A 461373-nucleotide genomic window follows, 5' to 3' on the forward strand; every position below is an offset into this window, starting at 1 on the left:
GGCCAAGTCATTGAGGGCCGGTTCACCAACCGCTACGACGACGACTGGATCGCTTTTGACTTTGGCCGGCAGGTGGTGGACAAAAACACCACCTTGAAGGTCACCGTCACCATGCGCGATGGCTACTTCCCCACCGGCAAGTCCTTGTCGTTTGTCAACGTATCGGGCTCGGCCCTGCAGTTCACCGACCTGTCAGACAACAGCACCAAAAACAGCTTTGATTTGAATTACTTCAGCGGCACGCGGGAGTACCTGATCAAGGGCATCCAGTGGGGTGCCAACGCTGAAGGTGGCGCATTCGGCGGCAATACCGCTTTCATTGTGATGAACAGTGAGTGGGGTGACGAACCCAATTACAACGATCCCAATCAGGGTGCCTACAGCATCAGCATCAGCCGCTACCGCGCAGGCACCGCGGGTGACGACACCTTGAGCACCGACGGTGCGACGGAGCAGACCAAGGCCGATGAGGTGGCAGGCCTGGGCGGCAACGACAAGATCACCGGCACCGAGCGGGGCGAGGCCTTTGACGGCGGCGATGGCAACGACACCATCAACGCAGGCGCAGGCGATGACCGCCTCCGGGGCGGTGCAGGCACCGACGCGCTGTATGGCGAGGCAGGCAATGACACCTTCATCACCTCCGGTGAAACGAGCGTCAACGACTTGTTTGACGGGGGCGAAGGCACCGACACCTTGCTGGTCACCAGCGATGTCAACCTCACGGGAGCGACGTTCAACTCGGTGGAGTTGATGCAAGGCACAGGCCAGCGCGTCACCGTCACCGCCGCACAATTGGCCGGTTTTGACAGCGCCAACAACGTCATCTTCAGCGGCAGCAACCAAGACTTCAGCGCCTTGGGCGGCAGCTACACACTCGAGGGCACGGCAGGAGACGATGTCCTCAAGGCGGGTGCGGGTGACAACATCATTCGCCCTTTTGCGGGCAACAACACCGTCGTGGGCGGAGCAGGCAACGACACAGTGGTCTGGGAAAGGGGCTGGGGTTCTAACTGGGACTTGCAACACCGCGCAGAGCAAGTTATTTCCTCAACAACCAATGGCTCAAATTATTTAATTCAAGGCAGTTATGCCGGCGGCACCGGCAATGATACGCTCAAGTTTGCATTCAATGAATCCCTTTACAACGTGCTTGGCAGTTGGCGTTGGGAGTACGAACGTCCGGCAACAGAGTTGCCGTTTGGCATCGATCTGAGCCAAGCCAAGGTTGAGGGGTTTGAACACATTGAATTGAGCCGAGGCAATTACACCTATGCAGGTGTTTCCTACGCTTACGGCCCTTCAGCGATCTACTTGAACGCTTCACAGCTCGCCGGCCTGACCACCCTGTCTGGCGGCAACTTTGTCGTCAAAGGCGGCGGCACGGTGGACCTCAGCGCCAAAGTCCTAACCAACGGCGCCACCATCAGCGTCAGCGGCGATCAAAACTACACACTCACAGGCACCGCTGCCAGTGAAACCCTGACCACCTACGGCGGCAATGACAGCATCACAGCAGGCGATGGCAATGACACCATCAGCAGCGGCTCTGGCACAGACAATATCGATGCAGGCGCCGGTAATGACCTGGTCATCATTGACGGCAAAGGCGACATCTCCGGCAACATCGACGGTGGCGCGGGCTTTGACACCTTGGTTTTGCGCAGCGGCGACGTCGATTTGTCGGGTGCAGACATCCACAACATAGAGTCGATCCAGGCCCAATCAGCCACGCTGACCATGACCGATACCCAGTGGGAAAGCTTGGGTAGCTTGGTCATCAAACCCGCTGGTTCGCCCACCCAATACAACCTCAAAATCACCACACCCGACCAGCGCACCGAACTCGCTGCTGACTCGGTTTTTCGGGGGCTGACCGGCACTGAAGGCGACGACCACCTGGTGGCCAACGCCAGCGGCAGCATTTTGATCGGTGGCAGCGGTAACGACCGTTTAGACGGCGGCATCGGAGCCGACCGATTGGTGACCGGCGCCGGCACCGACAGCGTGTACGGCGGCGCTGGCGATGACATGCTGGTAGTCAGCGTCAAAACCTCGGGGCGTGATGTGCTGGACGGTGGCGCTGGCCGCGACACCCTGGTAGTGGCAGACGGCCAAGACTTGCGCCAAGCGACGCTGGCCAGCCTGGAAGTCTTGCAAGGCACTGGCACCGTGACCATGACGCAGAGCCAACTCAATGGCTTTGAGGTGCTCAATGGGGTCAAGGTCCAGTTGGTAGGTGCCACACAAACCGTGCAACTTGGCAACCCCACCATGCTCAACGGGGCGCAGATTTTCCTGCCCAACCTGGACCTGCAAATTGCCGAATCGCGCGCAGCAGTGCTGGGCTCCAGCTTTGACGACAGCATCACCGGCGGCGCGGGTAACGACCTCATCTTGGGCGGCCGCGGCAATGATCACCTGGCGGGCGGCGCAGGCAATGACACGCTGATCGGTGGCAGCGGCACCGACACCTTGGTGGGCGGACAAGGCGATGACCAATTTGAAGTCCACAGCAGTGAATTTGCAGCGGGCGCATCCCAGCAAATTTTGGTCACAGGCACGCTTGGGCAAACGGCGTATTTTGACCATCGGCAACTGGTTTTGTACGCGGACCGCATCGACGGTGGGGTCGGCACCGACAGCTTGGTGCTAGATTTTGGCGTCCGAAATAGCACCGGCTATGTGATCAACGCAGGCCAAGTCAGTGGCATGGAAACACTGGCCCTGCGCTTCAGCGATCACTGGAACATGGTGGCCATGGACGCTGCCAGTTTCAAGCAGTTTTCCAACATTACGGCTGAACACTCCAACAGCGCTATCGGACGATACAACTACGCGAGCTTGGGCATTGCTGGCCATCAAGAAGACCTCAACTTGGATGCCATCGCCGACAACGCGCACATTCGCCAAGTCGTGCTGCAAGGCCGCTTTTTTGACATTGATGCCCAAGCTTTCAGCTCAGGACCAGCCACTTGGGGAGACAGTGGTGACGGAAACAACGGCCTCAATTACAACCACATCAGCGTCACTGACTTTGACAGCATCCTGCTCAGCGACGGCAATGACGGCCTGATTGTTCGGGGTGATACCCACTTCAGCGCGTCAACCGGCGCGGGTGACGACTTGGTGCGAGTCGAGTCCACCGGCACCCTGAACGCCACCTTGTCCGGGGGCGATGGACAAGACGTGTTGGAATTTACAGGTGGCTTTGTTGACATCAGTGTCTCCAGCATCAGCGGGTTTGAAACCATCCGCCATGGCAACACCACCTTGGTCATCACCGAGTCGCAGCGCGATGCGCTGAGTTTTGAAGGTTCCGGCGCCAAGTTCACCAAGGTGGGTAACACCATCGTGGGGTCTGCCAGTGCCGACTCGTACTCGGGCAATTTTGTTGAGGCCTTTCAAGGCGGCCGGGGTAACGACAACATTGCCAACGTGCACACAGCCGTGTTCACAGGAAATTACAACGAGTACGACATTGACTTATTCACCAACGGCGACAGCTTGGTGATCGAGCAGGCACGCGGTGACAAAACCGACGGCAAAGACACGCTGAACAATGTACGGTATTTGAAGTTTGCAGACCAAACTATTGAAGTGGATGACGCCTTCAACAACACCTGGGCATTTACCGGTACAAACAAATACCAATTGCTAAGCCACAAGGCTTACGACAAAAAAGCAGATGGCAACAAAGACTACGCCACCGACATCGATGTTTACAGCACCACACTGGTGCCCAACTCTCCTCTGCTGATTGAAGCCTCTTCTGAAAAAGGCAGTGGTTGGCAAATGAGTTTTATCGATGCGAAAACCGGCCAGCAACTCCAGTTCAAGAGCCTGGTCTACGGTTGGATCAATGGGCAGTTTTCCTCAGGGATGAATGCTGAAGCCAAGTGGTTGCCAGGCTTCCAAACCAACCAAGGTTTTGTCGCCTACCAAGGTGGCGATGTTGTGTTCGACATTCGCTTGGACAGCACCGACATTCAAAGCTACGCCTTCACCCTCAAATATTTGGATGACTACGCCGGCAGCATCCAAACCCAGGGCGAAATGGACCCCCAACTGGGCTTGGTCAAGGGCTATGTGGGCGATGTGGGCGACTCGGACTGGATCCGCACCCAACTGATCGAGGGCACCCAGTACGAGTTCAATCTGCGCGGCGCATCCAGCGACGGCGGCACACTGGTCGACCCCAAGTTGGAACTGCGCGACAGCGCCGGCAGGTTGCTGTTGGTGGGCGGCCAAGGTGTCGGCACAGACGACAAAATTGTGTTCACAGCCAACACAACGGGCACTTACTACCTCAGCGCGCAAGATGTGGTGACCGACTTGGCCAAAGGCACCCAAGGCATAGCATTGGGCTCGTGGACCCTGGAGCAGCGCAGCCTGGACATGATCGCAGACAACCCCAGCAGTTTGGGCAGGGTCGAGTGGTCGGCTGGCAACACTTTCAGTGTCCGCAGCGAAATCAACCAACTCACCGACCGCGACTGGTTCAGGGTGTGGCTGGACAAAGGCATCACCTACAAATTCGAGTTGGCCGGAGCCAGCTCGGGCCAAACACTGACCAATCCCCAACTGTCCATCCGCTCGGTCACGGGTATTTTGCTGAATGCCGACGACAACAGCGGCTCGGGCACCGATGCCGAATTTGCATTCACTGCAGTAGATTCCGGTTGGTACTTTCTGGACGCAGGCGCTGCCGGCAATGGCAGCCGAGGCACCTACCTGCTCAAAGGCTCGCGTCTGAGCGACGACTTCGCCGGTGATGTCCACACCGTGGGCACCGTGCAGGTAGGTGGTGCTGTACAAGGATTGCTGTCTTTCCATGGCGACAATGACTGGTTCAAAGTGGGCCTCAGCGGGGGCGTGACCTACCAGATCGATCTGGTGGGTGACATGTCCGACAATGCAAAGCTTGACCCCATTGGGGACCCCTTGCTGGTGATTCGTGACAGCGCCGGCAGAGAACTGGGCCGTTTCGACGACTTTGGCACCACACTCAATGCACGGGCCTACTTCACACCCCAAGACAACGGCATTTATTTTCTAGATGCCAGCAGTGCATTCCGGTACGACATCGGCGCCTACAAACTGAGCGTTGCTTTGGCGCCGCCAGACGACCACGTCAGCACCCCCAACAATGCGGCCACCAGCTTGACCCTCGGCACCGCAAGCCTGGGGGAAATTGGCGTACCAGGTGACCGCGACATGTTCAAAGTCAGCCTTGAGGCTGGCAAGGTTTACCAACTGAGTGTGGCCGGCATGGCCAGCAGCAAAGGCAACTTGGTTGATCCTTATTTGCGACTTTTTGATTCGGCTGGGCGGCTGATCAATTTTGACAACAACGGTGGCCAGGGCACCGATGCCCAAATGCATTTTGTGCCCACCCAATCGGGCGTGTACTACATCGAAGCCTCATCCAACCAGCCGCGGGGTATGGGCACATACCAAATGGAGGTCACGCAGCGTGACGTACCAGCTGCCGATGCCGGCTCGAACACCCAGACCTGGGTCACGCTGAAAGCGGGCGAAACCTTCTCGGGCACGCTGCTGCAAAAGAACGAACAAGACTGGGTTCGCATTCGGCTCGAAGAGGGCAAGGATTACGTGTTCAAAGCCCTGGCCTCGCACAGCGGCAATGGCAGCTTGAAAGACCCCGTGCTGGAGGTACGCAGTGCCAACGGACAGTTGCTGCAATCCGAGGACAACATGCTCATGGGCAACGAGCCATCCATGCTGTTCACGCCCACAGGCACAGGTGACTACTTTGTGGTGGTGCGCGCTGCCGACGGGCAAAACGACACGGGCAGTTACCAGTTGACGACCCGTGCGCCTGACGACTTTGGCAACACCAGCATCAAAGCATCCACGATCTCATTAGGCCAAACACTGGACGGCGGCATTCAGTGGAACGATGGCAATTTTGGTGCACGGGCCATCAACAGCGTGGGCCTGGCCACCGACTTTGACCAAGACTGGTTCAAGTTTGAAGCGACCCAAGACCAAGTGCTGAGCTTCTTGGTTTCGGTGCCTGGCAACTCCAGCCTGAGCCGCCCTATGGTCGAGATCGTGGACAGCAACATGCGCCAATTGGCTGTGGGCGATGGTCTTGAAATGCTGGACGCCAGCGCACGGGCCACCTTCAAGGCCCCTGACGCAGGCACTTTCTTTGCCCGGGTCATTGATGGAGCTGGCACCACAGGCGCCTATCGCGTCAGTCTAGTGGCCGGTGATGCATCGGACGAAGATGCCAACGGCCCTGTCGCCCTGGCGTTTGACATCAACGCGGGCGTCACCAGCGCGCAACAAGTGGCCCGCATCGGCTTGCCCGGCGATACCGATCAATTCGGCATCGACCTCAAAGCTGGGCACAGCTACAGGATCGAAACCGTGGCTGTGCGCGATGGGCAACATGCGCCTTTGGCCGGCACCCGCCTGGACATGCAGTTCAAGGAGGCCCTGCAAACGGCCTCTGTCAAAGTAGACAGCAACGCCCTGACCAGCAACCCCTCCAACTTTGAGTCGGCCATGTTCAGCCCCACGGCAGATGGCAGCTTGTCGATCAAGGTCTCAGCCACAGACGCCATTGAAGCTGGTCAATACCGATTGCGCGTGATCGATCTTGGTGCCGAACAAACCGACGACCGCCCTGACACTGTGAGCCAGTACCTGGTTGACACGCATGGCGTGTTAGGCGTGAACCAACCCAGCCAAGGCCGCATTGACGACAGCGGCGATGTGGATCTGTTTGCGGTGGACTTGACCGCTGGGCAGATTTACGAGTTTTCAATCAAAAGTTATTTAGACGGCCTGGGCACCCTGGCCCAAGGCGACCTGCGACTGCTGGACGCCAAAGGTCAGCTGGTCACCTCGGGGCAATTTGACACCACATCAGGCCGCACCGACATGGCCGTCTCGGTGTTTGACAGCGGTCGCTATTTTCTGGCTGTCAGCCCCATCGATTTGCCGGGCAACATCGGCACGTATGTACTGGACAACCGTCAATTGGATTTGGACTCGGTACCAGAAGACGACATCCGCGCAGACGCCTTATCGGGCATGCGGGTGGCACCAGGCAAAGCTGCGACCGGCACCATCAACCATGCCAGCGACCGCGACTGGTTCAAGGCCAACTTGGTGGCAGGAAAGGTCTACACCCTCGACGTGTTGGCAGACGGCTCGGGCTCGGGCGGGTTCTTGAAAGACGCCAATTTGCGCTTGCTGGATGCGCAAGGCCTGCAATTGGCCTTTGACGACAACAGTGGCGCGGGCAAAGACGCCCACATCCAGTTTTCGGCGCAATCGACTGGGGATTACTTTTTAGACGTGGGCGCAAACCTTGGCGAGTTGGGCAGCTACACCGTGCGCTTGCGTGAGCTGTACAGCGGCGTCGCAGACCCCTATCGCGCCGCTCAGTGGTATCTGGACCTGATAGACCTGCCCAGCCTGGATGGTCGCTATTCGGGCGCCAACGTGAGCGTCTCCTTCATTGACGATGGCGTGGACACTGCCCACCCCGACCTCAACCTCCAGCTGGACTTTGCGAAAGCCTACGACGCCCAATTCAATACCAAAGACGGCATGCACAAGTACCCCATTTTGGTGGGGCCGCCCGACTTCCACGGCACCTTGATCGCCGGCATCATTGGCGCCGAGGCCAATAACGAGACCGGTATCGTGGGCGTGGCGCAAGACGCCAACTTGGTCTCCACCCGTGTCAAGTGGGCGTGGGACCACATGACCGAAGCCATCTCGACCCAATGGAAGTTTGATGTGAGCAACAACAGTTGGGGTGCGATTGTCCCCTTCAGCGACAACTTCAACAGCACCGCCATGACCTTTGCTTACGAAGGCTTGCGCAAAGGCGTCGAAATGGGTCGCGAAGGACTGGGCACCGTGTTTGTGTTTTCTGCCGGCAACAGCGCTGCATTGGGGCACAACACCAATTACTTCAACTACCAAAACGCCCGCGAAGTGATCACGGTTGGCGCCACAGATGCCAGCGGTGCACCCGCGGCGTTCAGTACACCGGGTGCCAATGTGCTGGTGTCCGCGCCTGGTGTGGGGGTCATGACCACCCAACGTTACGGTGGCTACACAGAGATGAACGGCACATCCGCATCGGCCCCCATCATCTCGGGTGTGGTGGCGCTCATGCTCGAGGCCAACCCCGATCTGGGCTACCGCGATGTGCAGAAAATTTTGGCCTACGCCACCACACATCCTGATAACCAAGACTGGAAAACCAACGGCGCAAGCGACTGGAACCTGGGTGGCATGCGCTACAACGACAAGACCGGTTTTGGTTTGGTCGATGCCTATGCTGCTGTGCGCTTGGCTGAAAGCTGGACCGAACAAAACACCGCCTTCAACCAAGTCACGGCCTCAGCGCGTGCATTTGGCTTGAACGCTGCCATACCGGATGGCGACGGCGAGTTCAGCCGACAATTCCACATAGACAACGACCTGTCGGTGGAACATGTCGAGTTGGGCATTGATCTGCGGCACACCCGCATGGGCGATCTGGTGGTCGAATTGATTTCACCCAACGGCACCGTATCAACCCTAATGAACCGCCCCACCGCCTCTGCAGATGCGCCATTTGGGCTCAGCGGTACAGACAGCGGCGTGCCCACACGCCTGCTGTGGGACTTCTCAAGTGTGCAGTTTTATGGCGAACAGGCCTCAGGCACCTGGACTGTCAACGTCCGTGATGTACGCGCAGAACACGCCGGCAGTTTGAACAGTCTGTCTTTGCGCCTGTATGGCTCCGAGGCCAATGGCGACAGCACTTATGTGTTCACCGACGAAGGCTTTCAAAACAGCCAAGGCCGTACGCTGGAAGACGAACAAGGCATTGACACCATCAACGCGTCCCCAGTGCGCCACGGTATGTTGATTGACCTGACCCAAGGCATCATTGCCTCTCAATCGGTTTCGCACACCATCGCCTCTTGGTCCACCATTGAAAACAGTGTCAGTGGCGACGGCGACGACTTTTTGATTGGCAACGCCACCACCAACTGGTTGCGCGCGGGCAACGGCCAAGACAGCCTCGAAGGTGGTGCCGGCAATGACACATTGGAAGGTGGTGAGGGCTTTGACACGGCGATCTACCAAGGCAACATGGCCGAGTTTTCGGTCGTTTGGAACGCCACCACCCGCCAAATCCAAGTCACCGACCTGGTGCGTACTGGCCTGGACGAGGGCAGCGATGTTTTGAGCGGCATTGAACGCATCGTCTTTGCCGACGGCGAAACCAACTTGGGCACCATGGTGGGCAACCGCCCACCAGTGGCCAACCGCGAGTGGTTCAGCAGCCCAGTCACCCTGGCACCGGGCATGGGCATTGAGCTGACCATTCCCAGCACGGCCTTCAGCGACCCCGACCCGAACTCAATCACAGACTCTTCATCTGGGGCCCAAAACGATATCGCTGTGGCCGAGGCTGCAGGTGGCGAGTTGCCCGATTGGCTCAGCTACGACCCTGTCACCAAAAAGCTCAGCGGCACCCCGCCCGAAGACCACCAGGGTCAGCTCAAGCTGCTGGTGACCGCCACTGACGAATTTGGCGAAACCGCCAGTGACGTGTTGACCCTCCAATTTGGCGACAACCAAGCGCCTGAACTGGATGCACCCAGCGAACGCACACTGCAAGAAGACGCAGGCTTGGTCGCACTCCAAATCGGCTCACCAGAGGACCCAGAAGGACTTGAAGTCACCGTCAAAATCCTGGAAATCCCGAGCGTGGGCGAGATCCTAGACAAAGCGGGCCAAGTGGTCTCCGTTGGCCGCACCATGAGTGCCGACGCTTTGACTGAACTGCACTACCGCAGCATCCCAGACGCCAATGGCAGCGCGGGCATGTTGCGCTACGAAGCCACCGATGAAGATAAGGTCAGCGCCATTTCGTCTGTCCGTTTGTTCATCCAACCCGTCAACGATGCGCCGCGCTTCAGCCGCGCCGATGGCAAATTGGTCATCAACTACCCAGCACAATCGGTTTTACCGCTGGACATGGCCAGGCCCACCGATCCCGAGTCCAGCTTGAATGATGTGCGCATCACCGCTTTGCCAGCCTTAGGTCAAGTTTCCTTGAATGGCGAACGAGTGGTCTTGAACCAGGTGATCAGCCTGCAGGACCTGCAAAACCTGGTGCTGAGCTTGACCGAGAACGTCAACGGCCCGATCGGTCGGGTTGGCATTCAAGCCACCGACCCCCAAGGCCTGAGCACTGAGTGGTCGCTGCAACTGGAGGTTCTGGGCGAGGCTTACTCGAACATCGGGACGCTGTCGAACGACGAAATTTTTGGCAGCATTGGCAACGACACTCTGTATGGCATGGCTGGTGACGACACCTTGGTGGGCAACGCTGGCAACGATCGCCTGTTGGGCGGCTTGGGCAATGACCACCTGTTCGGTGGCAGTGGCGATGACGTACTGGATGGCTCCAGCGGCAACGATTACCTGGACGGCGGTACGGGCAATGACACCCTGTCTGGCGGACCAGGCCATGACACCTATGTGGTCGACTCGGCCGGAGATGTTGTGCTCGAGCTAATTGCATCGGGCGCGGGTGGCAAAGACTTGGTGATGACCTCCATCACCTACTCGGCCCCGGCCAATGTGGAAAACCTGCAAGCCATGGAAGGCCTGGCGATCAACCTGACCGGAAACGAATTGGACAACGTCTTGGCCGGCAACGCCATGGACAACACGCTTTCGGGCGGGTCTGGCCGCGACACCTTGCTGGGCGGTGCTGGCAACGACCGTCTGGACGGTGGCACGGAGGTCGACCGCATGGCTGGTGGCGCAGGCGACGACAGCTACTGGGTCGACTCACGACTTGACACCGCCATTGAATTGTCGAACGAGGGTACCGACACGGTTTACGCCCGCTCCAGCTTTACGCTGCCCTCAAACATCGAAAACCTCGAACTTTTGGAGGGCGGTGACTGGACTGGTGCAGGCAACTCACTCAACAACCACATCAAAGGCAATTCGGATGCCAACGTGTTGGCCGGTGGCATGGGCGCCGACACCCTGGAAGGCGGGGATGGCGATGACCTCTACATCTTGAGCGACAACCTCGACCAGATCATTGACACAGGCGGCAAAGACACCATCCGCACCAGCGTCAGCATGACACTGCCGGACATGATCGAAAACGGCGAGCTGATGGGCTTTGCTGACCTTTGGCTCAACGGCAACCGTTTCAACAACCACCTGACGGGCAACATGGGCGACAACATCTTGCAAGGCGGCGCTGGCGTTGACACCCTGACCGGTGGCGATGGCAGCGACCAATTCGTCATGGCATTCAACGGCGCAGGCAGTGCGGCGGATTCTGTCACGGACTTCAAGGCTGGCGTGGACCTGCTCGTGATCGACCTGGTCTCATTTGGCATCGATCCAGTCGCCCTGGGGCTCGTGTCCTCAGGCGCGGTGAGCAGCAGCGCCTTTGTCAAAGGCATTGGTGTTCGCCCACTGGATCCGAACGACCACTACCTGCTCGACACGGCCCAGGGCGTGTTGCGTTTCGACCCCGATGGCAACGGCGCACAAGCAGCCGTTGACTTGGTGAAATTTGTTGGCGTGGTGGACAAAGACTTCGCCAGCAGCGACATTTACATCGCCATCTGACGTAAAGACACAGGAACTTTCCATGGCATTCACACAAGTTGCCGCGCCTGACCTCAAACCCTTGGTCAGCAGCGGCAGCCCCAACCTGTATTTGTTGCAAGCACTGGGCTTCACCGGCGACAGCCGCTTGATGCTGGTGCAAGCCAGTTTTTCAGATACCGCTGTTCAACCCACCGTGACACAGCAAGCCATCTGGCTTTATGACGTGAACAACCGCAGCTACACCAGCAGCCTGAGCACTCTTCTGACCAGCGACACCACCGCGTTGCGCGAGCTCGATTTGCGCCACGCCAGCATCGCTGGCACAGCAGACCGCTTCAGCTTGGTCATTGAACACCAGATGCGTGGCAGCACTGAAGCTCCACAATTGGCATGGGTAAAAGACGGTGTTCTGGTCCAACGAGACCTGCTGTCCAACCTGCTGGGCAATGGCGTACAAGTGCGCGCCGAACGGTACGAACTCAGCGCTGACGGCCGCTACTTGGCCATTCAAACCAGCAGCGCCCTTTTGGCCAAAAATCAAGAGCCCGACACCAACGAGGCCAGTGACATCTATTTGATCGACTTGAACAATCTGAGTACCCAGGGAGCCCTGAGCATTCAGCGTGTCAGCGCCATGGGCAGTTTTGAGTTGCGGCAAGCCAGTTTTTTGGGTGGCATCTACGCAGACACGCAAGGTGTGTCTGTCCTCTTTGCCACAGAAGGCAGCTTCAGCAACAAAGACCAAAACAGCGAAGCTGTTGCCCTCATCGATCGCAGCGATGCCTATTTATGGCACAGCCAGCACACGGCAACCGGACTGCAAGGCACACCCAGCGTTAACCTCGCATCTGCTCAAGGCGCTTCAGGTTTGGCAGCAGGTGGGGTTGACAGTGAAGGCTTATGGGTCACGGCAGCGGGTGCCATTTTCAACAGCAATGCAGAAGGGCTGACCCCCAACGATAACAACCAAGCCAGCGATGCCTTTTTCCGCACAAGTGAAGGCACCGTCAGCCAGATAGCACTTCAGGGCGTGTCAGAAATGGCACAAGGCGCTCAAGCGCTGTCGAGCAGCAACCCAGGCAACTTGCAGTTGCTGCTGACCGAATTGCCCGAAGACTCCACCATGGGCGTACAAAAACTTGTCTTGAAGGACACGCGCACGGATACATGGGCCGTGGTGTCTGAAAAAGACAGGGCTGCTGACGACTCCGCTTTTGCGGCCAAACTGTCACCCAACGGTGCAGTGCTGGCCTTTAACAGCAAAGCCACCAACCTTGTTGCGGGCCAAGACAACAGCGCCATTGGTGGGCAGTTGTTTCTGACCGAGACCGGATTGCAGGACGGCTCCAATGCCAAGACCATCAGCGGCACTGCGTTGCACTGGAAAAGCAAAAAACCTATCGCCGGTGTCACCGTGCAAGTGCAAGAGTCAACGCATGTGAGCGATAGCACAGGCTTGTTTGAATTCACGGCAGAACCCAGCGGAGAAATGGAATCGTTGCCCATGAGCGCAAGCAAAGCAGTCCCTGGCGGCAGCGCTGCCAGCAGCGGCATCACCCTCACCGACGTGCTGGGCGCCTTGAAGGTGTACCTGGGCAAGCCCCTGCCCGAGGCTTACAACAACGACCTCAAGTTCATCGCGGCAGACTTTGACGGCAACGGCAGCGTCAACCTCACAGACGTTCTGGGCCTGCTCAAGTTTTACCTTAACAAACCGGTCAACGCGGCCCCGGCATGGGTGTTTGTCGACAGCGCGCAGACCACCTCCGTCAACGGACAAACGCTGCACTGGTCCAACAAAACCGGCCAAACCCTCAGCAATGCGGCTTCAGCCCCCGCCCCCATCTTGGCCGAGCTGAACAGCGATGAACCGGTGCAGCTGGTGGGTGTGCTGCGAGGGGATGTGGATGGGAGTTGGTCTGGGTAGGGGCTTTGCCCTCGATTGAGTCCGTACAAGATTTCTACGACCATGTCTGATCTGATTCCGGGTAACACCTCTTCTAACACTCCGATTGCGATCGGATCTTCTGTCAGTGGTCGACTTGACTTCAACGGCGATACCGACTGGTACAGGGTGCAGCTTCAAGCTGGATTTGGCTACCAAATATGGATGGAGGCCGCATCAAGTGGAAACGGAACTTTGTTGGATCCATACCTTGCGATTTACAACTCAGCAGGTACTTTTCAGCACGCAAACAACGACTCTTCTTTAATTACACGTGATGCTTATTTAACAACGGTTCCCACTGGATCTGGGACGTTCTACATAAGTGCAGAGGAGTTTGGAAACAATGGGGTGGGTAGCTATCGACTGACCGCATGGCTTGACCAATTGGCAAACAATTCGAGCGCAGCAACCATAGCGCCGAACAGTTTGGTGACTGATCGAATTGGTTGGCATACAGACTACTCTGATTGGTATGCCATCACCCTGACTGCCGGCGTCAACTACCAATTCGATGTCACAGGCTCGGCACTGCATGGCGCATCTTTGGCACTCGCTGACCCATTTCTTTTTTTGAGAAATGCGAGTGGAGCTCTTTTGCTGAGTGATGATGATGGGGGCAATGGAATAGACTCGCGAATTTTTTTCACGCCGACTGTTTCCGGTACTTACTTTTTAGATGTTCAGGAATCCGGTGTTGACGCTTATGGTGTTTATTCCTTGATCGTGAACGAAGCGCCAGTCGCCGGTACTCTTGAGATCAATACGCCATCGCAGGACGGCATCGCGTTTCAAGGCGATTTCGATCTTTTCGCTATCACCCTGACAAGCGGAATCAGCTACGGATTTTCGATTAATGGCCTAACGCTGACTGATCCGTTTATTGAGCTCATGGACTCAAATGGCGTTGTCATTGCCAGTGATGATGACAACGGACCAGGCCTCAATAGCCTGCTTGCATTCACGCCAACCACATCTGGAACCTATTACCTTGCTGCAAGGGCAGCCAACTATGCTTCACTTGGAAGTTATACCGCTCGCGTTTGGGAACTGCCTAGTATCTCGATTGGTAACGCCTCGGTAGTTGAAGGGAACACGTCAACAAAACCGATCGACTTTCCCATAACACTGTCGAAGGCCAGCCCGGTGGATGTCAGCTTCACCATAGGAACCCGCGCTGGAACAGCCTGGACAGCAACCGGTGACTATGAAGGCATTTGGGAAACTACGCTGACGATCCCAGCGGGGCAAACTTCCGCTGTCTTTTCCATCCCCGTTTACGGAGATACGCAATTTGAACCCAATGAAGGTTTTAGCGTTGTGCTCTCCAACCCCGTCATGGCCACGATTGCTGGCGGCGAGGCGCGTGGATGGATTGTTGACGACGATGCGCCGTACGTACTTCCAAGTGATCCCCTGTCCAGATTCGAGTGGCATCTTTATCCTGAAGTGGGTGCCAATGTCTTTCCCGTTTGGGAGTCATGGAATGGCTCTGGTATCAAAGTCGCAGTATTTGATCAGGGCATTGACCCCATGCACCCTGACCTCAATGACAACCTTCTATCAGGGCTTGGGCGACGTGCCTCAAATTTGACGGCAGGTGGAGATCCTATTCTCGCTGCTGACAACCATGGAACGCCCGTGGCTGGCGTAATTGCCGCGGAGGCAAACGGTGCAGGCGTGATCGGTGTTGCGCCCAAGGCATCGCTGGTCTCGATCTATTCGACGCTTGCCTCATCTGCTGTCAGTTTTGGTGCTGAAATTTCGAATGCTTTCGCTTATGCCGAAAGCTTCGATGTTCTGAATAACAGTTGGGGTTTCGGCAATTATTCGCGAGTTGGATCAGAGTTTCCCTGGGCCTTTTTGGATAATTTTCGTAGCCCAACTTTTGCTGCGGCTGGGCAAGCCTTGAAAGGATTGGCTGAAAATGGACGTAATGGCCTCGGCACTGTTGTTGTTCAGTCAGCAGGCAACAGTTACAGCCTAGGTGACGATACCAACCTCCATAACTTCCAGAACAGCCGCTACATCATCACGGTCGCAGGCACCGATTACCAGGGTACGGAGACGAGCTACAGCTCACCAGGAGCCTCGGTGCTGATCGCAGCGCCAGGGGGTGAAGTCAATATCAATGATGATGCGTTGAGCCAAATTCTCACGACCGACAGAGTCGGAAATTCAGGCTACGACAGCTCGGATTACACCTTGATCGCTGGGACTTCATTTTCTGGCCCAGTGGTTTCGGGGGTGGTAGCTCTGATGCTGGATGCCAACCCGACATTGGGATACAGAGATGTCCAGCAAATCATCGCTTACTCGGGCAGAAAGATTGCCGAGGAAGAAAACGACTGGAAGTACAACGGCGCATCTGATTGGAATGGCGGCGGCCTTCACTATGACAGTCTCATCCACAACCTGGGATTCGGCCTGATTGACGCACTCACGGCTGTAAGGCTTGCCGAATCCTGGTCGACGCCCTCGCAGACCAGCGCAAACGACTTAGAGCATTCTGTCACGCGCACCCTGCGGCAGACCATCCCCGACGGTACATCGCTGCTTCAGCAGACTGTCAACGTCACACAAGCCATGGAAGTTGAACGGGTTGAGGTCACCATTGACATCTCGCACGCTTGGATCGGCGACCTGAGCATTCTCCTTACTTCTCCGGCTGGCACCAGCAGTTGGCTTTTGTGGCGACCCGGTCAGACGGGTAACAGCCCTTATGGCCAAAGTCAGGACAACATCAACTTTACTTTCAATACTGTTCTGTCTTGGGGAGAGACCAGTATCGGCACTTGGACCCTTTCGGTTTTTGATCAAGCATTCCTCCATATTGGGACACTCAATTCATGGACCTTGAACCTGATCGGTAAGCCAGCCTCTGAAGATGAAGTTTATGTGTACACCAACGAATTCAGTGAATCGGTCACTGATCAAACTTACCGGGCCACTCTGAATGATTCCGGGGGTATCGATGAGATCAATGCAGCAGCTGTGAGCACCGCCACAACGCTGAATTTGCAAGCTGGCACCCAGAGCATCATTGATGAACAGACCCTTACTATCAGCGCCGGATCCCTGATTGAACATGCAGTGACTGGTGACGGAAACGATGTTATTTCCGGCAATCAAGCTGCCAATTTCTTGCGGGGTATGCGAGGAAATGATTCTCTTTCTGGAGGCGAGGGAAACGACAGTCTCGTGGGGGGCATTGGCGATGACTTCCTCGACGGGGGGCTGGGTATTGACGTGGCAGTTTTTAGTGGACTGTTTGCGGGATACAGCATTGAAATGTCTGGAGCGGATTACTGCATCATTGATATTTTTTTGAACGACGGCGATGAAGGTACAGACATCCTAAGCGATATTGAAGAAGCCAAATTCAGCGATGCAACAGTTCAGTTAGCAAGCCTAGACCTTACCCCTCCGACCATCGCCAAATTCAACCCCGATGACGGTACTGGCAGTGTCGCTTTGGACAGCAACATATCAATTACTTTTAGCGAAAACATCCAGTTGGGGAGCGGTAACATTGAGATCAGGCAGGGCTCGAGCAGTGGCACCCTGGTCGAGTCATTCAATGTGGCTGGCAACTCACGGGTGCAGGTCTCCGGATCAACGCTGACTATTGATCCAACCCTCAATCTGTCCGAGTCTGTACAGTATTTTTTGTTAATCCCCTATGAAGCGATTCGCGACCTGGCAGGAAACAGTTACGCGGGAATCAACACATACGATTTCACTGGTAATGCCAGTCCAGTTGCCACCGGTTTTTCATTGACGACAAGCGAAGACACTTTCAGGACTGGTACTTTGACCGGCACAGATGCCGATGGAAAGCTATTGACTTTTACCAAGGTTACGAATCCCACCAAAGGTGCCGTGACGCTCAACGCCACCACGGGTGAGTTCGCCTACACGCCCAACGCTGACTTTAATGGTAGCGACAGTTTCACTTTCAAGGTCAATGACGGAACTGTAGATTCTGAAACAGCTTCGGTATCAATCACGGTACTGCCTGTCAACGACCAGCCCACCGGCACTGTCTCCATCAGTGGCGCACCCACCCCAGGCCAAACCCTCACCGCTGCCAACACCTTGGCCGACATCGACGGCCTGGGCACCATCAGCTACCAATGGCTGGCCAATGGTGCGGTCATCGTTAGTGCCACAAGCAACACCTTCCTGATCACACAAGATCAAGCCGGGCAACAGATCAGCGTGCGCGCCAGCTACACCGACCTACATGGCACATCAGAATCGGTCGACAGCGCCTCACTCAAAATCAACACACCGCCTGTGGCCCGTGACAACAGCTACACGATTGCCGAGGACGACACACTGGTGCTGGGCAATGTGATCTCCGATGGCTGGGCACCCGGCACCGCAGGGCAAACCCAATTTCATGACACCGATGCCGATGGCGACGCCCTGAGCATCAGCGCCGTCACAGTGAACGGCTTGCTCACCGCTTGGGCGGATTTACCCAACTCAACCGATCCATCCGATCTGGCGGATGCACAGCGCGGCATCGAGTGGAAAACCATCGCTCTGCCCAATGGCACAGCTTGGCTCCAGGCTACTGGCGGGCTGCGCTATGCGGGCAAACCCAATGACACCTTGGGAGATACCCTCAGCTACACCATCACAGACGGCCAAGGCGGCACTGCCAGCGCGCAGGTGCGGATCAAGGTGTTGTCTGTCAATGATTCCCCGACAGGCAGCGTCAGCATCTCCGGCACCGCCACCCAAGGCCAAGTGCTGACGGCTACCAACACATTGGCCGACATTGATGGCATACCAACTACTGGCACAGGCGCTATTGGCTACCAATGGCTGGCCGATGGCGTCAATATCAGCGGTGCAACAGCAAGCACCCTCACGCTGGCCCAAGCCCAAGTGGGTAAAGTCATCACCGTGCGCGCAAGCTACACCGATGGCTTCGGTCAAGCCGAGAGCGTCACCAGTACAACAACGGCCTTGGTTGCTAACGTCAATGATCTGCCCACCGGCACCTTAACAATCTCCGGCACCGCCACCCAAGGCCAAGTGCTGACTGCTGCGAACACCATGGCTGATCTTGATGGTTTGGGCGAGATCAGTTATCAGTGGCTGGCCGACGGCGTCAACATCAGCGGTGCCACAGCAAGCACCCTCACGCTGGCCCAAGCCCTGGTGGGCAAGGCCATCACCGTGCGCGCAAGCTACACCGATGGCTTCGGTCAAGCCGAGAGTGTCACCAGTACCGCAACGGCCTTGGTTACCAACGTCAACGACCAGCCCACCGGCACTGTCTCCATCAGTGGTGCACCCACCCCCGGCCAAACACTCACCGCTGCCAACACCTTGGCCGACATCGATGGCCTGGGTGAGATCAGCTACCAATGGCTGGCCAATGGTGCGGTCATCGTTAGTGCCACAAGCAACACCTTCCTGATCACACAAGATCAAGCCGGGCAACAGATCAGCGTGCGCGCCAGCTACACCGACCTACATGGCACATCAGAATCGGTCGACAGCGCCTCACTCAAAATCAATACACCGCCTGTGGCCCGTGACAACAGCTACACGATTGCCGAGGACGACACACTGGTGCTGGGCAATGTGATCTCCGATGGCTGGGCACCCGGCACCGCAGGGCAAACCCAATTTCATGACACCGATGCCGATGGCGACGCCCTGAGCATCAGCGCCGTCACAGTGAACGGCTTGCTCACCGCTTGGGCGGATTTACCCAACTCAACCGATCCATCCGATCTGGCGGATGCACAGCGCCGCATCGAGTGGAAAACCATCGCTCTGCCCAATGGCACAGCTTGGCTCCAGGCTACTGGCGGGCTGCGCTATGCGGGCAAACCCAATGACACCTTGGGAGATACCCTCAGCTACACCATCACAGACGGCCAAGGCGGCACCGCCATCGCGCAGGCGCAGATCAAGGTGCTGCCAGTGGATGACCCGACCTCAGCCTCCTTGAATATCTCGGGCAGTGCCAAGACAGGCGGCGCCCTCAGCTTGAATGTCAGCAACATCACCGACCCCGATGGCACCCCCAGCCTGGCCTACCAATGGCAGTGGCTGAGCGATCAAACCTGGCAAGACATCGAAGGGGCAACCAGCCCCACATGGGACATCCCCACCGGCGGCCTTTGGGCTGACCGTGCCGTGCGGGCACAGCTCAGCACCACAGACCCTTTGGGCGGCAAGAGTGTGTTTCACAGCGATGCCCAAACCATCGAAGCCAGCAGCCAGTTGCTGCTCAGTGCCGCGCATTGGAAATCGGGCAAAGCCCTATCAGGGGTTGGCTTGGGGCTGTTCGACGGCGCCACAGAGTTCAAAACCGGCTCAGATGGCACTCTGAGCGCACAAGGCTTTCAAGACCCCGATGGCGTGGACGATGGCCAAACCGTGCTCAACCCGACGCTGGCAGCCGACCCCAAACAAGCCAGCATCACCCTCACCGACGTGCTGGGCGCCCTCAAGGTCTACCTGAACAAGCCGCTCGACGCCGCATATGACTCGCCCTACAAATACATTGCCGCCGACTTCCAGGGCGATGGCGATGTGGACCTGTCGGACGTGCTCAGCCTGCTCAAGTATTACCTCAAGAAACCCGTGGACGCCGCCCCTAGTTGGGTGTTTGTGGACAGCGCCCAAACAGTCACAGTGGGTAGCCAGAACCTGCCCGCATCCAGCTCAGCTGGCCAGGCACTGAGTAAAAGCCATGCGGTGCCAGCAGACATTAATGTGGACTTGAACAGCGACACACCGCTGCAACTCATAGGGGTGCTGCGCGGAGATTTGGATGGAAGTGCCATCGCTTAAACTAATTTATCGCTCTGGTAATTTTGGAGTTCTCGTTTGAGCTTACCCGCCCCCTTGATTCGCCCAGATGGGCAATGGACTCTCAGTCCTGAGGTCACCCTCAGCACCAGCTTGGGTGACATGCGCATCGTCCTCAATCCGCAGCTTGCCCCAGCCACCGTGGCCAACTGGCTGGGATATGTGAACTCAGACTATTTCAACGGCCTGATATTTCACCGTGTCATAGATGGATTCATGATCCAAGGTGGCGGTTTCAATGCCGATTTGGAGCAGCAAGCCCCGCTCTACCCGACTTTGGCATTGGAAAGTAACACCGGTTTGACCAATGCACTGGGCACATTGGCCATGGCCCGAACCGACGTGCCCAATTCGGCCACCAGTCAGTTTTTCATCAACGACGTCGATAACGCGAAATTGGACTACAGCGGCGACGGCAATTTGGGTTACGCCGTTTTCGGGGAAGTGGCCAGTGGAATGGAGGTGGTACAAGCCATCTCAGCTGTGGCGAAGACCACCGAGAAGGGTTACCAAGATGTTCCGGTCAAAGATGTCATCATTCTAGACGCGAGCCAAACGGTTGCAGGTGCTGTGCTCAGCGGCACAGGCCTGATCGACCTAACCTTACAAAGCGGTGCTACCTGGTCCTACAGCCTCGACAGCGGGGCCCAGTGGTCTGCCGGCTCGGGCACCCAGCTGGATTTGTCGGCAGGCATCTACACAGAAGGCCAAGTGCAGGTGCGGCAAACGCTGGGGGGAATGACCAGCGCTGCAGCACTGCTGCCGGCCATCAAAGTAGTGGATGCCGCCCCAAGCGTCAGCATCAGCGCAAATGACCTTTTGCTGGGACGCAACGAAACCACGCAAATCAGTTTCACCTTGAGCCAGCCCAGCACCGATTTCACCCTGACCGATGTGACTGTGCTGGGCGCAGAGTTGGTCAACTTTCAGGGCTCTGGCACCCAATACACCGCAACCCTGTTGCCCGAAGTGTCTGCAGGTCACGAGGTGGTGGTGCAGGTGCTGCCTGGTCGCTTCAACAATGCGCAAGGCGTGGGCAACCTGGACAGCGGCACAGACCAAGACCGGTTGACCCTCAACGCCGATGCGCAGCCGCCTCTGGCCCCTTTGCTTTTGGCGCAGGGCATCTGGTTGGAAAACCCTCAAGCGCGCCTTTTCCTGCGGCCCAGTGGCACTGCCACTGTTGAGCTATTGCCAGAGGACGCACCTTTGCAAGTGGCCAACTGGCTCGCTTAAGTGCAAGCGCAAGCTTACGCCTACACACTGGTACAACCCAGCACCATCGTCCCGATAGCCGCCATGGGCCTTTATGGAGGGCCCTTCACCTTCCAATACCAGGCCAGTCTTTTCCCTGGCGTACCCCAAGAATCGAACAACGGTTTGTCCAACACCTTCGGCTCTTTGGCCGCTTTCTACAACAACAGCTCCACAAAGACCACCACCAACGGTTTCTTTGTCAATCTGGACAACAACACCAGCCTGGACTACAGCGACACCAGCAGCACTGGCTACACCGTGTTTGCAAGTACCGTTTCGGGCGCAGCCACTTGGAACAGTCTGGCCAGCACCAGCAGCAATACCCTGGTCGACTTGGCCAACGTCGAGCAAATCGTGGCTGGCACACTGCGTCTGCCTGCAGCACAGGTTTTGGTAGCAGGGCTGAGTACCGGCGCCCTTTGGCAATACAGCCTGGACAGCGGACAAACCTGGGCCCAAGGCAAAGGGAGCACACTCCAACTGCCTGCTGGGGTTTACCAAGCTCATCAGGTACAAGTGCAGGTGGAGGGCAGTGATGCCGTGGGCAACACCCCCGCCCTGAGCACCCTGCCCCACCAGGTGTTGGCCGGGGTGCAGGTCAAACACTGGTCCAAAGGTACTTTATTGAACAATGTCACAGTGACTCAAAGCGCGTCAGGCTACCAAGTCAATGCGCCTGATCCTGCTGACCCGGCCACAGCCATTGGTCTGGGTGATGTGTTGGCCGCACTCAAAATTTATCTGAAAAAGTCCGATGGCGACCCCAAACTTTTAAATTACAAAACTGTAGCAGCTGATCTGAATGCCAATGGCAAAGTTGAACTCAACGATGTTCTCAATTTGCTCAAGCTTTACCTTAAAAAACCCTTGACCGAAAACCTGTCTCCCCATTGGACTTTCATCGATGCGAAAAACGAAAACTTAAGCACAAGTGGCAATGCCATTGACACGGACCATGCCGCCCCTGCTGCCATAGATTGGTCACTCGCCGAATTGACACCCATACAACTGGTCGGCGTTCTGCGTGGCGATGTTGATGGCAGTGCCATGGCTTGAGGTACGCTTTTTAATTTTCAAGAGACCGCCAAGACCGTATTTAAAGCTATGATTTGTTTGATTTATTGGCTTATTAAGCTTCACACATATTCAGTTTTCAAATCTCAGCCTTCATCGAGGAACTGCCATGACTAAGACGTCCCACACCAATTCACGTTCAACAGCGCTGCCAAGCAACGTGAGCCCCTTGGGCTTGTTGGCCTTGGGCCTCTTGTGGTCAACACAAAGCCACGCTAAGACTCATGTGCAATTGGACTCAGTGGGCCCGATAGACATGTTGCAAGGCCTGCGTTCCGCACTGCAAAAAGCCGGTGTGAGCACCGAGCATGCTGAACAGATGATCGCGCAAGCCCTGCAAACTGGCACCGAGGCAGGCAAAAAAGCAGCGCTGATCCGTCTGGCGGCCTTGGCTGAAGCGATACACACAGCCCAAACCCAGGACAAACAGCCTGCTGACATGACTCGCCTCATGGACGCGCTGGCCGCACAAGCACAGGCCAATCCCAAAGAACTGGATTTGAGCAGCCCGCAGGGCTTGGCCAAGGTCTTGAACCGCATCGATGGCCTGACCGAAGATACAGCTGACCAGGTCACTGCCCAAGCCCTGTCATTAGGCCAGGACTGGGCGCAAGCATTCGATGCGACGCCCTCCCTCGACAGTCTGGCCAGCTACCTGCAACTCGACCCCCTGGCCATTCTGGCTCAGGCTGAAGCCACGACGGTGGTAAGCGGTGGCGCCGCTGCAGCAACAGCGGGTGCCACTGCCAGCGCTGCGGCGCTGAGCACCTCCACCTTGTTGGCCATAGGTGGCTTGGCCGCCGTTGCCATGGCGTCTGGCAGCAGTAAAAGCAGCACCGCTGCCGACACTACCTCACCTGCCGCCCCCAATGCGGCACTGACCACTAACAGCGGCTCTAACAACGACACTGTCACCAACTTGGCCAGCATCACAGCCCCAGCCAATGCCGAAAACGGTGCCACCGTCGAGTACCGAATCAAGTCCGGCTCCGGTGCATTTGGCAACTGGAGCACCACTTACACGGCCCCCACCACAGATGGCGACTACACCGTCGAAGTGCGTCAGACTGACGTCGCCGGCAACGTGGGCGCCAGCCAAAGCTTGGCCTTCACGCTGGACACTACCTCACCTGCCGCCCCCAATGCGGCACTGACCACTAACAGCGGCTCTAACAACGACACTGTCACCAACTTGGCCAGCATCACAGCCCCAGCCAATGCCGAAAACGGTGCCACCGTCGAGTACCGAATCAAGTCCGGCTCCGGTGCATTTGGCAACTGGAGCACCACTTACACGGCCCCCACCACAGATGGCGACTACACCGTCGAAGTGCGTCAGACTGACGTCGCTGGCAACGTGGGCGCCAGCCAAAGCTTGGCCTTCACGCTGGACGTCACAGCACCCGATACCAGCGCCACCGTCATGACGGTAAACCGCAACGGCCCAACCATCACACTCGATCTTGGCGAAAACCTGGCTACCACCAACTTCGATCCGGACACGCTTGCGTCCCTTTTTGTGGTCACCACCCCCAACGCTGGATCATCGGAACGCAACTTGGTCACCTCCGCTATTGTGGACACCGATGGGCGCCTGGTTCTGACACTGACTAACGCATTCAACGCGGGTCAGGTCAACGTTGTCTACAACAAACCTAACACCGGTGCTGTACTGGAAGACCTCGCAGGTAACGATGTTGCATCGTTCTTCTCTGGTGTGGTCGCCGATGGCTACATCCGCGACGCCAGCATCTGGATTGACACCGACGGTGATGGCAACGGAGACGTCAATACCGGCATCAAAACCAACGCTGAAGGGCAGTTTTTCCTGCCTGTCAGCCAGGCCTCGCTGGGTGCTTTGGTGATGGTAGGCGGCATCAACATCGATACCGGTCTGCCCAACACTGTGAGTCTGAAGGCCCCAAAAATTGAGAACTTCAGCCAACCAGTAGTGATCAACCCACTGACTACGCTGGTGCAATCGCTCATTGATCAAGCTCCTGCAGGACAAAAACCCAGCGCCAGCGAAGCTGCTGGAAATGTCGCTGCTGCACTGGGTCTGAGTGCGGGCACCAACCTGCTGAGTTTTGACCCCATCGCCCAAGCGGCCTCGATTCAGGATGCGGTCGATCAAGCCCCTGAGGGAACGCGTGAGGCGCTTTTGACACAACTCGCCGATGGCCGTGCACAAGCTGTAGCGGCCCAGAAAGCCGCTGCGCAAGTAGTGGCTGCAGCCAGTCTGGTGTCGGACGGTGACGCCGAAACGGGCGATGCGGTGATGGCTGCGTTTGCAAGCAAGATTGCAGATAACGTCACCAACAGCGTGGTTCAGAATTTTGCAGAGACCATGAGCAGCGCCCTGAGTCAAGCCGCTGCTGCCAGTACGGACCAGGCACTGGTGGCCAAATTTACAAACACCCAGACTCTGAGCGCTGTTGCTGAAGCCACGCAAAGCATTGCCAACGCCACATCCGTGCAAGACATCAGCCAAAAACAAGCCGAACTGTTGGACCGCACCGCGCCAGAGGCCCCCACCGTCATGGTGGCTGCCTACAGCAACGACACCACGCCCAACCTCACGCTCAAGCTCAACACCACCGACCTCAATGGCGCTGCTGTGGTCAAAGGCGACAAAGTCAATGTGCTGGTGGACGGCGCACCGGTGCAAACCGTCACATTGACAGATGCCGACCTCAAGGCAGGCCAAATCACGGTCACCCTGAACGACGCACTCAAGCCTGGTGCCCACACCGTCAGCGCATCGGCTGTTGACCTGGCCGGTAACCAAAGTGCGGCATCGGCGGCACAAACCCTTCAAGTGGACACTACCGGACCCAGCGTGTTCGTCAAGACCAGCTCTGAAACCCTCAAAGCCGGGGGCACTGCCACACTCACCTTTGTCTTCAGCGAACCTGTGAAAGACTTTACCGCCTCCGCCGTGGCCCTGTCCGCCGGCACGCTGAGCGACCTGCAACAAGACGCCACCGACCCCAAGGTCTATACCGCCACTTTCACCGCGCCGGCCACAGGCACTGCGGCATTGAGCGTGACGGTGGGAGGCGGCTATACCGACCTTGCTGGCAATGCCGGCAAAGCCAGTGCCACGCTCAAACTCGACGCGGTCAACCCACCGGTGGTCACCCTCGATGTGGCCGGTGGTGCCGACGGCATTCTCAGCAGCCAAAGTGGTGACACGGAGATCCGTGGCACGGGCAAACCTGGGCTGACCGTCAGGATCGCTGCGGACCAAACTGAACTGGGCAGTGCCACCCCCAACACGAACGGCCAATGGAGCTACACCCTGAGTGCAGAGAACCTGACGGCCCTTGGCCAAGGTGCGGTCACGCTCAAAGCCACGCAGGACGACGGCATCAACCCGCCCGTCAGCAGCGAATTGGTCACGAGTATTGACACAGAGGCTCCCGTCATCTCCACCAACGTAGCCGCGCAAACCATTTCGGGCACGGCACCTGCCAGCACCGAGATCAGCATCGCGCTGGACGGCGTTAAAGCCGACCTGAGCCGTCTGGTAAAAGCTGCTACCGACGACACCTGGACCTACACCCTCAGTGGTAGTGACATCCGTACCTTGGGAGAGGGCAATGTCAATGTGAGTGTGACCGCCAAAGATGCAGCCGGTAACACCAGCAATGCGCAAACCGTCACCCTGTCGCTGGACACCACGGCGCCGACAATGACCTCATTTGCCCTGGACACCGCCAGCGACACGGGCACCAAGGGAGACGGTAAGACCAACAACGCCAACGCGACCATCGTGTTCAAGTCAGACGCGAGTGAAGTCACCGTCAAGACCCCGGGCCAAACAGCGGGCACCGTTGTTCCGGGCGACAACGGCAACTTCAGTTACACCTTTGTGCAAGCCGACCAGCTGCAGCAAGGTGCCAACCTCATTGAAATTGTGGCCATCGACGCCGCCGGCAATGTCACAAGCCGAAAAGGCACGGTCAACCTCGACACCAGCGCGCCGATCACCCCCAATGCGGCCCTGAGCACCAACAGCGGCTCGGCACAAGACAACATCACCAATGCCGCTGGCATCAGCGCGCCCAAAAACACTGAGGCTGGTGCCACGGTCGAGTACAACATCGACGCTGCAGGCTGGAGCAAAACTTACACCTCCCCCACCATCGACGGCGAGTACACAGTGCAAGTGCGTCAAACTGACGCTGCAGGCAACCTGAGTGCCATCCAGACCATCAACTTCACGCTGGATACTAAAGCGCCTGTCGCCCCCAATGCGGCACTGACCAACAACACCGGCTCGGACATAGACTCTGTCACCAACTTGGCCAGCATCACAGCCCCAGCCAATGCCGAAGCAGGGGCCACTGTCGAGTACCGAATCAAGACCGGCTCCGAGGCATTTGGCAACTGGAGCACCACTTACACGGCCCCCACCACAGATGGCGACTACACCGTCGAAGTGCGCCAGACCGATGTGGCCGGCAACGTGGGCGCCAGCCAAAGCGTGGCTTTCACGCTCGACACCACCGCACCTGCCGCCCCCAATGCGGCACTGACCACCAACAGCGGCTCCGACAACGACACCGTCACCAATGCGGCAGGCATCACTGCCCCCACCAACACCGAGACCGGTGCCAAGCTGGAATACAAACTCAACGCGGGCGAATGGAACAGCAGCTACACCGCACCCACCCAAGATGGCGACTACACCGTCCAAGTTCGCCAGACTGATGTGGCTGGCAACGTCAGCGCCAGCCAAAGCCTGGTCTTTACTCTGGACACCCAAGCCCCCCCCCAAACCCTGACCCTGACCGGCGCCTACGACAACGTGCCTGAAGACCAAGCGACCACGCACGCCTCGGGGGCCACCACCAACGACAACACGCCTGTGCTGCAGGGCACCCTCAGCGCAGCCTTGGGCGTGGGTGAAGTCATTGAAGTGTTCGACAACGGTGTTCGCATAGGCACCACCACAGACGTCGATGGCACACAATGGAAATTCGAGACCGACAGCCAAAGCCTGGCCAACGGCGACCACAGCTTCACCGCCCGCGTGGTCGACCTGGCCGGCAACGCCGGTGCCAGCACGGCCGCGTTCACACTGACGGTGAACACCACCGTACCCACCGCCTTGGCCAGCATCGCCAGCGCGACCGACAACCAAGGGCTGAACACCGGAAACCTCAGCACCGGCGCCGCCACCGTCGACACCAGCCTGACCCTGCGCGGCAGCCTGAGCGCCGAACTGGGCGCGGACGAGGTGGTGAAAGTCTTCCGTGACGGCTCCCTTCTGGGCAACGCCAACGTCAGCGGCACCAGCTGGACCCTGGACGTGAGCGAACTGACAGAGAAGACCTACAACTTCACAGCTGCCGTTGAAAACGCAGGTGGCAACCGCAGCGCCAGCAGCAGCGCTTTTGCCATTACTGTGGACACGACAGCACCAGTACTGCCCTCGGCAGGCACGGTGCAGGGTGACGACTTCTACAAAACCTCCGCCCCTTCTGTACCGGTGTCAGGTGTTGAGTCAGGCAGCCACCCCATCCTGGTCGCCCGGGATGACAAGGCTTCGGCAGGCTATGTCATGCTGACCGAGGGCACTGACTACACCGTCAGCGCAGGGGCCAAGCCAGGTGAATTCACCGTCACCGTGATCAAGCCTTTGCCCGACAACGACTACGGCATTCTGGCCAAAGACGCCGCAGGCAACGTCTCACTGTTACCGCCAGACGGTGAGGATGGCAACTTTGTGTTCGTGGTTGACACCGCACAGCCAGAAAGCCCAGTCATCGGTACGGGCGATACACGGCGCATCACCAACGACACAACGCCCACCTACAACCTGACGGCAGAAGCCGGCAGCACCTTGGTGCTGGGCAAGCAAAACAGCGACGGCAGCAGCAGCGCTGTTGACAACGCGGCTTACAGCGTGACCGAAACGGCCCCGGGCGAGTTCGAGTTGAAGGTCACCACCGCTCTGGATGAAGGCAGTTACGGCATCGTGGCCACTGACCTGGCGGGCAATACCTCCCCGATCCCCAGCAGCGCGGCCGACCCCAACACCTTCCAGATCGACACCACCTCGGCCGGGCTGTCCAGTTCACGCGGCATCGTCTACAACGATGGCGGTGACGGCGTCTTGTCTGTGGGTGATTCCATCACACTGCGTTTCACCGAGCCCGTGAAATTTTTGGCTTCGGCACAGGGCTACACACTGTCTGCTGTTCAAGCCGACAGCAATGGTTTCAGCAACACTTACACACTGGGTTTGACCTCGGGACTTGAGTCTTTGGACGAAACACTCACCCTGCCTACCCTGACCGACTTGGCAGGGAACTTTAAATCAGCCCTGACCTTCAAACCCTCAGAGGGCGTCCCTGCCTACAACATCGCAGACCTGTACAGCGCTGAAATAGAAGCAGGTGCCTCTGTTTATTTCAGTCTGGCTGACGCACGGTCCGTGGCTGGCGTTGGCACCTTTGTGGGCGTAGAACTGTATTACGGCGACGAGTCTCAGGATTTGTTGGACTCCGAGAGCTTGGTGTTGATCGAAGAAGACGCGATGGGCGGGGTGACTCTGGCCCGTGCAGATTTGCCCATGGGGGCTTTTACCACCTACACCGATGAGGCTGGCAGCTTTGCGGTCCAGCAGCTGAACCTGACAGACACCAGCGGCGCATTGACAGCCAAGTCGGATTTTGCCAACTTGGTGCAAGCGGACGACTCTTCAGTGAGCCTGCACACCTTCACCACCGCAGAATTGGCCACCGCCATCAAAGCTGCTAATGGCGGCACACTCACACTGCCAACCGCGAGAGCAACCTACAGCAAAGCCGCGCTTTCCAACGACAGCACCAGCAACTTCACGGGCACCATTTTCTTCCTCGAAGGTGTGAGCGACGCTGGCACGCTGGGCGAAAAACTGGATGGCATGGTCAGTTTGCTGACGCTTGCCTACTCTGATGAGGGCACCACCAGCTACTTCAACGTGATGGACGGGGCGAAGGCCCACAAATCGGTCAGCCTGAATGGCGAGACACAGCAGCTTAAGATTGTCGGCGATGCCCTCTTTGTCAGCTTGGATACCAACGATGATGGCAATCCCGATAGCTGGTACCACCTGGACCCTATGAATGAAACATCAACACCCATCGATGTTTACACCTTCAACGCCGTAGTCATCGGCAACGACAAGCTTCCCTCGAACGTCGGCACCAGCGGCGACGACAACGCCATCACCGCAAACAGAGATGAAGGCCAGTGGCTTTATGGCTTTGCCGGCAATGACACCCTGACAGGTGGTGCAGGCAACGACGCCCTGCGCGGAGGACTAGGCGACGACAGCCTCAATGGCGGTCTGGGCAACGACAACTTGAGCGGTGGTTTGGGTGCAGACACCTTCAACCTTTCAGCCGGCGGTGCCGACACCGTGCGCTACCTCTCAGTATCCGAGTCCTCAGGAGACAAACCCGACACCTTCTTGGGCTTTGGAGCGGACGACAAGCTGGATTTGACTGCTTTGTTCTCTGGATACAGCTCTGCGATCGTGAAGCCTGACGTATCGACTGGTGATTTGCTCGTGACTGGCAAGTTGACCGATCCATCTGGCAACTTGCCATCGAATATTGAACTGAGTTTTGAATACACCGGCGATAAAGAAGTTGATTATTTCAGTTTCAAAATTGAGAAAACAGCCGATACACAAACTCAATCGAACACTATTGTGTTGCACGACGAATTCTGGAGTTCTCTGGTGCTCGACGGAGGGGGTGCAGTCTTTATCGATCCAATAAGTGATGGCTTTGAATATGCCGCTCCTGCCACCAAGAATGATCCAAATACAACCGAAAACGAAGGTCTGCTCCTCACCATCAAGTTCACGCTACCCAAAGATGTGAGGACGTTCGACCTGGTTACAAGCGATGTTGAGCTGGCGTTCACCGATGGAACTTCTTTACCGCTTTCGTTGCCCCAAATCTCTTTCGACACCACGGGTCCTGTCACTGACGACATTTCATCCGAAAACGGCAAGTTGGTCGTAGTGGTTGATACAAGCAACACATTAGGCTCTGGCGACAACGAACTTCACATGTACCAAAGCAATGAAGGTCAGTTGAAATTGCTGTTTGATACCAATCCCAACATTGGTACTACCAGCCCCTCTGAGATGTTGGTGATCAATGGGTTCACGGATCAATTGCAAACCACCAACTTCGTTTGGACTGTGCAACCTGTGCTCTGAAGCCTGGATATCCCAAAGTCGCCCCAGCGCCATAAGCTCTGGGGCGCTTTTCTTAGTCTTGCATCCGCAATCGCGGGCCTGACTGGTGGCCAGATGCGCTGAGGCTTTACTCAACGCTGCGAAGCCGCGCCCTGAAACGCCTTGGAAATCGGTTTGGTGATGTAAGTCATCACCGTGCGTGAGCCCGTCAAGATGTCCACACCCGCGGTCATGCCCGGTTTGAGTTCGCTCAGGCGCAGCTTAAGGTTGGACTGCGCAGGATCAAATTTGATCTGGACCCGGTAGAAGGTTTGTGTCTGGCCATTTGGTCCTGGCTCGGTCAGAGTGTCGGCACTGATGTAGGCCAGATGCCCTTGCAGGGCGCCGTGAATCGAGTAGTCAAAAGCATCGAGCTTGATGGACACCGGCAGCCCGGTGCGCAACTGCCCGATGTCGACGGGCTGCACCTTGGCTTCAAGCATGAGCTCCACATCGGTGGGCGAGATTTGCATCAGCTCATCGCCCGCACGCAGCACCCCGCCCACAGTGTTGATACGCAGGCTTTTCACTATGCCAGCCACGGGCGACGTCAGCTCTGTGTGTTGCAAAACACTTTGACGCTCATCCAGCTTGAAGCGTTGCGAGGTCAGCTCTTCTTGCAGCTTGGTCGCTTCAATCCGGGCGTCTTGAAGGTATTTGTTCTGGGTCGATTGAATGCGCCCAGCCAGTTCCACCACTTGCTTTTGAGCGCGCATGAGTTCAAGCCGGCTGATGTCGCCACTGGCAAAGAGTTTTTGGCTCAGCATCAGCTCTTCCTTGACCAAGGCGTGGGACTCTTGCAGCATGAGCAACTCAGCCTCGAGCGATTTGCGTTTTTGCGCGTGCAACAGACGCTGCTCGGCCACAAACTCGGGCCATTTTTGCAACGCAGCAGGAAAAACTGGAGTCTGATCATAGGCTTCGGCGCGCGCACGGATCAGGGCTGCCGACAGCGCAGCAACTTTGGCCGAGCCTTCGTCCACCCCGGCAGTGGCGCGCTCTTTTTCCAGAGTGGCCAGCACTTGGCCTGCCTTGACCTGCTCGCCTTCCAGAACGTGTAATTTTTCAAGTACGCCACCATCGGCCGCCTGGATGACCTGGGTGCGCGTGACAGGCATGACCTGACCCTGGGCATGCACTGTTTGCTCCAACTCGAAGTGGCTGGCCCAGGCCAGCAAAAACGCCAAGAAGGCAAACATCAACCAAGCAGGACGCAGCAGGGGTTTGAACGGTGTGCTCATGCGCCATCTTTCTTCACGTTGACTGGACTGGCTTGGTTTTGCTGCAATTGCCTCACGACTTCGTTTCGCGGCCCATCCAACACGATTTGGTGGTTGGCCACCACGATCACGCGGTCGACGAGGCTGAGCATCTCGGTTTTATGGGTCACCAGAACCAAGGTGTCGTGTGGCTGCAGGGTGCGGGACAGGGCCTGGATAACAGACACTTCGAGCGTGCGGTCAAGAGAAGCTGTGGGTTCGTCCAGCAACCATATGCGCGGTTTGCGCAAGAACACCCGCGTCAGATTGGTGAGTTGTTTTTGTCCCCCCGACAGGCCCAGCCCCCCTTCGGTGATGGTTTGTTGCAAGCCCTGAGGGTGAGCAGCGACGACAGATGCGTATAAGCCCGTGAGTTTGGCTGTTTCGAGCAAGACTTGATCACCCGGGTCAATCAGGCCGAGCACCAGGTTCTCGCGCAGGCTTCCGGCAAACAACCTTCCCTCTTGCTGTAAAAAGCCGATTTGTTCGGCCAGCACGGGCTTGGAGATGTAAGAGAGGTCTACACCGTCGAGCTTGATGCTGCCTTTTTGAGGTTTGTACATGCCGCTGAGCAAACGCAGCAGTGTGGTCTTGCCGGCACCGATGGGGCCCAGCACCGCGATTTTTTCGCCAGGCCGTATGTGAAGCTGGGGCACCTTGAGCGCATTGTTGTTGCCGTAGCTGGCCTCCACCCCTTCAAATTGGTAATGGCCTTGAACCTGCTCGAGCACCATGGGCTGGTCAATGCCATGGTGGTCGTCTTCCAGTGCCCAAATGCGGTCCAGACCTTGCAGGGCGGCCTTGCAGTGGCCCCACTGAATAAGCATATTCGGGAAGGTTCCGATCGGACCCAGAATGCGCCCGGACAAAATGGTGCAGGCGATCAAGGCACCCATGCTCATTTCGCCACGCGCCACAATCAGCGCGCCGCCAGCCACCATGAGGATGTAGGACAGCTGATGCAATGAGGTAATCCAATATTGGGCATGTTCGCTGACTTGGCGCATATCGAGTTCAGTCTCACGAGCTTGGTCGGTGGTTTGCAGCCAACGCGTGAGCATGCGCCAGCCCCCCTGCCCTGACTTGATGGTCTCAGCCCCCTCGATGGTTTCGACCAACAGGCCGGTTTTGAGGTTGCTGGCGTTATTGGCCTGCCGGGTCAACGCCTCCACTCGGCGGCGGTATGTCAAGCCCACAACAAGCGAAACCACCATAAAAGCCATGGGAATCAGCCCAATCCAGCCCCCAATAAGCACGACTATGAGACCGTAAACCAATAAAAAAGGTAGATCAATTGCAAGCTGAGCAGGCACGGCCGAGAGGAAGGCCCTCACCGTTTCATATCCCTTAAGCTGCCCGGCCAGTCCGCCAACACTTGTCGGCATTTGATCCATCCGCACACTTAGAAAACGGCTGTAGACCATGCGAGCCAGTTGACTGTCCACCTCATCGGCCAGTTTTTCGGTCAGCCCCGATTTGGTGAACTTGGCGATGAGTTCAAACACCAAAGCCCCCAGCACCCCCAAAGTGAGCGCTAAAAGGGTTTGCGTGGCACCAGTGGGCACCACACGATCATAGACCTGCATGCTGTATAGCGAGCTGGCCATGGCGATCACGTTGATGATGATGCCGCTCAAGGCGATCTCCAACATCAGGCCCTTGCGCTGGAAGACCGTGTCCTTGATCAGATTGAAAACCGGACTGCGGCTGGCCTTGTAGGGTTTGGCCAGAGCCATGCGGGCAAACAACACCTCGGTCACATCTGCGCGGGACATCTCATTCCAGCGGTTTTGCTGGGTGTCCCAAACTTCGGTGATCCACAGGCCTTGTGCATTGCGACCCCGCAAGACCGCCCAGCCTAGGCCAGGCTCAAAGACCAACGCAGGGATATGTGTCGCCTGGAGCTGATTGCCCCGCACCCATTGCGGCTTGGGCAATTGCATACGATGAATCAGCTGGTCCAGCAGGGGCTGAGGCTGGCTGTGGCCAGCGTCCAGCGCTGATTGAAGGCTGGCTTGCATGGCCAGGCGGTCTATGGCATCGCCTTGGACCTGTGCCAAACGGACCAAGCAGGGAAAAAGTGAATTGTTCATCGGCTTATTGAGGACTGGCCTGGGATATTGCGTTGGACAGTTTCAAGGTCTCTTGCCAACCCAGACTTTGAATCGCCAAGCGCCACGTCGCCTGAGTGTAAGCAGAACGCGCATCAGCCAATTCGAGTTCGGCCTGAAGCAATTCACGTGCCGTGTTCATTACCTCCATCCAAGACTTACGACCTGCGAGGAACTGCCGATCCCAGGCCTCGGCCGTTTTGCGGGAAGCCTGCACGCTGCGCTCGAGCTCGGGCAGGCGGGCTCTCAGCGATGTCCACTGCTGCCAGTCGGTCTGCACTTGCTCACGCACATTGCGTCGTGTGGCCTCAATTTCGGCTTCTGCCGCTTCAAGTTTGCGTTGCAAGGATTCAAGTGCCGTGATTGAAGACAGCCCCGCGCCAAAGCGGCTGCTCAACCCTAAGTAATAACGGCTCACGGAACCGGAGCTCAAGGCGCCACCGCCGAGTTGCCCCCTTTGGTGTTCAGCCCGTATATAAATTTCTGGCCAAAGTTCGGATTGTCGCTCGGCCAGCTCGGCTTTTTGGGCGTCGACCAAGGCGGCTTGGCGTTGCAGCGCAGGAGCGCGCTGCAAGGCGGCAGCTTCGCTTTGGTCAAGAACTGGCGCATCGAATCGCAATGACTGTGTGGGTTTTTCAAACGGGGCCACAGGCGCACCCATGAGTTGCCCCACCTTCAAGCGGGAGGCCTCAAGCTGGGCCAGCGCAGCCGCCTTCTGGGATGAGTTTTGGGCAAGTCGACCTTCGGTCAACACCAGCTCCACCGCAGCCGACGCCCCGTCCTCTACACGGCGCTGTACCTGTGCGTACAGCCGCTGGTGGGTGTTCAAGCTGGTATCGATGGCACCAAGTTTGAGGCTGGTGGCATACCACTCGGCCCAAGCCTGCACCGCGCGCAGGGCCAGTTGCTGGGCTGTTTCATCATGCGCATGGCCTGCTGCTTTCAGGTTCGCCTGGGCCTTGTCAAGTCCTGCGGTGAGCCTGCCGCCAGTCCACAAAGGTTGTTGTAGCCGGTATGTCTGCACCGTGGCATTGTCCTGGTAGCTGATGTCGTTGGGGCCCGTACGCACAGTTTCGATTGACACGGATGGAGTGGGCCAGAACTGCTGGCGAGCGGTTGTCACATCGTTTTGTGCGCCTTCGCGCAAGGCTCGCTGAGCCTGGATGCTGGGGTGGGCAGCAACAGCCGTTTCAACAATCTGCCTCAGATCCAATGCATTAGCAAAGGGCGCCCAAAGGGCCAAAAACGACAAGACAATGGACAGCTTCCGGTTTGTCCCATCTTGCGGTCTATGTGTAACCACCGAATAATTCAAACTGTCAAATTTCATAATTTTCTTAAGCTATACATTTGTCAATTTTAATTGTAATAATTGACTCAATAGAGAAATTACCATGAGCGAATTTACTCTGATTTCAAGTAGTGTCATCCAGGCCTACTGCAAATCGTTCACACGTTGCGCCATATAAATTGGGAATTGAACCGTTTGAGGAATCAATCAGCCGCACAGGCAACTTCACCTCAGCCAGCGCGAAGGGCTTCTCCATTGCTTAGCAAAGAATGGGAATGCTAACCCCACCACCGGAAATCACAATTTCAAGCGCATCCATCCTATTGAAACTAGCCCAAGGGTAGCTCGAAATCCTTGATTTCTCATTGTTAATCAACGTCTGAATTGAAACCCGTATTTACAAGACAAACTCATTAACTCCAACTGATGAACTCACAGCATCATGCGATACACATGCACCAACGTTTACGCCACCCACACCATGGTCAACGGCCGCCTCGTCGTGCGCGATGGCCAGATCACCACCGTTGATTGAGCGGCACAACGTCATGGCGATCACGCTCGCCAATTAACCCCAATCCGCGGCAAAAGGCCTCAAATGGCCCAGCTGCCGTCGACATCTCCTCGGAGCACACCAATCAGCTCAATCGGATCCCCTCCAGAGAAGTCGTGATCGACCGCATGAGGCGAGCTTTTGGAAGCTGAGACAGGGGTGCCTGCTGCCCCCTGTATCACAGCATCTGAGCCCGTTCCAGTGATGTCGTTGACATCGACAAAAACCCAACTGGGGGCCACGTCATTGGTAGTGGGCTTTCCAAGGTAATACTTTAAAAGCTGCAAAACATCGGTGAGGTTGACCACCCCGTTCGCGTCAAAATCAGCGGCCAAGTACTTGTAGGGTGAGTCATAGGCTTCTGGCAACGGTTTGTTGAGGTAAACCTTGAGTGCAGCCAACACGTCCGTCAATGTGACGTCAGCCTCAGCTTTCGACTGAGGGGCAGTCAGTGATGGGGCCAACACCATCACACCGTCATCATCTTGAACCCCGGTCAACGCGAACGCGCCGTTGGCCTGCGACAATTGGGTTTGTCCATCAAGGCTGAATGCAACATCTGCCAACGGCACATCTGCACTGCTCCAGTGACGCACGAACCCTCCTACGGAGTAGCCGCTGGGAGCCACCACTGGATCAGCCAAATCGAAAGTCACTGCGTCCAGTGTCAACCCGTCGTAGTCCAAATCCGAACTCACCACTCGGAATACCAAATCGCCGGAGTGCGGACCTTCAGTGGCACCATCGCTGAGCGCGCGCACAACCACCGATTGCACTTGATCGTAGTTGCTTGGCGTGAAAGTCAGCACCGATTTGCTGAGCAACAACTCATTGGGGCTTGCTTGCTCTAAGTACACCTGTACGTCTTGAGCAGGCGCACTATCGAGCACGAAAGACAGGTTGCTGCTGTAGCCAGCTGCAGCCGAGGCAGCCCCTTCAAGCAAGGCAACACCACCGCCAGTCACCGTGACGCCCACGCTGTCGCTGGTGACCTTGAGGGTTTGGGTCATGAAGGAGCTGGCCCCAGATTGGTCGGGTGCGTCGGTTGAGTCAAACGCTTGGATCGTCAAGTCCATCTCGCCGAGCGCCGTACCCGCATAAACCCAGGCGTCGGCCATCTCCTGCGCGCTCAACAACGTACCGTTCACATAGTTGTACGGTGCCTCACCGGTCGGCTCAATCCGAACATAACCATTGGCGCTGGACCCAGGCACCGAACTCAGTGCGACTTTATAGGTCGCCCAGCTCAAATCACTGACAGACTCATCGGCATCGCTGATGCTGAACAATGTATTGAGCGCTACTCGGCTGCCTTCACCTTGCGTCAGAGAGCGCTCCACTCCAGTTTCAATATTGGCGTTGGGGCCACCCGAGGCGACCTTATCAACAACAATCACTGGCACATCATTGGCATCTAGAGTCGTACCGCGCGCGCGCACAGTGTAGGCACCGGTATTCAAGGAGGCTCCGTCTAACGGAGCAACGGTCACTAAGTATGTGGCCGGGCCTACCGGATCGATGGAAGGCAGTGAACTGTTGGGCTGAAATGTTTTAGACGCGCCAGCGGACCCACTCACAGCGACACCATTCACAGAGACAGGCACGGTATTGACACCATCCCAAGTGGCAATGGTCACGTTCCACTGCGGTGCTGTGTCATCACCGCTCGGTGCGGCAAAGTCGATGTAAATGTCTGCAGCAGAAGCGGTGGTCAACAACCAGACGTCCTTGTCCGTAGAACTCGAAAGCGAGCCCTCCATCCAAGCGTTGGAAACCAAGCGGTTATTGGCCGTCAACGCATCGGCTGCAGTGTTGTTGGCAGCTGTACTCTCCACCAATGAGGTCACTTTGGTCGTTAACACATAGTCTGCACTGCTCCAGTTTTGGGCGTTCACTTTGACATAATAGCTACCCGCCGCGGGCACTTGGGCTGTCAGCGTCGTCAGCCCACCATCTGCGACTGCCTGTGCTGGGTCAAACACAACTGCCGTGCCATCCTCAGGCGAGCTCAAGGCCTTGTTCAGGACCAAATCCGCTTGCCCACTTGCCGATTTAACACCATTGACAACCGTATAAATGACGGTGTCCGCTTGATCGTCCACATCGAAGGTAAATCGACTATTTGCAGGCACAGTTGCTGAGGCAATGCCCGCGACACTCAACGTGTTTTCCGACTGGTCAGCACCGTCTACAACCACAGAGCCCGTGACACTGCGAGCAAGGGTTTGCAGGTAATCGCCCTCACCGTCTAACAATGCCAGCCACCAATGGTTGGTGGTGGTCAGCAAGGCGTTGCTGAACTGCAGTTCCAGCAAGCTAGGGCCGTTGACGTCGATGCGGAAATAATCGACATCACTCGAGCTAGAAAGACTACCAACCGTCGCAACCCTGTTGCTCACAATATTGGCCGTCGCAGGGCTGTCATTCGACGCGCCGTTGATCAAGGGGTGTTCAGTCTCGTATGCCATGGTATTTGGTTTCTTTAAAAGGGTTATCCAGACGCCTGAAGGTGCAGCAAACGCTCTGCGCGTTAAATATTCGCCATCACATCAAAGTTGGAATCCACCAAATCAGTTAAACGCACACCCGTCAGGGTCACACTGTTGCCCTGACCCAGATCAAAGTAAACATCGTTTCCTCTTTGCGCGCCCAATGAGATCAGCTCAGCCACGCTATTGACCCCTGTTCCATTTAGTCCATCGCTGTCATTGGGACCCAAGTTCAAAGCCATGACGTCGCCTTGTGATCCGGCCTGGAAGTCTGCGACTGCATCGTTGCCATTGCCGTCTTGGAACACAAAGTAGTCAGCACCAGCCCCCCCGTTTAGCACCTCGTTGTCACCGCTTGCTTTGAACAAGTCTGCGAATGCCGTTCCGATGGTGTTGATCAAAGACTCAATACCGGTGGTGCCCCAAGTAGACGTCTCAAACTGAATAGGACTCAAATCCAAGACACCGTCGCCAAACACAATTTGTTCGATACCACGCAACTCATCTTGATTCTCTAACCCTTGGAACACACGGATCCAGCGGTCAACCGTCACTTCACTCAAGGTTGTTGGTTGCGTATCCGGATTGGCTGCGCTCACCGTCAATGGCGCACCAGCGGCAGGCGAAGCGCCCAAGGACTGGTTCAGTTGCAGGGTTTGACCTGAAATACCCGTGATCTTGTAGGGACCATAGGCGACAGGGTCGTTGTCACCACTCCCCGCCACGGTGTAAGACACCGACATCCCAAGCAGCAAATTGGACGCGTCCGCGACCAACAGCGAAGACCCAGATTGATTGGCACCTTCCACCGCGAACGATCCACTGACAGCTTGAGAGCCATTGGCCACGCTGGGGTTGACTGCGAAAATCATGTCCTCGCCTTGCAGCACCACCTCTACCGCACTCCCCGTCAAGACCTCCGTTTGCGCGGTAAAAACCGTGTCACTGCTGGCCACCGCCGATTGGATTTGCTCGGCAAAGGCCGACACTGTAGCCGCCAAGTCTGTGGAAGTCGCTTTGTAAAAGACCGTTTTTCCAGCCAGATTGACCGACAAGATGTCACCCACCTCGACAGCCCCAGAAATCGTGAAGCGACTTTCTTGAAGCGTCGTGACGCTGTAGTCCTCCTGAAGTCCAGCGTACTTGACGCGATCAACAAACGAATTACCCGCCGCATCCAGTCCGATATTTGGACCGCCGTCGATCACGTTGTTGCCAGCGCCGGGCTTGAACTCATCACCCAAGTCACCGCCGGTCAAGGTGTCATTGCCCAAGCCGCCGTCAATGTAGTTAATCAACCCAGCCTGGCCGGTGATGGAGTCTCCTCCATCCGTACCGTTGCTGAATCGCGTATCCACCTTGCGATTGCCGTCACTGTCGATATCCAAACTGGTAACGGTGGCCGTCTGACCCTGAGCGAGCACTTGGTAGACGCGATCTGCAAATACCAACTCCTCGACGCTCACCAGGGTATCCAGACCATCCACCCCATCCGAGCCATGCGTCACCGTGAATACGCCCCCCTCCTCAACAGGCTGTGTCACTACGTATTCAGCATAGTCACCACTGTAACGAGCTCGGTCTCGGCCCTCACCGCCTGTGATGCTGTCGGCACCAGCGCCGCCTTCGAACACGTCGTTGAGGGCGGAACCTGAGAGCGTGTCGTCACCGAAACCACCCATCATGCGATAGGCGATACCTGCTAAACCTTCAAGTGGCACCAGGTTATCGCCAGCACCAGCCAAGTCCAAGCCACGCATTTCAATTTGGTCCACATCACCATCGCCATTGACATCGTTGCTGCTGACCTCAACCTTCAAACTCACAAAGCGGTCCGCGAACTGAATACCCTCAATGTTGACCAAGGCGTCCAGCCCCTCGTCACCGTTGACCGTGGCGTTATCCTCAACCGTGAACCCACCCGACTCCGTCGGAATGATGACGTAGTCGGCCATATTGCCGTCGTATTGGGCCACGTCAATGAGCACGCGGCCGCTGGCGTCCAGACCATCAGCACCACCATCGAGCGTATCGTCGCCGGCACCGCCTCGCAACACGTCACCACCGTCAGCACCGAACAAGGTATCGTCACCTTTGGCGCCATCCAAACGGTCATTGGTCGTGCTTCCAGACAGCGAATCGTTGCCATCTGTGCCCAAAACTTCAGCGTTGTCTGGCGTGCCATCACCATCCAGATCCAGCACGTTGCGGCTGGCCTTGAGCATCACAAAACGATCCCAAAAAGCGATGGCTTCAATGCCCTTGAGCAGATCCACCCCCAAGCCGCCCTCATCGGCGCTCAAGGAGTCGGTAACTTGCACCCAGACGCCTTCTGTGTTGGGATTGTCATCCAACCAGGTAACTCCCTCGTCATCGCTATACTGCAATGTGTAGCGCGTCTCAGAGCCTTCGTAATGAGCGACATCAAAACCGGGGTTACCCCACTCATCTACACCATTGGCTCCACCGTCAATCGTGTCGTCGCCCGAACCACCTTGCAAGTCGTCAGGCCCAGCACCGCCGATTAAAATATCATCCCCGTCAGCACCGTCTATCCAATGGCGCGCGCCCTGCAAGTCCTGCGCGGAGAGCATTGCCACGTCAATGTTGTCTGACAGCATGGAGCCCGTGATGTTGACGCTCAAAACCTTTTTGGTCTGCGGGTCTTGGTTCACCCAAGTCTCGACGCCCAAACGCACATAACGATCACTGAATGACAGTGCCTCCACGTTCCACAACGTATCCGTGCCGTCGCCATCGGAGTCTGAGTCCTGTACGGTGATCGAGCCATCGACGTTGGCCGTGATCACATAGCGATCAAATTCACCGTCGTATTGCACCTGATCCATGCGGACATTGCCCCACTCATCACGCTCACCATTGGCGCCACCGTCAATCCAGTCATTGCCTTGACCACCGCTGATCCAGTCACCACCAGCTCCGCCATCAATGGTGTCATCGCCATCGTTGCCACGCAAGTTGTCATCGCCACTGTAGTCGTAGACTGGGCTTGCAACGTCGGGGTTGTAGCCGATGCGGTCCCCAATGGAGGTGCCGTCTACGCCGGCACCCACAATGGGCCGCTCTTCCCAGGGGACTTCGTCATACTCGGAGCGCCAGTCGCGGTTGTACCAAACCTGCATCTCCAAAGGCAGCCAACGATCGCTGAAGGCCAAGGCCTCCACGTTGACCAGCGCGTCAACACCGGAGCCCTCAAATGCCGCAGGCAGTCTGTCCGCGATCAACCAGCCTTGAACGGTACTTGCGCCTTCGGGCGCATAGATAATCATGTTCGCTACGGCAGCGTTCAAGTCCTCCAAGACCAGCGTCGTGAGCTTGCCGGCCACAGCCGAAATGGTCACACCTTCGATCGTGATGTCTGGAACACTGGTGCTGAGAGCGACTGCGTTGCCTTCTGCGTCAAAACTCAAGGACACATCGATCAAGTTGTAACGGTCGATACGGCCTTCAAAGCGAACCTCATCACGCATCTGCCCGCCCCAAGGGTCTGAGCCGATGTTGGCGCCACCATCCACATAGTCGTTGCCTGCACCGGTGCGTATGGACTCACCGCCATCGCCACCGATGTAAACGTCGTCACCGCCACGCAAATCAATATCAATGCGCGTTTGCGTCAGTTGCGTCACTTCGCGTTTGGCAAGCGTTGCCACCTCTGCGAGAGTCAAGCTGTCGTTGCCACTGGTACCCTGGACGTTGGCCCAATCCACCAAGCCATCCTGGTTCCAGTCACTGCTGTCAACCCTCGCCTCTAGCTCCAACGGGCCGTCTCTGAACTGAATTTGCTCTGCGTTGAAGACAATGTCTGTGCCCTCTCCGCCCATGTCTTCGTCCAAATGGTCGGCGACGACCCAAGCTTGAGCGTGCGTGCCATCAAACCAATCGAACTTGCTGTGCGCCTTGGTGATTTGACTGACCAAGGTGGCGTTGAGGTTGCTCCCCGTGAAGCTGATTACACCGTCGGTGATGGCCGCAATCGCCACACCGCCGAGGTGTAAAGCCCCCGAGGTGCTGTCACCAGTCGCCGTCAATTTTTGAACGTCGTACTGGCTGGCGTTGCCTTGGAAACGCACAGTGTCTTGATCGCTCCACGATTCACCGGAAGAGCCATTCGCACCACCGTCGATGAGGTCATTGCCTGCACCACCTTCGATTTCGTCGCCGTTGCCATTGCCACGCAAGACGTCATCACCTGCGCCGCCACGGATGAAGTCGCGGTCATCAAGCTCCTCACCGTCGACCAACGTGGTTCCTCCAGAGATTTCATCGGCAAAAACGGTGCCCTCTTGGTTCACGTTGCTGAAGCCGCGCCAATCTTCCCAGGTCCACTTCTGAACAGCGATGTCGACCCAGCGATCGTTGAATGCCAAGCTCTCAACGCCTCGCAAAACGTCGACACCCAACGAAGCGGGGTCATCTGCAGGCAGCAAATCAGACACCCGCAACCACAATTGCCCATCTTGCTCAAAGGACTCGATTTCAAAGCGGTCCATGGGCGCGTTGTAGCGAGCGACGTCTTTGCGCACCCACCCCCATTGATCGGGGTCGCTGTCAGCGCCACCCATCAAAGTGTCGTTGCCTGCGCCCCCCTCGAACTCGTCGCCGCCTTTGCCGCCATTCAACGCATCGTCGCCTGCCCCACCAGACATCCAGTCGTTATTCGGAGTGCCTTTGAGGGCATCGGAGAAGTCCGTCCCGCGGACATGCATGGACATGGGCCGAGTCTGGCCCTCCTCGACGGAGACAGACCAGTCCTCGTAGTAGTTGACCTCAGGTTTGATTGATATCGAGGTGTCACCGCCCGAGTTGGCGCTGGCTGCGAACTCCACACGCTCCACATTCACGAGCAAATCTGAGCCCGTCCCACCCGCATTGGCAGGCAACAAATCCGTGATACGCAGGCCAAAAACCTCGGACCCCGTGGCATCAGCAGCATCTACGACAAGGTAATTTTGCGCAACATCCACCAAAACGCCTTCGATTTGATAGCGAATTTTGGCGCCTTCGTAACGCACGATATCCAGCTTATCCCACTCATAGCCCGGCAAATCGGGAGATTCGACACCCCCGTCGATCGTGTCGTCGCCGCCACGCCCATCGAACTGGTCACCACCGTTGGTACCCAGAATCAAGTCTGACAAAAATGAGCCGGTGTAGTTGTGACGCACCACATCGATCTGCTCTTGTGTCTCGGGGTCCATATAGAAGTTGGTCCAGGAGTCATCGCGAACAGACAGGTTGATCTCGCCATCACTGAAGCGAATGCGCTCGACGCCTTGCAACACATCGGCTCCAAATCCGACTGAGGTGGAGACAAGGCTGAAATCCACTTCGCCATCGCTCATACCCAGCGCCTCAGGCCTCAAGTGACCCGAAACTGTGTCGAAACTCGCTTCGGAGAGGTTCTTGACTGAAGCCAGATCCACCACCAAGGTGCTGCCATTGATCCACGCCTGGATATCAAAGCGCGCCTTCGCACCCTCATACCAAGCGACGTCACCCGCATTCCAATCCCAGCTATCGGAGCCGTGCGCACCACCAATCAAGGTGTCATTGCCCCGGCCACCCTCTAAAGTGTCATTGCCCAAGCCTGCCTGGAGCTCATCGTTGCCGCCCCAGCCCCGCAGCCAATCTGCAGGCCCACCGGATTCACCGCTGCGGTCTGCCCCCACCAAGGTATCACCCGCCATCGTGCCATCGGTGCTCATGACCCCGTTGAGCCATTCCGAATCAATCGCCTTTGCGGTTTTCACACCAAAGTCACCCGCTGCAAACGCGACGTTGATGGCCACCATACCGTCGGTTTGATCCGTTTGGCTCACGCCGTCGGGCAAGGTGACGCCTTGAAGTTTGTCAATCGAGACAACGCCCACCATGAGGGTTGTCGGCGCCAAAAACAGGCTGCCGTCTTCGAAGCTCAAGGTCTCCACGTTCGTCAAACGATCAACACCATCACCCCCGTAACTGGATGCCAAGCTGTCCGTCACTTGGACATACATCGTGGTGGGGTCATAGGCGGTGTAGCCCGAGCCCGGCTCCGCCACCAAAGACTGTCGGTAAACACCGCTGCCCAACTGACTGGTGCCTGCTTGTACCTCACCCAACTGGAATGTGGCCAGTAGTGCGTCGTCGCCGCTGGCACGCACTTGCACGGTGTAGCGCGCAACGCTCTCGTCGTACTTGACAGTATCCCAGCCCGCACCGCCATCGATGGTGTCGTGACCAGCCCCTTCTGACACTTGGTCGTTTCCTGCGCCCAAGTCGATCGCATCGTCACCTGCACCGCCCTTGACGTAGTCATCACCCGCCCCCGCGGCAATGGTGTCGTCACCTGATTGACCATCGATCCAATCGTTACCCGCCTTGCCAGTGATGTTGTCCCAAAAATCTGAACCATTGAAGTTCAACTGGCCTGTATCTTTGTTCTCCTCAATCTTAGGCATCAACTGCAAATCGCCACTGGTGAACTGAAGCCTCTCAATGTTCAACACAATATCGGTGCCCAAGCCCCCAAGTGCACCGGGAATCAAGTGCTCTACAAGGTAGTAGATTTGCGCATCCACACCGGTCACCGTGCTGTCATCCACCATTTTGGTGATGGCAAACTGAGCACGGTCAGCACTGAAGCGCGCGACGTCGTAGGTACTCCAGGTGTCCCAAGGCGTATCAGGGTTGACGTCCGGATTGCCTCCACCATCCAAGGTATCGTTTCCGGCCCCACCCACCAACTCGTCTCTCAAGCCACCACCGACCAGGTAGTCATCTCCAGCCTGTCCATCTAGCCAGTTCTGGGCATTACCCCCCCCCTGGATTAAGTCACCAAATCGAGACCCCCAAGCATTGCGTTGTGTCACCTGAACTTCGATGTTTTGTTGGGCTGCGTTGTCCCAAATCCAGTTGCTTTGGGAGTACTCGGAGTAGTTTGCGCCCAAGCGCTCCCAGGCATCTGAGAAACTCAAAGCCTCGATGTCCCGCAGTACGTCGCGCCCCTCACCGCCCATTGCCGCCGTGTAGCGGTCATCAACTACCACAAAACCGTCGGGATCGTAGAAGGACGACTTCACATAAGCGCCATGGGTAGCCAATCGACCCGTGTCATCGAAGCGCGGGCCCGCATCCTGATCTGAAGCTTCTCGGTAGAAGCTGACAACCGCTCGTGCAATCGAATAGGAGAACTCAGCGGTGTCATAGGTCTCGCCCAAGCCTGCCGCCAAGTTCTCAGGGGATGAAGCGTTGCTACCGCCGTCCAACACGTCGTCCCCCTTGCCCCCGCGCAAGCGATCCGCTCCTGCACCGCCCATCAGCGTGTCATTGCCATCATTGCCTTGCAACTGGTCTTGATTGGACTGCCAAGGCTGGTCAGGGTTGTAAAGCGCCCCGCCCTCCTCGTATTGGCTGGCGTCAATCAAGTCACCTTGAATGCCACCGTCAAACCCATTCGTGCCGACCCAACCACCGGCACCACCCATGGGGTCTGCTTTCCAGGGATTGACACGCACGCCCAATTCAACCGCCTCGTCTGAGAACTGAAGGCGCTCCACATTGACCAAGGTGTTGACACCTTGGCCACCCGCCTCTGCAGGCAGCCGGTCGGTCACCACCACCAGTGTGCTGGGTCGTGACTCTGGATTGGTGTAGTGTTCGTCAATGAGCGCTTTGCTGGCACTGTCGGCGGCCAAGTCTGAGTACTTCAGGGTCTCGACGACGTAACGTTTGCGAGCACCAGAGAACGTCACCATGTCTTGGTCTTGCCAACTGTCACCGGTCTGACCGTCTGCTCCACCATCGTAAAAGTCGTTACCGGCCGCGTCCTGAATTTGATCACCGCCGTCACCCGTGAAGATGACATCGTCGCCAGAACCCGTGTTCACCCAGTCGCGGCTCGCGGTCAGCCTCAGCGGCTGAATCCCCAAAGGCTCAGAACTGGGTTGATTTTGTCCATCCAGAGCAAACAACTGAGCACTCAAATCACCAAAATGAATATCCCTGAGGAGATACTCACCCGTCAACTTCCCATCCACGACGGTCAGGGTAATTGAGATTTCCTCCTGCTGCCTCGTATTTGGGTTGTACCGGGTGGTTGGTGTGATCGTCGGCGCGCCATTCGGCATGTAATAAAACACTTGGACAAGCTTGACCAAGTATTGCGCCCCTTCTACAAGGGTGACGCCTGGCCACGCGAAGCTAGCCACGGCTAGCTCGCCACCGACGAGCGCTACGCCATCGGCACCTTGGCTGAGTGCCATCAACTCAGCGGTATTTATCACGTCGCCGAAGCTGGTGCCTTCGATGTTGTTTTGAGTCCCGCCGCCTGCGTTCACACTCACATTCAGGCGCAATCCACCGTCCGAAAAATTCAAAGACTCGACATGGGTGATGCGGTCTGTCCCCAAGCCACCGAATTCCAACGGCAGCTTATCCACCACGGTGTAAACAGACTCACCATCCTGGACTTGGCGCGTGATGGTGAAGCGAGTAGAGGCCGCGTCGTAACTGACCCAATCATTGCCAGTACCGCCGTCAATGGTGTCGTTACCTTCACCCACAACAATTGCATCGTCTCCGCCACCGGTGTTGATGTAGTCATCTCCAGCGCCATCGCGCACGGTGTCGCGCCAAACCAAATTGAGAGTAAGCTCCAAGGCGGAAACGTTGATGGAGTCATCCCACTCGGTGCCTTCCCAGTTGTAGTCCATCAGAGATTTTGTATTGGTGGACCCATCCCACGAGTAGTTGGCCCGCCCCACCACCGCCAAATTCACCTCCATGTCCGCGAAACGCAGGACTTCGACGTCGATCAACACGTCCTCGCCATCCCCGCCTGCCTTGCTGTCTGTCACGGTGAAACTGTTGTCGGTATTGCGCTCAATGGCGTAACGCTCAAATTTGCCCGAATACTCAGCCACATCGACACCATCTCGCCCATTGGGTGTCCACATGTTCCTGTCTTCGGCTGCCGCGTCGGTGTTCGCTCCACCATTCAGTGTGTCGTTGCCTTTGTTGCCACGCAGGGTGTCGCCCCCTGCTCCGCCATAAAGTTGGTCGTTGCCATGCCCGCCATTCAGTCGATCTGAACCCACGAACGCTGACGCCAATCCACCATCGCCTGGCACAGCGCCCAAGGTTTCACCAAAATTATTGCCATCGATGTTGACGCCGCGAACAATCTCGGATGAACCGCCGTCGGTTGTAATCGTCCAGAGTTTGTCAACCCACACCTGAGGGCTCAGCCGCACCTCTTTGTCACTGAACTGCAAAGCATCGATGTTGAACACCACATCAACCCCATCTTGGGCATCTGTGCGCGTATCTGCGACGGTGAAGTAAACGGCCCCCTCTTGTCCGGTGACCGAACCATCGTCGTCTAGCGACTTGGTGATGTCATAAAACTTGGCTTTGGTACTGTACTGAACTCGGTTCTCGAGCTGCCATGGGTCCATGACACCAGTCAAACGCTCCACGTAGCTCTGGTCACCGCCATCGATGGTGTCATTCCCCGCCCCCCCCACAATTTGGTCGCCGCCAGCCCCCCCGTTCACCAAGTCATTGCCTTGGCCTGCTTCAATCCAATCGCGCTCATACTTGGTACTTGCTGAATGAAGCGCGTCAGCATCGATGACATCGTCGTAGTCTGTACCCTGAATGTTGTTTGATTCCCATTCGTTTCGTGCTTCATAGTTCAGCGACGGCGCCAAGTTAATGAATGCATCACTGAACGATATCTGCTCAATACCTCGCAACACATCCACCTCACCGCTGACGTTATTGGTCAACAGCGTATCCAGCCCTTGGCGCGACAGAGTCCACTGAGATTGGCTATCTGGCCAATAGCCCGCCAGATCACGACTTCCAACGCCACCATCCAATGTGTCGTTCCCAGCGCCGCCTTGCAAGGTGTCATCGCCGGCTCCGCCATTAATCTCATCATCGCCGTCGCCACCGCGCAATTCGTCATTGCCGCCCGCGCCATCGACCGTGTCGTTGCCTGTCGAGCCGTCATACCAATTAGCTTCACCGTCCCCGCTCCAGCTGTCATTTCCAGAGCGGTCCAGAAACAGCACATCACCAACGTCCCACAGCACACTGCCATCACGAGGCACGCGCCAAGCAAACTTTTGATCGCCAGAGACCCCCGTCAACAGACCGTCTGGAAAGACCGCCACCAGCAGGTAAGGTTGGTAATCCCCGGGCAACGAAGATGTATCGATCGTGAAACTCACCGAATGGTGGTCAACCGACAGGTTCAGCTTTGCCGCATCCACATAAATCGTGTGCGCATCGGGATACATCACCAACTTGAGACGCCCGCTCTCAGCGACTCCCGTGACTTGCTCTGGTAATGCCACCTGAGCATGCACTAAGCCATCCACCCCCTCAAACAAAGCGGACTCCCCATCGGCAAAGTTTTGCCCGCCTGTAGTCCCAGTCGCCCCTCGATACAAGCCCACAATCTGGCCGCTGGTATCGGCGGCATAAGCCACCACTTTGACGTCAACAGGTACGTTGTCGTCGCCCAGCACCTGCAGCACCACTGTACCGTTCTCCACCCGCAACGGCCCTTGCGCGGGCTGTCCAGACGCCTCCGTCTTGCTCGTGGCCCAGTAGCTCGGAACCGCATCCCCCGTGCTCGAGAACATGTGCAAGGGGCCCGCACCAGTCAACGTGCGATCAATCGAGCCGATGTAAGTCCAATCCTGGGGAACAGCCACATCGTCAGTCGACATATATTGGAAGTCACCGTATGGGTTGGATGTATCAATAGGCGCAGGCTCTGCGACATTGATCATCAATGCTTGGCTCGCTACCGATCCTGTGGCGGCCACCTTATATAGGCCCACGATCTCTCCGTTGTCCAAGGCCACCGCGACTCGCGCCACGTCCATGGTCTCACCGCTTGCTGTAGTCACTTGAAGCACCATGTCTGTGCCATCGATACGCAAAGGTCCCTGTGCGGGCAAGCCATTGGCCTCGGTGACACTCGTCGCCCAATAACTGGGCACCGTGTCATTGGTGCTCGAAAACATATGTATAGGAGCAGCACCAGCGGCAGCGCGAGCACCAGACAATGTCGATGCGATGTACGTCAATCCACTGGGAACAGTCACATCCGAATAGTCTTGGGTTTGGAAGTCGCCGTACAGGCTCGCATCAGCCACCAAAGCGGGATCCGGCGCCGGACCATCGACATTGATCATCAATGCTTGGCTCGCTACCGATCCTGTGGCGGCCACCTTATATAGGCCCACGATCTCTCCGTTGTCCAAGGCCACCGCGACTCGCGCCACGTCCATGGTCTCACCGCTTGCTGTAGTCACTTGAAGCACCATGTCTTTGCCATCGATACGCAAAGGTCCCTGTGCGGGCAAGCCATTGGCCTCGGTGACACTCGTCGCCCAATAACTGGGCACCGTGTCATTGGTGCTCGAAAACATATGTATAGGAGCAGCACCAGCGGCAGCGCGAGCACCAGACAATGCCGATGCGATGTACGTCAATCCATTGGGAACAGTCACATCCGAATAATCTTGGATTTGAAAGTCGCTGTACATGCTCGCATCAGCCACCAAAGCGGGGTCCGGAGCGGGACCATCGACATTGATCTGAATCGGTGGTGCATTGCCGTCCATCACTGGATACAAGCCGACCAGCTGGCCGGAAGCATTGGACTCATAAGGCACAGTCACCACATCAATAAGGGCGCCGGTCTGATCGACCGCCTGCAAAATCAGACCCTGCGGCGAAACCTTGAGCGGCCCCTGGCCGACCTCCCCAGCCGATCTCGGCGCATTGGTTGCCCAAAAACTCGGCGTCAAATCCGCAGCGTCGGAGAACAAATGCAGCGGCACGGTTCCTAAAATTGACCCTTCAGTCCAAACAACGGATGCGATATAGACCCATCCCTCAGGCACCGTGACGTCCGAGTTGCCTAAATCTTGAAACTCGCTGTAGCCGCCACCACCATTGACCGCTGAACCCTGAGCCGTAGCCCCAACACCAATCGTTACCATGGTCACTGACTCCATTAAATAATGAATTAAATTTTACTTAATTAATTTATTCTACAAATTAATTAAACTATCACTGATTCATTTTGACAGATTACTAAAATGATTACTAGGGATGGTCTGCATAACCCCCGCCACAACGCGAGTTGATGCGTGAATGTTCACATGGCGAAACTAGAACTGAATTGGCCGTCGATTTCCCGTTTTTCAGGCTGCAAGGCCTGCGCTTTTGGGCCTTCGCCCACGCTGCAGGCGCACTCATGCCTGCGCCCCCTGCAATATTCGTCTACGCACCATCCACAAATTCGACAGCGCAAACATCACGAGCAACTGGTTGGTGTTTTTGGCCAAGCCCCGGTAACGCGCCCTGCGATGTCCGAATTGACACTTGATCACCCGAAACGTGTGCTCTACCTTGGCTCGGATGCTGGCCTTGAGTTTTTCCAGCTTGTCGCGCAACGCGTGACTGGGTTTGGTTTTGTTCAGCGTTTTGCGCTTGCCCGGCATCATGGCTATTTGCCAATCCACACCCGGGAGCTGCTTTTGGATCTCTTCGCGCTTTTCAACGCCCCGGTAACCCGAGTCGGCAAAGACCATTTCCTCCTCGCCGTGCAGCAAGGCATGCGCTTGGGTGATGTCGTGAGCGTTGGCCGCAGTGGTTGTGACCGTGTGCACCAAACCCGATTGAGCGTCCACACCAATGTGGGCCTTCATGCCAAAGTGCCATTGGTTGCCCTTCTTGGTTTGATGCATCTCAGGGTCTCGCTCGCCCTTGTCGTTTTTGGTCGAACAAGGCGCGGCAATCAACGTAGCGTCCACCACAGTACCGGTCTTGAGCATCAGACCGCGATCGATCAGTTTGGCGTTGACAGTGGCCAGAATCTGCTGACCCAACCCATTCGCTTCAAGCATGTGGCGCTGACTTGGGGTTTTGCCAAACCGCAGGATAGTGGTTTCGTCAGGCAAACGGGTCATGCCAGCGTCCAGGTGAGCAAACTCTTGGTACAGCGGGATGTCATGCAACGCCTCTTCCATGGCGGGGTCGGAGTGGCCAAAGAACTGCTGGAGCAGGTGTATGCGCAGCATCACTTCTGTGGCAAACGGAGGCCGACCGGTCTTGCCCGCAGGCGCGTAAGGTGCAATCAACGACAACAACTCAGATCACGGGATCACCAGGTTCATCTCATCGAGAAATTCCCGCTTGCGCGTGCGCTTGGTGACAAGCTCAAATCCAGTGGTGGCAAGGCTCATTTGTTTCATGACTTAACTGTCTCAAATCAGGCCGTCACGGGGCTGACTTTTGCAGACTTTCCCTAGTTATGATCTGCCAAACGCCAAGGCACTTGAGTGCAAAGCCTCAGTCCTGATGGATGAAGTTGACGCGTAACGCCTTGATGCCAGTTCCCAGAAGCGGCGATCGAACCTAAATTCCCTGAAGTGAAAATGGTACGCCCTTATTGGCAAGCACGTAGCCGATGGATGGAACCAGAATGAAATCGTGGGGGTGGGGGTACGGTGGGGTCTTCGGGTTGGAGATTTTTCCTATCACTTACAAACAAGTCTAACGATCAGTTCGTAGGGCCCCTGCACTTGGCATCACGTCTGCGACTGAATTTATTGGACCACAAACCTTTATGGCAAAGCGACAACCCATTGGTGGGTTAATAGGTGGGTAAGCAACTCAAAAAAGAAAAAGCCCTAAGTAAATTAATTACTTAGGGCTTATCTTGGCGGAAACGGAGGGATTCGAACCCTCGATGAGGCTCTACACCCCATACTCCCTTAGCAGGGGAGCACCTTCGGCCACTCGGTCACGTTTCCAGTGGATTAGATTATAGCTCAGGCTTGGTCCAGATCGAAGGCTTTGTGCAGAGCGCGCACAGCCAATTCCATGTATTTTTCGTCGATCACGACCGAGGTTTTGATTTCGGAAGTCGAGATCATTTGGATGTTGATGCCCTCTTCGCTCAAGCTGCGGAACATCTTGCTGGCCACACCCACATGGCTGCGCATGCCGATGCCGACGATGGACACTTTGCAGATCTTGGCGTCACCCGACACTTCAGCTGCGCCCAAAGAGGGCAGCACTTTTTCCTTGAGCAGGTCAATGGTTTTGGCGTAGTCGTTGCGGTGCACGGTGAAGCTGAAGTCGGTCTTGCCGTCTTTGCTCAGGTTCTGGATGATCACATCGACTTCGATGTTGGCATCGGCCACAGCGCCCAAAATTTGGTAGGCGATGCCAGGCTTGTCGGGCACGCCCAACACAGAGATTTTGGCTTCGTCGCGGTTGAATGCGATGCCGGAAACGACGGCTTGTTCCATTTGTTCGTCTTCCTCAAAAGTGATCAGGGTGCCGGATGCGGCTTCTTCGTTGATGTCGATGTCCCAAGGCGTGAAGCTCGAGAGCACACGCATGGGCACTTTGTACTTGCCCGCAAATTCCACCGAGCGGATCTGCAGAACCTTAGAGCCCAGTGACGCCATCTCCAGCATCTCTTCAAAGCTCACCGTGTGCAAGCGACGGGCTTCGGGCACCACGCGCGGGTCGGTGGTGTAGACGCCGTCCACATCGGTGTAGATCAGGCATTCGTCGGCTTTGAGGGCCGCAGCAACAGCCACGGCCGAAGTGTCTGAGCCGCCACGACCGAGCGTGGTGATGTTGCCGTTGTCGTCCACACCTTGAAAGCCGGTGATGATGACCACCTTGCCGGCATTCAGATCGGCCATGACCTTTTGGTCATCGATGGACTGGATGCGGGCTTTGGTGAAGGCGTCGTTGGTTTTGATGGCCACTTGCCAGCCGGCGTAGCTGACCGAGGGCTGACCTTCGGATTGCAAAGCAATGGCCAAAAGCGCCGACGACGCCTGCTCTCCGGTGGAGGCGAGCATGTCGAGTTCGCGGCTGTAAGCGGTGCCGGGTTTGGCGGGCGCCAACTCTTTGGCCAGGCCCAGCAAGCGGTTGGTTTCACCGCTCATGGCACTGGGAACCACCACGATTTGGTGGCCAGCACGGGCCCATTTGGCCACGCGCTTGGCGACATTGCGGATGCGCTCGGTCGAGCCCATCGAGGTGCCGCCGTATTTGTGAACGATCAAAGCCATGTGTAGTTTGGGTAAAAGAAAAAAGCGGATGTAGCGCAGCAAATTATTGGGACGCCGCACTCCCGGTGTTCAAAGGGGGGAGCCCCAGCAAAACTTGTCGATTGTATCAACGGGGCTGACGCGTACATGACCCGCCAGGTCCTTAGGCCAGACTTGTCCAAACACTGGGGTCCACGCGCGCGGCCGCGCGCATTGGCTGGTGGTTTCAGCAGGCCAAGAATGACAACCCTGCGCCGTAGCGCTCCACAAAGCCCTGCCCCACTTTCAAGTGAAGACGGTGCCCCCGCGTGGTGCAGGCCGCCACCTGGTCGAGCAACTCGTGCAGCTGCGCGGTGCTGGGCGTGGTGGCGTGGAGCTGGCGCAGCCAGTGGCGCAACACCAGCGCTTGGCGGGCGCGACTGAGCTGCTGCAGGGCGTGGATGCGAGGGGGCACACCGACTTGCGCCAGGTCTTGCGCCGCCACTTCGTTCAACACCTCTTGGGCTTGGGCGGCATGGGCGGCGCTGCGGGCAAAGGTCTCGCGAAAAGCGGGCAAGGCCTCGGCCAGCGCAGGCAAGACACGGGCGCGGATGCGGTTGCGGGTGAACTTCTCGTCGGCATTGCTGGGGTCTTCCACCCAGGTTTGTCCCTGACTTTGCAACCATTCGCGCAAACTCGCACCCGGCACACCCAACCACGGGCGGTGCCATGCCAGACCCTGCCGCTGCCAGTGCGCGGGCATGCTGGCCAAACCGGGCAGGCCTGCGCCTCGCGACAAGGCAATCAACAAGGTTTCGATCTGATCGTCGGCATGCTGCGCCAAAACGATATCGCGCACCTCGGGCCATTCGGTCTTGACGGCTTCGGCCAGCGCGGCGTAACGGGCTTGGCGCGCTGCGTCTTCGGGGCTTTGGCCTGATGCGTGGCCTGCCTGAACTCGGCGCACGGTCAGCGGCACCCCCAGGACCACACACAAGGCGCGGCAATGCGACTCAAAGCCATCGGCAGCGGCCTGCAGGCCATGGTGGATGTGCACCGCCCTCACCTGCCCTGGCCAACGCTGTGAGCAAGCCAGGAGCAGTGCGGTGGAGTCGGCCCCGCCACTGAAGGCGACTGCAAAAGGAAGGCCCGGGCTGAAACCAGCCAAGGCCTGCTCGGGAGGGGCTGCCCGGTGCGCTGCCATGGGTAAAGCCTGCGGCTGCTCAGCGGGATTCAAAACGGATTTATTTACCCGCTTTGGTGTCGGTGAAGCGGCCGTAGCTGTTGAGGCGCTCGTAGCGGCGCTCGAGCAGTTCTTTGGGTTTGAGATCGGCCACCTGCCGCCAGGCATCGCCCAAAGCGCGCTTGAGGAAAGACACCATTTGGTGCGTGTCACGGTGGGCACCGCCCACAGGCTCGTTAACGATCTTGTCCACCAGACCCAGGGCCTTGAGACGGTGGGCGGTGATGCCCAACGCATCGGCTGCCACTTCGGCTTTTTCGCTGGTTTTCCAAAGAATGGAAGCGCAACCTTCGGGGCTGATGACCGAATAGACCGAGTACTGCAGCATCAAGACCTGGTCTGCCACCGAAATGGCCAAGGCACCGCCGGAGCCGCCTTCACCGATGATGGTCGTGATGATCGGGACTTCGAGCTGCGCCATCTCGAAAATATTGCGGCCAATGGCTTCAGATTGGCCGCGCTCTTCGGCGTCAATGCCGGGGTAGGCACCCGGCGTGTCCACAAAAGTGAAGACGGGCAACTTGAATTTTTCGGCGGTCTTCATGAGGCGCAGCGCTTTGCGGTAGCCCTCGGGCTTGCTCATGCCGAAATTGCGCAGAGTGCGCTCTTTGGTGTCGCGCCCTTTTTGCTGGCCCAGCACCATGCAGGCTTGCCCATTGAAGCGGGCCAGGCCGCCCACTATCGACAAATCGTCGGCAAAGTGGCGGTCGCCGTGCATCTCGACAAAGTCGGTAAAGATGCCGTGGATGTAGTCCAGTGTGTAAGGCCGCTCGGGGTGGCGAGAGATTTTGGTGACCTGCCAAGGGCTCAGGTCGCTGTAGATGTCTTTGGTCAGTTGCTGGCTTTTTTTGCTCAGCTGCTCGATTTCGAGGGTGATGTCCACCGCCGACTCGCTTTGCACATAGCGCAACTCTTCGATCTTGGCTTCGAGTTCGGCAACGGGTTGCTCAAAGTCGAGAAATGTTTTTTTGGCCAAGTTTGACTCCTCTCTGTTCAGTTTCCGGGTAGACGCAGCGTCCAGCCCCTCAATACGCCACCGGCACGGGGTCCAATGAGCGCCAAATATACCAAGTTGCCACAGTCGAATACGGGCTCCAGGCCTGAGCAACCTCACGGGCGTCGCTGCGGCTGACGGGCTCGCCAGAGAAATAGTTGCGGCTGATGCCATTGATCAGGCCCACATCGTCAAGCGGCAGCACATTGGGTCGCAACAGGTGAAAGATCAGGAACATCTCGGCCGTCCAACGGCCAATGCCTCGTATCGCCACCAACTCATCAATGATGGCCTCGTCATCCATCTCTTGCCATGCCTTCACGTGCACCGCACCCGAGCTGAAGTGCACCGCCAGATCGACCAGGTACTCAACCTTTCGGGCTGACAAACCGGCCGCGCGCATGTCGTCCACTTTGAGTTTCAGCACAGCGGCAGGCGTGAGCCGTTTGGTCAAGGCCGAAAAACGGTCCCACACCGATTGCGCGGCCTTGACCGAAATTTGTTGCCCAACAATCGAGCGGGCCAAGGTCACAAACGCATCGCCCCGGGTTTCGAGAATGGCATCGCCAAACTGGGGGATGAGTTTTTTCATGACCCGGTCTTTTCTGGCCAGGTGTGCACAGGCCTCTGCCCAATAAGCGGGCGTGACAGGGATCACCTCCAGGCTGGGGCTGAGCGTCACTGCGCCGCCTCCCAGGTCGTGCCTGCGGCCGAGTCTTTGAGCACAATCCCCAGCGCCAGCAAATCGTTGCGGATGCGGTCGGCTTCGGCAAAGTTTTTGGCCTTTTTGGCGTCGGCCCGCGCCTGAATATGGGCCTGAATGGCCGTTTCATCCATACGGGCCCCCGCCTGCAGGTACACGGTCGGATCGGTTTGCAGCAAGCCCAACAAGCCGCCCAGGGCTTTGAGCAAGCCCGAGCGCTCGCCAGAGCCACTGCGGTTGACTTCGCCTGCCAACTCGAACAACACGGCCACCGCCTCGGGGGTGCCGAAGTCTTCGTCCATGGCGGCCTTAAAGCGGGCGGCCAAAGGGTCGGTCCAGTCGATGGTGACTGGGGCTGGCGGCACAGCTTGCACGGCGGTATACAAGCGCTTCAAAGCGCCTTTGGCGTCGTTCAGGTGCACATCGCTGTAATTGAGCGAGCTGCGGTAGTGGCTGCGCACAATGAAAAAGCGAACGGTCTCAGGGTCAAACTCTTTGAGCACATCACGGATCGTGAAGAAATTGCCCAGGCTCTTGGACATCTTCTCGTTGTCCACGTTGATGAAGCCGTTGTGCATCCAAAAGCGGGCCAGAGGCTGGCCGTTGGCGCCTTCACTTTGGGCGATTTCGTTTTCGTGGTGCGGAAACTGCAGGTCAGCGCCGCCGCCGTGGATGTCAAAAGTCTGGCCCAAGAGCTCACAGGCCATGGCCGAGCACTCGATGTGCCAGCCGGGACGGCCCGTGCCAAAGGGACTGGCCCATTTCACGTCTTCGGGCTCGGTAGATTTGGCACTCTTCCAAAGGACAAAGTCCAGCGGGTCTTGCTTGTCGGTCTCCACGGCCACGCGCTCGCCTGCATTGAGCTCATCCAGCGACTTGCCTGACAACTTGCCGTAACCCGCAAACTTGCGCACCGAATAGTTCACATCGCCATTGCCCGCGCGGTAGGCCAGGCCTTTTTGCTCCAGGGTGCCGATCATGCTGAGCATCTGGGGCACATAGTCGGTGGCACGGGGCTCGTGCTGGGGGCGCTCGATACCCAGGGCGTCGGCGTCCTGGTGCAGCGCGTCGATCATGCGGTCGGTCAAGCCGCGGATGGTTTCGCCATTTTCCAGGGCGCGTTTGATGATTTTGTCGTCGATGTCGGTCACGTTGCGCACATAGGTGACCCGGTAGCCACTGGCTTTGAGCCAGCGCTGAACCACATCGAAAGCGATCATTGAGCGGGCATGCCCCAGGTGGCACAGGTCGTACACGGTCATGCCGCACACATACATGCGCACATGTCCGGGATCGGCCGGAGAAAAATCAGAAACAGCACGGCTGAGCGTGTTGAAAATGCGCAAACTCATGTCAGATCGAAAAAATGGCGGTCAACAAAAGCCGCTTGGAGTGCTGCGCACCCAAGGCCGTTGGCTCAGGCAACGGCGGCAAAACGGCTCAAAAAAAGCCAGCGCGCACGGGGCTGGCGGCACCTTTCGGCACGCGGATAACCGCGAGGGGCTCCGCTACAATGACTGCTCAGTATATCCCCGAGCCAAGGCCTGTGGTGCTCTTTTTGAGTCGGCCTGCGCCACCCCCAGCGGCTCGGCAGCCTCTTTTTTGACCCCCCCTCTTTCTTTGGGCACGCATGCGAACCTGGCTCAGTTGGATGGCTTTTTGCACCCTGTGGACTTGCAGCCTCGGCGTGCGGGCCGACGTGTACACCGATGTCAGCGCTTTGGTGCAAAACGGCCAATGGGCGCAAGCCCAGACTTTGGCTGAGGCCAGGCTGAACACCACTCCCACCGATCCCCAAATGCGTCTGCTGCAAAGCCATATCCAAACCGGCCTGGGCCAAACCCAAGCGGCCATGGACACGTTGCGCGCGCTGACCCAGTCTTTCCCCGAATTGCCCGAACCTCACAACAACCTGGCGGCCTTGCTGGTGCGCGAGAACCGCCACGATGAAGCGCTGCTTGCCTTGCAGGCGGCCCTGAGGGCGCGGCCGGACTACGCGCTGGCCCTTGAAAATCTGGGTGATCTGCATTTGGCGATGGCAGCCCAGGCCTTCGCGCGGGCCAGGCTTGTGACGCCTCAGATCGCCCGTTTGCAAGCCAAGCAACTGGCCACCGAACAGGTGATACGCACGCCCTGAACCCACTGCGCGAGTGGCCGTCATGCTGACAGCCCTGCCCGACCATCCATCAACCTTTCATGCTTTCACCCATGCCCCCTCTGAATCACCATCGCCGCTGGGTCGCCCTGGCCCTGAGCTTGAGCTTGTTGGCCCCCTGGGGCGCACAGGCGCAAAACACCAGCACACCCAAAGTGCGCATCAGCACCTCCATGGGTGACATCGAAGCGGAGCTGTACGCCGACAAAGCGCCTAAAACCGTGGCCAACTTTTTGCAGTACGTGCAAGACAAGCACTACGAGGGCACGATTTTTCACCGTGTAATTGCCGGCTTCATGGTGCAAGGCGGCGGCTTTGATGCCCAGTACAAAGAAAAGAAAACACGCGCGCCTGTCCAACACGAGGGACGACAAGCACTGGCTGGCGGCCTGAAAAACACCACCGGCACGCTGGCCATGGCCCGCACCAACGACCCCCAATCGGCCACCGCCCAGTTCTTCATCAACGTGGTGGACAACGCTTTTCTCGACCCCACCCCCATTCCTGATGGGGACCCGGTCGCCAAATTTCAATACCAAGGCCGTGTCTACGAGAACGTGGCCCGCGCCCAACTGCTGAATGCACCCCAGCTGTTCGGCTACACCGTTTTTGGCAAAGTCACATCCGGCATGGATGTGGTCCAAAAAATCCGCAACACGCCCACGGGCGCAGGCGGCCCCTTCCCGACCGATGTTCCACGGACGCCGGTTGTCATCCAATCCATCACTTTGTTGAAGTAACACCATGAGCAACCCACAAGTCGAACTGCACATCACCGGCTACGGCGTCATCACACTCGAGCTGGACGCTGAAAAAGCCCCCAAGTCAACCGAAAACTTCTTGGCCTATGTGAACAAGGGCCACTACAACAACACGATTTTTCACCGTGTGATCCCCGGCTTCATGATCCAAGGCGGCGGCTTTGAGCCCGGCATGAGCCAAAAGCCCACCGATGCCACCATCGAGAACGAAGCCAACAACGGCCTGAAAAACGACGAGTACACCGTGGCCATGGCCCGCACCTCGGCCCCCCACTCCGCTTCCTCGCAGTTCTTCATCAACGTCGCCAAAAACGACTTTTTGAACCACACTGCCCCCTCCATGCAAGGCTGGGGCTATGCCGTGTTCGGCAAAGTGGTCAAGGGCACCGAAGTGGTCGACCAGATCAAAGGCGTGAAAACCGGCAACCGCGGCGGCCACGGTGACGTGCCCAAAGAGGACGTCGTGATCGAAAAAGCCATCGCACTGTGATGGGCTAAGCCGTGTCCGCAGACCCGCGCACCACAGCCCCGAACCTCGGTCGGCTGACTGCGCCAGCGGCATGGCAAACCGTGGACCTGATCTCGGACCTGCATTTGCAGGCTTCCGAGACGGCCACTTTTGAAGCTTGGCGTGACTACATGGCCAGCACCGCCGCCGATGCGGTGCTGATCCTGGGTGACTTGTTTGAAGTTTGGGTGGGCGACGATGCCGTCGAGTCCGACCTTTTTTTGCAAACCTGTGCGCAAGTCTTACGCCAGACTGCACAGCGCTTGCATGTGGCTTTCATGCCAGGCAACAGGGATTTTCTGGTCGGGCCGGCATTCTTGTCCAATTGCGGTGTGCACGCCTTGAGCGATCCTTCTGTGCTGCATTGGGGCGAGCAGCGCATTTTGCTTACCCACGGGGATGCCCTTTGCCTGGATGACCGCGCCTACCAAGTCTTTCGCCAGCAGGTGCGACACAACGACTGGCAAACCGAATTTCTAGCCAAACCCTTGCACGAGCGCTTGGGCTTGGCACGCGCCATGCGGGCGCAAAGCGAGTCCCAAAAACACAAAGGCATGGTCTACGCCGATGCCGATGTACTGATGGCCCTGAACTGGCTCCATGCCGCCGGTGCCGATCGTCTGGTGCATGGCCACACCCACAAGCCCGCCGACCACCTTCTGGGTACAGGGCACAGGCATGTGCTGAGCGACTGGTCGCTGGACCACGCGCCGACTCGGGCCCAAGTGTTCAGGCTGCGACTCGGCGGTGATTTCACCCGCATGGACCTGACGACAAGCGCCAAGCTTGCTGAGTAAGCTCAAGCTTCAGGTCAGACACCCGAGCTCATGGCCGTCTGCGACCGCGATCGGTGTTGTGCGGCGGCAGGTTTCTGCCTCAATACGCACCCACTAGACCGGCCCTCATAACAGCTGGATCAAGCGGGCTGCACAGCTGCCCGCTTGACGCGCCACAGCAGCCACAAGGCGATGCTCAAGTTGAGCGCATTCCACAGCACGCCGTTGATGAACGCCGCGTGGTAGGAGCCGGTGAGGTCAAACACCTTGCCCGACATCCAGCCGCCCAACGCCATCCCCAAGAGCGTGGCCATGATGACTGCGCCCACGCGAGAGCCCGCTTCTTTGGCCGGAAAGTACTCGCGCACGATGATGGCGTAGGCTGGCACGATGCCGCCCTGAAACAGGCCAAACAAGGCAGAAATGATGTAGAGCGAGACCAGGCCGTTAAAAGGCAAAAACAAGAGCAGCGCCACGCCCTGCAAAACCGAGCCCAGCACCAGCGTGCGCAAGCCGCCGATACGGTCACAAATCGCCCCGGAAATCAAACGGCTGGCGATGCCGCTGGCCAGCATGAGCGAGAGCATTTCAGCCCCGCGTGCCGCACCAAAACCCAGGTCGGTGCAGTACGCCACGATGTGCACCTGCGGCATGGCCATGGCCACACAGCAAGCCACACCCGCCACGCACAGCAAAAACTGTGCGTTGTTGGGGCTCAGGCCAAAGGGCCGCTGCGACTGCAGGGCCTGGGCGCTGCCCACCACCGGGGTTTGCAGCAAGGGCGGGCGCTGGCGCATCAGCAAGCTGAGCAGCACCATGCCGATGCCACAAAAAAGGCCCAGCGCCACGTAGGTGTTGCGCCAGCCCACAGTCTCGACACCGTGCTGGGCCAAAGGCGGCCAGATGGCACCGGCCACGTAGTTGCCGCTGGCGCACACCGCCACGGCAATGCCACGGCGCTTGCGCCACCACAGCGAGGTATCGGCCACCAAGGGCGCAAAGGTGGTGGAGCTGCCAATCAGACCCAAAAGCAAGCCATGCGCCAGCGCAAACCACCAGATGTTGCCGGACAGACTGGCCGCGATGAAACCCAGGCCCGTGCCCACACCCCCCAAAAACAAAGGCACATGCACGCCCGCCCGGTCGGCCCAGCGGCCCATGAACAAACCTCCGACACCAAAGCCGATCATCATCAAGGTGTAAGGCAAGGAAGCATCGGCCCGGCTGACGCCAAACTCGGCCTGAACGGCAGGCAGCACCACGGCCACCACGTACATGCTGGAGCCCCCCAGCGTCATCAAGGCCAGCGTGACCATCAAACGCCTTGCGGCATAAGCGGAGTCGATCAGGTGTTCAGCAGCGGCAGTCGTTGAGCTCATGCCACCAGATTAGCAGGCACAGACCCGCAAGCTTGGCAAATGCGGGACAAGCCGCCTGCGCTCAGGGGCAGGGGCAGTCTCAGCTCACCACATCCTTGATGCGCGGCCAAGTGTTCCGGATGTGTTCGCCCATGATGCGCGACAGGGCCTGACCGTCCCGAGCAGCCAAGGCCTGCATCATCTGCTCATGTTCGGCCATGGCGGCATTCCAATTTTCCAGGGTGGAGTTGGCGCTGCATCACGATCGCTTCGCGCACAGGTGTGCGGCCCCCCCAGCAGCTGGGCCACCTCCACCCATTGGATGCGCTCGCTCGGTCGCTGGCGCCAGGACACGATCAGGTCGCGCAAACGATGGGAAACTTCTTTGTGGAGCGCGTTGCACATTATTGGGGACATATTGGAGGTGTTGCCCGTTTTGGTCAGAACCTGCTCTAGTCTGGTACGTCCATGCCAATCAAATAGCCTATGAGGGAAATCAGGTTTTGTGCTAACCGCCGTGACACGATCGGCCATTCGGTCAGACTCTGCATGCTTGTCATTGTTGAACGCACAAGTGCCGCGGACACTGCGCCCAAACATCCCATACACATGAGCTACGCATGCTCCAGGGGGCTTATCGGCCTAAAAAGCGACTGCCCGAGAGGCCCGAAACCAAAGACTTTCATCCAAAATCAAGCACCTCAGGGTGGCCTCGAAACTCAAGCTGCCAGCAAACTGTCCTCTGAAACCGGCGCGTCCAATGTTCTGGCGGGAATCAAATCAGATGCAGCGTGTTTGAACGCAGCTACCAATTGGCCCTCGCCCATCTCGAAAATATCGTCTTGAAGGAGTCGGGTAAAGAACAGATCAGCCGACAACTGCGGCGCGTGCTGATGGCAATAGTCGGTCACCAAGCTTCGATAAAAGCCCATAAAGTCAAGCATCAGGGCACAGGTTTTCTCCACATCGACCAGTTGCATCTGCTCGGGCACAGACAACAGTTTCAGCGGATTTTCGTTGTACAAACCAAACCGGGTCCAGCCGAATTTGGGATAAGCAGTTTGCACACGCCAGTCGGCGTAATAAGGCTTGAAATACGTTTGCATGCACTGGTCTGTGGCCACCAAAGCAAACAAGCACAACACAAACATGGGACGCAACTCAGGGTCGATGTCTTGGAGATCTTCTTGGACATGTGACCAGTTTTTGCCGCCAAACTGGATCAGGTCCTTGTCGTTCAATATATCTCTCAGCACCTGGGGCACTTCGGTGAATTGAAGCTTGCCGATGTCACTTTGAAAACCATGGTCGAAGTATTTGACGATGCTCATCTTTGCCTTTCAATACAACAAATGAATTCAGCAAATGACCCATCCAAAATCTATGAAGCTGACGCGGGACAGAACAAGCCCCACAAAAAAATCCGGACAGGCACCTTTTACCGCAATCACAATTTATATTTTAAAGACATCTTAATAATTAATTTTTAAAATACAGCAGACATTTGAAAAAATATTACATTTAGATTCAATTGCAGATGGATGGGTGCGAGGAACCCACCAGCTTGAGACCCCCCCCCGCAACCGATAACGAGAACTCAGGCTCCTTCAAAAAGAACCCCAAAACCATTCAGCCTCACGGGCGTACCATCTGACAAGTGCTGGGCAAACTGGCCTGCTCGGCCTTGATCTGGCGCACCACTTTGAAGCCATAACCCGAGCCTTCAACGTCAAAGGGCACACCAGGTGTGCCTTGGCGTGCCATTACACCGACCGCCAGCGGTTGCTGAAACTGGTGGTCTTGGGCGCGCATGCTGCCGGTTTGCCCGGCGATGCTGACGCGGGCTTTTTCCAGTTGCATGGCCACAGCCACAGGATCGGTGCCCCCGGCTTTTTGCACCGCTTGCGCCAGCGCCTCGATCATGAGCTGCATGCGCACATGCACATAATCTTCGGACGGTTTGGGAAAGCGTTGGCGGAAGTCTTGGTAAAACTGGGCGCTGGCCTGGCCTGGCACATTGGGCAGCCAGTCGGCCACCGCGATCACGCGGCCCACACCGGCTTCACCAATGGCCGCAGGCGCGCCCAGGGCGTTGCCATAAAAGGTGTAGAACTTGCCTTCGTAACCGGCCTCGCGTGCAGCTTTGACCAAGAGCGTCAGGTCATTGCCCCAGTTGCCCGTGATCACGGCCTGAGCACCGCTGGCCTTGATCTTGGCCGCATAGGGCAAAAAGTCTTTGACCCGGCCCATGGGGTGCAACTCGTCGCCCACGATCTGCACATCTGGGCGCTGTACGCCCAACTGCCGCCGGGCCTCGCGCAATACGGCCTGCCCGAAGCTGTAGTCCTGACCGATCAAGTAGGCCGATTTGACGCTGGGGTCTTCGCGCAAGACCTGCATGAGGGCCGCCATGCGCATGTCGGCATGGGCGTCAAAACGGAAATGCCAGAAGCTGCATTTCTCGTTGGTCAAGGCCGGATCAACCGCCGAGTAATTGAGAAAGAGCACGCGCCGGGTGGGCTCGCGCTCGTTGTGCTTGTTGATCGCGTCGATCAGGGCCGCCGCATTGGCCGAGGAGTTGCCTTGCAACACAACCTGTGCACCGTCATCGATGGCCGATTTAAGGGCCGACAAAGCCTCTTCGCTTTGACCTTTGCTGTCGTGGCGCGTGAGCACCAGGGGCCGCATGCCTTGTGCGGTCTGGACGCCGCCGCGGGCATTGACCCGCTCGACCGCCCAGGCGATGTTGCGCACCACAGATTCCCCCGTGTTGGCAAACGGGCCGCTCAGGCCCTCGATCAAGGCCAACCGAATGGGCACGGGCGACTGGGCATGTGCAGGTACAAAACACAGAGCAGCGGCACACGCGAGCACCGCACGGCGCGAGAAAAAGGGGTGTGAATACATGGCAAGACGGATGAAGGACCGAAACTCAGCCCCTGCAAGCAAAGGGGCGGAGTTTAACCAGTCAGCGTGCACCACATCGGGTTAACCCGAATTCCCACAGGGTTTGTCCAGGGCTTGCTCAGGGCGTGTACCGAAACCTCAAGGCCGAGCTAACTCGTGCAGCGGCCAGCGCGGTTTCACATCAAAGCTGTAGCGCGCCTGGGCAGTTTGCGCGCCAGCTTGTAAGCGCATGGCGGCAGCCATGGCGATCATGGCGCCGTTGTCGGTGCACAGATGCAGCTCAGGGTAGTGCACCCGCACTTGGGCTTTGGTGCAGGCCGCGTTGAGCTGCGCACGCAATTCGCGGTTGGCCCCCACGCCACCGGCCACCACCAAACGCTTCATGCCGCTGGCTTTGAGCGCTGTCATGGACTTTTTGACCAGCACCTCCACAATGGCGGCCTGGGTAGATGCGGCCAAATCAGCCCGCTCAGGTGCGCCTTCGGTGTGGGCGGCGGGGCCGATTTTCTGGCTTTGGGTCAGTACCGCCGTTTTGAGCCCGGCAAAGGAAAAATCCAGATCGCCGCTGTGCAGTAAAGGTCGGGGCAACTTGTAAGCCGCCGGGTTGCCCTGCTCGGCCAGACGCGAGAGGCCCGGACCACCGGGATAAGGCAGGCCCATGAGCTTGGCGGATTTGTCAAAGGCTTCGCCTGCAGCGTCGTCAATCGTTTCGCCCAGCAGTTCATAGCGGCCCACGCCGTCCACCCGCATCAGTTGCGTGTGGCCACCGGAGACCAGCAAGGCAATGAACGGGAATTCAGGCGGGTCGGCACTCAAAAAAGGCGAGAGCAAATGCCCCTCCAAATGGTGCACACCCAACACCGGCTTGCCCAAAGACGCGGCCAGCGCACAGGCCACACCCGAGCCCACCAACAGCGCCCCAGCCAGTCCCGGCCCCCGGGTGTAGGCCACCACGTCGATATCGGCCAAAGTAGCCCCCGCCTCGGCCAGGACCTGACGTGTGAGCGGCAGCACCCGGCGGATGTGGTCGCGGCTGGCCAACTCGGGCACCACACCGCCATAGGCCTGATGCATCTCGATCTGGCTGTAGAGCGCGTGCGACAACAAGCGCGGCATGTCAGGGCCCGTGGTGGCCACCAAGGCCACGCCCGTCTCGTCGCAAGAAGATTCGATACCCAATATGTGCATGAGAGGGAGTTTAAGCGGGGCATGAGGGGATGCTCCAGCCCTTGGCCATAATCTCAGCCAGATCGATGCCCTCTGCCCGATGAGTTTTGAGCCTTTTACCGTCCACGTGAAAGCTTTGGCCACCGGGGCCTTGCGCCTCTCAACACCTTGCAATTCAAAGTCCACACATGACCCATCTCCAACTGATTTCTTCCATGGCCACCAAGCCGCTGCTGGCCGATCTGGTGGCGCTTTACCAAGCACAGGCCCCTGGCGTTCACATCCAGGTGGAGTCGGTCGGCGGCGTGGATGCGACTCAGCGCGTACAAGCCGGCGAGGGGTTTGATGCCGTGGTACTGGCCAGCGACGCAATCGACAAACTGATCGCCAGCGACCATGTACTGGCGGGCAGCCGGGTTGATCTGGTGCATTCGGGTGTGGCTGTGGCTGTGCCTGAGGGCCAGTCTGCGCCAGACATCGCCAGCGAAGACGCGCTGCGTCAAGCCGTGCTGGCCGCGCCCTCCGTGGGCCTGTCCACCGGCCCCAGTGGGGTGCAGCTGCGCCAACTGTTTGAGCGCTGGGGCATCCTCACGCAGATCGGGTCGAAATTGGTACAAGCCAAGCCAGGTGTGCCGGTGGGCGCCCTGCTGGCCCGTGGCGAGGTGGCGCTGGGCTTTCAGCAGCTGAGCGAAATGCGTGGCGTGGCAGGCATCACGGTGCTGGGCCCATTGCCCCAGGCGGTGCAGATCACGACCACCTTTTCAGGCTGTGTGCCCCACAGCTGCACACAGCCTGATGCGGTACGCAGCGTGTTGGCTTTTTGGGCATCGCCCGCCTGCCGGGCATTGAAAGAACAACACGGCATGACCGCCCCTTGACTTGCGCTTGACCCGCCGCACTCGCCGCGGATCAGACCGAGGTTCAGGCCCGTGCGCGGGCTCGCGCAAAGTCCAAACACTGGCCTTGCTGCCAACCCGTGTCCAAGTCCATGTCCACCTCCGCGTCATTCAGCATATGCCAAATATGTATTTGTGAGCCGAGTCTTGAGATCAGAAAATTGGAAAGATTGAATTTTCTGATCTGCCATGACCTCTCTTTCTACCCCGCGCTGCACCCTGGTGGGTGCCGGCCCCGGCGACCCGGAACTGCTCACACTCAAAGCCGTCAAAGCCATCACCCAAGCCACAGTGCTGCTGGTGGACGACTTGGTCAACGACGCGGTGCTGGAACATGCTTCGCCCACGGCACGCATCATTCATGTGGGCAAGCGCGGCGGCTGCGCCAGCACACCCCAAGCTTTCATCCACAAGCTCATGGTCCAGGCCGTCCATGCTGGTGAACAGGTGGTGCGCCTGAAAGGCGGCGACCCCTTCATTTTTGGCCGAGGCGGAGAAGAGGTTGAACATTTACGCGCAGCCGGCATCGACGTGCAAGTGGTCAACGGCATCACCTCGGGCCTGGCGGGCATGAGCAGCCTGGGGGCACCGCTCACCCACCGCGAGCACGCGCATGGGGTGGTGTTCGTCACAGGCCACGCCAAACCCGGCGACACCGGCACCGACTGGACTTTGCTGGCCCACACGGCCCAACAGGCCAAGTTGACTTTGGTGATCTACATGGGGGTGAACAGCTTGGCGCACATCAGCCAAGGTTTGCTGCAAGGCTTGCCCGCACGCACACCGGTGGCCGTCGTGCAAAACGCCAGCCTGCCCACGCAGCGCCAAGCCCTGTGCACACTGGGCGATATGGTGGACACCATGAACCGGGAAGACCTGCAAAGCCCCAGCATCATCGTCGTGGGCGATGTCGTGCAAGGGGCCAGGGCTTGGGCCAGCCAAGCGAACGTCCCAGAGCTCAAAACCCAGCCCCGAGCACTGCAAGCCTGAAAACCCCGGTCCATGACCTGCTGGACCCATTCACCCCCAACGGCAAATTGACCAGCGCAGGCCCGATGTCGCAAGGCCTGGACATCCTCAAAGGCGTCATGAAGTCTTGAACGACTGACAGCGCGCCAGCCGAACGCCCTTCGGGGGGGGCTGCGCCCACTACACTCTGGCCCCATGAATACATGGGATGTGGTGATCGTGGGTGCCGGGGCAGCCGGTTTGTTTTGCGCGGGCTTGGCGGGCCAGCGCGGGCTGAAGGTGCTGGTCATCGACCACAGCGACAAAATCGCCGAAAAAATCCGCATCTCAGGGGGCGGGCGCTGCAACTTCACCAACCGACTGCTTGACGCCTCGGCCCCACAAAAGCACTTCATCAGCCAGAACCCGCACTTTTGCCGCTCGGCCTTGTCGCGCTACACACCGCAAGACTTCATCGACCTGGTGCAAAAGCACGGCATCCCATTTCACGAAAAACACAAAGGCCAGCTATTTTGCGACCATTCGGCTGAAGACATCATCCGCATGCTGCTGGCCGAATGCGCGGCCGGCGGCGTCGAAATCCGCACGGGCTGCAGCGTGAAATCGGTTGAAGCGCCCACTGACAACCACACCCGCTACACCCTGGACACCAGCGATGGCACCGTGCAAGCCACTTCGCTGGTGGTGGCCACAGGCGGTTTGTCCATCCCCAAAATCGGCGCCAGCGACTGGGGCTACCGCATCGCCAGCCAGTTTGGGCTGCGCCTGGTGGAGCGCCGCCCCGGCCTGGTGCCCCTGACCTTTGACGGCGAAGCTTGGGCTCCTTACGCCCATTTGGCAGGGCTCGCGCTGCCAGTGAGCATTGAGACGGGCGAGAAAAAAAGCCGCATGCACTTTGACGAAGACCTGCTGTTCACCCACCGGGGCTTGTCAGGGCCGGGTGTGTTGCAAATCTCCAGCTATTGGCAAGAAGGCACGCCGATTCGCCTGAACCTGGCCCCGGAGGTGAACTTGCCCGAGCGCCTGCAAGAGGCCAAGCTGCGCTCCAAAAAAATGCTGGGCAACGAATTGGCCACTCTGGTGCCCAGTCGCCTGGCCGAAGCCTGGGTCAGCCAGGACTCGGCCTTGCAGCGTACGGCCGCCGAGGTGCCCGACAAGGCCCTGAACAAACTGGCCGAGTCCCTGTCCAAGTGGCAGCTGATACCCAATGGCAGCGAAGGCTACAAAAAAGCCGAGGTCACTCTGGGCGGCGTGGACACGCGCGATGTGTCCTCACAAACCATGGAATCCAAACAGCCCGGGCTGTACTTCATTGGCGAGGTGATCGACGTGACCGGCTGGCTGGGCGGCTACAACTTCCAATGGGCCTGGGCCAGCGCGCATGCGTGCGCTGGCGCTCTGGTCGAGCGTCAGGCGTGCCACTGAATCCCTCTGGATTCGGGGCTATAATCTCAGGCTTTGCTGGCAAACCCCCGTCTGCCAAATACTAGTTCGTGACGGGGAACCGCCGGAACTGGCTTTCAAGGGCCCGATCTCCCTTGCTTGCGCAGCCGGCACATTTTTTGGAAACTTTGATTCAATGACCACCATCCGCGTGAAAGAAAACGAGCCGTTTGACGTTGCCCTGCGTCGCTTCAAGCGCACCATCGAAAAACTCGGCCTGCTGACCGACCTGCGTGCCCGCGAGTTCTACGAAAAGCCCACCACTGAGCGCAAGCGCAAGAAGTCGGCTGCCGTCAAGCGTCACTACAAGCGCGTGCGCAGCATGCAGCTGCCCAAGAAGATGTATTGATCTTCTGATTTGTACGGCCTCACAAGGCCTGCAAACAAGCCCGCTGGAGGACGCTCAGGCGGGCTTTGTTGTTTATGCCTCTCCATTTCTAACACCACCAGGAGCCTCTCATGAGCCTGAAAGAACAGATCACCGAAGACATGAAAACCGCGATGCGCGCCAAAGACGCCGAGCGTCTGGGCACCATCCGCTTGCTGCTGTCGGCCATGAAGCAAAAGGAAGTGGACGAGCGCATCGAATTGGATGACGTGGCCGTGGTGGCCATCGTGGACAAGCTGATCAAACAGCGCAAGGACTCGATCGCCGCCTTTGAGCAAGCCGCCCGCCAAGACTTGGCCGACAAGGAAAAAGCCGAAATGGCTGTGCTGCTGGCTTACCTGCCCGCGCGCATGTCGGCCGAGGAAGTCACTGCGGCCGTGCAGGCCATCGTGGCGGACCTGGGTGCCAAGGGTCCTGGCGACATGGGCAAAGTGATGGGTGCTGTCAAAGCCCAGTTGGCTGGCAAGGCCGACATGGGCCAGGTGTCTGCTGCGGTGAAGGCTGCGCTGGCGGGATGATCGCGGTCGGAGACCGCTCCTACAAGGTCTAGAGGTGAGCGCGCCTGCAAGGCCAAGAGCTGAGCGCGCCTGCAAGGCCTAGTGTTTTTCAGGCCTGCATAATCAGCGCCGCCCCAGCCACTGCCATCACCGCCCCGCCCCAGGCCCCCCAGGCCGGGCGGCGGCGGTACACCCCCCACAGCAGAGGCAACAACAAGATGGGGGTGAGCGACGAGAAAATGCCCACCAAATTGGCTTGCCCGGTGTGCAGCGCCTGCAAGATCAAGGTCATGCCCAGCGCCATGGCCACCGCCGCGCTGGCCCAGGTGTTGAACAGGGTTTTGGCGCTCAGCGGGTTCTGCACCCGCGCCACCTGCGCACCAGCCCACAGCAGCGCCAGGTGCGCCAAAAAGCTGGCGGTGGTGCGTACGGCAGACGCCGCCACCGCGTCCACGCCCGAAGCCATCAGGGGCTTGATCATCAAGGTGGCCACCGACTGACAGACCGCGGCCAGCAGGCCTAACAAAACGCCCGTCATCAATGAACCTTGGGTGATTTCCCAGGCATGGGTTTCGCTCTCACGCCGGCCCCAAACAATCGCCACCATCACACCCGAAACCAGCAAACCACCCCCCACCAAGGTCCAGCCCCAGAGGGTTTCGCCCAGAAACAACCAAGCGAGCAAGGTGGAAAAAATGGCGTGTGTGGCAAACAGCACACCGCTGCGGCGCGGCCCCAACCGGTTCATGCAGGCAAACAGCGCGGTGTCGCCGATGAAGATGCCAATCAAGCCGGACAAGGCCAGCAGGGCCACGCTAGAGGCATCTAGGCTGCGCCACTGCCCGGTGAACAGCGCCAGCGCCCACAGCAAAGTCAGCGCAAAAAACAAGCGCCAGCGGGTGAAGGCAAAGGCCCCCATCTGGCTGGAAGCCGCAGCTGAAAACAAACTGCCCACTGCCCACGACAAGGCGGCCAGCGCCGCCAAAAGTTCAGCCTGCACAGCGCAGCCGGCCTTAACTGCCCGCCAGTTTCATGCGGTTGACCAAAATAGAGCCAGTAGTTTTGGCGCCCATGTTGTAGGTGTCCGAGCCCACGGCTTCGATGCCCATGAACATGTCCTTCAGGTTACCCGCGATGGTGATCTCGTGCACCGGGTAGGCGATCTGGCCGTTCTCCACCCAAAAGCCGCTGGCGCCGCGTGAGTAGTCACCCGTCACGTAGTTCACGCCCTGCCCCATCAGCTCGATCACGAACAGGCCCGTGCCCAGCTTTTGCAGCATGGCGTCCAGGTCGTCGGTGGACTGCGTGAGGCGCGAGGTCAGTGTCAGGTTGTGTGAACCACCCGAGTTGCCGGTGGTCTTCATGCCCAGTTTGCGGGCTGAGTAGCTGGAGAGGAAGTAGCCCTCAACCCGGCCGCCCTTGACCACATTTCGGCGAACGGAGCGCACGCCCTCGTCGTCAAACGGCGAGCTGCCTTTGCCGCGCAACACAAAGGGATCTTCCTCAATGTCGATGTGCTTAGGGAACACCTTTTTGCCCAGCGAGTCCAGCAAGAAGCTGCTCTTGCGGTACAGCGCCCCACCGCTCACGGCCTGCACAAAACCGCCCAAGAGGCCGGCTGCCACGGGCGACTCAAACAGCACCGGGCACTCGGTCGTCGGGATTTTGCGAGCCCCCAGCCGCGACAAGGCGCGTTCGGCGGCATAACGCCCCACGGCCTCGGGTGAGGCCATCTCGTCGGCCGAGCGCATCGAGGTGTACCAAGCGTCGCGCTGCATCTCGGCATTGCGGCCCGGCAACTTGGCAATGGGGGCCACCGAAATGCTGTGGCGCGAGCTGGCATAGCCGCCGCGAAAGCCGTGTGTGTGGGCGCTGAAAAAATGGCTTTGCTGGGCCGACACGGCCGCACCGTCGCTGTTGGTGATGCGGCGGCTGGTTTTGAGCGCAGCAGCTTCACACTGCAAAGCCAGCTTGGCGGCTTCTTCGCTGTTGATGGCCCAGGGGTGGAACAAATCCAGATCGCGGTGGTTCGTTTCGATGTCGGCCTCGTCAGGCAAACCGGCAGTCGGGTCTTCGGCGGTGAAGCGGGCGATGTCATAAGCCGCTTGCACCGTGCGCTCAATCGCCGCCTTGGAAAAGTCCGAAGTGCTGGCATTGCCACGGCGGTGATCCACGTACACCGTCACGCCCAGCGACTTGTCGCGGTTGCGCTCCACGTTTTCCAGCTCGCCCTTGCGCACGCTGACCGACAGGCCGCAACCTTCAGACGCTTCGGCCCCCGCATTGGTGGCACCGAGCTTTTTGGCGTGGTGCAAGGCGATGTCGACCAGCTCTTCAAAATGGTCACGCGAATAACTGAAGCCGTCGTGGGCATGCGCGTGGGATGCGGTGGCAGGGGCGTTTTTTTTCACGGAACTTTTCACGGAAGTGTTCTCAAAAAAAATGGCGGGCGCTGGGCCCGCAGTGGCCGCTATGATACTTGCCACCCAGCCCCAGCGCTGCATCTGAAAACGAGTTCCCCCAGTCATGTCCCGTAAACCCAAAAAAGGCTATTTCGTACGCGGTCAGTTTGTTGCCGAAGGCAGCGAGCTGGACCTGGAGTACAAGCGTGAGCTCAAAGGCGGCTTGGACGGCCCCAGCCGCACCGAACTCAAGCGCGAAAGCACCGAACTGCAAGAACTGGGCACAGCCTTGTTGACCCTGCGCCGCGACCTGATGGAGGGTCTGGCCCTGCCGGACAAATTGGTCGAAGGCCTGGCCGAAGCCAAGCGCATCACCAACTTCGAAGGCAAACGCCGCCAGATGCAGTTCATCGGCAAGCAAATGCGCCTGCTCAGCCCCGAAACCCTGCAAGCCGTGCGCGAAGCCCTCGACATCCAGCGCCTGGGCAGCGCCAAAGACACCCAAGCCCTGCACCTGGCCGAAGCCTGGCGCGACCGCCTGATTGCCGACGACGCCGCTGTGGGTGAGTGGATTGCGCACTACCCACAAACCGACATCCAACAGCTGCGTGCCCTGGTACGCCAAGCCCGAAAGGACGCGGTACCTGTGACCAACACGGCCGTCTCGCAAGGCCTGGCGCCGCGCCAAGGCCGCGCTTACCGCGAGCTGTTCAAGCTGTTGCGCAGCGTGCTGACAGACGGCCAAAGCGATGAAACACCCGACGAGGAAGCCGAAGATGAGTGAATCCCAGTTTGACCCGGTCAAGATCGGCATCGTGTCCATCAGCGACCGCGCCAGCACCGGCGTTTACGAAGACAAAGGCCTGCCTGCACTGCAGGACTGGTTGACCCGGGCACTGCACAACCCGATCACTTTTGAGCCGCGCCTGATCCCCGACGAAAAAGACCGCATCAGCGCCACGCTGATCGAGTTGGTGGATGCCGGCTGCAGCCTGGTGCTGACCACGGGTGGCACGGGTCCTGCCCTGCGCGACGTGACACCCGAGGCCACACTGGCCGTGGCCGACAAGGAAATGCCCGGTTTTGGCGAGCAAATGCGCCAGATCAGCCTGAAATTTGTACCCACGGCCATCTTGTCGCGCCAAGTGGCCGTCATCCGAGGCCAAAGCCTGATCATCAACCTGCCCGGGCAGCCCAAATCGATTGCCGAAACGCTTGAAGGCCTGAAAGACGCTGACGGCAAATCCGTGGTGCACGGTATTTTTGCGGCCGTGCCCTATTGCGTGGATTTGATTGGCGGACCCTACATGGAAACCCAGGACGAGATCTGCAAGGCCTTTCGCCCCAAAACCGCGATCCGACCAGCCCGTTGAATTGAGGCCCTGGCCCGCCAAGCCCTCAAGCGGGTTTGTGCAGCAAGGCCACCGCCCGCGCCTCCATGCTCTGGCCCATGCCCACAGGCCCCAGCTTTTCTGCAGTCTTGGCCTTCACGTTCACCTGATTCAGCGACACGCCCAGCGCCTGGGCCACGCCTGCGTTGATGGCCGCCATGTGCGGGGCCAGTTTGGGCGCTTGGGCCACGATGGTGCTGTCCACATTCACCAGCTCCCAGCCAAGGGCGCGCACGCGGCGCATGGCTTCTTGCAACAAAACGGAAGAATTGGCGCCCTTGAACTGCGCATCGGTGTCCGGGAAATGCCGGCCAATGTCACCCAAGCCCGCCGCCCCCAGCACCGCATCGGTGATGGCATGCAGCAGCACATCGGCGTCAGAGTGCCCGAGCAGGCCTGCGCTGTGCACGATCTCCACGCCGCCCAAAATCAGCTTGCGTCCGGGCACCAGGGGGTGCACGTCCCAGCCTTCGCCGATGCGGATGTTCATGTTCTGCCTTTCAAAACCGCCTCGGCAAACGCGAAGTCGGCCGGGTAAGTGACTTTCAAATTCTGGGCCGAGCCGGTCACCAGACGCGGTGACAAGCCCAGGCGCTCCATGGCGCTCGACTCGTCGGTAATGCCTGCAAAAGCTGTCGCCGCTGCATCTGCCAAAGCGGCATGCAAAGCCCCCAAACGAAACATTTGCGGGGTTTGGGCCAGCCATTTGTCCTCACGCGGCACGGTACTGGCCACGCGGGCATTGTGGCTCTCCAGTGTGTGTGACTTCAAAGTGTCAGGCAACGGCAAAGCCAACAAGCCGCCCACCGGGTCATCCTGACAAGCCTTGATCAAAGCCGAAACTGCCTCGGGCGTGATCAGGCAACGCGCTGCGTCTTGCACCAGCACCCAATCGTTAGCCGCCACACCCGAGTGCAACATGGCGCTCAGGCCATTGAACACACTCTCGGCGCGGGTTGCGCCACCACAAGCCTCACGTCTGAAATGCGCAGGCCACGTGGCTTGGGGCCATGAAAATTCATCGCCCGGCGACAGGATCACCCAGCCACTGGCCAACTGCGCCACACGCGCCAGAGCCTGCAAGGTGTGCATGACCATGGGTTGGCCCGCCACATCTTGGTACTGTTTGGGTTGTGCTGTGCCTGCGCGGCTGCCCGTGCCAGCACAGGGCACCAGCACGTGACACTGTGCAAAATTTGGGGAGGAAGACATGGGAAGTGATTGTAGGACTGCACTGGGCGGCCTCGGCTGAACCTCAACCCACTGATGGCAGCGCGTGAAAGGCTCCCGTTCCATGACCCATGGTTGGGCACACGCCCATGCACTGGCGCCAACAGCGATGCGACGGGGTGCTGTCGACCTTCATGCCTGCAGAACGCTCGGTTGCCCTACCAGGTGGGCAGCATCATGAGGGCAGAGATGCTGAACATCGAAAACAAAGTGGACAGCGCAATCGAGGCAGTCACCGCGTCCTCTTCCTTTTGATAGCGCTGCGAAAACAAAAACACATTGGCCCCAATCGGCAAAGCAGCCGCCACCACCATCACCGACAAGGCCAGCCCGCGCAGCCCCAAGGCCCAGCCCACAGCGAGCATCAGCACCGGATGCAGCACCGTCTTGACCAAGGACAGCCGCACGGCCGCACCAAGGTTTTTGCCCATGGGGGTTTGCGACAGCGTGATGCCCACCAACACCAAAGCGATGGGGCCAAATGCGCTGCCCAGCAGTTGCAGGGGTTTGTCTACCACAGGGTGCAAGCCCCAACCGGTTTGTGCGTACAGCAGGCCGATCAAAATGGGCAAGGGCACTGGGTGCAGCACGGCGCTGCGAATCGCCTGCCCCACAGTGCGCCAGAGCTGGCCTTGGCGGCCCGTGGCCGCGGCTTGTTCGCGGGCCATTTGCAGCTCCAGCACCACAGTGGCCAAGGTCAGCAGCACCAGCGCATGCAAAGAAATGAGGGTGAACAGCAAGACCTGCCCCGCCTGCCCATAGGCCAGGCCAATCAACGGCACGCCGATCATCAAGGTGTTGCTGAAGATGCCGGCCAGCGCCAGCACCGAGGCCCGCGAGTCGCGGCCGTTGGCCATCACCATGGCAAAAAACAGCACCGCTGCGACCAAAAAATATTGGAACACCGGGCGCAGGTCCAGGCGCTCTAAGTGGACCGAACTCATGGTGCGAAACAGCAGCGCCTGCGTCAGCACCAAAAAGACCAAATTGGACAGATCTCGCACCGACTCGGGCCGCACCAGCCGGGCACGCCCAGCCACAAAACCCACCCCGATCAGCAAGACCACGGGCAGGAGCGACGACAAAACGGGGTGGTCAAAATTCATGAAGGCGATGGTAGGCGCAACGCACTGGCCGCTGGCTGACCCGGGTCACCTCGGGCACAGGCACCCACTTCAATGGACGTGTTTCATGCCGCAGTACTTGCCCAACGCCAAACCCTTGCAAGCCGTTTGCAGCTCTTTGGTGCACTGTTCGGTTTTTTTGCCGGACTCCAGGCATTTGGCCGCCGCCTCATGGGCCTCGGCCATGGCGCGGTGGCGAGCAATGTCTTGCTCGACTTCTTTTTTGCTGTGCTGGGCCAGAGCAGCCCAGGACAAGCTCATGGCGAAGATGAAAAAAGCAATGCGGCTCATGGGTTTCCTCGATGTTCAACAGTGGGGTGGACAACGGCTCAGTCGCGTACCAGCCGGGTAAACGTTTTCTTGAACTTGGCCACCTTGGGCGCTGCCACCGCCATGCAGTAGCCCTGGTAGGGGTTGCGCTCAAAAAAGTCCTGATGGTAGTCCTCGGCCGCGCTGTAATTGTCAAGGGCCAACACCTCGGTCACGATGGGTTGACCAAAGGCGCGGGCAGCAGTCAGCTCGGCGATCAGGGCGCGGGCTTCTTCGGCTTGCTCAGGGGTGGTGAAGTAAATACCGCTGCGGTATTGGGTGCCCACGTCGTTGCCCTGGCGGTTCAAGGTGGTGGGGTCATGGATCACAAACAAGATTTCCAGCAGCTCGCGGGTGCTGACCTGGGCCGGGTCGTATTCGAGTTTGACCACTTCGTTGTGGCCTGTGCGGCCGGTGCAGACTTGCTCATACGTAGGGGCCAAGGTCTGGCCGTTGCAGTAGCCCGACTCGACATCGGTCACACCGCGCACTTTGACGTACACCGCCTCGGTGCACCAAAAGCAGCCGCCGCCTAAAACCAGGGTTTGGGTCATATGGGTTCCTTGTTGGAGAGGGTTTGAATTATCCGTGGGGCAGTAGACCGCTTTGCACGGCCTGCACAAAGTCCCCCAGCGCCGTCTGGTCTCGGTCGCTGCGCCACAGGCAGCGCGTGTCATAGCGGGCATCGACCTCACGCAGCGGCACAAACACCGCGCCCGCCAGCGCCGACTGCTGCAAGGCCTGCGGCACCAGCGCCACGCCCAAGCCTTGTGATACCAGGGACACCACGCTCAGCCAATGGCGCAACTCGTGCACCACCTGCGGCATCCAGCCGGCCTGCTCGCACAGCATCACGATGCGTTCGTGGTAATCGGGCGACACGGTGCGCGACACCACCACCAGGTCTTGCCCAGCCAGTTCGGCCAGAGCCACACTGGCCGCCCCCGCCAAAGGGTGGCTGGCGGGCAAACACGCCACCAAGGGCTGGCTGGCCACCAGAATTTGCTCAAAACCCAGCGGTACCCGGGGCGTGTGCACAAAGCCCACATCCAAGCGGTCCCGCAGCAACTCGGACAGCTGCTCAGACGAGCTGAGTTCACGCAGCACCAAGCGCAATCTCGGGTGGCTGGCCTGAAAGCGACTGAGGATTTGGGGCAGGCCGCAATACAACATGGTGCCGGCAAAACCGATGTGCAGCTGGCCCGACTGGCCCTCGGCCACATCTCGCGCCTCACGCGCTGCGGCGCTGGCCTGCGCCAGCAAGGCCCGAGCGGCAGGCACAAAAGCCTGACCCGCCGCGGTGAGCTGCACGCCCCGGCTGTTGCGGGTGAACAGCTGCGCCCCCACCGAGGCTTCGAGCTGCTGAATGTTCAGGCTGAGCGGCGGCTGAGAAATGGACAGGCGCTGGGCGGCGCGGCCAAAGTGCAGCTCTTCGGCCAGCATCAGGAAATAGCGCAGGTGACGAAATTCCATGAATTAAAATAATGTATTGATGTATAGCCAATCAATATTAGACAACTATTCATCACCACCTGACAATCGACTACAAGATTTTTTCACGGAGACACCCAACATGGCCACCACCAAAAACACCTTCAGCTGGGAAGACCCCTTCAACCTCAGCGCGCAACTGACCGACGACGAGCGTCAGGTGCAAGAAGCCGCCCGCGCCTACTGCCAGGAGCGCCTGCTGCCCCGCGTGAAAGACGCTTTCTTGAACGAGACCACCGACGTGGCCATCTTCCGCGAGATGGGCGAGCTGGGACTTTTGGGCGCCACCATCCCCGAGCAATACGGCGGCGCTGGCCTCAATTACGTCTGCTACGGCCTGGTCGCACGCGAGGTCGAACGTGTGGACTCGGGCTACCGCTCCATGATGAGCGTGCAGTCTTCTTTGGTGATGTTGCCCATCAACGACTTTGGGTCTGAAGCCCAAAAGCAAAAATACCTGCCCAAGCTGGCGCGTGGCGAGTGGATCGGCTGCTTTGGCCTGACCGAACCCAACCACGGCTCTGACCCCGGCAGCATGATCACCCGCGCCAAAAAGGTGGACGGTGGCTACAGCATCAGCGGCGCCAAAATGTGGATCACCAACAGCCCGATTGCCGACGTGTTCGTGGTCTGGGCCAAAGACGACGGCGGCCAGATCCGCGGCTTCATTTTGGAAAAAGGCTGGAAAGGCCTGAGCGCCCCCGCCGTGCATGGCAAGGTCGGCCTGCGTGCCTCGATCACCGGCGAGATCGTCATGGACGAGGTGTTCTGCCCCGAAGAAAACGCTTTCCCTGAAGTGCGCGGCTTGAAAGGCCCGTTCACCTGCCTGAACAGCGCCCGCTACGGCATCGCCTGGGGCGCCTTGGGCGCTGCCGAAGACTGCTACGCCCGCGCCCGCCAGTACGTGATGGACCGCCAGCAATTCGGCCGCCCCTTGGCCGCCAACCAGCTGATCCAGAAAAAATTGGCCGACATGCTGACCGAGATCAGCCTGGGCCTGCAAGGCTGCCTGCGCTTGGGCCGCATGAAGGACGAAGGCACCGCATCGGTGGACCTGACCTCCATCCTCAAGCGCAACAGCTGCGGCAAGGCTTTGGACATCGCCCGCATGGCGCGCGACATGATGGGCGGCAACGGCATCAGCGCCGAATACGGCGTGGCCCGCCACCTGGTGAACCTGGAAGTGGTCAACACCTACGAAGGCACACACGACGTGCACGCCCTGATCTTGGGCCGCGCGATCACCGGGATTCCTGCTTTCTCAAATTGATTTTTTTGATAGCTTCAAGAAGAGGGGCTGCCAAATGGCAGCCCTTTTTTATGGTCAGGCGCTGGTTCAACTTCACCGTCACTGAAAACTGGATGCGAGCAATTTTCGGTGTCATGGGCGTACCAAATCACGTCAACCGATTGACTGCATGAACTGCACCCGACTTAGAGTTCATCGTCCGTGCGGACTTAGCTTGAACTTCAACTCAAACCTTGATGAAAAGGTTGATGCCAATGGGAGTTGGCTGAACTCACGATGGCAGAACTTAAATTTTCTGCCCGTCCTCGAACCTCGTGTAAAACATGGATCTGCGCAAATGCGCCAGACCTGTTCGCGGCTGTACGGCGCCGAATGCAACGGCGAAATCGCGCAAGGCATCGACCTGCTTGAAATTTCTCAGAGCCGCTCAGCCAAGTGGTGCTGAGCAAGGTGGTTCTGAGCAAAACAGCTTTTCAATCGCGCTGAAGCTCTCATCTAAGGCCACTTTCTTCAAGCGTCGGTCATGGCGCTGACCGAGACAAAGTCATCAGATCAACAGCCCGTCGGCCGCGATAGAAAATTGAAGGTTTCAAGACACTTCACCTGGCAGGTCGGCACCCATCACCCACCCAACTGATCAGGTCTGGATGCATCGATTTTTGATGGGACCTGGGATCGACCATTTCGCCATCAATTCAAGGCCGACTGCAGCCTGGCCTTCGTCAAAGCACGAGACAGCGCCGAGCTGTTCTCATACCCTGCGACCCTGGCCGCCTCTTTGAGCCCCTTACCCAAATCTACTGCTCGTTGGGCAATCGCCAAACGAATGGCGGCCAAGTATTTTCCGGGTGGACGCCGCATCGTTTCGTGGAATTTGGTGGCGAAGGCTGTTCGGGACATGCCCGCTTCCTGAGCCAGAAGCTCCAGGTCCCATCCAAACGACGGACGCTGGTGCATCGCTACAAGCGCGCGGGCAATGCGGGGATCGGCCAGGCCATTGAACAAGCCCGCGCCTTGGACGACGGGGTTGGCCACCAGGTGCCGAAGCAGCCCGATAAAGAGGATGTCGCCTGCACGGTTGAGCAATGCAGGTTGTCCGCAACGCGGTGCATTCAATTCGGATTCGATCATCGCCACGGCCAGACGCAGTGCCGGCTCCTCATGCGCCAGGCATACCGTTCGCGGCTGGTCGAACTCCTCCAGAAAAAGGGTGGCGACCGGGCCCGTCAGCTGCACATGGGCTGCGATCAGGCGATGGGGGTCATCGGAACTGAATTGATGCAGGACAAAGGGCTGACAGGCCCGGACCGCCACCAAGGCCGGTGCCTCTATGCGCTCAGACGCCCCCCCGACCTCCAGCTCGGCTAGCCCACGGGTCAGAAACAGCAGTTGCAATGCGCTGTCGTTCTCAGGCCGCAGCGCCCCCTCCAGCCGCCCTTGCTGTGACAAGCGCATTGTCACCACGGGCGCCAAGCCCTCCAGCAGGGCCGACAGTCGATCGAGTTTGGAATCGGTCATTTTGAACGAATTGCAAATTTAATTGAATTTAATGTTGCAGATCATACTTCATACTTGCATCCATGCCGCCTTACAACGAGACGGCACCCACCCGAAAGGAATTTACATGAGCACCCTCGCCTTGACCCCGCGCCAGCCAGTCCCCGCCCTCAACATACCTCTGGTCGGAGGAGATCGTTACGTGCTGGGTGCCGCACCTGCCCCAACATTTGATCTGGTCGTCTTTTACCGTGGTCTGCACTGCCCCATCTGCGCCAAATACCTGATGGAACTCGAACGCCTGATGCCCGAATTTGAAAAACGCGGTGTGCAGGTGGTTGCCGTCAGCAGCGACAACGCCGAGCGCGCCCAGGCGATGGCTGACAAGATCAAAGCGGAGCACCTGCGTGTGGGCTACGAACTCAGCCTGCAAAGCGCCCGCCAGTGGGGCCTGTACATCAGTGCCTCCCGTGGCCTGACCTCTATTGGCATTGAAGAGCCTGCACTGTTCAGTGAACCGGGCGTCTTCATTGTTCGTCCTGACGGAACCCTCTACTATGGTTCCACGCAGACCATGCCCTTCGCACGTCCGCAATTCCAGGACCTGCTGGGGGCCATTGACTTTGCAGTGGCCAAGGACTACCCCGCACGCGGCGAATACACCGGCGCACTTTGAACGAAAGAGAGTTCACCATGAACATCCTGATCCTCGGCGCTGGCGGCATTGGCGGTTATTTCGGCGCCCACCTGATCCGGGCTGGCGCGAACGTCACCTACCTGGTGCGAGACCAACGCAAAGCACTCATCGATGCCCAAGGGCTTCGGGTGGAAACCCCGCAGGGTGCCTTTGTGGTGCTGCCACGGACCATCACTGCAAAAGACGTCCAGCCCGAATACGACCTGATTCTGCTGGCGCCCAAGTCCTACGACCTCCACGACGCCTTGCAGTCATTAAAAGGCGCGTTGGGCAAAGGTATTGTTCTGCCATTTTTGAACGGACGGGATCATCTGGACACACTGGATGCAATGCTGGGTCAGGAGCGCGTCATGGGTGGCGTGGCCCATATCGCGGCGACGATCACGCCCGAGGGCGCCATCCGTCAACTGACCGAGATGCACCGGCTGACCGTCGGGGCCCGACACCCTTCACATCAAGATGTCGCTGCTGACTTCATCGAGCTGTGCAGGAAGGCCCCCTTCGACAGCGTCCTGGCTGACGACATTGAACAGGTGCTTTGGGACAAGTGGGTCTTTCTGACCACACTGGCGGGCATGACCACTCTTTGTCGTGGCTCGGTCGGAGACATCGTGACAACGCCCTATGGCAAGGCGACAACGGTGCAGATGTTCGAGGAATGCTGCCGTGTAGCCCACGCCTGTGGCCACACCATCGGTGCCGAAGCCGCCGCCAAAGCGGTCGAAATGCTGACCGCCTCTGGATCATCGTTCACTTCGTCCATGCTGAGAGATTTATTGGATGGCCAACGGACCGAGCACGATCACATCCTTGGTGCCATGATTCGCAAAGGCCACAGTCTGGCCTGCCCAACACCGCTCTTGGAAGTGGCGCACACGAATATGGAAATCCAAGCCATGCGAGCAACATCCAAACCCTAAGGAACCGGCATTTCACAACTCATGGGTATCAGTGACTTTTACGCAGCTTTCGCACAATAAGCCGTAAAGTTGACACGTGTACCGCAGCAACAAGCAAGTTACTGATGACTACAGGATTTTCCAGAGAGCCAACGGTCAATGGCGTTGTGATCTTGTAGATCACCTGAACCAAGAGCAAGGACGCTATAGCCATGGGCTCTTGTCTCCAAAGCAGTCCAAGCGAGACAACCAGGATGGCTGTATAGATGGAGAGCAAGATACCCCGGGCCGGACTGAATTCTCCCCAGCCATTCGGTACCCAGGGGGCATTCAGCCACAAGCTCAAGCACACGGGGGTGAGCACCAAAATATTGATGATCAGTGAAAGCTGCATCATTTTTTTCATGTCAAACCCTTTCCATAACACCGTTATGAGCGGATGATAACAGCGTTATGGAAAAAGCAACAGCAGCCCAAAGATCTGACAGTTCAACGCCGCAGCCATTGCCTGCGTCAGGGGACGATACGTCTGCTGCGTTGCTCCGTGCTGCACGAGAGATCCTCATGACCAGTGGTCTGCCTGGTTTGTCGCTGCGCCGAATTGCAGAGGCCGCAGGCTGCACAACCATGCAGGTCTACAGCCGCTTCCAAGGCAAGAATGGTTTGTTGCAAGCCCTGTTTGACGAAGGGTTTGAGGTTCTGGCGGCTGCACAGCGCGCTGTTCCGTTGTCATTGCCTGCTGACCAGCGGGTACAGCAGCTATGTCGTGCGTACCTGCACATCGCTGCCGAGTATCCGCAACACTACGCACTCATGCTTGGCGGCCACAGCGCTGACTTCAAGCCACCCAAGGAGAGCCAGGACCAGGCCATGGCCACCCTACAACATTTAATCGAAGCGGTCGCCAACGCTTTGCCTACAGGGCCTGATCAAGCCCAGCACGCCTCGGTCGTCGCACACCAGATCCTTGCTTTTTGTCACGGCTGGGCCACGCTCAGCGCGATTGGCATCACGGACAATACCAACGTCGAAGCTATAGACCGCGCCGTCTCCTCTTTGCTCACCGGCGCAGAGGCCTGAAAATGACGTTCGAATCCCCATCTATCGCCCCCTCATGAAACAGGGGTTCACGCAAAAGTTCCTGACTTTTTGGTGCCAGTGCGGCAACAGGGATTAAAGCGAAATCACATAAGTCTTTGTGCAATCAGCATTTTGGGGAACTGACTCGGTCAGGTGGTTTTAGCAAAACAGCGTCTCAATAGCGCTGACGCCATCACAAGTTGATGGGCCAGCGCATGCAAACGATGTTCGCGGATCCATCAGCAGAACGGCTGAAGCCTACCTTGCCCCCCATGCGTTCAGCCACCCGCTGCACAACCGCCAATCCAAGCCCTAGCCCGGGGCGTTGTCGGCTGGAGTCTGATCTGGCGAATGCCTGAAACAAAAAAATCTCCTGATCTGGCGCAATTCCAAACCCTTGATCCTGTACCTCAATGACAACCTCACCACCCTGCTGCATCACACGCAGGTGCACAGGCGGCAGGCCATGGGCAAAGGCATTCTCGAGCAAGTTGCTGATCGCCCGCTCAAGCAAACTGGCGTTGGCGTTTGGCACCTGCAAAGTGGTCGGCGCATCAATCACCAGGTCGGTCTTTGAACGGTTCTGTTGGTCCGCAACACGGCGCGCAACGGCGCAGAGGTCAACAACTTCATCCATCGGCAACTCGCCGCTGCGCACATGGTCGAGGAAATTACCCACCAATCTGTCGGCCAACATCGTATTGCGCACGATGGCTTCACGTCCCGACGCCACGGCATCCAATTCGGGCAGCAGCTCTGCCGCCATGCGAATGCGGCCAAGAGGGCTACGGAGGTCGTGTGAGACACCCGCCAGCAGCAATGCGCGTTCACGTTCTTGACGTTCAAGACTGCGTCTAAGCTGACGCCAGGCCTCATCGATGGCCAGAATCTCGGTGGTGGCGTTCGGCATGGCCTCCCCCGAACTGTCATCGGCGGCGATCCGTGTCCGAAGCGACTCCAGTGGTTTCGCAAGCCGACGCGCAACGAGGGCGCTGGCCAAGATGGCAAAGCCAACAATAAGTGACACGGCCAGCAGAACCCGCTCGCCCAGTTGTGTCTCCACCCAGCCGCTGTCAAACCCTATCCAGCGCTCGTTGCCATCGCGCGGCTGCAACTCCAGCCACACCATGGTTGTTGTAGTCGAAGACTCCTCTGTGAGCCCCAACATCGCACCACGTATCGGAATGCCTTGCTTGAGCAACTGCTCTCGAACCATGCCAAGCCGGGGCGCCATGCCTGTGGCTTTGATCACGCCGTCTGGACGTGTCGTTCGAATTTGTATGGCGCCTGGAGCACGGGCCATGACAACATCGAACGGTGCCCCCTGATCCAGCAGCTTCAAAGTGGGCGACCAAACCGTGGCCACCAGTTGCGCAACGGTGGTATTGCGTTCGCCGTAAAAGATCACAGCGAGCATGACTGTCAGCGCAACCGCCAGGAGTCCCTGGGCCAACAGCATGCTGACGAACAAACTTTGTGATCGCATGGTCAGGAAACGCCTCCACGCGGCACGAATACGTAGCCTTCGCCGCGCAACGTGTCGATCCACTCCGCGCCAGGACTCGCTTCACGCAGCTTGCGCCGAAGTCGGGCAATTTGCACGTCGACTGTTCGTTCCTGTGGTTGATAACCGCCCCATTGCACTGCCTCAGAAAGTTCGTCTCTTGAAAGGGGTTTCCCTGGCTGTTTGGCCAGGGACAACAGCAGTTTGAACTCGATGCTGGTGAGCGCAACGACGCGGGTGCCAACGGTGACCTCGCGTTTAACAAGGTCCATCGACAAACCCGAGAAGCGGAGTGTTTCGGGTTCGATACGGCTGGATGCAGCGCGGCGCAGCAGAGCGCGCAAGCGCGCTACAAGTTCGCGTGGCTCGAACGGTTTTGGAAGGTAATCATCCGCACCGATTTCAAGTCCAAGAACACGGTCAAGAGGATCTCCTCGAGCGGTCAGCATGACGATCCCAAGAGTTGGGTGCGCGCTGCGCCAACGGCGTGCAAGGTCGAATCCGTTCCCGTCTGGCAGCATGGCGTCGAGCAGCACGATTGCAGGCAGTTGCAGGCGCAACGCGCTCTCTGCAGCTGCTGCGGAAAGTGCCGTGCGCGTCAACCAACCCTCACGCGAGAGGAGCATCACCAACATGGCAGCAAGTTCAGCGTCGTCGTCGACGATGAGGATCATTGGTTGATCTGTAGACATAGTGTCTCAGTCTACTAGGCCTCCCCAAGTGGGCCACTGGCGTTTTTGCAATTGCTACAGATTTGTAGCAATTCGTCTTGCAATGTAGGCATCACGCGCCTACATCAGCCTTCTAATGCAGGCATGGATTTCTCGATGCACAAGTGGGCCGATGGCTGACCTTCGAGAACCATGAAACACAACAACCAAGGAATCAAAAAGTGAATCGACTTGCCAGACCCCCAGGTCTTTTCGTCACATCGTTGATCTTGCTCACTGCGCTGACCCTGACAACCAACGTGCACGCGCAGATCCCAACCAAGGAGCAAAGGGCAGCGATGCAAGCCTGCCGTGAGGATGCCAGCAAGCACTGTGCTGGCGTGATGCCAGGCGGTGGGCGCATGGCAATCTGCCTGCGGGAAAAGAAAGCCAGCCTGACCCCGGGCTGCTCGACCCAGATCGAGAAGTTGGAAGTTTGTGGGGCCGATACCAAGAGGGCCTGTAATGAATCTGGAAAGTGAGTCTGCCATGCGACGCAGTGAACATGAGCGACATGAAAAGCACAGCGGCGTTTGCCGCGCAATGACAGAAAGTTGATAACCATGGATCCCACAGCACTGCACCATCTTGTACCCGCCGAGTTGAGACCTTGGATAGCAGCACTCCTATTCGCCATGTTTGCCATCGCCGTAATCGAAGGAGTCGTACTCTCACGCAAGACTCACGGCGCCTACGATTGGAGGGCGTTTGCCGCGTCGATGTTCGACGCCGTCGGCCGGCAATTGATCAACACTTTTGCCGCCGGAGCAGGTCTCATCATTGCCATTCCGCTGTTGGACTGGATCTACACCCATCGACTGTTCACCATCACGATGGACAGCGCATGGGCTTTTGGACTCCTGTTCATCGGAGTTGAATTTTGCTACTACTGGTACCACCGCAGCGCACACCGTGTGCGATGGTTCTGGGCAACCCACGCGGTGCACCACTCCCCCAACCAGTTGACATTGGCGACAGCTGTGCGCTTGGGATGGACCGGCAAGATTACCGGCACCACACTGTTCTTTGCGCCGCTGGTATGGCTTGGCTTCACCCCACTGTCGGTTTCAGCCGCGCTGGCCGTAAACCTCTTGTATCAATTCTGGCTGCACACGACCTGGATTCCCAAGCTGGTGCCCTGGTTTGAATGGGTGTTTAACACGCCGTCTCACCACCGGGTGCACCATGGCAGCAACCCGGAGTACCTTGATTGCAACTATGGGGGTGTCGTGATTATTTTCGACAGGATCTTTGGCAGCTTTGTGCAAGAGCGGGTCGAACTTCCGCCGACCTATGGGCTCACCACACCTTTACGGACGAGCAACCCACTGTTTATTGCCTTTCACGAATGGATCAATCTGGCGCGTGATCTGCTCGACGCAAGAAGTACTGGCGACGTTTACCGGGCGTTGTTCGCACCACCGTCAGCGCGCGACGACTTTAAGCTGAAACAAGACAGGGCTAAGGTGCGTTAACGCCTTGACGAAGAATGACTCAGGTCGTATATTACTAACCAGTCAGTCATTAAATAACCTGTGAACACGACCGAGACTTTCCCCCCCCACAAACGCGAACGCCGCAAACAAGACCGCCCGGGTGAACTGCTCGAGGCGGCTTTGGACCTGTTTGTAGAAAAAGGTTATGCCGCGACCCGCGTGGAAGAGGTGGCTGCTCGGGCAGGCGTGTCCAAGGGCACCTTGTTTTTGTACTACCCCAGCAAAGAAGACCTGTTCAAGGCCGTGGTACGAGCCAGCGTGGTCGAGCCGGTGGCTCAAGGTGCCGCCGAAATCGCAAATTTTCAGGGCACCACGGGTGCTCTGTTGGAATGGATGATGGTGCAGTGGTGGCACCGTTATGGCGACACCAAAGCCTCGGGCATATCCAAGCTGATCATGAGCGAGGCCAGCAATTTCCCGGAATTGGCACAGTTTTATCGCACCGAAGTCATCGAGCCAGGCCATGCATTGTTGCGAAATGCCTTGCAAAAAGGCATCAACCAGGGCGAATTTCGCGCGGTCAACGTGGAATTGGCCATGCACTCCTTCATGGCTCCATTGATCTTTTTGGTGATGTGGAAACACTCCATGGGCCCATGCTGTCCCAGCCACGAACAAATTGCCCCAGAAGCCTTCATCTCACAACACGCCCAATTGCTGATCAAAGGCCTTTCACGGTCCAGCGACTAACGACTCCTTTTGTTTTTGCCACCTATCGCTATGAAAAAATCAACCCTCTGGATCCTCTCGGCCGTGGCCGTGGCCGCACTTCTGGCAGGCGGTGCCCGCTGGATCGGCCAGCGGCAAGCAGCCCAAACACCCCAAGTCCCCACTGCCGCCGTGGAGCCCAGCATCGAGCTTGCCGCCTCTGACGTGTTCAGCGCTCGCACACAGACCCTGAGCCTGGGCATCGCGGTCTCGGGTGCACTCAAGGCGACCCAAAGCGCCATTGTCAAAGCCCGTGTGGCCGGTGAATTGCAAGAGCTGAGCGTGCGCGAAGGCGATCGTGTGCAGGCTGGACAAGTCATCGCCCGCATCGACCCCACCGAATACCAGGCGCGCGTGCGCCAGGCGCAGCAGCAAGCCGATGCGGCCAAAGCCCAGGTGGACATTGCACAGCGACAGTTTGACAACAACCAGGCACTGGTCAACCAGGGCTTCATCTCACAAACCGCCCTGCTCACCTCGCAGGCCAGCTTGAATGGAGCCAAGGCCACACACGCGGCCGCGCTGGCCGCGCTGGACCTGGCCAACAAATCGCTGGGCGATGCCACGCTGCGATCGCCCCTGTCGGGCGTGGTGGCTCAGCGCCTGGCCCAGCCGGGTGAGCGGGTGGCCATCGAGGCCCGCTTGGTCGAAGTCATCAACCTCTCGGAACTGGAGCTCGAAGCAGCCCTGCCGGCCGAAGACGCCGGCCGCGTGCGGGTGGGGATGACCGCGCAGCTGCAGGTCGAAGGTGTGGACGCACCGGTCTCAGCCAAAGTCCTGCGCATCAACCCCAGCGCCCAAATGGGCAGCCGCAGCATCTTGGTCTACTTGGGCGTCAAAGGCCGCGAGGGCTTGCGTCAAGGCCAGTTTGCCCAGGGCAGCCTGGGCACACAAAGCGTGCAGGTGCTGGCCGTGCCTGTGACCAGTGTGCGCACCGACAAACCCCAGCCCTACGTGCAGGTGGTGCAAGACGGCAAAGTGGCGCACATCACGGTGCGAACCGATGTGCGCAGCGAGGGCGATCAGGAAAGCCTGGTGGCGGTGACCGGCGTCTCTGAGGGCGCACAAGTGCTTTCAGGCAGCGTAGGTGCGGTGCGCGAAGGGGTGCTCGTGAAGTTCACGACCCCGGCCAGCCCGGCCGCTGCGGCCAACGCCATTTCCACCAAGCCATAAGGGAACCCTCAACATGTGGTTCACCCGCGTCAGTCTGCAAAACCCGGTTTTTGCCACCATGGTCATGTTGGCCCTGGTGGTGCTGGGCATCTTCTCTTTCCAGCGCCTCAAAGTCGACCAGTTCCCCAACATCGATTTTCCGGTGGTGGTCATCACCACCGAATACCCCGGGGCCTCGCCTGAAATCGTCGAGAGCGAAGTCTCCAAAAAAATCGAGGAAGGCGTCAACTCGATTGCCGGCATCAGCACCCTGACCTCGCGCAGCTATGAAAACCAGTCGGTTGTGGTCATGGAGTTCCAGCTCCAAATCGATGGCCGCAAGGCGGCCGAAGATGTGCGCGAAAAAGTCGCCTCGCTGCGCCCCCTGCTGCGCTCCGAAGTCAAAGAGCCTCGCGTACTGCGTTTTGACCCGTCCAGCCGCGCCGTGTGGTCGCTGGCCGTCATCCCCGAGGGCAATCAACTCAATGCGGTGGAGCTGACCAACTGGTCCGAACAGGTGCTCAAAAAGCGCCTGGAAAACGTGCGTGGCGTGGGCTCGGTCAGTTTGGTGGGCGGCAGCAAGCGCGAGATCAACCTGTACCTGCAACCGGCCAACATGGAGGCGCTGGGCGTCACGGCCGACCAGGTGGTGAGCGCTGTGCGCAATGAAAACCAGGACCTGCCCGTGGGCGCGATCCGCTCGCTCCAACAAGAGCGCATCGTGCAAATCAGCTCCCGCATGGAGCGGCCCGAAGACTTTGGCCGCATCATCGTGGCGCGCAAAAATGGCACCCCGATTCGCCTGTCCCAAGTGGCCACGGTGCAAGACGGGGCGCAGGAGCTGGAGAACCTGGCGCTTTACAACGGCCAGCGCACCCTCTTGATGTCGGTGCAAAAGTCGCAAGACGAAAACACCATCCAGGTGGTTGAAGGCCTGATCAAGGCCGTGACCGAGTTGCAGGGCCAGCTGCCGCCGGGCGTCAAACTCGAACCCATCACCGACGGCTCGCGGCCCATCCGCGTGTCGGTGAACAACGTGCGCCAGACCCTGATCGAGGGGGCCATCCTCACGGTGCTGATCGTGTTTTTGTTCCTCAACTCATGGCGCTCCACCGTCATCACAGGCCTGACGCTGCCGATCTCTCTGATCGGCACCTTCATGTTCATGCAAATGTTCGGCTTTACCATCAACATGATCACGCTGATGGCACTGAGTTTGTGTGTGGGCCTCTTGATCGACGACGCGATTGTGGTGCGCGAGAACATCGTGCGCCATGTGCAAATGGGCAAAAACGCCTACCGCGCATCGATGGAGGGCACACAAGAAATTGGCCTGGCCGTGCTGGCCACCACCTTGTCCATCGTGGCGGTGTTTTTGCCCATCGGCTTCATGGAAGGGGTCATCGGCAAGTTTTTCCACGAGTTCGGCATCACCATCGTGGCGGCCGTGTTGATCTCGATGTTTGTGAGCTTCACGCTCGACCCGATGCTCTCGAGCATCTGGCATGACCCGGCCATCGACGCGCACGGCAAAAACCAAGCACCCGCCAACTGGTACGACAAAACCATTGGCCGCGTGACCGGTTGGTTTGACCGGGGCACGGAACGCTTGGCCAATGGCTACCAAGGCATCTTGCGCTGGGCGTTGGTGCACAAAAAATCCACCGTCTTTCTGGCGCTGAGCATTTTTGTGGCCAGCGTGTTCATGGTCCGTTTGCTGGGCACAGAGTTCGTTCCCAAGGCTGACTTTTCCGAGACTTCGCTCAAGTTTGAAACCCCGGTGGGCACCTCGCTCGAGGCCACCGAGGCCAAAACCCGCCAGGTCGAGGCCATCTTGCGCGACTTCCCCGAGGTGCGCTACACCCTGAGCACCATCAACACCGGCAATGCGCAAGGCAAGAACAACGTCAACCTGTACATACGTCTGGTGGACCGCAAAAACCGCGACCGCAATGCCGACCAGATGTCGGCCGTGCTGCGCGAGCGCCTGAAAAAGGTGCCCGGCATCGCGGTCACCCACGCCGGTTTGCTCGACGCCATTGGCGGCAACAAGCAAGTGGAGTTTTCGCTGCAAGGCCCAGACCAAAAAGAGCTGGAGCGCTTAGCCCTGCTGGCGCTGGCCAAGGTGCGTGACATCCCTGGACTGGTCGATCTGGACTCCAGCGTGAAACCCAACAAGCCCGTCATTGGTATCGAGGTGCTGCGCGACGCAGCCTCCGACCTGGGCTTGGGCACGGCGCAACTGGCCGGGCCCCTGCGCACCTTGGTGGCCGGGCAAACCGTGGGCAACTGGCGCGCCCCGGACGACCAGACCTACGACGTGAATGTGCGCTTGTCGCCCGAGGCCCGCAACAGCCCGCAAGACCTCGAACGACTGCCTTTCATGGTCTCACCCGCTGCCGATGGGAGCCCACGCATCGTTCGCTTGGGGCAGGTGGCGCGGGTCAGCGAAACCACGGGCTCCAACCAAATCAACCGGCGCGACATGATGCGTGAGGTCGCCATCAACGCCAACGTGTTCGGGCGCTCGGCTGGCGAAGTCTCGGTTGATGTGCGCAAAGCCATGGACAGCCTGAACCTGCCACCGGGCTACCGCTACAGCTTTGGCGGCTCGACCAAGAACATGACCGAGTCCTTTGGCTATGCGTTGTCGGCCCTGGCCATGGCGGTGATCTTCATCTACATGATTTTGGCCAGCCAGTTCAAGAGCTTCCTGCAGCCCTTGGCGCTCATGACGTCCCTGCCCCTGACCTTGATCGGCGTGGTGCTGGCCCTGATGGCTTTCCGCTCCACCTTGTCGATGTTCTCCATCATCGGCGTGATCATGCTGATGGGTTTAGTGACCAAAAACGCCATTTTGCTGGTGGACTTTGCCATCCGCGCCCGAGAGGACGGCCTGGAGCGCAGCGAGGCCTTGCTGCTGGCGGCCAAGGTGCGGCTGCGCCCCATCTTAATGACCACCTTGGCCATGATTTTTGGCATGGTGCCGCTGGCCTTTGCCCTGACCGAGGGCGCCGAGCAACGCGCCCCCATGGGCCAGGCGGTCATTGGCGGGGTCATCACGTCCTCGCTGCTGACCCTGGTGGTGGTGCCCGTGGTGTACTGCTACATGGACGATCTGGCCCAATGGTTGCGCACAAAAGCAGGCCTTGGCCCGGCCCGTCCGGGCCATGACACCAGCGCCCCTTAAAATCAGTGGATATTTGACCAAGACCCCCGCAGGAGTAAGAAAAACATGGATCTGAACCAGGCCCGCTTCAACATGATTGAGCAGCAAATTCGTCCCTGGGAAGTGCTGGACCCGCAAGTGCTGGCCCTGCTGTCCACCGTGCGCCGCGAAGACTTTGTGCCCCTGGCGCACAAGGCCCTGGCTTTTGTGGACATGGAAATCCCGCTGGGCGCTGCGCCCAACCAGGTCATGCTCGCCCCCCGCGTGCAGGCCCGCTTGTTGCAAGACCTGGCCGTGCAAAAAACCGACAAGGTGCTCGACATCGGCACCGGCTCGGGCTTCATGGCCGCTTTGCTGGCCCACCAAGCCGCCAGCTTGCTGAGCCTGGAGATTGACCCGGCTTTGGCCGCCCAGGCCCAGGCTAACCTGCAAAAAGCGGGCATCAGCAACGCGGTCGTGCGCTGCGCCGATGGCAGCCAAGGCGCAGCCGCCGACGGCACTTTTGACGCCATCGTGATCAGCGGCTCGGTCGCCGAAGTGCCTGCCGCCTTGCTGCAGCAGCTGAGCGTGGGAGGCCGTTTGGTCACCATCGTGGGCGACGAGCCCATGATGCGCGCCACGCTGATCACCCGCACCGGCACCAACAGCTGGACCACCACCGAGCCTTGGGACAGCAACGCCGCCCGCTTGTCCGGCTTTGCCCAGCCCTCCCGCTTCAAATTCTGAGACCGCTATGCAGCAACTCTATCCCGCCCAAATCGCTGAATGGGCCAGCCAACAAGCCCAGCGTCCCGTCTTGCTCGATGTGCGTGAGGGCTGGGAAGTGCAAACCGCCAGCGCCAAGCCCGAGGCTTTGGACCTGCTGCACATGCCCATGCAAACCATCCCGGTGCGCCTGCACGAACTCGACAAAACCCGCCCGATTGCCTGCCTTTGCCACCACGGCGGGCGCAGCATGCAAGTGGCCAACTTCTTGATGCAGCACGGCTTTGAGGTGGTCAATGTGGCCGGGGGCATTCATGCCTGGTCGGCCCAGGTAGACCCCAGCATTCCGGTCTATTAAGTCTGTTTGTTGAGTCAGCTTTTGGCCCCCAATGGGCCCGATATTTTTTAAAAAGACCCGCCATGAAACTGCGCACCTTGCCCCTGACTTTGGCCTTGATGGCCGCCTTTGCAGGCACCGCACAAGCCCAGAGCTTGGCCACGCTCTACGAAGCGGCCAAAAGCCACGACGCCAACTTCAAGTCGGCACGCGCGCAGCACGAGGCCACACTGGCCAAGGCCGAGCAAGCCAAGGCCTTCCTGCGGCCTACAGCGGGTTTGGGGGCCAACCTCTCTGAGACCGATTTGGAGAATCAGTCAACCAACAGAGACAGCCAATTCGGGACCCGCTCAGTCACGTTCAGCGCAAGCCAGCCGTTGTACCGCCCTGCCAACCAGGTCAGCTACGAACAAGGCATGAAGCAAGTGGCCTTGGCGCAGGCCCAGCTGAAAGTGGCCGAGCAAGAACTCATCGTGCGCCTAAGCCAGGCCTACTTTGACGTGCTGACGGCGCAGGAAGGCCTGAATTTCGTCAAAGCCCAGAAATCGGCTGTGTCCGAACAACTCGCTGCCGCCAAGCGCAACTTTGAAGTGGGCACCGCCACCATCACCGACACGCGTGAAGCACAGGCCCGCTTTGACTTGGTCACTGCCCAGGAAATCGCCGCCGACAACGATCTGCGCATCAAAAAATTGGCCCTTGACGACACCGTGGGCAAGAGCAATGTGACCCCCAAACCCCTGCTGAGCGCTGTCAACATGGATGGCCTGCAAAGCGGCAGCATCGAGTCGTGGGTGGCGCAATCGGCCCAAGACAACGGCAACCTGGCGCAGGCCCGCATTGCCCAGGAAGTGGCCCAACTTGAAATCACCAAGGCCAAAGCCGCCCTGCGCCCCACGCTCGACCTGACCGGCAGTTACGGCATGACTCGTTATCGCAACGGCGCAACATCTCAACCCAACACCAACGCCGCCACCGTTGGCTTGGCCTTCAACCTGCCGCTGTACACCGGCCAGGCCACACAAAACCGCATCAAGGAAGCCGTGGCTCTGCAAGACAAGGCCCAAAGTGACCTCGAAGCAGCCCAGCGCAACGTGGCCCAAGCCACCCGCGCCGCTTTCTTGGGCGTGCAATCGGGTCTGAGCCAAGTCAAGGCCCTGCAGGCGGCCGAAGCCTCCAGCCAAAGCGCTTTGGACGCCAATAAACTGGGCTACCAGGTGGGTGTGCGCATCAACATCGATGTGCTCAACAGCCAAAGCCAGCTCTTCCAAACCAAGCGCGACCTGGCCAAGGCCCGCCACGATGTGTTGGTGGGGCAGTTGCGGCTGAAGCAGGCCGCAGGGGTTTTAAAGTCGGAAGATTTGAAGGAAATCAGCCTCCTCCTACAGAAGTAAAATCACCTACCATCATGATTTCTTTAGGACTCAAATAACATGGTGAACGCCTAGAAATGAACAGCGTCGTCAAAACTCCTTAAGAATCAAATGTGAGTTATGACGACCACTCAATTGACTTATATGACTCACAGGGTTGGTACAGATTGATTGCGGTTTTCTTCAAACTGGAGAATCGACAATTAACCTAAAAATCATGAACCCAATCAACTTATTCATTTTTTTTCAAAGGGTTTGCGGAAATTTTCATAACAACGCCTTGTTAATGGCAAGAATAGGTGTCTTGGGAATGGCTTGCAGCATGCCCGTGTCGCGTGCAGCCTTCAATATAAGTGCGTTTTTGATGATCACAGGCTGGCTGTTGTCAGGCGGATTCAAGTACGAACTGCAACACGGTTTAACGAGGCGTTATGGAAGCCTCAACATACAAAACCGATGGGGAGCACACCTCTGTTGGTGCACGCCTGAAGGCCTGGGAATATTCGATTGAATTAATAGGTAAGTCACCATGGCTCGGTCACGGAGTAGGCTCCTACAAAGCAAAAGCTTTGCAAAATTTTGAAAGTATCAGCGTTTGCAAGTTAGGTATCTGCGATCAACCCCACAACCAATTCATAACGACAGTAACTGAAACAGGTGTCATTGGTATCCTTGGGCTTTTTGTTTGGATGCTATCACCATTTACCCATTTAAGAAAAGCAGCCACAAGAGGTATTGCAGACCATAAAAATTTACTCTCGCCCTTGATGGTTATTTTTTTAATCACCGCCATGTTTGATAGCAGTCTAAAGATTCAAGGACAATTATTTTTCATGGTCATTAAGCTTGGGCTGATATCCTGCGCCGTCAAAAATAGTCAATCAGATGGGGCTTCCGCTGTTCCAATAAACTGACATCCAGTCAACAACTCCATGTCCGTAGTGAGGAAACCGTTCCCAGTTGCCTTTGGGTGGCCGCACCAAGTCAATTGGCCGGGGTTTACCATGAAAAATCACCAGCTTGGCCTCTGGTGGTGGCGACTTGGGTGGTAAAAATCGGTCCAGCACCAGTGGTTGGCGCAAATGGTATTTGAAACTGACCAACCAGTCTTGCGGCCAATACGCGATGCCGTCGACGGCGTGGTGAAGGTATTCCTGCTCGATTTTGTGTTGGGCCACCAAAGCATCGCGCTGGCTTTTCAGTTTATCGACCACATGACCCAGGCTGCCAATGTCAAAAGCAAACACGCTTGACATGGTTCTGGGTGGCAAGCTGGGGCTAGACCAAGGGGCGTTGTTGATGGCCACCAGCGGGCCGGGCACGTTAAACAGGGGGTCTAGGCTGTCCAGAATAACGGTGTCCAGATCGATAAACAAGCAACGCCCCTGCAGGCCGTACAGGTCGCTGCTGAACACGCCAATTTTGGGCCAGGCCCCGTCGTAGTAGTGGCTGTGCTCAAGCCCGATGTCGGGAATGGGGAAGACCTCAATACCGGGCAACAGGCCTTGCGACTCGCCTGTCAGGCACACAAATCGAAATTCGCCAGATATGTGGCGCTGGCAAGCGCGGTACAGCACGTTCACGTATTCGGCGGGATACAAGGTGCCCCACTTCATGCAAAGCACTACTTTTGATTGATTCATGGCATTATTTCTTTGGAAAAAGTTGGCCTGATTGCATCAGGTAGAGCTGTTTGCGCACCAGGTCGCGCAGGCGCCTTTTGAAGGTGGGCATGCGCCGGTACCAAGGGTACTTTTTGACGCCGGCAAACCCCTGCCCTGTGATGGTGCTTTGGTTTTCGTCATTCACATGGCTGGGAAAGGGCTCAAGCCCTAAGCGGCGCAATTGGTGGCGGTGCACCCGGTCAAGCTCAAGATCGATGGGCAAAACAATGGGCAACATGGCAGGCAACAAGCGCGCTGCCGTGTCACGGGAAATCAAATACGCGCCCATGCCTGTGAGAGGCCCCATATAGGCATTGAGCGAATACCGCCCCACACGGGTTTGACACACGGGCTGTTTGGCGCGGATTTTGTTGAGGTTAAGCATGTCCCAGCTGTGGCGGTGTTGCAGTGCCTCGCCAAGAGCCGCCATAAAGTCTTCACCAAACACCACATCGTCTTCAAGGACCAAAAGGGTGTGGCGATCTGACTGCAACAAAGCCTGCCACGACTGCAGGTGTGAGTGGTAGCAGCCGATTTCACCGGGCATGAGGTCGCGGCCTACATGGCGCTCGAATGCGACCTGGTCTACTGTGCTGCGCAGCGTGTCCCACTGAGCCTTGCCGTCCACAGCCGACAAACGGGTATAGGCCAACCCCAAGGCGAGGAGGCGCTGTTCCATCTGTTGGCGGCGCTGAATGGACCTGTCCAGATTGATGAGGATGACCATCAAACCGGGGAAGCTGCGCTGGGTCATGACACTGTCTCGGCAAAGGCTTTTTGTTGCCCTTGGTTCCAGTAGTCTGAAGTTTGCAGCACCGACACAAATTGCTCGGACGAACGCCCGCTGCCAAAGGCTTGGCTGGCCACGGCGTGGCGAGCCCAACGGGTGGTCAAAAAGTCGGCGATGGTGGCGGTGTCAAGCGCAGACGCGCTGACGATGGATGACCCACTGGCCCGCTGGTTTTGCCGCGTGCCCACATCCAGGCTGGGCAAGCCCAAAAACGGCGCCTCGCGCACGCCGGCGCTGCTGTTGCCCACCATCACCGCCGCGTTTTTCATCAGCTCGCTGAAGTAGTTAAAGCGCATGGACGGGATGAGGCGAAAACGCTCGAGGGGCAGTTGTTCGAGCACGGCAAAAATGTCTTCGGTGCCGGGGTCGTTGTTGGGGGCGATGACCACAAAACACTTGCCACTGGCTTGTAGCGCGCCAAACAAAGACTTGGCTTGGGCGCCAATGGTGTCTTGCTCGGACGTGACCGGGTGAAACACGGCGATGCCGTAGTCGTCAAACGGGATGGCGTAGCGGGCTTTGACTTCTTGGATGCTGACGCCAGACGGCCGGGCGTGGGTGTCCAGCTCGGGTGAACCGATGTTGAACACGCGCTCAGGCGATTCGCCCAGCGCCAGCACGCGGGCTTTGGCCGATTCGCTGCTGACGAAGTGGGTGGCACAGAGTTTGGTGTTGCAGTGGCGAATGCTTTCGTCGATGGTGCCGGACACCTCGCCACCTTCCACATGGGCCGAGCGGATGTAGCGCATGGCGCAGACGATGCTGGCGGCCAGCGCTTCAACACGGTCGCCGTGGATGATGACCAAGTCGGGCCGGTGTTCGTGCACAAAATCCGAAAAGCCGAGGATGGTCTTGCTGAGAATAAAGTCCAGCGCATCGCCTTCGCGCTGGTTCACAAACTCAAAAAACTCGGCACCGGCAAAGCGTTTCACTTCCAGGCGGGTTTCGCCATAGCGCTTCATCATGTGCATGCCAGTGATGAAGAAGCTGATGTGAAAGCCCGCGTCTTGAGCGGCTTTGGCCAGGGGCTCGAGCTTGCCGAAGTCAGCCCGGGTGCCGGTGACAAACAGCAGGCGTTTGCCCGTGACCGCTGTGCCGGACACGCTTGGCGCGTCGCTCATGCTTGGGGCTCCACACCTTCTAGGTCGGCCCACTTGAGCTGCTGATTGCGTTTAAGGGCACCCCGGGTGCGCGCACCGATCAAACGGTCAAAGTGCTGCACCGAGATGTCGCCCGAGCCGGGGCGGCGGGCCCAAATGTCTTTTTCGGTGATGACGTGGCCCGCAGGCAGATCGCGGTCGGCCACGATGGAGCCGCGCGCAAAGCGATAGACGTCTTCTTCAGGGGCGGTGCGCACCTTGGGGTTGTTGAGCGCGGTGTGGATTTCTTTGGAGCGGTCGATGATGAAACGCAGTTCGGCTGGGTCCATCGAGCAGCTGATGTCGGGGCCTTTGCGGTAGCGGGTGTCGGTGAAGTGGCGCTCCAGAATGCAGGCGCCCAAGGCCACGGCGCTGATGGCCATGCTGGGGCCGATGCTGTGGTCGCTAAAGCCGATGACGGCTCGGGGGAAGGCCTGGCGCAGCTCGGTGATGCCTTGCAGGCTGACGATCTCGGGTGGCGAAGGATACAGGTTGGTGCACTCCAGCAAGGCGTAGTCCACGCCAGAGGCATCGAGCGCGGCCACGGCGGGGCGCATGCTGTCAACGGTTTGCATGCCGGTGCTCATGATGATGGGCTTGCCAAAGCTGGCGATGTGGCGAATCAGCGGCACGTGGTTGCATTCGCCCGAGCCAATCTTGAAACCAGCCACACCAATGTCGGCCAAAAAGTCGGCTGCGGCGCGCGAAAACGGGGTGGAGATGTAGATCAGGCCCAGGTCTTCGGCGTGTTTTTTGAGGGCGATTTCGTCGTCTTTGGACAGCGCGCATTCCTGCATCACGTCCCAAATGGATTTGTCGGCGTTGGGCGGGAAGATGCTTTTGGCTTCGTCGGTCATTTCGTCGTCAACGAAATGGGTCTGGTGTTTGACCATTTCACAGCCGGCCAGGCGCGCGGCGGTGACCATGGCTTTGGCCACCTCAAGGCTACCGCCGTGGTTGATGCCGATTTCGGCAATGACCAAGGGAGGGTGTTGGGGGCCGATGTGGCGGTGGGCGATTTTCATGGTGGGTTTCCTTGGGTGGCGCTGCTGAGCAGGGCTGCGCACCGCTCAAAATCATCCCTATTATCGATGTCAAAGCTGCGTTCAGCGGGCATGACCACGGTGCCAATGCGTTCGCTGACAAAACTTTTCTGTTCAATGAACCATTGCGCATCCATGGCGTAGACCGCGCCGTTGGGTTTGTAGACAGGGGGCAGGCTTTGGCGGTTGGCAAAGCAATGCTCGGGTCTGGACAGCGGAACAAAGCGGCCATCGGGCATCACTTGGCCCCACTTGAGCACGCCGCGGTCGGCATCGGTGACGGATATGACCAAATCAAACACACCACGCGCCAGGCGCGCCAGGGCTTGTTGCACGTCGACCACCTGGCGCAGCGGCGATGTGGCCTGCAGCAACACCACCGGGCCTTGCACCTGGGCGGTTTGCAAGGCATGCATCAGCACCGGGGCCATGGGCACGTTGTCGCCACACAGTTCGTAAGGACGCTGCAGGGCTTGCACGGCTTGAGGCAGCTCAGCAGTCAGCACCTCGTGGATGTCGGTGCTGATGAGTACCCGGCAGGCCCCTGCTGCCAGGGCCAGGTCCACCGCATGACGGTAAAGGGGTTTGCCGGCGAGCGGGCGGGTATTTTTGCCGGGCAAGCCTTTTGATCCCCCACGCAAAGGGATGACGGCTGTCCAGGGTCTAAGGGTGGCGGGCATGGGCGTAACTATACTGAAGGGTTGAGCCATTTCACCGCACCCATGACTTCACCCCATCGATCAGCCGCGCCGCCTTTCCCTTCTTGGGGTTTGGGCTGGGCCATTCGGGCTTACGAGCTGCTGTGGCACCTGTTGCTGCCACTGGTGCTGCTGATGCTCTGGCGGCGCGGGGCGAAGGAACCCTTGTACCGTCAATTCTGGGGGGAACGCTTTGGCGGCGTGAGCTGCACGCTGCACCGACCGGTATGGGTGCATTCGGCATCGATGGGCGAGATGCGGGGGGCCGCACCTTGGGTACATGCCTTGCTACAAAAGGGGATGCCGGTCTTTTTGACCACCTTGACCCCTGCCGGGCGGCACACTGCGCTCAAGCTGTTTGCCCATGCCATGGACAGCGGGCAGCTGCAGCTGGCCTATGCCCCGATGGAGCTGAGTTGGGTGGTGCGCCGTTTTCTGGCCCGGGTGCAACCGCGCTGTGCGGTGATGACCGAAATTGACACCTGGCCGGTGCTTCTGGCCACCCTGCGCCGCGCTGGGGTACCGCTGGCGATGGCGAACGCGCAGTACCCCCAAGCGAGCTTCGAGCGCGACCAGCGCTGGGGCGGGTTCAGAGCACGCCTGTTCAAGGCCTATGAACTGGTGATGTGCAAGTCCGATCTGCAGGCTCAGCGTTTTGCTGAGGTGGGCTGTGCGCGGGTGGCGGTGGTGGGTGAGACGCGTTTTGACTTGCCTGTGTCGCAGGCGCAGCTCGCCGCTGCGGCCCAAACGCTGCAAATCGGGCAACTGCAGGCGCGCCCGGTGGTGTGTTTTTCCAGCACCATTGTGGGTGAGGACGAGTTGTTGATTGGCACCATGCGGCGCATGCAACAGACCTTGGCCCAGGCAGGGTGCCCTGCACCGCTGTTTGTGTATGTGCCGCGCAGTCCGCAGCGCTTTGATGCGGTGGCGCAGCTGCTGCAGGACGCGGGCATGCGCACGGTACGGCGCAGCCACGCGCTGGATGCGCACTTGCAGTGGCACACCCAGCCCGACTGGCCTTGCACCGATGTGCTGCTGGGTGATTCGATCGGCGAGATGTACTTTTACCTGGCCTTGGCGCAGGTGGTGGTGGTGGGCTCGTCGTTTGGCGACCGGGCGGTACACAACATCATTGAGCCTCTGGCCATCAACAAACCGGTGTGGACTGGCCCGAGTGTGCGGGGCATTGAATACCCGGCTATCGAGGCGCTACAGGCCGGGGTGCTGCACCACGCCCAGGACGGCAATGACCTGGCGGACCAACTGAGCGACGTGTTGGCCAACCCGGCCGCTTACGCGAGCTTGGTGCAAAAAACGGAACACTTCAATGCGGCCCACGCGGGTTCGGCCGCGAAACACATGGCAGTTTTTTTGCCCTGGCTGTTGGAGCGCAGCCCACCATGAAACCACGCCCCCTGGCAATTCGCCTTTATGGTCAGGTGTTTGAGATCCTGACTCCCCTGTGGCAATGGTGGCTGCAGCAGCGCCTGCGGCGCGGCAAGGAAACGCTGACCAGTTTGGACCAGCGCTGGATGCGCAGCCCTCCTGCGCGCCCCGAAGGCACATTGGTGTGGGGCCACGCCGTGGGGGTGGGTGAGGCTCTGGCACTGGCAGGCTTGCTCAAGCGCCTGCAGGAGCAGCGCCCCGACCTGCATTTTTTGATCACCACCACCGCCCGCACGTCGGGCCAGGCCCTGGCCAAGCAAGCGCTGGGGCCCCAATTTACCCACTGGTTTGCGCCGGTGGACACACCGAGCAATGTGGCGCGCTTTGTCAATCACTGGCAACCCGACTTGGCGCTGTGGTGTGAAATGGATTTGTGGCCGGCGCTGATCGACGCCACAGCGCAGCGCAGCACACCCCATGTGCTCGTGAACGCCCGCTTGAGCGCTGCAGCTGCGGCCAAACGCCGTTGGGGGCGCGCTGTGTATGCACCCTTGCTGGCGGGCTTTGATGCCATCTGGGTGCAAAACGCCGAAACCGCCCAGCACCTGCAAGCGCTGGGCGCGCTGCCTCAGCGCATGGACATCACCGGCACCATCAAGGCCATGGTGCCACCCCTGGCCGCGAACCCCAGCGACGTGGAACGATGGAGACAGGCGCTTAGCGGCCGTTGTGTGTGGGTGCTGGCGTCCAGCCACCCTGGTGAAGAAGAATTGGCCTTGGCTGCGCACAAGCTTTTGCGCGACAAATACCCCAATGCCCTGCTGATACTGGCCCCACGCGATGCGGGCCGGGGTGCCACTGTGGCGGCAATGTGCGGCCCGGACACACCATTGCGCAGCCAAGGCGCGCTGATGCCCGGCACGGCACCCTGCTATGTGGCCGACACCATGGGCGAATTGGGCCTGTGGTACCGCCTGAGCCAAGTGGCCATGGTGGGTGGCTCATGGGCACCTGTGGGTGGGCACAACCCCTATGAGGCGACCGCCTTGGGAAACACCGTGTTGCACGGCCCCCATGTGGCCAACTTCAGTGAAAGCTACGACGACCTGGATGCACAGGGCTTAAGCGTGCTGGCACTGAGCGCAGAGCAACTTGCCGCCACCGTAACCGAGGTGTGGGCCTCAACCAGAGCAGACGGGGCCAGTGAGCAAGCGCTTACGGAGCGCTGTGCTACAAATATTCAGAAATTGTTGGCCATGCTTGTTCCGGCTTGACCCACCATAGCAACTTAATAGGGGGGCTAAGGAGAGTTTGCGTTGCCCAAATCAGTGGGCGGCGTCACCCAGCAACGCGTCGGGTTTGACCGAGCGCAGCAGCGCCAGCATTTCGCCCTCGATGCGGTGCAGGGCCGCTTCGGTTTGGCCCTCAAAGCGCAGCACCAACACAGGCGTGGTGTTGGAGGCACGGATCAGGCCAAAACCATCGGGCCAGTCGATGCGCAGGCCGTCGATCGTGAAAATTTGAGCGGGCGGCTTGAACGCATCACCAGCGAGCACCTGCAAAGCGCGGGTCACGCTGTGCGGCTCACCTTCCACGCAGGCCACGTTCAACTCCGGCGTGCTGAAGCTGGTGGGCAAGGCATTGAGCACGGCGTTGGCGTCAGGGGCTTTGCTCACAATTTCGAGCAAACGGCAGCCTGCATACGTGCCGTCATCAAACCCATACCAGCGCTCTTTGAAGAAGATGTGCCCGCTCATCTCGCCGCCCAAGGGGGCTTGGCCACCTGCTGCCTCGATGGCGCGCATTTGGGCTTTGATCAGCGAGTGGCCGGTTTTGAACATCAAGGGCTTGCCGCCAGCGGCTTCGATGGCCGGGGCCAGGCGCTGTGAACACTTGACGTCAAACAAGATGGTGCCGCCGGGTACGCGGCTGAGCACGTCTTGGGCAAATAACTGCATCTGGCGGTCGGGGTAGATGTTGTTGCCGTCGGCAGTGACGATCCCTAAGCGGTCGCCGTCGCCGTCAAAGGCCAAGCCCAGTTCTGCGCCACTGGTTTTCAGGGCGTTGATCAGGTCTTGCAGATTTTCCGGTTTGCTGGGGTCGGGGTGGTGGTTGGGAAAGTTGCCGTCCACTTCGCTGAACAACTCGATCACCTCGCAACCCAGGGCGCGAAAAATGCCAGGAGCCGAAGCGCCCGCGATGCCGTTGCCCGAGTCGATCACGATCTTCATGGGCCGCGCCAGCCGGATATCGCCCACAATGCGCTGCGTGTAGTCGACCAGCACGTCCAGCTGCGTGACGCTGCCGCCGCCTTGCAGCTGCCAGGTCTCGTCTTCCATCATCTGACGCAGGCCCTGGATTTCGTCGCCATAAATGGCGCGACCGCCCAGCAACATCTTGAAGCCGTTGTAGTCCTTGGGGTTATGGCTGCCCGTCACCTGGATGCCGCTTTGGCAAGCGGTGCTGGCCGCAAAGTAAAGCATGGGCGTGGTGGCCAAACCGATGTCGATCACCCGGATGCCTGCAGCCACCAAGCCGCGAATCAGCGCCGCAGACAGGCTTGGCCCGCTCAAGCGGCCGTCGCGCCCCACCGCCACGGTGCTTTCCCCGTGAGCCAGCGCGTGTGTGCCAAAGGCCTTGCCCAGGCCTTCGGCCACTTGTTCGTTCAGGGTCGAGGGCACCACGCCGCGGATGTCGTAGGCTTTGAAGATGGAGGGGGTCACTTGCATGAAAAAAACCAATCAAAAGCCACCAGGCTTGGTTGATGAAATGATGAATTGAATACGCATTGTAGGCGGCCAAGGCTGACGAAAAGGGCATCAGCATGGGTCCGAAAACAGCACAAACCCCCAGGTCATAGGCACCCGTTTGCCGATAACATGACCGCCAATGCGCCGCCTTCCAACCCAACCACACCCACAAGCTGCCAGTGACTCAGGCCTGAACGCGCAGCGCTGCTACCAAGCCATGGCCGACAAAGATGCGGCGTGGGATGGGCTTTTTTTCACCGGTGTGACCTCCACCGGCATATATTGCCGCCCAGTTTGCCGGGTGAAACTGCCCCGCCAAGCCAACTGCCGCTTTTTTGAAACAGCCGCTCAAGCCGAAGCGCACGGCTTCAGGCCCTGCCTGCGCTGCCGTCCGGAACTGGCCCCCACACGTCGCTTTTGGTCCACCACCGATGCCCAGGCGGTACTGGCCGAATGCGCGGCCCAACAGCTGCAATCGGCCATTCAACAAGGCCTCAAGCCGCCCAGCATGGCGGCATTGGCGGCGCAGCTGGGCGTGAGCGATCGGCACCTGAGGCGTCTGTTTTTGCGCCATTGGCAGGTGTCGCCCCTTCAATACCTGCAAACCCAAAGGCTGCTGCACGCCAAACAGTGGCTGCAAGACAGCCCCTTGTCGGTGGCCCATGTGGCGCGTGCCAGTGGCTTTGGCTCGGCCAGGCGCCTGTACGCCGCATTTGCCCAGCACTACCAACTCAGCCCGGGGCAACTTCGAACCGCCAGCGCCCCCCTGCGCAAGGCCTCCGACCCCTGCACTGAGCTGGTATTGCACTACCGCCCGCCTTGTCAAATGGCCACGCTTTGGCAGTTTCTGCAAGACCGCAGCTTGAGCGGCATGGAAAGCTGGGAGGGCCAAGGCCAGAACGCCGTGTTGCGCAGGACGGTGCGCTGGCCCCATGCAAGCTGCGCCATCACCGGCTGGCTGGAGGTGCGCTGGGACCAAACACAAGCCGTGGTGCACCTGCGGGTCAGCGCCTCGTTGGAGCCCGTATTGCCCCAGGTGGTGGCGCAGGTGCGGAGCTGGCTGGACCTGGACGCCGAACCCGCGCGCATCGCACAGGTGATTGGACGTGATTTTCCAGAGGCCCTGGGCCAACGACTACCCGGATGCTTGGATGGTTTTGAGCTGGCCGTGCGCGCTATTTTGGGCCAACAAATCAGCGTCAAAACCGCCCGCACTTTGGGCCAAAGGCTGGTCAACACCCTGGGTGAGCCCTGCACCACCCCCTGGCCCGAGCTGAACCGCAGGTTTCCCAGCCCGGCCACTTTGGCGCGCGAAGAAAACGCCGCACGCATGGGGAGTCTCGGCTTGGTGCGGCAACGTCAAAAAGCCATTCAGGCCTTGGCGCGGGCAGTCGAATCGGGCAGCCTGGACCTCAGCCGCCAAGCCAAGCTGGAGCCCACCTTGCAGGCGCTTATGGCTTTGCCTGGCATTGGCCCCTGGACGGCACACTACATTGCCATGCGCGCCCTGAGCTGGGCAGACGCCTGGCCCGTGCAGGACGTGGCCTTGCAAACCGCCTTGGGTGTGCGTCAGCACCCACGCCCCACCCAAGCACTGGAAGCCTTGGGCGAAGCTTGGAGGCCCTGCCGCAGCTATGCCCTGATCGCGGCCTGGCAGCGCTTAGTCCACCCCCCCTGAGTGAGTGCATCCCCCTGAGCTTTCCAATCACCACACTCACACTGTCCCCGCACCATGACACCTCTTTTGACTCAACAATGGAACAGTCCCTTGGGGCCGATGATCCTGGCCGCTTCAGACTTGGGTTTGTGTGGCGTCTGGTTTGAAGGCCAAAAGCATGGCCCCAGCGTTGAACGCATGCGCGGCTGGACAAGCGTCACCGGCCATTCACTGCTGCAAGACGCCAGCGCGCAATTGCAGGCCTATTTCGCCGGCGATCTGAAGCGCTTTGATTTGCCCTTGGACCTGTCGGCAGGCACCACATTCCAACAATCGGTTTGGCGGGCATTACTGCACATCCCGTCTGGCCACAGCCAAAGTTATGGCGATCTGGCCAGGCATCTGAACAACCCCAAGGCTGTTCGGGCGGTGGGCGCGGCTGTAGGACGCAACCCAGTGAGTATCATCGTGCCCTGTCACCGCATCTTGGGCGGCGGTGGCCAACTCACCGGCTATGCAGGTGGGCTGTGGCGCAAACAGGCACTGCTCAAAATTGAAGGCCACCCCATCGCCCTGCCGACCACTGTTGCTCTTTTTCCTGAATGAACACTTCTCCCGCCAAAGGCTGGCTGGCCGACTTTCTGATCCTGGCCGCCATTTGGGGCTCGTCCTTCTTGTTCATGCGCTTGGCCGCTGTTGAATTGGGGCCTCTGCCCACGGCCGCCCTGCGTGTGGCGATTGCCGCGACCTTTTTGCTGCCGATCATGCTGGCCAAAGGGCACTGGGCGCAATTGCGCCAGCACTGGAAGCCAGTGCTCTTTGTCGGGGCACTCAACAGCGGCATTCCCTTTGCCTTGTATTCGTTTGCAGTGCTGCACATCACCACCGGTTTTTCTTCCATCCTGAATGCCACGGTGCCCTTGTTTGGCGCGGTCGTGGCCTGGATCTGGCTGGGGGACAAGCCCACTCTTTCGCGCACGGTGGGTCTGGCCATCGGTTTTGGGGGCGTGGTGCTGCTGGCCGGTGGCCAAGCCAGCTTCAAGCCCAACGACTCGGGCATCGCCCCGGCCTGGGCGGTGGCCGCTTGCCTGGCCGCGACCATCTGTTATGCACTGGCCGCGAGTTTCACCAAAAAGCACATCCCCAGCATGCCGCCTCTGGTCACCGCCACCGGCAGCCAAATTGGGGCGACTCTGATTCTGGCCTTGCCCGCGCTGTGGTATCGACCAGACCACTGGCCCAGCGCCTCGGTCTGGTGGTCCTTGCTGGTGGTGGGCGTGCTGTGCACCGGGGTGGCCTACATCCTGTACTTCAAGTTGATCGAAAACTCGGGGCCCGCACGGGCGCTGACGGTCACCTTCTTGGTGCCGGTGTTTGCCATCGCTTACGGCGTGCTGTTTTTGGGCGAGAGCGTGACAGCCTGGATGCTGCTGTGCGGCGGCGTGATTTTGCTGGGGACGTCGCTCTCGAGCGGCCTGATCAAGCTGCCGGGGCGCTGACGGGCCGGTGCACCGTGACAGGGTGTGAACGCTGCACATCCCGCGCCCTGAGTTGGCCGCATCCCCCGTCCACATCCTGCCCCGCCGACTGGCGCAACTTGGTCAATACACCGCGTTGGTGCAAAGTGCGCGCGATGGCCGCTGCTTTTTCCCAGCTGGGGCGCGCATAGGGCAAATCAGGCACCGCGTTGTAGGGGATCATGTTCATCAGCGCGTATTTGCCCTTCAGCAATCGCACGATGCCCTCGATTTCGTCGTCGCCGTCGTTCACCCCGTCGATCAGCGTCCACTGGTACTGAATCGGATAACCCGTGGCGCGGGCATAGGTCTCGCCCGCCTCCACCAAATCCTGAGGGTCAAAGCGCGGGGCCCGGGGCAGCAGTTGCGCCCGCAAATCGGCCCGCGTGGTGTGCAGCGACAAAGCCAAAGCAGGTTTCACCCGGCCTTGCGGCAAGCGTTCAAACACCCGCGCATCACCCACCGTAGAAAACACCAGATTTTTGTGGCCGATGTTGCCCACTGTGCCCAACAGGTCAATCGCCTCCATCACCGCGTCCAGGTTGTGCGCGGGCTCTCCCATACCCATGAACACCACTTTTTTGACCGGCCTGAGGGTGCGCGCCAGCGCCACCTGGGCCACGATTTCGGCGCTGCCCACCTGCCGTATCAGGCCCTCGCGCCCAGTCATGCAAAACACACAGCCCACCGCGCAGCCAACTTGAGACGACACGCACAGGCCATCGCGCGGCAAGAGCACGCTTTCAACGGTCAGGCCGTCTTTGAGGCCCACCAGCAAACGGGCCGAGCCGTCTTGGCCCGGGTGCTGTTCACGCAAGGTGGCCAAACCATTGAGCGTTTGACTGAGTGCAGGCAAAGCCTCACGCACCGCAGTGGGCATGAAGCTCGCCAAAGGTCGGCGGCCACTGTCCTGCGGTTTGGCCTGGGTCCAAAGACGCAGCACACGCTGTTCGTGCAGGGCGTTGGCCCCCAATGCGCGCAAGTGGTCGCGGATGTCCTGAACGCTGTGCATGGGTTTCAATAATGGGGCGGGATTTCGTCGCGCAGGTTGCGCACCTCGGCACCGCCACCCGATTCGGGCAGGCGGTCGCGCATCTGGCGCAATTCGGTGATCAGCGCGTCAATTTGCTGCTGCTGGCGGTAGACCTGCGCGTTGAGTTGGTCCAGCAGGTCTTCGGTGAAGCCGGCCTTGATTTCCAAGTCGACCAGGCGGTTTTCAATAGGGGTGGGAATGTCCATGGGCTGTATTGGACATGATTTTGAATCCACTGCCGTCAAGATGGATCGCTTCGTACCTCGCGATGACAGGAAAACGGAAAACCACACTTCAGTGCCATGGCGTGTGCAGCGCGGAAATCCACTCAGCGTCATGGCGAGCGCAGCGCGGCTATCCATCCGGCGTCATTGCGAGCGCAGCGCGGCAATCTGTCGATCGCTTGGCATATCGCGATGACTTTTTGAGCGCCACGACCCAGGCCATAGGGACTTGGCAGTCAGATGGTCAAAGGGCCTCGCTATAATGTTTGCATCGCCGAGTTATCTGAACTACTTGCAGGGCGATTCATAAAACCTGCTAAAGCGTTCGCCAGGCTCCGGGTTATCAGGGTCGGCAACGCCGACAAACCACTGAAACCTCAGGAGTTTTTTTCATGTCCAGCAATTTCCTCTTCACTTCCGAGTCCGTCTCCGAAGGCCACCCCGACAAAGTCGCCGACCAGATCTCCGACGCGATCCTCGACGCGATCTTTGAACAAGACCCCCGCAGCCGCGTGGCCGCCGAGACCCTGACCAACACCGGTTTGGTCGTATTGGCCGGTGAGATCACCACCAACGCGCACGTCGACTACATCCAAGTCGCCCGCGACACCATCAAGCGCATCGGCTACGACAACACCGACTACGGCATCGACTACAAAGGCTGCGCGGTCATGGTTTGCTACGACAAGCAGAGCAATGACATCGCCCAGGGCGTGGACCACGCTTCTGACGACCACCTCAACATCGGTGCGGGCGACCAGGGCCTGATGTTCGGTTACGCCTGCTCTGAAACACCTGAGCTGATGCCCGCCCCCATTTATTACGCCCACCGCCTGGTCGAGCGCCAGGCTCAGTTGCGCAAAGACGGTCGCTTGCCATTTCTGCGCCCCGACGCCAAAAGCCAGGTGACCATGCGTTACGTGGACGGCAAGCCCCACAGCATCGACACCGTGGTGCTGTCCACCCAGCACAGCCCTGACCAGTCCGAAACCTCGACCAAGATGAAGGCCAGCTTCACAGAAGCCATCATCGAAGAGATCATCAAGCCCGTGCTGCCCAAAGAGTGGCTGCAAGACACCAAGTATTTGATCAACCCCACCGGCCGTTTTGTCATCGGCGGCCCCCAAGGTGATTGCGGTTTGACGGGTCGCAAGATCATCGTCGACACCTACGGCGGCGCCTGCCCCCATGGTGGTGGCGCGTTCTCGGGCAAAGACCCCTCCAAGGTCGACCGCTCGGCCGCTTACGCAGCACGTTACGTGGCCAAAAACATCGTGGCTGCAGGCTTGGCGACCAAGTGCCAAATTCAAGTGGCATACGCCATCGGCGTGGCACGCCCTATGAACATCACGGTGAACACCGAAGGCACAGGCGTGATCTCAGACGACCAAATCGCCGCCTTGGTGGCCGAGCACTTTGACCTGCGCCCCAAAGGCATCATCCAGATGCTGGACCTGCTGCGCCCCATCTACAGCAAGACCGCCGCCTACGGCCACTTTGGCCGCGACGAGCCCGACTTCACGTGGGAGCGCACCGACCGCGCCGCTGCTTTGAAGGCCGCTGCTGGCCTGTAAGCCAATCTGAGTTTGGCTGACCCAACCGCTCGACATCCGTTGAGCGGTTTTTTTACGCCTGTTAACCCTTGGTCACATGCACCTGAGGCACGCGCCCGGCATGCCACTGCCCGCCCAAGGCGCGTTCGATTTGCGCGGCCAGTTGCAACAACATGCCGTCGTTGGCTTGGCGGGCCTGCGCATGGATGCCCAAGGGCAAGCCGTTTTCTTGCCAGGCCATGGGCATGGAGATACCCGGCATGCCACACAGATTGGTCAGCGGGGTGTAGGCAAAGTTGCACCACAGATGGTTGAACCAATCGAGCACCGAAGGGTTGTCGCTGGTCGTCAAATATTCCAACGTGCCGATTTTGGGTGTGGGCAATGCGGTGATGGGCGTGAGGATGATGTCCCAGTCTTCAAAGAACTGACCAAATGCACGCGAGGTGGTGTTGAACACCGCCTGCATGCGGGCACGCTCGGTGAAGCTGGTGTTCATGCCCATCTCCCAAATCTTGATGTTGATCGGCTCAACCAGATCCGCTGGTGGGCGCGTCAGGCCCCGAGGGGCGAGCAAGTTAGAAATCGTCTGCGCAAAGTTGCTGATGTAGCAAGTGGTCTGCGCATCGAACGCAGCGCGAAAATCCACCTCGGGCAAGGCCCAGTCCACCTGGTGGCCCAGGCCCTCCAGAAAGCGCCCTACGCGTTGCAACTCGTCCACAAAATGCGGCACCGCCCGAAAGTCGCCCCACTCGTGCGACAGCGCAATACGCAGCCGCGGCGGGTCACGCCGAATCAAATCGCTGTAGGGCTCGGGGGGCATCCAGTAGGGCATGAACTCGCCCGGCGCACCACCGCGGCAGTGGTCCACAAAAGCAGCCGTATCGCGCACCGTTCGGCTTTGGCAACCCTGCGTAGAAACCAGACCTGTCAGGTCCGAGGCCGCAGGCGCGATCGAAAACACCCCGCGTGAAGGCTTCAAACCAATGTTGCCATTGGCCCCCGCCGGTATGCGGATCGAGCCACCGCCGTCGGTGGCATGCGACAGCGGCAACACGCCGGCCGCCAGGGCCACCGCGGTGCCCGCCGAAGAGCCATAACTGGTGTACTCGGGGTTCCAGGGGTTGCGCGTGACATACACCGCCGGGTTTTCTGCAGAACTGCACACCCCGAACTCGGGTGTGGTGGTGCGGCCGATGATGTTCAGACCTGCCCGTCGCATTTGAGCCGTGAGGAAAGTGTCTGCCGTGGCGCGGTTGCCGCGCATCATCTGAGCACCCATCTCCTGCAGGCGACCCTTGAGCGTCGGCCCCAAATCCTTGATGAAAAAGGGCACCCCCGCAAAGGGCCCTGCGGGGTCCATGCCGTCCTGCAGCGGGTTGGCCACCACGTCGTCAAACACCTCGACCACCGCGTGCACCGCCGGGTTGATGCGAGCCACCCCCGCCGCCGCCTGCGCGGCCAGTTCTGCGGCCGACACATCACCACGGCGCACGCAGTCGGCCAGCCCCACCGCATCGTGCTGCACCCATTCCTGCCACGTCATTGCCAAAGTCATCTCTGCCGCCCTCGCTTTTGAATCTGCGCAGCACGCGCCTCAGTCTGCACGCATCTGTTCACAGTTCCAATCATTTTGCAGCGCCCAATAGAACACGCATGTACCGAAAGCGACCGATCTTTTGAGGCTGCCTGAAGGCAAAAAAAAACCAAGCTCGAAAGCTTGGTTTTTTACGGTTTGGTGGTGCTGTGGCGACTGGTTTCGAACCAACCCTCAAAGCTCCTGAGTACTGCTGAGTATCAGTGAGGAAACATGGGGCTATTTGCCCCATAGGGTAGCGAGCGGAGCGGCCCAGATGTTATCGCCCAACGGCAAAGTCTCGTCACCGTCGTAAAGCAATATGCCCATCTTGAATTGATTGCCTGCCAGACTGGCCAGCTTTCTCAAGCCCCGCAGATCACTTTCCTTGACGGTGGCAGAGGCCTTGACTTCAACGCCGACCAAGTGCCCAGCCGCGTTTTCAATGACCACATCGACCTCGACTTTGTCGGCATCACGGTAGTACATCAGCGAGTAGCTGCCTTCTGCAGTGGTTGTCGCTTTCAGCAGCTCGCCATAGACAAACGATTCCAGTACGTTGCCAAATCGAGTACGGTCCTGCTGCACCTCTTCAGCGGTCAACTCGAGCAGGGTCGCCAGCAATCCAGAATCAATGAACTGCAACTTGGCCGATTTGACGACACGGCTGAGCCGGTTACGCGCCCAAACATCCACACGGCGCAGCAGGTACATCTGCTCCAACACGCCGACGTACTTCGCTGCGGTTTTACTGTCCAAACCCACCTGGCCTCCCAGCTGGGTGTAGTTGCACATTTGACCGGCAGTCTGCGCCAGGGCACGCAAAAAACGTGGCAACTGATCCAACTTTTCGATCCCTGAAACATCGCGGACATCGCGCTGAATCAACGCGTCGATGTACTGCCGCGCCCAAGCAATCCGACGCCTTGGCGTGGACCGTGAAATGGCTTCGGGATAGCCGCCGCTCAACACCCGGTCGACCAAGTCGCTACCCAGCGCTTGCGTACCCTGCCGAGGGATCTGGCCTGCAAACACGCTGTCAAGCCAGTTGACTGACTGCCCCTCTATTTCACTTTGTGACAGTGGCAGCAACAACAATGTCTCCATCCTCCCAGCCAAGGAGTCGGCCACTGTCGGCAATGCCATCAAGTTGGCGGAGCCCGTCAGCAAAAAACGGCCTGGCCGCCTGTCTTCGTCAACGCTTTTCTTGATGGCCAACAACAAGGAAGGCGCTCGCTGAATTTCGTCAATGACCGCACGATCCAAACTGCGAATCATCCCGACGGGGTCTTCCCTGGCGGACATCAGCGTCAGTTCATCGTCCAGGGTCAGGTAGCGTGCCCCGTTGCCAGAAATATGACGAACCAAGGTCGTTTTGCCCGCCTGACGTGGCCCAGCAAGTAAGACCACCGGCGTGTCTTGCATGGCTTCGGCGATGCGTGATCCGATCTGGCGCGGGTACAGAGAGGGCTCAGTCATGCGCCACATAATAACGTAAATTTTGGATTTTATCCCCGTAGTTCACGGAAAATGATATTTGAATTATCGGAGCGACACGACACATATTGTGCATAATCAGGCGATTTTTGCCCATGCTCGTTTGGCTCTTCGCGCTGGTCACGCTTTTGCTCGTGACACCAGAGCTATTCGCTTTGGCCCACCCGGCAAAGCGCCTCAGACGGCAACAACGTCAAGGCTTCGCACGACCACTGCCCAACATTCCCCGTGCACTCTGCATCAGCCAGGCTGAGCCGCGTGCTGCAACACCTCGGTCGCCCATTGGTTCAGGCTTTTGCCGGCGGCCTGCGCAGCAACGAGCGCGCGACCATGGATTTCAGGTGGTACGCGTAACAAGAGCTTGCCAGATGCTGGCTTCTCGGGGTGTAGGCCATGTTCCTTGCAGTCGGCAAGATAGTCCTTGATCGCAAGCTCGAATTCCGTACGCAATTGGGCAACCGTCTCGCCGTGAAAGCTGATTATGTTGCGTATTCCGAGAATGCGTCCCGCAAAAATGTTGTCCCGTTCGTCATATTCGACGCGCGCGGTATAACCCTTGTAAGTCATAGTGTTCATTGCTGCACTCCTGCACGTTCCAATAATTCCCGAGCTTCCTCCACCTGATACCGCTTAGCCTCCTTGCCCGGATGTGGCCGATGACAGCGCCACTGCGCGCCATTGAGTTCGATCCTGACGCGTGAGCCCTCGCGCTCTAAAACGGAGCCGCCCAGCGCTTTGATCAGCGCCTCAATGTCTGCGAACACGATCGATGCCGACGTCGGGCGAGTAAAGATCGCAGCAAGCGTCTTACGGTGTTTGGTGTTCATGGCAAATGCTATCACAAAACGATATCAAATCAAGTCCCAAACATCCCGTCTGTGCTGCCGCCTAACCTGCGCCCCTCATAATCGGGCACTTTTTGCCCATGCTAGTTTGGCTCTTCGCGCTATTCACTCTTTTGCTCGTGACACCAGCGCTCTTCGCCTTGATCCTACTGGCCAGACGCCTACACAGGAAAAAACGCCAAGGCTTCGGACGTCGTCCCGCTCCAGATCTGACCACCGTTGCCGCCCCTGCACCCCTGACCCGCAAAAAGCCTGAATGGGTCGTGCACGAAGTGCTGCGCCTCAAGGCCCTGATGGGCAAGCAGGTCGGTTGCCGCAAAGTCGCTGACACCTTCAACCGGTTGCATGCGCCAACAAGAGTCGGCAAATCCTTTGTCAGCAACACCATCCGCAACAACCAGTACGCGCTGCTCAACATTTCCCGCGATCTGCGCAACAAGCGCCCTGCACCGGTGAGTGTCAACAGCGTCTGGGGCGTTGACCTGACTTTTGTGCGAGACCACTGTGGCACACCACGCCCCGTTCTGGGCGTCGTCGATCACGGCTCGCGCGTCTGCACCCGATTGGCGGCGGTGGTCAACAAGCGCAGCTGGACGCTGATCGGCCACTTGTGCCTGGCCATCGGCCAGCATGGCAAACCCCACGCCATCCGCACCGACAACGAACTGGTCTTCAAAAGCGCTGTGTTCAAGACCTTCCTGAAGTTGGTGGACATTCGTCACCAGCGAATTCCAGTCTGCGCCCCCTGGTGCAACGGCCACATCGAAAGCTTCTTTGGTCGGATCAAACCGTTCATCGGGCAGATCCAGATTCACAGCCCAGCCGGTTTGCAAAATGCGCTCAACGAGATGCGACACTTTTTCAATCACGTTCGCACCCATCAAAACCTCGCAGGCCTGACGCCAGCAGAAGCATGGGCAGGACTCACCCCGACTGACCTTGCGCAAACACCACCCAAATCAACCCAGCTCGTTCAGGCACTGGACGGTCTGCTAGTGGGCTATCACATCCGAAGATGACGACACACAATCCTCCAAAAAACACACTGTCCAGCTAATCGGAGGATTTCGCCTGTCTATCCACTTTTGATCACCAATGAAAGTTATTGGCAATCAATTTTTTACTTCTTTTGGTTATATAAAACCAGGTAGATCACGCCTGATTTTTTGAAAATCGGGTCAAAACCGTCATGGAAAAGTGCTTCGGACACTTGGACATGTCAACGCCGCAGGAGATCGATTTCATCGACTGGGTGTTCAATGCATCGCCCGTGCTGAAGGAGCGCGCCGAGATGATGGCGCTGCATGAGGGCATGACCTACGAGCGAGACCCTGAAAAGCGCACACCGTACGCACAGCGATCATTGGATTTCATTGACCGCATCACAGACGCGCTGTCCAAGAAGATGGTGCGGAAGATCAAAAACCGATGGGGCGATGAGATCTGGCCGTGGGATCGTGATGGGTTTCAGCGCCCGCCCATTCGATCACTTCAGTGACTCAGGCAAAGCAATCCGCCTCAGCCAAGACCTTACCCGCCGCGTCCTTCGCTGCCAGCTTGGGCTCACCATCCACCGGCCATTGAACACCGACAGTCGGATCGCACCACAGCAGGCTTCGTTCATGTTCCGGGTACCAGTAGTCGGTGGTTTTGTACAGAAACTCTGCCGACTCACTGGTGACAACAAAGCCATGCGCAAAACCCGGCGGAATCCACAACTGGCGCTTGTTGTCTGCCGACAGCTCAACGCCCACCCATTTGCCGAAGCTGGGCGATGAGCGGCGAAGGTCAACCGCCACATCAAACACAGCCCCTTGCGTTACCCGCACCAGTTTCCCTTGCGGGTGCTGAATCTGGTAATGCAGACCACGCAGCACCCCTTGGCTGGATTTGCTGTGGTTGTCTTGAACGAAGTCCACGTTCAGGCCTGTGGCCTGCTGGAAATCGCGTTGATTGAAGCTCTCGAAGAAGAAACCACGGTCGTCACCGAAGACCTTGGGCTCCAGAATCAACACTTCTGGCAGAGTGGTTGGCGTTACTGTGTAGGGCATTTCTCAGCTCACTTCAACAGGCTGAGCAGGTACTGCCCGTAGCCGTTCTTTTTCAGCGGGTCTGCCAATGCTGCCAGCTGCTCGGCGTTGATCCAGCCCTGGCGGAAGGCAATCTCTTCGGGGCAGGCAACCTGCAGGCCTTGGCGCTTTTGCAGGGTGGCAATGAAACTGGCGGCCTCCAGCAAGCTGTCGTGGGTGCCCGTGTCCAGCCATGCGTATCCCCGCCCCATGATCTCCACGTTTAGTTGTCCTTGATCCAGGTAGCGGCGGTTCACATCGGTGATTTCCAGCTCGCCCCGGGCAGAAGGCTTGATGTCTGCGGCTATGTCACACACCTGCTGGTCGTAAAAATACAGCCCGGTCACCGCGTAATTGCTTTGAGGCGCCTTGGGCTTCTCTTCAATACTGATGGCTCGCTGCTGCGCATCAAACGCCACCACGCCGTAACGCTCAGGGTCGTGTACATGGTAGGCAAACACGCTGGCACCGGTGGTGCGTTCATTCGCGCTGTACAGTTGCTTAACTAGGTCGTGCCCGTAGAAGATGTTGTCGCCCAGCACCAGCGCGCTAGGGTTGTTACCCACAAAGTCGCGCCCGATGAGGAAGGCTTGCGCCAAGCCGTCCGGACTTGGTTGAACGGCATACTGAATGTTCATCCCCCAACGCGCACCGTCGCCCAACAGCTCAGCAAAGCGTGGCGTGTCCTGCGGGGTGCTGATGAGCAGCACATCGCGAATGCCACTCAGCATCAATGTGCTTAGTGGGTAGTACACCATCGGCTTGTCGTACACCGGCATGAGCTGCTTGCTCACTGCCTGCGTCACGGGGTACAGCCGGGTGCCAGAGCCCCCGGCCAGGATGATGCCTTTACGTGTCATGCGGCTTCTCCCTCATATTGTTTGGCCACCCATTCTCGGTATGCGCCGCTTTGAACATTGGCTACCCACTCCGGGTTGTCCAGGTACCACTGCACCGTCTTGCGGATGCCGGTCTCGAAGGTCTCGGCGGGCCTCCAGCCCAGTTCGCGCTCGATCTTGCGCGCGTCGATGGCATAACGCCGGTCGTGGCCAGGGCGGTCAGTCACGTAGGTGATTTGTTGGGCGTAAGGCTGGCCATCCGCACGCGGGCGCAACTCGTCGAGCAACTGGCAGACCGTGTGCACGATTTCGATGTTGGGCTTTTCGTTCCAGCCTCCGACGTTGTAGGTTTCGCCCAGCTTGCCCGCCTCCAACACGCGGCGAATGGCGCTGCAGTGGTCTTTCACATAGAGCCAATCGCGGATCTGCATGCCGTCGCCGTAGACCGGCAGGGGCTTGCCGGCCAATGCGTTGACGATCATGAGCGGGATGAGCTTTTCCGGGAAATGGTAAGGCCCGTAGTTATTGCTGCAGTTGGTGGTGACTACCGGCAGGCCGTAGGTGTGGTGCCAGGCGCGCACCAGGTGGTCAGACGCGGCCTTGCTGGCCGAATACGGGCTGTTGGGTTCGTAGGGTTTGGTTTCTGCAAACGGTGGGTCGTCTTTGGACAGCGTGCCGTACACCTCGTCGGTGCTGACGTGCAGGAAGCGAAAGGCCGCCTTTTCGGCCTCGGGCAACCCGCTCCAGTATGCGCGCACGGCTTCGAGCAAGCGGAAGGTGCCGACGATATTGGTCTGAATGAAGTCTTCGGGGCCGTGGATGGAGCGGTCCACATGGCTTTCGGCCGCAAAGTTGACCACGGCACGAGGTCGGTGCTGAGCCAGCAGCGCATCCACCAGCGCGCGGTCACCCAGGTCGCCTTGAACAAACACATGGCGGGCATCGCCTTGCAGGCTTGCGAGGTTCTCTAGGTTGCCGGCATAGGAGAGTTTATCGAGGTTGATGGCGGGCTCATCCGACTGGGCCAGCCAGTCGAGCACGAAGTTGCTGCCAATGAAGCCGGCACCGCCAGTTATAAAAATCATATAAAAATATATAGGCGTGTTTTTTAACCCAAAATCTTACTTACGTTGGATTTGATATTTTTTTTGCTTGAGGATCCAAATAGGATGGCGTCAACATGCCCCTTGTGCAAATGATCTACAACGTAATTCATTGCTTCGTTAGGACTGGCGCGTCCGGATGCGAGCACAGACATGGCAATGTTGTTTGATCTACCACTAGCAAATGACGCTTCACAAGAAGTTTGTGAAGGATTCATTCGAAACCCATCAATGTTGTAGTTCGCACATATCCAAGGCTTGTTAATACCAGCTTTATCGCACAGGAATTCAGTGGCAATTGAATGGTTCATAGTAATAAATCCTGGGTGAGCTCCGAGCTTGTTTGTGACAACCTCAGCGAAATTTTCAATCACCCCATGCAGCTCCATTGACATCAGAAAGTCAAAAGCCAGGTTCTGTAAGAAAATGCCGCGTACAGGTAGCCCCTTGCACATGAGAGTTTCAATTTGAGTTAAAACTTGAGTAATGCCTTTCGTACTGCCGACAAACAATCCAAGTGTTGCCGGAATCAAACTCAGCGGATTAATCTGGAATACCGTTGATGTGAGCATTCCGACCGGCCCTAAGTCCGATAGCTTATTCCAATACTTGTGCGCATAGGGAAGACATGGCGTGTAGTACATCCCAGGGAAAAGGTTGGATCGTCGGATCTCGTCAAAGACAGGCTCATATCGATCATGGGTTGTGAACATGAAGTCTCGCACCCCTGCCTCGTAGGCGAATCCAATCACCTCTATGATTGCATCGGGGTTCTTGAAGCGATCAAATAGTTCAGCGGCCTTGGCCTGGTTCGCATGGTTAACGCCAAGAAACTGGTTGTCTCCGAGAATTGCTTTTCCATAGCTCATTTCAAACCAGCCTTTCGCGCGATTTCATCAATGATGCGATCCACTTCGCATCCATCCTCCAGTCGTGCCATTGTGTCGGCAGGTATTGAATCGTCGACACTCAATCGACGCCCAACACACGTCCCCAAAAACTCTTCGAGTTCTAATGAAAACTCTTCGCCACGGAGGTAGTAGGCGACATTGCTCGGTCGGATCGGCACATCAATCTCTAGGCGCTTCTCCTCGTTAATGGTGCACCCGTCATTCCACGTGATTTCAACGGCCGAGTTGTCCACACGGACCTCGGCTTCCTCGAACTTCACCTTGAACTCCACGACTGATTTGCGCTTGGTGGTATCGCACCAGTCGATTTCCACCGCCCCCACACTGCCGTTGCGGTGGGACCAAGCCAAGTCAATCCGATCATCCGCATGGGCGCAAAAAACCTGGCTCATGCGGACATCGCCGACCCGATCCACTGGACCAAAAATGAACTGGCACAAGTCGATGATGTGTGGACCGTACTCATTCAAACAGCCCCCCCCCATCTTGAACTGACCTTGCCAACTGTCGGCTGCGGGCGGCTTTAGAATGACATTCCCGCGCATGGATGCTGTGTAGTCAAGCATCGCGCCCAGCTGTTTGCTCTGCACTAGGTGCCGCAGGCGCTGGAACGACGCAACATAGCGCAGCACGAAACCAACCTGCACCGGCACGCCCTTGGCCGCTGCCAGCGACTTTAGCTCGGTGCTGGCCTCAACGTTGAGCGTCAGCGGCTTCTCGACAAAGCACGGCACGCCTTTTCCGATCGCCCACTTCGCCAGCGGGGCGTGCGAGGGCGTCGGGGTGGCGATCAGCACGCCCTCCAGTCGGTCCACCTTGGATGCGGCCACCTCAATATCCGCAAACGTCTTGTAGCCCAACAGACGAAACAGGACGCGGGTACTGAACTTGGTATCGCATAGTGCCACATTGCTCTTTCCCACATATTGGGTTGCCAAGGCCAAGTGGGACATGCCCATCTTCCCGCCACCAATCACAAGTATCGTCACTATTACGTCCTCTCAAACACTAACGCCGAGCATTAGCCCGCGTTCTTTCATTTCGGAAAGCGAGCGCTCGTAAGCGCTATCCTTGTGCCCTTGGGTGGCCGCCCACGCGGCGAACTGCTGGATGCCGTCCGCGAAATTGACCTTGGGCACAAATCCCACCAAGCCGTTGATCTTTGTCAAGTCGGCATAGTTGTGGCGAATGTCGCCCAGACGGAAGTTGCCCGTCACATTGGCCATAATGTCCGAATTGAACGCCGCCTTGAGATGCTTAACCACCTCCAGCACCGTGGTGGCCACGCCGGAACCCACGTTGAAGACCTGTCCCGCTGCGTTGGCGTGCTCCACAGCCAGCACCGTGGCGGTGACCACGTCGTCAATGAACACGAAGTCGCGGCTCTCCAGCCCATCCTCGAACACATTGATCTTGCCGCCACCCATGATCAGATTGGAGAAGATCGACAGAATGCCGGTATAAGGGTTGCTCAGCGACTGGCCCGGACCATAGACGTTCTGGTAACGCAGAGCCACCGGCTCGATGCCGAGCAGAGGGCACACCGTCATTACCAACTGTTCTTGCACCTGCTTGGTGATGCCGTACACCGACGAGGGGTGTATGAGCGATGACTCGTCTGTGGCCACCAGCGTCAGTGGCGCATCGGTCTGCGTGTCGTACAACTCGAACCGCCCCGCCTGCATGTGGCGCTCATCGCGATGCGACGGGTAGGTTGCCGCACCGGTGGCCGTCAGGTACTTGCCTTCGCCGTAGATCGAGCGCGACGATGCCACAACCATTCGCTTGATTCCGTGGTCCTTTCGCGCACCCAGGATGTCGAGCATCATGGCCGTGGCCTGAATGTTGACCTGGGTGTAGTGGTCCACCATGTACATCGACTGCCCGGTGCCAGTCTCGGCGGCATAGTGCACCACCACGTCCTGGCCTTCGAGCGCCTGCTCCATCGTTGGACGGTCGCAAACAGACCCGCGGATAAAACGCACCTTTCCACTGATAGCGGCGAACAGTGGCGAGGCCTCGGGGTCGGCACCGTGAACCTGCTCCGACAGATTGTCCAGCACCGTGATCTCATAACCCTTTTGGTGGAGGGCCTCGACAAGATTCGAGCCTATAAAGCCGGCACCGCCGGTGATGAGGATTTTGGTCATAGTTGACACTCCAAAAAAGAAGGTTACTTGTTCGATGAAGAAGGGGGAGAAAGAAGATCGTCCAGGAAATCCCCAAGGCTGCGGCAACGCGGCTCGGCACGTTGCTCCAGCAAGCGGGAAATCAGTGCCGATGCCGTAGCCCGATCAGCATCGCGGGGAAGATAGGCGATCGAATCCTGTGAAAACAGGCCAGAACGTACGGCGTCCTGGTTGTTGGTCAAGATGGCAACCCCCAGGCTCTGCGACTCAAAGCAGCGAATCGTCACACCGCTTTGAAGCGGGTGGGCATAGTCAAACGTAATGCGCGAGCTACCCAAAATCTCCATCGCCTTGGCGTGCGACAACGGTTTGAACGAAATATGCTGCCACAGCCGCACATAGAGTAACGGATGCCTGAGTAAACCCAGCGTGAAAGTGAGCCAACTGCTCTCGTAGAGAAACACAAAATATCGCGCATCATCGGGAAGCGCCCGGAGGATGAGTTCAGCAAACGCCAATCGATCCGAGTGCACCCGCTGGATGATCGATAAGTCATACGAACGCTCGCGGTTATGCGGAACCGTCACGGCACTGAAAAGATGAACCAGCGGGAGGCCCCACGACTGAGCATCCTGGATGTCAAACGTGCAGTAGCGGTCAGTCAGGTGATGCCAATCCAGCGGTGACGGATTGAAGCGGAAACTGTCAAAGTTATAGCCTACCACCCGCTCGGCACGCGACTTCAGATACTGGATCGCATCGGGGCCCAGACCACGGCCCTTGATGATCATTACAAGATCAAAGCGCGGCCGCTCATTCAGCAGGCGTTGCAGAGAGCGTAGGGTAAGGTTGCGCAACAACGGGAGGGCAACTTTACCCAGCACCTTGCCGAAGCTGTTGGAGGGGTACTCTTCGTTAAGCGTCTCAACCACAAACCCCATCTGCTCCAGCCCGGCCGCGACCGTCTTATGAAAAGAGTAAAAAGATAGTGGGGCAATAAGGAGGCAGCGTCTTTTGTTTGATCCAAAACTACTAGTCATTAACGAACTCAACACGCCGACAGCAGTGAAAGGCCCAGAAGTTTACGCACGAAACTCTGTATGTGATAGTCAGAAAAATCGGCATCTTTGTCGACAATGTCCCCAAACATGAAGTCAGCCACGCCGGAGTAATTCAATCCGTCAAAAACGTGAATTCGATCCGGGCTGTAAAACGGTTCCTGCTTGACCCATGTATTGCTGGTCACGATCTTCTTGCCCAAGCAGAGATTTTCCATCATCCGCATGGTCTGACCCGTCTGCGAGTGGTTAGCAAAGTCAAAGGCGGCCGACGACGTCTCGATCATGTCGCAGAATGCTGACTTGTCTATCTGGCGGAAACTCACGTCCCGAGGATAGAGGCCGCTACGAACTAGGTTGAACCAAACAACCGGGCTAACCTTCAGGTGCTGCTTGAAAGTGAGTCGGCTTTTTGCGCAATAGCGACGGAAGGACTCAACAGCCTCATACCGTCCTGGCTTGACGATGTTACCCACCATGAACAACGAAGCGGGCTCAACACGATCACGCCGCAGACCCTGCATAAAGCGTGAGCAGAAAAGCGGGAGATAACCGTAGCCGTTGTTCCTCGCGTCGACCGGATCAAACGTCAGAACCCGGTCGAACCACTTGGCCTGAACTCGGTAGTCGTGGTTGGACAGCGAATCCCAATTGTAGAGAGTGAACTCGGCCTTAGGCTGAGCGGCACGAAGGTCCGTCAGGTTCCTGATGCTCATCTGATGTGCTTGCAGGAAGACCACCTTGTCGTACGCCGTGGACTTCGACTGCCTGACGGCCGACCCGTGATGTACCTCCAGGTACTGGTCGTACAAACCCCTGCCCGCCGTGCGGAGCACCTTGAAAATCAACGACCGTGGCTGAATATCGACGTAGTTGACGTCGCCACCAGCTGCGCGCATCTCGTTGATGATGTTGCGTGTGTAGTCGTGATAGTCAAGACCAAAAAAAAGAACCTTCATGATATCAATTGCATTAACTCAAAACATCCGCTCTTCTCCATGTATTGGAGTCAGGGTCATATCGTTTGATGATTTTGGCTGGCGCACCAACGGCCACACAATAATCAGGAATGTCATGTGTCACAACAGAATTAGCACCTATGACACAGTTTCTCCCAATGCGCACACCTAAAACACAGGCATTGTGGCCAATCCAAGTGCCCTCCCCAATTTCAACATGGCCACCTTGTAGCACAGGTTGATTAACGATGGGGCTCTGAATATCTCTGTAGTCGTGATAATTGTCGGAAATATAGACCCCATTAGCAGTAAGAACATTTTGATGCAAAATAATACTACCTGTTGCATATATATGATTGAATCTACCAATTTTACAGCCATCACCGATGCGCAACGTACAGGGGCTATACGGAGACAAAGGTCTCGTAGCAAGACACGTTTGCGCGGCAATATAAATATCATCCCCAAGAGAGATGTTTCCGGGTGACTCAATTGCAATTGGAAAAACTAACCGGGTACGCCTTCCAAAGTTTTTGAATTTATTTTTATAAATTATTTCAAATAACTTTGCATAAAAATAATTTAAAATTCGTATATGGAATATCATGAGATTCGTTCCGATTGATTTTTATTAATTTTTTTGGATCCAACTAATGCGCTATAAGCCACGAGAAGAATAAAGGGAGTGTAAATAATTGCCTCACTTAAAAGCGAGAGAAAAATAATTGCAAAGAAAATTTTTCTGTGCGGAAAAAGCTTTTGTTTATATATACTAAATAAAATAATCAGGCCCAACGGGATCCCGAGCGAGTAAAATAAATAAATAATACCATTGGATGAAGATCTAGATAAAGCACTCTCTTCGGACAAAAGAGTATCCGTAAATGCAGCATAGGGCAGTAGCTCTAAGTATCGTTTATGATCAAAACCAATACCTAGCAACGGATACTCCCTGATGATGTTTAAGCCTGTAAAAAGATCATATTGTCTTGCGATCGCAGAACCTTGCATCTCTCCAGTGAATTTGTCTTCTACGTTCGAATAGGTAATTAAAAAAAGAATAGGAATAATTGCCGTCAATAACAAAATTGACATTATATTTTTCTTTCTTGTTCTTTGTAAAGGTGACGTTGTCAAAAAACTGGCAACCCAAATTAGAGATGCAATAATTAGACCAGTGGTGGATAAGGTGCAAAATACGGCCGCAGTGGAAATGGCAATATGTCGGCGGATTTTGTAAACCATAAGTGATAAGTATAGATATATGTTTAAATATATCTGAAATACGCCGGGCTCATAGAAAAAACCATTGGGACGCTTAAAACCGGTGGAATCTGCCATTAACTCATGGTAATTGAATAGCAAAAATATCGTACTAAACTGAAAATCCTCTATATTGATTGTAATGAAAAGAAACGGAGCAATGTTTGCCAGAAGAAAAGTGAATATCGCCTGCCATCCGAACCATGGAAGGATGCTCATTAAGTCGGACTGAACGGCATCTGAACCGGATTTTATATATAAGCACAATAACAGCAATGCCGCAGTAAAGTTCGCATAGCGAATCACGAGGGATGATGGATCAACCGGACCCGGTCGGATTAAAGTAATCGCCAATATCATAGCCAAAAGCCCCCATATGAGGGCGGTACTTCTTCTCAACAGTCCATTGCCTTTGGATGCCAAAAGAATAAATACAAGTAATAACATTAACAACAGTGGCCGCGGGAATAGAAGCATCCCGCCACTGAGTAATATCGCAACAAGTAAAGCCCAGCGGCGAAATAGAATACTTACATGGCGATCAACGTAAAACGTTTTGACATTGGCGTTGGTCTCGGCAGGCATTGAAAATATATTAATATGCATTAAAGGGTTATTCAGATTCGGCTCCAGATACTGCGTGAATAGTGACGAATTTTTCAGTATCACTAAAATCATGAACACTATGCTTGATCTTTGATAACGGCCAATCCCACCATCTAATTTGAAGTAGTGCCCTAATGATTTCGTCTGAGAATCGGTATCTAATCAATTTCGCAGGCACGCCGCCGAAAATGGCGTATGGCGGCACGTCGCGCGTAACCACCGAATTGGCAGCCACAACTGCACCATCACCGATCGAAACCCCCCTCATTATCATGCTATTGATGCCGATCCAAACGTCATTCCCAATGACCGGCGGTGCCTTTTGCTTCAACGGCACGACGGTATCGACAAGGCCGCCATAGGCGGGTGAGAGCCGGAAAGGATGGGTAGAGACACCCGCTAGGTCGTGGTCACCTGGGCCGATTGTGACCTGCCGGGCGATAGAACAGAACTTTCCGATTCGCGCTGCTTCGACGTAGGAGCTCGGGCCGCTGATGTACGAGTAGTCGCCGAGCACCACGTCCGGACCAACCTCGGTGCCAGCGCGGACGATGGCACGTCGGCCGATCTTGGCGCGGTGCGAGACGCCGACGCTTTCCACCCTGGCATTTCGCATACGGTTCATGACGACCCAGTACAGCCAATTGAAAGGCTTGTGGGCCAGTCGGTACAACACGCTACGCATGTGACGCTCCTAAGCTGTTCAATGCACGGTGTTGTTCGCGCAGCAGGTAGACGGTGCCGGGCAAGGTCGAGACAGCGCGCGCAATCAGGACGTTGACCAGTGAGAACAGCCCTGCGGCCCACAGGCCGGCCAGACCGAGCCCAAACAATGCCAGGGTGCCGATCCCGGCGCTCAGCAGCGGCCGCATCTCGGCCGTGGAGAACAACACCATGGAGGCGATATTGCGGAAGGTCAGCAGGATCAAACCCGGCAGCGCGAAGTAGACCAGCGCGGCGTTCTGGGTGAACTGGGGCAGATACCGCGCCAAGATCGAAGGCATCAGCAGCACCGTCGTGGCCACGGCGAGGACAAAATACAGCATCAGGTCACGCTGATGGTGTCTGATAAAGGTGGTGAGCTGGCACAGGTCTTTGGCGACATAGGCGCGCTTGGCCTGCGGGAAGTACACGTTAAGCAGTGCAGTGGGGATCAGGCCGAAAAACGCTGAGTACATCAACACGATGTAAAACTCGCCCAGCGCATTGGGGCCCAGTATCGCGGCGATGGACCACCGCTCGAACTGGTGCATGGAGAGCACGGCCAGCCCGCCCAAGAACGGCACCAGGCCGAGGCGAAAGAGCAGCGACAGAGTCTGGCGGTCCACCCCTAGGGATCTGATCCGCAGGTTCGGGTCCAGCAGCATCGCGCCCAGCGCGATGATCAGCGGCTGCAAGAGCAATGACAGCCAGGCGGCCATCAGACCGTTGCTGGTCGAGAAGAAGGCGGCTACCAGCGACACCAGCACGGCGCCCACGTTAATCAGATTCGAGCGGCCAAGATGGCCGTCGGCGATCAGCGCGTTGTTCATCCATGTCGATGCAAGAGTAACGATGCCGGCCGCAAGCCCGAAGGCCAGTGTGCCGGGCCATACCACCGAGGACAGCGTCCCGGCGAGCGGCAGCGCCCACACCGCCAGCGCCGCGACTGGCACCAGGATCAGCACGCCCGTGGCCATGAGTGCCACAATGCGACGATTGACATCGCGGTTGCCCGCCGCGTATTGGATATAGGCGCCGTTGATGAGCCCCACGTGCGCGAACCCCACCAGCATGATCAGAGTCGTCATCAGCGTGACCTGGCCTAGGGAGGCCAGGTCCAGAGACGTCATGAAATACAGGTTGCGTGCAAAGGCAAGCAGGCTGACGAGGATCGTCACCAGCACGTACCGGTACTTCGGGCTGGACAAGCGCTGGACGAGCGACCGAAGCGTCATGGCGTGTTCCGCAGCGTCGACAGCAGCCCTTCGGCCACCTGGCGGGCGTTGTCCTGGAGGTCCAGGCCATATCGCACGGCCCGACCGGCAAAGTAGTCCGTCATGCCGGGGTGCAGCGCGTGCAGGTACGCGGTCAAGTACGGGTACAGCGCGGCATCGGTCGTTGGTGGCCGCTCGAGTGCCGCGTAGAGCCGCTCGCGCAGGTCGCGCACATGGCGCAGCAGCTCCACGCCGGGGGCGGGCGAGTAGAACGTCTTGCCGAAGGTGAACACCGGCTTGCCGAGCAGCAGAGCCTCAAAACCGGCCGTGCCCGTCATGGTGATGACGCCCTGTGAATGGGCCACTATCTCCTTGCCTGAGATGGAGGTCTCCAGCAGGCGGATGTTGGGCACCGACTTCAGCGCCAGATAGTCATCAGCCGACCGGTAGCCGTGGTCGTGAGGATGATCCTTCACGTACAGGAACACGCCGGGCGGCAGCTGCGCCGCGATGTTCTGGATCAGCTTGACCTGATTGGCGTACAGGCCGTGTGCGTGGTACAGCACGACGGCCTCGGGCTCCAGGTGGAGCGGATAGAAGTAGTAAGGCTGCGAAGCGTCGAAGGCGTCGAAGCGGACCTCCTTTTTATAGCGCCGTAGGTTCGACAACTTGCGCCCGGCTACATTGCTCTTGGCAGACCAGTAGTCGATGTTGTCCAGCACCCGGTCGTGGGGAATGCCGGGCACCCACTGGCGAAGCTTGTTTCTCAAGGCGATGAGGGAGATCCGGGTGAGCGACGGCCTTTTGAAGGCGCCCCCGAGGAAGACGCTGAAACTGGAGCGGAACTCATCCAGATAGGCTCGGCAGGCGGGTTCGTCCATCTGCAACCGTCGCGACTCTATCGCAGCCAATGCCTTATCCAGGTCGGGGCAGGTGAAGTCGAACCCCGACATCAGCAGATGCTTGTAGCCCTTGTCGAGGCCCAGCGCCATTATCGAGTAAAGGTAGTGCCCTTTGCGCTGTGCGCATAGCATGGCTGCCACGAAATTGAACATCAGCGAGCAGGTCTCGTGCAGTACGATGTTGGCGTCGTGGCGGTCCAGAAACTCGCTCCAGAAACGGTAGTAGGTGACAGTCAGGCGCTGGGCCTCTTCCAGCGACAGCAGGGCGAAGCCTCGGTCGCTCTGGATCGCGCCATTCAGGTTGAAGGCTCCGCCGGATTGCTGGATGAAAAGGTCGTCGATCGCCTTGAGCGTGTCAGCGTCTGCCACGCTGCTGGGGTGCAACCGCTTGACTTCGTCCTTGAAGATGGTGACAGGCGCCGTGAAACCCAGCTCCCGCAGACGCTCAGCCTCGGTGGCGCTGTAGGCCAGGTGCACGGGCTGGAACTCGCCGTGCAGGCATTGACTGACCGGCGCGAACAGGTCGGTGAGCTCGCAGCGGTGGAAGAAGACAACGGAGGTCATGGCAGCAGGTCCTGGGGCGCAAGCGCGTGCTGTTTTATCAGGGTTTCTGCCAGCATCCAGTCCCACTCGGTGTCGATGTCCAGCGCCTCGCGCGCATCGTCAATGACTAGGGGCACGGTGTCGGCGCCCAGAAAGCTGCCGCGCTGTCGCAGGTAGGACGGGCTGGCGATGTAGAGCGCGCCGTTGATTACGTATGCGGGCGGCAGATCCTGGGATCTCGTCGGCCGGTCGCCACCCGCCATGAAGGGCGCGATGGCTTCGCCATCGACCCGGTAGCACCACATTGGGTGTGACTCCGCTGGCGAGAACGACACCACTGACTGTTGCGGGTGCGCACCAAACCGATCAATCGCTCGGCGAATGCTGGCGGTGGTGCGAAACGGCGACGTCGGCTGCAGCAGCAGCAGCCCGTCAACCGGGCCTTTTTCCTGCTCGTACCAGTCCAGTGCATGCAGGCAAACTGCCATGGACGTGGCAGTGTCGGTGGATAGTTCGGCGGGCCGTAGCCAGGGCACCAGCGCGCCTGCCGACTTGGCGGCTTGGGCGATGGCCGGGCTATCGGTGGATACCAGCACGTCCGCGAGTTCGGGGGCTCCGCGCGCGGCCCCAATGGTCCAGGCGATCAGCGGCTTGCCGCCCAACTCGCGGATATTCTTGTTCACAACCCGCTTGGAGCCGCCGCGCGCCGGGATCAATCCCAGCAGCTTCATGCGGCACCGCCTGTACGCTGCGCGGTCTCGTAATCGCTCGGGCGTCCCACGTCCAGCCAGGGCTCATGCATCGGGTAGACCACGGTGCGCCGCCCGTCCGCCTGTAGGTACTCGAACAAGGTGGGCATGTCGCAGCGCTCGTTGGGTGCGAGCGCGTTGAGCGACTCGGGGGCCAGCACGTACACGCCGGCATTGATGTGGGTGCGGGCGACGGGCTTTTCTTCAAAGCCGATGATGTCTACGCCTTGCGTCTGCACCACGCCGAACGGGTGCTGCCACTCATGGATCCGAACCGCCATCGTGGCCGCGGCCTGGTTGCGGATGTGAAAGTCAAGCAACTCGCCGTAGTTGATGTCCGTCAGAACATCACCGTTGGTGACCAGGAAAGGCGCTTCCGGCCGTCGCGCCAGCAAACCCAGAGCACCGGCGGTGCCCAGAGGCGCTTGCTCGCGGATGTACTCGATGCGGGCGTTCATCTTCGAGCCGTCGCCGAAGTAGTCCTCGACCATGTGACCAAGGTAGTGGATGGCCAGCATGAAGTGGCTGAAGCCGTTGGCCATGGCCCGGTTGATGATGTGTTCTAGCATCGGCTTGTCGCCCACGGGCAGCATCGGTTTTGGGCAGTGCTCGGTGTGAGGGCGAAGCCGCGTGCCCTTGCCGCCTGCCATGATCACCATTATGTTGGACCGTACCTGGGGCGTGGTGATCTGGTCCCACATATGCAGACCGACTACCTGCCGCTGTTCGTCGACCGCCGGGATCTGCTGGATCTTGTTGGCCACCATCAGTTGCATGATGGTCTCGCGCGTCATGTCCGGCGGGACCACGAAGGGATTGCGGTGAATGACCGTGGTGATGGGGCTGCCCATATTCAGGCCTCGCAGCAGTCCACGGCGGATGTCGCCATCGGAGATAGTCCCTTCCAGTTTTCCGGCGTTATCGACGACCAGAACGATCTTAATGGCAGTTTGATCAAGGTTGCGGATGGCTTCTTGAATAGTCGCGGTGTGAGGCAGTAACGCGCGGCGCCAGATTTGGTCTTTTGAATTCATGGCGAGGTCTTTATTCGTGATTAGTGAGGTCGTGGAACTTCTTTTTCACCAATTTATCCAGCGGATGCTTGGCCAGTACCTCCACGATCAGCTGGCTGGCCCCACCTGTTCCATATGGATTGACGACTTGAGTGAGGTTTGCTTGGAACTCGGGGCTGTACAGGGTAGATAGCGCCTGCGTGATCTGTTCGCAGATCGGCTCGCAGTGGATGACGCTAGATGCGCGAAGCCGGCCGCGTTGACGATCTCCGATGTCAATGGTGCCGATACCCATGCTGGGGGCCTCAGACAGTCCACTGGAGGAGTTTCCGACCACGCCGTCAACAACATGCATGCACGACAGGTAGCGCAACTGGCCGAGCGAGCTGTAGGCGCGCGCATTCGGATGCGCGGCCACGAACGAATCGACCATGGCGGCCAGCTCGCGCCCACCGGTATCTGCATTGGGCATCGTGAAGACCAGATGCGTGTCCTGCAGCGCGCCTAGCGCCTTCAGCAGCTCGCCTATCTGATGGGCTGAGCTTTGACTTTCGAGCGTCACCGGATGGAACGTGATCAGCAGGTTGCGCGGACCAAACCTGAAGTCGAGCGACGCCTCCAGCTCCTCGCGTGTCATCAGCGAGGTGCGTTTGATTGCGTCGATACCGAGGCCGCCCACCAGGAACACCCGCTCGGGTTGCTCGCCCAGCTGGATGACGCGGTTGCGGTAGTCCTGCGCGGCCACGAAGTGCAGGTGCGACATCTTGGTGATCGAGTGACGGATCGCCTCGTCGAAGGCGCCTTCGGTCGTCTCGCCTCCGTGCAGATGCGCAATCGGGATGCCGGCGATCATGGCCGCAGCGGCGGCGGCAAAGATCTCGAAGCGGTCACCGAGCAGCACGATCAGGTCAGGAGCGAGGCGGGTGTAGGCGTCCGCGTAGCCAATCAGCCCCAAGCCCATCGACTTGGTCACGGCGCTGGCGGTATCGGCGCTCAGCAGCATCTCCACCTTGGCGTCGATGGTGAAGCCTGCCTGCTCGATCTCGCGATAGGTCAGCCCGAACTCAGGCGACAGGTGCATCCCGGTGGCGACCACCTGAAGCGTCAGCGCCTCGGAGGCGTCGATCTCCTGCATCAGCCAGCGCAGTAGGCCAAACTCGGCACGCGTGCCGGTGACAACGCAAATCTTGCGGCTCATAACTCGATCAACTCGTCGACAGTGAAGTCGCGCCGTGCGGGGCGCCCCATCACCTCGTCCCACCGCATCGGCGAGATGCCGGTGCCCGGTCGCTTGGTGCCGACGTTGTCGGCGCTGAAGGCCTCACCCGCGTGGATGGCTCGGATGGCCACCATCGACTTGCGGGCGATGGGCTTGTTCTTGAGCTCGCTGGCGCTGGGGCGCTTAACGCCGTCGCCCAGTGCGACCTCGACGTTGCGGATCGCGTCGACCATCGCCTTGAGCTCGTGGGGCTCCAGGCTGGCCTGGTGATCCGGGCCCGGCATCATCCGATCCAGGGTGAAGTGCTTTTCAATCACACGCGCACCCAGTGCCACCGCCGCGACCGGAATCTCGATGCCCGGCGTGTGGTCGGAGTAGCCCACCTCGACGCCGAATGCGGCCTTCATGCTGACCATGGCCCGCAGGTTCACGTCTACCATCGGGGCGGGATACTCGGTCGTGCAGTGCAGGACGGTGACGAGCTGGCGTGGCGTGCCGGCCTGCTCGATGGCCTCCAGCGCCGCCTCAATCTCGCCCAGCGTGGCCATGCCGGTCGACAGCATCACCGGCATGCCCAGCCGGGTCATGTAGCGCAGCAGCGGCAGGTTGGTCAGCTCGCCCGACGGGATCTTGACTTGATCGAGACCCATCTCGACCAGCATGTCAAAGCTGTCGGTGTCGAAGGCCGTGGAAAAGAAGCCGATGCCGTGGCGGCGGCACTCCTCGATCAGTACCTCATGGTCCGCCCGGGAGAGTTCCAGCTTGCGGATCATGGCGTATTGGCTCTCGGATGCGTCGGTGGTTCCCTTTTGATACGAGGCCTTCTCGGCCGTTTTCGTCACCATGTTTCCAGTCTTGAAGGTCTGGAATTTGACAATGTCAGCACCGGCGGCGCTGGCGGCCGCGATGAGCTGCTTGGCCAGTCCGATGTCGCCATTGTGGTTGACGCCGGCTTCGGCAATGATCAGCGTTTTCATTTGATCCTTTTGGCGGGTACGCCAGCGTAAACCGCATTGGATTCGCAGGAACGAATCACCACGGCACCGCTGCCGATGGTGGTGTTGCTGCCAATCAGCAGCTTGTTGTCCGGAGTGCCCTGGTTGACTACCGAACCGGCACCGATCCAGCAGTGGCTGCCGATATCGACGTTCCCGGAAATCGTGCTTCCAGGGGCAATATGGGTGAAGCCGCCGATGACGACATCGTGGGCAATGGTTGCGTTCTGGTTGAAGATGTCGAAGTCGCCGACCTGGATGTTGTTGGTGAACCGGACACCAGCACAGACGATGATGCCCTGCCGGTCTTCGATGGACTGTCGTTGCCGATAGCCGAAGGTCGCGCTTGAATGGATCAGATTGCAGAAGGCGACCTGATCACGGTAGCGCTCGACAATCCTTTGTCGGACCTTGTTCTCACCAATGCCAATGACAAAAGGAATGTCCCGATAGCGAAGAACGTCGGCTTCGACAATGGCCTCGGCCGGGAATGTCCAGGCGTCCAGTTCGGACTGGTCGCGTGCGACATAGAGAGGCGTGAAGCCAAGGTCGCCGGCGACATCGCCGGCTTCACGAGCCATACCGGAAGTGCCAAAGATGCCGACTCGTTTCATGGTCATTGCGGCAGCACGCTGCTAGGAAGGTTCACCACCCGTGCCTCCAGCCATTGCGCCTGGGTCAGCGGGCCTTGGCGGCAGTGGGCGTAGGTCGGCAGGCGGTTCATTAGCGCCCAGATCGGGCGAGTCATCACGCCCGCATCGTTGGTCGACTTCAGCAGGGCGTCGCGTTGTTCTCGACTGTCGCAGACGACAGCGTTGAGCCAGTAGTTGGAGCGGCAGCCCTCGGGCTCGGTGACGAACTGCAGGTCGGAGCCGCTGAAGTACGCGGCGTATCGCGAGGCCAGTTCGCGCTTGTTGGCCACGAAGGCCTCCAGCTGTTCGAGCTGGGCGCAGCCCAGTGCTGCATTCAGGTTGGGCAACCGGTAGTTGTAGCCGACCTCGTCGTGCAAGTACTCGTAGGGGTGGGGGCGCTTGGCGGTAGTGGTGAGGTGCTTGGCCCGTGCGCCCAGCGTCTCGTCGGTGAGGATCATGCCGCCACCACCGGTGGTGATGATCTTGTTGCCGTTGAAGCTGAGCGTGCCAAGCCGTCCGATGGTTCCGGTGTGGCGACCTTTGTACAGGCTGCCGAGCGACTCGGCGGCGTCTTCAACCAAGGCCACGTGCCAGCGGGCACAAACCTCGACGAGGCCGTCCAGATCGGCTGGGTGGCCGAAGGTGTGCATCGGCAGGCAGGCCCGGATCACCTTGGCGTCGGCCCGGGTGCGGCACACGCCATCGCCGTCCACACGGGCATGGTCGCTCAGCCAGTGGTCGAGCGCTTGCGGCGACAAGCCCAGGGTGTGCCGGTCGACGTCGACAAACACAGGCTCGGCCCCGCAATAGGCGATCGCATTGCAGGTGGCGACGAACGTCAATGGCTGTGTGATCACCAGGTCGCCGGACTCGACATCGGCCAGCTTCAGGGCGATGTGCAGGGCGGCCGTGCCGTTTACGGTGGCGACTGCCCGCGCGGCGCCGGTGTAGGCGGCCATGTCGCGCTCGAAGCGGTCGACGTAGGCGCCAACGCTGGAGACGAACGTAGAGTCGATTGTGTCGACAACATATTCGCGCTCATTACCCGAGAACACCGGGGCATGCAGCGGTATGAAGTCGGTGCTTCGGTAATGTTCGCGAACGAAATCGATCAGGGCGTTAAACATGGATTAGACGTTGTAGATGTCAGCCTTGTACTTGGCCAGGTTTTCAGCACGGGTGAACCAGGTGATGGTCTCCTGCAGGCCGGTGCGGATGTCGTAGGCGGGTTCGAATCCGGTGAGTGAACGAATTTTGGTGTTGTCACACCACAGTCGGAAGACTTCAGATTTGCCCGGTCGCAAGCGTTGTTCATCAGTCAGGAATTCGACGTCGCTGTTCATGAGTTCGCGAATCAGTTTCAGGGTGTCGCCGACCGAGATCTCGAAGTTCGAACCAATATTCACGATCTCTCCGATAGCCTTTTCGCAACGAGCCAGTTCGAGAAATCCGCGGCAGGTGTCGGCAACATAGTTGAAGTCGCGCGTAGGGGTTACGTCACCTAGCTGGATCTGCTTCTTGCCGTTGGCGATCTGCGTGATGATCGTCGGGATCACCGCGCGCGCGGATTGGCGCGGGCCATAGGTGTTAAACGGACGGGCGATTGTGACGGGCAGGTTGAAAGCGTTGAAGAAGCTCATTGCCATCGCGTCAGCGCCTATCTTGGAGGCGCTGTAGGGCGACTGCGGTTGCAATGGATGCTTCTCATCTATCGGCACGTACTGGGCCGTGCCGTAGACTTCGCTGGTTGAGGTGTGGATTACCCGTTTCACACCATTTTCAAGTGCCGCTTGGCAAATATTGAGAGTACCCTTGACGTTGGTATCCACGTAGCTGTCTGGGGCCACATACGAATAAGGAATAGCGATCAACGCTGCTAAGTGAAATACTATGTCAACCTCTTTTGTAATGTGCTTGCAGTAATGAGGATCACGAACGTCTCCATTAAGTACTTCAATTTCATTGGAACATTCGACATCCTCCAGCCACCCCCAATAATTGAAGGAGTTGTACTGCGATAGCGCCTTAACTTTGTAACCCTCTCGAACTAATAACTCGGTGAGATGGGACCCTATAAAGCCATCGGCACCCGTAACCAAAATTGTTTCTTGATATTTGCTCATACTTTTTGTGCTCTTTCTGAATCGGGCGTTTCAACTTCTGACTTCAACGCCTCAATCTCCACCTTCAGCGCGTCGTACTCTTCCATCTTGCGCTTGAGGAACCGGCTGGTCAGCGCCACCTTCTCAGCAATGCCCTGGGGGGTGAGCAGGTAGACGTACTTGAACTTGTTTTTACTTTTGGAGAAGTTCGCCATCTTCACAAAGCCCTTGTTGATGAGGGCGTTGAGGCAGTAGTTCAGCCCGCCAACGCTCATGCCGAGCTTGTCGGCCAGCTCGCGCTGGGTCAGGTCTGGGTTGTCTTGCAAGATGCGCATGATCCGGAAATGGGTGTCTTCTTGGATCTTGGCTTGGCGGCTGGTCATGTTTGTGCGGCTCTTTTTTGAGTTGGCGTAAGGGCTATATTCGCTTTGGGCACGCTACCGCCATGCCGTGTCACTACGGACAAGCGCGGTCTAGGGGGTAAAAAGTAAGGTCTAACGCACTTCCGTAAGAAGTCGAACAAGTTTACCGCAGAACCGGCTTCCGTTCGAGATCTGAACAGAATTAATTTTCGAATCAAGAACAGTATTGGGCTGCTCCGGGGTGGCGCCCCGTGTCAGAGCCCCGGGGTCGCCTCCTATTGGGCCGCTTCGGCAGTCTCGGCCTGCTGCTGTTGCACGGCCTCTTCCATGCTGACAGTGTTCACCACCAGCTCCAGGTGGGTCAGGATTTCGGGCTCGTGCCGGCCGATGTAGCTCTTGACGGCTCCGTTGGCCAGCAGCTTGGTGAGGTAGCCCTTGGCCACCACCAGGTTGAGCAGGTCGGAGCCGTAGGAGCTTTCGGCCTCCTGGTACTTCTCCTGCACCTGGCTCATCTCCTTCTCCAGCTTTTCGATCTGCTCGATGGGCGCGGCCTTCTTTTCTCGCTCGGCGGGCTTGACGTCGGTGCGCTGCTCCGGCGGCGTGGCCTTGAGCAGGGCCTCGGCATGCGCCACGGTGATGGTGTTGCTGGCAATCATCAGCTCCACGGCCTCCACCTGGCGGGCGGCCTTCATGTTGCGCAGGATGCGGGTGACGTCTGGGGTGAACTGTTTGTCTTGCAGCAGGGTGATGGCCTCGGGGCAGATGCCTTCTAGCAGGTTGATGCGCCGGTTGATGGAGCTCAGGTTGACGTTGAATGCCCGGGCAAGCCGCTCCTTGCTCACGCCCCGGTCAATCGCGCGGCGGATCATGTAGTGCTCGGCAATGGTCGAGAGCCGGTTGATATGGTGGTTGTAGGAAAAAGTCTCATCGTCCTTGGCGAACAGGCAGGGGCCGACGCTCATGCCCAGTTCCTTCAGGGCCAGCACGCGCAAGTGGCCGTCCAGTACCAGGTACTCGGGCTTCTTGCGGTCGGGCTGGATGACGGACAGCGGCTCGATCAGACCCACTTCGTTGATGGAGGAGACAATCTGTTTGTACTTGCGGGTGCTCATGACGCCGTCCGGTACCTTCTTGCTGGGCAGAAGCTGGTCCAGCGGGATCTGGTAGGTCTCCAGCTCGAAACCCAGCAGGGTGTTCAGCGGCCCGGTGGGTAGGTTGGGGCCGTCGTCGCCGTCGTGGGTGCTGTCGCTGCTTGGGCGGTAGATGCCGGGGTACATCTCGGTGAGGTTGCTGTGTGGGGCGTGGTGGTTGGCTTGGCGTGCAGTATTCACAGTGTGGCTCCTTCGAGTTCGGGGTGGTCGGGGGTGCTGGCGCTGCCCAGGGTGTTGATCCGCTCGGCCAGGTACTTGGGCAGGGTGTCCAGGCCTTCGGCGCGCAGCAGGTTCACGAAGTGCTCGTCGGCGAACAGCTTTTTGAGGCCTTGGACGACCAGGAGCAGCCGTTGGTGGGCGTGCTCGGCTTTGAGGACCATCTTGCGCTGGCGCTCCACCTCGCGCTGATAGGTACGCACCAGGCTGTAGCTGGAGGTGGGGGGCTTGATCTGGTCGCGGTTGGGGGATGCTGGGCCGTGTTCCAGGCGTTTTTCGATCAGGCGCTTGGCTTCGATGATCTGGCGGCCCTTGAGCTGGCCGTTTTCGTAGGCTTCTTGCAGCAGGTCGCCCAGGTTGGCTTGGCCGTCGCCCTCGGTGGCGTTTTCGTTGGCGCGAGCGATTTCCAAGGCGGTGGTCAGCGGGATGGTGCCGCGCTGCACGCCTTCTATGAGGCGCTCCTCCCCCTGGTCGAGTAGGAAGACGATGTCTTTGACGTACTTGGGCGACAGGCCCGTTTTCTGGATGATGATTTCGGCGCTGTAGCCGCGCTTCCTCAGCACCTCAATGTCGGCCAGGATCTCCAGCGGGCGGTAGCCGCGCCGGGCGATGTTCTCGGCCAGGCTCATGATGAAGGCGTCTTCATCGGTCACGTCCACCACCAGGGCGGGGATATAGGTCTCGCCCAGGATGCGGAAGGCGTTGAGCCGCCCCTCGCCGCAGACCAGCACGTAGCGGGGGTCGCCATCGTCGCCGGGGCGCTCGGCCACGGTGATGGGTTTTTTGAGGCCGATGGCGCGGATGTTGTCCACGATCTCCTCAAAGACCTTCATGTTGCGGTCGCGGGAGTTGAGGATCTCGATGCGGTTGATGGGGACGAGCGTGACGGTGTCGGGGGTGCCGGTCATCATGAGGGGCTCCTGTGCTGTGGCGGGTGGGTTGGGCTCGGGTTCATGGGTGGGCTTCCTTTCTGGGGGTGGTGGGTGTTGGTTTTTTGGGGTTGGGTTCAGACACGGCGCTGCAGGCGCTCGCGCTCCGACATGCCGTAGAAGAAGTTCAGGTCGTCAAAGCGAAAGCACTCGAAGTCGGCGCTGTTCCTGTTGCTGACGCGGATTTCCTGATCGGGCAGGTCCAGCCGGGGCAGCAGGTAGTAGTCCAGCTCGGCGGTGTTGGCGGCATCCAGCCGGATGGCCACCGTGATGTCCGGGTCGAACTTGGCCGGATCAAACCGGATGCGCCAGCGCTGGTGGCCGTTGGCCGCCGTCTGGCAGCGGGCCAGCACCAGGCTGATGACCAGCTCGTCGTTGAGGGTGAGCAGATCGGTCTTGGGGTCGCGGGTGATGTGGCCGCCCAGTTCAGCGATGGTGTGTTCGGTGCGGCTGACGATTTCCGGGTGCAGCTGGCGCAGGCGCCGGTTGATTTCCAGAAACTCAGTGCTGCGCGGGCAGTGGTAGCCCACCAGTTCGTAGGCCCGGGTCAGGCTGCCAAAGCGCTGGATGTAGGTGGCTGCACTGGGCAGCGCCGGGGCCTGGTCGATGATGAAGCCCGACAGGCGACCGCATTCGGCGTACAAGGCCTTGAGGTGGTCGAGCAGTTCGGCGTCGGTCAGCTTCTTGCTGCGCTCGGCAAGGATTTCCTGTGCGGCCATGAAGGTGGCCACCGGCACGATGCCGTCAAATGCCCCCTCCTTGCGGATCCACATCTCGGGCGGGTTGTCGACATGCTTCTTCTTGAGCTTGAAGGAGTGGCGGTTGTAGACGTTGTTGCCGATGTACTTTTCGTTGGTCAGCACCTGGCGCACGGTGCTATAGGTCCAGGGGCGGTCCTGGTCTGTGTAGATTGGCTGGTCGTTCAGGAGCTTGACGATTTCGGCCAGTGGCAGATCGCCCTCCACCAGCCAGCGGTAGATCTGGTTGACGGTGGCCACTTCCGCATCTGGCCCGGGCATCAGGATCACCCGGTCGGTCTGCAGGCTCTTGTGCTCGCCGCGTTTCAATTCACCTTTGACCTGGCCAGCCTGGTCAATCAGCACCCGGCGCAGGCCAAAGCCTGCAGGGCCGCCCTGGCGATAGCCCATCTCGATCAAGCGGCACTGGCCGGCAAACACCTTGGCAGAAAGCTCCCGGCTGTATTCGCCGGCCATGGCACGCTTGACGCCCTTGACGATGGTCGAGACCGGGGAGCCATCGTTTTCAAACTGCTCGGCGACGTAGGAGACCGCGATGCCTTTGCGCTTGCAGATGTACTCGTAATACGCCGACTCATCCGCATCCTGAAACCGCCCCCAGCGGCTGACGTCGTAGACCAGGATCAGGTTGAAGTCGGTGTTGCCGGATTCGACATCGGCAATCAGGCGCTGCAGCGAAGCTCGGCCATCGATGGACAGCCCGCTTTTGCCCTCGTCGGCGTAGGTGCGGACGATCTGGATGTTGCGACGGTCGGCGTACTCCTGGATCTTATCGGCCTGGTTGTGCGTGGAGTACTGCTGATGCTCGGTGGACATGCGCACGTACTGGGCGGCGCGGAAGGCGGGTGTGGATGCCGGTGGTGTCGGTGGTTCTGGGGTGGGTTCGGATGCTGTGGCCATGTTCTTTCTGCGCTCTTTCGTTTGAGCCATGTTTGCTTCGAAGGCCAAGACGTATCAAGGCATTCGGCGCAGAATGAAGGCGATAAGGCGAAGAAAGCGACGGTGGTCGCCGATGATTCAGCCGGCCTTGCGCAGCCGCCCGGCATCGATGTTCATCGACACGGGTTTGGAGAGGATTTCCAGCAGGATGAAAGCGCGGCACTCAGCATCCGCCGTCTGGTAGATCGCCTCGATACCGGCAAACGGGCCGTCGGCAATGACCACCGAATCGCCACTGTGGAACATGGCTTCAGTGGGCAGGGCCCGCTCCCGCTGGCGCAGCAGATCGACCAGGGTGTCATCCACCTTGGCCGCCGGAGCCCCGAAATGCACCAACTGGCTCACCCCCAGGGTGGAGCGGATGGGTGACCAGCTCTTGCCTTGGTCGCTGCTGTCCAGCCGGATAAACAGGTAGCGCGGGAACATGGGCTCGGTGGCGACCTCTGCTTTGCGACGGCGAATCCGCTCTATGCGCATCTGCGGCAGGTAGCACTCGTAGCCCTGGCGTTCCAGGTTGATCAGGGCGATTTCTTCTTGGCGGGGTTTGGTGTGGACGAGGTACCAAGCCGTCGACGGGGATGTGATGACCGTCAACGCCGGTGGCGTAGCGGGCGCCGGTTCGGTCTCTGCGACCAGGGAAACCGAGTCGGTTGCTGGAGGCGCTTCTTCTGTCGGGACTGGGGGTGTCGAAACCGAAATTGGATCGGGAACCACCGATTCGGTTGGCACGTTCACCTGTTGCAGGATGGGCGAGAGCTTGAAACCGACATGCTCCGCCATCGCCCGCAGCAAGGTCAACGGCCGATCGCTGGCCAGCACCTGCTCAATCAGCATCGCGGCCTCGTGCCGCTCAATGTCCTGCACATCGGCCGGCAGGTAGTGAATCGACAAGCCCCGCTGCACGATGGGCGGGCCGATGCCTCGCAGCCGCAGGTCTTGCAGTTGCCGAGTGGTCAAGCCCATGCGATCAGCGACCTGGGGCGCACTGAGCGTGGTGGCCGGTATTGGGGTGGAACGGGTGTCTTTGTTCTGCATGCTCCGATGAAGGCGCTGTTTGCGAACAAAGCCAAGTCAATGCTGCGCAAATGCGCACCACAAACGACAAAAGACCCCGCCTTCACCAACTGCCGGGGTTGGCAGATGATGAAGACGGGGTCTTCGGGTGTGTGATGCAACGGCGCAGCGCTGCCGGAATTGACCCGCTCGCTAGCGCGTCTGGCGGATCCAGTCCTGCAGGGCTCTCAGTTGCTCGGCGTTTTCATGGCAGGTTTGGTAGTTGGTGACGACGGTGGCGGCAACGGCAGAGAGCGCAAGCCCTTCGGCGGGCGCATCAGCATCTCGGGCGGACTGGGGCAGCTCGCCGGCGGCGGCAGCGTCGTGCAAGCTGACAAAGCCACGGTGGACAGTGCAAGCAGCATCGGCTTGGACGGGAACATAAACGGGGATCTCCTGGATGAGGGTGTCGCCCTTTTCTCGGACGACCTGGATGCGGTCGACGTACTGGGTGACGACCTGGATGGTGGTTTCGGCTTGCCGGGTTTGCGCTTGGGCGTGGGCCTGCTGCTGTTTGGCTGTGGCGGCATCCCACTGAGCCTGCACGTGACTCGCACCCTTGAGCCAGCCCAGGCCAGCCAGGGCGATGCAAAGCGCCGCCAGGGCCAGCAGCCGGTATGGCCAGGCAATGAGGTTCATGGCGCGGCCTCGCCCATGCACTGCCGGTATTCGGCTTCTCGCCGTGTTACCAGACCACCACACAGCCGCGCGTTGGTGGGCAGCGCACAGTCCTTGCCCTGAAAGAAGCGCCAGCGCAGCAGCTCTTGGCAGGCACCGGGGTAGTCCTGTGTGTTGAGCTTTTTGACGAGGGTGGACTGGCAGAACGCGCGCGGGCCCACGTTGTAGGCAAAACTGACGTAGGCGTCGTACTCGTGCTGAGCCAGCGGCACCGTGACGCAGGCTTTGAGGGCGCCTTCGAATTGCTGGACATCGCGAAGTGCCCGGGCCAGGGCCTGGGGTGGCGTGGTGGTGTCGCCCAGGCGCACGGGCGAACCGTCAGCGCGGGTGGTGCTGCCAAAGCCCAGGGTGGGCACGTCGCCCTTGACCGGGATGATGGCGCGGTCGCTGTAGCCCTCGTGCAGCACAAGGCCCACCAGCGCAGCGGCAGAGAGGCCCAGCGCGGCCACGGCGGTGCGGGGGCGCATCATGGCTCCACCTCATGCATCTTGGGCTGGGCCACCAGGCGCGCCACGGTGGCGCCCAGACTGGCACCAAAGGCCAGCAGCACGAACAGGCCCCGGGGCAAGAGGTCGCCCAAGAAGGGCAACACCACCTCGGCCGCCGTGAAGCAGGCGGCCAGGAGCGAGAAGCGGATGCTCCAGGCCTGGCGCAGGACGCGCGGCCAGTTGGTGAGCAGGCTGAGACTGGACAGAGATTTCAGCAGGGGCTTCATTGCGTGCCTCCCATGAGCTTCAACTTGATGGCCGCGCCGACCAGGATGACGGCCAGCAGCCCGGTGGTCGCCACCTTGATGATGGTTTGCCACGCGGTGTGACGAGCCTCGCGCCAGGCTTCGAGCAAGTCGCGCAGTTCGCGGATGTCGCGCGCGGCATGGCCGTTTTCCAGGCCGAGGTGGGCCAGGCAACGCTCGGCACCACGCTCAGCAGCGCGGGTGAGCAGGTCGTCCAGATCCTCGGGGCGCAGGGTGATGGGCTGCGGCGAACCAAGTTCTTGTGCGTTCTCCATGGTTGGGTCTCCAAAATGCAAAATGCCCGCACTGGATGTCTCCAGGCGGGCGTGAATAACGGGTCTGTGCTTCAGGCGAAGTGATCGGCCTTGGCCAGTGGCTTGATGAACTCGGGCAGGTGGTTGGGATTGATGCCCGCCGGAATCATGGCGGGATCAACGATGTCCTCCACCCGCTCACCATCACGCAAGGCGTGAATACAGGCCGCTACCGTGCCCTCCTCCAGCGCGGTGAGGGTATGGACCTTGTTGCGGGCAATAAAGATGATGTGAGGGGCGGTGAACTCCGACACAGCACCATCCACATCCACCTGCAACCGCCCCTTGACCAGCAAGGTGGGGTGATCAAACGCGTGCTTGTGACCCTCGTTGACGTCACCTGCGTTTTCAAAAGTCATCAGCTTGATCCAGAGGTTGCTGATCAGGCTCAACTGAGATTTAGGTGGGGATTTAGGGCTGGCCATTGATACCTCCTGGTTGTGGCTCTGATGTGATGGGTATGGATGGGTACGTGATGACAGGATCAAGACGACCGTCAACCGCTTTGAAGCTGACCATCTCCATGGTCACGTCGTCTGGAATGTCCGCATTCGGGAAGCTGGTTTCGTCCTCGATCGCAGGACAGTCCGCCAGGGGCACGAGCCGGACATCCCCTTTTTGGAAATTGAAATAAAGTCGTTGCATCACTCCTCCTCAAACGAACTGGTTGTAAGTGGCCGTGAACGAGTTCACATAGATCGAGTCGCCGCTCGACCCACTCAAAATCGAGCCATACAGGTCAAACGTCACCGTGCTGTTGGGCGGCACTGTGAACGTGCCAAAGTTGTAGGTCTGCACGCCCCGGGCCGAGTACGTGCCATAGGTGCCGACGATGGAGCCGTTTTGGCGGATCTGAAACCCGTAGGTGTCGTCAGCCGCGAAGTTGATCACCGCTGTCAAATTGATCTGCATCGACTTGGTGGTGCTGTAGTTCCAAATCGTGTGCCGACAGTTGCCCACATTGACCTGCACGGTGCTCTTGCCCTGCGACGCCATGTAGAACATGTTCGTGTAATAAGTGCCGCGAGACCACTGCGTGTTGGAATAACTCGACCAGATCATGTAGCTCGGCGAGCCAATCGAGCGGCTGGCTCCGGATGCCAGCGAGCTGAACGTCTGGAACAGGCTGAAACTTTGCTTGACGTATTCGTCTGTGGCAAAGGATGTGGTGAGCACTCGCCCGGATGATCTCCAGGCAGTTCCGGTGCAATACAGGTCGTAGGCTTCGCCCGGTGCGAGCGTCACGGTGGCGACCCCATCGATTAACTCGGCTCCACTGGGATCCAAAGTCACCACACCGGTGCCTGAATTGCGCACAGCGATGGTGAAACCCGCACCCAGCGTGGCGGCAGCGGTCAAGTTCAGCGTGAATGTCCCGCTGCAGTCGATCATCCGGCCCCGGTCGCTTGAAACCACGGTATAGGTCGCTGTTTTGCTGACGTAGCCAGACCCCAGAGAACCCAGGGTGGCCAGCGCGGTGGCTGCGTTTCCGTCTGTCCCAAGCAGTCCTGCCAGGTAGGCGCGCAAATCGTTCAGCGCCGTTTTGAACTGACCCTCGGTGACTGTGGAGCCCGTGAAGTTAGAAATCGGTGGTAAGGCTGGCATGTGCGTCTCCTTGTCACTGCGTCCACATCAAGGTATTGGCACCCTGAGAAGTCGTTGAAGCCGAGACCGTCACGATGGACTCTGTCCCGCTGACGTTCTTCTTGAAGTAGAGCTTGCCGTCGGTCGTGTTGAGCGCCAACTCGCCCAGTTGGAGTTGCGCCGTGGTGGGCACCTTGCCCGCCACCGACGACTGCTTGACTTTGATCACTTGAGCCATAAACAGGCCTCCTTTTCTCTAAGCAGAGGGGTTGAAGAAATTTCAGAACGTGCCGCCGTCGATGGCAGCGCTCGTGGACAAGGCGTCCGTGATGCCGTAGCCCGCCAGCGTCGTGGGCTTGCCCGTTACGCTGGACCAAGCAGGGGTGTTGGTGGTGGTGCCCGCTGCTGTGAGCCGGCCTTTGGCATCCACGGTGAAGGTGGGAATCAGCGCGCCTGAGCCGTAACTGGCGGCAGCCACACCGGTGCTGGCCAAGGTGGCAGAACCCGTGACGTTGGCCGAGCCATCAAAGGCGGCGGACGTCCAACTCACATCACCCGTCATGGCGATGGTTCGAGCCGTCAAGAGCTTGGTGGCGGTACCCGCATTGCCCGTGATGGTGGTGATGGTCACAGCACCCGTGGCACCGTTGACGCTGGAGACCGAGTCGGTGTTGTCGATCTTGTCCCAGGCGGATCCGTTGCTGATGATCCAGTCGCCAATCTGCCAGTCGGTGATGCCGCTAACGCTGGTGACACCGGCCGTGGCGACCTTGTAGTAGAAGCCCTTGTTGCTGCTGGAGGCCGTTGGAATGGTGGGGGTGTTGGTGCTGGCGTTCCAGGTGCCCTGGTAGTTCATGCCACCAATGGCCACCGCCGGTAACTGCGAAGTGGGCACTTTGCCATCCGCCCCCAGACCCGCCACGCCGTTGGCCGCACCAATGGCCGTGGTGGCGATGGCACCGATCGCGGCTGGTGTGGGCAAAGCGTGGACGTGATCGGCGCGAGCAGCGGTGGTAGCGGTGCCGACTGTTGCACTGGCCGCCAGCGCACTGGGCGCAGCAGTGGTCAGGCCCAAGGCATCGGTGATGCCGTAGCCACTGAGTGTGGTTGGCTTGCCCGTGATCGAGGTCCAAGCGGGCGTGATCGTCACATTGGCCGCCGCCGTGAGTCGCCCCTTGGCATCGACCGTGAACTGGCCAACCTGGGTGGCACTGCCGTAGCTGCCAGCGGTGACACCAGTCGCTGGCAAAGCCACCGCCACACCAGCAGACACAGTTCCGGTGCCGGACACGTCGCCGGTGATGGCCAGGCTGTCCGCCTTGCGGGCAAAGGTACCTGGCCCTGCGATGGGCGTGACGACATTTCCGCTTTCGCCAATGAACAGGTTGTCTGAAACCTCGGACCAGGCCAATTCGCCCACGGCCAGTGTGGGTGGCGTGGCGGTGGTGGTCGAGCGTTTGATCTGTAGGGTTTGGGGCATGCAATCGCTCCTTAATATGAAAGTGGGGGATTCAGAAGTAACCAGCGTCGATCACGGCGTTGGGGTCGAGTACGCCCTGATCGCCTTTGTCACCCTTGGGGCCAGTGGGACCTGGCACACCAATATTGGTGAGCACCGTGCGCAAGCCTTGCGGCTGCACGCGCACGGTCTGGGTTTCGGTTTGAACGGTGACGCCCGGCTGGCGCGGCGTGGTGATGGAGATGCGGATGGCCATGAGTCACTGCTGTTCAATCGCGAGTGATCCGCATGGACACCAGCACATTGCCCCTGAGCAGTTGGGTGCGAATCCCTGCCGGGCTGGTCATGAACAGGTCGTACACGCAAGCGCGCACCGGCAAGGCACTGGTAACCGACGCGGGCAAGGTGATGGCCACCATGCCACTGGCCAGCCGACTTTCATCAAAACCAAAGCTCGCCAGTACGGTGGGGTCTTCCGGCGTGGCACGGATCTGGCCTTCAAAGACATAGCCCGTCAGGTCCATCACCGCCCCGCCCTCGTCGAGGGTGAGTGCTGTGTAGAAGGTTTCCCCTTGCGCCAGCTGGATGTCGTACTTCGGGGCACTCATCGGATAACTCCTGTTTTTGAGTTTTGGTGATCGGTCAATAGCGCCACATCGGTGACGCGGCATCGGTCTGCCACATCAACTGGGCGTCACTGACCCACATGTAGTCGGCACTGCTGCCATAGAACAGCGCCACCCAAGGCCCTGCGGTCATGCCCACGCCACGCACCCGGATCAGGGTTTGCGCGCCATAGAGGGATGTGACCGCAAAGTTGTTGGCACTGGTCTCTCCCACCCGGGTCCAGACCAGGTTGGCGGCGTACGGGTTGCTGCCCGCTGCCATCTCGATCTGGTAGGTCTCAGCGCCCGGTGCGGGCGTCCAGGTCAACAACGCCTTGCTGTTGTCGGTGGTGGAAGATCGCAGCGTCAGGTCGGCGATCAGCGGCGTCGTGTAGAGCGTGGTCAACTGGCTCGTCACCACCGCTGGGGCAGTGACACCCTGATCGGCGCTGTGCACCGACGGGTCCTCGTTGATAGCTTCGATCTCGACCTGGTGCAGGCCGCGCGGACGGACCGCAATCACCTTGGCCAACTGCCGCCAGGTCTCGCCCCAGCCAAACGCGATGTGGGTGCGCTCGTAATCCTGTCCGGTGTAAGGCACGGTCATAGGCTGGGTTGTCAGGACCAGCTCGTTATCTGCTGCCCCACGGCTGACGGCATAGGGTCCGTCCACGCCACCGGCTTTGGTCCTAAATCCAATGTAATGATTGGAGGTGGTCCAGGTCAGCGGCTCAGACACAGTGAGTGTTCGGCTGGCCGCATTCCAGCTTGTGCATTCGGCAAACTGGCCCCAGGCGGGCATGTCGTGCTGGATGGCGATCAGGTCGCCAAACGCCGGGATGAAGCCTTCCATCTCGGTGGTGAATTTCACCAATCGGCGGCGGTATCGGTTGCTGGCCGCCTGGTACAACCCTTCTCGGTAGGCCTGCTGGCGACTGGTGACACCGAAGAGTTCGATTCGGGCGGGTTTGGCGGCTGTGCTGCCAGTGAGTTTGGCCGTCACACGGCGTGTGGCCCAGACTTCGGCGTCCCAGTACGAGACTTCTACGGCATCGGCCATGTCGTCCGACGGCAGCAGGTACTCCACGCCGAAGCTGCCACGCACAATGTTGCGCATCGAGAACATGGCCACCGGCAGGCTCTGCGCGCCATCACGGGTGAACCGGATGATGCCGCCGAGCATGTAAGGCTTGGCTCGCCCCGCCTGCGCGATCTTGGTGATCGCCTCCCAGAAGTTCAGCGCCGAATCAAAGCGGGCATTGAACTCGTCGCCCCGGCTGACCCAAAGTGCATCGAGCGCTTTCAGCCCGGCCAGGTCCAAGCGCGCGTCGGGCAACTTGGCCCCGTAGGTGGTGTTGCGACAGGCATCGGCCAGCGCCCAGGCGATGCTTCGGGTGGCCACCGGCGATGACCAACTGCTGCCATTCCACACCGGCAGCTTGCGGGTGCAGACCACGTTGATTTTCCGCGAAGCCTGAGCCGAGAGGTTGTTGGACGCGCGCATGCGCATCGCAATCAAGGTCACATTGCCAAAGGTCCGCGTCTCGGGCAGGTAGGCCCGCAGGCCACCCCAGAGGATTTCATGACCAAAGCGGGTGTCGGTCTGCTTGGCATCCAGGCGTCGTACACGCACTTCGTAGCGGCCGCCCGCCACCGTGAAACGCTCCGAGTAGCGCTGCGGCGTGGTGGTTTTGGCCGTGTAAAAGCGCTGACCCAACACGGACCAGTTGCCCGTTGCCACGCCCAGATCGTTGACTGTGCGCGCCTCAATGGCGAGCGACAGCGTCAATTCGCTCAAAGTGCCGTCGGTTTGGGCCTCATACAGCCCTCGCGAGAGCACGAAGTCCAGTCCCAGGGTGTTGGCCTGGGTGCCAGAAGCATTGGCCACAAAGCCACCGATGTAGTGCTGCAGGGTGACATTTCCACTGGTCGAGAGACTGCTGGCAGCCGTCACTGTGAAGGTGTCGGCGCTTGGGACCGTGGCAATGGTGTAAGCGCCATCGACTGAAGTTCCAGACGTGACATCCAGGTACAGCACCCGGCCCACGGCATACCCATGAGCATTCAGCGTGACCGTGATCGTCGTGCCGGACTGGGTGTAGGTGGCAGCAATGCTGCCAGCCAGCTCCTGGCCAGAGACTTCTACCGAACTGACCACATTGGTCGGGAACTTGGTGATCGCGCCACCGGGTGGAATCACCTCATAGTCGATCTCGGCAAAGTTCGCGACCGGGGTGTCCTCAATCCGAACCGCTTCAATCTCGTACTCACCCATGCCCAGGCATAACAGCTGGTACAGGTACTGCTCGTTGCCCGCGTATTCCACATAAGGCTGTGCGGCGAAGTCCGGGTAGGCGCAGACCCGTCCGTACTGCACCGGAATGGCTTGGTCCAGCCGGGCCATGTTGCCCTGCGCCTGCAGGTTGTAAGTGGGCGACGGGGCGGCCAGGCTCGCGGCTTGCTGGGCGGTAGTGGGCTTGGGTGGCGGGATCACCGCATTGACCAAGGCCATGCCCAGCATGGTGGCACCGGCCTGCACCGCCGTCACCCCCATAGAGCCTAGAACCGCAGCGCCATTGATACCGATGAGTTCAGAAGCCAATACCGGCGCATACACCATCACTGCCAGCATCAGCACCATGCGCAATGGGTTGGAACCACCACCGCCACCGCCACCGCCTTGCGGCAGCACGATGATGGCGACCAAGTCCCCGCAGCGAACCGGCTGGTCCCACGTGGCCCGCAATTGCGCTTCACCGTTGCGCAGTACAAGGATGGGCTGATCCATCTCGGGCACCAGCGCACGCAGGGGCACCGGCCCCGGGATCGCCGTGATCTGGCGGTCCTGGTGCGGATGGAAAGGGTTGCGTACGGTGATGCTGTGGGCGAACGGGTGGCTGTGGGAAATCAGCGCCGTCGATGCCATGACAGCACCCTCAAGCCCACGCTGGGCAACGCGGCCACCGGGGTGAATACAACCCCGGCGGTTTCCAGGGAATGCAGCACACCACCCCGATCGGCCTCTAGGTAGATGCCAATGTGGCTCGGGCGTTCGGACTTGCCCATCAAACAGGCATCGCCTTCACGCGGCTCGCTCACACTCTGCCAATGACCATACTCCGGATGATCATCAAAGGCACGCAGCGAGGCCAAGCGACTGGTCGCATCCACATCAATGACCGCCACATCCCAGCCAAACCGCTCACGCCAGACCCGACATGCAAACGACCAGCAGTCGCTGCTGCCCGCCACCCAAGGCTGGCCGATGTACTGGCTGGCCCAGTGCGGTGCGCTGTCATCATGGTTTGAAGGGTTCATTGCGCAATCAGTCCAGGAAATACTTCGGCCGTGTAATCCAGGCCAGGAAACCGCCGGTTGGCGAGATTCGGAAATCCGCAGGTGGCCCGCACCCGAAACACCGTGGCGGTAATCGACATCACAGTGAGCGTGAGCGGTGGGTTGTTCTGCGGTGCCATGAGATCCGACGACAGGAATGCCCGGTAGGTCACGGTGATCAACTCGCTGCTACCAGGCTGTCCGTTCATAGACGCCTCCACGTTGGCCAGGATGTCCCGGCTGACGTTGTCGATCTCGATCACGCATTGCGGCACGGCGGTGTGCGTGACCTCGGGCGGCACCACATCAAAGGCGTAGCCCACAAAGGTGACGTACTGACCGGCGTTGCGAGGCGCACTGGACTCCAGCTTGGCTGTGAGATCCACGTGATCGCGCACCACCCGGATCGGCGTGTTGAAGTTCGGATGCCAGATCTCCAGCGTGTGGTGAATCACCAGGTTCGATGGTGCGCTGGCGTAGGCCTCCTTGATCGCCAAGCTCAAAGTGTCATCCGGCATCAACGAACCTCCAGTTTCGCGCTCACCTGCCAACGCGGGCCAGGCTGCATTTCAGATTGCCAGGGGCCGACGAAGCGGGCCTGGACCGAACGCAATCCGGCGTCCCCGGTGTTCAGGTCGACCGTGAACCAACTGGCTCCATTGGCGCAGTCGCCATCGAACCAAGCGCGAAACGCTGCCATTTGGGCATCGGAGAAACGCCAGGACGCACTCACTTGGTCATTGCGCGCAGCACTGCGGCGGCGCACACGGGGCGTTCCAGCCTCCATGTCGGTGCGAACGGTGGCATCCACAGGCGCGATCGCATAGCCCGCGACCAAGGGCCGAGGCAAGGTTGTGGGCCAGGTGGCCATATTTATCTCCCGATCAGTACGCGCCTGCGACGCGGTTCAGGCCATAGGTGTTGGCCAGCACGCCCGGGCCAGGACCGGCTCCGCGCGCCACATCGCCCCAGACCTTTGCCGTGATCTGCTCCACCCAGACGTCGATCACCTGGTTGCCGTTGCTGTCGGTGCGCTGCTGTTGCTGGCCGCCTTTGCCAGCGGCCTCGATGACGTTGACAATGACGGTGCTGCCACCGCCATGGACTTTCACGCCCAGATCACCATCTCGCATGCGGGCAAGCGGCATGATGGCCTCACCTGGGCTGCCTGGTTTTTCTCCCATGAGGCCGATGCGAGGCACGCTCGCAAAGCCTGCGCCTTGTGCAAACGGGAACAGCGTCGGCCGATCAACCACCGTGTTGCGGTAGGCCGAGAGGGCTGGGCCTTCGAACACATTGCCTTGGGCTGAAGGAAACAGGCTGCCCCACATCGAGCCCAAATCCAGCCCGGCCATAGCACCATTCATCGCATTGGCCAAAGGCAGCGTGATGGATCGCTGGATTTGGATGCGCACCAAGTCAGAAATGATGGAATCGGCCAGCGATTTGAAGTCCAGCTTGCCGGTCATGACGAACTGGGTCAGTGCCGTCTCCATCCCCTTGAATGCATTGGCCGTGACTTGCTGGGCGCGCTTGGCCGCGTTGGTCGCATCGTCAATGTAGGTTCTGAGTGCCGACTTGGCACCGTATTCAAAGCTGCGCTGGTACTCGCCATTGGCTCGCACCAGGTCTTCCACGATCGGCAACTGCCGGGCCAGTGCGTCGTTGATGGCTGCAATGGTCTGCGCCCGCAGGCCTGGATCCTCAATCTGGTTGGCTTCCTTGCGGGCAGCGGCAGCCGCTTTTTCCAGATCGGTGCGGGCTTGCAGGGCAGCCTTTTCTCCATCGGTCATGTCCAGCATCTGGCGCTGCAGTTGCAGGGCTTCAATCCGTTGGCGGTTGCTGCCGATCAGGCCTTCGGTGATCTTGCGTGATGCGGCTTCTTCCTTTTCAAACGCATCGAATGCCTTGTCTTTTTCCTTCTGGCGCTCAATCGCTTCGAGCACCTGGATGTACTGCTCGGCTTGGGCGGCCACACCCTGGTAGCCCTTGGCCTCAATCTGCAACGCCCGAGCGCGCAGCTCTGCCGCTTCCCCGTCTTGGGTGCGGGTCAGGCGTGCACGCAGCTGGTTCAGGAAGGCTTCGCCTTCATTGAGTTTCTCCGCAGGCTTGGGCTTCTCGAAGCCAGAGAGATCCAGCGCCAAGGGGGCACGGGCGGACCTGGGCAAGGTGGGCAGCAGCTTGTCGTAGATGGCCTGGACTTCCTTGGCCTGCGCTTCGGTGTCCAGCACGAACTTCTGGCCCATGACGCGCACCGTGCGGCGCTGCTCGTCGAAGAATTTCTGTACCCGGCCCACATAACCAGGGTTCTGGTTGATGTTGAAGAGCCGGTCGTTGGCGGCGCGCACATAGTCGTCGCGGGCGGCTTTGAGCTTGGCGATTTCGGCATCCACCGCCTGGGCATTGAAGCCGTAGTTCTTGGCGCTCTTGAGCACCTCGGTCTTGAACCAGGTCTCGATGTCCTTGCCCACCACCGACAGGCTGTCAAAGGGCTGGGCAATCACGCGCTTGGCCAGCACCGCCGATTCGGCGATGAAGGCCAGACCCGAGGCGACCGACTCCAAAAATGCGAGCGTGGCCTCCCGGTTGGAGGTGATGCGCTGCAGCTCGTTGCTGAAGCTGCCCGTCTCGCCTTGGGCCAGGATCACCTGCTCGGTGAAGTCGGCCAGCACCGGGATGACGGCGGCACCGATCTGGCGTTGCACGCCCTCGAGCATTGCGCGCAGACGGTCCAGGTTGTCATTCAGGAGTTCGGCAGCCTGCGCGGTCTGGCTGTTGATGACAAGCCCAAATCGCTCGGCCTCTTCCATCAAGGCGGTGATGCCTGCACGCCCCTGGTTGAGCAGGGGGATCAGGCTCATGCCTTCCTTACCGAAGAGCTTGATGGCCAGTGCCGCCTTGTCGGCCCCGTCGGGCATGTCGGCGAATTTGTCGGCCAGGTCGAGCAGGACCTGCTCAGTGGGACGGATTTGACCCGACGCATCCACTGCCGAGACGCCCAGTGCCTTGAGGGCGGCACTGCCCTCTTCGCCCTGGACTTGGGTGTCGAACATGGCCACCGACAGACGCTGCAGGCCTTTGACCAGGCCCTGCAAGTCGGTGTCGGACATCTGGGCCACATAGGTCAGTGCCGACAGGGCTTCGACCGAAACCCCCGTCTTTTGCGCCAGGTTGGCCAGCTCGTCGGCGATGTTGGCCACCGGAAGCACCAGCGCCGTGATGCCCACGCCCACGGCAGCGAGTCCAGCACCAGCGATCAGGCCGGCCGGGCCAAGTTTGCCCAGGACCGAGCCCAGCATACCCAGCCGGTCGGTGGCGGCCTGCAGCTGGAACTTTGCATCGTTGGCTGCAGACGAGAGCAGCTTGAGGCCACCGGATGCCGGGGTGGCCGCCGCCTCGATTTTTTTGAGCGAGCGCTCCCCCTTCTCGCCGATCTCGGACAGCTCGGCCTTGACCTTGCCGCCGTCGACCACGGACAGACGGATGGAGAGGTTGCGTTCAGCCATGGGGAGTTGTGTTCTCTTGAATGTATTGACATCCGCTATACATGCAGCAGATAATTTGCGTATCTATTGCATACACAGGAGTGCGTCATGCGTGATGCGGCCATCAATCTCAGGGCCCTGCCCGAACAGCGTGATCTCATCGACCAGGCGGCTTCGGCGGTGGGTAAAACCCGTTCGGACTTCATGCTCGAAGCCGCCTGCGAGCGCGCGCAATCGGTACTGCTGGATCAGGTGTTTTTCCGGCTGGATGCCGACAAGTTCGAGCAGTTCGTTGCACTGCTGGATGCGCCACCGAAACCCAACCCAGGTCTGGAGCGGTTAATGGCTGTGAAGGCGCCTTGGGACACCCTCCCGGCATGAATCAAAAGCTATCAGCACCGCAGCCCTTGTCGGCTGAGCACCGGTGTGAATCCTTTGCCTGCGGAGAGTCGTCGCTGGATGACTGGCTACGACGACGTGCCCTGCTCAATCAGACCACGGGCGCCAGTCGCACCTTCGTGGTGACCGACGAATCAGGCCAGGTTCTGGCCTACTACGCCTTGGCCGCCGGCGCGGTGTCGCACCAGGAATCGCCGGGAGCCATTCGCCGAAACATGCCCGACCCTGTGCCGGTCATGGTGTTGGCTCGACTGGCCGTTGACCAACGGTTGCAGGGGCAGCAGGTCGGCGGTGCTTTGCTCAAGGATGCCTTGCAACGTGCCGTCTCGGTGGCTCAGAACATCGGGGTGCGAGCACTGCTGGTGCATGCACTGAATGACCGCGCCCGTCAGTTCTACGCCCACTACGGTTTCGTGCCGTCGCCGGCAAATCCCATGACACTGATGTTGCCGCTTCACACGAAGGGTGCTCATTGACCACGGACAAACGTCAATTGGCAGACGCATTCCCTGACTTCGTGGTCGCCTACAACGACACGCTGGCGCGGGAAGGTCTCACGCTGTCTGAGTGGCAGACATTCGCCACGGACGACAAGGCAAGCAAAGCTTCTGCGGATTACGAAGCCGACGAAGGCGCACTCTCCGAGGCGCAACTTGACCAAATCAAACAGTCGGCGCAATCACTCATCAATCACGATCGCTGACATCAGGCCCGCCTCGACCGCCGTGAAGAGATCAATCGCCGTGGCTTTGTCCAGGCCGGTGCTCTCACAGGCCAGCATCCAGGCATTCAGATCGAGCCCCACCACGCGCCCCTGCGCCATGCGCAGCTGGCTGGCACAGATGTCAATCGCACTGGCGGCTTGCCAGCCATCCAGGCTTTGGGGGGCGTTCATGGTGTACGGGCACTCGGGGCACGGATCGGGACAGGCGTTGCAATAGCTCGGCCCGCCACCGAAATGCCACGCGGTGCGGGCCTTCAGACGTTTTTTTCTGCATCCAGGGCGTAGAGGCCGGCGAGGTATTCGCGCTCGAAGGCATCAGCCAAGACCCAGTGCTCCATCAAAGCGGCCACCCCATCCGGGGTCACAGCGGCCGGTTTGCCCTTGTCATCGGCCACGCCTTCCCAGGCGAGCACGGCCAGCTTGGCCAGTTCGGTGATGAGGGTGGCGGTGCGCTCACCCGCCGCAGCGGTATCGGTACCCGCCACTTTGGAGGCGGCATGGCGCGCGGCCATCACCAGGGCAGTCGTGGCAGGGCGGACCTGCAGGCGCACGCCTGCGGCCAGCGTGATCCAGTGCGGTTCACGCGAAATGTTCAGTTTGATCATGGTTCTCTTCCTCAATACGTTGTCACGTCGTTGAGCAGTTCAACGGTGAGCATCTTGTTGGCTGCGACGTTCTTGGCGGCTTGCCACTCAAAAGTGGCCTGGATGCCGCCTGGCCCGGAGATAGAGAGCTTGGGCTTGGGCAGATAGACCTCGTGCGCTATGAAGGTCAGGCGCTTGGTCGCATCAATCGTGTAGGCAAAGGTCAACTCCAGGGGCGTGTTGTTGGTCGCCGCATCGATGAGCTGGGTGTCGGCAAACCGCACCTCGAGGTTGCCGTTGAGGCTGGCCACAGTGGGGTCCGCACCGTCGATCTTGCCGTCAGAGCGGATCGTTTCGATGCGCTCGAGGTTGTTCGAGTAGGTCAGTTGAGCAGAGACCACGTTGCCCAGTGCTGTGCCGCCCTTCTTGATGGACCCTTGGAACTGGTTGAACCGCAGGATGTCGCGTGTCGTTGGCGTTGTGTCCAGGCTCACCGCCTGCTTGGTCTCACCTTGCGCAATCAATCCGACAGTGGCATTCGCTGCGCCAGAGCGGGCAAAGCCCACCTGCAAGCTATTGACCATGACACCCGAAGCGACAAACCAGGCGGGGATATCGGGCAAGCCGGTTTCCAAACTGATGCTTGGCAAACTGGACTTGCCGGAAATGAATGTATGGGTCAGCGTGCCGGTGCCTGTGGTGGTGGCACTGCCCAGTAGGGCTTTGAGCCACATGCCGATGTTGCGCACATCGATGGGCACGACGATGTCGCCCTCGACCTTGATGACATCTCGGATGGGGGCGCTGGGGTCACGGCCCAGACCGATCAGGTCGTTGGCAATCAGCCCCTGTTCGGAGCCGAGGGTGGTGGAGACGAAAGGCAGCTTCCAGTAGTCGCCCACTGGGTTGCTGCCATAGGTGGTTTCGAACGCGGCCAACAGGCTGGCGTTCGCGCCGTAGGCACGGGCCATACAGAACTCCTTGTGGAAATGGGTATGAATGGGTGTCGAAATGGACTTCGACGGATCAGCTCAGCGGCGTCAGTTCAGCGACCCGGAGCTGCTGTAGTACAAGACCACGGGCAGCAGGCAGGCCTTGATGCCACTGGTCCCATCGGGGGCCAGTTCGTCGAATTTGGGAGGGCCGATTTCGGCGTACTCGATGACGCCACCAAGCGTCCGGTCGGCTTCGATCAGGGTGGCCAGCTCAACCAGCAGGCCGTCCATGCGGGCATCGCGCGCGCTGGCGTCCGGCTCAGCCACAAACAGTTCGATGGCCACCTGGTGCTGCCAGTGGTAGGTCAGCGGTGAGAGCGTCACCTCCGGCTCACCCATCTCACCGTCGCGCAGGATGGCCATGGCTTGATCTGACACGCGCTCAGGCAACGCGGCGTTGCGTCTGACCGTAGCCCCGAGGGACAGCTGACCCAGCACAGCGAACAGTGCGCCGATGGCGTTTTCTCTTTGGCTCATGACGCTGCCCCTTTGCGGTCGGCTTCATCGAAACGGTTGGCGATGCGGTTGGCCAGGGTGCTGATCCAACGGCTTGAACTGCTGTCGATGTCAAATTTCTTCTTCAGGGTCACTTGGGGTACGAGCAAGAACATGGGCACCGTGACCAGCCCTCGACCAGCCGCTTGGGCCTTTTGCGAGGCAGCGGAGAAGCCACCGCGTTGGCCTTGGCGGGCCCGCTGGTTTTCTGCAACGAGTAACGAGGGTTGTCCCCGGCGGTAGACAAAGCGCAGGCGCTGGCCGCGCATTCGCTCCCACAGACCCGGCGTCATGCGTTTGCCACGCGGGCCCTTGCCGGCGGCCGGTAACGGAATCGCCAGCCAAAACCCATCCTTGGAACGGATGGTGGCGCCCTGGTCATGCGCCCCCACCACCACCGGCGCCCGGCTATAGACCAGGCCGGCGGCCTTGATGCTCATCTGTCCCTTGGGGTAGACCTCGCCGCGCCAGGTGTTGGCCAGGCGCTGACCCAGGCCAGCACCAGTGATCTGGCTGCGCAGCTCGGTCTTCAGCCCATCGGTGGCCTCGCGGATGGAATGCGTGACCGCCTGTTCGGCAATGCGAACCTCGTCAGCCAACATCTGATCCAGATTGCCGGTGAGTGCCGCCATAAGCTTCACAGCGGCGCTCCAGTCAGCGTCCAGATCAAGCGGTCCCGATCCGCCAAGGGCTCACCCACCACCTGGTAAGTCTGGCCAGCAACAGTGAAACGCTCGCCCTCGCGGGGCGAAGCCACGACGCAGACCATCACATCGAAGCGATGGGTGGCCAGCGCCAGGCGCGTGTCGCCGAAGGACTCGACGACATCGGCCTGCTTGGTGATGAACCGTGCAGCGATCTCGCGACCATCGGCCAGCCGGTAGGTGCCGGGCACCCCCAGCCGGGCAAAGAGTCGTGTGACGGCGGGCTCGAAAGCGTGCTGCATGCCACTACTTAGACTGCGGTGAGCTTGATCAGTACGCCTGGTCGGTGGCACATGGGCAGCGGATTGCTCTGCGTGTGCAGGTCGGTACCGCGATCGAACTGACGAGGTGCCTGCTTGGCATACAAAGGCTGGCCCATCGTGTTGACCGTCTCGTTGAAGTCGGCTGGTGCAAAGTAGGTGCCGAAGGTGTCGACCGTGCCCAGCGGGAAGGCATGGGCCTCACCGGCTGCGATGAAGCGGCGGGTGCCGAGATCCCCATTGGCCTGCAGGTAGGCGGCCTGGCCCCGGTATTCCTCGAAGGTGACTCCGGCGTAAGTGAAGCCCGAACGTACATCGTTGATCAGCACCGCGCCTTGCTGCCAGTTGGTGTAGGCGGTCTTGACCTCCTTGTGGGTGGTCAGCGCGCGGAAGAATTCGGGCGAGCACAGCACATGCACGCCGGTCATGAATTCACCCTGCAGGGCGTCTTCGACCTTGGTCAGCAGGTCGTAGCAGTGCCCCTTGACCTCGCTGTTGGCATTGGCCAGATCGAAGTTGACCGACTGCGGGGTGATCTGGAATTCGGTGAACAGGTTGCTGATGACGCTGCCATCGGCGTCCAGGATCTCACCCTTCAATGCCCCCATGCGCAGGTGCTCCAGCGTGATGGCGTGCTTGTTGCGCATGGTCTCCAGGTGCCGGGCCAACACACCGGAGATGGCTTCCATCTCGGTTTCCGAGCCGAAAGCGCGGATGCCCTGGACTTCTTCGGGCAGCACCACATCGTCGTGCGGGATGTGGGGAATGACGAAGGAGCGCAGCTTGCGCTTGCCGCGCTCACCCACAGTGCCGGGCGAGCCAGGCGGCTTGGTGGGCAGCAGGTTCAGGCGACCGGCGTACTCCTCCACGATGATCTGGCGGGTGCGCACGGGTTTGGTCGGAAACAGGTTCAGGGCTTCCAAGCGGCCGTAGCGGTTGGGGATGAGGTTGATGGCAGCAGTGAGGCTGGCCATCGAGAAACCAGGGTTCAGAAACGGGTTGTTCATTCGGGGCTCCAGAAATGACGAAACCCGCGCAAGCCAGATGGCCAGGCGGGTTCGGGGGATGGAAAGACGGGTCGGGTTTATGCGGATTCGCGCACCAGCACACCGCGCTCGGCCAGCTGCTGCTCGTAAGCCGTGCGCTGCGCGCCGGTGAGCGCGATCGGCCAGACCAGCGCAGTCTTGGCCACGATGGCGTGGCGGGCGATCAGGATGGCGTCGCTGCGGTCGGCATTGGTAGCATTGATCGCGTTGGCGAGCACCCCGATGGCGTCCTCAGTGCCGTCGGTGGCGGCCGGGTCGATCGCATAGTGCTTGCCATCGCTGGCATTGCGGCCCAGCACCGTGCCCAAGGGCAGATTCTGGCCAGCGGCAATGGTGGCAACGTCACGCGAATAGCGGTTGGGGGCTTCGTACTTCAAGAGGTCGCCGAGGTTGTTTTGTTCGGTGATGGAGGTCATGGTCTATTCCTTTCTCAGGCGGTGGCAGTGAGTTTCTTCACGGCGGCCACAATGGGTGAGGCCTCCGGGCGATCAAGTTTTTGGGTACCGGCATCCACGGTGATGGTCGAGCGGATGTCATCGGCCTCAGACCGTGCCGCACGGGCGTCGATCAAGACGCGCCGGACATCGGCCTCGGTCTTGCCAGCGGCGATGAACTCTGCTGCGCGGTCGGGACAACCGGCCAGCAGGCAAACCTCGGCAATCGCCTGGGCAGCCTGGGTCACCTCGCGGCGGGCTTCAGCCACCAGCACGGCGACTTCGTCGGTGCTGATGGTGTCGACGGTCTCGATCACTTTCTCTTCTTCGTTCATGGTCATTTCCTTCTTTAAGGGTGCCGCCTCAGCACGGATGACGCCCCGCACCTGAGACGGCGAATGGTTACGGGCGTTGATGAATCGATGGAATTCGGCAAGGGTGGCGTCCAGCGTCTGGACACCATCAGCGAGCCCTTGGGCCACGGCATTGGTGCCGAAGTACAACCCAGCCTCGGTCGCTCGCACAGCGCCCAGATCCAGGCCACGCATGTCGGCCACGTGATCAGTGAAGATGGCGTAAAGCCGATCCACTTCGCCTTGCAGCTCTGTCTTTGCGGTGTCCGACAAGGGCTCGTGTGGCGAGTAGTCGTTCTTGTGGGCGCCCGCCGTGATGGCCGTGAACCGGTAGCCGTCCTTGGCATCCTTGACCGATTGGTCGACATGCAAGGCGATGACGCCAATCGAGCCGACGCCACCCGTTTCCGTCACGAACAGTCGCTGGGCGCTGGCCGCAATCGCATAGGCCGCTGAATAAGCGGCGTCGTTGGCCACCGCCCAGACGGGTTTGACCGCAGCCACCTCGCGCACGCGACGAGCCAACTCGAAACTGCCTGAGGCTTCACCACCGGGTGAGTCGATGTCGAGCAAGATGCCGCTGACCTGGGGATCGGCCAAGGCGGAGTCCAGCATCACGGCGATCTCGCCGTAGGACGTCAGGCCTGAGGCGGCTTCCATGCCCAGCGAGCGCTTGACCAGCGAGCCGTGGATCGGGACCACTGCAATACCCTCGGGGGCTGCGGTTGCGGGAGGCCGTTGGTACATGGCCATGTCCATGGCTGGCATCGCGGGAGCATCGGCCATACCGATGCGCTGGCCGACCACCGACAGGATCACATCCAGCTTGGGTCGGTGAATCAGCAGGGGCGTCCCGAACAAGCGGGAGGCAAGGTAAGTCATGCTTGGGGGTCCTGGTTGTTGAGTGGCGCTGTCTCTGGGTCACTGGACTCGGGATCCGAGGGCTGCGTGTCTGGGGTTTCGGTGAGTGGCGCAGCGGCTACCTGGTCATGCCGGGCATCGGAGTCAAAGACCAAGCCCAGCGCATCGGCCCGAGCGTTGTCCGCCGCGATTTCGCGGTCTACGTCTTCGGCGTCGTAACCGTTGCCGGAGATGGCTTCCGACCGGCTCATGAGGCCCGCCCGGATCGCCAACTTCATGGCGTTGAATTCCTTCTGCGGATCCACCCAGCTCCAGCCCTGTGGAATCCACTTGGCGGCTTGATAGGTGCGGCGGTCTTTGCGGTAGCCGGGCAAGTCAATGGCGCCTTCGAGTACCGCCTGATCCATCCAGGCGCGCCAGATCGGTCGGCACAGCTGGTGCACGATCACGCCGTGCTGCAGGGCTTCGCAGCGGCGGCGGAACTCCAGCAGGCCCGCCCTGATAGAGGAATAGTTCACCTGCGTCAGGTCCCCGGTGAGCATCTCGTAGGTGATGCCCATGGCAGCGGCCACCGCCCGGAACTGCTGGCGCATGAATTCGGCGTAGGAACTGCCGACATCAGCAGGGGCCGAGAACTTGATGTCTTCGCCGGGTTCCAGGATCTGAAGCGTGCCCGGCTCCATGCCCGCGAGTGCCACACCGTTGGCATCTGCCGCAGACTCGCCCATCAGGTTGTCTTCTGGAGCCATGCGAGTGATGAAGCCAGCGAACATGGCTGCGGTTTTTTTGCGCACCAGCTCCGCGTCGTCGTACTGATCCAGCTCGTTGAGTTTGACGAGCGCCCGGGTGAGCCACGGCTCGCCCCGAATCTGGCCGGGGCGCAGCGGACGGAACAGGTGAATGAGTTCACTGGCGTCCACACGCACGGTGTCCATGCCACCGCCGCCGGCACTGCTGGACATGGGTGCCAGCAAGCCGTCATTGGGATGCGAGCGGTACAGGTGGTAAGCCACCCGGCGACCCACTTTGTCGAATTCGATGCCAGCGCGAATGACATTGCCACCAGGCAGATCCCGGTTCATGGTGGTTGGCAGATGCTCTGCTTCCAGCACCTGAATCTGCAGCGCCACCGGCAGGCCATCTTCAGTGCGGCGGTAGCGCAGTCGTACAAGTGCTTCGCCGCCTTCGAGCATGGCGCGGGTGGCCAGGGCCTGCAAACCGTAGAAGTCGGTCAACCCTGCGGCATCGGCCTGCTCGCACCAGTCCCACCACAGGCTGTGGATCGCCTCGCGCGTGGCCTGGTCTTGCACCATGCTCTGCGGCTTGATGCCGGTACCGATGGCGTTGGCCACAAAGGCTTCGATGCCAGCGGCAGCCCAGGCGTTGCGACGCACCAGATCACGGCTTTTGGCACGCAGTTCATCTTGGGCCAGCGAGAGGGCAGCTACCGCACCGGGATTGCTGGGCATCCAAGCCAGGGCGCGGCGACCACCGCCGGTGCCGTCGTAGACCGCTTGTCCCCCGCCAAATCCGCCGAACATGCGGCGACGCAGACTTTTGAGCCAGGCCATCAGAGCGCCTTGCTCGTGGTCACGCGGATCTGGCGCGATTTGGGTGCGCCGGATTCACGAGCGATAGTGGCTTCGACTTCGGCGATCGCAGCTTTCAAATCGGCCACGCTGCGGTACTCGATGCTTTTGCCCTCGTAGGTCACGCGGTGTTCGCCGCTGGCCAGGGCTTCGCGTAAGGCGTGCAAGTGTTCTGGTGTGTAGGTCATGCTTATTTGTTCACTCAAGTCATCCATCGGCTGCGCACCACGCGCCGAGCGGGCGCTGGCGTGCTGCCAGAAGTGCTGAGGCCACCGTCGAACTTCTGCTCTTGGGTGGCCTCGGGGGTGTCAGTGGGAATGGCGATGGCCGGAGGGCCAACGCCGAGTTGTTTTTGCAATTCGAGCCAGTGCCGGTCTTCAAACCGGTCCAGCCCAGCGGCGGCAGCGGCCGCCCGGGCGTAGACGTAGCAGTCCAAGGCCTCATTGCGCTCGCGCATCTTTTGCCACTCGCGGTGGGCAAATCCGTTGCGGTCGCGCCGGGTGATCAGTTGCTCGGCACACAGCTGCTGCAGGTACTCGGCATCGACCTTGGGCAGGTGTACGAATCCGGCCGGGTAGATCGGCGTGATGCCGTCTTCGGCCACCTCGGCGCTCTTGCGCAGGTTGTTGTAGAACTCCAGCTTGGCAATGCCGCCGGCCACCGGGAACACCTTGATGCCCCGGCGCAGCTTCTTGCCGCTGGCGGTGGCGTCCACCGCTGTGGGTGTGCCGATCAGCGCTGCACCTCCAGCGATGCCCTTGATCGGCATGAGCCGCGCATCGCGCACGCTGCGCACGAAGGCATAGGCTTCCTGGGTGGCGTAGCCGGTATCCAAGGCCAGGCGCGCCAGGCTCAGCTGGCAACCACTGCTGTGGGTCCAGGTTTCAGCCATGAGCTTGGCCAAGCCCGACCAGACTTCCGCTCGGGCGGTATCGCCCATCAAGATCCGGTGCTCCACCAGCCACGCCGCCTTACCACGCCCGAAGGCCCAGACCGAGACTTCGATGCGGTCCTTCTGCACGTCGGCACCGGCAGTCAGCAGCAGGCCGCCCGCTGGGACGGTGCCGATGCGGTAGTCCTCCCGACGTTCCAGCAATCGTTGCCAGTCCGGCGCCTCGCCCTCTTCGACCCAGGTCTCACCTAGTTCGGTGTTTTTGAAGGTCTTGATGGCCGAGGCCGAGCGGGAATCGGACATGGCCGCCGACTCCCAGGCCCGTGCGATCTCGATCCAGCTGCGCCAGCCCACGGGGCTGTAGAGACTGGACAGGTGAAACCCGGCCGTCCGGCCAGCTTGTTCTGGTGCGCAAGCCTGCCACTGGCCGTTGTCCAGCATCCAGGTCTTGTGGTGCTCGGCAATCGGCTGGCTGCAGGATTCGCAGATGTAGGCCGCCGTTTCTGGCTGGCCCCGTTCCCAGCGCAGCTGCTCAAACCGCAGCCACTGGCGGTGGTCGCAATGCGGGCACGGCACGAAGAAGCGGCGCTGGTCCGACGATTCGAACTCCCGCTCCACTGCACTGGCCCCGGCAATGGTGGGGGTCGAGACGATCAGGATCTTGCGCCGGGCAAAGGTGCGGGTGCGGGCTTCGGCCAGCGAGATCGCATCGCCTTCGCCTTCCACATCCAGCGGGTAGCCATCGACCTCATCGAGGAACAGGTAGCGCACCGGCATGGAGCGCAGGCCCACCGCACTGTTGGCACCGGTCATCACCAGCACGCCGCCATGGAATTCCTTGGCCAGGATGGTGTTGCCCGAGTCGCGGCTGCGCGCCGGAGCAATCCGCTCCTGGATGGCGGGGCTTTCCTCGATCAGCGCATCGATGCGCTGCTTGGAGGCCCGCTTGGCCATCTCCACTGTCGGCCACACCGCCATCATCGGGCCCGGGGCGTGATGGATCACGTACCCGACCCAGTTCAGGCCCAGTTCGGTACCGCCGACCTGGGCACCCTTCATGAACACCACCCGCTCGATCGGCGACATGGGCGACAAGGCATCCATGATCTCGCGCAGATAGGGCGTGCGGCTGGTACGCCAGCGGCCTGGTTCGGAGGCGGCCTTGCTGGAGAGCACCCGGTGCTTGTCGGCCCATTCGGACACCGTGAGCAGTGGATCGGGCGTGAGGCCTTCGCGCCAGGCACGCTCGATGGCGTCCCAGCCTTCGTAGTAGAGCTCGTCCATGGTCAATCTACCTTGGCCTGTAAGTCGCCCAGGTCTTGCAGTTGCTGGCGCACAGCAGCATCCAGCGCCACATGCAAGACATGCGCATCGACGCCCAGCCCTGCGGCCATCTGCGACGAGATGCGTGCCGGCCAGTTGAGCCAGGCATCGCGCTCGGCCCGGGCCAGCTTGAACACATGGGCCACGGCCTGTGAGCGATCGACCAGTTCGCCCTTCAATCGGGCCAAGCGCACCTTGTTGGTCTGCGCCTTGACCACCTCGTTGACGGTGCGGGCCTGCAGCAGTGAAGTACCGCCACTCGACAGGGCTGGTGTTGGGACTTCTGGCGCTTCCCGTTGCAGGCGCGTAGGCGTTGCTGCGGAAGCCTGCGGAATCTCGCGGGCAGGTGCGGAAACCTGCGGGGCCAGTTTGTCGCTGGCGGCATCTGCCATCGACCGCCGGGTCGGTGTGGTGTTGGCTGCCCACTGAGCATCGGCCACCACCGGATCGATGGTGCCGTCCGGCAGCTGGCTGATGCGCCCGGTGTCGATGGCCTTCTTGACGGCCACGTGCGACACGCCTCGGTGGCGCGCGTAGGCGCGAATGGACAGTCCCATGGTGTTGATCTACTCAGTGCAAGTGGGTGGCCTCCTCGAGGTATGGGTCAGGCAAAGGCGAGTGAATCACCCGGGATAAGAAAGCGCTTGGCTTCTGTGGCGCACAGCGCGTGAATGCAGATGTCGATTGACAAGCAACCCACCAAGGAGCCCCTCATGGCCAAACCCAAGCAACCCACCGCACTCTCCCCCGACGAGATCGAGCTCTTGCTCGAATCGATCGCCCTGGACCACCTGTTCATCGAAACCCTGCAAACCCGCCACCGCGACAGCCTTGACTTCCACGACGTGAGCGTCTGGGGTGTCAAGAGCGCCTTGCAGGCAGCGTTTGATGCTGGGCTGCGTGCCGCCGGTGGCGCGCCGAAACAAACCGTGCACCGCGTGCGCAAAGTCCATCCTGGTAACGGCAGCGCCGCAGCCCTGCAAGCGTGAGGGCAACATGACCATCTCACTTAACCCCAACCAGCAGGCCATCCTGGAGCACGCCGTGCAAGACAGCGGCGGCAAGATCGCCTGGTTCCCCGAGCACATCAAGGGCGGCGCCCGTGCCAAGGTGCTCGAAGGCTTGTTCAAACGCGCCCTGATCACGCCCGACGGCGACGACTGGGTGGTGGCTGCCGAGGGCTACGACGCCCTGGGACTGCCCCGACCAGGCGCCTTGCCGCCGACCATCACGCTGGACGATCCGGAGCTGGAGGCAGATGTCGCCAGTGCCGAGGCCAGTTGGCAACAGCCCGTCAAGGACAAGCCGGTTCGTACCCGCGCCGACAGCAAGCAGGCTCTGGTGATTGGCCTGCTGCAGCGCCCCGAGGGCGCCACGATCGCGCAGATCATGGAGGCCACGGGGTGGCAGCAGCACACCGTACGCGGCACCCTGGCCGGCACGCTCAAGAAGCGCCTGGGGCTGACCATCACATCAGCCAAGGAGGCCGGCGGTCAGCGGGTGTACCACATCGAGTCCACGGTCACTGTCAATGCCACCACCACTGAATCGGAGGCCGCATGAACGCCCGCCCCAACTTGGCGCGCCTCGATGAACTGGGGCAGCGCCTGGCCGACCAGGCGTTTCGCACCCTGATCAGCCTTTGCCCCGAAATCCGCAGCGCCAGCCCGGCGCGCCAGGAGGCGGTGTGTGCCGCAATGCGGGCCAAGGTGGCGCCAAGCATCGACCGCCTGCTCGAAGACGCACGGCTCGCGCCCTGTTTGGCCGAGGCGGCGTTTCACAACGCCGTGCTGACCCTGGCACTGGCCGGCGTCGAAGCCTTGCAGGGCAAGGTCGTGAGCTCCAAGTACCGCTCCAACAGCCCAACCTCCAATCAAAACAGAAAGGACCGTCATGCCCAGCATGTCCATCACCATTGACCGCACCCCTCTGACCCTCCAGTGGGAGGGCCAGGACATTCAGGTCGAGCAGCTCGGCATCCGGCTGCCCTTTGCGCGCAAGCCTGAGAACCTCAAGGACATGAGCGCCAGCGGCGACTACATCGTCTACGTCACCGAGACCCGGACCATGACGCCCGAGGAGTTCGATGGCTTTGCCGCCAACCTGCTGGTCTCGCGTGACTGGCTGGCCGGCAAGGGTGGGTATGTCGGCCAGGGACGTCTGTGCGTCGAAGTCCACGCCCCCGGTCGCCCCTACCTGTACGTCGATCCGTCTGGCGGGGACTACGCCCGTTATGTTGCGGCCATATTTATGTGCACAGATCACCACGCCACTTGACTCTCAGAGGAGGCAAAGGCAATCGTGCGCACATAATTTCCGACATTGCGTCACAAGGTGCTCAGAAAGGTCATCACAGACTTGTTTGACCCTCTCTTGCTTGAGGGTTTGGGCAGCGACTCAATATTCACACTGGCCAGGGCTTTGGCCTTCATTTCAAGATCTACCTCGGCATAGATGTGAGTGGTATCAATTGAGACATGCCCCAACCAGGCACGGATGGTATTGATGTCTACGCCTGCTCGAAGTAGATGAACGGCTGTTGTGTGTCGGATGGTGTGTGGACTTACACGTGTGCATTTCAGTGGCTTTTGATTTCCAAGGGCCAGCGCAGCATAAGTTGTGACCAGTCGATGGATCCCAAACCGTGTCATTGGATCGCCTGTTCGACCAAGGAATACACGATCCTTGCCATCTCGGTCAGAAATCAACGGCTTAAGTGCTGCCACCGTCAAGGGCCAAAGGGGGCACAACCTCAACTTGTTGCCTTTGCCAAGAATGCGGACACAAGGTGATGTACCCACTTGTACGCAATCGATGGTGAGACCTGCGGCCTCATCAGCACGAGCCCCACTGTTGTACAGGAACAGTAGCAAGGCATAGTCCCGTGCACCCTGGCCTGTAGATCTGAGCGGTTGATTCAACAACGCATCCATCTCAGGTTTGTCCAGATAGCCGATCATTGGCTTGGCCGATTTTTTGAACGGAATTGACCTTACCTCTGCACACCACGAAACATGTTCTGGCGAGCGCATCCCGATAAATTTTGCAAGGGAATGAATGGCGCCCAAGCGCTGATTTCTTGTCGCGACACTGCAATTTCTGACCGATTCGATTGTTTCCAGGAAGGATCTAATGACACCAGGCGAGATATCAAAGACGTTCAGACGGTCAACTGATTTGCGCATCTTGGTGCCTGCAAATGGCAATAGCAATGACAAGGTGTCGCGATAGCTGATTTGGGTGTTGTGCGACAGATTCCTTTCAGCCACCAAATGCTCAAGCAGAAATCGACGAACCCACGGGCCGAGGAGGTTGAGATCACGCATGATCGACCTCCATTTCGGCGTACACAGCAAACCTGAGACTTGCCTCCTCCAGGAGTTCTGGAGTCATCGTCAAATAACGCTGTGTGGATTTAATTTTGATGTGGCCGAGATACGTCGCCAAATGGGGAAGGAGACGTTGTACATCCTCGTTAGATCGATACCAGTGAATGACTCTGTGCACTGCAGCAGTGTGACGGAGGTCATGTAATCGCGGTGGTTTTTTTTCACCCGGTGGGGCACCTATTCTTGCAGCGTTTCTAACCTGAACAAACCAATCGTTGACCTGCCTGTACCCAAGAGCAGAACCAGATCGGATGGCAAATACAGCTGAATCCACTCCGTCTGGCATTGGAAGAGAATTTCGTCGGATTATGTGGTGCTTGAGCTCCTCTGAAACCCTTTCACCCAGTGGGACCAGCCGCGTTTTGTAGAACTTGGTATCACGTACTGTGATGATTTTTTCAGCAAGATTGATGTCCGAAATCTTCAGCGACAAAGCTTCACTGACACGAAGTCCCGTGCCATACAACAAGATCAGAAGCGACTTCAGAGAAGATGCTTGCAATGGACAGCACGGATTGTTGATGACCACTGTGGCATCAAGTAATCGTTGAATCTCTTCAGTCGAGTAAACATGCGGCGTCAGCGATGGCGGCAATGCCGGGATATCGCTCGGCAGTGGTGCCTTGTCAACATATCCACGAGCTATGGCATATCGGTACAGTCCATTCAAGAGTTTGTATTTTAGGTACCAAGAGTTGCTAATTGAGCCAGATCCCATGAGGAATTTGGACACTGATTTAGGTGAGACCCTCTTGAATTCACAGTCGCCCACTGTCTTTGCGAATTGGTAAAGCGTGCGCTCAGCGCTTTCCAATCTGACACCGACCGATCGACGCGACACGAGATAGCAGCTGATGACTTGAGAGACTTTCATGACAAGTCTCCCAGATCAAATGCCGCGACTTCACGTAATGCCCTCACATCTGTCTTGGCATACACCCTGGTTGCAGATGCACTCTGGTGACCAAGGTGATCACCAATTTCATTTAGATTGAACCCCTCTGAGAGCAGCCTGACGGCACATGCGTGACGGAGTGAATGTGGACCTGATCGCTTGATTGATACGCCAAGTTCTTTGATTCTGCGATGTACTGTTGTACTCAATCCCGCTCGAGATATCGGAGATAGTGGGGCTGCAAATCGAATAAAAACTTCTGGGCATTCGACTGCAGGTCGAACGGTACTGATGTACTGATCTAAAGCGTCTGCCACAGAGGCGATCAGTGGATAGATCTGCGGTCTTCGATTCTTGGCGCGCTGAATCAACAGTGTTGAATTTTTTCGATCAATTTGATCGAGACGCAAGGAAGCGACCTCACATGTTCGCAACCCATAAATGGCCATCAGCATCATGATGGCCCGATCTCGAATGTCATTCGACGCGCCGGAATCCGCATTTGTCAGTAGACGCCGGACGTCGGGCCATTCAAGTGCTGAAGGCAACCCTTCATCCCTGTAAATTCGAGGGCGATCAATCAGTGTGGGTAGACGAGCATCACATTTTCCCGTGGATGCAGCATGTCGCAGAAAGACCCGCAGCATGGTGACTATGTATGCGGATGAGGTTCTCCCCCAGTTTTTACCCATTTCCACGAAATAAGCGTCGATGTCATGGATGTTGATCTGTGAGAATTTTTTTCCCCTGCCACCATACCAACAAAGAAATGATGTCAGTCGTTCTGTCCACTGCTCGATTGTCGAAGAGGACAGACCTCGTTCGTCGCGCATCCAAGATACGTAGCTTTCAAGCTCCTCGATGAAAAATTTCGGATTCTCTGGCTCTACCAGCCAGCCAAGAAATCGGAGCCATGGCTGACTGCATTTTTTCACTCCATAAATTGCACCAGGGCTCGGATTGCTTTCCGTGACAAGACCGACAATTTCATCAAATCGCTGTCGATCCATGCCATTTCGATCGCTGATTCGCATGTGGTTGGCAAATCGCAAAAGTGCCTGGCCTTTGACCTGCAAGGTGACACGCGTGCTTCCCGTCGAATGACAGTGCTGTAGATAGCGCTCACGTTCCTGAGCGAATAAACCATCGCGCTGCCTCTGAATGGCATATTGCTTGGCGTATAGGTAGTCAAACATGGCAAGTCTCCAAAAGTTGGTGGACCTGCCAGCTGAACGCTGAAATTATGTTGTGTCAAGACACGGGTTGGAGATGCCCTTTCTAGTGAGAAACCAATCTTGGATCACATAAATATGGCCGCAACATAACGGCAGTTATGTTGACGTCAACATAACGCCCGCTACGCGGCCCGGCTGGGCTAGTGGCTCTGCCGCCACGCTGTCCATCTTCTGCAATCAATGCCTTGGCTTTGCATCGGAACAGCGCGTCAATGGAGTCATTGCCAAACGATTGAAGGAGCCACACCATGACCCTCGACCTCGACACCCTGATGCGCCAGATGACCGAGCAAAAGGCCAAAGACGCCTTGCTCACCGCCCGATCCACCCTGGAGCGCAGTCTGCGGGAGTTGGACCATTACATTGAGCGACTCGACACGGCCGAGACGCCGCAGGACAAATCGCAGGTGATGAACTGGGCGCTCAACGCCCTGGCCTGCAACATCACGCCCAACCTGCGCCTGGACCTCATCGCCAACGCGCAGGCGGAACTGGCCAGCGTCGCAAAATGATCACGCTCTCAAAAAAATGATCTTATAAGCCTTGGCTTCCATGCCCTACAGCGCGTCAATGGAGTCATCGCCAACACAGAAACAGACACAGACATGGAGCCGACGATGACTAGCACCCTGATCCCTGCCACCCAAAACGAAGCCTGGGGCTTTTGGGGCACGATGAATGATCAAGCCCAAACCGCCTGGCCAATCGCGATGACCGCGATTTCTGACGCCACCAACCAGCCTCTCGAATCGGTCCGCACCTTCCTGGACAGCCGCCATGGTCGCCACTTTGCCGACGATGTGCTCAACGGCCTGCACGCCGGATTGAACCTGCAGGATGCGATCCACGCCGCCACCCAACGCTGGATGGGCTGGACCATCGGCCGCCTGACCAGCAAGCAGCACGGGATTCCTAAGGGACTGCCTTACCTGACGGGCTTTGTGATTCACTGCGAGATCGTCGAAGAGGCACTGGCCGACTGACGCACCCGCAGCGCCTCAAAGCCCCGGCGCAGCGCGTAGCTGCGCACGATCGACACAGCTGTGAAGATCAAGCCGATCAGCAGGTTTTCGGTGACGGTCACGGCCAGGCCGAACAGCGGGAACACCGCCATCTGCGTGATCACCGCAACCCCGTAACCTACCAGCACATTGGCCAGCGATTCCATCAGGGACATCAGGCGCGACTGCTTCATGCGTTGGCCTCCTCTGTGTTTGCTGTGATCTCTGCGCCAGCCACTGCCGCCAGATCATTGAACTTGGCCGCATCCGATTCCCGGTAGGCTTCTTGCCCGCTCCAGTCCTGCCAACGACGCACGATCACATCCACGTATTTGGGATCGAGTTCGATCAGCCAACCGATGCGGCCGGTTTTTTCAGCGGCGATGAGGGTGGTGCCGGAGCCACCGAACGGGTCCAGCACGATGTCGCCCGGACGGCTGGAATTCCGAATCGCCCGCTCGACCAGTTCCACTGGCTTCATGGTCGGGTGCAGGTCGTTCTTCTGGGGCTTCTTGATGTTCCACACGTCGCCCTGGTCGCGGTCACCGCACCAGTGGCGGTTCTCTCCTTCGGGCCAGCCGTAAAGGATAGGCTCGTACTGGCGCTGGTAGTCCGCGCGGCCGAGCGTGAAGGTGTTCTTGGCCCAGATGATGAAGGTGGACCATTTGCCACCGGCAGCACGGAATGCAGACTGCAGCGTGTCGAGTTCGCTGGACGACATGGCCACATAGACGGCTCCGCTACAGCGCTCCAGGATCGGCGTCATGGCTGCCAGCAGGAAATCGTAGAAACCATCGCCCAGGTTGTCATTCAGGATCGGACGGTCCTTGCCGCGCATCTTGTCCTTGGCGCTGTTGGCATAGTCCACGTTGTACGGTGGATCGGTGAAGACCATGGCGGCCTTGCCATCGGCCATCAGCAGCTCGTAGCTCTTGGGATCGGTGGCATCGCCGCACACCAGCCGGTGATTACCCAGCTCCCAAACATCACCCGGACGGGAGATCGGAGTGGCCGACACTTCGGGCACTGCATCGTCGTCGGTCTGGCCATCGACCGTGGTCTCTTCGCCGGCCATGATCTCGGCCAAGGCATCGGCATCGAAGCCAGTAATGTTCAGGTTGAAGCCATCTTCCTGCAAGGACTGCAGCTCGATGCGCAGCATGGCGTCGTCCCAGCCAGCGTTTTCTGCGATGCGGTTGTCTGCAATGATCAGCGCGCGGCGCTGAGTGGGCGACAGGTGATCGAGCACGACCACGGGCACAGTTTCCAGGCCCAGCTTTTGCGCGGCAGCCAGCCGTCCGTGACCGGCGACGATCACCCCGTCAGAGCCAGCCAGGATCGGATTGGTGAATCCGAACTCGACGATGGACGCAGCGATCTGCGCCACCTGCTCTTCGGAGTGGGTACGGGCGTTACGGGCGTAGGGTACCAGTTTGTCGGTGGGCCAACGCTCAATGTGGGTGGAGAGCCAGGGTTCAGACATGAGTGGATTCGCTTTGTCGTTGTTGGGCGATGGCCTCAAAGGTCTCGCCTGTGGCGGCCAATGTCACCGGCACGCCGGGGAAGTTCTGTTGGAAACGGATCAGCGCCACATCGATGTACTCGGGCGCAATCTCCACCGCACGGCCAATCCGACCGGTACGCTGGGCCGCCATCAGCGTGGTGCCGCTGCCGCCAAAGGGCTCAAACACGATCTCGCCTTCATCGGTGTAAGCCTCGATGACCTCGACCGGCAACGTCACCGGGAAGACGGCTGGGTGATCGATGTCCTTGCCGATCTTTCCCTTGTGGCGCATGACCCGGATGACCGAGTCGGGGATGCGGTGGTCTTGCGTGGGCTGGCCCGCAGCGGTCCAGCCGTTGACCTGGCCATCCTTGCCGCGCATGGCAGTGGAGGATCCGTCGGCGCGCAGATGGGTCTCCTGGCCAGCAAACTTGCAAGGCACCGTCTTGTTGGGTTTGCGCGTCTGGCGGTTGAAGTGGAAGATGAATTCGAAGCTGGGCGCCAGACGTCCTTGCCAATCCCCCGGCATCCCCGGCCCCTGGTCCCAGACGTACCAGGCAAAGCGCCGCCAGCCTTGGCTGCGCATCCAATCGAGCCAGATGTCCCAATAAGGGATGAACTCGTTGTCGCGATGGATCAGACCCAGATTGACCAGCACCTGACCGTCGGCGGCCATGGGCACTTGCGCAAACACGCCGCGCATCAGGCGATCCCAGTCGGCGATGCCGCCGGAGGTGTAGTCGCGCTGGTTGCCGTAGGGCGGCGAGGTGAAGCATAGGCTGGCCTGCTCGCCCTGCATCAGGGTGGCGACCACGGATGGATCGCTGGAATCGCCGCAGATCAGGCGGTGCGGGCCCAGTTGCCAGACGTCCCCTGGGCGGGAGATCGGCTGCTTGGGAGGCGCTGGGACATCATCATCCTCATCGCTGGCCGGTTCTTCATCGGTATCCGAACCCTCCGTCTCTGCAATGTCAGCCAGCATCTGGGCCAGTTCGTCATCGTCGAATCCGGTGAGCAGCAGGTCGTAGCCCGCCTCGGACAACTCGGCCAGTTCGAGCGCCAGCAGTTCGTCATCCCAACCAGCGTCGAGCGCCAGGCGGTTGTCGGCAATCACGTAGGCGCGCTTTTGCGCAGGGGTCAGGTGCCCCAGTTCAATGACAGGGACGTTCGGCAGTTCCAGTTTGCGCGCAGCCGCCAGACGACCATGACCCGCAATGATGCCGTTGTCGCCATCGACCAGGATGGGTTGCGTCCAGCCAAACTCCACGATGCTGGCCGCGATCTTGGCAATCTGGGCCGGCGAATGCGTACGCGGATTGCGCGCGTACGGCAACAGCGCATCGATCGGGCGGTATTCGATCTGCAGGTTTGGCGTCATGGAATTGAAAAACCCGCCGAGCGTTGCCGCCGGGCGGGTGAGAAATATTCAGAGGGTGGTAACTGTCAGGGGCGGTGGTAACCACAGGCCGGTAACCTGGCCGGGTGGTAACCTCATTTCAGGGGCAGACGCTATCGAAATCTCGCGCTGTTGCCCCCCGCATACCGCTTTGACCAGGAAGGACCCGTCAGATGTGTCAGATCCGTCAGAGCACGTTGGGTTTTGATGGTCAAAAGCGTTTTGCGCTTCTTTCCTGACCGTACACAAACTGTAGACCAAAACCGGGCAAAACGCGACAGGGGTGATTTTGTCGAATCCTGCCATTCACCCCCATCTCTACGCAGCCATTGTCAACTTCATCTAACTTCATCTAACTTCATCTGATTTCATCTAATGCCCCTTGTTCAAGTGTAGGGTGACCAGATGGATGGCTGCGTCATAGCGCCGCTGCGCAGTTCTTGCCGCGCAGGCAAAGCGCCGACCGATCTGCTCCCATCGATAACGGTTCGAGCGCATCCAGACCAGGTGTCGCTGCTCCACCTCCAGCCACTGCACCCAACGCATGGTCTCGAGCATCTTTTCCACCGCTTGTGGGCTGGGCGGTATCGGCCGATACAGCCGCTCGGGGTCGGGGTAACGCTCGGGCACCTGCATAGCAAGCGTCATCCACGGGTTGAAGTAGCCACCAGGCCTGACCCGGGGCAACTTGTGCGCGGTCTCGGCAGCCTCGGCAAACCGGGCGGCCACCTCGTCCACAGTCCATTCGGTTCGGGTATCAGCCATGACGCTTACCTCCATCCCCGTAAAGACGTTCGCCCAGCCTGCGCACGAACTGTTTCTCCACCCAGTCAAGCCGTTCGTCCTGTTCGGACACCACCAGGATGTGGTCGTTGCGCCAGCCATCGCGCTTGACGGCGTCCAGGTCCGGCGTGGTGGGCTGCAGGTTGCCCAGGGGGCAGCGGTAGCGGTATTGCGGCACTTTCATGTCACACCCCCTCCGTGGTCATTTCACGGGCCAGGTACAACAAGGCGATGGCATCCGCTTCGTTGTCGTCGGTCGGAGCATGGCCACGGGCACGGACGGATGCCACCATCTCACCCTTACTGGCGTTGCCTTTGCCAGTGGCGTGCTTCTTGATCGTGCCAACCGGGATGCCCTGGTACGGGATCTGGTGGTGCTCGCACCAGGCGGTGAGCTGGCCCATGAATCCGCCGTAGGCATGCGCGGCATCCACACCGACGTGGCGGCGGACTTCTTCGAAGACCACCTGGTCAATGCCGTCATTGCACTGCTTGATGTCGGTGAGCCAACGCTTGAACCGAAGGAAGCGCATGCCGCCGCCCTCGAAGCGCTGGGGTTTGAAGGATTGGCTGCCACTGCTGATGCTACCGTCGCGGCAGGCCAGTGCCCAGCCCGTGGTGGTGCCCAGATCGAGGGCGAGGATGGTCGTTGTGTTCATGTTGTCAGTCCTTGTTTTGTTTGGGTCTGACGCAGTCGACGCAGAATCTCGAAACCCCTATATCCCGCGCGTCACGCACGCGTGTGGAGAGTTACGACAAACTGTGTCGACTGCGTCAGACGGGTTGTTTTCATGTCCGTCAGTTGTCGGCGTAAGGGGTGTATGCGGGCGTGATGGGGCTCTTGAGGCCGATACCCTGAAAGCCTCGAACGCCAACGCCGTTGCGCCATTTCTCCAGCCCTCGTGTGATCAATAGGTCCGAGAATCGACGCTGAGATCCGACGTATTCGCCAGCCGCATCCGCCCACTGCTTCCAATCCGTGAAGAGCTCAGCGGTCAGCGACTTCGCGGTGCCCACACGCATGCAGCGCTCGTCGAGCCATCGTCCCAGGGCGTCTTCGGCCTCGAAGTACTCGTCCGTGGCGTCCACAACCTGCTGCGGCGGATCGAGTCGGCCCAGCCGTTGCCATGCCAGACATCCCTCCAGAGCCCAAGCCAGGATGCCGTCGCGTTCTGCGAGCAGCTTTTGCTGCAGGTGCTTGTCACGTTTTTCGGGTGGCACGGTGATCGTGAACGGGATCAGGTGCAGCCGCCGCTTCATGGCCTCGTCGATATTGCGAATGGCCGGTTTGTGGTTGCCAGCCACAAACAACTTGAACTGCGGGAAGAACTCGAAGAAGTCCTGGCGCATGAAACGCGCGGCGATCTTGTCGCCCCCGGTCAGGCTCTTGACCTTGGACTCTGCCCAGCGCCGGCCTTGCTCGGTCTCAATGGCCGCCACGAAGCGCGCGCCGCGCAGACCCGCCATGTCGGTCGGATGCCGGTCTGTGCGCGTCTCCATGAAGGTGTCCATGGGCGCGTTGGTGGCGTAGTCCCCCAGGATGTCGGCCAGGGTGTTCACGAAGACCGACTTGCCATTGGCACCAGTGCCGTAGAGGAAGAAGAGCGCGTGCTCACGTGTGGAACCAGTCAGTGCATAGCCCACCATGCGCTGAAGATAGTCCTGTAAGGTCTGGTCGCCACCCGTGACGTCGTTCAGAAACGATCGCCACTGCAGGCACTGGCTGCGCGGCGTGGCCGTGGTGATCTTGGTCATCCGGTCGGCACGCTCGTGTGGTCGCAGGCGACCGCTGCGCAGATCCACCACGCCACCCGGGGTGTTGAGCAGCCAGGGATCAGCGTCCCATTCCTCCGTGGTGGCGGCATGGCGGCGGTCAGCGCGCGCCAAACGCTCCACACCGCCTACCGTGCTGGACGCAGCCAACTTGGATGCAATGCGCGGATTGCGGGTGTTGAGCGAGGCGTGCCGACAGACATGACGGATCAGGTCGGTCGCAGCGAGCGTATCTTCCGAGCGCCAGCGCTGTCCATCCCACACCAGCCACTTTCCCCAGCCGGCCACATAGCGCCAGTCCTTGTGATACCTGCGGGTAAAGGACAGCGCCAGCGCATCCTCCGTCCCCCATACCGCTTCTTCCGGCCCCGCTGCATTGGCGAGGGTGTCCGGGTCGTCGTCGACCAGGTGCATTTGCATGCGCGGGCCATGGGTGATGAAGCCGCCAACGTCAAAGCCTTCAACACGCGCATCGGCAGCGTCCCAGCCTTCTGGTGCGTCTTCTGGCGGGTACAGGATGTGGCAGGTGCGAGCCCCGGCCATGAGGATGGCCTGGGATGCACGGTCGGCATATTCCCAGCCGGGTTTGTCCTTGTCAGGCCAGATCAACACGACCTTGCCCGCCAGCGGCGACCAGTCGGTCTTCTCGATGGGTGCGTTGGCGCCGTGCATGGCGGTGGTGGCGCACAGCCCCAACTCGACCAGGGCTTGCGCCGATTTCTCTCCCTCGACCAGGACGACGGTGTCCACCGCCCGCATACCGGGCTGGTTGTAAAGTGGCCGAGGTTCCGGCGGCGTCATCTTGCGGCGCTTGGCATCCCAGGGGCGAAATTCCTTCTTGCCGCCGGGCGGGTCGTAGCGGTACACGACCGCGATCAGCTTGCCTTCGCCATCGAGGTAGTCCCACTTGGCGGTGGCGGGGCCCAACTCGTCGACAGGAGCTTCCTGCTTGCTGCGACGTGCCTGTGTGGCGGTGCTGCGGCCAACCAGGTCAGCGCAGCGCGACAGCACCGCCGCAAAGTCAGCATGGACATCGATGCCGAAGTGGCCACCGATCAGATCGAAGATGTCGCCACCGGAGTCATCGGCGCGGTCGGTCCACAGACCGGCTTTCTCGCCCGAGAGCACAACCTCCAGGCTGTCGCCCGGGCTGCCGAGGATGTCGCCCATCAGGAACTTGCCGCGCTTAACCTTGCCGGCAGGAAACAAGCTGAGCAGGACCGATTCGAGTCGGCCCAAAAGCGCAGCCCGGACGTCGTCGCGGTCAGATGGTGGGGTGGTTGGCACCGGTTGTTGAACCGGAGCGTCGTCATTGAAATCCAGACCAGGTGGTCCGGGCAAAGGGTGTGAGTGTTCTTCTTCTGTGTTCATCGATTCAGGTTCCAGCAACGCTGCGCCCATGCGCAGAACTTGCATTCAAAGTGGGTGGATTCGGCAAAGCTGCGCGGCAGCAGCTCGCCTGCTTCGGTGGCCTGGATGACCTTGACGGCCCGGTCGGACATGCGCTGCGCCAGCCCCGCATCGAAGGGGACCAGCTCGGCGTAGATTTCCATCGTGTCGGCGTTGACCGCCGTGAAGAGCGCTGGGTGCTCGTGCAGGGTCAGGTAGCTCTGGTAGACCGCAACCTGGGCGGCGTAGACCGGCTTGGCCACGGCCAGCTTGTGTTTCTGCAGCTCACGCCAGGACTTGGACCCCAGGCACTTGTTTTCCCAAAGGGCTGGGTAGGCAAAACCTTCTGGCCCGCCCACGAGCACGCCATCGACGTGACCGCGCAGGCGCCCTTGGGCCACGCTGAAGCCAAACTGCCGGCCATCGGCGTCCTCGGTTTTGAGGATGAAGCCGGCCATGCGCAACCAGCGAATGACCATGGCTTCGGTCTGGTGCCCTCGCTCGAAGATGCGAAGCAGCCGGCCGCCGAAGCCCTTACCAGGGTCGACCGGCGCCTTCGCATACTCGAACTGCAGTTGCCGCTCGCACGACACCCCCAGGCGAGAGCCGCCCAGGTATTGGCGCGGTGGCGTGTCGTCGCGCTCCTGCTCCAACGCCTGGTCGACCAAGGCTTCGATCCGGCCTGAAAGGCTGGCTGATGGGTTGAAGTCCAGCATCAGGGCGTCTCCCAGGGCAAATCGCTTTCCAGATCGGCGAAGGGATCGTCGACCGTGGGCTTCATGCCACGCACCGGCGGGTACTTGGCCTCGGCGTGGTGGGCCACCATGGTCTCGGTGTACCGGGTGACGATCGCATCAATTACCCGCAGGGCCTCCTTTTCCGAGTACGCACCCAGTGGTTTGTCGAAGCCAATGTCACCGGCCACCTCGCCAAAAGCGCGCAGGCACGAGCGCATGGCCGAGCGTTCAATGTCCGTGGCATCAATCATCTCGACCTCCTGCCCGAATTTGTGCGCATCGACCCAGCGCCCGTACATCTGATGAAAGATGTCCTGGCAGCGCCGGCTGCAAAACACCCAGTCCAGTGGATAGCGCTTGGCATCCCCAATCGGGTGGCGGTTGTCGGTGTGTCCCAGCCCGCGCGCCTGGCGCGAGCACACCCAGCATTTGCCTCGCATGCATGTCGCCCCTCTCACTGAGCCCAGGCGGGCTTGCCGGTGGGCACCACCGGGCGCGACGTTTGCGCCTGGGGCGCCTGTTGCGCGTAGGCGGGCGTGGGTTGTACCGGTGCGCCAGAGTGGCCACCACCGCCCCTGTGGCCGCCACCCGGGGCGTGCATGCCGGCAAGGGGGGCGTAGTCCTTGTGGTCGGGCTCGATGGCAATCTTGACCACGTTGCGGTCTTCACCCTTGCCGTCTTTTTCGACATCGACGCGGGCCAGGAACTCGATGCCGTCCAAATCGGCAAAGCTGTTGATGCGCCGGGCAGCCGCAGCCTGGGGCGTGTTGTCCTGGGGCTGCACATTGCGCGCACTGTTGAGCACGGCCCGGATGAAGCTGCGCCCCATCTGTCCCCAGGTCGGACCCTTGGGCGAGTGCAGCCCGACGTTGGACCACATCTTGCGCTTGGCAAACGGGCCATCGGTGACGACGAACTCGCAGGCCAGGTACACCGCACCGGTGTCAAAGGACTGGGTGGCATAGCCGCCAGTCCAGCCTTGGGTGTGATCGTCATGGCCACCGGGCTTGATGGTCATGCGCACGGGCACGGAGATGCCGCGCGGGATCAGGTCGAAGCCACCTTGCTGCGCTTCAGCGTCGTTGAAGTCGCTCCAGCTGGCAGCGGCTGTGGCGTGGTCATAGGTATTCATGGGGTGTCCTTTCAATTCGTGTTGTCGGAGGTTTTGGTCTGGCCTAAGCACTTGGCGATGAGCCGGCCCAGATGGGGTTCTTCAATGGAGTCGAGACGGCCGCTGCGGTCTTTGCTGGGAAAGCCAAAGCTGTTGTCGGCACCGGTCACAAAGCCCCGGTAGGTCGAGCCGTCGTCGGCCTTGAGCACGGCTAGCGTCACCACCTCATCGAGTACGCCCGGCAGTTCCAGTGCTGTCTTGCTGCCTTCGAGCTGCAGCTGGTAGTAGCGGCGGTTGAAGTCGTCGGTCTTCTCTTCCAAAATCGCGACATAGATGACGTGCTTGTCGCGCACGTGCTGCAGGTGCGTGAGCGCCGTGATCATTTCCTGGCCCAGCAGGCCGTAAGCCCCCCGGTTGTCGGGCTTGCCGGTTTTCTCGCTGAAGGCCTGCGGCTGGGTCTTGCACCAGGCCAGGCACAGTCGGGAGAGCACGGTAAGGCTGTCGACAAAGTAGGTGTCGTACTTGGCCAACTGCGCCGGGTCGCCATAGGTGGCGCAGACATGGTCGTAATGCGCCTTGCTGAAAGCCTGGTCAGCTGATGCGGTCGGCATCGGCCCAGCGAGAAACACCACGAGGTCGCGGAATTCCTGCCAGGTGCAGGGGCGAACGGTGTCACCCGGCCAGTCCTTGACCGAGAGGTCGCCGGCTTCCAGATCCACGAACAGCGTGGACGCCGGTGGGAGGGTTCGCAGCTGGGTGGTTTTGCCCACGCCGGGAAAACCGACCAAGCCAACCTTGGCGCTGTGGCGTTCTTTGAGCCGTTCTTCGGCGGAGATGATGGGCAACATCACTGTGCTCCTTCGCCTGCAGAGGGCTTGCGCAAGGTGAACTTGGCTGCCTTGGGCTTGACCGTGCGCGCGGCCATGAAGGGCTGACGGAACACCTCGGGCCAGGCCTTGAAGCGCGATTCGCTCACGCTGTACTTGGCCGTGATGAATTCGGTCGGTTCCTGACCGGCTGCGACCATGCGGCTCCAGATGGTCTGCAGTTCCTTCTGATCCCAGGACACGTCTTTACTGACTTCAACGGCCACATCGAACTCGCCATCGAACACATGCGTGGTGCCGGTGTCCTTGTTTTCGGCAAGCAGTTGGGCCTTGGCCTGTTCGCCGTAGCGCATGTCCAGGCCCGTCTGGATCATGTTGGACAGTGCGGCCAGTTCGGATTTGGCTGCCGCCTCGAAACGCTTAAGGTCAGCCACATGGGCCAGCGGCAGATCACGAATGACCGTGGCCGATAACTCCATGAACGGCACGGGCAGTGAAATGCCGCTGCGCTCGAAGGCGGCCTCGAGCGCCGAGGATTCGGTAATGGGTGTGGTGGCAACGGTGTTCATGACGACACCGCCTCGCTGGTACTGTTGCGAGTGCTTTTTTCCTCAAAAGCCTCGATATCCTCAAGGCGGTATCGCACTTGACCACGCAGTTTCAGATAGATGGGGCCTTTGCCCTCACAACGCCACCGCTCGATGGTGGACAGACTGAGTCGCCAGCGATGTGCCAGCTGACTTTGTGAAATAAGCGGAACGACGACAGAGGTGTTCACGTGAATCTCCTTGATGGTTGATGAGCCCTGGTTTCAAGCGACTTGTGGGCGGCGCTAACCAGTGCTGGCATTGCATCAATCGGGAGTCCACAAACCAGTCCGCAGAGTCCACAGAAACAGTCCACAAATCTGCAGCGTGAGGTGTTGCCTCAACACGATCTCGAAAACTAAGCCTTGCCAAATGTCAGATATCAAACTAAATTTCTGACACTTCGAGCACAGCCATGAGTAACTTGACCGAATCAATCCTTGCTGCAGCCACGGCTTTGTCTGAAGGGGGCTTGCTCTCGCCCAAGGAATTTCTGCACTTGGCCAGTCGTGCCGCTGTGGATCAAGCGCTGTCACGCCTGGCCAAGGAGGGACAGCTATTACGTGTTGGGCGCGGTGCTTACACGCGTTCTGTGGCGGGTCGGTTTGGCACCCGTCCGCCATCCATGGAGAGCGTCATTGATGCGATCACCGCCGCCAGTGGTGAAGTCGTAGTGAATCACGGGGCAGCCGAGGCAAATGCACTCGGTTTGACATCACAGGTGCCAACGCGAGATGTTTTTTTGACCTCAGGGCCAGCGCGAAAGCTGCAGTTGGGAGAACGGGTGATCGAGCTTAAGCACGGCAATCGTTGGCAATTGGTGCTGGGCAAGCGACAGGCAGGCCGAGTCATCCGCGCACTGGGATGGTCGGGACCGCAGACCTCACCTGCAGCTCTTCGCCGGCTCACGAAACAGCTCACGCCAGAAGACTGGCAAGACTTGCTCTCAGTCAGAAAAATGATGCCCACATGGATGGCCCGAGTCGTGAGCGAAGCCATCCAAGGATGATCACCTTGCGCTCATCGACGTAATGTCAACCAATCGCTGTCACCTGCACAAATAATCAGCTCATATTCCTTGTCACCAGGGACGTACCGGATGAAAGTTTCGTAAACGATCTTGTTGCGGTCGAATTGCTTGACCGGCCGGAAATTCCTGGCTGACGAGCCACAGGCATCGCGCAGTGCGCTGCCCTCCATCCGGTGGTCGAAGTCGTCCATCAGCGCCAGCAGAATGTTCACCTGCATGGCTTCCAGCGGATAGGCCACGCCGTCGATGTAGGCATTGCGCTCGGTGCGGACATACCGCAGCGTCGTGCCCCGATCCGTCGCCGAATCATGCACTTGGTAAACGGCGGCTGGTTCCATGACGCGGTTGGCAAAGAACTCAAAGCGGTTTTGTGACACGCGCATCACATCGGCCAGATGCACCACCTCGTACTGCGCCAGCGGGGAACTGGTCGGCAATGGCACTGGGCTGCTGGTCAGGATTCGGGCACTTCGGTCGGCACGGTGGCTCGCCAAATGGGTCAGAAGTTTGTGAGCAGTGACCTCGCGATTGAGATGACGGGCAAAGTACCAGGTGACCGGCTTTCCGCGTCGCTCCTCGACCAGGCCCATGCGCCAGACCAGGTCGGGCACGAGGCATTCGACCTGATGCCGGTTCAGATCCAGCCCCGTGGCCACATAGCCGACCACACGTTCGGTGTTGACCACCGTGGTTTGGCACACGCTGCGTGGCGCCTCGAAGTCTTCACAGTCGCCGCCACACAGCAGGAGCACCATGTCACCGGGCAGCTCACGCACCACGCGAGCCATGTCATCGCGGCATTCTGGGCACTGCAACCAGTTGAGCGGCTCACCAAAACCCACCAGGTGTTCACGCCGCAGTTGCGCCAGAGCGTCCTGATTGCCCGGATCAGACAACAGCGGCCCTGAGATTTCCTTGGCAGTACTCTCCAGCATCCGGCACAGCAAGGCCGTGGCCTCAATCTGCGTCTGACTCATACCCCAGCACCAGACGGTTCGACGATACCCAGGCTGCGCATCACACACTGCGCCAGTTGCTGATTGCGGTGAGACAGGTTTTTGATGGTGGTCGAACCGCTGGCGTAGACGTCGAAACTGAAGTGACCCTCTCGGCTGCTTACCTGGTCACGGGTGTAGACCATGAGAGTGGCACGGTCCATCTCGAATTCGCTGTCGAAAGAGTGCGCCACTTTCAGCTTGTCGCGGGCCACGCAAATGGCATCCTCGCGATTGGCCTCGGGGCTGGCTTCGATCTGGATGGCACTGCTGCGTTGGTCGGCCGGCGTGAACTTGGCCCGGCGCAGCCGAACCTTTTGGATACCTTGCGTTGACCAGTCTTCCTTCGGCGCCAGCAGACCGTCATTCAAAACGCTGAGCTTGAACCGACTGGGAGTGATCGCCTCGGGTTTCAATTCGGTCTTGGCCAGGTGCTTGGCAAACAGGGTGAGGACGGCGGCGTGGTTTTTGGCACCACCCTTGACCACGGTTTCCACCACGCCCGATTTGGGGTGGTAGACCAGCGCGTTTTCCAGTGCGACGCGGGTGGCGATGCGCTTGAAATCGTGTTTACGAAACTGGGCAATGGCCGTGATCGGCCCTTCGACGTACAACGTGAACTGGATGCTGCCGTCGGTACCGTAGCGGCTGACCTCGATGTGTGAGCCAATGCCGCCGCCGGACTTTTGATACAGCGCCGCCACATCCCGCTTGAACGCCTCAAGGGAGTCCTGATCCAGGTGCGGCACGAGGTCGGGAAGGATCTGGCTGGGCTTCCACGAGCGGCCATGGGTCTTGGCCCGAAACGCCAGACGCAGCTCGATGTCCCGAAACACCTGTTCATGGTGGGCGAGCATCCACAGCGCCTGCTCGCGTGGGTCCATGCCCTGGAGATGTCCCAGCGCGTCGTCGTCATGGGCCAGCGCCAGCGAAAACTCTCGGGCCCCGGCCTCTGTGCCGGTGATGTGAGCGCGCCGCAGGTCTTCGTTCCACCTGAACAAGTCTTCCTCGAGCGCAACTTTTTTAGCCGTGGTCAAGGCGATGTCTTCGAGCAGTTGGGCCTGCAAGTTTTCGACGGCGTCGGTGAGCGCATGGGCCAACTTCACCTCCGGCAACCTCCAGTCGACTGACAGGTGCGCCCCCAAGGGATGGGATTGCACAAAGTCCTGCAGGACGGTCGGCGAGATGTGGCGCAGGAAGTGGCGGGGGTTGAAGATTTTCATGGTTGTCTCCGGTGTGGGGGTTACGTGTATCGGCGCACCAGGCCCACCACGACACCGAAGATCTCCAGCTTGCCATTGGGTCGAATGACGTCAAATTCCGGGTTGGCCGGCAGCAGGAAAAAGCCCTGCTTGTCGCGGCCGAGAGTCTTGAGGGTGAATTGGTCGTCTACGACGGCGACCACTTGCTCACCCACTTGTGCATCGTGGCGGCGCTCGACGACGGCCAGGTCGCCGCTGTGAATGCCCGCGTTGATCATGGAATCACCCTTGACCCGGATCAGTACCGTCTGCCCAGGCTCCTGGATCAGGTAGCGGTCGATGGTCATCTGTTCCACGCCATCGTCCAGGGTGGTCACGGGCATGCCCGCGGGCACGGGTTCGTTGGCCACCACCCGTTCGAAGAACCGCTCGGTGGGCGCCCAGTCTCCGTCGGGGGTGCGCTCCAGCATCCCGGCGGTCTCCAGACGCTCGAGCACCTTCTTGACCGCCGACTTGGACGCGTAGCCCAGGATTTCCATCAGCCGGGCGTAGGACGGCAGCACGCGGTGCTGGGCGTAGTAGCGCTGCAGGGTCGCCAGGTGCTCGTGATCGTGGAGGGCTTTCATGATGAGCTTGATTATAGAGAACGATCGTTCGCCATGCAAGCAACTCTCAAACCCAGCCATGGCGGCGGATGGAACGAAAAAAGTTTGGCGTCTTTTCCGCAGCCTTCCTCATGCCTCACCAGCCCTCACTGACTTCCTTCTGGTGCAAATGAACGGGAATTCTGAAAATTCACATACACCGTTTGATTCCCGATCCGAGACCAATGCAAATACCAACATTACCGAATCCAGACGCCATGAGCGCCGGAGAGCGCGCGGCCGAAATCACCACCATTCTGGCTGCCTGCCTGCTACGCATAAGCACGGCCCATAAAGAAAAGCCTGAACAAAAAGCATGTGATAGCGAAGTACGCCTTGGCTTTCTGCCCAACCAGCGCGTTCATACAACCCCGTCTCAACAAGAGGAGTTGTCATGAACGACACATCATCATCCGTGGCCAAGCAAGTGGCCTCACTGTCATCGATCCCGCTGCCAGACCTGTGGGCGCTCTGGGATCGCTACTTCAAGGCCCGTCCGGAAAAGACCAACCGCGTCTACCTGGAGTCCAGGATCGCCTACAAGCTGCAGGAGGAAGCCCTTGGTGGCCTGGATCCTGATACCCGCCGCCGCCTTGCCAACATCGGTGCCCGGCAGTCAAAGATCCAAACCCGTCGCAAGGGGCCCGACATCACCCTGGCGCCGGGTACCGTCCTGGTTCGTGAATGGGCCGATCGTGATCACTACGTGAAAGTGACCGCCGAGGGGACTTTCGAATACGAGGGCAAGTATTTCAAGAGCCTGTCGGCGGTAGCACGCCACATTTCTGGCACATCTTGGTCAGGCCCCCTGTTTTTTGGTCTGCGCCGTCCTGGGGAGGCGTTGTAATGAGCGACACCCCGAGCAACAAGGTGCGCCAGCGCTGCGCTGTGTATTGCCGCGTCTCCACTGACGAGCGGCTGGATCAGGAATTTAACTCCATCGATGCGCAGCGGGAAGCTGGTCATGCGTACATCGCCAGCCAGCGAGCAGAAGGCTGGATTCCAGTGGCCGACGATTACGACGATCCCGGATTCTCTGGTGGAAATACCGAACGCCCCGGGCTGAAACGCCTAATGGCCGATATCGAGCGAGGCCTGATTGACATCGTAGTGGTCTACAAGATCGATCGCCTGACACGCAGCCTGGCCGATTTCTCCAAGATGGTCGAGGTGTTCGAACGCAAAAAGGTGAGCTTTGTCTCCGTCACCCAGCAGTTCAACACCACCACGTCGATGGGCAGGCTGATGCTCAACGTGCTGCTGTCATTTGCCCAGTTCGAACGCGAAGTCACCGGCGAGCGCATCCGCGACAAGATTGCCGCCAGCAAACGCAAGGGCATGTGGATGGGCGGTGTACCGCCTCTGGGCTATGACGTGGTAAACCGGCAACTCATCGTCAATGAAGCGGAAGCCGCCATTGTCCAGAGAATTTTCCAGGAAATGCTGACCAACGGGTCGACAACACAAATTGCAGCCGGCCTGACGGCCGAAGGCTTCACCACCAAGTCGTGGGTGACTCGCAGTGGCCAAATGCACAACGGCACGCGCATTGACAAGAAGTACCTCTACAAGCTGTTGCGCAACCGGCTTTATCTGGGTGAAATTTCGCATAAGGGCAGCTGGCATCCCGGTCTGCACACCGCCATCATTGATCACGGCTTGTGGGGACAGGTCCACGAGATCTTGGCCAGCGATGGACACACGCGATCGGTAAAAACCAAAGTGCGCTCGCGCACAGATGCCCTGCTGCGTGGCTTGCTGTACGCACCCACCGGCGAGCGGATGTACCCGACCTACGCCAACAAGAAGAATCGCAAGTACCGCTATTACGTCTCGAAATCAGAGGCCAGGTTTGGTGCCGAAAGCAAGACCTACTCGCGCCTGCCTGCCGACGCAGTCGAGGCCGCCACTGTGGCCCAGATCAAAACCGTGCTCTCAAGCCCGGAATCTGTGACAGGCGTCTGCCAGTTCATCCGAAACAACGGTGCAGCCGTGCGCGAGGACATGGCGGTGATGGCCATGCGTCAACTGAGCAGTGTCTGGGAGCAACTCTACCCAGCTGAACAGCACCGCATCGTGAATTTGATGATCGAGCGTGTGGACATCGTACCCGGTGGCCTGAAAGTTAAATGGCGAGAGCTGGGCTGGCGAGCCTTGATCGAAGAGTTTGCACCGGACAGCATTGGCGCTGAATTGGTTGAGATGGAGGCAGTATGAAATCCAGCGAGCCAACCGACCAGACCACCTTTGTGCCGCTGAATTTGAAGCGACGAGCGGGCAGATTAATCACAAACACAGGCGCTCCTGCTCACGACGTCAATATCCTTAACGTCGTCGCTCGTGGGCTCTTTTGGCAGGACCTGCTAGACACCGGCGTGTACGCCAGTGGGTCCGACATTGCCAAGGTTGAGGGCGTCACACCATCGACGGTGAACCGGCTGGTGCGGATGGGACTGCTGGCCCCTGACCTGATTGAAGAACTGATGGCCGGCGTTCAGCCCAGAGGTCTGACGGCACATTGGCTGATCCGAAACCGCATCCCCAGCCTCTGGAGCGAGCAGAGAGCACTTTTTGAAAAATTTCGATAGGAGCGAGCATGGGCAAGAAAGACCTTGGCAAAGTGATCGGGACCCCGGTGACATTTCAGATTCCGAGTCCGGCCGGCGGCGTTCAGATGGAGACCTACATCCCCTGGACACTCGTAAAACGGGGCGTGCGACGCAAAGTGATCACGCCATTCGACACACACATCGAGTTCATCGACGAGGCGGCTCGAGAACGCCGGCAACGTGAACTGGAGCAACCCAGTCCGTTGCTGCGGGCCTTGGGTTTGGCACATCACTGGCAACAGTTACTTGAAGACGGTCGATTCGCCTCGCTGACAGAGATTGCTGCAGCCGAGGAAATGAACCTAAGTCAGGCCAGCCGAATTGCCAAGCTGGCCTACCTGGACCCCAAGATCATCCATGCCAGCCTTCGGCCCGACAGCAAGATGGCTCTGGAGCATTTCATTCGCGGCGGTGGCCTGCCTACCGAATGGACGGCTCAGCATGCGAGGCTGGATCCGTGCCAATAGGCGAGGTTTTCACAATCGTCACATCGATGCCAACCTCTGCCCCTGGCCACCAAGAGGCAGATTTAGCCATCACAGACCATCGGGCCTATGGCTGGGTTCAGTGAAAGAGCGCTGTCGAGTTGAGGCTTGGAGAGCCTGTGCCTCGAAAGCCAGGATGTCACTGTCCCGGTATCGAACCTTGCCGCGGAGTTTCATAAAAACCGGTCCAATGCCCTCATAGCGCCAACGCTCCAGAGTTGATTCACTGACCTGCCAGCGCTTGGCCAGCTCGTTTTGGGAGATGCATTGTCCGTCCATTTTGGTGTCCTTCCGCAGGTGTTGCCAGGTCTCCATGAACGCGCTGTTTGCCATGAAAGCCAAGCATGGCTCGCACGATAGTCACCAATTTGTTCTTCGTACAACGCATCGGCTGCCGCCGACCAAACCCTAGTCGTACCCCATCTTCAACTCTTGCGCCTGCGCCGCGAGCTCATCAAGTGCCTGCAGCCGTCGAGGATCAACCCGTTGCCTCTGCTCGTAAACTTGGGCTCGCTGTTGCAGCGCCAATAGGTGCCCGTCTTGAGTTTCATGCGTAACGGCTGCAGACAACGTACGAATCGTCTCCAGTACATGCTTGTACTCGGCGTCCGACCGAATTGGCATGACATCTTCGGTGCGATAAACCTTAGCAATACTCATGGCTCAAGGATGTTGTGCGTGTTCAAGACAACGGTTTCGGCCACTGGCCCGGATCGGCCATGGCGTTCGACTCTATGTGCCAGTTTTCCAACTCGTCATAACGGTATGAAATAGGGCTGGGATTGGCATAGGCCACCTCGACGGCAAGAAACCGTAGGATAAATGCGTTGACGGCCTCGATGGTCAAGTAAGGAACATCGAGCGTGACATGCAGTCCGATGCCAAATCGGTAGTCATGATGCAGCGTCCAGCCTTCGTGGACTTTGATCGCACCGTCATTGGCGATGCGCGGAATTTGTCGCTCAACCCACTCCCTCCGAGTCAACCCATCCAAAGCATCAAAGCGTTTTTCCTCGGGGAGCGTCATCGCCCACAAGCCGGAGCTCGGATCCTTGACGGCATGGTCAAACAGACGGTGATCAACGGCGGAAACCAGCGCATACGATTGCTCATAGGCCAGCTCCCGCACCTGTTCCTTGTAGGCATTGCGCGTGGTATCGATCACGCAGTTATAAAACACCGGCGGTTTGCGGCCGAGGAAGAAGCAATCGATCCACCCGTTCTTACCGTGCAGATAGTCTTGGGTGGAGAAGAGGCCGCCGAGAATTCCAGCATGGCGTCGAATATTGTTTTTGACGGAAATAAACGCCGCCTTGCGACGACCTCGAGACTGGGCGCAAAAGGGAATTCGTCGGGGGTGCTGGTGTTGCATTGGGGTCAGTTGGTTTAGGCTGGATTGATCACCTCTGTCAAGCGGTGTTCACCCAATTCTCAATTTCGAGCCCTGGCACACGTTCGAACTCCGCGACGTTGTTGGTGACCAGCACCAAGCCTTCGCTGCGGGCATGCCCCGCAATGTGCAGGTCATTCACCCCGATGGGTTGGCCGAGCTTTTCAAGGGCAGCGCGGATAGCGCCGTAGTGCTGGGCGGCCTTGGCACCGTAGGGCAGCACCTCCAGGCGGCTGCAAAAGTCCTCGACGGCCGCCAGGTTCTCACCGACGCGTTGGCTTTTCTCGGCGCCGTGCATCAATTCGGCCAGGGTGATTGACGAGATGGCCATTCGACTGGCGTTGGCGTTGAACGTGGAAAGCACCGCGAGCGGGCGGCGCTTCAACACGTAGATAACGATGTTGGTGTCGAGCAGGTAGCGCAACATCAAAGGGCTTCCCGCTCTGGCTGATGCTGAGAGGCACGTTCAGGCAAAAAGTCATCACTCACACGCGGGCCGTCCAGAAAGAAGCTGTCCCAGGATTGACCGAGAGGCGCGATGATGCGCTCGTGCCCTTTGACGCGGATCTCGACTTTGTGGACGCCCTCGGGCAAACGGACGTCCAACGGCAGGCGGACGGCTTGGGTGCGGTTGTTGACGAAGACGGTACCGATGGACATGCTGGACCCCTTGCACGTTAATATACGGCGATTGTATATAGCAACGCCTGTGGAGTCAAGTTGACGGCTGACGGCGCCAAGATCCCTGTGGCCATGCGCAGGACACGTGTGCGAAGTCGATGTCTGGCAGCCGCGATTTCATCGCTCAGATCTGTGACGGGTAGAGCTTTGTTTTCGCAACCTGACCACTGCGACCCCTTGATTTTGCGAGGCCGTATGCATTGAACGCTCAAGAGCCCGGCAGAGAATAGAGACAGAAAACGGGGTTCTGGGCGCAGAAAACCGGGCTCCAGACGCAAGGCCGCTCAAGAGGAAAGTGCCTGGAACCGCGCCAATACTGGGGGAGCGGGCAAAAAAAATCCCAACTGATAAGAGTCGGGATTTTGTGAATGGTGGAGCTGGGGGGATTTGAACCCCCGTCCATAAGCCTTTTTCGTACAGTTCTACATGTGTAGTCGTCTGATTTGAGTCTCGCCAAATGAACCGCGCAGCGACACGCTGAACACCCAGCCAGCACCCTTTTTTCTCACACCACCCCAAGGTACCCGAGGTGATGCCAGCCCATATGTTTTACCTTGCAGCTAGGACTTTGAGGGGTTTAACCCCCTCATCACCCTAACCCAGCCTATCGGCCAACTGTTGCAAGGCTCACCGGATTAAGCGGCGAGTGCGAAACGTTCGTCGTTTGCAGTTAGTTTTTTTTCCGAAGATTAACGAGGATCAGAACCTCGACATGCCCTGCCACGCGTCCGAACCCATGTCGAAACCAGTGCAGCCCCTGAGGGACCTATTTTAGGCGCTCTGGAGGAATTTCAAGAGGTCCATCGGAGAATCAATGTGCAAATGGGCATTCCAGCGAGAAATATCGGTCTGTTGCCCCAAATAACCGTAGGTAGCGGCCACCGTGCCCATGCCTGCAGCCAGGCCTGCGACGATGTCGCGCTCGTCGTCGCCCACGTACACACAATGCGCCGGGTCAATCGACAAACGCCGGGCCGCCTCAAACAAAGGCTCAGGATGCGGTTTCGCGTGTGGCGTGGTGTTGCCGCTGACAATGGTGCCAGCGGTGGCAAACAGTTCAATGGCTGAAGTCAAAGGGTCGGTGAATCGGCTGGATTTGTTGGTCACCACACCCCAGGGCATGCCTTGGGCCACGAGGGAGTCGATCATGTCGACCACGCCATCAAAAATACGGGTGCGCTCGGTCATGCAGTTTTCGTAATTGACGAAAAACTCTTCTTTCATGGCCTCGAAATCGGGATGCTCGGGCGTCATGCCAAAGGCGATGCCCAGCATGCCGCGCGCGCCGGCACCGGCCATGTGGCGGTAATGGTCCAGGGGCAATGAGGGCAAGCCACGGTCGACCCGCATTTTGTCCGCCGCTGCACCCAAATCCGGGGCGCTGTCAATCAGTGTGCCATCCAGGTCAAACAAGACGGCTTTCGCGTTATGGAACATGGTCAGGCTTTCCGGCAAGCGAGCAGATAGTTCACGCTGGTGTCTTGGCTCAGCCAATAACGCTTGGTGAAGGGGTTGTATTCCATGCCCTTGAAGCCCTGCGCGTCCAGCCCAGCTTCACGCGCCCAAGCAGTGAGTTCGCTGGGCTTGATGAGGCGGGCAAACTCATGCGTGCCTTTGGGCAAGAGTTTCAGAATGTATTCGGCCCCGACGATGGCAAACAGGAAGGATTTGGGATTGCGGTTGAGCGTGGAAAAGAACACCCAGCCACCGGGTTTGACCATTTGAGCGCAGGCTTTGACTACCGATGCGGGGTCGGGCACGTGCTCGAGCATCTCCATGCAAGTGACCACGTCAAATTGCGCGGGTTGCTCTGCGGCCAAGGTCTCGGCACTCACTTCACGGTATTGAACACCCTGAGTTCCAGCTTCGAGTGCATGAAGTTGGGCCACTTTGAGAGATTTGGTGGCCAGATCGATGCCCAGCACCTTGGCGCCTTTGCGCGCCATGGCGTCGGCCAAGATGCCACCGCCACAGCCCACATCGACCACATTCAGGCCCGTGAGCGGCACCAAGCCATGAATCCACTCCAGACGTAAAGGATTGATTTGGTGAAGAGGGTGGAATTCACTTTCAGGGTCCCACCAGCGGTGAGCCAAGTCAGAGAACTTGGCCAGTTCGGCCGGATCGACGTTGGATGTGCTTGTATTCATGGGCTCTGATTGTCGTTGAACAGGCCTCCACCCTCTACAACAGACGAAAAAAAGCCCCACTGCTGGGGCTTTTGCTGTGATCCAAGAAGGATTACTTGTTGGGGCGTGTACCCACAACTTCGATTTCAACGCGGCGGTTCTTAGAACGGCCAGCTGCTGTCTTGTTGTCAGCCACTGGCTGCTTCTCGCCTTTGCCTTCGGTGTAGACGCGGTTCTTTTCGATGCCCTTGGACACCAAATAAGCCTTCACAGCGTCAGCACGCTTGACCGACAGCTTCTGGTTGTAAGCGTCAGAACCCACGGAGTCGGTGTGACCCACGGCAATGATGACTTCCAGGTTGATGCCTTTGACTTTGCCAACCAAGTCGTCGAGCTTGGCTTTGCCTTCGGCCTTCAGGACCGACTTGTCGAAGTCGAAGAAAGCGTCAGCGGCGTAAGTCACTTTGGTCGCTGCAGCTGGTGGAGGCTTAGGAGCAGCTGGCTTGACAGCAGGCGCGGGGGCTGCTGCTTTAGGAGCTGGTGCAGGTGCAGCCTTGGGGGCAGGGGCAGCCTTGGGGGCGGGGGCAGCAGCGGGCTTGGCAACGATGGCGCCATCGCAACCTTTAGCAGCAGTGGCTGGTGTCCAGCTGGCATCACGCCAGCACAGTTCATTCGTACCGTTTTTCCAGACCAAGTCGCCTGCGCCATTGCGCCAGTTGTCAATGGTTTGTGCGCCAGCAGCCGAAGCGAGGGCTGCGGAGGCCAACAACATCGCCACTTTGTTCAGTTTTTTCATGGTCTTCCTCTTGAGGGTAAAGCCGCAGACGGGCTGCGAAAAAATGACGCTGCGGATGACCGTCATCCGCTGCGTTGCGTTTTATTGTGCCATAGACAGTCATGGGCTCAGTCAAATGCCTGACAGACTGCATAAGGTGAACACAATTGGGTGACAAATGTTGCATGGACGCGACAACCGCTTGCACCTAAAATGGATGGTTTCCACCGCGCCATTTTTGCCTCTATATATATGACCCAGTTCGCCAAAGAAACACTGCCCATCAGTCTGGAAGAGGAAATGCGGCGCAGTTACCTGGATTACGCCATGAGCGTGATCGTCGGCCGCGCTCTTCCCGATGCACGCGACGGTTTAAAACCCGTCCATCGCAGAGTTTTGTTCGCGATGCATGAGCTCAACAACGACTGGAACCGGCCTTACAAAAAGTCGGCTCGTATCGTGGGTGATGTGATCGGTAAATACCACCCGCACGGTGACCAGTCGGTCTATGACACCATCGTTCGCATGGCGCAAGACTTTTCCATGCGCCACATGTTGGTGGATGGCCAAGGCAATTTCGGCTCGGTGGACGGTGACAACGCGGCTGCGATGCGTTACACCGAAATCCGCCTGGCCAAAATCGCCCACGAGATGCTGGGTGACATCGACAAGGAAACCGTTGACTTTGGCCCCAACTACGACGGTTCGGAAAAAGAGCCGCTGGTACTGCCCTCTCGCCTGCCCAATTTGCTGATCAACGGCTCGGGCGGTATCGCAGTGGGCATGGCCACCAACATCCCACCGCACAACCTCAACGAAGTGGTGGACGCTTGCTTGCACCTGCTGCGCAACCCCGAAGCGTCCATCGACGAGCTGATGGAAATCGTGCCTGCGCCCGATTTCCCGACAGGCGCCATCATTTATGGCATGACCGGCGTCAAAGAAGGCTACCGCACAGGCCGCGGCCGAGTGGTCATGCGCGCCAAGTGCCACTTTGAAGACATCGACAAAGGCCAGCGTCAGTGCATCGTGGTGGACGAGTTGCCCTACCAGGTCAACAAAAAGACCTTGCAAGAACGCATGGCTGAGCTGGTGCACGAAAAGAAGATCGAGGACATCAGCCACATCCAAGACGAGTCCGACAAGTCAGGCATGCGCTTGGTGATTGAGCTCAAGCGTGGCGCTGTGCCCGAGGTGGTGCTGAACAACCTGTACAAACAGACCCAGCTGCAAGACACCTTCGGCATGAACATGGTGGCCCTGATCGACGGCCAGCCCAAGCTGTGTAACCTGAAAGATCTGATCCAGGTCTTCTTGCAGCACCGCCGCGAAGTGGTGACACGCCGCACGGTGTTTGAGCTGCGCAAAGCCCGCGACCGTGGCCATGTGCTCGAAGGTTTGGCGGTGGCTTTGGCCAACATCGACGACTTCATCGCCATCATCCGTGGCGCACCCACACCGCCTGTGGCCAAGGCCGAGTTGATGACCCGCGCGTGGGACAGCCAGATGGTGCGCACTATGCTCACGCGCGCCCGCGACGATGGCTCGGTGGTCAATGCCGACGACTACCGCCCAGAAGGTCTGGAGCGCGAATACGGTTTGGGCCAGGACGGCCTGTACCGCCTGTCCGACACGCAAGCGCAAGAGATTTTGCAGATGCGTCTGCAGCGCCTGACCGGTCTGGAACAAGACAAGATCGTGGCCGAGTACAAAGAGGTCATGTCCGAGATCGAAGACCTGCTGGACATCCTGGCCAAGCCCGAGCGCGTGTCGACCATCATTGGCGACGAGCTCGGCACCGTGCGCCAAGAGTTTGGCCAGACCAAGATCGGCGCTCGCCGCAGCGAGATCGAGCACAGCGCACAAGACCTGTCCACTGAAGACCTGATCACGCCCACCGACATGGTGGTCACACTCAGCCACAGCGGCTACATCAAGAGCCAGCCGCTGAGCGAATACCGCTCGCAAAAGCGCGGTGGCCGTGGCAAACAAGCCGCTGCCACCAAAGAAGACGACTGGATCGACCAGCTGTTCATCGCCAACACACACGACTATTTGCTGTGCTTCTCGAACCGGGGTCGTTTGTATTGGCTCAAGGTCTGGGAAGTGCCTGCCGGTTCGCGCGGCTCGCGTGGCCGCCCGATTGTCAACATGTTCCCTTTGCAAGAAGGCGAAAAAATCAACGTGGTGTTGGCCCTGACTGGCGCAGCCCGCTCCTTCCCGGACAACCAGTATGTTTTCATGGCCACCTCCATGGGTACGGTCAAGAAGACATCGCTGGACGAATTCAGCAACCCACGTAAAGGCGGCATCATTGCCGTCAACTTGGACGAAGGCGACTTCTTGATTGGTGCAGCCCTCACAGACGGCCAGCACGATGTGATGCTGTTCAGCGATGGCGGCAAGGCTGTGCGCTTTGACGAAAACGATGTGCGTCCCTTGGGTCGCAGTGCACGCGGCGTGCGCGGCATGATGATCGAAGACCACCAAAGCGTGATCGCCATGCTGGTGGCCGAAGATGAGACCCAGAGCGTGCTCACGGCCACAGAAAACGGTTACGGCAAGCGCACCAGCATCACCGAATACACGCGCCACGGCCGTGGCACCAAGGGCATGATCGCCATCCAGCAATCCGAGCGCAACGGCAAAGTTGTGGCAGCCACTTTGGTGCACGCTGATGACGAGATCATGCTCATCACCGACACAGGCGTTTTGGTGCGCACCCGCGTGTCCGAAATCCGCGAGCTGGGCCGTGCCACACAAGGTGTGACCCTGATCGGCCTAGACGAAGGCGCGAAGCTGTCGGGACTGCAGCGCATTGTGGAGAACGATGCCAATGCCGCCGAAGGCGATGCCGACGCATCGACAGACGACAGCGCACCTGCGGCGGAATAAATGATGGGGCGCGCTTTCAACTTCTCGGCGGGTCCCGCCGTCATGCCCGAGGCTGTGTTGCAACAAGCCGCATCGGAGATGCTGGATTGGCATGGCTCGGGCATGAGCGTGATGGAGATGAGCCACCGCGGTAAAGAGTTCATCAGCATTTACGAGCAGGCCGAATCTGACCTGCGCGAATTGTTGGCGGTGCCGGCGCACTTCAAGATTCTGTTCATGCAAGGCGGCGGCTTGGCAGAAAACGCCATCGTGCCGCTGAACCTGTCGCAAGGCGGGTCCATGGACTTTGTGCTCACGGGCAGTTGGAGCCAAAAATCGCTCAAGGAAGCGGGCAAATACGGAACGGCACGTGTGGCCGCCACGGCGCAAGCCGACGGCTTCACCACCCTGCCCTCGCCAGCCACTTGGCAAATTGGCGCCGACAGCCGCTATGTGCACATTTGCGGCAACGAGACCATCCACGGCGTGGAATTTCACCAACTGCCAGACCTGAAATCTTTGGGATGCGACGCCCCATTGGTGGTGGATTTTTCCTCCCATGTGGCCTCGCGCCCAATGGATTGGTCGCGCGTAGGTCTGGCCTTTGGCGGTGCACAAAAGAATTTGGGCCCAGCAGGCCTGACTTTGGTGATCGTGCGCGAAGACCTGATTGGGAACGCCCTGCCGCACTGCCCGAGCGCCTTTGATTACAAACTGGTGGCCGACAACCAGTCGATGTACAACACGCCGCCCACTTACAGCATTTACATCGCCGGGCTGGTGTTCCAATGGCTCAAAAAAAACGGCGGCATTGCCGCCATGGAGCAGCGCAACATCGCCAAAGCGCAGCTGCTCTATGACTTTCTCGACAGCTCCAGCCTGTTTGAAAACCGAGTCGCCAAAGACTGCCGCTCACGTATGAACGTGCCTTTCTTTTTGCGTGACGAATCGCGCAATGATGCTTTCCTAGCCGGCGCCAAAGCGGCCAACTTGCTGCAGCTCAAGGGCCACAAATCGGTCGGCGGCATGCGCGCCAGCATCTACAACGCCATGCCGCTCGAAGGTGTTCAAGCCTTGGTGGCCTACATGCGCGAATTTGAAAAAACACAGGCCTGAGGTTTTTCCCGAAACAGGCCGCCAGAAAGTACAAGAGACATGAGCCAACAACCCATTCAGTCGGACGCCCTGGGCGCTTTGCGTGTGCAAATTGATGCGCTGGACAAACAGCTGCTGAGCCTTCTGAACCAGCGCGCCCATGTGGCCGAGCAAGTGGGCGAGATCAAACGCGCCGAAGGCTCACCCTTCTTCCGGCCTGATCGTGTGGCCCAGGTCATCGACAAGATCACCGGCGCCAACCCTGGTCCGCTCAAAAACGAACACATCGCCTCGATCTGGCGAGAAATCATGTCGGCCTGTTTGGCACTCGAAGCCCCGCAACGCGTGGCGGTGCTGGGCCCTCAAGGCACGTTTTGCGAGCAAGCAGCGATTGAATTTTTTGGCAGTGCGGCCAACCTGATTTATTGCGCCAATTTCGACGAAGTTTTCCATGCCACGGCTGCGGGCACCGCCCAATACGGCGTGGTGGGCATGGAAAACTCCACCGAAGGCGTGGTGGCACGCTCGCTCGATTTGTTCTTGCGCTCGCCCGTGCATGTGGTGGGCGAAGTCAGCCTGCAGGTGCGCTTCAATTTGCTGCGCCAACTCAATTCAGATGCCAACATCGAAGTGGTGATGGCGCATCCGCAAGCACTGGCCCAATGCCAGGGCTGGTTGTCCAAGCACCTGCCGCATGTGGAGCGGCGCGCTGTCTCCAGCAATGCCGAAGGCGCACGTTTGGCCGCCACCAACCCAGCCTGGGCCGCTTTGGCAAGCGAACGCGCAGCCAGCCAGTTTGGCCTGCACATCGTGCACCACGCCATCCAGGACGAAGCCTTCAACCGCACGCGTTTTGCCGTGATCACCCTGCCCCAAACCTTGGCCACGCCCCCTGCTTCGGGCAAGGACTGCACCAGCCTCGTGGTGTCGGTGCCCAACCGCCCAGGTGCGGTGCACGACTTGTTGGTGCCGCTCAAAAACAACGGCGTGTCCATGACGCGCTTTGAGTCGCGTCCTGCCAAATCCGGCCAGTGGGAGTATTACTTCTACATCGACCTGCAAGGCCACATCAGCGAGCCGCATGTGGCGGCGGCCTTGCAAGAGTTGCAAGGCCTGTGCGCGTTTTACAAGGTGCTGGGTTCTTACCCCGTTCCTGAATGACCCCCGAGTGAGCGCACTGTGAAATTCCAACGCCTGGCCCTGATTGGCTGCGGCCTGATGGGCGGCTCGTTTGCGCTCGCGCTGCGCCAAGCGGGCCTGGTGCAGCACATCACAGGTTTCAGCGCCTCCGAAAAAACCCGCCAACGTGCCGTTGAACTGGGTGTCATCGACCAAGCCTGCCACAGTGTGGCAGAGACCGTGCAAGGTGCCGATTTGGTCTTACTGGCCGTCCCAGTGGGCGCCATGCACAGCAGCTTTGCTGCGCTGCGAGAGAACCTGTCATCCACTGCACTGCTGATGGACGTGGGCTCCACCAAATGCGACGTGATCGCGGCGGCCCAAACCGCCTTGGGCGAACGCCTCAATTGCTTCATGCCCGCCCACCCGATTGCGGGCAAAGAAGTCGCGGGCATCGAGCATGCCGAAGCCAATCTCTACCAAGCGCGCCGCACCATTCTCACGCCCCTGCCGCAAAACAGCATCCGCCAAATCAAAATGGCGAGCGAGGTGTGGACCGCCATCGGCAGCCAGGTGAGCCACATGACACCCGAGGCGCACGATGCCACCTTTGCCGCGGTCAGCCACCTGCCGCACCTGCTGGCCTTTGCTGCTGTCAATGCACTCACTGTGCAGCCACAAGGGGCTGCCTTTTTGGAGATGGCGGGCCCAGGATTTCGGGATTTTTCGCGCATCGCCGCCAGTGACTCCGCCGTCTGGCGCGACATCCTGAGCGCCAACCGGGACGAAGTGCTCACGCAAATGGCGCATTTTCGCGCGGCGCTCGATCAATTTGAAAACACCCTGAAGCAAGGCGACACCGCTGCCCTGCAGCAACTGATTCAACAAGCCAGCGATGTGCGCTCGGCCTGGACGCTGCAAGCGGGCAACGCTTGCAACAAAGCCTCAGAAGACTGACCCATGTTCTCTACCGCCTTTCTTGACCTCCCTGCGCTGCAAGGCGCGTCCGGCACTGTCACCCTGCCCGGCTCCAAAAGCATCTCGAACCGCGTGCTGCTGCTCTCGGCCCTTTGCCAAGGCACCACCGTGGTTCACGACCTGCTGGACTCGGACGACACCCGAGTCATGCTGGCCGCGCTGCGCCAACTGGGCTGCGGCGTCGAAGTGCAAGGCACCACGGTGACCATCACGGGCCTCGGTGGCCGCGCATGGCCGACTGAGGCCATTGAGTTTTTCATGGGCAACGCCGGCACCGCCATGCGCCCGCTCACGGCGGCTTTGGCGGTGCAGGGTGGCGACTTCACGCTCAAGGGCGTGCCGCGCATGCACGAGAGGCCCATCGGTGACCTGGTGGACGCCCTGCGCGAGCTGGGCTGCGCCATCGACTATCTGGGCAACGAGGGCTACCCACCGCTGCGTGTTAGTCAGCCTGCCTTGCAACTGGACAAACCCATTCCAGTGCGTGGTGATGTGTCCAGTCAATTCCTGACCGCACTGTTGATGGCCCTGCCCTTGGCTGCACAAGACCGCGCCATCACCATCGAGGTGGTGGGCGAACTCATCAGCAAGCCCTACATCGAGATCACACTCAACCTGCTGGCACGCTACGGCATTGCCGTGGAGCGCCAAGGCTGGGAACGTTTTGTCATCCCGGCAGGCAGCCGATACCAGTCGCCCGGCAGCATCCACGTCGAAGCAGACGCGTCTTCGGCCAGCTACTTCATCGCACTCGGCGCCATCGCGCAAGGCAACGGCATCCGCATTCAGGGTGTGGGCGCAGACTCGATCCAGGGCGACATCCGCTTCATGGACGCCGCCGAACAAATGGGCGCCAAGATCACCAGCGGCCCCAACTGGCTCGAAATCCAACGTGGTGCCTGGCCGCTCAAGGGCATCACCCTCGACTGCAACCACATCCCAGACGCGGCCATGACGCTGGCCGTGATGGCGCTGTACGCCGACGGCCCCACCACGCTGCGCAACATCGCCAGCTGGCGTGTGAAGGAAACCGACCGCATCGCGGCCATGGCCAACGAAAGCCGCAAACTGGGTGCTACTGTGGAAGAAGGCCCAGACTGGATCACCATCCACCCCCTGCCCGCCAATCAATGGCAACGCGCCAGCATCCATACCTACGACGACCACCGCGTGGCCATGTGCTTCTCACTGGCGGCTTTTAACGCTGACCAGGTTCCGGTGCGCATCGAAGACCCCAAGTGCGTCGCCAAAACTTTTCCCGACTACTTCGAGGCCCTGTTCTCGGTGGCGCACACGGCAGCCTCCAACATTCCAGTGATCTGCATCGACGGCCCCACGGCCTCGGGCAAGGGCACTCTGGCCAGCCGCGTAGCCGCACAGCTGGGTTACCACTACTTGGACTCGGGCGCGCTCTACCGCGTGACCGCCCACGCCGCTTTGCAAGCGGGTCTGACACTGGAAGCCGCCGATGAAGCGAAGATCGCCGACCTTGCCCGCAGTCTGCCCGTGCGCTTTGAAGGCGAGCAGGTGCTGCTGAGCAACGTGGACGTGACCGACGCCATCCGCAGCGAACAAGGCGGCATGAACGCCTCCAAAGTCTCCGTGTTGCCTGCCGTGCGCGAGGCGCTGGTGCAGTTGCAGCACAGTTTTCAGCGCCTGCCGGGCCTCTTGGCCGATGGCCGCGACATGGGCACGGTGATCTTTCCGAATGCGCCTTTGAAGGTGTTTTTGACCGCCAGCGCCGCAAAACGGGCCGAAAGACGGCATAAGCAATTGATTTTGAAGGGTTTTTCGGCTAACATCGACAGTCTTCGCGCTGACTTGGAAGCGCGCGACGCCCGGGATATGTCTCGCAGCGTGGCGCCTCTGAAGCCCGCACAAGATGCCTTGCAACTGGACAACTCGTCCTTGACCATCGAAGCCTCGGTGGAACAGGTGATGGTCTGGTGGCAAAGCCGGCAGGTTTTCGGTTGATCGACAGAGGTCGATTCACTGACAACGGCCACCCCAGCCCATCTTTTGTGGGCTGACCTGAAGTTCCACCCGGCTCTCCTCGTGCAGCTTGCACACTGGCCAGGTGGTTTTTAAAACCAACCGCGGTTCACACCGCAAACCAATCGCCACAGTCAGCTCCTGGAAACGACGCATGTCGCGCTCGTCAGTCCTGCACCCGTGGATGAGGAAATCACATGTCTGAATCTTTTGCCGCCCTCTTTGAGGAATCCCTGCAACGTACCGAAATGCGCCCTGGTGAAGTCATCACCGCTGAAGTGGTGCGCATCGAACACAACTTCGTGGTGGTCAACGCCGGTCTCAAGTCCGAGTCGTATGTTCCCCTCGAAGAGTTCAAGAACGACCAGGGTGAAGTCGAAGTCCAGGTCGGCGACTTTGTCTCCGTGGCCATTGGCTCCATCGAAAACGGCTACGGCGACACCATCTTGTCGCGCGACACCGCCAAGCGTTTGGCTTCGTGGATGTCCCTCGAAAAAGCCCTCGAATCCGGCGAATTCGTCACTGGCGTGACCAGCGGCAAAGTCAAGGGCGGCCTGACCGTTCTGGTCAACGGCATCCGCGCTTTCTTGCCCGGCTCTTTGGTCGACACACGTCCCACCAAAGACCTGTCACCCTATGAGAACAAGACCCTGGAATTCAAGGTCATCAAGCTCGACCGCAAGCGCAACAACGTCGTGTTGTCACGCCGCGCAGTGGTGGAAGCCTCGATGGGCGAAGAGCGCGCCAAGCTGATGGAAACATTGCGCGAAGGCTCCATCGTTCACGGTGTGGTCAAGAACATCACCGAATACGGTGCATTCGTGGACCTGGGCGGCATCGACGGCTTGCTGCACATCACCGACATGGCATGGCGCCGTGTCCGTCACCCTTCCGAAGTGGTGACCGCTGGTCAAGAAATCACCGCCAAGATCCTCAAGTTCGACACCGAGAAAAACCGCGTGTCCTTGGGCCTCAAGCAAATGGGCGACGACCCATGGATGGGCGTCAACCGCCGCTACCCACAAAGCACCCGCATGTTCGGCAAGATCACCAACATCGCCGACTACGGCGCGTTTGTGGAACTCGAGCCAGGCATCGAAGGCTTGGTGCACGTGTCTGAAATGGACTGGACCAACAAGAACGTGGCTCCTTCCAAGATCGTGGCGTTGGGCGACGAAGTCGAAGTCATGGTCCTCGAGATCGACGAAGACAAGCGCCGCATCAGCTTGGGCATGAAGCAGTGCCGTGCCAACCCATGGCAAGAGTTTGCTCAAAACACCAAGCGCGGTGACCGCGTGAAGGGCCCGATCAAGTCGATCACCGACTTCGGCGTGTTCGTGGGCTTGGCTGCCGGCATCGACGGTTTGGTGCACCTGTCTGACCTGTCTTGGAACGAAACCGGCGAAAACGCTGTGCGCGAATTCAAGAAGGGTCAAGAAGTCGAGGCTTTGGTCTTGGCTGTGGACGTGGACCGCGAGCGCATCAGCTTGGGCATCAAACAGCTCGACTCCGATCCTTTCACCACCTTCACCTCCATCAACGACAAAGGCCAGATCGTCACCGGCAAGGTCAAGACCGTGGATGCCAAGGGCGCTGAAATCGACCTGGGTGAAGACATCGTGGGCTACCTGCGCGTGTCCGAAATCTCGCGTGACCGTGTGGAAGACGCCAGCCATGTGCTCAAAGTCGGCGACGAAGTCACTGCCGTCGTGGTGAACGTGGACCGCAAGACCCGCAACATCCAGTTGTCGATCAAGGCCAAAGACCAAGCTGACCAGCAAGAAGCCATGGCTTCTCTGTCGCAGCAAGCCAAGACCGAAAACGCTGGCACCACCAGCCTGGGCGCTTTGTTGCGTGCCAAGCTCGACAACAACTGATCCTTGTGATCGGATGACGCCCGTTGTCTGAAAAGCCTGCCCCTGTGATGGGGGCAGGCTTTTTTCAGGCCCGTGCCCAAGACAACACAAGTCACGCCCCAACAAATTGACCCCATGACCCGCTCCGATCTGGTTGAAGAACTTGCTTCTCGCTTTGCGCAACTGACCCACCGCGACGCCGAATTGGCTGTCAAAACGGTGCTGGACGCCATGAGCGACGCGTTGGTCAAAGGCCACCGCATCGAAATTCGCGGCTTTGGCAGCTTCTCCATCAACCGCCGCCCTCCCCGCGTAGGCCGCAACCCCCGCTCCGGCGAGAGCGTTCAGATTCCTGAAAAGCGCGTGCCCCATTTCAAGCCCGGCAAAGCCCTGCGCGAAGCGGTAGACGCTGGCACCCAGGTCCTGGCCAACAGCGCTGAAAACGCTGCCCCATGATCGGCATGGCTCAAGCCTGCACTTGTGTCATTGACCGTATACACGGCTCTTGTGTTTGCGCCTTTAGAATGGTTCCAGTTTCCGAGGTCCATTCATGAAACGCCTGATCTGGCTGCTGCAGTGGTTGCTCAAAGCCACTGTTTTCCTCACGCTTTTTGCTTTCGCGCTGAACAACCAGCAAGAAACCCGCGTGAACTTTTTTTTCAGCACCTACTGGTCGGCACCCACGGTGCTGGTGGTGCTGTCGGCCTTCACGCTGGGCGTCGTGGTGGGCGTTCTGGGCATGGTGCCGCGCTGGTGGCGGGAGCGCCAAGCCGTCAAGAAAAACACCCCACCTGCCTCCCCCTCCCCCGCGTCCGAGGTGACCGATGGAACTTGACCTGACCTGGATTTTGCTGGGCCTGCCCACGGCGTTTGCTTTGGGCTGGATCGCATCTCGTCTGGACTTGCGCCAGATGCGCATCGCCAACCGGCAGGCCCCCCGCGCCTATTTCAAAGGGCTCAACCACCTGCTCAACGAGCAGCAAGACCAGGCCATTGATGCCTTCATTGAGGCGGTGCAAAACGATCCCGATACCTCTGAACTGCACTTTGCACTGGGCAATTTGTTTCGCCGCCGGGGTGAATACGACAGGGCGGTTCGGGTGCACGAGCACCTGCTCTCACGCGCCGACATCAGCCAAGCCGATCGGCAAAGAGCTCAGCACGGGCTGGCGCTTGATTATTTGAAAGCCGGCTTGCTGGACCGCGCAGAAGAAGCGCTGCGCAAGCTCGAGGGTACTTCTTACGCAGGCCAAGCCCGGCTGGCCCGCATGGCCATTTACGAACGCTCACGCGAATGGCCCGAGGCTGCTGCAGTGGCCCGTCTGCTCGAAAAATCCGGTGAGGCTGACTTTGGCGTTCGCTTGGCGCATTACCAATGTGAGCAAGCCCGTGAAGCGGTGCAAAAGGGTGACAGCGCCAAAGCGCTGGAAATACTGGCTCAAACCCTGCAAGAGCACCCCCGAGCAGCCAGGCCACGTCTGTTGATCGGGCAATTGCAGTTGAGCCAAGGCCAGGCATCCGCCGCCTACGACAGCTTGTCCATTTTGTTTGAGCACAACGACATGACCGCCCCCTTGGCCGCCGCCAGCTTTGCACAAGCAGCCCTGGCCAGCGACAAGGCCGCCAGCGCCAGCACTTTGCTGCAAGCCCATTACCAGCGCCAACCCTGCATCGATGTGCTGGACGCAATCACGATCCTCGAAACACAGAACCCGCCAGGGTCGACCCAGGGCGAAGCCGCGACTTTGCAGCGCTATCTCGACCATTTGCAAAACCACCCATCTATGCTGGCGGCCACCCGATGGCTCAATGGCGCACAAAACGAAGTCGGCGAGTTACCGGCGTCCGTTAAAAAAACGCTTGAAAACGCCACCAAACCTTTGGCCCGCTACCGCTGCGCTGCTTGCGGTTTTGAAGCCAAAGAGCACTTCTGGCATTGCCCAGGCTGCCAGTCTTGGGACAGCTACCCGCCCAGACGCGTGGAAGAACTCTAGACCCGAGTCACCCACTTACCTTCTGATTTTTTGACACCGCTTTCATCCATAAGAGCAGCCATGTCCTCCAGCAAACCCCTGCGCGGTGTGCGCATCCTCAGTCTTGCTTTGAACCTGCCTGGCCCCGCTGCACTGATGCGTCTGGTGCAAATGGGTGCCCGGTGCACCAAGATCAACCCGCCTGCAGGCGACCCGATGCAGCACTACACGCCCGATGGCTACGCCCTGCTGCACAAAGGCGTGGGGCACAAAACGCTGGACCTCAAATCTGCGCAGGGCCAGAGCACCTTGCACAAGCTGCTGCCACAAACCGATGTGCTCCTGACCTCGTTTCGCCCCTCGGCCCTGAATAAGCTGGGGCTGGGCTGGAAAGCGCTGCACAAGCAATACCCCGCGCTCAGTCTCATTGAAGTGGTAGGTGCCCCCGGACCGCTGGCCGAAATTCCTGGCCATGATCTGACTTACCAAGCCGAAGTCGGACTGGTCAACGGCATGGACCTGCCGCCCAGCCTGTTTGCCGATATGGGCGGCGCACTCATGGCCACCGAGGCCACGCTCAAAGCTGTACTGTCGCTCAAAACCACAGGCCAAGGCTCGCGCCACGAAGTGGCCTTGTCAGAAGCTGCGGCCTGGCTGGCCCTGCCTCGCCAACTGCGCATGACCACACCCGACGGCGCTGTGGGCGGCGCTCACGCTGGTTACCGGGTGTACGCCTGCAAAAACGGGCGCGTGGCCGTGGCGGCGCTGGAGCCACACTTTGCGCTCAGCCTGTGCAAGGCCGCAGGCATGCCGCTGGCGCACCCGGTCAAAGACCTGTTCAAGTCCGAGACACAACAGGCCATCGCCGCATTTTTCGCCAGCAAGTCACGCCTGCAACTGGACAAACTGGCCACAGCCCAAGACATCCCGCTGCTGACCTTGCCCGCCTGAGCCTTCGGCCAGGGCGCACCCTGCGCCCTCCTGGCTCAAAGACCGCTCTTTCCCATGGCCTGCAAAGCATGCCGCGCCAGACCCGAGCCTGCCTCGGAGTACATGTTGAAAGAAGGCACCCCCAGCGCCTCAAGCTCATGCACCTCTTCGGCAAACTTGGCAATCGCCACCACATGGCTGCCCAAACCCGCATTGCGGATTTGCTGCGCCGCATACACATTGCTGTGGTGGCTGGGCATGGCCAACACGATCAACTCCTTGCTGTTGGCCGCCTTGATGCTGTTCCAAAAATCGGTGTCGGTCGCATCGCCCACCTTCACATTACGCCCTGCGGACCGCTCAGCGTCGGCTTTTTCAGCGTTGTGCTCAATGCCCAAAATTCGGTCGGGCCACAGCGGCATCAACTCGTCATAGACCCCGGTGCCCACCCGCCCCATACCGATCACCAGCACCTGGGCATCGCCGGTGTCCAGCATCTGGTCTTGGGCATGCAAAGTGCCACGCTGAAAACGGTCCCAAAACAATTTGAAGCGCTGGTATGCATTTTCTGAGCGCAGGCTAAAAGGCGAGGCAAAAGCAAAGCTCACACTCACCGCCATGGCCACCACAATCAACCAATCCACCGGCAACCAGCCCTGAGTCACGCCCAAAGCCGCCACGATCAGGCCAAACTCCGAAAAATTGGCCAAGCTCAGCGATGTGAACAAAGACGTGCGCGAACGCAATCCAAAGCGCACCACGATGGCGTAATACAAAAACGTCTTGACCGGCAACAACAGGCAAAACACCACAGCGGTCAGCAGCATAGGCACGTCGGGCAAGCCCTGCATGCCCACCGACAGAAAAAAGCCCACCAGCATCAACTCCTTGAAGCTGAACAGCGACTTGGCCAACTCCGACGCCTTAGGGTGGTTGGCGATCACTACACCCAAAATCAGCGCCCCCAAATCACCCTTGAGGCCCACCGCTGCAAAGAACTCGTAGCCTGCGCCCAATGCAAAAAACAAACCGCTGAGGACCAGCAACTCGCCATGCCCCGCCGAGTCCAGTAACTTGTAGATGAACTTGCGCACCAGAGGCAACAACAACAAAAACACCAGCAGCGCCCACACCGTGGGGTACTTGCCCTCGCTCACGGCCAAAAAAACCACCGCGAACACGTCCTGCATCACCAAAATACCAATGGCCACCTTGCCATAAAAGGTCGACATGTCCCCTTTGTCCTCGAGCACCTTGACGGCAAACACCGTGCTCGAAAACGACAAGGCAAAGCCCAACACGAGCATGGCCATGAAAGAAATGTCGAACAAAGGCAACGGGAATATTTGCTGCCCTAGCCAAATGACCACCGTGAAAAACACAGTGGACACCAAAATATGGGCCACCGACGTGCCCCAGATCTCGGTTTTGGCCAGCCCCTTCAGGTCCAGCTTCAGACCGATGGTGAAAAGCAGCAGCGTCACCCCCAAGTCGGCCACTTGCTGCAAACCGCTGGGCGGCTCAAAACCCGCCAAGTTGTACGCAAAGCCCGCCACCAGAAAACCCACCATGGGCGGCAAGCCCAAGCGGCTGAGCAACAAGCCAAACAAAAATGCAAACCCCACCAAAGTGACAAGCATGACAAAAGCCCTTTGATTTAATTTAATTAGTTAATTTTTATCCATCATATCGATTGACTTTATATTCATCAAATTCACTTATCCTTTTTCTTGCCGGTGCTTGCAAAAGGCCATGGAAGTGAAGCGCGCTGAGCCAGAGCTTGCGTCAACAAGCGCTCCACCAGACCTTCTGCGCATGAATCAACGCAACTGCCTCACTTGGTTTGAAAGTGCACCTTGGCCGCAATGGGCCTGTGGACCATCCCGGCCACCCAAGCCAAAACCGCGACAGCAAAACCTCCGAAGGATCAGTCAGGGGCAGAAATATTCAGCCAAGGCCAACGGTCAAACCCGAGACTCAGTCCACCGCAGGCAACCGCTATATTGCAAAAAAAGGAGACCCCCCCATGAACTGCTTTAGCCTGACCTATGAGGGCCATGTGGCCCACTTGGTGATGAACCGCCCCGAGGCGATGAACACCATGCACCCCACTTTTTGGCGCGAACTGCACGAGGTGCTGACCGACATCCACAAGGCGGGCACAGCACGGGCGCTGGTGATCTCTAGCACGGGCAAACACTTCAGCGCGGGCATGGACCTGCAAACCTTTGGCAGCGCTATTCAAATGGACGACACCAGCGCCGAAGGCCGCTCAGCCGTGTACGACCTGCTGACCGACATGCAGCACACCTTCACCCTGCTCGAAGAACTGCGCATCCCGGTGATCGCGGCCATCCACGGCGGCTGCATTGGCGGCGCGGTGGACATGGTGACCGCCTGCTGCATGCGCTACGCCTCGGCAGATGCGTTCTTCTGCATTCAAGAAATCAACATCGGCATGGTGGCCGACGTGGGCACCTTGCAACGCCTGCCCAAGCTGCTGCCCATGGCGCTCGTCAAAGAACTGGCCTACACGGGCAGGCGCCTCAACGCCGACAAAGCGCTGGCCCACGGCCTGGTCAACGACGTGCTGCCCACCCACGAAGCCACCGTGGCCGCCGCCTTGCAAGCGGCCAAAGAGATCGCCAGCAAACCGCCCGTGGCCATCTGGGGCACCAAGCAAGTGCTGCACTACGCCCGTGACCACAGCACCGAAGACAGCCTGCGCCACATGGGCTGGCTGCAAGGTGCAATTTGGAGCAACGCCAATGTGCGCGAGGCCATCAGTGCCATGCAACAAAAACGCCAGCCCAATTTCGCGCCGCTGCCGGCGCTCAAGGGGTTTCGCGAGTTTGGCTGAAGCTCTGGCCCTCTTGTTGCCAACCCCACCAAAATTTCCCAATCCGCCGATGATCTCCAGGGTGTTTGAACAACACCCGAAGACCTCTTAGACTGGATCGGATGGCTTTATGTGACCAACAAGTAGCTGGTCAATCCATTCGTTGCAGAAGGTTATGTTTGGCCTTTTTTGATGTGCGGCATCTTCTTGCAATTTGACCTTTTTCACAAAATTCAGGACACCCATAAAAAAAACGGCCCCGAAGGGCCGTTTTTCATGAGGTCAGCGCCGCAGCTCAGACCGTCGCGTTTTTCGCGTTGTCCACGTACTCTTCAATCTGGTTGAAGTTCAGGTACTTGTAGATCGCGGCGCCGTCTTTGTTCACGATGCCCATGGCTTCGTGGTACTCGGCCACCGTGGGGATGTGGCCCAGCTTGGACGCAATCGCCGCCAACTCTGCTGAGGCCAAGAACACGTTCGTGTTCTTACCCAAGCGGTTGGGGAAGTTGCGCGTCGAGGTGGACACCACGGTGGCGCCTTCGCGCACTTGGGCTTGGTTGCCCATGCACAACGAGCAGCCGGGCATTTCGGTGCGGGCACCTGCAGCGCCGAAGTTGGCGTAGTGGCCTTCTTTGATCAGCTCGCTCTCGTCCATCTTGGTCGGTGGGGCGACCCACAACTTGACGGGGATGTCGCGGCTGCCGCCCAGCAGCTTGGCTGCGGCGCGGAAGTGACCGATGTTGGTCATGCACGAACCGATGAAAGCTTCGTCGATCTTGGTGCCGGCCACGTCGGACAAGAACTTGGCGTCGTCCGGGTCGTTGGGGCAGCACAGGATCGGCTCTTTGATCTCGTTCATGTCGATCTCAATGACATGCGCGTATTCGGCATCTTTGTCGGCCTCGAGCAGGTTGGGCGCGTCGAGCCAGGCCTGGACCTTCTCGATGCGGCGCTGCAGCGTGCGCTTGTCTTCGTAGCCGTTGGCGATCATGTTTTGCATGAGCACGATATTGGACTTCAGATACTCCTCGACCGGCTCCTTGTTGAGCTTGATCGTGCAACCGGCGGCTGAACGCTCGGCGGAGGCGTCAGACAGTTCAAACGCTTGCTCGACCTTGAGGTTGGGCAGGCCTTCGATTTCCAGGATGCGACCCGAGAACTCGTTGATCTTGCCGGACTTGGCCACGGTCAAGAGGCCCTTCTTGATGGCGTACAAAGGAATCGCGTGCACCAAGTCGCGCAGGGTCACGCCGGGCTGCATCTCGCCTTTGAAGCGGACCAACACCGACTCGGGCATGTCCAGGGGCATGACGCCGGTGGCGGCACCGAAGGCCACCAAGCCTGAGCCGGCGGGGAAGCTGATACCGATGGGGAAACGGGTGTGCGAGTCGCCGCCGGTACCGACGGTGTCGGGCAACAACAGGCGGTTGAGCCAGCTGTGGATCACACCGTCGCCGGGGCGCAAGGACACGCCGCCGCGGTTGCTGATGAAGGCAGGCAGTTCGCGGTGGGTCTTGACGTCCACGGCCTTGGGGTAAGCGGCTGTGTGGCAGAACGACTGCATGACCATGTCGGCGCTGAAGCCCAAGCAGGCCAAGTCTTTCAACTCGTCGCGGGTCATCGGGCCGGTGGTGTCTTGTGAGCCCACGGTGGTCATCTTGGGTTCGCAGTAAGTGCCGGGACGCACGCCCTGGCCTTCTGGCAAACCAACCGCACGGCCGACCATTTTTTGCGCCAGGGTGAAACCTGCCTTGGTCGATGCCGGCACGCTGGGCAAGCGGAACACGGTAGACGCGGGCAAGCCCAAGAACTCACGCGCCTTGGCGGTGAGCGAGCGGCCAATGATCAGGTTGATGCGGCCGCCGGCGCGCACTTCGTCAAACAGCACATCGCTCTTGAGTTTGAACTCGGTCACGGTAGCGCCGTTTTTCACGATCTTGCCGTCGTAGGGCAGGATGTCGATGACGTCGCCCATCTCCAACTGGGACACGTCGACTTCAATCGGCAATGCGCCAGAGTCTTCTTGGGTGTTGAAGAAGATGGGGGCGATCTTGCCACCCAAGGTCACGCCACCAAAACGCTTGTTGGGCACGAACGGAATGTCTTGGCCGGTGGCCCAGATCACGCTGTTGGTGGCCGATTTGCGGCTGGAGCCGGTGCCGACCACGTCGCCCACGTAGGCCACCAAATGGCCTTTTTTCTTCAGGTCGTCGATGAACTGCATGGGGCCGCGTTTGCCGTCTTCTTCGGGCTTGAACTCCGCGCCGGGGCGGGTGTTCTTGAGCATGGCCAAGTAGTGCAGCGGGATGTCGGGGCGGCTCCAGGCGTCGGGCGCGGGCGACAGGTCGTCGGTATTGGTCTCGCCAGGCACCTTGAAGACGGTGACGGTGATTTTTTTCTCGACTTCGGGGCGGCTGGTGAACCACTCGGCCTCGGCCCAGCTTTGCATGACTTCTTTGGCCTTGGTGTTGCCGGCCTTGGCTTTTTCGGCGACGTCATTGAAGAAGTCGAACATCAACAAGGTTTTCTTGAGGCCTTCAGCAGCCACACCAGCGACTTCAGCGTTGTCGAGCAACTCGATCAAGGGGTGCACGTTGTACCCACCCACCATGGTGCCCAGCAACTCAGTGGCTTTGGACTTGGAGATCAGGGCCACTTGGACTTCGCCATGGGCCACAGCAGCCAAGAAGGAAGCCTTCACTTTGGCCGCATCGTCCACGCCCGGTGGCACGCGGTGGGTCAACAAGTCCATCAAGAAGGCGTCTTCGCCTGCAGGTGGGTTCTTGATCAGCTCGATCAGATCCGCCACTTGTTTGGCATCAAGAGGCAGGGGCGGGATGCCCAATGCAGCGCGTTCGGCTGCGTGTTCACGGTACGCTTTCAACATGGTTTTTTCTCCGGTCAGTCAAAGTCAATCGTTGGATTTGCCCGTGCCGGTTTTGTCAAACAGGCTGGGCTGCGGGTTGGTTTTCATGTCCTGGCCATAGGCCACTTGTTCGGGGTGTGCGCAGTCGTCGGCCAAGCGTCGGCCTTTTTTCTGGTCCATCAGCATGGACTTGTTGGCCAGTTGCAGCCACACGGCACCGGCTTTCTTGTCTTCAAGGCGCAGGGCACCGGTGCTGGTGCGCACGGGGTACATGCGGTAACGAAAGCCTTTGCCCTGCACATGAAAGTAACCGGGTGCCGCCGCATCGGCTTGGACACGAACGCTGGCCCCCATCTCGCAGGGCATGAGGCCTTGGTGGATTTGCTGGGCAATGGCCAGATCTTGTGTCATTGAATCTGAGTCGCTCAGGGCTACAGGTGCAACCGCAGCCGAAGTCGTCGCATCAGGCGTATCGCTGCGCTGGGGCGACAGCTCAGTCCAAGCGGGAAGTGGCTGCATGGGCGCAGAAGAATGGGCCACGCTGGGCTGAGGCGCAGACACGAAGCTGGGGCCGACCTTCTCAAGGGGCGCAGCAGCGGTCAGCGGTGTGTTCGTCTGCTCAGCGCCCTGATTCAAGACGGCCGCTACAGCGGCGGCCTGTGCAGCCGCCTCAGCAATGGCACGTGCCTGCAGGCGGGCCGTGAGGTCGGTCGCCGCACGTGCCTTGGCCTGCGCAGACGTTGGAGGGAGCTTGGCTTTGGCGCCGGAATGACCCTGGCTTTGCGCCCAGGCAGGCAGCAGCAGCACGGCACAAACCAACACCACAAGACGCTTGAGCATGGACCACCCTTTGAAGACTGCGGCCATCATGACAGGCTGCGCTGCGCGCTCTTGGGGGTCACACCCAACAAAGCCTGCATCGGGGCTGGTAAATGGCGACCGGTCTGGTGCGCTCGCTCGATCAGTTGCCAGAAAAAACGGTAACTGGCCCGGTCATGCAATTGACCAGCGTGGCTGATCGGTGCCCAGTCAACGGCTTGGGCGGCCAAAATGATCTGGCTGGCTTGTTCTATTTGCGCCTCACTGGGCGCCATGGCCTCCAGGATTGGGCGAATCTGGTCGGGGTGGATGCTCCACATGCGGGTGTAACCCAGCTCACGGGCGGCCTTTTGGGCTGCCGAGCGAATGGCGTCGGTGTTTTTGAATTCGGTGACCACGCAGTGGGAGGGCACTTTGCCGTGGGCGTGGCAGGCGCTCGCAATCTCGAGCTTGGCGCGCATCACCAAGGGGTGTGTGAATTGCCCCTGAATGCCCATCCCCTCGGCGGGAATGGCACCGGCATGGGCCGACACAAAATCCATCAGGCCAAAACTGATCGACTGCACGCGAGGGTGGGCGGCGATGTCAAAGGCCTGGTGCACGGCAGCGGGCGACTCGATCAGCACATGCACCGGCAAATGGCCTGCGCCTGCCGTGATCAAGGCGGCTTGAACGCGGTCCACATCGGCCAGGCTCTCGACTTTGGGCACCATGATGTGCGTCAGCACGCGGCCAGCCCGGCCCGCAATGTGGCTCATGTCGGCTTCAAAACTGGGGTGGTCCACCGGGTGGACCCGCACCGCAATGCGCGCGTCGGCGCGAGCAGCTTTGGTGGCCAGTGCCAGCTCGGTCACCAGCGCCGCGTGTTCGACTTCGCCACCGACTGGCGCACCGTCTTCACAATCCAGGGTGACATCAAAAACGCAAGTGCCAAATTCTTGTGTCATCTCGGCCTGCAGCTGCAGGCTCTTGCGCATCCGCGCCTCCACCCCGCTGTAATGATCACATACCGGCAGCTGAACGCTTCCGGCTTGTGCCCCCAGCAAGATGTGGCGCGGATGACTCACTTTGACGACTCTGCCCTGAATCAGATCAGGTGGGCCACGCCCGCTTGCTCGTCGGTCAACTCTTTCAGAGTCTTGTCGATGCAGCCTTGGCTGAAAGCGTCAATGTCCAGACCTTCCACGACTTTGTATTCGCCGTTTTCGCAGGTCACGGGGAAGCCAAACATCACATCTTTAGGAATGCCATACCAGCCTTGCGATGGGATACCCATGGTGACCCATTTGCCATTGGTGCCCAGGGCCCAGTCGCGCATGTGGTCGATGGCGGCGTTGGCTGCCGAGGCTGCCGAGGACAGGCCACGCGCTTCAATGATGGCAGCGCCGCGCTTGCCCACGGTGGGCAGGAACACGTTGGCGTTCCATTCCTGGTCGTTGATCATGTCCTTGACGGATTCGCCGTTGATGGTGGCGAAACGGTAGTCGGCGTACATGGTGGGCGAGTGGTTGCCCCAAACGCACAGTTTTTCGATGTCGGCCACGGCCTTGCCAGTCTTGGCAGCGATTTGCGACAGGGCGCGGTTGTGGTCCAAACGCAACATGGCGGTGAAGTTACCAGGCTTGAGATCAGGCGCGGCTTTCATAGCGATGTAGGCATTGGTGTTGGCGGGGTTGCCCACAACCAGCACTTTGACGTCGCGCGAAGCCACAGCGTTCAGGGCCTTGCCCTGCGCAGTGAAGATGGCGCCGTTGATGGCCAGCAACTCGGCACGCTCCATGCCGGGGCCGCGTGGACGCGAACCGACCAACAAAGCGTAGTCCACGTCCTTGAAGGCGGTCATCGGGTCACCGTGGGCTTCCATACCCACCAACAATGGGAATGCGCAGTCTTCGAGTTCCATCATCACGCCCTTGAGCGCTTTTTGAGGACCTTCGACAGGCACTTCGAGCAATTGCAGGATGACGGGCTGGTCTTTGCCCAGCATTTCGCCAGAGGCGATGCGGAACAACAATGCGTAACCGATTTGACCTGCTGCGCCGGTAACGGCAACGCGGACGGGCTTTTTGCTCATGGTGGAAAACTCCGAAGTGTTGAAAACAAGCGTTGCGGTCCGCTGCCAACATCCATGTCGGCAAGGCCGTCCGGCGCACCGGACCCGCGCTGGCGGTCTTTGTCCTAACAAAGCCACCAGTGCAAGCAAACAGCTTTCGAGTGTACCCGCGAAAACCCTGATTCGTCAATTTGTCTTATGTCTTATATAAGATATGATGGCGCATCTGACATGCCCCTGACCCGCATGCCCTGCCCGCCCACATGAACCACTCATTGCCCCCAAACGACCCCACCGTTGCAGCAGCCGAATCTGCGGTCGCCACACCCGCATTCAGCCCGCTGTACCAGCAAATCAAGGGCTTGATCCTGCAAAGCCTGCAGGCGAGCGAGTGGAAGCCCGGTGAATCCATTCCCAGCGAAATGGAACTGGCTGCGCGTTACCGGGTGAGCCAAGGCACCGTACGCAAAGCCATCGACGAACTGGCCAGCGGTCACCTGCTGATCCGCAAGCAAGGCAAAGGCACATTTGTCGCCACCCATTCAGAGCACCAGGTGCAGTACCGGTTTTTGAAACTGGTGCCCGACCAAGGAGATCTCAACACCGAAGGTCCGGCCCAGCGCGAGATCATCGACTGCAAGCGCTTGCGCGCCTCGGCCGAGATCGCGCGCGCCCTGGCTCTGCGCTCTGGCGACACCGTGCTGCAGGTCAGAAGAGTTCTTTCGTTTGCGAACGTCCCCACCATCCTAGAAGACTTGTGGTTGCCGGGCACCCCCTTCAAAGGCCTGACGGCCGAGCGCCTGGCCGACTACCACGGCCCCATGTACGCCCTGTTTGAAACCGAGTTCGGTGTACGCATGGTGCGTGCCGAAGAAAAGATTCGAGCCGTGTTACCCGACAAGGGCCAAAGGGAATTGCTGCAGCTGCCCGCCAACACCCCCTTGCTCAGCGTGGAGCGCATTGCCTACACCTACAACAACACCCCGATGGAGCTGCGGCGCGGCTTCTACCGCACCGACACACACCATTACCACAACGATTTGAACTGACCCCAACTGCCCATCCATGTCTTGTAGAAGACTGTCGCTGAAATGCTCGCGTCAGTTTGCTGCGTTGCAATAGAATCCACCCGGCTTGTTATCCACAACACAAACGCGTATCACCCAGAAAGTACCCACATGACTGAACTCGCCCGCAAGCGGCCTGAATTCCGCAACATCAACGCCTTGAAAGACTTGCCCACGTACCGCCTGCCGGTCGCTGGCATCGTCTCCATCCTGCACCGCATCAGCGGTTTTCTGATGTTTTTGCTGATGCCCCTGTTCATCTGGCTTTTTGACAACTCCATCACCTCCGAAGTCTCTTTCGCCAAGCTGTCTGCCGCCTTCGGCATCGGCATCGGTTTTGTGCCCGGCTGGTTCTTCAAGCTGTTGGCCCTGGCCCTGATCTGGGCCTACCTGCACCACTTCATTGCCGGTGTGCGCCACATCTACATGGACGCCTTTCATGCCGTGACCAAAGAATTCGGCAAGTCCTCTGCCGTGGCCACCATGGTGCTGAGCCTGGGCTTGACCGCCGTGCTGGGCGCCAAGCTGTTTGGCTTGTACTGATTTCTCCGCCCCTCATTCAAAACAACAAGGAAACTGACCTATGTCGTCCGTGAATTACGGCTCCAAACGCATCGTGACCGGTGCTGGCTATGGCTTTCGCGACTGGCTGGCCCAACGTGTGACCGCCGTCCTGATGGCGCTTTTCACTGTGGTCTTGCTGGCCCAAGTGATCTTCACCTCCGGCCCCATTGGCTACGAAGAGTGGGCTGGCATTTTTGCCTCGCAGTGGATGAAGGTCCTCACCTTCTCCGTCATCATCGCCTTGCTCTACCACGTCTGGGTGGGCATGCGTGACATCTGGATGGACTACATCAAGCCCCTGGCCTTGCGCCTGGCCTTGCACGTCTTCACCCTCGTCTGGCTGGTCGGCTGTGCCGGCTGGGCTGTTCAGGCCCTGTGGCGCCTGTGATGCGTCAGCCCTCGCCTGTTAATGCGCTGAAACCACACCAACCAAGATAAACCATGAGCTATACCAAAGACAAAATCACCACCCGCAAGTTTGACGTCGTGATCGTCGGCGCCGGTGGTTCGGGCATGCGTGCCTCGCTGCAGCTGGCACGTGCTGGCCTCAATGTGGCCGTCCTGTCCAAAGTGTTCCCAACACGTTCACACACCGTTGCAGCCCAAGGCGGCATTGGCGCCTCGCTGGGCAACATGTCGGACGACAACTGGCACTACCACTTCTACGACACCATCAAGGGCTCCGACTGGCTTGGCGACCAGGATGCGATCGAATTCATGTGCCGTGAAGCGCCCAAGGTCGTGTACGACCTGGAGCACATGGGCATGCCATTTGACCGCAACCCTGATGGCACGATTTACCAGCGTCCATTTGGCGGCCACACCGCCAATTACGGCGAAAAGCCTGTGCAACGCGCTTGCGCCGCCGCTGACCGCACCGGTCACGCCATGCTGCACACCCTGTACCAGCAAAACGTCGCCGCCAAAACCAGCTTCTTTGTGGAGTGGATGGCGCTCGACTTGATCCGCGACGCCGAAGGCGACGTGGTGGGTGTGACCGCCCTCGAAATGGAAACCGGCGACTTGCACGTTTTGCACGCCAAGACCGTGCTGATGGCCACCGGTGGCGCAGGCCGCATTTATGCCGCCTCCACCAACGCGTTCATCAACACCGGTGACGGCTTGGGCATGGCAGCGCGTGCTGGCATTCCTTTGGAAGACATGGAGTTCTGGCAATTCCACCCCACCGGCGTGGCCGGTGCTGGTGTGCTCTTGACAGAAGGCTGCCGTGGCGAAGGCGCCATCTTGCTCAACAGCAACGGCGAGCGCTTCATGGAGCGTTATGCGCCCACCCTGAAAGACTTGGCCCCGCGTGACTTCGTGTCCCGCTGCATGGACCAGGAAATCAAGGAAGGCCGTGGCTGCGGCCCCAACAAGGACTACGTACTGCTCAAGCTCGACCACTTGGGGTCTGAAACCATCCACAAACGCTTGCCCTCGGTGTACGAAATCGGCGTCAACTTCGCCAACGTCGACATCACCAAAGAGCCAATCCCCGTGGTGCCCACCATCCACTACCAGATGGGCGGCATCCCGACCAACATCAACGGCCAAGTGGTCACGCAGACCGCCACAGACCACAACGCCGTGGTCAACGGTTTGTATGCCGTGGGCGAATGCTCTTGCGTGTCGGTGCACGGCGCCAACCGCTTGGGTACCAACTCGCTGCTCGACTTGTTGGTGTTTGGCCGCGCAGCCGGCAACCACATCGTCGACTTCGCCTCCAAAACCAAGTCGCACAAGCCCTTGCCCGCCGACGCCGCAGATTACACCTTGAGCCGCCTGAACAAGCTCGAAGGCCGTGGCGGTGAATACGCCCAAGACGTGGCCAACGACATGCGCGCCGCCATGCAGCAGCACGCTGGTGTGTTCCGCACCCAAGCCTCCATGGACGAAGGCGTGCAAAAGATCGCCGCCATCCGCGAGCGCGTCAATGCAATTGGCCTGAAGGACACCTCCAAGGTGTTCAACACCGCCCGCATCGAAGCCCTGGAAGTGGACAACCTGATCGAGAGCGCACAAGCCACCATGGTGTCTGCCGCTGCCCGCCGCGAGTGCCGTGGCGCCCACACCGTGAGCGACTACGAGCGCCCAGTCGACGACGCCGTGGCCCCATTGGGCCGCGACGATGCCAACTGGATGAAGCACACCCTGTGGCACAGCGCCGACAACAGCCTGACCTACAAGCCCGTGAAGCTCAAGCCCCTGACTGTGGACTCCGTGCCACCGAAGGTCCGCACGTTCTAAAGATTGTCTGGCCCGCTCACCTCCAGTGGCGGTCCATCACCCGAATACACCAGGAGTTCTTTCATGACCCTACGCACTTTTCAGATCTACCGATACGACCCTGACAAGGACGCCAAGCCTTACATGCAAACCATCCAGGTCGAACTGGACGGCAACGAACGCATGCTGCTCGACGCCCTGATGAAGCTCAAGGCCGTGGACCCCACCATTTCTTTCCGCCGCTCATGCCGCGAAGGCGTGTGTGGTTCGGACGCGATGAACATCAACGGCAAAAACGGCCTGGCGTGCCTGACCAACATGAACACGCTGCCCGGCACCATCACTTTGAAGCCCCTGCCCGGCCTGCCCGTGATCCGCGACGTGATCGTGGACATGACCCAGTTCTTCAAGCAATACCACTCGATCAAGCCCTACTTGATCAACAGCACCATCCCGCCTGAGACCGAGCGCCTGCAAAGCCCAGAAGAGCGTGACGAGCTGAACGGTCTGTACGAGTGCATCTTGTGCGCCAGCTGCTCGACCAGCTGCCCCAGCTTCTGGTGGAACCCCGACAAATTCGTGGGTCCCGCTGGTTTGCTGCAGGCCTACCGATTCATCGCCGACAGCCGCGACGAAGCCACCGCCGAGCGCCTGGACAACCTAGAAGACCCCTACCGTTTGTTCCGCTGCCACACCATCATGAACTGCGTCGATGTCTGCCCCAAGGGTCTGAACCCCACCAAGGCGATTGGCAAGATCAAAGAGATGATGATTCGCCGCGCAGTCTGATGACCGTCACCCCCATCCTGGAAGACGCGTCGCTGGTTGGAGCTGACCGCCTCGCCCCTTTGAGCGAGCGGTCGCTGAGCAAGCTGCGCTGGCGCAGCCGACGTGGCTTGCTCGAGAACGATTTGTTCATCGAGCGCTTTTTCAACCGCCACGCCACTGCGCTGACGGTTGGCCAAGCCCGGGGCATGTATGTGCTGATGGACCTGTCTGACAACGATCTCATGGACTTGCTGCTGCGCCGCACGGAACTGCAGACCGAGATCAGCACCGATGAGGTGCGCGAAGTCCTGGACATGCTGAGAGCCTGAGCCTGCCAAGGTTCATATCTGGAAACCCAAAGGAAACCCACCATGAAACTCGCCGATAACAAAGCCACCCTGTCGTTCTCCAATGGCAGCCCCAGCATCGACATGCCCGTCTACTCCGGCAACATCGGTCCGGACGTCATTGACATCCGCAAGCTGTACGCGCAAAGCGGCATGTTCACCTATGACCCAGGTTTCCTGTCCACAGCTTCTTGCCAGTCGGCCATCACCTACATAGACGGCGACAAGGGCGAGCTGCTGTACCGTGGCTACCCCATCGAACAGCTGGCCAACAAGGCCGATTACCTGGACACCTGCTACTTGCTCCTGAACGGTGATTTGCCCGTAGGCCAGCAAAGCAAGGACTTCCACAAGCTGGTCAACCAGCACACCATGGTCAATGAGCAGATGCAGTTTTTCCTGCGAGGCTTTCGCCGTGACGCGCACCCCATGGCCGTTTTGACGGGCTTGGTAGGTGCTTTGTCGGCCTTCTACCACGATAGCACCGACATCAACAATCCCGAGCACCGCCACATCGCGGCGATCCGCTTGATCGCCAAGATGCCAACCATGGTCGCCATGGCCTACAAGTACGGCATCGGACAGCCTTACATGTACCCGCGCAACGATCTGTCGTACGCAGGTAACTTCCTGCGCATGATGTTTGGCACGCCTTGTGAAGAGTACGTGGTCAACCCCGTGCTCGAGCGCGCCATGGACCGTATCTTCACACTGCACGCAGACCACGAGCAAAACGCCTCGACCTCCACCGTGCGCCTGTGCGGCTCGTCCGGCACCAACCCGTTTGCAGCCATCGCAGCGGGCGTGGCCTGTCTGTGGGGCCCTGCTCACGGCGGAGCCAACGAAGCCTGTCTGACCATGCTCGAAGACATCCAGAAAATGGGTGGCGTCTCCAAAGTGGGCGAGTTCATGAACCAGGTCAAAGACAAGAACTCCGGCGTGAAGCTGATGGGCTTCGGTCACCGCGTGTACAAGAACTATGACCCCCGCGCCAAACTCATGCAGGAAACCTGCAACGAAGTGCTGGCCGAACTGGGCCTGGAAAACGACCCCCTGTTCAAGCTCGCCAAAGAACTCGAAAAGATCGCCTTGGAAGACGAGTACTTCGTCAGCCGCAAGCTCTACCCCAACGTGGACTTCTACTCCGGCATCGTGCAACGCGCCATCGGCATTCCAGTGAACCTGTTCACCGGCGTGTTCGCCCTGGCCCGCACCGTCGGCTGGATCGCCCAACTCAACGAAATGATCAGCGATCCCGAGTACAAAATCGGCCGCCCTCGTCAACTGTTCACCGGCTCTGTGCGCCGCGACGTGCAGCGTTAATCGGATCCCAACCGGATCACCAAAGCCCGCCTTGTGCGGGCTTTTTTTTGCGAAATTGTCGTGACGCACCGCTGGGCGTCAACGGCTGACCGCCGTCATTTCGCTTTATCGCTGAAAAAATGGGAGTCCATTTTCCAACTCGTGGAATGCCATAACTGCTGTTCAGATCAGAGTCCGCTGCGAAGCACAAAGTCGAACATCCAGGTCATGACAAAATCTAGCTTTTCGCCTAAACCAAAGACCAGCATATGAACAAAGTTCAACTTGGCCAATCTGACCTGAAAGTCACCCCCATCTGCCTGGGCACTATGACCTTTGGCCAGCAGGTCAACGAAGTCGACGCGCACGCGATTTTGGACCGCTCTCTGGAAGCGGGTATCAATTTCATCGACACGGCTGAAATGTACGCTGTGCCTGCTTCGGCCGACACCTGCGGCGCGACGGAAACCTTCATTGGCCATTGGTTTGCCCAGAACCCCGGTGCCCGCGAGAAGTTGGTACTGGCCACCAAGGTAGCAGGCCCTTCGCGTGGCATGCCCTGGATCCGTGAAGGCTCGGGCATGACCGGTCAAGACATCTTGAACGCCTGCGATGCAAGCCTGCGCCGCCTGCAAACCGATGTGATCGACCTGTACCAAATCCACTGGCCCGAGCGCCATGCCCCGGTGTTTGGCATGACGTATTTCGACCCGGTCAAAGACAAATCGGTCACCTCGATTCACGAGCAGCTCGAAGCCTTGGCCAAATTGGTTCAAGCCGGCAAAGTGCGTTACATCGGTCTGTCCAACGAAACGCCTTATGGCGTGCACGAATTCGTGCGCCTGGCCGAGCAGCATGGTCTGCCACGCGTGGCCACGGTGCAAAACCCTTATTGCCTGGTCAGCCGCACCTACGACAACGGCCTGGACGAGACCTGCTACCGCCTGAACGTGTCCATGTTGGCCTATTCGCCGCTGGGTTTCGGCTTGTTGACTGGCAAATACGACAACGATGACCTGACCGGACCGCTGGTGCCCGATGGTGGACGCATTGCCCGTTATGACTCAATGCGCAAACAGCGCTGGGGTCGCCCGGAGGCCTTGGCTGCCGCCCGCCGCTACAACCAGTTGGCCCGCGACAACGGCATGACACCCACCCAGATGGCGCTGGCGTTTTGCTACCACCGCTGGAGCGTGGCCAGCACCATCATTGGCGTGACTTCGCTGGCGCAGCTCAACGAAGATCTGGCCGCTTGGAGCACCCAGCTTTCGCCAGAAGTGCTCAAGGCCATTGATGCCATTCGCTGGGAAATGCGCGATCCGGCCTTGTGACTTGGCTTGTTGATATCGGGCGATGGCCAAAAAAGACAAAGTCAGTGAAACCCCGGCCACGGCGCTCTTGCGCCAGCAGGGGGTGAGTTTCACCGAGCACCCCTACGAGTACCTGGAGCATGGTGGTGCCCAGCACAGTGCGCAGGTGCTGGGCATGGACCCGTTTGCCGTGGTCAAGACCCTGATCATGCAAGACCAAGACGCCAAGCCGCTGGTGGTGCTGATGCATGGCAACCGCAAGGTCTCGACCAAAAACCTGGCGCGGCAGATGGGCTTGAAGTCGGTTGAGCCCTGCGCCCCCGAGGTGGCCAACCGGCACAGTGGTTACTTGGTGGGCGGCACCTCGCCCTTTGCCACGCGCAGGGCCATGCCAGTCTTCATCGAAGAAAGCATCCTGGCGTTGCCGCGCATCTGCATCAACGGCGGCAGGCGCGGTTATCTGGTGGGCATCGACCCGCAGGTGTGTGTGCAACTGCTGGGCGCACAGCCAGTGAACTGCGCACTGGCAGAATGACGCCCGTACAAGAAATAGGGAGATGTGGATGGATGCCTTGATTCCAGTGGCCGTGGTGGTGCTCAGTTATTTGTTGGGTTCGCTCAGCTTTGCGGTGATCGTGAGCCGCTTGATGGGCCTGAACGACCCTCGCAGCTATGGCAGCAAAAACCCGGGAGCCACCAATGTGCTGCGCTCGGGCAGCAAAAAGGCGGCAATCCTGACTTTGCTGCTGGACGCCCTCAAAGGTTGGCTGCCGGTGGCCATGGTGCTGGCTTGGGGGCCGGATCACGGTTTAGGTCCGGACATTGCCGCATTGGCCGGTCTGGCCGCGTTTTTGGGACACCTGTACCCGGTTTTTTTCGGGTTTGTGGGCGGCAAGGGTGTGGCCACAGCGGTGGGCGTGGTCATAGGTGTGCATGGCACGCTGGCCCTGGCCACGGTGCTGAGCTTTGCCATTATTTTGTATTTCAGCCGCTACGTGTCCTTGGCCTCCATGGTGGCTGCGGTGTTCGCGCCGGTTTTTTACCTGTTTGGCGATGGTGTGGCTTGGCAGGCCACGGCCCCTGAGGTCTTGAGTCTGTCGGCCATGGCCTTGCTGCTGGTGTGGCGTCACCGTGAAAACATCCATCGCCTGCTGGACGGCACCGAGTCAAAATTGGGAAGGAAAAAACCATGAGCACCGACATTCAGCGGCTGCATGTAGCCGCTCGTTACAGTGAAGCGGCTGTTTTTAATGGCGTGGTGTATTTGGCAGGAATGGTGCCCGAATGCGAGGCCACCGACATCCGCAGCCAAACGGCCGATGTGTTGCAGCAGATTGAGCGGCGCTTGACGGAAGCGGGCAGCGACAAAACCCGCATCCTGCGCACACAGATTTACCTCCAACACATCACCGACATCGCGGCCATGAACGAGGTGTGGGATGCCTGGGTGGTGGCAGGCAGTGCGCCACCGCGCGCCACGGTGCAGGCTGCGTTGGCCGATCCGGCCTATTTGATCGAGGTGGTGGTCACGGCTGCAGTCAAGCCTTGATGTGCGAGGCTTTTTGAGGTCAAAAAAATGGGCATCTCTTGATGCCCATTTTCCATTCCGATCAGCCCGGCATCACATGCGCTCAAAAATCGCAGCAATGCCCTGGCCACCGCCGATGCACATGGTCACCAGTGCGTAGCGGCCATTCACACGCTGCAATTCGTACAGGGCTTTGACGGTGATCAGCGCGCCCGTGGCACCGATGGGGTGGCCCAGCGAAATGCCCGAGCCGTTGGGGTTGACCTTGGCGGGGTCCAGACCCAGCTCGCGCGTCACGGCGCAGGCTTGGGCGGCAAAAGCTTCGTTGGCCTCGATCACGTCCAGGTCGTTCACACTCAGGCCGGTTTTCTTGAGCACGGCTTGTGTGGCCGAGATCGGGCCCACACCCATGATCTTGGGGTCCAGACCGGTGTGGGCATAACCGACCAAACGGGCCATGGGCTTGGCACCACGGGCTTTGGCGGCACCGGCTTCCATCAGCACCACGGCGGCTGCCGCGTCGTTGATTCCGGAGGCGTTGCCAGCGGTCACGGTGCCGTTTTCCTTCACGAACACAGGCTTGAGCTTGGCCATGTCTTCGAGCTTGCAGCCGGGGCGGAAGTGCTCGTCGGTGGCATAAGCAATCTCGCCTTTTTTGCTTTTGAGCATGACCGGCATGATCTGGTCTTTGAAGCGACCCTCTGCCGTGGCGCGTTCAGCGCGGTTGTGGCTTTCCAGCGCCAAGGCGTCTTGCATTTCGCGGGTGATGCCGTATTTGGCGGCCACGTTTTCGGCCGTCACGCCCATGTGAATGTTATGGAAGGGGTCGTGCAGCGCGCCGATCATCATGTCGATCATTTTGGTGTCGCCCATGCGTGCGCCAAACCGGGTGGCCAGACTGGCGTAGGGCGCGCGGCTCATGTTTTCTGCACCACCGCCGATGGCGATGTCGCAGTCGCCCAGCAAGATGGACTGGCTGGCGTTCACGATGGCCTGCAGGCCTGAGCCGCACAGGCGGTTCACGTTGTAAGCGGGGGTAGCTTCACCGCAGCCGCCGTTGATGGCGGCCACGCGGGACAAATACATGTCTTTGGGTTCGGTGTTGACCACATGGCCAAACACCACATGCCCGACATCTTGGCCGTCTGTGCCCGCGCGCGACAGGGCTTCGCGCACGACTTGTGCGGCCAGCTCGGTGGGCGGAATGTCTTTGAGGCTGCCGCCAAAGGTTCCAATGGCGGTGCGCACACCGCTGACAACAACAACTTCACGGCTCATGGGAGGTCTCCAGATTTACAAAATAAACAAACGGGTAGAGGGTACAACGTCGATCAGTGTCAGGCACCATGGCTACAGCGGCCTGACAAGGGGCGGGTGGGATAGCGCAGGACTTTCAGCCCCGCACGTCGGCCACGGGTTCGCGACCGAAATCGGGCCGGGCCAGAAAGCGCAGCACCTGCTCGGCCGCCTGTGCGGGCGAGCTGAGCTGGCCCAGAGCTTTGAGTTGCAAAAACTTCGATTGGTCCGGAAACACTTCGCCCGCCGCACCGCGCAGTTGCACCTGCATGTCGGTGTCGATCACGCCAGGCGCCAAAGAACAGACTTTGGCACCGTTGGCGTGCAGGGCTTCGTCCAGGGCCAGGCAGCGGGTGAAATGGTCCATGCCTGCTTTGGCCGCGCAGTAGCCCGCTTGTGAAGCCATGGGGTAGCGCCCCAGGCCCGAAGAAATATTGAGCACTTTGCGGGGCACAGGCCAGTTGTCGGTGGCCCCCAAGAACGCCGCACACAAGGCCATGGGCGCTTCCAGGCCCACGCGCAGGGCCAGGGCCAGATCAGCGGGCTGGGACTGACGCAGCGGCGCGATGGGCGGGATGACGCCCGCGTTGTTGATCAGGCTGGCGCTGGCGAAATCCGCCGGGTTTTGGCTTTGCAGCCACTCGCGCAGGCGTTTGCTGGCCCCTTCCCCATCGGCCAGGTCGTGGATCCATTGCGTGAGGGGCACGTGGGCTTTTTGGGCGGCTTCGGCCAGATCGGGGTTGGTGTTGCGTGAGATGCACAGCAGGCTGTTGCCCGTTTGCAGCAATTGTTCGGCGATGGCCAGACCCATGCCGCGTGAGCCGCCTGTGAGGATGAAGAGGTGATGTTGCATGGTGCCATGTTAGGCGCAAGGTCGCTGCCAGCAAAGCCTGGCAGGTCACCAAGGTGCAACCGGCTGGGTGTGAAGAAGCCTGTTGGGGTTCTGATCATCGCGGTCGGAGACCGCTCCTACGGGGGGCCGCGTACTGGGTAGAGGCGGTTTTCTGTGGGAGCGGTCTCCGACCGCGATCCCCCATTCGCAATAGGCAGCTCAAGTTGTCAACCGCCTTGTGCTGCCCGGATCCGGTTGACCTGCAAGGGCGTGACCTCGCTGGCCTGATTGCCCCAGCGGGTGCGAAGGTGGGTCAGCACAGCCGCGATGTCGCGGTCTTGCAGGTCCAGCAAAGCAGGCGGCATGCCGAAGGGGCGAGGATGACCTTGCGTCGCTGGGCCGTAGCCGCCGTAGAGCACCAATTGCACCAGGTTGGTGGGGTCGTTCAGCAGCACGGCCCGGTTGCCCGCCAGGGCGGGGTAAGCCACCTCGCCCGAGCCGGTCTTCATGCCTTCGCCTTGCTCGCCGTGGCACTGCAGACATTGGTTTTCATAGACTTTGCCCCCCAGTGTGGCCACTTGCAGGCTGATGCGTGCAGGTTGAGGCTTGGCAGGTGTCGGCTGGGGCGTGCTTTGGGCGCGTGATTGCAAGTACACGGCCATGGCGTACAAGTCGGTTTCTTTCAAGAGCTGCAGGCTGTGCTGCACCACTTCGCCCATGGGGCCGCTGGTTTGGGCGGTGTTGGAGGCGCCAGTGCGCAGCAGCCGCACGATCTCGGGCAGGGGTGTGTTGGCCATGCCGGTTTCGGCGTCGCGCGTCAGGTCGGGCGCGTACCAATTGGCCACCGGCATCAGCCCACCCGACAAGTCGTTCACCGCACCGCTGGCCCCCAGCGCATTGCGTGGGCTGTGGCAGGCGGCGCAGTGGCCCAGGCCTTGCACCAGGTAAGCACCTCGATTCCATTCGGCGCTTTGCGATTTGTCTGGCTGAAAAGGGCTGGGCTCAAAAAACAGACTGCGCCACACGGCCAGCGCGGGCTGCGTACCCACGGGCCAGACCAAGGTGTGGGCCGGCTGGGCTTGCACCACCGGGGGCAGGGTCTTGAGCCAAGCCAAGATGGCATCGCTGTCCTGGCGCGAGATGACGCTGGTGTGGTTGTAAGGAAAAGCCGGGGCCAGCAATCGCCCGTTGGGGGATCGACCACGGTGCATGGCTTGCCAGAAGTCTTGCGCCGTCCATCGGCCCAGGCCCGTCTCGGGGTCGGGCGTGAGGTTGCTGCTGTACACACCGCCATAGGGTGTGTCGAGGCGCCGACCGCCCGCAAAAGGTGTGCCGCCCCGGGTGGTGTGGCAGGCCATGCAGTTGCCCGCCAGAGCCAGATAGCTGCCTTGTTCGATCTGGGTTTCGGTGATGGGGGCTGAAAGGGCCGTGTGGTCGGGTTGCGGCCCCACCAAATCGCCCCAGTTGTCCCACACCACCCCTAAGGCCAGCACTAGAAGGCTGATCAATGTGACCCAGCCCAGGCGTTTGACCGGGTGCACGCCTTGCCCTATGCGCTTCATGGCTTGCCTCCGTTCAGGGGCTTGGCGGTTGTGACCGACAACTCCGGCGCACTGCCGCAGCGCAATGCCTCGGGCAAGGCAGGCCCTGCAGGGGCTCGATCGGCAGGCCGGGTGTCCGCAGGCAGCGGCTGTCGAGCCAGCCAGCTCGACACGGCAATCAGGTCCTGCGCAGGCATGCGTTTGACAATTTCGGCCATGCAGTCGGGGGCGTGGGCACGGCGCTGCGCGGTTTGCCAGGCGCCCAGCTGCGCGTTCAGGTAGTCCAGTGGCAAGCCCAAGAGCCCCGGCACGTTGGGCTGCACGCCGGTCAGGCGCACGCCGTGGCACTGTGTGCAAGCGGGCAAGCCGCGTGTCGCGTCGCCTTGCGTCACCAGCTGCTGGCCTTTGGCCAAGCGCTCAGGCGTGATGGCGTTGTTGGCCGCAGGGGCGGGATAGGGCAGCTGCAGATCGGCGAAGTACTGTGCCATCTCACCCAAGTAGGCATCGGTCAAGGGGTCAACCAAGCGGGCCATCAGGTCGTAATGGCGGCGGCCTTGTGCGAAATTGCGCAGCTGGTTGTGCAGGTAACCCGCCGGTTTGCCTGCCAGGCGCGGGTAATAACCATCAGGCCCGGCGCGGCCTTGCTCGCCATGGCAGGCGGTGCAGGCACGGGTGCGCTCGGCCAAGTCGTCGGCAAAACGGGCTGGTTTTTGGGCGTTGAGTGGGCCTACACCCAAGGCAGCTGCGACCCAAAAAAGGCCTTTGAAAAGGTCTTTGAGGAACCAGACGCGGCGCTGGTGCAAGTGGGTTGGGGGATGATCCAGGGGGGCTGCGGGCCTGGGTGCGGTGAAATTCTGACTGCTTTTGAACGTCCTCATGCACTGAAGATAACCGATGCGGCGACAATGACGGGTTTTGCGCCGAAAGCCCTGTGGCCCAAGTGCGTTGTTTTTTCTTTATCTGTTTAAGCCATGTCCGATATCCAAGTCCGATTTGCCACCCTCCAAGACGCGCCTGCTGTGGCCGCATTGCATGTGAGCGCCTGCCGCGCCGCTTACGCAGGTCAAGTGCCCGATGCCCATTGGGACGCCACGCCCATGCCCAAACGCGTGTCGTTTTGGAAAGAGGCGATCGAGTATGGCGAGCCACAAGTCATGGTGGCGGTAGATGGCCGTGAGATCGTGGGCTTTGTGGGCTTTGACCGCTCGCGCGACCCGAAAAGCAAAAACACCACCGGCGAGATCTGGGCCATCTACGCCGCCCCAGACCGCATTGGCCAAGGCATTGGCCTGGCCTTGTGGGATGCTGCCCGCGAAGGCCTGGAAGACGAGGACTGCACCGATGTGACAGTCTGGCTGCCGCTGCTGCACGAGCGCACCTTGCGTTTTCATGACCTGGCCGGCTTCAAGCGCGAGATGAACACCGCCCGCACCGTGCCTCTGGGCGGTGTGAAAGTGGAAGAAGTTCGCCTCAAGCGCAAGCTCGGCTGAACGAACAGCCCTACTTTTGCGGCCCACGATGCACATCATGCTGGCCCCCATGGAGGGGCTGCTCGACCACACGCTGCGCGATGTGCTCACGCGCGTGGGTGGGGTGCACGAGTGCGTCTCTGAGTTCATCCGCGTGACCAACACGGTCTTGCCTCGCCGCGCTTTCATCCGGGTCGCGCCGGAGTTGCTCAACCGCAGCCGCACCAAGGCCGGCGTGCCAGTCAAAGTCCAGTTGCTGGGTTCGGACCCGGTGTGCTTGGCGGACAACGCGGCAGCTCTGGCCGAGCTCCAGCCGCACGGCATTGATCTGAACTTTGGTTGCCCGGCCAAAACTGTGAACCAGCATCGGGGGGGGGCCGTTTTGTTGGACGAGCCCGAGCTGGTCGGCCAGATCGTGGCAGCGGTGCGCCGGGCGGTGCCTGCACACATCCCGGTCTCGGCCAAGATGCGCTTGGGCTACAACGACGACAGCCGCGCTGAGGATTGCGCCCAAGCCATTGAATCGGCCGGGGCCAGCGAGCTGGTGGTGCACGCGCGCACCAAGGAGCACGGTTATCGCCCACCTGCCTACTGGGACCGCATTGCCGACTTGCGCCAGCATGTGCGTTTGCCCATCGTGGCCAATGGCGAAATCTGGACGGTGGCCGATGCGCTGCGTTGCCGCGAGGTGACGGGCTGTGACCGCCTGATGATCGGGCGCGGCATGGTCACCGACCCCGGGCTGGCGCTGGCCATTGCCCACCACCTGGCCACAGGGCAAGGCCGCGCACCGGGTCAGGGTGTGCCCTGGAGCACCTTGGTGGCATTGATGCAGGTGTTTTGGCAAGGTGTGAGCGCCCGTGTGGCCACGCGGCACCGGGCGGGGCGGCTCAAACAGTGGCTCAATTACATGCGCCGGGTCTACCCCGAGGCGCAGCAGGCCTTTGACGAGCTGCGTCTGGTGCACGACGCAGGGCAGATAGAACGTTGGCTGGCTTTGCACACAGCCCCAGCCCCGGAGCCTGCGATTTAATTCTGACTTGCGCTTTGGCTGGACAGCCGAAGGCGCGCTTTGTCGGCCCACATCTGCAGGCTCGCGAGCAAGTCCTTTTGGCTGAACGAGCAGCTTTCTTCGCTGAACAAGACGCTGGCCTCGATGCGGTCGAGCAAGGGCTGCAACACCTCGTCAAAACGTGCGGGCAGCGCCAAGGAGGCCGCTTGTGAGCGCCACAGGCGAATCATCTCGCTTTGCGCCAGTTGGCCATTTTGGCTTTGAGCCAGTGCGGTGTTCATGCGGTCGAGCGTTTCAAGGGCAGCACTCATGGGCCGGGTCTCCTGCAAGCGATGGGGTCAATTTCGAGGCGACAATCATGCCCCATGAAAGCCAAACCTCTCAAACCTATGCGCCTGGAAGACATTTTGTTCAGCCAGGGCTTTGGCACCCGCCGCGTGTGCGCGGGCCTGGTCCAGCAAGGCCATGTGCAAGTGCAGGGCCAGACCGTTACCGACGCGGGTGAATTTTTCGATCTGGAAGACCTGCATTTCACGGTGCAAGGCACCGATTGGCCCTACCTGGACAAAGCCTACGTGTTGCTGCACAAACCTGCGGGCACCGAGTGTTCGCAAAAACCATCCACCTGGCCGAGCATTTACACCTTGCTGCCTGCGCCTTTGCGCCAGCGTCCGCAAAAGGCGGCGGTGCAGGGCGTACAAGCCGTGGGGCGCCTCGATCAGGACACCACCGGCTTGTTGCTGCTGACCGATGACGGCCAGTTCATCCACAAGATGAGCTCGCCCAAGCACCATGTGCCCAAGGTGTACGAAGTCACCACCAAGCACCCGATCACACCCGACATGGTGGCCAAGCTGCTGGGCGGTGTGGTGTTGGACGACGATCCCAAGCCGGTCAGGGCAGCGGCCTGCGAGGCGGTGGGCGAATTGCACCTGAAACTCACCCTGACCGAGGGCAAATACCACCAGGTCAAGCGCATGGTGGCGGCCGTGGGCAACCGGGTCGAGGCCTTGCACCGTTCGCAAATCGGCGCTCTGGTATTGGGCGATTTGGCCCCTGGTCAATGGCGCTTTCTGACGCCATCGGATTTGGCGGCGCTCAAGCCCTGAGCTGCCACCTTCCTGGGCGGCCTTCAGGGCCGAAGGCTGGACAGGCTGGCCATGAAATCGGCCACCGCGCAAGCCACGGCCTCGGCTTGATCGCGGTGCGGAGAATGGCCGCAGTCGGGCAGTGTGAGCAAACGAGTGTGGGGCGCAGCTTGGGCGATGTCCTCGATCTGGGCCAGGCTGCCATAAGGGTCATCCTCGCCCTGGATGGCCAGCAAGGGCGCCTGGATGCCGGACAATTCGGCGCGGATGTCAAAACTGGCAAAAGCCGGACTTAGCCACACCTCGTTCCATTGCCAAAAAGCGCAATCCACATCGTCGTGGTAAGCGGCCAGTCGCTCGCGTAAAGCACCTTGTTCAAAAGCCTGGCGGGCTTGTTGAATGGCCTGCAGCGACATGGGCTCCACCATGACGTGGGGGGCCATAACGATGCAGCCGCGCACATCAAAACGGCTGGCGTGCAGCAATGCGATGGTGCCCCCGTCCGAGTGCCCGAGCAACACGGGCCTCTCAATGCCCAAGGCCTCAAGCAAGGCGGGCAAGACCTCGAAGGCTTCGCGGTGCATGTAGTCGGGCAACAAACGCCCATGACGCTGACCATCCAACTGCCCAGAGGGGCCACGCACATCGCGCACGGGGTCGGACTGGCCATAGCCCTGCCGCGAAAACACCAGGCCTGCGCACCCCAGTTGGGCGCAAAGGCGGCTGGGCCAGTCGCGCCACATGCGCACGCTGCCCAGGCCTTCGTGCAAAAAAACGAGGGTCGGACCATCGGCACCCGGGGGCGCGGTGATGCTCAGGGTTTCAAGCCCAATGCCTTGGATGTAAATTTTTGACATGGTGGTGGTTGATCCGAAGTCATCAGCGAAACACGATAAAACTTGGGCGTGATGGAGCAAGTCCGACGTGATTCGTTTTACTCACTTGATTTTGAATTTCCCGAACACCAGTGATCCGCCTGACACCGTTGATTGTCGGAGCTGAAGGACTGGCATCATCACTTGATCACACCAAGATTGTCGCAAAGAGGCCCTGGGGGGCTACTTGGAGCTGATTGCCAGCCCCAGAGCCTCGACATAGAGGGTACGTGTGCCGCCATAGGGTGCACGCTTGTGAATCAACTCTTGCTGCGGCCTGCAAAGACAAGTCATGAGAAAATGCCCGGTTTACCGAACCGGAGTATTTCCCATGGACGCAGAACGCATCAACCAGATTGGCACCACCCTCACCGACCTGAGCGCCCGGACCCAAGAGTTACGGGGGTATCTTTGACTACGATGCCAAATCTGAACGGCTGAGAACCGTCAACGCATCGCTCGAAGATCCCGCGGTCTGGAACGACCCGAAAAAAGCCCAAGAACTGGGCAAAGAGAAAAAAGCCCTCGACGGTGTGGTGGTCACCATCACCAACCTGACCAGCGAGCTGGCCGACAACCTTGAACTCTTCGAGATGAGCAAGGAAGAAGGCGACGACGATGGCCTGCTGACCATCGAGGCGGAAACCGCCAAATTGACTGCACTGGTAGAAGACCTCGAATTCCGCCGCATGTTCCGCCACGAGGCCGATCCGCTCAACTGCTTTGTCGACATCCAAGCAGGCGCTGGTGGCACTGAGGCCTGCGATTGGGCCAGCATGCTGCTGCGCCAGTACCTCAAATACGCCGAACGCAAAGGCTTCAAGGCCACTGTGGAAGACGAAACCCCGGGCGACACCGCGGGCATCAAGGGCGCGACGATCAAGATCGAAGGCGAATACGCCTTTGGCCTGCTGCGCACTGAAACCGGCGTGCACCGCTTGGTGCGCAAGAGCCCGTTTGACTCATCGGGCGGCCGCCACACCTCGTTCGCCTCGCTGTTTGTTTACCCCGAAATCGACGACTCGATCGAGATCAACATCAACCCGTCTGACGTGCGCACCGACACATTCCGTGCCAGCGGCGCGGGTGGTCAGCACATCAACAAGACCGACTCGGCTGTGCGCCTGACGCACATCCCCACCGGCATCGTGGTGCAGTGCCAAGACGGCCGCAGCCAGCACAGCAACCGCGACGTGGCCTGGCAACGCCTGCGCTCGCGTTTGTACGATTTCGAGATGCGCAAGCGCCTGGAAGAGCAGCAAAAGCTGGAAGACACCAAGACCGATGTGGGCTGGGGTCACCAGATCCGCAGCTATGTGCTGGACAACAGCCGCATCAAGGATTTGCGCACCAACGTCGAAATCTCGGCCACCCAAAAGGTGCTCGATGGCGACCTCGATGCGTTCATCCAAGCCTCACTGAAACAAGGCCTCTGAGCGGCTCAGACCTCAAACAAAACGGAGTTAGTGATGCGTGAAGGACAAACCTCAGCGATTCAACGGGCCGACTATGTCGCCCCAGCTTTTTGGATCGACACGGTCGATTTGACCTTTGATCTGGAACCGGCCAAAACCCGTGTTCTGAACAAGATGCGCCTGCGTCGCAACCCGGGCGTTGCGGCCCAGGCGCTGCGTCTGGATGGCGAAGACCTGAACCTGGCACGCGTGCTCGTCAATGGTTCTGGTACCTCGTTCAAGATAGACGGTGGCCAGTTGGTTTTAGAAAACCTGCCTCAAGGTGAAGACGCCTTTGATCTGGAAATTTTCACCACATGCAATCCCGAGAAGAACACCCAGCTGATGGGCTTGTACGTCAGCCAAGGCACGTTCTTCACGCAATGTGAGGCCGAGGGCTTTCGCCGCATCACCTACTTCCTGGACCGCCCTGATGTGATGGCCAGCTACAGCGTCACGCTGCGTGCCGACAAGGCCAAATACCCGGTGCTGCTCAGTAACGGTAACCTGGTTGAGCAAGGCGCGCTGGATGACGGTCGCCACTTTGCGAAGTGGGTCGACCCGCACAAAAAACCCTGCTACCTGTTTGCTCTCGTTGCGGGTCAACTTGTCGCTCGCGAGCAGCGCATCACCAGTCGAAGTGGCAAAGAGCATCTGCTGCAGGTGTTCGTGCGCCCGGGCGACCTGGACAAAACCGAACATGCCATGAACTCGCTCATGGCCAGCGTGGCTTGGGACGAAGCCCGCTTTGGTCTGCCGCTCGATCTGGAGCGCTTCATGATCGTCGCCACCAGCGACTTCAACATGGGGGCCATGGAAAACAAGGGCCTGAACATCTTCAACACCAAGTACGTGTTGGCCAACCCGAACACCGCCACAGACATGGATTTCGGTGGCATTGAATCTGTGGTCGGCCACGAGTACTTCCACAACTGGACGGGCAACCGCATCACCTGCCGCGACTGGTTCCAGCTCTCACTCAAAGAAGGTCTCACGGTCTTTCGTGACCAAGAATTCAGCCAAGACATGGCGGGCGAGGCGAGCGCCCGCGCCGTCAAACGCATCGAAGACGTCCGAGTGCTGCGCACGGTGCAGTTTGCCGAAGACGCTGGCCCCATGGCCCACCCGGTTCGCCCGGACAGCTACGTCGAGATCAACAACTTCTACACCGTCACCATTTACGAAAAAGGCTCCGAAGTCGTTCGCATGATGCAGACCCTGGTGGCCACGCCCAATGACAGCCTGGGCCGTGCTGGTTTCGCCAAGGGCATGGCGCTCTACTTTGAACGGCACGATGGCCAAGCCGTGACCTGTGACGACTTTGCACAAGCGATTGCCGATGCCAACCCTGACTCGGCACTGGCACAGAACCTGACCACGTTCAAGCGCTGGTACAGCCAAGCCGGCACACCACGCCTGCAAGCGACCGGCAGCTACAACGCCGCCGAGCGCAGCTACACCCTCACCTTGAGTCAAAGCTGCCCAGCCACCCCCGATCAGGACAGCAAATCGCCCTTTGTCATCCCCGCTACCCTGGGCCTGCTCGGCCGTGATGGGACTGCTGTGCCGTTGCAATTGGCGGACACCCACAACGCAGTGATGCAGCAAACTTTGGTGCTGACAGAAGCCAGCGCCCGCTTCACCTTTGTCAACATCGACAGCGAACCTGTGCCCTCACTGCTGCGCGGCTTCAGTGCGCCCGTGGTGCTGGAAGACGGTTTGTCAGCCGACGACTTGCTGATTTTGTTGGCCCACGACAGCGACGCCTTCAACCAATGGGAAGCCGGCCAGCGCCTGATGCTGCAAAGCGCCCTGCAGGCCATTCAGCAAAACAAGGACCTCACAGGCCAGCCCGTGCTCTCCGAGGCCCTCGTGGCCGCTTTACGCAATGTGCTGCGCCACCCCATGCTGGACGCGGCCTTCAAAGACCTGGCGCTCTCGCTGCCGTCTGAAAACTACATCGCCGACCAGCTGGACGTTGTGGAGCCTCAACGCGTGCACGCCCTGCGCGAGAACATGCGCCTGCAACTGGCCACCGCCTTACAAGCCGACTGGCAATGGGCTTGGGATGCGCACAAAAACAACGGGGCCTACACGCCCGACGCCAAGTCGAGCGGCCGCCGGGCTCTGGCGGGTTTGGCCATGACCATGCTCTGCGTGGCCGCCGTGCACAACGGCGATGCAGTCACCCCTGGCCGCGTGTTCCAGCAGTTCAAGGACGCAGGCAACATGACCGATCGCTTCAATGCCTTGTCAGCGCTGGTGGTGAGTGGCCATGCCCTGGCGCAAGACGCCTTGGCTTTGTTCCACAAAATGTTCAGGCACGAAGCCCTGGTGATCGACAAGTGGTTTGCCCTGCAAGCCAGTGCGCCCGACCGTGCCGGCGATGTGTTGCCGCGTGTGCGCCAACTCATGCAGCACCCAGACTTCAGCTTGCGCAACCCCAACCGCGCCCGCAGCCTGATTTCCAGCTACTGCAGCGCCAATCCGGCAGGTTTTCACCGCGCCGACGCGGCCGGTTATGTCTACTGGAGCGAGCAGGTGCTGGCGCTCGACGCCATGAACCCGCAAGTGGCCGCACGCCTGGCCCGCGCGATGGACCGCTGGAGCCGCTTGGCCGAGCCCTACCGCAGCGCAGCCAAGGTGGCCATCGAACGCGTCGCGGCCAAATCAGACCTGTCGAACGATGTGCGCGAAGTCATCAGCCGCGCCCTGAAAGCCGCATGAAGTTTGGCCTCTCGCGAAGCCACAAATGCGGCACCTGACCTCGACGCCAAAACCTAAGGAATGAACATGAGCTCCAAAATTTCCCTCTCCCGCTACCTGGTGGAACAGCAACGCGACAAAGGCCACATTCCGGCTGACTTGCGCTTGCTGCTCGAAGTGGTCGCGCGCGCCTGCAAAAGCATCAGCCACGCCGTGAACAAAGGCGCGTTGGGCGGTGTGCTGGGCAGCGCCGACAGCGAAAACGTGCAAGGCGAGGTGCAAAAGAAGCTCGACATCATCGCCAATGAAGTGCTGCTCGAAGCCAATGAATGGGGTGGACACTTGGCGGCCATGGCCTCCGAAGAGATGGACAGCATTTACTTGGTGCCCAACCGCTATCCGCAAGGTGAGTACCTGCTCATGTTTGACCCGCTCGACGGCTCGTCCAACATCGACGTCAACGTCAGCATTGGCACCATCTTCAGCGTGCTCAAAAAGGCGGATGACAACCAAGGCGTGACCGAGCAAGACTTTTTGCAACCGGGCAAGCAGCAAGTGGCCGCAGGCTATTGCGTCTATGGCCCACAAACCACCTTGGTCCTCACCGTGGGTGACGGCGTAGCCATGTTCACGCTCGACCGTGAACAAGGCTCTTTCGTACTGACACAAGAAAACGTCCAAGTGCCAGCCGACACCAAAGAGTTTGCCATCAACATGAGCAACATGCGCCATTGGGACGAGCCCGTGCGCCGCTACATCGACGAATGCCTGCAGGGCAAAGAAGGCACGCGCGGTAAGGACTTCAACATGCGCTGGATCGCCTCCATGGTGGCCGACGTGCACCGCATTTTGACGCGTGGCGGTGTCTTCATGTACCCCTGGGACAAGCGCGAACCACACAAAGCCGGCAAACTGCGTCTGCTCTATGAAGCCAACCCCATGAGCTGGTTGATCGAGCAAGCCGGCGGCGCGGCCACCAACGGCAAACAGCGCATCTTGGACCTGCAACCGAGCCAGCTGCACGAACGTGTGAGTGTGTTCCTGGGATCCAAAAACGAAGTTGAGCGCGTGACCCAGTACCACGCGAACGCCAACGCCTGATTTTTGCTGCTGGCTTTAGGGTGGGTGCCGGCAGGCCCGTCAGACCCGCCAGCAAAGCGAATCTCAGTGCGCAAGGCTCGACTTAGCCGGACAGCACCGACTTGCTCTAGCCCAGAAGCCCAGGCTTCTGGGCTTTTTTACGCGCGTCCTGTTGTCCGCGCGCCTGAGCCCACAGTCAACATTTCAAGCCGGTTCAAGGCCCCCAGGGCCTGCACGGCTTTGCGTGTGGCACCGGGCACGTTGCTGCCACTCGAGCGCAAATAGTGCAGCGCCATCGCCAAGGCATTTTCTGCTTCCTGGTGCATGGCCAAAGTGAAGTGGTCCTGGTGCACTGGGGCGCTGATGTGGCGCGAGTTCAGAGGTGTCAAGCGGGCTACGTTGGTCATGGGTTCATGCTCCTGTCTATGCATGCTGGATAGCATGAATGAAATTTATCAGCATTTAATTCGTATTTATTACTTTGACTTGTTTAAATTGCAACAAATTGAAATACCATCAATAGACAGTTCGGGTGTCAAGATCTCCCCAATGGCCCCCAACCACATCCTGAAGATCAGAAAGACGTTAAAAAAACAGCCACTCCAAGGAGTGGCTGCAGCGTGAACGAGACGTCCAAGATAACCAAAGGCAAACGGGCGCAGACCCAGTCAGGGCTGCCAGTCTCAATGCCCCGGATCAATCGTCGAGATCGGGGGGTAAACCATCGCCCTCCACCTGAGCCGGGGCCGCAGGCCCAGTCACCACCTGGCGCAAGGTTTCGCGCAACATTTTCTTCTCGGGTAGGCTCAAGGCACGGGCCAATCGTTGGCGCATGCGCAACAAAAGCTGGCGATCGACTTCCTGAGGAATACCTCTGCTGATCTGCAGCGCGTCACGCAGGTCTTCGCGCAGGTCTTCAGGTTCGTCGGCCCACCAGGCAGAAATCACCTCATGCATGGACTTGCGCAGCTCTTCCACATCCTCAACAGCCAAGCCCATGCCGATGGGCAGTTTGCCTTGCAGCATGTCGGCCAGGGCTTGTGAATTAACGACCACACGGCGGTCGGCCTGGGCCAGCAAACGGGCCCAACCCGGATCGGTGCGCACCATTTGCGGCATGTTGCGGGCCGACTCGTCGGCCAGCAGGTGAACGCTCAAGCCGCTAAGTTGGGCCTCATCGATGGTGGCCAAAAAGCGCTCGTCGTCGCTGGCCACCAGCACATGGTCGCAAGCATGGTGTTCAGCCAGTTGCTTGAGGTCGTGGCCCAGTGAGCGCAGCAGCGAGGCGCCCCCATCGGCATCGTGGGCCTGCACCAAGCGCACAATTTGGTCGTCGATGACCAGGCCATCGGAGCGGTCGCTGTACCAGTAGATGCGGCGCAGGTCCACATCCAGCGCAGCATGTGACAGGGCCTGGGACAGCAGGCTGAGTAAACCCTGGCGGTTGACCGATTCACCGGTGGCGCCCATCGCGCCTTGCTGAGCCAACCAGATCAGAAAGCGGCCATCGATCAAGGCCATACAAGTGCCGCCACGGTGCTCACCAAAACGGCGTTCGGAACGGGTATCGTGAGAAAAATATTCGCGTTTCATGAAATGACTTGAATCCATATGTATAAAACCAGTAACGTTGCTAAATAGGGCAACTCACCTATTTTACGGTCACGCCCTGCGGACACGGGCACCCGCCGACTGGGCAGCGCCAGCGCACCAGCCCTTGTCGGTTATAAATACCGCCTGTGTCCAAAAATCCAATCTTTGATCCGAGACAAGTCCCGGTTTGGCAAATCGACCACGACATGCCCGCTGTGCCGACTGCCGATTTACAGCCCGATGCCCTGAAAGCTCGGTTTGCGCAGCCGCCTGCTTGGCAGCCGGAAGTGGTGCGAGAAAGCTTCACCTCAGACCGCCCCCCAGCGCAGGCGGCGGTCTTGGTTCCCATCGTGATGCGTGGCCCAAAAGCCTCGTCACCTACGGTGCTGCTGACACACCGCGCTGCGCACATGAAGACCCATTCGGGACAAATCGCCTTCCCTGGTGGCAAGGTGGACCCCGAAGACGCGAATATGCAGGCCACCGCCTTGCGCGAGGCCGAAGAGGAAGTGGGTTTATCAGCCCGCCATGTGCAAGTCATAGGCGAGTTGCCTGTTTACATCACGGGCACCTCGTTTTGGGTAACGCCGGTGATTGGCTTGGTCACACCCGAATTTGAGCTGCGCCTGAATGCCGATGAGGTGGCCGATGTGTTTGAAGTGCCCCTGGCTTTTTTGATGAACCCGGCCAACCACCGCCGCCACGCCATGGACTGGCAAGGTGCGCGCAGGCAATGGTTCTCCATGCCTTACCAAGAGCAGCGCACGACAGCCCAAGGCCAGGTGCAGGCGGTGGAGCACTTCATCTGGGGTGCCACGGCCGGTATGCTGCGCAATTTTTACCATTTCCTGGTGGCCTCGCCATCCACATGAGAATGCCATGAGTTTTTTTGCCATCTTGCTGGCCCTGGTCCTGGAACAAGCCCGCCCCCTCAAGACCGATAACCAGGTCTTTGCTGCGGTCGAGCAGTGGACGGCCTGGGTAGTGCGCACCTTTGACGCAGGCACCCGCCCTCAGGCCTGGGTGACTTGGGGCGTCACCGTCCTTTCCCCAGCCTTGCTGGCCGTGCTCTTGCATTGGCTGCTCGATTGGACGCTGGGCTGGTGGGTGGCGGTGCTGTGGAATGTGGCCTTGCTTTATGTGACGCTGGGTTTCAGGCAATTCAGCCACCACTTCACCGGCATCCGAGAAGCCCTGGAAAACGGCGACGAAAACAAAGCCCGCGAGTTGCTGGCGCAGTGGCAGCAGGTGCAGGTGGGGCAAATCCCACGCAGCGAAATCGTGCGGCATGTGATCGAGTACTCGGTGATCGCCGCGCACCGGCATGTGTTTGGTGTGTTTTTTTGGTACGCCGCCTTGTCCATCATCGGCTTGGGGCCGGTGGGCGCGGTGATTTACCGACTGACCGAATTGGCGCAGCGGCGCTGGCAGGAGCCGTCAGCCGATGGTTCTTTTCCCAGCGAAGTGCTGCGCTCGGTCTCGGCACGCGCTTGGCAGGCGATCGACTGGTTGCCCTCGCGCATGACGGCCTTGGGCTTTGCCATCGTAGGTAGCTTTGAAGACGCCATGGACGGCTGGCGGCACCATGCACAGAACTTTCCGCAAGACAACGATGGCGTGATCCTGGCCGCTACGGCAGGGGCCATCAACATCCGTTTGGGCGGCGTTGCTTTGCAACCCGCCGCCGAGGGCGTGACCCCGCCGGAGAACGCGGACAGCAGCAGCACACCCGGTCGCGTGGCCAGTGTGGCGCACTTTGCACAGGTGGTGGGCCTGGTTTGGCGCACTGTCATCATGTGGCTGGTGCTGGTGGCTTTGCTGACCATGGCCAACTTGGTCGGCTGAATCCGCGAAGAATCTGGACTGAGGGTACGGTCAAAGCACCCCGCCCCTCACCATCGCTGCTGGCCCAATTCCTCAAACAACTGCGCGTAAATGCGGTGCCGGCGCACGCTGATGGTGCCGGGGTGCTCGGCGGTTTCGACCTGCGCCAACACGGCGCAACCGGGCTCATGCAAATGCGTGCAGTTGTAAAACTTGCAGCCGCCCAGATGTTTGCGCAAATCGGGCATGCATTCGGCCAAGCGGGTGGGCTCGATGTGGTGCAGGCCAAACTCCTGAAAGCCGGGTGAATCGATCAAAGCCCCGCGTGTGGCACCCGGTTCTGCGCTGGTGTCGAGCGCTGGCACCCAGTACCAACGCGTGCTGGTCGTGGTGTGCTTGCCCGAGTTGAGCGCCAGCGAAATCTCACCGGTTTCCACCTGCGCATCGGGCACCAAGCGGTTGATCAGGGTGCTTTTGCCGCTGCCCGACGGTCCCAGCACCAAGGTGGTCAAGCCTTGCAAATGGGCACACAAGGCGGCCACGCCATCGTCAGCCACCGGGCTTCGTGGGCTCAGGCTGATCGGCATAACGCTGTACCCCATGGCACGGTATGGGGCCAAGCGCTCCCAAGCCTGGGCAAAGGGCTGGGCCAGATCGCTTTTGTTGAGCGCGATGATGGGCGTGATGCGTTCGGCCTCAGCCGCCACCAAGGCGCGAGAAAGCTGACTTTCTGAGTATTCAGGATCGGCCGCGATCAAGATCAGTACGCGGTCCAGATTGGCGGCAAACGATTTGGTGCGAATTTCGTCTTGCCTGTAAAACAGGTTGCGGCGCGCCTTCAGTTGTTCAATGCTGCCCTCGTCACCCGCTATTTGCCACAGCACCTGGTCGCCCACCACCACCTGGTTTTTCTTGCCTCTTGGGTGGCAAATCAGACGACGGCCTTCGGGTGTCTCGACCAGGCAATGGCGACCATAGGTGGCAACCACCAAGCCCGGCTCCAGATCTTGGGCCTGGGGCAAGGCCGGGCGCGCTTTGGGTTTATTCATACCGCATCATGCCGGTAACAACGAGTCTGTCTGGGTGGCCGCCTCAAAATCGAGTCGGCTCAGGCCGTGCACATCGTGCGTGTTCCAGCGCACCAAGCAACGCCTGTAGGTCAGCACCAGTTCTGGGTGGTGGTTGAGCTTTTCAGACAACCACCCCACGCTGTTGACGAAGAGCAGAGCGTGTGTGTGTTCAGCAAAATTGAAGGTCTTTTCGATGGCGACGTTCTCACCATCGCCCGACAAACGCCAGTCCGGAATCTGCCCTAGCGCCATGATCACCTCAGTGGGCTTGAGGGCCCTCACTTCTGGCTTGCTCATGCGGTTTTCATCCTGAGCAACCGCTCACTGGCCGGTGGGTGCGAGTAGTAGAACTTCACATACCAAGGATCGGGCGTGAGGGTCGAGGCGTTGTCTTGGTACAGCTTGAGCAAGGCCGAAGACAAGTCCTTGCCCGGCGTTTGCGACACGGCATAAGCATCGGCTTCGAACTCCTGCTGGCGCGAGCGCCAGGAAGACACGGGAGCAAAGAACAAAGTGAACACGGGCGTGACCAGCATGAACAAGACCAGCGCCAGAGCATCGTTGCTGCCCGACAAATTGGGCATCACACCCAGGCCTGTGTAAAACCAGACTTGCTGCGCCAACCAGCCCAGCAGCGCCAAGCCAGCCAACGTCATGGCAAAGCTGGTCGCCATCATTTTGACGATGTGCTTGTGTTTGAAGTGGCCCAACTCGTGGGCCAGCACTGCTTCCATTTCGGCCGGACTCAGTTGCTTGAGCAAGGTGTCAAAAAACACCACGCGCTTGCTGGCCCCAAAGCCTGTGAAAAACGCATTGGAATGCGCCGAGCGGCGGCTGCCGTCCATCACAAAAAAACCCTTGGCGGTGAAGCCTGCACGTTGCATCAGCCCCTGCACGCGAGCCTTGATCGACTCATCTTCCAAGGGGGTGAATTTGTTGAACAGCGGCATGATCACGTTGGGCGCAATCGCCATCAAAAACAACTGCCAAACCACCAACACGCCCCAGGCCCACAGCCACCACCACGCGCCCCCAGCTTGCATGAGCCACAGCACCACCCACAAAAGCGGCAGGCCCAGCGCCAAACCCAGCACCAACCCCTTGGCCATGTCGGCAAGCCACAAAGCAGGCGTGATCTTGTTGAAACCAAAGCGCTGCTCCACGCCAAAGGTTTGCATGAGCGACAGCGGCAATCCAATCAGACCGCCGACCAGCGTCAAGCCCAGCACCAGCGCGATTTGCTGCGCCATGCCAGGGCCCATCCAGTCCAGCAGCACCTGATTGAGTGCATCGAGCCCACCCAAAAGCGTCCAGCCCAGCAGCACGGCGGCGTCCTGGGCGATGTCGATTTGCGAAAGTCGCGCTTTGGCCAGGGTGTAATCGGCCGCTTTTTGGTGGTCGGCCAGGGCCATGGTGTCGGCGTAAGCCTGCGGCACCGCATCGCGGTGGCGGGCTACATGCCGCACCTGGCGAGCGTTCAGCCAGAACTTGAGGGCCACGTGGGCCAGCAAGGCCACCACCAAAGTCAAGGTCAATGTCAAGGATGCATTCATGCCACCATTGTAGAAGGCGCACTCGGAGTGCCGTCTCGTGTGGCGGGATTCAAGCCCAAGGCTAAGGGGCTCCTGGCATCGGCGACAATCCATGCATGTCTGATGCGAACACCCTCACCCCCGCCCCTGAAGCTGCAGAGCTGCCCAAATCCGACCAAAACTTGGTTTGGATCGATTGCGAGATGACGGGCCTAGACCCTGAAAAAGAACGTCTGCTGGAAATCGCCGTCATCGTGACAGGCCCTCACCTCACGCCGCGCATCGAAGGTCCGGTGCTGGTCATTCACCAAAGCGATGAATTGCTCAACCAGATGGACAAATGGAACAAGGGCACGCACGGTAAAAGTGGGCTGATCGACAAAGTCAAGGCTTCCACCACCAGCGAAGCCGATGCCGAAGAACAAATTTTGGTCTTTTTGAAAAAGTACCTGCCCAAAAACAGCTCGCCGCTGTGCGGCAACACCATCAGCCAGGACCGCCGTTTTCTGGTCAAGTTCATGCCCAAGCTCGAAGCCTTCTTCCACTACCGCAACTTGGATGTGAGCACACTCAAAGAACTGTCGCGTCGCTGGAAGCCCGAGGTCTATGCCAATTTCAAGAAGCAGCAAAAGCACACCGCACTGGCCGATGTACACGAATCCATCGACGAACTGGCGCATTACCGCGAGCATTTCATCCGTTTGTGATTTTTCAGGGAAAACCCTAGCGGTTTTATCTGATCCATGCCATAATAGTGGGCTCGCTGCACAGAGGTGCAGCGTTTCATACATCTCCCTTCATGCCTTGACCCAACGATAGGGTCACTCACAGCGGCCAGGTTCACGCCCAGCGCCTCTCGCGAGCACCGTTTGATGGTTGATGTCTTTTCAACCTTGCGGTGCCTGCGGTCAACAGCAACAGTTTTCTGTTAGCGGCCGTTGTTCCGTGCGAGTTTTATACATACACATGACTGACACTTTGAACACAGTGCAGAGCGAATTGTCGCCTGCCGAAACCACATCTATCGCCACCGAGTCGACTGCACAGCCTGCAGCAACTAATTTGGCCCTTGAAATCATGGCCGCCGCAGCGGCCGAAATCACCCCCGAGCCAGCCGCTGAAGTTACCACTGAAGCAGCCGAAGAAGTCGAAGCCGTCGCCGACGTGCCCAACGGCTTCATCGAACTGGGCCTGGCCCCCGAGCTGGTGCAGGCTGTGGCCGATCTGGGCTACACCCAGCCCACAGCCGTGCAATTGCGCGCCATTCCTTTGGCACTGCCCACCACCGGTGGCTCCAAGGACGGCAAGTCCAATGGCTACACCGACCTGATGGTCTCCAGCCAGACCGGCAGTGGTAAAACCGCCGCCTTCTTGTTGCCCGTGTTGCACACGCTGATTCAGCAAATGGCCGAACAAGAAGCCGCTGAGCGTGCCGAGTTTGATCAAGCCTGCGCCGACGCCGCTGCAAAGGGCGAGCCCGCCCCCAAGCGCGCCAAGCGCAAAGACCCCACTAACCCTCGCAATTTCAAGGCCCCGACCCCTGGTGCCCTGATCCTGTGCCCCACACGTGAATTGGCCCAACAGGTGGCGCAAGACGCCATCGAGCTGGTCAAGCACACTCGCGGTCTGCGCGTGGCCAACGTGGTCGGTGGCATGCCTTACCAGCTGCAAATTGCCAAGCTGCAAAACGCCAACCTGGTCGTGGCCACCCCAGGCCGTTTGCTCGACCTGCAACGCTCCATGCAAATCAAGTTGGACCAGGTGCAGTTTTTGGTGGTGGACGAAGCCGACCGCATGCTCGACCTGGGCTTCTCGGACGACCTGGCCGACATCAACGACATGACCAGCCAGCGCCGCCAGACCATGATGTTCAGCGCCACCTTTGCGCCACGCATTCAGCAATTGGCCATGCGCGTGATGCATGACGGTGGTTCTTCGGTCCAGAAAATCCAGATCGATAACCCCCAGGAAAAGCACAACAACATCAAACAGGTGCTGTTTTGGGCCGACAACGCGCAACACAAGCGCCAGATGCTCGACCACTGGTTGCGTGACGCCACGATCGACCAGGCCATCGTGTTCTCCAGCACCCAAATCGAGTGCGACGGCTTGGCCGCTGACCTGCAGCAAGACGGCTTCTCCGCTGTGGCCCTGCACGGCGCCCTGAGCCAAGGCATGCGCAACCGCCGCCTGATGGCACTGCGCAATGGCCAAGTCCAGATTCTGGTCGCCACCGACGTGGCCGCTCGCGGCATCGACGTGCCCACCATCACCCACGTTTTCAACTTCGGTTTGCCGATGAAGGCTGAGGATTACACCCACCGCATTGGCCGCACAGGCCGCGCTGGCCGTGATGGCCTGGCCGTGACCTTTGCCGAAATTCGTGACCGCCGCAAGATCGCTGACATCGAGTCCTACACACGCCAGCCTTTCAAGGCCGAAGTGATTCCAGGCCTGGAGCCCAAAGTGCGCATGCCCGAAGCCCGCAAGCCCATGGGCCGTGGCGGTGACCGCTTTGGCGGCGAACGCAACTACGCCAACGCAGGTGGTGGTTTCCGCGGTGGCCGTCCCGCCCCCGGTGGCCGTGACTTCGGTGGCAACCGTGACCGCGACAATGGTGGCGGCGGCTTTGACAACCGCGCTCCACGTGGCAACTTCCGTGACGAACAGCCACGCTTCGATGCACGCAAAGACGGCGGCCGTTTTGACGCCCCCCGTGGTGAGCACCGTGGCGGCGGTGACCGCTTTGAGCAACGCGGTGCTCCCGCGCACCCTTGGGACAAAGGCGACAGCCGCCCTGCCCCACGCCAAGACGCCCGTCAGGACGGCCCACGTCAAGGCGGCCGCTGGGAAGACCGTGGTGGTGACAACCGAAACGCCGCCCGTCCTGCCCCTCGCGGCGCAGCGGGTGACAAGTTTGCTCGCGGCCCCAAGCAGTTTGGTGCTGGCAACTTCAAACCCCATGCCGCAGGCGAAGGCACTGCAGGCAAACGTGGCGGCACACGTGTGCTGAAAATCACGCGCGCTTGATCGTTTTCCTGGGCTGCGCTCAGGACTTCAAGATCCTTTCAAGGTCTTGCCCTCACCGGCAAGGCCTTTTTTCATGGCCAGGGGGCTCATCGGGACGCGCCTTGAAGCACCCATAAAAAAACCGCCCAAGGCCTAAACCCGGGCGGTTTTTTCGTATGAACGAAAAGGCTTTACGCTTTGGCAGCAGGTGCTGCTTTGCGCTGAGGCAACTTTTCCTTGATACGTGCCGACTTGCCGCTGCGGTCACGCAGGTAGTACAGCTTGGCGCGGCGAACATCACCACGGCGCTTGACTTCAATGCTGGCGATCACGGGGCTGTAAGTCTGGAACGTACGCTCCACACCTTCGCCACTGGAGATCTTGCGCACAGTGAAGCCACTGTTCAGACCACGGTTACGCTTGGCGATCACAACACCTTCGTAGGCTTGGACACGCTTGCGCGTACCTTCCACCACGTTGACGCTGACGATCACGGTGTCGCCGGGGGCAAATTCAGGAATCACTTTACCCAAACGGGCAATTTCTTCCTGCTCAAGAGTTTGAATCAAATTCATTTTTTGAACTCCGTCCGATCATGCCTCGCTACACAAGGGGCGTTCTGTGCTGTAAAGGCCATGCCAAAACATGACTGAGCCAGATCGCGGCGGGTAGAGGATCGAAAAGCCCTTGATTATAGCTTTTTTGGCGGTGCGGATGGCGCCGCATCCGTCAAGCCGACTTGAGACCGCTGGAGAAAAGCCTCGTCTTGGCGGCTGAGCTTTTCAAGCTGCCGGGCCTGATCCAGCAACTCGGGGCGGTGCAAAACCGTCAAGCGCAGGCTTTGCTCGCGCCGCCACCGGGCGATCTGCGCATGGTGGCCCGACATCAATTCGGGCGGTACCGCATGGCCCTGCCAAACTTCGGGACGGGTGTAGTGTGGGCTGTCCAGCAAACCGTCAAGCGCTGGGTTAAAGCTGTCGAGCTGGTGGCTGCCTTCATCGTTCAAGACACCGGGCTGCAAACGGGCGACTGCATCAAGCAAGGCCATGGCCGCGATTTCACCGCCTGAGAGCACAAAGTCGCCCAAACTGATTTGCTGGTCGACATATTGGTCAATGAAACGCTGATCCACACCTTCGTAGCGGCCGCACAGCAGCACCGCACCCAAGCTGGCCGACCATTGGGCCACCGCGCTGTGGTTCAGGGCCCGGCCTATCGGAGAAAACAACACCAGGGGTGCAGGTGTTTCTTCTTGCCGATCGGCGCGAATGGCCGTCAAGCACTTGAACAAGGGCTCGGCAAGCATGACCATGCCGGGACCACCGCCAAAAGATCGGTCGTCCACCCGGCGGTAATTGCCTTCGGCATGGTCGCGCGGGTTCCACAAACGCACGTCAACCAAACCGCTTTCGTAAGCACGGCGCGTGATACCGCTGGTCAACAGCGGTGCAAACAATTCAGGAAACAGGGTGATGATGTCAAAGCGCATGGGGATGGCCCTCCACGGCCGGGGCGGCTCAATAGTCGGGCTGCCAGTCGACCGTGATGCGCTTGGCGGACAAGTCAACGCCGTCGACGAAGGCCGCTACAAACGGGATCATGCGCTCAACAGGTTTGCCGCCTTCCGTCTCGGCAGCGGCTTCAATGACCAGAACGGTTTGCGGGCCAGTGGACATGAGGTCACGCACCAAGCCCAAGTCCAGACCTTCGCGGTTGAGCACTTGCAGACCGATCAGGTCGACCCAGTAGTACTCACCATCGGCCGCAGCAGGAAAGCTCGAGCGAGGTACAAAAATTCGGCCTCCGCGCAAAGATTCGGAAGCATTGCGGTCGTCAATGCCTTGGGCACGCGCCACCACGGTGTCGGAATGGTCTTTGACTTCGAGGATATTGAGCAGCAAGGGCTCGCGCCAGGCCTGTTGTGCAGCGGCTGAGGCCTCTTGGCCACGCTGGGGTTTCATGGGCCGATCGGGCGGCAACAAAAACCAGCTTTTGGCAGAAAAAAGCGCCTCGGGCGAGGCGCTGTGGGGCAAGACCTTGAACCAGCCTTTGATGCCCCAGGCATCGGTGATGCGTCCAATTTCGATGGCGTCAGCCGGCAGTGCGGCTGTTTCCAAAGGCGGACGCATGACCTGTGCGAACCGATCAGGCTGCGGCTTTGCCGGCTTGACGGATCAGGCGTTCCACGGTGGGAGAAGCTTGGGCGCCTACGCTCTTCCAGTAGGTCAGGCGGTCTTGCGCAATGCGCAGACCTTCTTCGGCACCACGCGCGGTTGGGTTGTAGAAACCGATGCGCTCGAGGAAGCGGCCATCGCGACGCACGCGCTTGTCAGCAACGACGATGTTGAAGAAAGGACGTGCTTTAGAGCCGCCGCGGTTCAAACGAATAACAACCATGATTTATCCTTGGGTGGTTGGGCTTCTTGGGAACAATTGCCCAGATGCCCGGTATCCTTCAGCGTTTGAGACACGCAACTGGCCACCCGGCCAGTGACACACTGAAAAGCCAATCATTATACAACGGGAGCTTTGCCTTGCCTCTGATCCGCCCCAGCCGCGACGAAGATGTCGCCGCCATCACGGCCATTTACCGCCACCACGTACTGACCGGCACCGGTACTTTCGAGATCGATTCGCCCTCTGAGGCCGACATGGCCAGCCGCCGCGCTGATGTGTTATCCAAAGGCTTGCCTTACCTTGTGGTCGAAGACGAAGGCCGCGTGATCGGTTTTGCCTATTGCAACTGGTTCAAGCCCCGCCCTGCCTACCGCTTTTCTGCCGAAGACTCCATTTACATGGCACCAGACGCCCACCGCAAGGGGATGGGCCGCGCACTGCTGGCTGAGTTATGCGCCCTGGCAGAACGCGCGGGTGTGCGCAAATTTCTGGCCGTCATCGGTGACTCGGCGAATGCGGGGTCCATCGGCGTGCATACGGCCTTAGGCTTTAGCCACGTCGGCGTACTGAAATCCTGCGGCTGGAAATTCGATCGCTGGCTCGATGTCGTGATGATGGAAAAGCCTTTGGGTGCAGGTGACAGCAGCCCTCCGCAATAATCGCTCCATGAAAAACAAAACTCTTGCGACTTGGCTGGCTTTCTGGACTGGCCCATTGGGTCTGCACCGTTTCTATCTGTATGGGTTCACGGACGTGCTGGCATGGCTGCTGCCCATCCCCACTGCATTGGGTTTTTATGGCCTCGAACGTGTGCAGCAATTTGGCCAAGACGACAGACTGAGCTGGTTGTTGATTCCTTTGCTGGGCTTCACCATCGCGGGCTGCGCGCTCAACGCCATCGTCTACGGCTTGACGCCCATCGACAAATGGAATGCGCGCTTCAACCCCCAATCGGACAGCTTGAACCCAGCAGGCCGCACGCAATGGGGCACCATCATCGGCATCGTCATCGCCTTGCTGTTTGGCACCACGGTGCTGATGTCCAGCCTGGTCTTCAGCCTGCAGCGTTACTTTGAATACCAAATCGAAGCGGCCCGACTGATCAGCCAATAAGGTCACAAGTTTGACCGTTGTCGCCCATCAAGCGCCAAGCGGGTGAAAAATCAGGTGTGCGCTGCCCTGTCACGCTCTATGGCTTGGCCGGCCACGCGGGCCAGGTCTTCAGCGCCCACACGCTGCGGCCACACATCGGCCAAGGGGACGAGCACAAAAGCCCGCTCGCGCCAGCGCGGGTGGGGCAGCGTCAGGCGGGGGCTGTGCATGCAGGCATCGCCGTAAAACAGCAGGTCCAGATCCAGGGTGCGAGGTGCATTCACGTAGGGGCGCAAACGGCCTGTCTGGTGCTCGATGGCTTGCAAAGCGTCCAGCACATCGGGGGCAGACAACCGCGTGTCGATGCGAGCCACTGCATTGATGAAGTCAGGACCCTGGGCTTCGTGGGGGGCTGTACGGTATAGCGCAGAGCGGCCTGTGACATCAATCCCGGGCTCACGCGCCAGTGTCTCAAAGGCCTGCAGCACAGTCGAACGGGCATCGCCCAAATTGGCCCCCAAGGCCACATACGCGGTGACTGGGTCTCGCAAGATCAACCCTCGCTGTTCAGCTCAAAGATTCAAGCGGCGTTGCCGCCGTCGCCCGCCTGATCACCAGCAGCGCCGGGCTTGCGGCGACGGCGGCGGCGTTTTTTGGCCGCACCATCGTCACTGCCTTCAGCCTCCACTGCAGGCCGGCTCTCGGCTGACGCGGGCGCACCTTCGGGTCGGGGCGCACGACGCACCCGCGGCTTGGCCGCTTGCGAGGCCTGCTGCTCGGCCTTGGCCGCCTGCACCAGGTCTTCGCGCTCTGAGTCGCTGGCCATGCTGAACTCTTGCCACCAGTCGGCCAGGCGAATGTCCACTTCTTCGATGTCGGCACGCAAGCGTAAAAAGTCAAAGCCTGCGCGAAAGCGAGGCTGTTCGACCAGGCCAAACGGTGTGCTGCCCACCCGCTTTTCAAAGCGCGGCTGCATCATCCAGATCTCGCGCATATCGGCGGCCAGCTTGCCACGCCCGGACACATCGCCGATACGGGCGTCAAACACCTCGTCGATCGCGTCTTGCAAAGCCGGGTGCGGGTGCTCCTTGCGCGCCAGGCGTTTGGCCCAGCCTTCGCGCACGTCGGCCCACAGCACACAAGCGAGCAAGAAGCTAGGCGCCACGGGCTTACCCTCACCCACGCGGCGGTCGGTATCAGCCAAGGCCACCTGCACAAAGGCACTGTCGGCCCGCTCCACCACCACATCCAGCAAGGGGTAAATGCCGGTGGCCAGCCCCAGATTTTTCAGCTGCGCAATCGAAGCCAAAGCATGCCCGGTCTGCAAGAGTTTGAGCATCTCGTCAAACAAGCGGCTTTGCGGCACATCGGCCAGCAAAGTCGCCGACTTCGTCAGGGGTTTGGCGGTTTTGACTTCGAGCTTGAAACCCAGTGGGCTGAGCTTGGCCGCAAAGCGCACGGCGCGGATGATGCGCACCGGGTCTTCACGGTAACGCGCCACCGGGTCGCCAATCATGCGCAGCACGTGCTTTTTGGCGTCCTGGATGCCACCGTGGTAGTCCACCACGATCTGGGACTCGGGGTCGTAATACATGGCGTTCACGGTGAAGTCGCGGCGTGTGGCGTCTTCGTCTTGCGGGCCCCAGACGTTGTCGCGCAGCACACGGCCCGATGAATCCACCGCGTGTTGCATGCCTTCGAGCTGGCGTTTGCTGGTGCGCTCATTGCCCTTGACCTGCTCCGCGGCCACGTTGTCCAGATGCGCCCGAAAGGTGGAGACCTCGATCACCTCGTTGTCACGTCCCCGGCCGTACACCACGTGCACGATGCGAAAGCGCCGCCCGATGATGAAAGCTCGGCGAAACAGGCCCTTGACCTGCTCAGGTGTGGCGTTAGTCGCCACATCAAAGTCTTTGGGGCGCAGGCCCAGCAGCAGATCGCGCACCGCACCACCCACCACATATGCCTCGAATCCGGCCTGTTGGAGGGTGCGCGTGACGTTGATGGCGCGCTCGTCCACCAAGTTGGGGTCGATGCCATGCACCGATGCGGGCACCTCGGTGCGGCGGCCAAAGTGGGGCTTGCTGCTTTTAGGCGTTTTGCCCATCAGCTTGTCGATGAATTGTTTGATCATTCTTGAAAGAGGTCGAGGATGCGCCAGCCACGCTCTGTGGCCAGTTGACGCAACCGAGCGTCAGGGTTCGTTGCCACCGGATGGTGGGCTTTTTCCAACAGCGGCAAGTCGTTCATGGAGTCCGAATAGAACGTCATCTCCACATCGCTCCAGTCCAGGCCTTTTTGACCCAACCATTGCGCGACCCGGGTGACTTTACCCTCCCGAAACGACGGGGTGCCCCGGATTTCGCCTGTGATCCAGCCGCTGGCATCGCGTTCGAGGTCGACCGCGATCAACTCGCTAACCCCAAAGGCTTGGGCAATCGGGCGGGTCACAAACTCGTTGGTGGCGGTCACGATCATGACCGTGTCCCCCGCGTGCTGGTGCGATCGTACCAGTGCCAGTGCCTCGGGCGTGATGAGCGGACGGATCACTTCGTCCATGTAGCGAGCATGTGCCTGCGCCGCCTCGGCCGCTCCGCGTTCGCGCGCCGCGCGCGTGGCAAAGCGCACGTAGTCATGAATGTCCAGCGTGCCCGCCTGGTAATGGGCATAAAACTCGTCATTGCGTTGGCTGAACACCGCCGGGTCGGTCCAACCCATTTCGGTCGTGAACACCCCCCAAGTGTGGTCAGAGTCCAGTGGCAGCAAGGTGTGGTCCAGGTCAAACAGGGCGAGTTTCATTCGTTCTCCAGCATCGCGCGCACCAACGGAATGGTCAGAGCGCGCTGCGTTTGCAAGGCGTAGTGGTCCAGGTGGTCGAGCAGTTGCATGAGGCTGCCCAAATCACGCGAAAAGCGCTTGAGCATGTACGACATGACGTCGTCGCTCAAAAACAGGCCCCGGGCATCGGCCTCTTGGCGCAGCACAGCGCGGCGCTCGGGTTCGTCCAACACCTGCAGGGCGTCGATGTGGCCCCAGCCCAGGCGGCTGCGCAAATCGTCGCGCAGCTTCAGATCGGCCGGGGGCAAAGCCCCTGCGGCCAAGACCCAGCGCGGCGTGCCGCTGCGGGGCGTCAAGGCGTTGACAAACCAGTTGAAGGCGGTGTGCTGCTGCTCGGCGTTGTACAGGTGCACATCGTCCATCAGCACAGCGGCCCAATCGTCGTTGAACTCGGGCGGATCCATGCTGTGGGCGTCCAGCCAGCCCACCTGCGCGCCCTGCTCTTGCAGCGCATGGTGCACGGCATGCAGCAAATGGGTTTTGCCCGAGCCGCTCTCGCCCCACAGATAGCTGGGCACGGGAGAGCGACTGGCCGAGGCTGTCCACAAACGCAAGTGGCTCAACGCGGCCGCGTTGGGACCCGCAAAAAAATTGTCCAGCGTGGGCGTCGAGGCCAGGCCGATGTCCAAAGCAAGCTGCTTCATGCCTGATCGGGTCCTTGTTCCACCGCACCCGAGCCGCTTTTGCGGTACAGATCACTTTGCAGGTATTGCGCCCGCAAGCGGCGCAAACCCACCAGCAAGACCGCACTGGCGGGCAACGCGATCAGCACGCCCACAAAACCCAGCACTTGGCCAAAAGCCATCAAGGCCAAAATGACGGCCAATGGGTGCAAGCCAATGCGCTCGCCCACCAGGCGGGGCGTCAGCACAAAGCTCTCAATCAACTGCCCCAGGCCATAAACCACGGCCACCATGAGCAAGGCCTGCGACGGCGCCAACTGCAGCAAACCGGCCAACAGCGCCAGCACCAGGCCCAAGCCAAAGCCCAAATAAGGCACAAACACCGCCAACCCGGTGAACACGCCAATGGGCAGCGCCAGGTCCAGACCGAACAAACTCAGGCCCAGCGAATACAACACGGCCAGCACCAACATCACCAGCATCTGCCCTCGCAGGTACTCGCCCAAAACCTCGTCGCAGTCATGCATGAAGTCGTCGAATCGTCCGCGCCACGCCGGAGGCACCAACACGAGCATGCTGTTGACCAGCCGCGTCCAGTCGTACAGCATGTAAAACAAGGCCACGGGCACCAGCACCGAATAGCCTGCCACGGCCAGCGCCAAACTACCGCCCAGCTTGAGCGAGGACATGAGCGGGGCCCACCAATCCTCTCGGTTGGCGCTCAGGTAAGTCACCAGCTGTTGTTTCAGGTCGGCCAGATCCAGCGAGACATTCAGTCCCAACTGGGCCAACAAGGGGTTGATGGCATCGCCCAGGCGGTCAAGCAGCAAAGGCAATTGCTGCTGCAACAAAGGCCATTCGCGCACCAAAATCGGCACCATCAACAAAAACAAACCCAACAGGGCCAACAAGGCCAGCGCCTCCACCAACACCACGGCCAAAGCGCGCGGCAAACGCCCACCGGCCACACCCTCAAGCTTGAGCACCAAGGGGTGCAACACATAAGCCATCACGGCCGCGATCACAAAAGGCGCCAGCACTGGGGCCAGCAGCCAGAAAACCAACACGGCAGCCAGGGCCACGCCCAGCCAGGCGGCCAGTCGGGTCATGAAAAAAGGAAGGGGGGCTTGCATGCGGTCTCTTGTTTTGCCGGGGACTGGCCCGAGCGCTCAGGGCTAACCCTTAAAATAAGCCCTGATTTTAGTCTGCCAGCCCGTTTATTGGCCCTCCTTCCTGTTCACACGCCCCTTTCGGGCCAAAACCATGACTCAAACCCCTCTTTCCTACAAAGACGCCGGCGTCGACATCGTTGCGGGCGACGCACTGGTCGAGCGCATCAAACCCCTGGCCAAGAAAACCATGCGCGAAGGCGTGCTGGCCGGCATCGGCGGTTTTGGCGCGCTGTTTGAAGTGCCCAAGCGTTACAAGGAACCCGTGCTGGTCAGCGGCACCGACGGCGTAGGCACCAAACTCAAACTCGCATTTGAATGGAACATGCACGACACCGTGGGCATCGACCTGGTGGCCATGAGCGTGAACGACGTGCTGGTGCAAGGCGCCGAGCCTCTGTTCTTCCTCGACTACTTTGCCTGCGGCAAGCTGGACGTGGACACGGCAGCTGCCGTGGTCGGCGGCATTGCCAAGGGCTGCGAGCTGTCCGGCTGCGCCCTGATTGGCGGCGAAACCGCCGAGATGCCCGGCATGTACCCCGCTGGCGAATACGACCTGGCGGGTTTTGCGGTCGGTGCAGTCGAAAAATCCAAAATCCTCACGGGCCAGAATGTGAAAGCCGGGGACGTGGTGCTGGGCCTGGCTTCGAGCGGCGTGCACTCCAATGGCTTTTCGCTGGTGCGCAAGTGCATCGAGCGCGCAGGCAGCAACGCCCCTGCAACCCTGGACGGCAAGCCCTTCAAACAAGCCTTGATGGCGCCGACACGGTTGTATGTGCTCAATGTGCTGGCCGCCCTTGCCAAGCACCCGAACACAGAAGAAGCCTCTGGCATCAAGGCACTGGCCCACATCACAGGCGGTGGCTTGCTCGAAAACATTCCCCGCGTACTGCCCGATGGCTTGGCAGCTCACCTGCAAAAAGGCAGCTGGCCCCAGACCGAACTGTTTGCCTGGCTGCAAGCCACCGCAGGCATCGACGACATCGAGATGAACCGCACCTTCAACAACGGCATCGGCATGGTGGTGGTGGTGGACGCGGCCGAAGCGCAAAGCTGTGCCGACACCTTGCGCGCGCTGGGCGAGTCGGTCTACACCATCGGCCGCATCGCACCCCAAGGCGATGGGGCTCAGGTGGTGGTGGCCTGAGCCTTCAGGCCCTCAGTCTCAAGCGGTTGACCTCCAGCGGCCCGCCTGAGCACCCCGTCACAACGCCGAAAGCTCGCTGACCCGGTTGCGCAGGGCCACGGTGTCGGGCCCTGCGGGCACGGCCTCCAGGTACAACCGCAGGTCCTGCAAGGCTTCGTGCACATGCCCCATTTCGGCATGCACCAGGCCCCGGTCGCGCCGCTCGGACCACACCTCGGGCAGCAAGATCACCAACCTGTCGAGCACCTGCAGCATGCGCGGCCAGTCTTCCTGGGAACGGAAAATTTCTTTCAGGTTGCGCAGCATGCGTGCCAGCATGTCGCGGGGCGGGCAGGCTTGCAAATACAAGCCCAAAGGGGTCTCCCCCTCGTCCAGGTCGGGCGCAGCGCTCTGGTCCGCGGGGTCCCGGAAAGGGCTCAGGCGCTCGGACAAATTGTCCAGGCCTAAAGACTCGCCCGTGAGCGGGTCCAGCACCACCAGCCCCCCTTCAAGAGCCACCTTCACCAAAAAGTGGCCAGGGAAAGAAATGCCTTGCGCCTTCAACTCCAGCGCCCGAGCCAGCTCCAGCCAGATCACCGCCAGCGAAATCGGGATGCCCCGGCGCGTGCGCAGCACTTCGAAGATGTAGCTGTTTTCCGGGGCGTAATAGTCATTGGCATTCACCCCAAAGCCCAAGTCCTTGTAGAAGACCTGCGTCAAGATGGCCAAGCGAGTCAGGTCATCGGCCTCGTCGGGCATGCGCGCCGTGACCCGTTTGAGCAAGCGCTCCACATCGTCGAGCACCTGCTGCACGTCGATGCTGGGCTCTTCGTCCTGCGCAAGACTGGCGGCCGCCTCCAGCAAAGGAAAGTGCTCGTCGCTTTGCACCAGGCTGGTGAAATAACCCAAAGGGGTCGGGGCAGAAAAAGTCAGCGCCATGAGAAATCTTTCAACGCTTGAGGAAGGCCTTGAGCCGCAAACCCGTGGCCCACAACACCCCAAAATAAAGCAAGGCCGAGCCCGCCAATACCGCCACCATCCAGCCCATGCGCAACCAAGCCTCTTGGCGCATGGCCACCCAAGGCAAATGGTTCGCCGCGAACCACAGCAAGGCCGTCAGCCAAATCGTTGCCAGCAGCACCTGCAAGCCAAAGCGCCACCAGCCGGGCTGCGGCTTGTAACTGCCCCGACGCAGCAGCCCCACCAGCAGCCACAAGGCATTGACCAAAGCCCCCAAACCAATGGACAGAGCCAGCCCGGCGTGGGCCAGGTAAGGCACCAGCAACACGTTGAAAATTTGGGTGAGCACCAGCACCGCGACCGCGATGCGCACCGGCGTGCGGATGTCTTGGCTCGCGTAATAGCCCGGGGCCAGCACCTTGATGGCCACCAGGCCCAGCAAGCCCACACCGTAGCCCGTCAGGGCCAAAGTGGTTTGCTGCACATCGCGGTCGGTGAAGGCCCCATAGTGGTAGAGCACCGACACCAGGGGCTGCGAAAACACCAGCAAAGCTGCCGCACAGGGCAAAGCCAGCAGCAGCACCAGACGCAAGCCCCAGTCGAGCATGGCGGCATAACGCTCGCTGTCGCCCGTGGCTTTGGCTGCGGCCAGCTGCGGCATCAGCACCACACCCAGTGCCACGCCCAAAATGGCCGTGGGGAACTCCATCAAACGGTCGGCATAGGTCAACCAACTGACGCTGCCGGGGGCCAGGTGGGAAGCGATCTGGGTGTTGATGAGCAGGGAAATTTGGGCCACACCCACACCCAGCAAAGCCGGGCCCATCAGGCGCAAGATGTTCAAGGTGGCGGGGTTGGTCCAGGCTTTTTTGACGGCGCGGGGTCGCACGCCCAAACGGGGCAGCAAACCCAACCGGGCCAAGGCCGGAATCTGCACTGCCAACTGCAAGACACCGCCCACCATCACACCCACAGGCAAGGCATAGATGGCCTCCACGCCCTGCTTGGCCAACCAGGGCGACAAAAACCAAGTGGCTGCGATCACGCTCACATTCAGCAGCACAGGCGTGGCCGCGGGCACAGCAAAACGCTTCCAAGTGTTCAAAATTCCGGCCGACAAAGCGACCAAGGACATGAAGGCGATGTAGGGAAACATCCAGCGCGTCATGTTCACAGCCGCGCCGAAACCCCGGGCGTCTTGCTGCAAGCCACTGGCCAGCGCCCAGACCAACCAAGGCGAGGCCAAAACACCCAAAACAGACAAGGCCAGTACCGACCAGGCCAGTGCCGTGGCCACACTGTCGATCACTTCCTTGGTCGCCTCGTCGCCATGCTGGGCGCGGGTAGCGGCCAGCACCGGGACAAAAGCCTGGCTGAAGGCCCCTTCGGCAAACAGGCGGCGAAACAGGTTGGGAATGCGAAAGGCCACATTGAAGGCATCGGTCAAGGCGCTGGCCCCGAACAGGGAGGCCATGAGCAGCTCGCGCACCAAACCTGTGACCCGGGAGGCCAAGGTAAAAATCGACACGACGGAGGCAGATCGGAGGAGGCTCACAGTGGCCGAGTGTAGCGGCCACTCTCGAGCCTGCTTCACATGCCTTGACCGCGCGACGGATTCAGACGCGGGCCTGGCCTGCTGATCCACCCAAGGAGCCGGATGCCGTTTTCAGGTCTGCTAGAATGCCGGGTTCGCTGGACATCATCCTCAGACACTGAAAGAACTTATATATGGCATCCGCTAAACCTAAAAAGAAAAACCCCCGTCTTGCTTCCGGCCGTAAACGCGTCCGCCAAGACGTCAAAATCAACGCTGCGAACTCTTCGCTGCGCTCCAAATACCGCACTGCTGTGAAAAACGTCGAAAAAGCCGTTGCAGCAGGCGACAAGACCAAAGCCACCGAGTTGTTTGCCAAGATGCAAGCTGTGGTGGACATCATTGCCGACAAAGGCATCTTCCACAAGAACAAGGCCGCTCGTGACAAGAGCCGCCTGAGCGCCAAAGTGAAAACTTTGGCTCTTGCCGCAGCCTGATCCGCTCCATCAGATCAACAGCCCGGCGAGGCTTAGTCCCCGCCGCCGTTTGAAACGGGTGCGCTGTCCGCGAAAACTGAACCGCCCTGGTGCAAACCTTGGCGGTTTTTTCATGTCCATTTGGCAGATTGGCAGATGCTGAGTTGGGGCCATCGCCGGGCTCCTCATGACTCGCTTTGCTCGTAAAAATCGTCACCCGGCGATGGCCCCAACTCAGCGGGGTTGATCTTGGCATCCATACCTTCAAGAACTCGGGACCCATAAAAAAACCGCCCTTGGGCGGTCGGTTCTTAGGTCTTATTTTTTGGGCGGTGGGTCGGGCAGCAAACAGGCTTCGGCCACTTGCAAGCCGTTGTCGCGCGCAAAGTTCATCACGAAATCCCAGGCCATGACGTTGTGCTCGCGCAATTCGTGGTTCACGATCACACACTTGACCCCGGCCAGCGTGGTGGGAATGCACCAGGGTGAATAACTCAGGTGGCTCCCAGGGGTTGCACCGCCAGGACGAAAGGGGCTCATGACGCCCGCCAGGCGTTCGGCCCAGTCGCTGGGTCTGAAAGGCTTGCCGTCCTGGGTGATGCCCTGGATGAAAACTTCTTTGGCGTTGTTGGAAACCATCGGATAGAGGTGTAAATCAGTTGACCCCGCAGGGCGGGATCGCCACCCACGGGTTTACCCAAGTATTTTATCTTATATAAGACTTGAAGCGTCCCCAAGCCCATTGGCGAAAGGCTGGAATGAACTGGCCAAGCACTGCCCTTTCTGCCTCTAAAATCTGCTTTCAGCGGCCTTCATCGTTGGGCCGATTTTTATTTCAGGAGTTCACGCATGTCCGCTCACATTGAAGCCGCCTCACCGCACACCATGAACACCTATGGCCGACTGCCGATCGCACTCAGCCATGGTCAGGGTTGCCGAGTCTGGGACGTCAATGGCAAGCCGTACCTCGATGCCCTCGCCGGCATCGCGGTGAACACCTTGGGCCACAACCACCCCGATCTGGTGCCCGCGCTGCAAGACCAGCTGGGCAAAATGATCCACAGCTGCAATTACTTTCATGTGCCCAACGCCGAGGTGCTGGCGGCCAAGTTGGTCGAGTTGTCGGGCATGACGAATGTGTTTTTCTGTTGCACGGGCCTGGAAGCCAACGAAGCGGCCATCAAACTGGCGCGCAAATACGGCCACGACAAGGGCATCGACAAGCCCGAGATCGTGGTCTACGAAAAAGCCTTTCATGGCCGCAGCATCGCCACCCTGAGCGCCACCGCCAACGAGAAGCTGAAAAAAGGCTTTGGCCCCATGCTCGAAGGTTTTGTGCGTGTGCCGGTCAACGACATCGAAGCCCTGAAAAAAGCCACCGAAGGCAACCCCAATGTGGTGGCGGTGTTCATGGAAACCATCCAGGGCGAAGGCGGCATCAACCCGATGCGCATCGAATACCTGCAGCAAGTGCGCGCCCTGTGCGACCAAAAAGACTGGCTGATGATGATCGACGAAGTGCAGTGCGGCATGGGCCGCACGGGCAAATGGTTCGCCCACCAATGGGCCGGCATCGTGCCCGACGTGATGCCGCTGGCCAAGGGCCTGGGCTCGGGCGTGCCGATTGGCGCGGTGGTGGCTGGCCCCAAGGCCGCCCACATCTTCCAGCCTGGTAACCACGGCACCACTTTTGGCGGCAACCCGCTGGCCATGCGGGCCGGGGTCGAGACCATCCGCATCATGGAAAAAGACGGCCTGATGGCCAACGCAGCTCGGGTCGGCGACCATCTGCGCGCTGCACTGGAAAAAGCCCTGGCAGGCGTTCAAGGCGTCAAGGAAATTCGCGGCCAAGGCTTGATGCTGGGCGTCGAACTTGACCGCCCCTGCGGTGCCATTTGGACGCGGGCAGCCGAAGCCGGCCTGCTGCTGAGCGTGACAGCCGACAGCGTGATCCGCTTGGTGCCCCCGCTCATCATGACCGAGGCCGAAGCCGACGAAGTGGTCGCCATTTTGGTGCCCCTGATCACCACCTTTTTGTCGGAGCCCGCATGAGCCTGACCCCACCTGTGCCCGTGCGGCACTACCTGCAGTTCACCGATCTCACGGCCGACGAGTACGCACATGTGTTTGCACGCGCCGCCGAGATCAAGCGCAAGTTCAAGGCCTACGAAAAATACCATCCACTGGCCGACCGCACGTTGGCCATGATTTTCGAAAAAGCCAGCACCCGCACCCGCGTGAGCTTTGAAGCGGGCATGTACCAACTGGGCGGCTCGGTGGTGCACCTGACCACCGGCGACAGCCAGCTGGGCCGCTCCGAGCCCATCGAAGACAGCGCCCGCGTGATCAGCCGCATGACCGACATCGTCATGATCCGCACCTACGGCCAAGACAAGATCGAGCGCTTTGCCTCGCACTCGCGCGTGCCCGTCATCAATGGCCTGACCAACGAATTTCACCCCTGCCAAATTCTGGCCGACCTGTTCACCCTGCTGGAGCACCGGGGCCTGGACGCCCTAGGTCAACCCGAACCGTCTTGCCTGAAGGGCAAAGTGGTGGCCTGGGTGGGTGACGGCAACAACATGGCCAATACCTGGCTGCAAGCGGCCGAATTGCTGGGCTTCACCGTACACCTGAGCACACCCAGCGGGTACGAGGTGGACCAGGCTGTGGCCGGTTTGCGCAGCGCAGACAGCTACAAAATCTTCAAAGACCCCGAAGACGCTTGCCGAGGCGCCGACCTGGTCACCACCGACGTGTGGACCAGCATGGGCTACGAAGCTGAGAACGAGGCCCGCAAGAAAGCCTTTGCCAACTGGTGCGTGGACGAAGCCATGATGCAAGTGGCCAAGCCCGACGCCCTGTTCATGCACTGCCTGCCCGCCCACCGTGGCGAAGAAGTCAGCGCCGAAGTCATCGATGGCCCGCAATCGGTGGTCTGGGACGAAGCCGAAAACCGCATGCATGTGCAAAAAGCACTGATGGAGTTTTTGCTCTTGGGCCGCGTGAACGCCTGATCTGTCACCCCGGACTTGATCCGGGGTCTATTCCCCATTTCACCCCATGTCCAATTGCACCACCTGCGGCGCTTGCTGCGTGAGTTTTCGGGTGGACTTTTCCGCGTACGAATACGAAGAAGGTGGCGGCGATGTGCCCGCAGGTTTGGCCTCGCCCATCACCGAGCACACCTGCCGCATGCGCGGCACCGACCACAGCCCGCCGCGCTGTGCGGCGCTGTATGGCAAAACGGGCGAGAAAGCGATTTGCGGCATTTACGAATGGCGGCCATCGCCCTGCCGCGAGTTTGAAGAAGGCAGCCCCGCCTGCGAGCAAGCAAGGCGACGTCACGGCCTGTCTGCGCTGAACGCCTAAGATCTTTTTCCTGGTTGTTGGAAATAACCGACACCACGGTTTTTGGGGTGGTGCTACCTTCGCTCACCATGAAAAAACTCTGGGATATTTCTCCGCCTGTTGATGCGCAAAGCCCGGTCTTTCCTAGCGACACGCCTTACACCCAGCAATGGGCGGCCACGCTGTCGAACACCTGCCCGGTCAACGTGAGCGCCATCACCCTGTCGCCCCATGTGGGCGCGCATGCCGATGCCCCGTTGCATTACGACCCGCAAGGCGCGGCGGTGGGCGCTTTGGACCTGCTGCCCTTTCTGGGCCGCTGCCGCGTCATCCACACGCTCAACGCCAGCCCACTGATCACCCTCTCGCATTTGCAACACGCGCTGGCCGATCTGCCACCACGCGTGCTGGTGCGCACTTACCGCCAGTTTCCGCTCACACAATTCGACACGCATCTCACCGGCTTTGACCCCGCCTGCGTGCAGCACCTGGCCGATCTGGGTGTGCTGCTGATCGGCACCGACAGCGCCAGCATCGACCCGGCCGACAGCAAAGCCTTGCCCAGCCACCAGGCGATCCGCCATCGCGGCCTGCGCGTGCTGGAAAACCTGCTGCTCGACGACGTGCCCGAAGGCGATTACGAGCTGATCGCCCTGCCCCTCAAACTCATGACCGCTGACGCCAGCCCCGTGCGGGCAGTCTTGCGCGAACTTTGAAACACGCTTTGAAAAACACCCCCATGATGAACCTCACCCCCACACTGCAAGACTGCGAACTGCTGGATGCACAAGACCCGCTGCGCGCCCTGCGCGATCAATTCGATTTGCCGCCTGGCGTGATTTATTTGGACGGCAACTCGCTGGGCGTGCTGCCCAAAACCGCCCCGGCCCGCGTGGCCCATGCCGTGACACACGAATGGGGCACCGATCTGATCAAAAGCTGGAACACCGCAGGCTGGTTCACTCTGCCCCAGCGCGTGGGCGACAAGATTGCCCACGTCATCGGTGCCCAGCCGGGCGAAGTGATCGCGGCCGACAGCACCTCGATCAACCTGTTCAAGGTGCTGGCCGCAGCGCTGCACATCGCCGCCGCCGACCACCCGCACAAAACCAAAATTGTCAGCGAGCGCAGCAACTTTCCAACTGACCTGTACATCGCAGAAGCTTTGTGCAAAGAACGCGGCTACACGCTACAACTGGTCGAAGCCGATGAGATCGCGGCCGCAATGCAAGCCGATGTGGCGGTGCTGATGCTCACCCACGTGAACTACCGCACCGGGGCCATGCACGACATGCAGGCCCTCACTGCACAGGCCCACGCCCAAAGCATCCTCACCGTATGGGACTTGGCGCACAGCGCGGGCGCGGTGCCTGTGGACCTGAACGGCTCGGGGGCCGACTTTGCGGTGGGTTGCGGCTACAAATACTTGAACGGTGGCCCCGGTGCGCCTGCGTTTGTATGGGTGCACCCACAGCACACCGACCGCTTTTGGCAACCGCTGGCCGGTTGGTGGGGCCATGCCGCACCGTTTGCCTTCACGCCCGATTACCAACCCGCCCAAGGCATCACGCGCTACCAGTGCGGCACCCAACCCATCTTGAGCCTCACCGCGCTCGACTGTGGCCTAGACGCTTTTCTGGCCGCCGAGTCGCTGGGCGGCATGGCTGCGCTGCGCCAAAAATCCCTGGCGCTCACGGGCCTGTTCATGCAGCTGGTGCGCACGCGCCTGCACGGCCACGGCTTTGGCATCGCCACCCCGGCTGAAGAAGCCCTGCGCGGCTCGCAAGTGAGCCTGACCCGAGCCGCAGGCGCTTACGCCATCGTGCAAGCCCTGATCGCGCGCGGCGTGATCGGTGACTTCAGGGCGGGCGACGGCGGCCAACACCCGGACATCCTGCGCTTTGGTTTCACGCCGCTGTATGTGGGCTATGCCGACGTCTGGAACGCCGCAGACCAGCTGTGCCAGGTGATGGCCAGCGGCGAATGGCAAGACGCCCGATTCACCCAAAAACACGCCGTGACCTGAAAGCCCCATCATGAGTTCTTGCCCTTTCCACACCAACACGGACAGTGCCAGCGCCGCCCCTGGCGAGCGCATCGTGCACGAAGAGCACGCCCAGCTCGACTTTGATGGCCGCATGAGCTACGGCGACTACCTGCAACTGGACGCCATCCTGAACGCCCAAAAACCGCTGTCGCCCGACCACAACGAAATGCTGTTCATCGTGCAACACCAGACCAGCGAGCTGTGGATGAAGCTCATGCTGCACGAGTTGCAAGCGGCCATGAGCGGCATCGCCAATGACCAGTTGCCCGACGCCTTCAAAAAACTCGCCCGCGTCAGCAAGATCATGGAGCAACTCGTCCACGCTTGGGACGTGCTGGCCACCATGACGCCGCCGGAGTACAGCGCCATCCGCCCTTATCTGGCGCAGTCCAGCGGCTTTCAAAGCTGGCAATACCGCTGCATCGAATTTGCGATGGGCAACAAAAACGCGGCCATGCTGCAGCCCCACGCGCACCGCCCTGATCTGTCTGCCACCGTGCAGGCGGCCTACGAAGCGCCGTCGCTCTATGACGAGTGCCTGCGCCTGTTGCAGCGCCGAGGCCTCGATGTGCCGAGCAGCCACACCCAACGCGATTGGCGAGAGCCCTACCCGGCCAGCGTTGCGGTGGAAGACGCCTGGCTCATGGTCTACCGCGACCCCCAACAACACTGGGACCTGTACCAGCTGGGCGAAGAGTTGACCGACTTGGAAGACGCCTTCCGCCTGTGGCGCTTTCGGCATGTGACCACGGTAGAGCGGGTGATCGGCTTCAAACGCGGCACGGGCGGCACCGGCGGCGTGAGCTACCTGCGCAAAATGCTGGACACCGTGCTCTTCCCCGAAATCTGGACACTGCGCACGCAACTGTGAGGGCGAAAGTGCCGTGTGGTTGATCGCGGTCAGAGACCGCTCCTACACAGCCCCCTCCCCTGTAGGAGCGGTCTCTGACCGCGAAGGGGCGGTTAGATAGCTCGCGCTCAGCGAGTTCGCTCACAAAGTCAAAGCCCTTCGGCACCGCGCGCGCATGCCCAAGACCGTTAACATCACGCCTCATCAACACCCCCCAAAGAACACCGTGCAACTGAACATCAACGGCCAAAGCCGCACCGCCACCGCTGACCCCAGCACGCCCCTGCTGTGGGTGCTGCGCGATGAACTCAACCTCACCGGCACCAAATTCGGCTGCGGCATCGCCGCTTGCGGGGCTTGCACCGTGCATGTGGACGGGCAGCCCGTGCGCTCTTGCGTGACACCCACGTCTGCGGTGGCGAACCAACAAATCAAAACCATCGAATCCTTAGGCACGGCAGAAAAGCCCCACCCCCTGCAAACCGCGTGGATCGCCGAGCAGGTGCCGCAATGCGGTTACTGCCAAAGCGGCATGTTGATGGCCGCGGCCGCCTTGCTGGACAAAAATCCCCAGCCCAGCGACGCAGACATCGACGCCGCCATGACCAACCTGTGCCGCTGCGGCACTTACCAACGTGTGAGAGCGGCCATCCACAGGGCGGCTGCTGCCATGAAGAAAGGCGGTGCCGCATGAAACGCCGCACCTGGATTTTGAGCGCCCTGGGCGCTACCGGCGCACTCGTGGTGGGCTGGGGCGCAATGCCCGCCCGCTCGCGCCTGGGTTCGCCCGAATTGATGCTGCCCACACAAGGCGATGTGGCACTGAATGGCTGGATCAAGATTGCCGCCGATGGCGCGGTGGTGCTGGCCATGCCGCGCAGCGAAATGGGCCAAGGCGTGCACACCGCGCTGGCCATGCTGGTGGCCGAAGAGCTGGATGTGCCACTGGAACGCGTGCGCTTGGAGCAAGCCGGGGCCGACAGCATTTACGGCAACGTGGCCATGCTGTTGGCGAGCCTGCCCTTTCACCCGCTGGACAGTGAGGGCGAACACAAACCTGCCAAGATCAAACTGGCCGAGTGGATGGTGGGCAAAATCGCCCGCGAGCTGGGCATCAACGCCACGGGCGGATCGTCTTCGGTGGCCGACCTGTGGGAGCCGCTGCGCATGGCCGCCGCCACCGCACGCGCCAGCCTGGTGCAGGCCGCTGCCACCGCTTGGAAGGTGATCGCCAGCGAGATCACCGTGCGCGACGGCGTGATGCAACACGCCTCCGGCCAAAAGGCGCATTACGGCCAAATGGGTGCAGCGGCAGCAGGCAGCACCCCGGCCAACATCACACCCAAAGCCCGCGCGGACTGGAAGCTGATCGGCCAAAGCGCTGCGCGCAGCGACATCCCAGCCAAAGTCATGGGCCAGGCGCAGTTCGGCATGGACATGCGCTTACCCGGCCTGCTGTTTGCGGCCGTGCGCATGAACCCGGTGCTGGGTGGCGCAGCCGCCCCCATGGACACCCAGGCCGCACTGGCCTTGCCAGGCGTGAGCCAAGTGGTAGCGCTGGACGCTTGGGGCGGTGGCACAGGCGGTTTGGCCGTGGTGGCCAGCAACACCTGGCAGGCCCGCCAAGGCGCACAAGCCGTGAAGGTGCAGTGGCCCACAGCTGCTGCGGGTGCATCAGGTGCATCAGGTGCCGTAGACACCACCCGCATCCAGGCCGATCTGCTCAAGGCCCTGAACACCGAAAGCGGCTTCACCTTCCACGAGCAAGGCCTGCCACTCAAGGCCGAGCAAACGGCGGCCAGCCGCATCGACGCGCTGTACCAAGCGCCCTATCTGGCCCACGCCACCATGGAGCCGATGAACTGCACCGCACAGGTCAAAGACGGCAAAGTCGAAGTGTGGGTGCCCACCCAGGTGCCACAAATGGCGCGTGCCATGGCCGCCAAAGTGGCGGGCGTCAAAGAAGACCAAGTCACCGTGCATGTGACGCTGCTGGGCGGCGGTTTTGGTCGCAGGCTGGAGGTCGACTTTGTCGGCCAGGCCGTGCAAGTGGCCTTGGCCTGCAAGGGCGCACCCGTGCAGTTGGTCTGGTCGCGCGAAGAAGACATGACCCACGACTTTTACCGACCGATGCACCTGGCCAAATTCCAGGCGTCCATCGACGCTCAGGGCGAAGTCAGCAGCTTGCGCATCAAGTCGGCAGGCGACGCCATCACCCCACGCTGGATGGCACGCGCCGCGCCGCACCTGTCGGGCCCCATCGACATGCCCGACAAAACCACATCCGAGGGCCTGTTCGATTTGCCCTACGGCTTTTTGAACCAACACATGAGCCATGTGGCCACCAAGTCGGGCGTACCCGTTGGCTTCTGGCGCTCGGTGGGCCATTCGCACAACGCCTTCTTCTCGGAAAGCTTCATCGACGAACTGGCCTTGGCCACAAAACAAGACCCTCTGGCCTTCCGCCTGAAGCTGTTGAAAGACGCCCCGCGTTATGCGGCCGTGTTGCAGCTGGTGGCCGACAAAGCAGGCTGGGGCAAGCCCTTACCCGCAGGCCGCGCACAAGGCATCGCGCTGCACAAGTCATTCGGCTCCATCGTGGCACAAGTGGCCGAAGTTTCGGTCGAGCAAGGCCAGATCCGCGTGCACCGCGTGGTGTGTGCCATCGACTGCGGCACCGTGGTCAACCCGGACACCGTGGCCCAGCAAATGCAAAGCAGTGTGGTCTACGCCCTGAGCGCTGCTTTGTTCGGGCAGATCGACATCATGGACGGCGTGGTGCAGCAAAGCAATTTTCCGAGCTACCCCATGGTCACGCTCAGCCAGGCACCGGTTGTGGAAACCCACATCGTGCCCAGCAACCGCCACCCGGCAGGCGTGGGTGAACCGGCCGTGCCGCCGCTGGCCCCAGCGGTGGGCAATGCATTGTTTGCTTTGACGGGCAAAAGGCTGAGGGCTTTGCCGCTCAAGGTGTGAGCCCAGCCCCCGGGTGAATCACCCGCCGCGCAAAGCCTTGAGGATTTTTTGGCCACCTCGGCCAGTGGCGTCTAGCCCTAAGCGCTTTTGTTCGGCGCGGATCGCCTCGCGCGATTTGTCGCCCAACATGCCGTCAATGGGGCCGATGTCATGGCCACGCATCACCAGCATACCTTGCAACTCGCGCCGCTCGGCGCGGGACAGGCCCGCGTCATCGGTGGGCCAGGGCGTGGCGAAGGGGCCAGCGCCGCGCAGGCGGTCGCTCAGGTGGGCAATGGCCAGGCCATAGCTTTCGGCCGCGTTGTAGCTGTAGAGCGCGTCAAAGTTGCGCGTGACCAAAAAGGCCGGACCATTGGCCCCCGCCAGCGTCAGCAAACCGACCGAGCCCAAATTGGCGGGCAAGGCCGAGCCGTCCACCCGGCGCACGCCCCGTGCGGCCCAATCGGCCACAGGGCGCTTGGCCCGGCGGCCCTCGCCTGCCAAGGAAATGCCTGCAGGCAGCTTGACTTCGATGCCCCAAGGCAAGCCACTTTGCCAACCCGCACGCGCCAAAAAGTTGGCGGTTGAGCCCAGCGCGTCCACGCTGCTGTCCATCAGGTCGGCGCGCCCATCACCATCAAAGTCCACCGCCAAGCGCTCGAAAGTGCTGGGCATGAACTGGGTGTGGCCAAAGGCCCCCGCCCACGAGCCCACGAAACGCTCGGGTGCGATGTGTCCGGCCTGCAAAATGCGCAGCGCCGAGAAAAACTCACCCCGGAAATAACTTTGCCGCCGACCGTGACACGCCAGGGTGCCCAGCGCCTGCACCAACGGGTATTTGCCAAAGGTCTGACCAAAATTGCTCTCCACACCCCAGACCGCGACCACCGTGGCCGCATCCACGCCAAAACGTTGCTCTGCCCGTTCGAGCGCCTGGCGATGCTCAGTCAGGCGGGCTTGGCCATCGGCCACGCGCTCTTCGTCCACCAGGGCCGACATGTAATCCCAAATGGCGGTGCGAAATTCGGGCTGAAAGTTCAACTTTTCAATCACGCTGAAGTCGGCCTGCAGCCCCGCTGTGTGGCGCGCCCAGGTGGCGTCACTCACCTTGCCTGTACGAGCAGCCGGGCGCAGCTCTGCCATGCAGGCCGATAAATCGGTGCTTTGTGCCCACGCGCTGGGTGCGAGCCAAGAAAAGGCCAACACCGCGCTCATGCAGGCGGTGCGCACCCAAGCTCCAGTGCATGGGTTCGATTGGCTTGGTGTCATGAAAATGTCCCTGAAAATTTGAATGTGTCTGAGTGCATCTCAATGCGCGCCAGCGAATGTACAGGGGAAATCTGATGAACGGCAAAGGCTTGGTTTTGGCGGGTTGTGATGTGAATTCAGCCCCCTGTTCTGACTTGAAATCTCGGCTTTCAGAGGTCTGTTGGGGGCCCACCTCCGTACAACCAAGGCACATCCATCACACGCTCGCCCATGAGCCGCATTGACAGGTTGCGCCCCAACGCCACAGCGCCTTGGGCGTGGAAGATGCGGCCGTTTCGGATGGCGCGCGCTTGCACGCGGGCGTTGCGCGCCCAACGAGCTTGGGCATAGGCCTGCAGCTGCGCGGGCACTGTCGCGTTGCCCGCGCTCAAGCACTGCGCCAAGGCCTGTGCATCTTCGATGGCCATGCCCGCACCTTGCGCCAAATACGGCCGCATCGGGTGGGCCGCGTCGCCCAGCAAAGCCACGCGGCCTTGGACCATGTCGCCGGCCCCGCTCACGGGCGCTCGGTCGTGCAGCGCCCACTGTCGCCAAGCGGGCACCGATGCCAAACGCTCGTGCAAATCACGGCCCACCGCGCCCATGGCCTGCATCAGCGCCTGGTTGTTCCCAGCCTGGTCCCAGTCTTGCGCTGGGTCCGCTTTCGCACCGTGCACGATGGCCACACAGTTGAGCCATTGCCCACAGCGCACCGGGTAATGCACCACATGCAGTCGCGGCCCCATCCAGACGGTGACTTGGTCGCTGCGCAGGTGCGCGGGCAAATCGGCCTGCGCCACCAGCGCCCGGTAAGCCAGGTGCCCGGTAAAGCGCGCCGGGGCATCGCCCAAGAGTTGCTGGCGCACCCTGCTCCACACGCCATCGGCGCCAATCAAGGCGCTGGCCTGAAGACTCAGGCCTTCCACCGTGTTCACTTGCAAAGCCGTTTCGCTGCTCTGCCAGCCTTGCACGGTCTGCCCCAGCCGCAGGTCCACCCCTGCGCCTTGGCCCGCCCTTTGCAGCAAGCCCTGCAAATCGGCGCGGTGGATGGTGGCATAAGGCGCGCCGTAACGTGTCTGTGCCCGCTCGCCCAAAGGCAAGGTGCCCAGCACCTGCCCAGTTTGCGCATCGCGCGCTTGCAACTGCTCAGGGAATGCCGCCACCTGTGCCAGCGCATCGCCCAAACCCCAGGCCTGCAAAATGCGCGTCACATTCGGGCCGATCTGGATGCCCGCGCCCACCTCGCTCAACGCAGCGGCCCGCTCCAACAATTGCACAGGCAGGCCCTGCCGGGCACAGGCCAATGCAGCAGCCAAGCCGCCGATGCCACCGCCTGCGATCACCACTTTTTTGTGCATGTCTCTTGTCATTCGTCAATTGTGCCCCGGCCGCAGTACGTTCTAAAAATTGGACAATTGCAGGGTATGACGACGATCAAATCCCCAGAACTTTTATTGCCCGCCGGCTCACTCGACAAAATGCGCGCCGCCTACGACTTTGGTGCCGACGCCATCTATGCAGGCCAGCCGCGTTACAGCCTGCGGGCGCGCAACAACGAATTCAAGCTGGAGCAAATCGGCATCGGCATTGCCGAAGCCCACGCACGGGGCAAAAAGTTTTTTGTCACCAGCAACCTGCTGCCGCACAACGACAAGGTACGCACCTACCTGCGCGACATTGAGCCGGTGATTGCCATGAAGCCCGACGCGCTGATCATGGCCGACCCTGGCCTGATCATGATGGTGCGTGAAAAGTGGCCCGATATGCCGATTCACCTGTCGGTGCAGGCCAACACCGTCAACTGGGCGGCCGTGAAATTTTGGCAAAAAATGGGCGTGACCCGCATCATCTTGTCACGCGAATTGAGCCTGGACGAGGTTGAGAAAATCCGCCAGGAATGCCCGGACATGGAGCTGGAAGTGTTTGTGCACGGCGCGCTGTGCATTGCCTACTCGGGCCGTTGCCTGCTGTCGGGCTACTTCAACCGGCGCGACCCCAACCAGGGCACCTGCACCAACGCCTGCCGCTGGAGCTACGGCACCCAAGAAGCCACCGACGAGACCGACTCCGGCGAAGTCAAACCGATCAAGATGGACGGCGACTTCAGCTTTGAGCAAGAGCAAGAAGCCGCCGAGAAAAACTTCTCGGCCTGCGGCGACGGCCAGCGCCACCCGGCCGCCGACAAGGTGTACCTGATCGAAGAAGCCAACCGGCCCGGTGCGCTCATGCCCATCATGGAAGACGAGCACGGCACCTACATCATGAACAGCAAGGACTTGCGCGCGGTCGAGTTGATCGAACGCCTGGTCAAGATCGGCGTGGACTCGCTCAAGATCGAAGGCCGCACCAAGAGCCTGTATTACGTGAGCCGCACCGCGCAGGTCTACCGCCGCGCCATCGACGACGCGGTGGCCGGTCGCCCCTTCAACCCCGAACTCATCAGCGAACTCGACGGCCTGGCCTCACGCGGCTACACCTCGGGCTTTTTGGAGCGCCGTCCTGCGCAGGACTACCAAAACTACGAAACCGGCCACTCGGTCGGCCACCGCAGCCAGTTTGTGGGTGAAGTGCGTGAAGTGGGCGAAGGCTGGGCGCTGGTCGAGACCAAGAACAAATTCTCGGTGGGGGACACGATCGAAATCATCCACCCCAGCGGCAACCGCAAGGTGCCGCTGACGCAGATGAAGAGCGAAAAAGGGGAAGCCATCGAGGTGGCCCCAGGCAGCCCGCTCAGAGTGTGGATTCCTATGGATGGCCCGGCCAAAGGCGCTTTGATTGCACGGATGTTCTAAGCGCGGTCAACGCCCGTTCAGCGGATAAGACGGATCGTTGTAACCCGGTGTCGACGGATGGCCCGGAGCCACCAGACGGTTGACCAAGGCCTCGTCTTCGGCGGTGATGGTCACCTCCAAAGCACCGGCGTAGTCTTGCCACTGCGCCAGCGTGCGCGGCCCTGCGACGACCGCGCTCACGTAGCGGTTGGCCAGCACCCAGGCGGTGGCAAAGTGCGCCAGCGAGACGCCTTTGGCCTCGCAATGCTGGCGCAGCGTTTGCGCAATGTGCAGCGACTCTTGGCGGAACTCGGTCTCCATGATGCGTTTGTCGCCACGCGCCGCCCGGCTTCCCTCGGCGGGCGTTTGGCCAGGTGCATATTTGCCCGTGAGCACGCCGCGTGCAATCGGGCTGTAGGGCACCACGCCCAGGCCGTAGTGCCCGCAGGCCTCCAAAATTTCCACTTCGGGCAAGCGGGTGAGCAGGTTGTAATAAGGCTGACACACCACCGGCGCGGGCATGTTCATCTGGCGGGCCAGGTTGACCATTTCGGCAATTCGCCAGCCACGGAAATTGGAGACGCCCCAATAGCGGATCTTGCCGTCACGCAGCAAAGCCTCAATGCCCCGCAGGGGCTCCTCCAGGTCCATGCCGTTGTAGTCGCGGTGCAGGTAATAAATGTCCAGGTGGTCGGTGTCCAGACGGCGCAAGCTGTCTTCGCAAGCCCGCAGCATCCAGCTGCGCGAGTAACCCTGGCAGTTGGGCTGGGACGTCATGGGGTTGCCCACCTTGCTGGCCAACACCCAGTGATGACGCTGCCCCTTGAGCACCTGGCCCACGATCTCTTCGGTTTTTCCGAGCATGTAAACATCGGCCGTGTCGATGAAATTACAGCCTTTTTCTTGCGCATCGGCGACGATGCTGCGTGCATCTTCCAGCGGCGTCTGGTCGCCGAACATCATGCTGCCCAAGCACAGGCGGGACACTTTCAGGGGGCTTTTGCCCAGGGTGGTGGTTTTCATGTTGAGGTCCTTGACAAAGACGATGCACGCCAGAGGTTAAACCCATGCCCCCCAAGAACCTGTCACCCGTGTTGCGGGGTGCGTTGGACGCCAGAGTCCACGGTTCCTGGGTAGGCCAGCAACCCCTGTCCTCGTCGGCCTGTCTGTTGACTGGATAGAGGGCACCATCACCCTTGGCAAAAAGGCCCGGGGGTATGTCCCTTTGAAAAGCCTCCTCAAGCGACTTCTTGCGTGGCCTAAGGCCTGGCCGAGCCTGGAGGGGGCACATCGCGACCCCGCATCCGCTGACCCAACCATTGCAGGCCTTGGTCGACATTTATGCGGCGGCTGAGTTGCTCAGACACAGGGTAAGGTTGGCCCGCTGCGAGTGGGGGACCGATGTCAAAAGAGAACACGTATTCGGGCTCCTGCCCCATGCGCAGGTCAGTCACAACCAGGCTATCGCCTTGGCGCTGCAACTTGAAAAACCCGTCGGTGAACCGATCCAAGCGCTGCAGCTGCGGGTGGGCGGCGTTTTGCGCAGCCAACGCCCCACCGCGCTCGTGCGCCACAAAGCGAATGGCACGCCCGCCATCCATCAGGGCATAAAAGCCTTCGTGAAAGCGCTCACCATCGAGCGCCACCACGCGCCACACCAAGGTGCTCAAGGGCGCGGGGGTCACCATCAACTGCTGGCTGGGCAGGCCTTGTGATTGCAAAGACTGGCGGGCGTGTTGCGTCACCCCCCATTGCGCCAGCGCACTCCAGGCCAAGTAAGCGGTGCTGAACGCCAACGCCCAGCCGTTGATGGCCAAAGCACGCCCCACCGTTTTGACACGCAGCGCCGCCACCACGCCCGCCAGCAAGGGAAGTGAATACAACGGGTCGATGATGAACATGCTGCCCAAACCATAGGCCTCGTCGGTGAAGGGCTGGAACACCTGGGTGCCGTAAATCGTCATCAGGTCCAACAAGGGGTGCGTGACCAGCGCCAGCATGAGCGCCCACCACCAACGGCCATAGAGCTGCGGCTGGCGGTGTAGGCGGCTCACCGCCCAGGCCATCGGGAACGCAAAGAGCGTCAGTAACAGCAAGGCATGCGTCTCGGCGCGGTGCCGGATCATGTTCAAGATCGGATCGCCGTGGTCCAGCAACACATCCAGATCGGGCAGCAGGCCCGCCACGCCGCCCCACAGGACCGACTTCCAAAGCGCGGTGCGCCGCCCCATGACAGCCACCCCAATTGAGGCGCCCAAAAGTACTTGTGTGACGGAATCCATGGTGCTGTTCTAGGAGAGTGACTTGACGAAGGTCAACACCATATCGGCTTTTATAAGCCCTCAGACCTTACAGGCCGTTGTTCGGGCCGTGGGCGCATGACCAAAAAGGTCTACACCTGCGCCAGATGGCCCGGACTTTGACCTGCATCAGACACACGGTTGCTGAGCACTTTTAAAAAGCAGGGTTCAGACCACAATGAGACAGGCCATGAGACAAGCGAACCCTTCACGCAGCATCCCCACTTTGGACGCGGTGCCCAGCACACTGTGGGTGCCTTTGGTGGCCAGGGCGCGTGGGGCCAAAATTTACCCGTGGCTGGACCCTCAAGACACACAGGCGCAGCAGGTGCTGCGAAACAACCCTCTGGCGATGGACTCGCTGCTGCAGGACCGCGCCTCGGTGCTCAATGTGCTTTGGCGCACCCGTTTGATCAAACAAATAGGCGATGCGTTTTTTCAGCAACACCCTGGGGCTGTGGGCATCAATCTGGGCGCGGGATTGTCGGATTATTTTCAGTGGCTGGACAACGGGCACAACCACTGGCTGGATGTGGATCTAGAGCCGGTGGTGGCGATGCGCCATGAACTGCTGAACCCGCACTCGGACACCGCGCAAAACGGGCACATGGACCTGCGCCAACCGGGATGGTGCAGCGCCTGCCCGCAAGCGTGCGCGATGCCAATGCACCCCTGCTGCTCGTCTGCGAAGGCGTGCTGATGTACCTCACGCCCACACAGGTCAAGGCCGTGCTGCAAGAGATTGGCGAAAACGCACCCGAAGGCTCTGAGCTGGTGTGCGACTTCATGACGCCACTGTGCATTGGGCTTTGGCCCCCAGCGTGTCGGGCAGTGGGGCGCAGTTTTTATGGGGTGCCCACAACGGACTGGAAGTGGCCCGGTTGCACCCCCGACTTGAGCTGCTGGCGCAACACACGGTGGCCGAAGCCTATGGTCCCGCTTGCTGTTGGGCCGAGATGTGTCTGAGCCCCTGGACGGGCGGGCCTCTGTATGGCTTGGCTCACCTGCAAATCACCGAACCCTGAAAAGGCGCCTGGGTCCTGAATGCCCCCCAGGACTGCGGGCCGCAGCCTTGGCGTGATAATCAGGCGTTATTTTGTGCAGTCTTGTTCACTTCAACGCCATGACCACCACCGCAACACCCGACGCAGCCCCCAACTTGATGCTCTGGACCGACTCGCTCCACACGGGGGACGCCCGCATGGACGAAACGCACCAAGAGTTTGTGGACATGATCAACCAGATTCTGGCCACCCCCGAAGACCAGCAGCTGCCGCTCTACAAGGCATTTTTGAACCACACGGTCGAGCACTTCGCACAAGAAGAGCGCTGGATGTTGGCTACAGGGTTTTCGGCCGACAACTGCCACGCGGAGCATCACGCCACGATATTGGAGACCATGCGCGTGGTCGAAGCCCACTACCTGGACAGCGACCCCACCATCATCACCCGCATGGCCGAAGCACTGGCCGAGTGGTTTCCGGGGCACGCGGGCAGCATGGACGCTGGCCTGGCTGCACACCTCAAATCCGTGGGCTTTGACAGCGTGACCGAAACCCTGGCCGACCCCTCGGCCATCCAAAACGTGACCATGTCGGGTTGCGGCAGCGTCAGCTGCAGCTGAGGGCGACGGCAATTCCACAATAAATTTCAAACGGGCTGTCTCAAGTTTCACAGCCCCCGCCAAGGCCTGCGGCTACGATGGGGCACTTTCAAAAACCGCCCTACCCCCTGCAGGAGACAAGTCATGCCCGTGATCACCAACATCGAAGACCTGCGCGTTTTGGCCGAAAAACGCGTGCCGCGCATGTTTTACGACTACGCCGACAGCGGCTCCTGGACCGAAGGCACCTACCGCGCCAACGAAACGGACTTCCACAAGATCAAGCTGCGCCAGCGCGTGGCGGTGAACATGGAAAACCGCACCACCGCCACCAAGATGGTCGGCATCGACACCAAGATGCCCGTGTGCATCGCCCCGGTGGGCCTGACTGGCATGCAGCACGCCGACGGCGAAATGCACGCCGCCATGGCGGCCAAGAAGTTCGGCATCCCCTTCACGCTGTCGACCATGAGCATTTGCTCTATCGAAGACATCGCTGCCCACACCCAAGCGCCGTTCTGGTTTCAGCTCTACATGATGCGAGACCGCGAGGCCATGGCCCGCATGATCGACCGCTGCAAGGCTGCCAACGTGAGTGCGATGGTGCTCACACTCGATTTGCAGGTGATCGGCCAGCGCCACAAAGACCTGAAAAATGGTCTGACCGCGCCACCCCGCCCCACGGTTGCCAACATCATCAACCTGATGACCAAGCCGCGCTGGTGCTTGGGCATGGCTGGCACAAAGCGCCATACCTTTGGCAACCTGGTGGGACACGTCAAAGCCGTGACCAACATGAAGTCGCTGGCCTCTTGGACCAACGAACAGTTTGACCCGACGCTCAATTGGGAAGACATCGCCTGGGTCAAGAGGCAATGGGGCGGCAAGCTGATCTTGAAGGGCATCATGGACGTGGAAGACGCCAAACTGGCCGTGGCCAGCGGGGCCGACGCGATTGTGGTGAGCAACCACGGCGGCCGCCAGCTCGACGGCGCCCCCAGCAGCATCGAAGCCTTGCCGGCCATCGTGGCGGCCGTGGGCGACCAAATCGAAGTCTGGATGGACGGCGGCATCCGCAGTGGACAAGATGTACTCAAAGCCTGGGCGCTGGGTGCCAAAGGTGTCATGATCGGCCGCGCCATGGTTTATGGCCTGGGCGCCATGGGCGAAGAAGGCGTGACCAAAGCGCTGCAAATCATCCACAAAGAGCTGGACGTGACCATGGCCTTTTGCGGCCACACCAACATCCAGAACGTGGGCACCAACATCTTGCTGCCCGGCACTTTTCCGACCGCCTAAAAACCCCGCTGGGGCCCTTTTGCTGCAAGAGAAGCCCTGCGCTGACGCTATGCTTCAAGGGTGACCGACACAACGCCCTCTTCGCCACTGCCCCGGCGCATTGCCCACCTCGACATGGACGCGTTTTACGCGTCCTGCGAGTTGCTGCGTTACCCGCAGCTCAAAGGCATGCCGGTCGTCATTGGTGGCGGCAGGCGCAAAGAAGACGACCTGCTGGGCAAGCTGCAAGCGGCCTACCCCGAGGACGAGTGGACCGAAGAGACCATTGGCGAGCGATTGGACCGCATTCCAGTGGATTTTTTCCCACGCTTGAATGGCTACACCGGGCGCGGCGTCATCACCACCGCCACCTATGCGGCCAGGCAGTTTGGGGTCGGCTCTGCCATGGGATTGATGAAAGCCGCCAAGCTCTGTCCGCAGGCCATCATGCTCCCGGTGGACTTTGAGCGTTACCGTCACTTCTCGCGCACCTTCAAAAACATCATCACTGAGATCGCCCCCGTCATGCAGGACCGGGGGGTGGACGAGGTCTATATCGACTTCACCAACGTGCCCGGCGGCCAGCGCGAAGGCGGGCGTGTTCTGGCGCGATTGATTCAGAAAAGCATTTTTGAGGCCACGGGCCTGACCTGCTCGGTGGGCGTAGCCCCCAACAAGCTGATTGCCAAAATGGCCAGCGAGTTCAACAAACCAAACGGCATCTCGGTCGTGCACGAGGCCGACCTGCAAACCCTGATCTGGCCGCTGGCTTGCCGCAAGATCAACGGCGTGGGCCCCAAGGCCGATGAAAAGCTCAAGGGCTTTGGCATCCACGCCATCGGCGATCTGGCCGCTCGCGAGCTGCCTTGGTTGATGGCGAACTTTGGCAAAAGCTACGGTGCTTGGCTGCACGAAGCGGCCTGGGGCCGCGACGACCGCCCGGTGGAAACCGAGAGCGAGCCCGTCAGCATGAGCCGCGAAACCACGTTCGAGCGCGACCTGCACGCCGTTCGCGACCGTGCAGAACTTGGGGCCATCTTCACTCGGCTGTGCGAGCAGGTGGCAGCCGATTTGCAGCGCAAAGGCTATGAAGGCAAAACCATCGGCATCAAACTGCGCTACGACAACTTTCAGTCCGTGACGCGCGACCAAAGCCTGAGCGACTCCACCGCTGATGCCAAACGCATCCGGCAAGTGGCAGGACAGTGCCTCAAGCGCGTTCAGCTAGAACGGCGCATTCGTCTGCTGGGTGTCAGGGTGGGCTCGTTGGTCAAGGCAGGGGGGAAACCTGCCCTGAACCAGAACGTATTGGCTCAAGAAACCGGTCTGGGCTTGCAAGGGCAGTTGCTGTTCACAGACGATTGAACGGGTCACAAAAAAGGACGCAACTCTCGCGCTGACTCCTGCAACAGTGGCAGCCATTTGTGCTGTACCGCGGCATCGCTCAACTGCTGCGCTGTGCCCACCACATTCAGCGCGGCCAATGTCCGCCCCTGCATGTTGCGCAGCGGCACCGCCAGCGCATGGATACCCAGCTCATGTCCCTCGCGGGCCAAACAGTGGTCTGCTTGGCGCACCTGCGTGATCATGGCCTTGAAACGGGCGATGTTCACCTCGGTTTGTGGCGTGATGCGGGCCAACTCTCGGCCCTTGAGCCAAGCGGCCAAATCGGCCTTGGGCAAGCTGGCCAGCAGCACCCGCCCGGTGGACGTGGCATGCGCTGGCAAGCGTGCCCCCAAGTGCAGGCCATAGGCCAAGTGCCGCACCGGCTCGGCCACGCCCGCACTGCGGGCCACAATGACGCATTCATCGCCATCGCGCACCACCGCGCTGAAGGCCGCCTGTGTTTGCGCGGCCAAGCGGTTGAGTGTGGGCTGCAGTGTGCGAGGCAAACGCGAAGTGGCCATGTAACTGCCCGCCAGACGCAACACCCGCGCCGACAACCAGTAATGCGAGCCATCGGTCTCCAGATAACCCAGCTCGGCCAACGTGAGCAAATGCCGCCGCGCCGCCGCCCGCGTGATGCCCGTGCGCTGCGCGGCCAAGGTCGCGTTCAAGCGTTGACGCTCGGTGTCAAAAGCCTCCAGCACAGCCAGCCCCTTGGCCAAGCCTTCGATGTAGTCTGCTTTAGCGATCGTCATGGGAGCACCTCGAATCAACAAGCCCAAGCTGCAAAGGTCGGACTGCAAGATCATTTTTGATACAGGTCATTTTGCGCGATCATCGCACAAATTAACTTTTTATCGCACAAACTTCATCAACCCGCTCTGGCACCACTTTCACCGTCTATTAAGCTTTAAGGGATTGAATTGACCAACTTCAGGAGACACCCATGAGCACCACCCGCACCCAAGTGGCCATCGTTGGCGCAGGCCCTTCCGGCTTGTTGCTGGGCCAGTTGCTCTTCAAAGCGGGCATCGACGCTGTCATCGTCGAGCGCCAAAGCCCCGACTACGTGCTCTCGCGTATCCGTGCGGGCGTGCTGGAACAAGTGACGATGGACTTGCTCGACGAAGCCGGTGTGGGCCAGCGCATGCACAAAGAAGGTTTGGTGCACACGGGGTTTGATTTGCTGTTCAAAGGCGCCCGCCACCGCATCGACATGGACCGCCTCACGGGCGGCAAAAAAGTCATCGTCTACGGCCAGACCGAAGTCACCCGCGACCTGATGGACACCCGCCAGGCTGAAGGTCTGCCCACGGTCTACGAAGCAGGCAACGTACAGGTGCACGATTTCGACAGCTCCAAGCCCCGCGTGACCTATGAAAAAAACGGCCAGTTGCACACCATCGAGTGCGACTTCATTGCCGGTTGCGACGGCTTTCATGGCGTGTGCCGCGCCACTGCACCCAAAAACGCGATCAAGGAATACGAAAAGGTCTACCCGTTTGGTTGGTTGGGTGTGCTGTCCGACACGCCTCCGGTGCACCATGAGTTGATTTACGCCAACAGCACACGCGGCTTTGCCCTGTGCTCACAGCGCAGCGCCACGCGCAGCCGCTACTACCTGCAAGTGCCCACCACCGACAAGGTCGAGCAATGGTCTGACGACGCCTTCTGGACCGAGTTGCGCCACCGCCTGGACCCCGAAGCCCGCGAACATCTGGTGACCGGCCCCAGCATCGAAAAAAGCATCGCCCCGCTGCGCAGCTTTGTGACCGAGCCCATGCGCTTTGGCCGCATGTTCCTGGCGGGCGACGCCGCGCACATCGTGCCGCCTACCGGCGCCAAAGGCCTGAACCTGGCCGCCACCGACGTCAAATACCTGTCCACCGCATTCATCGAGTTTTATGCCGACAAAACCGACGCGGGCATCGATGCTTATTCAGAGCGCTGCTTGCGACGTGTTTGGCGTGCCGAGCGCTTTTCATGGTGGTTCACCAGCCTGATGCACCACTTCCCGGAAAACGGCGACATCGGCCAGAAGTTCCAGGACGCGGAACTCGATTACCTGGTGCACAGCGAAGCCGGCTCGCGCACCATGGCCGAAAACTACGTGGGACTGCCCCTGAATTTCGGCGAATAAGCCAACGCAAGGCACGCTGCCCACCCCAAACCACTGCACAGCCATCCGGGCAGTTGCCCCCGTAACGGCCAAACGTGCAGTTGCCCCCGTCACCGCGAGTAGCGCAGTTGACCCAACCCCCCGTCACTGCGAGGAGCGCAGCGACGCGGCAGTCCATGGATTGCCTTGTGCCTCGCGATGACAACATTGACCTGGTGACTTGCGGTAGCAGCATTGGCCAAATGCCTCGAGACGGCCGTTTTGTCTGGGTGCTGTGGGCATGGGCATCTGGCCTCTGGTCAGGGATGTCTACAATCGAAAAGTGACCACCTCATCCAGCCCGGCGAACGCGCGCCGCCCCATCCGCGAACTCCCCGATGAACTGATCAGCCAGATCGCTGCTGGCGAGGTGGTTGAACGCCCCGCCTCGGTCGTGCGCGAGCTGGTGGACAACGCCATGGACGCAGGCGCTCGCAGCATCACGCTTCGCCTGATGGGCGGCGGCACGCGGCTGATTTCGGTGGAAGATGATGGTGGCGGCATCGCCCCCGACGAGCTGGCCACGGCCTTGAAACGCCACGCCACCAGCAAGATCGGCAACCTCGATGAGCTGGAATCAGTGATGACCATGGGCTTCCGGGGCGAGGCGCTGGCCGCCATCAATTCGGTCTCCGAGCTCACCCTGCTTTCTCGCATGGACGGCCAGCCCACGGCCTTTGCGCTGGACGGTCGCACGGGCGAGATCCGCCCCGCCGCCCGCGCCGTGGGCACCACCGTGGAGGTGAAAGAGCTGTTTTTCTCCACCCCCGCCCGCCGCAAGTTTTTGAAAAGCGACAGCACCGAGCTGGCGCATTGCATTGAAGCCGTGCGCCGCCACGCCTTGGCCCGCCCCGATGTGGGCTTTGCCATTTGGCACGAGGGCAAGCTGGTCGAGCAGTGGCGCGTGCACCCGGGCGCTGCGGGCCTGGAACAGCGCCTGGCCGATGTGCTGGGCGAGGAGTTTGTGGCGCAGTCGATTGCCGTGGACTACCACGCCGGGCCGCTCAAAGTCATGGGCCGCGCCGGACTGCCCGATGCCGCCCGTTCCCGCCCCGACCACCAATTTGCCTATGTGAATGGCCGTTTTGTGCGGGACAAGGTGGTCATGCACGGCGCACGCAGTGCCTACGAAGACGTGCTGCACGGCCACAAACAACCGGCCTACGCGCTGTTCATGGAGATTGACCCCACATTGGTCGATGTGAACGTGCACCCGACCAAGATCGAGGTGCGCTTCAGGGACAGCCGCGCGGTGCACCAAGCGGTACGGCATGCGCTGGAAAACGCGCTGGCTGCGCCACGTGCCCACCTGCTGACCGATGCGCCAAGCGACGCCGACAAGGCTTTTGACCTGAAAGCCCCTGCGTCCAAAGCCCTGCCCGAGTCGGCCAACTGGCAGCAAGGGGGTATGGCCTTTGAGCGACCTGGTCCCTCGACCTTTTCGGCCCCCAGCTACAAACCCGCCGATTTTGTGCGACCCCGCGTGGACGGCGACCGCGCTATGGCGGATCTGAAGGCGCTGTGGAACCCGTCTGAGCACAGCGAAGACCTTGGTGTTCAGGAAGCCGCACCGGCTGGTTGGCCATCCCCTTTCGCGGTCAGAGACCGTTCCCACAACACACAACCCACTCCCGTAGGAGCGGTCTCCGACCGCAATGCAGCATCCCCCTCCCCTGTAGGAGCGGTCTCCGACCGCGATCAAAGCTCGCCCTGCGCAAATTCCAATGACACCCCCTGGCCCCTCGGCCGCGCCGTGGCCCAACTGCATGGTGTCTACATCCTGGCCGAAAACAAGCAAGGCCTGGTGGTGGTGGACATGCACGCCGCGCACGAGCGCATCGTCTACGAGCGCCTGAAAAACCAGCTCAACGCGCAAAGCAGCGATGGCCCTCGAATTGCCAGCCAGCCGCTCTTGATCCCCGCCACATTTGCCGCCACGCCGACCGAAGTGGCCACGGCCGAAGCCTGCGCTGAGGCTTTGGAGCAACTGGGCCTGGAAATCTCGCCCCTGTCGGCCAAGACCTTGGCCGTGCGCGCCGTACCCACCAGCCTGGCGCAAGGCGATGCGGTGGAGCTGGCCCGCAGCGTGCTGGCCGAGTTGGCCCAGCACGACGCCAGCACGGTAGTGCAACGTGCCCAAAACGAGATCCTGGCGACCATGGCCTGTCACGGCGCAGTGCGTGCCAACCGCCGCTTAACCCTCGATGAAATGAATGGCTTGCTGCGTCAAATGGAAGAGACCGAACGCTCCGACCAGTGCAACCATGGCCGCCCCACCTGGCGTCAGATGTCCATGCGGGATCTGGATGCGCTGTTTTTGCGGGGTCGGTGATGCTTGTTTCAGCTCGTCAGTCTGAATCCGAATCCATTGTCCATTCGGCTGAGTCCAGTTTGTGGCCTGAATCCGAGCCATGTGAGCCCGCCGCGCGGTCTCGCTCATACTCGCTTCGCTCGCCAAATCGCGAGCTCCGCGCGGCAGGCTCCCCTGGCTCTGCCTATGTGGTGATGCGCTCCAAAACACTGGCGGCTTTGAATAACCACCCAGCGCTGGGCGAGGCCGGTGTGCGGACCGCCCGATTTGGCGAGCGAAGCGAGTATGAGGGCGGCCGGGCAATGCCCCCCGACGCATGCTCGGATTAAAGCGAAATAACAGCATGCCGCAAAAACTGATCGTCCTGCTCCTGGCCCTGCTGCTCGGACTGCAACCCGTCACCACCGACCTGTATCTGCCTGCCCTGCCCGCCATCACCGAAGGCTTTGGGGCGGGCATGGGACAGGCACAACTCACCCTCACGGCCTTGCTGCTCGCCTTTGGCCTGTCGCAACTGGTTTGGGGGCCGCTGTCGGACCGCTTTGGCCGCAAACCCATCCTGCTGTGGGGCATGGGCGCTTATGTACTGGCCTCGATCGCCTGCGCCTTTGCACCCAATATGGCCTGGCTCGTGGCGGGCCGCGCCCTGCAAGGCGTGGCCATGGGCGCGGGGGTCATGGCTGCACGCGCCGTGGTACGCGACCTCTTTGCCCCGGCCCAAGGGGCCACCGTCATGTCACAAGCGCTCACGGGTCTGGGCATCATCGCCTGCGCCTGCGCGCCCATTGGCGGCATCCTCACCGACACTTTGGGCTGGCGCGTGGCCCTGCTGGTGCTGGCTGTTTTTGGCGCGGCCACCTTCGGCCTGGTGCTGTGGCGTTTTGAAGAAACCCTGGCCCGACCCAATCCGCGCGCCCTGCACCTGAGCAGCCTCTTGAAGGCCAACTGGCAAATCTTGCAACACCCCACTTTCCGCGCCTGGAACGCCCTGTCCACCGGCTCCTACATGGGCCTGTTCACCTTCCTGGCCTGTTCGGCCTTTGTGTTCACCCGCAGCATGGGTTACAGCAAAACCGCCTACGGTTTTTTCATGCTCAGCATGTCGCTGTCCTACATCGTGGGCACCTTCTGGTGCCGCTGGATGCTGCGCCGCACCAGTGTGCACCGGGCCGTCGCCGTGGCGGCCGGCCTCACCCTCGCGGGCGGCGTCAGCATGGCCGCGCTGGCTTATGCAGGCCAAGGCCAAGACTGGTATGGCGCAGCCAGCGTCATGGGCCCCATCTACCTCTTCATGCTGGGCCACGGCGTGCACCAGTCCTGCGGCCAAAGCGGGGCCGTCGCACCGTTCCCCGAGCGGGCTGGCACGGCATCGGCACTCAACGGCTTTTTGATGATGCTGGGGGCCTTTTTCATGGGCAGCTGGCTGGGCACACAAATGCACGAGCCTGTTTTTGCGTTGGCCCACGGCCTTCTGCTGTGGAGCGTGTTCATTGCCCTCGTGGCCTGGACCCTGGTGCAGCGCCACGGACGCTCAGCCCCCCTGCCCGCTCGCGCCTGAGTCACACGCCATGCACACCCCACTTGCCACCCAACCCAGCACCCAGCCAGACCGCCCGGTCGATGCCATCGCCCTGGTCGGCCCCACGGCCAGCGGCAAAACCGCTGCAGCCCTGGCGCTGGCGCAAAGCCTAGAGCCTCAAGGCGGCGCTGAGATCATCAGCGTCGACTCGGCCCTGGTTTACCGAGGCATGGACATTGGCACGGCAAAACCCAGCCGCGAAGAACTGGCTGCCGTGCCGCACCACCTCATCGACACGCTGGACCCCCTGCACAGCTACAGCGCCGCCCAATTCGCCAAAGAAGCCTCCCGGCTGATACAGGACATCCGGGCCCGCGGCAAAACCCCGCTGCTGGTCGGCGGCACCATGCTTTACATCAAAGCGCTGCTCGAAGGCCTCAACGACATCCCCACGGCCAACCCCGAAATTCGCGCACGCATCCATCAACAAGCCGAGCAACTGGGCTGGCCCGCCCTGCACGCGCAACTGGCCCAAGTGGATCCACAAACAGCCGCCCGATTGGCCCCTGGCGACAGCCAGCGCATTGGCCGGGCCCTTGAAGTCTGGACCGCTACCGGCCAGACCCTCACCTCTTTTCACCAAAGCGCCAAAGCCCAGGCCCCCGACTGGCACATCCCCATCATCAGCCTCGAGCCTCAAGACCGCGCCTGGCTGCACCAACGCATTGCCTTGCGCTTCGAGCAAATGATGGCCGCAGGCTTCATGGACGAAGTCCAAACTCTGCGCGCACGCGGCGACCTGAACCCGGATCTGCCGTCCATGCGCTGCGTGGGTTACCGCCAGGCTTGGGAAGGTTTGGATGGGGGCTGGCGCGAGGCCGAGATCCTGGAGCGCGGCATCTTCGCGACCCGCCAGCTGGCCAAGCGTCAGATCACCTGGCTGCGCAGCATGCCCGATCGGGTGGTGGTGGCAGCCGATGCGCCAAATGCCATGGAAAAGGTTCTATCGGCTGCGAAAGCCAACCAGCGCTAATCCATGGCGTCTTTGCGCCGACCGCTTTTGACCTTTGACTGCATCGCCTTGCCCTCCAGCCGCCTTTGCACCGAACCATAGGTCGGCTTGGTGGCCTTTCGAGGCTTGGGAGGCTTGGCATAGAGGTCCAGCGTTTCATACAGGCGTGCCCACGCGTCCACACGGTTGGCTTCTTGCGTGCGGTGTTTTTGGGCTTTCAAAATGAAGACGCCCTCTAAGTTCAGTCGGCTGTCGCCCGATTGCAGCCAGCGCTGCTTGACTTCATGAGGCAAAGCGGAGCCCGCCACGTCAAAACGCAGCTGAATGGCACTGGAGACCTTGTTGACGTTTTGCCCGCCCGGGCCTTGCGCCCGGATGGCGCAGAGCTCGACTTCGGCGTCGTCAATGTGCAGGGCGTGTTTCATGGCCGTGATTTGATGCCGCGTAAGGGCGCTTGCAGGCAGCGCCTACTGCAGCGTGCCCTTGAGATGTTCTGGCACAGGCAAAGCCATGACATCGATGCCTTCGTCGAGCAAGGCCTCGGTTTCTTCGCGCGTGGCCTGGCCCCGAATGTTGCGCTCTTCGCGCTCACCGTAGTGGATCTTGCGCGCCTCTTCGGCAAATTGCGGTCCCACATCTTCGGTATTGGCCATGACGTGGCGCACCATTTTCACCATGGCCGCTTGCAACTGCTGCAAAGCTTCGGGCGGCACATCGGGCATGGCCGGCGCACTGGAGGAAGCGTCAGCGGTGCTTTTTAGCGCGCTGCCTGCGGCATTGGCAGCGCCTGCCGATGGAGCGCCCTGCCCCGTTTTAGGTTCCGGGGCTGCGCCATGGCCCAGATTCAGGCGAGGCGCCGAGAGCATTTTGGTGATGTCGCTGTCGTTGCACACCGGACACGTGACCTGACCCCGCGCACGCTGGGTGTCGTAATCGGCTTGGGACCCAAACCAGCCTTCAAAGCTGTGGCCCAAGGCACATTGCAGGTCCAGAACTTTCATGCGCTCAATTTAAGGGAGGGTTTGCCAATCCAAGTGCCACTGGCCCGACAGCACATTTTGCAGCCACAGCAGACCCGTCAAGGTCTTGGCATCGGTCAATCGGCCCTGCTGGCAAGCAGCCATCAACTCTGCGGAGCTTGCCGTGAACACGTCCAAAAACTCATCGGTGTCCAGTTGACGCTCGCCCAAAGTCAGGTCTTTGGCAAACCAGATCTCGATCACCTCGGTCGAATACGCAATGACCGGGTGCAGCACCCCGGCACGGGCCCACTGGCGGGCGGTGTAGCCGGTTTCTTCGAGAAGTTCGCGTTGCGCGCACAGCCAAGGGTCTTCGCCGGGGTCGAGTTTGCCCGCTGGAAACTCGGTCATGACCTGCCCTACGGGGTAGCGAAACTGGCGCTCCATCACCAGGCGCAGCCCCACGGGTGTGTCGAGCATGGGGATGACCATCACCGCTCCGGGGTGCACCACGTATTCGCGGGTGGCCAGGTTGTGGTTGGGCAAGCGCACGGTGTCACGCAGCACATGCAAGAAGTGCCCGTGCAAAAGCTCTTCTTGCTGGACCCGGTGTTCGATCAGGTGGTCGTCAGACATGCAAACCCGTGTGAGTGCGGCACTGCGCTCAGTGTTTGCGGTGCATCAGGTAGCGGTAAACAAAACCCGGAAAGGCCAGCGTGACGAACATGGTGCCCGTGACCGCATAAAACTCCCAGCCCTGCGGGGCGACTTGGCCGCCATGGTTCTCAAGGGCCAAGCCCACACCACCCACAACAAAGTACAACACCACCAGCTCCATCAAGCGCCAATGCAAAGGCTTGGACGCGCGCTGAGGACCCAGCAGCATGATGCGCTGGTTAAAAAATGGCATGTTGGCGGCCACAAAGGCCAGCAAGATCAACAAACCGATTTGGGTGGATGTGCTCATGGTGCGGTGCTCAAAGAATCAGACCGCGAGCATACGCACAATCGAATCGGCACACAAAGCCATGAGTGCGCCGGGGAAAATGCCCAGCAACAAAACCAGCAGGCCGTTGGTGGACAACACCAGGCGCACATCGAGCGAGGCTGACACGGTGGTGGCCGTGACCGGCTCGTCAAAGTACATGACCTTGACCACGCGCAAGTAATAGAAAGCACCGATCAGGGACATGATGACCGCAAAAATCGCCAAGCCCAGATAGAAGCCCTGCCCCGATGCCACCAAGGATTGCAGCACCGACAGCTTGGCGTAAAAGCCCACCATGGGCGGGATACCGGCCATGGAGAACAGGCAAATCGCCATCACACCCGCGTACAAGGGGCTGCGCTGGTTCAGACCGGCCAGGTCGTTGATCTCTTCGCTCTCAAAGCCCTGGCGGGCCAACAGCATGATCACGCCGAACGCGGCCAAGGTGGTCAGCACATACGACACCATGTAGAACATGGCTGAGCTGTAGGCGTTGGCGGCCAGTGTGGTCTCGCCATTGATCACGCCCGCCACAAAACCCAGCAGCACAAAACCCATTTGCGAGATGGTCGAATAAGCCAGCATGCGCTTGAGGTTGGTCTGGGCAATCGCCGCGAGGTTACCGATGAGCAAGGAGCCAATGGCCAGCAAAGCCAGCATTTGCTGCCAGTCAAAGGCCAGAGGCAGCAGCCCTTCAACCAGCAAGCGCACGAGGATAGCGAAAGCGGCCAGCTTGGGGGCACCGCCGATCATCAAGGTCGCGGCTGTGGGCGCGCCTTGGTAGACGTCCGGAATCCACATGTGGAAAGGCACGGCACCGATCTTGAAGGCCAAACCGGCCACGATGAAGACCAGACCAAACACCAACACCTGGTGGTTCACCTGGCCCGAAGCAATGGCTTTGAGCACGGCCGACAGTTCCAGGCTACCGGTCGCGCCGTACATCATGGACATGCCGTACAGCAAGAAACCCGAGGCCATGGCGCCCAGCACAAAGTACTTCATGGCCGCTTCACTGGCTTGTGTGTGGTCGCGGCGCAGGGCCACGAGCGCATAGCTCGACAGGGTCAAGAGCTCCAGGCCCAAATAGATCACGATGAAGTTCTGGCCCGAGATCATCATGCTCATGCCCAGCAAGGCGAACAGGCTGAGGCTGAAAATCTCACCGCCGCGCAGCATGTCGCGGTCGGCCGCATAGGGGCGCGAATACACCAAGGTCACCATCACGGCGATGGTGGCAAAGCACTTGAGCCAGTGGCCCATCGGGTCACTGACCACCATGCGGCCAAAGCCGTACAGCGTTTGCCCAGCATCCGCGTATACAGCATGAAGCAGCGCCACGCCCGCCAAAGTTGCGAGCGTCAGCACATAGGTGCCCGTGCGCTTGGGGCTTTTCACGAAGAGGTCGGCCAGTGTCACCACGCAGGCCATGACCAGCAACACGATCTCCGGATACATCGTCATCCAGCTGGAGTTGTCCATCATCTGTGTTCTCTCAATTGTTCTATTCAGGCGAAACGTTCAGGCCCCGGCCGCTCAAGGCAGCTTGGACATGGCCACGTGCTTGAGCAAGTCCATCACCGAAGCATCCATCACATCGGTAAAAGGTTTGGGGTAAATGCCCATGTAGAGCACGGCCACGGCCAACAAGGCCAGCATCAGGAATTCACGCGTGTTGATGTCAGTCAGACCCTTGACATCGTCGTTGGTGACGGGGCCCAGGTACACCCGCTTGAACATCCACAAGGTGTAGGCCGCGCCAAAGATCAGGGCCGAAGCGGCCAGCAAGCCGATCCAGAAGTTGAACTTGACGGCGCCCAAAATGACCATCCACTCGCCCACAAAACCAGCGGTGCCCGGCAAGCCGGCGTTGGCCATGGCAAACAGCAAGGCAAAGGCGGCGAACTTGGGCATGGTGTTGACCACACCGCCGTAGCTGGCGATCTCACGCGAGTGCACCCTGTCGTACAAAACACCGATGCACAGGAACATGGCTGCAGAAACAAAACCGTGGGCGATCATCTGCACGATGCCGCCGGACACGCCCAGCGGGTTGAACATGAAAAAGCCCAGCGTCACAAAACCCATGTGCGCCACCGACGAATAAGCCACCAGCTTTTTCATGTCCTGCTGCACCATCGCCACCAAGCCCACATAAATCACGGCCACCAGCGACAGCACGATGATCAACATGCCCCACTCGCGGGCCGCATCGGGGGCGATGGGCATGGAAAAGCGAAGAAAGCCATAAGCACCCAACTTAAGCATGATGGCCGCCAGCACGGCCGAGCCGCCAGTGGGCGCCTCAACGTGCACGTCAGGCAACCAGGTGTGCACGGGCCACATGGGCACCTTCACGGCAAAAGCTGCAAAGAAGGCAAAGAACAACAAGGTCTGCACCGATCCCGACAAGGGCAGCTTGTGCCAGGTCAAGATGTCAAAGCTGCCACCCGAAGTCACGTACAAATAGATCAACGCGATCAGCATCAACAAAGAGCCGAGCAAGGTGTACAGGAAAAACTTGAAGGCCGCGTAAATCTTGTTCGGGCCACCCCAGATGCCGATGATCAGGTACATCGGGATCAAAGTGGCTTCAAAGAAGACATAGAACAAGATGCCATCGAGCGCACAGAACACGCCGATCATCAAACCCGACAAAATCAGGAACGCGGCCATGTACTGGTTGACTTTGCGGGTGATGACTTCCCAGCCCGCAATGACCACGATCACGTTGATGAATGCCGTTAAAGGCACCAACCACAGCGAGATGCCGTCCACGCCCAAGTGGTAGTGCACATTGAAGCGCTCGAACCACATGGCTTTTTCGACAAACTGCATCTCGGATGTACCGAGCTGAAAGCCCGAAATCAAAGGCAGTGTGACCAGCAGACTGGCGATCGCGCCGATCAGCGCCAGCCAGCGCACTGCGCCCGCTTGGCTGTCGCGACCGAAGGCCAGCAAGACGACACCGAACGCAATCGGCATCCAGATGGCAAGGCTTAACAATCCCATTTTTATCTTGTCCTCAAAACCGTTAAGCGAGCCAGACGAAATACGTCATCAGCACGAACACACCCAAAATCATGACCAGGGCGTAGTGGTACAGGAAACCCGACTGGAACCAGCGCACCACGCCAGAGACCAGACCCACGACTTTCCAGGAACCGTTGACGAAGAAGCCGTCGATGATGGCGCGGTCGCCCACCTTCCAAAGACCCAAGCCCAAGCCACGTGCACCCTTGGCCAAGATGTTCTCGTTGATCCAGTCCATGAAGTACTTGTTCTCAAGGACCACGATCAAGGGACGCAGTGCTCTGGCAAAGAAGGCTGGGACTTTGGGGTTGACCAAGTACATGTACCAAGCGGTCACCACACCGGCCAAAGCCAGCCAGAACGGCGCCATGCTCAGGCCGTGAATCGCCATGGCCACTGGGCCGTGGAACAACTCACCCAATTGCTGCATGGCAGGGTGCTTGACGGCGTCGATGAAGATGACGTCCTTGAAGAAATCACCGTACAGCATGGGGCCGATCGTCATGTAACCAATGACCACCGAAGGAATCGCCAGCAAGACCAGCGGCACCGTGACCACCCAAGGCGACTCGTGCGGCTTGTCATGGCCGTGATCGTCATGACCATGGTGGTCATCGTGGCCATGGTGCGCGTCTGGATTCTGGTCATAACGCTCCTGGCCATGGAAAACCAGGAAATACATGCGGAACGAGTAGAAGGCGGTGACAAACACCCCGGCCAGCACTGCGAAGTTGGCAAAGCCAGCCGCAGGCAAGGTGCTCAGGTGCACGGCTTCAATGATGCTGTCCTTGGAATAAAAACCCGAGAACAGGGGCGTGCCGATCAAGGCGAGTGAACCCAGCAGTGACGTGATCCAGGTGATGGGCATGTACTTGCGCAATCCACCCATGTAGCGGATGTCTTGGTTGTGGTGCATGCCCATGATGACCGAGCCAGCACCCAAGAACAACAACGCCTTGAAGAACGCGTGTGTCATCAGGTGGAACACAGCCACCGAGTAAGCCGATGCACCCAAAGCCACCGTCATGTAACCGAGCTGCGACAAGGTGGAATAAGCCACCACGCGCTTGATGTCGTTTTGGATGATGCCCAAAAAGCCCATGAAAAGCGCCGTGATCGAACCGATCACCATCATGAAGTTCAAAGCCGAATCGGACAACTCGAACAGCGGTGACATGCGGGCCACCATGAAGATACCGGCCGTCACCATGGTCGCGGCGTGAATCAGGGCCGAGATGGGCGTGGGGCCTTCCATGGAGTCGGGCAGCCACACATGCAGCGGGAACTGCGCCGATTTGCCCATGGCACCGATAAAGAGGCAAATGCAGATCACCGTGATCAGCATCGCGTCCATGCCGAAGATGTACCAAGGGAAATCGATGGCCGCCAACTCATTGGCTTTGGCAAACAGTTCGGTGTAGTTGAGCGTGCCGGTGTAAGCCGCAATCAGGCCAATGCCGATGATGAAACCAAAGTCACCCACACGGTTGACGAGGAAGGCCTTCATGTTGGCAAAGATGGCGGTCGGCTTGTTGTACCAAAAGCCGATCAGCAAATAAGACACCAGACCCACGGCTTCCCAGCCAAAGAACAGCTGCAGCAAGTTGTTGCTCATCACCAGCATCAACATGGAGAAGGTGAACAGCGAGATGTAGGCGAAGAAGCGGTTGTAGCCTTCGTCCTCTTCCATATAGCCGATGGTGTAGATGTGCACCATGAGCGACACAAAGGTGACGACACACATCATCATGGCCGTCAGGCTGTCGACCATGAAGCCGATTTCCATCTTCAGGCCACCCACCACCATCCAGGTGTAGATGCTTTCGTTGAAACTCGCGCCACCGATCACCTTGCTGAGCGTCATGGCCGACAGAATGAAGGCCACAAGCACACCCAAAATGGTGAAGGTGTGCGACAGGCGCCGACCAATCCAGTTGCCACCGAATTGGGTGCCCCAGATACCGGCCAGCAAAGAGCCCACGAGCGGGGCCAGGGGGATGGCCAGCAGTGTGCTGGCGTTGAGGGTTTGACTCATATTCTTGTTAACCCTTGAGCGAATTGAGTTCGTCCACGTTGATGTTGCGCTGGTTGCGGAACAACAGCACCAAAATGGCCAGGCCAATGGCCGATTCGGCCGCAGCCACCGTGAGGATGAAGAAGACGAACACTTGGCCGTGCATGTCACCCAAGTAGTGTGAGAAGGCCACAAAGTTCATGTTCACGGCCAAAAGCATCAGCTCAATGGCCATGAGCAAAACGATCAAGTTCTTGCGGTTGAGAAAAATGCCGATCACGGACAATGCAAACAGCATCGCGCCGAGCGACAAAAAGTGTCCCAGGGTCAGTGTCATCATTTTTTCACCTCCTCAGCGACTGCATCGCTTGGCGCCACAGGGGCAGGCGCGGCCTGGGTTGGTGCCATCTTGACCACCTCCATGCGGTCGGCTGCACGCACCCGGACCTGGATAGAGGGGTCAATCGCCTTGCTGTCCTTGCGCTCGCGCAGCGTCAGCGCAATTGCGGCAATCATCGCCACCAACAAAATGGCCGCTGCAATCTGGATCGGCATCAGGTACTCGGTGTAGAGCAAGATGCCCAAAGCCTTGGCGTTGTCCACCGGCACGGCGCCCGTGGCCATGGCTGGCGCTTCGGACAAGCGGAAACCCGACAACAGCACAGCAGCCATTTCCAGGGCGACGATGGCCCCCAGGGTGGCCGCCAGCGGAAAGTTTTTCCAAAAGCCTTTGCGCACGGTGTCGATGCCAATGTCCAGCATCATCACCACGAACAAGAACAACACCATCACCGCCCCCAGGTACACCAGCACCAGCAAGATGGCCAGGAATTCGGCATTGAGCAAGAACCACACGGCCGACGCTTGCGAGAAAGCCAGCATGAGGTACAGCACCGCGTGCACGGGGTTGCGTGCGGTGACCACTCGGAAGGCTGCAAACAGCAGCACCACCGAGAAGAGGTAGAAGAAACCGGTCTTGACGTCCATAGGTCTGTCTTTTTAAGTGTTCAGGACTGCGCAGCGTTCAACGGTAAGGAGCGTCTGCGGCCTTGGCGGCAGCGATCTCTTTTTCGTAACGGTCGCCCACGGCCAGCAACATGTCCTTGGTGAAGTACAGGTCACCGCGTTTTTCGCCGTGGTATTCAAAAATGTGCGTCTCGACGATCGAGTCCACCGGGCAGCTTTCTTCGCAAAAGCCGCAGAAGATGCACTTGGTGAGGTCGATGTCATAACGCGTGGTTCGGCGTGAACCGTCTTCACGCTGGCCCGCCTCGATGGTGATCGCCATCGCAGGGCACACGGCTTCGCACAGCTTGCAGGCGATGCAACGCTCTTCACCATTGTCATAACGGCGCAAGGCATGCAAGCCACGGAAGCGGGGCGACAGCGGTGTTTTTTCTTCCGGGAACTGCACCGTCACCTTGCGGGCAAATGCATAACGTCCGGTCAGGGCCATGCCCTTGAACAACTCCACGAGCATGAAGCTCTTGAGGAAGTCCTTGATCGAGAAAGAGGAAGCAGTCATTGTTGTCATGGTCATTCACCGATCAAAGCCAGATGTTCCATGGCGAGTGCAACCACACGCCCACCACCAACAACCACACCAGGGTGACCGGGATGAAGATCTTCCAGCCCAAGCGCATGATCTGGTCATAACGGAAGCGAGGGAAGGTGGCGCGAATCCAGATGAACATGGACACGACCAGGAAAGTCTTGAGACCCAACCAGATCCAGCCCGGAATGGCGTTGAACAAGGCGTGGTCGATGGGTGACAACCAGCCACCCAGGAACATGATCACAGCCAGGATGGACACCAGCCACATGCTGGCGTATTCGGCCAGGAAGAAGATGGCAAAGCCCATGCCCGAGTACTCGACCATGTGACCGGCCACAATTTCGGCTTCGCCTTCGACCACGTCAAAAGGATGGCGGTTGGTTTCGGCGACACCCGAGATCAGGTAGACCAAGAAAATCGGCAACAGTGGCAACCAGTTCCAGGACAGGAAACTCAGGCCCATCTCGGCGGCAGCGCCTTTGCCTTGCGCCAACACGATTTCGGTCAGGTTCATGCTGCCCGACACCATCAACACCACCAGGAAACAAAAGCCCATGGCAATTTCGTAGCTCACCATCTGGGCTGACGCACGCAGCGCACCCAAGAAGGCGTACTTGGAGTTCGAGGCCCAGCCCGCGATGATCACGCCATACACCTCGATCGAAGTGATCGCCATCACCAGCAACAAGCCGGCATTGATGTTGGTCAGTGCCTGCTCGGGGCCGAAGGGAATCGCCACCCAAGCGGCCAATGCCGGCATGATGGCCATGATCGGGCCCAAACGGAACAGACCCATACTGGCCGCTGTCGGGTTGATCAATTCCTTGGTCAGGAGCTTGAGTGCATCGGCAATGGGTTGAAGCAAGCCCATGGGGCCCACGCGGTTGGGGCCGTGACGCACCTGCATGAAGCCCAAGAGCTTGCGCTCCCACAGCGTCAGGTATGCCACCGCACCCATCAGCGGCGCGAGGATGGCAACGATCTTGATCAAGATCCAGAGCACAGGCCAGACCAAGGTGGCCCACCAGCTGGCAGCGACCAAATTCAGGCCGCCGTTGTACAGCGCGTCAATCATGGGGTCACCTCCTGGCGGGCGTCCGCGGTCAACTGCAAGGACGGTGCGCGGCGCACGATGCCGTCAAGTTGGTAAATCGAAGCGACCGCTGGCGCGGGTGTTGTCGTCCCGCTCAGGTTGATCGCGGACTTTGTGGCGTTCGATGCCGCCAGCGGCTGGGCCGTGGCGCGGACCAAGACATCTTGCGACGTCTCGAAAGACACACCAGGAATATCCAACAAATTGGCCAGCACGCGCAGCACTTTCCAGGCGGGGCGGGTTTCAGCCAAAGGCTTGACCACGGCGTGGAAGCTTTGCAGACGCCCTTCGGCGTTGACAAAAGAACCGGAGGTTTCGGTGAACGGCGCAATCGGCAGCAGCACATCGCTGAAAGCCATGTTGGCCTTGAACGGGCTGAGCGTGACGACCATCTCGGTCTGGCCCAAGGCCTTGGCCGCAGCAGCGCCTGCTGCGCTGTCGAACTCGGGCTCGGTGTTGAGCAACAGAGCCGCTTTGAGGCCACCGGCCAGCATTTGACCCGCGTGCTTGCCGCCGGTTTGTGGCTGGGCACCCACCCACTGCGCGCCCACGGTGTTGGCCGCTTCGGTCAGGTAACCGACGGTGGCACCGGTTTGTGCGCCAATCCAGTTGGCCAAGGCCAACAAGGTCGAGGCATTGCCGTGGTGCGCAGCGGCATTGCCCAACAAAAGGGCTTTGCGCTCGCCACCCAAGAGGGACTTGGCCATGGCTTGCGCTGCGGCAGAAGCCGTGCCAGCGCATGGGGCGTCCACGCCTTTTTCAGCGGCAATGGCCACGGCCAGATCGGCCAGGGTTTGCGCCCAGGCAAACGCATCGGTCACCACCGCGTTGGCCACAGGCATGGCCCAGGCATCGGCATGGCTGAACGCGGCTGTGTCGGTGATCACACTCAGCTGAGCGCCATGGCGCACTGCATGGCGCACTCGCAAAGCGAACAAAGGGTGATCTTTGCGCAGGTTGGCGCCCACGACCAGGACACGCTGCAAGGTGGACAGCGATGCAATCGGAGTGCCCAAGGTACGAACGCCTTCGGCCGAGCCGAATTCAGCATTGCGCAAACGGTAATCAATGTTGTCAGAACCCAGGCCGCGCACCAGAGCGCCAGCCAGGTACAACTCTTCGACGGTGCTGTGCGGGCTGACCAAGGCACCAATGCTGCCCGCACCATGGTCGCGCTGGATGTTGCGCAGGCCATTGGCCACGTATTCGAGGGCGGTTTGCCAGTCGACTTCTTTCCACTCGCCGCCCTGCTTGAGCATGGGACGTGTCAAGCGGTCGGAGCCGTTCAGGGCTTCGTAAGAGAAACGTTCACGGTCGGCAATCCAGCACTCATTGACGTCTTCGTTCTCAAGTGGAACAACACGCATGACCTGGTTGTTTTTGACCTGCACGATCAGGTTGGCACCCGACGAATCGTGTGCAGCCACCGACTTGCGGCGCGACAGCTCCCAAGTGCGGGCGTGGTAGCGGAAAGGTTTGCTTGTCAAGGCGCCCACGGGGCAGATGTCGATCATATTGCCCGACAACTCGGAGTCGATCGTCTGGCCCAGGAAGGTTTCGATCTCGGCGTGCTCGCCGCGGTGGGACATGCCCAGCTCCATGTCACCGGCCACTTCTTGGCCGAAGCGTACGCAACGTGTGCAGTGGATGCAGCGGCTCATCTCTTCCATAGAGATCAGCGGACCAACTTCTTTGTGGAAAACCACACGCTTTTCTTCTTCGTAGCGTGAAGTGCTGCCACCGTAACCCACAGCCAAGTCTTGCAACTGGCACTCACCGCCTTGGTCGCAAATCGGGCAGTCGAGCGGGTGGTTGATCAGCAAGAACTCCATGACCGACTTCTGGGCCGCGATGGCCTTGTCGCTCTTGGTGCGCACGATCATGCCTTGCGTCACGGGCGTGGCGCAGGCGGGCATGGGCTTGGGGGCTTTTTCAACCTCGACCAGGCACATGCGGCAGTTGGCCGCAATGGAGAGTTTCTTGTGGTAGCAGAAATGGGGAATATAGGTGCCCGCTTTTTCGGCGGCATGCATGACCATGCTGCCCTCGGCAACTTCCACTTTCTGACCGTCGAGTTCTATTTCAACCATGGGTCTTCACCGCTGTTGCATCGGCGCCGACCATGGAGGTCTTGTGCTCGATGAGGTGTACAAATTCGTGACGGAAATGTTTGAGCATCCCGCGCACCGGCATGGCCGCTGCATCACCCAAGGCACAAATCGTGCGGCCCATGATGTTGCCGGCCACGCTGTCGAGCATGTCGATGTCGCTGGCGCGGCCCTGACCGTGTTCAATGCGGTCCACCATGCGCCAGAGCCAGCCTGTGCCTTCACGGCAAGGCGTGCACTGCCCGCAAGACTCGTGCGAGTAGAAGTAAGACAAACGCGCCAAAGCCTTGACCATGCAGCGGGTTTCGTCCATGACGATCACCGCGCCCGAACCCAACATCGAACCGCCCTCTTTGGCGATGCTGTCGTAGTCCATGGTGAGCTTCATCATCAAATCGGCAGGAATCACGGGCGATGATGAACCGCCGGGAATCACGGCTTTGAGTTTGCGCCCACCACGCACACCACCGGCCAATTCGAGCAGCTTGGCAAACGGTGTGCCCATGGGCACTTCATAGTTGCCGGGGCGCTCCACGTCACCGCTGACCGAGAAGATCTTGGTGCCGCCGTTGTTGGGCTTGCCGCATTCCAAATACGCCTGGCCACCGTTGCGGATGATCCAAGGGACTGCCGCGAAGGTCTCGGTGTTGTTGATGGTGGTGGGCTTGCCGTACAGGCCAAAGCTGGCCGGGAACGGTGGCTTGAAGCGGGGCTGGCCCTTTTTACCTTCGAGCGATTCGAGCAAAGCGGTTTCTTCGCCGCAGATGTAAGCGCCAAAACCGTGCGAGGCATGCAACTGGAAACTGAAGGTGCTGCCCAGGATGTTGTCGCCCAAGTAGCCTGCAGCGCGGGCTTCTTCGAGGGCGGCTTCAAAGCGCTCGTAAGTGTGGAAAATTTCGCCGTGGATGTAGTTGTAACCCACGCTGATGCCCATGGCATATGCCGCGATGGCCATGCCCTCGATCACCGTGTGCGGGTTGTACTCCATGATGTCACGGTCTTTGCATGTGCCCGGCTCACCTTCGTCGGAGTTGCACACCAAATACTTTTGACCGGGGAACTGGCGGGGCATGAAGCTCCACTTCAAACCCGTGGGGAAGCCCGCACCGCCGCGACCACGCAGGCCGGACTCTTTGACGGTGGCGATCACTTGGTCTTGGGTCAGGCCTTCGCCGCCGTCTTTGCCCAAAATTTTGCGCAATGCGGCATAGCCGCCGCGTGCTTCGTAGTCTTTGATGCCCCAGTTCGTGCCATTCAGACCCGCATAAATTTGCGGGTTGATGTGGCGGTCATGGAAGCAGGTTTCAACGCCTGTGGCTTGAAACTGGCTCAGGATTTGTTCGACTTTCATCAGGCGGCCTCGGCTTTCTTCAGGCTGTCAACGAGTTGGTCGAGTTTTTCATGGCTCATGAAGCTGCACATGTGGCGGTCATTCACCAAGAGCACAGGCGCATCAGCGCAAGCACCTTGGCATTCGCTGGGTTGCAACGTGAACAAGCCATCTGCGGTGGTTTCACCGGCGTGCACACCCAATTTGTGCTCCAGATGGGCCAGCGCTTGCGCGCCGCCACGCAACTGGCACGGCAGGTTGGTGCACACGTTCAACTTGAACTTGCCCACCGGCTTTTGGTTGTACATGTTGTAGAAGGTGGTCACTTCGTGCACGGCCATCACCGGCATGCCCAAGACTTCTGCCACGACCTGCTCGCTGTCGGGACTCACCCAGCCGAGCTCTTGCTGCACGATCGACAGACAAGCCATAACGGCCGACTGTTTTTGGTCTGCAGGGAACTTGGCGACTTCACGCGCAAATCGCGCTTTGGTTGACTCAGAGATCATCGGTCAATCTCTCCAAAAACGATGTCCATGGTCCCGATGATCGCGACCGCGTCGGCCAGCATGTGGCCTCGGGCCATTTCATCGAGGGTGGCCAAATGGGCAAAGCCCGGGGCGCGAATTTTCAGACGGTAAGGTTTGTTGGCACCATCACTCACCATGTAGATACCAAACTCCCCCTTGGGGTGTTCGACCGCAGCGTAAGCCTCGCCTTCGGGCACGTGAAAACCTTCGGTAAATAGCTTGAAGTGGTGGATCAAGTCTTCCATATTGGACTTCATCCCCTCGCGCGAAGGCGGCGCCACCTTGTGGTTGTCGGTGATGACGGGGCCAGGATTGGCACGCAGCCATTTCACGCATTGCTGGATGATGCGGTTGGATTCACGCATCTCCTGCACACGCACCAAATAGCGGTCATAGCTGTCACCGGTCTTGCCCACAGGCACGTCGAATTCGACCTGGTCGTACGCGTCGTAAGGCTGCTTTTTACGCAAATCCCAAGCGAAGCCTGAACCGCGCAGCATGGGGCCGGTCATACCCAAATTCAGGGCACGCTCGGGTGCCACCACGCCGATGCCCACCGTGCGCTGCTTCCAGATGCGGTTGTCGGTCAGCAGGGTTTCGTACTCGTCCACGCACTTGGGGAAGCGCTGGGTGAAGTCGTCAATGAAATCGAGCAAGGAACCGTTGCGGTTGCTGTTGAGCTGCTCAATCGCTTTGGCGTTTTTGATCTTGCTGACCTTGTACTGCGGCATGCTGTCAGGCAGATCGCGATACACACCGCCAGGACGGAAGTAAGCCGCGTGCATGCGGGCACCCGACACGGCCTCGTACATGTCAAACAGGTCTTCACGCTCGCGGAAGGTGTAAATCAGGATGGTGGAGCTGCCGCAATCGTTGCCGTGCGAGCCAAGCCACATGAGGTGGTTCAAGATGCGCGTGATTTCAGAGAACATCACGCGGATGTACTGCGCGCGCATGGGCACGTCCAGGCCCAGCATCTTCTCGATGGCCAGGCAGTAAGCGTGCTCGTTGCACATCATCGACACATAGTCCAAGCGGTCCATGTAGGGCAGCGACTGGATGTAGGTCTTGTGTTCGGCCAGCTTTTCGGTAGCGCGGTGCAGCAAACCAATGTGCGGATCGGCGCGTTGCACCACCTCGCCGTCGAGCTCCAACACCAGGCGCAAAACGCCGTGTGCTGCTGGGTGCTGTGGACCGAAGTTCAGCGTGTAATTCTTGATTTCGGCCATATCAGTTCAGGCCTCCGTAGTTTTCTTCGCGGATGATGCGGGGCGTGATTTCGCGGGGCTCGATGCTCACCGGCTCATAAATCACACGCTGACGCTCGGCGTCGTAGCGCATCTCAACGTGACCCGACAATGGGAAGTCCTTGCGGAAGGGGTGACCGATGAAACCATAGTCGGTCAGAATGCGACGCAGGTCGTTGTGACCTTCGAACACGATACCGTACAGGTCAAACGCTTCACGCTCGTACCAGTTGGCCGAATTCCAGATCTCGTTGACCGAATCCACCAAAGGCAGGTCGTCATCGGGGCACAGTACTTTCACGCGCACACGCTGGTTCAGACTCACCGACAACAAATGCACCGTGACGCCAAAGCGTGGGCCATCGGTGCCCACTTCGCGGTAGGCCGAATAGTCGAGGCCTGCCAAATCAACGAGTTGCTCAAATTGGCAGCCGGGCGCATCGCGAAGGGTTTGCATCACGCCCAGATAATGCTGAGCGCTTACATGGATGCTCACCTCACCTAAAGCAATGGTGATTTTCTGGACCCGATCACCCAAGGCCGCAGCCAGGGTATCTTGCAGGTCTTCGGGACGAATGGCGAAATCAGTCATCGTCATTCCCTTCAAGCGCGCGCAATGGTGTGGGTGCGGCGGATTTTTTGCTGCAGCTGGATGATGCCGTAGATCAGCGCCTCGGCCGTGGGCGGGCAGCCCGGCACGTACACATCCACCGGCACAATGCGGTCACAACCACGAACCACCGAATAGCTGTAGTGGTAGTAACCACCCCCATTGGCACAAGAGCCCATGGAGATCACCCAGCGCGGTTCGGACATCTGGTCATACACCTTGCGCAGGGCTGGGGCCATCTTGTTGCACAGAGTTCCGGCCACGATCATCAAGTCTGCTTGACGGGGGCTGGCGCGAAAAACTTCGGCACCAAAGCGGGCCAAGTCGTAACGGGCTGTGGCCGAGTGCATCATCTCAACCGCGCAGCAAGCCAGACCAAAGGTCATGGGCCACAGCGAGCCGGTTTTGGCCCAGTTCACCACCGAGTCGTAACTCGTGGTGATGAAGCCCTCTTTCATCACGCCTTCAATCATTTTTAATCCTCAAGCAGGCTCAATGTTGTTGTCAGTGCTAACGGTCACTCCCAGTCCAGGGCGCCTTTTTTCCACTCATAGACAAAACCGACGACCAAAATGGTCAGGAAGATCACCACGGCCACAAAACCGGCCATGCCCACTTCCTTGAGTGCAATGGCCCAAGGGAACAGGAAAGCGATTTCCAGGTCGAACAAAATGAACAAGATGGCGACCAAGTAATAGCGCACATCGAACTTCATGCGGGCGTCTTCAAAGGCCTCGAAGCCGCATTCGTAGGGGGAGTTTTTTTCCGCGTCAGGTCTGTTGGGGCCAAGGATATAGCCTAAAACCTGGGGAATGATGCCGACAGCAACGCCGACCAAAATGAACAAAAGAATCGGGAGGTACTGTTCGAGGTTCATTTGGTGACTGCCGGTTAAGGACCGATTGAAACGTCCAAGCCTTAAGCCCGAGCGCTTCTGTTTGTCTGGTGCCGTCGGCGAGACTCGAACTCGCACAGCTTTCGCCACTACCCCCTCAAGATAGCGTGTCTACCAATTTCACCACGACGGCGGGATGCACAGGACCGGCTTGCATGAGGAACACCTTGAGTGCTTGTTGCTTGCTGGTCAGACTCAGATTTTACTCTGAAAAATGGCTCATTCCCTTCTCTAAATCGGGAAAATTGTGCTCAGCAGCAAAGCTGAACGCAGCCTGACGGCCAGAATCACTTAGCAGGTACTGCAGGGGGAACGCTTTTGTCCGCTGGTGCTGCGGGGGCATTGCCAGGAATCTGCGCAGCGGGGCTGTTGTCCACCGGAGCAGGTGCTGTCACAGCCGCGCCTTCGAGCACACTGCCCGACGAAGTGGGCGTGAGGTTGCCGAAATATGCCAAGGCCAATGTGCACACAAAGAAAACCGCCGCCAACACCGCCGTGGTGCGCGACATGAAGTTTGCGCTGCCCGTGGCACCAAACAAACTGCCAGAACCACCGCTGCCAAAAGCTGCGCCCATGTCAGCACCTTTGCCATGCTGGATCAGGATCAGGCCAATCATGGCCAGCGCTGACAACAGTTGCACCACCAAAATCAAAGTCAACATCACGCTCATCTGAATACTCCGAAAATTAAAAACAGGGTTTGAAAGCTCAGCGCGAAGCAGCCTTCAGCATTGATAGAAAGTCTGGAGCCTTGAGCGACGCGCCGCCAATCAGACCACCATCGACGTCCGGCTGGACCAACAAGGACGCAGCGTTGGCCGCGTTCATACTTCCGCCATACAAGATCGACACCCGATCGGCGTGTGCAGTTGCCGCTTGTAACTGAGCGCGCAACACGGCATGCACAGCCTGGGCTTGTTCAGGCGTTGCGGTCAGGCCTGTGCCAATGGCCCAGACGGGCTCATAAGCCACCACGATTTCGCTGATGCAGTGGCCGTTGGCTTGGATCACCGCAGCCAACTGCCGCTTCACTACGGCTTCGGTCTGACCCGCTTCGCGCTCGGCCTGGCTCTCACCCACACACACGATGGGGGTGATGCCTGCGGCCAAGGCACGCTGGGCTTTGGTGGCCACCAAGGCATCTGTCTCGCCGTGGTACTGACGCCGCTCCGAGTGGCCAACAATCGCATAACGCACCGCAAAATCGCGCAGCATGGCGGCCGACACCTCACCGGTGTAGGCACCCGACTCGTGGGCAGAAACATCCTGCGCGCCCAGGTCCAAGGCCGTACCAGCCAACAGGCTTTGCGCCTGCGCCAGATAAGCTGCCGGCACGCAGACCGCTGCACGACAAGTCACACCGCCCATACCGCTCAACACTTCGAACAACAAAGACGCATTGGCAACCAAGCTGCCATTCATCTTCCAGTTGCCCACCATCAATTTATTGGACATGTCCATCACCAAGTCACCACCAATTTACCCACATGTTGATTAGTTTCCATCAAGGCATGGGCTTGCGCCGCGCCCGAGGGCCAACCACCGCCCGCCTCTGCCGCAGCGAACACGCTGTGGATAGCCGGTTTGATCCTGCCCGATTCAATCCAAGGCCAAACGGTTTGGCGCAAAGACTGGGCAATCGACGCCTTAAACGCCACCGGACGCGGCCGCAGTGTGGAGCCCGTGATCGTCAAACGGCGACGCAAGACCAAGCCTGCATTGAACCCGCTTTGGATGCCGCCTTGCACCGCGATGATGACCAAGCGGCCATCTTCGGCCAAGGCCTCGACCTCACGCGCCACGTAGTCACCCGCAACCATGTCCAAAATCACATTCACACCCACACCACCCGTCAGGCGCTTGGCCTCGGCGACGAAGTCAGTGGTTTTGTAATTGATGGCGTGGTCTGCCCCCAAGGCCAAGCATGCCTGGCACTTGTCGTCAGACCCTGCCGTCGCGATCACGGTCGCGCCAGCGGCCTTGGCCATCTGAATAGCGGTCACGCCAATGCCGCTGGTGCCGCCTTGAATCAACAAGGTCTCGCCCGCTTGCAAACGCCCGCGGTCAAACACATTGCTCCACACAGTGAAGAAGGTCTCTGGCAGCGAAGCGGCTTCGATGTCTGTCAGGCCCTTGGGCACCGGCAAACACTGAGCCACCGGGGCCACACACAGCTGCGCATAACCACCACCGGCCACCAAGGCACACACGCGGTCGCCCACTGCAAAACCCGCGTCGGCCATGGCCGCTGCATCGCCCGACAACACCACACCCGCGACTTCCAGGCCCGGAATGTCCGAGGCACCCGGTGGCACCGGGTAATGGCCAGTGCGCTGCAGCACATCGGGGCGGTTGATGCCGCTGGCCGAGACGCGAATGAGCAACTCCCCTGCCCCGGCCACAGGGTCGGGACGGGAGCCAGGCACCAGCACCGAAGGGGCACCATAGCTTTGGATTTCGATGACGTTCATGGTTTATCTGTTCGGCGTTAAGCGTGGATGGCTAGCTGAGCATTAGGGGTTAAAAGCATCGCGCTCAACCCTTAACCCTCATCCAGAACCCCGTATCAGCCTTGCGCAGGACGGTCCAGCAAAGCCTTCATTGACAGCTTGATGCGGCCTTTTTCGTCGGTTTCCATGACCTTGACCTTGACGATCTGGCCTTCGCTCAAATAGTCGGTCACTTTTTCAACGCGCTCATGGGCGATCTGGCTGATGTGCAGCAAACCGTCTTTGCCAGGCAGCAAGTTGATCAGGGCACCGAAGTCCAGGATCTTGGTGACCGGGCCTTCGTAGACCTTGCCGATTTCGACTTCGGCGGTGATCTGTTCGATACGCTTTTTGGCAATGTCGGCCTTCTCGCCATCGGTGGCTGCGATGGTGATCGTGCCGTCTTCTTCGATGTTGATCTGGCAGCCGGTTTCTTCGGTCAGAGCGCGGATAGTGGCGCCACCTTTGCCGATCACGTCACGGATTTTCTCGGGGTTGATCTTCATGGTGAAGAGCTTGGGTGCGAAATCAGACACTTCGGTGTTGGCTTCGCTCATCGCTTCTTGCATCTTTCCCAGAATATGCATACGCGCTTCTTTGGCTTGGGCCAAAGCAACTTGCATGATTTCCTTGGTGATGCCCTGGATCTTGATGTCCATCTGCAAAGCAGTGATGCCGTGGGTGGTACCGGCCACTTTGAAGTCCATGTCGCCCAGGTGGTCTTCGTCACCCAGGATGTCGGTCAACACCGCAAAGCGGTTGTCTTCCTTGATCAGGCCCATGGCGATACCGGCCACGTGGGCTTTCATCGGCACGCCAGCGTCCATCATCGACAAGCAGCCGCCGCAGACCGAAGCCATGGACGAAGAACCATTCGATTCGGTGATCTCGGACACCACACGCACGGTGTAGGGGAACTCTTCTTTGCTCGGCAGCACAGCGGCCAAAGCACGCTTGGCCAAACGACCATGACCGATTTCGCGGCGCTTGGTGCTACCCATGCGGCCCACTTCGCCGGTGGCAAAGGGAGGCATGTTGTAGTGGAACATGAAGCGGTCTTCGAACTCGCCTGCCAATGCGTCGATGCGCTGAGCGTCACGCTCGGTGCCCAAAGTGGTGATGACCAAAGCCTGGGTCTCGCCACGTGTGAACAAGGCCGAACCGTGTGTGCGGGGCAGCACGCTGTTGCGGATTTCGATGGGGCGCACGGTACGTGTGTCGCGGCCGTCGATGCGGGGCTCACCAGCCAGAATTTGGCTGCGCACAATGCGTGCTTCGATTTCGAACATCAAGCCGTCGAGCTTGACGCTGTCAAAGGCCACGCCCTCTTCGGCCAAAGCCACTTTGACCGAAGCGTAGGCTTCACGGCAAGCGTGTGTGCGGGCTTGCTTGTTACGGATTTGGTAGGCGGCACGCAGCTTTTCTTCGGCGAGTGATGCCAGCTTGCTTTCGAAAGCCGTGTCACGGGCAGGCGCTTGCCAGTCCCACACAGGCTTGCCGGCTTCGCGCACCAACTCGTGGATCGCGTTGATGGCAATCGCCGACTGCTCGTGGCCGTAAACCACGCCACCCAGCATGATTTCTTCGGACAGTTGTTGGGCTTCGGATTCGACCATCAGCACAGCGGCTTCGGTACCCGCCACCACCAGATCCATCACGCTGTCTTTGCGCTGGGTCTGGCCGGGGTTCAGGACGTATTCGCCATTGATGTAACCCACGCGGGCAGCACCAATGGGGCCATTGAAAGGAATGCCCGAGATGGACAAGGCTGCAGACACAGCGATCATCGCGGCGATGTCGGCGTCGACTTCAGGGTTCAAAGACACGGTGTGGATGACCACGTGCACGTCGTTGTAAAAACCTTCGGGGAACAGAGGACGGATCGGACGGTCGATCAGGCGGCTGGTCAGGGTTTCGTGCTCGCTGGGCTTGGCTTCACGCTTGAAGAAGCTGCCAGGGATCTTGCCTGCGGCATAAGTCTTCTCGATGTAATCGACCGTCAGCGGGAAGAAGTCTTGACCGGCTTTGGCAATCTTGGAGCCCACGACGGTGGCCAGCACCACGGTGCCATCCATGTCGAGCAGCACAGCGCCGCCAGCTTGGCGAGCGACTTCGCCGGTTTCCATCTTGACCGTGTGCTGGCCCCATTGGAAGGTTTTGGTAACTTTGTTGAAAATGGACATATTCAGAACTCCTGAAAACAAAAGTGCATGAGGCTGCACTGTGGGCCCGGAAGTTGACGCTCTGAACTCGATGCCATTCCACAAAACCTTGGGACAAAAGCCTTGTGGAATGACACAGCGCGAGATCGCCCTGACAAATTCCGACTGAAAAAAGAATAAAGCGCCTGAGCTAGTGAACTAACTCAGGCGCTTTTCATCTGGACAGACGATTACTTACGCAGGCCAAGCTTGGCGATCAGCGCAACGTAACGGTCAGCATCACGGGACTTGAGGTAGTCCAACAGTTTGCGGCGACGGCTCACCATGCGCAGCAGACCGCGACGACCGTGATGGTCTTTGGCGTGTGTTTTAAAGTGAGGTGTCAGCTCGTTGATGCGAGCTGTCAGCAAAGCCACTTGAACTTCAGGGGAGCCAGTGTCGTTGGCTGCACGTGCGTTGGCCTTGACGACCTCTGCCTTGATTGAGGATGCAATCATGGTGTTTTCCTTGTTGTTTCGCCGGGTTCAAACAAGAACATTGGCGGGTGAATGACTTGCGCCAGCGGCCGGAAAAGCCAATGGCGTGCGCTTTGCAAATCGCAAAACAGGGCAATTATAGACCGAAACCCAGCACAGTCATGAGAGCGATTCGCCGTTGCGACATGCTTCGAAGGACCCGATTGGCTATCCGCATAAAATGTGCGGTTGCACAGCAAGGAAGCTCCATGGCACGCACGCTCTACGACAAGATCTGGGACGAACACGTCGTCCACACCGAAGAAGACGGCACCTCCGTCCTCTACATCGACCGCCACCTGGTGCACGAAGTCACCAGCCCCCAAGCCTTTGAAGGGCTGCGCCAAGCTGGCCGCAAGGTCTGGCGCGTCAGCTCCATCGTGGCCACCGCTGACCACAACACCCCGACCACCGGTTGGGAACTGGGCTACGACGGCATCACCGACCCGATCAGCAAAGAGCAAATCACCACGCTGGACTCGAACATCAAGGAATACGGCGCCGCCGCCTTCTTTCCCTTCATGTCCAAGCGCCAAGGCATCGTGCACGTCATTGGCCCAGAAAACGGTGCCACCCTGCCCGGCATGACCGTGGTGTGCGGCGACTCGCACACCTCGACACACGGCGCGTTTGGCGCACTGGCCCACGGCATTGGCACCTCCGAAGTCGAGCACGTCATGGCCACGCAGACGCTCTTGGCCAAAAAAGCCAAGAACATGCTCATCAAGGTCGAAGGCACGCTGGCCAAAGGCCTCACGGGCAAAGACATCGTGCTGGCCATCATCGGCAAGATCGGCACCGCAGGCGGCACCGGCTACACCATCGAATTCGCAGGCTCAGCCATCCGCGCTTTGAGCATGGAAGGCCGCATGACGGTCTGCAACATGGCCATCGAAGGCGGCGCACGCGCGGGCCTCGTGGCGGTGGACGACAAGACCATCGAGTACGTCAAAGGCCGCTTGCTCTCGCCCACGGGCGTCGAGTGGGACCACGCCGTGGCTTACTGGAAGACCCTGCAGTCTGACCCCGGTGCGCACTTTGACGCCGTGGTCGAGCTGGACGCCAGCGCCATCGTGCCGCAAGTCACTTGGGGCACTTCCCCCGAAATGGTGCTGGGCATCGACGGCCACACGCCCGACCCTGACAAAGAAAAAGACGACGTCAAGCGCGATGCCATTGAACGCGCACTGACTTACATGGGCCTGCAGCCCGGTAAGGCCTTGGCCGACATCACGATCGACAAAGTCTTCATTGGCTCCTGCACCAACAGCCGCATCGAAGACATGCGCGAAGCCGCCGCCATCGTCAAAAAACTCGGCCAAAAAGTGGCCAAAAACGTCAAACTGGCCATGGTGGTGCCCGGTTCTGGCTTGGTCAAAGCACAAGCCGAAGCCGAAGGCCTGCATGAAATTTTCAAGGCCGCAGGCTTTGAGTGGCGCGAGCCAGGCTGCTCCATGTGCCTGGCCATGAACGCCGACCGCTTGGAGCCCGGCGAGCGCTGCGCGTCCACCAGCAACCGCAACTTCGAAGGCCGTCAGGGCGCGGGTGGCCGCACCCATTTGGTCAGCCCCGCCATGGCCGCCGCAGCGGCTGTGCACGGCCACTTTGTTGACATCCGCAAATTCGCCTGAAGCGTTCGAGGAACCTAACATGCAGAAATTCACCCTCCTCAAAGGCGTCGTGGCACCGATGGACCGCGCCAACGTGGACACTGACGCCATCATCCCCAAGCAATTCCTCAAGTCGATCCGCAAAACCGGCTTTGGTCCTAACCTGTTCGATGAATGGCGCTACCTCGACAAGGGTGAGCCCGGCGTGCCCGAGTCCGCCCGCAAGCCCAACCCCGACTTCGTGCTGAACCAGCCGCGCTACAAAGGTGCCAAAGTCCTGCTGGCCCGCAAGAACTTCGGTTGCGGCTCCAGCCGCGAACACGCCCCCTGGGCCATCGACCAATATGGCTTTCGCTGCGTGATCGCGCCCAGCTTTGCCGACATCTTCTTCAACAACTGCTTCAAAAACGGCCTCTTGCCCATCGTCTTACCCGAGGCCGCCGTGGACCTGCTGTTCAACGAAGTGGCCGCCTTCCCCGGCTACGAACTCACGGTGGACCTGGAGCGCCAGGTGGTCGTGCGCCCCCAAGGCGAAGAGATCCCCTTTGAGGTGCAGGCTTTCCGAAAGTACTGCCTGCTCAACGGCTTGGATGACATTGGCCTGACCCTGCGCCACGCCGACAAGATCAAGGCCTATGAAGCCGAGCGCTTGGCCACCAAACCCTGGTTGGCCCACACCGCCGTCAACGCATAAAAAACACGAGAAGCCCCATGAAAATCGCAGTCCTCCCCGGTGATGGCATCGGCACCGAAATCGTCGCTGAAGCCGTCAAAGTCTTGAACACGCTCGACTTGAAGTTCGAGATGGAAACCGCCCTGGTCGGTGGCGCCGCCTTCGACGCCTATGGCCACCCCCTGCCCGAAGCCACGCTCAAGCTGGCCATGGACAGTGATGCCGTGCTGTTTGGCGCGGTCGGCGACTGGAAATACGACAAGCTCGACCGGCCTCTGCGCCCCGAGCAAGCGATTTTGGGCCTGCGCAAAAACATGGGCCTGTTCGCCAACTTCCGCCCCGCCATCTGCTATGAGCAGCTGGTCGGCGCATCGAGCCTCAAGCCCGAGCTGATTTCCGGTCTGGACATTCTGATCATCCGCGAGCTGACCGGCGACATCTACTTCGGTCAGCCGCGCGGCCGCCGCATCGCGACCGATGGCCACTTTCCCGGTGCCGAAGAAGCCTTCGACACCATGCGCTACTCCAAGCCCGAGATCGAGCGCATCGCACATGTGGCCTTCCAAGCCGCCCGCAAGCGCAAGGCCGCTGGCACCGAAGGCCGCGTGACCAGCGTCGACAAAGCCAACGTGCTCGAGACCTTCCAGTTCTGGAAAGACGTGGTCACCGAAGTCGGCAAAGAGTACCCCGACATTGCGCTGGACCACATGTATGTGGACAACGCCGCCATGCAACTGGTCAAAGAACCCAAGCGCTTTGACGTCGTGGTCACCGGCAATATGTTCGGCGACATCCTGAGCGATGAAGCCTCGATGTTGACCGGCTCCATCGGCATGCTGCCCTCGGCCAGCTTGAACACCAAGAACCAAGGCCTGTACGAGCCCAGCCATGGCAGCGCCCCCGACATCGCGGGCAAAGGCGTGGCCAACCCACTGGCCACGATCTTGTCTGCGGCCATGATGCTGCGCTTCAGCCTGAACCAGCCCGAAGCAGCACAGCGCATCGAAGCGGCTGTGCAAAAAGTGCTGGCCCAGGGCCTGCGCACGGGCGACATCTGGAGCGAAGGCACCACCAAGGTGGGCACCGCGCAAATGGGTGATGCAGTGGTCAAAGCATTGGCTTGAGTCCATCCGGATGCTGTCAGGAATGCATCAGACAGCATCCATTACAATTTCGGCCATGTTTTACGTCCGTCTGTTCAACCTGAACTTTGCTCTTGCCACCACGGCTGGGGTTGGCGCGCGTGCAACTTCCACAAAAACCACGACCATTAAGGGCTGATCCGGCCTGGTTCGTCGTGCGCCCTCCCGGCCAGACGAGCCGGGCAAACAGTCTGGTCAAACACTGTTTTAAAAACTGAAAGGGCGTTGAAATGAGCAAGTTAGTAGGTTTGGTCGGCTGGCGCGGCATGGTCGGCTCGGTTCTGATGGACCGCATGATTCAGGAAAAAGACTTTGACCTGATCGAGCCATTGTTCTTCTCTACATCGAATGCAGGCGGTAAAGCCCCTTCGATGGCCAAGAACGAAACCACACTCCAAGACGCGTTCAACCTCGAGCAGCTCAAGCGCTGCGACATCATCATCACTGCTCAGGGCGGTGACTACACATCGGAAGTCTTCCCCAAGCTGCGCGCTGCTGGCTGGAATGGCCACTGGATCGACGCGGCCTCAACCCTGCGCATGGAAAAAGACGCGGTCATCATCTTGGACCCAGTCAACATGCCCGTGATCAAAAACGCGCTGGCCCACGGTGGAAAGAACTGGGTGGGCGGCAACTGCACCGTGTCGTGCATGTTGATGGGCGTCGGCGCCCTCTACAAAGCAGGCCTCGTCGAGTGGATGAGCACGCAGACTTACCAAGCGGCTTCGGGCGGCGGTGCACAACACATGCGCGAGCTGCTGACCCAATACGGCACGCTGAACGCCGAAGTCAAAGCCTTGCTGGACGACCCCAAGAGCGCCATCTTGGAAATTGACCGCATGGTGGTCGCCAAGCAGCGCGCCTTGACCAGCGCTGAAACAGCCAACTTTGGCGTACCCCTGGGCGGCTCGCTGATCCCTTGGATCGACAAGGACCTGGGCAACGGCATGTCCAAGGAAGAGTGGAAGGGCATGGCCGAGACCAACAAGATTCTGGGCATGGGCGAGGCTTTTGGATCTTCGGCCATCCCGGTGGACGGCTTCTGCGTGCGGGTAGGCGCGATGCGTTGCCACAGCCAGGCCCTCACCTTCAAATTGAAAAAAGATGTGCCTGTGGCCGACATTGAAGCCATGATCGCAGCCGACAACAAGTGGGTCAAAGTGATTCCTAACACCCGGGAAGCTACTATCAAAGACTTGACACCCGTTGCTGTCACCGGCACCATGACCATCCCTGTGGGACGTGTACGAAAGTTGGCCATGGGACCGGAGTATATTGGCGCCTTTACCATTGGTGACCAGTTGCTCTGGGGCGCTGCAGAGCCGCTGCGCCGCATGCTTCGCATCCTGCTGGATGCCTGATCACCACTCAAAAAACAACAGTTTTCCAGGATATCCATGGGTCAATCCAACCGCCAAAAAACAAGAAATCTCAAAATGAAAGCGCTGAGTGCTTTGGTTTTTTCAGCATGGGCTTTGCCTGTTTTGGCCTTGGACCTGGGGCGACTTCAAGTACTTTCAGCCATTGGTGAGCCCCTGATGGCAGAAATTGAGGTCGCTCAGGCCACCTCCGAAGAACTGCGGACACTGAGGGCTCAATTGGCCTCACCGGTCGTTTTTAGCCAAGCAGGAATGGAGTTCAACCAGGCCTTGAATGGTTTGACTGTCAATTTGAAAACTCGCCCCAATGGAATCGCTGTTATTTCGTTGCAGGGCAGCGCCCCGGTTCAGGAAAACTTCATTGACCTTATCCTTGAGACACAGTCGTCATCGGGCAAGCTGAGCAAAAACTATGCTTTATTGCTTGACTCGGTCAGCCGTCGCCCTAGCAGCACCAATCCACCTGATGTGACATCACTTCAGGTACCCGCTGAGCCGCCCATCGTTCAGAAAGTACCGCCAGCGAGTCCCGCTTCTACGTCCATCAGGGCAGTCGAGTCACCCAACCCACTCAATGCATCCAGCATTGAGTTGAACGCTGACAAGGTACCTGTTTATCGTTTCGCACCGGTAGACAACAGCCCAACGCCATCCGCCAATGCGCGAGTGACCGAACCCAAGAAGATCGAGGACTTGCCTGCGAGCGCCCCTGCCGTTCAAGCCAACCCCAAGGCCAAAGAGGCAACGGCCAACAACTCAGACAGGCAAATCAAAGTCAAAGCGGGTGACACAGCCTCCAAACTGGCTTTGCGCTTTTTGGGTCCCAACGTCTCCTTGGACCAAATGATGTTGGCCATGCTCAAAGCCAACCCCAACGCCTTCATTCAAGGCAACGTCAACTTGGTCAAAGCCGGTGCTGTCCTGCGCATGCCAGAGGCCGAAGAAGCCACCCAAATTCCTCGCGCTGAAGCCCGCAAGACGGTCATCGCTCAAACCAAAGAATTTGCAGCTTACGCCAGACGCCTGGCCGAATCGCCCCTCTTGGTTGACTCTAAAAATTCGCGCACCATGTCTGGTCGGGTGACCACCGAGACGGCTCAAACACCATCACCCTCGCCTGAGCAAGACAAACTGACATTGTCCAAATCAAGCATTGGCCCCGATACGCCCGAAGCCAAATTGGCCAAAGAACGTGAAGCCAAAGACGCAGCAGGTCAAATTGCAGCCCTGAACAAAAACCTGCAAGAGTTGGAGAGTTTGTCTCAATCCCTTCGATCACCCGCCTCCTCTGCCGCCTCTGCAACTCCTGCTGCCTCAACACCGCCCACATCGGTACCGGCCAATGCACTTCAGCCAGCACCCTCATCGGGCGCCAGCCTGAAAGAATTGAGCGAGAACAAGCAGCTTTGGGCGTGGGCTGCAGGGTTGCTGGCGGCCGTTTTGCTTGTCGCACTGTGGATGCGACGCAAGTCAGCTGAACCCGAATCGGTTTATGCCCCATCCTACGACGACATCCCCAGCACCAGCACAGAACCGGCCCTGAGCCAAACTGCTGAGAATGCAGCCATCCCTGCGCAGATGAGTGCCATTGACCTGAATCTTCAGCCCACCCCTCCAGCGACAACGGTTTCATCTAACCCAACCCCTGCGGCCCCCGAACAGGTTGCCCCACCAGCATTCCCGTCCAATTCAGAAGACACTGAACTGAGCAAGCTCAATCTTGCGGCTCAGCTGTTGGCAAAGGGTGACAAAGACCTGGCCCGCGCGTTGATCCTGTCGGTTGTTTCCTCAACCCAAGGCGACATCAAGGCACGCGCCATCCAGATGCTTGGCCAAATCCGGTGAGATTGGCCCTGGGCATCTGTTATTCGGGCACGGCTTATCAAGGCTGGCAGAGCCAAGCCACGGGCCTGACGATTCAGGACAAACTCGAAAAAGCCCTGGCCCAGTTTGGCGACATACCCCGCGTCAGCACCCTGTGCGCAGGCCGCACCGATGCGGGTGTGCACGGCCTGATGCAGGTGGTGCACTTCGACACCCACTTGGAGCGCGACACGCACTCCTGGGTACGCGGCACCAACCGGTATTTGCCCTCAGACATCGCGGTGCAATGGGCGCAGGTCGTGCCCGAGACTTTCCATTGCCGCGCCAGCGCCACAGGCAGGCGCTACATCTATGTGGTGCTCGACTCGATCGTGCGCCCCAGCTTGGAGGCCGGACGCGTGGGCTGGGTGTACCGCCCGCTGGCCGAAGCACCCATGCGCCAAGCCAGCCATCATCTGCTGGGCGAGCACGATTTTTCATCGTTTCGGGCCAGCAGCTGCCAGGCGCTCTCGCCCGTCAAAACGCTGCGACATATTCGCATCACCCGGCACGGCGCTTATTGGCGCTTTGAGTTCGAAGGCAACGCCTTTTTGCACCACATGATCCGCAACATCATGGGCTGTTTGGTGACCATCGGCCAAGGCAACCAATCGCCCGACTGGATGCTCGAGGTGCTGCATGCCAAAAACCGCGATGCCGCAGCGCCCACCTTTTCCCCCGACGGCCTGTACTTTGCAGGCCCCATCTACAGCCCAGAATGGGGCCTGCCCGACACCACCCCTGCTTTTGATTGGTTGCCATGAGCCCAAGCAACACATCCACCAGCCCAGCACCGCAGCAACGCACACGCATCAAGATGTGCGGTTTCACCCGCGAAGCCGATGTACTGGCAGCCTGCGCCGCTGGGGCTGACGCCATGGGTTTTGTGCTTTACCCACCCAGCCCGCGCAGCGTGAGCATCGATCGCGCGGCCGAACTGGCACGCCTGCTGCCTGCTTTTGTGACGCCGGTGCTGCTCTTCGTCAATGAAGCGCCAGAACGCATTGCGGCGGCTTGCGCAGCCGTGCCTGGGGCCATGCTGCAGTTTCACGGCGACGAAACGCCCGAATTTTGCGAGGCCATGAGCCAGAGCACAGGCCGCCAGCACCTCAAAGCAGCCCGAATCCCCTTGTCTGAGGCAGCCGACTTCGACTTGCTAAAATTTGCGCTCCTCCATCAGCAAGCCCAAGCCCTCTTGCTCGACGCCCATGTCGACGGATACGGCGGCGGCGGGAAAACATTCAATTGGTCACTGCTGCCACCAAACGTCAATGCTCACCTCGTTTTGTCTGGTGGACTCACACCTGCAAACGTGGGCGATGGCATTCGGGCGCTGCGCACGCATGGCCTGTCTCTGGCCGTTGACGTGAGCTCGGGCATCGAAGCAGGCAAGGGCCTCAAAGATGCCGACAAAATGCGGCAGTTTGTCCAGGCGGTGCGCACCGCAGACAACAGCTTCCCCCTTTAAAGCATTCCACGGTTTGATTCCGCTGGCTTTTGCAGCGACCGCCCCACCTGTAAACACCCGGCGGCCCCACCCATATTGAGCACCACACCATGTTTGAATACCAACAACCCGACCTCAAAGGCCATTTCGGCATCTACGGCGGCAGCTTTGTCAGTGAAACCCTGACCCATGCCATCAACGAACTCAAAGCGGCCTACGCCCAATACCAGCACGACCCGGCCTTCATCGCCGAATTCAAGTCCGAGCTGGCGCACTTCGTGGGCCGCCCTTCGCCGCTTTACCACGCAGCACGCATGAGCCGCGAAATGGGCGGCGCGCAGATTTTCTTGAAGCGCGAGGACCTCAACCACACCGGCGCCCACAAGATCAACAACACCATCGGCCAAGCCATGCTCGCCAAGCGCATGGGCAAGCCGCGCATCATTGCCGAGACCGGCGCAGGCCAGCACGGCGTGGCCACCGCCACCATTTGCGCCCGCTATGGCCTGGAGTGCGTGGTGTACATGGGCAGCGAAGACGTCAAGCGCCAAAGCCCCAACGTCTACCGCATGAAGCTCTTGGGCGCGACCGTGGTGCCCGTGGAGTCAGGCAGCAAGACCCTCAAGGACGCCCTGAACGAAGCCATGCGCGACTGGGTGGCCAATGTGGACAACACCTTCTACATCATCGGCACCGTGGCGGGCCCGCACCCCTACCCCATGATGGTTCGCGATTTTCAGAGCGTGATCGGTGAAGAGTGCCTGACGCAAATGCCCGCCATGCTCAAGAGCCTGCAAATGGCCGAGCAACAACCCGACGCGGTGATTGCCTGCGTGGGCGGCGGCAGCAACGCCATGGGCATCTTCTACCCCTACATTTCGCATGAAAACACCCGCTTGATCGGCGTGGAAGCCGCGGGCGAAGGCATGGACTCGGGCAAGCACTCGTGCTCGCTGCAGCTGGGCAGCCCCGGCGTGTTGCACGGCAACCGCACCTACATCTTGCAAGACGAGAACGGTCAGATCACCGAAACCCACAGCGTGAGTGCCGGCCTGGACTACCCCGGCGTCGGCCCCGAGCATGCCTTCTTGAAGGACATTGGCCGCGCCGAGTACGTGGGCATCACCGACAAAGAAGCGCTCGAAGCCTTTCACTACCTGTGCCGCACCGAGGGCATCATCCCTGCGCTGGAGTCGAGTCACGCCGTCGCCTACGCCATGAAACTGGCCAAAACCATGCGCACTGACCAGTCGATCCTGGTCAACCTGTCGGGACGTGGCGACAAAGACATCGGCACCGTGGCCGATTTGTCGAACGCCGACTTTTTCTGCCGACCCAGCTGCCAAGGCCAATCGGTCAAAGGTGCTGAGCAGCCTGTGAATTTTGTGAAGTGAATGCCGACATGAGCCGCATCGACGCCACCCTCTCCGCCCTCAAAACCCAAGGCCGCAAAGCCCTGATTCCCTATGTCACCGCCGGTTTTCCGCAAGCGGACACCACCGTGCCCCTGATGCACGCCATGGCCGCGGCCGGGGCTGACATCATTGAACTGGGTGTCCCGTTTTCTGACCCCTCGGCCGACGGCCCTGTGATCCAGAAAGCCGGTGACAAAGCGCTGGCTTTGGGCATCGGCACCGTGCAGGTGCTGGCCATGGTGCGCGAATTCCGCCAGACCAACAGCCACACCCCGGTGGTTCTGATGGGTTATGCCAACCCGGTGGAGCGCTACGACCAAAAGCACGGCGCAGACACCTTCATCCGCGACGCATCCGCTGCGGGTGTGGACGGCGTGCTGATCGTGGACTACCCACCTGAAGAATGCGTGGAATTTGCCGCCAAACTGCGCGCCCACAGCATGGATCTGATCTTTTTGCTGGCCCCCACCAGCACGGACGAGCGCATGCAACAGGTGGCCCAGGTGGCCAGCGGCTATGTGTATTACGTCTCGCTAAAAGGCGTTACAGGCTCTGGCACGCTGGACACCGATGCCGTCGAGGCCATGTTGCCGCGCATCCGCCAACACGTCAGCGTGCCGGTCGGTGTGGGCTTTGGCATCCGCGACGCAGAAACAGCCAAGGCCATCAGCCGCGTGGCCGATGCGGTGGTGATCGGCTCGCGCCTGATTCAGCTGATCGACGCCGCGCCTGTTGACCGCATCAACGACGTGGCCGGTGAGTTCCTATCGGGCATCCGGCAGGCCCTGGACGCGTAGGATGGGCGACCCGCCGCAATGGGTCGCTGTAGGAGCGGCCTGCGGCCGCGATGAACGATAATTCCCCGCTAAGGAGAACCCCTCATGAGTTGGCTCGAAAAACTGCTCCCCCCCAAGATCCAGCACACCGACCCGGCTGAGCGTCGTACGGTGCCCGAAGGCTTGTGGGTCAAGTGCCCCAGCTGCGAAACGGTGCTCTACAAAACCGACCTGGAAGAAAACCAGAACGTCTGCCCCGGCTGCTCGCACCACCTGCGCATCGGCGCTCGCGCTCGCCTAAACGCCTTTTTGGACGGTGAAGGCCGCTACGAAATCGGCCAAGAAGTGGTGCCGGTGGACCCGCTCAAATTCAAAGACAGCCGCAAATACCCCGAGCGTCTGAAAGAAGCCATGGACAACACGGGTGAAACCGATGCCCTGGTGGTCATGGGCGGCGCAGTCCACAGCATCAACTTGGTGGCTGCTTGCTTCGAATTCGACTTCATGGGCGGCTCCATGGGATCGGTGGTCGGCGAGCGCTTTGTGCGTGGCGTGGAAACCGCCATCGCGCAAAAAGTACCGTTTGTTTGCTTCACCGCCACGGGCGGTGCCCGCATGCAAGAGGGACTGCTTTCGCTGATGCAAATGGCCAAGACCAATGCCGCCTTGACCCGCTTGGCCAAAAAAGGCCTGCCCTACATCAGCGTGTTGACCGACCCCACCATGGGTGGCGTGTCGGCTGGTTTTGCCTTCTTGGGCGATGTGGTGATTGCCGAGCCCAAAGCCCTGATCGGCTTTGCGGGCCCCCGCGTGATCGAAAGCACCGTGCGTGTGACCTTGCCCGAAGGCTTCCAGCGTGCCGAATTCTTGCAAACCAAAGGCGCGGTGGACTTCATCTGTGACCGCCGCGAGCTGCGCAAAACCATTGCCAGCACGCTGGCCATGCTGCAGCGCCAGCCAGCCGATGCGGTGAGCTGATCGGCTTACACCCCATACAAAAGGCCCTCGCAAGAGGGCCTTTTCACATGGCGCCTCGAATAAACCTAGCGCAACCCTCCCGTTTGCAGGCCCATGAGCACCATGCCCAGCATTTGCAGGGCCAACAGCAAAACAAGCGGGGACAAGTCGATCCCGCCAATGAGCGGCACCACGCGCCTGAAAGGACGCAAGATGGGTTCAGCCAGTCGCGCCACCAAGTCGTACATGGGCGAGCCCGGGCTGATCCAAGACATCACCGCATACACCAACACCAAGGCACTCAAGGCCGACACCACCAGTTGCGCCAGACTCAACAAGCTCAACCAGGGCAGCAAAACCCATGGCGAGGCCCCACCCGACAACAACCACAAAAGCGCCACCTGCACCAGCTTGATCAGCCAAGCCCCTGCCAGACTTGACAAATCCCATGCCGACCAAGCCGGGATCCCTTTGCGCAAAGGCAACACCAACCAGTCGGTCAAGGCAAACACAAAGCGGCCAATGGGCTGGTGAAATGAAATGCGCTGTCTTTGCATCCACAAGCGCAGCAAACACGTGCCCGCAATCAAGCCTGCAACCACATCCAACACCATACTGACCATCTGAAACAACATTGCTTTTCTCCTGCTCATGCGATGATACCCAGATGCCTGATCGCGACACCCCTTCTCCACCAGCCCTGCACGAGTTGCCCCTGTTCCCTTTGGGCACGGTGCTGTTTCCTGGTGCTTTGTTGCCTCTTCAACTGTTCGAGTTGCGCTACCTGCAAATGATTGGCGAATGCGAGCGCCAAGGCTCGGGCTTTGGTGTGGTCACACTCACCCAAGGCCGCGAGGTGCACCGACCTGGCGAAGCGGCCGAACAGTTTGAAGCCATGGGCACACGGGTGCACATCGAGCGCATCGAGCGACCCCAACCCGGCCTGGTGATGGTCTGGTGCCGAGGGGTAGAAAAGTTTCGCATAGAGGCCACGCAGCAGCGCAGCGACGGCCTGTGGCTGGGCAAGGTAACGCCCCTGCCGCCCGAGCCCGCGGTGCAGGTGCCCGAAGACCTGCAGCACCTGTCTACGCAAATGCACCAGGCTCTGACCCAGCTGAGTGCTCAACCCAGCGTGGTGCCCCACTGGGCCGAGGCCTGGCGGCTGCAGGACTGCAGCTGGCTGTCCAACCGCTGGGGCGAGTTGCTGCCCTTGCCGCTGCAGATGAAATACCGGCTGTTTGCCCTGCAAGAACCCTTGGTGCGGCTGGAGCTGGTGGGTGACATGGTGGCCCCTGCTGGAGCCACCGATCCACAGCCCGGCCAAAAGCCGTCCGCAAACTCATAAAATAGAGGGCTTTGCGCCCTCGCGCACCCCACAACCCCGGATCGGGCGGCGTCCAAGCGCCACGGTCCCCACTGCACTTCGCCATGTCTGACACGACTGTCCAATCCGCTCCCGCCGCTCCAGCGCAAGATGAAAACCAACTGATCGCCGAGCGCCGCGAAAAGCTCAAAGCCATGCGCCAGGCGCAAGTTGACGGCAAAGGCGTGGCCTTCCCCAACGACTTCAAGCCCGAGCACCATGCGGCCAACCTGCACGAAGCCCACGGCAACAAAGAAGCCGAAGCCTTGAACGGCGAAGGCGTGGCCAAAACCACCGCCAAAGTGGCTGGCCGCATGATGCTCAAGCGCGTGATGGGCAAGGCCAGCTTTGCCACAATCCAAGACGCCACGGGCCGCATCCAGGTCTATGTGACCCGCGACGATGTGGGTGAAGACTTGTACGCCCTGTTCAAACACTGGGACTTGGGCGACATCGTGGGCGTCGAAGGCCACCTGTTCAAAACCCGCACGGGCGAATTGTCGATCCATGCCACCAGCATCCGCATGCTCACCAAGAGCCTGCGCCCCATGCCCGACAAGTTCCACGGCGTGGCCGACCAGGAAGTGAAGTACCGCCAGCGTTATGTGGACCTGATGACCGACGAAGCCGCTCGCAAGCGCTTTGCAGCACGCAGCAAGGCCGTCAGCGGCATCCGTGAGTTCATGGTCCAACACGGCTTTTTGGAAGTCGAGACGCCCATGCTGCACCCCATCCCCGGTGGTGCCAACGCCAAGCCGTTTGTGACGCACCACAATGCGCTGGACCAAGAGATGTTCTTGCGCATCGCGCCCGAGCTCTACCTCAAGCGCCTTTTGGTGGGCGGCTTTGAACGCGTGTTCGAGATCAACCGCAACTTCCGCAACGAAGGCATCTCGGTGCGCCACAACCCCGAGTTCACCATGATGGAGTTCTACGCGGCGTACTGGAACTACCAGGACCTGATGGGTTTTACCGAAAGCCTGATCCGCGACGCGGCCATGACCGCTGCGGGCACCTTGGACCTGACCTACAACGGCAAACCGGTTGACCTCAACAAGCCTTTTGCCCGCATGACGATTCGCGAAGCCATCGTCAAACACACCGAGGCCGGTGACAACGTCGACAACGCCGAGTGGCTGATCAACGCCCTGAAAAAGCTGGGCATGAGCGAAGCCAAGGACAAGTTGTCCACCCGCAGCCTGGCGAGCCTGCAAGTGTTCTATTTCGAGGAAACCGTGGAAGACAAGCTCTGGGAGCCGACCTTCATCATGGAGCACCCCACCGAGATCAGCCCACTGGCCCGCGCCAACGACAGCCGCCCCGAAGTGACAGAGCGCTTTGAGCTCTACATCACCGGCCGCGAGTTCGGCAATGGCTTCAGCGAATTGAACGACGCCGAAGACCAGGCTGCACGCTTTCATGCCCAAGTTGCCGCCAAAGACGATGGGGACGACGAAGCCATGTACTACGACCACGACTTTGTGCGTGCGCTCGAATACGGCATGCCCCCCGCAGGCGGCTGCGGCATCGGCATTGACCGCTTGATGATGCTGCTGACCGACAGCGCCAGCATCCGCGACGTGATCTTGTTCCCTGCCCTGCGCCACGTGCAGGAGTAAAGACCTCCAACAACAAACCCGGCCAAGGTCGGGTTTGTTGTTTCAGAGGCTAGCCCGGTTCATGGGGCTTGCGAGGCGGCAAGCGCGGCGCGTCCTCCACCACTTCGCGCACCTCCACGTCCACCACCTGGTCATCCTGCGCAAATGCGGCACTCTTCCGTCTGAAAGGCTCAAAACCTTGTCCGAATCCTGATCGGAAGCCCCCCTGCTTGAAACCTTGGCGCATGGCGCTGAACTGCTGCCAAACCATGACGACCTGGGGCTTACGACCCGTCAGCAGCCAACGAAGCGTCGCGAAAACAATGAAAAAAAGTAAAAAGAAAAGTATGGCTGCCAGAAAAACAAGTCCCAGCAGACCCATGAATATGCGTGCAATCCAGTTCATCCAAGGGTCCTGTTCAAGTCAAGGCAGGCGGTCGAGCGCCTGCATGTAATCGGCCGAGCGCACCAGTTCATCCCAAGGGCGGGCGGGGGCTCGGGGCAAGAGGTTCAAGCGGCGCTCTTCGCTGACCTCTTGGGGCTGCCAATGGCCTTTGAGCTGCGCCTCGGCCAGTTGGTCAAGCACCTCGTCCAGCTCTTGGCCACCGTTCACCGCAGATCGGTTGCACAGCAGTGCCAAATCACAGCCAGCGTGCAAAGCGGTGATGACGGCCTCGGTGTAGCTGAGGGTGCGACCCTCCAGCTGGCGGGCGGCGGCCATCGACAAGTCATCGGTGCAAACCACGCCCTGAAAACCCAGTTGAGCGCGCAAGATGTCTTGCAGCCAGCGCGGCGAAAAGCCTGCTGGGCGGCTGTCCACCTTGCTGTAAATCACATGCGCGGGCATCACGGCAGTGAGCACACTGCCCAGCCAACGGTAAGGCTGCGCGTCATCGGCCAGGATGGTCTTGAAGCCTCGCTTGTCCACCGGCAGTGCCACATGCGAGTCGGCCTTCACGGCACCGTGGCCGGGAAAATGTTTACCGCAGTTGCCCATGCCCGCCTGCAGCAAGCCCTGCATCAGGCTGCGGGCCAACAGGCTCACCACACGCGGGTCACGTGCAAAAGCGCGGTCGCCGATCACACCGCTCTCGCCATGGTCCAGATCCAGCACAGGCGTGAAGCTGAAGTCCACACCACAAGCACGCAATTCACTGGCCAAGACAAAGCCCGCCGAAGTGGCCGCCTCACAGGCTTTCAGCACACCCGAACCGGGTTGGCTTTTGTCGTCCTGATGCCAAAGTTCACCCAGCGCCCGCATGCTGGGCAAGTGGGTGAAGCCGTCGGTACGAAAGCGCTGCACCCTGCCGCCTTCATGGTCGACAGCGATCAAGAGGTCGGCCCGAATGCGCTTGATCTCGGCACACAGCTCAGTGAGTTGCGCACGGCTTTGCCAGTTGCGGCCAAACAAAATCATGCCACCCACCAAGGGATGGGCCAGGCGGCGGCGGTCCACATCGGTCAAGGTGGTGCCAGCAATGTCAATGATCAGGGGAGCGTGCAGTGTCATGAGGTGTGGATTCCATGTGGGGCGCCAGCGCGGTAAATCAAGTGCGCGGGGGGCTTTGGGTCTCGACCACACAAAAGCTGGCCGCGTATTCGGACTCGTCGGTCACGGTGATGTGGGCGCTGAGGTTTTTGGCCTCAAACCATTCTTTCAGCACACCATGCAGCACGATGACCGGCTGGCCGCTGGGCAGTTTGGCCACCTCACACAGGCGCCAGGTCATGGGCATGCGCATGCCCAAGCCTATGGCTTTGCTGAAGGCCTCTTTGGCCGAAAAGCGCGTGGCCAAATAGCGCACACCGCGCTCGGGCCAGCGGGCACTTCGGGCTTTCCAGGTGGACATCTCTGCGTCAGACAGCACCTTGGCAGCAAAACGCTCGCCATGCCGCTCCAGGCTGGCCCGGATGCGACGGATGTCGCAAATGTCAGTGCCGATGCCGTAGATCATTTTTTCAGGCAAGCGAGGTAGGCCCGCACCGTCGCGGCGTAACCCATCTCCAACGCGTCGGCCATGAAGGCGTGGCCAATCGAGACCTCTTGCAGGCCTTTGACAGCCGCCACAAAAGCGGGCAAGTTGTCACAGTTGAGGTCGTGGCCAGCGTTCAAGCCCAAACCGGCTCTTGTGGCTGCCACGGCGGCATCGGCGTAGCGCTGCAGCTGATGGTCTTGCTCTGGCGTGCCAAAGGCAGCGACATAGGGTTCGGTGTACAACTCCACCCGATCGGCGCCCACAGCGCGGGCTGCGGCCATTTGCTCAGGCAAGGGGTCCATGAACAGGCTCACACGCACGCCCAAGGCTTTGCATTCGTCAATCAGGGGTTTCAGGCGTTCGGCGTCTTGCGGGAAGGTCCAGCCGTGGTCGCTGGTGAACTGGCCTTCGCTGTCGGGCACAAAGGTCACCTGGTGCGGGCGCACGGCACGCACATGGTCCATTAGGTTGTGGAAAGGGTTGCCTTCGATATTGAACTCCCGCTCGGGCCAGGCCTTCATGAGGGCGTGGAGCTCGGGCACGTCGCTGGCGCGGATGTGGCGCTCGTCCGGGCGCGGGTGGATGGTGATGCCGTTCGCACCGGCTTGCAGGCACAGCTCGGCCGCACGCCTGACGCTGGGAATGCCCAAGTGGCGCGAGTTGCGCAGCAAGGCGACTTTGTTGACATTGACCGACAGGGCCACGCTTGGGGAAGAAGCAGTCATGGAGGAGTTCATAAGGTTTGCAAGTCCAGCATCATTTGGCGGGTGCGCAAAGCGCCCACACCACAATGGTAGTTGAGCAACAGGCGCAAGGGGCGCTGCAGCTGCACCAGCAGGTGGGCGCACTCGCGCAACAAGGCGGCAAAAGGACTGGGTGACGCCAGCGCCGCGTGCAGCGCCAACCATTGCTCGCCGCGCAAGGCTTGGCGGTCATCGCTGACCCACTGCAGCCCCGCCTCGGGGGCAAGCGCATAACTGTCCGTGGGCGACAAAGGCTTGAGGGTCAGGGTTTGCAGGTTCAGAGCGGGCAACAGGCCCATTTCGCGCAGCAGCAACAACTCAAAGCCGCGCAAAGCCCACTGCAGCGCATCGGGGTCGCCACTGGCCAATAAACGCACGGCGGCGGCATAAACCTCAAACAGCTGTGGGTGGGGATCGTCGCGCGCGGTCAGGCGCATCAGCAATTCATTGAGGTAGTAGCCCGACAGCAAAGCCTCGCCCGTGGGCATGACATGCCCGCCCACCCATTCGGCCGATTTGAGGGTGCGGATGTCACCATCTCCCCCAAACGCCAGAGACAAAGGCTGCAAAGGCAAGAGCACCGGGCGAAAGCTGGAGGTGGGCCGCTTGGCCCCTTTGGCCACCAAAGCCACACGACCGTGGTGGCGGCTGAAGACCTCGAGGATCAGGCTGGTTTCGCTCCAGTCGTAGCGGTGCAGCACATAGGCTGGCTCGTCTGCGATCCGCTTGGAGGCCATTGGCGGCGAAATTACTCGTAACCGAAGCTGCGCACGCGGGCTTCGTCGTCGGCCCAGCCTGAACGCACCTTCACCCACAGCTCGATGAAGACCTTGGCGTCCAGCAGCTTTTCCAGCTCGACGCGGGTTTCAGTGCCGATGCGTTTGAGCTTTTCGCCCTTGTCACCGATCACCATGGCCTTGTGCCCTTCGCGCTCGACCACGATGGTGGCGGCAATGCGCAGCATCCGCTTGGCCGTACGACCGGCTTCTTCTTCAAACTTGTCGATCACCACAGTCGAGGTGTAAGGCAGCTCGTCGCCGGTCAGGCGAAAGAGTTTTTCGCGCACCATTTCGCTGGCCAAAAACTTTTCGCTGCGATCGGTGAGTTCGTCTTCGGCGTGCCACCAAGGCTGCTCGGGCAGGTATTTTTCGCAAATGCCGAGCAGGCGCTCGATGTCTTTGGGCTGCTTGGCCGACATGGGCACGAACTCGGTGAAGGCGTGGCGCTCTTGCATGCTTTGCAGCCAAGGCGCGATGTCGCCACGGCGGTGCACGTTGTCGAGTTTGTTGGCCACCAGCAAGACCGGAATGCCGGGCTTGAGCAGCGCCAAGACCTTGGCGTCCGCCGTGGTGAAGCTGCCTGCCTCGACCACAAACAACACCAGATCCACATCACTCACCGCACCGACCACGGTCTTGTTGAGCGACTTGTTGAGCGCCGTGCCGTGGATGGTCTGGAAACCAGGGGTATCGACAAACACATACTGTGCTGCGCCCTGGGTACGAATACCGGTGATGCGGTGGCGTGTGGTTTGCGCTTTGCGTGAGGTGATGCTGATCTTTTGGCCCACCAAGGCATTGAGCAAGGTGGACTTTCCCACGTTGGGTTTACCCACAATGGCCACCAGGCCGCAGCGCTGGCCTTCCACCGGCACAGGCGCGGGGGCAGCAGCAACCGGAGGCAAAGCCGCGTCTTCGGATGCGTCGCGTGGCTGAATGGTCACGCCCGCGATTTGCACAGGGCGGCGCATGGTTTGCTCTTGCGGCGTGCGTTCAGTCGCAGATTCGGAAGGTGCGTTTTTTTTGTCGGTACTCATGCGGCGCTTTCGGATTTCAAGGTGAGCAGCATGGCGGCAGCCGCTGCTTGTTCAGCCGCGCGACGCGACGCGCCCGAGCCTTGTTGGGTTTTGCGCAATTCGGTCACTTCGCAAGAGACCTCGAATTGCTGGCGGTGCGCCGCGCCGGAGGTGCCGACCACGGTGTATTTGGGCAGCGCGAGCTTGCGCCCTTGCAGCCACTCTTGCAATTCGGTCTTGGGGTCTTTGCCCACGGCCTGCATGTCGGGCTTGATGTCGACCTGGGCAAACAAGCGTTCGACCAGAGCTTGTGCATCTTTGTAGCCACCGTCGAGGTAAACCGCGCCAATGATGGCTTCAAGTGCATCGGCCAAGATGGACGGACGGTTTTGCCCGCCCGAGCGCATCTCGCCCTCGCCCAGCCGCATCACAGCGGGCAAATCCAGCTTTATGGCCAATTGGTGCAGTGTGTCTTGCTTGACCAAGTTGGCCCGCACACGCGACAAATCGCCCTCGGGCAAATTGGCCAGTTGGGCGTACAACATGTGCGCTACCGACAGGTTGAGCACCGAGTCACCCAAAAATTCCAGGCGCTCGTTGTGGTCGGCGCTGAAGCTGCGGTGCGTGACCGCCTGCTGCAGCAAAGCATGCTGACGGAAGGCGTAACCCAGCCGGACTTGCAATTCGGACAGAACGGGGGAAGTTGCCACGCCCACCTCAGTCAAACGCGCCAATGCGCTTGAGATTGCCGAAGTTCATCCACACAAAGAAGGCTTTGCCCACGATGTTGCCATCCGGTACAAAACCAAAATAACGTGAGTCCAGCGAGTTATCGCGGTTGTCGCCCATCATGAAGTAGTGCCCTGCTGGCACCTTGCAAGTCACGCCTTCGACGGTGTAGTTGCAGTTCTCGCGGCCGGCAAACTGATCGGCACCCGGCACAAAGGCCGGACGGTCATCGTCTTGCAGCGTTTGGTGCGGCTTGGCGCCCAAAGTTTCGCGGCGGTGCTTGTGGTAGCGCATGGTGGACTCGTCAAAAAAGTCGGGCAGCACTTCGGTGGGCACGGGTTTGCCGTTGATGGTCAGGCTTTTGTTCAAATAAGCCACCTCGTCCCCGGGCAAACCGACCACGCGCTTGATGTAGTCCACGCTCGGCTTGGGCGGGTAACGGAACACCATCACATCACCACGCTGCACGGGTGTGCCTTCGGTGATCTTGGTATTGGCCACCGGCAGACGAATGCCGTAATGGAATTTGTTCACCAGAATCAAATCACCAATGTGCAGCGTCGGGATCATGGAGCCCGAGGGGATCTTGAAGGGCTCAAACAAGAACGAGCGCAGCACAAACACCACCACGATCACCGGGAACAAGCCCGCGGTCCAGTCCAGCCACCAAGGCTGCATGAGCAGCTTCTCGCGTGACTCGCGGATGTCGGTGTCCACTTTGTCGATGCCCATTTTGGCCAACTCGGCGCGGCGCTGCGCGGTTTCGGCTTCGAGCTGCGCCACTGCTTTTTGGCGCTGCGGCAAAAACACGAAGCGCTCGGCCAGCCAATAAATGCCCGTGACCACCGTGGCCAGCAGCAAGAGCAGCGCAAAGTTACCCTCCAGGTAGCCCAGATACCAAGCACCCGCGTAGCCGACAAACGCGGCCAAGACCAACGACGTTAAAAACTGCATCAATCTTCCACCTGCAAAATCGCCAAGAACGCCTCTTGAGGCACCTCGACCGAGCCAATTTGTTTCATGCGCTTTTTACCCGCCTTTTGCTTTTCGAGCAGTTTGCGCTTTCGCGAAATGTCGCCACCGTAGCACTTGGCCAGCACGTTTTTGCGCAAGGCCTTGATGCTTTCACGGGCAATGATGTTGGCACCAATGGCCGCCTGGATGGCCACATCGAACATCTGGCGGCTGATGATCTCGCGCATCTTGGCCACCACAGCCCTGCCTCGGTACTGCGACTGGGAGCGGTGCACGATGATGGACAGCGCATCGACCTTCTCGCCGTTGAGCAAGATGTCGACCTTCACCACGTCCGATGCGCGGAACTCCTTGAACTCGTAGTCCATCGACGCATAGCCCCGGCTGACCGATTTGAGCTTGTCAAAAAAGTCCAGAACGATCTCGCCCAGCGGCATCTCGTAAGTCAGCATGACCTGACGGCCGTGGTAGGCCATGTTCATCTGTACACCGCGCTTTTGGTTGGCCAGTGTCATCACGGGGCCCACATAGTCTTGTGGCATGTACAGGTGCACCGTGACGATGGGCTCGCGAATTTCCTGCAGCTTGCCTTGGTCGGGCATCTTGGACGGGTTCTCGACCATGATGACCTCACCACCAGGCTGAACCACTTGGTAGACCACGCTGGGCGCGGTGGTGATCAGGTCCTGGTCAAACTCTCGCTCCAAGCGCTCTTGCACGATTTCCATGTGCAACAAGCCCAAGAAGCCGCAACGAAAACCAAAGCCCAGCGCTTGCGAGACTTCGGGCTCGTAATGCAAAGAAGCGTCGTTGAGCTTGAGCTTTTCCAACGCATCGCGCAGGCCGTCGTATTGGTTGGCTTCGGTCGGGTACAAACCGGCAAATACTTGGGGCTGGATTTCCTTGAAGCCAGGCAAGGCGTCGGTGGCTGGGCCCAGGTTGTTGGGCAGCTTCTTTTCCAAGGTGACGGTGTCGCCCACCTTGGCCGCCTGCAACTCCTTGATGCCCGCGATGATGTAACCCACCTCCCCCGCTTTGAGCGATTCACGCGGCAGGTTGGCCGGGGTGAACACACCCAGGCTGCCCGCTTCGTAAACCGCGTTACTGGCCATCATGCGGATGCGCTCATTTTTGTGCAACTGGCCGTCCACCACGCGCACCAACATGACCACACCCACATAGGTGTCGAACCAGCTGTCAATGATCATGGCGCGCAGCGGCGCATCGGGGTTGCCCTTGGGCGGCGGCACGCGGGCCACCACGGCTTCGAGGATTTCTTCGATGCCCATGCCGGTCTTGGCCGAGCAGGGAATCGCATCGGTCGCGTCAATGCCAATCACGTCTTCCACTTCGGCCCGGGCATTGTCCGGATCGGCATTGGGCAAATCCATTTTGTTGAGCACCGGGACCACTTCCACGCCCAGATCCAGCGCGGTGTAGCAATTGGCCACGGTCTGCGCTTCCACGCCTTGGCTGGCATCGACCACCAGCAAAGCGCCTTCGCAGGCCGACAACGAACGCGAGACTTCATAAGAGAAGTCCACATGGCCGGGCGTGTCGATCAGGTTGAGGTTGTAGACCTGCCCGTCTTTGGCCTTGTATTGAAGCGCAGCGGTTTGCGCCTTGATGGTGATGCCGCGCTCTTTCTCGATGTCCATCGAGTCCAGCACCTGCGCTTCCATCTCACGCGCTTCCAAACCACCACAGCGTTGAATCAAGCGATCGGCCAGCGTGGATTTGCCATGGTCGATGTGGGCAATGATCGAAAAATTTCTGATGTGATTCATCAAGGAAGTTCTGCAAGTGTTGGTGGATCAACGATCCGGAAAAGAAAAAAGGGCGCGTCTGGTGGCGACGCGCCCTGAACCAACAATCAATGGCAACTGCGATAGTTGGGACTTCATTGTAGGCAAATTGGCCCATTCGCACAGCCCCGCTGTCGGGTTCGGCTGGTCGTTGCTGCTATGCAACATGAAACTTATCAACAACTTATCCACAATAAATGTTACCAAGATAGGAACAACTTGTGGGCTGTCTGTGGATCATCGGTGGAAACATGCGGCAAATCCCGCATGGTGAATCCAGACCTGCTCTATATGCCATGAATGACGGATCAAGACGGTTGATTTTATCCAAATTCGGCATGAGGACCCAAAAATGTTAGCAAACACAAACTTCAAAAATATTTTTGGATTCGGCCATATCTCCCCAAAAATTGACGTTTGGGCCCAACAACCCCAAAACCCCAGGGGTTTCAGGGTCTGCCGGGCTTGACACCCATCAAGGAGCGGGTCGGATCAGCACATATTGCGCCCCGTCGCCCCGACGGATCAACACACTGACTGGGCGGGACTTGTCGATGCGCGCCATCAGCGATTCGAACACCTGGACCGAGCTGACCTCGGTGTTCGCCACCGCCAGGATCAGGTCACCCTCGCGGATGCCCGCGCGTGCGGCCGCATCCACAGCGGCATCCACCCGAACACCAGCGCGCACGCGCGCTTCTTTCTTTTGGTCCGCGCTCAAATCACTCAAGCTCAGGCCCAAGTGTGCGATCTTGGCGGTCGGTGCTTTCTTCTCGGGGGCAGCCGCAGCCACTTTTTCTGGCTCGATCTCGGCCACGGTGACCCTCAGGTCTTTGGTGGCCCCTCGGCGGAACACCGTCAGCGCCACTTGACTGCCGGGCTTGGTATTGCCCACCGCACGCGGCAGATCGGCGGGTTTTTCAATCGACTTGCCGTCAAAGCGGGTGATGATGTCACCCGCCTCAATGCCGGCTTTCTCGGCCGGCGAGCCTTCTTCCACGCCGCGCACCAACACGCCTTGCGCTTTGCCCAAGCCAATCGATTCGGCCACTTCTTTGGTCACGGGTGCAATTTGCACACCGATGCGGCCACGGCTAACCCGCCCAGTGGCGCGCAGCTGTTCACTCACGCGCATGGCCTCGTCCATAGGAATGGCGAACGAGATCCCCATAAAACCGCCCGATCGGGAATAAATTTGGCTGTTGATGCCCACCACTTCACCGCGCATATTGATCAGCGGGCCACCCGAGTTGCCAGGGTTGATGGCGACATCGGTCTGGATGAAGGGCAAATAATCTCCCGTATCGCGCTGTTTGGCGCTCACAATGCCTGCCGTGACGGTGTTCTCCAGGCCAAAGGGGGAACCAATGGCCATCACCCACTCGCCCACTCGCAGGCGATTGACATCGCCGACCTTGACTGCGGACAGGCCGGTGGCCTGGATTTTCACGACTGCCACGTCGGTGCGCTTGTCGGCCCCCACAATGCGCGCCTTGAATTCCCGTTGGTCGGGCAGCGTCACCATCACCTCGTCGGCCCCGTCGATGACATGGGCATTGGTCATGATGTAACCGTCCGCACTCAAGATGAAGCCCGAACCCACGCCACGTGGTTGGGCTTCTGGCTCGGGTCGATTTTGCCGCGGGCCCTGGCGTGGCGCGTTCGGCATGGGCACACCAAAAAAGCGGCGAAACAATTCCTGCATTTCTTCGTCAGGCCCGCCTGCGCCGGGCGTGCCGGTGCTCACTTTTTCAAGGGTTCGAATGTTCACCACCGAGGGGCCGACTTGTTCCACCAAGTCGGTGAAATCGGGCAAGCCGCGTACAGCAGCAGCCGGGGCTTGCGCCAAAGCGGCTGTGGTGGGCAGCATGGCCCAGCCTGCCATCAGGGCCGTGGCCATGCAGGCCGATGCAGCCGTTTTCATGAATTTGTTGTTCAGCACAAAAAGCCTCCTTTTGTCGGTCAAAACCAAATTGCAACTTTCAGGCAGATGCGGGTGAAAACAGCCTTTTCAAGCCGCATCAAAGACGCTCTTGCAGGTCTTTGCCCAACCGTTCAGGCATCTTGGGGCGCGAATATACAGCGCATCTAAATCCGTGCCACTTTGAGGGCATCGCACGTGCCTGCAGCCAGGCGCAGCGCAGCCGACCTTGTGCATGGCCTTCTTCGCTCAACGGCTGCAGCCACAACAACAGGCCTTGCCCCGTGTCCACGCCCACCGAGACGTTCACGGCCTGGGCCTGCTCGTCCGATTCGGTCTCGGCTTGCCAAAACCAGGCCTCTCCACTCCAGACCAAACGCCCGCACGTGAGCGTTTGCCTCGGTGCCCACAGCGCAGCAAACCCAACACAAACACCCCACAACATCCAGGCCGCCCAGAGCTTGGGGCCTGTGGCCAAAGTCTGGAGTTGCCAGCTGAGCAAGCCCATAGCCGAAGCCACAGCCACAGCCACAAACAACAGTCGGCCCCAAACAAAACGCCCCACCGGGAAAACCACAGGCGGGGCGTTGTGCATGGCTTGAAACGAGCCCGAGGGGGCCGTCAGAGGCGTTTGAACACCAAAGAACCGTTGGTGCCACCAAAACCAAAATTGTTTTTCAGGGCCACATCGATTTTCATGTCGCGCGCCGTGTTGGCGCAGTAGTCCAGATCGCACTCGGGATCGGGGTTGACCAGGTTGATTGTGGGCGGCACTTTTTGATGGTGCAACGCCAACACGGTGAACACACTTTCAATGCCGCCCGCGCCACCCAAAAGGTGACCGGTCATGGACTTGGTTGAACTGACCACAGTTTTGTAGGCATGATCGCCCAAAGCCGCCTTGATGGCATTGGTTTCGTTGATGTCACCCAGCGGCGTGGAGGTGCCGTGTGCGTTCAGGTAGTCAATTTGGTCGGTGTTGACACCGGCATTGCGCATGGCATTGATCATGGCGCGGCGTGGGCCGTCCATGCTCGGCGCGGTCATGTGACCGGCGTCAGCACTCATGCCATAACCACCGAGCTCGGCATAAATTTTCGCGCCACGGGCTTTGGCGTGCTCGTACTCTTCGAGCACCATCACGCCCGCGCCTTCACCCAGCACAAAGCCATCGCGGTCTTTGTCCCAAGGACGGGAGGCGGCTGTGGGGTCGTCGTTGCGGGTCGACAAAGCACGCATGGCGGCAAAACCACCCACACCCAGTGGCGACACCGTGCCCTCTGAGCCACCGGCAATCATCACGTCAGCGTCACCGTATTCGATCAGACGGCCGGCTTCGCCAATGCTGTGCAAACCTGTGGTGCAAGCCGTCACAACAGCCAAGTTAGGGCCTTTGAAGCCATGGCGCATCGACACATGGCCTGAGATCATGTTGATGATCGAGGCCGGCACGAAAAACGGAGAGATGCGGCGTGCGCCGCGCGCCGTGTACTCGATGTGGGTTTCTTCGATCAGCGGCAAACCGCCGATGCCCGAACCAATCACCACACCGATGCGGCAAGCCTCTTCATCACCCAAGGCTTCGCCTGAAGGCAGACCAGCATCTTGGATGGCCTGGGCTGCAGCGGCAATACCGTAATGAATGAACCGATCCATCGTCCTTGCCTCTTTGGCAGAGATGTAGGATTCGAGGTCAAAATTCTTGATTTCACCCGCGATACGGCAAGACATCGCCGAAGCATCGAAGCGGGTGATGGGTCCAATGCCGGACTGGCCGGCGATCAGGTTGGACCATGCCTCAGCCACCGTGTTGCCCACGGGGCTGATGCATCCCAAACCCGTGACAACAACGCGGCGCCGGGTCATCGTCGATCAGGCCTTCTTGCTTTGGGCGTAGTCGATCGCAGCTTGCACCGTGGTGATTTTTTCTGCGTCTTCGTCAGGAATCTCGATGCCGAACTCGTCTTCGAGTGCCATCACCAATTCCACAGTGTCCAGGGAGTCGGCACCCAGATCAGCCACGAAGGCTTTTTCGTTGGTGACTTGTGACTCTTCAACGCCGAGTTGTTCGGCAATGATTTTTTTGACACGTGCTTCGATATCGCTCATGGGGTCCCTCTGAGGGTTGTGAAAAAAGAAGATTTTACCTGTCCGGAAGGGCGTTCCGAAAATCAGGCCATGAACATGCCACCATTGACATGCAATTCTTGTCCGGTGACATAGCCAGCACCCCGGCCCGCCAGGTATGCGACGGCGTGTGCGATGTCCTCGGGTTGACCCAGATGACCCAGAGGAATCTGGCCCAACAAGGCTTTGTGTTGTTCCTCGGGCAGGCTGGCCGTCATATCGGTGGCAATAAAACCAGGGGCCACACAGTTGACGGTGATGTTGCGGCTACCCAATTCGCGGGCCAGGGCACGGGTCATACCGGCCACGCCCGCCTTGGCGGCAGCGTAGTTGGCCTGACCAGGGTTGCCGGAAGCGCCCACCACGCTGGTGATGCTGATGATTCGGCCGTAGCGCTGCTTCATCATGGGGCGGATCACGGCGCGGCTCATGCGGAACACCGCCTTGAGGTTGGTGTCGAGCACCGCGTCCCAATCGTCGTCTTTCATGCGCATGGCCAAGGTGTCGCGGGTGATGCCCGCGTTATTGACCAGCACCTGCAGGCCGCCGTGCTCTTTCACGATGGCGTCGATCAGGGCTTCGCCCGCTGCGGCATCGTTGACATTCAGATTGGCACCCCGGCTGCCCGGAAAAGCCGACAAGGCTTGGGTGATTTTGGCGGCGCCGTCATCGCTGGTGGCGGTGCCAATCACGACAAAATCCGATTGCGCCAGATGTAAAGCGATCGATGCGCCAATGCCTCGGGATGCGCCTGTGACCAAGGCCACTTGTTTTGGGGTATCGCTCATGCGAGAAGTCCTTTCACTTCGGCCAGTGTGGTGGGGTCATACAGGGCCACACCGTTCAATTCGGGGTCAATGCGCTTGGTCATGCCAGCCAGCACCTTGCCGGGCCCGCATTCCACCAAGGTGCTCACGCCATGGGCCTTGATGGCCTGCACGCATTCGACCCAGCGCACCGGACCAAAGGCCTGGCGGTAGAGCGCGTCTCGGATGCGGTCACCGTCGGTTTCAATGGCCACATCAATGTTGTTGAGCACCGGGATCTGCGGTGCTCCTAGAGTCAGTGTGGCCAGTTTTTCACGCAGCTTTTCAGCCGCTGGCTTCATCAGACTGGAGTGAAAAGGGGCAGACACAGGCAAGAGCAGCGCACGCTTGGCGCCCATGCCCTTGAGCACTTCGCAGGCTTTGTCCACCGCCGCTTTGCTGCCCGCAATCACCGTTTGTGCCGCATCGTTGAAGTTCACGGCTTCGACCACTTCGGCGCTGCCTGCTGCAAATGTGGCTTGTGCCTCTTGGCAGCCTGCAATCACTTTGTCCGAGGCCAAACCCAAAATCGCGGCCATGGCGCCCACACCCACAGGCACGGCTTCTTGCATGGCGGCCGCACGCAGGCGCACCAGCGGGGCGGCTTGCGCGAGCGTCAACACACCCGAAGCCACCAAGGCGCTGTACTCGCCCAGCGAGTGACCGGCCACAACGGACGGCTTGGCCCCGCCTTCTGCGAGCCAGGCCCGGTAAGCGGCCACAGCCGACACCAGCATTACGGGTTGTGTGTTGGTAGTCATGGCCAAGGCCTCTTTGGGGCCTTCGTGGATCAGTCGAGCGACGTCTTCGCCCAAAGCATCAGAAGCTTCTTTCAAGGTTTCGAGCACCACGGTGTGATCACCCCAAGCGTCCAACATGCCCACGGACTGGGAGCCCTGGCCGGGAAAAACAAAAGCAAATGTGGTCATGTACAAATTCTGTATCTGGGAAGAATCCGGAAGAGCGATGCTCTGCATCGCCGACCCGGGCCTGTCAAATCAAGAGCGGGTCAATAACGCAACAGCACCGAGCCCCAAGTGAAGCCCCCGCCCACGCCTTCGAGCATGAGGGTCTGGCCTCGCTGGATGCGCCCGTCGCGCACAGCGGTGTCCAGGGCCAGCGGGATCGAAGCGGCCGAGGTGTTGCCGTGCTGGTCCACCGTCACCACCATTTTGTCCGCACCCAACTTGAGCTTTTTGGCCGTGCTTTGCATGATGCGGATATTGGCCTGGTGCGGGATCAGCCAATCGATGTCGGCATCGGTCAAGTTGGCCTTGGCCAAGCTGGCTCGGGCCGTGTCTTCGAGCACGCCCACGGCCAATTTGAAGACCGCCTGACCGTCCATCTTGAGCACCGGATCGCCCAAAATGCCACCCCGGTTGACGTGGCCGGGCACGCACAAAATGTCTTTGTATTTGCCGTCAGCATGCAAATCGGTGGCCAAGATGCCGGGCTGATCAGAGGCTTCAAGCACCACCGCACCAGCCCCATCACCAAACAACACGCAAGTCGTGCGGTCCTTGAAGTCAAGAATGCGGCTGAAAATCTCTGAACCAATGACCAGCGCCCGCTTGGCCGATCCGGACTGGATCATCGAATCGGCAACGGTCAGTGCATAAATAAAGCCGCTGCACACAGCCTGGACGTCAAACGCGGGGCAACCGGCTGCGCCGAGTTTGTGCTGGACCATGGTCGCCACCGAGGGGAACACCATGTCGGGGGTCGAGGTGGCCACAATGATCAGGTCGATGTCTTGCGCAGCCAAGCCCGCCGCACTGAGTGCCTGGCGGGCGGCTTCGGTGGCCAGATCGCTGCAGCCTTGTTCGTCTGCAGCAAAGTGCCGGGCACGGATGCCTGTGCGCTCGACGATCCAGTCGTCGGATGTCTCGACACCTTGCTGCGCCAACTCGGCGGCCAGGTCGGCGTTGCTCAGGCGTCTGGCCGGCAAGTAGCTGCCGGTGCCCAAAATGCGTGAATAAATTCTCATACAGATGTGACCACGGGTTCGGATCGCTCGGCCTGCGCACCCATCAACAAAGGTGAGGCGTGGGCAATGCGGTCCCGAACGCGGTCCAGCAATTGGTTTCGGGCTGCATCATAAGCCCGGTTCAGGGCATTCTCAAAAGCCAACTCATCGGCCGAACCATGGCTCTTGAACACCAGGCCGCGCAAACCCAACAGGGCCGCGCCGTTGTAGCGGCGGTGGTCCACACGGTTTTTAAACGCCGTTAAGACCGGATACGCCAACAAAGCCGCTGTTTTGGTGAAGATGTTGCGCGAAAACTCGGCTTTCAAAAAGCCTCCCACCATGGTCGCCAAACCTTCACTGGCTTTCAAGGCCACATTGCCCACAAAGCCATCACAAACGACGATGTCCACCGTGCCCTTAAAAATATCGTTGCCTTCCACGTTGCCATGGAAGTTCAAATCACCCGATTTGGATGCAGAGCGCAACAGTTCACCCGCTTTTTTGATGATTTCATTGCCCTTGATGGCTTCTTCACCGATGTTGAGCAAACCCACCGAAGGTTGATCCTTGTCCTGCAGGACCGACACCAGTGCCGAGCCCATGACCGCAAACTGCAGCAAGTGCTCAGGCGTGCAATCGACATTGGCCCCCAAATCGAGCATGGTGGTGCCACCGCCCTTGAAGTTGGGCATTTGACCCGCGATGGCTGGGCGGTCAATGCCATCCATGGTTTTGAGCACATAACGGGCAATCGCCATCAATGCCCCGGTGTTGCCCGCCGACACCGCCACTTGGGCTTGGCCATCGCGCACCTGCTCGATGGCCACACGCATGGAGGAGTCTTTTTTCTTGCGCAAGGCCACTTCCAAGGGATCGTCCATCTCGACCACTTCGGTGGCGACCACCACCTGAGCACGCGGGTCAGAAAAACCTGCCAATGACTCAGCACGCCCAACCAGAATCAACCGGGCATCGGGATTGGACGACAGGAAGCGACGACAAGCCGCCAGCGTGACGCGGGGACCGTGGTCACCGCCCATGCAGTCGACAGACACGGTGATCGGAGTAGGCGAGGTCATGACATCCTTGGGCTCAAAACCAGAATTAACGCGGGCCATAAACCAAAAAGCCCGAGGCTACTCATAAAGTAGCGCCGGGCCTTTGGAGGCTTGAAGGCGAAAGCCGATCAGGCTTCCGACTTGTTCTTGAGCACTTGGCGGCCACGGTAAAAACCGTTAGGGCTGATGTGGTGACGCAGGTGCGTCTCACCTGTGGTTGGCTCGACAGCGATGCCGGGCACGTTCAACGCGTTGTGCGAACGGTGCATGCCGCGCTTGGAAGGCGATTTTTTGTTTTGCTGAACAGCCATGGTGGCTCCTTGGAAGCTTGGAGGCCGCGCAAATGAAAACGCAGCTTCGGTTGATGGGAATGTCGCCCGGGGCATCCGGGCGAAGCCGTTGATTATAGCCTAAGCCGAACCCTTTTGGACGCCTTTACCAGCCAGCACATGGCCGGGGCCCAACGCACCAAGGAACTTTCAGCGATCAGGATCGGTTTTCAAACTCGCCAACACCCCAAAGGGGTTGGGCCGCTCGGCAGCAGCTTCAAAGGCCGGATCTGCCACGGACATGGGCAAGGTTTCGGGGCACACCTCGTGCAAAGGCACCAGGGGCAAGGACAAAATCAGCTCGTCCTCGATCAAGGCCAAGGCATCAAAGTCACGGCTGATGACCAGCACATCGTCCTCCACCTCGTCATCCAATGCTTGCGCTGCGGCTTCATCGGCCACAAACAAAAACGAGCGCTCGGCTTGCACAGACTCCAGCACCGGGTTCAGGCAACGCTGGCACTGCATGGGCAGCATGAGCGAAGCCTTCAGATCCAGCCAGAGCTGATCGGGTCCGCCCGATTGCGCCACCGCACGACCTTGTAACTGCCACTGCACCTGACCAGCGGTCAAGGTGTCACCATACTGCTCTTCGGCCAAACGAGGCCAGTCGGCCAGCACGCCCTCGCCCTGCAGGCGCAGGCCGTCACGGGCAAAAGCCACGACATCCAGGTGTTGGGGGTCCAATTTTTTTTCCATGGCTGCAGTGTAAGAGAATCACCCATCCGAATTTCACTGGGTTCTGCACTTTGACCACGACATTGACACCCTCCGCCCACCCTGCTGCCCACAGCCGCCCGCTGGTGTTGGGCTCGACCTCGCGTTACCGGCGCGAGTTGCTCGAGCGTCTGCGCATCCCTTTTGCCGTGACCGCGCCCGATGTGGACGAAACCCCCCAACCGGGCGAAACGCCAAAGGCTCTGGCACAACGCCTGGCCTTGGCCAAAGCCCGGGCCGTGGCCGCCATGCACCCCGAATCGGTGGTGATTGGCTCGGACCAAGTCGCTGATTTGGCGGGCCAGCCCCTGGGAAAACCGGGCGAACACGCGCGTGCCGTGGCTCAGCTGCGACAAATGCGCGGCCAGACCGTGATCTTTCAGACCGCGCTGGCCGTGGTTTGCCTGGCCAGCGGCTTTGAACAAGTGGACTTGGCCGAGGTCCGCGTGGTCTTTCGCGACTTGAGCGACGACGAAATCGAGGCCTATTTGTTGGCCGAGCAACCCTACGACTGCGCGGGCAGCGCCAAAAGCGAGGGCCTGGGCATTGCCCTGCTCGAATCGATTGACAACGACGACCCCACCGCCTTGATCGGGCTGCCGCTGATCCGCACCGCGCGTTTGCTGCGCCAAGCCGGAGTAAAACTGCTGTGAACACCCCCAAGCCCCGCCCAGGCCGCCTGTTTTTGGTGCCCACCCCATTGGATTTTGGCTGCGCCGAGCAAGCCCCCATCACCGAAGTGCTGCCCAGCACCACCTTGGCAACCGCCGCAGGCATCCAGCATTGGGTGTGCGAAAACGCCAAGAGCACCCGCGCCTTCCTCAAGCGCGTGGGCCAAACGCACCCGCTGATCGCCCCCCTGCCCGAGCAAAACATCACCGAATTGCCACGCCATGTGCACAAAAAAGGCGACCACCAATCCGGATTTGATGGCAAACCGCTGCTGGCTGCGGCCTTGCAAGGTCACGATGTGGGCTTGGTGAGCGAAGCGGGCATGCCCGCCGTGGCCGATCCAGGCAGCTCGGTGGTTCGGGCCGCGCACGATCTGGGCATTGGCGTGGTGCCCCTGGTGGGGCCGGTCTCATTGCTCTTGGCCTTGGCCGCCAGCGGACTCAATGGTCAGAACTTCGCCTTTGTGGGTTACCTGCCGCAAGAGGCGAGCGAGCGGGCCGCCCGTTTGAAGCAGCTGGAGTCCTTGGCCCTCAAAACCGGTCAAACCCAGTTGTGGATCGAAACCCCCTACCGCAACGCGGCCATGCTCGGCGGCCTGCTGCAGAGCTTGAACGTCAATACGCGCTTGGCCATCGCCAGCGGCTTGACGCTGCCCTCGGCCAGCATTCAGAGCCACACCGTGGCGCAATGGAAGAAGGGCCTCAAAGGCCCTGATGGTCACACCCCGGCGGTTTACGCCATCGGGCTTTGAAGTCCAGCGTCAGCGCAAGCTAACGCCCAAGCTGCGCATGGCGCGCACGCTGCCCTCACCAACGGCCACACCAAAGCGCTTGACCAGACGTTCGGCCACGTTCTCACGCTGGGTGTAGTCGATCACATCGGGGGCCTTGACCACCTCACGGGCCACGCCATCGATGCTGCCCAGGCTATCGGCCAGGCCCAAATCGACGGCCTGCTGGCCACTCCAGAACAGTCCACTGTAAAGCTCGGGTGTTTCCTTCAGGCGATCGCCCCGGCCTTTTTTGACCACATCGATGAATTGGGTGTGGATTTGATCGAGCATCGCTTGGGCATGTTGGCGTTGTGGCTCGGTTTGCGGGCTGAAGGGATCCAGAAAACCCTTGTTCTCGCCCGCCGTCATCAAACGCCGCTCCACGCCCAGCTTGTTCATCAGTTCGGTGAAACCAAAACCATCCATCAAAACGCCAATGCTGCCCACCAAACTGGCCTTATCGACATAAATCTGGTCGGCTGCTGCGGCAATGTAATAAGCCGCTGAGGCGCAAGACTCCTCCACCACCGCGTAAATGGGTTTGTTGTGCAGGGCGCGCAATCGCGTGACTTCGTCGTTGATCAGACCCGCCTGCACCGGGCTGCCACCGGGCGAGTTGATGAGCAAAATCAAGGCTTGTGAACCCGGATCCTCCAAGGCCGTGCGCATGGACGACATGACGTTTTGAGCACTGGCCTCGGTGTCGGGACCGATTTCACCTTCAATCGTGACCAGCGCCGTGTGCGCAAAGCTCGGTGGACTGGTGCTGTCACTGAAGCTGAACGCCTGCCAAAACACGAACACCACCAACAACAACCAGGCCAAGCGCATGCCCGTCTTCCAGCGCCGCTGTGATTTTTGTTCTTGCAGGTTGGCAAAAGCCAAGTCAACCAAGGTTTTGCGGGCCCAAGTTTCATCTACAGTGTTGAGCACCGGGGCTGGAGCGGGGTCCGCTTCCGGCAAAGCTTGGGCAGAAGCGGGAGCGGACGTGCTGTCCTGGGGGTCTTGCATGTTCAAAATTCAAGGGGTTTTAAGTTGTAGGCAGTATGCCAGTGAACCACGCCGCCCTGCTCTGACAGGTCTATTTTCACCAACCCACCGCGGCAGGGTCCACCAGAGCAGGCCCCGGTATCGGGCTGGTAGGTGGCGCCGTGCGTGGCGCACATCAACCACCGACCAGTGTTGTCAAAAAAACGGTCAGGCTGGTAATCCATTTCCATGGCCACATGGGTGCAGCGGTTCAGGTAAGCGTGCACCTGGCCTTGGTAACGAACGGCAAAAGCCCGGCAAGTCTGCCCGGCGTACACGATGTCAAACGGCACAGCCCGCCCCCCGTTGACCAGGTCGGCGCTGTTGCACAAAGGGATCGTTTGCTCCACGGTACCTCCTTGTTTCAAGCGTGTTGCAGCAACCAGTCGTGCAATTCGCGCACGCTGTGCGCCACATGCCGCGGCTGCAGCACATGAAAGGTCTCGGGCTCGTGCGCCCCATAACTCACGCCCACACTGGCGCACCCGGCGTTCAGCGCCATTTGCAGGTCATGCGTGGTGTCACCAATCATCAAGGTGCGCTCGGGCTCTGCGCCAAATTCGCGCATCAACTCGTGCAACATGCGGGGGTTGGGCTTGCCCGCCGTCTCATCGGCCGTGCGCGAGCCATCGAACACGCCGCGCAACTCGACTGCCTGCAAGGCCTCGTTCAGACCAGAACGGCTTTTGCCGGTGGCCACAGTCAGCCAATGGTGTCGGGCTTTGAGGTCGTCGAGCAAATCCAGCACGCCCTCAAACAAGCTGATGTCGTGCTGGTGTTGCAGGTAATGGTGGCGGAAGCGCTCCCCCAGGGCCGGGTATTTGTCTTTGGGCACATCGGGCGCGGCGTGGGCCAGCGCTGGCAATAACGACATGCCAATCACATAAGAAGCGGCTTCGCGGGTAGGCTCTTGCCCACCCACATCCACCACGGCGCGCTGGATGCAGCGGGTGATCAGGGCGGTGGAGTCGAACAACGTGCCATCCCAATCGAAAGCGATCAGGTCAAACTGGCGGGGTCTGGTGTGGGGCATGGTCGATGTAGGCTTTCAATTCGGGGGGTAAATCGGCTTGCAGGGCCACGCGTTCATCCGTCACCGGGTGGTTGAACTGCAAGCGCCAAGCGTGCAAAAACATGCGTTTGAGACCTGGACTGGCGCTGGGCTTTTGCAATTGGCGATTCCAGTCGAAATCGCCATATTTGTCATCACCAGCAATCGGATGGCCTTGCGACGCCAGGTGCACCCGGATCTGATGGGTGCGTCCGGTCTTGATGGTCACCTCCAGCAGCGTGGCACCCGGCAAGCGTTGAGACACCTTGACCAAGGTGATCGAACGCATACCGTCCGGGTCATCCGGTGTGGTCACCCGCACACGCCGTTCGCCATCGGGCAAAAGGAACTTGTGCAAGGGCTGGTCGATCACCTTCAGCTTGGCGGGCCAATCCCCTTTGACCAGCGCAAGATAGGTCTTGCCCGTCTCGCGCTCGCGGAACTGGTCTTGCAGGTGTTTCAAGGCGCTGCGCTTTTTGGCCACCAGCAAAATACCGCTGGTGTCGCGGTCCAGCCGGTGCACCAACTCCAGCAATTTGGCCTGCGGACGGGCCTGACGCAATTGCTCGATCACGCCAAAGCTCACACCCGAGCCGCCATGCACCGCCACCCCGGCCGGTTTGTCGATGGCCATCAGGCTGTCGTCTTCAAAAAGCAAGGGGAATTCGCGCCCCGGTGCTGGGCGCTCGGCTTTTTCGGCGACCTTCTCAGAAATGCGAACGGGCGGCAGACGCACCTCGTCACCATTTTCGACCCGGGTCTCGGCGCTGGCGCGGCCTTTGTTGATGCGCACCTCGCCGCTGCGGATGATGCGGTACACGTGGGTTTTGGGCACGCCCTTCAAGTGACGCATCAAAAAGTTGTCCAAACGCTGCCCGGCCGACTCTTCGTCCACCAACAACCATTTGACGGCGGGTGTCGCAGCGACAGACTTGGACCCTATAATGTGATTCACTGGCAATTGGCTGTAAGTGGTTGATTCAAATGGAAATGAATTCCTGTAGAGCTGGAGTTTAGTCCACCACCACCGCGCCAAACCAGATGGTCGATGCCACCCTCGGCACGATTTTGCAGACTGAAGGCCAACGCCGACAGTGGCAAAACGCCCCGGAGGTTGGGCCGACGCCCTGAAAACCCAGATACGGAATACCCCAAGTTCAGCAGCCTAGAAATGCTGCTGAACGGATCAAAGCGAGATGTTTGTGCTGTTCGGAACTTTGCTGATGTGCTTGGAGTGGCTCACGAAGCCCCTGTGCACCCTCATGCCTGGCGCCCGGCGGTTTGTCTTGGACACCGGGGGAAGCCCCCGGCAGTGGACAGAAGCTTGCACAACGTTCACCTCGCCCCATCCACGCGCCACAATCCCCATTCCTGTGCTCACGCGCAGCTGAGTGGCGATTCACTTCGGCAATTCCCTTCGTTTCAGGCGTCAGCTCTGGCAACGTGGGCTTTGAGATTCCCAGGAATCCAAAGCCGGTTGTGTAAACAGGCTCAGAGCGCAGGCATTTTTCTGCGCCAAGCCAAGCTGAACAGAGAAGGAACGCATCATGAAACGGATGCTGATCAACGCCACGCAAGCTGAAGAGCGCCGCCTGGCCATCGTCGACGGACAAAAACTCCTCGACTACGAAATCGAAATCGAAGGCCGCGAGCAACGCAAGGGCAACATCTACAAAGCCATCGTGACCCGCGTCGAGCCCTCGCTCGAGGCCTGCTTTGTGGACTACGGCGAAGACCGCCACGGCTTTTTGCCCTTCAAGGAAATCTCGCGCCAATACTTTGCCGAAGGCGTCTCCGTCAGCCAGGCACGCATCCAAGACGTCATCAAAGAGGGCCAGTCCCTGCTGGTGCAGGTCGAAAAGGAAGAGCGCGGCAACAAGGGCGCGGCGCTCACCACCTTCGTCAGCCTGGCAGGCCGCTACGTGGTGCTCATGCCCAACAACCCCCGCGGTGGTGGCGTCAGCCGCCGCATCGAGGGTGACGACCGGGCCGAGCTCAAAGAAGCCATGGACCAGCTCGAATACCCCAAAGGCATGTCCATCATCGCCCGCACCGCAGGCATCGGCCGCTCCGCGCCCGAGCTGCAATGGGACCTGAACTACTTGCTCAAGTTGTGGACAGCCATTGACGGCGCCACCCAGGGCAAAGGTGCTTTCCTGATTTATCAGGAATCTAGTCTGGTGATCCGTGCGATTCGTGACTATTTCAACAACGACATCGGCGACATCCTGATCGACACCGACGACATCTACGACCAGGCTCAGCAGTTCATGAGCCACGTGATGCCCGAATTCGCACCCCGCGTGAAGCGCTACCGCGACGACGCGCCGCTGTTCAGCCGCTTCCAGATCGAGCACCAGATCGAGTCGGCCTACGCCCGCACCGTGCAGCTGCCGTCTGGCGGCGCCATCGTGATCGACCACACCGAAGCTTTGGTGTCGGTGGACGTCAACTCGGCCCGCGCCATCAAGGGCGGCGACATCGAAGAAACCGCCACCCGCACCAACCTGGAAGCCGCCGACGAAGTGGCTCGCCAGATGCGCTTGCGCGATCTGGGCGGTCTGATCGTGATCGACTTCATCGACATGGAAGAGGCCAAAAACCGCCGCGAAGTCGAAAACCGCTTGCGCGACGCGCTGCGCCAAGACCGTGCCCGCGTGCAGTTTGGCTCCATCAGCAAATTTGGCCTGCTCGAAATGAGCCGCCAGCGCCTCAAGCCCGCCCTGAGCGAAGGCGCCTCGATCCCGTGCCCACGTTGCGGCGGCGCTGGCCACATCCGCGACACCGAAAGCTCGGCGCTGCAAATTTTGCGCATCATCCAGGAAGAGTCCATGAAGGACAACAGCGCTGCCGTGCACGCCCAAGTGCCCGTTGAAGTCGCCTCTTTCCTGCTCAATGAAAAGCGCTCCGAGATCGCCAAGATCGAGCTGCAGCAACGCATCAACGTGCTGCTGGTGCCCAACAAATCGCTGGAAACACCGCACTACAAACTCGAGCGCTTGAAGCACGACGACCCGCGCCTGGACCGCATCGAAGCCAGCTACAAAATGGCCGAAGAGATCGAAGACGCGACCACCGTAACCCGCCGCTCACAAGAGCCCACCAACAAGCAGACCCCGGTCATCAAGGGTGTGCTGCCTGACGCCCCCGCACCTGTGGCGCCGCCCAAACCCGAAGCCCCCGTGGCTGCGGCCAAGCCCGTGGCCAAAGCCGCAGCACCAGCCCCGGTGGCTGCGCCTGCAGCGGCGGCTTCTGGCGGCTTCTTTGGCTGGTTGAAAAACCTGTTCGGTGGCGCCGCCGCCGAACCCGTGGCTGCACCTGCAGTCAAGCAAGAAGACAAAGCCCGCGAAAGCCGCCGTGAAGGTGGTCGCGAGGGTGGCCGTGAATCCGGCCGTGATGGCCGCCGTGGCGGCCGTGATGGTCGCCGTGGCGAGCGCAGCGACAGCGCAGCCGGCGAAGTCCGCGCGCCACGTGAAGGTGGACGCCGTGGTGAAGGCCGCATCGAAGGCCGTGAAGGCGAAGCCCGTCCCCCACGTGCTGAACGCGGTGAACGCAGCGAGCGTCCCGAGCGCGGTGAACGCAGCGAGCGTCCCGAGCGCGGTGAGCGCACGGAACGCGGTGAGCGCAGCGAGCGACCAAACGGTGACCGCCCTGCCCGTGAAGGTCGCCGTGATGGCCGCCAGAACGCTCGCGGTGAAAACCAGGCTGAAGTTCAGCGCACCGACAACCTGAGCGAAGGCCGCAGCGATGCCCAGCCCGAGTTGACCGCCGAAGGCAGCGAAGTGCGCACAGAGCGCGCCCCACGCGAAGGCCGTGAAGGACGACGCGAACGTGGCGAGCGCTCAGGTGAAGGCCGCCGTGAACGTGGCGAGCGCCCAGATCGCCGCCCAAGCGAAGCCTCCGAGACCAGCGCGCCTGAAGCGAGCTTGGGTGCAGACGAGACGACCGACAACAACGCCGCAGCCGAAGGCACCAGCGCCGCCGAAAACGGTGAGCGCCGCGAACGCCGCTCGCGTGACCGCTATGGCCGCGACCGCCGCGAACGCGCAGGTGAAGCACGTCCGGACACAGCAGGCGAGCCAGCCCCCACTGGAGACACCGCAGAGCCCAGCCGCGTGAGCGCCGAAGCCCCGGCAGATGACCGCCCTGCCCCACGCTCTTATTTTGAGCGTGCCCAGCAAGCTGCCGCCGCATCGGCAGCACCGACGGCCGCCGCCTCTGAAACCCGTCAGGAAACTGCAGCGACTGCCGCCTCGCCAACGGCCCCCGTGGCCGAAGCAGCGGCACCCGTGACAGCGCCTGCAGCTGAGGCCGCTGCGCCAGCCCCAGCACCAGCAGCCCCCGTGACTGCTGCGCCAGCGCCCGCCGCACCCACAGCACCTGTGGCCGCAGTCAGCGCCCCCGCCAACGAAGCCGCCAACAAAACCTTGCCTGCCGTGGCCAGCTACACGCTGCCCATCGACAGCCTGCAGCAAGTTGCGCACAACTCCGGTTTGGTGTGGGTGAATTCCGACAGCGCCAAAGTCGCTGCGGTGCAAGCTGCCATCGCGGCCGAACCGGCTGCCGTGCGCGTGCCACGCGAGCGTCCACCCGCCGTGGTGGTGAACGAAGGCCCGCTGGTGCTGGTCGAAACCCGCAAAGACCTGAACACACTGCAAGTGCCGTTCTGATCTGCGCCAGGTGCTCTAGAGCGCCAACAAAAAACCGGGCTCAGGCCCGGTTTTTTTATGGATGCGTCGACTCTCGATAAATTGACAAAGAGGGCCCGTCTAACGCCTATCGCCTATTGCCCACAAGGGGCGGCTCTTACCAACAAGCCATCCCCTGCATGAGGCTCAAGACTTCCAGGGGCCGCATCCATCACCATGCGCAACGCTGTCTCTTCAGCCGGCTGTCGAAGGTTCAGTCCGTTGACACCATGGCTGCCTCTTTCCAGGCCGCTGCAGCTTGCACCGGATCTTGGCGCTGCTGCGCCAATTCGGCCAAGGCCATCCATGCTTTGCGCTGCAGCACAGGTGCTTGCAGATTTTTGACGGCCTGGGCCAACAAGCTTTGGGCCTTGCCCCACAGGTGCTGACGCAGGCACAGCATGCCGGCCAGGTACTGCAGGTGCGCGGCTCGGGGCTGCGACTGCTGGGCGCTCTCCATGCGGGAGAGCCAAACAAAGGCATCCTCGGCCCCAACGGCGGGCAAACAGGCGTCAAAAGCCTGCACCACGCGCAGCAACTGCGCTTCAGACCAGACCGAAGGGTTGGCCTGCATCGGAATCCACAGGTCCTGCAGCCACAAACGGGCCATGGCGGCAGAGCCGCCGAGCTGCAAGCAACGCAGCGCCGCCTCGGCCGCCACGAAAGGCATCAAGCGCTGGCTGGGCGTCAGGCGCTTCCAGATCCGTTGTAAAGCCTCTGGGTCGTGCGTCTGGTCCAACAAATCCAAAATCAAGCGGGTCACCAGACTCTCGGCAGCCTCCGGAGAAAAAGCACGGTGCTTGGCCAACAAACTGGCCGTTTCAAGGGCCTTATCGGGCTGACCGGCCAAACGGGCGGCTTTGAGTTGCAGCCGCATCGCGGCCATGCGCCGACCCACGGCGGGCGGCAAAACACTCAGCCGCGCCAAGCTGGCCGTGGCATCGCGGTCGTCGAGCGACCAGCGCGCAGCGCGCAGCTGTGTGCCCTCCAGCAGGGTCTGACGCTCGGCCCCGGCACTGCCTTGCAGCTGAGCCAAGGCCTGGTCCAGATGTTGTTGTCTTTGTGTCTTGTCCTGCAACGCGTGGCTGGCCTCGGCCGCCATGATGTGGGCCAAGGTGCGCAAAGACACCGCATGGTCCAGCGTGACACCTGAGGCCTGCAACAGAGCTTCTTTGGCCAGTGTCTGCTCGGCCGCCTTGCGTGCACGCAAAAAACGACCCGCCATCAAATGGCCCATCGAATCGAGCAAGGCCGCATGGCTGGCCCGCTCTTTTTGCTGCAGCCGCCAGCGCTGAGCCCTTTGGGGCAAGGCCAAAAAGGCCGACAGTGCCCGCTGGGCCAGGATCACCAGCAACACCACCAACAAGACGACCAAGACCGCAAGGTTGAGAGACAGGTCGATCCGGTGCGGAAACCAAAACAGGGTCACCGTGCCCTGGTTGTTGCCCGCCATCCAGGCACCGGCCGCAGCCAAAGCGAACAAAGTGATGAGCCACAAGGCAGCGCGCATGAGAGATTACCTTCCTGCCGCTGCGGTGTTCAGGGCTGTCAGCGAAGCCTCGATGCGCGGTAACTCAGCAGTGCGCACCTGCACGCTGGTTTGCTCCAGCAACTGCAGCAATTGGGCGGTGCGCCGCGACTGGGGCTCGGCATAACGGCGGACCAACACAGCGGCGGCCCCCAAATCGTTGCGCACGCCTTCCTTTTGGCGCGCCAGCAAGCCCAAGCGGGCATTGAGCAGTTTGAGTTTGAGGTTCTCACGCAAGAAAAAGGCCTGCTCAGGCGATATCAGCGCCGCCTCGGGCGCGTCGATGCGGCTGATCCGTACCAGCCCCTTGATTTCATCGGCCATGCGCGTCAGGCCATTCATCCACCAAGTGGGCGGCGTTTGCTCGCCCGAGGCACCCGCTTGCTGGCGAATCTGGCTTTGCGAGGCGAGCGGCGCATTGGTCAGCGCAAGGCCATCCACCAACGCCACACCCTCGTCGAGCTTGTTCATCAGACCCGGCAGGTCAAATGACGGCAAGCTTCTCAGACGCTCCAAGTCCTTTTCAAGGGCCCGTGAAACCGGCGTCAAGCGCGGTTGGGCGGCACGCTGCACCCGTTTTTGGGCCGACTGCAAGGCCGCCAGCAAAGGCTCAGTGCTGCCGGTCATTTGGGCTTGTTGCTGCGCAATGCGAAGAGCCGACTCAATGTCCACCACCAAGGTTTCATCGCGCGATCGCGACAGGCTTTGCATCAACTCTTCGAGTTGTGTGCGCTGCAAAGCCACCTCGGAGATGCGGGCCTCCATGAGCGAGACGCGAGCGGCGCTGTCTTGCACCGTTTCTTGCGCCTGCTTGGCCCAGGTCTTGGCCTCCAAAGCTTGCAAACCTGTCTCGGCGCTTTGTCGTGCGAGTTGTTCCTGAATACGCGAAAGCTTTTGCCACAGCACCACCGACACAGCCAAAGCGATCACGGCCACAGCCCCCACCAAGGCCACAAGCCAGCGGGAAGAAGTCGCAGACGGCGATGCCTTGGCCGATTCGGGTGCTGGCATGGCCTTGGGTTCGCTGTCAGTCACAGCGTCAGTTGAGGTGGTCATGTCAGCGATTTTATCGACTGGGCTTGTGCGTCAACGCCCGCAGGCACCAGATCCACCCGCCCCCAGCCCAACTGCTCCAGCCGCTGGGCAATGCGCGGGTGCGTGGCCAGCGCCCGCGCCTGCTTCAAAGGCAGCTCAGGGCAGACCAACAAGAGGTGCTGCGCCGCCTCGGAACTGCTGAACAGCCAAGCGCTGCCATCGCCCACGGCCTGTTGGGCCAGGCTTTGCTGTGCGGGCGTCAACACGGGAGCCCGGCGCACATAGGCCACGGCTTGCAACACCTCCAGGCCCGCGTTTTCAAGTTGCAGCGCCAGCCAGTCACGCCCAGCGAGTTGCCCATGGGCATCGGCGCCACGCACGATCAGCACCGAAGGCCTGGATGGCGATGAGGCGACCGCCGCCTGCACCCGCTGCGCCACCAAGGCCCACAGGGCTTCCGAATCGAACTGAGTTGCGTCTTTCCCCGGCGAATCGATCAGGCCCTCAGGCCAACCTGCGGCCAGCAAAGCGGCTCGGGTGCCCGGGCCGGTTGACCAGGCGCGGCAGCTGGGCAACGGCAGGCCCACCGGACGGGCCGCCATGAAAAACCGCACCGCATTGGCGCTGACGAACATGACCGCCAAATGACCGGGCACCGCTTGCCAAGCCAGCGCCAGCGCCGAGGGCTCGGGCAATGGCGCAATCTCAATCAGGGGCAAAGTCTCACAAGTCACACCTTGCGCCTGCAAGGCGTCGGCCCAAGACTGGGCCTCACGCCCGGGCCGGGTCACGATCACCCGCCGTGGGGCAGCGCCAAAAGAAGTGTCAGATGCCAGCGCCATGTCAGCGCCTGGGCTCAATGCGCTCCGCCGTCGCGCAAAGCTTGCGCCACGCTCAGGCCCAGCGCCTCGGCGGCCTGCAGGCCATCGGTGCTGGCGTGTGCGTCGGCCGTGACCAAGGTGGTGCTGCCTTCCGGGTCGCCCCAAGCCGCTTGCAGCTTGAGCACACCGCCCTCGATGGTGGCGTGCGCAGCCAAAGGCATGGAGCAGCTGCCGCCCATGGCGCGGCTCACCGCGCGCTCGGCCGCCACGCGACGCCACGAGGGCGCATCGGCCAGCTGCGCCAGCAAGGCGCGCAAATCGGCCCGGTCGCTGCGGATTTCAATGCCCAAAGCACCCTGGCCTGCAGCAGGCAGCATCTGGTCGGTTTCAAAAATATGGCGAATCCGCTCAGACAGGCCCAAGCGCTTGAGGCCCGCCGCCGCCAGCACAATGCCCGCGTACTGGCCTTCGTCGAGTTTGCGCAAGCGCGTGTCCAAGTTGCCGCGCAGGGGTTCGATCTTCAAATCGGGGCGCAAGGCCCGCAGCAGCACCGTGCGGCGCAGGCTCGATGTCCCGACCACAGCGCCTTGCGGCAAGTCTTCCAGGCGGGCGTATTGCGACGACACCCAGGCGTCTCGCGGGTCTTCGCGCTCCATCACGCAGGCCAGCTCAAAGCCCTCGGGCATGTCCATGGGCACATCCTTGAGCGAGTGCACCGCGATGTCCGCGTGACCCTCTTGGAGCGCCACCTCCAACTCCTTGACGAACAAGCCCTTGCCGCCCACTTTGGACAGGCTGCGGTCCAGGATCTGATCGCCCTGGGTCGTCATGCCCAGCAACTTGACCGTGCAACCAAGCCCCTCGAGCAAGGACTTGACATGTTCGGCTTGCCACAAGGCCAAACGGCTCTCACGGGTGGCGATGACGATGGCGGGTTGGGTGGTCTCGGTCACAGCAGCGTTCCTGAAAAAATATCTGACTCCATCAAAATGAAATCAAATGGTAATTTTGTCTCTCCTGTCGATGCTAGCATGGCGTCAAGGGAAATTGACACCCTCTTTGTGCACCCTGTGCACGCGCACTTTCACATCACCAGCCCCGAGCACACGATGAAACAGGCCGCCCCAGACCACGCCTCGCCCCTTTCCACCAGCGCGAGCAACACCCGCGAAAAACGCGACAGCGAACGCCCCTTGGTCGACGACATCCGTCTGCTCGGCCGCATTTTGGGCGATGTGATCCGGGTGCAAGAAGGCCCTGAGGCCTATGAATTGGTCGAGCAAATCCGCAAACTCTCGGTGGCTTTCCGGCGCGATGCTGACCAAGAAGCCGACAAGGCCCTGAAAAAACTGCTCAAAAGCCTGAGCGGCGAACGCGCCGTGAGCGTGATCCGTGCCTTCACCTACTTTTCACACTTGGCCAACTTGGCCGAAGACCGCCACCACATTCGCCGCCGCGCCATCCATGAGCGGGCGGGCCACACGCAAGAAGGCAGCATCGACGTGGCGCTGCAGCGCCTGCGCTGGGCGGGCATCACGCCGCGCAGCATCTCGGACATGCTGGCCACCAGCTATGTCTCGCCCGTGCTCACGGCCCACCCCACCGAAGTGCAGCGCAAAAGCATTCTGGACGCCGAGCGCGACATTGCCCACCTGCTGACCGAGCGCGACGCCATCAAGGCACGCGCCGCTGCCATCAACGCCGCCAAAGACGCGCTCAGCCCCAAAGAGCTGGCCGCCAACGAGCTGCAAATGCGCGCCCGCGTGATGCAACTGTGGCAAACCCGACTGCTGCGCTTTACCAAGCTCACCGTGGCCGACGAAATCGAAAACGCGCTGAGCTATTACGAAGCCACGTTTTTGCGCGAAATCCCCAAGCTTTACGCCGAGTTGGAACAAGCCCTGCCCGGCCAGCCGATTGCCAGCTTTTTGCGCATGGGCCAGTGGATTGGGGGTGACCGCGACGGCAACCCCAACGTGACAGCCCCCACACTCGAACACGCCCTGACCCGCCAAGGCGACGTGGCCCTGCGCCACTACCTGACCGAGGTGCACTTTTTGGGCGGCGAGCTGTCGCTGTCGGCCATGCTGGTGCCCTTTGGCCCCGACATGCTGGCCCTGGCCGAGCGCTCACCCGACACCAACGAACACCGCCAAGACGAGCCCTACCGCCGGGCCCTCACAGGCATGTACGCCCGCTTGGCCGCCACCCTGAAAAAACTCACAGGCGGTGACGCCGCGCGCCACGCCGTGGCCCCACAAAACCCCTATGCCACGCCCGAAGAATTTTTGGCCGACTTGCGCGTCATCGAAGCGTCATTGCGCAGCCACCACGCCGAAGCCCTGGCCGCCCAGCGCCTGCACCCGCTGATCCGCGCCGTCGAGGTGTTTGGCTTCCATCTGGCCACGGTGGACCTGCGCCAAAGCTCGGACCAACACGAAGCCGTGGTGGCCGAACTGCTGACCACCGCACGCGTGGAAAAGAACTACCCCCAACTCGACGAACACGCCAAACAAGCACTGCTGCTGGGCCTCTTGAACGACGCACGCCCATTGCGCGTGCCAGGGGCCGACTACAGCGCCCACACGGTGTCGGAGCTGGCCATTTTTGACACGGCGCAGCGCATGCTGCGCAGCTTCGGCAGGCAGGCTATTCGCCACTACATCATCAGCCACACCGAAAGCGTGAGCGACCTGCTGGAAGTGCTGCTGCTGCAAAAAGAAGTGGGCCTGCTGCGCGGCACGCTGGACGCACAAGCGCACAACGACCTGATCGTGGTGCCGCTGTTCGAGACGATTGAGGACCTGCGCAACGCCGCGCCCATCATGCGCGACTTCTATGCCCTGCCCGGCGTGGCCGCGCTGATTGCCCGCTCGGGCGGTGAGCAAGACATCATGCTGGGTTACTCCGACAGCAACAAGGACGGCGGCATCTTCACCAGCAACTGGGAGCTGTACCGCGCCGAAATTGCCTTGGTGGACTTGTTCGACAAACTCAAAAACAGCCACGGCATCACCTTGCGCATGTTCCACGGCCGAGGCGGCACCGTGGGCCGGGGCGGCGGCCCCAGCTACCAGGCCATCCTGGCCCAGCCCCCGGGCACCGTGCGCGGCCAGATCCGCCTGACCGAACAAGGCGAAGTCATTGGCTCCAAATACGCCAACCCCGAAATCGGCCGCCGCAACCTCGAAACCCTGGTCGCCGCCACGCTGGAAGCCACCTTGCTGCAACCCACCAAGCCCGCCACCCGGGCCTTTCTGGATGCCGCAGCAGAGCTGTCAGAGGCGAGCATGGGCGCCTACCGCGCCTTGGTGTACGAGACCCCCGGCTTCACCGACTACTTTTTTGGCGCCACCCCGCTCAAGGAACTGGCGCAGCTGAACATCGGCTCGCGCCCCGCCTCGCGCAAGGCCCTGCAAAAAATCGAAGACCTGCGCGCCATCCCCTGGGGCTTCAGCTGGGGCCAGTGCCGCCTGACCTTGCCTGGCTGGCTGGGTTTTGGCTCGGCCGTGGCCACCTTTTTGGACAAGCCCGACGCAGCCGAGCGCAAAGCCGCGCTCGCCCTGCTGCAAAAGATGTACCGCCAATGGCCGTTTTTCCGCACCCTGCTGTCCAACATGGACATGGTGCTGGCCAAGAGCGATTTGGCCCTGGCCTCGCGCTACGCCGAATTGGTGGGCGACGCCCGCCTGCGCAAAAAAATCTTCACCGCCATCGAAGCCGAATGGCACCGCACGGCCGACGCGCTCACGCAAATCACGGGCGAGAAAAACCGCCTGGCCAGCAACCCGGCGCTCGACCGCTCCATTCGCCACCGCTTCCCCTACATCGACCCGCTGCACCACCTGCAAGTCGAGCTGATCCGCCGCTACCGCGCTGGCCTGGCCGATGAACGCGTGCAGCGCGGCATCCACATCAGCATCAACGGGATTGCAGCGGGGCTGCGCAATACGGGCTAAGTCCTGCGGGCCCAGCCCCGCACCAAGGCCATGGGTTGCTGGCCAGTCCGCATCCAGAAGTTATTAATAAATAACTAAAATTAGGTGATCGAGTACACACGAACACCTATGGATCATCCCGAACTCTGCGCCCAGCACAACGCACCCCCACTTGGCGCAGCAACTTGCAGCCAATCGCCATCAGAGGCCCTGGCCCCATCTGTTGAGTCACCCGACGCTTCGAGCTTGACCGCTCACGCCCTCAAGAGCACCCCCTTGGCAGCGAGCGGCATGCTCTTGGCAGCGTGCGGAGGGGGCGGCTCCGATGAAAGCGGAAACGGAAGCGGAACCAGTCCTGAACCTGCGCCGACCGACGCAGAGGCTGCCCGCTTCCTAGGCCAGGCGGGGTTTTCTGCATCGACCGAAACGATTGCAGCGGTCAAAACCTCGGGCTTTGCCAATTGGTTGGATTCGCAATTGGCCCTGCCAGTGCAATCCGTTTCGCGCTACGAATGGATGGTCTCCAATGGCTATGCCGTAGAAATCAACCGAGGCAACTTCACGGGGGCTGATAACGCCATTTGGCTCAAGCTCATAAGCAGTCCCGACCCGGTTCGGCAGCGCATGACACTGGCTTTGTCAGAGATTTTTGTGGTGTCCATGCAGGGTTTGCCCATTGAGTGGCGCGGCCTGTGCATCGCCTATTACGCCGATTTGCTGGAGAAAAATGCCTTTGGCACGTACAGACAGCTGTTACAAGAGGTGACGCTCAACGTGGGCATGGGCAGTTACCTGAACATGCTGGGCAACCGCAAGGAAGACACCCGCACCGGGCGAGTGCCCGACGAGAACTATGCCCGCGAGGTCATGCAGCTGTTCAGCATCGGTTTGGTGCAACTGAACACAGACGGCACGCCGCGCCTGAGCAACGGCCAACGCATCGACAGCTACTCGCCGCAAGACATCAGCCAACTGGCCCGCGTGTTCACCGGTTGGGAACGCGATCGCGTGGATGCGACAGATTACGCGCACGTCACCCGCCCCATGAAACACAACGCCGCCAACTACCAACTCGGCGACAAATCCGTTTTGGGCACCGCCATCCCAGGGTCACTCAGTGGCCCGCAAGCGCTGACCCTGGCCTTAGACACCTTGGCCAATCACCCCAACGTGGGGCCTTTCATTGGGCGTCAACTCATCCAGCGCTTCACCATGAGCCACCCCAGCCCCGCTTACGTGGGCCGTGTTGCAGCAGTGTTCAACAACAATGGGCGCGGCGTGCGCGGCGACTTGAAAGCCACATTGCGCGCCGTTTTGCTCGACTCTGAAGCACGCGCCACCCCCACGGGCAACGCCTCGGGCCGCCTGCGTGAGCCCGTGCAGCGTTTTGTGCAATGGGGGCGAACCTTCGGCGTCACCAGCACCTCAGGTCGATGGACCATCGGAGACACCAGCGACCCCGGCAACCGCCTGGGCCAAAGCCCCTGGCGCAGCCCATCGGTGTTCAATTTTTTTCGCCCAGGCTATGTACCGCCGGGCCATGAACTGGCCGCCAACCAGATCACAGCCCCCGAGTTTCAGCTGGTCAACGAAAGCACCATCGCGGGCTACCTGAACTTCATGCAATCGGTCATCGGCAGTAGCACTACCAACGGCGATATCAAAGCCGCTTACGCTGCCGAGCTGAGCCTCGCCACGGACCCACCCAAGCTCTTGGCACACCTGAATTTTCTCTTGGCAGCAGACACCATCCACCCCACGACTTTGTCTGAATTGAGCGCCGCCGTGGCCACCATCAGCGCATCCACGGCGACCGGCCCACTCAACCGCGTGAAAGCGGCCATCTTGTTGGTGATGGCTGCGCCTGAATACCTGATCCAGAAATAAGCCCCCATGAAACTCAATCGACTGCCTGAATTACAGCGCCGTGCATTTTTGCAACGCAGCGCACAACTGGGTTTGGTGGGCATGGCCGCACCTTGGGCCTTGAACCTTGCGGCCATCGGTGAAGCCGCCGCTGCCGATGCCAGTGGCGGCTACAAAGCGCTGGTATGCATATTTTTGAATGGGGGCAACGACAACGGCCGCACCTTGCTGCCCGTTGACGCGGCCGGACATGCCTATTTGGCCAGTTTGCGCGGAGGCACCACCGACCTGGGTGGTTTGGTAGCGCCACGGGCCAGCTTGGCCGCCACCAGCTTGACCCCCAGGGTGGCGCTGACAGGCCCTGGCGTCAATGGAACGCAACTGGCCATGGCGGCAGAACTGTTGCCACTCAAGCCCTTGTTTGACGCGGGCAAACTGGGCTGGCTGCTCAATGTGGGCACCCTCATGGAGCCCACCACCAAAGCGCAATACTTAGCCAATTCTGTGCGCTTGCCACCCAAACTGTTCAGCCACAACGACCAGCAATCGTTTTGGCAAAGCAGTGGTGTTGAGGGCGCCACCAAAGGCTGGGGCGGCGCCATTGGCGACCTCTTTTTGTCCAGCAACGCCATCAGCACCTTCACCTGCATCAACGCCAGTGGCAACGCGGTGTTCTTGATGGGCAACCAAGCCGTCCAATACCAAATCAGCAACAGTGGCGCGGTGCCCGTCAACGGGGTGGTCTCGAATTTGTTTGGGTCTGCCCAATGCAGCAAAGCCCTGAACAACCTGATCACCGCGCCGCGCACGCACTGGATGGAGGCCGAACTCAACCGCGTGGCTTCGCGCTCGATCACGGCCCAAGCCACCGTCAAAGCCGCATTGGGAAATGCCAATGCCCTGCCGTTTTCTGCCACCTTCGACACCACCCAAAGCCTGGGCCGCCAATTGCAAATGGTCGCCCGGCTCATTGCGGGGCGCAGCACACTGGGCGCACAGCGACAGGTTTTCTTTGTCAGCATCGGCGGGTTTGACAACCACGATTTTTTGCTCACCCAACACCCAGGCCTGCTTGGCCAACTGGCCAATGGCTTGAGCGCCTTCCAGTCCGCCATGACCGAGTTGGGTGTGTCAGAAAATGTCACCACCTTCACGGCCAGCGACTTTGGACGCACGCTCAGCAGCAACGGCGATGGCAGCGACCACGGCTGGGGGGCGCACCACCTGATCATGGGCGGCGCCGTTCGCGGTCAACGCTTTTGGGGCCAGTGGCCCTTGCTGGCCCACAATGGCCCGAACGACGTGGGCCAGGGGCGACTGATCCCCACCAGCAGCGTGGACCAACTGGGCGCCACCTTGGCCCAATGGATGGGGGTCAGCCCCACCGAAATCAGCACCCTGTTCCCCAACATCAACCGTTACGACCAAACCAACTTGGGAATTTTCAGCGGCTGAGACCATGGCTTTGGGGTCGCAGCAGGCGACAGACCCTTTTGTTACTCCCCCAGCACTACCCCAGCCAAAAAACCGAGAACTTTCCATTAACATCCAAGCTCACCTTGTGAGTACCAAATGGGTCTTAATTGGAACGAAATCAAATCCAGAGCATTGCTTTTCAGCAAAACCTGGGCCGACGCCTGCAACGAGGACAGCCAGGCCAAGCCCTTTTGGATCGATTTCTTTGAAATCTTTGGCATCACCAACAAACGCGTCGCCACCTTTGAGCTGAACGTCAAAAAGCTCGGCGGCGCGCAAGGCTTTGTGGACCTGTTTTGGCCTGGCGTGCTCTTGGTGGAGCACAAGTCGCGAGGCAAAAGCCTGGACGACGCGGTGGACCAGGCCATTGGCTACCTGCACAACCTGCCCGAGCGCGACCTGCCCCAGCTGGTGGTGGTGTGCGACTTTGCCCGCTTTCGGGTGCGGCGCCTGGCCACTGGCGAGACGGCAGAGTTTGAGCTCAAGCACCTGCACAAACACGTCAAGCTCTTTGGCCTGCTGGCGGGCTACAAGGTGCAAGACATTCAGGCCGAAGACCCGGTCAACATCAAGGCCGCCGAACGCATGGGCCGCCTGCACGACGCCCTGAAAGCCAGCGGCTACAGCGGCCACGCGCTCGAGGTGCTGCTGGTGCGCCTGCTGTTTTGTTTGTTTGCCGACGACACGGGCATCTTTCAGCCCGCGCAATCGTTCAGAGACTTTGTGGAAGAACGCACCGCGCCCGACGGCTCTGACCTGGGTCCGCGCCTGGGGCAACTGTTTCAGGTGCTCAACACGCACGAAAGCCAGCGCAGCAAAAACATCGACGAACAGCTGGGCCAGTTTGCCTACATCAACGGCCGCCTGTTTGAAGAAACCCTGCCCATGGCCGACTTCAGCACCGCCATGCGCGAAGCCCTGCTGGACGCCTGTGCGCTCGACTGGTCGGCCATCAGCCCGGCGATTTTTGGCAGCCTGTTCCAAAGCATCATGGACGAAAAAGCCCGCCGCAACCTGGGCGCGCACTACACGTCTGAGGCCAACATCCTCAAGCTGATCAAGCCCCTGTTTCTGGACGAACTGCACGCCGAGTTTGAGCGTGTGAAAGGCCACCGCAACAAGCTGTTTGAGTTTCACAAAAAGCTGCGGCAGCAAACGTTTTTTGACCCGGCCTGTGGGTGCGGAAACTTCTTGGTCATCAGCTACCGCGAACTGCGCGAGCTGGAGCTGAAGGTGCTGCGGGCCGACCACGAACTGAGCGCCCACAAAGGCCAGCTGACGGTGGACGTGCATGGCCTGATCGGCGTGAACGTGGACCAATTCTTTGGCATCGAGATCGAAGAGTTTCCGGCACAAATTGCCCAAGTGGCCCTGTGGCTGGTAGACCACCAAATGAACCTGCGCGTTAGCGTGGAATTTGGCCTGTACTTCGCCCGCATCCCGCTCAAAAGCTCACCGCAAATACGCCATGCCAACGCGCTGCGGCTGGACTGGAACGAAGTGCTGCCTGCGGAGCGGTGCAGTTATGTATTGGGCAATCCGCCGTTTGTGGGTGCCAAGTTCATGGACGATGCGCAACGTGAAGACACACGCCTTGTGTTTAAGGGCATCGACAACGCTGGCTTGCTCGACTTTGTGTCGGCTTGGTACATCAAAGCCGCACGCTACATGCATTGCGCACCTGCGTGCCGCAGTGCATTTGTGTCCACCAACAGCATCACCCAAGGCGAGCAAGTTGGCGTGCTGTGGGGTTGGATGCTGAGCCAAGGCATACGCATCCAATTTGCCCATCGCACATTCAATTGGAGCAATGAAGCCAGAGGCAAAGCAGCCGTCCATTGCGTGATCGTTGGCTTTGGATTGAAAGACTACTCGGACAAAATGATCTTCGAATACGAAGACATCAAGGGCACGCCTTTGGCCGTGCCTGCAAAGAACATCAATCCCTATTTGGTGGATGCACCCGACGTGGTGCTGCCAAGACGAAACACACCCATTTGTGATGTGCCAGAAATTGGCATTGGCAACAAGCCCATTGACGGCGGGAACTACCTTTTCAGCACAGAAGAACGTGACGCTTTCATTGCACTGGAGCCCAAAAGCGAAAAGTGGTTTCGCCGCTGGCTGGGCGGAGACGAATTTTTGAATGGCTATGAACGCTGGTGCCTTTGGCTGGGCGACTGCCCCCCATCCGAACTCAGGGCAATGCCTGAAGCGATGAAACGTATTCAAGCAGTTAAAAATTTACGTCTTGCAAGTAAAAGTGCGCCGACTCGAAAACTTGCTGATACCCCCACACGGTTTCATGTAGAGAACAAGCCTGTGACTGACTACATGTTGATACCTCGCGTATCTTCAGAAAAGAGATTGTTTATCCCTATGGGATACATCGATAAAGAAACATTGACGAGCGACTCTGCGCACATCGTCACGGGTACAACCAGGCTGCACTTTGGCGTTATGTCCAGCACCATGCACAACGCCTGGGTTCGTGCAACTTGTGGCCGCTTAGAGAGCCGATATCGATACTCCAAAGACATCGTCTACAACAACTATCCCTGGCCCGGCTTCGCTGGCGAACCACTCAGCGACAAACACCGCACCGCCATCGAACAAGCCGCCCAATGCGTGCTCGACGCCCGCGCCCAATTCGCAAGCTCGTCACTGGCCGACCTCTACGACCCGCTGACCATGCCCCCGGCCCTGCTCAAGGCCCACCAAAAACTAGACACCGCCGTAGACGCCGCCTACCAACCCAGCGGCGGCAAAAAGTCCTACGCCTCCGACGCCGAACGCGTGGCATTTTTGTTTGAGCTGTATCAGCGGATAACTAGCTTACTGCCTGCGCCAGCAGCCAAGAAAAAACACAAATCTCAAACTACAGAAAGTTGATAAAAATGACCAGATTGACCCCATACCGAAAGGCGGCACATTTCTGCGAACGTCAGCTTTGCAGCAGGCGCAGACATCGGATCAGATTTACTGCCCTGCAGTTACCAACTGGGATCTGACAAATCCGCCGTTAGTTCATCGACCTTAACGTCCAATATCGACGCAAGACTTCTTCATAAACACTAAGCTCCGCATGACAGCACATCGACCGAAAGATCTCTACAGCTTTTTAGGGTTCATTAGCAATCCATTTGAGTCAAATACTGCTGAACGCGAACCTCAAATTGCCAGCTACGCAGTGAGGCCCCCCTATCTAGACAGAACGACCCAAGCATCGCACATTGGTCGGGGCATATTCGTTCTTGATGGTGCCCGCGGCAGTGGCAAGAGCGCCACTCGTTTGACTATTGCCAAGTCAATTTGGCAAGAAACTGGGGCGAGACCGCTTGTCGTCGCGCTTACAAACTTCAATATTTTCCGACCTTATATCAGGGGTGGACTTACGCTCGACCTATTTGCCACCCAAGTCGCTTTCCTCACCATTGAAACAATTTTGTCTTGGCTGTCGTCGCTTCCAAAAATAGAGGCAGACGCACGTATAGCGAAGATTGACAACTTGGGAAAAAAACTCATCGAGCAGTTTACCTCTAACTTCTTCCTTAATAGAGCTGACAATGCTCGGTCGACAACGGCCCAAGAGACTTATGACCTATTAAACGTATCGCTTCAGAATAAAGCAGAGTTATGGGTTGAAAAAAGATGGGATCAAGTATCTACAGTTATTGCAGGGTTGGCTGCAACATTGGGAAAAAAGTATGCGGAGGTTGATATCGGTGACCCGGACTCATATGCGGCTTTGCTAAGAAATCAACAAACTTCCGGCTTCTCCGATCCGCAATATGTGTTTGCCCGCACAGTAGAAGTGGCGCGTTTATTCGGATTTTCTGGAGTCCTAGTGCAGATCGATAAGATTGATGAAACGGACTGGACAACTACAAGCGTTCCCGCGGCAGGTCAACTGATCTTTCCAATTTTGTCTAACATCGGCTTGCATGAGATTGACGGTCTATCGTGGTCAGTGTTTGCATGGGACAAAGTGACAAAGCACCTAATCTCGACTTTTCGTGAGCAACTTCGTTTTGACAAGATTCAGAGGGGCTCTATTTCATGGGAGCCTATATATCTTGAAGGCCTCATTCAAAAACGTCTTGAACACTTTTCGAGTGGCACTATCAGCCAACTACAACAAATTAGCGTTGATGGAACGGATATATCGACAATTTTGCGTGAACTCATTGAACTCACGGGGCAGTCTCCACGTCAACTTATTACAGCCCTTGACGCGGTGGTTTCCGAGCATGCTCAGCGTAACCAATCAGTACTTAAGCGACTAGACAAATTTGCGTTCGAACGGGGTATGGACATCTATGCTGTTCGGTCATTAACAGATAACGGCTTGATCGACGATGCACGTCAGATTGCAAAGCTTGGCACTGCGAGCTTCGTTACGAAGGACGTTCAATCGTTGCTGCGCCAAAGCGTTCAAAGTGCTCGGGCCAGAATCGATAAGTGGGTTAGCGAGTTGCAACTGGTTGAACTATCTGGAACTCGCCAAACGGCGTCAACAGGCCGACCCATTGACGAATTTAGTATCAGCGACCCGCGTGTGCTGCGTGTACTCAGCCGAAAACTATAATCATTGCCAATATCCTCCCGATGGTTAAACGTTTGTGTGATAGTTTCTAGTTGAGCAGCTCAGTGCTCAGGCGAACATCTTCAATGGGAATATCAAGCAGCCCCTTTGGGACGATGCTACCGTTCATAAACATTTAGCTCATGCGCCGTGCGGTAACCCCCCACGCCCTTCACATAAGCCAACAACTCCCCAAAAAACGGATGCCTGCACAGCGTGGACGAGTCGCCCACCAGCAGCAGCTTGCGCCGTGCGCGGGTCATGCCCACGTTCATGCGGCGGATGTCAGACAAGAAACCGATCTCGCCTTGGGGGTTGCTGCGCGTCAAGGTGATGGCAATGATGTCGCGCTCTTGGCCCTGAAACGAATCGACGGTGCCCACGCTGAGCCTGCGTTGCAGCAGCAAATCGTTCAGCACGGCGTTGTCTTCGATGGCGTCTTTTAAGTAGTTGATTTGGGCGCGGTACGGTGCAATCACGCCAATAGTCAGCGGGCGCTGGCCTGGGTCGGTGGGTTCGCCTGGTTCCGACAGTTGGGCCAGCAGCTGCGCCAGTCGCGCCAGCAGCAAGTGGGCTTCGTCGGGGTTGGCGGTTGATCGGCTTTCGGGGATGGCCAATTCTTGAAAACCGCAGCCCGCCGTGTCGATGAATTCCACAGGCAGGTCGGGTGTAAAGCGCGGGTCATACGCGGCCAAGTCGGCATGGCGCACGCTGGCGTGCGGCACCAGTTGGCTGCCATAAAACTTCTCGGAGCTGAAGCCCATGATGTGCGCGTGCATGCGGTATTGCACCTTCAGCATGCGGGCCGTGCCCGGTTGGCGCTGGATGCACTTTTCAAACAGGGTTTCGCGCAGGCCTTCGCGGGCCGCTTTTTCGCTTTTCACGGTGGGCGGAAGCTGGTGGTGGTCGCCCGCCAACACCAGGCGCTGGCCCTTGGCAATCGGAATCCAGCAACCTGGTTCCAGGGCCTGAGCGGCTTCGTCGATGAAGACGGTCTCAAAGTCCAGGTGGCGAATGGTGCGGTGGCTGGCGCCCACCAGCGTGCAGGTGATGACCTGCACCGATTCGAGCACGTCCTCGGTCATGAAGCGCTCCAAATCGTCTGCGGCTTGGCGCAGCGTGCGGGCTTCATCTTTGAGCCATTGGCGGCGCTGTCGCTCCTCAAAACCAAAGTTGCGCACACGTTCGCTGGCGGCCTCTCGGTGCTGCTCGGCCGTTTGGCGCATGGCGTGCATCTTGGCGTAGCTGGCGTGGGCCATCACCCCGGCGTCCAGCGTGTGCTTGAGCAGCAGCTCCGACACGCGGCTGGGGTTGCCCAAGCGGATCACGTTCACACCGCGCTCGGCCAGCTTTTCGGTCAGCAGGTCCACGGCGGTGTTGGAGGGGGCGCACACCAGCACGCGCCGTTCGCGCCGGATGGTTTCCAAAATGGCTTGCACCAGCGTGGTGGTTTTGCCGGTGCCGGGCGGGCCGTGGATGATGGCCACGTCTTGCGCCGTGACCACATGGCGCACAGCGGCCAGCTGAGAGTCGTTGAGCGCACTGGGGTAATACAGGTCGTCGGCTTGGGGCTCGCGAAAGCGGGCAGCCTTCGCGCCCAGCAGCACGTCGCGCAGTTCTGCCAAGCGGTTGCCGTGTGCGGCCATGACCGCGCTCAGGGCCTGGTTCATCTCGCGGTAGCTGACCTCGTCAAAGGTCAGGTCAACACCCAACGTACCGCCGTTCAGCACCCAGTCGGGCAGCGCTTCTTTTGTGGTTGATAGCCGGAGCTTGTTGCGCCGCACGCGGGTCACCACGCCACTCACCACGGGCCGGTCTGGCCCCGAGTAACCGGGCGCACCGCTGAACAGCGCCGCCGCCGCCCCCACCTGAAACAAATGCAGGTCTTGCCGATGCGCCGGGCGCTCCAGCTCCAGCACCACCTTGCCCCCAAACCCAATGTCTTCTTGGGTGATGGTGACGGGGTACCAAGTCAGGCCACGCCGACGGCGCTCTTTGATGCTGGCACTGGCGTTTTTGAGCTTGAACTGCGCCTGGTCTTCCTGTTGCTCCAGCTGCATGAGCGCACGCACATGGCGCAGCTCGTGTTCCACACAAAGCTGTGCGGTGGGGGTTGGGTTTGGGTTGGCCAAAAGAGATGGCCTTTAACGCTGCACCTGGTGCATGACGAATTTCACGAGGCCTTCGCTGGCTTCTTCGATCAAATCCAGCACATTCTCAAAGCCCTGGTCTCCGCCGTAGTAAGGGTCGGGGATGACCGCAGCCTGAGTGGTCTGTAAAAACTCCGCCAAGCCCCGGATCTTGTGTTGGTGCTGCGCGGGGCATCTTTCTTCCAAGAGGGCGCGGTTGTCCCAATCCATGGTCAAGAGCAAATCAAAGCTATCAAAGTCACTGTCCACCACCGGCCTAGCCCTCAGGTGCGCAAGCTCATAGCCTCTTTTGAGCGCATGCTTTTGGCTGCGCTCGTCGGGTGGCGAATCAGGGTGAAAGTTGTGCGTGCCTGCCGAGTCCACTTGGACTTTGTGCAAGAGGTTTTGCTCAGTCAGCCGTTTGAAGAAAACAGCTTCGGCTGTGGGGCTGCGACAGATGTTGCCCATGCAGACGAACAGGATTTTGTAAGTGGCTTCGCTCATGTTGTGGCAGGTCTTAGGGTGGTTTATTTTTGGGCCGGTTTCGAGGAGCGATTTTGGGTGAAGACCAGGCAAGGATCTTCACGCTCAACCTGGGGCACCACATGCACATGGTCGTACCAGTGGGCATCATTTTGATCAGCGTTTTCAACATAGCCATGCACTTGGGTTTTGGCCTTGTTTTGGGGGGTGAGCCAGTGCGGCACACCCGCATCTTTTCTGACATGGCCGTTGCCCGCGATCAGCACCACGGGGGCATTCGACACCCCATTGACCACATGGGCCATCCACACATCGCGAGCAATCTGCCCTTGAACCATGGGGCCAATGGCTTGGGCGGGCAACATGTTGCAGTGGCCTTCTTGGATGGCTTTGTTTTGTGCGCTCAAAAGTTGACCAGGAATCTGCTGGAGTTGGTAGGTGTCAACGAGTTGCGGGCCCAACACAGCGGCGAAGCCATTCGTCATGACTTTGCGCACATCCACATTCGACATATTCGCCGCAACCAGCTTGATTTTTTTATCCAGCGCCCATTGCACATAGGGCTTGTAAAAACGCCACGCCCAACCTGTTGTTCCAGCTTTGGCCACAACACAACCCACGTCTGGGCATTGCGACAGGGCGGCGTCTAAAGCGGCTTGGTTTTCACGGTCAAACTGCTCCATCGCCACCACGGGTGGTGGCCCTTGTTCGATCAGTTGCTGCACTCGCTCCAATCGGCGTTGGTGTCCGTGTTCGTTGTCATGCAATTCACCCAAAAGGTAGATGGCTGGACTGCTTCGATGTGTCTGAACATCCATGCCTTGCGATGCTGTGGCAAAAAACACGCTCGCGACCGCTAGAGAAAAAAATCTGAGGGTGAAGCGAAACCGATTCATGCAGTAGTTGGATTGACTCATTTGTTCTGGGCACTTGTTCGCTGGACCGTGACGATATGGCTGGCAGCATTACATCTTTGCAATCAGCCTATTGGCGGGCTTGTGTCAGGAAATATTGTCCGCCTGGGCAGAAGCGGGCAACCCAAAGACCCGATCGAAACACCATGTGAACGCGATGGCATAGAAGAAAAAGAACGCCAGCAGGCCCAAGTTGGCCACCAAGGCAGCGGTGAGCGAAATGTCCAGCCAAAGCGACATGACGGGCAAGAGAATGATCACCAAGCCGCCCTCAAAACCCGCCCCATGGGCCAGCCGCCTGACAAAAGAGCGGCCACGCACGGATTGGCGCGACTCCCAGCGCTCAAAGAGCCAGTTGAAGACGTAATTCCATGTCAGCGCAATGCTCGACAACACCACCGCCAGGCCCAAGGTGGAGGTGGGTGACTTGTCAAAAGCCACACTCAACACAGGCCCGACCACAGCGATGGCAATGGCCTCGTACAAAAGGGCCTGGAGAACGCGGCGGGTGGTGGGGGTCATGTTGGGGATCGTGGTAAATGCGTTCACTGCCTTGCAGTGCGCACATTGGGCGGCAATGCGCCCGGTGCGCTGGTGCGCCAGGGGTTGATGTCCAGCCCGCCGCGCCGGGTGTAGCGGGCGTACACCGTGAGCTTGGTGGGTTTGCAGCGGGTCCAGATGTCCATGAAGATGCGCTCGACGCATTGCTCATGGAACTCGTTGTGGTTTCTGAAGCTCACGATGTATTGCAGCAATCCCGCTTGGTCGATTTGCGGGCCGCTGTAGGTGATTTGCACACTGCCCCAATCGGGCTGGCCCGTGACCAGGCAATTGCTTTTGAGCAGGTGGCTGACCAGGGTTTCGCTGACTGGCTGCTCCTCGTGGTTGGCTGTGAGCAAGTCGGGCGCGGGCTGGTAGTGCGTGCACTCAATGTCCATGCGGTCCAAGTTCAGGCCGTCGAGCTCGTGCACGGGCTCGGCGTCAAACTGTTCTTGCAGCAGCAGCTTCACACCCACGCTGGCTTGCATCGCGCCACCGTGCCAGATGGCCGCGCTGATGTCGCGGCGGATCATGTCGCGCACCACGTCGGCGCTCTCCAGACGCGTGTTGTTGAAGCTGTTGAGATACAGCTTGAAGGACTTGCTCTCCACGATGTGCGTGCTCTCAGCAGGCACCGTGATGTGCGCCAGCGCCACTTGTGGCTTGCCCTTGGGGTTGAGCCAGGACAACTCGAACGCAGTCCACAAGTCGGCCCCAAAAAACACGGGCTGCCCGGTAACGCCGATTTCGGCACGTTTGGTGGCGCGGGGGATGGGGAACAGCAGGCTGGCGTCGTACTGGTCCACATAGGCGCTGGACTTGCCCAGTTGGGATTGTTCTGGGGAGTTCATGCTTGCACCTTTCTGCGGAACACCAAACGGTCCGGCTCGGACACCTGCGGATCGTAGGCGTAGCCTTCCAGGTCAAAACCCAGCAGACCTTCGGGATGGGTGATTTTGTTTTGGATGGCAAACCGCGCCATCAGGCCCCGCGCCCGCTTGGCGTTGAAGCTGATGATTTTGTATTTGCCGCCTTTGAAGTCTTCAAACACACATTCGATGACGCGGACCTTGAGGGTTTTGCGATCGACCGACTTGAAATACTCTTGCGAGGCCAGGTTGACGATGACCGGGGTTTTGTCTTTGGCCAGTTGGGTGTTCAGGTAGTCGGCAATTTGCGGCCCCCAAAACTTGTACAGGTTGCTGCCCTTGTCGGTTTGCAGCGTGGTGCCCATTTCCAGGCGGTAGGGCTGCATCCAGTCGAGTGGGCGCAGCACGCCATACAGGCCACTCAAAATGCCCACATGGGTTTGCGCCCAGTCCAGGTCTTGCGCAGACAGGGTCTTGGCGTCCAAGCCTTCGTACACATCGCCATTGAAGGCCAGCACGGCCTGCTTGGAATTTTTAGCGGTGAATTTGGGACTCCAAGCTTCGTAGCGGGCCACGTTCAGGGCCGACAGCGCGTCTGACAAGTCCATCAGCTCGGCGATTTGCAGGGGTGACTTTTGGCGCAGCACTTCAATGAGGGCCTGCGATTGCGGCACAAACTGCGGCAGCGTATGCGGCACGCCAGCTGCAGGGGTTTCGTAATCCAGTGATTTAGCGGGTGACAATAAGAACAACATGCTCGACATCCTTTACTTGGACGATTATCTCGCCATCGTGCACAAGCCCGCAGGCTGGCTGGTGCATCGCACCCCTCTCGACAAGGGTGAAACCCGCTTTGTGCTGCAAGCGCTGCGCGACCAGATTGGGCAACACGTCTGGCCTGTGCATCGGCTAGACAAAGGCACCAGCGGCGTGCTGGTCTTTGCCCTGAGCGCCGAGGTGGCCCGCACGTTGGGGCAAGCTTTTGAAACAGGTGAAGGCCTGCACAAGACTTACCGGGCCATCGTGCGCGGCTGGCCTTTGCCAGAGGGTCTGATCGACCACGCTTTGAAACGCATGCCAGACGACATGCGCTCAGAGCGCGAGGAAGTGCAAGCCGCTCAGACGCGTTACGCCACGCTGCGACGCGGTGAGTTGCCGATTGCGCAGGGCCAATTCCCCAGCCTGCGCTGGGCCGAGGTGCAACTGCAGCCCCTCTCGGGTCGTCGCCACCAGCTGCGCCGCCACATGAAGCACATCGCCCACCCCATCATCGGCGACGCCACCCACGGCAAAGGGCCGCTCAACCGGGCGGTGGCCGAGCATATGGGGCTGCAGCGGCTGTGGCTGCATGCAGAAAATTTGGACTTGCACCACCCGGTTTGTGGGCAGCGGCTGAGCCTGGCCTCGCCTTTGCCCAGCGAGTGGGGCCTGTGGGATGGTTTTGATTCTCCAAAAATCATTCAAACCCGCTAGCCGCAACGGGCTTTCACGTCATCCCGGCGTGGACACACTCCGGAGCCAGGAATGCATGGATGGGGGCGGGTCAGGTGCTGACGGGATGGATGGGCAGGCGCAGAGTGAAGCAGGCACCGCCAAGGGGGCTGTCACCCACGGTGAGGCTGCCGCCGTGGTTCTGAATGATCGCTTGACTGAGCCACAAGCCCAGACCCATGCCGTCTGGTTTGGTGCTGTGGAACATTTCAAAAATACGGCCCCATTGCGCGGGGTCGATTCCAGGGCCATTGTCCGAAACTGTCAGCTCCACAAACTGCTCGGTGTGTTGCAACTGCAGCGCCAAAGTGCGTGGCTCAGGAACGTTGTGCAGGGCATCTCGGGCGTTTTTCAACAAATTGAGAATCACCATTTGCAGCTGACCTTCATCGCCCCAAGTGAACAATGCAGGGGCTGTCTGCTCTTGGAGGTCAACTTGATGCCGTTGCAATGCAGGTTTCACAATGGCCAGTGCATCACGGACGACATCTGACACACACACGTCAGAGAATTCGATGGCGCCATTGCGCAAGAATTTTCTGAGTTGATCCATGATGGCCATGGCGCGTTGGTTGTCTTGCAGGACGCCCTGTAAGAGTTGCTGACGCTCTTCGCTGTCCATGGCTGTGGCATTGACCAACAGCTCGGTGCGCAAGTGCATGATTTGCAGCGGCTGCGACAACTCATGCACCAGAGAGCTGAGCAAAACACCCATGTTGTTGGATTTGGCAGACAGCGCAAGCGCTTTGATCATCTGGTTTTTTTCTGCCAGCGCCGCGTCCAATGCCTGATTGGCTTGGCGCACGCGATCATTGTCTTTCTTTTCTGCCTGGTGCCGTGCGGCCAAAAGATGGGTGCTGTAAGCCAACAAGGAGCTCAACATCAGGATGTCCGTAGACAGGGCAGTGAGTCGGAAGGCCATTGGCCATCCGGACTCCTGAAACAAGGACTCGGGGTGGGTGGTTTGCTGCAGCACAGTCACCAAGCGGGCAAGACGCAATGACAAGCCGGTGAATGCCACGGCCATCATGAACTTCAATTGAAATGCTTTTTCCTTTTGGTGAGCTTGCCAGGCTTCAAAAATGACCCACGACAGCAGCGCCGAGCTGAGCGTTGAAAAGAAGATCACGCGTTCAACATAACTGCTGTTTTGACGCATGTATTCGAAGACCACCAAAACAAGCAGCAAGCCCACAACACTGCCCCAGACACAGCGGAAGGACAAGGTCGTACGCCACGATCGCACGGTCAGGGCACAACTGGCCACGCCGGCCACAGCCAATGTGTTGGCCATCGACAAAAAGAAGGGTGCCAACCAGGCATAGGACATGGCGGTGATGCCCGCCAAGTTGGCCAACAAGAAGGTGGCCATCAGGGCACGGCTGGGACGTACTTCTTTTGCGCCTTCATACAAAGAAGCGGCGTGAACCGTCATGCCCAGAATGATCAGGCTGACCATCAAAAAAATGATTTCATTGGCAGAAGCCATTTAATGAATCAATTGAATTGAGTGACTAGAAATTGCAAAAAAACCAAACAGTGTCAGCGATTATTCATGAAATTTGTCTTTTTCGATGGCCAACAGCCAATCAATTCGCCTTGAGCAAGTCAATGACATGGCCACCGAAGGAAAAAAACAGGACCGAGGTATGAGAGATCAGCCGGGACCGGGCTCACTGTCACCCAAAGCATAAGCATCCATGCAGTTTTTCATAAGATGGGCGCCGATAAACGCCGTTGCGTGCCCCACCCAATCATTTCCTTCTTGCCCCATGAGCCTGCTCTTTTCGCCCTTCACCTTCAACGCGCCCTCCGGCCCACTCACCTTGCCCAACCGCATCGTGATCGCCCCCATGTGCCAGTACTCGGCCGACCATGGCCAGGCCACCGACTGGCACCTGACGCACTGGACCAACATGCTCAACAGCGGAGCGGGCCTGTTCACCATCGAAGCCACCGCCGTGTCGGCTGTGGGCCGCATCAGCCCTGGCTGCTTGGGCCTGTGGGACGACGCCACACAAGCGGCGCTGGCCGACAAATTGCACCGCGCCCGCCGCTTAGCCCCGCACATGCCCGTGTGCATCCAGATCAGCCACGCGGGCCGCAAGGCATCGAGCGCAGCGCCTTGGGACGGCGGCATGCTGATCGCGCCTGAAAATGGCGGATGGCAAACCGTGGCGCCCAGCGCCCTGCCCCACTTGCCCCAGGAAGCCGCGCCCACCGAGTTGAGCCTAGCCGACATCGCACAAATCAAGGCCGATTTTGTCAACACCGCCCGCCGCAGCCACGAACTGGGCATCGAGGCGGTGGAACTGCACGCGGCGCACGGCTATTTGCTGCACCAGTTTTTGTCGCCCATTTCAAACCAGCGCTGCGACGCCTATGGCGGCTCTTTTGAAAACCGCATTCGCTTTCCGCTGGAAGTATTCCAAGCGGTGCGCGAAGCCTTTGGCGGCACGCTGGGCATGCGCATCTCCGGTACCGACTGGGTGGACGGTGGCTGGACGGTTGAAGAAACCGCCGCCTTGTCGGTCCAACTCAAACAAGCCGGGGCGCAGTTTGTCCACATTTCGTCGGGCGGCGTCTCACCCTTGCAAAAAATTGCCTTGGGGCCAGAGTACCAAGTGCACCTGGCCAAAACGGTCAAAGAAGCATCGGACCTGACCACCATCGCCGTAGGCCTGATCACCGAGCCTGCTCAAGCCGAAGCTGTGCTGCAACGTGGCGACGCAGACTTGGTGGCACTGGCCCGCTCGTTCTTGTACAAGCCGCGCTGGGGCTGGGAAGCGGCAGTAGCTCTCGGCGGCACGGTCGAAGCACAACACCAGTACTGGCGCAGCCTGCCCCGCGAAGCCAAAAACATTTTCAACGACGCCAAGATTGGGATGCGCTAATTTCCAAACCCTAAAAAAGAGAGAGACCTATGAACACTCGCCGTCAATTTTCCAAACTCTTGGCCGTGGCCAGCCTGTGCGCACCCATGGCCCTGATGGCGCAAGCCTTCCCCAGTAAACCCATCAACTTGGTCGTTCCCGTGCCACCTGGCGGTCTGGTCGACACCTCAGCCCGGTTGATCGCTGAACCACTGGGGCGCTTGATTGGCCAGTCCATCGTGGTGGAAAACAAGGGCGGCGCCAGCGGTAACCTGGCCTACCAGCAAGTGGCACGCGCGCCCAAAGACGGCCACACCTTGTTGGTGTCGTAATCGGGCTACCACGTCGCCAACCCGATCCTCATGAGCAAGCTGCCTTGGGAGCTGAAGGACCTGACGCCCGTGGGCCTGATCACCGTGGCCACCAACGTGGTGGCCTTGCACCCGTCGGTGCCGGTGAACAACATGAAGGAGTTCATCGCCTACGCCAAGCAAAACCCCGGCAAGCTGAACTACGCCTCGCAAGGCAATGGCTCGGTCTCGCACATCGGCACCGAAATCTTCAAACAACAAACCGGCGTGAGCTTGGTGCATGTGCCCTACAAAGGCTCTGGCCAGGCGATTGCCGACGTGCTGGCCGGGCAGGTGCAGGTGTTCATGACCACCCCTCCCTCGGTGATGCAGCACATCCAAGCGGGCAAGCTCAAGGCGCTGGCCGTGACCGGCAAAAAGCGCCATGCGGGCATGCCCCAAGTGCCCACCATGGCCGAAGCCGGCTACCCCAACTTTGACCTCGAATCGTGGGTGGCTTTGTATGCCCCAGCGGGCACGCCTGCAGCGGCTGTTGACAAACTGGCCGACGCCGTCAAGCGCGGCCTGGACCTGCCCGAGAGCAAGCAACGCGCCGACCAAGCGGGCATTGAAGTGCGCTTTGTGGCCCAAGCCGACATGACCAAACTGCTGGACCGCGACATCGCCGACTGGACGCAGGCCATCAAGGCGGCGAACATCAAGCTCGACTGAAATCACGCGGGCCTGGGGCCCGCGTCTGCCTCAGACCTGGGGTGGCAAGCCGTTCGCTGCACCCAAGTGCTTGCTCAACATGGTTTTGATCTCGCGCAACTCCTCGCGCAAGACTTTCACCTCTTGGTGCAACTCTGGCTCCACCATCTGTCCCGCCTGCGCCATGTTCTCGAGCGTCCGTTTTTGTTCGCCCTCTTGGAAGGTCTGCATCGCATTGACGATGATCGCGATGAACAGGTTGAGCATCGTGAAAGTGGCAAACAAAATGAAAATGATGAAGAAGGCCCAAGCCCATGGGACCTGCGCCATCACGGGTCTGGCAATGCCCATGGACCAGCTCTCCAGGGTCATCACCTGGAACAAGGTGTAAAGCGAGCGGCCCAAATGACCGAACCATTCGGGAAAAAGGGCACCAAACAAATGGGTCGCAATCACACCAAAAACATAAAACACCAACAGCAAGACCAAGGCGATGGACGATAAGCCAGGGATGGCACTGAGCAGCGCCCCCACCACACGGCGCATAGACGGCACGATGGTCAGCATGCGCAACACGCGCAAGACGCGCAGCGCTCGCAGCACGGCCAAGGGACCCGTGGCTGGAACCAGCGCAATGGCCACCACAGCAAAGTCAAACACGCTCCAAGGGTCGCGCCAAAATGCCAAGCGGTGCACAAAAAAACGCAGGGACAGCTCTGCAACAAAGACCGCCAAAATGATCTGGTCAATGAGCAAAATCCAGCGGCCCGCCGTCTGCATGACCGATGACGAGGTTTCCAGGCCCAAAATCAGGGCGTTGATGACAATCAGCGAGAGGATGGTGCGCTGAAAAATGGGGGTATCGAGCCAGGCTTGACCTGTTTCACGCCAAGAGCGGGTGGAAATGGAGGCGGCAGAGGTGTTCATGAAGGGTCAACAAAGAGATCAGCCAACGCCAAAAAGCGCGGGGCCTGCATTGTCTCTGCCTGCATGCGTTTGGCCACAATCAGGCCCCCAAGAAACCCCAGACCATTGCCCTATTTTTTTGATCCGGCGCAAGCAAGCGTGTTGCCTGACCAAAAGGGGACGCTGGTCCTGCGCTGGACTGTTCTGATCAGGGCTTCTGGTGCACCAAAGCTTGAGCCAGCGCATGCAAACGCGTGCCAGGCCGCGTCAGATCGGTCACGATGCTGAAGTGGTTGAGGCTGTCCAAGTTTTCGCACACGGGCACGGTTTTAGGGCCCCAGGCTTGGTGGATCAAGCGGTTGTGGCGCAAGAACTCCAGACTTTCGTCGCCCCCTGCAACCGTGTACAGCACGCCTTGGCGCGGTCGCTGCCATTTGGCCGGACTGCACAGGCGAACCTGCGCGGGCGTGAGGCGCAAGTCAGCCTGAAGAAATGGCGTCTTGCGCAGTGGCTCCAGGTCAAACAGGCCAGAAATGGACAGGGCTTTGCGCACCAAGCCGGCGGGCAAATCGCGGCCCAATTTTTTCCAGTCGCAGCCCAGCAGCATGGCCGCCAGATGGCCTCCCGCCGAATGGCCAATGGCAGTGATGTTGCGCCGGTCACCACCGTACTCGGCGATGTGCCGCCCTACCCACGCAGAGGCCTTGGCCATTTGCATGGCAATGTCGGGAATGCTGACCGGCTGCTCGGGCGAGCCCGGGCACAGCGCGTAATTGACCACCACAACGCAGGCGCCCATGTCGTGCAGGGCCGGAGCCACGAAAGAGTGGTCTGATTTATCGAGGCTGCGCCAGTAGCCGCCGTGGATGAAGATCACCACCGGGGCGTTCGGCTGCGCGGCGGGAAAAATATCCAGGGTCTCGCCCACGCCGTCGCCGTAGGGCAGGTTCAGATGCCCCTTCAGGCGTTCGCGTGCCTGCGCCGAGGCACTTTGCCAATGGGCAAAGTGATCGGCAAAGTCGGGCACCAAGGCCCGGTTGTTGTACATGCGGTCGTGCCAAGCGGCGTCTTTTTGGGGCATGGTTGTCTCCGTTGTGGGTTGTTCTTAGACCACCATCTTGGCACAAGAGGCGTCAGATTTTCATCTCTAGGCGCAGCTGCACATTGCGCCAATTCCGGTCGGTGGTGCGAGACGTCTCTTGCTGACCCCCTGTGTTGAAAGTGGTAGACGTTTGGTAATCACGCGGCAGCAGGTTGCTGACGGTCAAACGCAAAGCGGTCACACCGGAAAATCGCCACATTCCATAGACATCCAACACGCGTTTGACGCCTTGATACGAGAGCTGTTCCTGGCTGCGGCGTGTGTCATATTCGGGGTTCCAGTTGGCATTGCCACCGACCGTCAACGGCACACCGCGAAGCCGGTAATCGGCCCCCAAATTGGCAGTCATGCCAGGTTGCTGATCCAAGCGGTTGTCGGGACCTGGCACATCCTTGACCTTGGATCGGAAAAAACTCACATTGCTTCGGATGTCCACCGGCCACGCCTCGGCCCAAGCTTGGTTCAATCGGAACTTTGCCTCCAGCTCCACACCTTGAGTGATGGCGTCACCCACGTTTTGCGGGGTAGACACCCAACGCTGTTGACTTGACCAAGACACGTTCTGCAAACGGGTCTGATAACGGATCAGGTCTTGAATGTTTCGGCGGAACACATTGGCGCTGAGCACCCCACCGCCATCCAGATAACGCTCAATCCCTAAGTCGATGCCAGTGGCCAACTCGGGCAACAAGTCGGGGTTGCCGACACGATCGGGTTGGGTGGGAACGTTGTTAACTGAAATCGGGTAATCGCGCGAATACCGCAAAGGTGCCACCATGTTGTACAAGGTGGGGGTTTTGTAACTGCGCGTCAAGCTCATGCGCACTTGGTCACGTTTGGCCGGATCAGGCTTCCACAGGGCGTGGAGCAACGGCGTCCAAACTTGACTTTTATTGCTTTTGAGCTCTTCACTGACCTGACCTTCAGTCAGGATGCTTTCATAACGAAGCCCTGCATAAGCCGACCAGTTCGTGTTGATCTTGAACTCGTCTTGCGTGTAAGCCGCCCATCTCTCTGTTCGAGCCTTCAAGTTTCCGCTTTCATCGCCCGCGCCTGGGCTGGCCTCCTCTACGCGGCGTATACCTTCGTGCTCCAAACCACTGACCCACTGGTGGCCGTTGTCCAAAACGCGGGTCCATTTGCCATTCAGGCTGGTGTTGCGACTCGTAAAACGCTGCTCGTCCAAAGCGTTAGATAAGAGCGCTGGCGAGCTACTGATCAGTGTGGTCTGGGTGATGTGCTGGTCGTACCTGGCTTGACCCAGACCGAAACGAAGTTCGAGCCGATCATCGGCAGACAAGCGCTGAGCCCACTGGCCGTTCAAGCGCGCAGCAGCATATCGACTTTCGTTGTCTGTCAAGGCCGTGTCAGTGATGGCTGTTGATGTGAGCGCCCGGGCATCAATCCGGCCTTGAGCAGCATATTCGGAATAAATCAAAAAAGGCGTCAATGTCAGTGTTTTGCCTTGCTCACCTTTCCACTGCAAGCGAGCATTGGCGTGTATGCCTTGACGACGGCCAGAAGACTCCGACAAACGCACTTGGTTTTCACGGAAATCGGAGTCGATCTCGGTCACACTTTCGTCAGCACGCAGGGTGTCCATGGCCGAGAGCGTGAAAGTGCCGCCAAGTGGCTGCGTCTTGAGGTTGTGCACCCAGCTGAGCATGCTCGAGCCCTTGCCGTGCTCGTGGCTGCGGGTGATTTTGAGGTCGTCGGGGTTGGCTTTTTGGCCTTCGCGCAGCACGATGTTGATGGTGCCCGCGATGGCACGCGCCCCGGTTTCGGCCGTGGGCGCGCGCATGATCTCGATTTTTTCGACCTGCTCGGGGGTGAGTGAATCGATGGAAAAGCCTGCCGGTGCACGCTCGCCGTCCAGCAGGATCTGGGTGTAACCGCCGCCCAGGCCCCGCATGCGAATGGCGCCACCTCGGCCGGGTGCACCCAGCACCGTGACGCCAGGCAAACGCTTGAGTACCTCACCCAAGGTTGAATCGCCTTGCTTTTCGATTTCTTCGCGGCCAATGACGATTTTGGAGGCCGAAGATTCGCGGCGCACCTCGGTGTCGTTGTTGCGGTTGCTGCGGATTTCCACCTGGCCCAGATCGGTCGGGGCAGCTGCAGGCACGGTGACCGAAGGGGTGCTTGGCGTCGCGTTGGCAGGGCTTTGAGCCCAGCCCGAAGCAGGTGCCCCATACAAGACAACCCCAGCCAGCAGCAGGCTGTGGGTCAAAGGACGGAGGGTTGGATGAAAGGAGGGCTGGAAGGAATGTGCACGCATTCATGCATTTTGACAGCGCCCGGCCGCTGGCGTGTGAAGCGCAGGTGAAAAACCGGGGTCAGCCCAAGGATCGGCAGGATCACTCAGGCAAGCCCTGCCCCCAAAATCACTCGTCTGCTTTGAACAAAGCCGCCACTTTGCGCTTGGGCTTGATGTTGGCCGAAATCGACGAGCGCGGTGCTTTGGGCACTGCGTCCCAGCTCGGCGAAACGTCGGCAGGCGGCGCCTCGTAGGGCTTGCTAAAGAATGGGTCGCGGTTGATGGGCGCAGGGCGAAAGCCACCCCGGCGCTCGCGTGGCGCTTCGAGCGCGTCACGCGGGTCAAAGTCATCGCGGCGGCGGCCCTCAGAAGCACGGCCACGAGGACGGTCTTCGGCGCGAGTGCCCCACTTTTCAGGTGCAGGTCCAGCGGGGGCTTTATCCAGCTGCAGGGTTTCGACTTCCAGCTTTTTCTTGATCAGCTTTTCAATGTCGCCCACCAAACGGGTGTCCGAGGGGCTGACCAAGGTCACGGCCAAGCCCGAAGCCCCTGCTCGGCCAGTGCGGCCAATGCGGTGCACATAGTCTTCGGCGTTGAAGGGCACATCGAAGTTGAACACGGCGGGCACATCCTTGATGTCCAGGCCACGGGCGGCCACATCGGTACACACCAGCAAATCGACTTCGCCCTTTTTGAAGGCTTCCAGGGCTTTGAGGCGCTCGTCTTGGCTCTTGTCGCCGTGCAAGGCGGCGGTGCGTAAACCTTCGCGCTCCAAAGAGCGAGCCAAGCGGCCGCAGCCAAGCTTGCTGTTCACAAAAATGAAGGCCTGCTTGATGCCCCGGTCGTCCAAGACCTTGCGGATCACGCGACGCTTATCGTCGTCTTGTGCGGCGTAAAAACGCTGCTCCACGGTCGATGCGGTCTCGTTGGGACGCGCCACCTCGATGGTGATGGGGTTTTGCAGGTAACTGCCGGCCAGGCGCTTGATCTCGGGCGAGAAGGTGGCCGAGAACAGCAGCGTGGTGCGCTGCTTGGGTAGGTAGCTCAGGATGCGCTGCAGATCAGGCAAAAAGCCGATGTCCAGCATGCGGTCGGCTTCGTCCAGCACCACATATTCCACTTGGTTGAGTACCGCATTTTTGGCTTCAATGTGGTCCAGCAAGCGTCCTGGTGTGGCCACCAAAACCTCAACGCCTTTTTTCAGCTCCAGCGTTTGGGGCTTCATGTCCATGCCGCCAAACACCACCGCGCTGCGCAGTTGGGTGTACTTGGCGTACATCTTGATTTGTTGGGCGACCTGGTCGGCCAGCTCACGGGTGGGCAGCAACACCAAAGCGCGCACCGGGTGACGGGCCGGCGAGGTGGATGGATTTTCGTGTTTGAGCAAGCGCTGCAGCAAAGGCAACGAAAACGCAGCCGTTTTGCCTGTGCCGGTTTGGGCTGCGCCCATCACGTCCTGGCCCGTCAAAACCACCGGAATGGCTTGGGCCTGGATAGGGGTCATGGATTCGTAGCCCATTTCGGCCACGGCTCGTGCCAGCGTAGGCGCCAGCGATAAATTGGAAAAAGAGTCGGTCATTAACCCGCTATTGTCGCATTTTGAACTGCCATTGCCAAAAATGACAGACAAAACTCGGTGCCCGAGCCTCAATTGAGGGGCTAGCGACCCGGGCCGGAGTCGTTAAGCCAGGCGGCGGCGCAGCGAGGGAAAAGCGGACTTTTTGTGGGGAACTTTGGCCGAAGCGGTGCTCAAGGAAGCAGCAGTGCTGAGCATGTCAGAGACCAGCGCATCGGCGCGATCGTGAGCGCCTTGACGGCTGGCCTCAAAGGCCAAACGGGTGCTTTGGGCCATCTGGGCCACAAAGTTTTGCGGGTAGTCCCGCACCTGGAAACCCCGCAGGCTCATCACCTTCATGAAGGCGTTGGCTGCCTCTTCGACGGCACGCTGGTATTCCTGGCTGGCTTCTGGCGACATGGGGACCTCGGTCATGGATGAGTTGGTGAACCCTTACATAACGCAGCCCAGGCCCCAAAGGAATACACAACCGGTATCAAATTGTGTGCGCCTGGGTGGCCAGACTTTTGAGCACACCTTGCGCCGCCTGTCGCCCACTGGCCAGACAGGCGGTGAGCAAGTAGCCGCCCGTGGGGGCTTCCCAGTCGAGCATCTCACCTGCGCAAAACACCCCCGGGCAGGCCGCCAGCATCAAATCAGGCCCCATGGCCTGCAGCGCCACCCCGCCAGCGGTGCTGATCGCCTCGGCCACGGGCCGGGGGCGCTTCAAGGGCACGGGCAGGGCCTTGATGTGCGCGGCCAAGGCTTCAGGCCGAGCCAAAGTCTCGGGAGTGCACAGCTCAAACAGCAAGCCCATTTTCACGCCATCCAAGCCCAAACGGCTCTTCAAGTGACTGCTCAGGCTGCGGCTGCCGCGCGGCCAGGCCACATCTTGCAAGACCTGCTCAGGTGTTTTGTCGGGCAACAAATCCAGCAGCAAACTGGCCTGCCCATGTTCGACCAAATCGTCGCGCAGCCAGGCCGAGGCGGCGTAGACCAGACTGCCCTCGATCCCGGTCTCAGTGAGCACAAACTCGCCCTTGCGTTCAAAACGCGGCGGCAAGGCGACTCCCTGGCGTGCGGCACCCTGCGATGCTGGCACCGTGAGCACCACTGACTTGAGTGGATGCCCGGCGAACTTGTCTCTGAAGTGCGCCGTCCAGCCCTGGCCCTCACGCCCCAACGCATCAAAGCCGCAATTGGCGGGCTTCAATGGAGCGACCTCTACACCCAGGGCCTGCAAATGGGGCAGCCAAGCGCCGTCCGAGCCCAGGTGCGGCCAGCTGGCCCCGCCCAGCGCCAGCACCGTGGCAGCTGCTTTCACCTGCAGGGGCGGAGCATCGTCCCGACGCCCAAACACCAGCTGGTCACCTTGCCAACCCAACCAACGGTGTCGCATGTGGAACTGCACCGGCACGCCGCTGGTGGGGTGGCGCAGGCGCTGCAACCAGGCCCGCAGCAGGGGTGCGGCTTTCATCTCGGCCGGGAACACGCGCCCAGAGCTGCCCACAAAAGTACTCACACCCAAACCCTGAGCCCAGTCGCGAACACCCTGCGCGTCCAGCCCGGACAGCCATTGGCTGACCTCGGCCTCGCGTGCGCCATAACGGGTGTTGAACGCGGTCAATGGCTCGGCATGGGTGAGGTTCAAACCGCCCTTGCCTGCCAGCAAAAACTTGCGCCCGACCGAAGGCATGGCGTCAAACAAGTGCACAGACACACCCGCTTGTGACAAGACCTCGGCCGCCATCAAACCGGCCGGGCCGCCGCCCACAATGGCCACCTCCACCGAAAGCTCGAGTGCATCAGGAAAATCGCAAGTGGGTTCAGGAAGGCTCATGGCTTTGTGGTCTAGCTATAAATAAGCGGCGCACGAATGTACCGAGTTTCTGTCAAAATAGGCGCAACTTTAGCCGCATCTCAATGTTCACAAGGAAAAGGCCATGGCCAGCGATCTGATCAAACACACCACCGACGCCACCTTCGAAGCCGACGTGCTCCAATCCAGCCAACCCGTGGTGGTGGACTTCTGGGCCGAATGGTGTGGCCCCTGCAAAATGATTGCCCCCATCCTCGACGAAGTGGCCAGCGCTTACGAAGGCAAGATGCAAATCGCCAAGATGAACGTCGACGACAACCGCGACATCCCAGCCAAGTTCGGCATTCGCGGCATCCCCACACTCATGATTTTCAAGGGCGGTCAGCTCGCTGCCACCAAAGTGGGCGCCATGAGCAAGTCACAATTGACCGCTTTCATCGACCAGCAACTGGCCTGATGCGTCCATGCCGTCCGGCTGTGCTGGACGTGCCCCCCACAACCGGGCCCGCATGGCCCGGTTTTTTGTTTTTGGGACTGCCCGAAAACCTGTCATAATTTCTCGCAGGCAACCCGAACACGGGACAGCGCCAAGACTGCCGGAAGCTCCAGCCCCCAAACCCGGGCGGCATCCGGTCCAGAACATATCCACCCGGTTATCCGAAATACGGTCCCCAGCAGACCGATTCGCCACAGGCCCACTCCCATGCATTTGAACGAACTCAAGGCACTTCATGTGTCCGAACTCCTGAAGCAAGCCGACACGCTCGAAATCGAGAACACCGGTCGCATGCGCAAACAGGAGCTGATGTTTGCCATCATCAAAAAACGCGCCAAAGCAGGCGAACAGGTCTTTGCCGACGGCGTGCTGGAAATCTTGCCCGACGGCTTTGGCTTTTTGCGCAGCCCCGACTCCAGCTACACCGCCAGCACCGACGACATCTACATCAGCCCCAGCCAGGTGCGGCGCTTTAACCTGCACACGGGTGACATGATCGAAGGCGAAGTGCGTATCCCCAAAGACGGCGAGCGCTACTTTGCCCTGACCAAGCTGGACAAGGTCAACGACGACCTGCCCGAGAACAACAAACACAAAGTCATGTTCGAGAACTTGACGCCACTGTTCCCCAAAGAGCAGATGCGTCTGGAGCGTGACATCAAGGGCGAAGAAAACATCACCGCCCGCGTGATCGACATCATCGCCCCGCTCGGCCGCGGCCAGCGCGCCCTGATCGTGGCGCAACCCAAGTCGGGCAAGACGGTCATGATGCAGCAGATTGCTCACGCCATCACCGCCAACTACCCCGATGTGCACCTGATGGTGCTGCTGGTCGACGAGCGCCCAGAAGAAGTGACCGAAATGCAGCGCAGCGTGCGCGGCGAAGTGATCTCCTCGACGTTTGACGAACCCGCATCGCGCCACGTGCACGTGGCCGAGATGGTGATCGAGCGCGCCAAGCGCTTGGTCGAGCTGAAAAAAGACGTGGTGATCTTGCTGGACTCGATCACCCGCCTGGCCCGCGCCTACAACAACGTGGTGCCATCATCCGGCAAAGTGCTCTCGGGTGGTGTGGATGCCAACGCCCTGCAGCGCCCCAAGCGCTTCTTTGGCGCAGCGCGCAATGTGGAAGAAGGCGGCAGCTTGACCATCATCGCCACGGCCTTGGTCGACACCGGCAGCCGCATGGACGAGGTGATCTTTGAAGAATTCAAGGGCACGGGTAACTGCGAGATTCACCTGGAGCGCCGCCTGTATGAAAAGCGCGTGTTCCCGGCCATCAACTTGAACCGCAGCGGCACCCGCCGCGAAGAGTTGCTGCTGCAACCCGAAGTGCTGCAAAAAACCCGCATCCTGCGTCAATTCATGTACAACATGGACGAAATCGAGGCGATGGAGATGGTGTTGAAGAGCATGAAAGCCACCAAGAACAACTCCGAGTTCTTCGACATGATGAGACGCGGCGGCTGATACCCTATAATCGACAAGTTTTGCGGAAAGTGCTCTCAGATAGGCTGCAGAGTGGCTACCGTAGCGAAATAAAAGGATTTCCCCATGAAAGACGGCATTCACCCCAACTACCGTGAAGTTTGCTTCCAAGACATGTCCAATGGTTTCAAGTTCGTGACCCGTTCATGCGCCAACACCAAGGAAATGATCACCATGGAAGACGGCCGCGAGCTGCCTTGGTACAAGCTGGACACGACCAGTGAGTCGCACCCCTTCTACACTGGCACCCAAAAGTCGGTGGACAACATGGGCGGCCGCGTGGAGAGATTCCGCAACCGTTTCGGCAAGACCACCACCATCGCCAAGTAATTCGCGCATTGGTGTCCCCCAAAGGGCAGCCCGGGCAACCGGCCTGCCCTTTTTGCATGGGCCTTGGCCCGCCTGGCGCCATGACTCCCCTAGTGGGTCATGCTTTCCTAAAATACGAAGCCCAGCGTCACCGCTTTTACCCCTGAACTGATTGCCCCAGTCCCCGTGAACCTGCCCACACCCGCCATCGTTGCCCAAAGTGCCGTGCGCAGACTGCCGCGCTTGGCCTTGTTGCTGCTGTGCGTGGCCTATGTGTTGCCCGGTTTTTGGGGACGATCGCCCTGGAAGGCGCAAGATCTGGAGTCTCTGGGCTACATGCTGCAATTGGCCCAGCCCACACTGAGCGACGCTGCCAACTGGTTCAGGCCCAGCTTGCTGGGCCAACACGACCCGCAGCTGGCTTTGTTGCCTTATTGGTTGGGGGCCAGTTTTATCCAGTGGGCCCCTCAGGGATGGGAAGACGTGTTCGCCCGAATGCCCTTTGTGGCCATGCTGGCCCTGACGCTGGCCGCGACTTGGTATGCGGTGTACGCATTGGCGCGTCACCCCGCAGCGCAACCTGTGGCCTTTGCATTTGGGGGCGAGGCCAAGCCGAGAGATTACGCCCGCGCATTGGCCGACGGCGGCCTGCTGGCTTTGCTCGCTTGCTTGGGCTTGGCTCGACTGGCGCACGAAGCCACGCCCGCACTGAGCCAGCTGTGTTTCGCATCGCTGATTTTTGTGGGCTTGTCCACCTTGCCTCGCTGGCGCTTGCACAGCGGCCTGGCCGTTGGCGTGGGCATGCTGGGCCTGACGCTTTCGGGCGCGCCCAGCGTGGCCCTGTGGCTGGGTGTCGGCGGCTCACTGATCCGCGCTGTGGCCCCCATCGACCCGACCCTGGGCCGCATGCGCATGCTCGATCTGGGGCTGCTGGCTTTGATGTGCCTGCTGTGCGTGACCACTGCGGGCGCACTCGATTTGTGGCGCTGGCGCGTGGAGCCGTACGCCATGGTCAATGTGCACATCCTGGCCGAGCTGATGCTGTGGTTCACCTGGCCTGCATGGCCTTTGGCGCTATGGTCCTTGTGGCGCTGGCGGGCCCAATTGATCCAAGCCTGGCTCTACCCGCACCTGGCCTTGCCTTTGTGGTTTGTGGCCGTCATGGTCGGGGCTACCTGGTTGACCGGTTTGTCCGACCGGGCCTTGCTTCTGGCGCTTCCGGGTATTGCCGCGCTGGCCGCTTTTGCGCTGCCTACTTTGAGGCGCAGCCTAGGGGCCTTGATCGACTGGTTCACGTTGCTGTTTTTCAGTTTTTGCGCCCTCACCATCTGGGTTATCTGGGTGGCGATGCAAACAGGCTTTCCGGCCAAACCTGCAGCCAACGTCGCGCGTCTGGCCCCCGGATTTTTGCCAGAATTTTCTGGCTTGGCTTTTGGCTTGGGCGTGCTGGCCACGCTGGCCTGGGGCTGGCTGGTCAAGTGGCGCATAGGCAGCCACCGCGCGGCCCTGTGGAAGAGCATGGTCCTGCCCGCCGCAGGCGCAGTGCTGTGTTGGCTGCTGCTCATGAGCCTGTGGCTGCCCTTGCTCAACTTTGCCCGCAGCTATGGCCCCACGGTTCAAAAATTGCAAATGGTCACCGGCACCGCCCGTTGCCTGCAGTACGCTGGCATCAGCCAGGCGCAAGGCGCGGCCCTGTTGTTCCACGCGAAGGTGCGCCTGCAAGCAGCCACAGCCCCCAGTGCCGAGTGCCCCTGGCTGGTCATGGACGAAAAGAACCTGCCCTTGTTGAACAATCGCCTCCAAGACTTGGGCTGGACACCCGAAGCCACTGCGGCCCGGCTCGGTGAGCGCAGCGATCGCCTGCTGATCTTCCGCCCTTCACAACCGCTCCTACACGACACGCCCACCCTGCCAGCCGCAGCCAAGAACTGAGCCATGTCCGAGCTACGCACCATCTCCCGCCATGCGGGCACTGTGCTGGTCGGTCAGTTGGCCGTCATGGCCTTTGGTGTGGCCGACACGGTGATCGCCGGGCGCTACAGCCCACATGCGCTGGCGGTGTTGTCCTTGGCCTCGGCCATTTACATCAGCATTTATGTGGCCCTCAACGGCATGCTGCAAGCGCTGCTGCCAGTCTGGGCCGAGCTGCATGGCGGCAACCGGCAAGCTGAAATCGGGCGCTCGGTGCGCCAAGCGTTGTACATCTCGGCGGGCGCTGCGGCGCTGGGCATGACCGGCTTGTGGTTCCCCGACCCCTGGCTGTCCTCGACCCAGGTGCCCACCGAATTGTGGCCCGATGTAAGGGCCTATTTGCGCATACTGGCCCTGGCGCTGGTGCCTTCCTTGCTGTTTCGCATGTACAGCACGCTCAACCAAAGCCTGGGCTACCCGCGCCTGGTGACATGGCTGCAAGCGGGCGCGCTGTTTGTGAAGATTCCTTTGTCGGTGCTGCTCACATTTGGCGCAGGCGATGTGGCCGGCATGGGCGTTGTGGGCTGCGCCTGGGCCACGCTGGCGGTGAACAGCCTGATGATGCTCACCGGGCTGTGGCTCTTGCGCACACAAGACATTTACCGTCCCTACCAGTTGTGGCGCTTGCCCGAAAAGCCCCAGTGGCGTGTCTTGCGACACTTCTTGCGGCTGGGCGTCCCCGCCGGGCTGTCCATCATGGTGGAGGTCACCTCCTTCACCATGATGGCCCTGTTCATTGCCCGCCTGGGTGCGGTGGCCTCGGCCAGCCACCAGATTGCGGCCAGCCTGGCCTCAGTGCTGTACATGGTGCCACTGGCCTTGGGCATTGCCAGCAGTGCCCGCACCGGTTATTGGTTGGGTGCTGGTCACCCCCAGCGCGCCCGGCAAGCGGCGGGTCTGGGCATCAGCTTGGCCATCGGCGCGGCAGTGCTGTGCGCTGCGGCACTGCTGCTGGGCCGCGAAGCCATTGCCAACGCCTTCACCAGCGACCCGCTGGTGGCACAAACCGCCATGGTCTGGCTGGCTTGGGTGGCGGTCTACCACCTGGCCGATGCGGTGCAGGCGGTCTGTGCCTTCTTGCTGCGCTGCTACCGCATCACCATCGCACCGCTGCTCATCTACACCGCCTTTTTATGGGGCTTTGGCCTGTATGGCGGCTACCTGTGGGCCTATGACGACGCGGCACTGGGCGGCTGGCTGCAATGGACCGGCCGCCCAGCCGTGGACACCTTCTGGATCAGCAGCAGCTTGGCCCTGGCGACCGTCTCGGCGCTGTTTGCCGCATTGGTGTGGCGCGTGTCACGGCCTGGGACAAGCATGGCGCCCAAGGCTTGAGCATTTAGCCATGGCGCAGCGCCTGGCACGCGGTCATCAAAGATTCACAAAAAACAACGAAAGTTAATTTTTTGATGATTTCAAACCGCCATGACAACCCGCAACGCCATCGATGAAGCCCAAATGCGCCAGTTGCGCGAAGACCTGCTGGACAGCATGGACGAAGAACTGGAGCTGGAGCTCGACGACCGCTGGGGCGCTGATGCCGCCGCCAATGATGCCCAAACGGGCGAACGCATTCGCTATTTCAGGGAGCTGCTGCGCCTGCAGTCCGAGTTGGTGATGCTGCAAGACTGGGTGGTCAAAACCGGCCACCGCATGGTCATCCTGTTTGAAGGCCGCGACGCCGCGGGCAAAGGCGGCGTGATCAAACGCATCACCCAGCGCCTGAACCCACGCGTGTGCCGCGTGGCCGCCCTGCCCGCGCCCAACGACCGCGAGAAAACCCAGTGGTACTTTCAGCGCTACATCTCACACCTGCCCGCAGCGGGCGAGATCGTGTTGTTTGACCGCAGCTGGTACAACCGCGCAGGCGTCGAAAAGGTCATGGGCTTTTGCAACGAGCAAGAGTACGAAGAGTTTTTCCGCTCGGTGCCCGAGTTCGAAAAAATGCTGGTGCGCAGCGGCATCCAACTGGTCAAGTACTGGTTTTCCATCACCGACGATGAGCAGCACGCCCGCTTTTTGGGCCGCATCCACGACCCGCTCAAGCAGTGGAAGCTCAGCCCCATGGACCTGGAAAGCCGACGTCGCTGGGAAGACTACACCCGCGCCAAAGAAACCATGATTGAGCGCACGCACATTCCCGAAGCGCCTTGGTGGGTGGTGCAGGCGGTCGACAAGAAAAAGGCCCGCCTCAACTGCATTGACCACCTGCTCAGCCAAGTGCCCTACCACGAGGTCGAACACCCCCAAGTGGAACTGCCCGGGCGGGTGCGCAACCCGGACTACATCCGCCACCCGGTACCTGCCGAGATGATCGTGCCTGAAAAATACTGACGAATTTCCAAACGGATGTATGCGAGCGCATAACGCAATCGGCCAGTCAAAGGGCCCTTGCGTCTAACGGCTTGTTGGGTTGGCCTGAAATTCCCCCAACCCATCCCAAAAAGCGCCCCTCATCCACCACCAAACCCAAGCCATGCCGGCCACAAAAGCAAGGCAGCCGCTACTGCGATCAGGCATTGCAAAAACAGACTGGAGGATGACAGTGCCATGCTGGGCACTCTCCTGAAAGTCAACAGCTGATTGGGTTGGTACAGATGGCCGAGGTGGAGACCATTTCTGCATGACACCCTTTTTCAGCTACTGAATCCGCCGCCCGGTTAAACATAAATATCAATTTTGATGTTTATGTCACAGAAATGTCATTTTGAAAAGTTAGATTGGGTTTGTCTTCATTGTTCGTGAGATTTCCCCATGTCATCTGCACACAAGCTCAACGGCGCTTCCTTTTTGGCGCTGCGCCAGCAACTGGAATCACGCGGCATCGTGTTTTCCTATTGTGGTTATTTGAACGAAAACATTTTGTCTGGCATCGGCAACGCCTTGCAGAGCAAGATGGCCATCGACCAAACCGATCAGAAAATCTCACGCGGCATTTTTTCGGCATTTGTGGAGCAGGTTCAAAACGTGATCCGTTACTCGGCTGAAACGATTGGGCCCGAGGATCGCGCCAAAATCGAGCGCGAAGCTGCTCTGGCGGCAGGCCGCCCCGAAAATGAGGTCGATGACGGTGAGCTTCGTTATGGCTTGATCACCATCGGTGAGACTGCAGATGGCACCCGTTTCGTGACCTGCGCCAACCTGATCAACAACGACCAAGTCGAGCGTGTCTCCGCATCCCTGGAAAGCATCCGTGGACTGAACCGGAAAGAGCTGACCACTTTGATGCGGGAGCATCTGAAGGCCGGGCCACCCGAAGGCTCCAAAGGAGCGGGAGTGGGATTCATCTCCATTGCACGCGAAGCCAATGGCAACTGGGAATATGACATGGTCCCCATGCCCGACGGGGAATTCACATTCTTCTGCTTCGAAGCCTACTTTTAAGAGAGCCCGCCATGGAAAAAATCGACATCGCAGCCACCGCTCGCACACCCCTTTTGAGTTTCGACCCAGCCACAGGCCAGTTCTTGCTTGAAGGCGAGTCTTACCCTGAAGACACCAAAAAATTCTACGATACGCCTTTGTCCCATGTGTACAGTTTTTTGGAGGAGTCTGTTCCTTCGAAAGCTGTGTTTTCTTTCAAATTGAAATATTTCAACAGCTCATCCGCCAAAGTTTTGATGGATTTGTTTTTGGCCATCGAAGAATCGGCCTCACGTGGTAACCCATTCAAGATTGAATGGCATTACGCCTCTGACGATGACAACATGCAAGAGCTGGGTGAAGAGTTCGCCGAAGAACTCGATAAAGCCGAGTTCGAGATGGTGGCTTTTTAACTGACACTCCAGGCTTGGCGTGACCGATTCTTTTTTAGGCAAAGAAAACGAGGTCTTGGTTGAAAGCGAAAAGCTTCTGGCCGATTCCCCAGAACTTGTCACGCCTGAAACTTATGCAAAGCTCACAGCCGATTACGCTCGGTTGCTGAAAAATTTCTCGCGCATCATTCGTATCAGCGACAGGAATGAGCTGCGGCTTCAGTCCGTTTCAGATGAGCTGGAGATAGAGAAGAAAAAACTTGAAGGTGTAGCAGGTCAGTTGGCCAAGTATTTACCTCGTCAAATTTACGACTCCATCTTCAAAGGCGACCAATCGATTGAGATCAAGACCCAACGCAAGCTGCTCACGGTTTTTTTCTCAGACATTCAGGGTTTTACGCACATCTCATCGGTCATCCAGCCAGAAGTGCTGACCCACTACATGAATGCGTATTTCACCGAGATGTCGGATATCGCTGCCAAGCATGGTGGGACCATCGACAAGTACATCGGCGACGCCATGATGGTTTTTTTCGGTGATCCCGAAAGTCGTGGCCCTCAAGAGGACGCCCTGGCCTGTGTGCGCATGGCTTACGAAATGCAAGAGCGCTTGGCTGAATTGCACATCCAGTGGCAGCGAGAAGGTTTGCAACACCCCTTCATCACCCGAATTGGCATCAACACGGGTTACTGCAACGTGGGCAATTTTGGAAGCCACAGCCGCATGGCTTACACCATCTTGGGTGGCGAGGTCAATTTGGCGGCTCGCATCGAGGGCAAGTGTGAGCCCGGTGGAGTTTTGATCTCTCACGAGACTTATGCACAAGTCAAAGACTTTGTGGAAGTGTCCGAGCGAGATTTGTTGGAGCTCAAAGGCATTGCCCTGCCCGTGAAAACCTATGCCGTCGTCAAAGTGAGCGACACCAACCGCTCACACACATCGGACTTGCGCATCGATATAAAAGGTTTGGACAAGATGATCGTCAAACCCGGCAATCTGTCCATGCCCGACCGTTTGAGCCTCGTGGCTCGTCTTCGCGATATGGCCAACACTTTAGAAGGAATCAAACCCCATGATTGAGCAAAAAGTCCGATCCATTTTGCGTCAGCAAGACGGGATTTTAGAAACAGAAAAATGCGGTGTTGTGATCGCCAACTTCAGAAAAGACGATGACCTTCTGGTGGTACCGGTTTTCAACGCTGAAAAACAAGCCATTGGTCTGATTGACCGCCAAGCGGCTTTGTCCACAGCTTCCAATCCTCTGCACTTTTCGGTTTACCAAAACCGCAGTGCCAAGATGCTGGTTCAAGAGGTTTTTCCCATCTTTGACGTTGAAACCAGCATCGACATGGCTTCACAAAAGATGTTGGAAATGGGCTTGTCGCTGAGCACTGGTGGTTTTCTCATCACCGAAAACGGGTTGTACACCGGCATCGGCATCAACACCGACATGCTCAACTACTTGGTGGAAGCCAACCACGCACGCGCAGAAGCTTTGACAGAACTGCACACGGAAATGATGGACAGCGTGAATTACGCTGGACGCATCCAATCGAGCTTGCTGCCCAACCGCATGGCCCTGCAAGAAGGTCTGCGATCGGTGGGTGTTTTGTGGGAGCCGCGCGATGTGGTGGGCGGTGACGTTTATTGGCGCACAGAAGAGGACTTTGAGGGCACTTTCACTTTGGCTTTGATCGACTGTACGGGCCATGGCGTTCCAGGATCTCTGATGTCCATGCTGGTCGTCAGTGTGCTCAACCGCATCTATTCCGAAAAGCCCGAGATCGGTCCTGGTGAAGCGCTTTCCAAATTGGGCAACTTGGTTCGCACTGCGCTCAACCAAGACCGTGAAGACTGCCAATCCAATGATGGCTTTGATGCAGGCTTGTGCAAAATCAATACACACAAGAAAACTGTCTCTTTCTCAGGGGCACGCACCAACTGCTTTATTGTCCCGAAAGACGGTACGCCCGTCGTTCGTTTGTTGGGTGAAAAACAAGCCTTGGGTTACCCAGGTCAAGTGCCCTACACGCCTCTGGAAGAATACGAAATGTCTTTAGAGAACTGCCAGACATTCTTCATGGCCTCAGATGGGGTGCTCGACCAACCGGGTGGTGAAAACAGCCGCGCATTTGGTCCGCGCCGACTGTTGCAACATTTGGAGTCATACCGCCACCTGGGTGCAGAGGCCTTGATGATGCAAACCAAAACCGTGGTCGACCAATGGCGTGGTCAAGAATCAAGACGCGATGACGTCTCTGCCCTGGCATTCTCGGTGTAAGCATCTTTGATGCATGAGCCTGTCAACACCGTGCGTTGACAGGCTCATTTTTTTACTCAAGAAAATTTGATTCACAAATTTTCAAAGTGAATCAAGCCTTGATTTTTCTTAACAAGGCTTGTCCCATTCGAATTTCTTGTCCCGGCGCAATGCCCATTGCCAGGTCATAGCCTGGCGGTACAAACACCAAAATGGTCGAGCCATGCTCGAACCAGCCCATTTCTTGGCCCTTGGCATAGACCGCATCACAGAGCATTTCGTTCGGGCCTTGGTAGCGCAAATTCAACAGCACATCGACGGCATGAAAACGCATGCTGGCCACCAACACTGCTGCCACAGGCACGATCAAGAAGGGCACGCCCTCTTGTGTTTGCATGTGCAATACCGCCCGTTCGTTTTTGCAAAACAGCTCTTGCACGCGCTTTAAAGCCACCGGGTTCACATTCCAAGTGTCACCCGAGATGTAGGTCACATGCTGCAGCTGCACATCGTGCGGCGCGTGAAAGCGGTGGTACATGCTGCTGGTCAGTCGCAAGGTGATGTAGGTTCCCCCTTCCAGCGCGGCAGGCCAATGCTGGCAGCGCCCTGAGGTGCCCAGCAAGGTCTGCAGCTGGTAAGGAAAACCTTTGGCCTGAAACACTTGGCCCTGGGTGATGGTGCCGCAGGCCCCCACGATGGCGTCACAAGGCGATGTCATGAACGCAGGGTCTGGGTTGACGACCCGTGCACCGGGCACCAATTCGCGCGTGAAACAAGCGTGCAAGCTGTCAAATGTTTTGAGCTTGGCATCGCTCAAATCCAGATCACTGAACCAGCCCCACACCGCCATCGACGACTTCACGACCCAGGGGTGTTTGATTTGACTCCACCACCCCATGAAGCGGGTCAATGTGATGCGCGGGATGCGGTTGGTGAGCAAGAAATTCAGGTCTTCTTGCAGCATCCACTTTTGGAAATGTTGGCGAATCTTCATCATGTTGTCACTCAATTTGAATAAAAAGAAATTTTGTTGTCACAAGGAGATTGCAGTGAACCCTACTTGGATCAGTTTGGGCGTCCTGGCCGCTTTGGCCCCGAGCCTGCATCGGCGCATTCAACTCTCGCGTGCCAAACACCGCTCTTTGGCAGGGCACTCGCGCATGGCCAAACGACTGGCCCGCTGGCTGCCGGGTTACAGCTTCAACGAAGCCGATTTTTTTGGTTGTGACGGCGCTCCGAGCGACATTCAAGCGCAGCGCCGTGCGGCATTTTTTACGTTGGCCAACACACTGCAAACACGGCACCGCCTGAGCATCGAGGCCACGGCTGATGCACGCGAGAACATCTCGGACATGCAATTCATCGCTGCCTACCGCGTGCCCTTCCAGTTCAGCCCGGTGGTGCGCGAGCACCTGAAAGTCGGCTCGTTTTTGCAATCGGCCCAAGGCGTTCAAGTCACTGATTTGGACGGTCAAGTTTTTTACGATCTGACGGGTTCTTATGGCGTGAATGTGTTTGGCGCCGATTTTTACAAACGCACCATGGCCGAGGGCATGGCCCGCACCCAAGCGCTGGGGCCGGTGCTGGGCTCTTACCACCCCGTGGTGGCCGGCAATGCAGAGCGACTCAAAGCCATCTCTGGCTTGGACGAGGTGTCGTTCCACATGTCGGGTACCGAAGCCGTGATGCAGGCCGTGCGGCTGGCCCGCTACCACACACGCCGCAAAAACATTGTGCGTTTTTGCGGGGCTTACCACGGCTGGTGGGAAGACGTGCAACCCGGCCCCGGCAACCCCATGCCCCCCCGCGAGACCTACACGCTGAGCGACATGAGCGAGCGCAGCTTGCAGGTGTTGCGCAGCCGCAAAGACATTGCCTGTGTGCTGATCAACCCCTTGCAGGCCTTGCACACCAACACCAATGCGCCGGGCGATTCGACCCTGGTCGACAGCAGCCGCCGCGCCGCTTACGACCGTGCGGCTTACACCGCCTGGCTCCAAGCCTTGCGCCAAGTCTGCACCGAGCGCGGCATTGCGCTGATTTTTGACGAAGTCTTTTTGGGCTTCCGATTGGCCCCAGGCGGTGCACAAGCCTACTTTGGCGTGCAGGCCGATTTGGTCACCTATGGCAAAACACTGGGCGGCGGTTTTCCAGTGGGTGTGGTGTGTGGCAAGCGCGAATGGATGCGCCGATTTGATGAAAAACGACCGGCCGATATTTGCTTTGCACGCGGCACCTTCAACGCACATCCAGCCGTCATGGGGGCCATGTCGGCCTTCTTGGAGCAACTGGACACGCCCGAAGTCAAAGCCATCTACGAGGGCTTGGACGAACGCTGGAACGTCCGCGCCGCGCTGTTCAACAGCACCATGCAAGCGCATGGGTTGCCCTTGCAAGCGGCCAATATGTCGAGTGTCTGGACACTGTTTTACACGCAACCCAGCCGGTACAACTGGATGCTGCAGTACTACCTCAGGCTGCATGGATTGGCGCTCAGTTGGGTGGGCACGGGACGTTTGATCTTCAGTCTCAACTACAGCGATGCCGACTTTGAAGCGGTACTGCAGAAGTTTGTGCTGGCGGCCCAGCAAATGCGGCAAGACGGATGGTGGTGGCATGCGCCAGAGATCACCAACAAGTCCATCCGCCGCAGCATCCTCAAGGAGACGCTGTTTCGCTGATAGTTCGGCCCGGTTCACCACTACGAAGTGAACCGGGCTTTTTCCGATCAGCGACCCGCGTGAAGATTGCGGTCTGCGAAGCGCTCACCACGCAACAATTGCCAAGGCGCCTTGTGATAGAGGTAGATGTCGTGGAAGGGATCGGTCAAGATCTTCGTCATCCACACCAAGCCCGTTTGCACGTCTTGCAGGAAAAACAAATGGATCGTGCGGAACAGCAATGCCGCAGCGCCCAAGTACAACCAGGCATAACCCACAGCCCGCAAAAATTCAAACCAGGTCTCATGCACGGGCAGCAAGCCCATGAAGCCAGGATTCATGTAAATGGCCAACGGCAACAGGGCCCAAACACTCAATAAGACCACCTTGCGGCGCAAGTTGTAGCCCACCTTGATCTCTTCTTTGAATTCGTTGGTGGCCTCGTTGACGTGGTCATAGCCCAAGGGTTCGAAGAAGAAGTGACCGGCTTGTCTGGAGGTCATGGAGACCATCCAAGCCAATAAAGCGGCCATGGCCGGATCGATCCACAGCATGCCATAAGCCACCACAAACGCCATCGCACTGAGCAAGTGCAAGGACTGGTTGATGCGGCAATGGTGGTAGTAACGGTGATCGTCCCAACGCTGAACTTCCAAAGCTTTCAAGAAATCTTTCACAAGCACCTCACAAGTTGAATGTGTGAAGATCATCATCAATTCGTGTGAAAAAACAGTGACATGGCATTTGTCATCAAACTGTTAAAACCTGCGCTCACGATAGGGGCATGCTTGAATCAGACAACGCACCCTACCTGGTCGAAAACTTCGTCCCCGCCAATGCCCCACTGCGCATTGCGGTGGTCACCGAAACCTGGCCACCCGAGGTCAACGGCGTTGCACTGACCCTGTCGCGTTTGATCCAGGAGCTGCGCCAACGCCAACACACCATTCAGCTCATCCGGCCCCGACAAGGCCGCCACGAGACTGAAAGCCACCGCGAAGGCTGGAGTGAGATGCTGCTCAAGGGCATGCCCATTCCGCGCTATCCCCAGCTCAAACTGGGCTTTCCCAGCAAGAAATCCCTGATCAAGGCCTGGACCCAGCAAAGACCTGACTTGGTGCACATCGCCACCGAGGGGCCATTGGGTTGGTCGGCCTTGCAAGCGGCCAGGGTCTTGCGCTTGCCTGTCACCTCCGACTTCAGAACCAATTTCCAAAGTTACAGCAAACACTACGGCGTGGGCTGGTTGCAAAAACCCATCGTGGCTTACTTACGCAAGTTCCACAACCGTACCTTGTGCACCATGGTGCCGACCCAGGCCATGCACGATCAGCTCAAGGTCTTGGGGTTTCACAACCTCCAGGTGGTGGCGCGCGGTGTGGACACCCAGCTTTTCACGCCCAACAAACGAAACACCAGCTTGCGCAGCCAATGGCAAGTCGATGACAAGACCGTGGTGATCTTGTCGGTGGGGCGCTTGGCGGCAGAAAAAAATCTGGATTTGACAGTCAAAACCTACCAAGCATTGAAAGAAAACAACCGTGCAGTCCAGCTTGTTTTTTGCGGTGATGGCCCTTACCGAGCCAAACTGCAAGCCGATTGCCCAGATGCCATTTTTATGGGCATGGTCACACACGCGCAATTGGCTGTGGCCTACGCCAGTGCCGATCTGTTTGTGTTCCCCAGCCTGACTGAGACTTTCGGCAACGTGACCCTGGAAGCCCTCGCCAGCGGCACCCCGGTCCTGGCGTTTGATTGCGCCGCCGCCAAAGAAGTCATTGGAGATGATCACAATGGTTGGCTCGTTTCGGGTGAAGATGCGCAGCGCTTTGTCTTGCGCGCCTTGGCCATCACCCAAAAGACATCGACTCTTCAAGAGGCGCGAATGAACGCTGCACCCAGTATTCAAAAATGGGAGTGGTCCAGCATCGCCAACCAAGTGGAGAACATGTTCCGAAGCGTCCTGACACAGGCTTTAGCTGAGCGTTGAATCCAGCTGAGCTCCTCTGCGGCGCCAAGGCACAACAGCCATCCACAATGGCAATGACAAACACAGCATGATGGCCAACAATGGCCAATCCCAGGCCAGCAGCAGACTGTACAAACCCAGCATCACCAACACACTCAGGTTTTCGTTGAAACCCTGCACAGCAATCGATCGGCCAGGGTGCATGATCTTGTGGCCCCGGTGTTGCAACAAGGCGTTCATGGGCACCAGCAGCATGCCACCGGCCCACCCCGCGGCCAGCAGCATGGGCACGGCCAGCCACAAACTGCTGGTGAGGGCCAAAAATGGCAACAAGCCAGCCAGCACACCCGCCCAGAACATCTGACGGCGGGCATGAAAGACACGACACGACCAGGCAGCCATGGCGGCCCCCCCCATCACGCCCAAAGCCACCAGGCCCTGCAAATACGCGCCGCCCTGCAAAGTCAAGCCAGCATTGGATTGCGCCCACACCAAGACCACGAACTGCAGCACAGCCCCTACACCCCAACACAAGGTCGTCACGCGCAAAGAAACGCCTCCCAGGGGGTCACGCCACAGCTTCAAATTGTTGGCCCAAAATGCAGACCAACGAACATCTGCCCAACACCAAGCAGGGTGTATGGGTGAGCGCAGGGCATGCATCCCGCTGTTGAGAACGGCTGAGAGCACGTACAAGCAGCAAATCACGCCCAAGCCCATGCCGATTTGGGTTTCAACCAGCCAAACAGCCCCATAAGCAGCCGCAAAAAAGGGGGGCATAGGGGTCAAGAAGGGTCCTGCATCCATCAACCAGCCGCCCAACACCACGCCCCATAAAACGGCGAGCACCACCGACACTTCCAGAAAAGCGTTGGCCCTGACCAAACCAGCAGTGGGCACGGTTTCCGTGAGCAAGCCATATTTCGCTGGGGCATACACAGAGGCCGCAAATCCCGCCAAAGCAAACGCCACCAGAGGGTGCGTTCCGGTCCACAGCAAAATGACCGCCATCAACTTGAGCAGGTTCATGGCCATCATGACATGGCGCTTTTGGAACGCATCGGCCACTGGGCCCACAACACTGGCCAAGCCCACATAAGACACCGTGAAAGCCATTTTCAGCACAGGGGCCCACCAAACAGGGTGGCCTTGCTCGTGTAAAAAGAAAATGCCCAACAACAAAAAAGCGTTGTCTGCCAGCCCACTGAAAAACTGAGCCAGAATCAAAAAGGCAAAGCCCTTAGGCATTCATCGATTCAGGCACTGTGGATGCACCAGCAGGCACACCAAAATCCATCAGCTGAGCCAAATCATTGCGCCGCCCCACGCCCTGGTAAGCCATGCCCAATTCACTGAGGGCCTCGGGGTTGTAGAGGTTGCGACCATCCAAGATGAAGGGTTTGCGCATCAGGGCTTTCATGGCTTCGAAATCCGGGTTGTGAAAATTCTTCCACTCGGTCAACACCATCAAGGCATCCGCGCCTTCCAAGGCCTGCATGTCTGAAGCGGCCAATTCAAAACGCTCCAACAGATGCGATTCTTGGCTCATGTCCAGACGGAGGGCTTCCAAAGCCAGCGAACCCGCCACAGGGTCAAATGCACAAACGTGCGCCCCACGCAACAACAATTGGCGAATCACCACGCGGCTGGGCGCCTCGCGCATGTCATCGGTGTTGGGCTTAAAAGCCAGGCCCCAAACCGCGATTTTTCTGCCTGTCAGGTCCTGCCCCATGTGCTGGGTCAATCGGTCCACCAAAATCGTTTTCTGGCGCTCGTTGACCACCTCCGTGGCACTGACCACCGCCATGCTGTGCCCATAGGCCTTGGCGGTGTTCACCAGGGCCTGGGTGTCCTTGGGGAAACAACTGCCACCGTAGCCACAACCCGCGTACAAAAAGCTGTGTCCAATTCGGCTGTCTGCGCCGATGCCCCTGCGAATGTGGTCCACATCGGCCCCCAGCACATCGGCCAGGTTGGCCATTTCGTTCATGAATGAAATGCGCGCCGCCAACATGGCATTGGCGGCGTACTTGGTCAACTCGGCACTGCGCACATCCATCCACACAGTACGGGCATGGTGGCGGTTGAAGCTGGCATACAAATCACCCATCATGCGGCGACTGCGGGCATGGTGCAGTCCCTCATCCACACCCACCACAATGCGGTCCGGGCGCATGAAATCGTCAATGGCAGCGCCTTCTTTCAGGAACTCCGGATTGGACACCACATCAAACAAATCCGGGGACATGCCCCGGTGCACCAACTCGTGCGAAATCGCAGCGCGAACCTTGTCGGCCGTTCCCACCGGCACGGTGGATTTGTTGACCACCAATTTAAAGCCCTTCAGGTGCCGTCCAATGGTGGCCGCAACCGACAAGACATGCCCCAAGTCGGCCGAACCATCTTCGGCGGGCGGCGTGCCCACAGCGATGAACAGAATGTCGCCATGCTCCACCGCCTCGCAGGCATCGTTGGTGAAACGGATGCGCCCATCGGCACGATTGCGACTGAGCAACTCTTTGAGACCGGGCTCGTAAATGGGCACATCACCTTCTTGCAAGGCGCGGATTTTTTCCTCGTCCTTGTCCAGGCACACCACCTTGAAACCCAAGTCGGACAAGCACGCGCCTGTGACCAAACCAACGTAACCCGAACCGATGACTGTGACACGCATGGCAACACTCCTGTAGTTGCCACCATGTTCTCGCCTCTGCATGAAAAAGGCGTGTCACTGGCATGAAGAAATCACGACACACCTGCCAATTTTCCATAAAAAAACCGCTCTCTTTCGAGAGCGGCAAATCCTTGGAGAAACTAAAAAGGCGCGATCAGAAGGCGTATTTCATGCCCACTTCAATCGCATCACCTTCGCTTTTGCTCTTATCGGCCTTCAGCACATCAAAGTAAACAGTCATATTCTTGAACGGTGTGTAACCCACGCCCAAAGCCAACTCGCTGCGCTTGTCTTTGCCAGTCTCTTCGTAGTTTTGCATGGCCACACCCATGTCAAAGGCGCCAACCTTGTATTTCAAGCCAGCACCCATGATGTCAACCTTGGAACCCGACACATTGTCTTGCTTGGCCACCAAGCCCATGAGCGTGAGAGCACCCATACCGTACTTGATAGATGCAGCGGTTGTTTTGTCCGCTGAATTTGCGGACCCAGTGGAAGAAAACTCGTTGATGTTGGCAGTGCCCACAGCCAAAGTCATGTCACCCAACTTGTATGCTGCGGTCACACCAAAACCCGTACCTGTTTTAGTTTTATCGTCTTTATTGGTAGCACGGCTGGCTTCAACCGCCAAGGTCAATGGACCCACAGGTTTGATCCATTGCAAGCGACGACCATCGTTGTCCGTTTTGGCTTCTGTCAAGTAAGCATGCTCACCATGACCAATTGACAAGATCTCAACCACATTATCTTCAAAATAGCTGTCAAATTGACCCACCGAGAAGCGGCCCATTGACTTGCTGTTGATACCCAAGCGAGCATCATCAGTCAATACTTCACCGTTGTCACCGATGGGATCGTAATCCACTTCGATTTCACCGAAAACAGTCACATCGTCCGAAACTTTGTGGTCGGCCTTGATCTCAATTTGGTTGAGTCCCTTACCAGTGAACGCTTGAGTACTGGCTCCCGAGCTGTTTTTCACGTCTTCATGGTATGCACCCACTTCAACGTTAATCTGAAATTTTGTGTCTTTGTTGACTTGAAATTCAGCGGCAAAAGCAGGGGCTGCCACAGCGGCCGACATGGCCAAAAAGAGTGCAGATTTTTTCATCATGACTTGATTCCATTGAGAAGTTAATAAATTGCCGAGCAGTGATCAACTCAACAATCTCCATCTTCTATTTGGTGTATTTCAAGCCAATGAAGTTTTTTTGAAATTTTAAAGTTCGGTCTTCTTCAACGACACACCAGACTGCCCAAGCAGCTCAATCAGGCTGGCGCAAAACACGACTGTTTGGGAACACCAACCTGAAGGTGGACCCTTGCCCCACGACGCTCTCGATTCGCAACTCGCCGCCATGCCGTTGCATGACGTGCTTGGTGATGGCCAAGCCCAAACCCGTGCCACCGGTTTCTCGGGAGCGGCTGCGGTCCACGCGGTAAAAGCGCTCAGACAAACGTGGCAAGTGTTCGGCTGCAATGCCGGGGCCTGAGTCTTTGACTGCAAACATCAAGACCTCAGGTGTGCCGGACCATTGCACTTGAATACGACCGCCCAACGGGGTGTAACGGATCGCGTTGCTGACCAGGTTGGAAACTGCGCTCAACAACTCCGAACGCGAACCCAACAAATAGACATCGGGCACCGGGGTAAATTCCAGTTGGTGCGCTGGCCCTTCGCCTTTGCTGGCCATCCAGTCCGAAAACGCTTGGGCCTCGGTCGTCACTTGCAGCATCAAAGCAGCCAATGAGACTTTTTCTTGTGTGCCGGGCAACTGGCTGCCTTCGAGTTGCGACAGCATCAACAAGTCGGCCACCAAGGACTGCATGCGGTCCGATTGCGCTGACATGAGCTGCAGGTAGTGAAGGGTTTCTTCTGCGCTCAAGGGAATGGACTGCAGAGTTTCCACAAAGCCACTGAGAACCGTCAAGGGTGTGCGGATTTCATGCGAGACGTTGGCCACAAAATCGCGGCGCATGGCATCGGCCTGCGCAACGGCGGTGATGTCGCGCGTCAACACCAGCGATCGCCCTTCTCCATAGGCGTGCAACTGAACCGACAATTTTTGCCGGTTCACGACCGAGGTGGAACGGCCTTCAATGACCACCTCAGCGTCATGCTCTTTCTGCGCAAAATACCGCGCAAACACCGGGTCACGCACCAGATGCATAACGTGCTGCATACGGTCCCTTTGTGCATCCAAACCCAGATGCGCCGCAGCCGTGTCATTGCACCATTCGATGCGGGCTTGCTCGTCGAGCAAGACCACACCATTGGGCGAGGCTTGAATGGCCTGCAGAAAATCCTGCAGCTGCTTTTGATGCACAGCCGCCAGCTTTTCCTGCTGCCGCAGCATGCGCTGCACGCGCACCGAAATTTCGCGCCATACACCGCTCCAAGGCGGGTCTTGTCTCAAAACTGGCGCACTCAACCAGCGCTCAAGCCGGTCCAGCTTCCATAGCAGCGATGCCCCATAGATGAGCAAAGCGATCAATGCACCCAGCACAGCTCCCAAGGCGCCGCCCAAAAACCAGCCGGGTATTCCCGCCAAGCCCACCCAAAAGAGCATTTCGAGAATCGAAAACAACATGCAAAACCTGGCTTCAAACGGAGGGAGTCGGGGTGAAACGGTAGCCTGCACCACGCACGGTCTCGATCATGTTGCCCGCCTCGCCCAGCGACTCGCGCAGGCGTTTGACGTGCACATCCACCGTGCGCTCTTCGATGTAGACATGGTCGCCCCAGACCTTGTCGAGCAAGGCCCCGCGGCTGTGCACACGCTCGGGATGACGCATCAGGTAATGCAAGAGCTTGAACTCGGTGGGCCCCACTTTCAGTGGCTTGTCTGCGAAATTGACCCGGTGTGTATCGGCATCCAGCTGCAATTCGCCCATTTTGACCACGCCGCCCGAGGCCTCGGGCACACGGCGGCGCAGCACCGCACGAATGCGGGCGAGCAGCTCACGTGGTGAGAATGGCTTGACGATGTAATCGTCCGCGCCCGCATCCAAGCCAGCGACCCGATCAGCCTCATCGCCGCGAGCCGTCAGCATCAGAATAGGCACCGCTTTGGTACGCGACGCAGCACGCCACTTGCGTGCCAAAGCCAAGCCACTCTCGCCAGGCAGCATCCAGTCGAGCAAGATCACGTCGGGCAGGATTTCATCAAGCTCTCGCTGAGCAGTTTCTGCATCGATCGCCCACACCGGTTGAAAACCGTTGTGCCGCAAGTTCACTGCAATCAGTTCAGCAATGGCTGGTTCGTCCTCGACAATCAAGATGCGAGGAATGGTTCTCATCGCACGGCTTTTTCAATCTCGGTCAAGGCGGTGTGGCGCACATCGGCCCCCTTGACCACATAAATCACAAACTCGGCGATGTTCTTGGCGTGGTCACCGATGCGCTCAATGGCCTTGGCCACAAACAACAGGTCCAGGCTGGCCGAAATGGTGCGGGGGTCTTCCATCATGTAGGTGACCAACTTGCGCACAAAGCCGTTGAACTCGGCGTCAATCAAGTCGTCCTCTTTCAAGATGACCAGCGCGGTGTTCACATCCAGTCGGGCAAAGGCGTCGAGCGCTTTGCGCAGCAAACCGGTGGCCAAATCAGCGGCAATGCGCAACTCAGACGAAGGCAGGTTGCGTGGGCTGCCTTGATCCAGAATCAGCTTGACCATGCGGGCAATGCGTTCTGCTTCGTCGCCAGCACGCTCGAGGTTGCCAGTGATTTTGGAGATGGCCATCAACAAACGCAAATCGCGAGCTGTTGGCTGGCGGCGGGCAATGATCGAGGCCAATTCGGCATCAATCTCGACTTCCAAGGCGTTGACTTGTTTTTCGGTGGCCACCACTTGATCGGCCACTTCGGAACTGAACTGCGCCAGAGCGTAGACGGCATGGCGGGTTTGCGATTCAACCAGACCACCGAGTTCCAAAACGCGGGAAGATACACCGGTGAGTTCGGCGTCGAATTGACTGGAAATGTGTTTGTCCATGTGTATCTCCTGATCAGCCGAAACGGCCGGTAATGTAATCTTCGGTTTCTTGCTTGGCGGGCTTCATGAAAATCTGCTCGGTCTGGCCAAATTCGACCAACTCGCCCAGGTACATGTAAGCCGTGAAGTCGGACACACGGGCTGCTTGCTGCATGTTGTGTGTCACGATGGCCACGGTGTAGTCTTTTTTCAACTCGCTGACCAGCTCTTCAACTTTGGCGGTCGAGATCGGGTCCAGGGCCGAAGTGGGCTCATCGAGCAAGATGACCTTGGGTTTGACGGCCACCGTGCGGGCAATGCACAAACGCTGCTGCTGACCGCCAGAGAGCGACAGACCGCTTTGGCCCAATTTGTCTTTGACTTCGTTCCAAATGGCCGCCTTGGTGAGCGCGGACTCCACGCGCTCATCCATATCGGTGCGGCTCAAGTTCTCATACAAGCGCACGCCAAAGGCGATGTTGTCGTAAATGGACATCGGAAATGGTGTGGGCTTTTGGAACACCATGCCGATTTGGGCACGCAGCAAGTTCAAATCCTGTCCTTTGTCCAGGATGTTCTGGCCATAAAACTTGATCTCACCTTCAGCACGCTGGCCGGGGTACAGGCTGTACATGCGGTTGAGCGTGCGCAGCAAGGTGGACTTGCCGCAACCCGATGGACCAATGAAGGCCGTCACGCGGTGCTCTGCGATGTCCAGGTTGACGTTTTTCAGGCCTTTGAATTTACCGTAGTAAAAGTCCAGATTGCGCACTTCGAGGGCGTTTTGTGTCGGTGTCTTGTCAGGCATGTGGATTCCTGTGAATTCAAAAATGAGTAACGCGGGTGATCGGGTTCAGCGGTCTCAGACCGACTGCTTTTCTCTGAAGAACACGCGGGCCAAAATGTTGAGCAACAACACCGCCAAGGTGACCAACAATGCGCCACCCCAAGCCAGACGAATCCAGTTGTCATAGGGGCTCATGGCAAACTGGAAAATCACCACCGGCAAGTTGGCCATGGGTTTGGTCATGTCCGCATTGAAAAACTGGTTGTTCAGTGCCGTGAAAAGCAAAGGTGCGGTTTCACCACTGATACGGGCCACCGCCAACAAAACACCGGTTATCACACCGCTCTTGGCCGCACGCAATGTGACGGACAGTGACACTTTCCAGCGCGGTGCACCCAACGCAAATGCGGCTTCGCGCAAACTGCCGGGCACCAGGCGCAGCATGTTCTCAGTGGTGCGCATCACCACCGGCACGGCGATCAGGGTCAGAGCCAAGCTACCAGCATAGCCGGAGAAGCCACCCAAGGTCGCCACAGCGATGGCGTACACAAACAAACCAATCACAATGGACGGTGCCGACAGCATGATGTCCGTCACAAAACGGGTCAGCTCAGCCGTTTTGCTCTGGTCGCCATATTCGGTCAAGTAAATGCCCGCCAAGATGCCCACTGGCGTAGCCACCAGCACAGTGAGCCCCACCATCATCAGGCTGCCTACGATGGCGTTGCGCAATCCACCACCCTCGGTGCCAGGCGCTGGTGTGTCTTGCGTCAACAAGTTCATATCCAACGCGGCAAAACCATTGGAAAACAGCACCACCAAAATCCACAGCAGCACCGCCAGGCCCAAAGCCATGGCGACCATGGATGTCACCATGCCCCAGGCATTGGCCAAGCGGCGGCGGCGGTACAAAGCCAGATTCATGTTCATCGACATGTCAGAACCCCTTGGCTTTTTCAGCCCGGTTGATCATGATTTTGGCAGCGGCCAACACCACGAAAGTGATCACGAACAGCAAGAAGCCAAGCGCGAACAAAGAAGAAATATGGAAGTCATCGGCCTCGCCGAATTCGTTCGCGAGTGTGGACGCGATCGACGTGCCGGGTGAAAAAAGCGAGGTGGGCATGCGGTTGGCGTTGCCAATCACAAAGGTCACAGCCATGGTTTCGCCCAAGGCGCGACCCAAGCCGAGCATGATGCCGCCGATCACGCCTTTTTGGGTGTAAGGCAGCACGATCTTGCGAACCACCTCCCAGGTGGTGCAGCCCAAGCCGTAGGCCGACTCACGCAAGATGGGCGGGGTGATTTCGAACACGTCGCGCATCACAGCGGCCACAAAAGGCAAGACCATGAAGGCCAGAACAATGCCGGCCGCCAAAATGCCCATGCCGTTGGGAGCGCCACCAAACAGGAAGCCGATCAGGGGCATGCCGCCCAGCACATCGCGCAGCGGCACCTGGATGTAATCGGCAAACAGAGGTGCGAACACAAATAGACCAAACATGCCGTAGATGATGGAGGGCACTGCCGCCAACAACTCAATGGCCGTTCCCAAGGGACGGCGCAACCACACCGGGCATGTCTCGGTCAGAAACACCGCAATGCCAAAGGCCAGAGGCACGGCCACCAACATGGCAATGCCTGCACTGGCCAGCGTACCGACGATCGCAATCGCAGCACCAAATTCTTCGTTGATGACGTCCCACTCCACGTACCAAATGAAGCGTGCACCAAACTTGGCAAACGTGGGCCAAGCGTTGATGAACAGAGACACAATGATTCCGGCCAAGGCCACCAGAACCAACAATGAGAACAACTGCGTCAGCCGGTGAAACAACACGTCTTGCAGTTGCTGGCGCTTGACCACAACCAACATACGGCTGTTGTTGTCAGCACTGGAAAGGGGGGTTTGCATGTCTTGACCCATCAATCAAAAAAGCACCAAATTAAACAAGAAATCCGTCGGTCACCGAATGACAACCGACGGATGGCAGACCTGAGTCTGAATTACTTCTGGATTTGTGACCAGACTTTGGCGCGGATCTGATCGGTCAAGCTGTCAGGCAAGGCCACGTAGTCGAGGTCCGAAGCCATTTTCTTGCCGTTCTTGAAAGACCAGTCGAAGAACTTCAGGGCTTCAGCAGAAGCGGCCTTGTCTGTTGGGCTCTTGTACATCAAGATGAAAGAGGCTGTGCTGATGGGCCAGCTGTCATTGCCCTTGGCATTGACCATGGAGATGCCCATGCCAGGAACGCTGAACCAATCAGCACCCGCTGCTGCAGAAGCGAAAGCCTCTTCGCTGGGGCTGACGTACTTGCCGTTGGCGTTTTGCAACTGCATGAAGTTCATGTTGTTCTTCTTGACGTAGGCGTACTCAACATAACCCACAGAACCCTTGATGCGGTTTACGTTAGCGGCCACGCCTTCGTTGCCCTTACCACCCACAGAAGAGGCAGCAGGCCACTTGACTGCAGCACCTTTACCCACTTTGTCTTTCCACAGAGGGCTGACGCTGGTCAGGTAGTCGGTGAAGTTGAAAGTGGTGCCCGAACCATCGGCGCGGTGCACAACGGTGATGGTCTGGTCAGGCAATTTTTTACCTGGGTTCAACTCGGCGATTTTCTTGTCGTTCCAGTTGACGATGTAACCAGTGAACATCTCAGCCAAGACAGGACCTGTCACACGCAGCTCGCCGGGCTTGAAGCCTTCCAAGTTCACCACAGGCACAGTGCCGCCAATGATGGCTGGGAATTGAACCATGCCATCTTTGTCCAAGTCAGCGGCCTTGACAGGCGCGTCAGAAGCACCAAAAGTCACGGTCTTGGCACGGATCTGCTTCAAACCACCGGAAGAACCGATGGATTGGTAGTTCATGCCCGTGCCAGTGGCGGCTTTGTAGCCTTCGGCCCACTTAGAGTAGATGGGGTAAGGGAAGGAAGCGCCAGCGCCGTTGATATCGGCGGCAAAGCTGGCTGCTGCAACGGCGCTCAGGCCGATGGCAGCTACGAAAGATTTCAATTTCAACATGAAGGCTCCTTGTTCAGGTGTAAGTTCCAGGCCGCCCAAGTCGGTTTATCTTGGGGACTGATGTCACTTTAGCGGCGCATTGTGACAGTCTTGTGTCAAAAATCCAGTTTTTTAAAGGATGTTTTTGATCCAACCCCGTTCGGTTGAGCTTGTGTTCGTTAGAACACACAAAAAGGGCGGTCACTGCCGCGCATTGGCCGCTCAATTCCCAACATGTCAGCTTAATGTCAGTTTTTTTACAAGCACTGACAAATGCGGCTGGATTGCATATTGGACTTATTGGCTTCGTGACAATCCACCCATTCAATTCAACACCGTGTCGGAGCGCTGACTCAGGTTTTGGATGCGCAAGTCTTTCGCGGCGGGGGTGTCTTTCAGATCAAAGGCTGTGTGGCCAAAGTGGCTCAACATGTACTTCATGAATGCGTCTTGCTCGCTGCCCAAAGTGGCGGTGCTGGAGCTGGCTGCGCCACCCCCTGTGGCTTCGGTCATGGTGGTATCCAATTTGACCAAGTTCACAAAATCGGCTGTGGCTGGGAAGGGGTAGCCATCGCCACCGCCCACAGCGGTGCTCGTGCCTTCGGCCAAGAAGTTCAAGGTCACCATGCGAAAGGTGCGCTGCGCATTTCCCACCAGTACACCGTTTTGCACCACCACATCGCTGCCCACCTTGAGCGAACGGATGCGCTCGCCCGGCGTGGTGACAGCAAAGTTGGCATCCATGGTTTGCGCTGTGCGGTTTGGGTCATAACTGAAGCACATACCACCGACTTGAGGAAAGCGACCTTGGCTGCCCAACACCGCCACACCGTGCTCCAGCAAGGACTTGAGTTGTGCGGCCGTGACGTCAAAGGCCCACAGCTTGTTGTTGAACTTCAAAGCCGTTTCAATGGCCAGTTGTGAAATTTCACCCGCATGCCGATTGACTTCTGCGTTGGCTTTGGGTGCGGTCAGAACAGCCGCAGCAGTGGCGCCGGGCATGGCCAGAACTTCACCAATTTCAGAGCGGATGCCGCCACCATTTTTGAGGGAAATTTGGACAGTGGGGTCCAGCTGTCGGGCATACCAAAGGTTGGCATCGGCCGTCAAGTTACCGAAGTTCGTCTCTTCATTGCGCACAGCCGCGCGGCGGCCTTCCAGAAACTCAGTGGTTTTGCCAAACACATTGCCGTCCTTGGACTTGAGCACGGCCCGGATGGCATCACGCACTTGCGTGACCCAACCCGAGACGGTCACACCGCCTGCGTTGTCATCGGTCTCGCTGGTCACCCAGGCACCAGAGAGCTGGGTGTCAAAACGCTGCGGGATCAGCAAGCCCTTGTCGTCAAAGGGCGCCATGAAGCGGCCGAGGTATTTGTAGTCTGCGTCCACGTTGACCACCACCGTGGGCTGGCCAGCGGCATCTTTCGTCTGATAGGGGTAGTCACCCGCAGACTTGTCACTCCTGCGCAGCACATCATTGGCATCGGCCAGCAAGGTGTTGGAGCCGCCAGCCACGATGATGTCGACGTTTTTGAGATGCGTGGCCAAGGCTTTTTCAAGGCTCAGGCTTTGCATGTGGGCCAAAAGGACGATTTTGTGGATGCCCGCTGCAGTCATCTCGTCCACACCCTTTTGGATGACCGCTGCCAAGCCAGCCACATCCACTTCGCTGCGGGTGAGCGCCGGTTTGAATTGCAGTTTTCCGGGCGAGGTGATGTTGGCAAATGCTGGAGAGCCAGCACCCATCACACCAATTTTTTGACCGCCTACTTCGACAACTGACCAACCCGACAACTTGCCCGGTTGTTCCTGAGCCTTGCCACCATTGGGCACTTTCAAACTGGCCACGTCTGGGTCTGCTGCAAAGTCAACGTTGTAAGACAGGTAAGGAAACAACGCACCAGACCATGTTCGATCGGCCTTGATCATGTCGGCAAGCTGCTTGGTGCCCAGATCGAGTTCGTGGTTTCCAATGGCCGAGGCTTGAACGCCCATGGCATTCAAAAATGCAATGTCTGCACGCCCTACTTCTGCACGTCCGAGAAAGGCATTCAAACTTTGGTCATTGGCCGCATTGAAACGCGGACCAGGGATGTAGTTGTCACCGGAGCTGACGGTCAAAGTTTGCTGGGGGTATTGGGCCCGAAACTTCTGGATCAATCCCGACATGTTGGCCACGCTGTTAAGCGCCGTCGTGTCGGAACCATCGGCATCCGAGATGTGCAACAACTGCAAGGTGAAGGTGGCTTCGGGTGCGGCCGAGTCCGCAGCGCCGATGGCGGTGAGCACACATGTGCAAGCCACGGAGAGCATCAAAATTCTTGGTATCCATCGCCTTTTCATCAATGACCTTCATGGGTAAATGAATGTCATGAAGTTAGACATCTAATGTGTCAATGACAAGAAAAGCTTGTCTTTTTAGAACTTAAAAAATCAGATACTTCAATGCGCCTGACTTGGTAATGTCACAAGATTGACTTTTTGCGCTGCTAGCCTCAAATTTTTAACCCACTGAGGCACCTCATGAAACTCCGACACAGCATTGGTTTGGCTTCTTTCATCGGATTGGCATTGGCTGGCCCGACTTTGGCCATGGACGCCCGATTCAAAGACGCCAACGGCGACATGGTGGCCGATGCCCCCACCGACGCCAAGCAATGGATGGACCCCGCCACTTTGGTGTTTGCTTACACCCCTGTGGAAGACCCCGCGGTGTACGCCCCAGTGTGGGCACCCTTCCTCGATCACCTGTCCAAAGTGACCGGCAAGAAGGTTCAGTTTTTCCCCGTGCAAAGCAACGCCGCCCAACTCGAAGCCATGCGCGCAGGCCGCTTGCATGTGTCGGGCTTCAACACAGGCTCTAACCCCATCGCTGTGAACTGCGCTGGTTTTGTGCCCTTTGCCATGATGGCCTCCAAAGACAACCGCTTTGGTTACGAGATGGAGATCATCACTTTCCCAGGCAGCGGCATCGAGAAGATCGAAGACATCAAGGGCAAACGCATGGCCTTCACGTCTGAGACCTCCAACTCGGGCTTCAAGGCCCCATCGGCTTTGTTGCGCCAGCAGTTCAAGATGGAAGCGGGCAAGGACTTCACGCCCGTGTTCAGCGGCAAGCACGACAACTCAATTTTGGGCGTAGCCAATAAAGACTACCCTGCCGCCGCCATTGCCAATTCGGTCAAAGGGCGTATGGAAAGCCGTGGTGTGGTCAAGCCTGAGCAAACCAAGGTGATCTTCAAATCCGGCACCTTCCCCACCACGGGTTACGGCCATGTCTACAACCTCAAACCCGAGTTGGCTGAGAAGGTCAAGCAGGCCTTCTTCACATTCAAATGGGAAGGCACCACCATGGAGGCCGAATTCAACAAAGGCCAACCACCACAGGAAAAGTTCATGCCCATCACCTACAAGCAGCACTGGGCTGTGGTGCGTGAAATCGACCAGGCCATGAACGTCAGCTACGCCTGCAAGTGAGGATCTGAGATGCTGCAGCTGCAACAGTTGGACAAACGCTACCCCACGGGTGACCTCGCGCTCAAGAGCGTGAGCTTGAACGTGGCTTCGGGTGAGGTGTTGGGTTTGATCGGGCCTTCTGGCGCGGGCAAGTCCACGCTCATCCGGTGCGTGAACCGACTGGTGCAGCCCACAGCAGGGCAGATCGTGCTCGACGGCCAAGACCTGGGTCAGCTCGGATCGTCCGGGCTGCGCCAGGCGCGCCGACATATCGGCATGATTTTTCAGGAATACGCCTTGGTCGAGCGCTTGACCGTGATGGAAAACCTGTTGTCGGGCCGACTTGGTTACACCGGGTTTTGGGCCAGTTGGTTTCGCCGCTTTGAAGCCCAAGACATCGAACAGGCCTTCGCGCTGCTCGACCGTGTGGGCCTGAGCGGCATGGAGAACAAACGCGCCGATGCGCTATCGGGTGGGCAGCGCCAACGCGTGGGCATTGCCCGCGCTCTGATGCAAAGCCCCAAATTGCTGTTGGTGGACGAACCCACTGCCAGCCTAGACCCCAAGACCTCGCGCCAAATCATGCGTTTGATTTTGGAGCTGTGCCAAGAGCGCGGCTTGGCCGCGATCGTCAACATCCATGATGTGGTGCTGGCCACCGAATTTTTACCGCGCATCGTCGGTTTGCGTGCGGGCGGCGTGGTGTTTGATGGCCCCGCATCGCAAGTGGACCGTGATGTGCTGACGCGCATTTATGGCGACGAAGACTGGACCGCCATCACCCAGCGCATGCAAGCCACAGCGCAAGCATCCCAAAACCGGGCCGACAACCATCTGAGCCTGACAGCCGCATGAGCGCCGAGACACCGCCGCTGGGTGCACGCCCCGTGCGCACTTGGAAGCCTCCCCCCTTCATTGCCAGTGCGCGCACACGCTGGGCACTTTACCTCGGCGCTGCGGTTTACCTGGTGCTGGGCATTGGTTCGGTGGAGATCAATTGGGCCCGCATGGTCTTAGGTTTGGAGCGCGGTTGGGCCTTTGTGCAAGGCTTCATGTACCCCGACTTTTCAAGCCGTTGGGGCGACATCCAACTGGGCTTTCAAGAAAGCCTGACCATGACGGTGACCTCCTCCGCTTTGGGCGTGTTGTTGTCCATCCCTATGGCCGTGGGCGCGTCGCGCAACTTGGCCCCCACTTGGATTTACCTGTTCTGCCGGGGATTCATCGCTTTGTCGCGCACCTTGAACGAAATCATTGTGGCGATCTTTTTGGTGGCCATGTTCGGATTTGGCCCCTTTGCAGGATTTTTGACGCTGACCTTTGCCACCATCGGTTTCATGGCCAAGCTCATGGCAGAGGACATCGAAGAAATTCAGGCCTCACAACTCGAAGCCTTGCGCGCCACCGGCGCGGGGTATTTGCAGGTACTGGACTTTGCCGTTTTGTCACAGGTCATGCCGCGCTTGCTGGGTTTGTCTTTGTACAGACTGGACATCAATTTCCGAGAGTCGGCGGTGATCGGCATTGTCGGCGCAGGCGGCATTGGCGCCACACTCAACACCGCCATGGACCGCTACGAATTTGACTCGGCCGCTGCTATTTTGTGGGTGATCATCATCATCGTCATGCTGGCCGAATACGCCTCTGGCCGCCTGAGAAAGTTCATCCAATGAGCTCTCCGTCCATTTCACCGAATTGGCGCAAGCGTTCGCCCCGGACTGAGTTGGCCATCTTCATGCTGTGGGTTTTGCTTTTGGCGTTTGTAAGCTGGACGTTCCAGGTCATGACACAAGACACCATCTGGGCCTTTGTGACGGACGCGCCCGCGCAGTTCAAAGACATTGGTTCGCGCATGATGCCGCCGGCTTGGGCCTCGGTGCACGAGCTGTGGTGGCCGCTGTGGGAGACCCTCAACATCGCCACGTTGGGCACCTTGTTGGGCTTGGTGATGGCGGTACCGATTGCATTTTTGGCCGCCAGCAACACCACGCCCAGCAGCACCTTCGTTCGACCCATGGCTTTGTTTGTGATCGTGGCCTCACGCTCCATCAACTCGCTCATTTGGGCTTTGTTGTTGGTGGCGATTTTGGGGCCCGGCGTGTTGGCCGGCATTTTGGCCATCGCACTGCGCTCCATTGGCTTCATTGGCAAATTGCTCTACGAAGCCATCGAAGAAATCGACGCCGATCAGGTCGAGGCGATTGAGGCCACAGGCGCCTCCAGCGCACAAACCATGGCTTGGGGCGTGGTACCGCAAGTCGCCCCGACGCTGGCTGGCATCAGCGTCTTCCGCTGGGACATCAACATCCGCGAATCCACCGTGCTAGGCCTAGTGGGTGCGGGTGGTATTGGCATCAAGCTTGAAGGTGCTTTGGCCACCCTGGCTTGGCCCAAGGTCACCATGCTGTTGATTTTGATTTTGGCCACGGTGGTGTTCAGCGAATGGATCACCGCGCAAGTGCGCAAAAAATTGATTTGAACTTGTTCAATCAACAGTTGGCAATCTGTCATGAAACTGCAACACGCAAGCCATACGCTAAAGCTGTCAAACAAAACTGAATCATCGATTTTGTAAAAAAATTTTGACGAAAACACATTGCATTTTTTACGGAGTTCCCATGAAACTGAATCCCTTGTTCAAAACCGTTTTGTCTGGCGCTGTGATCGCCTTGTTGGCCATGCCAGCCATGGCCCAAAAAACAGTCTTGTCGGTTTACACCGCGCTTGAAAACGACCAACTCGGCCCCTACAAAAAAGCATTCGAAGCAGCCAATCCCGATGTCGAAATCGCATGGGTTCGCGACTCCACTGGCATCATGACGGCCCGCATCTTGGCTGAAAAAGACAACCCACGCGCCGACGTGATCTGGGGCTTGGGTGCCTCGAGCATCGCCTTGTTCGACTCCATGAACATGCTGCATGCTTACAGCCCCAAAGGCGTTGATAAGGTCAAGCCAAAATTTCGCAGCAACAAGAATCCGACGACCTGGACCGGTATGGACGCTTGGTTGGCAGTCATGTGCTACAACACCATCGAAGGTGGCAAAAAGAACATGCCCAAGCCCACATCTTGGGCCGATCTGACCAACCCGGCTTACAAAGATGCCATCGTCATGCCCAACCCTGCCTCTTCAGGCACTGGTTACCAAGCGGTCTATGCATGGTTGCAGTTGATGGGTGAAAAAGGCGGCTGGGAATACATGGACAAGCTCCATCAAAACGTGGCCGTTTACACCCACTCAGGTTCGGCACCTTGCGTGCAAGCCGCCAAAGGTGAGCGTGTGATCGGCATCGGTTTTGACATGCGCGGCGCCAAAGAGAAAACGGCTGGTGCCCCCATCGACATCATTTTGGGTAAAGAAGGTGCTCCTTGGGATATGGAAGCCACAGCGATTGTCAAGGGCACCAAGAACTTGGCTGCTGCTCAAAAGTTGGCCGATTTTGCTGTGACCCAATCGGCGTACGAGATGTACGGCAAGTTTTACGCCATCGTGGGCTACCCCGGGATGAACCCCAGCCCACCTAACTACCCTGCCAGCGCAGACACCGCCATGATCAACTTGGACCTGAGCAAGATGGGGGCCGAGCGCGCTCGCATCTTGGCCGAGTGGACCAAGCGTTACGACAGCAAATCAGCTCCCAAAAAGTGATTTGACAACCGTTGAGGTGCATCGGGCTTCACTGCGCTTTGCACCCACTTGACCCAGGGGCGCTTCATCGGCGCCCCTCTTGCATTTAAAACAATTGAATGAGTGCCATGACTGCCCCTTACCTTGCCGTCCATGAGGTCAATAAGCGCTTCGGTGATTTCTGGGCCTTGCGCGATGTTTCGCTCAATATTGAGCCTGGTGAATTCGTGTGTTTTTTAGGTCCCTCCGGTTGCGGCAAAACCACCTTGCTTCGCATCATCGCCGGGCTGGAGCAACAAGACGGCGGCACCATCGTGCAAAAGGGCCGTGACATCTCGGGCTTGCCTCCGTCTCAGCGCGACTTTGGCATCGTGTTTCAGTCTTACGCCTTGTTCCCCAACTTGAATGTGCGCGAGAACGTCGGTTATGGCCTGCAAGGCAAAGACTGGCCACGCGATAAACGCCAAGCACGTGTGAATGAATTGCTGAACTTGGTGGGGTTGGCTGCCTCAGACCATCAGTACCCCGCCCAATTGTCGGGCGGTATGCAGCAACGCGTGGCCTTGGCCCGCGCTTTGGCCACTTCACCAGGTTTGTTGTTGCTGGACGAGCCTCTGAGCGCCCTGGATGCGCGGGTGCGTGCGCACTTGCGCACCGAACTTCGCCAGCTGCACCAACGCTTGGGCGTGACCACCATCATGGTCACACACGACCAAGAGGAAGCGCTGAGTTTGGCCGACCGGATCGTGGTGATGAACCAAGGCGGCATCGAGCAAGTGGGCACACCCCAAGAGATTTACCAACAGCCGCGCAGCGCCTTTGTGGCCGACTTTGTGGGCAAGACCAATCCCTTGCAAGCGCAATGGGTCTCACCGGGCAGATTCAATTGGCATGGACTGGAGTTGTCTTGCCAGCAATCCTCCGCGCTGACTTTGGGTGAAACCGTGACCTTGGCCCTCAGGCCAGAAGACATCGTGTTGCACGACAACGCCAACCCCGACGGGCAAGGTAACAACCGCTGCGAGGCCCACGTGCAGGACCTGGAGTTTTTGGGTGCCTTTTGCCGCGTGCGGGTGCACTTGCCCCAAAACGGCCAAAGTTTGGTGGCCGATGTACCTAGCGCACAAGCGCTTCGAATGGGCTTGAACACCCAACGCCCGTTGTTCATTGACCTGCCAGCCGATCGCATGCAGGTGTTTGGTCGCAGCGCAGGAGCCATTTGATGTGGGCGCACTGGCAGCGGGTGGACCGCGACGGGGCTTGGATGCGCTTGGGTGTGCTGCTGATGGGCCTGTGGCTGCTGGTCACCCTGGTCTTGCCATTGGGCACCTTGTTGGTCAAAAGTTTTGAAGACGCCCAAGGGGCTTGGGTTGGGCTGGACAATTACGCCCGCTACTTTGAGACCCCCGCGCTGACCAATTCCTTGTGGAACAGCTTGTGGGTGTCGGGCTTGGTCGCCCTCATCACTCTCAGTCTGGCCTATGTGTATGCCTACGCTTTGACGCGCAGCGCCATGCCAGGCAAAACCGTGTTCAAGGCCTTGGCATTGATCCCGATTTTGGCCCCCTCTTTGCTGCCCGCCATTTCATTGATTTACTTGTTTGGCAACCAAGGACTGCTCAACAGCTGGCTCATGGGCGGGTCCATTTACGGCCCACTGGGCATTGTGATTTCACAGGTTTTTTATTGCTTTCCACATGCCTTGATGATCTTGGTGGTGGCCCTGAGCATGGCCGATGCGCGGCATTATGAAGCCGCCAAAGTACTGGGCGCATCGCCCATTCGCAGCTTTTTCACGGTCACTTTGCCTGGCAGCAAGTACGGGCTGATCAGTGCGGGTTTTGTGGTCTTCACTTTGGCCATCACCGACTTTGGCATTCCCAAGGTCATTGGCGGCCGTTTCAATGTCTTGGCTACCGACATTTTCAAACAGGTCATTGGCCAGCAAAACTTTTCAATGGGCGCGGTGGTGGGCTTTGTCTTGCTCTTGCCGGCCGTCTTGGCTTTTGCGGCAGATCGGTGGGTGCAGCGCCGCCAAGTGGCTTTGCTCAACGGCCGCTCGGTGCCCTTGGTGCCGGTTCGACATGCACCGCGCGATGGGGCACTGTGGTTGTTTTGCGCGCTGGTGGCGGGCATGCTGCTGGTGGTATTGGGCATGGCGATATGGGCTTCCTTGGTCACGCGTTGGCCTTACAACCTGAGCCTGACCTGGGCCAACTACCAGTTTGAGGAATTCGACAGCGAAGGCTGGAAGGCTTACTTCAACTCCTTGCGTCTGGCCGCATGGACAGCAGTCGTGGGCACACTGGTGGTGTTCACAGGCGCATTTTTGATGGAAAAAACACGGGGCTTCGTTTGGGTGCGCAACACCACCCACCTGATGGCCATGCTCTCCATGGCGGTGCCCGGTTTGGTATTGGGTCTGTCCTATATTTTCTTTTTCAACACCCCGGGCCATCCACTGGGTTTTATTTACGGCACCATGGCCATTTTGGTCTTGAACTCGGTGGCGCACTTCTACACCGTCAGCCACATCACCGCAACGACAGCGCTCAAACAACTGGACAGTGAATTTGAATCGGTGACGGCCTCACTCAAGGTGTCCGTGGGCCGCATGTTCCGGCGCGTCACCGTGCCGGTGTGCTTACCAGCGGTGCTCGACATCAGCATTTATTTGTTTGTCAACGCCATGACGACTGTCTCCGCCGTGATCTTTTTGTACGGCTCCGACACCAAGTTGGCCGCTGTGTCCATCGTGCACATGGACGAGGCAGGTTTCACCGCAGCTGCTGCTGCCATGGCAGTGGTTATCGTGGCCACCTCCGCAACCGTGAAGTTGCTGCACAGCTTGCTGACCCATCAATTCAGAAAATCCACCCAAGCCTGGCGTGTTCGCTGATCGCAGTTCAATCTTTCTCCCAAGCCATTTATGACCCCCATTGCCACACCACAACCCCAACTGGAAGCCGTCATCTTTGACTGGGCCGGCACCATGGTGGACTTTGGTTCTTTTGCGCCCACCCAAATTTTTGTGGATGCCTTTGCGCAAGCCTATGGTTTTGAGCTGAGCTTGGAAGAAGCCCGCAGGCCCATGGGCTTGGGCAAATGGCAGCACATCGAAGCCTTAGGTCAAGACCCCGATGTGGGCCCACGCTGGGTCGCCCAATTTGGCCGACCCATGTCAGAAGACGATGTGCGCCACATTTACGACACCTTCATTCCGCTTCAGGTCGAGCGTGTAGGGGCGCACAGTGACTTGATCCCCGGCGCTTTGGAGTTGGTGAACGCATTGCGCCGCCAGGGCCTGAAGATTGGCTCCACTACAGGCTACCCGCGCCAGGTGATGCAACGCCTCATGGTGCTGGCGGCTGAGAGCGGCTACGAACCCGACTGCACTGTGTGCGCCGACGATTTGGCTGCAGGCGCGCGGCCAGGTCCCTGGATGGCGCTGGCCTGCGTGCAAGATTTACACATTGGTGCCGTGTCGCACTGCGTCAAGGTGGACGACACCGTGCCAGGCATTGCCGAAGGCCTGAACGCGGGCATGTGGACGGTGGGCCTGGCGTTGTCTGGCAGCCCAGCGGGTTGGACACAGGCTGAATATGAACAAGCCGATGAGGCCACACGGCGCGCCGTGCGCGAGCGCGTGACACCCATTTTTGAAGCCGCCGGCGCGCATTTTGTGATCGACACGGTGGCCGATTTGCCTGCCGTGCTGCGTGAGATTGAAGAGCGCTTGGCCCTGGGCCTGCGCCCCTGAAAGAAAGCCTGAACATGAACGAGACAACAACGCATTACGACTTGGTGGTGGTGGGCGCAGGCATTGTGGGCCTGGCCACGGCCTGGACAGCCCGGCAGCGCGGCCTGCGCGTCGCCGTGGTCGAGCGCAATGCCAAAGCCATTGGTGCCTCGGTGCGCAATTTTGGCTTCATCACTGTGACGGGCCAACGCCGTGGTGAGCACTGGCAGCGGGCCAAAGACACGGCGGCGATTTGGCGCGATGTGGCCCCCCAGGCGGGCATTGAAGTGGTGCACGAAGGCCTGCTGATGCTGGCCCAACGCCCCGAAGCCGTGGCGGTTTTGGAGGCGCTGATGGCCACTGAAATGGGCGAAGGCTGCAATTTGATCAACGCCAAAACCGCTGCACGCGACTGGCCCTGGCTGCAATCGGGCATTGCACTGTTGCACAGCCCACACGAGTGCCGGGTGGAGTCGCGTGACGCCATTCCCCGCCTGAGCCACTGGCTCGAGCACAGCCTGGGCGTGGACTTTTTTTGGAACACGCCCGTACTGGGCATCGACTTGCCGCACATCACCACCAGCCGTGGCCGCCTGCGTGCCGAGCGCTGCGTGGTCTGCCCAGGCAACGATTTGAATGCCTTGTACCCCGACGTGCTGGCCCAAGCAGGTATACGCCAATGCACTTTGCAAATGATGCGGGTGTCACCCAGTCAAGTGCTCAAACTGCCCAGCGCTGTCATGTCTGATTTGAGCCTGATCCGCTACGAAGGCTATGCCGACTTGCCCGAGGCTCAGCCCTTGAAAGCGCGTTTGCAGGTTGAACAGGCGGACCACCTGGCCCAAGGCATCCATTTGATCGTGGTGCAGTCAGCTGATGGCTCGTTGGTGGTGGGCGACAGCCATGTGTATGGCGATGCCGAATCGCCTTTTGCCAGCGCGCAAACCGAAGACCTGATCATGGACGAGTTTCACCAGGTGTTGAATTTGCCCAAGGCCAAAGTGACCGAGCGCTGGGTAGGCAGCTACGCTTCGGCCCAAGATGTGGTGTTCAAAGCCCAGCCCAGTGCGGGTGTGGCCGTTGGCGTGGTCACGGGGGGCACAGGGGCATCGACCTCGTTTGCATTGGCCAGGGAGTTGCTCGACTTGGCGCTGGGGGCATGAACACTGTGGGCGCTTTGAGGCGTCGCCGCTTGGAGATCAAGACTTGAAGTTGACCAAGGCCACGCCCAGCACGATGAACATCAAACCCGTGATTTGGTACACCGACAAACTTTGTTTGTGTAAAAAGTATGCGATCACCGACACCAGCACAATGCCCAGCCCAGACCAAATGCCATAGGCCACGCCCACCGGAATCACTTTGACCGCCACCGATAAAAAATAGAACGCCACCGCATAAGCCACCACCACCAGCACTGAGGGCAAGGGCCGTGTGAAGCTGTCGGTGGACTTGAGTGTTGAGGTGGCGATCACTTCAGCGGAGATGGCCAAAGCCAATGCCAAGTAGGGCGTCATGCGGGTGTCTTTCCTTCATTGGCTGTTAGAGGCCAATAGCAGTTCATCTTAAATCAGAGGTTTGAAAGCATTGTGACGAATTGGGTCTTAGGGGTGGTTTTGTTGGCGGCTCTGATGCACGCCTTTTGGAATTCACTGATCAGCCACGCCAGCAATAAATCGCTGTTCACCATGGCCTTGCATGTGTGCAGCGCTGTGCTGGCCGTTCCAATGCTTTGGGTGGTGGGGTGGCCATCCGACGCCAGCTACCCTCACCTGTTGGCGTCCATTTTGTTGCATGGCCTGTACATCTATGTGCTGACCAAGGTGTACACCCACAGCGCTTTTGGCTCCGCCTACATCGTGATGCGCGGCATGGCCCCTTTGTTTGTGATGTTGATCTCTTTGCTGGCTTTAGGCGAGTCGTTTGACACGCGCGCCTTGGCGGGTTTGTTGTGCCTGAGTTTGGGCATTTTGTTTTTGTTACGCACCTATGCCACCCCACAAGCCCAACTGTTTGCCACGCTCAAAGGCAGTCACCTGCAGTTTGCCCTGCTCAACGCGGTGGTCATTGCGGCCTACACCGTGGTCGATGGTGCGGGCGCTCGCTTGTCGGGCAACCCCATGGCCTACGTCTTGGCCTCGGCGGTGTTTGAGCCCATCTTGGTTTACCTGCTGGCCTACCGCCAACAAACCCGAGCGCTTTGGCAATTTTCAAAACACAACGCGGGCTTGATTGTGCTGGGTTCGTCCATCTCCATCACCGGTTACTCGATGGTGCTGTGGGCCATGACGGTCTCGCCCATCGCTTTGGTGTCGGCCTTGCGCGAGACTTCTGTGGTGTTTGCCATGCTTATCTCCATTTTCTGGTTCAAAGAAGGCCGCTTTGCACCGGCGGCCATATCCTCTTTGCTGGTGCTGGTGGGTGTTTATTTTTTAAAAGCTTGAGCCATGAAAAAAACCATCGCCATTTTTGACCTCGACAAAACCCTGATCCCGTTTGACTGCGACGAGGCTTGGGGCCTTTTCTTGCACGAACGCGGCTTGGCTGGCCCCGACTTTTTGAGCCGACAGGCCACATTTTTTGCACAGTACGACGCGGGCACGCTCGACATCCACGAATACCAAAGGTTTTCCATCGCCGCCACCATCCAAGCCGGACCGATAGTGGCCCAGCAGGCTCTAGCGGAATTTGTCGAGCAACGCGTGCGCCCCCGCTTTGAAACTAGCGTGATGCAACTGATCGATTCACACAGAGAGCAAGGTCACCACCTCTTGGTCATCACCGCCACCAATGTGTTTGTGAGCCGCGCCGTGGTCGATGCGCTGGGAATTGCTGACCTGTTGGCGATTGACTTGGCTGTAGATGAGCAGGGCTGGTTCACCGGCCAAATTGAAGGCACGCCCTCTTTCAGAGAAGGCAAGGTCACTCGCTTGCACACCTGGCTGGCCGCCCAAGGCTGGCAGCGCTCTGATGTGGTGCTCCACTTTTACTCTGACTCGGCCAATGACCTGCCCTTGCTCGCCGTGGCCGACTACCCAGTGGCCACCAATCCCTCGCCCGATTTGCGCGCGCATGCCCTGCGCCAGGGCTGGCCAGTGTTGGACTTGTTCGCTTCGTAAATGCTCATGCGCGCCGCCCCATCTATCGCCGCCGGATCTTGGCCAACGCTTCAACAACTTCAAAAACCGCTTGGTTGTTGATGTCTTGGACATGCTGCTTGAATCTGGGCAGATCGCTCAGCACACCATCGACTGCGCCCGGGAGTTCACTGACCGCGCCAATCACCTTGCCCAATTGGTTCTCTTCCACCCAAGTCGGGTTGTACCGCTCTTGCGGCATGGTGGCGGCATTGCGGAAGGTGATGACCGGCAGCCCCATGTGCACGGCCTCGCTCAAACTGCCTGGGCCGGGCTTGCCCACAAAGTAGTCGCTCAGCTGCATCAACTGATCGATGTCTTTGGTAAAGCCCAAGACCAGGTGCTGACCTGAAGATGATTGCGCCGCCATTTTTTGCGCCAAGGCGCTGTTGTGCCCCGCTACAAAAATCAGTTGCTGGTCGGGCAAGGAACTTGCAATTTTGAGCATCTCATTGGAGCCGTGGCCGCCAAACAGCACCAAACCGGTGGGGCGCATGGGGTCTAGGCCCCAATCTGCGTAACGGCTGACTTTATCTACACATGGCTTGCGGTAAAAACTCGGGCGAAGAATCATCCCGGATGTCTGGATGATGGCTGTGGCGTCATAACCCAAACCTGCAGCCTGAGAGGCAGCGAACCCAGTGCCGCAGATGATGTGCTGAGCCTGGTTCGGCTCCATCCAGAAATTGGGGGGGTAATCGGCCATGTCGGTCAGGACCGTGACATAGGGAACGCCCGGCAACTCGTCGCGCAGCGCCTCGTACATGACCTTGTTGAAATTGGGCACCAGCGAGACCACCAACTGCGGCTGTGTATTGCGCCAGAACGATCGCATCTTTTTTTTGAGCTGGGGAAAAGTCAGCCGAATCATGGCTTGGAAAAGCTTGAGCTCGGTGGCCAGGCCCCGCGTCCAGCCGCGCTTCAGACGCATGTTGTACAGGTCTTCAGGCGCAAAGCCTGTCAATTTTTGGTAATAACGGTCTGAGTCAATGACTTCAAACAAATTCACCAGTGTCACAGCCCAGTCGGGATGCGTTTGGGCGATGACTTCCTGCAACGCCAGTGCGGCCGAACGGTGGCCGCCTCCAGCATTGAAATAAATGAGCTGAACTTCGTTTGCCATGGCTGTGCAGCTTGCCGGATGCGAATGACATGGGCGTGACCAAGACCCTCTTTGACTCCTGATGGAGGTTGTCATCGTTTTGAATTTTTTTTGCCATATTGAGTTCACAAAAATTTCATAAATGATGAAATCAATGCATCCATACTCAACGCTTTTTGAGTTTGAACATGCGCGCCATCAAAAAAGTCCGACAGCTTATTGCCCGAGAGCCCTTGAATCCGACGGCTCAGATTTTCGCCAAATTGATTTCTTCCTTGGTTGATGAAGTGGATTTCGCGCTGAAGGATCTGTATGAACTCAGCAACTCCGATTTCGAACTGGCCATGGACATCCTGCAAGAGTGGCGGCTCGATCGCTACTACATGGGCAAAGCCAAAACTTTCGATGTGGCCATGCAAGCCCTGCAGTTGAACCAACCCCAAACGAACAAGCCCAAGGCTTGAGGCTTCGTCAATTTTCAAGTCAGGAATGGATTCATGCGAATTGCTTCATTTGTGGGACAAAAAGGCGGTGTTGGCAAAAGCACTCTGGCCCGCGTCTTGGCCGTGGCGGCCGCCCGTGCGCAGCACAAGGTGCTGATCGGTGACTTCGATTTGGAGCAACTCACCTGTGTGGAGTGGGGTGCCCTGCGGATGCGCAACGGCATCGAGCCGGAAATCGAAGCGCGCGCATTCAAGAGCCTGAAAAAACTGCGCAAAACAGTCGAAGGCTATGACCTGGTGGTGGTGGACACGCGGGGACTGGCCGATGAGTTGACCGACGATGTCAGCCGCGAAAGTGACGTGGTGTTCCTGCCCACGGGCACCTCCATGGACGATCTTCGCCCTACTCTGGCTTTGGCACGCAAGCTGGCCAAAACCCGTTCCGTGAGCAACAAGATCGTCATTGTGTTGTCCAAAACCGGCCGTTCGGAGCGCCTGCTCGAACAAGCTGAGGCCACCATTGCCGAGGCGGGTTTTGACATGCTCAATGCCGTCTGGCCCGAGCGTGACGGCTTTCAAGCCGACTTGGATGTGGGCCGGGCTGGCAGCGAGTCGAGCAACCCGCACCTCAAGCAAGCGGCCCAAGATGTAGAGCAGGCCCTGCTGACTTTGGCGATGGCCTGATTTTTTCTGCACAGTTGTGCTGCGTCAGCATTCGTGTTGGCTTATATTGGCTCATTTCAAGACCTATGGAATGAACCATGCCCGCTACGCTTTCTGTTGGCCACGTCCTCATCGCCTTGACCAGTTCACTGGCCCTGAACGCCTGGGCCGTGGAAGTGGTCTTTCAGCCAGTATCACCCAATGTCTTCGCCTATGTGGGCGACACCGAAGGCCGCACCTATGACAACGAGGCCTTGAATGCCAACTTGGGACTGGTGGTGACGCCTGAGGGCGCATTGTTGATCGACAGCGGCGCCAGCCTGGAAGGCGCACAAAAAATTGCCGAAGCCGCGAAAAATGTGACCAACCAACCCATCCGATGGGTCATCAACACAGGTGGACAAGACCACCGCTGGATGGGCAACGGCTTCTTCAAGAACCAAGGCGCCGAGATCCTGGCCCATGCCAATGGCCAAGCCGACATGACAGCCCGAGGCCCTGAGCACCTGCGCAGCAACGCGCCCGTGCTCAAAGAGAGATTGGCAGGCACCGATGTCGTGCTGCCCACCCGCTGGCTGACCGAGGCCGACACCCCGCTCCAATGGGGCGGCGTGACGGTGCAGGTGGTGCACCGGGGCGGCGGCCACACGCCTGGCGACAGTATGGTCTGGTTGCCGCAAAGCGGTGTGGTGTTCACCGGCGATGTGGTCTATGTGGACCGCATTTTGGGCCTGCACCCGGTCAGCAAAACCAAGACCTGGGTTCAGTCATTTGCCGCACTGCAAGCGCTCAAGCCCCAAGTGGTGGTGCCCGGCCATGGCCGTGTGACCACCTTGGCGCAAGCCCAAAAGGACACCGGGGCCTTGCTCACCGCTTTGAGGGCACACATGGGCAAAGCCGTGGATGTGGGCACCGACATTGGCGCGGCCGTCAAAAGCTTCGATGCAGCACCTTTTAAGCACCTGCAGCATGTGGATGTCTGGCTGCCCCAGCTGGCCAACCGCACTTACCTGGAAATGGAAATGGAGTAAACCGTGGCCCAAGTCCCCAACAAATCCGAAAACGCCATGCGCAAGCAGCACGAGTTGCCCATGTCTTTTGCAACACGCAGACAACTGACCCTGGGTTTGGGGCTGGGTGCCTTGTGGCCTTGGGGCAGCGCACAAGCCCAAAGCCCCTCCGAAGCAGCCCTGGAAGCCATGGCACCTGCCATGCCGCGAGTGGGCGACGTTTTGAAAGTGCCGTCCATCCGTTTGCTCACGGGCCAAGACTTTCTACACGAACGCCAGCCTTTGCTGCTGTATTGGTGGTCCAGCACCTGCCCATTTTGTGCCCTGCAAAGCCCCAGCATGCAGGCCTTGTGGCAGTCGCAAAAAAGTCGGGGCCTGCGCATGCTGGCCTTGTCCATCGACAAGAAGACCGAAGACGCGCAGGCTTACCTGCAAAAACGGGGTTACACCTTCCCGGCAGCTTGGGCCAGCCCCGAGTGGCGCAAACAATTTCCCAAGCCCAAAGGCTTGCCCATCACGCTCTTGATGAACAGCCAGCACCAAGTGCTGCTGGCTGAAAAGGGCCAAATGTTCGCCGAGGACGTCGAGGCCATCCCTCGCTTGCTCTGAACACTTGGCCCTTTGGCTTTACAGCCCGATCACACCACCATCTTTGCGGGTGATCACGATGGTGGCCGAACGTGGGCGGCCTTGTGGACCATAACCCGCATTGCCTGGCCACATGCTTTGAGGTGCCGCGCCCGAAGCCAATGGCTTGGACAATTCACCTGGGTGCTGGATGTTGACAAACAAGGTACGGCCATCAGCGGTCTCAGTGATGCCCGTGACTTCTGCACCTTGGGGTGCCACCAGGAATCGGCGCAGCTTGGCTTCGCCCAATGCAGCGCCCACAAAAGTCTCTTGCGTGCCGCTTTGCTCAGTACCACCCACCACCATTTTGTTTTTCACGGTCACTTTGCCGCCGTCGCCCACTTGGCCCGGAATGGCGGCCAGCATCATGCAGTTGGTCTCGTCGGTGAAAGCGCCGTCGTCGGTCTGGATCCAGCAAATGCCGGTGGCTTTGCTGAACCACAAGCCGTCTGGCGAAGAAAACGAATTCTTGGCGGTCAGGCCCGACAGGTTGGCATCGCCCGAGTCTTCTTCAGCGCCGAACAAGAAAATGTCCCACGCAAAGGTCTTGGCCGCGGCTTGGCTGCCGGCTTCCTTGAAGCGGATGATGTGGCCGTTGGGGTTGCCTGCGCCTTTTTTGCCGTCCATGTCCGTGTAAGCACGGGGGTTGGCCGGATCGACTTTGGCAGGTGTGCGATTGGATGCGCTGTTGTTGGTCAACGCGAAGTAAATTTCACCGTTGCGGTGGTTGACAGCACCCCACTCTGGACGGTCCATCTTGGTCGCACCCACGGCGTCTGCTGCAAAGCGGGCATTGACATACACATCGCCCTGGTTGGCGAACTTGTAGGCGCTGTTATTGGCGATGCGCGGATCAGCGATCGTCAGCTCCAGCCACTCACCTTGGCCCGTGGCGTTGAAGCGTGCTGCGTACAGCTTGCCCTCACTCAGGTACTTGTCACCGGCCACCAATCCACCACCCACGTCGCGGGGGTCCCACACCGCTGTGCTCACGAACTTGTAGATGTATTCGTTGCGCGAGTCGCAGCCCATGTAAAACGCCAAAGGCTCGCCTGCCTTGGGCACACCACAAACGGCCGCTTCGTGCGCAAAGCGGCCCATGGCCACGCGCTTGGCGGGTGTGGAGTTGGGTGACAAGGGATCGATTTCGACGTTGAAGCCAAAAGTGTTGGCTTCGTTGCGGAAGTCTTTTTCTGCGTTGGCGCCAGTGGCCGCCAAGTTCCAACGGGCAAAACGGTCGTCAGTGGCCGATACGGTGTGCCAGCCTTGGCTGGCAGCTTTCTTGACACCCGCTGCGGGTGCGGCAGAAGCGACGCCGTAGCGCTTGCGCGAAGCCACCTCTTTGGCAGGGAGTGCAGCGCCATTGGCCGTGGCTTGAAAATAGTAAGCCCAGTTTTCTTCACAGCCCAAATAAGTGCCCCAAGGTGTTTTGCCATGGCCGCAGTTGTTCAGCGTGCCACGCGCCATGGCGCCTGCAGTGTCCCAGCGGGTGACCATGAAGCTGCGGATCACATTGATGTCGGCGCGGGGGCCGCTGATGCGCACGGGGGTTTGTGCAGTGATGCGGCGGTTCAGCGGCGAGTCTTGCTTGATGCGCCAGCCTTGGGGCGTCTTGACAATCTCGACCACTGACACACCGTGGTGGTTGATTTCTTTGAGCACTTCCAACTCAGGGCGAGTACCCAAGTCCCAGTTGCCGAATTGAGAAAACTTTTTGCCAGCCTTGCCGTTGGACGTTTGACCGTTGGGGTGCATGAAATGGGCGTCGGCCGAGCTTTCGTGGTTCACACACAGCACAGCGCGACTGGTTTCTTTTTCGGAATAACGGCCGTTGGCGTCGATGTAATAGATGTCCATGCCGTCGTGGTGATCGCCCACGCGGCGCGACCAGTCGTCGGCTTCCGTGCCCTTGTTCGAATAAGCGGCCAAGGCCGAGTCCAGCGCGTCGCCTGTAGCGTGCAAAACACTGTATTGGTAGCCGGGTGGCAGCATCACGTTGTCGAGCAAGCTCTTTTCAACAGAGGGAAAGCCCAGCGCCTTGGGCGCAGCGGCCATGCCCGAAGTCAAAGTGGCGCAACCGGGCAGCATGGCCAGGCCAGCCAAGCCCAAGCCACCGCGAAACAAACCGCGGCGCATGGGGTTTTGCAGGGATTGGCTCAGGACATCCTGGAAATGGGGGTTGTTTGAGGTGTTGTGAATGGGGTCGTGGTCGTTGTGTGACATGTCGTATTTAAAGGGTAATTTCAATGAGAAGTGCCCCTTGCGGGGCACTCAAGGTTTTAGCGATGCTCAGTGGGGATCAGAGACCGATCACACCACCGTCTGTGCGGGTGATCACGATGGTGGCAGAACGTGGGCGACCTTTCGGGCCGTAACCTGCGTTGCCTGGCCACTGGCTGGTGTGTGTGAAGTCCGTGGCTGTACCAATTGCGGTGGTGTTTTCACCAGGGTGCTGGATGTTCACGAAGATGGTTTTGCCGTCGGCCGTTTCCGTGATCCCGGTGACCTCAGCACCTTTGGGTGCCACCAAGAATCGGCGCAAATTGGCTTCACCCAAAGCTGCACCGATGAAGGTATCTTGCTTGGCCGTTACTTCGGTGCCGCTGACCACCATCTTGTTCTCGACACTGATCTTGGAGCCATCGCCCACCTTACCAGGAATGGCCGCCAACAACATGCAGTTGGTTTCGTCGGTGTAGGCACCGTCATCGGTCTGAATCCAGCATATGCCCGTGGCCTTGGAGAACCACAAACCGTCTGGCGAAGAAAAGCTGTTTTTGGCCGTCAAGCCCGAGAGGTTCACGTTGGCAGGCATGTCCTCTTCGGCGCCAAACAAGAAGATGTCCCAGTTGAAGGCCGTTGCGGTCGACAAATTGTCTTTTTCTTTCCAGCGGATGATGTGGCCGTTAGGGTTACCTGTGCCTTTTTTACCGTCAGCATCTGCATAGCCACGTGGATTGACGGCATCGGTTTTGCCGGGCGTGCGGTTGGCGCTGCTGTTGTTGGTGAGGGTCATGTAGATCTCACCATTGGCAGGGTTGACTGCGCCCCACTCAGGGCGGTCCATCTTGGTGGCGCCCACGGCATCAGCGGCGTGGCGAGCATTGATGAACACATCGGCCTGGTTGGCAAACGAGTAGGTTGCGTAGCCAGAGATGCGCGGATCGGTGATTGTCAGCTCGATCCAAGTGCCTGTGCCATCGGCATTGAATTTGGCAGCGTACAGCTTACCTTCGTTCAGGTACTTGTCACCGGCAGCCATACCACCACCAATGTCTTTCTCGTCCCAGTTGGCGGCAGATACGAATTTATAGATGTACTCGTTGCGAGAATCACAGCCTTGGTAGACAGCCAATGGCTTGCCCACAACCGGCAGACCAAAAACCGCAGCCTCATGGGCAAAACGGCCCATGGCCACGCGCTTGGCAGGTGTGCCATTGGTCAGCGGATCGATTTCGACGTTAAAGCCAAAAGTGTTGGGTTCGTTGCGGAAGTCGTCCGCTGCACCGCTGCCAATTGGGGCGATGTTCCAACGTGAAAACCGGTTGTCGGTCTCAGAAGGTGTGTACCAGCCTTGGCCCGATCCGGATGTGGCGGTGGCAGACAGTGCTGCACGGGCTACGCCATAGCGGCGACGTGACTCGGCAGTTTTGGCATCTACTGCATTGGATCCCACGGGCATGTTGAAATAAACCGCCCAGTTTTCTTCGCAAGCCAGGTAAGTGCCCCAAGGGGTAATGCCGTGGCCGCAGTTGTTCAAGGTGCCGCGAGCGGTCGCGCCAGTCGTGTCAAACGCCGTGACCATGAAATTCTTGATGTCGTCCATGTGTGCTGCGGGGCCTGCGATGCGCACAGGGGTTTGGGCTGTGACACGGCGGTTGTACAAGGAGTCCACCACATAGGTCCAGCTTGTATCGCTCTTGCGCAGTTCGACGACCGACACACCATGGTGGTTGATTTCTTTGAGCACTTCCAGTGCTGGACGAGTGCCCAAGTCCCAGTTACCAAACTGCGAAAACTTTTTACCATTCACGCCGTTGCTGGTTTGGCCATTGGGGTGGAAGAAGTGGGCATCGGCCGAGCTCTCGTGGTTCACGGCCAACACAGCGCGGTCTGTGGGCTTGGTGCTGTACTTGCCGTCAGCACCGATGTAGTAGAAATCCATGCCGTCGTGGTGGTCACCCACACGCATGCTCCACTCGTCGGTCTCAGTGCCCAAGTTGGAGTAAGCAGGGATGCTCGAGACCAAACGGTCACCTGTGGCGTGCAACACGGTGTAGGTGTAGCCAGGTGGCAGGATCACGTTGTCCAGAATGCTTTTGCCAACGGCTGTGAAAGCCAAGCCTGCAGCAGGTGCGCTTGAGCTGCTGCCACCACAGGCGGCCAACATGGGCAAGCTGCCCACAGCCAGCAAGCCCACACCGCCTTTGAAGAGGCTGCGGCGGCTGATGCTGGCTTGGGCCAGCACATCGTTGAAATGCTCGTTGTTCGAAACGTTGGTGTTGTCGTCCGGATGATGCGCCATGTTGAAAGCTCCATTGGTTTGAGGTGAGAAAGATGGCTTATCTTTGTCAATGGATGTGACTCTTCAATGACGATGTTTAAAAAACTAAAAATTTTTATAAATTCACATAATCGTCATATTGACCTGTACCAATTCATCCTTTCACGTCCATCAGGTGAAGCCCATGCTGTCTGGTCATATCCAATTTTTAAAACCACTTCTGGTGTTGACGATGCTTGGCCTTTTGAGCGCGTGCGGTGGCTCAGCTTCGGGAGCTACAGCGGCGGAAGGAACAGCCCCGGTGACCATCCCAGTCACGGGAGCGGTCATGCTCAGGGCACCGGTTTTGTCTTTCAACGACACAGGCATCAGCGTGACCGATGGCGTCACTCAAAACGGTTTGTGGGCGGTTGACAGTGCAGGCATCGACTGGGAGTTTTCTTTGGACATGGGCGGCACCTGGAGCCGAGGCGTTGGCTCCACGTTTGAAGTCAAGGGCGATGGTGCCAAGATGATTTGGGTGCGTGCCTACGATGAGGCAGGCAATACATCCGAGATCGTTCGGGTCAACTGCGTGTTGGACACCACACCACCTGCTTCTGTTGGGGCTCAAGCCCGGACAGAAGGCGTGACCAACACGCTGCAGCTCTCAGGCATAGAGCCAGGCGCCCGCTGGGAATATGCGCTTGACCCACAAGGCGCATGGATGCCCGGCAGGGGCGCAAGCTTGGGAACATTGGGCAACGGCATCTCCACCGTGTGGCTTCGTCAGGTGGATATGGCTGGCAACGCCTCTTCGCCTGAAGCCTTTGACTTGATCAAGGCTGACAGGCTGAGTCATGAGGCCTCAGGTGACCCCTTGCAGCCCAGTGTGTTGGCGCAAGGTCTGCAAACCATGCTGATCCATGGGGTGGTGGTGCGAGGTGATGCCGACTATGTGCGGTGGGACACTCCCGAAGGTCAGCAGCTGTTGTCGGTCAAATTGGTGCAGTATGTGTCAGAAGACGCCATCGCTTTTTATGCGTTGCAACGCAAGCAAGCTTTTGATGCGGGCATCGATGTCTCGCGCATGCTGGTTTACGGTCACATGGGGCCCAGTGATTTGGGGCGCAATGTATTGGCCAATGTACCCAAGACTGCATTAGGTGAAGGGGCCATGACGCTGTGGTTTCAACAAACCGGTCCGCTGCCGACCCAATACGCCATCGAGGTGGTGCTCACACCAGCGAATTGAGCTGCTGCCCGGATAGTCTAAAAGCTCATCGAAAACGCCATTTCACGCCCACCTGCAATCTTTTGCTTTGCGGCTCAAAAGCACCTTGGACCTCTCCACCCACGATGACCAAATGAACATCCGAATCGTCCAGCCAGGCCCAACGGGCATAAGGCTGCAGCTCGCCCATCGCGGTCTTCAAGTGGGTGCTGGCTTGCACATATGCGCCTTTGCGCTGGGTATTGCGAACATCTTGCAAACTGGCATTGACTTGCGAGAGTTTGGACTCATGCGTCCCCCACAACAACCAACCAGCATCGACGGCCCATGGCCGCTCGCCAAGCGACTGCCAGCGCACAGGCAGCCATATTTGGGTGGACAGTCGGTCATAACCACCAAAACCCAAACTGGTTGTGCCGCGCAAGAAGTTGAAGTGGGTGTGCAGTGCCAATCCGTATTGCCATTGCGGCCATGTCTGTGAGCTGGTGAGGACGCGCCATCGCGTGTCGATGTTGGGCACAGCCTCCAAGGTGCCCGTTTGTGTGCTGCTGTAATTTTGCAACGCCACAGCAGCGTCGGCCTCCAAACGGTAAGCCCCTTTGTTTGGACTTTGCCAGTGCAAACCCAGCTCCGGGCCTGACAGTTGCATTTGTGATTCGCTGTAATGCTGCCAACCCAAAGCCAATTGCCAAGTACCTGACGGCGCTTGAGACGCCGTCTGTGCCATCGCCTGGGCCTGAGCCAACAAAAGTACGCACGCAGTCAGCACAGGCTGGGTCCAATCCTTGGAACACATTTTCGACAGGAATATCATGGCGAGGCCTTCGTTGACAGGTATCTGGCGACCCAGACCCTTTGGATGATGCGCGAAGTCTTTGACTGTTTGAAGACATGGCCCCTCAGTCTCAACCCACACGACCCAAGTTACAAAATCTCCCGCACTTCGTCCGTTTGTCATCGAACTGACACGTTCAGCCGTGACAATTCGATAATCATCGATATGTGGAATAAGGATCAGCCATGAAAGTCGGCATCAACGGAATGGGCCGCATCGGCCGTTTGGCCCTGCGTGCGGCCATGGGCGCTGCCGAGCGCCAATCAGACGACCCTCGCGCAGGCAACCGCCTAGAGGTGGTGCACCTGAACGAACTCAAAGGCGGCGCAGCGGCCACGGCGCATTTGCTGGCGTTTGACAGCGTGCAAGGCAAATGGCGCGAGCGCATTGAGGCGGAAGGCGACAGCCAGATCCACATTGGCGATCGCACCCTGGGCTTTTCGTCGCACTCCAACCCGGCCGATATTCCTTGGGGCGATATGGGTGTGGACTTGGTGCTGGAATGCACGGGCAAGTTTTTAACGCCCGAGACGATTCAGGGCCATCTGGACCGCGGCGCCAAGCGAGTGATCGTGGCCGCCCCTGTCAAAGTAGGCGATGTGCTGAACATCGTGGTGGGCATCAACCACACGCTGTACAACCCGGCCAAAGACCGCATCGTCACCGCCGCATCCTGCACCACCAACTGCCTGGCCCCGGTGGTCAAAGTTGTTCACGAAGCCATTGGCATCCGTCACGGCCAGATCACCACCATCCACGACCCGACCAACACCAACTTGGTGGTCGATGCCCCACACAAAGACCTGCGCCGCGCCCGCAGCGCCATGGTCAGCCTGGCCCCCACCACCACCGGCAGCGCCACGGCGATTGCCTTGATCTACCCCGAACTCAAGGGCAAGCTCAATGGCCACGCGGTGCGTGCCCCGGTGCTCAACGCATCGCTCACCGACTGTGTGTTCGAGATGAAGCGCGAGACCAGTGCCGAAGAGGTCAACGCCTTGTTTGCAGCAGCTGCAACAGGCCCATTGGCGGGCATCTTGGGTTACGAAGAGCGCCCCTTGGTGAGTGCCGACTACGCTCGCGACACGCGCAGCAGTATTGTGGACGCGTTGTCTACATTGGTGACCGACGGCACATTGCTCAAGGTCTACGCTTGGTACGACAACGAAATGGGCTACGCCTGCCGCATGGTCGATTTGGCTTGCCACATGAACGAAGTCGGCATCTGAGATGAACGCGGCTGAACGCCATTACGGCATCGTCACCGCGGCCTATTGGGGCTTCACCCTGACCGACGGCGCTTTGCGCATGTTGGTGCTGCTGCACTTTTACAAGCTGGGTTACTCGCCGTTCACGTTGGCGTTTTTGTTCTTGCTCTACGAAGGTGCGGGCGTATTGGCCAACCTGATTGGCGGCTGGCTGGCCACGCGGTATGGCATTGCCCGCATGCTCACCGTGGGCCTGGTCACACAAATCATCGGCTTTGGTTTGCTCTCGGCCCTGCAGCCGGAGTGGACAGCGGCCATGTCGGTGGCTTGGGTGGTGTTGGCGCAAGGCGTGTGCGGTGTGGCCAAAGACCTGACCAAAACGGCCAGCAAATCGGCCATCAAGATCACGCAGGCGCAAGCCAAAGACCAAGGCAATGGGCAACTGTTCAAGTGGGTGGCCTGGTTCACAGGCAGCAAAAACGCCATGAAAGGCTTCGGCTTTTTTCTGGGCGGATTGCTGCTGGAGACACTGGGTTTTCAGGGCTCGCTCTGGGCCATGTCCGGCCTGTTGGCCTTGGTGCTGGTGGGTGTGGTGAGCAGCTTGCCACCGATGATGGGCAAGAGCAAACCATCGGGCTCGGCCAAAGAGCTGTTTGCCAAAAACCCAGGCATCAACGCGCTGGCGGCTGCACGCGTGGCGTTGTTTGGGGCGCGTGATGTGTGGTTTGTCGTGGGTGTGCCCGTGTTCCTCTACTCGGTGGGATGGACTTTCACCATGGTGGGCGGCTTTTTGGCCGCGTGGACCATTGGCTATGGCCTGGTGCAGGCGCTGGCGCCTCAGATCGTGCGCCGCAGCGCCGATGGCCTGAGCCGAGAAGTGCCCGCTGCACGCTGGTGGTCGGCGGCTCTCATGCTCATTCCGTTGGGCATTGCCGCAGCCATGTGGCTGCAAGCGCCGCAGCTGCAGTGGTGGGTGGTGGGGGGCCTGAGTCTGTTTGGCTTTGCTTTTGCCATCAATTCATCGGTGCACAGTTATTTGGTGCTGGCCTATGCTGGCTCTGAAAAAGCGGCTGAAGACGTGGGCTTTTATTACGCGGCCAATGCACTAGGTCGATTCATGGGTACGCTGCTGTCGGGCTTGCTCTACCAATGGGGTGGCCTGATGTATGCGCTCTTGGGCTCGGCTTTGATGCTGCTTTTATGCTGGCTGGCCACGCTCAGATTGCCCATGGGCTTGCTCACCCACACACCTGCACAAAAGGCCGCGCCATGAACCCCGTTTCTTTATTCAGCGTCATGGACGAGGACGTGGCCGTCAAGGCCTTGGCGGCATTGGCACAAAGCTCGCGCTTGAAGGTGTTTCGTGCCATCGTGGGCACGGGGCCAGAGGGCATCCAGCCCGGGCAGTTGTCCGCTGCGCTCGACATTCCGGCCAACACGCTGTCGTTTCACCTCAAAGAACTGCACCACGCGGCCTTGGTCAGTGTGCAGCGCGAGGGCCGTTTTTTGCGCTACCGCGCCGACCTGGGCGCCATGCAAAGCCTGATGGACTTTTTGACCGCTCACTGCTGCCAGGGTGTGCCCTGCGGCGATGCCATCAACCTCACTTGCGAACCAGGCCGCTGCTGAGTCTGCACATCGCTGCGCTGATGCGGCTTCGCCCTCTGTGGGAGCACACCCCGTGAGCGATGGGCGTGGCACACGCCCTGCAAAGCATCACCCACGGAGGGCTTCTCCAAAAAATCGGCCAAGCTTGAGCTACAACAAAGCTGATGCCCAAAGGCCGTTCTTTTTAAGCTGACAATCGGCCATGGGCATTTTTGAACGCTTCTTGTCGATATGGGTGGCTTTGGGCATAGCGGCCGGGGTAGGCTTGGGCCTGCTGGTGCCCGGACTGTTTCAGGCCGTCGCCGGCCTTGAATTTGCCCACGTCAACCTGGTGGTGGCGGTGTTCATCTGGGTGATGATTTTCCCGATGATGGTGCAAATCGACTGGAACGCCGTGAAAGACGTGGGCCAAAAGCCGCAAGGCTTGCTGCTCACGCTGGTGGTCAACTGGCTCATCAAGCCCTTCACCATGGCCGCACTGGGCGTGCTGTTTTTTCAACACCTCTTTGCGCCCTGGGTCGATCCGCAATCGGCCCAAGAATACATCGCCGGCATGATCTTGCTGGGCGTGGCCCCTTGCACCGCCATGGTGTTTGTGTGGAGCCAACTGGTCAAGGGGGACGCGAATTACACCTTGGTACAGGTCTCGGTGAACGACCTCATCATGGTCGTGGCATTTGCGCCCATTGCGGCCTTTTTGCTGAGCGTGACCGATGTCACGGTGCCTTGGGAAACCCTGGTGCTATCTACTGTGCTGTATGTGGTGTTCCCGCTGGCCGCAGGCATGCTGTGCCGGCGTCTGTGGCTCGCTCGCGGTGCTGAACACTTGCCGCGGCGCATGGCCCAACTCAAGCCCTGGTCGGTCACCGGCTTGATCGCCACTGTGGTTTTGTTGTTTGGCTTTCAGGCGCAAACCATCGTCGACAAACCTTTGGTGATCGCCATGATTGCCGTGCCCTTGGTGCTGCAGACCTATGGCATTTTCTTCATCGCCTGGTGGGGCGCGCGCAGGCTCAAGCTGCCACACAACGTGGCTGGGCCCGCTTGCCTGATCGGCACTTCCAACTTTTTTGAACTCGCGGTGGCGGTGGCCATCTCACTTTTTGGTCTGAATTCGGGTGCAGCCTTGGCCACGGTGGTGGGCGTGCTGGTAGAGGTTCCCGTGATGCTGTCTCTGGTGGCCTTGGTCAACCGCTGGGCTCCGCGCAAGGAAAAGCAGCCCAGCGCCTGAGCGAGTCCTGCAAGCCGGCCCACGGGCCAGATTCGCAGACCTGTCATCTGTATTTCACAATCCGGTCACATAATCCTCACTTTGCCCGACCGCCCTCGCCCACCCCACACCATGCAAACCCATTCCCTGTACGCCGCCATCGACCTGGGCTCCAACAGTTTTCGCCTTGAAATTGGTCAGATGGATGCGGGGCAGCTGCGGCGCGTTGAATACATCAAGGAAACCGTGCGCCAAGGTAACGGCCTGGACAGTGAGCGCAACTTGAGCGAAGACGCCATGGCACGGGGCTGGGAATGCCTGGCCCGCTTTGGCGAACGGATTGCGGGGTTTGAGCCTCACCAAGTGCGCGCCGTGGCCACCCAAACCTTGCGCGAAGCCCGCAACCGCGAGGTGTTTTTGGCCAAGGCCAAACAGATGTTGGGCTTTCCAATCGAAGTCATTGCCGGGCGCGAAGAGGCCCGCTTGATTTACCTGGGTGTATCGCACCTGCTGCCTCAGTCGGACGAGCGCCGACTGGTGGTGGACATTGGCGGGCGTTCGACTGAAATGATCTTGGGTCAACACGAAACTGCCAGCACGCTCGAGTCCTACCGCGTGGGCAGTGTGGGCTGGTCCATGAAGTACTTTCCTGACGGCTTGTGGACGCCCCAAGCCTTCAAGGCCGCCGAGATTGGGGCCTTGGCCGTGCTTGACGAGGCGCACATCCTGTTCAATCGCCAACACTGGGACACCTGTTATGGCTCTTCGGGCACCGTAGGCGCGGTGTCTGACGTTTTGACTCAGGCAGGATGGCCCGAGGGGCGGGTCACACGCGACGGTTTGAATTGGCTCAAGGAGCGCTTGCTCAAAGCTCAAAAACCTGAGAACTTGCGCCTGGACGGCGTCAAGGAGGAACGAAAACCCGTGATCGGCGGTGGTCTCGCCGTGCTGCAAGCGGTTTTTGACCTGCTGCAGATCGATGAAATGCATGCCGCCCAAGGGGCCTTACGACACGGCGCTTTGTATGACTTGATCGACCGCGAAACGCCACAAGACGTTCGTTCGTCCATGGTGAGCTGGTTGGCCCAACGATTTGGCACCGATGGACAACAAGCCGAACGGGTCTCGCGCACGGCCCAGGGCTTGCTGCAAGCCATGATGGCCTCGGGGCGCGCCGATGTGCCCCAGAGCGAGCGCCAGCGCCATTTGCAAAAACTTCACTGGGCCTGCCAGCTGCACGAAGCGGGCATGCGCATCTCGCACAGCGACTACCACAAGCACGGTGCCTACATCCTGGACAACACCGACCTGCCCGGCTTCACCCTGGACGAGCTGCACCGCCTAAGCCAACTGGTGCTGGGCCACCGGGGCAAGCTGCGCAAACTCGAAACCGAGCTGCAAAACACCCGCTTTGTGCAACAACTCATGGCGCTGCGCATAGCGGTCATCTTGTGCCATGCCCGGCGCGACCCGGATTTGTCTGGCTTGAATATCCAATGTGATGCAGACAGGCGAGTGGCCAACCTTCAGATGGACAGTGACTGGGCAGAGCTCTGGCCCCAATCGGCTCATTTATTGCGTGAAGAGAAGAATGCTTGGCAAAAAACAGATTGGATTTTTCAGGTGAACGTCAACTGAATTTCCTGATTTTTGAACGCCATTTCTTGCTCTTGGAAAATCAACGGTATAAACTGTATGCACCGTTAATTTTTTAAGGCTGATTTTCATGAACGACGCAACCACTCCGGCAGTCCCGAGCACCACCAACACGACCACCACCCCGCCAGCGCAAACCGACAAGCCTGCGGTCAAAACTGCCGCCAAACCTGCTGCCAATGCAGCATCCAAGGCCGCTTCCACTTCCAAGATTCCGGTGAAAGCGCCGCGCAAAAGCGCGAGCCCAGCGGCCAAACGCCAACCTGTCAAAACCACATCGGCACCTGCAACCCCAGTAGCAGTAGCACCAGCAGCGCCCGCCAAAGCCAAGACCAGCCCGGCCAAAGCACCTCAAGCCAAAGCTGCAGACAAGAAAAAGGCTGCGGCTCCAACCAAGGCTGCCAAAGAGAAAAAAGTCAAAGTGGTGCGCGACAGCTTCACCCTGCCCAAGACCGAGCTGCTGCAAATTACCGAAATGAAAAAACGCGCCATGGCTTTGGGCGTCGAAGTCAAGAAAAGCGAGCTGATCCGTGCAGGCCTGCAGGCCCTGGCCGGCATGGCCGACACCGCTTTCAAGAAAGCCATGGCCAACGTGCCGACCATCAAAACCGGTCGTCCTGCCAAAGACTGATGCTGTTTTAGAGCGCGCTGCTCACAAGCGCTCTGGGCAAGTCACGGCCAACAGCACGGTTTGCGATTGGCCTTCGCGGATGCGGTGGCGCAGCCACCACACCGCGCCTTTGCGGATGGCGCAGGCGGCCTCGGGCATGCCCAGCAGGTGCGCCACCATGCCGCCCAGTGCTGGTTGGTGGCCCACGAGCAAGACCGGGTAACGCGCCTCGGGCCAGCCGGATGTTTCCAGCACGTCAGCAACGCTTGCCCCAGGTGAGAGCGCATCGCGCACTTTGTATTTGCGGCTCAAGGCTCGCACGGTTTGCTCTGCCCGCACGGCCGGACTGCTGAGCACTCGGGTGCCTTGCGGCAACTGCGCATCCAGCCAGACGGCCATGCGATCGGCCTGTTTGCGCCCACGTGGTGTCAGAACCCGCCGCATATCGTCCTCACCGGGCTCGGCTTCATGGGCTTCGGCATGCCGCCACACGATCAAGTCCATGGCGCTCACTCCCGCACAGGCGATGCGTCGTAACGCTGCATCAGCGCTTGTTGCGCACCGGGCCCGGGAGCCGTCAGGCCCACGCGGTGGTACTGACCGTCTGGCGCCAAGTCCCAAGCGTCGCGCTTGTCGTGCAAATAAGCAATCAGGCATTCGTCGATGATGCGCTGGCGCAGCAAAGGGTCGGTCACGGGCCAAGCCAGCTCGATGCGGCGCATCATGTTGCGGCTCATCCAGTCAGCACTCGACAAATACAGCGATTCGTCTTGGTCGGCGCAAAAGTAAAACACCCGAGAGTGCTCCAAGAACCGGCCAATGACCGAGCGCACCCGGATGTTGTCGCTCAAACCGTCCACCCCGGCGGGCAGCATGCAAGCCCCACGAACGATCAAATCGATCTTGGCGCCTTTTTGTCCAGCCGCCAACAAGGCCGCCATCAGAGGTTGGTCGGTCAAGGCATTCATCTTGATGACGATGCGACCGGCAGCGCCTCGCGCAGCGGCCGCACCCACCGCCTCAATGAGGGTCAGCATGTGGGCATGCAGGGTGAAAGGTGCAACCAGCACGCGCTTCATCTTGGGCAAGCGGCTTTGGCTGGCCAGGTGGCCAAAGAGTTGGTCCATGTCAGAGGTGATGTCGGCATCGGCCGTGAGGTAGCTGATGTCCGTGTACAGCGCAGCGGTGCGGCGGTTGTAATTGCCAGTGGACAGGTGACCATAACGACGCAACACACGGCCTTCGCGGCGGGTGACCAAGAGCATTTTGGCGTGCGTCTTCAGGCCCACGATGCCGTAAACCACCTGAGCCCCAATCGATTCGAGTTGTTCGGCCCAGTTGATGTTGGCCTCTTCGTCAAAACGGGCCTTGAGCTCCACCACGGCCGTCACCTCTTTGCCCCGGCGCACGGCCTCGCGCAACAAATCCATCATGGTCGTGTCGCTGCCTGCGCGGTAAATGGTTTGTTTGATGGCCAGCACATTCGGGTCCATCACGGCTTCACGCAAAAAGGCCAACACGCCATCAAAACTTTCAAAGGGCTGGTGGATCACCACATCGCCTTCTTTGAGCCGGTTAAACACCGACCCTTGTCGCGGCAGCTGCACCGGAAAACTGGCTTTGAAAGGAGGAAACAGCAGTTCAGGCGCGGGCACCAAATCGATGAGTTGCATCAGGCGCACCAGGTTCACCGGGCCATTGACCCGGAACACAGACGCCTCGGGCAGGCGAAACTCCTTGCGCAAAAATTCAGCCAAACGGGGCGCGCAGTTGGACGACACCTCCAGGCGTACCGCCTGGCCATAGTGGCGATGCTGCAGCCCTTGGCGCAGGGCCATGCGCAAGTTGGCGATCTCGTCTTCGTCAACCGCCAGGTCCGAGTGGCGCGTGACCCGGAACTGAGAAAACTGCCCGACCTCACGGCCCGGGAACAACTCGGCCAGATGAGCGCGGATCACGCTGGACAACAGCACAAAGGCTTTGCAGCCTTCGCACAAACGGTCTGGCAAGGGGATCACGCGTGGCAACACACGCGGCACTTTGACGATGGCGATTTCGTTGGCACGTCCAAAAGCGTCCTTGCCCGACAACTGCACGATGAAGTTAAGCGATTTGTTGGCCACTTGCGGAAAAGGATGCGCCGGGTCCAACCCCACTGGCACCAGCAAAGGCTGCACTTCACGTTGGAAGTAGCTGCGCACCCAGCGCCGTTGCTCGGCATTGCGCTCACCATGCGACAAGAGCCGATAGCCGTGGCGCTGCAACGTGGGCAGCAAATCATCGTTGTACAACGCGTATTGCCGTGCCACCATGGCGTTGGTTTTGTCGGCAATGGCCTCCAAGCTGTTGTTGGTGTATTGGCCTGACTTGATTTCTTGCAAGCTGCCCATCACATGTGGCTCAGCCCGAACCTCAAAAAACTCGTCCAAGTTGGACGACACGATGCACAGGTAACGCAAGCGTTCAAGCACCGGCACCTCAGGGCGGTGCGCCCAATCGAGCACACGCTCGTTGAACGACAAAATACTCAGATCGCGATCCAACATCCCTGGAGCAGGTTCTGCCGATATGTTCTGTGAAAGTGATTTGACCATCGCACACCATTGAATAAATTCAATTCATTCTAGGAAGGCATCAAGTCAGTTTGATGACAATGGTGTGAAACTGTGTGCTGGTTTTCCCTAGCCCTTGATGAACCTCAAGACAGCATGGAACAAGGTGCAGCTTTAGGTCGCAGCCGCCTGTGCAGGCACCGAGTTGACCACCACCGCCTGACCTGCCCAGTGAATGATTTCCAAACGACCGTCGGCATGCTCGACCAAGGCGGTGCGGCTTTCTACCCAATCGCCATCGTTGCAGTACAAGGTGCCGTTGACATCGCGGATTTCAGCGTGGTGGATATGGCCGCACACCACACCATCGTAGCCCCGGCGCTTGGCCTCTTGCGCCACCGCCACCTCAAAGTCGCTGATGAAATTGACTGCTTTTTTGACCTTGAGTTTGAGGTAAGCCGACAAGGACCAATAGGTCAGGCCCATCCGAGCCCTGTAGCTGTTGAGGTGGCGGTTGATCCGCAAGGTCAGCTCATACAACCAGTCGCCCACATAGGCCAACCACTTGGCGTACTGAATCACGCCATCAAAATGGTCGCCGTGCACCACCCACAGCTTGAGGCCTTTGGCCGTGGTGTGGACTGTGTCGTGCAGTACTTCGACCCCACCAAACGCATGCCCCACAAAATGTCGAGCAAACTCGTCGTGGTTGCCCGGTACATAAATGACGCGGCACCCTTTGCGCGCACGGCGCAACAGCTTCTGCACCACATCGTTGTGACTTTGCGGCCAGAACCAACGCCTGCGCAATTGCCACCCGTCTACGATGTCACCCACCAAGTACAGCACATCGCTGGGGTGGTGCTTCAAAAAATCGAGCAAGGCTTCGGCCTGAAATCCGGGCGTGCCAATGTGCAGGTCCGAAATGAAAATAGCCCGCAATCGGGGCCGATCTGCGGGCATAGGGTCTTCATCAGGGTCTTCCGGCCCCTGATTCAAGAGAGGCCCTAACACAGGCAAAGTTTGAGCCAAGCGATCATCTGCCCCCACGTAAGAGGTTTTAAACAACCCAGCAGCAGGCGAGGCTTCGGTGATGGTTGTCATAAAGCCCCCAAGGAAAAGTGCTTGCGGTAGCGCTGGGGCAAATCGGCTGTGCGCATCAGCATGGGCAGATCGGCGGTATTGAAGTCCGGGTCCCATGCGGGTGCACCCAATACTTTGGCGCCCAGACGCAGGTAACCCTTGATGAGCGCTGGCGGCTCGATGGGCAAATGGGCGTCCAACTCTTCAACGGGCAAGGGCAGGCGTGGCCTGACATGGAACTGGATGTCAGCCAAATGGCTTTGACGCAACTGGTGCCAGATGCTGGCCGCAGCATCACCCGTCACCAGCCCGTTGTGCAGCATGGGAATGCTGGCGCAACCGATCATGGTGTCCAAGCGGTTGCGGTCCATGAACTCAAACAGCGCACCCCACAATGCCATGATGACACCACCGTGGCGGTGATCCGCGTGCACACAGCTGCGGCCCAACTCCACCATGCGGCTGCGCAATCCACGCAAGCGAGTCAGGTCAAACTCGGTGTCACTGTAAGTGCTGCCTGCTCGCTTGGCCTGCACTGGCGTGAGCACCCGGTAGGTGCCAATCACTTGGCCTGAAGCGCTGTCTCGCACCAGCAGGTGTTCGCAGTAGTCGTCAAACAAATCGATGTCGTGGCCAGGCACTGTCTTGGGCAAACGTGCACCGAGTTCGGTCGCAAAGACTTGGTGCCTCAGACGCTGCGCTTCCCGAACTTCGTCGAGATGCTGCGCCCAGCTGACTTCAATGGTGCTTTGCACACGCCGAGGCAAAAATTCCAAACTGGAGACAGCGGACCTCGGATGAAGTGACCCCCTGGGCAATTGAACAGGGGACAGTGCGAAGGTGGGGTTCGGTAATTCTTTCATGGCTTCAGCTCCTTTTTTTTCCTGCACTGAATGTTCAGTCTTCAGGATGTCAAAGCCATGTCTTATTTGTTAAATTTGAATGACGTGATCCCGCGCCACGCGACGCATCAACTGCATCAAATGGTCCAGCGCATCATGGCGCGTGTCCTCAAACCAACCGGGCTTTTTGCCGAGGTCATCCCAAACACGCAGCTTCACGGCATCGGCAAAAAAAGGCTCGGCTTCGAAAGCAGCGCATTCGTGCGTCGTCATGAGGCCGCCCTGCAATTGCAGGCTGCGCACCGAATCGGGCGAGAGCTTGCGGGCATAGGTCTCGCGGGTGCTGACCAAATAGCGTTTGGCCTGCACATGCAAACGCACGGGCTCCGATACAGCAGGCCCAAACACAGGCAGCAGCACATCGGCACCGACTCGTTCGTGTTCATCGTCTTGACCGTGAAGGGTAGGCGTGCCCTCCAGATTCACCCACAAATGGCCCACATCGTGCAGCCAACTGGCCAGTTGCAAAGACGCACTGGCACCCGATTTTTCAGCCAGACGACCGCATTGCCACGCGTGCATCAACTCGGTCACCTGTTCGCCTGCATAGACACGGTCACCGCCTTGCTCGTAGAGCGCCAAAAGGGTGTTCATCATTTTTTGCATGGCGAGACTGTGATCCCGCAACATGTCAAAACCATGACAAAACGGGGCTGTGCCGCGCTGACTTATCGCCTTCATGAAAGCGTCACAGGCCATTTGTATGATGCGCTCATGTCAAAGTCCTTTGATTACCATGCGCCAAGGCCTCAATCCTGAACAAGCGTTTTGGTCACGTCTGAGCGGACCGCAACAAGCATGGCTGGCGGGCCAACTCAAGGCCCAGCAACCGCGGCCCGGCGATGGCGTCGTCTGGTCATGTGAGGGGCTGGACTTGGGTTGGGTGAGCGCCGAACGCGCGCAGGACATGGTGGCTTTGCTGCCGGGTTGCACCCTCGCGCAGCGTCGTTTGCGCTGGCAACCTTTAGCAGACCCGGCTTTGCAGCGCAGCCAAACGCTGCAGGCTTTTTTAGTGCAACAAGCGGCACAAGGACGGCTTACCGGTTGGCGAGGTGAATTTTTTGCATGGTGGCCTGACACCCCCGCCTACCCTCCGGCTTTGGATGTGCCCCCATTTTTGTGCGTGGAGCGCTCTGGCTTCAGGCACCTGGGCATGATGAGCCATGCGGTGCACATCCATGGTTTTTTGCCTGAGGGCTATCTGTGGTGCGGCCGCCGCTCAGACCACAAAGCCACCGACCCCGGCCTGCTCGACAACTTGGCCGCAGGGGGCTTGACGGCGGGAGAAAGCCCTTTGACTACAGCTGTGCGTGAACTGGCTGAAGAAGCCAGCTTGCACTTGACCGAACCAACCCGCTTGCGGGGGGCCGGCGTGATCCGCACCCAAAGGCTTGAGCCCCAAGGCTGGCATGACGAGCAATTGCTCGTTTACACCTTGCATCTGTCTGAGCAAGAGACCCCCCTCAATGCCGATGGCGAGGTGCAGGAATTTCTGTGCCTGAGCCCGGATGAGGTGGTCTCACGCATGCAATCGGGACAATTCACCCCAGACGCTTGCGCTTCGCTGGCCCAAAGTTTGTCGGGGCTCATGACGTCATCCTGAGTGAGGCCGTCTCACCAAGAGCTGTTTTCAAAGGGTGTAGATCACGGGCGTCACGATTGGCATGCAGGTGACGCGGGGTTAGCTCAGAGTCGGTTATCGTTTGGCTTTTTAGCAGACCCTTGGAACCCGACCATGATCCTCGAACTCGCCGACATCCGCATCCAGCCAGGCCAGCAGGCCGCTTTTGAACAAGCCATTGAGCTGGGCCTGAACACTGTGGCCTCCAGGGCCAAAGGCTTTCGGGGGGCCAAGGTCAACCGCTGCATCGAAACCCCCGAGCGCTTTGTGCTGCAGATTTTCTGGGACACACTGGAAGACCACACGGTGGGCTTTCGCCAGTCACCGCTGTTCACCGAGTGGCGCGCCATCGTCGGCCCCTTCTTTGCCGCGCCTCCTCACGTAGAGCATTTTGAGTTGACCTACACCTCGGCCTGATGCTTGACTCAGGCGGCTTGATGGCCTTGCACCAGACGCGAGAGCAAATGCACAAACTGGCTCTGCTCTTGCGGCGTCAGAGGTGCCAGAATTTTTTCTTGCACCTGGGCTACATCCGACTGAATGCGGGCCAGGGCCTGCACCCCTTGGGGCGTGACCACCAACAGCTTGCGCCTGCGGTCGGCCGGATCGGCCTCGCGCACCACCCAGCCCTTGGCCTCCAGCCGCCCGATCACCGAACCCGAAGTCGCCGGATCAAAGGCCACCCGCTTGGCCAGGCTCACTTGGTCGATGCCGGGGCTGCCCAGCAAGGCGTTCAGGATGGCGAACTGCACAGGCGTGATGTCGGCACTGGCCAATTGTTCGGCAAAAATGGCCACGGCAATTTGCTGGGCCCGGCGAATCAGGTGACCCGGCGTGGCCTGAAGGTCGATGCTTTGGATCATGTGGGTGACGTGTTGCGGGGATGACGCAGGAGCCTGAGTTCAGACATTCCGATTACCATCTGATTTTCATTTTTTGAGAAAGCGTCCCATGAGTTTTGTATTTTCACCCATGCCTGTGGTCTCGGTGCCTGTGCTCGGTCAACCCGAACGTTTTCCGGTGCACCGCATTTACTGCGTGGGCCGCAATTATGAAGAGCACGCCAAAGAGATGGGATTTACCGGGCGCGAGCCACCTTTCTTTTTCCTCAAGCCTGCCGACAGCCTGGTGGTGGTTGAAGCCGGCCAGACCGGCGCCATGCCCTACCCCAGCCTCACGCAAAACCTGCACCACGAGATCGAACTCGTGGTGGCCATTGGCCAAGGTGGGCGCAACATCTTGGCCGCCGATGCGCACAAGCACATTTATGGCTACGCCGTGGGCCTGGACATGACACGCCGCGACCTGCAAAACGAGATGAAAAAGCAAGGCCGCCCCTGGTGCATCGGCAAAGCCTTTGATCACTCAGCCCCCATCGGCCCGATCACGCCGATGGCGCAAGCCGGTGACGTGAACCAGGCTGAGATCAGCCTGCAGGTCAACGGTGCAGACCGCCAGCGCAGCAACGTGGCCAAACTCATCTGGAGCGTGGCCGAAACCATCGAACACCTGTCCGCCGCCTGGGAACTGCAGCCCGGAGACCTGATTTACACCGGCACCCCCGAGGGTGTAGCTGCCGTGGTGACGGGTGACACCTTGGTGGGCCAAGTGGCAGGGCTGGGCAGTTTGCACCTCCAAATTTACTGATGCGGGGCTGAGACCAGAACTGTGTTCTGGTTCTCGCCAAAAGCGTTTTCCCTATGAACAAAAGTGCGCAACCACAAAACTTCACAGGGTTAACCCCAGAGAAATATCAAGAAAGTTGCAACATAATTCATATTCTCAAGCCAAAAGCCATTTAAAAGCTTTTGAACCCACGCTTTTGACCAGCCGAATTTCATTAACCGACCGATCGGTTGGTTTATGATGATTTTTTTAAACCCATGATGGAGACAAGTCGATGAAAAAATTTCTGCAACAAACGGCCTTGGCCGCAGGCCTGATGGCCGTTGGTTTTGGCGTTCACGCCCAAACCATCACCTTGAAGGTGCACCACTTTTTGGGCCCACAGTCCATTCAGCACACCACCATGCTGGGCGACTGGTGCAAGAACATCGCCAAAGACTCCAACAACCGCCTGCAGTGCCAGATCTTCCCAGCGATGCAGTTGGGCGGCACCCCTCCGCAGCTGTATGACCAAGCCAAAGACGGCGTGGCCGACGTGGTCTGGACCGTGGCCGGTTACTCCGCTGGCCGTTTTGCCAAAACGCAAGTGTTTGAGCTGCCCTTCACCATGACCAATGCCGCCGCCACCAGCCGCGCCGCTTGGGACTTCGTGCAAAAGCACGCCATGGACGAGCACAAGGATGTGAAACTGCTGGCCGTTCACGTGCACGGCCCAGGCGTGATCTTCACCCGCGACAAACAAGTCACCAAAATGGAAGATTTCAAGGGCATGAAGATGCGCGCCCCCACGGCCAACGTGACCAAGATGCTGGCCAAGATGGGTGCCACACCCGTGGGCATGCCTGTGCCCCAGGTGCCTGAAGCTCTGTCCAAAGGTGTGATCGATGGCGCTGTGATTCCTTACGAAGTCGCCCCTGGCCTGAAGGTACACGAGCTGACCAAGTTCAGCGCCGAAACCGACAAGAGCTTCCCGGCCCTGTACACCACCGTGTTCGTGGTGCCCATGAACAAGGCCAAGTACGAGTCGCTGCCTGCTGACCTGAAAGCCGTGATTGACAAGAACTCCGGCCGCGAGTTCTCCGCCTTCCTGGGCGGCACGCAAGAGGGCAACGATGTGCCTGGCCGCAAAGTGTTTGCCAACACCAAAACCCAGACCATTTCGGTGATCCCACCGTCTGAGCTGGCACGCTGGAAAAAGGCCACCGATGAGCAGGACAACGAATGGGTGGATGCGATGAACAAGCGCGGCCTCAACGGCGGCGCCATGCTCAAGGATGCCCAAGACCTGATCAAGCAATACACCAAGTAAAGACCTCGGTCTTGCTTTGAGTGCAATGGGGTGAGCTGCGGCCCACCCCATTTTTTTGTCCCAAGGAGAAGCCCCATGGCTGAAGCCGTCTATGTTTTATCCACACGTCAGTACCAAGGCCTGGGCTGGGTGCTGGACCGTTTGTGCAAACTGCTGGCCATCTTGTCGGGCTTGACCCTGCTGGCCATGGCCTTCATGTCTTTGCGCAGCATCGTTGGCCGCGCATTTTTTGATGCCCCACTGCTGGGTGACTTTGAACTGGTGCAATTTTTGTGCGCGGGCGCAGTCGCCATGTCGCTGCCCTATACACACTGGATCTCGGGCCATGTCATTGTGGATTTCTTCACCGCCAATGCCCCGGCCCGGCTCAACGCCGTGCTCGACACCTTGGCCAATTTGCTGTTGGCGTTTTTTGCCGGCCTGATCTGCTGGCGTGTGTGGGTAGGCATGCTCGATTTGCGTGGCAACTTTGACGCCTCGATGCTGCTGGAAATCCCCACTTGGTGGGCCTACACCCCATTGGTGCCTTCGTTTGCGCTGTTGTCGCTCACGGCCCTGTACCGTAGCGTCGAAAAAATGAAAGAGATTCAATCATGAGCGGCATCGAATGGGGTGGGTTGATGTTTGCAGTCCTGCTGGGGCTGCTGGCGCTGCGGGTCCACATTGGCGTGGCCATGCTGCTCACGGGGACGGTCGGTTACACGTTTGTGGCGGGCTGGGACCCGCTGATGAGTTTTTTCAAAAACGCGGCCTTTGCCCGCTACTCCACTTACGACCTGTCGGTGGTGCCGCTGTTTTTGTTGATGGGCCAATTTGCCACCAACGGGGGCTTGTCCAAGGCCTTGTTCAAGGCGGGCAACGCCATGATTGGCCACTGGCGCGGCGGCATGGCCATGGCAGCGGTCACCTCGTGCGCAGGCTTTGGGGCCATTTGCGGCTCATCCTTGGCCACGGCGGCCACCATGGGCCAAGTGGCTTTGCCCGAACTCAAGGCACACAACTATTCTGAACGCCTGTCGGCTGCCGTGATCGCAGCGGGCGGCACATTGGGCATTTTGATTCCGCCCTCCGTGCCCTTGGTCATCTACGCCATCATCACCGAACAAAACATCGCCAAAATGTTTTTGGCGGCCTTTGTGCCGGGCATCATCGCCGCCATCGGTTACATGGTGGTCATTGGCATCATCGCCCGCGTCAGTCCGCAAGATGCGCCACGGGGCGTGCGCTTTAGCTGGGCGCAGCGCCTGACGGCCCTGGCCGAAACATGGCCGGTTTTGCTGATCTTTTTGGTCGTGATTGGCGGCATTTACGGCGGCTTTTTCACCCCAACCGAAGCCGCCTCCATTGGCACCGTGGCCACGGCTTTTGTGGCCTGGAAATCCGGCGGTCTGCGCGGCCAGGGCTTGCTGCAATGCCTGTATGGCGCAGCGGCTGGCACGGGCATGATCTTCTTGATCTTGCTGGGCGCCGACATCTTGAACGTGTTTTTGGCGCTGACCCAGGTCAACGCCGAACTGGCCAAGTGGGTGGTGAGCATGGACCTGTCACCGCTGGCCGTGCTGTTCACCATCATTGCCATTTATTTGGTGCTGGGCTGCGTGATGGACAGCTTGTCCATGCTGCTGCTGACCATCCCGATTTTCTTTCCCATCATCATGGGCATTGATTTATGGGGCATGGACCCCGAGTCCAAAGCCATTTGGTTTGGCATATTGGCACTGATGGTTGTGGAGATTGGCTTGATCACACCACCCGTGGGCATGAACGTGTTTATCATCAGCAGCATGACGAAAGATGTGCCCATGAAGGACATCTTCCGCTACATCATGCCCTTCCTGGCCTCTGACTTTTTGCGCATTTTGCTGATCGTCTTTGTGCCCTCCGTCGTTCTATTTGTCCTGAAACTCTGACCATGTACACACGAGAAGCCATTCGACACTGCCGCCAGTGCGGCGCATCGGTGGCTTACCGTTTGCCTGACGATGGTGACACCAAGCAACGCGCCATTTGCACCGTTTGCCACACGGTGCACTATGAAAACCCCTTGAACGTGGTGGGCACCGTGCCCCATTGGGGCGACCAGGTGCTGCTGTGCAAGCGCAACATCGAGCCGCGCAAAGGCAAGTGGACCTTGCCCGCAGGTTTCATGGAGCTGGGTGAATCGACATCGCAAGGCGCGGCCCGCGAGACCACCGAAGAGGCGGGTGCGCAATTCATCATGGAAGACTTGCTCACCGTGATGAGCGTGCCGCGTGTCGGCCAGGTGCACCTGTATTACCGCGCCCGCCTGACCAGTGATGTGTTCGACCCCGGGCACGAAACCATGGAAGCGCGCTTGTTCAAAGAAGACGAAATCCCTTGGGACGAATTGGCTTTTCGCACCGTCAAGGAAACGCTGGAGCATTACTTTGCCGACCGGCGTGCGGGCCGCTTTGCCACGCACGCTTTCGACATCGCCTGAGCTCTGTCCTCAAGAGCTCAGCGCCTCAGGCCAGTCCTCACACGTCAATCGCCGCAGCCGACCCCGCCTGTTTGCGCAACTCAAACTTTTGAATCTTGCCCGTGCTGGTTTTGGGCAACTCACCAAACACCACCGCGCGCGGCACCTTGAAGCCCGCCAAGTGCTGCTTGCAATGCGCCACGATCTGCTCGGCTGTGACCTGGGCGTCGGCTTTCAACTCCACAAAGGCGCAAGGCGTCTCGCCCCAACGTGCATCGGGCTTGGCCACCACGGCGGCGGCCAGCACCGCGGGGTGGCGGTAGAGCACGTCTTCCACCTCAATGGATGAAATGTTTTCGCCGCCTGAGATGATGATGTCTTTGCTGCGGTCCTTGATCTTGAAGTAACCGTCCGGGTACTGCACCGCCAGGTCCCCGCTGTGGAACCAGCCGCCCGCAAACGCCTCTTGCGTGGCCTTGGGGTTCTTGAGGTAACCCTTCATGGTGATGTTGCCCTTGAACATGATCTCGCCCATGGTCTCGCCATCTTGCGGCACCGGTTGCATCGTCTCAGGATTGAGCACCCGCACATCGCGCTGCAGGTGGTAGCGCACGCCTTGGCGGGCATTCAGCCGGGCCCGCTCGCCAATGTCAAGCGCGTCCCACTCAGGATGCTTGGGGCACACGGTGGCGGGGCCATAGACCTCGGTCAGGCCGTACACATGGGTCAAGTCAAAGCCCATTTGCTCCATGCCCTCGATCATCGAGGCCGGGGGCGCTGCGCCCGCCACCATCGCCTTGATGCCAGCGGGCACACCCGCCTTCATGGCCGCCGGGGCATTGACCAGCAGGCCGTGCACGATGGGCGCACCACAGTAATGCGTGACGCCATGGTTACGCATGGCGTCGAACATGGCCTGTGCATCCACCTTGCGCAAACACACGTTCACGCCAGCCCGCGCGGCCACTGTCCACGGAAAGCACCAGCCGTTGCAATGGAACATGGGCAGCGTCCACATGTAGACCGCGTGTTTGGGCATGTCCCATTCCAGAATGTTCGAGATCGCATTCGTCGCCGCACCCCGGTGGTGATAAACCACGCCCTTGGGGTTGCCGGTGGTGCCGCTGGTGTAGTTCAGCGCAATCGCGTCCCACTCGTTGGCAGGCAGGCTCCAGACGAAGTCGGCGTCACCGCTGGCCACAAAGGCTTCATAAGTGACCGTGCCCAATTTTTCAGTCGGGCCGGTGTAAAGCGCGTCTTCCACATCGATCACCAGCAAAGGCCGTGTGGACTGGCGAAGCGCCAGGGCTTTTTTCATCACACCCGCAAACTCGGGGTCTACGATGACGGCCTTGGCCTCGCCATGGTCCAGCATGAATGCCACCGTCTCCGGGTCCAGCCGGGTGTTGAGGGCGTTGAGCACCGCCCCGGCCATGGGAATGCCAAAGTGCGCTTCCACCATGGGTGGCGTGTTGGGCAACATCACAGCCACCGTGTCGTTTTTGCCAATGCCCGCCTGCGCCAGCGCGCTGGCCAGTTGGCGGGTGCGGCGGTAAGTGGTAGTCCAGTCCTGGCGCAAATCGCCATGCACGATAGCCAGCCGCTGGGGGTAGACCTCGGCCGTACGCTCAATGAAGCTCAAGGGCGAAATCGGCGCGTGGTTGGCGGGGGTCTGGGGCAAGTCTTGGTCAAAGATACTGGTCATGGGGGTCTCCTGGCTTGTTGGTTTCATTGTAGGCAATGCACTCGCCATGACGAGATCGGCGTCATCGCGAAGCACGAAGCGATCCACCATGGTCCACAAACGCATGGATGGTTGCGCTGCGTTCGCTATGACGGGAACAGCGTCATCGCGAGGCACGAAGCGATCCACCATGGTCCACAAATGCATGGATGGTTGCGCTGCGTTCGCTATGACGGGAACAGCGTCATCGCGAGGCACGAAGCGATCCACCATGGCCCACACATGCATGGATGGCTGCGCTGCGTTCGCTATGACGGGAACAGCGTCATCGCGAGGCACGAAGCGATCCATAGTGGTCCACAAACGCTTGGATGGCCGCGCTGCGCTCGCCATGACGGGAACAGCGTCATCGCGAGGCACGAAGCGATCCATAGTGGTCCACAAACGCTTGGATGGCCGCGCTTCGCTCGCCATGACGAGATCGGCGTCATCGCGAGGCACGAAGCGATCCACCGTGGTCCACAGACGCATGAATGGCCGCGCTGCGCTCGCCATGACGATTTTTTGCCGCGCCTACCGTGACACAGCAAGACCTAAGGCAGCCCGAACTTCGGCGAAAATACCCCGATGGCCATCCCCCAGTCTTTCATTCAGGAGTTGCTGTCCCGCGTCGACGTGGTCGACATCGTGGGCAAGTACGTGCAACTCAAGAAAGGCGGCGCCAACTTCATGGGCCTGTGCCCCTTCCATGGCGAAAAATCCCCCAGCTTCAGCGTCAGCCCCACCAAACAGTTTTTCCATTGCTTTGGCTGCGGCAAAAACGGCAATGCCATCGGCTTTTTGATGGAGCATGCAGGCATGACCTTCATCGAAGCCGTGAAAGACCTGGCCCAGCAAACCGGCATGGTGGTGCCCGAAGAACAACAGTCGCCCGAAGACCGCGCCCGCGCCGCCGCCGCCAAGGCCAAGCAAGACAGCCTGAGCGATGTGCTGGAGAAAGCAGGCGAGGCTTACCGCGACCAGCTCAAAATCACGCCGCACGCCATCGATTACCTCAAGGGCCGGGGCCTGTCGGGCCAGATCGCCAAGCGCTTTGGCCTGGGCTATGCGCCCGAGGGCTGGCGCTCTCTGGCCAGCATCTTCCCCAAATACGACGACCCGCTTTTGGCCGAGTCGGGCTTGGTGATCGTCAACGAAGAAGACGACAAACGCTACGACCGTTTTCGCGACCGCATCATGTTCCCGATCCGCAACATCAAAGGCGAGTGCATCGGCTTTGGTGGGCGGGTGATTGGCAGCGGCACCCCCAAATACCTCAACTCGCCTGAAACCCCGGTGTTTCACAAAGGCCGCGAGCTGTATGGCCTGTACGAAGCGCGCGAAGCCCTGCACAGCGCGGGCTATGTGCTGGTGACCGAAGGCTACATGGACGTGGTGGCGCTGGCCCAACTGGGCTTTGCCAACGCTGTGGCCACGCTGGGCACGGCCTGCACGCCCGACCATGTGCAAAAGCTGTTCCGCTTCACCGATTCGGTCGTCTTCAGCTTTGACGGCGACGGCGCAGGCCGGCGCGCCGCCCGCAAGGCGCTCGATGGCGCCCTGCCCTACGCCACCGATGTGCGCAGCATCAAGTTTTTGTTTTTGCCCGCAGAGCACGACCCCGACAGCTATGTGCGCGAGTTTGGCCAGGACGCCTTTGCCGATCAGATCAAGCAAGCCATGCCGCTGTCGCGCTTTTTGATCGAAGCGGCCAGCGTCGACTGCGACCTGCAAAGCGCCGAAGGCCGCGCCCGCCTGTCCAGCCAGGCCCGCCCACTGTGGCAACTGCTGCCCGACGGTGCGCTCAAGCAGCAATTGCTGTCGGAGCTGGCGCAACTCATCCAACTGGAAACCGCAGGCCTGGAAAAACTGTGGGGGCAACAAGCGGCCAGCGACCAGCGCTTTGCACCCGCGGCACGCAATGCGGCCACACCCGCAGCCCAGTCGCCCAACGCGGCTTTCAGCCAAGCGGCCAGCGCTGGGCATGACGACTACCCCCAGTTTGAGCCGCACTACGGCGAGCCGCCAGCCTGGTCGGGGGCCAACACGTTTGCGCAGTCCAACGGCAACAGCAACTGGAAAAACAAAAATCCCAACTGGACGCCGGGCAGCAAGTTTGGCAACAGCAAATACAAACGCGAGCAGCCACCGGTTTACACCGGCCCACGCACCGTGCCCGCCAGCCGGGCCGACCACGCCGCCCGCCTGCTGCTGGGCAATATGGCGCTCTGGGAAACCTTGGCGGGTGAAGACCACGCCATGCTGTGCGCCCTGCCCGCGCCACACGGTCCGCTGTTTGCGTGGCTCGAATCGGAGTTCCATGAACAAGGGGCTTTGGGCTGGTCCACCCTGCGTGAGCACATGCAAGGCCAGCCTTTTGCCGACGACGCCACCCGCTGGATGGCGCAGGATAAACTGAGCGCTGTGGCCGGCAGCGAAGACGCCACCCCGCCCGACCCACAAGAAGCCCGCCAGGAACTGCGCCGCTTGCTCACCATGCTGATGATCGACCGCCTCAAGCAGCTCGAAACCGAAGCCCTGACCCAGGCCAGCACCGGGCAAGACCCCGAAGCCCAGCAACGCTGGCGCAGCCTGCACGAACGCCGCAAAGCGCTGATGGCGGCAGCAACACCGCACAACGAGTCCTGAAACTCTCGGCCCTTGTCGCCGCTGCAAAAACTTTGCCCAAAATTGTGCCGGGTTTTAATGACTGACTTGGACCGATTCCCAGTGGCTGGTGTGTCTGACTAGCTGACTGGTCTGTGCTTGTTTGACTTTTGTAGGAACGGTCTCTGACCGCGAAAATACTCGAGCCGAAGCCTTCGCGGTCTGAGACCGCTCCTACAACATGACAGCCGCCCCATGGCCCGCTTATTACGGTCAACCACCGATCCTGCAAAACTGGATCGGTGCTCGATTGGCTTTTGTGGGAGCGGTCTCTGACCGCGAAAATGCCCGCGCCGAAGCCTTCGCGGTCTGAGACCGCTCCTACAACATGACAGCCGACACATGCCCAGCTTTACGCGGTCAGCCACCGATCCTGCAAAACTGGATCTGTACTTGACTGGCTTTTGTGGGAGCGGTCTCTGACCGCGACAATGCCCGTACCGATGCCATCGCGGTCTGAGACCGCTCCTACAACATGACAGCCGCCCCATGGCCAGCTTTTGGCGGTCAGCCACCGATCCTGCAAAACTGGATCTGTGCTCGATTGGCTTTTGTGGGAGCGGTCTCTGACCGCGAAAATGCCCGTGCCGAAGCCTTCGCGGTCTGAGACCGCTCCTACAACATGACAGCCGCCCCATGCCCAGCTTTGCGCGGTCAGCTACCGATCCTGCAAAACTGGATCTGTACTTGATTGGCTTTTGTGGGAGCGGTCTCTGACCGCGAAAATGCCCGTGCCAAAGCCATCGCGGTCAGAGACAGCTCCTACAACATGACAGCCGCCCCATGGCCAGCTTTACGCGGTCAGCCACCGATCCTGCAAAACTGGATCGGTGCTCGATTGGCTTTTGTGGGAGCGGTCTCTGACCGCGAAAATACTTGTGCCGAAGCCATCGCGGTCTGAGACCGCTCCTACAACATGACGGTCGACCCATGGCCCGCTCTTTGCGGACAGCCACCGATCCTGCCAAACTGGATCTGTACTTGATTGGCTTTTGTGGGAGCGGTCTCTGACCGCGAAAATACTTGTGCCGAAGCCTTCGCGGTCAGAGAACGCTCCTACAACACGACAGCCGACCCATGCCCAGCTTTACGCGGTCAACCACCGATCCTGACAAACTGGATCGGTGCTCGATTGGATTTTGTGGGAGCGGTCTCTGACCGCGAAAATACTTGTGCCGAAGCCATCGCGGTCTGAGACCGCTCCTACAACATGACGGTCGACCCATGCCCCGCTTATTACGGTCAGCCACCGATCCAACAAAGCATGTCGGGCCTTACTTGCCCACCAGCTGGGTGAACTTGTCCGCCTCGAAGGTCTCGCGGGTGGCCGCATCGCCAGGCATGGCCACTTGCTGCTGGGCACACAGCTGCTCCAGCGCTTGCCAGATCATGGCGATCTGGTGTTCTTGCCCGGCCGCGTTGTCGATCAAACCGCGCAGTGCCTGACTGACCGGGTCATCGTCTTGCGTGATGCCATAAGCCGTGAACTTGCGGTCCGTGCTCGACACATCAGCACTCTCACCCGCCTTGGACGGAATGATGCGCGCTGGAATGCCCACCGCTGTGGCCCCCGCAGGCACCGGCTTGATGACCACGGCATTGCTACCAATCTTGGCCCCATCACCCACCTCAAAGCCGCCCAGCACCTTGGCCCCAGCGCTGACCACCACATCTTTACCCAGTGTTGGGTGACGCTTAACACCTTTGTACAGCGATGTGCCGCCCAAGGTCACGCCTTGGTAAATCGTGCAACCGTCGCCAATTTCAGCGGTTTCGCCCACCACCACACCCATGGCGTGGTCAAAAAACACGCGCTCACCGATCTTGGCCCCCGGGTGGATTTCAATGCCGGTCAAGCCCCGAGCCACATGCGAGATGAAACGACCCAACCACTTGAAGCCGTGGTTCCAGCACCAGTGCGCCCGGCGGTGCAGCACCAAGGCGTGCAGGCCTGGGTAACAGGTCAGCACCTCCCAGGCGGTGCGTGCTGCGGGGTCCCGGTCAAGGATGCATTGGATGTCGGAGCGAAGGCGAGAAAACATAGGCTTTGAGTCTATCGCTTGCCGCTGGCGTTTTGGATCATGGCCTTCGCCACCCCGCGCAGGATGTGGATTTCTTCCGGGCTCAAGTCGGCCCGGTTGAACAACTGGTTCAGGCGCGGCATGAGTTTTTTGGGGGCAGCCGGGTCCAGAAAACCAATGTCGGTCAGCGCCTGCTCCCAGTGGCCGAGCATGCCCGCCACTTGTTGTGCGTCGGCCTTGTCCGCGGGCGGCACGGCGTCCTGCACGGGGAAACCGCCCAAAGCCACCCGCCAGTCATAGGCGATGACCTGAATGGCCGAGCCCAAGTTGAGCGAGCCAAACTGCGGATTCGTCGGGATCGACAGCGCCACATGGCAGCGGTAAACATCCTCGTTTTTCATGCCAAACCGCTCAGAGCCGAACAAGAAGGCCACACATTGCTCGGGTGCACCGGGCCGGGTCAACTCGGCAAAGTGCTCCCGGGGCGAGCGGGTGGGCGGGCCAAAGTCGCGCGGCGTCATGGCGGTGGCACACAGGTGGGTCACGCCATCCAAAGCTTCTTCCAGTGTCTCCACCACACGGGCCTTGGCCAGCACATCGTTGGCGCCACTGGCGCGCTGAATGGTTTCCTCTTTGCGCAGCACATTCGGCCAGCGGGGTGCCACCAGCACCAAATCGTCAAAGCCCATGACCTTCAGGGCCCGGGCGGCAGCGCCCACATTGCCAGCATGGCTGGTTTCTATCAAGATAAATCGCGTTTGCATGCCCCGATTGTCCACCCTGGGACCTGGCCCGCGAGACCGCCTCGGCGCTGCGTGACACCCAAATGACGGGCGTGCGTGCTTTTCATGAGAAAATGCAGCCCTTGTTGCCGCGATCGTGCGTGCGTTACACCCGTTCTTCACACAATTCATGTCGTCCAATCTCCACCCCATGCTCAACGTGGCCATCAAGGCTGCGCGCGCCGCTGGCGCCATCATCAACCGCGCTGCGCTCGACGTTGAAGCGGTCCGCATCTCGCAAAAGCAGGTCAATGACTTCGTCACCGAAATTGACCACGCCAGCGAAAAAGTCATCATCGAGACCCTGCTGACCGCCTACCCTGACCACGGCATCCTGGCCGAAGAGTCGGGCCGCGAATTCGGTAACCCGCTCGCTGACCACATCTGGATCATCGACCCCCTGGACGGCACGACCAACTTCATCCACGGCTTCCCCGTTTACTGCGTGAGCATTGCCCTGCAAGTGCGCGGCAAGATCGAGCAAGCCGTCATTTACGACCCCACCCGCAACGATTTATTCACCGCCACCAAAGGCCGTGGTGCGTTCATGAATGACCGCCGCCTGCGCGTGAGCAAGCGCATCCGCTTGCAGGAATGCATCATCTCAACGGGCTTTCCCTTCCGCAAGGGCGACAACTTCAACCAGTACCTGCGCATGATGGGCGACGTCATGCAACGCACCGCCGGCCTGCGCCGCCCCGGTTCCGCCGCTTTGGACTTGGCCTACGTGGCCGCAGGTTTCACCGACGGTTTCTTTGAAACAGGCCTCTCGCCTTGGGACGTCGCTGCAGGCTCGCTGCTGGTGACCGAAGCCGGTGGCCTGATCGGCAACTTCACGGGCGAGTCCGACTTTTTGGAACAAAAAGAGTGCCTGGCGGGTGCCCCTCGCATTTACGGCCAGCTGGTCACCATCTTGGGCAAGTACAGCAAATTTGCCAGTGCGGGCGACAAGGCCAACGTGCGCACCGCTGTGGACGCCCTGAGCCGCGAGCGCACTGGTGATACGCACAACCCGGACGCCGAAGGCGCTGACGCTGCCCCCAGCGAAAGCACCGAAGCGGCCAGCGACGAGCGCAAAGACGCGCCGTTTTAAGCGCGCGACGGACGCGTCCAACACGCGTCTTCACCACAAAAAAAGCACCCCAAGTGGGGTGCTTTTTTTGTGCCTGCAGGCCCATCAGTTGCCGGGTGTTGGCTCGTCGTCTGAATCGCCCTTCGCATCTTCAGACGGCAAGCGCACGGCCAACACCTTGTCGATGGCGCGTCCATCCATGTCCACGATCTCCAGCCGCCAGCCTTCCCACTGCACGACATCGGCCACCTTGGGCAAGGTGCCGGTCAGCAGCATGATCATGCCGCTCAGGGTGTGGTAGCGGCCACGCTCTTCTTCGGGCACCTCTTCCAGACCCAAGCGGTCCTTGAGTTCCGGCACCGGAATGTGGCCGTCCAGCAGCCAGCTGCCGTCTTCGCGCTGCACCGCCCAAGAGGTTTCGGGATCTCGTGGCTGGAACTCGCCCGTGATCGCCTCGATCAAGTCCTGCAGCGTGATGATGCCCTGCACCTCACCGTACTCATCAATCACAAAGGCCATGTGCACATCGGACAGCCTGAAGTTGTCCAGCAACTCCATGCCGGTGATGGTCTCGGGCACATACAAAGGCGATTGAAGCGCTTGCTCGCGCAGCGACTGCGACTTGTCCTTCAGGGCGCGAGCCAACCATTGGCGCGCATTGATCACACCCAAGATGTTTTCAATGCCGCCTTGCACCACCGGAAAGCGTGCGTGGTCTGACTCTTCGATGTGGCGTAAGTTATCCTCAAAAGAGTCGTCTACGTCCAAACACACGATGTCTGCACGCGGCACCATGAGCGAACCGATTTGCCGGTCGTCCAAGCGGAACACGTTGCGCACCATGGTGTGCTCGTGCGACTCGATCACACCGGCAGAAGTGCCCTCGACCAGCATGGCGTGGATTTCTTCTTCGGTCACGGGCGTGCCCTTGGTCTCCTTCACACCCATCAGGCGCAACAAGGCGCGGGTGGAAGCCGACAACAAAATCACAAAAGGCTTGGTCGCCAGCGCCAGAAAGTTGATGGGGCGGGCCACCAGGCGGGCAAAGGTCTCAGGGTAAGACTGACCGATGCGCTTGGGCACCAACTCGCCCACCACAATCGAGAAATAGGTGATCGTCAACACCACAATGCCAGTGGCGGCAAAGCTGGCATAAGCATCAGGGACACCCAAAGACATCAGCCACATGGCCATGGGCGCAGCCAAAGCGGCCTCACCCACAATACCGTTCAGCACACCGATGGAGGTGATGCCGATCTGGATGGTGGACAAAAAGCGCGTGGGGTCTTCCCCCAGTTTGACAGCCGCTGCCGCGCCGCTGTCGCCCTCATCGATGAGCTTCTGAAGCCGGGCTTTACGGGCCGTGACCAAGGCAATCTCGGACATGGCAAACACCCCGTTCAGGCAGATGAGGGCAAAAAGTATCGCTATTTCCATACAACGGGCTCGCCTGAGCCCTGAGAGTTGAGAGGCTTACATTGTATGCAAATGCATTTCAGCCCCCCAATGGCCTTGACGGCCTGCGCGCAACATCACTTCAAAAAGTTGGGCCAAGCCCCGATGTTGTGAACCGGCGAAAAACCCTTCTTTTTGAGCAGCATCTTGGCCATGCCACTGCGGGTGCCACTGGCGCAGCCCACCACCACTGGCGCATTGCGTGGAATTTCATCGAGCCGGGCACCCAGTTCCTGCAATGGAATATTGACCGTGCCGGGCGCATTGGCGCTGGCAAATTCAGCCACTGAGCGCACATCCAGCATGGTTGCGCCTTGCTGCTTCAAAGCGGGCAGCATGCCCACCACACGGCGGGCATTCCACCATTTGTAGCCCAACCAAAGGGCCAAGGCCAACATGGGCCAGTAGTTTTTCAAGAATTCCATGCGTCCAAAACCTTCGTGCATCACAACAAGGACCGCCATGGTACCCCGCGCCGAATAAAATCAACGCTCTATTGCACACCTGCCCCGGTGATCCCTGCCGAATCGGCCCAGCCCTTGATGCCAAACGACACCTCTCCTGCCCCCAGCCCCGCTGACTACGCTGGCCACACGCCCATGATGGCCCAGTACCTGGGCATCAAGGCGGAGTTTCCAGACACGCTGGTGTTTTACCGCATGGGCGACTTTTACGAGCTCTTCTTTGGCGACGCCGAAAAAGCCGCAGGCCTGCTCGACATCACCTTGACGCGCCGGGGTCAGTCGGCGGGCCAGCCCGTGCTGATGGCGGGTGTGCCCTTTCATTCGGTCGAGACGTATTTGGCCCGGCTCATCAAGCTGGGCGAGTCGGTCGCTATTTGTGAACAAGTGGGCGATGTGGCTACATCCAAAGGCCCGGTCGAGCGCAAAGTGGTGCGCGTGGTCACCCCCGGCACCCTGACCGACACCGAGCTGCTGTCCGACAAAAGCGAAGCGATCTTGCTGGCCGTACACCAAGCGGGCAAAAACCGCTGCGGCTTGGCGTGGCTGAGCGTCACCCAAGGCGTGGTGCACCTGGCCGAATGCGGCCAAGATGAACTGGCCGACTGGATCGACCGCATCGCGCCCAGCGAACTGCTGGCCAGCGCGGGCATGACGCCCACCTTTGAGCAAAAACTGCGCAGCCTCAAAACCGCTGGTCGGGGCAGCTGGTCTTTTGCCATGCGGCCCGACTTTCAATTTGACGCGGGCTTGGGCCAGCGCAAACTGCTGGAGCAACTGCAGGCCGCGTCACTCGCCGCTTGGAGCGCCGATGCGCTGGCCGACGCGCACGCCGCCGCTGCGGCACTGCTCACTTACGCCGAACACACACAAGGCCGCCGCCTGCCGCATGTGCAGCGGGTGCAGGTGCAGCGCTCGGACGCGCTGATTGACCTGCCCGCCAGCACACGCCGCAATTTGGAGCTGACGCAAACCCTGCGCGGCGAAAGCGCGTCGGATTCGCCCACGCTGTTTGCGTTGCTTGACTCCTGCATGACCGGCATGGGAAGTCGCTTGCTCAAAAGCTGGCTGCTCAACCCACCGCGAGACAGGCAAGTGGCGCAACAACGCCTGCAAGCCCAAGCCGTGTTGCGCGGCGACAGCGGCGCAGGCCCCTGGAGCAGCCTGCGAGAACAGCTCAAAGGCGCCAGCGACGTGGAGCGCATCACCGCCCGCACCGCGCTGCGCCAAGTGCGCCCCCGCGAGCTGGTGGCGCTGCGCCATGCGTTGGCGCGTGCGGCCACCTTGTCTGTGCAACTGCAAGCGCTTCAGCCCGAGCCCAGCACCTTGCTGGCCGGCATGGCCCGCTGGCTCACGCCGCCCACAAACTGCGCCGAGCTGCTGCAAATGGCCCTGCTCGAAGAGCCCGCTGCCCTGGTGCGCGACGGCGGTGTGATCGCCGACGGCCTTGACGCCGAGCTGGACGAGTTGCGTGGCATCCAAACCAACTGCGATGCGTTTTTGCTCGACCTGGAAACCCGCGAAAAAGAGCGCACTGGCATCGCCAACCTGCGCGTGCAGTTCAACAAGGTGCACGGCTTTTACATCGAGGTCACGCAAGGGCAGCTCGACAAAGTACCTGACGACTACCGTCGCCGCCAGACCCTGAAAAACGCCGAGCGCTTCATCACGCCTGAGCTCAAAACATTTGAAGACAAAGCCCTGTCTGCGCAAGAGCGCGCGCTGGCCCGCGAAAAGTGGCTCTACGAAGGCCTGCTCGACCAGCTGCAGCCCTTTGTGCCCGCGCTCACCGCACTGGCGCAGGCCATGGCCAGCCTGGACGTGTTGTGCGCCCTGACCGAGCGCTCTTTGACGCTCAACTGGTGCACGCCCGAGTTCACCAAAGAGCCCTGCATCGAGATTCGCCAAGGCCGCCACCCTGTGGTGGAGGCAAGGCTGGCTCAGATGTCAGGGGCCAGCTTCATCGCCAACGACACGGTGCTGGGCACCAAGCAGCGCCTGCAGATCATCACCGGCCCCAACATGGGCGGTAAATCGACCTACATGCGCCAAGTGGCACTCATCGTGCTCTTGGCCAGCATCGGCAGCCAAGTGCCCGCCAGCCGCTGCCGCCTGGGGCCGATCGACGCCATCCACACCCGCATAGGTGCGGCCGACGACCTGGCCAACGCCCAGTCCACCTTCATGCTGGAGATGACCGAAGCCGCGCAAATTCTGCACAGCGCCACGCCGCACAGCCTGGTGCTGATGGACGAAATCGGGCGCGGCACATCGACCTTTGACGGCTTGGCGCTCGCCAGCGGCATCGCCACGCACCTGCACAACAAAACGCAGGCTTTTGCGCTGTTTGCCACGCACTACTTCGAGCTGACTGAGTTCCCGGCCACCCACACCGCCGCCGTCAACATGCATGTGAGCGCGGCCGAATCGGGCGCGTCGATTGTGTTTTTGCACGAGCTGCAACCTGGACCCGCCAGCAAAAGCTACGGCGTGCAAGTGGCGCGTTTGGCCGGCATGCCCGCGGCTGTGCTCAACCACGCCCGCCATGCGCTCAGCGCCCTGGAAGCCGGGGCCAACGAAAGCCGCCAGCAGGTGGACCTGTTCGCCGCCCCGCCCGAATCCGAAGCCACCGGCCCCAGCCCCATTGAAGTGGCACTGGCGCAAATCAACCCCGATGCGCTCAGCCCACGCGAAGCGCTCGACGCCCTCTATGCCTTGCAGCGCCTGCTGCCCAAACATTAAAGAGCCCCCACATGACTTATTGCGTTGCCGTCAAAACCCGCGCCGGACTGGTGTTCTTGTCTGACTCCCGAACCAATGCGGGCCTGGACCAGATCAGCACCTTCCGCAAAATGATCGTTTACGAAAAAGCGGGCGACCGCTTCATGACCTTGTTGTCGGCGGGCAACCTGAGCATTTCGCAGTCGGTGCGCGAGGTGCTGCAAATCGAAAAACTGGTCGAGCCTGGCCAAGATGAACCCCTGACCATCTGGAACGCCAAGAGCATGTTTGACGCCACCCGCGTGCTGGGCGCTGCCGTGCGCCGCGTGTACGAGCGCGATGCCGCCGCGCTGCGCGCCTCGGGTGTGGAGTTCAACGTATCCATGATCTTCGGCGGCCAGATCGGCGGCGAAGGCATGCGCCTGTTTCAGGTCTATTCGCCCGGCAACTTCATCGAAGCGACCGACGAGACGCCCTACTTCCAGATCGGCGAATCCAAATACGGCAAGCCCGTGCTCGACCGCGTCATCACCCCCGACACCCCGCTGGACGAAGCCGCCAAATGCGCGCTTGTGTCGATGGACTCCACCCTCAAATCCAATCTGTCGGTGGGCTTGCCGCTGGACATGGTGGTGTACCAAGCGGGCAGCTTGCAGACCGACCGCATCATGTGCATCGACGAGCACAACCCCTACTTCAAAATGCTGCGCACCAGCTGGGGCGACAAACTGCGTCAGATGTTCGACAGCATCGAGGACCCGATGTGGAACGGCGGCGCGACCGACATCCCGCTCATGGTGTCCGCGCAGCGCAATGCCTTGCTCAAAAAAATCACCACCCCCGAAGAAAAGCTGATCTGATGGCGCTGGTCCCGCAACGGACTGCGTCCACGAATCGCGGTCAGAGACCGCTCCTACACCCTGCCCCCTCTGCCATGGCATGCCCTCTGTGGGAGCGGTCTCAGACCGCGAAGCGTCCATCGTCCACTGCGATGCTGCACATTTGTCGATGCACAACCAAGAACCTCAACCAGCCATGAAACCCCGCATCATCTTCTCGCACGGCAACAGCTTCCCGGCCAGCACCTACCGGGTGCTGTTTGAGAACCTGCGCCAGCGCGGCTTTGTGGTCGACGCGGTGGAGAAATTCGGCCACGATCCGCAATACCCCGTCACCAACAACTGGCCCCACTTGGTGGAACAACTGGCGGACTTTGCGCGGCACAAGCAAAACCACTACAGCAAGGCTTTTGCAGGCACAACGCAACAAGGTATGGATCGCTTCGTTCCTCGCGATGACGGAGATCTAGGCAAGCGCGATGACTGCCAAAACATCTCTTCCGATAACTGCCAACTCATCACTCCCGACAACTACCAACCCGTCACACCCGACAACTACCAATCCGTCACACCCGACAACTACCAATCCGTCACTCCCGATAACTACCAATCCGACACTCCCGATAACTATCAATCCGTCACTCCCGATAACTATCAATCCGTCACGCCCGATAACTACGACTCCGTCACTGCGAGCGCAGCGCGGCAGTCCATGCCTTGCTCTCCAACAACGCTTGAAACAGCCGATGAACCCGCCTTCCTGGTCGGTCACTCGCTGGGCGGCATCTTGAGCCTCATGTGCGCCGCCCGCCATCCCGAGCTGGCGCGTGGTGTGGTGCTGATCGACTCGCCCGTGCTGGGCGGCTGGCGGGCTACTACGCTGGGTCTGGCCAAGCGCACGCCATTGATTGGGGCTTTGTCACCCGGACGTATCAGCCAAAAACGCCGCCACCACTGGCCCGATGCTCAAGCGGCGATGGAAAGCTTCGCGCACAAAAAATCATTTGCCCGCTGGGACCCGCAAGTGCTGCAGGACTACATTGAGTTCGGCACGCACGACGAAGGAGGCCAGCGCGTGCTCAGCTTCGACCGCGACATTGAAACTGCGATCTACAACAGCCTGCCGCACAAGCTCGACAGCCTGCTCAAGCGCAAACCCCTCAAATGCCCCGCCGCCTTCATCGGCGGCACGCACTCGGCCGAAATGCGCCAAGCCGGCACCGACCTGACGCACCAAGTCGTCAAAGGCCGCATCATGATGCTCGACGGCTCTCACCTCTTCCCCATGGAAAAACCCATCGCCACCGCCGCTGCCATCGAAGCGACTTTGCGCAACCTGGGCGCCTGACCCCTGCCCGGTCAAGCCACCCAGTTCACCGCCCCCGCATAACTGGTGCCCAAAATCACCAATCCAAAAGCGATGCGGTACCAGGCGAACACCACAAAACTGTGGTCGGCCACAAAGCGCAGCAGCCAGCGCACACACACCCAAGCCGACAGGTAAGACACCAACAAACCGACCACAAACATCGGTATGTCGGCCGAGGTCAGGAGCGCATGGTTTTTGTACAGGTCGTAGGCGGCCGCGCCAAACAACATGGGAATAGCCAGAAAGAAACTGAACTCGGTGGCGGCCTTGCGGTTAAAGCCCAGCCACATGGCGCCGATGATCGTGGCGCCCGAGCGGCTCACGCCCGGCACCAAGGCAGCGCACTGAATCAAACCGACTTTCAAAGCATCGGTCCAGCGCACATCGTCCACCTCTTGGATGGGACTGACCGCACCCAAGCGCTGCAAGCGCTCGACACACAAAATCACAAA

General features: G+C 59.5%; 423 protein-coding genes, 2 tRNA genes, 1 other RNA gene and 5 pseudogenes (1 of these 431 only partly in view). 178 read left to right on the top strand and 253 right to left on the bottom strand.

The genetic code is table 11. The annotated features are described in order from the left end of the window. Positions 1-75: 75 nt before the first annotated feature. The 6 genes from B9Z50_RS00005 (at position 76) to B9Z50_RS00030 (ending at position 30980) form a co-directional block, all read left to right on the top strand. Positions 76-11652 (top strand): S8 family serine peptidase, encoded by an 11577-nt coding sequence (locus B9Z50_RS00005; protein WP_233249691.1) that lies wholly within the window; start codon positions 76-78, stop codon positions 11650-11652. 22 nt (positions 11653-11674) lie between these two features. Next, the gene (locus tag B9Z50_RS00010; RefSeq protein ID WP_108361679.1) at positions 11675-13561 is read left to right on the top strand and encodes a hypothetical protein; all 1887 of its coding nucleotides are present in this window, start codon (positions 11675-11677) and stop codon (positions 13559-13561) included. A 42-nt stretch (positions 13562-13603) separates the two neighbouring features. After that, the gene (locus B9Z50_RS00015) at positions 13604-20404 is read left to right on the top strand and encodes a S8 family serine peptidase (RefSeq protein WP_108361680.1); all 6801 of its coding nucleotides are present in this window, start codon (positions 13604-13606) and stop codon (positions 20402-20404) included. A gap of 36 nt (positions 20405-20440) precedes the next feature. Next, positions 20441-21658 (top strand): peptidylprolyl isomerase, encoded by a 1218-nt coding sequence (locus tag B9Z50_RS00020; RefSeq protein ID WP_233249692.1) that lies wholly within the window; start codon positions 20441-20443, stop codon positions 21656-21658. Further along, a complete protein-coding gene (locus B9Z50_RS00025; protein ID WP_108361681.1) occupies positions 21659-22735 on the top strand; it encodes a peptidylprolyl isomerase in 1077 nt (358 codons plus the stop codon). 127 nt (positions 22736-22862) lie between these two features. Then, positions 22863-30980: an Ig-like domain-containing protein gene (locus B9Z50_RS00030; protein ID WP_108361682.1), complete on the top strand. Its 8118-nt coding sequence runs from the start codon at positions 22863-22865 to the stop codon at positions 30978-30980. A 110-nt stretch (positions 30981-31090) separates the two neighbouring features. Here B9Z50_RS00030 and B9Z50_RS00035 read toward each other — a convergent pair whose 3' ends face one another. From B9Z50_RS00035 to cysS, 12 genes and pseudogenes are all read right to left on the bottom strand, one after another. After that, positions 31091-32239, bottom strand: coding sequence for an HlyD family efflux transporter periplasmic adaptor subunit (locus B9Z50_RS00035; protein ID WP_108361683.1), 1149 nt, complete (start codon positions 32237-32239; stop codon positions 31091-31093). Next, positions 32236-34350 (bottom strand): ATP-binding cassette domain-containing protein, encoded by a 2115-nt coding sequence (locus tag B9Z50_RS00040; RefSeq protein ID WP_108361684.1) that lies wholly within the window; start codon positions 34348-34350, stop codon positions 32236-32238. Before B9Z50_RS00040 ends, B9Z50_RS00035 begins: the two co-directional genes overlap by 4 nt. A 4-nt stretch (positions 34351-34354) precedes the next feature. Continuing rightward, entirely contained in the window at positions 34355-35698 is a 1344-nt protein-coding gene (locus B9Z50_RS00045) for a TolC family protein (protein WP_108361685.1), read from the bottom strand. 555 nt (positions 35699-36253) lie between these two features. Beyond that, positions 36254-38680, bottom strand: a complete 2427-nt coding sequence (locus B9Z50_RS00050) for a hypothetical protein (protein WP_146183127.1) — start codon at positions 38678-38680, stop codon at positions 36254-36256. Between the two features lie 62 nt (positions 38681-38742). After that, positions 38743-50727, bottom strand: coding sequence for a hypothetical protein (locus tag B9Z50_RS18095; RefSeq protein ID WP_158270604.1), 11985 nt, complete (start codon positions 50725-50727; stop codon positions 38743-38745). A gap of 255 nt (positions 50728-50982) precedes the next feature. After that, positions 50983-51984: pseudogene (locus tag B9Z50_RS00060) on the bottom strand (IS5 family transposase). Positions 51985-52452: 468 nt separating this feature from the next. Beyond that, positions 52453-52545 (bottom strand) — tRNA-Ser (locus tag B9Z50_RS00065). Positions 52546-52563: 18 nt separating this feature from the next. Then, complete coding sequence (locus B9Z50_RS00070; protein WP_108361688.1) at positions 52564-53826, bottom strand: aspartate kinase; 1263 nt, start codon at positions 53824-53826, stop codon at positions 52564-52566. 205 nt (positions 53827-54031) lie between these two features. After that, positions 54032-54988, bottom strand: coding sequence for a tRNA lysidine(34) synthetase TilS (gene tilS / locus B9Z50_RS00075; protein WP_108361689.1), 957 nt, complete (start codon positions 54986-54988; stop codon positions 54032-54034). Positions 54989-55028: 40 nt separating this feature from the next. Beyond that, positions 55029-56003, bottom strand: coding sequence for an acetyl-CoA carboxylase carboxyltransferase subunit alpha (locus B9Z50_RS00080; RefSeq protein WP_108361690.1), 975 nt, complete (start codon positions 56001-56003; stop codon positions 55029-55031). 49 nt (positions 56004-56052) lie between these two features. After that, positions 56053-56703, bottom strand: coding sequence for a DNA-3-methyladenine glycosylase (locus B9Z50_RS00085; RefSeq protein WP_233249693.1), 651 nt, complete (start codon positions 56701-56703; stop codon positions 56053-56055). Beyond that, positions 56700-58076 carry a cysteine--tRNA ligase gene (gene cysS / locus B9Z50_RS00090; protein ID WP_108361692.1) on the bottom strand — a complete coding sequence of 459 codons (1377 nt, stop codon included), beginning with the start codon at positions 58074-58076 and terminating at the stop codon, positions 56700-56702. Before cysS ends, B9Z50_RS00085 begins: the two co-directional genes overlap by 4 nt. A gap of 278 nt (positions 58077-58354) precedes the next feature. On the opposite strand from cysS, the gene B9Z50_RS00095 reads away from it, so the two are divergent. From B9Z50_RS00095 to B9Z50_RS00110, 4 genes are all read left to right on the top strand, one after another. After that, positions 58355-58861: a tetratricopeptide repeat protein gene (locus B9Z50_RS00095; RefSeq protein ID WP_108361693.1), complete on the top strand. Its 507-nt coding sequence runs from the start codon at positions 58355-58357 to the stop codon at positions 58859-58861. A 71-nt stretch (positions 58862-58932) separates the two neighbouring features. Continuing rightward, positions 58933-59619 carry a peptidylprolyl isomerase gene (locus B9Z50_RS00100; protein ID WP_108361694.1) on the top strand — a complete coding sequence of 229 codons (687 nt, stop codon included), beginning with the start codon at positions 58933-58935 and terminating at the stop codon, positions 59617-59619. Between the two features lie 4 nt (positions 59620-59623). Next, positions 59624-60130, top strand: a complete 507-nt coding sequence (locus tag B9Z50_RS00105; RefSeq protein ID WP_108361695.1) for a peptidylprolyl isomerase — start codon at positions 59624-59626, stop codon at positions 60128-60130. A gap of 11 nt (positions 60131-60141) precedes the next feature. After that, positions 60142-60945, top strand: coding sequence for a UDP-2,3-diacylglucosamine diphosphatase (locus tag B9Z50_RS00110; protein ID WP_108361696.1), 804 nt, complete (start codon positions 60142-60144; stop codon positions 60943-60945). Positions 60946-61064: 119 nt separating this feature from the next. Here B9Z50_RS00110 and B9Z50_RS00115 read toward each other — a convergent pair whose 3' ends face one another. The 5 genes and pseudogenes from B9Z50_RS00115 to tsaD all read right to left on the bottom strand — a co-directional run bounded on the left by B9Z50_RS00115 (position 61065) and on the right by tsaD (position 66377). Then, entirely contained in the window at positions 61065-62303 is a 1239-nt protein-coding gene (locus B9Z50_RS00115; RefSeq protein WP_108361697.1) for an MFS transporter, read from the bottom strand. Between the two features lie 79 nt (positions 62304-62382). Then, positions 62383-62526 (bottom strand): annotated as a pseudogene (locus B9Z50_RS00120) (DUF802 domain-containing protein); the annotation flags it as partial. Positions 62527-63001: 475 nt separating this feature from the next. Next, positions 63002-63613 (bottom strand): hypothetical protein, encoded by a 612-nt coding sequence (locus B9Z50_RS00125; RefSeq protein ID WP_108361699.1) that lies wholly within the window; start codon positions 63611-63613, stop codon positions 63002-63004. A gap of 304 nt (positions 63614-63917) precedes the next feature. Then, positions 63918-65189: a branched-chain amino acid ABC transporter substrate-binding protein gene (locus B9Z50_RS00130; RefSeq protein WP_108361700.1), complete on the bottom strand. Its 1272-nt coding sequence runs from the start codon at positions 65187-65189 to the stop codon at positions 63918-63920. A 138-nt stretch (positions 65190-65327) separates the two neighbouring features. Further along, entirely contained in the window at positions 65328-66377 is a 1050-nt protein-coding gene (tsaD, locus tag B9Z50_RS00135; protein ID WP_108361701.1) for a tRNA (adenosine(37)-N6)-threonylcarbamoyltransferase complex transferase subunit TsaD, read from the bottom strand. A 167-nt stretch (positions 66378-66544) separates the two neighbouring features. Here tsaD and B9Z50_RS00140 point away from each other — a divergent pair, with 167 nt between their 5' ends. The 5 genes from B9Z50_RS00140 (at position 66545) to B9Z50_RS00160 (ending at position 70570) form a co-directional block, all read left to right on the top strand. Continuing rightward, the gene (locus B9Z50_RS00140; protein ID WP_108361702.1) at positions 66545-67234 is read left to right on the top strand and encodes a substrate-binding domain-containing protein; all 690 of its coding nucleotides are present in this window, start codon (positions 66545-66547) and stop codon (positions 67232-67234) included. 207 nt (positions 67235-67441) lie between these two features. Continuing rightward, positions 67442-68242, top strand: coding sequence for a uroporphyrinogen-III C-methyltransferase (cobA, locus tag B9Z50_RS00145; RefSeq protein ID WP_108361703.1), 801 nt, complete (start codon positions 67442-67444; stop codon positions 68240-68242). A gap of 174 nt (positions 68243-68416) precedes the next feature. Beyond that, the gene (locus B9Z50_RS00150; protein WP_108361704.1) at positions 68417-69646 is read left to right on the top strand and encodes an NAD(P)/FAD-dependent oxidoreductase; all 1230 of its coding nucleotides are present in this window, start codon (positions 68417-68419) and stop codon (positions 69644-69646) included. A 154-nt stretch (positions 69647-69800) separates the two neighbouring features. After that, on the top strand, positions 69801-70013 hold the full coding sequence (gene rpsU, locus B9Z50_RS00155) for a 30S ribosomal protein S21 (protein WP_019428257.1): 213 nt from the start codon (positions 69801-69803) through the stop codon (positions 70011-70013). Positions 70014-70123: 110 nt separating this feature from the next. Then, positions 70124-70570 (top strand): GatB/YqeY domain-containing protein, encoded by a 447-nt coding sequence (locus tag B9Z50_RS00160; protein WP_108361705.1) that lies wholly within the window; start codon positions 70124-70126, stop codon positions 70568-70570. 88 nt (positions 70571-70658) lie between these two features. Here the strand turns inward: B9Z50_RS00160 and B9Z50_RS00165 are convergent, their stop codons facing one another. Together B9Z50_RS00165 and pmbA are read right to left on the bottom strand one after the other, a co-directional pair. Continuing rightward, entirely contained in the window at positions 70659-71549 is an 891-nt protein-coding gene (locus B9Z50_RS00165; protein ID WP_108361706.1) for a DMT family transporter, read from the bottom strand. Between the two features lie 13 nt (positions 71550-71562). Next, entirely contained in the window at positions 71563-73053 is a 1491-nt protein-coding gene (gene pmbA / locus B9Z50_RS00170) for a metalloprotease PmbA (protein ID WP_199221660.1), read from the bottom strand. A gap of 22 nt (positions 73054-73075) precedes the next feature. Here pmbA and yjgA point away from each other — a divergent pair, with 22 nt between their 5' ends. Both yjgA and mog read left to right on the top strand, forming a co-directional pair. Further along, complete coding sequence (yjgA, locus tag B9Z50_RS00175; protein ID WP_108361707.1) at positions 73076-73735, top strand: ribosome biogenesis factor YjgA; 660 nt, start codon at positions 73076-73078, stop codon at positions 73733-73735. Then, the gene (gene mog, locus B9Z50_RS00180) at positions 73728-74324 is read left to right on the top strand and encodes a molybdopterin adenylyltransferase (protein ID WP_108361708.1); all 597 of its coding nucleotides are present in this window, start codon (positions 73728-73730) and stop codon (positions 74322-74324) included. Before yjgA ends, mog begins: the two co-directional genes overlap by 8 nt. A 25-nt stretch (positions 74325-74349) precedes the next feature. On the opposite strand, the gene ispF is transcribed toward mog, so the two are convergent. The 6 genes from ispF to B9Z50_RS00210 all read right to left on the bottom strand — a co-directional run bounded on the left by ispF (position 74350) and on the right by B9Z50_RS00210 (position 78478). Then, entirely contained in the window at positions 74350-74832 is a 483-nt protein-coding gene (gene ispF, locus B9Z50_RS00185; RefSeq protein ID WP_108361709.1) for a 2-C-methyl-D-erythritol 2,4-cyclodiphosphate synthase, read from the bottom strand. After that, positions 74829-75554 (bottom strand): 2-C-methyl-D-erythritol 4-phosphate cytidylyltransferase, encoded by a 726-nt coding sequence (ispD, locus tag B9Z50_RS00190; protein ID WP_108361710.1) that lies wholly within the window; start codon positions 75552-75554, stop codon positions 74829-74831. Before ispD ends, ispF begins: the two co-directional genes overlap by 4 nt. Positions 75555-75730: 176 nt before the next feature. After that, entirely contained in the window at positions 75731-76678 is a 948-nt protein-coding gene (locus B9Z50_RS00195) for an AEC family transporter (RefSeq protein WP_108361711.1), read from the bottom strand. A gap of 69 nt (positions 76679-76747) precedes the next feature. Next, positions 76748-76957 carry a hypothetical protein gene (locus B9Z50_RS00200; protein WP_233249760.1) on the bottom strand — a complete coding sequence of 70 codons (210 nt, stop codon included), beginning with the start codon at positions 76955-76957 and terminating at the stop codon, positions 76748-76750. A gap of 68 nt (positions 76958-77025) precedes the next feature. Further along, the gene (msrA, locus tag B9Z50_RS00205) at positions 77026-77559 is read right to left on the bottom strand and encodes a peptide-methionine (S)-S-oxide reductase MsrA (RefSeq protein WP_108361713.1); all 534 of its coding nucleotides are present in this window, start codon (positions 77557-77559) and stop codon (positions 77026-77028) included. 28 nt (positions 77560-77587) lie between these two features. Then, the gene (locus B9Z50_RS00210; protein WP_108361714.1) at positions 77588-78478 is read right to left on the bottom strand and encodes a LysR family transcriptional regulator; all 891 of its coding nucleotides are present in this window, start codon (positions 78476-78478) and stop codon (positions 77588-77590) included. Positions 78479-78578: 100 nt separating this feature from the next. Here B9Z50_RS00210 and B9Z50_RS00215 point away from each other — a divergent pair, with 100 nt between their 5' ends. Together B9Z50_RS00215 and B9Z50_RS17375 are read left to right on the top strand one after the other, a co-directional pair. Continuing rightward, positions 78579-79766: an acyl-CoA dehydrogenase gene (locus tag B9Z50_RS00215; protein WP_062403789.1), complete on the top strand. Its 1188-nt coding sequence runs from the start codon at positions 78579-78581 to the stop codon at positions 79764-79766. Between the two features lie 193 nt (positions 79767-79959). Continuing rightward, positions 79960-80190, top strand: a complete 231-nt coding sequence (locus B9Z50_RS17375) for a hypothetical protein (protein ID WP_146183128.1) — start codon at positions 79960-79962, stop codon at positions 80188-80190. Between the two features lie 245 nt (positions 80191-80435). Here the strand turns inward: B9Z50_RS17375 and B9Z50_RS00220 are convergent, their stop codons facing one another. Continuing rightward, positions 80436-81263 (bottom strand): AraC family transcriptional regulator, encoded by an 828-nt coding sequence (locus tag B9Z50_RS00220; protein WP_108361715.1) that lies wholly within the window; start codon positions 81261-81263, stop codon positions 80436-80438. 106 nt (positions 81264-81369) lie between these two features. On the opposite strand from B9Z50_RS00220, the gene B9Z50_RS00225 reads away from it, so the two are divergent. Further along, the gene (locus B9Z50_RS00225) at positions 81370-81918 is read left to right on the top strand and encodes a peroxiredoxin-like family protein (RefSeq protein ID WP_108361716.1); all 549 of its coding nucleotides are present in this window, start codon (positions 81370-81372) and stop codon (positions 81916-81918) included. Positions 81919-81935: 17 nt separating this feature from the next. Further along, positions 81936-82859, top strand: coding sequence for a ketopantoate reductase family protein (locus B9Z50_RS00230; protein WP_108361717.1), 924 nt, complete (start codon positions 81936-81938; stop codon positions 82857-82859). A gap of 28 nt (positions 82860-82887) precedes the next feature. Here B9Z50_RS00230 and B9Z50_RS00235 read toward each other — a convergent pair whose 3' ends face one another. Continuing rightward, a complete protein-coding gene (locus B9Z50_RS00235; RefSeq protein WP_108362460.1) occupies positions 82888-83244 on the bottom strand; it encodes a hypothetical protein in 357 nt (118 codons plus the stop codon). A gap of 47 nt (positions 83245-83291) precedes the next feature. On the opposite strand from B9Z50_RS00235, the gene B9Z50_RS00240 reads away from it, so the two are divergent. Next, positions 83292-83918, top strand: a complete 627-nt coding sequence (locus B9Z50_RS00240; RefSeq protein WP_108361718.1) for a TetR/AcrR family transcriptional regulator — start codon at positions 83292-83294, stop codon at positions 83916-83918. A gap of 193 nt (positions 83919-84111) precedes the next feature. Here the strand turns inward: B9Z50_RS00240 and B9Z50_RS00245 are convergent, their stop codons facing one another. Both B9Z50_RS00245 and B9Z50_RS00250 read right to left on the bottom strand, forming a co-directional pair. Beyond that, positions 84112-85404 carry an ATP-binding protein gene (locus B9Z50_RS00245; RefSeq protein WP_108361719.1) on the bottom strand — a complete coding sequence of 431 codons (1293 nt, stop codon included), beginning with the start codon at positions 85402-85404 and terminating at the stop codon, positions 84112-84114. Positions 85405-85406: 2 nt separating this feature from the next. After that, positions 85407-86114 (bottom strand): response regulator transcription factor, encoded by a 708-nt coding sequence (locus B9Z50_RS00250; RefSeq protein WP_108361720.1) that lies wholly within the window; start codon positions 86112-86114, stop codon positions 85407-85409. A 200-nt stretch (positions 86115-86314) separates the two neighbouring features. Here B9Z50_RS00250 and B9Z50_RS00255 point away from each other — a divergent pair, with 200 nt between their 5' ends. The 8 genes from B9Z50_RS00255 to B9Z50_RS00290 all read left to right on the top strand — a co-directional run bounded on the left by B9Z50_RS00255 (position 86315) and on the right by B9Z50_RS00290 (position 95093). Then, positions 86315-86614, top strand: coding sequence for a cysteine rich repeat-containing protein (locus tag B9Z50_RS00255; RefSeq protein ID WP_146183129.1), 300 nt, complete (start codon positions 86315-86317; stop codon positions 86612-86614). An 81-nt stretch (positions 86615-86695) separates the two neighbouring features. Continuing rightward, positions 86696-87607, top strand: a complete 912-nt coding sequence (locus tag B9Z50_RS00260; protein ID WP_108361722.1) for a sterol desaturase family protein — start codon at positions 86696-86698, stop codon at positions 87605-87607. A 60-nt stretch (positions 87608-87667) separates the two neighbouring features. Continuing rightward, a complete protein-coding gene (locus B9Z50_RS00265; RefSeq protein ID WP_108361723.1) occupies positions 87668-88318 on the top strand; it encodes a TetR/AcrR family transcriptional regulator in 651 nt (216 codons plus the stop codon). Positions 88319-88348: 30 nt separating this feature from the next. Next, positions 88349-89509, top strand: a complete 1161-nt coding sequence (locus B9Z50_RS00270) for an efflux RND transporter periplasmic adaptor subunit (RefSeq protein WP_108361724.1) — start codon at positions 88349-88351, stop codon at positions 89507-89509. Positions 89510-89522: 13 nt separating this feature from the next. Next, positions 89523-92678, top strand: coding sequence for an efflux RND transporter permease subunit (locus B9Z50_RS00275; RefSeq protein WP_108361725.1), 3156 nt, complete (start codon positions 89523-89525; stop codon positions 92676-92678). Positions 92679-92723: 45 nt separating this feature from the next. Then, positions 92724-93383 carry a protein-L-isoaspartate O-methyltransferase gene (locus tag B9Z50_RS00280; RefSeq protein ID WP_108361726.1) on the top strand — a complete coding sequence of 220 codons (660 nt, stop codon included), beginning with the start codon at positions 92724-92726 and terminating at the stop codon, positions 93381-93383. A gap of 7 nt (positions 93384-93390) precedes the next feature. Beyond that, positions 93391-93720 (top strand): rhodanese-like domain-containing protein, encoded by a 330-nt coding sequence (locus B9Z50_RS00285; protein ID WP_108361727.1) that lies wholly within the window; start codon positions 93391-93393, stop codon positions 93718-93720. Positions 93721-93782: 62 nt separating this feature from the next. Next, a complete protein-coding gene (locus tag B9Z50_RS00290; protein ID WP_108361728.1) occupies positions 93783-95093 on the top strand; it encodes a TolC family outer membrane protein in 1311 nt (436 codons plus the stop codon). Positions 95094-95339: 246 nt separating this feature from the next. On the opposite strand, the gene B9Z50_RS18045 is transcribed toward B9Z50_RS00290, so the two are convergent. Then, entirely contained in the window at positions 95340-95471 is a 132-nt protein-coding gene (locus B9Z50_RS18045) for a hypothetical protein (protein ID WP_255418334.1), read from the bottom strand. A gap of 32 nt (positions 95472-95503) precedes the next feature. Between B9Z50_RS18045 and B9Z50_RS00295 the strand changes: the two genes are divergently transcribed. Then, on the top strand, positions 95504-95986 hold the full coding sequence (locus B9Z50_RS00295; RefSeq protein ID WP_108361729.1) for an O-antigen ligase: 483 nt from the start codon (positions 95504-95506) through the stop codon (positions 95984-95986). Here B9Z50_RS00295 and B9Z50_RS00300 read toward each other — a convergent pair. The 5 genes from B9Z50_RS00300 to B9Z50_RS00320 are packed head-to-tail and all read right to left on the bottom strand — an operon-like array spanning position 95954 to position 100388. Then, positions 95954-96715 (bottom strand): glycosyltransferase, encoded by a 762-nt coding sequence (locus B9Z50_RS00300; RefSeq protein ID WP_146183130.1) that lies wholly within the window; start codon positions 96713-96715, stop codon positions 95954-95956. The two genes, B9Z50_RS00295 and B9Z50_RS00300, sit on opposite strands and share 33 nt — an antisense overlap. A gap of 4 nt (positions 96716-96719) precedes the next feature. After that, the gene (locus B9Z50_RS00305) at positions 96720-97490 is read right to left on the bottom strand and encodes a glycosyltransferase family 25 protein (protein ID WP_108361731.1); all 771 of its coding nucleotides are present in this window, start codon (positions 97488-97490) and stop codon (positions 96720-96722) included. Next, positions 97487-98647, bottom strand: coding sequence for a UDP-N-acetylglucosamine 2-epimerase (neuC, locus tag B9Z50_RS00310; RefSeq protein ID WP_108361732.1), 1161 nt, complete (start codon positions 98645-98647; stop codon positions 97487-97489). The genes B9Z50_RS00305 and neuC (B9Z50_RS00310) overlap by 4 nt, the downstream gene beginning before the upstream one ends. Continuing rightward, positions 98644-99690, bottom strand: coding sequence for an N-acetylneuraminate synthase family protein (locus B9Z50_RS00315; RefSeq protein WP_108361733.1), 1047 nt, complete (start codon positions 99688-99690; stop codon positions 98644-98646). The genes neuC (B9Z50_RS00310) and B9Z50_RS00315 overlap by 4 nt, the downstream gene beginning before the upstream one ends. Continuing rightward, positions 99687-100388 carry a cytidylyltransferase domain-containing protein gene (locus B9Z50_RS00320; RefSeq protein ID WP_108361734.1) on the bottom strand — a complete coding sequence of 234 codons (702 nt, stop codon included), beginning with the start codon at positions 100386-100388 and terminating at the stop codon, positions 99687-99689. The genes B9Z50_RS00315 and B9Z50_RS00320 overlap by 4 nt, the downstream gene beginning before the upstream one ends. Before the next feature lie 42 nt (positions 100389-100430). Here B9Z50_RS00320 and B9Z50_RS00325 point away from each other — a divergent pair, with 42 nt between their 5' ends. Both B9Z50_RS00325 and B9Z50_RS00330 read left to right on the top strand, forming a co-directional pair. Continuing rightward, entirely contained in the window at positions 100431-101810 is a 1380-nt protein-coding gene (locus B9Z50_RS00325) for a 3-deoxy-D-manno-octulosonic acid transferase (RefSeq protein WP_146183131.1), read from the top strand. Then, positions 101807-103066: a 3-deoxy-D-manno-octulosonic acid transferase gene (locus tag B9Z50_RS00330; RefSeq protein WP_108361736.1), complete on the top strand. Its 1260-nt coding sequence runs from the start codon at positions 101807-101809 to the stop codon at positions 103064-103066. Before B9Z50_RS00325 ends, B9Z50_RS00330 begins: the two co-directional genes overlap by 4 nt. A 51-nt stretch (positions 103067-103117) precedes the next feature. On the opposite strand, the gene B9Z50_RS00335 is transcribed toward B9Z50_RS00330, so the two are convergent. Then, positions 103118-104521: a phosphomannomutase/phosphoglucomutase gene (locus B9Z50_RS00335; protein ID WP_108362461.1), complete on the bottom strand. Its 1404-nt coding sequence runs from the start codon at positions 104519-104521 to the stop codon at positions 103118-103120. Positions 104522-104681: 160 nt separating this feature from the next. Between B9Z50_RS00335 and B9Z50_RS00340 the strand changes: the two genes are divergently transcribed. From B9Z50_RS00340 to B9Z50_RS00350, 3 genes are read left to right on the top strand one after another with little or no spacing between them, the layout of a single operon-like run. Continuing rightward, positions 104682-106220 carry an Ada metal-binding domain-containing protein gene (locus B9Z50_RS00340; protein ID WP_108361737.1) on the top strand — a complete coding sequence of 513 codons (1539 nt, stop codon included), beginning with the start codon at positions 104682-104684 and terminating at the stop codon, positions 106218-106220. Positions 106221-106274: 54 nt separating this feature from the next. Next, complete coding sequence (locus tag B9Z50_RS00345; protein WP_108361738.1) at positions 106275-106805, top strand: methylated-DNA--[protein]-cysteine S-methyltransferase; 531 nt, start codon at positions 106275-106277, stop codon at positions 106803-106805. Continuing rightward, the gene (locus tag B9Z50_RS00350; protein ID WP_108361739.1) at positions 106802-107698 is read left to right on the top strand and encodes a DMT family transporter; all 897 of its coding nucleotides are present in this window, start codon (positions 106802-106804) and stop codon (positions 107696-107698) included. The genes B9Z50_RS00345 and B9Z50_RS00350 overlap by 4 nt, the downstream gene beginning before the upstream one ends. Here the strand turns inward: B9Z50_RS00350 and B9Z50_RS00355 are convergent. Both B9Z50_RS00355 and B9Z50_RS00360 read right to left on the bottom strand, forming a co-directional pair. After that, positions 107679-108728: an RNA methyltransferase gene (locus tag B9Z50_RS00355; protein ID WP_108361740.1), complete on the bottom strand. Its 1050-nt coding sequence runs from the start codon at positions 108726-108728 to the stop codon at positions 107679-107681. The genes B9Z50_RS00350 and B9Z50_RS00355 overlap by 20 nt on opposite strands. 5 nt (positions 108729-108733) lie before the next feature. After that, positions 108734-108955, bottom strand: a complete 222-nt coding sequence (locus tag B9Z50_RS00360) for a SlyX family protein (protein WP_108361741.1) — start codon at positions 108953-108955, stop codon at positions 108734-108736. A 410-nt stretch (positions 108956-109365) separates the two neighbouring features. Here B9Z50_RS00360 and metK point away from each other — a divergent pair, with 410 nt between their 5' ends. After that, positions 109366-110547, top strand: coding sequence for a methionine adenosyltransferase (gene metK / locus B9Z50_RS00365; RefSeq protein WP_108361742.1), 1182 nt, complete (start codon positions 109366-109368; stop codon positions 110545-110547). A gap of 61 nt (positions 110548-110608) precedes the next feature. On the opposite strand, the gene B9Z50_RS00370 is transcribed toward metK, so the two are convergent. From B9Z50_RS00370 to B9Z50_RS00385, 4 genes are all read right to left on the bottom strand, one after another. After that, positions 110609-112084, bottom strand: coding sequence for an amidase (locus B9Z50_RS00370; protein WP_108361743.1), 1476 nt, complete (start codon positions 112082-112084; stop codon positions 110609-110611). A 258-nt stretch (positions 112085-112342) separates the two neighbouring features. Next, positions 112343-113581 (bottom strand): ATP-binding protein, encoded by a 1239-nt coding sequence (locus tag B9Z50_RS00375; protein ID WP_108362462.1) that lies wholly within the window; start codon positions 113579-113581, stop codon positions 112343-112345. Positions 113582-113839: 258 nt separating this feature from the next. Then, positions 113840-114175, bottom strand: a complete 336-nt coding sequence (locus B9Z50_RS00380; RefSeq protein WP_108361744.1) for a type II toxin-antitoxin system HicB family antitoxin — start codon at positions 114173-114175, stop codon at positions 113840-113842. Beyond that, positions 114172-114426, bottom strand: a complete 255-nt coding sequence (locus B9Z50_RS00385; protein WP_108361745.1) for a type II toxin-antitoxin system HicA family toxin — start codon at positions 114424-114426, stop codon at positions 114172-114174. Before B9Z50_RS00385 ends, B9Z50_RS00380 begins: the two co-directional genes overlap by 4 nt. Before the next feature lie 137 nt (positions 114427-114563). On the opposite strand from B9Z50_RS00385, the gene B9Z50_RS00390 reads away from it, so the two are divergent. Together B9Z50_RS00390 and B9Z50_RS00395 are read left to right on the top strand one after the other, a co-directional pair. After that, positions 114564-115463 carry an integrase core domain-containing protein gene (locus tag B9Z50_RS00390; RefSeq protein ID WP_158270605.1) on the top strand — a complete coding sequence of 300 codons (900 nt, stop codon included), beginning with the start codon at positions 114564-114566 and terminating at the stop codon, positions 115461-115463. Between the two features lie 197 nt (positions 115464-115660). Next, the gene (locus tag B9Z50_RS00395) at positions 115661-115942 is read left to right on the top strand and encodes a hypothetical protein (protein WP_146183132.1); all 282 of its coding nucleotides are present in this window, start codon (positions 115661-115663) and stop codon (positions 115940-115942) included. A 1-nt stretch (position 115943) separates the two neighbouring features. Here the strand turns inward: B9Z50_RS00395 and rfbC are convergent, their stop codons facing one another. From rfbC to B9Z50_RS00600, 41 genes are all read right to left on the bottom strand, one after another. After that, positions 115944-116495 (bottom strand): dTDP-4-dehydrorhamnose 3,5-epimerase, encoded by a 552-nt coding sequence (gene rfbC / locus B9Z50_RS00400; RefSeq protein ID WP_108361748.1) that lies wholly within the window; start codon positions 116493-116495, stop codon positions 115944-115946. Between the two features lie 8 nt (positions 116496-116503). Continuing rightward, a complete protein-coding gene (rfbA, locus tag B9Z50_RS00405) occupies positions 116504-117373 on the bottom strand; it encodes a glucose-1-phosphate thymidylyltransferase RfbA (RefSeq protein ID WP_108361749.1) in 870 nt (289 codons plus the stop codon). Further along, positions 117370-118437: a dTDP-glucose 4,6-dehydratase gene (gene rfbB / locus B9Z50_RS00410; RefSeq protein ID WP_108361750.1), complete on the bottom strand. Its 1068-nt coding sequence runs from the start codon at positions 118435-118437 to the stop codon at positions 117370-117372. Before rfbB ends, rfbA begins: the two co-directional genes overlap by 4 nt. A 23-nt stretch (positions 118438-118460) precedes the next feature. After that, on the bottom strand, positions 118461-119324 hold the full coding sequence (locus tag B9Z50_RS00415) for a hypothetical protein (RefSeq protein WP_108361751.1): 864 nt from the start codon (positions 119322-119324) through the stop codon (positions 118461-118463). Further along, the gene (locus B9Z50_RS00420) at positions 119321-120355 is read right to left on the bottom strand and encodes a Gfo/Idh/MocA family protein (RefSeq protein WP_146183133.1); all 1035 of its coding nucleotides are present in this window, start codon (positions 120353-120355) and stop codon (positions 119321-119323) included. Before B9Z50_RS00420 ends, B9Z50_RS00415 begins: the two co-directional genes overlap by 4 nt. Before the next feature lie 12 nt (positions 120356-120367). Continuing rightward, complete coding sequence (locus tag B9Z50_RS00425; protein WP_108361753.1) at positions 120368-121516, bottom strand: NAD-dependent epimerase/dehydratase family protein; 1149 nt, start codon at positions 121514-121516, stop codon at positions 120368-120370. Between the two features lie 23 nt (positions 121517-121539). Next, positions 121540-122535, bottom strand: coding sequence for a hypothetical protein (locus B9Z50_RS00430; protein WP_146183134.1), 996 nt, complete (start codon positions 122533-122535; stop codon positions 121540-121542). Positions 122536-122543: 8 nt separating this feature from the next. Next, on the bottom strand, positions 122544-123512 hold the full coding sequence (locus tag B9Z50_RS00435) for a hypothetical protein (protein WP_108361755.1): 969 nt from the start codon (positions 123510-123512) through the stop codon (positions 122544-122546). A gap of 13 nt (positions 123513-123525) precedes the next feature. After that, entirely contained in the window at positions 123526-124119 is a 594-nt protein-coding gene (locus tag B9Z50_RS18050) for a DapH/DapD/GlmU-related protein (protein WP_108361756.1), read from the bottom strand. Next, entirely contained in the window at positions 124116-125360 is a 1245-nt protein-coding gene (locus B9Z50_RS00445) for an O-antigen ligase family protein (RefSeq protein ID WP_108361757.1), read from the bottom strand. Before B9Z50_RS00445 ends, B9Z50_RS18050 begins: the two co-directional genes overlap by 4 nt. A 28-nt stretch (positions 125361-125388) precedes the next feature. Beyond that, positions 125389-126066: a CatB-related O-acetyltransferase gene (locus B9Z50_RS18120; protein WP_108361758.1), complete on the bottom strand. Its 678-nt coding sequence runs from the start codon at positions 126064-126066 to the stop codon at positions 125389-125391. Further along, on the bottom strand, positions 126059-127318 hold the full coding sequence (locus B9Z50_RS00455; RefSeq protein ID WP_146183135.1) for a lipopolysaccharide biosynthesis protein: 1260 nt from the start codon (positions 127316-127318) through the stop codon (positions 126059-126061). The genes B9Z50_RS18120 and B9Z50_RS00455 overlap by 8 nt, the downstream gene beginning before the upstream one ends. Beyond that, a complete protein-coding gene (locus B9Z50_RS00460) occupies positions 127315-128763 on the bottom strand; it encodes a hypothetical protein (RefSeq protein ID WP_108361760.1) in 1449 nt (482 codons plus the stop codon). The genes B9Z50_RS00455 and B9Z50_RS00460 overlap by 4 nt, the downstream gene beginning before the upstream one ends. Beyond that, complete coding sequence (locus tag B9Z50_RS00465) at positions 128760-129473, bottom strand: cytidylyltransferase domain-containing protein (protein WP_108361761.1); 714 nt, start codon at positions 129471-129473, stop codon at positions 128760-128762. The genes B9Z50_RS00460 and B9Z50_RS00465 overlap by 4 nt, the downstream gene beginning before the upstream one ends. Further along, the gene (locus B9Z50_RS00470) at positions 129470-130525 is read right to left on the bottom strand and encodes a nucleotidyltransferase family protein (protein ID WP_108361762.1); all 1056 of its coding nucleotides are present in this window, start codon (positions 130523-130525) and stop codon (positions 129470-129472) included. The genes B9Z50_RS00465 and B9Z50_RS00470 overlap by 4 nt, the downstream gene beginning before the upstream one ends. Before the next feature lie 10 nt (positions 130526-130535). Next, positions 130536-131702, bottom strand: a complete 1167-nt coding sequence (neuC, locus tag B9Z50_RS00475; RefSeq protein WP_108361763.1) for a UDP-N-acetylglucosamine 2-epimerase — start codon at positions 131700-131702, stop codon at positions 130536-130538. Beyond that, positions 131699-132700, bottom strand: a complete 1002-nt coding sequence (neuB, locus tag B9Z50_RS00480; protein ID WP_108361764.1) for an N-acetylneuraminate synthase — start codon at positions 132698-132700, stop codon at positions 131699-131701. Before neuB ends, neuC (B9Z50_RS00475) begins: the two co-directional genes overlap by 4 nt. After that, positions 132697-133332 (bottom strand): hypothetical protein, encoded by a 636-nt coding sequence (locus tag B9Z50_RS00485; protein ID WP_146183136.1) that lies wholly within the window; start codon positions 133330-133332, stop codon positions 132697-132699. The genes neuB and B9Z50_RS00485 overlap by 4 nt, the downstream gene beginning before the upstream one ends. A 2-nt stretch (positions 133333-133334) precedes the next feature. Continuing rightward, positions 133335-134477 (bottom strand): LegC family aminotransferase, encoded by a 1143-nt coding sequence (locus tag B9Z50_RS00490; RefSeq protein ID WP_108361766.1) that lies wholly within the window; start codon positions 134475-134477, stop codon positions 133335-133337. 3 nt (positions 134478-134480) lie between these two features. Then, on the bottom strand, positions 134481-135473 hold the full coding sequence (locus B9Z50_RS00495; RefSeq protein ID WP_108361767.1) for an NAD-dependent 4,6-dehydratase LegB: 993 nt from the start codon (positions 135471-135473) through the stop codon (positions 134481-134483). Continuing rightward, positions 135470-135835: a MarR family EPS-associated transcriptional regulator gene (locus B9Z50_RS00500; RefSeq protein WP_108361768.1), complete on the bottom strand. Its 366-nt coding sequence runs from the start codon at positions 135833-135835 to the stop codon at positions 135470-135472. Before B9Z50_RS00500 ends, B9Z50_RS00495 begins: the two co-directional genes overlap by 4 nt. 254 nt (positions 135836-136089) lie before the next feature. Next, entirely contained in the window at positions 136090-137145 is a 1056-nt protein-coding gene (locus B9Z50_RS00505) for a plasmid partitioning protein RepB C-terminal domain-containing protein (RefSeq protein ID WP_233249694.1), read from the bottom strand. Further along, entirely contained in the window at positions 137142-138092 is a 951-nt protein-coding gene (locus B9Z50_RS00510) for a ParB/RepB/Spo0J family partition protein (protein ID WP_108361769.1), read from the bottom strand. Before B9Z50_RS00510 ends, B9Z50_RS00505 begins: the two co-directional genes overlap by 4 nt. Before the next feature lie 95 nt (positions 138093-138187). Beyond that, positions 138188-139768 (bottom strand): recombinase family protein, encoded by a 1581-nt coding sequence (locus tag B9Z50_RS00515; RefSeq protein WP_255418350.1) that lies wholly within the window; start codon positions 139766-139768, stop codon positions 138188-138190. Positions 139769-139885: 117 nt separating this feature from the next. Continuing rightward, positions 139886-140842, bottom strand: coding sequence for a transcription/translation regulatory transformer protein RfaH (rfaH, locus tag B9Z50_RS00520; protein ID WP_233249695.1), 957 nt, complete (start codon positions 140840-140842; stop codon positions 139886-139888). 171 nt (positions 140843-141013) lie between these two features. After that, positions 141014-141499: a hypothetical protein gene (locus tag B9Z50_RS00525; protein ID WP_108361770.1), complete on the bottom strand. Its 486-nt coding sequence runs from the start codon at positions 141497-141499 to the stop codon at positions 141014-141016. After that, the gene (locus B9Z50_RS00530; protein ID WP_233249696.1) at positions 141496-142005 is read right to left on the bottom strand and encodes a lysozyme; all 510 of its coding nucleotides are present in this window, start codon (positions 142003-142005) and stop codon (positions 141496-141498) included. The genes B9Z50_RS00525 and B9Z50_RS00530 overlap by 4 nt, the downstream gene beginning before the upstream one ends. Beyond that, positions 142005-142253, bottom strand: coding sequence for a hypothetical protein (locus B9Z50_RS00535; protein WP_108361772.1), 249 nt, complete (start codon positions 142251-142253; stop codon positions 142005-142007). The genes B9Z50_RS00530 and B9Z50_RS00535 overlap by 1 nt, the downstream gene beginning before the upstream one ends. Next, positions 142250-142546: a DUF6127 family protein gene (locus tag B9Z50_RS00540; RefSeq protein WP_108361773.1), complete on the bottom strand. Its 297-nt coding sequence runs from the start codon at positions 142544-142546 to the stop codon at positions 142250-142252. The genes B9Z50_RS00535 and B9Z50_RS00540 overlap by 4 nt, the downstream gene beginning before the upstream one ends. 71 nt (positions 142547-142617) lie before the next feature. After that, entirely contained in the window at positions 142618-143010 is a 393-nt protein-coding gene (locus B9Z50_RS00545) for a cupin domain-containing protein (protein ID WP_146183137.1), read from the bottom strand. After that, positions 142997-143230 (bottom strand): hypothetical protein, encoded by a 234-nt coding sequence (locus B9Z50_RS00550; protein ID WP_108361775.1) that lies wholly within the window; start codon positions 143228-143230, stop codon positions 142997-142999. Before B9Z50_RS00550 ends, B9Z50_RS00545 begins: the two co-directional genes overlap by 14 nt. Before the next feature lie 9 nt (positions 143231-143239). Then, positions 143240-144190, bottom strand: a complete 951-nt coding sequence (locus B9Z50_RS00555; RefSeq protein ID WP_108361776.1) for a hypothetical protein — start codon at positions 144188-144190, stop codon at positions 143240-143242. Between the two features lie 13 nt (positions 144191-144203). Continuing rightward, positions 144204-144407, bottom strand: a complete 204-nt coding sequence (locus tag B9Z50_RS00560) for a hypothetical protein (RefSeq protein WP_108361777.1) — start codon at positions 144405-144407, stop codon at positions 144204-144206. Positions 144408-144449: 42 nt separating this feature from the next. Next, positions 144450-145649 (bottom strand): hypothetical protein, encoded by a 1200-nt coding sequence (locus B9Z50_RS00565; protein ID WP_108361778.1) that lies wholly within the window; start codon positions 145647-145649, stop codon positions 144450-144452. A 31-nt stretch (positions 145650-145680) separates the two neighbouring features. Beyond that, complete coding sequence (locus tag B9Z50_RS00570) at positions 145681-145884, bottom strand: hypothetical protein (protein ID WP_108361779.1); 204 nt, start codon at positions 145882-145884, stop codon at positions 145681-145683. Between the two features lie 13 nt (positions 145885-145897). Continuing rightward, the gene (locus tag B9Z50_RS00575) at positions 145898-146236 is read right to left on the bottom strand and encodes a hypothetical protein (protein WP_108361780.1); all 339 of its coding nucleotides are present in this window, start codon (positions 146234-146236) and stop codon (positions 145898-145900) included. A 34-nt stretch (positions 146237-146270) separates the two neighbouring features. After that, positions 146271-149159, bottom strand: coding sequence for a host specificity factor TipJ family phage tail protein (locus B9Z50_RS00580; RefSeq protein ID WP_108361781.1), 2889 nt, complete (start codon positions 149157-149159; stop codon positions 146271-146273). Next, complete coding sequence (locus B9Z50_RS00585) at positions 149141-149551, bottom strand: NlpC/P60 family protein (protein WP_108361782.1); 411 nt, start codon at positions 149549-149551, stop codon at positions 149141-149143. The genes B9Z50_RS00580 and B9Z50_RS00585 overlap by 19 nt, the downstream gene beginning before the upstream one ends. Continuing rightward, entirely contained in the window at positions 149548-150087 is a 540-nt protein-coding gene (locus B9Z50_RS00590) for a DUF1833 family protein (RefSeq protein WP_108361783.1), read from the bottom strand. Before B9Z50_RS00590 ends, B9Z50_RS00585 begins: the two co-directional genes overlap by 4 nt. Further along, positions 150087-150440: a hypothetical protein gene (locus B9Z50_RS00595; RefSeq protein ID WP_108361784.1), complete on the bottom strand. Its 354-nt coding sequence runs from the start codon at positions 150438-150440 to the stop codon at positions 150087-150089. Before B9Z50_RS00595 ends, B9Z50_RS00590 begins: the two co-directional genes overlap by 1 nt. 13 nt (positions 150441-150453) lie before the next feature. Beyond that, on the bottom strand, positions 150454-153075 hold the full coding sequence (locus B9Z50_RS00600) for a phage tail tape measure C-terminal domain-containing protein (RefSeq protein ID WP_108361785.1): 2622 nt from the start codon (positions 153073-153075) through the stop codon (positions 150454-150456). Between the two features lie 87 nt (positions 153076-153162). On the opposite strand from B9Z50_RS00600, the gene B9Z50_RS00605 reads away from it, so the two are divergent. From B9Z50_RS00605 to B9Z50_RS00615, 3 genes are read left to right on the top strand one after another with little or no spacing between them, the layout of a single operon-like run. After that, on the top strand, positions 153163-153435 hold the full coding sequence (locus tag B9Z50_RS00605) for a DUF1778 domain-containing protein (RefSeq protein WP_108361786.1): 273 nt from the start codon (positions 153163-153165) through the stop codon (positions 153433-153435). Beyond that, complete coding sequence (locus B9Z50_RS00610; protein WP_108361787.1) at positions 153432-153929, top strand: GNAT family N-acetyltransferase; 498 nt, start codon at positions 153432-153434, stop codon at positions 153927-153929. The genes B9Z50_RS00605 and B9Z50_RS00610 overlap by 4 nt, the downstream gene beginning before the upstream one ends. Further along, the gene (locus B9Z50_RS00615) at positions 153926-154156 is read left to right on the top strand and encodes a hypothetical protein (RefSeq protein ID WP_108361788.1); all 231 of its coding nucleotides are present in this window, start codon (positions 153926-153928) and stop codon (positions 154154-154156) included. Before B9Z50_RS00610 ends, B9Z50_RS00615 begins: the two co-directional genes overlap by 4 nt. Here B9Z50_RS00615 and B9Z50_RS00620 read toward each other — a convergent pair. From B9Z50_RS00620 to B9Z50_RS00680, 13 genes are all read right to left on the bottom strand, one after another. Next, positions 154133-154348: a hypothetical protein gene (locus B9Z50_RS00620; RefSeq protein WP_108361789.1), complete on the bottom strand. Its 216-nt coding sequence runs from the start codon at positions 154346-154348 to the stop codon at positions 154133-154135. The genes B9Z50_RS00615 and B9Z50_RS00620 overlap by 24 nt on opposite strands. An 83-nt stretch (positions 154349-154431) precedes the next feature. Beyond that, positions 154432-154782: a hypothetical protein gene (locus B9Z50_RS00625; protein ID WP_108361790.1), complete on the bottom strand. Its 351-nt coding sequence runs from the start codon at positions 154780-154782 to the stop codon at positions 154432-154434. 11 nt (positions 154783-154793) lie between these two features. Beyond that, complete coding sequence (locus B9Z50_RS00630; protein ID WP_108361791.1) at positions 154794-155732, bottom strand: phage tail tube protein; 939 nt, start codon at positions 155730-155732, stop codon at positions 154794-154796. Positions 155733-155801: 69 nt separating this feature from the next. Further along, a complete protein-coding gene (locus B9Z50_RS00635; RefSeq protein ID WP_108361792.1) occupies positions 155802-156233 on the bottom strand; it encodes an acyl-CoA transferase in 432 nt (143 codons plus the stop codon). Continuing rightward, a complete protein-coding gene (locus tag B9Z50_RS00640; protein ID WP_233249697.1) occupies positions 156230-156883 on the bottom strand; it encodes a DUF6441 family protein in 654 nt (217 codons plus the stop codon). Before B9Z50_RS00640 ends, B9Z50_RS00635 begins: the two co-directional genes overlap by 4 nt. Positions 156884-156888: 5 nt before the next feature. Then, a complete protein-coding gene (locus tag B9Z50_RS00645) occupies positions 156889-157197 on the bottom strand; it encodes a hypothetical protein (protein WP_108361794.1) in 309 nt (102 codons plus the stop codon). Positions 157198-157205: 8 nt separating this feature from the next. Beyond that, positions 157206-158222, bottom strand: coding sequence for a major capsid protein (locus B9Z50_RS00650; protein WP_108361795.1), 1017 nt, complete (start codon positions 158220-158222; stop codon positions 157206-157208). A 77-nt stretch (positions 158223-158299) separates the two neighbouring features. Continuing rightward, on the bottom strand, positions 158300-158677 hold the full coding sequence (locus tag B9Z50_RS00655) for a head decoration protein (RefSeq protein WP_108361796.1): 378 nt from the start codon (positions 158675-158677) through the stop codon (positions 158300-158302). A 14-nt stretch (positions 158678-158691) separates the two neighbouring features. Further along, entirely contained in the window at positions 158692-159930 is a 1239-nt protein-coding gene (locus tag B9Z50_RS00660; RefSeq protein WP_108361797.1) for a S49 family peptidase, read from the bottom strand. Further along, positions 159927-161480: a phage portal protein gene (locus B9Z50_RS00665; protein WP_108361798.1), complete on the bottom strand. Its 1554-nt coding sequence runs from the start codon at positions 161478-161480 to the stop codon at positions 159927-159929. Before B9Z50_RS00665 ends, B9Z50_RS00660 begins: the two co-directional genes overlap by 4 nt. Further along, entirely contained in the window at positions 161480-161686 is a 207-nt protein-coding gene (locus B9Z50_RS00670) for a phage head-tail joining protein (RefSeq protein ID WP_108361799.1), read from the bottom strand. Before B9Z50_RS00670 ends, B9Z50_RS00665 begins: the two co-directional genes overlap by 1 nt. Positions 161687-161700: 14 nt before the next feature. Beyond that, the gene (locus B9Z50_RS00675; protein ID WP_108361800.1) at positions 161701-163674 is read right to left on the bottom strand and encodes a phage terminase large subunit family protein; all 1974 of its coding nucleotides are present in this window, start codon (positions 163672-163674) and stop codon (positions 161701-161703) included. Positions 163675-163676: 2 nt separating this feature from the next. Then, on the bottom strand, positions 163677-164270 hold the full coding sequence (locus tag B9Z50_RS00680) for an elements of external origin (protein ID WP_108361801.1): 594 nt from the start codon (positions 164268-164270) through the stop codon (positions 163677-163679). 156 nt (positions 164271-164426) lie between these two features. Between B9Z50_RS00680 and B9Z50_RS00685 the strand changes: the two genes are divergently transcribed. The 4 genes from B9Z50_RS00685 to B9Z50_RS00700 are packed head-to-tail and all read left to right on the top strand — an operon-like array spanning position 164427 to position 165990. After that, positions 164427-164702, top strand: coding sequence for a hypothetical protein (locus tag B9Z50_RS00685; RefSeq protein WP_108362466.1), 276 nt, complete (start codon positions 164427-164429; stop codon positions 164700-164702). A gap of 7 nt (positions 164703-164709) precedes the next feature. Further along, complete coding sequence (locus B9Z50_RS00690) at positions 164710-165276, top strand: DUF3489 domain-containing protein (RefSeq protein WP_108361802.1); 567 nt, start codon at positions 164710-164712, stop codon at positions 165274-165276. Continuing rightward, a complete protein-coding gene (locus tag B9Z50_RS00695) occupies positions 165273-165632 on the top strand; it encodes a hypothetical protein (protein ID WP_199221642.1) in 360 nt (119 codons plus the stop codon). The genes B9Z50_RS00690 and B9Z50_RS00695 overlap by 4 nt, the downstream gene beginning before the upstream one ends. Further along, the gene (locus B9Z50_RS00700; protein WP_108361803.1) at positions 165607-165990 is read left to right on the top strand and encodes a hypothetical protein; all 384 of its coding nucleotides are present in this window, start codon (positions 165607-165609) and stop codon (positions 165988-165990) included. The genes B9Z50_RS00695 and B9Z50_RS00700 overlap by 26 nt, the downstream gene beginning before the upstream one ends. A 50-nt stretch (positions 165991-166040) precedes the next feature. On the opposite strand, the gene B9Z50_RS00705 is transcribed toward B9Z50_RS00700, so the two are convergent. From B9Z50_RS00705 to B9Z50_RS00715, 3 genes are read right to left on the bottom strand one after another with little or no spacing between them, the layout of a single operon-like run. Next, complete coding sequence (locus B9Z50_RS00705) at positions 166041-167039, bottom strand: tyrosine-type recombinase/integrase (RefSeq protein ID WP_108326081.1); 999 nt, start codon at positions 167037-167039, stop codon at positions 166041-166043. Continuing rightward, positions 167032-167976, bottom strand: a complete 945-nt coding sequence (locus B9Z50_RS00710) for a tyrosine-type recombinase/integrase (RefSeq protein WP_108326079.1) — start codon at positions 167974-167976, stop codon at positions 167032-167034. The genes B9Z50_RS00705 and B9Z50_RS00710 overlap by 8 nt, the downstream gene beginning before the upstream one ends. After that, entirely contained in the window at positions 167973-169193 is a 1221-nt protein-coding gene (locus B9Z50_RS00715; RefSeq protein ID WP_108326076.1) for a tyrosine-type recombinase/integrase, read from the bottom strand. The genes B9Z50_RS00710 and B9Z50_RS00715 overlap by 4 nt, the downstream gene beginning before the upstream one ends. Positions 169194-169480: 287 nt before the next feature. Here B9Z50_RS00715 and B9Z50_RS00720 point away from each other — a divergent pair, with 287 nt between their 5' ends. Both B9Z50_RS00720 and B9Z50_RS00725 read left to right on the top strand, forming a co-directional pair. Next, positions 169481-169744, top strand: coding sequence for a hypothetical protein (locus B9Z50_RS00720; protein WP_108361804.1), 264 nt, complete (start codon positions 169481-169483; stop codon positions 169742-169744). 105 nt (positions 169745-169849) lie between these two features. Continuing rightward, entirely contained in the window at positions 169850-170215 is a 366-nt protein-coding gene (locus B9Z50_RS00725; protein WP_108362467.1) for a hypothetical protein, read from the top strand. On the opposite strand, the gene B9Z50_RS00730 is transcribed toward B9Z50_RS00725, so the two are convergent. The 13 genes from B9Z50_RS00730 to B9Z50_RS00790 all read right to left on the bottom strand — a co-directional run bounded on the left by B9Z50_RS00730 (position 170179) and on the right by B9Z50_RS00790 (position 180531). Continuing rightward, a complete protein-coding gene (locus tag B9Z50_RS00730) occupies positions 170179-170427 on the bottom strand; it encodes a hypothetical protein (protein ID WP_108361805.1) in 249 nt (82 codons plus the stop codon). The two genes, B9Z50_RS00725 and B9Z50_RS00730, sit on opposite strands and share 37 nt — an antisense overlap. Beyond that, on the bottom strand, positions 170424-171716 hold the full coding sequence (locus B9Z50_RS00735; RefSeq protein ID WP_108361806.1) for a site-specific DNA-methyltransferase: 1293 nt from the start codon (positions 171714-171716) through the stop codon (positions 170424-170426). The genes B9Z50_RS00730 and B9Z50_RS00735 overlap by 4 nt, the downstream gene beginning before the upstream one ends. Continuing rightward, positions 171709-173115: a site-specific DNA-methyltransferase gene (locus B9Z50_RS00740; RefSeq protein WP_108361807.1), complete on the bottom strand. Its 1407-nt coding sequence runs from the start codon at positions 173113-173115 to the stop codon at positions 171709-171711. Before B9Z50_RS00740 ends, B9Z50_RS00735 begins: the two co-directional genes overlap by 8 nt. A gap of 390 nt (positions 173116-173505) precedes the next feature. Next, a complete protein-coding gene (locus B9Z50_RS00745) occupies positions 173506-173898 on the bottom strand; it encodes a DUF6362 family protein (RefSeq protein ID WP_108361808.1) in 393 nt (130 codons plus the stop codon). Further along, complete coding sequence (locus B9Z50_RS00750) at positions 173891-174100, bottom strand: hypothetical protein (protein ID WP_108361809.1); 210 nt, start codon at positions 174098-174100, stop codon at positions 173891-173893. The genes B9Z50_RS00745 and B9Z50_RS00750 overlap by 8 nt, the downstream gene beginning before the upstream one ends. A gap of 1 nt (position 174101) precedes the next feature. Beyond that, positions 174102-174575: a crossover junction endodeoxyribonuclease RuvC gene (locus B9Z50_RS00755; RefSeq protein ID WP_108361810.1), complete on the bottom strand. Its 474-nt coding sequence runs from the start codon at positions 174573-174575 to the stop codon at positions 174102-174104. 139 nt (positions 174576-174714) lie between these two features. After that, positions 174715-177060 carry a phage/plasmid primase, P4 family gene (locus B9Z50_RS00760; RefSeq protein WP_108362468.1) on the bottom strand — a complete coding sequence of 782 codons (2346 nt, stop codon included), beginning with the start codon at positions 177058-177060 and terminating at the stop codon, positions 174715-174717. Further along, positions 177057-177794: a hypothetical protein gene (locus tag B9Z50_RS00765; RefSeq protein ID WP_108361811.1), complete on the bottom strand. Its 738-nt coding sequence runs from the start codon at positions 177792-177794 to the stop codon at positions 177057-177059. Before B9Z50_RS00765 ends, B9Z50_RS00760 begins: the two co-directional genes overlap by 4 nt. After that, entirely contained in the window at positions 177794-178255 is a 462-nt protein-coding gene (locus B9Z50_RS00770) for a DUF6511 domain-containing protein (protein WP_108361812.1), read from the bottom strand. Before B9Z50_RS00770 ends, B9Z50_RS00765 begins: the two co-directional genes overlap by 1 nt. A gap of 14 nt (positions 178256-178269) precedes the next feature. Next, complete coding sequence (locus B9Z50_RS00775) at positions 178270-178947, bottom strand: hypothetical protein (RefSeq protein ID WP_108361813.1); 678 nt, start codon at positions 178945-178947, stop codon at positions 178270-178272. 11 nt (positions 178948-178958) lie between these two features. Next, positions 178959-179777 (bottom strand): ATP-binding protein, encoded by an 819-nt coding sequence (locus B9Z50_RS00780; protein ID WP_108361814.1) that lies wholly within the window; start codon positions 179775-179777, stop codon positions 178959-178961. Next, positions 179774-180322: a hypothetical protein gene (locus B9Z50_RS00785; RefSeq protein ID WP_108361815.1), complete on the bottom strand. Its 549-nt coding sequence runs from the start codon at positions 180320-180322 to the stop codon at positions 179774-179776. Before B9Z50_RS00785 ends, B9Z50_RS00780 begins: the two co-directional genes overlap by 4 nt. Then, positions 180319-180531 (bottom strand): AlpA family transcriptional regulator, encoded by a 213-nt coding sequence (locus B9Z50_RS00790; RefSeq protein WP_108361816.1) that lies wholly within the window; start codon positions 180529-180531, stop codon positions 180319-180321. Before B9Z50_RS00790 ends, B9Z50_RS00785 begins: the two co-directional genes overlap by 4 nt. A 224-nt stretch (positions 180532-180755) precedes the next feature. On the opposite strand from B9Z50_RS00790, the gene B9Z50_RS00795 reads away from it, so the two are divergent. Further along, on the top strand, positions 180756-181349 hold the full coding sequence (locus B9Z50_RS00795; protein ID WP_108361817.1) for a DUF6088 family protein: 594 nt from the start codon (positions 180756-180758) through the stop codon (positions 181347-181349). 11 nt (positions 181350-181360) lie between these two features. On the opposite strand, the gene B9Z50_RS00800 is transcribed toward B9Z50_RS00795, so the two are convergent. From B9Z50_RS00800 to B9Z50_RS00810, 3 genes are read right to left on the bottom strand one after another with little or no spacing between them, the layout of a single operon-like run. Beyond that, a complete protein-coding gene (locus B9Z50_RS00800) occupies positions 181361-182347 on the bottom strand; it encodes a hypothetical protein (protein ID WP_108361818.1) in 987 nt (328 codons plus the stop codon). Further along, positions 182344-183588, bottom strand: coding sequence for a glycine hydroxymethyltransferase (locus B9Z50_RS00805; protein WP_108361819.1), 1245 nt, complete (start codon positions 183586-183588; stop codon positions 182344-182346). Before B9Z50_RS00805 ends, B9Z50_RS00800 begins: the two co-directional genes overlap by 4 nt. Before the next feature lie 20 nt (positions 183589-183608). Next, on the bottom strand, positions 183609-184193 hold the full coding sequence (locus B9Z50_RS00810; protein ID WP_108362469.1) for a LexA family transcriptional regulator: 585 nt from the start codon (positions 184191-184193) through the stop codon (positions 183609-183611). A gap of 236 nt (positions 184194-184429) precedes the next feature. Here B9Z50_RS00810 and B9Z50_RS00815 point away from each other — a divergent pair, with 236 nt between their 5' ends. From B9Z50_RS00815 to B9Z50_RS00835, 5 genes are read left to right on the top strand one after another with little or no spacing between them, the layout of a single operon-like run. Beyond that, a complete protein-coding gene (locus B9Z50_RS00815; RefSeq protein ID WP_370463035.1) occupies positions 184430-184609 on the top strand; it encodes a hypothetical protein in 180 nt (59 codons plus the stop codon). After that, the gene (locus tag B9Z50_RS00820; RefSeq protein ID WP_108361821.1) at positions 184606-185058 is read left to right on the top strand and encodes a DUF2924 domain-containing protein; all 453 of its coding nucleotides are present in this window, start codon (positions 184606-184608) and stop codon (positions 185056-185058) included. Before B9Z50_RS00815 ends, B9Z50_RS00820 begins: the two co-directional genes overlap by 4 nt. After that, positions 185058-186428, top strand: a complete 1371-nt coding sequence (locus tag B9Z50_RS00825) for a recombinase family protein (protein WP_108361822.1) — start codon at positions 185058-185060, stop codon at positions 186426-186428. Before B9Z50_RS00820 ends, B9Z50_RS00825 begins: the two co-directional genes overlap by 1 nt. Further along, positions 186425-186799, top strand: a complete 375-nt coding sequence (locus B9Z50_RS00830; RefSeq protein ID WP_108361823.1) for a site-specific recombinase resolvase — start codon at positions 186425-186427, stop codon at positions 186797-186799. Before B9Z50_RS00825 ends, B9Z50_RS00830 begins: the two co-directional genes overlap by 4 nt. A gap of 8 nt (positions 186800-186807) precedes the next feature. Beyond that, entirely contained in the window at positions 186808-187287 is a 480-nt protein-coding gene (locus B9Z50_RS00835) for a LacI family transcriptional regulator (RefSeq protein ID WP_108361824.1), read from the top strand. A gap of 69 nt (positions 187288-187356) precedes the next feature. Here B9Z50_RS00835 and B9Z50_RS00840 read toward each other — a convergent pair whose 3' ends face one another. The 9 genes from B9Z50_RS00840 to ompA form a co-directional block, all read right to left on the bottom strand. Then, positions 187357-187620, bottom strand: a complete 264-nt coding sequence (locus B9Z50_RS00840) for an AlpA family transcriptional regulator (protein WP_233249698.1) — start codon at positions 187618-187620, stop codon at positions 187357-187359. A 93-nt stretch (positions 187621-187713) separates the two neighbouring features. Then, the gene (locus tag B9Z50_RS17720; RefSeq protein WP_199221643.1) at positions 187714-187965 is read right to left on the bottom strand and encodes a hypothetical protein; all 252 of its coding nucleotides are present in this window, start codon (positions 187963-187965) and stop codon (positions 187714-187716) included. Positions 187966-187987: 22 nt separating this feature from the next. Continuing rightward, positions 187988-188677, bottom strand: a complete 690-nt coding sequence (locus B9Z50_RS00850) for a hypothetical protein (protein ID WP_108361825.1) — start codon at positions 188675-188677, stop codon at positions 187988-187990. Positions 188678-188714: 37 nt separating this feature from the next. Then, positions 188715-189122 (bottom strand): type II toxin-antitoxin system VapC family toxin, encoded by a 408-nt coding sequence (locus B9Z50_RS00855; protein WP_108361826.1) that lies wholly within the window; start codon positions 189120-189122, stop codon positions 188715-188717. After that, a complete protein-coding gene (gene vapB / locus B9Z50_RS00860; protein WP_108361827.1) occupies positions 189122-189355 on the bottom strand; it encodes a type II toxin-antitoxin system VapB family antitoxin in 234 nt (77 codons plus the stop codon). Before vapB ends, B9Z50_RS00855 begins: the two co-directional genes overlap by 1 nt. 390 nt (positions 189356-189745) lie before the next feature. Further along, positions 189746-190134: a transfer-messenger RNA gene (ssrA, locus tag B9Z50_RS00865) on the bottom strand. Positions 190135-190147: 13 nt separating this feature from the next. Then, the gene (locus B9Z50_RS00870; protein WP_108361828.1) at positions 190148-190813 is read right to left on the bottom strand and encodes an HAD-IA family hydrolase; all 666 of its coding nucleotides are present in this window, start codon (positions 190811-190813) and stop codon (positions 190148-190150) included. A gap of 2 nt (positions 190814-190815) precedes the next feature. After that, on the bottom strand, positions 190816-191526 hold the full coding sequence (gene ubiG / locus B9Z50_RS00875; protein ID WP_108361829.1) for a bifunctional 2-polyprenyl-6-hydroxyphenol methylase/3-demethylubiquinol 3-O-methyltransferase UbiG: 711 nt from the start codon (positions 191524-191526) through the stop codon (positions 190816-190818). Between the two features lie 91 nt (positions 191527-191617). Then, entirely contained in the window at positions 191618-192301 is a 684-nt protein-coding gene (gene ompA / locus B9Z50_RS00880) for an outer membrane protein OmpA (RefSeq protein WP_108361830.1), read from the bottom strand. A 231-nt stretch (positions 192302-192532) separates the two neighbouring features. Between ompA and gyrA the strand changes: the two genes are divergently transcribed. The 10 genes from gyrA to B9Z50_RS00930 all read left to right on the top strand — a co-directional run bounded on the left by gyrA (position 192533) and on the right by B9Z50_RS00930 (position 205118). Continuing rightward, a complete protein-coding gene (gene gyrA, locus B9Z50_RS00885; protein ID WP_108361831.1) occupies positions 192533-195175 on the top strand; it encodes a DNA gyrase subunit A in 2643 nt (880 codons plus the stop codon). Positions 195176-195178: 3 nt separating this feature from the next. Continuing rightward, complete coding sequence (gene serC / locus B9Z50_RS00890; protein ID WP_108362471.1) at positions 195179-196270, top strand: 3-phosphoserine/phosphohydroxythreonine transaminase; 1092 nt, start codon at positions 195179-195181, stop codon at positions 196268-196270. 39 nt (positions 196271-196309) lie between these two features. Then, the gene (gene pheA / locus B9Z50_RS00895; protein WP_108361832.1) at positions 196310-197410 is read left to right on the top strand and encodes a prephenate dehydratase; all 1101 of its coding nucleotides are present in this window, start codon (positions 196310-196312) and stop codon (positions 197408-197410) included. A gap of 18 nt (positions 197411-197428) precedes the next feature. Then, on the top strand, positions 197429-198325 hold the full coding sequence (locus tag B9Z50_RS00900; RefSeq protein WP_108361833.1) for a prephenate dehydrogenase/arogenate dehydrogenase family protein: 897 nt from the start codon (positions 197429-197431) through the stop codon (positions 198323-198325). Between the two features lie 3 nt (positions 198326-198328). Then, the gene (locus tag B9Z50_RS00905; RefSeq protein WP_108361834.1) at positions 198329-200320 is read left to right on the top strand and encodes a bifunctional 3-phosphoshikimate 1-carboxyvinyltransferase/cytidylate kinase; all 1992 of its coding nucleotides are present in this window, start codon (positions 198329-198331) and stop codon (positions 200318-200320) included. Positions 200321-200535: 215 nt separating this feature from the next. Further along, the gene (gene rpsA / locus B9Z50_RS00910) at positions 200536-202215 is read left to right on the top strand and encodes a 30S ribosomal protein S1 (protein WP_108361835.1); all 1680 of its coding nucleotides are present in this window, start codon (positions 200536-200538) and stop codon (positions 202213-202215) included. 105 nt (positions 202216-202320) lie between these two features. Next, positions 202321-202650 (top strand): integration host factor subunit beta, encoded by a 330-nt coding sequence (locus B9Z50_RS00915; protein WP_255418351.1) that lies wholly within the window; start codon positions 202321-202323, stop codon positions 202648-202650. A gap of 94 nt (positions 202651-202744) precedes the next feature. After that, positions 202745-203029 (top strand): lipopolysaccharide assembly protein LapA domain-containing protein, encoded by a 285-nt coding sequence (locus tag B9Z50_RS00920; protein ID WP_108361836.1) that lies wholly within the window; start codon positions 202745-202747, stop codon positions 203027-203029. Further along, entirely contained in the window at positions 203019-204188 is a 1170-nt protein-coding gene (gene lapB, locus B9Z50_RS00925) for a lipopolysaccharide assembly protein LapB (RefSeq protein WP_108361837.1), read from the top strand. The genes B9Z50_RS00920 and lapB overlap by 11 nt, the downstream gene beginning before the upstream one ends. Before the next feature lie 60 nt (positions 204189-204248). Beyond that, complete coding sequence (locus B9Z50_RS00930; protein ID WP_108361838.1) at positions 204249-205118, top strand: CoA transferase; 870 nt, start codon at positions 204249-204251, stop codon at positions 205116-205118. Between the two features lie 35 nt (positions 205119-205153). On the opposite strand, the gene B9Z50_RS00935 is transcribed toward B9Z50_RS00930, so the two are convergent. Then, positions 205154-206737: a cation:proton antiporter family protein gene (locus B9Z50_RS00935; protein ID WP_108361839.1), complete on the bottom strand. Its 1584-nt coding sequence runs from the start codon at positions 206735-206737 to the stop codon at positions 205154-205156. 386 nt (positions 206738-207123) lie between these two features. Between B9Z50_RS00935 and B9Z50_RS00940 the strand changes: the two genes are divergently transcribed. Beyond that, the gene (locus B9Z50_RS00940) at positions 207124-207957 is read left to right on the top strand and encodes an enoyl-CoA hydratase-related protein (protein ID WP_108361840.1); all 834 of its coding nucleotides are present in this window, start codon (positions 207124-207126) and stop codon (positions 207955-207957) included. A gap of 274 nt (positions 207958-208231) precedes the next feature. Here B9Z50_RS00940 and acnB read toward each other — a convergent pair whose 3' ends face one another. From acnB to B9Z50_RS00960, 4 genes are all read right to left on the bottom strand, one after another. Next, positions 208232-210823 carry a bifunctional aconitate hydratase 2/2-methylisocitrate dehydratase gene (gene acnB, locus B9Z50_RS00945; protein ID WP_108361841.1) on the bottom strand — a complete coding sequence of 864 codons (2592 nt, stop codon included), beginning with the start codon at positions 210821-210823 and terminating at the stop codon, positions 208232-208234. A gap of 24 nt (positions 210824-210847) precedes the next feature. Further along, entirely contained in the window at positions 210848-211642 is a 795-nt protein-coding gene (locus B9Z50_RS00950) for a hypothetical protein (protein ID WP_108362473.1), read from the bottom strand. 26 nt (positions 211643-211668) lie between these two features. Further along, the gene (locus B9Z50_RS00955) at positions 211669-212598 is read right to left on the bottom strand and encodes a CoA ester lyase (protein ID WP_233249699.1); all 930 of its coding nucleotides are present in this window, start codon (positions 212596-212598) and stop codon (positions 211669-211671) included. Positions 212599-212708: 110 nt separating this feature from the next. Further along, positions 212709-213695, bottom strand: coding sequence for a malate dehydrogenase (locus B9Z50_RS00960; RefSeq protein ID WP_089955300.1), 987 nt, complete (start codon positions 213693-213695; stop codon positions 212709-212711). 242 nt (positions 213696-213937) lie between these two features. Between B9Z50_RS00960 and B9Z50_RS00965 the strand changes: the two genes are divergently transcribed. The 11 genes from B9Z50_RS00965 to B9Z50_RS01015 all read left to right on the top strand — a co-directional run bounded on the left by B9Z50_RS00965 (position 213938) and on the right by B9Z50_RS01015 (position 222807). Further along, entirely contained in the window at positions 213938-214723 is a 786-nt protein-coding gene (locus B9Z50_RS00965) for a GntR family transcriptional regulator (RefSeq protein WP_108361843.1), read from the top strand. A gap of 129 nt (positions 214724-214852) precedes the next feature. Further along, complete coding sequence (sdhC, locus tag B9Z50_RS00970; protein WP_108361844.1) at positions 214853-215284, top strand: succinate dehydrogenase, cytochrome b556 subunit; 432 nt, start codon at positions 214853-214855, stop codon at positions 215282-215284. Between the two features lie 40 nt (positions 215285-215324). Further along, positions 215325-215693 carry a succinate dehydrogenase, hydrophobic membrane anchor protein gene (gene sdhD, locus B9Z50_RS00975; RefSeq protein ID WP_062405624.1) on the top strand — a complete coding sequence of 123 codons (369 nt, stop codon included), beginning with the start codon at positions 215325-215327 and terminating at the stop codon, positions 215691-215693. Positions 215694-215746: 53 nt separating this feature from the next. Further along, the gene (sdhA, locus tag B9Z50_RS00980) at positions 215747-217552 is read left to right on the top strand and encodes a succinate dehydrogenase flavoprotein subunit (RefSeq protein WP_108361845.1); all 1806 of its coding nucleotides are present in this window, start codon (positions 215747-215749) and stop codon (positions 217550-217552) included. Between the two features lie 63 nt (positions 217553-217615). Further along, positions 217616-218320: a succinate dehydrogenase iron-sulfur subunit gene (locus B9Z50_RS00985; protein WP_108361846.1), complete on the top strand. Its 705-nt coding sequence runs from the start codon at positions 217616-217618 to the stop codon at positions 218318-218320. Beyond that, a complete protein-coding gene (locus B9Z50_RS00990) occupies positions 218320-218628 on the top strand; it encodes a succinate dehydrogenase assembly factor 2 (RefSeq protein ID WP_108361847.1) in 309 nt (102 codons plus the stop codon). The genes B9Z50_RS00985 and B9Z50_RS00990 overlap by 1 nt, the downstream gene beginning before the upstream one ends. A 42-nt stretch (positions 218629-218670) precedes the next feature. After that, complete coding sequence (locus tag B9Z50_RS00995; RefSeq protein WP_108361848.1) at positions 218671-219969, top strand: citrate synthase; 1299 nt, start codon at positions 218671-218673, stop codon at positions 219967-219969. 248 nt (positions 219970-220217) lie between these two features. Beyond that, entirely contained in the window at positions 220218-221279 is a 1062-nt protein-coding gene (locus B9Z50_RS01000) for an aldo/keto reductase (RefSeq protein WP_108361849.1), read from the top strand. Positions 221280-221301: 22 nt separating this feature from the next. Continuing rightward, positions 221302-221793, top strand: coding sequence for an aminoacyl-tRNA deacylase (locus B9Z50_RS01005; RefSeq protein WP_108361850.1), 492 nt, complete (start codon positions 221302-221304; stop codon positions 221791-221793). 28 nt (positions 221794-221821) lie between these two features. Continuing rightward, on the top strand, positions 221822-222451 hold the full coding sequence (gene plsY / locus B9Z50_RS01010) for a glycerol-3-phosphate 1-O-acyltransferase PlsY (protein ID WP_108362474.1): 630 nt from the start codon (positions 221822-221824) through the stop codon (positions 222449-222451). Continuing rightward, on the top strand, positions 222448-222807 hold the full coding sequence (locus B9Z50_RS01015) for a RidA family protein (protein ID WP_108361851.1): 360 nt from the start codon (positions 222448-222450) through the stop codon (positions 222805-222807). The genes plsY and B9Z50_RS01015 overlap by 4 nt, the downstream gene beginning before the upstream one ends. 72 nt (positions 222808-222879) lie before the next feature. Here B9Z50_RS01015 and bktB read toward each other — a convergent pair whose 3' ends face one another. The 4 genes from bktB to B9Z50_RS01035 all read right to left on the bottom strand — a co-directional run bounded on the left by bktB (position 222880) and on the right by B9Z50_RS01035 (position 227258). Further along, positions 222880-224064 (bottom strand): beta-ketothiolase BktB, encoded by a 1185-nt coding sequence (bktB, locus tag B9Z50_RS01020; RefSeq protein WP_108361852.1) that lies wholly within the window; start codon positions 224062-224064, stop codon positions 222880-222882. Between the two features lie 115 nt (positions 224065-224179). Beyond that, positions 224180-224935, bottom strand: a complete 756-nt coding sequence (locus B9Z50_RS01025) for an SDR family NAD(P)-dependent oxidoreductase (RefSeq protein WP_108361853.1) — start codon at positions 224933-224935, stop codon at positions 224180-224182. 206 nt (positions 224936-225141) lie between these two features. After that, positions 225142-226476 (bottom strand): c-type cytochrome, encoded by a 1335-nt coding sequence (locus B9Z50_RS01030; protein WP_233249700.1) that lies wholly within the window; start codon positions 226474-226476, stop codon positions 225142-225144. Continuing rightward, positions 226473-227258, bottom strand: coding sequence for a cytochrome c (locus B9Z50_RS01035; protein ID WP_370463037.1), 786 nt, complete (start codon positions 227256-227258; stop codon positions 226473-226475). The genes B9Z50_RS01030 and B9Z50_RS01035 overlap by 4 nt, the downstream gene beginning before the upstream one ends. Positions 227259-227426: 168 nt before the next feature. Here B9Z50_RS01035 and B9Z50_RS01040 point away from each other — a divergent pair, with 168 nt between their 5' ends. Both B9Z50_RS01040 and B9Z50_RS01045 read left to right on the top strand, forming a co-directional pair. Further along, the gene (locus B9Z50_RS01040) at positions 227427-227945 is read left to right on the top strand and encodes a GNAT family N-acetyltransferase (protein WP_108361855.1); all 519 of its coding nucleotides are present in this window, start codon (positions 227427-227429) and stop codon (positions 227943-227945) included. Positions 227946-227973: 28 nt separating this feature from the next. Next, complete coding sequence (locus tag B9Z50_RS01045) at positions 227974-228957, top strand: tRNA-dihydrouridine synthase (RefSeq protein ID WP_108361856.1); 984 nt, start codon at positions 227974-227976, stop codon at positions 228955-228957. On the opposite strand, the gene B9Z50_RS01050 is transcribed toward B9Z50_RS01045, so the two are convergent. After that, positions 228954-229247, bottom strand: coding sequence for a hypothetical protein (locus B9Z50_RS01050; protein WP_108361857.1), 294 nt, complete (start codon positions 229245-229247; stop codon positions 228954-228956). The genes B9Z50_RS01045 and B9Z50_RS01050 overlap by 4 nt on opposite strands. 78 nt (positions 229248-229325) lie before the next feature. Between B9Z50_RS01050 and B9Z50_RS01055 the strand changes: the two genes are divergently transcribed. Beyond that, entirely contained in the window at positions 229326-230045 is a 720-nt protein-coding gene (locus tag B9Z50_RS01055) for a 16S rRNA pseudouridine(516) synthase (RefSeq protein WP_108362476.1), read from the top strand. Positions 230046-230068: 23 nt separating this feature from the next. On the opposite strand, the gene B9Z50_RS01060 is transcribed toward B9Z50_RS01055, so the two are convergent. Then, positions 230069-230881, bottom strand: a complete 813-nt coding sequence (locus tag B9Z50_RS01060; protein ID WP_108361858.1) for an alpha/beta fold hydrolase — start codon at positions 230879-230881, stop codon at positions 230069-230071. A gap of 349 nt (positions 230882-231230) precedes the next feature. On the opposite strand from B9Z50_RS01060, the gene prfB reads away from it, so the two are divergent. From prfB to B9Z50_RS01075, 3 genes are all read left to right on the top strand, one after another. After that, positions 231231-232335 (top strand): peptide chain release factor 2 gene (gene prfB, locus B9Z50_RS01065; protein WP_108361859.1). Its coding sequence is split into 2 segments (ribosomal slippage): positions 231231-231311 and positions 231313-232335, totalling 1104 coding nucleotides; the frame shifts between segments, so codons are not numbered across the junction. Between the two features lie 33 nt (positions 232336-232368). Next, positions 232369-235080, top strand: a complete 2712-nt coding sequence (gene pepN / locus B9Z50_RS01070) for an aminopeptidase N (protein ID WP_108361860.1) — start codon at positions 232369-232371, stop codon at positions 235078-235080. Between the two features lie 66 nt (positions 235081-235146). Further along, entirely contained in the window at positions 235147-236160 is a 1014-nt protein-coding gene (locus tag B9Z50_RS01075; RefSeq protein ID WP_108362477.1) for a class 1 fructose-bisphosphatase, read from the top strand. Positions 236161-236297: 137 nt separating this feature from the next. On the opposite strand, the gene B9Z50_RS01080 is transcribed toward B9Z50_RS01075, so the two are convergent. Next, positions 236298-236546 carry a hypothetical protein gene (locus B9Z50_RS01080; RefSeq protein ID WP_233249701.1) on the bottom strand — a complete coding sequence of 83 codons (249 nt, stop codon included), beginning with the start codon at positions 236544-236546 and terminating at the stop codon, positions 236298-236300. Between the two features lie 289 nt (positions 236547-236835). After that, the gene (locus B9Z50_RS01090; protein WP_233249702.1) at positions 236836-237732 is read right to left on the bottom strand and encodes a hypothetical protein; all 897 of its coding nucleotides are present in this window, start codon (positions 237730-237732) and stop codon (positions 236836-236838) included. A gap of 206 nt (positions 237733-237938) precedes the next feature. Here B9Z50_RS01090 and B9Z50_RS01095 point away from each other — a divergent pair, with 206 nt between their 5' ends. Both B9Z50_RS01095 and B9Z50_RS01100 read left to right on the top strand, forming a co-directional pair. Continuing rightward, the gene (locus B9Z50_RS01095) at positions 237939-238604 is read left to right on the top strand and encodes a CoA pyrophosphatase (RefSeq protein WP_199221645.1); all 666 of its coding nucleotides are present in this window, start codon (positions 237939-237941) and stop codon (positions 238602-238604) included. A gap of 7 nt (positions 238605-238611) precedes the next feature. Beyond that, positions 238612-239577, top strand: a complete 966-nt coding sequence (locus B9Z50_RS01100; protein WP_108361863.1) for a CobD/CbiB family protein — start codon at positions 238612-238614, stop codon at positions 239575-239577. A 47-nt stretch (positions 239578-239624) separates the two neighbouring features. Here B9Z50_RS01100 and rsgA read toward each other — a convergent pair whose 3' ends face one another. The 3 genes from rsgA to B9Z50_RS01115 are packed head-to-tail and all read right to left on the bottom strand — an operon-like array spanning position 239625 to position 242179. Then, the gene (rsgA, locus tag B9Z50_RS01105) at positions 239625-240605 is read right to left on the bottom strand and encodes a ribosome small subunit-dependent GTPase A (protein WP_108361864.1); all 981 of its coding nucleotides are present in this window, start codon (positions 240603-240605) and stop codon (positions 239625-239627) included. Between the two features lie 6 nt (positions 240606-240611). Next, on the bottom strand, positions 240612-240923 hold the full coding sequence (locus tag B9Z50_RS01110; RefSeq protein ID WP_108361865.1) for a 4a-hydroxytetrahydrobiopterin dehydratase: 312 nt from the start codon (positions 240921-240923) through the stop codon (positions 240612-240614). Then, entirely contained in the window at positions 240920-242179 is a 1260-nt protein-coding gene (locus B9Z50_RS01115; protein WP_108361866.1) for a M48 family metallopeptidase, read from the bottom strand. The genes B9Z50_RS01110 and B9Z50_RS01115 overlap by 4 nt, the downstream gene beginning before the upstream one ends. A 95-nt stretch (positions 242180-242274) precedes the next feature. Between B9Z50_RS01115 and orn the strand changes: the two genes are divergently transcribed. Both orn and B9Z50_RS01125 read left to right on the top strand, forming a co-directional pair. After that, positions 242275-242865 (top strand): oligoribonuclease, encoded by a 591-nt coding sequence (orn, locus tag B9Z50_RS01120; protein WP_108361867.1) that lies wholly within the window; start codon positions 242275-242277, stop codon positions 242863-242865. A 259-nt stretch (positions 242866-243124) separates the two neighbouring features. Next, a complete protein-coding gene (locus tag B9Z50_RS01125; RefSeq protein WP_108361868.1) occupies positions 243125-245188 on the top strand; it encodes a DEAD/DEAH box helicase in 2064 nt (687 codons plus the stop codon). A gap of 170 nt (positions 245189-245358) precedes the next feature. Here the strand turns inward: B9Z50_RS01125 and rplS are convergent, their stop codons facing one another. From rplS to rpsP, 4 genes are all read right to left on the bottom strand, one after another. Continuing rightward, entirely contained in the window at positions 245359-245742 is a 384-nt protein-coding gene (gene rplS, locus B9Z50_RS01130) for a 50S ribosomal protein L19 (RefSeq protein WP_108361869.1), read from the bottom strand. A gap of 116 nt (positions 245743-245858) precedes the next feature. Continuing rightward, positions 245859-246656: a tRNA (guanosine(37)-N1)-methyltransferase TrmD gene (trmD, locus tag B9Z50_RS01135; RefSeq protein ID WP_108361870.1), complete on the bottom strand. Its 798-nt coding sequence runs from the start codon at positions 246654-246656 to the stop codon at positions 245859-245861. Positions 246657-246684: 28 nt separating this feature from the next. Continuing rightward, entirely contained in the window at positions 246685-247296 is a 612-nt protein-coding gene (rimM, locus tag B9Z50_RS01140) for a ribosome maturation factor RimM (RefSeq protein WP_108361871.1), read from the bottom strand. Positions 247297-247312: 16 nt separating this feature from the next. Further along, positions 247313-247564 carry a 30S ribosomal protein S16 gene (gene rpsP, locus B9Z50_RS01145; RefSeq protein WP_108361872.1) on the bottom strand — a complete coding sequence of 84 codons (252 nt, stop codon included), beginning with the start codon at positions 247562-247564 and terminating at the stop codon, positions 247313-247315. 137 nt (positions 247565-247701) lie between these two features. On the opposite strand from rpsP, the gene B9Z50_RS01150 reads away from it, so the two are divergent. Then, positions 247702-248223 (top strand): GNAT family N-acetyltransferase, encoded by a 522-nt coding sequence (locus B9Z50_RS01150; protein ID WP_108361873.1) that lies wholly within the window; start codon positions 247702-247704, stop codon positions 248221-248223. A 7-nt stretch (positions 248224-248230) separates the two neighbouring features. Next, on the top strand, positions 248231-248677 hold the full coding sequence (locus B9Z50_RS01155; protein WP_108361874.1) for a hypothetical protein: 447 nt from the start codon (positions 248231-248233) through the stop codon (positions 248675-248677). A gap of 50 nt (positions 248678-248727) precedes the next feature. Here B9Z50_RS01155 and folK read toward each other — a convergent pair whose 3' ends face one another. Genes folK through B9Z50_RS01180 form a run of 5 tightly spaced genes read right to left on the bottom strand, consistent with a single transcriptional unit; the run spans position 248728 to position 253250 of the window. Next, a complete protein-coding gene (folK, locus tag B9Z50_RS01160) occupies positions 248728-249207 on the bottom strand; it encodes a 2-amino-4-hydroxy-6-hydroxymethyldihydropteridine diphosphokinase (RefSeq protein ID WP_108362479.1) in 480 nt (159 codons plus the stop codon). Between the two features lie 29 nt (positions 249208-249236). Continuing rightward, entirely contained in the window at positions 249237-250790 is a 1554-nt protein-coding gene (pcnB, locus tag B9Z50_RS01165; protein ID WP_108361875.1) for a polynucleotide adenylyltransferase PcnB, read from the bottom strand. Then, positions 250787-251455 (bottom strand): HAD family phosphatase, encoded by a 669-nt coding sequence (locus tag B9Z50_RS01170; RefSeq protein WP_108361876.1) that lies wholly within the window; start codon positions 251453-251455, stop codon positions 250787-250789. Before B9Z50_RS01170 ends, pcnB begins: the two co-directional genes overlap by 4 nt. Then, positions 251452-252138, bottom strand: a complete 687-nt coding sequence (gene hda, locus B9Z50_RS01175; protein WP_108361877.1) for a DnaA regulatory inactivator Hda — start codon at positions 252136-252138, stop codon at positions 251452-251454. Before hda ends, B9Z50_RS01170 begins: the two co-directional genes overlap by 4 nt. After that, positions 252135-253250 carry an AI-2E family transporter gene (locus B9Z50_RS01180; protein ID WP_233249703.1) on the bottom strand — a complete coding sequence of 372 codons (1116 nt, stop codon included), beginning with the start codon at positions 253248-253250 and terminating at the stop codon, positions 252135-252137. The genes hda and B9Z50_RS01180 overlap by 4 nt, the downstream gene beginning before the upstream one ends. 130 nt (positions 253251-253380) lie before the next feature. On the opposite strand from B9Z50_RS01180, the gene purM reads away from it, so the two are divergent. Next, positions 253381-254433: a phosphoribosylformylglycinamidine cyclo-ligase gene (purM, locus tag B9Z50_RS01185; protein ID WP_108361879.1), complete on the top strand. Its 1053-nt coding sequence runs from the start codon at positions 253381-253383 to the stop codon at positions 254431-254433. Between the two features lie 57 nt (positions 254434-254490). Here the strand turns inward: purM and B9Z50_RS01190 are convergent, their stop codons facing one another. Both B9Z50_RS01190 and murJ read right to left on the bottom strand, forming a co-directional pair. Then, a complete protein-coding gene (locus B9Z50_RS01190; RefSeq protein WP_108361880.1) occupies positions 254491-255351 on the bottom strand; it encodes a SirB1 family protein in 861 nt (286 codons plus the stop codon). A 10-nt stretch (positions 255352-255361) separates the two neighbouring features. Beyond that, a complete protein-coding gene (gene murJ, locus B9Z50_RS01195; RefSeq protein ID WP_108361881.1) occupies positions 255362-256927 on the bottom strand; it encodes a murein biosynthesis integral membrane protein MurJ in 1566 nt (521 codons plus the stop codon). A gap of 173 nt (positions 256928-257100) precedes the next feature. Here murJ and rpsT point away from each other — a divergent pair, with 173 nt between their 5' ends. Then, a complete protein-coding gene (gene rpsT / locus B9Z50_RS01200; RefSeq protein ID WP_108361882.1) occupies positions 257101-257403 on the top strand; it encodes a 30S ribosomal protein S20 in 303 nt (100 codons plus the stop codon). 297 nt (positions 257404-257700) lie between these two features. Here rpsT and B9Z50_RS01205 read toward each other — a convergent pair whose 3' ends face one another. Further along, positions 257701-258021, bottom strand: coding sequence for a DUF3579 domain-containing protein (locus B9Z50_RS01205; RefSeq protein ID WP_108361883.1), 321 nt, complete (start codon positions 258019-258021; stop codon positions 257701-257703). 210 nt (positions 258022-258231) lie between these two features. Between B9Z50_RS01205 and B9Z50_RS01210 the strand changes: the two genes are divergently transcribed. The 8 genes from B9Z50_RS01210 (at position 258232) to B9Z50_RS01245 (ending at position 266606) form a co-directional block, all read left to right on the top strand. Further along, the gene (locus tag B9Z50_RS01210; RefSeq protein WP_108361884.1) at positions 258232-259434 is read left to right on the top strand and encodes an aspartate aminotransferase family protein; all 1203 of its coding nucleotides are present in this window, start codon (positions 258232-258234) and stop codon (positions 259432-259434) included. After that, positions 259431-260399, top strand: a complete 969-nt coding sequence (argF, locus tag B9Z50_RS01215; RefSeq protein ID WP_108361885.1) for an ornithine carbamoyltransferase — start codon at positions 259431-259433, stop codon at positions 260397-260399. Before B9Z50_RS01210 ends, argF begins: the two co-directional genes overlap by 4 nt. Before the next feature lie 46 nt (positions 260400-260445). Continuing rightward, a complete protein-coding gene (locus B9Z50_RS01220; protein ID WP_108361886.1) occupies positions 260446-260754 on the top strand; it encodes a YkgJ family cysteine cluster protein in 309 nt (102 codons plus the stop codon). A gap of 68 nt (positions 260755-260822) precedes the next feature. Next, a complete protein-coding gene (kynB, locus tag B9Z50_RS01225) occupies positions 260823-261449 on the top strand; it encodes an arylformamidase (RefSeq protein ID WP_108361887.1) in 627 nt (208 codons plus the stop codon). A gap of 23 nt (positions 261450-261472) precedes the next feature. Continuing rightward, positions 261473-262759, top strand: coding sequence for a kynureninase (kynU, locus tag B9Z50_RS01230; RefSeq protein WP_199221646.1), 1287 nt, complete (start codon positions 261473-261475; stop codon positions 262757-262759). 10 nt (positions 262760-262769) lie between these two features. Continuing rightward, positions 262770-263651 carry a tryptophan 2,3-dioxygenase gene (gene kynA / locus B9Z50_RS01235; protein ID WP_108361888.1) on the top strand — a complete coding sequence of 294 codons (882 nt, stop codon included), beginning with the start codon at positions 262770-262772 and terminating at the stop codon, positions 263649-263651. A gap of 205 nt (positions 263652-263856) precedes the next feature. Beyond that, complete coding sequence (locus B9Z50_RS01240) at positions 263857-264324, top strand: (2Fe-2S)-binding protein (RefSeq protein ID WP_108362481.1); 468 nt, start codon at positions 263857-263859, stop codon at positions 264322-264324. Continuing rightward, complete coding sequence (locus B9Z50_RS01245; RefSeq protein WP_108361889.1) at positions 264321-266606, top strand: xanthine dehydrogenase family protein molybdopterin-binding subunit; 2286 nt, start codon at positions 264321-264323, stop codon at positions 266604-266606. The genes B9Z50_RS01240 and B9Z50_RS01245 overlap by 4 nt, the downstream gene beginning before the upstream one ends. Before the next feature lie 18 nt (positions 266607-266624). Here the strand turns inward: B9Z50_RS01245 and B9Z50_RS01250 are convergent, their stop codons facing one another. Together B9Z50_RS01250 and B9Z50_RS01255 are read right to left on the bottom strand one after the other, a co-directional pair. Beyond that, on the bottom strand, positions 266625-267854 hold the full coding sequence (locus tag B9Z50_RS01250) for a lytic murein transglycosylase (protein WP_108361890.1): 1230 nt from the start codon (positions 267852-267854) through the stop codon (positions 266625-266627). Positions 267855-268003: 149 nt separating this feature from the next. Beyond that, a complete protein-coding gene (locus B9Z50_RS01255) occupies positions 268004-269191 on the bottom strand; it encodes an FAD-dependent monooxygenase (protein ID WP_108361891.1) in 1188 nt (395 codons plus the stop codon). Positions 269192-269257: 66 nt separating this feature from the next. Here B9Z50_RS01255 and yegQ point away from each other — a divergent pair, with 66 nt between their 5' ends. Then, the gene (gene yegQ / locus B9Z50_RS01260) at positions 269258-270625 is read left to right on the top strand and encodes a tRNA 5-hydroxyuridine modification protein YegQ (protein WP_108361892.1); all 1368 of its coding nucleotides are present in this window, start codon (positions 269258-269260) and stop codon (positions 270623-270625) included. Between the two features lie 6 nt (positions 270626-270631). On the opposite strand, the gene B9Z50_RS01265 is transcribed toward yegQ, so the two are convergent. Further along, complete coding sequence (locus tag B9Z50_RS01265) at positions 270632-271627, bottom strand: aldo/keto reductase (protein WP_108361893.1); 996 nt, start codon at positions 271625-271627, stop codon at positions 270632-270634. Between the two features lie 236 nt (positions 271628-271863). Beyond that, positions 271864-272886, bottom strand: a complete 1023-nt coding sequence (locus B9Z50_RS01270; protein WP_108361894.1) for a metal-dependent hydrolase — start codon at positions 272884-272886, stop codon at positions 271864-271866. A gap of 208 nt (positions 272887-273094) precedes the next feature. Between B9Z50_RS01270 and B9Z50_RS01275 the strand changes: the two genes are divergently transcribed. From B9Z50_RS01275 to dinB, 5 genes are all read left to right on the top strand, one after another. Then, positions 273095-273604 (top strand): hypothetical protein, encoded by a 510-nt coding sequence (locus B9Z50_RS01275; RefSeq protein WP_108361895.1) that lies wholly within the window; start codon positions 273095-273097, stop codon positions 273602-273604. Then, a complete protein-coding gene (locus B9Z50_RS18125) occupies positions 273532-273870 on the top strand; it encodes a class I SAM-dependent methyltransferase (protein ID WP_108361896.1) in 339 nt (112 codons plus the stop codon). Before B9Z50_RS01275 ends, B9Z50_RS18125 begins: the two co-directional genes overlap by 73 nt. A 157-nt stretch (positions 273871-274027) precedes the next feature. Beyond that, the gene (locus B9Z50_RS01285; RefSeq protein ID WP_108361897.1) at positions 274028-274528 is read left to right on the top strand and encodes a bacteriohemerythrin; all 501 of its coding nucleotides are present in this window, start codon (positions 274028-274030) and stop codon (positions 274526-274528) included. A 123-nt stretch (positions 274529-274651) separates the two neighbouring features. Continuing rightward, positions 274652-275806: an alpha-hydroxy acid oxidase gene (locus B9Z50_RS01290; protein ID WP_108361898.1), complete on the top strand. Its 1155-nt coding sequence runs from the start codon at positions 274652-274654 to the stop codon at positions 275804-275806. Positions 275807-275920: 114 nt separating this feature from the next. Beyond that, complete coding sequence (gene dinB, locus B9Z50_RS01295) at positions 275921-277150, top strand: DNA polymerase IV (RefSeq protein WP_233249763.1); 1230 nt, start codon at positions 275921-275923, stop codon at positions 277148-277150. 5 nt (positions 277151-277155) lie between these two features. Here dinB and B9Z50_RS01300 read toward each other — a convergent pair whose 3' ends face one another. Further along, positions 277156-277926, bottom strand: a complete 771-nt coding sequence (locus tag B9Z50_RS01300; protein ID WP_108362482.1) for an IclR family transcriptional regulator C-terminal domain-containing protein — start codon at positions 277924-277926, stop codon at positions 277156-277158. Between the two features lie 191 nt (positions 277927-278117). Between B9Z50_RS01300 and pobA the strand changes: the two genes are divergently transcribed. From pobA to miaA, 4 genes are all read left to right on the top strand, one after another. After that, on the top strand, positions 278118-279311 hold the full coding sequence (gene pobA / locus B9Z50_RS01305) for a 4-hydroxybenzoate 3-monooxygenase (RefSeq protein WP_108361900.1): 1194 nt from the start codon (positions 278118-278120) through the stop codon (positions 279309-279311). A gap of 259 nt (positions 279312-279570) precedes the next feature. After that, the gene (mutL, locus tag B9Z50_RS01310) at positions 279571-281661 is read left to right on the top strand and encodes a DNA mismatch repair endonuclease MutL (protein WP_370463040.1); all 2091 of its coding nucleotides are present in this window, start codon (positions 279571-279573) and stop codon (positions 281659-281661) included. 322 nt (positions 281662-281983) lie between these two features. Beyond that, positions 281984-283198, top strand: coding sequence for a Bcr/CflA family efflux MFS transporter (locus B9Z50_RS01315; RefSeq protein WP_108361901.1), 1215 nt, complete (start codon positions 281984-281986; stop codon positions 283196-283198). Between the two features lie 10 nt (positions 283199-283208). Continuing rightward, positions 283209-284192: a tRNA (adenosine(37)-N6)-dimethylallyltransferase MiaA gene (miaA, locus tag B9Z50_RS01320; protein ID WP_108361902.1), complete on the top strand. Its 984-nt coding sequence runs from the start codon at positions 283209-283211 to the stop codon at positions 284190-284192. Here miaA and arfB read toward each other — a convergent pair. From arfB to rpsO, 24 genes are all read right to left on the bottom strand, one after another. Beyond that, on the bottom strand, positions 284189-284596 hold the full coding sequence (gene arfB, locus B9Z50_RS01325) for an alternative ribosome rescue aminoacyl-tRNA hydrolase ArfB (RefSeq protein ID WP_108361903.1): 408 nt from the start codon (positions 284594-284596) through the stop codon (positions 284189-284191). The genes miaA and arfB overlap by 4 nt on opposite strands. Positions 284597-284638: 42 nt before the next feature. Next, positions 284639-285172, bottom strand: coding sequence for a DUF1178 family protein (locus B9Z50_RS01330; RefSeq protein WP_108361904.1), 534 nt, complete (start codon positions 285170-285172; stop codon positions 284639-284641). 9 nt (positions 285173-285181) lie between these two features. Next, positions 285182-285766, bottom strand: a complete 585-nt coding sequence (locus tag B9Z50_RS01335; protein WP_108361905.1) for an NUDIX domain-containing protein — start codon at positions 285764-285766, stop codon at positions 285182-285184. A gap of 28 nt (positions 285767-285794) precedes the next feature. Then, complete coding sequence (locus B9Z50_RS01340; protein ID WP_108361906.1) at positions 285795-286097, bottom strand: DUF2818 family protein; 303 nt, start codon at positions 286095-286097, stop codon at positions 285795-285797. 18 nt (positions 286098-286115) lie between these two features. Further along, positions 286116-287603: an NADH-quinone oxidoreductase subunit NuoN gene (gene nuoN, locus B9Z50_RS01345; RefSeq protein ID WP_108361907.1), complete on the bottom strand. Its 1488-nt coding sequence runs from the start codon at positions 287601-287603 to the stop codon at positions 286116-286118. A gap of 51 nt (positions 287604-287654) precedes the next feature. Then, a complete protein-coding gene (locus tag B9Z50_RS01350) occupies positions 287655-289130 on the bottom strand; it encodes an NADH-quinone oxidoreductase subunit M (protein ID WP_108361908.1) in 1476 nt (491 codons plus the stop codon). A 22-nt stretch (positions 289131-289152) separates the two neighbouring features. Beyond that, on the bottom strand, positions 289153-291186 hold the full coding sequence (nuoL, locus tag B9Z50_RS01355; RefSeq protein ID WP_108361909.1) for an NADH-quinone oxidoreductase subunit L: 2034 nt from the start codon (positions 291184-291186) through the stop codon (positions 289153-289155). Between the two features lie 7 nt (positions 291187-291193). Next, the gene (gene nuoK / locus B9Z50_RS01360) at positions 291194-291502 is read right to left on the bottom strand and encodes an NADH-quinone oxidoreductase subunit NuoK (RefSeq protein ID WP_108362484.1); all 309 of its coding nucleotides are present in this window, start codon (positions 291500-291502) and stop codon (positions 291194-291196) included. Continuing rightward, a complete protein-coding gene (locus tag B9Z50_RS01365; RefSeq protein ID WP_108361910.1) occupies positions 291502-292152 on the bottom strand; it encodes an NADH-quinone oxidoreductase subunit J in 651 nt (216 codons plus the stop codon). Before B9Z50_RS01365 ends, nuoK begins: the two co-directional genes overlap by 1 nt. 37 nt (positions 292153-292189) lie before the next feature. Then, positions 292190-292699: an NADH-quinone oxidoreductase subunit NuoI gene (nuoI, locus tag B9Z50_RS01370; protein ID WP_062407863.1), complete on the bottom strand. Its 510-nt coding sequence runs from the start codon at positions 292697-292699 to the stop codon at positions 292190-292192. Positions 292700-292712: 13 nt separating this feature from the next. Next, a complete protein-coding gene (nuoH, locus tag B9Z50_RS01375; RefSeq protein WP_108361911.1) occupies positions 292713-293795 on the bottom strand; it encodes an NADH-quinone oxidoreductase subunit NuoH in 1083 nt (360 codons plus the stop codon). After that, positions 293792-295903, bottom strand: coding sequence for an NADH-quinone oxidoreductase subunit NuoG (gene nuoG, locus B9Z50_RS01380; protein WP_108361912.1), 2112 nt, complete (start codon positions 295901-295903; stop codon positions 293792-293794). Before nuoG ends, nuoH begins: the two co-directional genes overlap by 4 nt. Continuing rightward, positions 295896-297272 (bottom strand): NADH-quinone oxidoreductase subunit NuoF, encoded by a 1377-nt coding sequence (gene nuoF / locus B9Z50_RS01385; RefSeq protein WP_108361913.1) that lies wholly within the window; start codon positions 297270-297272, stop codon positions 295896-295898. Before nuoF ends, nuoG begins: the two co-directional genes overlap by 8 nt. Then, entirely contained in the window at positions 297272-297760 is a 489-nt protein-coding gene (gene nuoE / locus B9Z50_RS01390) for an NADH-quinone oxidoreductase subunit NuoE (RefSeq protein ID WP_108361914.1), read from the bottom strand. Before nuoE ends, nuoF begins: the two co-directional genes overlap by 1 nt. Further along, on the bottom strand, positions 297757-299010 hold the full coding sequence (locus B9Z50_RS01395) for an NADH-quinone oxidoreductase subunit D (RefSeq protein ID WP_108361915.1): 1254 nt from the start codon (positions 299008-299010) through the stop codon (positions 297757-297759). The genes nuoE and B9Z50_RS01395 overlap by 4 nt, the downstream gene beginning before the upstream one ends. A gap of 1 nt (position 299011) precedes the next feature. After that, the gene (locus B9Z50_RS01400) at positions 299012-299620 is read right to left on the bottom strand and encodes an NADH-quinone oxidoreductase subunit C (protein ID WP_108361916.1); all 609 of its coding nucleotides are present in this window, start codon (positions 299618-299620) and stop codon (positions 299012-299014) included. A gap of 11 nt (positions 299621-299631) precedes the next feature. Next, on the bottom strand, positions 299632-300111 hold the full coding sequence (locus B9Z50_RS01405) for an NADH-quinone oxidoreductase subunit B family protein (RefSeq protein ID WP_019428571.1): 480 nt from the start codon (positions 300109-300111) through the stop codon (positions 299632-299634). Positions 300112-300155: 44 nt separating this feature from the next. Next, on the bottom strand, positions 300156-300515 hold the full coding sequence (locus tag B9Z50_RS01410; protein WP_108361917.1) for an NADH-quinone oxidoreductase subunit A: 360 nt from the start codon (positions 300513-300515) through the stop codon (positions 300156-300158). Between the two features lie 66 nt (positions 300516-300581). Then, positions 300582-300666 (bottom strand) — tRNA-Leu (locus tag B9Z50_RS01415). 154 nt (positions 300667-300820) lie between these two features. Continuing rightward, positions 300821-301204 carry a preprotein translocase subunit SecG gene (gene secG / locus B9Z50_RS01420; RefSeq protein WP_108361918.1) on the bottom strand — a complete coding sequence of 128 codons (384 nt, stop codon included), beginning with the start codon at positions 301202-301204 and terminating at the stop codon, positions 300821-300823. 37 nt (positions 301205-301241) lie between these two features. Continuing rightward, positions 301242-301994, bottom strand: coding sequence for a triose-phosphate isomerase (tpiA, locus tag B9Z50_RS01425; protein WP_108361919.1), 753 nt, complete (start codon positions 301992-301994; stop codon positions 301242-301244). Next, entirely contained in the window at positions 301994-303004 is a 1011-nt protein-coding gene (locus B9Z50_RS01430) for an NAD(P)H-quinone oxidoreductase (protein ID WP_108361920.1), read from the bottom strand. Before B9Z50_RS01430 ends, tpiA begins: the two co-directional genes overlap by 1 nt. Positions 303005-303099: 95 nt before the next feature. After that, the gene (gene pnp / locus B9Z50_RS01435; RefSeq protein WP_108361921.1) at positions 303100-305205 is read right to left on the bottom strand and encodes a polyribonucleotide nucleotidyltransferase; all 2106 of its coding nucleotides are present in this window, start codon (positions 305203-305205) and stop codon (positions 303100-303102) included. A gap of 209 nt (positions 305206-305414) precedes the next feature. Continuing rightward, positions 305415-305681: a 30S ribosomal protein S15 gene (gene rpsO / locus B9Z50_RS01440; protein WP_019428565.1), complete on the bottom strand. Its 267-nt coding sequence runs from the start codon at positions 305679-305681 to the stop codon at positions 305415-305417. A 227-nt stretch (positions 305682-305908) separates the two neighbouring features. On the opposite strand from rpsO, the gene leuC reads away from it, so the two are divergent. The 10 genes from leuC (at position 305909) to accD (ending at position 316982) form a co-directional block, all read left to right on the top strand. After that, complete coding sequence (gene leuC / locus B9Z50_RS01445) at positions 305909-307330, top strand: 3-isopropylmalate dehydratase large subunit (RefSeq protein WP_108361922.1); 1422 nt, start codon at positions 305909-305911, stop codon at positions 307328-307330. 19 nt (positions 307331-307349) lie between these two features. Next, positions 307350-308003, top strand: a complete 654-nt coding sequence (gene leuD, locus B9Z50_RS01450) for a 3-isopropylmalate dehydratase small subunit (RefSeq protein WP_108361923.1) — start codon at positions 307350-307352, stop codon at positions 308001-308003. 17 nt (positions 308004-308020) lie between these two features. Beyond that, positions 308021-309106 (top strand): 3-isopropylmalate dehydrogenase, encoded by a 1086-nt coding sequence (leuB, locus tag B9Z50_RS01455; protein WP_108361924.1) that lies wholly within the window; start codon positions 308021-308023, stop codon positions 309104-309106. A gap of 248 nt (positions 309107-309354) precedes the next feature. Next, entirely contained in the window at positions 309355-310485 is a 1131-nt protein-coding gene (gene asd, locus B9Z50_RS01460) for an aspartate-semialdehyde dehydrogenase (RefSeq protein ID WP_108361925.1), read from the top strand. 684 nt (positions 310486-311169) lie between these two features. After that, positions 311170-312348 (top strand): FimV/HubP family polar landmark protein, encoded by a 1179-nt coding sequence (locus B9Z50_RS17525; protein WP_158270608.1) that lies wholly within the window; start codon positions 311170-311172, stop codon positions 312346-312348. Next, positions 312345-313130 carry a tRNA pseudouridine(38-40) synthase TruA gene (gene truA / locus B9Z50_RS01470; RefSeq protein ID WP_108361927.1) on the top strand — a complete coding sequence of 262 codons (786 nt, stop codon included), beginning with the start codon at positions 312345-312347 and terminating at the stop codon, positions 313128-313130. Before B9Z50_RS17525 ends, truA begins: the two co-directional genes overlap by 4 nt. Beyond that, positions 313127-313834 carry a phosphoribosylanthranilate isomerase gene (locus tag B9Z50_RS01475; protein WP_108361928.1) on the top strand — a complete coding sequence of 236 codons (708 nt, stop codon included), beginning with the start codon at positions 313127-313129 and terminating at the stop codon, positions 313832-313834. The genes truA and B9Z50_RS01475 overlap by 4 nt, the downstream gene beginning before the upstream one ends. An 89-nt stretch (positions 313835-313923) precedes the next feature. After that, on the top strand, positions 313924-315207 hold the full coding sequence (gene trpB, locus B9Z50_RS01480; protein ID WP_108361929.1) for a tryptophan synthase subunit beta: 1284 nt from the start codon (positions 313924-313926) through the stop codon (positions 315205-315207). Positions 315208-315215: 8 nt separating this feature from the next. Next, a complete protein-coding gene (gene trpA / locus B9Z50_RS01485) occupies positions 315216-316025 on the top strand; it encodes a tryptophan synthase subunit alpha (protein WP_108362485.1) in 810 nt (269 codons plus the stop codon). 84 nt (positions 316026-316109) lie between these two features. Beyond that, complete coding sequence (accD, locus tag B9Z50_RS01490; protein ID WP_108361930.1) at positions 316110-316982, top strand: acetyl-CoA carboxylase, carboxyltransferase subunit beta; 873 nt, start codon at positions 316110-316112, stop codon at positions 316980-316982. A 65-nt stretch (positions 316983-317047) separates the two neighbouring features. Here the strand turns inward: accD and B9Z50_RS01495 are convergent, their stop codons facing one another. Next, positions 317048-317596, bottom strand: a complete 549-nt coding sequence (locus tag B9Z50_RS01495; protein ID WP_108361931.1) for a YggT family protein — start codon at positions 317594-317596, stop codon at positions 317048-317050. Positions 317597-317628: 32 nt separating this feature from the next. On the opposite strand from B9Z50_RS01495, the gene B9Z50_RS01500 reads away from it, so the two are divergent. Then, positions 317629-318306 carry an LON peptidase substrate-binding domain-containing protein gene (locus B9Z50_RS01500; RefSeq protein WP_108361932.1) on the top strand — a complete coding sequence of 226 codons (678 nt, stop codon included), beginning with the start codon at positions 317629-317631 and terminating at the stop codon, positions 318304-318306. A gap of 83 nt (positions 318307-318389) precedes the next feature. Continuing rightward, positions 318390-319943: a lysine--tRNA ligase gene (gene lysS / locus B9Z50_RS01505; RefSeq protein WP_108361933.1), complete on the top strand. Its 1554-nt coding sequence runs from the start codon at positions 318390-318392 to the stop codon at positions 319941-319943. Between the two features lie 49 nt (positions 319944-319992). Here lysS and B9Z50_RS01510 read toward each other — a convergent pair whose 3' ends face one another. The 19 genes from B9Z50_RS01510 to B9Z50_RS01600 form a co-directional block, all read right to left on the bottom strand. Continuing rightward, entirely contained in the window at positions 319993-320328 is a 336-nt protein-coding gene (locus B9Z50_RS01510) for a hypothetical protein (protein WP_108361934.1), read from the bottom strand. Between the two features lie 18 nt (positions 320329-320346). After that, complete coding sequence (gene nagZ / locus B9Z50_RS01515; RefSeq protein WP_108361935.1) at positions 320347-321432, bottom strand: beta-N-acetylhexosaminidase; 1086 nt, start codon at positions 321430-321432, stop codon at positions 320347-320349. Between the two features lie 37 nt (positions 321433-321469). Next, positions 321470-321877, bottom strand: a complete 408-nt coding sequence (gene acpS / locus B9Z50_RS01520; RefSeq protein WP_108361936.1) for a holo-ACP synthase — start codon at positions 321875-321877, stop codon at positions 321470-321472. Then, entirely contained in the window at positions 321874-322623 is a 750-nt protein-coding gene (locus B9Z50_RS01525) for a pyridoxine 5'-phosphate synthase (RefSeq protein WP_370463041.1), read from the bottom strand. Before B9Z50_RS01525 ends, acpS begins: the two co-directional genes overlap by 4 nt. Before the next feature lie 8 nt (positions 322624-322631). Then, positions 322632-323378 (bottom strand): DNA repair protein RecO, encoded by a 747-nt coding sequence (gene recO, locus B9Z50_RS01530; RefSeq protein ID WP_108361938.1) that lies wholly within the window; start codon positions 323376-323378, stop codon positions 322632-322634. An 11-nt stretch (positions 323379-323389) separates the two neighbouring features. Next, on the bottom strand, positions 323390-324457 hold the full coding sequence (era, locus tag B9Z50_RS01535) for a GTPase Era (protein WP_199221647.1): 1068 nt from the start codon (positions 324455-324457) through the stop codon (positions 323390-323392). After that, positions 324454-325146, bottom strand: a complete 693-nt coding sequence (gene rnc / locus B9Z50_RS01540; protein WP_370463042.1) for a ribonuclease III — start codon at positions 325144-325146, stop codon at positions 324454-324456. Before rnc ends, era begins: the two co-directional genes overlap by 4 nt. Positions 325147-325153: 7 nt before the next feature. Beyond that, positions 325154-326119 carry a signal peptidase I gene (lepB, locus tag B9Z50_RS01545; protein ID WP_108361939.1) on the bottom strand — a complete coding sequence of 322 codons (966 nt, stop codon included), beginning with the start codon at positions 326117-326119 and terminating at the stop codon, positions 325154-325156. Continuing rightward, a complete protein-coding gene (gene lepA / locus B9Z50_RS01550) occupies positions 326119-327927 on the bottom strand; it encodes a translation elongation factor 4 (RefSeq protein ID WP_108361940.1) in 1809 nt (602 codons plus the stop codon). Before lepA ends, lepB begins: the two co-directional genes overlap by 1 nt. A 493-nt stretch (positions 327928-328420) precedes the next feature. After that, complete coding sequence (locus B9Z50_RS01555) at positions 328421-329845, bottom strand: DegQ family serine endoprotease (RefSeq protein ID WP_199221661.1); 1425 nt, start codon at positions 329843-329845, stop codon at positions 328421-328423. Between the two features lie 121 nt (positions 329846-329966). Further along, positions 329967-330461, bottom strand: a complete 495-nt coding sequence (locus B9Z50_RS01560) for a hypothetical protein (protein WP_108361941.1) — start codon at positions 330459-330461, stop codon at positions 329967-329969. Positions 330462-330487: 26 nt separating this feature from the next. Then, on the bottom strand, positions 330488-331732 hold the full coding sequence (gene fabF, locus B9Z50_RS01565) for a beta-ketoacyl-ACP synthase II (protein WP_108361942.1): 1245 nt from the start codon (positions 331730-331732) through the stop codon (positions 330488-330490). Between the two features lie 6 nt (positions 331733-331738). Then, the gene (gene acpP, locus B9Z50_RS01570; RefSeq protein WP_019427049.1) at positions 331739-331975 is read right to left on the bottom strand and encodes an acyl carrier protein; all 237 of its coding nucleotides are present in this window, start codon (positions 331973-331975) and stop codon (positions 331739-331741) included. Between the two features lie 62 nt (positions 331976-332037). Continuing rightward, positions 332038-332781, bottom strand: a complete 744-nt coding sequence (fabG, locus tag B9Z50_RS01575) for a 3-oxoacyl-ACP reductase FabG (RefSeq protein WP_108361943.1) — start codon at positions 332779-332781, stop codon at positions 332038-332040. Beyond that, positions 332778-333728 (bottom strand): ACP S-malonyltransferase, encoded by a 951-nt coding sequence (gene fabD / locus B9Z50_RS01580; RefSeq protein ID WP_108361944.1) that lies wholly within the window; start codon positions 333726-333728, stop codon positions 332778-332780. Before fabD ends, fabG begins: the two co-directional genes overlap by 4 nt. Positions 333729-333808: 80 nt before the next feature. After that, on the bottom strand, positions 333809-334786 hold the full coding sequence (locus tag B9Z50_RS01585; RefSeq protein WP_108361945.1) for a beta-ketoacyl-ACP synthase III: 978 nt from the start codon (positions 334784-334786) through the stop codon (positions 333809-333811). After that, a complete protein-coding gene (gene plsX / locus B9Z50_RS01590) occupies positions 334783-335847 on the bottom strand; it encodes a phosphate acyltransferase PlsX (RefSeq protein ID WP_108362489.1) in 1065 nt (354 codons plus the stop codon). The genes B9Z50_RS01585 and plsX overlap by 4 nt, the downstream gene beginning before the upstream one ends. Before the next feature lie 107 nt (positions 335848-335954). Continuing rightward, positions 335955-336137 carry a 50S ribosomal protein L32 gene (gene rpmF / locus B9Z50_RS01595; RefSeq protein ID WP_005794249.1) on the bottom strand — a complete coding sequence of 61 codons (183 nt, stop codon included), beginning with the start codon at positions 336135-336137 and terminating at the stop codon, positions 335955-335957. Positions 336138-336305: 168 nt separating this feature from the next. Further along, a complete protein-coding gene (locus B9Z50_RS01600; RefSeq protein WP_108361946.1) occupies positions 336306-336854 on the bottom strand; it encodes a DUF177 domain-containing protein in 549 nt (182 codons plus the stop codon). Between the two features lie 104 nt (positions 336855-336958). Between B9Z50_RS01600 and B9Z50_RS01605 the strand changes: the two genes are divergently transcribed. Continuing rightward, positions 336959-337525, top strand: coding sequence for a Maf family nucleotide pyrophosphatase (locus B9Z50_RS01605; RefSeq protein WP_108362490.1), 567 nt, complete (start codon positions 336959-336961; stop codon positions 337523-337525). Further along, positions 337522-338295 carry an SAM-dependent methyltransferase gene (locus tag B9Z50_RS01610; protein WP_108361947.1) on the top strand — a complete coding sequence of 258 codons (774 nt, stop codon included), beginning with the start codon at positions 337522-337524 and terminating at the stop codon, positions 338293-338295. Before B9Z50_RS01605 ends, B9Z50_RS01610 begins: the two co-directional genes overlap by 4 nt. Positions 338296-338304: 9 nt before the next feature. Here B9Z50_RS01610 and B9Z50_RS01615 read toward each other — a convergent pair whose 3' ends face one another. The 4 genes from B9Z50_RS01615 to B9Z50_RS01630 are packed head-to-tail and all read right to left on the bottom strand — an operon-like array spanning position 338305 to position 341351. Beyond that, positions 338305-339327 (bottom strand): S49 family peptidase, encoded by a 1023-nt coding sequence (locus B9Z50_RS01615; RefSeq protein ID WP_108361948.1) that lies wholly within the window; start codon positions 339325-339327, stop codon positions 338305-338307. A gap of 2 nt (positions 339328-339329) precedes the next feature. Next, positions 339330-339695 carry a Rieske 2Fe-2S domain-containing protein gene (locus B9Z50_RS01620; protein WP_108362491.1) on the bottom strand — a complete coding sequence of 122 codons (366 nt, stop codon included), beginning with the start codon at positions 339693-339695 and terminating at the stop codon, positions 339330-339332. A 14-nt stretch (positions 339696-339709) separates the two neighbouring features. Further along, positions 339710-340378 carry an HAD family hydrolase gene (locus B9Z50_RS01625; protein WP_108361949.1) on the bottom strand — a complete coding sequence of 223 codons (669 nt, stop codon included), beginning with the start codon at positions 340376-340378 and terminating at the stop codon, positions 339710-339712. Then, positions 340350-341351: an RluA family pseudouridine synthase gene (locus B9Z50_RS01630; protein WP_233249705.1), complete on the bottom strand. Its 1002-nt coding sequence runs from the start codon at positions 341349-341351 to the stop codon at positions 340350-340352. The genes B9Z50_RS01625 and B9Z50_RS01630 overlap by 29 nt, the downstream gene beginning before the upstream one ends. Before the next feature lie 592 nt (positions 341352-341943). On the opposite strand from B9Z50_RS01630, the gene B9Z50_RS01635 reads away from it, so the two are divergent. Further along, positions 341944-345066, top strand: coding sequence for an Rne/Rng family ribonuclease (locus B9Z50_RS01635; RefSeq protein ID WP_108361951.1), 3123 nt, complete (start codon positions 341944-341946; stop codon positions 345064-345066). Between the two features lie 232 nt (positions 345067-345298). Here the strand turns inward: B9Z50_RS01635 and B9Z50_RS01640 are convergent, their stop codons facing one another. From B9Z50_RS01640 to hemC, 4 genes are read right to left on the bottom strand one after another with little or no spacing between them, the layout of a single operon-like run. After that, positions 345299-346594 carry a heme biosynthesis protein HemY gene (locus tag B9Z50_RS01640; RefSeq protein ID WP_108361952.1) on the bottom strand — a complete coding sequence of 432 codons (1296 nt, stop codon included), beginning with the start codon at positions 346592-346594 and terminating at the stop codon, positions 345299-345301. A 6-nt stretch (positions 346595-346600) separates the two neighbouring features. Further along, the gene (locus B9Z50_RS01645; RefSeq protein ID WP_233249706.1) at positions 346601-347668 is read right to left on the bottom strand and encodes a uroporphyrinogen-III C-methyltransferase; all 1068 of its coding nucleotides are present in this window, start codon (positions 347666-347668) and stop codon (positions 346601-346603) included. Beyond that, a complete protein-coding gene (locus tag B9Z50_RS01650; protein ID WP_108362493.1) occupies positions 347665-348489 on the bottom strand; it encodes a uroporphyrinogen-III synthase in 825 nt (274 codons plus the stop codon). The genes B9Z50_RS01645 and B9Z50_RS01650 overlap by 4 nt, the downstream gene beginning before the upstream one ends. A 14-nt stretch (positions 348490-348503) precedes the next feature. Continuing rightward, entirely contained in the window at positions 348504-349421 is a 918-nt protein-coding gene (gene hemC, locus B9Z50_RS01655) for a hydroxymethylbilane synthase (protein ID WP_108361953.1), read from the bottom strand. 36 nt (positions 349422-349457) lie between these two features. Between hemC and ppc the strand changes: the two genes are divergently transcribed. The 5 genes from ppc (at position 349458) to B9Z50_RS01680 (ending at position 360336) form a co-directional block, all read left to right on the top strand. Then, positions 349458-352427, top strand: coding sequence for a phosphoenolpyruvate carboxylase (gene ppc, locus B9Z50_RS01660; protein ID WP_370463043.1), 2970 nt, complete (start codon positions 349458-349460; stop codon positions 352425-352427). Positions 352428-352652: 225 nt separating this feature from the next. Then, entirely contained in the window at positions 352653-354293 is a 1641-nt protein-coding gene (locus B9Z50_RS01665) for a DUF1800 family protein (protein ID WP_233249707.1), read from the top strand. 6 nt (positions 354294-354299) lie between these two features. Next, a complete protein-coding gene (locus B9Z50_RS01670) occupies positions 354300-355727 on the top strand; it encodes a DUF1501 domain-containing protein (RefSeq protein ID WP_108361954.1) in 1428 nt (475 codons plus the stop codon). A 153-nt stretch (positions 355728-355880) separates the two neighbouring features. Beyond that, positions 355881-358640, top strand: coding sequence for a DNA methyltransferase (locus B9Z50_RS01675; RefSeq protein ID WP_233249708.1), 2760 nt, complete (start codon positions 355881-355883; stop codon positions 358638-358640). A 193-nt stretch (positions 358641-358833) separates the two neighbouring features. After that, positions 358834-360336, top strand: a complete 1503-nt coding sequence (locus B9Z50_RS01680) for a hypothetical protein (protein WP_108361956.1) — start codon at positions 358834-358836, stop codon at positions 360334-360336. 116 nt (positions 360337-360452) lie between these two features. Here the strand turns inward: B9Z50_RS01680 and B9Z50_RS01685 are convergent, their stop codons facing one another. The 6 genes from B9Z50_RS01685 to yaaA all read right to left on the bottom strand — a co-directional run bounded on the left by B9Z50_RS01685 (position 360453) and on the right by yaaA (position 366023). Beyond that, positions 360453-362465, bottom strand: a complete 2013-nt coding sequence (locus B9Z50_RS01685) for an AAA domain-containing protein (protein WP_108361957.1) — start codon at positions 362463-362465, stop codon at positions 360453-360455. 12 nt (positions 362466-362477) lie between these two features. Next, positions 362478-362966 (bottom strand): low molecular weight protein-tyrosine-phosphatase, encoded by a 489-nt coding sequence (locus tag B9Z50_RS01690; RefSeq protein ID WP_108361958.1) that lies wholly within the window; start codon positions 362964-362966, stop codon positions 362478-362480. Positions 362967-362989: 23 nt separating this feature from the next. Further along, positions 362990-363763 carry a ChaN family lipoprotein gene (locus tag B9Z50_RS01695; protein ID WP_158270609.1) on the bottom strand — a complete coding sequence of 258 codons (774 nt, stop codon included), beginning with the start codon at positions 363761-363763 and terminating at the stop codon, positions 362990-362992. Between the two features lie 183 nt (positions 363764-363946). Further along, positions 363947-364381, bottom strand: coding sequence for a PACE efflux transporter (locus tag B9Z50_RS01700; protein WP_108361960.1), 435 nt, complete (start codon positions 364379-364381; stop codon positions 363947-363949). 23 nt (positions 364382-364404) lie between these two features. Further along, positions 364405-365250, bottom strand: a complete 846-nt coding sequence (gene queF / locus B9Z50_RS01705) for an NADPH-dependent 7-cyano-7-deazaguanine reductase QueF (protein ID WP_108361961.1) — start codon at positions 365248-365250, stop codon at positions 364405-364407. Further along, positions 365247-366023, bottom strand: coding sequence for a peroxide stress protein YaaA (yaaA, locus tag B9Z50_RS01710; protein ID WP_199221648.1), 777 nt, complete (start codon positions 366021-366023; stop codon positions 365247-365249). The genes queF and yaaA overlap by 4 nt, the downstream gene beginning before the upstream one ends. Between yaaA and B9Z50_RS01715 the strand changes: the two genes are divergently transcribed. Beyond that, positions 366022-366741 (top strand): pseudouridine synthase, encoded by a 720-nt coding sequence (locus tag B9Z50_RS01715; protein WP_108361963.1) that lies wholly within the window; start codon positions 366022-366024, stop codon positions 366739-366741. The genes yaaA and B9Z50_RS01715 overlap by 2 nt on opposite strands. A gap of 70 nt (positions 366742-366811) precedes the next feature. On the opposite strand, the gene B9Z50_RS01720 is transcribed toward B9Z50_RS01715, so the two are convergent. After that, positions 366812-368248 carry a sensor histidine kinase gene (locus B9Z50_RS01720; protein ID WP_108361964.1) on the bottom strand — a complete coding sequence of 479 codons (1437 nt, stop codon included), beginning with the start codon at positions 368246-368248 and terminating at the stop codon, positions 366812-366814. A gap of 283 nt (positions 368249-368531) precedes the next feature. On the opposite strand from B9Z50_RS01720, the gene B9Z50_RS01725 reads away from it, so the two are divergent. Further along, complete coding sequence (locus B9Z50_RS01725; protein WP_108361965.1) at positions 368532-369653, top strand: NADH:flavin oxidoreductase/NADH oxidase; 1122 nt, start codon at positions 368532-368534, stop codon at positions 369651-369653. A 29-nt stretch (positions 369654-369682) separates the two neighbouring features. Further along, a pseudogene (locus B9Z50_RS01730) lies at positions 369683-370654 on the top strand (Bug family tripartite tricarboxylate transporter substrate binding protein). Between the two features lie 30 nt (positions 370655-370684). On the opposite strand, the gene B9Z50_RS01735 reads toward B9Z50_RS01730, so the two are convergent. The 6 genes from B9Z50_RS01735 to B9Z50_RS01760 form a co-directional block, all read right to left on the bottom strand. Then, positions 370685-371560 (bottom strand): ion transporter, encoded by an 876-nt coding sequence (locus B9Z50_RS01735; protein WP_108361966.1) that lies wholly within the window; start codon positions 371558-371560, stop codon positions 370685-370687. 187 nt (positions 371561-371747) lie between these two features. After that, on the bottom strand, positions 371748-372620 hold the full coding sequence (locus B9Z50_RS01740; protein ID WP_108361967.1) for an alpha/beta hydrolase: 873 nt from the start codon (positions 372618-372620) through the stop codon (positions 371748-371750). A gap of 52 nt (positions 372621-372672) precedes the next feature. Next, positions 372673-374871 carry a TonB-dependent siderophore receptor gene (locus tag B9Z50_RS01745; protein WP_233249709.1) on the bottom strand — a complete coding sequence of 733 codons (2199 nt, stop codon included), beginning with the start codon at positions 374869-374871 and terminating at the stop codon, positions 372673-372675. A gap of 154 nt (positions 374872-375025) precedes the next feature. After that, positions 375026-376477 (bottom strand): DEAD/DEAH box helicase, encoded by a 1452-nt coding sequence (locus tag B9Z50_RS01750; RefSeq protein ID WP_108361969.1) that lies wholly within the window; start codon positions 376475-376477, stop codon positions 375026-375028. Positions 376478-376579: 102 nt separating this feature from the next. Next, positions 376580-376888, bottom strand: coding sequence for a hypothetical protein (locus tag B9Z50_RS01755; protein ID WP_233249710.1), 309 nt, complete (start codon positions 376886-376888; stop codon positions 376580-376582). Between the two features lie 61 nt (positions 376889-376949). Beyond that, a complete protein-coding gene (locus B9Z50_RS01760) occupies positions 376950-378293 on the bottom strand; it encodes a TIGR03862 family flavoprotein (protein WP_108361970.1) in 1344 nt (447 codons plus the stop codon). Between the two features lie 103 nt (positions 378294-378396). On the opposite strand from B9Z50_RS01760, the gene trxA reads away from it, so the two are divergent. From trxA to B9Z50_RS01810, 10 genes are all read left to right on the top strand, one after another. After that, on the top strand, positions 378397-378729 hold the full coding sequence (gene trxA, locus B9Z50_RS01765) for a thioredoxin TrxA (protein ID WP_108361971.1): 333 nt from the start codon (positions 378397-378399) through the stop codon (positions 378727-378729). A 246-nt stretch (positions 378730-378975) separates the two neighbouring features. Beyond that, positions 378976-380238: a transcription termination factor Rho gene (rho, locus tag B9Z50_RS01770; RefSeq protein WP_062405887.1), complete on the top strand. Its 1263-nt coding sequence runs from the start codon at positions 378976-378978 to the stop codon at positions 380236-380238. An 84-nt stretch (positions 380239-380322) separates the two neighbouring features. Further along, positions 380323-380586 carry a type B 50S ribosomal protein L31 gene (locus tag B9Z50_RS01775; RefSeq protein WP_108361972.1) on the top strand — a complete coding sequence of 88 codons (264 nt, stop codon included), beginning with the start codon at positions 380323-380325 and terminating at the stop codon, positions 380584-380586. 165 nt (positions 380587-380751) lie between these two features. Next, positions 380752-382497, top strand: a complete 1746-nt coding sequence (locus tag B9Z50_RS01780; RefSeq protein WP_108361973.1) for a hypothetical protein — start codon at positions 380752-380754, stop codon at positions 382495-382497. 3 nt (positions 382498-382500) lie between these two features. Beyond that, entirely contained in the window at positions 382501-383871 is a 1371-nt protein-coding gene (locus B9Z50_RS01785) for an MATE family efflux transporter (protein ID WP_108361974.1), read from the top strand. A 90-nt stretch (positions 383872-383961) separates the two neighbouring features. After that, positions 383962-384870 carry a polyphosphate kinase 2 gene (ppk2, locus tag B9Z50_RS01790; RefSeq protein ID WP_108361975.1) on the top strand — a complete coding sequence of 303 codons (909 nt, stop codon included), beginning with the start codon at positions 383962-383964 and terminating at the stop codon, positions 384868-384870. A 420-nt stretch (positions 384871-385290) separates the two neighbouring features. Next, a complete protein-coding gene (locus tag B9Z50_RS01795; RefSeq protein ID WP_108361976.1) occupies positions 385291-385920 on the top strand; it encodes a DUF6272 family protein in 630 nt (209 codons plus the stop codon). An 11-nt stretch (positions 385921-385931) separates the two neighbouring features. Next, on the top strand, positions 385932-386312 hold the full coding sequence (locus B9Z50_RS01800; protein ID WP_108361977.1) for a DUF1987 domain-containing protein: 381 nt from the start codon (positions 385932-385934) through the stop codon (positions 386310-386312). A gap of 19 nt (positions 386313-386331) precedes the next feature. Further along, complete coding sequence (locus B9Z50_RS01805; protein ID WP_108361978.1) at positions 386332-387372, top strand: adenylate/guanylate cyclase domain-containing protein; 1041 nt, start codon at positions 386332-386334, stop codon at positions 387370-387372. After that, positions 387365-388573, top strand: a complete 1209-nt coding sequence (locus tag B9Z50_RS01810; RefSeq protein WP_108361979.1) for a SpoIIE family protein phosphatase — start codon at positions 387365-387367, stop codon at positions 388571-388573. The genes B9Z50_RS01805 and B9Z50_RS01810 overlap by 8 nt, the downstream gene beginning before the upstream one ends. A gap of 91 nt (positions 388574-388664) precedes the next feature. On the opposite strand, the gene asd (B9Z50_RS01815) is transcribed toward B9Z50_RS01810, so the two are convergent. Beyond that, on the bottom strand, positions 388665-389549 hold the full coding sequence (gene asd, locus B9Z50_RS01815) for an archaetidylserine decarboxylase (RefSeq protein ID WP_233249711.1): 885 nt from the start codon (positions 389547-389549) through the stop codon (positions 388665-388667). 52 nt (positions 389550-389601) lie between these two features. On the opposite strand from asd (B9Z50_RS01815), the gene B9Z50_RS01820 reads away from it, so the two are divergent. Beyond that, entirely contained in the window at positions 389602-391233 is a 1632-nt protein-coding gene (locus tag B9Z50_RS01820) for an aminotransferase class III-fold pyridoxal phosphate-dependent enzyme (protein WP_233249712.1), read from the top strand. A 47-nt stretch (positions 391234-391280) separates the two neighbouring features. Here the strand turns inward: B9Z50_RS01820 and B9Z50_RS01825 are convergent, their stop codons facing one another. Continuing rightward, positions 391281-391889, bottom strand: coding sequence for a hypothetical protein (locus B9Z50_RS01825; protein WP_108362499.1), 609 nt, complete (start codon positions 391887-391889; stop codon positions 391281-391283). A gap of 107 nt (positions 391890-391996) precedes the next feature. Here B9Z50_RS01825 and B9Z50_RS01830 point away from each other — a divergent pair, with 107 nt between their 5' ends. After that, positions 391997-393202 (top strand): glycosyltransferase family 1 protein, encoded by a 1206-nt coding sequence (locus B9Z50_RS01830; RefSeq protein WP_108361980.1) that lies wholly within the window; start codon positions 391997-391999, stop codon positions 393200-393202. Here B9Z50_RS01830 and lplT read toward each other — a convergent pair. The 11 genes from lplT to B9Z50_RS01885 form a co-directional block, all read right to left on the bottom strand. Further along, positions 393188-394429, bottom strand: coding sequence for a lysophospholipid transporter LplT (gene lplT, locus B9Z50_RS01835; RefSeq protein WP_108361981.1), 1242 nt, complete (start codon positions 394427-394429; stop codon positions 393188-393190). The genes B9Z50_RS01830 and lplT overlap by 15 nt on opposite strands. After that, on the bottom strand, positions 394422-395855 hold the full coding sequence (locus B9Z50_RS01840) for a UDP-glucose/GDP-mannose dehydrogenase family protein (protein ID WP_108361982.1): 1434 nt from the start codon (positions 395853-395855) through the stop codon (positions 394422-394424). Before B9Z50_RS01840 ends, lplT begins: the two co-directional genes overlap by 8 nt. Before the next feature lie 154 nt (positions 395856-396009). Beyond that, positions 396010-396969, bottom strand: coding sequence for a porin (locus B9Z50_RS01845; RefSeq protein ID WP_108361983.1), 960 nt, complete (start codon positions 396967-396969; stop codon positions 396010-396012). Between the two features lie 151 nt (positions 396970-397120). Continuing rightward, a complete protein-coding gene (gene phoR, locus B9Z50_RS01850; RefSeq protein WP_108361984.1) occupies positions 397121-398446 on the bottom strand; it encodes a phosphate regulon sensor histidine kinase PhoR in 1326 nt (441 codons plus the stop codon). Between the two features lie 13 nt (positions 398447-398459). Continuing rightward, the gene (gene phoB, locus B9Z50_RS01855; RefSeq protein WP_108361985.1) at positions 398460-399155 is read right to left on the bottom strand and encodes a phosphate regulon transcriptional regulator PhoB; all 696 of its coding nucleotides are present in this window, start codon (positions 399153-399155) and stop codon (positions 398460-398462) included. Continuing rightward, positions 399152-399850 carry a phosphate signaling complex protein PhoU gene (gene phoU / locus B9Z50_RS01860; RefSeq protein ID WP_108361986.1) on the bottom strand — a complete coding sequence of 233 codons (699 nt, stop codon included), beginning with the start codon at positions 399848-399850 and terminating at the stop codon, positions 399152-399154. The genes phoB and phoU overlap by 4 nt, the downstream gene beginning before the upstream one ends. Positions 399851-399863: 13 nt before the next feature. Continuing rightward, the gene (gene pstB / locus B9Z50_RS01865) at positions 399864-400637 is read right to left on the bottom strand and encodes a phosphate ABC transporter ATP-binding protein PstB (protein WP_108361987.1); all 774 of its coding nucleotides are present in this window, start codon (positions 400635-400637) and stop codon (positions 399864-399866) included. A gap of 54 nt (positions 400638-400691) precedes the next feature. Then, entirely contained in the window at positions 400692-401546 is an 855-nt protein-coding gene (gene pstA, locus B9Z50_RS01870; RefSeq protein ID WP_370463056.1) for a phosphate ABC transporter permease PstA, read from the bottom strand. Between the two features lie 7 nt (positions 401547-401553). After that, complete coding sequence (gene pstC / locus B9Z50_RS01875) at positions 401554-402531, bottom strand: phosphate ABC transporter permease subunit PstC (protein ID WP_370463044.1); 978 nt, start codon at positions 402529-402531, stop codon at positions 401554-401556. A gap of 92 nt (positions 402532-402623) precedes the next feature. Further along, the gene (gene pstS / locus B9Z50_RS01880) at positions 402624-403643 is read right to left on the bottom strand and encodes a phosphate ABC transporter substrate-binding protein PstS (protein ID WP_108361990.1); all 1020 of its coding nucleotides are present in this window, start codon (positions 403641-403643) and stop codon (positions 402624-402626) included. Between the two features lie 303 nt (positions 403644-403946). Continuing rightward, a complete protein-coding gene (locus B9Z50_RS01885) occupies positions 403947-405929 on the bottom strand; it encodes a bifunctional UDP-sugar hydrolase/5'-nucleotidase (protein WP_158270610.1) in 1983 nt (660 codons plus the stop codon). A gap of 219 nt (positions 405930-406148) precedes the next feature. Here B9Z50_RS01885 and phnD point away from each other — a divergent pair, with 219 nt between their 5' ends. The 9 genes from phnD to B9Z50_RS01930 all read left to right on the top strand — a co-directional run bounded on the left by phnD (position 406149) and on the right by B9Z50_RS01930 (position 415612). After that, on the top strand, positions 406149-407102 hold the full coding sequence (gene phnD, locus B9Z50_RS01890) for a phosphate/phosphite/phosphonate ABC transporter substrate-binding protein (protein WP_108361992.1): 954 nt from the start codon (positions 406149-406151) through the stop codon (positions 407100-407102). 9 nt (positions 407103-407111) lie between these two features. Further along, complete coding sequence (gene phnC, locus B9Z50_RS01895) at positions 407112-407936, top strand: phosphonate ABC transporter ATP-binding protein (RefSeq protein WP_108361993.1); 825 nt, start codon at positions 407112-407114, stop codon at positions 407934-407936. Beyond that, complete coding sequence (phnE, locus tag B9Z50_RS01900; RefSeq protein WP_108361994.1) at positions 407933-408754, top strand: phosphonate ABC transporter, permease protein PhnE; 822 nt, start codon at positions 407933-407935, stop codon at positions 408752-408754. The genes phnC and phnE (B9Z50_RS01900) overlap by 4 nt, the downstream gene beginning before the upstream one ends. Further along, positions 408751-409560, top strand: a complete 810-nt coding sequence (gene phnE, locus B9Z50_RS01905) for a phosphonate ABC transporter, permease protein PhnE (RefSeq protein ID WP_108361995.1) — start codon at positions 408751-408753, stop codon at positions 409558-409560. Before phnE (B9Z50_RS01900) ends, phnE (B9Z50_RS01905) begins: the two co-directional genes overlap by 4 nt. A 139-nt stretch (positions 409561-409699) precedes the next feature. Then, complete coding sequence (locus B9Z50_RS01910) at positions 409700-410731, top strand: putative 2-aminoethylphosphonate ABC transporter substrate-binding protein (RefSeq protein ID WP_108361996.1); 1032 nt, start codon at positions 409700-409702, stop codon at positions 410729-410731. Positions 410732-410838: 107 nt separating this feature from the next. After that, positions 410839-411933, top strand: coding sequence for a putative 2-aminoethylphosphonate ABC transporter ATP-binding protein (locus B9Z50_RS01915; RefSeq protein ID WP_199221649.1), 1095 nt, complete (start codon positions 410839-410841; stop codon positions 411931-411933). Further along, positions 411933-413609: a putative 2-aminoethylphosphonate ABC transporter permease subunit gene (locus B9Z50_RS01920; protein ID WP_108361998.1), complete on the top strand. Its 1677-nt coding sequence runs from the start codon at positions 411933-411935 to the stop codon at positions 413607-413609. The genes B9Z50_RS01915 and B9Z50_RS01920 overlap by 1 nt, the downstream gene beginning before the upstream one ends. A 30-nt stretch (positions 413610-413639) precedes the next feature. Beyond that, entirely contained in the window at positions 413640-414470 is an 831-nt protein-coding gene (phnX, locus tag B9Z50_RS01925) for a phosphonoacetaldehyde hydrolase (protein WP_108361999.1), read from the top strand. Between the two features lie 14 nt (positions 414471-414484). Continuing rightward, on the top strand, positions 414485-415612 hold the full coding sequence (locus tag B9Z50_RS01930; protein ID WP_108362000.1) for a TIGR03364 family FAD-dependent oxidoreductase: 1128 nt from the start codon (positions 414485-414487) through the stop codon (positions 415610-415612). Between the two features lie 36 nt (positions 415613-415648). Here the strand turns inward: B9Z50_RS01930 and B9Z50_RS01935 are convergent, their stop codons facing one another. Beyond that, positions 415649-415966, bottom strand: a complete 318-nt coding sequence (locus tag B9Z50_RS01935; RefSeq protein WP_108362001.1) for a multidrug efflux SMR transporter — start codon at positions 415964-415966, stop codon at positions 415649-415651. Positions 415967-416080: 114 nt separating this feature from the next. On the opposite strand from B9Z50_RS01935, the gene B9Z50_RS01940 reads away from it, so the two are divergent. Then, positions 416081-416893, top strand: a complete 813-nt coding sequence (locus tag B9Z50_RS01940; protein WP_146183138.1) for a DMT family transporter — start codon at positions 416081-416083, stop codon at positions 416891-416893. A gap of 3 nt (positions 416894-416896) precedes the next feature. Then, the gene (locus B9Z50_RS01945) at positions 416897-417568 is read left to right on the top strand and encodes an HAD family phosphatase (protein WP_108362003.1); all 672 of its coding nucleotides are present in this window, start codon (positions 416897-416899) and stop codon (positions 417566-417568) included. 22 nt (positions 417569-417590) lie between these two features. Here the strand turns inward: B9Z50_RS01945 and B9Z50_RS01950 are convergent, their stop codons facing one another. After that, positions 417591-418709 carry a glycosyltransferase gene (locus tag B9Z50_RS01950; protein WP_108362004.1) on the bottom strand — a complete coding sequence of 373 codons (1119 nt, stop codon included), beginning with the start codon at positions 418707-418709 and terminating at the stop codon, positions 417591-417593. A 104-nt stretch (positions 418710-418813) separates the two neighbouring features. Further along, positions 418814-419170 (bottom strand): hypothetical protein, encoded by a 357-nt coding sequence (locus B9Z50_RS17530; RefSeq protein WP_158270611.1) that lies wholly within the window; start codon positions 419168-419170, stop codon positions 418814-418816. 15 nt (positions 419171-419185) lie between these two features. On the opposite strand from B9Z50_RS17530, the gene B9Z50_RS01960 reads away from it, so the two are divergent. From B9Z50_RS01960 to B9Z50_RS01970, 3 genes are all read left to right on the top strand, one after another. Beyond that, positions 419186-419815 carry a ParA family protein gene (locus tag B9Z50_RS01960; RefSeq protein ID WP_108362006.1) on the top strand — a complete coding sequence of 210 codons (630 nt, stop codon included), beginning with the start codon at positions 419186-419188 and terminating at the stop codon, positions 419813-419815. Positions 419816-419892: 77 nt separating this feature from the next. Continuing rightward, positions 419893-420825: an MBL fold metallo-hydrolase gene (locus B9Z50_RS01965; protein ID WP_108362007.1), complete on the top strand. Its 933-nt coding sequence runs from the start codon at positions 419893-419895 to the stop codon at positions 420823-420825. Positions 420826-420828: 3 nt separating this feature from the next. Beyond that, positions 420829-421413, top strand: coding sequence for a TlpA disulfide reductase family protein (locus tag B9Z50_RS01970; RefSeq protein WP_108362008.1), 585 nt, complete (start codon positions 420829-420831; stop codon positions 421411-421413). Between the two features lie 18 nt (positions 421414-421431). Here B9Z50_RS01970 and B9Z50_RS01975 read toward each other — a convergent pair whose 3' ends face one another. Then, complete coding sequence (locus B9Z50_RS01975) at positions 421432-423657, bottom strand: PhoX family phosphatase (RefSeq protein WP_108362009.1); 2226 nt, start codon at positions 423655-423657, stop codon at positions 421432-421434. Between the two features lie 76 nt (positions 423658-423733). After that, complete coding sequence (locus tag B9Z50_RS01980) at positions 423734-425959, bottom strand: PhoX family phosphatase (RefSeq protein ID WP_108362010.1); 2226 nt, start codon at positions 425957-425959, stop codon at positions 423734-423736. A gap of 280 nt (positions 425960-426239) precedes the next feature. On the opposite strand from B9Z50_RS01980, the gene B9Z50_RS01985 reads away from it, so the two are divergent. Beyond that, complete coding sequence (locus B9Z50_RS01985; RefSeq protein WP_146183139.1) at positions 426240-427172, top strand: hypothetical protein; 933 nt, start codon at positions 426240-426242, stop codon at positions 427170-427172. A gap of 25 nt (positions 427173-427197) precedes the next feature. Here B9Z50_RS01985 and B9Z50_RS01990 read toward each other — a convergent pair whose 3' ends face one another. Then, complete coding sequence (locus B9Z50_RS01990; RefSeq protein WP_158270612.1) at positions 427198-427965, bottom strand: hypothetical protein; 768 nt, start codon at positions 427963-427965, stop codon at positions 427198-427200. A gap of 206 nt (positions 427966-428171) precedes the next feature. Between B9Z50_RS01990 and B9Z50_RS01995 the strand changes: the two genes are divergently transcribed. The 6 genes from B9Z50_RS01995 to B9Z50_RS02020 all read left to right on the top strand — a co-directional run bounded on the left by B9Z50_RS01995 (position 428172) and on the right by B9Z50_RS02020 (position 434299). Then, positions 428172-429215 carry an ArsJ-associated glyceraldehyde-3-phosphate dehydrogenase gene (locus B9Z50_RS01995; RefSeq protein ID WP_108362013.1) on the top strand — a complete coding sequence of 348 codons (1044 nt, stop codon included), beginning with the start codon at positions 428172-428174 and terminating at the stop codon, positions 429213-429215. 1 nt (position 429216) lies between these two features. Continuing rightward, positions 429217-430467: an organoarsenical effux MFS transporter ArsJ gene (arsJ, locus tag B9Z50_RS02000; protein WP_108362014.1), complete on the top strand. Its 1251-nt coding sequence runs from the start codon at positions 429217-429219 to the stop codon at positions 430465-430467. A gap of 23 nt (positions 430468-430490) precedes the next feature. Then, positions 430491-430823 (top strand): helix-turn-helix transcriptional regulator, encoded by a 333-nt coding sequence (locus tag B9Z50_RS02005; protein WP_108362500.1) that lies wholly within the window; start codon positions 430491-430493, stop codon positions 430821-430823. Positions 430824-431004: 181 nt separating this feature from the next. Beyond that, positions 431005-432033: an ACR3 family arsenite efflux transporter gene (gene arsB / locus B9Z50_RS02010; RefSeq protein WP_108362015.1), complete on the top strand. Its 1029-nt coding sequence runs from the start codon at positions 431005-431007 to the stop codon at positions 432031-432033. A gap of 111 nt (positions 432034-432144) precedes the next feature. Continuing rightward, a complete protein-coding gene (locus tag B9Z50_RS02015; RefSeq protein ID WP_108362016.1) occupies positions 432145-433650 on the top strand; it encodes a Ppx/GppA phosphatase family protein in 1506 nt (501 codons plus the stop codon). Positions 433651-433738: 88 nt separating this feature from the next. Beyond that, a complete protein-coding gene (locus B9Z50_RS02020; RefSeq protein WP_233249714.1) occupies positions 433739-434299 on the top strand; it encodes a hypothetical protein in 561 nt (186 codons plus the stop codon). Positions 434300-434320: 21 nt separating this feature from the next. On the opposite strand, the gene B9Z50_RS02025 is transcribed toward B9Z50_RS02020, so the two are convergent. The 5 genes from B9Z50_RS02025 to B9Z50_RS02045 all read right to left on the bottom strand — a co-directional run bounded on the left by B9Z50_RS02025 (position 434321) and on the right by B9Z50_RS02045 (position 439409). Further along, positions 434321-434782 (bottom strand): histidine phosphatase family protein, encoded by a 462-nt coding sequence (locus B9Z50_RS02025; RefSeq protein WP_108362017.1) that lies wholly within the window; start codon positions 434780-434782, stop codon positions 434321-434323. A gap of 5 nt (positions 434783-434787) precedes the next feature. Beyond that, a complete protein-coding gene (gene ppk1, locus B9Z50_RS02030) occupies positions 434788-436824 on the bottom strand; it encodes a polyphosphate kinase 1 (RefSeq protein ID WP_233249715.1) in 2037 nt (678 codons plus the stop codon). Between the two features lie 180 nt (positions 436825-437004). Then, complete coding sequence (locus B9Z50_RS02035; RefSeq protein ID WP_108362502.1) at positions 437005-437793, bottom strand: UDP-2,3-diacylglucosamine diphosphatase; 789 nt, start codon at positions 437791-437793, stop codon at positions 437005-437007. A 137-nt stretch (positions 437794-437930) separates the two neighbouring features. Continuing rightward, positions 437931-438776 (bottom strand): GNAT family N-acetyltransferase, encoded by an 846-nt coding sequence (locus B9Z50_RS02040; RefSeq protein ID WP_108362503.1) that lies wholly within the window; start codon positions 438774-438776, stop codon positions 437931-437933. A 69-nt stretch (positions 438777-438845) separates the two neighbouring features. After that, positions 438846-439409: an HD domain-containing protein gene (locus B9Z50_RS02045; protein ID WP_146183141.1), complete on the bottom strand. Its 564-nt coding sequence runs from the start codon at positions 439407-439409 to the stop codon at positions 438846-438848. Between the two features lie 142 nt (positions 439410-439551). On the opposite strand from B9Z50_RS02045, the gene B9Z50_RS02050 reads away from it, so the two are divergent. Both B9Z50_RS02050 and B9Z50_RS02055 read left to right on the top strand, forming a co-directional pair. Continuing rightward, positions 439552-440418 carry an NUDIX domain-containing protein gene (locus B9Z50_RS02050; protein WP_158270613.1) on the top strand — a complete coding sequence of 289 codons (867 nt, stop codon included), beginning with the start codon at positions 439552-439554 and terminating at the stop codon, positions 440416-440418. A 132-nt stretch (positions 440419-440550) separates the two neighbouring features. Further along, complete coding sequence (locus tag B9Z50_RS02055) at positions 440551-440853, top strand: antibiotic biosynthesis monooxygenase (RefSeq protein WP_062405927.1); 303 nt, start codon at positions 440551-440553, stop codon at positions 440851-440853. 8 nt (positions 440854-440861) lie between these two features. On the opposite strand, the gene B9Z50_RS02060 is transcribed toward B9Z50_RS02055, so the two are convergent. After that, the gene (locus tag B9Z50_RS02060) at positions 440862-441299 is read right to left on the bottom strand and encodes a MarR family winged helix-turn-helix transcriptional regulator (RefSeq protein ID WP_108362021.1); all 438 of its coding nucleotides are present in this window, start codon (positions 441297-441299) and stop codon (positions 440862-440864) included. 88 nt (positions 441300-441387) lie between these two features. On the opposite strand from B9Z50_RS02060, the gene B9Z50_RS02065 reads away from it, so the two are divergent. The 5 genes from B9Z50_RS02065 to B9Z50_RS02085 all read left to right on the top strand — a co-directional run bounded on the left by B9Z50_RS02065 (position 441388) and on the right by B9Z50_RS02085 (position 445832). Then, positions 441388-442083, top strand: coding sequence for a fumarylacetoacetate hydrolase family protein (locus tag B9Z50_RS02065; RefSeq protein ID WP_108362022.1), 696 nt, complete (start codon positions 441388-441390; stop codon positions 442081-442083). A gap of 253 nt (positions 442084-442336) precedes the next feature. Beyond that, on the top strand, positions 442337-443371 hold the full coding sequence (locus B9Z50_RS02070) for a TRAP transporter substrate-binding protein (RefSeq protein WP_108362023.1): 1035 nt from the start codon (positions 442337-442339) through the stop codon (positions 443369-443371). A 75-nt stretch (positions 443372-443446) separates the two neighbouring features. Next, on the top strand, positions 443447-443968 hold the full coding sequence (locus B9Z50_RS02075) for a TRAP transporter small permease (RefSeq protein ID WP_199221650.1): 522 nt from the start codon (positions 443447-443449) through the stop codon (positions 443966-443968). Next, complete coding sequence (locus B9Z50_RS02080) at positions 443965-445281, top strand: TRAP transporter large permease (RefSeq protein ID WP_108362024.1); 1317 nt, start codon at positions 443965-443967, stop codon at positions 445279-445281. Before B9Z50_RS02075 ends, B9Z50_RS02080 begins: the two co-directional genes overlap by 4 nt. Before the next feature lie 2 nt (positions 445282-445283). Then, positions 445284-445832, top strand: coding sequence for an NUDIX hydrolase (locus tag B9Z50_RS02085; RefSeq protein ID WP_108362025.1), 549 nt, complete (start codon positions 445284-445286; stop codon positions 445830-445832). A 37-nt stretch (positions 445833-445869) separates the two neighbouring features. On the opposite strand, the gene B9Z50_RS02090 is transcribed toward B9Z50_RS02085, so the two are convergent. Beyond that, positions 445870-447516, bottom strand: a complete 1647-nt coding sequence (locus B9Z50_RS02090) for an acyl-CoA synthetase (protein ID WP_108362505.1) — start codon at positions 447514-447516, stop codon at positions 445870-445872. Positions 447517-448122: 606 nt separating this feature from the next. On the opposite strand from B9Z50_RS02090, the gene dnaG reads away from it, so the two are divergent. Next, on the top strand, positions 448123-450183 hold the full coding sequence (dnaG, locus tag B9Z50_RS02095) for a DNA primase (RefSeq protein ID WP_108362026.1): 2061 nt from the start codon (positions 448123-448125) through the stop codon (positions 450181-450183). Positions 450184-450382: 199 nt separating this feature from the next. Continuing rightward, positions 450383-450514: a hypothetical protein gene (locus tag B9Z50_RS18055; RefSeq protein WP_255418345.1), complete on the top strand. Its 132-nt coding sequence runs from the start codon at positions 450383-450385 to the stop codon at positions 450512-450514. Between the two features lie 961 nt (positions 450515-451475). Here B9Z50_RS18055 and cysE read toward each other — a convergent pair. After that, a complete protein-coding gene (gene cysE, locus B9Z50_RS02105) occupies positions 451476-452243 on the bottom strand; it encodes a serine O-acetyltransferase (RefSeq protein ID WP_108362028.1) in 768 nt (255 codons plus the stop codon). An 11-nt stretch (positions 452244-452254) separates the two neighbouring features. After that, entirely contained in the window at positions 452255-452986 is a 732-nt protein-coding gene (locus B9Z50_RS02110) for an RNA methyltransferase (protein WP_108362029.1), read from the bottom strand. A gap of 148 nt (positions 452987-453134) precedes the next feature. Between B9Z50_RS02110 and B9Z50_RS02115 the strand changes: the two genes are divergently transcribed. Next, the gene (locus B9Z50_RS02115; protein WP_108362030.1) at positions 453135-454097 is read left to right on the top strand and encodes an inositol monophosphatase family protein; all 963 of its coding nucleotides are present in this window, start codon (positions 453135-453137) and stop codon (positions 454095-454097) included. An 84-nt stretch (positions 454098-454181) separates the two neighbouring features. On the opposite strand, the gene B9Z50_RS02120 is transcribed toward B9Z50_RS02115, so the two are convergent. Together B9Z50_RS02120 and B9Z50_RS02125 are read right to left on the bottom strand one after the other, a co-directional pair. Then, a complete protein-coding gene (locus B9Z50_RS02120; RefSeq protein ID WP_108362031.1) occupies positions 454182-455513 on the bottom strand; it encodes a hemolysin family protein in 1332 nt (443 codons plus the stop codon). A gap of 95 nt (positions 455514-455608) precedes the next feature. After that, complete coding sequence (locus tag B9Z50_RS02125; RefSeq protein ID WP_233249716.1) at positions 455609-455995, bottom strand: rhodanese-like domain-containing protein; 387 nt, start codon at positions 455993-455995, stop codon at positions 455609-455611. Between the two features lie 78 nt (positions 455996-456073). On the opposite strand from B9Z50_RS02125, the gene mutS reads away from it, so the two are divergent. The 4 genes and pseudogenes from mutS to B9Z50_RS02145 form a co-directional block, all read left to right on the top strand. After that, positions 456074-458734, top strand: a complete 2661-nt coding sequence (gene mutS, locus B9Z50_RS02130; protein ID WP_108362507.1) for a DNA mismatch repair protein MutS — start codon at positions 456074-456076, stop codon at positions 458732-458734. Between the two features lie 11 nt (positions 458735-458745). After that, entirely contained in the window at positions 458746-459573 is an 828-nt protein-coding gene (locus tag B9Z50_RS02135; RefSeq protein ID WP_108362032.1) for a proteasome-type protease, read from the top strand. 175 nt (positions 459574-459748) lie between these two features. Beyond that, positions 459749-459961 (top strand): annotated as a pseudogene (locus tag B9Z50_RS02140) (alpha/beta hydrolase); the annotation flags it as partial. A gap of 324 nt (positions 459962-460285) precedes the next feature. Continuing rightward, positions 460286-460900: pseudogene (locus tag B9Z50_RS02145) on the top strand (alpha/beta fold hydrolase); the annotation flags it as partial. 11 nt (positions 460901-460911) lie between these two features. Here the strand turns inward: B9Z50_RS02145 and B9Z50_RS02150 are convergent. Beyond that, positions 460912-461373, bottom strand: the 3' portion of a protein-coding gene (locus B9Z50_RS02150; RefSeq protein ID WP_108362033.1) for an undecaprenyl-diphosphate phosphatase. The gene runs 369 nt beyond the window's last position; the window shows 462 of its 831 coding nt (coding positions 370-831); the start codon falls outside the window, past its right edge — the gene reads right to left on this strand; its stop codon occupies positions 460912-460914.

Source organism: Limnohabitans sp. Bal53 (assembly GCF_003063355.1).
In the GTDB taxonomy this organism is placed as follows: Bacteria; Pseudomonadota; Gammaproteobacteria; order Burkholderiales; family Burkholderiaceae_C; genus Limnohabitans_A.

Coding starts and splice junctions, on each gene's coding strand:
- B9Z50_RS00010 (WP_108361679.1), top strand. CDS start 11,675: ATGGCATTCACACAAGTTGCCGCGCCTGACCTCAAACCCTTGGTCAGC.
- B9Z50_RS00015 (WP_108361680.1), top strand. CDS start 13,604: ATGTCTGATCTGATTCCGGGTAACACCTCTTCTAACACTCCGATTGCG.
- B9Z50_RS00030 (WP_108361682.1), top strand. CDS start 22,863: ATGACTAAGACGTCCCACACCAATTCACGTTCAACAGCGCTGCCAAGC.
- B9Z50_RS00035 (WP_108361683.1), bottom strand. CDS start 32,239: ATGAGCACACCGTTCAAACCCCTGCTGCGTCCTGCTTGGTTGATGTTT.
- B9Z50_RS00040 (WP_108361684.1), bottom strand. CDS start 34,350: ATGAACAATTCACTTTTTCCCTGCTTGGTCCGTTTGGCACAGGTCCAA.
- B9Z50_RS00045 (WP_108361685.1), bottom strand. CDS start 35,698: ATGAAATTTGACAGTTTGAATTATTCGGTGGTTACACATAGACCGCAA.
- B9Z50_RS00050 (WP_146183127.1), bottom strand. CDS start 38,680: ATGGCATACGAGACTGAACACCCCTTGATCAACGGCGCGTCGAATGAC.
- B9Z50_RS18095 (WP_158270604.1), bottom strand. CDS start 50,727: ATGGTAACGATTGGTGTTGGGGCTACGGCTCAGGGTTCAGCGGTCAAT.
- B9Z50_RS00070 (WP_108361688.1), bottom strand. CDS start 53,826: ATGGCTTTGATCGTTCACAAATACGGCGGCACCTCGATGGGCTCGACC.
- tilS (WP_108361689.1), bottom strand. CDS start 54,988: ATGGCAGCGCACCGGGCAGCCCCTCCCGAGCAGGCCTTGGCTGGTTTC.
- cysS (WP_108361692.1), bottom strand. CDS start 58,076: ATGAGTTTGCGCATTTTCAACACGCTCAGCCGTGCTGTTTCTGATTTT.
- B9Z50_RS00095 (WP_108361693.1), top strand. CDS start 58,355: ATGCGAACCTGGCTCAGTTGGATGGCTTTTTGCACCCTGTGGACTTGC.
- B9Z50_RS00100 (WP_108361694.1), top strand. CDS start 58,933: ATGCCCCCTCTGAATCACCATCGCCGCTGGGTCGCCCTGGCCCTGAGC.
- B9Z50_RS00105 (WP_108361695.1), top strand. CDS start 59,624: ATGAGCAACCCACAAGTCGAACTGCACATCACCGGCTACGGCGTCATC.
- B9Z50_RS00115 (WP_108361697.1), bottom strand. CDS start 62,303: ATGAGCTCAACGACTGCCGCTGCTGAACACCTGATCGACTCCGCTTAT.
- B9Z50_RS00125 (WP_108361699.1), bottom strand. CDS start 63,613: ATGAGCATCGTCAAATACTTCGACCATGGTTTTCAAAGTGACATCGGC.
- B9Z50_RS00130 (WP_108361700.1), bottom strand. CDS start 65,189: ATGTATTCACACCCCTTTTTCTCGCGCCGTGCGGTGCTCGCGTGTGCC.
- tsaD (WP_108361701.1), bottom strand. CDS start 66,377: ATGCACATATTGGGTATCGAATCTTCTTGCGACGAGACGGGCGTGGCC.
- B9Z50_RS00140 (WP_108361702.1), top strand. CDS start 66,545: ATGACCCATCTCCAACTGATTTCTTCCATGGCCACCAAGCCGCTGCTG.
- cobA (WP_108361703.1), top strand. CDS start 67,442: ATGACCTCTCTTTCTACCCCGCGCTGCACCCTGGTGGGTGCCGGCCCC.
- B9Z50_RS00150 (WP_108361704.1), top strand. CDS start 68,417: ATGAATACATGGGATGTGGTGATCGTGGGTGCCGGGGCAGCCGGTTTG.
- rpsU (WP_019428257.1), top strand. CDS start 69,801: ATGACCACCATCCGCGTGAAAGAAAACGAGCCGTTTGACGTTGCCCTG.
- B9Z50_RS00160 (WP_108361705.1), top strand. CDS start 70,124: ATGAGCCTGAAAGAACAGATCACCGAAGACATGAAAACCGCGATGCGC.
- pmbA (WP_199221660.1), bottom strand. CDS start 73,053: ATGCAGCGCTGGGGCTGGGTGGCAAGTATCATAGCGGCCACTGCGGGC.
- yjgA (WP_108361707.1), top strand. CDS start 73,076: ATGTCCCGTAAACCCAAAAAAGGCTATTTCGTACGCGGTCAGTTTGTT.
- mog (WP_108361708.1), top strand. CDS start 73,728: ATGAGTGAATCCCAGTTTGACCCGGTCAAGATCGGCATCGTGTCCATC.
- ispF (WP_108361709.1), bottom strand. CDS start 74,832: ATGAACATCCGCATCGGCGAAGGCTGGGACGTGCACCCCCTGGTGCCC.
- ispD (WP_108361710.1), bottom strand. CDS start 75,554: ATGTCTTCCTCCCCAAATTTTGCACAGTGTCACGTGCTGGTGCCCTGT.
- B9Z50_RS00195 (WP_108361711.1), bottom strand. CDS start 76,678: ATGAATTTTGACCACCCCGTTTTGTCGTCGCTCCTGCCCGTGGTCTTG.
- B9Z50_RS00200 (WP_233249760.1), bottom strand. CDS start 76,957: ATGAGCTTGTCCTGGGCTGCTCTGGCCCAGCACAGCAAAAAAGAAGTC.
- msrA (WP_108361713.1), bottom strand. CDS start 77,559: ATGACCCAAACCCTGGTTTTAGGCGGCGGCTGCTTTTGGTGCACCGAG.
- B9Z50_RS00210 (WP_108361714.1), bottom strand. CDS start 78,478: ATGGAATTTCGTCACCTGCGCTATTTCCTGATGCTGGCCGAAGAGCTG.
- B9Z50_RS00215 (WP_062403789.1), top strand. CDS start 78,579: ATGGCCACCACCAAAAACACCTTCAGCTGGGAAGACCCCTTCAACCTC.
- B9Z50_RS00220 (WP_108361715.1), bottom strand. CDS start 81,263: ATGACCGATTCCAAACTCGATCGACTGTCGGCCCTGCTGGAGGGCTTG.
- B9Z50_RS00225 (WP_108361716.1), top strand. CDS start 81,370: ATGAGCACCCTCGCCTTGACCCCGCGCCAGCCAGTCCCCGCCCTCAAC.
- B9Z50_RS00230 (WP_108361717.1), top strand. CDS start 81,936: ATGAACATCCTGATCCTCGGCGCTGGCGGCATTGGCGGTTATTTCGGC.
- B9Z50_RS00235 (WP_108362460.1), bottom strand. CDS start 83,244: ATGAAAAAAATGATGCAGCTTTCACTGATCATCAATATTTTGGTGCTC.
- B9Z50_RS00240 (WP_108361718.1), top strand. CDS start 83,292: ATGGAAAAAGCAACAGCAGCCCAAAGATCTGACAGTTCAACGCCGCAG.
- B9Z50_RS00245 (WP_108361719.1), bottom strand. CDS start 85,404: ATGCGATCACAAAGTTTGTTCGTCAGCATGCTGTTGGCCCAGGGACTC.
- B9Z50_RS00250 (WP_108361720.1), bottom strand. CDS start 86,114: ATGTCTACAGATCAACCAATGATCCTCATCGTCGACGACGACGCTGAA.
- B9Z50_RS00260 (WP_108361722.1), top strand. CDS start 86,696: ATGGATCCCACAGCACTGCACCATCTTGTACCCGCCGAGTTGAGACCT.
- B9Z50_RS00270 (WP_108361724.1), top strand. CDS start 88,349: ATGAAAAAATCAACCCTCTGGATCCTCTCGGCCGTGGCCGTGGCCGCA.
- B9Z50_RS00275 (WP_108361725.1), top strand. CDS start 89,523: ATGTGGTTCACCCGCGTCAGTCTGCAAAACCCGGTTTTTGCCACCATG.
- B9Z50_RS00280 (WP_108361726.1), top strand. CDS start 92,724: ATGGATCTGAACCAGGCCCGCTTCAACATGATTGAGCAGCAAATTCGT.
- B9Z50_RS00285 (WP_108361727.1), top strand. CDS start 93,391: ATGCAGCAACTCTATCCCGCCCAAATCGCTGAATGGGCCAGCCAACAA.
- B9Z50_RS00290 (WP_108361728.1), top strand. CDS start 93,783: ATGAAACTGCGCACCTTGCCCCTGACTTTGGCCTTGATGGCCGCCTTT.
- B9Z50_RS00295 (WP_108361729.1), top strand. CDS start 95,504: ATGGAAGCCTCAACATACAAAACCGATGGGGAGCACACCTCTGTTGGT.
- B9Z50_RS00300 (WP_146183130.1), bottom strand. CDS start 96,715: ATGAATCAATCAAAAGTAGTGCTTTGCATGAAGTGGGGCACCTTGTAT.
- B9Z50_RS00305 (WP_108361731.1), bottom strand. CDS start 97,490: ATGACCCAGCGCAGCTTCCCCGGTTTGATGGTCATCCTCATCAATCTG.
- neuC (WP_108361732.1), bottom strand. CDS start 98,647: ATGAGCGACGCGCCAAGCGTGTCCGGCACAGCGGTCACGGGCAAACGC.
- B9Z50_RS00315 (WP_108361733.1), bottom strand. CDS start 99,690: ATGAAAATCGCCCACCGCCACATCGGCCCCCAACACCCTCCCTTGGTC.
- B9Z50_RS00320 (WP_108361734.1), bottom strand. CDS start 100,388: ATGCCCGCCACCCTTAGACCCTGGACAGCCGTCATCCCTTTGCGTGGG.
- B9Z50_RS00325 (WP_146183131.1), top strand. CDS start 100,431: ATGACTTCACCCCATCGATCAGCCGCGCCGCCTTTCCCTTCTTGGGGT.
- B9Z50_RS00330 (WP_108361736.1), top strand. CDS start 101,807: ATGAAACCACGCCCCCTGGCAATTCGCCTTTATGGTCAGGTGTTTGAG.
- B9Z50_RS00335 (WP_108362461.1), bottom strand. CDS start 104,521: ATGCAAGTGACCCCCTCCATCTTCAAAGCCTACGACATCCGCGGCGTG.
- B9Z50_RS00340 (WP_108361737.1), top strand. CDS start 104,682: ATGCGCCGCCTTCCAACCCAACCACACCCACAAGCTGCCAGTGACTCA.
- B9Z50_RS00345 (WP_108361738.1), top strand. CDS start 106,275: ATGACACCTCTTTTGACTCAACAATGGAACAGTCCCTTGGGGCCGATG.
- B9Z50_RS00350 (WP_108361739.1), top strand. CDS start 106,802: ATGAACACTTCTCCCGCCAAAGGCTGGCTGGCCGACTTTCTGATCCTG.
- B9Z50_RS00355 (WP_108361740.1), bottom strand. CDS start 108,728: ATGCACAGCGTTCAGGACATCCGCGACCACTTGCGCGCATTGGGGGCC.
- B9Z50_RS00360 (WP_108361741.1), bottom strand. CDS start 108,955: ATGGACATTCCCACCCCTATTGAAAACCGCCTGGTCGACTTGGAAATC.
- metK (WP_108361742.1), top strand. CDS start 109,366: ATGTCCAGCAATTTCCTCTTCACTTCCGAGTCCGTCTCCGAAGGCCAC.
- B9Z50_RS00370 (WP_108361743.1), bottom strand. CDS start 112,084: ATGACTTTGGCAATGACGTGGCAGGAATGGGTGCAGCACGATGCGGTG.
- B9Z50_RS00375 (WP_108362462.1), bottom strand. CDS start 113,581: ATGACTGAGCCCTCTCTGTACCCGCGCCAGATCGGATCACGCATCGCC.
- B9Z50_RS00380 (WP_108361744.1), bottom strand. CDS start 114,175: ATGAACACTATGACTTACAAGGGTTATACCGCGCGCGTCGAATATGAC.
- B9Z50_RS00385 (WP_108361745.1), bottom strand. CDS start 114,426: ATGAACACCAAACACCGTAAGACGCTTGCTGCGATCTTTACTCGCCCG.
- B9Z50_RS00395 (WP_146183132.1), top strand. CDS start 115,661: ATGTCAACGCCGCAGGAGATCGATTTCATCGACTGGGTGTTCAATGCA.
- rfbC (WP_108361748.1), bottom strand. CDS start 116,495: ATGCCCTACACAGTAACGCCAACCACTCTGCCAGAAGTGTTGATTCTG.
- rfbA (WP_108361749.1), bottom strand. CDS start 117,373: ATGACACGTAAAGGCATCATCCTGGCCGGGGGCTCTGGCACCCGGCTG.
- rfbB (WP_108361750.1), bottom strand. CDS start 118,437: ATGATTTTTATAACTGGCGGTGCCGGCTTCATTGGCAGCAACTTCGTG.
- B9Z50_RS00415 (WP_108361751.1), bottom strand. CDS start 119,324: ATGAGCTATGGAAAAGCAATTCTCGGAGACAACCAGTTTCTTGGCGTT.
- B9Z50_RS00425 (WP_108361753.1), bottom strand. CDS start 121,516: ATGACCAAAATCCTCATCACCGGCGGTGCCGGCTTTATAGGCTCGAAT.
- B9Z50_RS00430 (WP_146183134.1), bottom strand. CDS start 122,535: ATGACTAGTAGTTTTGGATCAAACAAAAGACGCTGCCTCCTTATTGCC.
- B9Z50_RS00435 (WP_108361755.1), bottom strand. CDS start 123,512: ATGAAGGTTCTTTTTTTTGGTCTTGACTATCACGACTACACACGCAAC.
- B9Z50_RS18050 (WP_108361756.1), bottom strand. CDS start 124,119: ATGATATTCCATATACGAATTTTAAATTATTTTTATGCAAAGTTATTT.
- B9Z50_RS00445 (WP_108361757.1), bottom strand. CDS start 125,360: ATGCCTGCCGAGACCAACGCCAATGTCAAAACGTTTTACGTTGATCGC.
- B9Z50_RS18120 (WP_108361758.1), bottom strand. CDS start 126,066: ATGCGTAGCGTGTTGTACCGACTGGCCCACAAGCCTTTCAATTGGCTG.
- B9Z50_RS00455 (WP_146183135.1), bottom strand. CDS start 127,318: ATGACGCTTCGGTCGCTCGTCCAGCGCTTGTCCAGCCCGAAGTACCGG.
- B9Z50_RS00460 (WP_108361760.1), bottom strand. CDS start 128,763: ATGACCTCCGTTGTCTTCTTCCACCGCTGCGAGCTCACCGACCTGTTC.
- B9Z50_RS00465 (WP_108361761.1), bottom strand. CDS start 129,473: ATGAAGCTGCTGGGATTGATCCCGGCGCGCGGCGGCTCCAAGCGGGTT.
- B9Z50_RS00470 (WP_108361762.1), bottom strand. CDS start 130,525: ATGAATTCAAAAGACCAAATCTGGCGCCGCGCGTTACTGCCTCACACC.
- neuC (WP_108361763.1), bottom strand. CDS start 131,702: ATGAGCCGCAAGATTTGCGTTGTCACCGGCACGCGTGCCGAGTTTGGC.
- neuB (WP_108361764.1), bottom strand. CDS start 132,700: ATGAAAACGCTGATCATTGCCGAAGCCGGCGTCAACCACAATGGCGAC.
- B9Z50_RS00485 (WP_146183136.1), bottom strand. CDS start 133,332: ATGAAACGAGTCGGCATCTTTGGCACTTCCGGTATGGCTCGTGAAGCC.
- B9Z50_RS00490 (WP_108361766.1), bottom strand. CDS start 134,477: ATGTTTAACGCCCTGATCGATTTCGTTCGCGAACATTACCGAAGCACC.
- B9Z50_RS00495 (WP_108361767.1), bottom strand. CDS start 135,473: ATGAGCAAATATCAAGAAACAATTTTGGTTACGGGTGCCGATGGCTTT.
- B9Z50_RS00500 (WP_108361768.1), bottom strand. CDS start 135,835: ATGACCAGCCGCCAAGCCAAGATCCAAGAAGACACCCATTTCCGGATC.
- B9Z50_RS00510 (WP_108361769.1), bottom strand. CDS start 138,092: ATGATGACCGGCACCCCCGACACCGTCACGCTCGTCCCCATCAACCGC.
- B9Z50_RS00515 (WP_255418350.1), bottom strand. CDS start 139,768: ATGGCCACAGCATCCGAACCCACCCCAGAACCACCGACACCACCGGCA.
- rfaH (WP_233249695.1), bottom strand. CDS start 140,842: ATGCAGAACAAAGACACCCGTTCCACCCCAATACCGGCCACCACGCTC.
- B9Z50_RS00525 (WP_108361770.1), bottom strand. CDS start 141,499: ATGAACCTCATTGCCTGGCCATACCGGCTGCTGGCCCTGGCGGCGCTT.
- B9Z50_RS00530 (WP_233249696.1), bottom strand. CDS start 142,005: ATGCGCCCCCGCACCGCCGTGGCCGCGCTGGGCCTCTCTGCCGCTGCG.
- B9Z50_RS00535 (WP_108361772.1), bottom strand. CDS start 142,253: ATGAAGCCCCTGCTGAAATCTCTGTCCAGTCTCAGCCTGCTCACCAAC.
- B9Z50_RS00540 (WP_108361773.1), bottom strand. CDS start 142,546: ATGGAGAACGCACAAGAACTTGGTTCGCCGCAGCCCATCACCCTGCGC.
- B9Z50_RS00545 (WP_146183137.1), bottom strand. CDS start 143,010: ATGGCCAGCCCTAAATCCCCACCTAAATCTCAGTTGAGCCTGATCAGC.
- B9Z50_RS00550 (WP_108361775.1), bottom strand. CDS start 143,230: ATGCAACGACTTTATTTCAATTTCCAAAAAGGGGATGTCCGGCTCGTG.
- B9Z50_RS00555 (WP_108361776.1), bottom strand. CDS start 144,190: ATGCCAGCCTTACCACCGATTTCTAACTTCACGGGCTCCACAGTCACC.
- B9Z50_RS00560 (WP_108361777.1), bottom strand. CDS start 144,407: ATGGCTCAAGTGATCAAAGTCAAGCAGTCGTCGGTGGCGGGCAAGGTG.
- B9Z50_RS00565 (WP_108361778.1), bottom strand. CDS start 145,649: ATGCCCCAAACCCTACAGATCAAACGCTCGACCACCACCGCCACGCCA.
- B9Z50_RS00570 (WP_108361779.1), bottom strand. CDS start 145,884: ATGGCCATCCGCATCTCCATCACCACGCCGCGCCAGCCGGGCGTCACC.
- B9Z50_RS00575 (WP_108361780.1), bottom strand. CDS start 146,236: ATGAGTGCCCCGAAGTACGACATCCAGCTGGCGCAAGGGGAAACCTTC.
- B9Z50_RS00580 (WP_108361781.1), bottom strand. CDS start 149,159: ATGGCATCGACGGCGCTGATTTCCCACAGCCACCCGTTCGCCCACAGC.
- B9Z50_RS00585 (WP_108361782.1), bottom strand. CDS start 149,551: ATGAACCCTTCAAACCATGATGACAGCGCACCGCACTGGGCCAGCCAG.
- B9Z50_RS00590 (WP_108361783.1), bottom strand. CDS start 150,087: ATGCCGGATGACACTTTGAGCTTGGCGATCAAGGAGGCCTACGCCAGC.
- B9Z50_RS00595 (WP_108361784.1), bottom strand. CDS start 150,440: ATGGCCACCTGGCCCACAACCTTGCCTCGGCCCTTGGTCGCGGGCTAT.
- B9Z50_RS00600 (WP_108361785.1), bottom strand. CDS start 153,075: ATGGCTGAACGCAACCTCTCCATCCGTCTGTCCGTGGTCGACGGCGGC.
- B9Z50_RS00605 (WP_108361786.1), top strand. CDS start 153,163: ATGCGTGATGCGGCCATCAATCTCAGGGCCCTGCCCGAACAGCGTGAT.
- B9Z50_RS00610 (WP_108361787.1), top strand. CDS start 153,432: ATGAATCAAAAGCTATCAGCACCGCAGCCCTTGTCGGCTGAGCACCGG.
- B9Z50_RS00620 (WP_108361789.1), bottom strand. CDS start 154,348: ATGAACGCCCCCCAAAGCCTGGATGGCTGGCAAGCCGCCAGTGCGATT.
- B9Z50_RS00625 (WP_108361790.1), bottom strand. CDS start 154,782: ATGATCAAACTGAACATTTCGCGTGAACCGCACTGGATCACGCTGGCC.
- B9Z50_RS00630 (WP_108361791.1), bottom strand. CDS start 155,732: ATGGCCCGTGCCTACGGCGCGAACGCCAGCCTGTTGGCCGCGTTCGAA.
- B9Z50_RS00635 (WP_108361792.1), bottom strand. CDS start 156,233: ATGAGCCAAAGAGAAAACGCCATCGGCGCACTGTTCGCTGTGCTGGGT.
- B9Z50_RS00640 (WP_233249697.1), bottom strand. CDS start 156,883: ATGGCGGCACTCACCGGCAATCTGGATCAGATGTTGGCTGACGAGGTT.
- B9Z50_RS00645 (WP_108361794.1), bottom strand. CDS start 157,197: ATGCAGCACGCTTTCGAGCCCGCCGTCACACGACTCTTTGCCCGGCTG.
- B9Z50_RS00650 (WP_108361795.1), bottom strand. CDS start 158,222: ATGAACAACCCGTTTCTGAACCCTGGTTTCTCGATGGCCAGCCTCACT.
- B9Z50_RS00655 (WP_108361796.1), bottom strand. CDS start 158,677: ATGACCTCCATCACCGAACAAAACAACCTCGGCGACCTCTTGAAGTAC.
- B9Z50_RS00660 (WP_108361797.1), bottom strand. CDS start 159,930: ATGACTTACCTTGCCTCCCGCTTGTTCGGGACGCCCCTGCTGATTCAC.
- B9Z50_RS00665 (WP_108361798.1), bottom strand. CDS start 161,480: ATGGCCTGGCTCAAAAGTCTGCGTCGCCGCATGTTCGGCGGATTTGGC.
- B9Z50_RS00670 (WP_108361799.1), bottom strand. CDS start 161,686: ATGACCTACACACCAGAACACTTGCACGCCTTACGCGAAGCCCTGGCC.
- B9Z50_RS00675 (WP_108361800.1), bottom strand. CDS start 163,674: ATGGACGAGCTCTACTACGAAGGCTGGGACGCCATCGAGCGTGCCTGG.
- B9Z50_RS00680 (WP_108361801.1), bottom strand. CDS start 164,270: ATGGGACTGTCCATTCGCGCCTACGCGCGCCACCGAGGCGTGTCGCAC.
- B9Z50_RS00685 (WP_108362466.1), top strand. CDS start 164,427: ATGGCCAAACCCAAGCAACCCACCGCACTCTCCCCCGACGAGATCGAG.
- B9Z50_RS00690 (WP_108361802.1), top strand. CDS start 164,710: ATGACCATCTCACTTAACCCCAACCAGCAGGCCATCCTGGAGCACGCC.
- B9Z50_RS00695 (WP_199221642.1), top strand. CDS start 165,273: ATGAACGCCCGCCCCAACTTGGCGCGCCTCGATGAACTGGGGCAGCGC.
- B9Z50_RS00700 (WP_108361803.1), top strand. CDS start 165,607: ATGCCCAGCATGTCCATCACCATTGACCGCACCCCTCTGACCCTCCAG.
- B9Z50_RS00705 (WP_108326081.1), bottom strand. CDS start 167,039: ATGCGTGATCTCAACCTCCTCGGCCCGTGGGTTCGTCGATTTCTGCTT.
- B9Z50_RS00710 (WP_108326079.1), bottom strand. CDS start 167,976: ATGAAAGTCTCTCAAGTCATCAGCTGCTATCTCGTGTCGCGTCGATCG.
- B9Z50_RS00715 (WP_108326076.1), bottom strand. CDS start 169,193: ATGTTTGACTACCTATACGCCAAGCAATATGCCATTCAGAGGCAGCGC.
- B9Z50_RS00720 (WP_108361804.1), top strand. CDS start 169,481: ATGACCCTCGACCTCGACACCCTGATGCGCCAGATGACCGAGCAAAAG.
- B9Z50_RS00725 (WP_108362467.1), top strand. CDS start 169,850: ATGACTAGCACCCTGATCCCTGCCACCCAAAACGAAGCCTGGGGCTTT.
- B9Z50_RS00730 (WP_108361805.1), bottom strand. CDS start 170,427: ATGAAGCAGTCGCGCCTGATGTCCCTGATGGAATCGCTGGCCAATGTG.
- B9Z50_RS00735 (WP_108361806.1), bottom strand. CDS start 171,716: ATGTCTGAACCCTGGCTCTCCACCCACATTGAGCGTTGGCCCACCGAC.
- B9Z50_RS00740 (WP_108361807.1), bottom strand. CDS start 173,115: ATGACGCCAAACCTGCAGATCGAATACCGCCCGATCGATGCGCTGTTG.
- B9Z50_RS00745 (WP_108361808.1), bottom strand. CDS start 173,898: ATGGCTGATACCCGAACCGAATGGACTGTGGACGAGGTGGCCGCCCGG.
- B9Z50_RS00750 (WP_108361809.1), bottom strand. CDS start 174,100: ATGAAAGTGCCGCAATACCGCTACCGCTGCCCCCTGGGCAACCTGCAG.
- B9Z50_RS00755 (WP_108361810.1), bottom strand. CDS start 174,575: ATGAACACAACGACCATCCTCGCCCTCGATCTGGGCACCACCACGGGC.
- B9Z50_RS00760 (WP_108362468.1), bottom strand. CDS start 177,060: ATGAACACAGAAGAAGAACACTCACACCCTTTGCCCGGACCACCTGGT.
- B9Z50_RS00765 (WP_108361811.1), bottom strand. CDS start 177,794: ATGCTGGACTTCAACCCATCAGCCAGCCTTTCAGGCCGGATCGAAGCC.
- B9Z50_RS00770 (WP_108361812.1), bottom strand. CDS start 178,255: ATGCGAGGCAAATGCTGGGTGTGCTCGCGCCAGGCGCGCGGGCTGGGA.
- B9Z50_RS00775 (WP_108361813.1), bottom strand. CDS start 178,947: ATGAATACCTATGACCACGCCACAGCCGCTGCCAGCTGGAGCGACTTC.
- B9Z50_RS00785 (WP_108361815.1), bottom strand. CDS start 180,322: ATGAACACCGTTGCCACCACACCCATTACCGAATCCTCGGCGCTCGAG.
- B9Z50_RS00795 (WP_108361817.1), top strand. CDS start 180,756: ATGAGTAACTTGACCGAATCAATCCTTGCTGCAGCCACGGCTTTGTCT.
- B9Z50_RS00800 (WP_108361818.1), bottom strand. CDS start 182,347: ATGAGTCAGACGCAGATTGAGGCCACGGCCTTGCTGTGCCGGATGCTG.
- B9Z50_RS00805 (WP_108361819.1), bottom strand. CDS start 183,588: ATGAAAATCTTCAACCCCCGCCACTTCCTGCGCCACATCTCGCCGACC.
- B9Z50_RS00810 (WP_108362469.1), bottom strand. CDS start 184,193: ATGAAAGCCCTCCACGATCACGAGCACCTGGCGACCCTGCAGCGCTAC.
- B9Z50_RS00815 (WP_370463035.1), top strand. CDS start 184,430: ATGAGCGCCGGAGAGCGCGCGGCCGAAATCACCACCATTCTGGCTGCC.
- B9Z50_RS00820 (WP_108361821.1), top strand. CDS start 184,606: ATGAACGACACATCATCATCCGTGGCCAAGCAAGTGGCCTCACTGTCA.
- B9Z50_RS00825 (WP_108361822.1), top strand. CDS start 185,058: ATGAGCGACACCCCGAGCAACAAGGTGCGCCAGCGCTGCGCTGTGTAT.
- B9Z50_RS00830 (WP_108361823.1), top strand. CDS start 186,425: ATGAAATCCAGCGAGCCAACCGACCAGACCACCTTTGTGCCGCTGAAT.
- B9Z50_RS00835 (WP_108361824.1), top strand. CDS start 186,808: ATGGGCAAGAAAGACCTTGGCAAAGTGATCGGGACCCCGGTGACATTT.
- B9Z50_RS00840 (WP_233249698.1), bottom strand. CDS start 187,620: ATGGAGACCTGGCAACACCTGCGGAAGGACACCAAAATGGACGGACAA.
- B9Z50_RS17720 (WP_199221643.1), bottom strand. CDS start 187,965: ATGAGTATTGCTAAGGTTTATCGCACCGAAGATGTCATGCCAATTCGG.
- B9Z50_RS00850 (WP_108361825.1), bottom strand. CDS start 188,677: ATGCAACACCAGCACCCCCGACGAATTCCCTTTTGCGCCCAGTCTCGA.
- B9Z50_RS00855 (WP_108361826.1), bottom strand. CDS start 189,122: ATGTTGCGCTACCTGCTCGACACCAACATCGTTATCTACGTGTTGAAG.
- vapB (WP_108361827.1), bottom strand. CDS start 189,355: ATGTCCATCGGTACCGTCTTCGTCAACAACCGCACCCAAGCCGTCCGC.
- B9Z50_RS00870 (WP_108361828.1), bottom strand. CDS start 190,813: ATGTTCCATAACGCGAAAGCCGTCTTGTTTGACCTGGATGGCACACTG.
- ubiG (WP_108361829.1), bottom strand. CDS start 191,526: ATGAATACAAGCACATCCAACGTCGATCCGGCCGAACTGGCCAAGTTC.
- ompA (WP_108361830.1), bottom strand. CDS start 192,301: ATGAAAAAACTGAACAAAGTGGCGATGTTGTTGGCCTCCGCAGCCCTC.
- gyrA (WP_108361831.1), top strand. CDS start 192,533: ATGACCCAGTTCGCCAAAGAAACACTGCCCATCAGTCTGGAAGAGGAA.
- serC (WP_108362471.1), top strand. CDS start 195,179: ATGGGGCGCGCTTTCAACTTCTCGGCGGGTCCCGCCGTCATGCCCGAG.
- pheA (WP_108361832.1), top strand. CDS start 196,310: ATGAGCCAACAACCCATTCAGTCGGACGCCCTGGGCGCTTTGCGTGTG.
- B9Z50_RS00905 (WP_108361834.1), top strand. CDS start 198,329: ATGTTCTCTACCGCCTTTCTTGACCTCCCTGCGCTGCAAGGCGCGTCC.
- rpsA (WP_108361835.1), top strand. CDS start 200,536: ATGTCTGAATCTTTTGCCGCCCTCTTTGAGGAATCCCTGCAACGTACC.
- B9Z50_RS00920 (WP_108361836.1), top strand. CDS start 202,745: ATGAAACGCCTGATCTGGCTGCTGCAGTGGTTGCTCAAAGCCACTGTT.
- lapB (WP_108361837.1), top strand. CDS start 203,019: ATGGAACTTGACCTGACCTGGATTTTGCTGGGCCTGCCCACGGCGTTT.
- B9Z50_RS00930 (WP_108361838.1), top strand. CDS start 204,249: ATGTCCTCCAGCAAACCCCTGCGCGGTGTGCGCATCCTCAGTCTTGCT.
- B9Z50_RS00935 (WP_108361839.1), bottom strand. CDS start 206,737: ATGCTTGTCACTTTGGTGGGGTTTGCATTTTTGTTTGGCTTGTTGCTC.
- B9Z50_RS00940 (WP_108361840.1), top strand. CDS start 207,124: ATGAACTGCTTTAGCCTGACCTATGAGGGCCATGTGGCCCACTTGGTG.
- acnB (WP_108361841.1), bottom strand. CDS start 210,823: ATGTTGAAAGCGTACCGTGAACACGCAGCCGAACGCGCTGCATTGGGC.
- B9Z50_RS00950 (WP_108362473.1), bottom strand. CDS start 211,642: ATGCTCAAGCGTCTTGTGGTGTTGGTTTGTGCCGTGCTGCTGCTGCCT.
- B9Z50_RS00955 (WP_233249699.1), bottom strand. CDS start 212,598: ATGCGCAAGAGCCTGCAGCTGCAGGCCGAGATGACACAAGAATTTGGC.
- B9Z50_RS00960 (WP_089955300.1), bottom strand. CDS start 213,695: ATGAGCAAAAAGCCCGTCCGCGTTGCCGTTACCGGCGCAGCAGGTCAA.
- B9Z50_RS00965 (WP_108361843.1), top strand. CDS start 213,938: ATGAACCACTCATTGCCCCCAAACGACCCCACCGTTGCAGCAGCCGAA.
- sdhC (WP_108361844.1), top strand. CDS start 214,853: ATGACTGAACTCGCCCGCAAGCGGCCTGAATTCCGCAACATCAACGCC.
- sdhD (WP_062405624.1), top strand. CDS start 215,325: ATGTCGTCCGTGAATTACGGCTCCAAACGCATCGTGACCGGTGCTGGC.
- sdhA (WP_108361845.1), top strand. CDS start 215,747: ATGAGCTATACCAAAGACAAAATCACCACCCGCAAGTTTGACGTCGTG.
- B9Z50_RS00985 (WP_108361846.1), top strand. CDS start 217,616: ATGACCCTACGCACTTTTCAGATCTACCGATACGACCCTGACAAGGAC.
- B9Z50_RS00990 (WP_108361847.1), top strand. CDS start 218,320: ATGACCGTCACCCCCATCCTGGAAGACGCGTCGCTGGTTGGAGCTGAC.
- B9Z50_RS00995 (WP_108361848.1), top strand. CDS start 218,671: ATGAAACTCGCCGATAACAAAGCCACCCTGTCGTTCTCCAATGGCAGC.
- B9Z50_RS01000 (WP_108361849.1), top strand. CDS start 220,218: ATGAACAAAGTTCAACTTGGCCAATCTGACCTGAAAGTCACCCCCATC.
- B9Z50_RS01005 (WP_108361850.1), top strand. CDS start 221,302: ATGGCCAAAAAAGACAAAGTCAGTGAAACCCCGGCCACGGCGCTCTTG.
- plsY (WP_108362474.1), top strand. CDS start 221,822: ATGGATGCCTTGATTCCAGTGGCCGTGGTGGTGCTCAGTTATTTGTTG.
- B9Z50_RS01015 (WP_108361851.1), top strand. CDS start 222,448: ATGAGCACCGACATTCAGCGGCTGCATGTAGCCGCTCGTTACAGTGAA.
- bktB (WP_108361852.1), bottom strand. CDS start 224,064: ATGAGCCGTGAAGTTGTTGTTGTCAGCGGTGTGCGCACCGCCATTGGA.
- B9Z50_RS01025 (WP_108361853.1), bottom strand. CDS start 224,935: ATGCAACATCACCTCTTCATCCTCACAGGCGGCTCACGCGGCATGGGT.
- B9Z50_RS01030 (WP_233249700.1), bottom strand. CDS start 226,476: ATGAAGCGCATAGGGCAAGGCGTGCACCCGGTCAAACGCCTGGGCTGG.
- B9Z50_RS01040 (WP_108361855.1), top strand. CDS start 227,427: ATGTCCGATATCCAAGTCCGATTTGCCACCCTCCAAGACGCGCCTGCT.
- B9Z50_RS01045 (WP_108361856.1), top strand. CDS start 227,974: ATGCACATCATGCTGGCCCCCATGGAGGGGCTGCTCGACCACACGCTG.
- B9Z50_RS01050 (WP_108361857.1), bottom strand. CDS start 229,247: ATGAGTGCTGCCCTTGAAACGCTCGACCGCATGAACACCGCACTGGCT.
- B9Z50_RS01055 (WP_108362476.1), top strand. CDS start 229,326: ATGCGCCTGGAAGACATTTTGTTCAGCCAGGGCTTTGGCACCCGCCGC.
- B9Z50_RS01060 (WP_108361858.1), bottom strand. CDS start 230,881: ATGTCAAAAATTTACATCCAAGGCATTGGGCTTGAAACCCTGAGCATC.
- pepN (WP_108361860.1), top strand. CDS start 232,369: ATGCGTGAAGGACAAACCTCAGCGATTCAACGGGCCGACTATGTCGCC.
- B9Z50_RS01075 (WP_108362477.1), top strand. CDS start 235,147: ATGAGCTCCAAAATTTCCCTCTCCCGCTACCTGGTGGAACAGCAACGC.
- B9Z50_RS01080 (WP_233249701.1), bottom strand. CDS start 236,546: ATGACCAACGTAGCCCGCTTGACACCTCTGAACTCGCGCCACATCAGC.
- B9Z50_RS01090 (WP_233249702.1), bottom strand. CDS start 237,732: ATGAAACGCGAATATTTTTCTCACGATACCCGTTCCGAACGCCGTTTT.
- B9Z50_RS01095 (WP_199221645.1), top strand. CDS start 237,939: ATGCCCGCTGTGCCGACTGCCGATTTACAGCCCGATGCCCTGAAAGCT.
- B9Z50_RS01100 (WP_108361863.1), top strand. CDS start 238,612: ATGAGTTTTTTTGCCATCTTGCTGGCCCTGGTCCTGGAACAAGCCCGC.
- rsgA (WP_108361864.1), bottom strand. CDS start 240,605: ATGAATAAACCCAAAGCGCGCCCGGCCTTGCCCCAGGCCCAAGATCTG.
- B9Z50_RS01110 (WP_108361865.1), bottom strand. CDS start 240,923: ATGAGCAAGCCAGAAGTGAGGGCCCTCAAGCCCACTGAGGTGATCATG.
- B9Z50_RS01115 (WP_108361866.1), bottom strand. CDS start 242,179: ATGAATGCATCCTTGACATTGACCTTGACTTTGGTGGTGGCCTTGCTG.
- orn (WP_108361867.1), top strand. CDS start 242,275: ATGTCTGATGCGAACACCCTCACCCCCGCCCCTGAAGCTGCAGAGCTG.
- B9Z50_RS01125 (WP_108361868.1), top strand. CDS start 243,125: ATGACTGACACTTTGAACACAGTGCAGAGCGAATTGTCGCCTGCCGAA.
- rplS (WP_108361869.1), bottom strand. CDS start 245,742: ATGAATTTGATTCAAACTCTTGAGCAGGAAGAAATTGCCCGTTTGGGT.
- trmD (WP_108361870.1), bottom strand. CDS start 246,656: ATGCGCTTTGACATCATCACCCTGTTTCCTGAATTGTTTGCACCGCTG.
- rimM (WP_108361871.1), bottom strand. CDS start 247,296: ATGCGTCCGCCTTTGGAAACAGCCGCACTGCCGGCTGACGCCATCGAA.
- rpsP (WP_108361872.1), bottom strand. CDS start 247,564: ATGGTTGTTATTCGTTTGAACCGCGGCGGCTCTAAAGCACGTCCTTTC.
- B9Z50_RS01155 (WP_108361874.1), top strand. CDS start 248,231: ATGAAAAACAAAACTCTTGCGACTTGGCTGGCTTTCTGGACTGGCCCA.
- pcnB (WP_108361875.1), bottom strand. CDS start 250,790: ATGATCAAACAATTCATCGACAAGCTGATGGGCAAAACGCCTAAAAGC.
- B9Z50_RS01170 (WP_108361876.1), bottom strand. CDS start 251,455: ATGAAACTCGCCCTGTTTGACCTGGACCACACCTTGCTGCCACTGGAC.
- hda (WP_108361877.1), bottom strand. CDS start 252,138: ATGAAGCAGCTTGCTTTGGACATCGGCCTGGCCTCGACGCCCACGCTG.
- B9Z50_RS01180 (WP_233249703.1), bottom strand. CDS start 253,250: ATGCAAGCCCCCCTTCCTTTTTTCATGACCCGACTGGCCGCCTGGCTG.
- purM (WP_108361879.1), top strand. CDS start 253,381: ATGACTCAAACCCCTCTTTCCTACAAAGACGCCGGCGTCGACATCGTT.
- B9Z50_RS01190 (WP_108361880.1), bottom strand. CDS start 255,351: ATGGCGCTGACTTTTTCTGCCCCGACCCCTTTGGGTTATTTCACCAGC.
- rpsT (WP_108361882.1), top strand. CDS start 257,101: ATGGCATCCGCTAAACCTAAAAAGAAAAACCCCCGTCTTGCTTCCGGC.
- B9Z50_RS01205 (WP_108361883.1), bottom strand. CDS start 258,021: ATGGTTTCCAACAACGCCAAAGAAGTTTTCATCCAGGGCATCACCCAG.
- B9Z50_RS01210 (WP_108361884.1), top strand. CDS start 258,232: ATGTCCGCTCACATTGAAGCCGCCTCACCGCACACCATGAACACCTAT.
- argF (WP_108361885.1), top strand. CDS start 259,431: ATGAGCCTGACCCCACCTGTGCCCGTGCGGCACTACCTGCAGTTCACC.
- B9Z50_RS01220 (WP_108361886.1), top strand. CDS start 260,446: ATGTCCAATTGCACCACCTGCGGCGCTTGCTGCGTGAGTTTTCGGGTG.
- kynB (WP_108361887.1), top strand. CDS start 260,823: ATGAAAAAACTCTGGGATATTTCTCCGCCTGTTGATGCGCAAAGCCCG.
- kynU (WP_199221646.1), top strand. CDS start 261,473: ATGATGAACCTCACCCCCACACTGCAAGACTGCGAACTGCTGGATGCA.
- kynA (WP_108361888.1), top strand. CDS start 262,770: ATGAGTTCTTGCCCTTTCCACACCAACACGGACAGTGCCAGCGCCGCC.
- B9Z50_RS01245 (WP_108361889.1), top strand. CDS start 264,321: ATGAAACGCCGCACCTGGATTTTGAGCGCCCTGGGCGCTACCGGCGCA.
- B9Z50_RS01250 (WP_108361890.1), bottom strand. CDS start 267,854: ATGACACCAAGCCAATCGAACCCATGCACTGGAGCTTGGGTGCGCACC.
- B9Z50_RS01255 (WP_108361891.1), bottom strand. CDS start 269,191: ATGCACAAAAAAGTGGTGATCGCAGGCGGTGGCATCGGCGGCTTGGCT.
- yegQ (WP_108361892.1), top strand. CDS start 269,258: ATGACGACGATCAAATCCCCAGAACTTTTATTGCCCGCCGGCTCACTC.
- B9Z50_RS01265 (WP_108361893.1), bottom strand. CDS start 271,627: ATGAAAACCACCACCCTGGGCAAAAGCCCCCTGAAAGTGTCCCGCCTG.
- B9Z50_RS01270 (WP_108361894.1), bottom strand. CDS start 272,886: ATGGATTCCGTCACACAAGTACTTTTGGGCGCCTCAATTGGGGTGGCT.
- B9Z50_RS01275 (WP_108361895.1), top strand. CDS start 273,095: ATGAGACAAGCGAACCCTTCACGCAGCATCCCCACTTTGGACGCGGTG.
- B9Z50_RS18125 (WP_108361896.1), top strand. CDS start 273,532: ATGGTGCAGCGCCTGCCCGCAAGCGTGCGCGATGCCAATGCACCCCTG.
- B9Z50_RS01285 (WP_108361897.1), top strand. CDS start 274,028: ATGACCACCACCGCAACACCCGACGCAGCCCCCAACTTGATGCTCTGG.
- B9Z50_RS01290 (WP_108361898.1), top strand. CDS start 274,652: ATGCCCGTGATCACCAACATCGAAGACCTGCGCGTTTTGGCCGAAAAA.
- dinB (WP_233249763.1), top strand. CDS start 275,921: ATGGACGCGTTTTACGCGTCCTGCGAGTTGCTGCGTTACCCGCAGCTC.
- B9Z50_RS01300 (WP_108362482.1), bottom strand. CDS start 277,926: ATGACGATCGCTAAAGCAGACTACATCGAAGGCTTGGCCAAGGGGCTG.
- pobA (WP_108361900.1), top strand. CDS start 278,118: ATGAGCACCACCCGCACCCAAGTGGCCATCGTTGGCGCAGGCCCTTCC.
- mutL (WP_370463040.1), top strand. CDS start 279,571: ATGGGCATCTGGCCTCTGGTCAGGGATGTCTACAATCGAAAAGTGACC.
- B9Z50_RS01315 (WP_108361901.1), top strand. CDS start 281,984: ATGCCGCAAAAACTGATCGTCCTGCTCCTGGCCCTGCTGCTCGGACTG.
- miaA (WP_108361902.1), top strand. CDS start 283,209: ATGCACACCCCACTTGCCACCCAACCCAGCACCCAGCCAGACCGCCCG.
- arfB (WP_108361903.1), bottom strand. CDS start 284,596: ATGAAACACGCCCTGCACATTGACGACGCCGAAGTCGAGCTCTGCGCC.
- B9Z50_RS01330 (WP_108361904.1), bottom strand. CDS start 285,172: ATGAAAGTTCTGGACCTGCAATGTGCCTTGGGCCACAGCTTTGAAGGC.
- B9Z50_RS01335 (WP_108361905.1), bottom strand. CDS start 285,766: ATGTCTGACGACCACCTGATCGAACACCGGGTCCAGCAAGAAGAGCTT.
- B9Z50_RS01340 (WP_108361906.1), bottom strand. CDS start 286,097: ATGAGCACATCCACCCAAATCGGTTTGTTGATCTTGCTGGCCTTTGTG.
- nuoN (WP_108361907.1), bottom strand. CDS start 287,603: ATGATGGACAACTCCAGCTGGATGACGATGTATCCGGAGATCGTGTTG.
- B9Z50_RS01350 (WP_108361908.1), bottom strand. CDS start 289,130: ATGGGATTGTTAAGCCTTGCCATCTGGATGCCGATTGCGTTCGGTGTC.
- nuoL (WP_108361909.1), bottom strand. CDS start 291,186: ATGAGTCAAACCCTCAACGCCAGCACACTGCTGGCCATCCCCCTGGCC.
- nuoK (WP_108362484.1), bottom strand. CDS start 291,502: ATGACACTGACCCTGGGACACTTTTTGTCGCTCGGCGCGATGCTGTTT.
- B9Z50_RS01365 (WP_108361910.1), bottom strand. CDS start 292,152: ATGGACGTCAAGACCGGTTTCTTCTACCTCTTCTCGGTGGTGCTGCTG.
- nuoI (WP_062407863.1), bottom strand. CDS start 292,699: ATGACAACAATGACTGCTTCCTCTTTCTCGATCAAGGACTTCCTCAAG.
- nuoH (WP_108361911.1), bottom strand. CDS start 293,795: ATGATTGACGCGCTGTACAACGGCGGCCTGAATTTGGTCGCTGCCAGC.
- nuoG (WP_108361912.1), bottom strand. CDS start 295,903: ATGGTTGAAATAGAACTCGACGGTCAGAAAGTGGAAGTTGCCGAGGGC.
- nuoF (WP_108361913.1), bottom strand. CDS start 297,272: ATGAAAGTCGAACAAATCCTGAGCCAGTTTCAAGCCACAGGCGTTGAA.
- nuoE (WP_108361914.1), bottom strand. CDS start 297,760: ATGATCTCTGAGTCAACCAAAGCGCGATTTGCGCGTGAAGTCGCCAAG.
- B9Z50_RS01395 (WP_108361915.1), bottom strand. CDS start 299,010: ATGGCCGAAATCAAGAATTACACGCTGAACTTCGGTCCACAGCACCCA.
- B9Z50_RS01400 (WP_108361916.1), bottom strand. CDS start 299,620: ATGACTGATTTCGCCATTCGTCCCGAAGACCTGCAAGATACCCTGGCT.
- B9Z50_RS01405 (WP_019428571.1), bottom strand. CDS start 300,111: ATGATTGAAGGCGTGATGAAAGAGGGCTTCATCACCACGAGTTACGAC.
- B9Z50_RS01410 (WP_108361917.1), bottom strand. CDS start 300,515: ATGAACCTCGAACAGTACCTCCCGATTCTTTTGTTCATTTTGGTCGGC.
- secG (WP_108361918.1), bottom strand. CDS start 301,204: ATGAGCGTGATGTTGACTTTGATTTTGGTGGTGCAACTGTTGTCAGCG.
- tpiA (WP_108361919.1), bottom strand. CDS start 301,994: ATGGACATGTCCAATAAATTGATGGTGGGCAACTGGAAGATGAATGGC.
- B9Z50_RS01430 (WP_108361920.1), bottom strand. CDS start 303,004: ATGAACGTCATCGAAATCCAAAGCTATGGTGCCCCTTCGGTGCTGGTG.
- pnp (WP_108361921.1), bottom strand. CDS start 305,205: ATGTCCATTTTCAACAAAGTTACCAAAACCTTCCAATGGGGCCAGCAC.
- rpsO (WP_019428565.1), bottom strand. CDS start 305,681: ATGATTGCATCCTCAATCAAGGCAGAGGTCGTCAAGGCCAACGCACGT.
- leuC (WP_108361922.1), top strand. CDS start 305,909: ATGGCACGCACGCTCTACGACAAGATCTGGGACGAACACGTCGTCCAC.
- leuD (WP_108361923.1), top strand. CDS start 307,350: ATGCAGAAATTCACCCTCCTCAAAGGCGTCGTGGCACCGATGGACCGC.
- leuB (WP_108361924.1), top strand. CDS start 308,021: ATGAAAATCGCAGTCCTCCCCGGTGATGGCATCGGCACCGAAATCGTC.
- asd (WP_108361925.1), top strand. CDS start 309,355: ATGAGCAAGTTAGTAGGTTTGGTCGGCTGGCGCGGCATGGTCGGCTCG.
- B9Z50_RS01475 (WP_108361928.1), top strand. CDS start 313,127: ATGAGCCCAAGCAACACATCCACCAGCCCAGCACCGCAGCAACGCACA.
- trpB (WP_108361929.1), top strand. CDS start 313,924: ATGTTTGAATACCAACAACCCGACCTCAAAGGCCATTTCGGCATCTAC.
- trpA (WP_108362485.1), top strand. CDS start 315,216: ATGAGCCGCATCGACGCCACCCTCTCCGCCCTCAAAACCCAAGGCCGC.
- accD (WP_108361930.1), top strand. CDS start 316,110: ATGAGTTGGCTCGAAAAACTGCTCCCCCCCAAGATCCAGCACACCGAC.
- B9Z50_RS01495 (WP_108361931.1), bottom strand. CDS start 317,596: ATGTTGTTTCAGATGGTCAGTATGGTGTTGGATGTGGTTGCAGGCTTG.
- B9Z50_RS01500 (WP_108361932.1), top strand. CDS start 317,629: ATGCCTGATCGCGACACCCCTTCTCCACCAGCCCTGCACGAGTTGCCC.
- lysS (WP_108361933.1), top strand. CDS start 318,390: ATGTCTGACACGACTGTCCAATCCGCTCCCGCCGCTCCAGCGCAAGAT.
- B9Z50_RS01510 (WP_108361934.1), bottom strand. CDS start 320,328: ATGAACTGGATTGCACGCATATTCATGGGTCTGCTGGGACTTGTTTTT.
- nagZ (WP_108361935.1), bottom strand. CDS start 321,432: ATGACACTGCACGCTCCCCTGATCATTGACATTGCTGGCACCACCTTG.
- acpS (WP_108361936.1), bottom strand. CDS start 321,877: ATGATCTACGGCATCGGCACTGACATTTGCGACATCCGTCGCATCCGG.
- B9Z50_RS01525 (WP_370463041.1), bottom strand. CDS start 322,623: ATGACTGCTTCTTCCCCAAGCGTGGCCCTGTCGGTCAATGTCAACAAA.
- recO (WP_108361938.1), bottom strand. CDS start 323,378: ATGGCCTCCAAGCGGATCGCAGACGAGCCAGCCTATGTGCTGCACCGC.
- era (WP_199221647.1), bottom strand. CDS start 324,457: ATGAGTACCGACAAAAAAAACGCACCTTCCGAATCTGCGACTGAACGC.
- lepB (WP_108361939.1), bottom strand. CDS start 326,119: ATGCAGTTTTTAACGTCGTTGGTCTTGGCCGCGTTTGTCGGCTACGCG.
- lepA (WP_108361940.1), bottom strand. CDS start 327,927: ATGAATCACATCAGAAATTTTTCGATCATTGCCCACATCGACCATGGC.
- B9Z50_RS01555 (WP_199221661.1), bottom strand. CDS start 329,845: ATGGCCACGGCCCTGATGGCAGGCTGGGCCATGCTGCCCACCACAGCC.
- B9Z50_RS01560 (WP_108361941.1), bottom strand. CDS start 330,461: ATGCACAACGCCCCGCCTGTGGTTTTCCCGGTGGGGCGTTTTGTTTGG.
- fabF (WP_108361942.1), bottom strand. CDS start 331,732: ATGACCCGGCGCCGCGTTGTTGTCACGGGTTTGGGATGCATCAGCCCC.
- acpP (WP_019427049.1), bottom strand. CDS start 331,975: ATGAGCGATATCGAAGCACGTGTCAAAAAAATCATTGCCGAACAACTC.
- fabG (WP_108361943.1), bottom strand. CDS start 332,781: ATGAGCGATACCCCAAAACAAGTGGCCTTGGTCACAGGCGCATCCCGA.
- fabD (WP_108361944.1), bottom strand. CDS start 333,728: ATGACCACATTTGCTTTTGTTTTTCCCGGCCAGGGCTCCCAGTCCGTG.
- B9Z50_RS01585 (WP_108361945.1), bottom strand. CDS start 334,786: ATGAGAATTTATTCACGCATTTTGGGCACCGGCAGCTACTTGCCGGCC.
- plsX (WP_108362489.1), bottom strand. CDS start 335,847: ATGACCTCGCCTACTCCGATCACCGTGTCTGTCGACTGCATGGGCGGT.
- rpmF (WP_005794249.1), bottom strand. CDS start 336,137: ATGGCTGTTCAGCAAAACAAAAAATCGCCTTCCAAGCGCGGCATGCAC.
- B9Z50_RS01600 (WP_108361946.1), bottom strand. CDS start 336,854: ATGGAAAAAAAATTGGACCCCCAACACCTGGATGTCGTGGCTTTTGCC.
- B9Z50_RS01615 (WP_108361948.1), bottom strand. CDS start 339,327: ATGCAAGACCCCCAGGACAGCACGTCCGCTCCCGCTTCTGCCCAAGCT.
- B9Z50_RS01625 (WP_108361949.1), bottom strand. CDS start 340,378: ATGCCCCACACCAGACCCCGCCAGTTTGACCTGATCGCTTTCGATTGG.
- B9Z50_RS01635 (WP_108361951.1), top strand. CDS start 341,944: ATGAAACGGATGCTGATCAACGCCACGCAAGCTGAAGAGCGCCGCCTG.
- B9Z50_RS01640 (WP_108361952.1), bottom strand. CDS start 346,594: ATGCGCGCTGCCTTGTGGCTCATCACTTTGTTCGCTTTGGCTGCGGCC.
- B9Z50_RS01645 (WP_233249706.1), bottom strand. CDS start 347,668: ATGACCACCTCAACTGACGCTGTGACTGACAGCGAACCCAAGGCCATG.
- B9Z50_RS01650 (WP_108362493.1), bottom strand. CDS start 348,489: ATGGCGCTGGCATCTGACACTTCTTTTGGCGCTGCCCCACGGCGGGTG.
- ppc (WP_370463043.1), top strand. CDS start 349,458: ATGAAATCAAATGGTAATTTTGTCTCTCCTGTCGATGCTAGCATGGCG.
- B9Z50_RS01670 (WP_108361954.1), top strand. CDS start 354,300: ATGAAACTCAATCGACTGCCTGAATTACAGCGCCGTGCATTTTTGCAA.
- B9Z50_RS01680 (WP_108361956.1), top strand. CDS start 358,834: ATGACAGCACATCGACCGAAAGATCTCTACAGCTTTTTAGGGTTCATT.
- B9Z50_RS01690 (WP_108361958.1), bottom strand. CDS start 362,966: ATGAGCGAAGCCACTTACAAAATCCTGTTCGTCTGCATGGGCAACATC.
- B9Z50_RS01695 (WP_158270609.1), bottom strand. CDS start 363,763: ATGGATGTTCAGACACATCGAAGCAGTCCAGCCATCTACCTTTTGGGT.
- B9Z50_RS01700 (WP_108361960.1), bottom strand. CDS start 364,381: ATGACCCCCACCACCCGCCGCGTTCTCCAGGCCCTTTTGTACGAGGCC.
- queF (WP_108361961.1), bottom strand. CDS start 365,250: ATGAACTCCCCAGAACAATCCCAACTGGGCAAGTCCAGCGCCTATGTG.
- B9Z50_RS01715 (WP_108361963.1), top strand. CDS start 366,022: ATGCTCGACATCCTTTACTTGGACGATTATCTCGCCATCGTGCACAAG.
- yaaA (WP_199221648.1), bottom strand. CDS start 366,023: ATGTTGTTCTTATTGTCACCCGCTAAATCACTGGATTACGAAACCCCT.
- B9Z50_RS01720 (WP_108361964.1), bottom strand. CDS start 368,248: ATGGCTTCTGCCAATGAAATCATTTTTTTGATGGTCAGCCTGATCATT.
- B9Z50_RS01725 (WP_108361965.1), top strand. CDS start 368,532: ATGAGCCTGCTCTTTTCGCCCTTCACCTTCAACGCGCCCTCCGGCCCA.
- B9Z50_RS01735 (WP_108361966.1), bottom strand. CDS start 371,560: ATGAACACCTCTGCCGCCTCCATTTCCACCCGCTCTTGGCGTGAAACA.
- B9Z50_RS01740 (WP_108361967.1), bottom strand. CDS start 372,620: ATGCCCCAAAAAGACGCCGCTTGGCACGACCGCATGTACAACAACCGG.
- B9Z50_RS01750 (WP_108361969.1), bottom strand. CDS start 376,477: ATGACCGACTCTTTTTCCAATTTATCGCTGGCGCCTACGCTGGCACGA.
- B9Z50_RS01755 (WP_233249710.1), bottom strand. CDS start 376,888: ATGACCGAGGTCCCCATGTCGCCAGAAGCCAGCCAGGAATACCAGCGT.
- B9Z50_RS01760 (WP_108361970.1), bottom strand. CDS start 378,293: ATGAGCCTTCCTGAACCCACTTGCGATTTTCCTGATGCACTCGAGCTT.
- trxA (WP_108361971.1), top strand. CDS start 378,397: ATGGCCAGCGATCTGATCAAACACACCACCGACGCCACCTTCGAAGCC.
- rho (WP_062405887.1), top strand. CDS start 378,976: ATGCATTTGAACGAACTCAAGGCACTTCATGTGTCCGAACTCCTGAAG.
- B9Z50_RS01775 (WP_108361972.1), top strand. CDS start 380,323: ATGAAAGACGGCATTCACCCCAACTACCGTGAAGTTTGCTTCCAAGAC.
- B9Z50_RS01785 (WP_108361974.1), top strand. CDS start 382,501: ATGTCCGAGCTACGCACCATCTCCCGCCATGCGGGCACTGTGCTGGTC.
- ppk2 (WP_108361975.1), top strand. CDS start 383,962: ATGACAACCCGCAACGCCATCGATGAAGCCCAAATGCGCCAGTTGCGC.
- B9Z50_RS01795 (WP_108361976.1), top strand. CDS start 385,291: ATGTCATCTGCACACAAGCTCAACGGCGCTTCCTTTTTGGCGCTGCGC.
- B9Z50_RS01800 (WP_108361977.1), top strand. CDS start 385,932: ATGGAAAAAATCGACATCGCAGCCACCGCTCGCACACCCCTTTTGAGT.
- B9Z50_RS01810 (WP_108361979.1), top strand. CDS start 387,365: ATGATTGAGCAAAAAGTCCGATCCATTTTGCGTCAGCAAGACGGGATT.
- asd (WP_233249711.1), bottom strand. CDS start 389,549: ATGATGAAGATTCGCCAACATTTCCAAAAGTGGATGCTGCAAGAAGAC.
- B9Z50_RS01830 (WP_108361980.1), top strand. CDS start 391,997: ATGCTTGAATCAGACAACGCACCCTACCTGGTCGAAAACTTCGTCCCC.
- lplT (WP_108361981.1), bottom strand. CDS start 394,429: ATGCCTAAGGGCTTTGCCTTTTTGATTCTGGCTCAGTTTTTCAGTGGG.
- B9Z50_RS01840 (WP_108361982.1), bottom strand. CDS start 395,855: ATGCGTGTCACAGTCATCGGTTCGGGTTACGTTGGTTTGGTCACAGGC.
- B9Z50_RS01845 (WP_108361983.1), bottom strand. CDS start 396,969: ATGATGAAAAAATCTGCACTCTTTTTGGCCATGTCGGCCGCTGTGGCA.
- phoR (WP_108361984.1), bottom strand. CDS start 398,446: ATGTTGTTTTCGATTCTCGAAATGCTCTTTTGGGTGGGCTTGGCGGGA.
- phoB (WP_108361985.1), bottom strand. CDS start 399,155: ATGAGAACCATTCCTCGCATCTTGATTGTCGAGGACGAACCAGCCATT.
- phoU (WP_108361986.1), bottom strand. CDS start 399,850: ATGGACAAACACATTTCCAGTCAATTCGACGCCGAACTCACCGGTGTA.
- pstB (WP_108361987.1), bottom strand. CDS start 400,637: ATGCCTGACAAGACACCGACACAAAACGCCCTCGAAGTGCGCAATCTG.
- pstA (WP_370463056.1), bottom strand. CDS start 401,546: ATGAACATGAATCTGGCTTTGTACCGCCGCCGCCGCTTGGCCAATGCC.
- pstC (WP_370463044.1), bottom strand. CDS start 402,531: ATGCAAACCCCCCTTTCCAGTGCTGACAACAACAGCCGTATGTTGGTT.
- pstS (WP_108361990.1), bottom strand. CDS start 403,643: ATGTTGAAATTGAAATCTTTCGTAGCTGCCATCGGCCTGAGCGCCGTT.
- phnD (WP_108361992.1), top strand. CDS start 406,149: ATGAAACTCCGACACAGCATTGGTTTGGCTTCTTTCATCGGATTGGCA.
- phnC (WP_108361993.1), top strand. CDS start 407,112: ATGCTGCAGCTGCAACAGTTGGACAAACGCTACCCCACGGGTGACCTC.
- phnE (WP_108361994.1), top strand. CDS start 407,933: ATGAGCGCCGAGACACCGCCGCTGGGTGCACGCCCCGTGCGCACTTGG.
- phnE (WP_108361995.1), top strand. CDS start 408,751: ATGAGCTCTCCGTCCATTTCACCGAATTGGCGCAAGCGTTCGCCCCGG.
- B9Z50_RS01910 (WP_108361996.1), top strand. CDS start 409,700: ATGAAACTGAATCCCTTGTTCAAAACCGTTTTGTCTGGCGCTGTGATC.
- B9Z50_RS01915 (WP_199221649.1), top strand. CDS start 410,839: ATGACTGCCCCTTACCTTGCCGTCCATGAGGTCAATAAGCGCTTCGGT.
- B9Z50_RS01920 (WP_108361998.1), top strand. CDS start 411,933: ATGTGGGCGCACTGGCAGCGGGTGGACCGCGACGGGGCTTGGATGCGC.
- phnX (WP_108361999.1), top strand. CDS start 413,640: ATGACCCCCATTGCCACACCACAACCCCAACTGGAAGCCGTCATCTTT.
- B9Z50_RS01930 (WP_108362000.1), top strand. CDS start 414,485: ATGAACGAGACAACAACGCATTACGACTTGGTGGTGGTGGGCGCAGGC.
- B9Z50_RS01935 (WP_108362001.1), bottom strand. CDS start 415,966: ATGACGCCCTACTTGGCATTGGCTTTGGCCATCTCCGCTGAAGTGATC.
- B9Z50_RS01940 (WP_146183138.1), top strand. CDS start 416,081: ATGCACGCCTTTTGGAATTCACTGATCAGCCACGCCAGCAATAAATCG.
- B9Z50_RS01945 (WP_108362003.1), top strand. CDS start 416,897: ATGAAAAAAACCATCGCCATTTTTGACCTCGACAAAACCCTGATCCCG.
- B9Z50_RS01950 (WP_108362004.1), bottom strand. CDS start 418,709: ATGGCAAACGAAGTTCAGCTCATTTATTTCAATGCTGGAGGCGGCCAC.
- B9Z50_RS01960 (WP_108362006.1), top strand. CDS start 419,186: ATGCGAATTGCTTCATTTGTGGGACAAAAAGGCGGTGTTGGCAAAAGC.
- B9Z50_RS01965 (WP_108362007.1), top strand. CDS start 419,893: ATGCCCGCTACGCTTTCTGTTGGCCACGTCCTCATCGCCTTGACCAGT.
- B9Z50_RS01975 (WP_108362009.1), bottom strand. CDS start 423,657: ATGTCACACAACGACCACGACCCCATTCACAACACCTCAAACAACCCC.
- B9Z50_RS01980 (WP_108362010.1), bottom strand. CDS start 425,959: ATGGCGCATCATCCGGACGACAACACCAACGTTTCGAACAACGAGCAT.
- B9Z50_RS01990 (WP_158270612.1), bottom strand. CDS start 427,965: ATGATATTCCTGTCGAAAATGTGTTCCAAGGATTGGACCCAGCCTGTG.
- B9Z50_RS01995 (WP_108362013.1), top strand. CDS start 428,172: ATGAAAGTCGGCATCAACGGAATGGGCCGCATCGGCCGTTTGGCCCTG.
- arsJ (WP_108362014.1), top strand. CDS start 429,217: ATGAACGCGGCTGAACGCCATTACGGCATCGTCACCGCGGCCTATTGG.
- B9Z50_RS02005 (WP_108362500.1), top strand. CDS start 430,491: ATGGACGAGGACGTGGCCGTCAAGGCCTTGGCGGCATTGGCACAAAGC.
- arsB (WP_108362015.1), top strand. CDS start 431,005: ATGGGCATTTTTGAACGCTTCTTGTCGATATGGGTGGCTTTGGGCATA.
- B9Z50_RS02015 (WP_108362016.1), top strand. CDS start 432,145: ATGCAAACCCATTCCCTGTACGCCGCCATCGACCTGGGCTCCAACAGT.
- B9Z50_RS02020 (WP_233249714.1), top strand. CDS start 433,739: ATGAACGACGCAACCACTCCGGCAGTCCCGAGCACCACCAACACGACC.
- B9Z50_RS02025 (WP_108362017.1), bottom strand. CDS start 434,782: ATGGACTTGATCGTGTGGCGGCATGCCGAAGCCCATGAAGCCGAGCCC.
- ppk1 (WP_233249715.1), bottom strand. CDS start 436,824: ATGTTGGATCGCGATCTGAGTATTTTGTCGTTCAACGAGCGTGTGCTC.
- B9Z50_RS02035 (WP_108362502.1), bottom strand. CDS start 437,793: ATGCCCGCAGATCGGCCCCGATTGCGGGCTATTTTCATTTCGGACCTG.
- B9Z50_RS02040 (WP_108362503.1), bottom strand. CDS start 438,776: ATGAAAGAATTACCGAACCCCACCTTCGCACTGTCCCCTGTTCAATTG.
- B9Z50_RS02045 (WP_146183141.1), bottom strand. CDS start 439,409: ATGAACACCCTTTTGGCGCTCTACGAGCAAGGCGGTGACCGTGTCTAT.
- B9Z50_RS02050 (WP_158270613.1), top strand. CDS start 439,552: ATGCGCCAAGGCCTCAATCCTGAACAAGCGTTTTGGTCACGTCTGAGC.
- B9Z50_RS02055 (WP_062405927.1), top strand. CDS start 440,551: ATGATCCTCGAACTCGCCGACATCCGCATCCAGCCAGGCCAGCAGGCC.
- B9Z50_RS02060 (WP_108362021.1), bottom strand. CDS start 441,299: ATGATCCAAAGCATCGACCTTCAGGCCACGCCGGGTCACCTGATTCGC.
- B9Z50_RS02065 (WP_108362022.1), top strand. CDS start 441,388: ATGAGTTTTGTATTTTCACCCATGCCTGTGGTCTCGGTGCCTGTGCTC.
- B9Z50_RS02070 (WP_108362023.1), top strand. CDS start 442,337: ATGAAAAAATTTCTGCAACAAACGGCCTTGGCCGCAGGCCTGATGGCC.
- B9Z50_RS02075 (WP_199221650.1), top strand. CDS start 443,447: ATGGCTGAAGCCGTCTATGTTTTATCCACACGTCAGTACCAAGGCCTG.
- B9Z50_RS02080 (WP_108362024.1), top strand. CDS start 443,965: ATGAGCGGCATCGAATGGGGTGGGTTGATGTTTGCAGTCCTGCTGGGG.
- B9Z50_RS02085 (WP_108362025.1), top strand. CDS start 445,284: ATGTACACACGAGAAGCCATTCGACACTGCCGCCAGTGCGGCGCATCG.
- B9Z50_RS02090 (WP_108362505.1), bottom strand. CDS start 447,516: ATGACCAGTATCTTTGACCAAGACTTGCCCCAGACCCCCGCCAACCAC.
- dnaG (WP_108362026.1), top strand. CDS start 448,123: ATGGCCATCCCCCAGTCTTTCATTCAGGAGTTGCTGTCCCGCGTCGAC.
- B9Z50_RS18055 (WP_255418345.1), top strand. CDS start 450,383: ATGACAGCCGCCCCATGGCCCGCTTATTACGGTCAACCACCGATCCTG.
- cysE (WP_108362028.1), bottom strand. CDS start 452,243: ATGTTTTCTCGCCTTCGCTCCGACATCCAATGCATCCTTGACCGGGAC.
- B9Z50_RS02110 (WP_108362029.1), bottom strand. CDS start 452,986: ATGCAAACGCGATTTATCTTGATAGAAACCAGCCATGCTGGCAATGTG.
- B9Z50_RS02115 (WP_108362030.1), top strand. CDS start 453,135: ATGTCGTCCAATCTCCACCCCATGCTCAACGTGGCCATCAAGGCTGCG.
- B9Z50_RS02120 (WP_108362031.1), bottom strand. CDS start 455,513: ATGGAAATAGCGATACTTTTTGCCCTCATCTGCCTGAACGGGGTGTTT.
- B9Z50_RS02125 (WP_233249716.1), bottom strand. CDS start 455,995: ATGGCGGTCCTTGTTGTGATGCACGAAGGTTTTGGACGCATGGAATTC.
- mutS (WP_108362507.1), top strand. CDS start 456,074: ATGCCAAACGACACCTCTCCTGCCCCCAGCCCCGCTGACTACGCTGGC.
- B9Z50_RS02135 (WP_108362032.1), top strand. CDS start 458,746: ATGACTTATTGCGTTGCCGTCAAAACCCGCGCCGGACTGGTGTTCTTG.